Source organism: Virgibacillus halodenitrificans, from assembly GCF_001878675.1.
GTDB lineage: Bacteria > Bacillota > Bacilli > Bacillales > Amphibacillaceae > Virgibacillus_Q > Virgibacillus_Q halodenitrificans.
Genome location: NZ_CP017962.1, coordinates 2,536,443 through 2,997,815, shown reverse-complemented (window position 1 = coordinate 2,997,815; position 461,373 = coordinate 2,536,443). Strand labels below are relative to the sequence as shown.

Sequence of the window (461,373 nt, the reverse complement as noted above, 5' to 3'; positions counted from 1 at the left end):
GTCTTTAAAACAGCAACAGTGCAAATCATGTGGGGATCATGCCAACTATCCATTTTTGGATTATGAAAATACAACCAAAGCAGAAATCCTGTGTGGTAGAGAAACGGTACAGATTCGACCAAGCTCAAGAGAGACAAAAGATTTAGAAACATTGGCTATTAAGCTGAAAAAGTTGGGAAAGGTTAAGCAGAACCCGTATTTGTTACAGTTCACAATTGGTGATGATCGCCTGGTGTTATTTCGGGACGGACGCGTGCTTGTACATGGGACCAATGATGCCGCGAGAGCCAGATCATTATATCACCGCTATCTAGGCTAGTTGAAAGATGAAGGATGAGAAATTTGAAAGATATTTTTATGATGAATTTGACAGTGGGTACGAAAGAACAGGCATTAACTGCCATGTGTAGCATGTTAATAAATACAGGGTATGTAACCGCTGATTTTATGGAGGAAATTTTAAAAAGAGAGCAAGGCTTTCCAACAGGGTTACCGGTACAACCATACGGAGTGGCTGTTCCACATGTTGACAGCAAGCATGTTATCGAAAGTCAGGTCGTATTTGCTGCTTTAAAAAAACCGGTAGTTTTCCAGCAAATGGGCAATAATCAGCAAAACATAGATGTTTCTTTTATTTTTATGCTTGCTTTTCGGGATCCGACAGAGCATTTACAACATTTACAGAAGTTGTTTCTATGTTTGCAGGACACTGCATTTATGCAGCAGCTCAACCAAATAAAAAATAAAAGTCATTTGCTTCAATTAATAAATAACATAGAAACATAGTTTGCTGGGGTGAGTTTATGGAAGGATTACAATGGTTTGTTGATCTGGGAGCTTCCGTTATGCTCCCTGTTATCATTTTTATTTTTGCGCTTATACTTGGAACAAAAGTGAAAAAAGCGATACAAGCAGGGCTTACTGTAGGAATTGGTTTTGTCGGGTTGAATTTGATTCTTGAATTATTAACGAGTAGCTTAGGACCTGCAGCAAAATCGATGGTTGAATATCTTGGTTTCGATTTACGCACAATTGATGTGGGCTGGCCTGCTGCAGCGGCTATTTCCTATGGCACAACATTAGGCAGTCTAGCTATTCCTATAGGCATAGGAATAAATATTTTGTTGTTGCTATTTGGATTAACCAAAACATTAAATGTGGATATATGGAACTATTGGCATTTCGCGTTTACAGGCTCTTTAGTTTATGCGATCACAAATAACTTTGCATTCGGACTGCTTACCATTGCTGTACATGTCATGGTGATTTTTCTCTTGGGTGATTTGCTTGCGTCAGATATTCAATCCTACTACGGATTCAAGCAAATTACTTTTCCGCATGCAGCTTCAGCACCATCTTATTTTTTAGCAAAACCCCTGAATTATGTTTTTGACCGGATCCCTTGGTTTAATAAATTGGAGGCTAATCATGAAACCATCCAGAAACGGTTTGGGTTACTTGGAGATTCTCTGATACTCGGTGTCTTACTAGGTATTGTTATTGGTGTACTGGCAGGTTATAACCTTCAAGAAACACTTCAATTGGCCATACAGACAGGTGCTGTACTTGTTTTGATGCCAAAAATGGTTGCATTACTGATGGAAGGGCTAACCCCCGTTTCGGAAGCGGCCGGTGAAATGATGAAAAAAAGATTTCCGAATAGAGAATTATTCATTGGAATGGACAGTGCTTTATCAGTTGGTCATCCTGCAGTTTTGTCCGCCTCCTTATTGATGGTGCCTATTACCCTTTTATTGGCAGTTATCTTACCAGGCAATACGGTATTGCCGTTTGGTGATTTGGCTACCATTCCATTTTTAATCTGCTTAATGGTCCCTGTCTTTAAAGGGAATATAATTCGGACAGTTATTGCTGCCACCATTTACATAAGTGCAGGTTTGTATATCGCTACATGGGTTTCTCCGTTGTTTACAGAAATGGCAAACAATGCCGGTTTTGGCGCTGGAGACAACTCCAGCATTTCAGCGTTAGTAGACGGAGCGCTTTGGACAACCGGCTTATTTGTTGGTGTTGGGAAAATGGTGGGCTGGCCTGGGATTGCGGCGATTGGAATCATTGCATTTGCTGGTCTGCTATATGTCAATAAAATCAGGAAGGAAGGGGATCAGTTATGAAAAAAGGACTAATCGTTTGCGGAACTGGAGTTGCTACTTCAACTGTTGTTTTGGGGAAAGTGAAGGAATACTTGACCAAGGAGGATTTAATTTCACAGGTAGAGCTCCATCAAGCAAACATCAATGATGCACATAGCAGAAGCGATGACTATGTGTTTATCGTATCAACAACGATCGTCCCTGATGATTGGAAGGAAAATGTGATTGATGGGGTTCCATTGCTTACAGGGATTGGAGAAGAAGAAGTGTATTTGGAAATTAGAAATAAATTGGTATGAGAAAGAGGGCTCCCGTACAGGTAGGCTGGCAGAATTCGAGACTATGTTAAAAACAATTTTGATTTTAAAGTGTGGGGACTATACTCTGAAGCGAAGAGATTATCTTCCAGTTAAATTGGGGAAAGCTTTCCTCTCTATTTTATTCGAAAGCTTCCCCGCTAGTAAGAACTGTTATAAGTAGACTTGCTACAGTTCTAGTCAATCACCTACTACTTTTTCCCCCTGCACCCAAACCTCTTTTATATTTTCGGGTTTCACAAGATACATAATTTTTTGAAACACGTCATCCAGATCTTCCTTTTCATCAAATATCGGAAGGGAATTTCCTTTTGCTTTTGTATCAATGATTTGTACATCCCAAGCGTAGCCCTTCTCCAAGAGACCGATTGGGAGACTTAAGCTCTTACCACCACCAGCTGTGGCAAAATAAAATGCTTCCTTAATTGTGATGCGTGAATCGTCTACACCACGCACTTCGGGGGATTTGGAATTGTCTACTCCATCCTCCAGCATGCGGGAGGATACGACCGCTTGCTTTGCATTATCATATAAGCTGGGTGTTGCTCCAGCTGAGATGTCTGTTCCTAAGCCAATGTCCACACCACGGGAATGGAAATGGCGAAGGGGCATTACCGCATTCGCGAAATAGGCATTTGAGAGTGGGCAATGGCCAATAGCTGTACCTGTTTCAGCAAATAATTCCACATCATTATCTTCTAAAAATACCGAATGTGCCATCACCGATTTATCCTGTAATAAACCAAAATCGTTTAAAGCAGCTGTATCGGTTTTATGAAATCGTTCTTTAACAAAACCGTGTTCCCAGTCGCTTTCACTGCAATGGGATTGGATATGTGTGTCATATTTGGCAGCAAGCTTACCTAAACCCTTTAATGCTTCATCCGTACAGCTTGGGATAAATCTTGGGGTTACAACAGGATAAACGCCTTGCTTGGTCGTTTTTGCTAATTCCTTCACATCCACAATAAATTGCTCTGTTTCTTCTAACGCAGTTGTTGCGTCTGGGTCTCTATAATAATCCGGATTTTGCTCTGGATCATCTGCAACTACTTTACCGACTAATCCACGTTGCCCTTTTTCTGCACATATTTTAGCTAATAGATAGCTTGCTTCTCTGTGTACAGTAGCAAAGTATAATCCTGTTGTCGTACCATTTTTTAACAATGTATGGACAAGATCTTCATACACTTTTTTTGCAAAGCTTGTATCTTCAAATTTAGCTTCCAACGGAAAAGTATACGTATGCAACCAATCATTCAATGGTAGGTCCAATGCCGTTCCAGCCTGTGCCCATTGTGGGGCATGAATGTGTAAATCAACAAATCCAGGGAAAAGATATTGTCCTTTCTTCAGGCGATAAAAGTTACTTTTGTCTTCGTACTCTTGGAGAATTGAGCGGTAACGTGGATCTTCAGGAGATACCACATTTGCAATCATCCCACTATCGTCTACGCAAAAAAGATGGTCTTTTACTATATTTATTTCCTTAGCAGATTTGCTTGTAAATGCAGTTCCTTGAAAAATTAACGAATAATTATACATATAAATCACCTTATTGTTCGTATTTTGTTAATTATAGTAGCCATTATAATGGAATGGGATACGGAAGTCCAGAGAGCTATATAGCTTTTTGAAATTTGTGGTAAACCTAAGTAGAAAAAGGGATCCAAGAGCTATTGCAACAAATAAAATAGAAGTTTTTTTAAAAAAATACTTGTTTAATAGAAAATGGGTGTTATACTAAAGACAAACTTAATGATGTTTTTCATATAATAGCGGGGATATGGCCTGCGAGTTTCTACCAGTTTACCGTAAATGAACTGACTATGAAAAGCTTGTATGGGTGACGTCTACGTATGTTTAGATGTTATTCTTATTTCGGTTCCTTTAAGGTCCGGGATACATGCTTATTCATAGAAAAGCATGTATCCCGGGCTTTTTTGTATTGGTAGTGAAATTCTATTTTAGATAATTAGAATGCAGTCATGAGCGAAGGAAAAATAGACTCCAGCGGGAAAAGCGAGACTAGCGAGACCCCGGAGAACGTGTAGTAGGGGCTGGAAGGCTAAAGTCGCGACGTCCTGGGGCTGCGCATACTCGCCCCATCGAAACCCATTGTCGCAACGCCTTCATGACCAACATCGTGTTGGCCCGAGGCTCGCAGACCGCCCGCGGAAAGCGTAATATTTTTCTGCAGCGAGATTTGGTGCTCCATCCACTAGTTTGCTGTTTACTCCTACTATGAATGTACGAAATATGTTTGTGCCCTAACATTTGTAGTAGAACCAACTAAATTATTTACTCGTAAGCTCATTGTTATCACCTATGAATATAAATTGGAGGGAGTTACAAATATGGTTAATACAGCTAGAAAACAAGAAACAGAAATAAACGAGGTTGAACAACAGGGGAAGGAAACAGAAATTTCTGTTGGAAAGTCGCTCTTTGTTGGATTACAGCATGTACTTGCAATGGATCTTTTTATACCTCCAATCATTTTGGCTGGATTATTATCCTTTTCTGTAGCTGATAGTGCGTTATTAATCCAAATGACGTTTATCGCTTGTGGAATTGCAACAATCATTCAGGCTGGATTTGCAATGAAGCTGCCTGTGATGCAAGGGCCCTCGTTTGTTCCGATTAGCGCATTGGCAGCTATTGGCACCACTTCCGGAATAGGTGCAATGATTGGTAGTCTTATCCCTGGCGCTATACTCATTTCTTTGCTAGGCAAACCGCTAAACGTATTTAGTAAGCTTGTATTAAAATTTATCCCACCACTTGTGGCAGGGACGGTTATCGTTGTTGTGGGTATATCTCTCATGCCCGCTGCGATTAATTCCATCTATACTGCACCTGGAAGCTTTCAAGTGAACATCCTGATTGCTTTTATTACAGCAGTTGTATTGATTGCTTGTATGTATATAGGTGAAAATATGAAAACAAAATTTAAATTTATGAAAGTAGCTTCCGTCATGCTTTCACTGGGAATTGGAACTCTAGTTGCAGCTTTATTCGGACTTGTAAATTTTTCGCATGTTAGCGAGGTGCCGTGGTTCGCGTTGCCAAGTATATTTGCATTTGGTACACCAACATTTGAATTGGATGCGATATTAATTATGCTTGCCATTTATTTGATTATCGTAATTGAAACGACGGGTACATGGTTTACCGTTGGCGAAGTAGCAGATGAAAAGCTGGATGGAAAGCGATTAAACGGTGGAGCGTTTGGAGAGGGGATCGGTTGCTTTGTTGGATCCTTCTTTGGAGGAACACCTGTGACAGGATATTCTTCTAATGCTGGAATAATAGCCATTACGGGTGTGAAGAGCCGTAAACCGATTATCGCCGGTGGTGCTATTTTGATAGCACTTGGAATGATGCCAAAAATCATGAACGTTATTGCCAGCATTCCAGCTCCAGTAATTAATGGGGTTTTTGCTATTCTATGTGTTGTTATTATGATGAATGGTTTTAAAGTAATTAAGAATGCACCATTTACAGAAAGAAATATGATCGTAATTGGTCTTCCTATTATGCTTGCATTATCTGCTGTCCTTATGCCAGCAGAGATCGCAAATGGGTTACCGAATCTAGTAACATACTTTGTTTCTTCAGGAACAGCCGTGGGCGCAATTGCAGCATTAGTCCTTAATTTCGTACTTCCTGAGAAAAAGCAAGACAGTAACGTAATTCCATTAGGTGTTAGTAAATAGAGCTGGTGCAGGGAGGCGGTTCTTCAGTCCCCGGGACAGGAGAACCGTCCCTTTGTACCACTGACACAATTTAATTTATCTGAGGAGGAAGGCTTATGCAGCAAGATAGATTGTGGAACGAATGGCATCCTGTATGTAAGTCGGAGGAATTGCAAGATGATCCTAAGCAAGTTTTTGTGCTTGGAGAAAGGGTAGTTATTTTCCGAAATGAGAAAGGCGTTCATGCGTTCAAGGATTTATGTATTCATCGTGGAGCGGCCCTCTCACTAGGTAAAGTTGTCGATGGAAATTTAGTTTGTGCATACCATGCGTGGGAATATAATTCAGAGGGAACATGTGTGAAGATTCCTGCACTGCCATGTGAGCGACCGATTCCAAAGAAAGCAAAAGCAACAGTGTATCATTGTCAAGAGTATCTGGGACTCATTTGGGTAAATCTTGGAGATGAACCAATACAATTAATTAACTATCCGGAGTATAACCAGGAAGGCTATCGCACAATTATATGCGGTTCTTATGAGGTAAAAGCAAATGCCCCTCGGATTATTGAAAATTTCCTTGATGTCTCTCATTTAATGTTCGTACATGAAGGCATGCTCGGGGATACGGATCATGCTGAAATAGTAGATTATGATGTTGAATTTCTTGATGGTCGTTTTATTACGAGTAAGATCCCTGTATACCAGCCAAATGCTGATGGAAGATCAAAAGGTGGTTACACAGATTATGTATATGAAATTTTAAGTCCAACTGCTGCTCGTTTTACGAAAACAACAGAGGGATCAGATGAGGAATTTACCATTCTGACAGTGGTTAACCAAGAAGATCATGAACAATGTAATGTTTATATGCTTTTAACCAGAAACTACGACTTGGATCAGCCGGATGAACCGTTTAGGGAGTTTCAGGATACGATTTTTTATCAGGATTTGGATGTGGTAGAAAGTCAGAAGCCAGAATTGCTTCCGCTGGATCTTCAAGCAGAAATGCACTTGAAGTCAGATGCACTTACGATTGCCTATCGGAGATGGTTAGACGAATTAGGAATTGAAAATGGCACTATGCCAATAAATAGTGATAAGAAGCAACGAGCAAGAAAACGGCCCATCCAGAAAAAGACAGCCGCTGTGAACCATAAATAGTAATTATAATAATCCGACGTAACGAAAACCCCTGCGTTACGTCGGAGTTTAATTCTTACCAAAACTCAAAAAGTGACTCTTGACCAATATGTGGGGCATACTTTGCTAGAAGGGCCTCTAAATCTGTTGAATCCTCCAAATCAATCCAATCATCAATACCCCCTAAAAAACAGAAACGTTCCATTACGAAACACCGTTCGTCCTCGTCAATTAATTCTAATCGCAGTTCCGTCTCATATTGCTTATATTTATCCTGTGTATGCGAATCAGTAAATGGTAAAACTTCCCCTAATTCTTTATTTGCGTAATAAATATAAATATATTCCTTTTTTACATCGAGCTTTATATCCTTTATAGGAGAGTGCTTCTTTAAACTCTCTTTAATCGTTTGTATTTCCTGCTCATTAACAATTTGTTTCTCTTCTTTTCGTAAGTATACTTTCCCATTTGGATTTTCATATATTTCATAACCATTAGGTAATTGATCTATTGCATTATCTTTAACTTTTTTAGAAAAATGATAAGTTAAATTTCCTTTTTTTGTCGTGCTACTATGTAAATAATATGCTTCACCACGAAAATTTGTATAAGATAAAGTCATTTCATACTCATCTCCTTTTTAAATAGATTACACAGAATATGTCTTATTTTTTCTAAGCAGAAGCGTTGGACTAATAGGTAAAATAGAAAATTTGTGCATTTAACTTTAAACTCATTTTACATTTCGTTTCTCCATTTGTTCAAGGATTAAGAGATGAGTTAAATTTTAATAGAAGTCAGCTACATATAAGCAAACTTCAATTTCTATAATTTTTTCACTATTGACAAGCTTACAAAATAATTCTATTATTTATGTAACGGGTTACACATATTTTTGTATAAGCTAATGTGTAACGCGTTACATAGTGAGGTGATTATACATGTCAACAATTAGAGATGTTGCCAAATTAGCAAATGTATCTGTAGCTACTGTTTCTCGAGTCATTAATGCAAATGGATATGTAAATGAAAATACAAAGCAAAAGGTGGAAGAAGCAATCAAACAATTGAATTATCGACCAAATGATGTTGCACGTAGTTTATTTAATGGTAGATCAAAAATGATTGCGCTATTTGTACCAGATATTCAAACCCCCTTCTTCCCTGAGCTGGCGAGAGCTGTAGAGGATATGGCAAATTCGCGGGGATATACATTTATTCTATGTAATACGGATAACAATAATCAAAAAGAAATAGACTATTTACAAGCATTACTACAAAAGTCGATTGATGGTTTTATTTTTGTTTCCAGTACAATCAAAGCTGAGCAGATTGAAAATATAAACGTTCCGATAGTGGCCATGGATAGAAAAATTAGCCCAGAACTTGTTTCCGTAACTGTAGATAATCGGGACAGCGCAAGACAGGCGGTCGAATATTTGCAATCAATAGGCTGTAAGCAAATTGGCCATATTTGCGGACCTGAAAATGTAAGTAGTTCAAGAAACAGGCTGCAAGGTTACTTGGATATTGTGAAAAAAGAAGACTGGTTGACAAGTGATTTTGTACAGGTTGGTGATCACAGTATTCAGGGTGGGCTCCTTGCTGCAATGGAACTCTTACAGAAAAACCCAGATATCGATGGAATTTTTGCAGCCAATGATCTCATGGCTGTGGGTGTTTTGAAAGCTGCTGAACAATTAGGGATTCGAGTTCCGGAACAACTGTCAGTTATAGGATTTGATAATACAGAGCCAGGAAAAGTTACTACACCTCAATTGACAACAATTAATCAGCCTATTTACGATATTGGAAAGCGAGCTGCGGAACTGCTTATTCAGCAGATTGAAACACCTGATAGTGAAATTGAATCGGCCATATATAATGTCGAATTGATTGTAAGAGGATCTACAAAACCGTTACAGAGTTAATTTTTTATTATTTGCCATACAGACTTCAGCACTCTTTTTAAAAGGGTGCTTTTTTCCTGTTTAACAATTATTTGTGAGTCTGATTTATCATTTATAAAGTATCTTCCGGTGTACTACAAGGTTTGTTATAGGATTAATGAACTACATTTAGGCGATGATGTGTATTCTTTGTCATTTTTCCTTTAATGATGATTGTTTTTCTTAATATTTATCATTTTGACACTTAATTATCATTATGGTAATATTTCAACTAATTAAAATTGGAAATCATTAGAAGGAGGTGTGACTACAAAATCGTTGATACCATTTATAAAAGGAGGAAGTAATAAATGAAAAATGTATACGCTATCATTATCTCTGTAGTATTTTTTATTTTCATAGGAGCAGATCAGAAACTGGTAGAAGCCTCTACATCAAAGACTGAACCAATTGTAAGTGTAGAGAATGAACAAATAGAAAATGGTTATTTCACAAATCTTAATAGTGAAATCGATAAGCTAAAAGGGTTAGAAGAAGGTACGATTGTTGTTCGCTTTCGTTATACGGGCTCTTCTATTATGTCATTATTTTCATTAAGTAATAGTAATCTAGCTAATGGGCATTTCCATTTATATATCTCCCCGTCCTCCATTGGCAGTGAAAATCGATTTCAAAAGCCAGGGGAACCCCAAGAAAACGTTCATACATCTGTTGCAGCAAATCTAAAAGAAGGACATGTCTATACACTGGCAATGGTGGTAGATAAGGAAGCAGGCTATAAATACTTCCTGGATGGAGAATTAATTAAAAAAGACACTACGACTCCAAAGAAATTTTTAAACAATATCTACAAACCGAACAGTGCCCAACTTGGCAGGACAGAGAGAGCAGCTGGTGGAAACAATTATCCTTTTGAGGGGGATATCGATTTTGCGAAGATATACAATAAGCCACTCTCTGATGAAGTTTTAACTGCAGTTACAGGTGTGACAGCTGCTGCACCGCTTGTGAATCCAATGCCAGACGAAGCTTATGTAACGGACCCTGAAAGTATCTTTTACCCAGGCTTCATGGATTCGAATAATTATCGAATTCCAGCACTATTTTACACAGAAAAGGGTACATTGATTGCTGGGATCGACCGCCGTGTAGAAAATGGTGCTGATTCTCCCAATAATATTGATGCTGTTATTCGAAGAAGCTTTGATGATGGAGATACATGGGAAGAGAATGGTGTGATGGTCAACGACTATCCAGATCAGGCTTCCAATATCGATTTAGCTTTCCTGCAGGATAAGTCAAACGAGCGGATTTTTGCCTTGGTTGATGGCTTTCCACATGGTGCAGGACTTATGGGTGGTTTTGGAGTCAACTCCTATAAAGGAACTGGGTTCAAAACAATCGATGGGAAAAAGTATATGTTCCTCACAGATGAATCTGGAAAGGAATATACTGTTCGTGATGGTGGACAAGTGTATGATAATGAAGGGAACCAAACGGAATATAAAGTAGATGATAGAAGAAACTTATACTTGAATGGTGAAAAAATAGACAATATATTTAGTAAGACAACACCTCTAAAACCATATAAAACTTCCTATCTCGAACTCTATTATAGTGATGATGAAGGGGAAACATGGGAAGGGACCATTGACTTAAATGATGAGGTGAAAGAAGAATGGATGGCATTCCTAGGTACTGGCCCAGGTAACGGTATTCAATTAACAGAAGGTGAACATAAAGGAAGACTTGTTTTCCCGGTGTACTTTCTAAATGATAACTTTAAACAAGCTAGTGCCGTTGTTTATAGTGATGATAATGGGAAGACATGGCACCGTGGTGAATCACCTAATGAAGGAAGAGTTGTGGGTAACGGAGAGGTCATTCATGAGAAAACCTTTAACAATAGTGCATATGAGGTTACTGAATCACAGGTTGTTGAAATGCCTGATGGTCAGCTGAAATTGTTTATGAGAAACCATTCTGGCTACGCACAAATTGCTACAAGCTTTGATGGTGGAGAAACATGGGAAGAAGAAGTTGTAACGGAAAAGGATTTGGTTGCACCGTATAGCCAAATGTCTGTTATACGTTACGATGGGAAGGTCGATGACAAAGAAGCACTTATCTTCTCAAGTGCAAACAACTCTGCCAGCAGAGTGGATGGAACAGTAAGAATAGGGCTAATAGAAGAATCAGGAACTTATGGAAATGGGCATACAAAATATTCAATTGATTGGAAATATGATCAGCTTGTCAAAGAAGGGCATTATGGCTATTCCAGTCTTACTAATTTATCAGATGGAAATATTGGTCTTTTTTATGAAGGTACCCCAAATACTGTCATGGATTTTAGGAAGTTTAATACTGACTTTGTGAAGTGGGAGAAGGAAAAAGAGGCTCCCGCACCAACTGTTAATTCTTTCAGCACAATAGAGAAAACCCCAAATGTTTATCGACCTGGTGAAACTATTCAGGTAGAGATGACTTTTGATAGCTATGTCATGTTGATGGGTGGCCGGAGCCTTACTGGAACGCTCGATGGCACGGAAATTGAATTTAAGTTTGCGGACCAAGTATCTGCCAATACAATTTTATTTGAAGGGACCATCCCTGATATTCATCCTAGAAAACGTGAGTTAGACCTTTCGTTTAGTAATAACCTAGATGTATATAATGTTTATGGAAAGACTCTAGATAAACAGGAAGCAAATTCAAAACTAATTGATGAAGTACGGATTCGAGCTAACGGGAAAGGGAGAAAATAGTTGGAATAGGATACTACTTAGCTGAAATTAATATACAATTTTGTGTGAAAGACCTCTATGATTTATTAGAGGTCTTTTGCATGCCCTCTTTCGCTAAACAAATGGTTCTAATATATATTTTGAGGATATTCAATGATTCGGAAAATAGATATATTGCGACGTAACTTTTCGTCTTTAGCGTATGAAAAATAACTGTGTTGCTGGAAAGTTCACTGAAATATTGAATCTGATTACACCCCCGCTACGGAAAACACTGCGCTTTTCGGGGGCGGCTGATGAGCCTCCTCATGCTAACGCATTCCGGGGTCTCACCTATGCCTCATCTCCCCCAGAAGTCTCCGTATTTTCCTCCGCTTAAGTGTTACTTTTTAGCGATAAATTAACTTAGTATTGATAGTAAAAAGGTCACTTTACATCACCGAGGACAAGTGAAAGACCCACTCCGCATTTGGAATATTAGAGCTCATACAAATTGATTGGAGTGGAGGGCGGCGACTCCTGCCGGAATAGCATGAGCTGAAGACCCTGCACGGAGCGTAGCGGAGGAAGCGGCTGAGGCCATGCCGGTGGAAAGCGTCCGCCTGAAACGGAAATCAATGGGGCACTTCTTCTCAAATATTTCACTGAGCTTTTCATCAATAAAGTTACGTCGCAGTTTCCTCCAACTATGAATAATGTACGATTTTGGTTTATACTCCAACAGTTGCAGTAGAACTATTAACTCTAAAGTAATTGGATATAGCTATATAACACTATTTTGATAGAAATCTAATTTACATCCTTCATAATTCTCCCAGTCCTGCCGATAACATAATGGTAACTACTACTAGTACTTATTTACCATACAACAGGAAGGAAAGGACCTAATTATGAAGAAAAGAAATAGTATATCATGGAGATTATCAGGCCTGATTATCGGCTTGTTTCTCGTGTTGTTCATTGCTTATGCCACCGTTTCCAGCAGCATTCTGCACACCAAAGCGGTAAAGGATGGGGAGAAATTTGCAAATGAGCATACGAGATATTATGCTTCGATTTTAAGTGATAATTTGAATCAAACAAAGAAAACATTGGATACAATGAAACTTGTAGTTGAAGGAACTTATAATGACAACACCATAACAGCTGACAGTGTCCTATCGATGATGGAAAATGTACTTGCAAACAATCCATCCATTTCCGGGGTTGCCACTGTTTTGGAAGAGGGGGTATTACCGGAAAAGGATTCTATTGATACAAATTTGGTAGATTCACAAAATCGCTTTATCCCTTTTGCTTCTAAAGTAAAGGGAGAGGTTTATACAAATCCCGCTTCTGGATTAGATAAAGCAGGTGACGGTGATTGGTATATCATTCCAAAAGAGGAAAAGAGGTCTGTTTTAACTGAACCTATCTCTTACAAACTAGGAGAAGAAACTAAATCCGCATCTTCTATTGCTATTCCATTACTATCTAAGGATAATCAATTTCTTGGAGTTATTTCAGCACATTTTGATATGGGATTCTTGGATGAATTGGTAAAAGAGATGAAGCCAGATGGAGGGTATTCCTCTATTATTACGGATCAAGGATTAGTTGTTGCTAATAGTATTAATCAGAAATTGGTTGGCTCTAATATGGCGGAGGCTCTAGACTGGGCTCCCCTTAAAGAAGGATTAATAGCCGGAAATGTCACAAATACCTATGTGGACTCTAAACAACTGCAGGAAAAAGCATTTAATGCATTTGCCCCTGTCAATCTACAAGGAATTGATGAAGTTTGGTCTATACAAACCGTTATAGGCAGATCTACTATTATTAAGACATTTACTGACTTTGCGTTAATTACAATTATTGCTGGAGCAGCAATGATTCTACTCATGGCTGGAGCTTCTTCGATGTTTATTCATCGTAACTTACGTCCATTGAAATTTTTATATGAATCCATGGGCACCGCAGCTTCAGGGGATTTAACTATGAAAGTGGACCCGGAAAAAATTCGAAAAGATGAGATAGGTGCTGTGGCGTTGGCGTTTAATGATATGCTGGGTGAAACAAGTAAAGTCATTCAAGTCGTCAAAGAATCATCAACAAATTTAAATGAATCATCCACAGATGTTTCACGCACAGTAAATGAAGTAACGGCAGCAAGTGAAGAGGTGGCGCTTGCAGTAGATGAGATTGCACAAGGTGCTTCCCAACAATCGGCAGATGCTGAAAATACAAATCAACAAATGGCAGACTTATCAACCCAAATTGATGTTTTATCTGACCTTTCAAGAGAAATGGAACAATTTTCAATGAATGCCAAAGAGTCTACTGACGAGGGCATTGAACAAGTATCTCAATTGCGTCAGCATAACGAGGCTACCAATGATATGAATAGAAAGGTTCAGCAACAAATTCAGTCTTTGACAAGCCGTATTGCAGCTATTGATAAGGTGATTGAAACAATTCATGGCATTACTGCACAAACAAACTTACTTGCATTGAATGCTAGTATCGAGGCAGCACGTGCGGGTGAGCATGGTAAAGGATTTGCTGTTGTTGCTGAGGAAGTTCGCAAGCTTGCAGAGGAATCCAGTAATGAAACGAAGGTGATTCAAGAGACTGTTCAAGAGATTTTAAATGAATCGGAACAGACCGTTGCATTAATTGCTGAAAATGGAAAATTAATGGAGCAAAATAATCATTCTGTTTCTAATACGGAGGAAGCTTTTAATAAGAATGCAGAGTTGGCCAGACAGCTTGGCCAATCAGTAAATCAATTGTCCGTAAAACTTACGGATATGATGGATTATAAAGAACAGGCAATGACCGCGATTCAAAGTGTATCAGCTATTTCTCAGGAAACAGCCGCATCTGCAGAGGAAGTAAGTGCTTCTGCTGCAGAACAACAGACACAAATGCAGCAAGTAGCTTCATCCACAGAGCAAATGGATAAGATAGCGAATGAACTACAGGACGTAGTAAACCGTTTTAAAGTAGAATAAAAGATGAACCTGGGGCGGTTCTCATGACCTAAATAGATTGGGGCAGGAGAACCGCCTTTTGTTTGAAACATGTTTTTTATTTCAATAGACGATAACCCTGTCCTCCTGCTTATAAAATCAATCTGCCACGGATCCTTCCTCTACTACCAATAGTTTTTGTCGCAAGGCTAAAGCATCTCCTTCTACTATGAATCTTCTATTTACCGTTTCCTCCACCAACATTAGCCATAGAACCGCTCTTGTTTAACTCCTTTTTTTAAGTGGAATAACACTTGTAGACAACAAATCATCTAAAGAGGATGAAGGAGGAGCCTAATAATGAAACGACATCAATTATACATTAATGGAGAATATACAGATTCTACAGGAAACGACTGGCTTGATATTATTAACCCTGCTACAGAGGAAATGATATCCCAAGCCCAACGAGGCACAAATGAAGATGTAGATCGAGCAGTTCAAGCGGCATTTGAAGCTCAAAAATCGTGGGAGCTTATTCCGAACATTGAGCGTGGAAAAATCGTTCGCAAATTAGGTGAAGCGATACAGGAAAAACGGGAAACTTTTATTGAATTGTTACAAGAGGAGCAAGGTAAGGATTATGAGCTGGCACAGGGCGAAGTTGATTTGGCCATTGATTATTTTCAATATATGTCTGAATGGGCACGCAGAATAGAAGGAGAGATTGTCCCAAGCGATCGGCCAAATGAAAATATCTATATTTATAAAAAACCTATTGGTGTGATTGCGGGTATTGTTCCATGGAATTTCCCTGTATTCATTCTTGCTAGAAAAGTAGCCACTGCACTCGTCACTGGCTGTACCATAGTGTTAAAACCAAGTCAAAAAACACCAAACACAGCAATGGCTTTTACAGAAATTGTAGATGACATGGATGATATTCCTAAAGGTGTTTACAATGTGGTCACAGGAACTGGTTCGGAAGTTGGGGATGCATTAACTAGACATGAAAAAATTGCGATGGTTTCTATGACAGGAAGTATCCCTGCTGGAACAAAAATAATGGAGGCTGCTGCACAAAATATCACCAAAGTTAACCTCGAGCTAGGAGGGAAAGCACCTGCTATTGTAACGAAGCATGCTGACCTTGAGGTTACTGTTGACAACATTGTAACATCACGCTTAGCCAATAATGGACAAGCATGTACAAACGCAGAGCGTGTATATGTACATGAAGATATTGCTGATACGTTTGTAAGCAAGCTGAAAGAAAGCTTCGAAAGTAAAAAAATTGGCGATCCTCGAGAAAATAAGGATGCAGATGTAGGTCCTTTAATTAGTAACGAACGGTTGGAAGCTGTTTCGTCGATGGTAGAGCAAGCAAAAGAAGATGGTGCAAAAGTAGTCACTGGCGGAGAACGCGCAGAAAGTGAAAAAGGCTATTTTTATAAACCGACCATCCTGACAAATGTAGACCACCAGTCAGCTATTATGCAGGATGAAATCTTTGGTCCGGTGATTCCTATTGATACATTTAAAACGTTGGACGAAGCAATCGAAAAAGGTAACGACACGGTTTATGGACTCTCCTCGTCTGTATATACGGATGATATGAACGAAGCCATGCGTGTGATTAACGAGTTAAAATTTGGTGAAACGTACGTAAATCGCGAGAACTTTGAGGCTGTCCAAGGTTATCATGCAGGTATGCGCAAATCTGGTCTTGGCGGTACGGACGGAAAACATGGTGTAGAGGATTTCCTTGTTACACAGGTTGTTTATATGCAATATAACAAAGATAAAAACGAATAAAAGTTGTACGTAAAAGTGATTAAAATGTACGCAGTGATGAAACCCGGACTAAACTTTCCTCACAGTCCGGGTTTTCATTTATATTTTTGGTGAAAAGCGAGGGGTAAAAAGAATGAGTATTTATATAGCTTATCTCGTTATTTTCTTGCTGGGAGCAACTCCGTTTTTTGAAGTGGTGGGTGTTATCCCAATTGGTGTAGCAGCAGGCTTAGAAGCTGTACCTGTTACCATCCTGGCTTTTGCCGGAAATATGGTGACAATATACTTGTTAATTTTGTTAACTGACAAGGTAAAAGCATGGCTGCATCATAGAAAGGAAAAGAAAATACAAAATGGGGAGCGTGTTTCGGAAAGGAAGGAGAAACGCGCCGGAAGGGTATGGAAAAAATACGGTCTTCCTGGTCTTTCGTTAGTGGCGCCATTCATTACAGGCAGTCATCTTGGTGCTATTTTAGCTATGGGATTTGGGGGTTCCAAAATACAGATAACTGTGTGGATGACGATAAGTGTTGTTGTGTGGACACTTATTATGGGCTTTGCATCTTATTATGGCATGGGTTTCTTAACGAAGAGTACGGGAAGTACAGGGTTTCTCGCCAATTTGCTGAAATAAAAAAAGCTCTTCTGCAAAGGTTAGGGACAAACATATCTTGTATATTCATAGTTGGAGTAAAGGCGAACTTGTGTGAGAACAATCAGCAATAGACCAAAAATATCCCCTCTGGAAAAAAATAAATCAGCAGGAGAGCGAAAGAATCCGCCGGAGGAGAAATAAATCGGCAGGAGAGCAAAGGTATCCACCGAAGAGGAAATTAATCCGCTGGAGAGCAAAAATTAAATATCAGAAACTAAAAAGAAGCTCTACTGTCCGATTCAGTGGATCAGCAGAGCTTCTTTATCGACCTTAGGTTAATTGTTGCTCAGCAAATTCGCGATAGAGTGCATGTTGCTTTATTAGTTCCTGATGTGTTCCTATTCCGGTAACCTTCCCTTTTTCAATGAATACAATCTTATCTGCATCGACAATTGTTGAGAGTCTGTGAGCAATTATAAAAGTAGTTCTTCCTTCCATTAACCTGCTCAGTGCTTGCTGTACAATACCTTCTGATTGGCTGTCAAGACTGGCTGTTGCCTCGTCCATCATTAAGATTTTCGGATCTCTTAGAAAAGCACGGGCAATTGCAATACGCTGACGTTGTCCTCCAGAGAGCTTGATACCGCGTTCACCAACCTGTGTATCCAATCCTTGGGGGAATTCCTGAATAAACTGTGCTGCATATGCCATTTTAGCAACCGCCCAAAGTTGGTCATCATGAATTTGCTTTTCCTCCAGACCGTAACAGAGATTTTCCCTAATCGTACCAGCCATCATAGGGCTATCCTGAGAAACATATCCAATTTGTTTACGCCAGGAGGTGAGAGACATGTTCTGAATAGGTGTATCACCTATCAAAATTTCTCCCGCCTCTGGTATATAATAACGCTCAAGCATGCCGAACAAAGTAGTCTTTCCACCGCCACTTGGTCCGGCAAAGGCAACCATTTCACCCGGAGCAGCTGTAAAAGTGATATCCTGTAAAACGGATTCTTCATTATTATAAGAAAAAGATACATGTCGCACATGAACACTTTTTCCTGTGATATCTCTGTCCTTGCCTTCCTGTCCCTTTTCTAATTGCTGATCCAAAATTTCAATAATACGTTCCGTCGCACCCTTTGCTTTTTGAAGCTGTGTAAAGAACATCGCAAATGTGGTGACAGGCATAATAATTTGAAACAGATAGAGTAAAAACGCAACCAAAGAACCTGTGGACATAGTTCCACTTGATACGCGCATCCCGCCATAAGTGATAATCATTACGATCACAACCATCATGACAAAATACATAATGGGAGCAATCAGTGCGTATATTTTTGCTTCCTTTAAGCCAAGATCTAATAATTTTTTAATCCCCAGCTTTCCTTTCGCCGCTTCGGCTTTTTCTGCGTTGGATGCCTTCATTAAACGAATTTCACTAAGTGTCTGTTGCACATCACCAGTAAAAATAGCTGTTTCATCCTGCAGACTTCGAGAAATTTTCCCCATTTGTCTTCCAAGTGGTAAAAGGATTAAAACAATGAAAGGGACACTTATAAGCATTACCAGCGTCATCTTCCAATCCATAATAAGCAGTATGGTGATTGCGCCAATAATAGAAACAATTCCAGTAATAAATTGAGGGAATTGATCAGATATTAGATCGCGAACCACGTTCGTATCATTAACTACACGGCTGACTGTTTTTCCGCTTGATGTTGTGTCAAAAAAGCGAACTGGCAAACGAATGAGCTTCAGCCACATTCTCTCACGAAGTTTTGCAACAACATGCTGACCCACAGCGGATAAGGTATAAATGGATACACCATTCATGACAGCTTGAAAAATAAAAGCGATGGCAATCGCAATTATAATTGGAGTACTTAGTGTTGCTGTAGAGAAATTATCAACAAGGTTTTTAGTCAATAAAGGAACAACTAAGCCAGCGAGGGTTGTAATGATACTTGTCAAAAGTCCGATCCCTAAGAGTATCTTAGGTAATCCAGTCGAAAAAATAAGGGAGAAGAAGGGTTTTATACTAGTTGGTCTATTGTTTTCCATCTGAAATACTCCTGTCAAATAGGTTGTAAATTATTCTCTCTTAAGTCTACTCGTCCGATGGGGAAAAGCAAGCAGAAGGTATAGCAGGTTGGATAAGATAAGAAAAAGAGTAACGTATTTGGGTTGGGTAAATAAAATAAATAAAAATAAACAAAATTTTAAAAGGATGTAATATTTAATTACAAGAGAAGTCAGGGGTGGGTGTATGCCAGCAATTAATGGAAATGAATATAAGAAGCGGATTGAACAACTGCAGGCAGAGATTTGGATCGATGGGACTCAGGTGAAAGGAAATATTTCTGAACATCCGGCTTGGAAAGGAATTATAAAAAGCCAGGGGGCTTTATATGATCTTCAATTCGAGCCCAAATTAAAAGATATCATGACATATTCCTCCCCATTATCCGACGAACAAGTAGGGATGTCTTATTTACAGCCAAAGACAAAAGAGGAATTAGTGAAAAGGCGAGAGATGATTCAGCAATGGGCGTTAGCGAGTAATGGCATGATGGGAAGAAGCCCGGATTATATGAACACAGTACTTATGGCACTGGCATCATCAGCGGGATTTTTAGAGGGAAAGGAAAATTGTTATCCGAAAAATTTGGTGAAATTTTATGAATATGCTCGGGAAAATGATATTTCAATGACCCATACCTTTATTAATCCACAAGTAAATCGAGAAACTTTCTATGTAGAAGATACGGAGCAGCCCATAGCTGCAAAAGTGATGAAAGAAACCGATGCTGGAATAATAGTTAATGGAGCCAGATTACTTGCAACACAAGGCGGAATAACGGATGAAATACTTGTATTAGCTGCTGGTGGCCTTCAGGATAAAGCAAATGGATTCGCTTTTTCTATTCCGAGTAATACAAAAGGACTCCGGTTTATTGCCAGAGAGTCTTTTGTCGGGGGAGAATCGGCATTTAACTATCCATTAAGCTCCAGATATGAAGAGATGGATATGGTGGTGGTGTTTGATCATGTATTAGTCCCATGGGAGCGCGTATTTTATTATAATAACATTTCAGTATCCAACACATTTATGGCATCAAGTTCTTTTCTACCGTTCACCTTGCATCAAGCGGTATCCCGTCAGATTATAAAAACAGAATTTATTCTGGGACTTGTCCAGTCTATCATTAATAGTATTTGTATTGGCGAATATCAACATGTACAGGAAAAAACAACAGAAATTATTATTGCTTTGGAGACATTGAAAGCATTGATCCTGAAAGCAGAAGCGGAAGCAAAACTGGATGAATGGGGTTTTATGCGACCAGATCAGGCTACGCTTGCTGTTGCCTGTAATATATTTCCAAAAGCTTATGCCCGGTTTACAGAGATTATTCAACAACTGGGTGCAAGTGGGTTAATTTCCATCCCTCCAGAGGCAGCTTTTGATTCTGATATAAGAAAAGATTTAAATCATTATTTGCAGTCGAAAGCTGATGACGCGTTGTCTCGTGTAAAGCTTTTTCGCCTTGCTTGGGAAATTTCCATGAGCGCATTTGGTACGCGGGAGATTCAATATGAACGATTTTTCTTCGGCGATCCTGTTAAATTGGCAAGTGGACTTTATCAATCCTACGATCGTTCCATTTTTGTTGAAAGAATATCAAACTTTTTGGAAGAAGAGTAAAGGTTACAGAGCTCTGCTCATCAGGGCAAAACAATTTTTTATTGCTGATTTGAATTTTGTACGGCGGATTTACTCATCCGCCTGCTGAATAGCACTCACCCCTGCTTATTTCCTCCTATCTAAGCAGATAGTTAATCCTCATGATACTTTGTACAATCCAAGGGAGTTGCCGCTAGTTGTTTCACACTACTCCTAATTGGGAAATGAAATAGTATAGAATCTTTTATATGGGGAGGAACAATCATGAAAAAGTATATTGTTGATAATTTTGTAGGTGATACAGTGATTCTGCTAGATCAGGAGAATGAGAGAGTAACCAAAGAAATAGACATGGGTAAACTTCCACTCGATGTTCAGCAAGGTGACCTAGTTGTGGAAGATGATCGAAATGGAGTAATGAACTACCGAACTTTAATTGGAGAGTCAGAAAAAGCAGCAGAGGATACAAAAGATGTTGCTAAACATATGCATGAGGAATAATTGGAGGGACAAACATAACCTATTGTCCCTCCAATTTTATTATTTATTGGAACAATGACTATACGTCGAATGGTTACGTATACAGCCAATTGTTTGCTGATTGTATTTCTTCTGGAGGATAATAGACTACCTGCACACCAGGCAGTTTATTTTCTAATTTCGCATCTGCTTTTACCCACTTTTCATCAGAAACCACGGCAATTTTTTTAATGCTTTTCACATATTGAATCATCTTCATGTCTTCTAACAGACCTTCTAACGTAATTCCATCCCAATTCTTTATTATCAGTAGAAGATTAATAGGCTCTTGTTCAAAAATTTTTCTCTTAAATTCATCTTCAAAACGCTGTATATCTTCTTTTGTCAGTTTGCCATGGCAAATTATTTTTAATACAGCACTATGTTCTGTAGCGTTGACCTCTAGCATAATATCCCGTCCTTTCTCTTTTTTATCGATTCCTTTTTTAAATGTGGATTAAACTTTTGGTAATAGCATTATTTGCTGGATTGTTTAATAGGTAACTACTACATCCTGTAATAGAATATTTTATGCGTTAACTTTTTTCACAACTATAATTCCGTACGTTTACCAATGATGCCAAGAATCGATACTAAGTTCTCAGAACAGGGAGTCTTTCTATATTAAAAATCAAGCATTAAAAAAAGCTCATTAGCAAATTACTAATGAGCCAATTTCTGATCGCCAACCAACTATTATGGAAAAAAATATAAATAGCATCCAGGCTCTTAATAATTGGATAACTTGCTTTCAGGTGTCTGGATAATCACAGGATTTTTGGCTGGATTGATCCACTTTAAAATGGAGACCATATGAGACTGCGAAACTCCTGTGCAACCAAGTGTATGTCCGTTCGCTACGTGAAAGAAAATAGCACTTCCTTTTCCTGGTGTCCGAGCAGTATTATAGTTAATGACAAACCCATACGTATACAACGCGATATCCATGTTTTCTGCACTGTTCCACTGACCTTCTGTTTTCTTTCTGGACTGCCAAGAATTATAAAGACTTGATTTCGGATCATCTACCCATACATCATCAGAACTAATGCTTCGAAAAGGTAGCTTTGTTCCAGGGTTGCCAGCTCTGCCAAAGGCAGTGCCTATACTGTATTTTCCTGTAGGGCTTTTTCCATCATCTTCTACTTTGCTTCCTGCAAAGCCATTCTTACCAATAAAGCCATTTGTATGCATAACTCTCTGCCACTCTCCAGAGGATCCACGTTCAAATGTCTGTACTTTTGCTGAGCTTGTACCATACCCATTTGTTGTAACTAAAATTAATTGATTATTATTGCCAACGGAGCTCAGTTTTTCAGCATCATTTTTAGGAGGAGTCTTCACTGGCTTTTCTTGCTTTTTATCAGAAGATGCTTGTTCTTTTGGTTTATTTGCTTGCTTTTGCGTCTGTGTATTTTTGTTGTTCGCAGATTTTTCGGTTGTTTTCTCTTTTGTCTTTTGCGCAGTGGCAGTAATTACTTTTTTCTCACTGGATAAATACTTACTGTTTACATATCCGTTTCCCGACTTCGTTTTTACTTTTACCCAGCCGTTGTCTAAATTCGTGTCTGCTGCTTGAATTTCTTCATTTAGCATTAATACACCCAATACGTCTGATTGGGTATTGGGATCAGAACGCAAATTTAAAGATGAAACCGTTATGTATTTCTTCTCAAAGGATATGTTTTCCTCTTCATTATTCTTTTGCTCTATATCATCTTTTTTCGTTTCCTTTTTCTTGCTCTCTTCCTTCGCTTTCTCTTCTTTGCTGCCTTTTTCCTTTTTCGCTATCTCCATGTTTGGTTTTTCCTGTTCAGTCGGCTCGGCTACAGGACTTGCCTTCTCAGATTTAACCTCATTTTGTTTAGCTTCTGCAGGTAAAGCTGGCTTGTTTTGGGTAATTGCTAAAAACAATATAAATGCAGTTACAATAATTGCAATTCCCCCAAAAATATAGCCTTTTTGCTTGTTCGACATCCAATTTCCTCCTCCTCCTATTTACCTAATCGAACTAAGTATACAGGAAGTCTTTGCCATTATACAGTGGTTTGGAAAAATTAACCAAATAAATAACAGTGTAATAAAATACGTCATAACAAGATCTAATAACTTTATTTTGTTATATTATAAAAATAGGAAATTTGTCTTATATATTTTGGTATTTAGCCGATATATATAGCAAACAATACGAAAATAAAATAGTTTAGTAAAAAACTAAGAGAGAGCTGGAGCAGCGATGAATATATTGTATGTATCAAATACGATTTTCCCCCATGAAATAATAAAGGTTTTAGAGGATAACCCACTTGTAGACTTGGTGAAATTTACAGGGATTAAGCAACCAAACAATGAAGAACTGCGTGTTTTTCAACCTGCACTCATGCTTCTGGATATGGAAGGTTTGCACTTTCAAGAAGCAGGCAAAATAATTCTGGAAGCGAAGAACTACTGGAAAGACATGCGCACATTCCTTTTAACATCACCTTTCTCACAAGATGATTTGCATGATATTCTGCTGATTGATACAGATAGTATTTTAGTTAAAATGGACACGATGGCTGAAACAATTAATGAAGCAATTACCACCAACCAACCTGATCAATTTATTTTTCCCACAGCATTTACGAAGAATTTGATAGATCTTCTGGAGAAAACAGAGGAATACAATATAGAATTATTTCAGTACCGTCTGTACGCCCACCAGTTTGAATTATCCAAAAGACAAATTGAGGTAGCTTATTTCTTGAAGAAAGGACTTCGTAATAAGGAGATTGCTGAACTTCTTCAATTGTCAGAAGGCACGGTTAAAATTCATGTTAGTCAAATTTATCAAAAGATAAATCTAAAAGGGAGGAAGCGTGTTACTCTATTTTTGAATGAAATGATGATAAAAGAGAGGGAGGTGTAGATTGGTACTTGAAAGGGATACAGGGGGAGAAATAATTTTGGTCTCGTATTTTGTTTTGACAACAAATTAGAAGATGTGCTTATCTCCTCTATTTATGCCTGCAAGAGCTCCAACTTAGCCCCATGGACGCTTAACCGATATGCATCCTCACCAATTTTTTCTACAAACTCTTTCTTTACTAATCCATCTATGTATTTATGTATGAGTGTTTGATCTTCCGGATTTTTGCTAATTAAATCTACAGTAACCAATCTGCCGCGATGTTTACGTAAATTGACGAGAATACTTACTTCAATTAGATTAAGATTATTTTGCTTCTTTATTTCTTTACCAGTTTTCAAAGGAATTCCTCACCTTCATAAGAATAATTGATATAAAAAAGTCACTTCTTCTCTATTATACAAAAAATATAAATATATGGTAATTTCGTATGTATTTTCCATAACAACAAGGCTTGTTTGGTATTTAAATGTTTTAGAAGAGGATGTAATAGGGAAATAGTAAATGGATGGATAGAAAATTCAAAATATGAGAAGCGACTTTATAAAGAATGCAGACCACTATTCATCTATAATATAAATTTGTTTTAACGGAGTAGTTAACCCTTTGAAAAAAGAAGATACGAAAATAATTTAAATTTAAGTCAAAAGGATACTGGGTGATTCGATGTTTAAAACGATGAATGGGGAGAAGGATAGACTGGATTTCCATCATGTTTTTCAATCAATAGTCGCACTAAATGAAAACGAAGTATACGGGTATGAAGCATTGCTTAGACCAAAAAACTTTGATAACCCTGAGTTACATTTCATTGATGCAAAAAAGAATAACTATTTGTTTGAGCTTGATATGACATCCATTTATAAAGCTTGTCTACAATACCAACAGTTACCTAATAAAGAGAAATTGTTTGTGAATATATGCCCTTCCACCATTATTTCACCTAAGTTCCCTGAAATAATGAAGGAAATTATTGATGACACAACAATTTCTCCAGAAAACACAATTTTAGAGATTAGTGAAGCAGAGAAAAAGGAAGATTTGGATCTGCTAATAGAGCGGGTAAATGATTTGAAAAACTGGGGTTTTGAAATTGCATTAGATGATATTGGAAGAGGAGAATCCACATTAGAAGCCATTATTGAATTAGATCCGGATATTCTAAAATTTGATCGTTTCTTTGCTCATGGAATTGTATACTTTCAAAAGAAACGGGAATATATGCGAAGAATCGTTGAAATCTTCGGAAAGGATAAATTAATCGTGTTGGAAGGGATGGAGACAAGAGAAGAAATGCAAACTGCCATTGATATTGGAATCACGCATGGGCAAGGTTATTATTTAGGCAGGCCAGGTATTTTATAAAATTGATTCCAATGGAAGCAATAAGGAAAATATTCCCCAGAGGATACTCTTTCATATATTTGACCATGAATAGATATTTTTGTCAACAATATTCGAAATAGTCAAACTCCCCAACCTTATGGCCATTTTTCCCGAAAGGCCCATGAAATAGGGGTTCACGGTATGTTATACTGCCGTAATATGCAGTTTATTTCTTGTAAGGAGTTTGTAAGGAGTGTGCGTACATGGATAGGCTAAACAAATTGAGTATAGCGGCATTAGTGTGGATTGGCACATTTTTGCTGCTGTTTTATTTTATTCAAACTTTTATTTCTCCTTTTTATTTTGCTTTAATTGCAATTATACCTTTTGTTGTATTTTTAAATTTAAAAGATAAATTGGCGTTTTTATTATTCATAAGCTTTATATTGATAAGCTCCTTTGGCTTGCTAATCTATGCTTTTCAACAAGCATGGGAGACTCCTGTTCAATTGGCGGCTGTAGGCATACATGCAATTATTGTTGCTCACATTGGAACTGCTTACGTTTTAACAAAATGGATAAAAGCACTAGCCATTGAAAACCGCCAATTGCAGAAACGAGTAAATGAGCTTGCAGAATACATTGCCAATACGAGAGTACTTTCTTTTAGAGAGTTTAATAAACAGAAAGAATTAATTACAAATGCAATGGTGCGGAGAAAAGAAACGGGTTATCTGCTAACTCTGCGGATGAATAAGTGGGCAAGAAGAGTGAAAAAATCAGGAATTGATCTATTGGCAGAAAGTGTATACACGTCTGTCAGGGAACATTTTGACGTTGTTGGTAAACAGGATAAGGACACTATTTTAATTCTTCTTCAGAACACAGGGGAAGACGGTCTACATATTGTAAAAGAACGTATTAGCAACCGCTTGGAGGATGTCTTTACACCAGAAATTATTAATAAGATAGAATGGGATAAAGAGATAATCGGGTATGAAAGGCAAGAAGTTGTGAAAGAAGGGGATGCTCAATGAAAAAATGGTTTATTTCTTCTTTTTTTATTGGGTTTCTTATACTTATAGGAGTAAGCTTTTATTTTGAACTCATTTCCTTTCGTGGCATTCTATTGTTTATTACAGGTTTATTTATTGTCCTGTTACTCTATTATCTGTACTTGCTCTGGCCGGTTTATATTATCGTGCTAAACGAAAGGTTAATCTGCCCTCACTCGAGTATTATCCAAGTGTTGATATACTGATTCCAGCCCATAATGAAGGCATTCTATTGGAACAGACATTGGAAGCAATGGTAAGGCTCAAATATCCAGGAAGGTTAACTATTTATGTTCTAAACGATAATTCAAGTGATGACACTGCGGATATTGCTGATGAATTTGAACAAACCTACCAGCGTGTTCGTCATATTCGCGTACCTGCAGGGGAGCCTAAAGGAAAATCCCGGGTACTAAATCATGGATTGGAAATTTCGGATGGAACCTATTTTTGTGTATATGATGCAGATAACCAACCAGAACCAGAAGCTCTAATCAAACTGGTTGAAATGACGGAAAGTTATCCGAATGCAGGCGGTGCTGTCGGACATGTTCGAACAATGAATGAAGAGAAAAATCTGCTTACCCGGATGATCTCTATAGAATTTCAAGTTTTTCAGCTGTTAATGCAAGCCGGAAGATGGCAGCTTTTTAAAACAGGTTCTTTAACGGGAACAAATATGCTTGTAAAAAGATCAGTCATTGAAGATCTTGGAGGCTATGACCCCTACGCGATTGCAGGAGATGCGGAACTAACATTATGGATAACAAGACAAGGAATGTTCTTGCCGATTGTGCCACATTCCATTACTTGGGAGCAGGAACCGGAAACGATGCCGGTTTATATTAAACAACGGACCAGATGGTTGCTTGGAAATCTTTATATTGTAGAAAAAACATTGCTGGAGCCTGGATACTTTAAAGGGAAGCTGCTTGTACATTCCCTTCACCAATTGATGGTATACGTTATTTTCTGGATATTTTTAGTTATTTCTTATATTTGGTTTGTTCTCGGTGTATTTGGCTATTTTCAAGTGATTATTACTATTCCACTTATGGTTATTTGGTACATTGCTTATGTTGTGTATACCATTCAATTGCTGAGTGCTCAATCAGCGGAAAAAACATTCACACCGCAAAATATTCTGGTCAGCTTTATCATGTATTTTACGTATGCGCAGTTGTTTTCTTACCTGTTCGTAAAAAGTACAATTATGTATATGAAAGCAAAAAGAGAAAAACGTGTTATAGGCTGGGATAAAACAACTCGATTCAAGTAATTATAAAATGAGGGAGCGTGTTTGATATGGATTTACAGCTTAACGGAAAATCTGTCATTGTAACTGCAGGTAGTAATGGTCTTGGAAAAGCTATGGCTAAGCGATTTGCTTCAGAAGGTGCGCGTGTTGTGATAGCCAGCCGTAACGAGGAGAATTTAAAAAGTGCCAAAGCTGAAATCAGCTCGGAAACAGGGAATCATCATGTTGATTATGTTATTTGTGACCTAACCAAATCGGAGGACATAAAAAATCTTGTTTTGAGAGTAGAAGAACTTCACGGTAGCATTGATGTTTTAGTTAATAATACCGGAGGGCCGCCTGCTGGAGACTTTGACAGTATGTCAGATGAAGACTGGCAATACGCGTTTGAACTGAACGTTCTTAGTTTTGTGCGAACAATTCGTGCGGTGCTTCCTTCTATGCGAAGGAAAAGGGCAGGTCATATTGTTAATATTGCCTCTTCCTCTATGAAACAGCCTATTGATAACCTGATCTTATCAAACACGTTTCGCCCAGGGATAGCTGGACTTTCTAAAAGCTTGTCACAGGAATTGGGACAGGATAATATTTTAATAAATACAATTGGTCCTGGAAGAATAGCTACTGACAGAGTAGCACATTTAGATCAATCGATTGCAGAAAAAACAGGGCAAAGCTATGAAGAAGTTAGAAGAGGTGCTGAACAGGCAATACCTTTAGGTCGATTAGGTACACCAGAGGAATTTTCCAAAATGGCGATTTTCCTTTGTTCAGGAGCAAATACGTACATTACTGGTCAGTCCTTTCTGGTTGATGGTGGAATGATTAAAACAATTTAATGGGAAAGAAGCTATGCAACGTTTACATGTAGCTTGTTCAAATAAGTGGGGGAGAAGACCAATGTCCAGTAGAGCTGGTATAGAAAAATTATGGGCCCAAGAGAAATATCGCGTTATGTTCCATAGCCAACGGTATTATAACCTTATTAGGGAGATGCTCAAAAAAGATTCCTCCCTTGAAGAAATTGAAAGATTAATAGATGAAGCTATTCATGTCCAGCCAACTAAGGGATCTGTAATTAATACGTATCAGCATATGTGGGGATATTTTAAAAAATATGCTACAAAGGAAGAAAAAATTGCTTTTCAAGAAAAGCTTGAACAATTTCAGAATGATGAGTTGGATAAGCAGGAACTAGTCATGTGTATCAGATTGCTCGCTGAGAAATATCAAGTGAATTATTTGCTGAATAGTACCTTGCTACATTAGAGGATGGTTTTACAGGTGTCAGCAGTAAGTAAGGGAAATCTTTCTTAGGCTGAGCGCATCGTGAGTAAGATTTCCCTGTTTGTGATTATATTTCTAACAAACAAAAAGCAGTGTAAAGGAAGATACATTCCTTTCTACTGCTTTTTACTTTTTCCCCCATGAGAAGCTTCCGCCAAATACGTCACGGACATCATGGATAACAACGAAGGCTTTATCATCAACGGAATTAATGATTCGCTTTAACTTCATCAGCTGGTATTTATTAATAATAATATAAGACATATCCGCTTCTTTTTTTAAATATCCCCCATACCCTTTAAATACTGTTGCACTCGTATCCATCTGACGAATGACTTCATCCGTAATTTCAGGTGCTTGTGTCGAAATGACACTGACAGCCTTTCGTGGATCAAGCCCTTCAATTATGAGATCAGATGCTTTCTTTCCAATAAATAAAAGAATGATCGTATACATTGTATTTAGAGTTCCGATAATAAACAGTCCTGATAATACAACAACTGCATCAAATGCAAAATTTGTTCTTGTTAAATCCCACCCAAGCGTGTGATGAAACATACGTGCAATGACACTTGTCCCACCCATAGAACTACCTGTTCGAAAAATAAGTCCCGTACCTATCCCGCCGAAAAACCCGGCGAAGATTGCAGAAACAAGTGGATCACCTAACGGCTCGATGTTATTTTCCGTAATAAAAATAAATAAAGATATAAGTGGTGCAGCAAGTACAGTTAAAAAAATATTACGCCTTGGCAGCACACGGTAACCAATTAAAATAACGATTGTAGCTAATATGAAATTTACGATACCTGGAGACCATCCAAACGCATAGTGGAGGATAACTGATATACCGGTTAGGCCCCCGTCACCAAGATTATTTGGGATAATTAAAAACGTGACGGATAACGCATAAGCCAGTGCACCAAGCGTAATAAATATAATATCTCTAAATAAATTTCCCATCCCAAAGCTCCTTGTCTATATAATAATTAGGATTAAATTGCTCACCTAAATCGCATTTTTCCCTATTTATAAAATATAAAACGCATGGGGAGAGATTGGGTAATTAGGGAGGGGAGTTAATGTGGGAACACCATCAGTCTTATTAGAGAGTATTAAATTATATAATTAACTACTTGTTAAAATCTCATTTCGGTTCTTGAAGAAATAATACAACTAGTATTAATTCATGGCGATAAACTTTTGAGACTAGGGTCGATTTATACACTATATAAAAAGCCACAGAAATATCTGTGGCATCTACAGGGTTTGACGATATAATTAATGAGAAATTCCAAAAAAAGCATAAATTGCATTCTGAACTTCCTCGAAATATGTATTTACGGGAACAGGCTGCATCATAACATGCTGATTCTTTTCTAGTCCATCATAATCCATATGCCAGATATAATGATCTCCAGGAACAAAGAATTGCACATTATCAAATTCAGAGTGGTCTTTTACATAATTTGATTCCATAAACGATATATTATTAAATTCTTGACCATTCCGCAGAAAATCAGAAGCAAAGTGACGTATCGGAACTGGTTGATTAAGATCATCTGCCATAGCCTGAACTACAGGGGCTGGAGATGTGTGGAACTCGTCCACAAGTTGTTCTGAGAGTTGCAAGGGTTGCCAGCCGTTCATTACTCTATCAGTATTTGGTAAATCATAGTGAGTCCGTAGTAGATCACTAAGCTTATTAGCTTTATCTGGAAAGGAAAAACGATGTTCGGCTTCTTCAATTTGTTGAACAAGTATGTTATCTTTGTTTAAAAAATGAATAATTAACACTTTACGGGTTTGCATATTAATAGAACGAATCTTTTTCTTAGCATGGACAAGTAGATATAGAAGGTCCTCTAATCCTCGAGCAATACCTCTTTCTTGATTAGAATCCCAATATCCCTTTTGCTTTAAAGAGGTTTCTGTTTCTTGTACGAAACGAGAAAACTGTCCTTCGTCATTAACTAAGCCGTGATCATTAATTATCTGACTAGCGATACTCTCATAACCACAAAGGGATAAGGATGCAGCCAATTCATTAACTGTTAATTTGATTTCACCAGTTTCTGTCATAATAATCTCCTTTCATCCTATAATAAATTTTTAATCACCAAAAATCATATTAACTCCAAATAACTGCCAAATCAGTAAGAGGACAAAAATTACTGCTAATAACTTGTTTATCACTAACGGCACAGAACGCAATAATTGCTGAGTGTGGTAATTAATTCCAGTCGTAAATATAGCTATGTACTTATAAAAGTAATCCATTTTTGTATTGCGTTTATCGAATACATTCGCTTCATATAAAGCAATTGTTATTGGGTGGAAAACAACCGAAAATGCTGCTGCCATGAAGTTTGTGGTAATGCCCAAGAATACAATGGTACTAGGAAAAGCAATAGCAGCACCCAAAAATAGAAGAGAGAATAAAAATAAAGCTGTCACAGCACTCGCTAAACCAATCCACTCATCCTTTTTATTTCTAAACTGATACTTTTTACTTTTCTCCACTTTGCGAACAGCTGCAATTATTGCTAATAAAATTAGAAAAGGTTGTGGGAATAAGATAAAGATCAAAAGGTAATTGTCTCCATCCCAGTCCCAACTTTTGTAATTACTAAGGAAGATTAGTAAAACCAGTAGAATAATACAATTTGCTTTTACAAATAGATATACTCCTCTTTTTAAGGAAAAACTACTTCCTTCTGTGTCTCTTTGTGGAATTGTTATAACTCACTTTCTTAAACTAGATCAATAGTTTGATAGTCATAAGAGGATAATCTTTAATACGTAAATATTGTGCCAGAAGTTATTAATTGCATGCATAAGAGTAAAATAAATAGTAAGGCTATTAACTTGTTTATAAGAAGTGGCTGTCTATCAAGCACAGATTGCACAAGATGATTGAGCCCACTAAAAAGAATGGCTATATACATGAACACATAGTCGGCAATCTTCTTCTTTTCCTTTTCCGTATTGGTTTTAAATAATGCTATAGCAGCTTTGTGAAAAGCCAGTGAATAGAACGCGACTAAAAGGTTTGTTGCAAGAATAAAAAACACCATCGTACTCGGAAATGGCAGCCCGGCAGGTATCATCATTAACGATATTAAACCGGTAATTATGAAAGCTATTATAAAACCTACTAAATTTTTAACAATAGAACTCGTTGGTATATCACTTTTTTTCTGGGCCGGTCTAACTATTACAAGTAGGATTAATAAAATAAAAAAACACTCAAACGAAAAAATAAACGTCTCTACTTGATTTGCCCCATCGTATCTCCAATTGCTTTTGTTGAGATAGAAAAGTAATAACATTGCTAAAATATACATATTACCTTTAAAGAAAAAGAACAACCCTTGAGAAAGGCGCCATTTAACATTCATTGAAGCTGAAATTCTTTCTTCACTTTTTTTTATATTCATTAAATTCTCTCCCAATTATTAAGGAATTAGTTAAAAATACTGGATAGTAGGCCGGAAGCTTTGTCGCTTAAATCTTTAATTCCATCTTTAACATTATCTTTAAGTTTACTAAGATCATTTGTACGTTCTTCTAGCCAATCTGCGGTGTTTTCGCCAATGTCTTTGATTTTATCCTCAAAAGCTATGGAACCAATAATTCCAACTCCTGCACCAATTGCGCCACCAATTACAGTGCCCACCCCAGGACAAATCATTGTTCCAATCGCTGCTCCCCCTGTAGTAAGGCCGGCTATACCGGCATCAACTCCTAAACCAGCGATGAACCTTCCACTTTTTTCAGCAAATGATTTGTTTTTATTTGTATCACTGTAATATTCAGTAGAATTAAAGCCGACAGATAAGGCCATTCCTACATAAGGTACTCTCTTTAACAAATTCTTAGCTTTACTAGCATCGGTTACTTGTTCTGCAGTTTTCTTCCAATCTACTTTCATACTATAGTCCTTTAAGCTATTTTTATCGAGCACAAGAACATTAGAGTAATTGTTGGCAACTTTTCCAAAACTGAGTTTTGTTGTACCTGGTTTCATGCCAATTAGTTGTTTAAGAACACCACTGGGGGCGTTGTTATACTTGGATAGGTATTTTCTTAAAGGGTTGGCCGAAGCAGGGTCACCTTGTTTTAATAGTTTATGAATATTTTCTGCTAACTTTGAGCCATATTTACCATTTACCTTTTTCCATTTTGAAGAAGCGGTAACAACAAAATTACCTTTTCCATCTTTCGTCATTTCAAGCATGTTACTATTCATAATTTGAAAAGCGATAGCTCCTTTTGCGACTCCGTATGCCTTAGAAGCATTACCCATACTACCTATCCAATTAGCAACTTCACCTTGTATCGTGCTGTCTCCTTGCTCAATGGAAAGTTTTGTAGCATTTTCTATCATCTTCTCAATCATATCCGATTCAGAATAATAGGTTTCTATTTCCTTTAGTTGTTTATCAGTCAAAAATACGCCACTATTCGTCCAGGTCTTTATTTTGCTGGTAAACTTTGCAACTTCATTTATAGACTCCTCCGAATTTTCGAGACTTGCGGTATTTACTTCATCAAGTGTCCCCAACTTGTTTACGGTACTATCACACTTCTCTCTAGCATTGGCTATCTCTTGATTGAAAAAATAAGAAGATACAGATCCAGCACCTGCAATGTCGCTAACTAGATTATACTCATTATTAATACTTTCAATAAGTGTACTAGACATATCCTCTAACTGGTTTAATTTCGTTTTAACTGTTGTTTCAATAAATTCAGTTTGAATAAATGCATCATTATTTTCAAAAGCATCCACTGAATTTTTAATCTCTTTTAACGCACTTATATATTCTTCAAGAAATAGATTGAATAGAATTACTGCATTCAGATGCAATGTTACAAAGTGATCTCTTATGGCATCTCCGCCTTCACCTTCTAAAGCACTATCCAAATTTATAAAACTGTTAATTGCATCCCTTAAAGCAAGTATTTGCTCTTTTTCGGTTTCTTTATTTTGAATGAGCTGATTCAATCCATCCTTTACTTCGGATATTTTAATCGCCTTCATTTCTCCCGCTCCTTGCTTATTATCAGTTATCTTTAATCTATTCTCTGTGGCCCCATTTGACCTGCTAATTGTTCATCCTTCTCTACATATGTTTGAATACTCGACTCTATATCTTTTTCCACATGAAGTAAGGCAAATTTATATTGCTTTATTGCTGCGTAATAACTTTCTTCGACTGATTGGATTTTATCTATGAAGTTTACAGTTGATTGGGAGAATTCTGGTTGTGGGTTAGTCGTATCCAATTCCTGTGTACGCTCATTTAATCGTTGCAATACAGGGGAAACGACTGATTGGTTCACTTTAATTTCTGGCATTAGTAACTAACCTCCATCAGTTTGTTGTAGAAAACGTATCTCGTTTCTTTTAGATATGATTGTACTACTTAATTGGTCATTAGAATTTTCTAATACAGCTATTTTAGAAGAGATATTATCAAGAAGTGTTTCAATTTGTGATTGTAGAATATTAGTAAATTGATTTCCAACTTCCTCTCTTATTTCCAAAAACTCTGTTGCATATTTACCCTGCCATGTATCATTACTTAGGTTCGGTTCAGTAACAAGGGTTTTCTTCGACCCAAGTTCTTTTTGATCAGCAATTATATTCGTTTGTGCTTTTTTTAATTTCGCAATATCAGCATTATTATTGGTGATTTGACTATTTAAAGCATGAATTCCATTAGTTAATAAAAGAATCTGATATGAATGATCCATTTCTACTACTCCTCATAATAAATAATGGTAAATTTTACTTCCATATGAGTATATACAAAATGGATAATTTAAGAAATAAGTTTTAAATGAAATGATGCTTTATATCTAGTATAAAGTACTTGGATATCGTGAGTTTTTTAAAAAATTAGTCATTAATACCTAATTAAGCCGTGTGTGAAATAGAACGAACTTCCATAATTCTGCACTAGGATTGTTCATCTATCCGATAAGAATCATAAATGAAAATGAAAGGATATTCAGGGAATATATTTTAGTGAAGGGAAACGCTTGGTGTTTTATACGTTAGAAAATCGCTCATCCTAATGTTAATATCTCAAATTATATGATACATTAATCAAAATAGTAGGTTACTATAGTTGTTATAATTATTTTTGTTTACTGAGGATGATTTAGTTAATGTACGGTGATATAAAAGGAGTATATAAAAATCCAAGATACCGAATTTTAAGCATGGACAATAGTAGTTATATTATGGATGTAGGAGACTCATTATGGAAGATTTTTATTCCGTTTGTATATTGGTTTCTGCCTCATAAGGTATATAAAATTGAAGATTATCAAATTGTTGAAAAACTAATTAGCCTTTCTGTTAAACAGAGCAACACACGACCTATATTCGGAACTGGAATATCTATTTTGATTGCTAGCTTAATCACTCCCTTTATCAACATTTTTGATATACCTACATCTTTGATATTTAATATTTCAGTCATTGTATTCCTGTTGATTGTTAGTTTTATTTTTTTATCTTATTTGAACAAGATGTTTCAGCGTCATTTAAATTCGAAAGTAAATATAAACGAATTACAAAAGAGCAAACTATTAGTAAGGCCGAGGTCTTTAAAGTATATAATTAAATTCCTATTCAGTTATTTTTTTATTTTATTGTTTATCGTAATGGGGAGCTCGCTCTATTTGATCCACGGAAATGCATTGGTGTTGGTAATTACTTTATTTTTGTTAGCCTTTTTATTCTTAATAAGCTTATTAGCTATTCCTGTGGGGGAAGTAATCTCACATTCAAAACACAAGGAGAATTAAATGTTTCATAGACAAAAGAAGGGTAGTGCACAAACTGTGAATTGTGAGGTTGAATTTGTAAATAAAAATATGAGATATAATTTGCTTACAATTAATGGGGAAACCTACATTTTTGATAAAGATCGTTCTTTCTGGGTGTTTTTCTTTCCATTTGCTATTTGGTTGACCTCACACTATGTTTTTAGAATAGACGACAAACGTAAAATAGATCAACTTAAAAATCCTAAAGATTCTCAATCTAAAACAGGGTTATTTAGTTTTCTTGGAGTTGGCGTATCCATACTTCTGGCTAATTTACTAAGACCACTAATGGACTATTTTAATATACAAATAACACCACTGTTTACTTATTCAATTCTTTTATTTGCTTTTTTTATAATCATTTCAATTAGAAAGTATTTAAGTAAAATAAACAAAAAAAGTTTATGCAATATAATTGAGATAGAGAATATAAAAATGGAAAAAATTAGAATTAGACCAAAGTCTATTAAACATTTTCTTAAGTTTATATTTGGCTACTTATTTATTTTAGCGTTCAATATTCTTAGTGTTGCACTGTTTATTGAATTTGGAAATATAATGGTATTGTTGTTTTTTATGATCTTTGCACTCGTTCTATTCATTTTTAATATTGCTACCGTCGTACCCGGTAGAACAAAGATTAAATTTGTAAATGCTAATTCTGTTGGCAGTGAAAATATTCATTAATTATAAAATTCGATAGGTAAGGAGAAAGTAAGTTTTCAATTGGTTCAAATTGTTTATTTTAAAAAGCACAAGTAAACTCATGAATATTAATAGAGGACCAATCTTGTAAGTAGAAGAAATAAATATTTAATTTTTCGAGTTGTATTATCTACAGTGGTTTAGTACTTTATCAGGTGAATATTGAGCAACAAGCAACGAAGCTTTTATAAAAGATGAAGTAATCTCACGTGTGAAACACAAGGAGAATTAAATGTTTCATAGACAAAAGAAGGGTAGTGCACAAACTGTGAATTGTGAGGTTGAATTTGTAAATAAAAATATGAGATATAATTTGCTTACAATTAATGGTGAAACCTACATTTTTGATAAAGATCGTTCTTTTTGGGTGTTTTTCTTTCCATTTGCTATCTGGTTGAGCTCACACTATGTTTTTAGAATAGACGACAAAAGTAAAATAGATCAACTTAAAAATCCTAAAGATTCTCAATCTAAATCAGGAGTATTTAGTATTTTTGGAGTTGGCGTATCCATACTTCTAGCCAATCTGTTAAGACCAATAATGGACTATTTTAATATACAAATAACATCTTTGTTTATTTATTCCGTTCTTTCCATCACCTTTATTATAATTGTTTTAATTAGAATATTTTTAAGTAAAATGAACAAAAAAAGTTTATCCAATATAATTAATTCAAGTAATTTTAATTTTGAAAAAGTACGGATAAAACCCCTGTCATTTAAATATGTTTTTAAATTTCTATTTAGTTACTTATTTATTATTGCGTTTAATATAATATGCATTGCATCATTTGTCATATATGGAAATGTGATGATGTTATTGTTTTTTATGTTTATGGGACTGGTTCTATTAATTTTAAATATTGCTACCGTCGTCCCCGGTAGCACAAAGATTAAATTTCTAAATAATTATTAGTTAAAAACGTGTAAGTTGTATAGCAGCAATTTACTTCACTTAACTTGAGATGAAGTAAAAAATTGTTCATTGTAATTAAAGAGAGGGTGCGAAGGCTGAAACATGAATAACAAATTTTTTTACATTGGCCCTATACTGATTTTTCTCGTCTTTATGCTTGCAATGTTTATTATAAATTCAAGTATTAGCATGATTGGTTATGTTTTAGGAGTAGCGACACTAATAATAAGCTTAATTTTAGTTGCTAACCAGCGATTATCAAGAAAGCATTTTAGCGGGGTTTTTTTGGGGTTAATTTTAATTCTTGGTTTAATTATACTAATGGTTAAAACTCAAGACTTTCCTGTGGTTACAAAAAAGCAAATTCATGCTGCAACTGATAATTTAGAAAATAACAATGATATATTACAAGCTGTAATAGAAGTGGAAGAAGAAACAATTTCCTGTGCGATGAAAGTGAAACACAATTCTTCCGAGGAGGAAAAAAGAAGAGCTTGGAGAAAGTTGTGCAAAGGTGTTGGCAAAAGAAGTGAGTAAAAATAGCGCTTTAACTAAACCAACTGCAAATTATTTGGGTGAGCTTTATGACTTTTATTCTTTGGAGCTTATGGTAGGAACAGATCATGAAGAAGATGAAATTATGTTTATGAGGAAAAATAAAGATACAAAAGAATTAGTATGGTAGGAATGCTTTGCTTTCATTACTGTCTTTAAAAGGTCCCTTTGACTAAATAGGTTAATTAACTTTGATAGAGAGTAGATTGATAAATGAGGAAAATTCATTCAAATAAATATAAGTTGCTTATGTTGGTCATTGCACTAATATTATTTAAGTCTTTTATATGGGAGGAATTCTTTGTTCATCCTACAGCTTCTGATGCACTAAAGGAGGAAAATGGAAAAACGGCCCTTGTAGAAAATATAAACCAAAAAGAATCTTTTGGAGTGGCTAAAACAAAAGAGGGCTTCAAAGTGTATGCTCTAGCTGAAGATTTCTGGGGCTGGAAAGTAGCTGATGAGGCTTTTGTATCCAGCAAAACAACTAAAAAAAAGCTTAATATAAAAAGAGAAAGAATTCAATGGGAAGATGATTATATAAAAGAAGTGATATTGATTGCTACTGCGGATGAAGATGTCGTTAAAGTCCGAGCATTTGAAAATAATAATGAAATTAATTTATCTAAAGTTCCTAATAATCATAAAGCTATGTATTTTGCGTATCAGGAAGACCTTTTTTCTGGGAGTGTTAGAATAGAAGCTTATTCTAAGGATGAAAAATTGCTATATAAAACTATTATTAACCAATAAACTACTCTCTCCATTCTGATTTAAATAATGAGTCAGTTGTAAGCTGAAGCTTCATTATAATATCACTTTGAAATCCTTGATAGTCATAAGTATGAGCAATTACATTTTGTGAAAATCTAAACTTTAACGAGTGAGAAAATCTGAAGAGAATATTATTTATGCTTATTCTAATCACTCTTATAGGATGTGATCAAAAAGTAATTGATGAAAGCTTGTTAGACGGCAAGTGGGAGGCTGCAGCTGGATATGAAGATGGAGAAATAAAAGGCGAGCCAAATTGTTATCCCTTTCAAGAAGGGATTGAGTTTAAAGATGATAGTAAAGTTTACATACAGACATACGAGAGGGACTTCAAGTATCTAGTTTATTCAGACGATCAGGAAATATTTTTTTATGATAAAAAATCAAGTATATACACATATAAAATAAAGATGCCAAGTAATGAAGAGGTAGTTTTGGAGGGATTGGGTTTTCACGAAAGTGATGCGTGCTATCTAAAAAAGAAATAGGCGATCATAAATATCTTCCCTCTTAATCTTATAATACCTTTACATAAATAAAAGTTAGCCGATAATAACAACAATTGCTACACACTAGTACAATAATTTAAGAACAAAAAAAGGAGGTAAGCTAAAATGGATGTTGCGTTAATGTCGATGGCTCTTAGTCAAGGTAAAGTACAACAACAAGCCTCTTTGTCTGTAATGAAAATGGCTATGGGAGATGCAAAGCAAGAGGGAGCAGCAATGCGGGAATTACTTGGTACAACAGATGCATCGATCATACAACGTGCTGCTCAGCCGCATATAGGTGGTAATGTAGATATAAAAGGATAGGAAATTTAAAAATAGCAGCCACTAAAAGGCTGCTATTTTTGTTCGTGATGAGTGAAATTAACGATAAATAGGATTAGTATTTTAGTTAAAGATAATGCAAAGGAGAGTGTATCATGAATAAACGAGAAGCTGCGTATTTCATTTCCAAGCTTGGTCTGGAAGCCCATCCTGAAGGAGGGTATTATAAAAGCACTTATCAGTCGGAAGAGGCGATTTCCGATAAGGAACTAACCGTTAATTTTGCAGAACAACGTAAACTGTATACGAGCATTTATTTTCTGCTTACCTCTGAAGATGTGTCCCATTTTCATCGGTTGAAGTCTGATGAGGTGTGGTATTTTCATGCAGGTAGTCCCTTAACCATTCATATGATTAAGCGAGATGGGCAAGATGAGGAGGTAAAGCTTGGGTTAAATCTTGAAAATGGGGAAATTCCACAAGTGGTAGTTCCTAAAGGCACTATTTTTGGATCGTCTGTTAAGGAGAAGCATACTTATTCACTTGTTGGTTGTATGGTGTCACCTGGATTTGATTTTCAGGATTTTGAGTTATTTACTCAGGATCAATTGTTATCCAATTACCCTCATCATAAAGAAATTATTAAAAAATTGGCATATGAGCATATACCGGAATAAATGGTTGGATGGAGAACAAGCTGCAACGTGCTTGTTCTTTTTTCTTCAAATCTCACTTAATTGAAGGAGAGGAGACCTATATACTCCTTCTGTAAACTATCAGTCTTTTATAAAAGTGTAATTGACAGTAAGTTATCAAATTGATAGACTGCTTTTTAAACCAGTCCTTTTCTAAAAATATTAAATTCAAAAAGGGGAAAAGAAAATGATAGAAGAGCGGGTCCATCCTGATTTAAAGAAATATTTTCAACGACTAACAGAGAAGAATATAGACAACGTGCAAGAACTGCGTGCTGGCGATGAAAGAGAAGCTGTGCCGGTACATGAAAACATAGCGATTACGAATCGATACATACAGGGAGAGGAAGAGCATGAAATCCGGTTAAGGATGTATGCAAACATAGAGGCTGATCAGGGCGAAAAGCCGTGTCTTTTATGGATTCATGGTGGCGGTTACATTAGTGGCAAGCCGGAAATTAACGATCGTTTATGCCAACGATTTGTGTTAGAAGCAAATTGTACTGTGGTTTCTGTTGCCTATCGTTTAGCTCCTGAAAATCCCTATCCTGCGGCATTAAATGATTGTTATACAGCATTAAAATGGATTACGGATCATGCAACAGAGTTAAAAATAAATCCTGAAAAAGTTGCCATTGCAGGAGTAAGTGCAGGCGGTGGTTTAGTTGCGGCACTATCCCTCCTGGCAAGAGATCGAAAAGGACCCAAGATAGCCTTCCAGATGCCATTGTATCCAATGATAGATAACCGTATTGCAACATCTTCCAGTCAAGAAATTTCCGACCTGCGAATTTGGAATGGAATATTTACACAAAAGGCATGGAAACACTATTTAGGTGACTTACCAATGGAATCAATAGATATGTATGCCGTACCGAGTCTTGCAGAAAATTATCGTAATCTCCCTCCAACATACACGTGTGTTGGCGACTTGGATCCATTTAAAGATGAAACATTGGAGTATGTACAAAAGCTAAGTGAAGCTGGTGTGCCGGTTGAATTTCATCTGTATCCGGGTTGCTTTCATGGCTTCGAATCAATGGTACCGGAAGCAGCTATTAGCAAAAAAGCTGAAAGCGAATATGTCTCTGCTTTGAGATTTGCTTATAGATCTATCAAGCTAAGCTATTTTTGTAATAACTAACAAATCTCGTTAATTATGATTCTTTTAATTTCATGACATTTCATAATCAAATAAAAAATAATGTTGACAATTGATCATCATTAATGATAATATTTATGTAAATTAAATGAAAGCGCTTTTAGCTGCTTTTCAAATTTCAAAGGGGGATTTATAAATGAAGAAAAGTTTACTTTACTTAGGAATTCTACTTCTAGCATTAGTAGGTTTAGCGGCCTGCTCTGATGATAGTGGAGAAGGATCAGCAGAGGGAGGAGACTCCAAGGAAAGCTATGAATTGAAATTTGGTTTGGTTGCTGGTAATCAGCAAGTAGAATATAAAGCTGCTGAAAAATTAGCTGAATATGTTGATAAAGAAAGTGATGGTCAATTGTCAATTAAAATTTACCCAAGTTCTCAACTAGGGGATGACCGTGCAATGCTTGAACAACTTCAAGAAGGTACATTGGATGTGACATTGGCAGAAGCTGGACGTTTTGGAATTTGGGAGCCACGTGCATCTCTATTGGCACTTCCATATGTAGTAGATGATTTCGAACAATTGAAAGCAGCAATTAACAATACAGATTACGGTAAGAACTTATTAAAAGATTTAGAAGAGAAGTATAACTGGAAAGTTGTTGCGAGTGCATATAATGGTACACGTCAAACTACTTCCAATCGTGCAATTGAAAAGCTTGAGGACATGAAAGGTTTAAAATTACGTGTACCTGAAGCAGATACATTGTTAGACTATGCAAAGTATACTGGCGCATCTGCGACTCCAATGGCATTTACAGAAGTATACACAGCTTTACAAACAAATGCAGTAGATGGACAGGAAAATCCATTGACTACAATCGATGCACAGAAGTTCTATGAAGTACAGGATTACCTTGCAATGACAAATCATGTTGTAAATGATAACGAGTATGTTGTAAGTACAAAAACACTTGAAAAATTACCTGAAGATTTACAAGGAATCTTAATCGACGGAATTAACATGGCAGCAGATGAGCATACAAAGATGGTACAGAAGCAAGAAGAAGAGCTTGTTTCCAAGTTTGAGGACGAAGGTGTAACCGTTACCGAACCAGATCTAGCGCCATTTAAAGAAGCTGTTTCTGAAGCATATCCAAAATATTTGAAAGAAATCGGCGACGGAGCTGAAGATTATCTAAAACAAATTCAGGAAGCAAAATAAAAAGTTAAGGTGAAGTCTTATGAAGAAGTTTTTTGCTAACCTGGAAGAAATTATTGGAGGGTCATTATTCATCATCATGTTGATGATATTGACTCTGCAAATTTTTTCCCGGCAATTATTTGATATACCATTAACATGGTCAGAAGCATTGGCGAAATTTATTTTTGTGTATGTTGGTTATCTGTCTATCTCATTCGGGATCAAAGAAAGCAACCATGTACTCATTGATTATTTTGTTAATAAGTTCCCCCCTGTTATTCGAAATGCGATCTATTATATTTTTCAATTGGCAATCTTTGTGGCAATTGCCGTGATTGGTTATTTGGGTTATATTATGGCATTGCGTAAGGTGCCTGTAGAAATTGTTTCCTTGCATATTTCCTATATGTATATGTATGCGGCTTTACCTATCATCTCCATTCTTATGCTTTATAGATTGATAGAAGTAAACGTAAAACACATCAAGAAGAAAGGGGAGGTGGAGTAAATGAGTGCAGTTGCAATTCTTATTGGTTGGCTCGTACTACTATTTCTTGGAATGCCGGTTGGATTCACGCTAATTATTGCTGCGCTCGTTTATTTCGCTACCAATGATTGGAACATGGCGTATTTCTCTGCTGCTAAGTTAATTGACAGTATTGATACGTTCTCTTTATTGGCAGTTCCTTTCTTTATTTTAACTGGTTCGTTAATGAATTCATCAGGAATTACAGAGCGTATTTTTAACTTTGCAAAGTCATTTGTCGGTCATTTTACCGGCGGATTAGGTCATGTAAATATCATGGCAAGTCTTCTTTTCTCCGGTATGTCCGGTTCCGCATTAGCAGATGCTGGTGGTATTGGTCAGTTGGAAATTAAGTCCATGCGTGATGAGAAGTATGATGATGATTATGCTGGAGGATTAACAGCTGCTTCAGCAATTATTGGACCAATTATTCCTCCAAGTATCCCGTTAATTATTTATGGTGTAGTGTCAGACCAATCCATTGCTTCTTTATTTTTAGCAGGGGTCATTCCTGGTTTAATTATGACAGCGAGCTTGATGGTTATGGCTTACTTTCTTGCAAAGAAACGTGGTTATCAAAAGGCAGAGAAAGCATCAGGAAAAGAACGATTTAATTATTTTAAGAAATCTTTTTGGGCATTACTGACACCAGTAATTATTATAGGCGGAATTTTCTCCGGCTTCTTTACACCAACAGAAGCGGCAGTAATTGCTACTTTGTATGCGATGTTCCTAGGGTTCTTTGTGTACAAGGAACTAACTTTAAAGAAATTTTTTATTAATGTCGTAGACTCCATGCGTTTAACCGGGATTGCGGTATTAATGATCATTGGTGTGGAGTTCTTTGGACAAATGATTGCGATTGAGCAAATTCCAATTCAAGTAGCTGATTTCTTCTTGAATGTAACCTCTAATCCAATCTTGCTATTATTGCTCATTAACGTATTGCTGATTTTCCTTGGTATGTTTATTGAGTCTTTAGCATTGTTGATCTTATTAATTCCTATATTGGTTCCGGTTGTGGTAAGTGCAGGAATTGATCCGGTACACTTTGGAATTATTGTCATTTTAAACTTAATGATAGGTATTTTAACACCACCAATGGGTATGGCCTTGTTTGTGGTGTCCAAGGTAGGGAACATTCCAATGCATGTCATTACAAGAGGAGTTATACCGTTCTTAATTCCACTTGCAGTAACCTTGCTACTACTTACACTGTTCCCGCAGCTTGTACTGTTTTTACCAAACTTACTGAATCCATAAGAGGTAAGGAGAAAAATACCTTCATGTATTTTTCTCCTTTTTTAAGGATATGGGGTATACAAGAATAGGCACTTGCGCTTTTCTTTATAACCTTTGATATACTTATAGTAATCATTAACTATTTATGGTAAAGGACGGGGATGGGATGTTAAATAAGGATGCTGTTCAGGGGAATAAGCGAAAGCCAACATTAATCATGGAGCAGAACAAACCGGGTTTTACGAAGTCAGAGCATAAAATATACAACTATATTAATGAAAATAAAGATGCGGTAATCTATAACTCCTTAACAGAACTATCAGAAGCAAGCGGCGTTGCGGAGGCCACTGTACTGCGTTTCTTTCGGAAGCTTGGCTTTAAAGGCTTCCAGGACTTTAAATTTTTATTAGCCCAGGAACAAATTATGGTTCCAAATCATGATAATGATCGTACAATCGTGGAGAAAATCCGCAGTCATATTGTTCAGGCTGTTAATGATTCTGCTGAAATGGTCGATCTGGATGTGTTAAATCAGTGTGTGGATATCATCGATGATAGTCAGGATGTAGTTATTATTGGTGTGGGCTCTTCTGGTATAGCATGTGAGGATATGCATAATCGATTGATGCGTATTGGTAAACATGCGGAAGTTTTGACCGATCCGCATTTTCAAGTAATGAGGGCATCAACTATGACGGAAGATACGGTGGTCATTGCTGTAAGTCTTTCCGGAAGTACGAAAGACGTCTACGATACAGTGGAAATTGCCAAAGCGAACGGAGCAAAGGTGATTGCGTTGACAAACTATGTGAAATCACCACTCACTCGCTTGTCCGATTATGTTCTTTTATCCTCTGTGAAGGAAAGTCCGTTGGATAATGGTACATTAGTATCGAAAATTTCCCAGCTTTACTTAATTGATTTAATTTGTACAGGATTAACGATGAAAAATGTGGATAGGGCAAAACAAATTAAAATGAAGATCAGTGAAAATGCTGCAAATAAATTATATTAAACGAACTCCTTTCGTTAATAAGAAAATATTAGTTAGTTGTCAATAATTTTGAAGATATTGACAACTAACTTTCATAAGACTACAATGACAACAGAAGAAAAAATAGTAAGTGATCCATTTAATATGGTAAACCGAAAAGGCTACTGAGGGGTTTTTATATGGAAATACTGGAAAAAGTAAAAAATCAACTAATTGTTTCGTGTCAGGCATTGGAAGATGAACCACTGCATAGCGATTTTATTATGAGCAAGATGGCATTAGCAGCGAAGCTTGGCGGAGCTGCTGGTATTCGTGCCAACACGGTAAAAGATATTAAGGCGATTAAACAAGAGGTAGAACTTCCTATCATCGCAATCATTAAAAAGGATTATCCGAATAATGATGTTTTTATTACACCGACGATCGAAGAGATAGATGAACTTTATCAAGAAGGTGCAGACATTATTGCTTTTGATGGGACAGATAGAGAACGCCCGGATGGTAAAGATTTCAAGGAATTCTTTACAGAGGTTCGTGAAAAGTATCCAAATCAGTTGTTTATGGCTGATGTGTCTACATTAAAAGAAGGTGTAATGGCCGCTGAAGCAGGAGTAGATATTGTTGCAGCGACTCTAGCAGGCTATACACCTTATTCTAAGGGAACAAAGCCTGTTGAATTAGTCCGGCAGCTTGTGGAACATGTAGATGTTCCAGTAATCGCTGAAGGAAATTTTGACACACCTGAAAAGGCAAAAATGGCTTTAGATGTCGGTGCACATGCAGTAGTAGTGGGTAGTGCCATTACGAGACCTAAATGCATAACGGAAAAATTTGTCCAAGCAATTAAAGGAAGGGATGAGTAACATGAAAGGTATTTTTACAGCACTAATGTGTTCATTTGATGAGCAAGGAAATATTAACGAACAGGGACTTCGGGAAATCGTCCGCCACAACATTGATCAATCAAAGGTTGACGGACTATATGTTAATGGCAGCACAGGAGAGAATTTCCTGATTACTACGGAAATGAAGAAACGTATTTTTGAAATTGTTAAAGATGAAGCTGGAGACCAAGTGAAGCTAATTGCTCAAATCGGTTCACTAAATATTGATGAGGCAGTAGAACTTGGGAAATTTGTTACAGAGTTAAAATATGATGCTATTTCAGCTGTAACACCTTTCTATTACAAATTTGATTTTGAAGAAATCAAAGATTATTATGAAACAATCATTAACGAAGTAAATAATGACATGATTATTTATTCCATCCCTGCATTAACTGGTGTAAATATGAGCTTAGACCAATTTGGTGAGTTACTAGCACATGATCGGATTATTGGTGTGAAGTTTACAGCACCTGATTTCTATCTGTTGGAGCGTTTACGTCATGCATTCCCGGATAAATTAATCTATTCCGGATTTGATGAAATGCTACTTCCTGCAAGTGTACTAAACATTGATGGAGCGATTGGCAGCACATTTAATGTAAACGGTAAGCGAGCTCGTGAAATCTTTGAATTAGCACAACAAGGCAAGATCACGGAGGCGTTGGAAATTCAACGTACAACGAATGATCTTATCAGTGCTATTCTGGCAAACGGTCTTTACCAAACAATTAAAGAAATGTTAAAGACTAAAGGTGTCGATGCAGGCTATTGCCGTAAGCCAATGAAGCAGATTTCAGCTGAAAAGGTTGCCCGTGCGAAAGAATTAGCAGAAAAATACATGTAATTATTAAAGGGGGGAGGGAATTAATTTTTCTTCCTTCTTTTTTCTTGGAGAGGAAGGGTGGCGTTCTCTCAAAAGAGTGAGTGCGTGTCTTAAATGAGAAGGGTGCTCTCTCATATAAACGTTTTGATTCTCAAATGAGAGGGGCGTTCTCTCAAAAGAGTGAGTGCGTGTCTCAAATGAGAGGATGCTCTCTCAAATAATCGCTTTGTTTCTCAAATGGGAAGGGTGCTCTCTCAAATAAGCGTTTTGTTTCTCAAATGAGCAAGGTTCTCTCTCAACCAGGAAAGTAATTGCATATTTAAAAGGAGTTAAAAATATGATTGTTATTGATATTGGCGGAACAGCAATTAAGTTTGGTGTGCTTACAAAGGACGGAGAGCTTCTATATCATGATAGTAAGCCTACAGAAGCTCATCAGGGTGGTATGGCGTTAGTTCAAAAAATACTTGATATATGTGATGAACTCAGTGAAACATGGGAGGTTTCTGGGATCGCGATTAGCACAGCAGGTCAAATAGATAGTACTAATGGTTTGGTTGTTCATGCAACTGACACAATCCCCGGCTATACAGGAATTCCGATTGCACAGTTGGTATCAGAGCATGCAGGTCTGCCAGTAAGTGTAGAGAATGATGTAAACTGCACAGCAATCGGAGAGCATTGGAAGGGAGCTGCAAAAGGTTATGATGATTTTATCTGCGTAACCATTGGAACTGGTATTGGTGGAGCTCTATTTATGAATGGGAAGCTTTATACTGGGACTAACTTTTCAGCTGGTGAATTTGGACATATAAATCTGTACAAGGATGGCAAGCCATGTACTTGTGGTAATAATGGCTGCTATGAACGATATGCATCCAGTGCGGCATTAGCTGAATTAGTTGCTGAATCTACAGGTAATAAGAAGTCTCTTCCAGATTTCTTCCAATTGGTTAGAGAAGAAAATGCTTCATCTGTAAATATTTTTGAAAGCTGGGTAGATGATTTGACTACAGGACTTCAGTCACTCGTTCATATTTTTAACCCGGAATTAATTGTTATTGGTGGAGGCATCACAGCGCAAGGGGATTTGCTTTTAAATGCTATCGAGTCATCTTTATATGATAAATTAATGCCTAACCATCGAAAAAAGCTTTCCATAAAACTTGCTGAAAATGATAATAAAGCTAATCTCCTAGGAGCAGCAAAGCATTTTATGGATAAATATGAATAGCTAAATACCCCTTAAGAAGTTAGAAAGCCGCATAAGATTAAATCTTATGCGGTTTTTTCCTGTATCTTTTTCTGCAGACTTCCTATTTATCAACCACCATCACTTCATCCTGTCCTGCTACGACTTGTTTCTTTTCTGTTTTTTTGATTTCCCCCATATCAGCTGTATTGGTAATAATAATTGGTGTAATAGTACTAGCAGCTTTTTGTTCGATTATTTGCGTATCAAATTGAACTAACTTATCTCCAACTTTTACGCTATCTCCTTCTTTAACAAAAACTTCAAAGCCCTCCCCCTTTAAGTTAACTGTCTCTAAACCAATGTGGATTAATATTTCAGCTCCATTTTCTGCTTGTAAGCCAATAGCGTGTTTTGTTGGAAAGACCTGCATCACTTTTCCTTGTATGGGGGAGTAGACAGTAGAGCTACTAGGTTTTATTGCCATGCCATCTCCCATCATTTTTTCGGCGAATACAGGGTCCGGGACTTCCTCCAATGAGAGAACCTCGCCATCCAAAGGGGCAATGAGAGAAAGTTTCGTATTATTGTCTGTTTTACTAAAAAGTTTTTTAAACATATTTCTCCTCCTTGAAAAAGAATGAATAAGAGTACTGGTAGTTTGCACATATTAGAAAAAACCATGCCAAATTAATGAAATTACAAAAAAGTGTTTATAATAATAATTTACAATATTATTATTAATATGTAAATCATTTTCAAAAAATAATAGAGGTGAAAAGATGAAAAAAGTACTTTTTGAACAAGCACAGCGGTTTGGTAAATCATTCATGCTTCCCATTGCTGTATTGCCAGCAGCTGGTTTACTTTTAGGAATTGGTGGAGCTTTCAGCAATCCGGCAACAGTTGAAGCTTATCCTTTCCTTGATCAAGCATGGCTGCAAGCAATTTTTACGATTATGAGTTCTGCAGGTAATATAGTATTCGCAAACCTAGCAATTATTTTTGCTGTTGGGGTTGCTATTGGATTAGCCAGATCTGATAAAGGTACAGCTGGTTTAGCAGCTGTTCTGGGATACTTAGTTATGAATGCAACAATTAATGCCATGCTTATTATTACAGGGAAACTTGCAGAAACCGATCTTGCAGAGGTTGGACAAGGGATGATCCTTGGTATTCAGTCTCTGGAAACAGGGGTTTTTGGTGGTGTGGCTTTAGGTTTATTAACATACTGGCTACATCAAAGATATAATAAAATTGAATTACCGCGTTTTCTAGGATTTTTTGGCGGTTCCCGATTTATTCCAATTGTCACCGCTTTTAGTTCAATTATTTTAGGAATTATTTTATTTTATGTTTGGCCTATTATTCAATCAGGTATTTTTTCACTTGGAGGATTGGTTGAAGCAACAGGCTATATCGGAACATTTATTTATGGTTTTGTTTTACGTCTGCTTGGTCCGTTTGGTTTACATCATATTTTCTATATTCCATTTTGGACTACAAGCTTAGGTGGATCCATGATCATTGATGGTACCCTAATTGAGGGAACTCAACGGATCTTCTTTGCTCAACTGGCACAGCCGGATGTAGAGCAATTCTTCATCGGAACAGCTCGCTTCATGGCCGGAAGACATATTACCATGATGTTCGGATTGCTTGGTGCATGTTTAGCAATTTATCACACTGCTAAGCCAAAGAATAAAAAGAAAGTACTTGGATTAATGTTATCCGCGGGTCTTACTTCCTTTTTAACTGGTATTACCGAACCAATCGAATTCTCATTTTTATTCATTGCCCCCGTCCTATATGTAATTCATGCTTTTTATGATGGGATTGCCTTTATGCTTGCACATATGTTTGAAATAACAATTGGTCAAACCTTCTCAGGCGGGTTTATCGACTTTCTATTGTTTGGTGTATTGCAAGGAGTGGACAAAACAAACTGGATCTGGGTGCCGATTATTGGTGTGCCATGGTTCTTCTTGTATTACTTCACATTCAAATTCGTTATTCGTAAATTTAACTTTAAGACACCTGGTCGTGAAGATGAAGACGTGGAAGTCCAAAACTTCACTAAAAATGAAAGAGCAGAAGCGATTGTTAAAGGACTTGGAGGAAAATCCAATATTAAAGATGTGGACGCATGTGCTACCCGTCTCCGCGTAAGTGTTCATAACTCGGAATTGGTGTCCAAAGAAGAATTAAACAAAACAGGTGCTAAAGGTGTAGTAGCAAGCGGTAACGGCATTCAGGTTATTTATGGACCAGAAGTAACGACAATTAAGAATCAAGTTGAAGAAGAATTGGGAGAGTTATAAATGAAAAGTGTATTAAAACAGCTGGAGAACCAACTGATTGTCTCTTGCCAAGCCTTGGAAGATGAGCCCTTACATTCTTCTATGATTATGGGAAGAATGGCAGTTGCCGCTTTGCAAGGCGGAGCAAAGGGAATTCGTGCTAATTCGGTTGCAGATATTAAGGAAATTAAAACGAAAGTGAATCTGCCGGTGATTGGCATTATAAAACAAGATTATCCGGACAGCCCGATTTACATTACCCCTACATTAAAAGAAGTTGAGGCGTTGTTGAAGGCTGATACCGATATGATTGCAATGGATGCTACAGATCGAAGCAGACCAAACGCAGAAAAACTTGCAGATCATGTCCGCTATGTAAAAGAGAATAGAACAGACGTTGCACTCATGGCGGATATTTCTACGGTAGAAGAAGCCATTCAAGCAGAAAAGGCAGGTTTTGATTGTGTTTCCACAACACTTGTTGGCTACACAAAAGCCACTGAGGGTGACAGTATTTTCGCGAATGATTTTGCTATACTGAAGAAAATAGTTGCAGCAGTTTCCATTCCTGTGGTTGCGGAAGGAAAAATTGATACACCAACCAAGGCTGCTTTAGCATTAGAAAATGGAGCACATTTTGTCGTTGTCGGCAGTGCAATTACAAGACCACAATTAATCACAGAAAAATTTGCAGAAGCAATTCAGCCCTGGAATTAAAGAAAAAAGCATAGAATTCATGTCGTGTTTTTCGTGGATTCTATGCTTTTTTATATGCATGTAAAGCACGTAAAGTTTCATTATGTTTATTGTAAATACGTTCATTTTGCAAAAGCATCATACTAAGAATATCCAACGAAATTAAGATGGACAATTGACTATTTAAAAATCCTTTATCAAGGTAATGCTGTATGCTGGCTGTATATAAAATTAAGTCTGAACTATTAGCTAAATCTGTTTCTGAATAGTTCGTAATGGAAATTACTCTAGCTCCTTTTTGTTTAGCTAAGTTTATAGCTTCAATGATCTCCTTTGTTTGCCCGGAGCTGGAAATGGCAATTACGACATCTCTTTCCGTAAGAATAGAAGCATTGATGATCATGGCGTGTGAATCAATATGTGTATCCACAAATAACCCCATTCTTGCTATTCGTGTTTTTAACTCCTGGGCAGATAAACCAGAGCTCCCAAGTCCATATATATGTATCTGTTCTGAATCCAGCACCCAGCTACATGCCGTTTTGTAATCCTGAATATTTGTTAAGGAGTTAGTTGATTTGATAATCGTTTGATAAATAGAATCAACGGTTTCAATAGCGTCATGTGGTTCGTCTCTCCTCTCTACGGCATCTCTAAGTAGAATTTTAAATTCTACAAATCCGCTGGCCCCTACTTTTCTACAAAATCGTGTAATTGTAGCGACAGAAACATCAATTTGCTGAGCCAACTCTTTTATATGTATATTTAATAAAGTTGTATTGTTTTGCATTACATAATCCGCTATTTTCTTTTCTGTATTACTTAATGTTTGGTACTTTAGCTGAATTTGATCGAGAATAGACTTCATTTCCTTGCCCCCAAGTTAAAGAAAGGTTAATTATTCAATATACATATAATTATAGCCTAGATGTGATTTGGTTTGAAAGTATAGTGTTGATAAATAAGAATAATACTGCTTTTCATTGGAAAAGGCAGCTTTAAATTTTAATTCATGTTCTTTTTTACGAGAAGAGCAATTATTTGAAACTTTATACCTAAAATGGGTCCTACTACACTTGTAATTAGAATTAATCATTATTATGCTGCTATAAGATGGAAGAAAAGGGAGTGTTTTAATGGAGGAATTTGTTGTTTATCCAAAGAAAAAAAGAATGGTTGTATTAGCGTTATTTTCCACCATCTTTGTGTTTTTATGTGGTGGAATCTTTTTATTACTTTTAGGTGGCGGGGCAACTGGAGTTCTTGAAAATCTATTATTAGTCCTAATGCCAGTGTGTGCTGCTTTCTTTGCAATAGGGACTTATTTTTTTACAAAATCCGTAATAAAAAGAAAGCCAGCTGTAATCGTTTCAAAAGAGGGTATTACAGATAAGTCCACCATGATCGGACCCGGATTAATTAAGTGGCAAGAGATAGAAAAAATCGATGTAGTTTCTATAGGTGGGCAACCTCACTTAGCTATTTTTACGTATGATCCGGATGCTATTAGAGATCGATCAACAGGACTTGTAAAGGTATTAAATTCCTTAAATAAAGGGCTTGTCAGTGCACAAGCAAACATTCCACTGAATAATTTAGATTGCTCCATTGATGATTTGTTTAAAAATATTAACGATCAATGGGAAACCACAATGAATTCCATGGAGCCAGAAGAAGTGGTCTCATGGACAATGGTAGATAAAGAATAAAGATTTCCAGCGATATGATTAAATTTAACAAAAATCAACTTGAAGTAGATTAGGCCGCGGAAATATGAGAGAAGCAGCCACTCAAATGAGAGAGAAAGCAGAAATATGAGAGACACAGCCACTCAAATGAGAGAAAGCAGAAATATGAGAGACACAGCGTCGCAAATGAGAGAAACAGCAGAAATATGAGAGACGCAACCAGACAAATGAGAGAACCAGCAGAAATATGAGACACAGTCGCCACAACTAAAAGGCCACCATAAATTCAATCAAAATCTTCATATTTCAATGCCTTCCAACACTATAGAATCTTTAACTTTTCCCTTTACTTCTACACTAAAAAACGCGTATAGTTATATAGTACTTATGCAGTTTACATACAAGGAGAGATTTTTGTGGAAAGAGTTGTGGGAACCGTAGTAAGAGGGCTTCGTTGTCCAATTATTAATGAAGGTGATCAAATAGAAGAAATTGTCGTTGATAGTGTTTTGAAAGCATCAGAAACGGAAAAATTTGCAGTTCAGGAACGTGATATAGTAACGTTGACGGAATCCATTGTAGCACGCGCACAAGGAAACTATGCTTCTGTTGACGATATAGCAAAAGATGTTTCAGCTAAATTTGGGGAAGATACAATTGGAGTGATTTTTCCAATTTTAAGCCGAAATCGTTTTTCCAATTGCTTAACAGGTATTGCGAAGGGAGCAAAAAAAATTGTTCTTATGTTGAGCTTTCCCTCCGATGAGGTAGGAAACCATCTTGTGGACTTAGATTCTTTAGACGAAAAGGGAATTAATCCATGGACAGATGTCCTATCAGAAGATGAATTTCGTACCCACTTTGGTTTTATGAAGCATACTTTTACCGGTGTAGATTATATTGAATACTATAAGTCCCTTGTAGAAGCGCAGGGAATTGAATGTGAGGTTATCTTCTCCAATAGCCCGAAAACAATTTTAGATTATACGAAAAGTGTTCTAGCTTGTGATATTCATACAAGAAATCGGACAAAACGAATCATAAAAGAGAATGGCGGTAGCAAAGTGTACGGGCTTGATGATATTCTTTCTGCTCCTGTAGATGGAAGTGGCTATAATGAAGAGTACGGTCTGCTCGGCTCTAATAAATCTACCGATGAAGCGGTGAAGCTTTTTCCAAGGGACTGTCAGCCAGTGGTTGAGCGGATCCAGCAAATGATTTTGGAGAAGACAGGTAAAAATGTAGAAGTAATGGTCTTTGGTGATGGTGCATTTAAGGATCCAGTAGGTAAAATTTGGGAGCTTGCTGACCCGGTTGTATCTCCGGCATATACAAAAGGGCTTGACGGGAGACCGAATGAAATCAAATTAAAGTATCTTGCTGATAATAATTTTTCTGAGCTAAAAGGAGAAGAACTACAAAAAGCAATTTCCGAGTTCATTGACAATAAAGGCGAAGACCTTGTTGGCGCAATGGAGGCTCAAGGAACAACTCCTCGTAAACTGACGGATCTTATTGGCTCACTTTCTGATCTAACTACGGGAAGTGGAGATAAAGGTACACCAATTGTTTATATTCAAGGATATTTTGATAACTATACAAAATAAAAAGGCAGCATCTCATGTTTATGAGATGCTGTTTTTTTTGAATAAGTATAATAATTAATCTTATTTGTTCCAAGAGGAAACTCTCTTTTAAGATACAATTTTCAAGAGTTATATTGACATGTGGTAGTAAATGGTATAGTTTTTAATTAACATAACTCATCAGATGACCTAATGTCTGTTGAGACAATGGAGAGATGCAAATGGAATATAAACCGATTAAAGCTAAAAAGATTTACGAGGAAGTAGCTGATACAATCCTGAATTGGATAAAGACTGGTGACTTGAACCCTGGAGATAAATTAGCATCTGTTTCTCAACTGGCTAAAAATTTTGAGGTAAGTCAGTCTGTTATTCGTGAAGCACTAAGTGGCCTTCGAGCGATGGGATTGCTTACGATGAGGCAGGGAGAGGGCACATACGTTACAGAATATGATGCTTCTAAATTCTATCTTCCTGTTACAACAGCATTTCTTATGAAAAAAGAGGATGTAAAAGAATTATTTGAAGTGAGACGAATTTTGGAAGCAGGTGCTGCAGCTTCAGCCGCTGATAATCATGAGGAAGAGGATATAAGAAATCTGGAGCAAATACTAAAAGATATGGAGGCTGCCATTGGCGATGGAGAGCTTGGTGAACGGGCGGATTTCAATTTTCACCTGGCAATTGTTCATGCAAGCCATAACGCGATGTTAGTTAATTTGCTAAGTAGTGTTTCAGAGATTATGGTGGAAACAATTTTAGAAACTCGAAAACTACTACTATACACGGAAGGTAGAGATGAACAGTTACTTGCAGAGCATCAATTGATCTATGATGCAATTAAGGCAGGGGACGCTGTACAGGCTAGAGAATATATGCTGAATCATTTAGTAGGTGTTGAACAACTACTGTTTAAGTATTTATAGAAATGTTTTAGGAGATAAGGGGAGGCAATTCTATGAAAGTATCATTATTCATTACTTGCATGTGTGACATCATAGGTTCAGATGTTGGTAAACATACAGTAGAACTTTTGGAAAAAGCCGGTTGTGAGGTAGATTTTCCAGAGGCCCAGACATGTTGTGGCCAACCAGCATTTAATAGTGGTTATTTACAGAATTCCAAAAAAGCGATGAGGCAGATGATGCGAGCTTTCAAAGATGCAGAATATGTAGTTGGGCCCTCTGGCTCATGTGTTGGAATGCTCAGAGAGTATCCAAAAGTATTCCGTGGTGATCCAGAATGGGAGGAACAAGCGAATAATCTAGCAGCGAAGTCGTATGAAGTCACTCAGTTTCTAGTTGATGTGTTAGGAATAGAAGATGTTGGAGCTACCTTTAATGGAAGGGTGACTTATCATCCATCCTGTCACATGACGAGGGTTTTAGGAGTAAAGGACGCACCGCAAAAGCTATTAAGAAATGTAAAAGGGATGGATCTGATTGAGCTGCCGCTTGCAGAAGATTGCTGTGGGTTTGGTGGTACATTTGCTGTAAAGAATTCCGTGATTTCAGGAGAAATGGTAAAGGAAAAGTCACAGCATGTTTCCGAGACAAGGGCTGAATATCTGATCGGTGGAGATATGGCTTGCCTATATAATATAGGTGGACGTATGACAAGAGAAGGAAAAAATATTAAGATTCTTCATATTACAGAGGTATTAAATCATCAATAAAGGGGTGGGGCTGAATGGGTTTGCAAATTGGAGATACTTCTTTTAAGGATCGTGTCCAGGAAGGCTTAAAGAACGATTTTATGCGTCAGGCTGTTTCTTCTGCTCAAGGCCGGCTAAGAAATGGACGCCTAAGCGCAGCAGAAGAGTTGGGTGATTGGGAGGATTGGCGAACACTTGGAGAAGAAATTCGTACACATACGATGGAAAATCTCGATTTCTATTTGCAACAATTGAGTGAACAGGTAGAAAATCGTGGGGGCAATGTCTTCTTTGCTGAAACAGCTGAAGAGGCCAATGAATATATTAAAAATGTGGTTAAAAAGAAAAATGGAAGAAAAGTAGCTAAATCTAAATCAATGGTAACAGAAGAAATTGGTTTAAATGAAGCTCTGGAAGATGTTGGCGCTGAGGTGGTGGAGACAGATCTGGGAGAATGGATTCTACAATTGGATGAAGATCCACCTTCTCATATTGTTGCTCCCGCACTTCATAAAAATAGACAGCAAATACAAGAAACATTCGAAAATAAAAAGGGGTACCAAAAAACGGATAAGCCTGAAGAGCTTGCATTGTTTGCCCGTGAGCAACTGCGTAAGGAATTTTTATCTGCGGATATTGGAATAACTGGTTGTAACTTTGCAGTTGCAGAGTCAGGTGCGGTGACACTTGTGACAAATGAGGGGAATGCCCGATTAGTTACAGCATTACCAGATACACAGATTACAGTGATGGGTATGGAGCGAATTGTCCCCACATGGGAAGAATTGGACGTACTAGTAAGCCTGTTAACCCGTGCCGCTGTAGGGCAAAAGTTGACAAGCTATGTTACATCCGTGACGGGGAAGCGTTTGGAAGAGGAAATAGATGGACCTGATGACTATCATTTAGTAATCGTTGATAATGGCCGTTCAAAGATTCTTGGAACTGAATTTCAGTCTGCGCTTCACTGTATTCGTTGTGCTGCATGTATAAATGTATGTCCGGTATATCGCCATGTTGGTGGCCATGCATATGGTTCTATATATCCCGGCCCGATTGGAGCTGTACTCACCCCGCTGTTGGATGGGTATGAGGATCATAAGGAATTGCCATATGCTTCCACATTATGTGCAGCATGTACGGAAGCCTGCCCTGTAAAAATTCCTCTTCATGAGCAATTAATTCGCCATCGGGAAATTATTGTTGAAAAGGAAAATATGGCTCCTACTGGAGAGAAAGTAGCTATGAAAGGATATGCAAACTGGGCATCCAATCCGGCTGCATATAAAATGAGTGCAAAGATGGCTCGAATGGCACTCAAGCCATGGACAAAGCATGAAAAAATCTCCAATGGACCTGGTCCCTTAAAAGGTTGGACGGATGTCCGTGATTTTCCTGCCCCAAGTAAACAAAGCTTCCGAGCCTGGTTTAAAGAAAGACAGAAAGGGGAGCAAACATAATGGCAATTCAAAACAGGGATCGCTTTTTAAATAAGTTGGCGAACAATCTAGGAAGGCCAAGGAGAACGGAAGGGGTTAAACGACCTGAATGGAGTGTGCAGCCACAGTGGCAGGTATTGGAAGGATGCAGCCAGGATGAATTGGTCGATGTATTGGAAAAGCAATGTAAGGCAATTCATACTGATTTTAAAAGGACAACTATTGCGGAATTACCTCAAACAGTGGAAGAGACAGTAGCTGTTTATGGAAAGAAAATCATCACAGCAAAAGACGATCGCAACGAAAAATTCGGACTAGATCTTCTTTTTGATAAATTACGTACGGGGGGTGAGGAGGTACACGTATGGGATTCTAAAGCAGGGAAGGAAAATCAAATTATTGCAGAACGGGCTGATGTAGGCATTAACTTTAGTGACATAACCCTTGCAGAATCTGGTACCGTAACTTTATTCAATAACAAAGATAATGGAAGGTCGATCAGCCTGTTGCCAGAAAATTTTATTGCAATTATCCCTAAGAGCACAATCGTTCCTAGAATGACCCAAGCGGCAAAACAAATTCATGAAGCACATGAACAAGGGCATATGGTTTCCTCCTGTATAAGTTTTATATCAGGACCGAGTAACAGTGCCGATATAGAAATGAATTTGATTGTTGGCGTTCATGGGCCTGTAAGAGCAACTTATATTGTTGTTGATGATGGTGACTAATAGATAGACATGCTTCTTTTCCACTACAAAAGTTCCAAGCGGACGTCATTTATGAAAACGATCGTCCGCTTGTTGTTTTATACATACAAACGATGTAGTAAGTAAATACTCATAGACAAAAAGTAGTGGTCCATAGTGAAGAGTACATCAATTTGTCCGTTTTTAGTAACTAGCAAGGGTTAAACACTTTAAAAAAACCGTCAATAGTTGCATAGACAGCCTTTCAATATGAATGCTAGCATTTAAGTAAGCGTTTTAATAATAGTAGGGAAGGTGATAAATTTGGTAAAGAACAAGAAAGAAAATGGACGACGTATTCTATGCAGTTTCCCCGTGATTTTTATATTGACAATTTTATTAACATCATTCGTATTACCAAATCATTCTGCATATGCAGATGATGAGGGAGAGCAAGAAAGAACGATTACTGTTAATCCCCAGCCACAGGAAATAGAAGTAGGTGATGAGGCTTTTCCGCTTCCGCCTGTTGTAGGTATTGTCGTTGGGGAAAATGCGGATGAGGCAGCATTAAATGAATTAAAGAACACGCTAAAAAATGCTGGAGTCAAACGTATGAAGGTACAAGAAGATAATGAGAAAATACACGCCCCTGTAACTATATTTCTTGGTGTGCCCTCCATGAATGAGGAAACAGAGGATGTATTGGATGAAGTAGATACTGATGATCTCGAGGAAATGAAGGATGAAGGCTATGTGCTTGTAACAAATAAGGATAAAAAACAAATCTTGCTAGCTGGAACAGACAAAGCAGGTACATACTATGCCGCGCAAACCTTTCGTCAACTTATTCAGGAAAGAAAAGGACGTAATTGGATTCCAGAGGTGGAAGTGACAGACTGGCCAGAAATGAAAGAACGTGGCATCATTGAGGGGTTCTATGGGCCGACTTGGTCTCATGAAGATCGATTAAGTCAATTGGATTTTTATGGAGATAATAAATTGAATTCCTATATGTACGCACCAAAAGACGATCCGTACCACAGAGAAGATTGGCGTAAGCCTTACCCGGAAAATAAGTTGAAGGAACTAAAAGAATTGATTAATAAATCAAAGGAAAATCATGTAGAGTTTACCTTTTCATTATCACCGGGTAACACTGTTTGCTATTCAGGTGACAAAGACTTTGAGTTATTAATGGATAAGATGGATACAATGTGGGAGTTAGGTGTACGCTCTTATGCCATTTTCCTTGATGACATTAGTTATGAACTGCACTGCGAACAGGATAAAAAGAAGTTTGGTGATGATGCTAACCCTACAGCAGCTGCCCAAACATATTTTTTAAATCGCTTTAAAAAAGAATTCATTGATACACATGAAGGTGCAGAGCAATTAATCACTGTTCCAACTGATTATGCTGGGACACATACTAATACGTACAGAGAACGTTTTGCTGAATTGACAGAGCAGGATATGAAGGTAATGTGGACAGGCCCTAATGTAGTTTCTGAGTCAATTACATCTGAAGGTGCGAAGAAGGTTTCAGACATTTTTAACCATGAATTATTGCTGTGGGATAATTATCCTGTTAATGACTTTGATCGTAACCGGCTGTTTCTTGGACCCTTAGAAAAAAGGGATGCCGACTTAGTGGAGAACGGAGTATCTGGTTTGATTGCTAATCCGATGAATGAAGCGGAAGCCTCAAAGATTCCACTTTATACAGTTGCGGATTATGCTTGGAACCCATATGAATATGATCCCAAGCAATCATGGGAAAATAGCATTCAAAGCTTTGGGGGAGAAGCCTCAGAATACTTGCGAACTTTCGCAGAGAATTCTTATTCATCCAGACTAAGTGATACAGAATCGTTAACGATTGACCCATTACTTGAAGACTTTTGGAAAGTATATGAAGCAAATGGGGAGGCTGAAAAACAAGCAGAAGCTTTAATTAAGGAGTTTCAAAAACTACAGCAAGTTCCCGAAAAATTAAGAGGCCACATGGAGAATGAAAAATTCTTACAGGAAGTGGACCCATACTTAAATAAATTAAAATTGTATGGAGAAGCAGGCGTTATTGCTGTAAACCTTTTAATGGAAGAAAAAGAGGGAGATAGTGCTAGTGCCGAAAAGCATAGAAAAGAGCTTCAAGCAATGATCGAAAAATTAGATGAAATCCCTCAAGAAGTAGGTAAATTTGTTCTTGAACCGTTTTTGATTCAGGCCATTTATGGAGAGTACGTGTTATCAAGACCGCTTGATGGTATTAATCAAGGCCGTGGAGCAGACCAGTTAATTCAGTATACTCCTGAACATGGCAAGACCACAGGGACAAATATTTATGGTTATGAAGTTACCGTAGTTGATGGGAAAGTTGTAGAGAGAGGCGGTAACAATTCCGAAATCCCTACGAATGGTTATGTTCTAAGTATACATGGAAGTGATTGGCTTATGGAAAATGCAGTGCTTGGCGCCGAAGTGGAAATTAAAGACCAGCGAGTACTGATTACTATACCGAAGTAGTAGTGAAAGGGGGCTGTTGTGTTTTACAATAGCCCTCTTTCTTTTGCTCTAAAATAATTGTTGGGGTTATTCAATGATTCGGAAAATAGATATACTGCGACGTAACTTTTGGTATTTAAGTTACGTGTGAAAAATATCTTTGTTGTTGGAAAGCTCACTGAAATATTGAAGAGGTGAGCCTCATTGCTTTCCATTGCAGATGGACGCTTTCCGCCGGCATGGCTTCAGCCGCTTCCTCCGCTACGCTCCGTCCAGGGTCTTCAGCTCATGCTATTCGAGGCCACTGAAAAAGTCATTTTCTACTAAAATAGAAGTTTTTCAAAAGACGCTATCCCAAAATTTTGTTTTGTTAATACGCATAAATGGAGAGCCAGAACCATTTTATTCCACTCATAGACTAAAAAGTGGTGATGTAATTTTTTGGAACTAGCCTTCTCAAGAATTTACCGGACTTTTTCAGTGGCTTCATGCTATTCCGGCTGGAGTCGCCATCTTCCATTCCAATCAATTGGTATAGACTTTTATCTAAGTTTAGAGTTTGCTCAACTTTTTTGTGACAAATATATTATAACTTTGATAATCCTGACTCATCCTAGCGGAGGGGAAATATGTAGACTCCAGCGGGAAAAGCGAGACTAGCGAGACCCCGGAGAACTTAACGTTAGTGGAGTTCGAGGAGGCTCGCAGGCCGCCCGCGGAAAGCGTAATATTTTCCCGTAGCGAGATTAGAAAATCATATCCACTACGTCACAGTTTCTTCCAACTATGAATGAACAAATACGTTTGTACCCCAACAATTGCGGTAGAAGCTCTTTTTAATAAGCAGAACCATATCGATCATTTCCATTTTACCTTCTGATTATATAGACTGGTAAAAGAAGGAGGAAGATTGATGAAATTAAGTGTGTTGGATCAGGCACCCATCTCTCGTCATTCTAGTCCGGAGGAAGCGTTGCAGCAATCATTGGAGCTTGCCAGATGGACAGAAGAATTAGGTTACCATCGTTACTGGGTGGCAGAGCATCATAATACGAACGGTCTAGCTAGTTCCTCTCCAGAAATTATGATGACACGTATTGCTTCAGTTACTAATACGATTCGTGTCGGATCAGGTGGTGTGCTGCTTCCTCAATATAGCCCTTATAAAATAGCGGAAAACTTTAAAACATTAGCAGCATTTTTCCCGGAACGCATTGATTTGGGTGTTGGACGTTCACCTGGGGGTTCCCAGCTAACAAGGTCAGCAATAACGGATAACATGAATAAAAGCTTACAGGATTTCCCGCGTCAATTGGCAGATTTGCAGGGATTTCTTCATAATACGTTACCAAAAGACCATGAGTTTCGGTTGGTAAAAGCAGGACCACGTGTAGAAAAGATCCCGCCAATGTGGGTGCTCGGTCTTTCAGAACGTGGCGCGAGTAATGCGGCTGCATTGGGAACGGGGTTCGTCTTCGGCCATTTTATTTCACCAAAAAATGGCAAGGAAGCCTTGGAAACATACCGAGCATCTTTTACACCATCGGTATCTATGACCACGCCGCAAACAATGATATGTATATTTGTTGTATGTGCAGATACGACTGAAGAAGCAGAAGAACTAGCATTAACACAAGATAAATGGTTATTAAGTGTGGGAAAAGGTGCAGATACGAAAGTGCCAACATTGGAGGAAGTAAAAAAGAAAAATTTTACTCATGAAGAATTGGAAATCATGCAGGAAAATCGCAAGCGTTGTGTAATAGGGAATCCACAAGAAGTGAAAGATGAACTCCTCCGCTTAAGCGAACTTTACCAGACAGATGAATTTATGATCATTACAAATATTCATGACATCGCGAAAAAGCGAAGGTCATATCAACTGCTTGCTGAAGTCTTTGATTTATAGAAGCAGGAAGGATCAAACGTAAAACTTGATACCCAAAAGCAATTTGCTTTGCATCCTTCATTTCATCTTCTATAATCTATAGAAAATGAAGATAGCATACTCAATTTATTTGTTTATGAGAAAGGAGTCTCTTATGAAAGCAGTTAATGTAAAACAACCTGGCGGTGCGGAACAGTTGCAGGTAAAAGAATTCTCCAAGCCTTTACCAAAACAGGGAGAAATCCTCATAAAAGTAAATGCAGCGGCTGTGAATCGCACAGATATCGTGAACCGGGAAGGTAAGTCCGGTTATAACACAAATCCTATATTAGGTATTGAGGTTGCGGGTGAGGTCGTTGACGTAGCTTCAGATGTAAACATTGAAAAAGGAACAAGGGTAATGGGACTTGTGAATGGGGGAGCATATGCGGAATATGCTGTGATGCCTGCAGATCGAGCAATGATAATACCAGATAACCTGTCATTTGAAGAGGCAGCAGCAATTCCGGAAGTTTTTCTAACAGCATACCAAACCTTGTTTTGGCTAGGCGGATTGACTGATGAAGATACCGTGCTCATCCATGCCGGTGGCAGTGGAGTAGGAACTGCGGCTATCCAGCTTGCAAAGCAATTGACCAAGGCAAAAATTATTACTACAGCCGGTTCAGCTGAAAAACTTGATTATTGCCGATCCCTAGGTGCAGATGTTTGTATTAATTATAAAGAAGAATCTTTTCCAGAAGAAGTTTTAAAAGCTACAAATGATCAAGGTGCAGATCTGATTTTGGATTTCATTGGTGCATCTTATTGGGAGAAAAATTTGCAAAGCATCTGTACGGATGGACGCTGGATTTTAATAGGAGTGCTTGGTGGGACGGAAGTTGAAAAAGTAAATTTGATGCAGCTTATGTTAAAAAGGGTGCAACTAAAAGGTACGCTTTTAACACCTAGAAGTGATGAATATAAACAGCAATTAACGCAGGATTTCTCCGAGCACGTACTTCCACTAATTCAAGAGAATAAGATAAAACCGATTATTGATAAGATTTTTAAATTAGAGGATGTACAGGAAGCGCACAAACATATGGAGGAAAACAAAAACATTGGTAAGATTATACTTCGAATAGATGAAGAAGGATAGGGCGTTGCCTATCCTTCTCTTCATTATGGAGCTTTTAAATAAGTTAGAGTTTCATTTAATTTCATCATTTATCAGGGAAACTGCAAACTAGAGATATAAGACTATCTGCTGAGGGGGGATTTAATCTGCAGCAGAGCAATCGGCAGTAACCACCTATTTTAAGCTATGACTGCTTTCCTTCCTTAGTGTATAGCTGATTTAAATCTGCCGCCGTGAACTTCTTGGGCATCCATAATTGTAATAAATGCCTTTTCATCAATATCATGCACAACTGTTTTCAATTTTGAGAGCTCCAGACGTGTTACAACTACAAAGATAACATCCTTATCTTTATCTATATAGCCACCTTGACCGTGCAGCTTCGTCACCATACGGCCAAGTCTGTCATTAATCGCAGAGGCAACTTCTTCATATTCATTAGAGACGATTACCGCAGCTTTTGTATCACCGGTGAAGCCTTGCCCAACCGCATCGATTGCTTTTGCGGCAATATAATACGTTAGAATGGAGTACATTGCCTGTTCCCACCCTAGCACGAAACCAGCCCAACCAAAGATGAATACATTAAGAAACATAACAAATTCCCCAACAGAAAACGGAAGCCTTTTTGTCAGAAGTATTCCCAATATTTCAGTACCATCGAGCGCACCTCCAGCCCGAATAACCGTACCAACTCCAATTCCCAGGATCAACCCGCCAAAAACTGTAGCTAAAAGCGGTTCATGGGTAACTGGCGCAATATGCTCTAAAGGAGCTTCAAGAATGGATAATGCAACAATGCTTAGTATAGAAGCAATAAAGAAGCTTTTTCCTATGTGTTTGTATCCTGCCACAAGAAAAGGAGCGTTTATGATTAAGATAAGAATACCGAAATTCAGTCCTGACAAATGATTGATTAACAATGATATTCCAATAATCCCACCGTCGATAATTGAGTTCGGTATAAGAAATAACTCAAGGGAGGCAGCTGTAATCGCTGCTCCAGCAATCATTTGAATGTATTTAAAAATAATTGAAATCTTGCTTTTTTGTTTGGAATGTTCCCTCATCCGATAGACCCCTTAAAAATTTATGTATTTCGCTACCTTAATTTAATTTTAACATAAACAAAGGTGCTGAGTTTGGATTTACACAGACGCTTTTCGCCAAGTTAGATTTGTATTACTTTTTACCATTGTATCGTTTGTAATCTTGTTTTTCCATACATCCATAGAATCACCCCTACTTATTCTATGTGCCTGTCCTATTTTATAGAATAAATATGTTTACATCCTTTACGCAATAAGGTTATTGTTGCTCTCAATTTTACATATGCTTAAAGTATTGATTTGGTTTCAATGGTCAAACTATATTGGGTACTTAGAACCCATTTTCTCCTAATCCATAGGAGAACGTGTAATGAAGTGGTATAATTCTAAATAATCTAATTTCATTAAGGGGGACAGGCTAATGATTTTTGGTAAAAAGATGAGAAACATTCTATTTATTGTATCTATTGCTGTACTCATATGTATCCCTTTTGTCATCCAAGAAAGTACCTCAAACGTCGTAGCATCGGATCAGATTGCGAAAGTGGAAGCCAAACAACCGAATGAAAAAGTGACTATGACCGCTACAGAACTTCAAGAGAAGCTTGATGCTATATTAAGCAAAAGTCAGTTGCAGGGAACATCAACAGGGATAAGCATACGTAACGCGAGTGATGGAGAAATATTATATAACCATTCTGGGGAGATGCGTTTACATCCAGCCTCTAACCAGAAAATTCTTACAGCAGTTGCAGCTTTATCAACTTTAGGAGAAGATCACAGGTTCACCACGCAAGTACTGACAGACGGTAAATTAAAAGGAAAGGTTTTGCAAGGGAACCTCTATTTGAAGGGAAAAGGCGACCCCACCTTGCTAGAGGAGGACTTGGATCATTTTGCCAAGCAATTAAAGGAGCAAGGCATTCATAAAATAAAAGGAAATATTGTTGGTGATGATACTTGGTTTGATGATGTGCGACTGGCGACTGATATTAACTGGGATGATGAAAGTAATTATACAGCAGCCCAAATTTCCGCACTTACCCTTTCACCAAATAAGGACTACGACTCAGGTACGGTAATTGTTCAAGTCCTCCCTGGTGAAAAAGCTGGTGACAACCCTAAAGTAGTACTATCACCACAGACAGATTACATTACAATTAATAATGAAGCTAAAACGACAGCAAAAGGGACCTCAAAACAAATTTCTGTTCAACGAGATCATGGCACGAATACGATTACTATAAGTGGAAATCTCCCGCTAGATTCCTCTTCTAAGTCTTGGGTTGCGGTATGGGAGCCTACTCGTTATGTTGTCGATGTATTTAAACAATCGTTGGAAGAGCAGGGGATTACAATGATTGGAAATAGCGAAGCAGCAGTTGGAAAGACACCAAAAGATGCAGAAATACTTACAAAAAAGGACTCCATGCCTTTGAAAGAGCTGCTTGTCCCATTTTTGAAACTAAGTAACAATGGACACGGAGAAATTTTAGTGAAGGAAATGGGCCAGGTAATAAAGAAAGAGGGAAGTTGGGATAAAGGACTTGATGTTGTTGAGGATGTTCTTACAAACAATGATTTAGCGATGGATACAATTCGGCTTCGAGATGGTGCAGGAATGTCTCACAAGAATTTATTACCTGCAAATCAGTTGTCAAAATTATTATTTGAAATTCAGGACGAAAGCTGGTTCCCGGAGTTTAAGAACGCACTTCCAGTTGCCGGAGAGCCTGAGCGATTGGTTGGTGGAACACTACGTTACCGTTTAACAGGAGAGGCAACAAAAGGTAATGTGCATGCTAAAACAGGTTCATTAACTGGAGTAAACACGTTATCCGGCTATGTAACAAACAAGGATGGGGAAAAGTTAATCTTCTCCATTATGATGAACAATTATATCCAAGGCTCCATGCCACAAATTCAAGATGCTATTGTGACAGCATTGGCCGAGCATAGCTTTGATGAATAAAGGAAGAACATCTCCCTCGAAGGAGATGTTCTTTTTTAATGGACGGGTAACAAATTTTGAAGCGGACATAATCAAATGCCAAATGAGAGAACCTGGCTCCAAGATGAGAGACTCCACCATTCAAATGAGAGAACTCGCTCCGAGATGAGAGACTCCACCATTCAAATGAGAGAACTCGCTCCGAGATGAGAGACTCCACCATTCAAATGAGAGAACGCGCCCCAAGATGAGAGGGCTCCTCAACCACCTCATTCAATCAAGTCACTTTCTGCACCTGCTGTACGTAATCTTTTGCCATCTCTACGGCAGCCTTAGCATGTATATATCCCCATTTATCTGCAAGTGTTGGTTGTGATGTTGCTTGTAAAATACTTTTTATGTCATTTGGACTTAGCTGAGGATTTGCCTCAAGCATTAGAGCGATAACTCCTGCACAAATAGGTGTTGCCATCGAAGTGCCAGATAGTGATACATAATTTTCATCTATTACACGCTCAGGTATTTGTTTTTCTAGCGCCGATCCGGGAGATAATAGAGAAATAATATTTGAGCCAGGTGCGTAAATATCTGGTTTGACTAATTCATCAATGGTTGGACCACGACTCGAAAATTTGGAAATAACAGCATCTGATCGAGTTACTGTGTTTTGATCATCCGCAGAACCAACTGTAATAATGAATGGATCAATGGCAGGCGTACTAATGGTGCTGCGTGATGGACCGTCGTTTCCGGCTGCAGCACATACAACTATACCGCTATGCCAGGCTTTTTGGGTTGCTTGGGTGAGTGGGTCGTCACGGTAAGATTCATATGCTTCAGCACCTAGAGATAGAGAAATAATTCGTATACCAAACTTTTCTCGATGCTTCATACACCATTCTATCCCTCGTATAATAGTGGAAAGCTTCCCACCGCCTTTTTCATTTAAAACTTTAACGCCAACAATAGAAGCTGCTGGTGCTGGGCCCGTATACTTTCCATTAGATTGGTGTCCATTTCCTGCAGCGTCTCCACAACAGTGGGTCCCATGGCCATTATCATCATAAGGTTCTTCCTGCTTATTAACAAAATCTTTGAAAGCAACAATTCTATTCTCCGGTTTTGTTAAATCAGGATGCGGAAATACTCCGGAATCAATGACAGCAATAGTAATATCATTTCCAGTAAAGCCAAGATCTTGTTGTGCTTCTACTGCATTTATTTCGTTTGTAGCCACATCAAGAAACGCCGTTACATCTCGGTCATAAAAAATACGTTCCACTGCCTCATGATCTTTTAGTTCTCTGATCTTTTGTGGAGTTAAATCTCCATACAACGAGTGTAAAATTTCCATATCATCATTTAACGTATTACAAGAATCTCCCGCACATGTTTTTAACAAATCTTCCTTCATATCCTTTGTGCAATTCTGGTAAACTTTCACAATTACTGGTAGCGTGTCCTCACTTGTTTCATTTGGGTCTTCTTTTCTTTTTTTCATCAACTGTCCTACTAATCCGGGATCTAGTCTGGAATTGGCTTCTTCAAACCATACTTGTTTCCTCTCCGTCATCCTTACTTCCTCCTTATAGAATAGTTGTTTTCACTTTGCTTTATTCGACTGCATGCACTACTTGCTCTAAAGCTTATCTACTTTTCTGGTAAATTACAATAAGTCAAATATCCCAAAATTCAGTTAACTAATGCTTTTAGATTAGTTAGCAAAAAAATTTCCTTCATTAAAGGTGAAAAATACACAAATATATAGGTGGTTTTATAAGGCATAGCATAGTTTTGTTCAATACTTAGAGCCTTTATCATTAAAAAATATAGCGTTTCATTTATAATTGGGAAGAATACACTTGGTAACGGAGGTCTTTAAAATGTCTATTCCAATTAAGCAAATTAAACTTCATAAGCTGAGCATGCGATTAATCAATCCATTTACAACAAGTTTCGGCACTCTAAAGGATAAGGAATTTTTTATTACAGAAGCTGTAGATGAGGATGGGAAGCGTGGTTTTGGAGAATCTGTTGCGTTTACTAGCCCGTGGTATACAGAGGAAACCGTAAAGACAAATGAGCATATAATGGAAGATTTTTTAATTCCAATACTTCAGAAAAATACGATCGCTCATCCTGATGATGTTTCCAGCTTATTTTCTTCCATTCGGCGGAACAACATGGCAAAAGCAGCCTTGGAAGGTGCTATCTGGGATTTATATGCAAAGCGAGAGAATATGCCGCTTTCAGAAGCACTCGGGGGCACGAAAAAGAATATTGATGTCGGGATCAGCATCGGTATTCAGCCAACAACTCAAGATTTGCTGGATGTAATTGAAAAATATGTACGGGAAGGCTATAAACGAATAAAAATAAAGATCAAGCCTGGAAGGGATATTGATGTCTTAAAAGAGGTTCGTTACCACTTTCCTGACCTTCCAATCATGGCTGATGCGAACTCTGCTTATACACTTCAAGATATAGAACACTTAAAAAAAATGGATGAGTTAAATTTAATGATGCTGGAGCAGCCATTAGCACACGATGATATAGTTGATCATGCAAAATTGCAGGCAGCAATGGATACGCCAATTTGTCTGGATGAGAGCATTCATTCTCTGGAAGATGTGAAGAAGGCCAATCAACTCGATAGCTGCAAAATAATTAATATTAAAATAGGCAGAGTTGGTGGTTTAACTGAAGCAAAACGTATTCACGATTATTGTGAAAAGAATAATATTCCTGTTTGGTGTGGGGGAATGCTGGAGGCAGGAGTTGGCCGTGCTCATAATGTGGCATTAACTACGCTGCCACAATTTATATTGCCTGGAGATACAGCAGGGTCATCACATTACTGGCAGGAAGACATTATCCAACCTGAGGTTGAAGTGAACCAAGGGTTAATCCATGTTCCAGATAAGCCTGGAATAGGTAATGAGATAGATGAAAAGATATTAAAGAAGGCTACAATAGATGTGAAAACATTTAATTTCCACTAAAAATTGCCAGTGTTTCAATTTGGTGAAAAAGAAGTTGCAACAATTGGACCATTTAGTCGAATATTGCCCGGGAAATACATTATTTAACGTTAAATTTATAAAAATAAGAGAACCTGAAATTCAAATAGAGAACAGCCAAGTAGTATCTTTAATCAGATAATAGACGGCTGTTCTCCAGTAATATTTATATAATAGTATTTTCTATTTCCAAGTATCCCCTAAAACCCGCACCCAATTTTTATAGGCAATCTTCTCAATTTCTTCATTTGTAAAACCATAGTTACTTAAAGCTTGTTGTAAGTTAGGCAATCCTTGCACATCTTTAAGCGAAGCAGGTATCGTTGTGCCGTCAAAGTCTGATCCAAGCGCCACATGATCAATTCCGAAATTTTCTGCTATATATGCAATGTGTTTTACAATGGTTTCAAGGGGGATATTCGTATCAAATCCTCCATCTTCCCGGAGCATATTAATCGCATAATTAATGCCCACTACCCCATTTGTCTCCTTAATTGCTTGCAACTGCTTATCTGTCAGGTTTCTTGAAATTGCACAAATGGCGTGAACATTGGAATGTGTTGCGACAATAGGTGAATCACTAAGTTCTACGACATCCCAAAAGCCTTTTTCATTTAGATGTGTTGTATCAACCATAATTCCCAAATCATTACATTCACGGACAAGTGCCTTTCCGTGATCGGTAAGTCCTTGACCAATATCAGGTGTGGAAGGGTAACGAAATGGCACACCTTCTCCATAAACATTGGGTCTGCTCCATGTAATACCAAGGGAGCGCAGGCCTGCCTTATAGAGGAGGTGAAGTGAGTCAAAATTAGTGTCAATGGCTTCAGCACCTTCTATATGAAAGAGGGCTGCAAGGATTTGGTTTTTGAGACAATAGATTAACTCCTCCGTATTTTTCACTACTTTTAATTTACCTGATGACGCTCTTTCCAATTTAAACAAATTAGTAGCTACCCTTGTTGTAAAGGCTAACGCCATTTGCTGATCAATTTGCGGAGGTAATGGTAAATCATAGCTATTACCTGTTACAAACTTATCCGGAGCGACTTCATAATTTTCATTAGGTGTAAATACAGCGAAAAACCCTCCACCAAACTTGCCTTTATGTGCTCGTGGTAAATCAATATGTCCCGTTGTACTTTCCCTGAAAAATTGCTGAAGCCCTGTGGCTTCATTCTCTTGTAATCTGAGCAGTGTGTCATTATGGCCATCAAAGGTGGGGAATATATTCATCGAAATAGCCGCCTTTCTTATGTGAATATTTGCTATACTTCCTATATTCGGTCCTCGAGTCAAGTACACTATAATCCTTGCTATTTTTCATTATTATTCCTTATCAAATTAGCACGAATAGGAATAAGACTTCCTATTAATGCTATTCCCGCTGCGGCGAGGAACATTTTTTCAAAACCATACATGGCTATTCCAGAAATACTTGCAAATATAACCAAATCACAGACAGAATCAATAATTGAGAGTAAAGAGATTGTCGTTGCTCGTACATGTGATGGAATAATGTCGTTCGCCAATTGTGCATAAACAGGGTATCTGACTGTTCGGATAAACCGAAGCAGTACCATCATGAGAAGAAGTACCCACAATGTCTCTCGATATAAAGCGACAAACATTAAACATATGGCACCTAAAGCACCAGTTGCATATAATAGCGTGATTCTTGATATCCTTGCAGTCATCCACCCAATCGAGCGTGAGATGAAAAAGCTTAGTATAGCCAGACATGCGAATACCGTTCCGATTAGATAAACAGGCAAACCCGCATCACTAAGTAATTTATCACTAAAGTTATCAAAAATAGCTGCTGTTGGAATAAATACAAGTGTAATATTCAAAAACATCCATAAAACCTGTGGTGATTTTTTAATAGCATGTAATCCTTCTTTTACTTGTTGGAAAGGATTTTCCTGATATGTTCCATGGTTGGACGGATTTTGTACAAAAAATAGCAAGCCGACTTGGACAGATTGAAAAGCTATTCCTAATACAATAAGTAAATTAAATTGGTTATTCGTTAAATCCTTTGCAATTATGGAGCCTATAATTAGGACTCCGATTGTGACCACAAATTGAGCCGACTGGATGATTCCAAGCGCATGGTCCATTTTATCTTCTTCATTGGATTCTTTCAAAGATTCATAAATAAGAGCCTCATCCGATCCACTAAAGAAGGTTACAGCAAGACCACTAAGTATACTGCTTGAAAAAAACAACCAAGGATCGTATGCCCATATAAGTAAACTGTGGCTGATGATACTCAAAATAGCACCAATTATAAAGGATAGCTTTGCCCCGTAACGATCGGCAAACATGCCTGTAGGGATTTCCCCTATTAATACACCAGTACTCCAAAATATCATAACCCACAAAATTAGTGACTCATCCAAGCCTCGAGCAAAATAAAATAAAGCGAGTACTGGTTGGAGAAAACGAATGCTCCCAAATAATTCCGCCCAAAATAAAATGCGAATGTTCCGCGCAGCTAATGTTCCTATTTTCAATTTTTTATCCTCCTGTAATTGTTTATTCGGTTAATAAACAATCAGGAGCGAGCATTCTCCTAATAATTGGTCAAACAAATTATTATAGTTTTTTCACCCCTGATTGTTGGTTTGAAAAAAATGTGAAGTTTTTTTGCATTGTTAATTCCTCCTTAACTGTTGTAAGAATATTATACATAATTGGAGAGGAAAAAGAAGTGGAAAAACATTATTTTCAGATATTTGATATTTTTAGCTGTGTTTCTACAAATTATTGTAAATAGTTTCTATTTCCTACATACAAACTTCGATTCTACTGATAAAATTTATATTGAAAGCAATCATAGATTAAGAGGAGAAGATAGAATAAATGAATGTTAAACGGATCATTTTTCTACTGTTTACCGGTTTGGTATGTATGTTTTGGCAGCCTGTAAGTTCCTATGGAGCAGAAGCCTCCACGAAAGATGTAATTATTGGCTACAAAGATGAAGTAGGGAAGCAGCTTATTGTTAATCAAAGTAAAAGCATAGATAATCATTTTAAAAGCTTATCTGCTTTTGCAGTGAGTATAAATGCGAGTGATATTGAAAAATATAAAGGAAATGAACATATTACATATATAGAAGAAAATGTCCCAGTTACCCTCTCCAACAGCAGTAACTCTATAAATGAGATAAAAAACGGAGACACATTAGTAGAGGGTGAAACATGGAATCTTCGTTCATCCAGATTTTCGTATGCATGGGAGGAAGGGGCAACCGGTAAAGATGTGAAGGTGGCAGTAATCGATACAGGTATTTCCCCACATAAAGACCTAAAAGTTGCCGGAGGAGTATCCACAGTGGATTATACGGAAAAATGGGAGGATGATAACGGACATGGTACGCATGTAGCTGGAATCATTGGGGCAGAGCAAAACGGCTTTGGCGTAGTAGGAGTTGCCCCCGATGCATCCATCTATGCCGTTAAAGCATTGGATAGCCATGGTGAAGGTGATATGGATGCATTATTAAAAGCAATTGAATGGTCTATTCAGCATGAAATGGACATTATAAATCTATCTTTGGGTACTGAATTTCATAGTGACGCCTTAGAAAAAATAATAAAGCAGGCCTATGATGCGGGAATACTTATAGTTGGAGCAAGCGGGAATGGAGAAGGTGATGGCAAGGTGATTTACCCTGCTAAGTATGAACAAGTAATTGCTGTTTCTGCATTAGATGAACAGTTTCATTCCGCTCCATTTGCTTCCAGTGGACCTGAAGTTGAATTCTCAGCACCTGGAACAAATATTATTAGTACGTATTTAAATGGAAACTACGGTATTGCAAGTGGTACTTCCCAAGCGAGTCCGCATATAACCGGGATGCTTGCACTCCTGCAGCAAAAGCTTCCAGATAAAAATCCTGAAGAAAGAAGAGCGGTCTTAACAGATTATGTACAGGATTTAGGAGAAACTGGCAGGGATTCATATTTTGGTTTTGGACGTATTAGTTATATTACAGATTTTACAGCTCCCGATGAAATAGCAGACTTGAAGCTTCATAAAACCGAAAGTGAGGCCTTCTCTATCCAATGGATAAATCCAGAAAATGAAGATTTTGATAAAACCATTATTTATTTGAACGATAGTATGGTCAAAGAAAAGGCAAAGGCAGAAGAAACCTCCTACACATTTACGGAGTTGGAAGCTAATACACCATATGATATTGCAATTTATACAGAAGATATTTATGGTAATCGCTCAAAAGGTGTTATTCAAACCATAACAACGAAAAAATCCGGATTAATTATTTCCGAGAAACAAAAAGAGCCAGAGGAAGATCAAGAAAGTGACCCTGAACCGGAAAGTCCGGTAAAAGAGGAGAAAAAAGAAAAAGAAAATAAGCAAGAACAGCAGCCCGAAAAAGATGTAACGCCTCCTGTGGATGAAGGAAAAAAGGATGAAGAAAAGCAACCCAGTATTTCAATTCCGGCTCCTGTACAGGAACCACCTGTAAGTAATGAGCAGTCAGAGCACAAAAATCCAGCTCAGGTCAGCGAAAATAATGAAAAGCAAAAGGAGGCTAAACAAGAAGATAGTTTAGCAGCTTCTGGATCAACTAATAAAGCCGAGGAAGTGGAAGAAAAAGAGTCACAAAGTGAACAGCGTGATGTGAGTAAAGATAGCAATAAAAACGAGCAGAGTACCACAGCAGCTATCGATGAAGGAAACCAAGATGAAGATAACGATGAAAACTTGTTTATGCAATTCTTCTCCTGGATAGGTGGCCTATTTCGTTCCATCTTTCAATCACTTGTTCAAGTGTTTTAGATGAATTTGGGAATTTTGGATTCTAAGAATAGGCTCTATAGGTTTTCTGTGCGTTCTAATGGACAAAAACCGCCTTGTAGTCAAGAGAACTGTCCAATAGAAGAGCTCTAATGGACAAAAACCGCCTTGTAGTCATTGGAACTGTCCAATAGGAGTGCTCTAATGGACAAAAGCAGCCTTGTAGTCATTGGAACTGTCCAATAGAAGAGCTCTAATGGACAAAAGCCTCCTCGAAGTCATAAGAAATGTCCAATAGAATTGTCTCAAGATAGACCCATGTGCTTCTTCTATGAACAAAGAAATGTTAACTGAGCTAAAGTAAAAAGGCTGCCAGGAAATTTAATTCCTGACAGTCTTTTTTAGAGAGAAACAACGAGTTTATGATGAAATTTCTTTTTTTGCATATAATATTTTCTTCGTAAGCCAAGTTTGTAGCATTAAAAATAATCCGCCAGTTGCCCAATATAACGGAAGGGCAGCTGGTGAGCTTATAGAGATAACGCCAATCATGATCGGCGATAGAAGTCCCATAAAAGCCATTTGCTTTTTCTGTTTTTCATCCATTCCCATTTGAGAAACCTTAAATTGGAAATAGTAAATGACAACAGCAATCAACGTCAAGGCAATATCTGTTTGGCCCAAACTGAACCATAAAAAGTCATGTGTAGCAATTTCAGGCGTTCTGCGAATAGCGTAATAAAATCCAAGTAATATTGGCATTTGAATTAATAATGGCAAGCAGCCTCCGAACATAGCAAAAGGATTGGTGCCATGTTTTTGATATAACTGCATCATCTCTTTTTGCTGTGCTTGCATGGACTCTTGGTCTTTTTTATCTTTATATTTCTCCTTTAATGCATCTAAGTCAGGCTTCATTTGGTCCATTTTTTCTTTCATGTCCATGCTTGATTTCATTTGTTTTACCATAAAAGGTAACAGCAGCAATCGAATAATTAATGTTATTAGGATAATGGAAATACCATAATTGTCATTAAAAACATTCGCAATGGATTTAATTAGAAGTGTGAATGGATAAATTAAATACTCTATACCGTTCAATTGATCCGGGTTCAGTGGCTCATTTGTAGCAGCAGAGCAGCCGCTTAGAGTTAAAACAAGTAAAGATAAAAGCATTAATTTCTTATGTCTATTTATAAATGTGAATACAGATTGTCCCACAAAAATCCTCCTCGTAATTGTTGTCTAAGTTTTAAACTACGAGGGGAAGCCGGTTCTGATTCATCATCCTGATGGGCACAACGGACATACTTTCGATAGATCCAGTTCTTATCTTCTTCTGTTGTTAGATTTATCTTCTGTGCTGGCAAAATAATTGCTTCCTTGGCATGCAATTGAAGTGTATAGACATTATTGTCTACTCGCCAATACCTTGTATTTGAATGAAGTAGCTGATATGTGCTGAAGACAGTTACAAAAATACTTACATACATATAAATAGGCGAAGCATCCAAGAACAAATCATTTATTAATTCGAACAATCTGTATTCACCTCCTGTCTGATTAATATAGATAAATTATAACATATCCGTAAATGTGTTGGGTATTAGAAGATAGCTGGAAAATAGTTAGCTCTAACCCCAAATTCTATCTAACATGTTTCGAAATAATTCGTCCAACCTCCTTGTTTCTTCTATTTTCATGGGATGGATTTTCTTCGCAGCAGCTTGCAGAACAGCAAGCTCTGTTATTGCATGTTTTATTAGCTTACTTTCCTCTGTTCCGAGTTGCAGATTTAGCCTTTTTTCTTTAGCTAATTGTAAGTAGGATTTCTTAATTTCTCCTGAATAAAAGTCTTCTATCATTTTTGAAAAATGAAGTGGATGAAATTCATGATGTTTATTGATCCATTTTGCTGCAATAATTGGTTTAATTATGTTAAGTGTGTCCTTTGGTTGAGGATTCATATTCTTTTCGTATCTGTGTAAATTGGCTTTTGCCATATTCGTATAGTGCATGATACAAGCTATTGGATTAAAAACGCATGGGAGTATGTCTTTCATTTTCTTTATAAGAAAATTATCGTTTTTATAAACAATAGGTGAATGGATCCACTCGAGTAAAGACGGATTGGATTTTCTGAATAAGCGCAAAGCTTTGGTGAGTTCCCAGCCACTTATATCCAAAGAATCGCTTATGGGCTTTTCTATTACCTCTGGAAATTCCTTAGTACCCACTGGATCAATACGTAAATAGGTGGTTGTTGGGTACACATAAAGAAAACGAATGTCATAATCACTTCTTTCATTGGCAAGTCCCCATGCTCTGCTTCCAGCCTCACATGCGTAAATTATTTTTATTTGATGCTTATATTCAAGGGATTCAAGCACCATGCTAATTTTTTTATTCATAAACGTTACTCCTTAAAAGCATACTATTGAACGATCAACCATCTAACTCTATCTTTATAGAATACCACTTCTAGAGGAATTTATATTAAAATTGTATACTCTACTCTTACTACGTTTTGCATCTAAATAGCAGGCACCATCCCATCTAAACGAGAGGAAAATCCTTTCACATATCTCCTATATTATTTTCTTACAAAAAAAGAGGAGCAGCCACAAATTTGAGCTGATCCTCTTTCTCCTTATCTAAATTTATTTTGTTTGCTCAGTAATCAGACGTAATGCATGAATTTGCCCTGTATGCTGTGCTTCATGGTAAGTAGCTAGTGTTGTTAATCCGCCAAATGTTTCCTGACCTAAGAATGGTTTTTCCAATTCTACATTAAATTGTTCTTCGGGGATTTCCATGACACGCTTGAGCTGTTCCTGTAGCTCATTTGTAAGCTTATCTACAGACGGAATTTCTCCTTGCCAGTCGGCTGGTTTTGTTCCGTTACCAAATAATTCTACGTATTTTTCCGGCAAATACTGTGTCTTTTTTGGAAAAGCAAATAAAAATTGCTCAGCTACTGTGAGGATATGGCCAATTTGCCAGTGAATGGTATTGTTATATCCGTCGAGCTGTACATCAACAATTTCTGGGTTAATCTTATTAATCTCCTTAATTAATGAATCTCTTGTGAATGTAAACTGTTTTATAAGTGATGTATTCATGTATTTCTCTCTCCTTTGCATTTGTTTCTCCTCTAGTATATCAATAGAACTATAATGATAAAATGAATGCGCCTAAAGCAATCTGGCATTCAAAGTCTAGATGAGAAGTGGTACTCTCCAATTAGTTAACCTGTAAAACACACATTTTACCGAGAGAATGGAATCGTTTTAAGGCATCATATTCATTTGTACAAATAAAAGCTATGATAGAAGGAAAGGAGGATTCTGCTGTTGATGTGTGGAAGAGGAATATAGCTGCTATGTTTATAACGGACCCTATTTAATAGAAAAGACCGATAATCGCTGTGATTGCTCCAATAGTACTAATACCGGTACCTACTATCCACTTGAGTAACTTTAACTGGCTTTCTTGCAATAATGCGTGCATTTTTTGTTCATAGCGGTTAAGCTCTGACTTTGTAACTAATTGTTTATCCTTAATCAGTTGATCGAATATCAAGTACATGTTTTTTTCAGAAGTAGCGTCATTATCTTTCTCCAAGTTGCTAAGCCTTTCCCTCAATTCTTTTAATTCTGCCTCAGTTTCCGTACGCTGGTTTTTATCCTTGTTTATTATAATCACTTCCTTTCTTATCCAGCAGAATCCTTAACATATCTTATGCGGCAGAGACAGTGTAATGGAAAGGCGAAGTTAGCTAATTATACAATGTTCCACAATAGGACTATCATGTAGATAGAACTTTTGTCGTAAAAAAGGGTATTTAACCTAAATAGAGCTTTGGTTTTCCTTTTATGGGAGTATTTTTCTCGACCATTAGTCTGCGGATTAAGCTATAAGTTGCTGAAAAGTGATTTCATTTTTGTTTTCTATATTCATTTGGTGTACTATTCATGTACTTTTTGAAGATACGAGAAAAATAATTGGGATCTTTAAAGCCTGCTATACTGCTTATTTTTTGAATTGGCTCATCTGTTTCAATTAGTAGCCTAGTAGCATCCTTCACACGCATTTCATTTACCATTTTTTTGAAAGGGTGACGTGCAGAAGAAAGTAAATAGCTTAAGTAATTCGGACTGATCTCCAAGTAATCGGCCAGATCTTCCAGACATAAATCGGGATCACTAAAGTTATTTTCGATATAAAACAAAGATCTTTCTAAATAGCTGAAATCTCTTTTCTCCTTTTGTATTCTAGAATTATTAATTACTTTAATACAAAATAAAATAAGCTCTTGAACAATGGAATAAAGGATAGGGCTGTTTAGGATAATATCAAACATACGATGATATTCTGTTTCTATTTCAACCGTTTTAGTCAACTTATAATTTTTTATAAAACGTCGAATTTGAGCTAGAATACTGGTTAATTGAATTCTGACTAATTCCGGATCAGGGTAGTTTTCATATGATTTATTGAAGGATTGATATAAGTATTCTTTTATCTTCTCGATATCCCCTTTCTCTAGACTTTCCATCCAGAATCGCTGTTCAGAGGTTGTAAGAAAAGGGTCAATTGATTGAAAGACAGGCAAATCACTTGTGTGAAAAAGTTGTTTAAATCCTTTATAAAACTTCATATTAAGTGCATTTTTTGCTGTTATATATGCTTGCTGCAAATTATCATTATTTATATGGCTGTCATGTATAGCAATGTTAATATTGGAATGAAAACTTTCTTCCCACCAATCAAGCATTTTATACGCTTCCAACTTAATAAACTCTAAACCGTCCGTCTCATGTGGATATGCAAGACAGACAACCATACTACTCAATGGGTATATTTCTTTCTCAAATGGTAACTTAATCTCCAATAACCACTGATGCAGATTATTGTTTAACTCATTTACCTCAGGTTGAAAAAGTAAGAAAAATGGCTTTATAGGATCAATCAACGCTGTTTTTATGAATAAAGAATGATAAATCTCTTGATTTCTGGATATTCGCATACTATCAGGTAACTGTCTATGGTCTATCTTAGTTGCTTCGATAAGTGCCTTTTTTAATAAATTTAAATTAAATGGCTTAACCAGTAAAGAAGAGCTTTGTAATTCAATAGATTGGAGGGCACGTTCAAATAGTGGTTCTGCGGTTACTGAAATTATTGTTTTTGAGAAGCGAAGTATATTTCTGGTAAAAGCCTTCATTTTATCCCTACTTAGAATTTCCAATTCAATTACAACGATTTCAGGTTGTTTTTTTGTTAACAGCACGTTTGCTTGCTGTATTGTTTCTGCATGGTAAACCTGTTTAATAGGTAATTGATTGGACTTTATAAACCATTCAATACCTAATCGTTCTGTGCTATCTCTATCTATAATTAGCATGTCCATTTCAAATCCCCCTCTATATACAAGAAATTTCTTGTATATCATAAAAAAATCCTATTTTATACATAGCATTAATCTCTAAAACAAATAAATGTACTAAAATTTGTAGAAACATCTCTTCATCTAATTTATCAGAAAAATTATAATAATAACAACAAAGGATATTTGTTAAGACATAATGTATACATTTAGAAATGATTTAAATGGGTTAATTGTTTTTTACCATAAAGGAGGAAATTTCAATGAAAACAAGCGAAACAATGAAAGCGCCAACAGGAACAAAGCTAACTTGTAAAGGTTGGCAGCAAGAAGCTGCTATGCGAATGCTAATGAATAATTTGGATCCGGAGGTGGCCGAGAATCCTGAGGAATTAGTCGTTTACGGAGGTATCGGAAAGGCTGCGAGAAATTGGGAATCGTTCCATAAAATTATTGAAACTTTAAAGGAATTGGAGAATGATGAAACACTTATTGTTCAATCTGGAAAACCTGTAGCTGTATTTCGTACACATGCACATTCGCCAAGGGTACTAATTGCTAATTCAAATATCGTACCAGCTTGGGCTAATTGGGAACATTTTTACAAGCTGGAAAGTGAAGGTTTAATGATGTTTGGGCAAATGACTGCTGGAAGTTGGATTTATATCGGGGCACAAGGTATTTTACAAGGGACTTATTTGAGTTTTGTAGAGGCAGGAAAGAAGGCATTCGGCACAGCAGACTTGGCAGGAAAACTGATATTAACCGGTGGAATGGGAGGAATGAGCGGCGCTCAACCTTTAGCTGGTAAAATGGCAGGCGCTGTTACGCTTGTAGTGGAAGTAGAGAAAAAACGAATTGAAAGGAAAATAAAAGAAGGATATTGTGATTATCTGGTCGAAGACTTGGATGAGGCGCTAGAATTAGCGAAAAAGTTTCAAAACAAGAAAGAGGCAGTGTCTATTGGATTGGTTGGTAATTGTGCAGATATTTTCCCGGCGATCTATAAAAAAGGGATTATACCTGATCTTGTTACAGACCAAACCAGCGCGCATGATCCGCTAAATGGATATGTGCCACATGGCATGTCTTTTGAAGAAGCGATTTCTTTAAGAAAGAACGACGCAAAACAATACGAGGATAAAGCAAAAGGATCCATGGCCGTCCATGTTCAGGCAATGCTGGATTTTCAATCAGAAGGTGCAGAGGTATTTGACTACGGAAATAATATTCGGGCATATGCACAGGAAATGGGCGTAACAAATGCGTTTGATTTTCCTGGCTTCGTTCCAGCATATTTAAGACCATTGTTCTGTGAAGGGAAAGGCCCATTCAGATGGGCAGCGCTATCTGGTGATCCTGAGGATATCTATAAGACAGATAGACTTGCAAAGGAAATGTTTGCAGAAGACGAATCACTTGTACATTGGATTGAAATGGCACAGAAGATGGTGAAATGGCAAGGGCTTCCTTCCCGAATTTGTTGGTTAGGCTATGGTGATCGACATCGTTTTGCTTTGGAGGTTAATAGAATGGTAGCTTCCGGGGAAATTAAAGCACCCATTGTATTTGGCCGCGATCATCTTGACTCTGGATCTGTTGCTTCTCCAAATCGGGAGACAGAGGGAATGAAGGATGGTAGTGATGCAGTATCTGATTGGCCAATTTTAAATGCATTAGTAAATACTGCAGGTGGAGCCAGTTGGGTAAGCGTACATCATGGTGGCGGTGTTGGCATGGGGTATTCACAGCATGCTGGACAGGTAATTGTTGCAGATGGTACAGATGAGGCTGCAGAAAAAATAAATCGGGTACTCATTTCAGATCCTGGAATGGGGATCGCAAGGCATGTAGATGCCGGCTATGAAATTGCGATCGAAACAGCAAAAAAGAAAAACGTTCATATTCCTATGTTGGATAATAAATAAAGATTGCGAAAGAGGAGAGGGGCTTGACTGCATATAAGTTTGCCCCTGTTATCATTTAAAAAAACTATAAAGTTAGCAAACAGGATAATGTTTTAAAGGAGTGTTGGTGAATCATATGGGAAAATATATGTTAGTTTCTAATGCAAATCAAGTTGTTACAATGGCTGGTCATACAAATAAACCTGCTACAAAAGAAGAAATGGCACAACTTCGGATTATTGAGAATGGCAGTATCTGGGTTGAAGATGGAAAAGTTGTGGAAGTAGGGAAGGACCAGGAAATTCGAAATAAATATAAGCATGAATTGAACACTGCTACTGTAATTAATGCCAATGGAAAAACAGTTACACCCGGGCTTATTGACCCACATACGCATCTTGTACATGCCGGGACAAGAGAAAATGAATATGCTATGCGTTTAAAAGGAAAAACATATATGGAAATTATGGAAGCAGGTGGTGGAATCCATGCAACCACGCGGGCAACACAGCAAGCAAGTTATGAGCAGCTTTTTGAAGAATCGAGAAAGCGACTAAATCAATTTTTATTATATGGGGTGACCACAGTAGAAGCCAAGAGTGGCTATGGATTAACCTTAGAGGATGAACTAAAACAGTTGGAGGTAGCTGACCGTCTTCAACATGAGCACCCAATTGATGTAGTTTCCACTTTTATGGGAGCACATGCAGTACCACTCAATCAAAAGGATAATCCTGATGATTTTGTAGAGCGTGTAGTCAATGAAATGATTCCGGAAGTAGCACGAAGAAAGCTGGCAAAATTTAATGATGTTTTTTGTGAACGAGGAGTCTTTACTCCTGAACAATCACGAAAAATTCTTGAAGCAGGTAAAGCACATGGACTTATTCCAAAAATCCATGCAGACGAAATTGAGCCATATGGTGGGGCCGAACTGGCGGCAGAAGTAGGAGCTATTTCAGCAGACCACCTATTGAGAGCTTCTGATGAAGGAATTGCAGCAATGGCAAAAGCGGGAGTTATTGGAGTATTACTACCTGGGACGGCATTCTTTTTAATGGCTGAATTTGCTCAGGCACGGAAAATGATTGATGCTGGTGTAGCGGTTGCGCTATCAACCGATGCTAACCCTGGTTCTTCGCCAAGCCTTTCTCTGCAGTTTATTATGAACTTAGGTTGCTTGAAAATGGGAATGACACCTGAAGAAGTACTAACTTCTACCACAATTAACGCAGCGCATGCGATAGGGTGTGCGAATGAAGCTGGCAGCCTGGAAGCAGGTAAAAAAGCGGATATAACTATTTTTAATGTACCAAATTATTTAGTGCTCTCGTATCAATATGGGATGAACCATGTCGATACAGTTATTAAAGCCGGAAAGCAACTTGTAGAAGGCGGTCAATTACGATGAGTAATTGGCTTTCTTTTTTTATTTATATCATCATCAATTATCTTAAAAAGGTAATATATTACGCACCTCCAATAATTGGTTATAGAGTAAAAATGTAAGAGTGTAAAGGGAGATAAAACGATTTACCAAGCAAGCATTCATGTGAGCAATAGTCTATCTAGTTATTAATTTATATAAAATTCTCTTGTTGCTAAATATTGCCGGTATAAATCTCCTTAGAATTTGATTTAAACTAATTAGTGGAAATGCTGGGATAGGACCAGGAATATAAAAAAAGGGGCAACGATTATGGGGGAAATTAATAGTATACAGACAGAAGATAAATTAAGGCTAGTAGCTGAAATTAACGGAAGGACTTTTGACTCTGTGATGTGTTTATATTTACAAGAAAAATTTATGGATCGTCTTGCTGCATCGCCTTTCGGGGACAGGCTTATTTTGAAAGAGGATCCGATGTTCTTTTATAATACTAAATTACCAACAAAACAGAGCACTAAGTTGAAATTATTATCTTCTTTTACAAACCATGGGATCGGTTTCATTGCAGATGTTTTTAAAAAAATCTGTACACCTTTAAACAAAGTAGACGAGGTGTATTTCGATATTGATAAGATAGAGGTAACAGAAAAATGGGATGTGGAAGGAAGGCAAATTAATATCTTACTACCTGCATATTTGGTAAAGAATAAGTACCATTTGGAAGTGACTTTACTTACTGGAGATATTCTTACACCAAATCGGAAAGACCTTTTATACCAAGGGATATTGACAAATAAACCGATAAGAGTAACAACCTATCCGGCGGAAACACTAATTGCAGATATGCTTGAGAAATGTGTTTCCAATCGGTTAAAGATGAATTATTTTTATAAAATCTTTCACTTGGCACTTGAATATGATTATGATGGAAGGGTATTGCAGGAAGCAATTTGTGAAACCTTTCAAAGAAGAGGAACTGATTTGGTTAAAGACCTTCCTCTATTTACAGAAGACTTTTCTATGAAAGACGAAAAAGAGAACGAATGGGAAGCATTTATAAAAACAAATGGTTATGAAGAAACTGTTAATTTCACATCAATCATGGCAACAATACGTATCTTTCTTCACCCGATCTATGACTCGATCATTAGAGAGGAAGAGTTTTTTGGAAACTGGAACCATAAGCTGCAAGTATGGGGTTAGGGAGTACGAAACAAATTTAAAATAATTCCTAATTAAAGTAAGAACATTTTAATTTTTTTGTATTATCCATTGACTTGTTTGTGTGCTTTTATTACAATACCGTTAATCGATTAAATTATAATTTTCAATAATTCTCTTATCAAGAGAGGCTGAGGGACAGGCCCTGTGAAGCCCGGCAACCCGTTCTATCTTTATAGAAAAAGGTGCTAAATCCTGCAAAACCGTATCGTTTTGATAGATGAGAGAGAGCAACCTGATATTGTTTTCATAGGGTCTCTCCATAAACGCGGAGAGGCTTTTCTTTTAGTTTGTGTAGAGTCGAAGTAGTATAGAATTTTTTAAAATGGAGGGGATGGGATGACTAAAACGAAGGTGGATGTGATAAAGAATTATGTTGGAGGAAAATGGATGAAGGCAAACTGTGATCGCACAGCAGAAGTTTTTAACCCGGCAACAGGTGAAGTAATTGCCCATGTGCCGATTTCTTCACAGAAGGATGTAGACATAGCAGTTGAAACAGCGAGCCAAGCATTTCAATCTTGGAAGGAAGTAGCTGTACCAAGAAGGGCGAGGATTTTATTCAAATATCAACAATTGCTTGTAGATAACTGGAACGAATTAGCCGAGCTAATCACCATTGAAAATGGAAAAAGTGTGAAGGAAGCTTATGGAGAAGTGCAACGAGGTATAGAATGTGTAGAATACGCAGCAGGTGCACCATCATTAATGATGGGATCGCAGCTTCCAACCATAGCAACAGATCTGGAATCTGGTGTCTATCGTTACCCGATTGGGGTTATCGGAGGCATTACTCCATTTAATTTTCCAATGATGGTACCTGCGTGGATGTTCCCAATGGCCATTGTGACAGGGAATACGTTTGTAATGAAACCATCTGAACGAACGCCTTTATTAGCAAATCGCTTAGCTGAATTACTTGAAGAAGCTGGCCTTCCAGAAGGTGTGTTTAATATTGTTCATGGCGGTCATGATGTAGTTAACGGTTTATTGGATCATAAGGATGTTGCAGCAATTTCTTTTGTAGGGTCTCAACCAGTAGCGGAATATGTATACAAAAAAGGTACCAGCAACTTGAAACGGGTTCAAGCGCTTGCCGGAGCAAAAAATCACTCTATCGTACTAAAGGATGCAGACTTGGAAAATGCAACAACACAAATTATTTCTGCTGCATTCGGTTCTGCAGGAGAAAGGTGCATGGCATGTTCGGTAGTAGCAGTGGAAGAGGAAATTGCAGATCAATTTATTGAAATGCTTGTGAATAAAGCGAACGAGCTTAAAATTGGAAATGGATTAAATGAAGATGTTTTCCTTGGCCCGGTGATTAGAGAGCAACATAAGCAGAGAACTCTGCAATATATCGAAACTGGTGAGAAGGAGGGCGCTAAACTCATTCGGGATGGCCGGGAGGATGCTGATACGAAGCGTGAAGGCTATTTTGTAGGACCAACTATCTTTGATCATGTAACAAGTGAGATGAAGATATGGCAGGATGAAATTTTTGCACCAGTATTGGCGATTAGTAGAGTGGAAAATTTAGAGAGTGCTATTAATCTAACTAATAAATCAAGATTTGCAAATGGCGCTTGCCTCTTTACTAGAGATGGCGGGTATGTACGTACGTTTCGTGAGAAGATTGATGCAGGAATGTTAGGCGTAAATATTGGTGTGCCTGCTCCAATGGCTTTCTTCCCGTTTTCAGGCTGGAAAGATTCTTTTTATGGTGATCTACATGCAAATGGAAAGGATGGCCTTGAATTCTATACAAGAAAAAAGGTATTAACTACAAGATGGGTATAAAGTAATATTTTTGAATAATTTTAAAATTCTTTCTTGACAGTAATCTGCTGTTTAGTTAAGATGAATACAATTTAAAAATTGAATAAGTCATTTCTTATCTAGAGTCGGGGGAGGAACCTGGTCCTGTGATCCCGCAGCAACCGTTACATGTAACAAGGTGCTAAATCCAGCAAGCGTGCAGCTTGAAAGATGAGATGGGTGGATATATTAAAAAACCTCTTTCTCATCGGGAAGAGGTTTTTTATTTAAGCACTCTAAGCTTTTAAAACAACAAGATAGCACTAGTTGAACATAGAACTAGAAATTTATGGAACCAAATCACTAGGTGAATATTTTATCAACAGTAATCGAGTGATGATAAGTTGGATTGGAATGCTTATTTAATAAACCAAGTAAATCGATTGGTAAAGTTATTTATTGTTTCAGGCAACTAATTTTAAAAAAGGAGTTTTGTTACATGAAAAAGCAAATTCATTTAAATGGATTCATTCAAAATTCACCATCTCCACATTCGACAGGACTTTGGAAGTATAAGGAGGACCAAGGGACAGAGCATAATCAATTAACCTATTGGATTAATGCTGCAAAAACATTAGAACGCGGAAAGTTCGACGCATTGTTTATTGCAGATGTACTTGGAACGTATAGTGTTTATGGAAACAGCCATGATGCAGCGGTAAAACATGCGGTACAGTTACCTGCACATGATCCAGTTATCCCTATTGCAGCAATGGCTGCTGCAACAAAATATTTAGGTTTTGCACCAACTATTTCCACAACCTATGCCCAGCCATATTCTCTGGCAAGGCAGTTATCAACACTTGATCATTTAACTGGTGGAAGACTTGCCTGGAATGTAGTTACTTCGTATTTGGAAAGTGAGGCAGTTAACTTAGGGCTTTCCGGTCGACTACCCAAAGAACTCCGTTATGATCGAGCAGATGAGTTTTTGGAAGTTGTCTATAAGTTATGGGAGTATAGCTGGGAAGTAGATGCGGTGGTACATGATAAGAAGAACGATACATTTGCAGATCCAGCCAAAGTACACACCATTAATCATGAAGGTGAATTTTTTAAAGTACCTGGTCCTCATTTGGTAGAGCCATCCCTTCAACAGACCCCTGTATTGTTTCAGGCAGGAGCTTCACCGAAAGGAAGGGACTTTGCCGCCAAACATGCGGAAGCTGTTTTTACTAAGAACCATTCATTGGAGGCACTGAAAAACTATACCGCTGATATTCGCAGACGTACAAAGCAACAGGGACGGGATCCACGTAACGTACTAATATTTCCAATGATCCTTCCAATTATTGGTTCTACTGAAGAAGAGGCGCATGCAAAGCTTCATGAATTAACCAACCATGTCAGCTATGAAGGAACAGCCTCGCTCTTATCTGGTCATACAGGAATTGATTTCTCAGCTTATGACCCCGACCAATACCTGCAGGATATGGACACGGATGCAGTTCAAGGCAATCTCGATATGTATACAAAGGATCCGAATAAGAAATGGACGTTACGTGAAGCAATTAAAAATCATGGACTTGGAAATGGCACCGTTAAATTTATTGGAACTCCTGAGCAGATTGCTGATCAAATTGAACAATGGGCATTTGAAGGAGATGCAGATGGTTTTAATATTGCTCAAGCCTATTCTCCAGGTACGTTTACAGAATTTGTAGATCACGTTGTCCCAGAATTACAAAAGCGCGGTATATACAGAAAGGAATACGAGGGTGAAACGCTCCGAGAAAATATGTTTGGAAAAGGAAGACGTCATCTTCCAGAAGATCACCCGGCAAGAAGGCTCGGTATTATTCAACCAACTTAATAGTTAACTGCTTTTCTATAAAAATAAGGTTCTATTGTAAATGCTGGGTACAGGCGTTATCTCGTAGATTCATAAAATTGCGGACTAGTGAGCGAACAAGTTTCATGAAAACAATAAATCAGCAGCAGAGCAGAATAATCCGCCAGAGAACGAATTAATCAGCAGCAGAGCGGAGTAATCTGCCAGAGAACGAATAAATCGGCAGCAGAGCAGAGTAATCTGCCAGAGAACGAATTAATCGGCAGCAGAGCGGAATAATCTTCCGGAGAACGAATTAATCGGCAGCAGAGCGGAGTAATCCTCCGGAGAGCGAATTAATCGGCAGCAGAGCAGAGTAATCCACCGGAGAACGAATTAATCAGCAGCAGAGCAGAATAATCCACCGGAGAACGAATTAATCGGCAGCAGAGCAGAATAATCCACCGGGGAACGAATTAATCGGCAGCAGAGCAGAATAATCCACCGGGGAACGAATTAATCGGCAGTACATATTCAGGAGCTAGCTGAGGATTGCTCGCCAAGCATTTTTCCGATACGGCGATTTGTAGCCCTACCAAGCTACTATTTTGCGAATCATTGGATAACCTTAGAACCAAAAATAAGAAGGAGGTTAATGATGGGTACTGTTACACTCTATACATGGATAGGTTTTGGTGCATTTCTTGCCATCATGTTTGTCCTCAGTTTAATAAGTGCAAGAAAAACAAAAAATGTAAGTGATTTTGCTATAGGTGGAGGTAGTCTTGGCCCATATGTGCTTGGACTTTCATTTTCAGCCACGTATTTGAGTGCTGCCACATTTCTTGGCTATCCCGGTTGGTCACATGCCTGGGGTTATTCCAATCTTTGGCTCTTTTTAGCAATAATTGGAGGTGGACCAATTGGTGTGCTAATGGTAGCAAAGCGTGTTAGAAAGTTAAATACAGGACAAAAATCACTTTCTCTACCAGATTGGCTTGGCGACTTTTATAAAAGTGATATTTTACGAGTAGGAAGTGGGGTTATTTTACTCTTCAATATCTTTTATATTGCTGCTCAATTTGTTGCAGGGGCACGTATTTTTGAATATCTTCTTGGGATGTCTTATACTGGGGGCCTTTTGCTGATCACCACCATTGTCGTACTTTATGTCTTTGCAGGCGGAGCGTTTGCAGATATTTACACAGATGCTGTTCAGTCGATAATGATGGGGATTGCCGGTACTTTTATCTTTATTTCCGGTATTGTTCTCTTTTGGAAAGGAAGCATTACAGCAACCTTTACAGGTATTACGAATCAACTAGCTAGTCAAGATGCTAATTTGGTCGAAGTATTTAACCCGGAATCCGCACATTTTTATTCTGTTGCTGTCGTAGTTGGAGCAATTGTAATTCAATGGGCATTCGCTTCAGCTCCCCATCTTTTCAATAAAGTTCTAGGATTAAAAAATGAAAAAGATATCGGGAAAATGATTTTGACATACGTAATCGCAACAGCGTTTTCACTTGTCGTATTATTTGGCGGGATTTATAGCCGAGTAGCCTTAGGGAATGGAGTGGCAGAGTCTGACCTGGCATTAATGGAATACGCTGTTTGGGCCTTTCCAGCAGTAGTTGTCGCAATAATCGGTGTGGTTATTCTTGCTGCAGCCATGTCTACAACAGATGGATTATTTGTCTCCATTTCAACTGTATTTGCCAACGATATTTTCCTGAAAGTTCTGGTTAAAAAAGGTGTCATTCGTCTCACTCCTTCGAAAGCAGAAAAGATTGCACTGCAAATTAGCCGGCTTTCTGTACCATTTATCGGTCTGGCTGCATTTCTAATTGTACTTCGACCTCCTGTCTATATGGGAGATATCATGTGGATCGGTATTTCCGGTGTTGCTGCAGGCACGATGGGGCCAATTCTTTACGCAGTTTACGGAAAGAAAAAAGCTTCCAAACGTGCGGCTGAGCTTTCAATGGGTACTGGATTGTTGTCGTATTTGCTGCTTTATTTCTGTGGACTTGTACCAAGCACAATGACAGCAGGAGCTATTGCCACCTTGATAGGAATTGCAACCATTGTTCTCCTGTCAGCGATTCTGAGAAAAGACGCCAAATATGCAAAATCAAGTAAACAATTAAAAGCTAATTAAGAGAGGATGAGAACTATTTTTGTGAATCCAATGCTTTCTATCTGGTTATATGGTTTTATCTTTTTTCTATTGATTGTCGGACTATCGCTTTGGAAGTGGTATTTTAAATAGAAATTTTGTTTAGGAGAGAGCAAGATAAGATAAATGCTGTATTTTTTGAAAAACAAGTGAAAAAAGAGAGGATGATCACATGCGTGAAGTTGCCATTATTTCTGGAAGTCCTTCATTATCTTCCAGATCCGATAGAGTATTAAAGTATTTAGGAGAATTGTTGGAGAGGGAACATTTCACTATTAAGCATATTAGTATCAGGGAGATTCCTTCAGATGACTTGTTTCAAGGAAACTATGATAGCCCTTCAGTTCAACAAGTCGCTAAAACGTTAAACGAAGCAAGTGGTGTTATTGTAGGTTCACCTGTGTATAAAGCTGCTTATTCGGGAGTGTTAAAATCGTTGTTTGATATATTACCACAGGACATATTGCAGCATAAACCGGTTCTGCCACTGATGACCGGAGGAAGTCCATCTCATATGCTTGCACTTGAATATACAATGAAGCCCTTACTAGCAACATTGAAAGGGCAGACACTAAAAGGTATTTACATGCTTGATTGTCAGATAGATAAACAAAAGTATAATCCAATTGTTGATGAAGATATTTGGAATCGAACGAAGAAGCAATTGAGTTATTTTATTGAAATTCTTAAAAAGCAAGAGGCTACGACGGTAATAACTGATTTGTAGTATAAAGAGCTTGTAACAAAATATACTATTTTATTAAAAATCGAACCTAATTCAACTCTATGTTGAATTACAGTTCGTTTTTTTATTGGTGCGGATTAGCAAAATGTTCCCCTTAGGGGAGCGCCTCCCACTTTTAATGTCGTCACTAAAGTTTCTCTTTTTAGTTAGCTCCCAGACTTTTTTGTAGAATAAGTTAAGCAGAGGATTTGCTACTTATGATTTACTTATTAAAATAATTTGACAGTTAAAACTATTAATTATATTATATTAAATAAATTACACTATAACATAATTATCGACAAAAATTGACTGTTTTTGTAACTAAGGGGGGATCACCATGAAAGTATTTGATTTACATTCTGATCTTTTCACTGATATAGCATGGAGAAGAGAACGAGGAGAAACGAACGTTTTTGATACTGTACATTATCCGTACTTAAAAGCTGGAGGTGTAGATGCACTTATTTGTGTATTCTGGGTGGAGCCTAAATTTCGTAACCAAGCCTTTGAACGGTTCCAAAGGATCTTTAGTTATGTAATGGAGGATTTAAAAAGTTCCCGGCATCTGGTTATTCAAGATCCTGGTAATCCGAAAGTAGTTTCATCAGATAAAGTTTCTGTTTATCTTGGAACAGAGGGATTAACCTTTTTGGAGGAATGGAAAGGTACAAGCTTACAAGCCAAAATTGAAAACGGATTCAGTTGGTTGTCTGATGAAAAAGTGAATCATGCTATTTTTTCTTGGAATGAACATAATTTCCTTGCGACAGGTACTGGTGCAGTGTCTAGTCAGGCAAACGGATTAACAGATTTAGGGCAGTTTGCGCTTAAGCAAGGTGAAATTAATAACTGGGTGGTGGATGTAACTCACCTTGATGAAGCCAGCTTTTGGGATATTTACCATTTATCTGATCAAGCCATTATGGCTTCTCACAGCAATTCGAGGTCGATTTGCCAACACGAACGTAATTTAACTGATCAACAAATTAAAGCTATTGCTGCAAGAGATGGAATTATTGGTTTAAACGCATATGGAGAATTTGTTCATTCAGAAACTCCAAATGTAGATCATTTCATTGACCACGCGATACATATTGCCAATTTGGTAGGTTATGAATATATCGGTTTCGGTTTTGATTTTATTGATTATCTAAAAGACTATGACCTTGGAGGGACACCAATGCGAACGGTGACGAACGGATTGGAAGATGCTTCTAAAATACCCGAATTATTATTTCGAATGGAGCAGAGGGGGTTTTCCAGAAAAGAAATGGAAGCAATAAGTTTTGATAATGCAAATCAATTTATGCAAAAGCGATTTGATTCAGAAAATAAATAAGGAGGTAATATAAATGGGAGAATCACTTATTCAAGCAGACGACACGTTAACTTTATGGGGAATTATAATTGTTTGGGCATCATTTAGTATTTACTTAGAACAGCGATTCAGTTGGGCATCAAAAATTTCTGGAGCTATTATTGCACTTATTGGTGCTATCATCTTATCAAATACAGGGGTAATTCCTACTGAATCGTCTGTTTACGATGCTGTGTGGAGTGTTATTGTACCGTTGGCTATCCCTCTATTATTATTCCATGTGAATTTTAAAAAGATTTGGCAGGAAAGTGGAAAGCTATTAATTATTTTCTTTATTAGTTCTGTCGGTACAGTAGCAGGAACAATACTTAGTTTTTTCTTATTAAAAGATCATATTCCATACTTGGAAAAAATAGGGGCGATGATGAGTGGTTCTTATACGGGAGGCGGTGTGAATTTCGCAGCGTTAGCCGCAAAATATGAAACACCTGGCGAAATGGTATCCGCAACGGTTGTAGCTGATAATTTAATGATGGCTGTTTATTTTGTAATTCTTATTTTGATACCAGCAATGGCTTTTTTCCGTAAACGTTTTAGTATCCCCCACATAGAGGAAGTAGAAAGTGGTAAAGGCAAAGAAGATGGAAAGACACTTGCTGAAGCATTTTGGAAGCGTAAGGATATTTCTTTAAAAGATATTGCTTTATCAATAGGAACGGCTTACTTGCTTGTAATTGTTTCTTTTAAGTTAGCAACTTTAATTGATAAGCTAATTCCATCTGGTGAAAATGTGTCCTTATTTTTAAATATACTTAATGGATTATTTGGTGATCAATATTTGATGTTGACGACCATTACGTTTATTATGCTTGCCCTGTTCCCTAAGTATTTTGCTAGTATAAATGGTAGTCAGGAATTCGGTACGTTCTTAATTTATATTTTCTTTGTGGTAATCGGCGTACCTGCATCAATTCCATTAATTATAAATAATGCTCCTCTGTTGTTACTATTTGTTTTTATTATTGTTATGATAAACATGGTAGTTTCCCTAACATTTGGTAAATTATTAAAGTATAATTTGGAAGATATTCTGGTTGCTAGTAATGCAAATATTGGTGGGCCAACCACCGCCGCAGCTCTTGCTATTGCAAAGGGATGGAAAAACCTTGTAGGACCTATCCTCGTAGTAGGAACGCTTGGATATATTTTCGGAAATTATATTGGTACCATGCTGGGTTTCTGGTTCTCCAGTCTGATATAGGAAGTTTGAAATTATGGCCTGGTATCTTATGATACCAGGCTGATTTTTCAGCCAAGAATAGAGCATATAAGTTGGGAGTGAGTATTATGTTTGATGAAAAAAAGATTAAGAACTTACGAGTTGCGCAGAATTTATCTTTAAAACAATTATCCGAGAAATCTGGTGTCAGTGTAAGTATGATTAGTCAAATAGAAAGAAATAAAACTGATCCAACCTTAACAACACTATATAAAATCTGTAAAGGTTTAGGTGTTTCTATATCTTCATTTTTAGAAAAGGATGACCAATCTACACATATTATTCGAAAAAATCAACGTAAAACGCTTCTTTTTCCACAATCCCATACGAAATACGAACTGTTGACTCCGGTTACAGATGGAAATATTGAGATGATAAAAATTCACCTTGAGCCAGGTCAGGATGACAAACAATTAGTAGTGCATGAAGGTGAAGAGTGCGGACATGTCCTACGTGGGGAAATGACAGTAATTTTAAGAGATGAAGAATATATTCTACAAGAAGGTGATACAATTCGTTTTAATAGTAACACTCCTCATAGGTTTTTAAATCATACGGAGGAAACAGCTGTATCTGTCTGGGCAATGACAGGGAGAATAGTGTGAGAAATAAAGTGTACTACAAGAACTAAATCATTTCCTCTAATGGTTTATAAGAAAAAGTATCAAATCCCTTTCCATTTGAAAAGTTTCTGTTAAGTTTTCACAGAATAGCGTGAGGGCCCCTTTTTATATGCTACGATTTGGTTAGAAATACGTAATCCAATGAAACGGAGGCTATCCAAGTTATGCAAACATTAAAAAAGGGGTACGCATTTTTTCTGTATTTATTTCCGTATTTGCTTCAAGTTACGTTGAATGTCGTTTTAGTGTTTCTGGCAATTATTTTATGCTTTCTAATGATAAAAGAGTTATTTATGTTCAGTCGGATCCTATTGGAAAATGAAACTACGGACTATCAAATCTATCTGGCCAGCATCCTAATATTCTTTTTATATTTCGAATTTGTAGCTATGATTGTAAAATATTTTAAAGAAAATTATCATTTTCCGCTTCGTTATTTTCTATATATAGGTATAACAGCAATGATCCGTCTGATTATTGTGGAACATGATAATGCTCTTAGTACGATGTATTATTCCATTGTAATCTTGCTACTCATTATTGGTTACTTTATTTTAAATCTAACACCACGACAAAGGCCAGAAAGTAAATGGTTTTTTGGAAGGGAGTAAATTAGTCGGGAAACAATTAACCAAAACAGTAAAATTTCTCCGTAACAAAAATCTGAACATGCAGGAGTGTATAATTCCTATTCATCTTGCTAAAAAGGTATGATACTATATAAGTATATGTAGTTTAGTTGCTTGCAGGGGGATAACATGAATAAATATGAAGCAGAATTTAGCAATCTTGTTCGTGCTTTCCGAAAGAAACACATGGGAAAAGGTCCGAGCAAGGTGACAACAACCTTTTGTAAAAACTGGGCGATCTGTGAGATGGAGGGCAATCTTTCACCAGTAGAAAAGTTCATCGCTGGCGCCAATGAAGGAAAGCAGATGCTACGTGCAGCTAGAACCGAAATGGTGAAGGAAATGTATCGTAAGAATCCACCTGAGGAGATGGAGGCATTTCTGGATTGCAAATTCGTTGATTTGTTTGTTGATATTGATATTGATCGTGACTTTGGTATGTCTATTTTTATATTTAATGATAATATTGAAGAGAAATTTAATAAATAATGGTTTTGGTACTTGGTAGCGATCCTGCTTAAGGCTTAACCACCGTAAATGCTTTCCATGGATGCGTACCGTGCGAATGTATTTGCGGTGGTTTTTTTATGAAAAAAAGGGAGTGGTAATATGGGAAAGACACAACATCAGGGGCCAATAAAAGTTTCTAAAAAACCAGCACCAGAGCATTGGGTGAGTCCAATACCGTTTGGGTTAGGGAAAGTTAAACCAAAGCATATCCGTGACACAATGAAGATAATGTGGGAGAACAAAGATAATTTAAACTATGCAAAAAACATTTTAACCAAAGGAGTTTGTGATGGCTGTGCGTTAGGTGTCTCCGGACTACAGGATCAGACACTCCAAGGACCACATTTATGTACGACCAGGCTGAATGTTCTTCGTTTAAGTACGATGCCTGCGATGAAGGAAGAAGTCGTGCATTCTGATATTAACGAACTGAAGAAATATAGCAGCAAAGAGTTGCGTGGGTTGGGCCGAATTCCATACCCGCTTATTAGACGAAAAGGAGAATCAAACTTTTCTCGTATAAGCTGGGATGAAGCAATGGATATGATTGCTGAAAAAATGAAAAAGCTAGATCCAAAGCAATATGCTTTTTATTTAACTTCCCGAGGAATAACCAATGAATCTTATTATGTTGCTGGAAAGGTTGCCCGTTTTCTTGGCACAAATCATATTGATAACGCTTCAAGAATTTGCCACTCACCCTCAAAGACTGCATTGAAGCGGTCGGTGGGCATTGGTGCGAGCAGCGCAAACTATCAGGACTGGATTGGCACAGATGTTCTTTTATTTTGGGGTTCTGTTGCATCCAATAGTTCGCCAGTATCTACGAAATATATGCTTGCAGCAAAGAAGAAAGGCACCAAGATCATTGTAGTCAATCCATATAAAGAACCGGCAATGGATAAATACTGGGTACCATCCAATGTAGAATCTGCCCTTTTTGGCACTAAAATTGCAGATGATTTTTATCAAGTAAATATTGGTGGAGACATTGCTTTTATGCATGGAATAATGAAACATTGGTTTGAAATGGAAGAGAGGGAGCCACACGCTGCCATTAACCATGAATTTGTAAAAGAACACGTGAACGGATATGAAGAGTTAAAAACAAAGGTTGAGGAACAATCGTGGGAAGCAATAGTAAATTCCTCCGGAGTGGAGAGAACTCGGATTATTGAATTGGCAGAGCTTCTTGCCAAGAGTAAAAATGCTGTTTATGCATGGGCACTAGGATTAACAATGCATTCTTTTGCAACAGATAATATTTCTCAGGTTGCAAACTTGGCACTTTTAAGAGGCCATTTAGGTCGTAAACATTCCGGTTTGATGCCGTTCCGAGGACATTCCAGCGTGCAAGGGTCCGGAGAGATGGGTGCTGATCCGTTTGTTCTCCCAGGTGGAGGCTGGGATGAGGAAAATGTAGAACGAATGGAGAAAATATGGGACTTTGAACTTCCAAAATGGCAGGGAGACATTGTTGGAGTTACACTGGAAAATGCCACATTACCAGATGATCATGAACGTAAACTGAACTTATATTATATGAGTGGTGGTAACTTCCTGGAGACAATGCCAAACCCTGATTTTGTTGAAAAGGCTCTAGCCAATTTGGATATTCGTGTTCATCAGGATATTATTTTCAATACGTCGACTTTAGTGGAAGCAAAGGAAGCAGTCATTGTCCTTCCTGCTAAAACACGTTACGAACAGGAGGGTGGGGGTACCTCGACATCAACAGAGAGAATGGTCTATTTTTCTCCAGAGATCGAAGGCAATAAACAAGAAGTACAGGAAGCTCGTGCGGAATGGAAAATATATATTGATTTAGCAAAACGTGTAAAACCAGAAACAGCACACCTTGTTGAATTTAAAGATGGACAGTCCATCCGAGATGAAATCGCAGTTGCAAACAGAGATTATGATGGAATTCAACATTTAAAGAAGCAAGGAGACGTCTTTCAGTGGGGAGGTGCCTGGCTTTGTGAAGATGGTGTATGCCCGACACCGGATGGAAAAGGAAACCTTATCCCCATCGATATACCAAGCCTTGATAAACCAGAAGGCACCTTTTATATAACAACCCGACGTGGTAAACAATTTAATTCAATGGTATATAAAGAAACAGATCCGTTTAATGAAGCAGGCCGTTACGATGTATTAATTAACCCTTCAGATGCAAAGAAATTGGATATTACAAATGAAGAGGCTATTGTACTGTATAACCAGCATGGCGTTTTTCAAGGAAAGGCACACTTTGCAGATATAACGGAAGGCAATGTAGGGCTTCATTTTCCTGAAGGGAATTTTCTTATTCCAAAAGGAGTGTATGATGGCCCCTCAGGGATACCTCAATACAGTATTGCAGTAAAAGTGGAGAAGGCAGAAAGGTTTAATGCGCGAAAAGATGTCGATTATTTAGAAGATCGTGTGGAAGATTTGGAGATGGAAGTGTAGTTATTATGATATGCAGGGAGAGGAGGGTACGCACAGCGGCCTTCCTTTCTTTAATTTCAGAAGTTACTATAAAGAAAACTACTGAAATTCGTTACTAGCAGTTATCGGTAGAAGAAAAGATGGTAAAATAGAATATTATAATTAGTGAGGTGATCGAATGGAGCAAAAGATTATTTTAATTTTGACTAAAGAGGTAGCTGTTTATGAAGTATTTCGGAATACGTTGCATGAAAATTTCGGAAATAGTGTGCAATTCAGAAGTAATCATTACCCACCTGTCAATATGAATGAAGTAGATTTAATTCTATCTTCTGGTCCAAAGAAAGCTTTTCGGGATATTATAGAGCAGCTAAATGATCGCATTCCGTATATTCAAGCGAACAGATCGATTGATTTCTATAAACTCGAAAAATTACTTGAAGTAAAATCCAATACCAAATGCTTGCTTGTTAGTAATGACACAGAAACTGCTTTGGAATCTGTAACACTCCTTCAGCGTTTAGGTTTTGAACATTTAAAATTAATCGCTTTTGCTCCTGACATGGACAAGCCCCCTCAGTTGGATGAAATAAGTGTGGTAATTACACATGGCCTGCAACATCTAGTACCTAAGGGAATGCACCGAATTATTGATCTTGGTGATCGGAGTCTGGATTTATCCACCATATTCGAGATTTCAACAATGTTAAAACTTTCGCTTGATAAAACTCATCTTTTTACAATGGATTATTTTCGGAATTTTGTACGGATCGGAAGGCGGTTATCTGCTTCCATTCAGAGTGAGAGGCTTCTTAATAAACAGCTGGAGATTGTATTAGATGCCGCCCATGAAGGGATTATATGGGTTGATTATAATGGAATAGTTACTGTATTTAATAAGGAAGCAACGTCTATTTTGGGAATATCTAATGAAGATGCAATTGGTAAATATTATTCTGATGTTGTGAGGGATCTGGATATTGAAGAAGTAATGCTTAAAAAAATAGAGATACCAAGACAGATTATTCACGTGCACGGGCTGCAAATCCTGATAACTAAAACGCCAATTGTACTGGATAACGTATTCTCGGGCGCAGTAATAACCTTCCAAGATGTTTCACATGTTCAACGAATGGAACAAGAAATAAGAAAGAAGAAGACAGAGTCAGGACTTACTATTAAGTATACGTTTGATTCAATTATTGGAATAAGTGAGGAAATTGAAAAATTAAAAAAGACAGCTAAGAAACTTGCGAAGAGCGACTACACGATTTTAATATCTGGAGAAAGCGGAACGGGTAAAGAGATATTCGCTCAAGCAATCCATGAACACTCATCTCGCAGAAAGGGACCCTTCGTAGCAGTAAATTTCGCAGGTATTACTCAATCATTAGCAGAGAGTGAACTTTTTGGGTATGAAGAAGGAGCTTTCACTGGAGCGAGAAGTGGAGGAAGTACTGGATTATTCGAATTAGCTCAGAATGGAACAATATTTTTGGATGAAATAGGTGATGCCCCATTAAATATTCAGGCAGCCATATTACGGGTGTTACAGGAAAAGCAGGTTAAGCGTGTTGGAGGTAACAAAGTAATTCCAGTAGACGTCAGAGTGATTGCAGCTACAAATAAAGATCTAGCTCAAATGATTGAAAAAAGCACCTTTCGCGAAGATTTATTTTATAGGTTAAATCAGCTACCTTTGGAAATTCTCCCCTTAAGGGAAAGGAAGGAAGACATCCCTTATATTATCAACTACTTCTTAAATCAGAGAAAAATTAAGATGAGTTTCACACCTGAAGTGGAAGCTCTTATTTCTACATACCACTGGCCTGGTAATGTTCGGGAACTGGAAGGCTTCATTAATTATGTTACAGTAACAGCTGATAGCAGTAAGGCCGATATGGAGCAAATTCCACCAAAAATGAAGAAATCGAATATAAGTCAACATCGAATAGAGCTAGCAAAGAAATATCTTGACAATCATGGTGGGAGATCTGTATTTAAGAAAATCTTAGAAGTGCTAGTAACTTACACGGACAAAAATACCGGGATTGGACGAGGGTCTTTACATAGATTGTTAGACATTGAAATTACAGAAAGTCAGTTACGTACAAGAATGGAAACACTTCGAAGAGCTGACTGTATAGCTGTTGGTACAAAAAAACAAGGAACAAAGATCACAAGTCTCGGTCAAGAAGTTTATGGGCAATTATAATTTATTTTAAAGGTTACTTTTTAGGATAATATCCTCCTATAAAGTAACCTTTAATTAATTTAACTCCTTTTCCTTGCTGGTTTATCGCGTGGATTAAGTTGGCATGATTCTTGCATATTACCAATGTAGGGGATTTGTGCAAAAAGAGTGAAAATACTAATAAGTGAGGAGACAAGGAAATTTTATGTTTATATTAATTAAAAACGGAAAGATCTATGCACCACAGTATTTAGGAAAAAAGTCTATTTTAATTTCTGAAAATAAAATCATTAAGGTAGGTGACATTGATGAAGAGACATTATATCAGCTCGGTGTAGATATAAAAGTGATCGATGCTGCTGAGTCCCTAATTTTTCCAGGGCTTATTGACCCGCATGTTCACCTTATTGGCGGTGGCGGTGAAGGTGGGTTTGCTACGAGAACTCCTGAAATTCAACTAAGTGAAATTATTAAATCTGGTATAACTACCATGGTTGGATTGCTAGGGACAGATGGGACGACTAGACACATGACTTCTTTATTGGCAAAGGCTCGCGGGCTGGAGGAAGAAGGGATTACAACTTACATCTATTCAGGAAATTATCATGTGCCAACGCCAACCATAACGTCATCGATTAAAGATGATGTAATCCTAATTGATAAGGTAATAGGAGCTGGTGAGATAGCTATTTCCGACTCAAGATCTGCACAACCCTCTGTGCATGAACTTGCTAAGCTTTGTGCAGAGGCAAGAATTGGCGGCTTGTTAAGCAAAAAGGCAGGTGTTACTCATTTTCATGTTGGACCAGGAAAAGCATATTTAACTTTATTGCATCAAATTATTGATGAATATGAGATTCCGCCAACTTCAATTTACGCAACTCATATTACCCGAAGTAAAGAATTGGTTGATGACGCTATTAAACTGTCACAAAAAGGGGCTTATGTAGATATTACTGCTGATGAACAAACCATTAAGTGGGTGAAATACTTTAAGGAAAATGGAGGAAGAATGGATCGTTTAACAATTTCTTCTGATGGTAACGGAAGCCTGCCAAAATTTAATGAGGGCGGAGAATTAATTGGCTTTGGTGTCGCGAGTCCTTCTACCTTATTTGAACAATTAAAGGCTGTAGTAAAGGGTGATGAACTTTCATTAGAAGAAATAGTTCCTTTGCTGACGAGTAATACAGCAGCTGCTTTGCGTCTAAACGAAAAGGGGATTATCGAACAGCATGCGGATGCAGATTTAATTGTTATAAATAAGCAAACATTTGACTTAGAGCATGTTATAGCAAAAGGTCGGTTGATGATGAGAGATAAAAAAGTTGTTGTAAAAGGCACATTTGAATAATTAAAAAGAGAGTGGAGGACAATTTATGAAAAGAAAACCTACGTTACTTGAAGCTTTTTTTCCTATTGTGATGATGCTATTATTACTGGCAATTGGTTATGGAGTGTACGGATTCAGCCCTGAACCATTATTGATTCTTGCTTCCCTGTTTGCAGGAATAATTGCATTACGTGTGGGTGTAAATTGGGACGGAATGATGGAAGGAATTCGTGAAAAAATTGATACAGCGATGCCAGCCATACTTATACTTATTTCAATAGGGATTTTAATAGGGACTTGGATGATTTCAGGTACTATTCCAATGATGATCTATTATGGATTGGAAATTATTAATCCTACTTTTATTGTAGTAATCGCTTTTATTGTTTCCGCAATAATTTCGATTGTGACTGGGACGTCTTGGGGGTCTGTTGGTACAGTTGGAGTAGCTTTGATGGGGATTGCTACAGGGCTTGGTGCTTCGCTTCCTGCAACTGCAGGCGCTGTGGTTGCTGGGGCTTATTTTGGAGACAAGCTATCACCTCTTTCAGATACTACGAACCTTGCACCAATAGCAGCAGGTAGTGAACTTTATGAGCATATTAAACATATGCTTTACACCACCGTTCCTGCAGCAATAATTAGCTTAATCGTATACACCATCGCAGGGTTTAATCTAACTACAGATTCAGTCTCTACACCTGAGGAAATGGAAGTAATGCTACAAACTCTAACTGAAATGTTTGATTGGAGTGTTTGGTTATTGCTCCCACCAATTATCATTTTATATGGTTCGATTCGTAAAAAACCAACACTTCCGACAATTATACTATCATCTATTGTAGCGGCTGTATTGGCTAAATGGATTCAAGGATTTTCTGCAGTAGATATTTTTGCATCAACTGTTACAGGGTTCGATGTGTCCATGGTTAGTAAAACAGGCTTTAATCCAGAAGGAGTCGCATGGGAAGTTACCAGGTTAGTGAATCAAGGTGGTATGCAATCGATGACTGGGGTAATTCTAATTGCTTTCAGTGCCTTTATTTTTGCAGGCATTATTACTAAAGCAGGGGCACTGGAGGTAATTATAGAAGCATTGTTAAAAATCGTAAAACGGACTGGAGATCTTATCTTGTCAACCGTACTCTCTTGTATTACGATGGCTTTAGTTACAGGGAACTCCTATTTGTCTATTATAGTTCCAGGTGATATATATAAAGACACATATCAAAAAAAGAAATTACATGCAAAAAATCTTTCAAGAACATTAGAAGACTCTGGCACCGTTGTTGTTCCATTAATACCATGGTCTTCGGCGGGTGTTTATATGGCGGGGACATTAGGTGTTTCTACGCTAAGTTACGCACCATGGGCTATTCTTTGCTATGTGGGTTTTATCATCGCGATAATTCTTGGTTATACTGGAATTGGTATTGAACGTATAAGTGAAGAGGAACCAGTAAATCTTGAAGAAAATAAAGCTGTGGAAAATAGTAAGGTTGAATGATGAAGGCAGAGGCTAAAACGAAAATATGTGAAAGAATAGAACGTTATTCAAAATTTTAGCAGATCTCCTGATCGGACTCATACATACAAACTAACTATCAAGGACAAACTACCTTCTGTTTAGGAGGGATTTTGTTGGAAAATAATTTTGAACAAATATATGAAAAGTACAGGAGTATGGGAGACGGTCAAGAAGAAAAAAATACACAGCAGGTTGCAAATGGTCAGGAGGAAATTATTGCTGTTCGCAAAAACGAGGATGGCGATATTATTGCTTTTAAAACGGAGAGCGGCAGAGAATTGGATTACATGACGGCGCTTGATGAAGCAAAAGCAGGGAAGCTTGCGCATGTTGATGTCTTTCATAAATATGGTAGAGACATTATTCGCAGTGAACCTGATGGGGTAAAAGAGAATAACTTGTCTAACATGGATACATTTTAGATGAAAGGTAAATGGACAGCACAATTTGAAAAAGTGCTGTCCAATTTATTTTATTTAGATTGAATTTTATTTTTATATTCTTCAACTTTATTAATAGTTTCTTCACTTAAATTTTTTATTTTCTCCACATCAGGCTTGTCCTTTTTAGCTTCGTCCTTTAGTGGATAAAGGCTTTTTTCAATATTTTCATATGCTCCCGGATCTTTCTCTTCTACTTGTTTTTCGATTTTATCCCAGTTTTCTTCTAGCATATTTCCTTGTTTATTTACTTTTTCCATATCGTCCGGCGACTCTTCTGCAGTAGATTTTAATTCTTTTGTTACTGTAATTACATCATCTAAAGCTTTAGAAAGTTCCGCTGGTACGGAATCTTCTTCTGTTTTATTCTGTTCTTCATTTTGACTTTGCTCTGTGTCTCCATTACTTGATTGATCTCCACTTTCCTCTGTTCCGCTCTCATCACTACCACATGCGGCAAGTACTACCGTTATTCCCATGATAAAGATAAACAATAATTTTTTCATTCGTGTACCTCCTTTTAACCACAGGATTCCCATGCCTTGTGTTTTATAAACTGCATCAAAAGTTTTGTTTTTATTGATGCAAAGGTGAACTTAAGATGCATGACAAAACGTTCAGGTTAGGAAGAGGCAAGTAGTTTGTAAAAGAAGATATCTTTTAATCCATAGAAAAACCGGTACCGTTGTCAGTACCAGTTTTTTAAATTTGGTTACTAAGCAAATAACAAATTTGCTGATGCAAGTCGCTGTCTTACCATAATCCCAATCCATGCTGCCAGCACCGCTTTAATGAGACCTACAATAAGAAATGGAGCAACTCCACTAGCGAAGGCAGCGCCCCAAGAAAGTTCGGCAATATATTTTAGCCACACAGTTCCAAGCAGTAAAGAAATAAACATACCAATGATATTAGCAATAATTGCATTTTTTAAGTTGAAGCTTGTTTTCTCCAGATAAAGACCAATGCACAAAGCAGTAGGAATAAAACTGAACAAATAACCTCCTGTAGGGCCAAATAAGATACCAACCCCCGCGGACATTTGCGCAAAAACAGGGACTCCGATTGCTCCAAGAGCTAAATATAAAAGAATGGATAAAGTTCCGTAACGCCATCCTAAAATAGTAGCGGCTAAGCCTATTGCAAGTGTTTGCCCAGTAATTGGAACAAGTGGTAATGGAATGGTTACTTGCGCCAACACACCGATAATTGCAGCAAATAGAGCTGTCACAATCATCATTCTAAGTTTTAAGCTTGAATCAGACATTATGTAAATCTCCTCTCTATTGTTCACCTTTTTTAATTTAAGTTTACAATTAAACTTTATATGATGTTTATTCTATTTGTCAATAGATTTTGTGATGATAGAAGTAGACTATTAATAAAAAATAGTAATAATCAATAGTTAATAGGACGCAAAAAATAAAGATTGCCAGAAATGAAAATAATGGATATAATCCTTTTAATAAGATTCGCAATTTTAGTGAAATGAGGAGAACAAGTTGAAAAAATGGACAGCAATTATTATTGTATTTTTGTTGTTGGTTGCTAGTATGCCGAATTTAACGGCCGCAAAGGTAGATAAGCAATTTGAAAGAGATATGGAAACCTATCTAAAAGAAATTAGTAAGAAAAGAGGTCAGACAGTCACCAGAGATGACTTAGAGTATTCGTTAACCCTCTATGAGATGGTGTTAGATGACTTTGCAGATATAAATGAATTGAAGGATTTTTTGGGTGAAGTTATTAAATCTGATAGCAGTAACCTACAAGAACTGTATAACGAATTTGGCTTAACACACGAGGAGATGGTATCACTTCTTCAAGAACATGGTGAACTGCTGGAGGACTATATATTTATAGATGATTTATATGAGAGTATTGCTTTTTATCTGGAAGAGAAAGTAGTGCGTGATCCTGACTTTGATAAAAATCTGGAGACTTGGCTAAAAGAGATAAGCAAAGTGAGAGGCTTTAATGTAACAAGAGATCATATCATTGCTTCTTTAGCCATTTATGAGGAATCCCTTGAAAATTTTAAAACAGTTGAACGTGTCGATGAGTTTTTAGGTGAAGTAATCCGTAAAGATTTGAGTAATTTAGATTGGGTCTATGATATGTATGATTTAAATGAAAAGCAGTTATTGCAGCTTTTAAAGGAAAATAAGCAGGACATAAATGATTATGTTTTTATTGATGATTTAATGAATGACTTAGATTACACAGTTGAAGTAGGATTAGCAGAAGAGCTTGCTCAGCTTATGGAGGGGTATGGACTTTCTGCCGATGAGTTAAAAAATCTGCAAGATCATTTTTATTCATTGGAAGAGGAACTGGCTAAGGAGGAAACGATAAATAGACTATTGGAGATATCGTATCGGTTAATGGAGTTCGAGGAATTCGATACGGCGACGGAAATTACTGCAGAGCAAGCGATAGAATTACTTTCCATCTACAAAGAACTTGTGTCTATTTTCCAAGTCAAAATTGAATATACACTTCTTCAATCGGGAAAAGAAACAACCTTATCCATAAATGATTTATTTAAGATGGAGAAGCTTGTTAATGCTGATTTGAAAATAAGTATTTATAATTTACAGGGTAATTTTCTAGCTGATTTAATTATTACAGGGGAAATGATTGAGTCTGATACCTTGCATGATGCTGGGGGGAAACTGAACAACGGGTTGCAAAAAACAGAACAAACCTTGCATACTCCGGTGAAGAAAGTTAAATCGTCAACAACATCTTCTACAGTGAAAGGTGCTAAACTACCAGCCACCGCATCAGATTATGGTGCTAAAAGTATAGGCGGGTTGATCGTAGTATTGTTAGGAATACTATGCTTTCAAAGGATTAGGAAGGGTGCAAGTGAGTAAAAAGAAAAGAAATATTTTATTAATATTCACAGTGCTGATAGTTGGAATTGGGGTTGTTTTTACTCTTTTAAATGGTTGGAGTTTCATGAAAGGGTATGCCCTTGGTGGAGAACATCCAAGAAAACCGGAAATACAGCAGGATGCTTTCAAAGATAAGCAAAAGAAAGATAGAGAACATTTATACTCAAAAGCACCTTCCATTGGTGAGGAAATCGGTGAATTATATATACCTAAACTGAATTCAACATTACCAATATATCATGGAACGAATGAGGATGAACTTGAAAAAGGAGTTGGTCATTTCGCTGACAGCGTGCTCCCAGGCGAAGCTGATAATTCGGTATTATCCGGACATCGGGATACCGTATTTCGTCGACTTGGCGAAGTGGGTGTAAATGATGAATTAATTGTTACCACCGCCGCAGGGGAATTTACGTACAAGATAAGAAAAACAAGAATCGTGGATGCGGATGACCGGACAGTGATTGTTCCCAAACCGCGTGCTACCTTAACATTAAGCACCTGCTACCCACTTCATTATATTGGGGCAGCTCCGGAACGATTTATATTAGAAGCTTATTTAATAGAGGGATAATATACCGTAGTAAATGTATCTGTTAGTTGGGTGCATTACTACGGTTTTTTTATTTAAAATAGGCGAGAAAACCCCCATCTTCAAGGAATGTGAAGGGCAAAACCCAATGAGTAAGTGGGGGATGAATCGCCTTCGGACAAGGGATAGCTTCAGCTATCTCGATTGTCCGACTGTTCGAGAGCGTATTGGATGAGGTAGATAATCGTTTGGGTACGAGTCGTAACCCCCTTTTTTTCTTTAAAATCATCAATTCGTTTTGGATAACGCATATTTAAAACCTGTGACACTTTAAACCTCCTATGTTGTTATTAAAATAATATATAGTATACTTATTGTATATTAAAATAATACATGAAAGGAAGGTGAAAATCAATGTTAGCAAAAAAAGCGTACAAATTCCGCATCTATCCAACCAAAAAACAATTGGAACTGATTAACAAAACGATTGGATGTTCCCGCTTTGTCTACAACTATTTTGTTGGGAAGCAAAAATCCAAAGACGCTTATTGGCATATCGCCAATGAAATGGTGCAGAACGGTCAACTCACTGAAAACAATTGGAAAGGGGAGTTTTTCAATAAAAACCAATCCATTAAAGCTGTTCGCGAACTAAAGAAGCACTATTCATTTTTAAAAGAAGTGGATAGTATTGCCCTTCAAAAATCGGTGGAAATCGTTAACGATTCGTACACAAGATATTATAAAAAGCAAAACGGTGAACCTCGTTTCAAATCCAAAAAAAATCCTGTTCAATCCTATACAACGAAATGGGTGAATGGAAATATTGCTGTTTTGGATAAGCATGTTAAATTGCCGAAATTAGGTCTTGTTCGTTTTGCTAAAAGTCGTGAAGTGGAAGGCAGAATTATGAACGCAACAATTAGACGTAATCCTTCGGGCAAATATTTCATTTCGATTTTAGCTGAAACAGAAGTTGAAGTCTTTGAAAAGACCGGTTCGGCAATCGGTGTTGATGTCGGGTTGAAAGATTTTGCTACGCTTTCAGATGGAACCGTATATGCAAATCCAAAGTTTTTCCGTTCGTTAGAAGGAAAGTTAGTAAGAGCTCAGCGTGTGCTTTCAAGGCGAAAAGTTGGTTCTTCGAATTGGAAAAAACAAAAAACAAAAGTGGCTCGACTTCACGAAAAGATAGCAAATGCTAGAAAAGATATGTTGGATAAAATCTCTACTGATATTGTCAAAAACCACGACATCATTGGGATTGAAGATTTGTCTATTAAGAATATGTTAAAGAATCAACATCTTGCAAAGGCGATTAGTGAAGTCTCATGGTCCGAGTTCAGAAAAATGCTTGAATATAAAGCGAAATGGTACGGAAAACAAGTTGTGACTGCAGCTAAAAATTTTGCTTCAAGTCAGCTTTGTTCCAATTGTGGTCACAAGCATAAAGACGTTAAAAAACTTGCTTTGCGTGAATGGGAGTGTCCGATGTGCAAAACTCATCACCAAAGAGATATTAACGCAAGTATCAATCTTCGTAACGAAGCATTACGATTAACCGCAGGAACTGCGGGGATAGCCTAATCCATAACTAACCGTTAGGTTGGTGTTCTTAGGAATCTCCCACTTCAATCACACCGTAAGGTCGATAAGTGGTGGGTAGTTCAAAGTTCCGTTTAATCATGTAAGGTAAAGTTTTTTTATCCTCTTAATTTTGGTAATCTACAATACCTTTCTTTTAATTTTTTGCGGAAGTATATACGCTTGCAATTTCTTTTTCTAATTTTGTTTAAATTAGTTAGAATGGTTTAGGTCTATTTACCAACTAATTAATAGAAAAATCAGTTTTTAATTCATGTGAACTATATACTTCTAAAGATGAAATAGCTAGGATGAAATTAGAAGTGAAGTTAGACTATTTTGATAGGAGGAATAATATGAAGCAGAAACTACATCGTTTTTTTATTCTATCTTTAATTGCTCTATTAATGGCAGGAACTTTCCCTGCAGTGGGATTTGCTAAGAAATTTGATCCTGATTATAGCACTGATAATAATGTAGCAGAAGCAAATGGTGGAATGGTCGTTTCAGCACACCCGCTCGCATCTGAAATTGGAGCGGATATATTAAAGCGTAACGGAAATGCAGTTGACGCAGCAATCGCTATGCAATTTGCTTTAAATGTAACCGAACCAATGATGTCAGGCATTGGTGGTGGCGGATTCATGATGGTATACGATGAAGAAACAGAAGAAACAACTATAGTAAATAGTCGTGAACGTGCTCCAGCCGGGGCTACGCCGGATATGTTTCTAGATGAAAATGGGGAGCCAATTCCTTTTAAAGAACGTGTAATGCAAGGTACGTCTGTAGGAGTCCCGGGTACTTTGAAAGGCTTAGAAACAGCTCACCAGAAGTGGGGGACCCGTCCAATGCAACAACTAATCGGACCTGCAATTAAACTTGCTGATAAAGGCTTTCCAATTGATAGTGTGCTTGCTGACGCCATTGGTAATAATAAAGAAAAACTGCAACGAAGCGCTGCAGGTGATGTATTTTTGCCTAATGGCAGTGCACTTGAGGAAGGCGACATACTTATCCAAAAGGATCTAGCAAAAACATTAAAGTTAATTCGTTCCAAAGGTACAGGTGCATTTTATAATGGTGAGATTGCAGACTCTATTGCGGAGACTGTTCAACATTTTGGAGGATCCATGGAGGAAGAAGATTTAGCAACATATGATATTACTATTGATAAGCCAATATGGGGCGAATATCAAGGATATGAAATTGCAAGTATGCCACCCCCGAGTTCAGGAGGCGTTTTTTTACTTCAGATGCTTGGTATTCTGGATGGCTTTGACCTCTCCCAATATAATGCTAAGTCATGGGAAAAGTACCATTTATTAGCGGAAACTATGCATTTGGCATATGCAGACCGTGCAGCTTATGCAGGGGACCCTGAGTTTGTGGACGTTCCTTTAAAAGGATTACTTCACCCAGATTATATAAAAGAAAGACAGGCATTGATTGACTTGAATGCTGTCAATTTAAATCCGGTTGCAGGCGATCCTTGGAAATATGAAGATAGTACCCCAAACTATACTCAAATGAAGCAACCTGATGATCGGCAATATGGAGAAACAACTCATTTTACAGTTGCAGATAAATACGGAAATGTTGTTTCATATACTACTACTATTGAACAGCTGTTCGGATCAGGTATTATGGTACCAGACTATGGAATTATGCTAAATAATGAATTGACTGACTTTGATGCTGTGCCTGGTGGGGCAAACGAGGTTCAACCGAATAAACGGCCGCTAAGCAGTATGACACCTACGATAGTTTTTAATGATGAAGAGCCTGTGCTTACTGTTGGTTCGCCGGGAGGCCCGACAATTATAACATCTGTTTTGCAAACGATAATCAATTCGATTGAGTACGACATGGAGTTGCAGGACGCAATTGAGGAGCCTAGAATATATACAAATAATTTAAACTCTTACCGCTATGAAGAAGGTATTCCTATTTCTATTTTAAATCAATTAAACGAAATGGGTCATAACTTTGGCACTTCTCCTACAACAATAGGAAATGTTAATAGTATTTTGATAGATGAAGAAAATGAATTGATGAAAGGTGTAACAGATTCTAGTAGAAATGGTGCCGCATTTGGTGTGGACTTAAAAGGTAAAGATGAAGATGGTGATGAGGAAGAAGACGACGATGATGAGGAAAATGACAATGAAGATTAATAATTTTTAATGGTTTTTTGAAATTACTCTCACTCGCAGATGTGTGATTTTAAAGGAACTGGAAATAAAACAGATCAATATGAGTAAATAATTTGATGTACAGAAAGAACAAATAGGAAGATGACAGAAGCCGACATTAAGAGTGTCGGCTTTTTGTGATATCTTAACAAAGTATGTTATTCGAGTAAAATTTAGTATTACCTGATATAAAATTTTTAATATTAAATAAAATTTTAATGTAAATTCTTCATAAAATCTATTTATATCGTGACAGTTGCCTAGTCAATTTTTAATTATAAACATAGGCTAAAGCAATGTCGGGTTTAAAGGAGAATGAGCATGCACTTCAATGGAAGCAGAGGACCTAGATTTGATAAGCATTATAATCCAAGAATTATTGGACCGGGTTATGGTGGTCTCACTCCACTTACTGCTGGATTAATTGGTGCTGGCCTCGGTTATTTAGGAGGAGAGTTGTTTCATCATGGTCCAGGGAGCTACGGGTATGGTTATCCCCCTGGCTACGGTGGGTATGGACCAGGTTATGGACCTTATTATCCAGGAGGACCAGGTTATGGCTATGCAGGTAATTATGGAGGATATCCTGGTTATGGAGGATATCCAGGCTATGGAAAGGGATATTATTAATTGTTTGAAGAAAAGCGGAAAAAAATTTGCTCCCGCTTTTCTTTTTTATATGTTTCGTATAGGGGGGTGAGGGACATTGGGAAGGTGAAATCGAGTGTGAAAGTCTATCATGAGTATGATGACGGACATTGGGAAAGTGAAATCGAGTGTGAAAGTCTATCATGAGTATGATGACGGACATTGGGAGGGTGAAATCGAGTGCGATTGTCTATCATGAGTATGATGACGGACATTGGGAAGGTGAAATCGAGTGTGAAAGTCTATCATGAGTATGATGACGGACATTGGGAAAGTGAAATGGAGTGTGAATGTCTAACATGAATTGAATGACGGACATTGGCGCGATGAAAATGCTCGTGAATGTCTATCATATTATTTGTCCTCGACATGGGAAGCTATATATCATATTTCTCGGCGCTTTTCAGTTTCTTTGTCAAAAGAAGGTTGGTAAACTATATTGCTGTGAACCATTTTATTCCCGTTTTATACTAAGCTAAACTTTTAAACTCTCTATATATACATAACTTTCTTTTCCTTATACACATGCTATAATGTAACGAAAATAAGTGATTGATAGAATGGAGAAAATGATGGGGCATACAATAGCTAATCAACTATCGAATAAAACAGTCTACCCAATCTTATTTATTATAGGTACATGCCATTTACTTAATGATACGCTCCAAGCGGTCATCCCGGCGATGTTCCCTATATTGGAGAAATCAATGGGACTTACGTTTACGCAGTTAGGTTTTATTGCTTTTTCTTTAAATATGGTTTCCTCAGTCATGCAACCAGTAATCGGCATGTATGCAGATAAACAACCACGTCCATATGCTTTGCCAATAGGCCTCGCCAGTAGTATGCTCGGAATGGCTGGGTTGGCATTTGCACCAAATTTTGGATTAATTTTAGTTAGTGTCTTATTTATTGGACTAGGATCTGCTATTTTTCATCCAGAAGGGTCGAGGGTTGCTTATCTTGCTGCTGGACCACGCAGGGGATTGGCTCAATCTATATATCAGGTTGGTGGAAACTCAGGACAAGCATTGGCCCCTGTCATTACCGCCTTGGTACTTGTGCCCTTGGGCCAGTTCGGCGCTATTTGGTTCACCCTCATAGCCGGGATTGCTGTTTTTCTGTTAATACATATTGCAAGCTGGTATACGTCCCAAATGCACGTTTTCTCTGCTCCCAAAAAGAGAAAGACAGAGGGCAGTTCATCTGAAAAGACCTCTAATGCCATCCGCAATGCTCTAATTATTCTAGTGTTTCTGGTATTTGCTCGTACATGGTATACAAGTGCTATTTCTAATTTTTATGCGTTTTACACGATTGAAAACTATGGGCTTTCTATCGCAAAATCCCAAATTTATATTTTTACGTTTTTAATTATGGGCGCAGTTGGAACCTTTCTAGGTGGTCCACTTGCCGATCGGTTTGGGAAGAGAAATGTTATCTTATTGTCTTTTCTTGCAGCAGCCCCTCTTGCTATTGCTTTACCTTATGCTGGGCCTATTATTTCTATTATATTTCTTGGATTATTGGGAGTTATTATTATGTCCAGCTTCTCTGTGACCGTTGTATATGCGCAGGAATTGGTGCCTGGGAAAATCGGTATGATGTCAGGGTTAATCGTAGGTTTAGCATTTGGTATGGGGGCAATTGGTTCTGTAGCGCTTGGCTCTCTAATCGATTGGATTGGCTTAACCCCAACGATGACAGCCATCTCCATGTTCCCGTTTTTAGGTATATTAACATTTTTATTGCCGAACGATCAACAGGTAAGAGAATGGTATGCGGATTAGCTAATGCAAGTGAAAATTAACTCGATAGCCTATTGAGCAACATAAAATCAGTATATTTTTTTCGTAAAAAAAGCTCTCGATATCATAATTTGTTTTAACGTATAAGTATAGGGAATTAGTACAGTGGTATCTTGCAATGTGGAGGTGAATAATAAAATGTTAGGTAAAAGAATTCGACACACCAAGCGGTATCAGGAAATTATAAATGCGCTTATTCGGAATGGATTCAGTCACGTGCTGTTCCGTATTGGTCTGACAGAACGAGGGGCAGCTAAAGACACTCAATCAGCAGCAAATGTTAATTTGCAACATGTCGGCCGAAAGCTTCGCAATACACTACAAGAGCTTGGACCGACATTTATCAAGCTTGGTCAAATTGCAAGTTCTCGACATGACGCACTACCGGAAGAAATCATTACAGAACTTGAAAAGTTGCAGGATCACGTGCAATTTTTTTCATTTGATAAGGTTCAACAAATAGTAGAGGAAGAACTTGGAGATTCAATAAATCAGCTGTTTCAGCATGTACATGAGGAGCCTCTGGCGACAGCATCTATTGGACAGATACATGTGGGAAAACTACATAACGGGGAAGATGTAGCAATTAAAGTACAACGTCCGGATATTGAAGATCGAATGGAAACAGACTTAGAAATAGTTCAAGGACTGGGCCGATTACTTGAAGAGAGAACAAGTTGGGCACGGAGTTACCGAATTTTAGACATCATTGAAGAGTTTTCGGACTCCTTGCGTAATGAATTAAGTTATATCAGGGAAGGGCAGAATAATGAACGAATCGCCAAACAGTTCACTAATAATCCAACGGTTTATATTCCGAAAATATATTGGGATCTTACCAGTGAGAAAGTATTGACGATGGAGTTAATTAAAGGGATAAAAGTAACAAAATGTGATGAATTAGATAAGCAAGGCTATGATCGCAAACTAATTGCAAAACGTCTTGTCGATGCTATGCTCCAACAAATTGTAGATCATGGATTTTTTCATGGGGACCCTCACGCGGGAAATGTTTATGTTCTACCGGGAAATACGGTAGCCTTTCTGGATTTTGGAATGGCAAGACGAATTAGTGAAGAACTAAATTATCATTTTGCTTCCATCATCATCCATTTACAGGATGGAAACACAGATGCCATTATTAAAACATTTTCATCTATGGAGATTATGCACGAAGAGACAGATATAAAACGGTTGAAACGTGATTTGGATGATCTTCAGTTAAAATATGAAGAGACTTTGGCAAATAAAAATAGCCTAGGCAAAATTGTTCTTGAAATATTTACAATTGCTTATCATCATAAAGTTGCTATCCCTGCTGAAATTTCAATCCTTAGCAAAGTAATTTTGATTCTAGAGGGAGTAATTAATCGATTAGATCCTGATTTTAGTATTATGAAAGCAGTTGAACCATATGCTAAAAAACTGATACGCAGACGTTATCACCCGAAAAACTTGATGGGGAGATCGATTAAGGAACTAATGGAAAGCGCTGATATTTTAACGAACTTGCCCAAAGACATGAAAGAAATTATGTCTGTTATTAAAAAAGGTAAAGTAAGACTTGATATAAATGTCAGTCAGCTGGAATCAGTAATGCATCGGCTAGACCGTATTAGTAATCGTCTTTCCTTTAGTATTATTTTGCTGTCATTTAGCATATTAATGGCAGGGCTGATTATTGGAGCAGCCATAACTGGCCAGACGACAATGCTTTGGGACTTACCGATTATTGAAATTGGTACTGTTATTGCAGTATTGTTGTTTATATTAATGATCTATACCATTATAAAATCTGGACGAATGTAAAAGTGGCTCTATCATTTGATAGAGCCACTTTCTCTTATGAAAGAGAAAAAACTAAAGTGAGAGAACCATCCATTTTTTGCAGGCGAAAGCCAGAGGATAGCTATTAATTTAATGTAAATAAGGCGCGAGTTGTTGAAGCTTATCTTCTGGTAAAGCTTGTTCTATCATAGGGAAAATTTCTCGCTCTTCTCTTCGGATGTGATCCTCCAATAGGTGTCCAAGTTCATTCATCTCCAATGTCGCCATGGATTGCTTTAAGAGGAGATCCATGCTTGCTCGGATTTTTTTATGTTCTTCAAGCATTAGTTTGATGAGAGGGTGCTCTATGTCCCCTACTTCTGCATAAGCAGGGAGAAGAAATTCCTCTTCTTCCCTAAAGTGCCGCAGTCCATCTGGCTTCCAGAATTGCTCTGCATCCTGAAGGATTTGTTTCACCGTCCATCTGCTTTCTTTCGTTCCGGCTCGCTTTAGTTTTAATGCTAGATGTAAACCAATCATATGATGGCGAGATAGCGGCTTTAATACCTCGTGACGTTTTATGCCTTTTTTCGACAACGTGTATACCACCTTTCATCTTCATGTATCTTATATAGTTGGTTCCATTGCTAATGATGGGGTACAAACATACTTTGCTTCTTCATAGTTGGAGGAAACTGCGACGTAACTTTATTGATGAAAAGCTCAGTGAAATATTTGAGGAGAACTGCCCCATTGATTTCCACTGCAGGGGGACGCTTTCACACCTCCGGGTACAAGCGCGACATCTGTTCGTTACCTCACAGTGTCTTCTTTGCCGCCCGGCATGGCTTCAGCCGCTTCCTCCGCTACGCTTCGTGCAGGGTCTTCAGCTCATGCTATTCCGGCAGGAGTCGCCCCCTTCCGCTCCACTCAATTGGTATGTGCCATTGATTAATTTGAGGTATTGAATAAGTAGCTCTTATCTTTAATAGCTTTGAGATATACACCTTAGCGAAGGGGAAATATGGAGACTCCTGCGGGAGGAGAGGCCTCGATGAGACCCCGGAACGCGTAGCGTGAGGAGGCTCATCAGCCGCCCGCGGAAAGCGGAATATTTCCCCGTAGCGGTGATTTACGCAGCCTCTATATTCTTAGTTACGTCGCAGTATATCTATTTTCCGAATCATTGAATACCCTCAACATATATATTAGAACTTTATTGTTATTATAGCATGGTGAATATAAAAAAGAGGAGCAACGATGAATCGATACTCCATAAGTACTTCTTTATCTATGAAGATGAGGTTTTCTCATCTTCATATTCGATAGTGGTCCCGTCTTTTAGAGTTAATTGGACTTCAAAATCCAAATACTCCCTATCAAGGTCAAACGTATCTAAAATTTCTTTAACAGCTTGCTCTTTATTTGTATCTTTATTAATAGTTAATTTTGTAACATTGGGGTAAAGCTGATCGAATGCTGCTTTTCCGTTCAAATTATTGTCCTCAAATTCATTATTTAAATTGGCCGTAAGCTGTTTATTATCATACTCTATTTCAGCTTCGTATTCTTTGTTATTCGGATAATTAACTTCGAGTTCAAATTCATTATAATCGATATCTTCTAATTTTTTGTTAATATCCTCTTTATCGGCATCAATAGAAGACTGCTGCTCATTACTATCTCCCTCTGTATCTTGATTCTCCTCGTTTTCCATTTCTTCTGTTTGGTTACTCTGCTCTTCAGATTCAGCTGTGTTATTATTTTTATCTGCATTTTCATTTTCTGTCTGCCCGCAAGCAGTGATAAATAGTGCTGTAATAAAAAGAACGGAAATCATTAAAAAACGTTTCATAGTACCCCTCCTTAAAAATTGTGTTAGTCAGCATTTCCCATGAGAAAGGGCTGCTAAACCAGAAAGATCGACAATACTTCACTGAAATTTTCATCAAAAAAGTTACTTCTCAGTATATCTATAATCCAAATTACTTAAGATTCACGTCCAGCTAGAAAAATAGAAAGCTGCCCCATTGAATCGGGACAGCTTATTCCTTATAATACTTTTAGTTCTTTCGGGAAGGAGGTGAGAACCTCTCTTTCGCCATTTTCATTAATAAACACTTCATCTTCAATTCTTACACCGCCAAGTTCTGGCAGATAGATACCTGGTTCAATAGTGAAAAAGAGGCCAGCTTCTGCTATTTCTTCATTTTTATTATGAATGGAAGGCTCTTCATGTACCTCAATCCCCAAACCATGTCCAACTCGATTGTGGAAATAATCTCCATAGCCGCTATCATTAATTACGTTTCTCGCAGCGATATCAAAGTTCTTTAATGGTACCCCTGCTTTTACTGCTTCAATACCTGCTTCATTCGATTCTAGTACAATATTATAGATTTCTTTTTGTTTGTCTGATGCCTCTCCAATTACGAATGTTCTTGTGATATCAGAACAATAGCCTTTTGGTGTAATTACTCCAAAATCAATAAGTAGGAAATCACCCTTTTTGAATGCGCGATCCCCTGGAACACCATGGGGAAGGGCGGACTTTTCACCAGCTAATACGATGGTAGAAAAGGAAGGCCCTGAAGCACCAAATTTTTTCATAAGAAATTCTAGTTCAGCTGAAAGCTCTGCTTCCGTCATACCGATTTTAACTTTCTTAATTCCTTCTTCAAGGACTTTTTCGATAATATCTACAGCTTCCTGAAGGTAATTGATCTCTTCTCTCGACTTTTTCAGGCGCTGGTGATTTATATCTTCTTGGATGTCTTTGTAAGAAGCTTTAGGGAAAGCAGCTTGTAGCTTTTGGTGGCGAAACATGCTGACATGTTTTGTTTCTACGCCAATTTTTTCGATGTTCTCACCGAGTTCATCTTTTAATACAACAAAAGGATCTTGTTCATCAGAAATAGGGATGCTATTTTTAATCACCGAGTCCTGGTCTGCCATTTCTTTATCTAATGCTGGTACAAAAAGTTTTAAGTCATCTTTACGATTATCCACAATAAATGCCATAAAACGTTCATGAGGGTCTGAGTTAAAACCAGTGTAATAAAAAACATTGGATGGGTCTGTGATTAAAGCGATGTCGATATTCTTTTTAGTTAAACTGCTTTTTAGTTGTTTAATTCTTGCTTGATGGTCAATAGTCATAACAAATCCTCCATGCATCATTCCGTTTGATGCCAATTTTAATTGATTAGCTCTTTACCTACCTCATTGCTTACACTTTATAGTTGGAAAAGAGCACCCAAATAAATGATAACACCTTTTTTCTTCACTTTCACGTGGTGCAAATATATAAATTATTGTATTTATAAATTATCTTGCTATATGTTGTTTAATCATTCTTCTAAAAGTGGAGGTATTCTCCTTTCAAAACGGTAATAGTGAACTACCGAAAGGCACTCAAAATGGACTTCCCTCTATAAACCTTCTAAAATAGACAATATTATGAGTGATAGGGAGACGTTATTATGAGTATTGCAGAACAAAAGCTTGGTTCTCAAGGTGTCGTTAAAAGTTTCTTTCAGTATTTTATTCCTACAATCTTGGGGATGATGCTGATGTCCGTCAACATTGTGATTGATGGCATCTTTGTTGGAAACGGTATTGGTTCTGTTGCACTGGCAAGTATTAACGTTGCTGTTCCTGTATGGTCAGTTATTATATCCATCTCCTTGCTCATCGGGATTGGTGGAGGAACGCTTTATTCTATGGCGACTGGAGCTGGAAAAGGAGAAGAAGCTAAGCAAATCTTTACAACTTCCATGGTCTTGATTACTATTAGCATCAGTATTATTGGAGGCGCAAGTTATTTAGCTTCAGAGCAACTAGCAAATTTATTCGGAGCAAACGAGGAAACATTGCCTTATGCTGTGGATTATTTGCAAATAATTTTTTTATCTTCTGTCATCATTTCATGGGAGAACGTTGTTAGTATTTTCCTACGTAATGATGGAGCACCAAAGCTGGCGATGACTGGACTTATTGTGTCAGCTATACTAAATATTGTCCTCAATTATTGGATGATATTTGTTTTGGATTGGGAAGTGAAAGGGGCGGCATTAGCTACGGTTCTAGCAACAGTTGCTGGTTTATTTGTTTATTTGTTGCATTTTTTCAATAGAAATGCAGGTTTACGATTTACTCGAGTTCGCTTTAAAAATTCGCTCATTCGTCCAATCTCCAAGCTTGGATTTCCAAACTTTCTTTCAGAGGCAGGCACGGGTGTGTTTGTAATGGGGTATAATCTTGGAATGGCATATTATGCTGGTACGACTGGACTCGCCGCATTTTCTGTAATCAATTATCTGCATACCTTTATGTTTTTGGCCTTTATTGGAATAGGATCCTCCATTCAACCAATGATCAGTTATTACTATGGTGCAAAAAAATTCAATGCCATTAAAGAAACAGTAAAAATTGCTGAAATAACCGGATTTGGGCTTGGCATTCTATTTATTATCATAGGTTATGTAGGATCGGATTTCCTTGTTTCTATATTCGGCGTAGCAACAGAGGAAATACGCGATCTCGCGATAAGTGGAATAAAGCTTTTCTTTATAGGATATCTTTTTATGGGGACAAATTTCATATATATGACTTATTATCAATCGATCGGTTATGTAAGACCTTCTATTTGGATCACATTGTTCAGAGGATTTATTCTATTAATTGCCTCACTGCTCATCCTGCCAGTTTGGTTTGGTACTACTGGAATTTGGTTAGCCTTGCCAATATCAGAAGGCTTAGTTGCTATTGTTCTGCTGATTTATGCCAGAAAAGAAGTAATGAAACGAAAATGGAATCAGAGAGTTCAGTAGTATTGCATTGGGCTTCTGGCAGAACGTAAATAATTATTTCTAAAAAACAATACTAAAAAACGAATGGCTTAACGGACAGGATGTCAGCCAATCGTTTTTCTTTTGGATGAAGAAAGGATATTTAATTCTTCTCTATATTTAGCAATCGTACGACGAGAAATCGTTATGCCGTTCTTCTTAAAATGATCTGCAAGTTTTTGATCAGAAAGGGGCCTCTTTCTATTTTCTTGTTGTATTAATTGCTTTAAACGGAGTTTTATCTGGGTTGCAGATGCCTCAGTCCCATTATCGCCAGCAATCTTTCCTGTGAAAAGCTTTCTCATCTCAAAGCAACCTATTGGTGTTCGAATCACCTTATTGCTTGTTGCCCTGCTAATCGTTGATTCATGCATTCCGATTTGGTCAGCAATCTCTTTCAGGGTCATTGGCTTTAAGTGAGTAAACCCTTTTTCAAGAAATGGCTGCTGTCTTTCCACAATAGCTTTTGTAATATTTATAATGGTAGTTTTGCGTTGTTCTATGCTTTTTATCAGCCATTTGTACTTATGGTAGTTCTCCCTTATAAAGGCTCCTGCATTTGATTGCGTTTGCTTCAAGTGAAGATAAGCTTCATTCAGCCTTACTTTTGGCATAAACGGATCATGAAAAGTAATGGAATATTCGCCATTCACTTTCTCTATGGAGACATCTGGATAAAGTATTTGTGTTTCCGAATCTACACTTGCGGAATAGGGCCTGGGATGAAGGGAAGTAATTAAATTAGCTAACTCACTTAATTCCTCTTTAGAAATATTAAGTAATTTACCTAGTTCCTGCCACTTTTTATCAGCTAAGAGGTCAAGGTATTCTGCAATAACACACGTGAGCAATGGGTTATCCGGATAATAATGTTTGGCTTGAATAGTTAGGCATTCCTTCAGGTTTCGGGCGCCGACTCCAATAGGTTCCAATTGCTGCAATTTATCTATTACCTTCGCCACTTTTTCTGTCGATATACAAAGATCTTCAGCTATCTTTCTATCTTGCATTGGTATGTAGCCATGATCATCCAAATTAAGAATAATATATTTCATTATTTTTTGTTCTTGTTTTGTAATGGAAAGGTAATTTACTTGTTCAAGTAAATCCTCACATCGATTCGAGTTTTTACTTGCAATAGTTGACAAAGGATTAAAATTATTGTCTTGTGTATTTACTGTCCTGGAAGCAGAAGAGCTTTCTCCATAATAATTGTCTAAGCCAAGCGTTTGCTCTTCCAGCTCAATCAATGGATTTTCCGTAGCGTGTTCCTGAATGAAATGCGATAATTCCAACGCGGAATATTGTAAGAGGGCAATAGATTGCCTGAGCTCTGTTGTCATAACTAAGTTCATTGTTTGTTTTTGAAAAAGACCTAGTTCCATAATCAACCCCCCAGTTATTTTAAAACAAGTATGCGCTTACATAGTTATTGAAAATAGTATGTATATCATCCTATTATTATACTAAACAATTTTATTCTTTTTGTATAGGGGAACATAAAGAATGAAGAACTAGGTACATGCAATGTTGCTTTCAAGCTGGTATGTTTTCTTATACCGGAAAACAGGTATAATAGGAATAGCTTGGTCAAGAGAAGGAGGGACAATCATGTTCAAGAAGAAAAAAGCAAAGCACTCTCCAGAATTAGAGGAATTTAACGCTGAGGAAGCGATTAAGGGCAAAAGTTCTTATTTCACGGATCAAGCGTTTAAAGATAAATTAGGTAAGTATGCCAAAAAGCTAGGGATTAAAATATCTTACTATAGTTTATTACTGTTCTATGCTTTCAAAAGTCCTCCAACTTCAAAGAAGGATAAGTTAACGATTGCGGGAGCTTTGGGTTATTTAATTCTACCAGTAGACGCCATTCCGGATTTCATCCCTGTAGCAGGTTTAACAGATGATGCTAGTGTCATTCTTTATGCTGTTTACCGAGTAATCTCAAGTATTGATGATGAGGTTAAGGAACGAGCTGATCAGAAAATGAAGAAGCTTTTTGGAGTTCATTATCTGGCGAAAACAGAAGATATCGATAGTAAACTGAATCCCACTACTTAAAACACAAACCGGAAGTTTATCTTCCGGTTTGTGTTTTATTACCCTCATCGGAGACCTTCACTTGCATATCATTAGAGACACTTTTCCGGAAATTGTTTTTCTCCTTAAACACATTTTCCATTATTAGAGAAAGTGAGATGCCGACTAATAAACCGTTACTAATAAGTGGCTGTATCGTTTCTGGTAGTGACTCAAAATTGTATTCGGGCATTGTCATGATAATGATGCCACAAAAAATAGGTATACCTAACCTGTAAACGTTCATTGTACTGAATTCTACTTCTTTAAAAAAATTCCATGATGAACCCAATAATTGCAAGTAAGCAACAAACAACACGGCACTCCCAATACTGAGTGGAAGCAAGGAAAAGAATTGTCCAATGATGGGGATTACGCCCATCATTAAAAACATGGCTCCTCCTAGAGCGAAGGGGAGAATTCTATAAATTGCCGTCTGTTTTAGAAAGCCAATGGACGAAACGTATGGGGCGTATGGCACAAGCCCAAATAAAGCTGCAATACAAGTGGAAATCCCTGTAAGAGTAAAAGAAGCGCGATATTGTTGCTTGGTGGTATGGTTTCCATAGAATTCATCCGTCCCTTTAAGCGCACCAAAGGTATTTGCTGTGTTTAATATACCAGTTAAAACAGCGGTGATAATAATGCCACTATTCCATGTCGGACTACCTAAAGGAAATATTTTATAACTTTCTGGTTGTGTTGAACTTATTCCGTTATTCGGTTTAAATATAATTTCATATAAAATCCAACCAACAATGATCCCAATTAGCAAACTATATCGACTTATAGGAGCTGGGGCTTTTACCGTTATAATCATAACAAAGATGGCAATTAGTATTGATAACAACGAAATGGTCACATTAATATGGCCAGATGGGGTATGCTGTCCAAAAGGAATCCCAAGCATACCTTTCATAAAAATCCCAATCAATTGGCATCCAAATAAAAACATAAAGACACCCATTACAGAAGAATTAAATAATAAAGCTAACCTCGGCCCCCATCCTGCCAAACCAATCAATACAGTCAAGCCTCCCGATAGGAGAACACCTACTGTTAAACTGCCCCCCACTTCTTCCATAGAGACACCTTGTGCAGAAGCGGTTGTAATTACTGTTAAAATTACCCCCCACCATAATCCCGATTGCCCTTCCATAATGGCCCGTTGATGGCCAAGAAAAGCTTGTAAGATACAAGCAATCCCAGTCACTATAAAGGAAAGCTGGATCAATGGAATGGTTTCTTCCTGTGATAGGGAGAATGCAGCACCGATAGTAATAGGGATAACGATAATATTTGAAAAGATAAAGAACAACCATTGAATCCCTGCAAACCAGTTAGAAGGAAGGCGTAACTCTTTCACTCTTTTTCACCTGCTTACTATTTAATGATTGAAAATTATTTTTATTCGGTTTAATTAATACTATTACTTTAGCAGATTAAACATAGAAAATCATTATTATTTATGCAGAATGTGGAAAATGGTAAACAACTCCTAGAAATCTCTTGATAATTAAAAAAATTGTTATAAATATCGTTAATTCATGCTCAAAGCCCTGCAAATTTTGTCGATAATAGAGGTGACAGTTTACTGATTGGTATATCAGAAGTCATTCGGCTGTTAATAACTATAAAAGAAGGTAACGTCTAATGAAAAAGTTTAATTTTCACTCTCTAAAACCAAAATTGGTGATTGTATCAATACTATTACTTGTGATACCAATGACAATTCTTGGTTTTGTCAGCTATTCAAAGTCTAAGGAAAGTCTTAATGAGCTTGGAATTACGAATTTGAAAAATAGCGTTGAAATGACACTTGGAACGATCCATTCTTTAAACGAGGAAGTAGAACGGGGAGATCTGTCATTGGAAGAAGCTCAAGAGAAAGTTAAAAAATCGATTCTTGGTGAAAAGGGAAATGACGGAACTAGACCGATTAATCCAAATATTGATTTAGGAGAGCATGGTTATATTTTTATCTTGGATGAAGACGGCACCCAGATCGCACATCCTACTCATGAAGGAGATAATAATTGGGATAGTGCAGATCCTAATGGCTTCATGTCAACCCAAGCTATTATAAAGCAAGGTGAACGTGGTGGGCTAACTTATTTTCATTGGCCCTTACCGAACAATGAAGATGTAATTGAAAAGAAGGTTGCTTATTCGAAGACAGATCCTACATGGGGATGGACGGTTGCAGCGAGCACATATATGATGGATTTTAATAAATCTGCTCAGCAAATTTTAAATGTGATTATTATAGTAGGAGTATTAGCAATACTTTTAGGTGCTACAGTGATATGGATTTTTGCTAACAAAATTACTAAACCGATTAATTTGGTTGCAGAAGAAATGAATTATTTGTCGAATGGGGATTTGAGTCGAGAAGAAGTTATCGTGAGGACGAAAGATGAGACACGACAGCTTGCTGATGCGATGAACCATCTTCAACAGAGATTGAGAGGGATTATTTCTAATGTCGCTAGAGCATCAAAAAAAATGACCTCTCAAAGTGAAGAACTAACGCAATCAGCAACAGAAGTAAAAGAAGGGTCAGAACAAGTAGCTATTACAATGCAGGAACTTGCAAGTGGAGCTGAGAACCAAGCCAATAGTGCAAGTGAATTATCTACATCAATGCAAACATTTACTGAACAAGTAGAGGATGCAAATGAAAAAGGAAAAATGATTGAAAACTCATCTGGGACGGTTATGGAGATTACAAAAGAAGGAAATGATTTAATGGTTTCTTCCATGTTACAAATGGAGAAGATTGACCAAATTGTAAAAGAAGCAGTTCAAAAGGTGAGTGGACTAGATGAACAAACGCAAGAAATATCCAAGTTGGTAGCTGTAATAAAAGCAATTGCTGATCAAACGAATCTACTTGCTTTAAATGCGGCTATTGAAGCAGCAAGAGCGGGTGAGCATGGAAAAGGGTTTGCGGTGGTGGCTGATGAAGTGAGAAAATTGGCTGAACAGGTTGCATCGTCTGTTACCGATATTACAAATATTGTAGAATCCATTCAAAATGAATCGAGTATTGTTACTGATTCTCTAGAAAGCGGTTATCAAGAAGTTAAACAAGGAACTAACCAAATTCAAGAAACTGGTGAACGCTTCAACCGAATTGAAGACGCAGTTAATGATGTTGTCAGCAGTATTAAAGGCGTCTCTGATAATTTGGCTAGAATAGTGAATGACAGTCAAAAAATGAGCAGCTCTATTGAAGACATTGCTGCCATTTCAGAAGAATCAGCAGCTGGAATTGAGGAAACATCGGCTTCTTCCCAACAAACGACTAGTTCTATGGAACAAGTATCCGCAAATTCGCAGTCATTAGCTGACCTCGCTGAAGAACTAAATGAAGTAGTAAATGAATTTAAACTATAAAAATGGTTTGGGACTATCAATTTTAACCTTCTTAGCAAAGATGAAATTTAACAAAAGACGGACGCTTTAATAAGCTTCTGTCTTTTTGTAGCTTCGCTAACGGGTTCTACGTTAAAATTATTGTGAGGTTAAATAGAAGGAGAGTACAAATTGCAAAAACAAATTTTAAAAAATGACTGGGCTGATTTACTAGCAGAAGAGTTTGAAAAAGAGTACTATATTGCGTTGCGAGAGTTTTTAAAAGGTGAATACAATAATCATAACGTTTACCCACAAATGGATGATATTTTTAATGCATTGCATCTTACTCCATTTAAGGATGTGAAAGTGGTTATACTTGGGCAGGATCCTTATCATGGGCCGAATCAAGCGCAAGGTCTCAGTTTTTCAGTGCAGAAAGGTGTAAAAGTACCGCCGTCTTTAAAAAATATTTTTCAAGAATTAGAGAATGATATTGGATGTCCAAAGCCTGATCATGGAGATTTAACAAAATGGACAAGACAGGGTGTATTGCTTCTGAATTCTGTTCTTACAGTTAGAGAGGGGCAGCCACACTCTCATCAAAATAAAGGATGGGAGATTTTTACCAATCGGGTAATCGAAGTCTTAAACAAAAAGGAAGCACCAATCGTCTATATTCTTTGGGGAAGGGCCGCACAAAAGAAGGAGGAACTAATTAACGTAGAAAAACACACTATAATTAGATCTCCCCATCCAAGCCCCTTCTCTGCAAGACGCGGTTTTTTTGGCAGTAAGCCATTTTCAAAAACGAATCAATACTTGAGAAAGTCTAAACAAACCGAAGTGGATTGGTGTCTAGACTAAAAAGTATACAAACAAATTTGCTTTTCATGATCTCAGATGCGTTGTTTTAAACTAATAACTTTGCAGGCGCAGAATGGTAAAAAAAGCAATTAATTCGCTAAACTAAAACTACTCTCAAGTAAAATAGTAATTTTATTTCATAACGGTTTAATGTCTACACTTTAATATCTTTTAGATCATTTGTTGCCTTAATAAAGGAAGGGGGATGTTGATCTGTATATTCTAAGGCCCCTTTCCCACCCAAATAAAAGTTAGTTTGTGGGTGTGTCTTGGCAAACTCATCCCAATGCTTCAACAGTTCAGGTTCTGTTTTAAAAGGAATATCAGTTGTTGCAGAAAGTAAAACGGTTTTTGGTTGCAAGGATTCTGTTAACCGTTCTATTGTTCCTGGAGCAGGAGAGGGGCCAAGCAATAAGGTTCTGCACCCTTTTAAAGTTAAGGGAAGCAAATTAATATGTAAAGGTAATTCATGCCGTTCCTCAGGCAAGCATGCTCCAATAACTAAGGGAGCATTTTCTAAAGTAGGGAGATTTCTTCTTACTTGTATTAAAAAGTCACGGATAACCATACTACTTACAGTTTCCTGGCTTTCACTCCATTCTCCGTTTTCCCATCTATTTCCTATTTCCTTTAGAAATGGGCGGATGACCTCTTCAATCATTAATTCCAATCCGTAAAAATAATATGCTTGTTTTAATACTTGGCTCATCTGTACTTCTTTATAGTATTTTCCATGTTCCAAAAGCTGTATCGTGTAATTATTATAATCAACCTCACTATTTTTGTTTGCTTTATATATCTTTTTTACTTCATTAATCGCTTTTCCAGTAGTAAGTCCCTCTGCTTTCAGCTCTTTTACATGAAGAAGACAATTTATATCCGCTTGTCTATATACGCGATAACCATTATCTAAACGCGTTGGGCTCACCACATTGTATCTATCCTCCCATTTGCGGATTACTTGCTTGGAAAGGCCTGTAATGGTAGCAACTTGATTAATATAATAATGTGTTTCAGTATTCATATCCTTCCATCCAATCCTTTATTAATAATAATTTGTACAATGTTAATACCCTAACATTGTACAAAATAAACCTTTTTCTTTTAGAAAATAAAATGGATACCAGGTTTATTTATTTTGAACCAGGGTATTTAAACTATACAGAGTCGACGCCCTTTAAGCCTCCTTTTGTTGTATAAGGTTGTGAAAAACCCTATACAGAAATTGATCGCAGTCAAAGTTTAAAATAGGAGGAAAATTATGAAGCAGAAAAAAGTAATTGTAGTAGGTGCAGGTGTTGCTGGATTGGCTAGTGCGATTCGTTTGCAACATGCTGGCTATCAAGTTGAACTACTAGAAAAAGAGGGAATGCCTGGAGGAAAGATGCATCGCATTGAAAAGGATGGATACAAATTTGATCTTGGGCCAACCATTGTTATGATGCCGGAATTGTATAGGGAGGTCTTTTCATTAGCCGGGAGAAATCCTGATGATTATATCCCTATGGAAAAATTGGATCCAATGTACTCCGTGTACTTTGGTGATGACCTCGGGACTAAATACGAAATGTCTAACGATTTGGTACATTTAATGAATACGTTGGAGGCATTTAGTGATGAAGATGCAGCTGGATTCTTGGCATATTTACAAGAAATCTATCGGAGGTTTACAGTAGCGAAAAATCACTTTATTCAACAACCTTTTCGAAATGCCAGTGATTTTTATAACCTATCTACTATTCGACAAGGTCTGAAATTAAAAACCTTGGACAGTGCGGAAAGCTTTATTAGTAAATACATTAAAAATGAGCGCTTAAAACAAATGATTAGCTTTCAAACACTGTACATAGGTATTTCTCCATTTGATGGACCGTCCCTCTACACCATGATACCAATGATTGAATTTCTTTATGGTGTGTGGTTTATCAAAGGTGGAATGTATAAGATGGCCACCTCTATGGAACGACTTTTTCTTGAACTTGGAGGAGAGGTTCGGTATAACACTACGGTTGAAGAAATCGTCATAGAAGATGGTAAAGCAAAGGGAGTTCGTGTAAATGGGGACTTGGAGAAATCTGACTTTGTTATGTGTAATGTTGATTTTCCTTTTGCCATGAAACACCTTATTAAAGAAGATACTGCGAAAGGAAAATACACAGACAAGCGAATTGATGAGATGAAATACTCCTGTTCTTGCTTTGTGATGTATCTGGGAATGGACAAGAAATATGATGGAGTTGAAAACGTTCATAATTTTGTCTTCAATGATGCATTGGAAGATAACATGGAAGGTATCTTTCAAGGTGAACTGCTGGAAGACCCTTCTTATTATGTATACATTGGTTCCAAAAAGGACCCATCTCTTGCTCCTGAAGGAAAAGACGGCCTTTATATCCTTGTGCCGGTCTCCAATTTATCAACTGCTTCGTATGAGTGGGATGAAGAGACAATTCAGTACTATCGTAACAATATCTTAAATTCCTTGGAGAAAATAGAAGGTTTTGAAAATGTAAAAGAGGATATTGTGTCCGAAACATATATGACACCGGTGGATTTTAAAGATAAGTTTAATGCTTATAATGGAGCGTGCTTTGGATTAAGACCAACACTCACACAAAGCAATCATTTAAGACCTCAAAGTAAAGCTACCAATTGTGAAAATTTGTATTTCACAGGGAGCAGTACACACCCTGGAGCTGGAGTCCCAATAGTACTATTATCAGCAAAGATTGCAGTGCAAGAGCTTCTGCATGATGACAAAGGGATTCTGTTTGGAGGCAGTTAACCAAGGGAGGGAAATTCATGACAAACTTTCAAAATGAACTGGAGGAAGCTTACGCATATTGTGAAAAAATAATTAAGCGGCATTCCAAGAGCTTTTATTATGCATTTTCAACCCTGCCTAAACCAAAAGCAAAGGCAGTATATGCCATCTATGCTTTTTGTCGTATTGCTGATGATAGTGTCGATGAACATGGAAATAAGTCAGAACAATGGAAGGCTCTGACTAAATTGGAAAACCAGCTTCGTCTATTCGAAATGAAACAGGAACCGAACACGTTGCTCTGGATTGCCTTGCGTGATGTTTTCAACCGCTATGATATGAAGATACAGCCTTTTTATGATCAAATTAACGGGCAAAAAACGGATATTATCTTTCAGTCCCCGCGTGATATAAATGAATTAGAGCGCTACTGTTATTTGGTTGCGGGATCCGTAGGACTTATGTTATTGCCGATTATTGCCACTAATGAAAGAGAGTCATTAGAAGAGGAAGCGGTGTATTTAGGTGTTGCCATGCAGTTAACAAATATATTACGCGACGTAGGAGAAGACTACAGGGATAAAAATCGTATTTACTTACCTGATTCTCTAAGACGAAAAGAAGGTTATACCATTTTAGATTTGCAAAACTCATTAATTAATAATAGTTTCATTGCACTTTGGGAAGAGTTAGCTACACGTGCTGAAGAACTTTACGACCTTTTTCAGAATAAAATAAATGCATTCGATGAAGATAGTCAATTTCCAGTATTACTATCCTCTCAAATATATAGAGGTATTCTGGGGGCAGTGCGAAAGAACAATTATAATTGCTTGAATCAACGTAATTATGTATCTGCCATAGAAAAACAGCGCATTTATCGAAGCGTAGTAACTAGTACAGTACGTGCAGAGAGTCATAAGTTGGAAGCTTAATAAAATAGGAAACTATTTATCTTATTGCTAAATTAGAGAAATAGGGTGAACAAACATGAAAAAGCAAAAAGCGGTTGTAGTAATCGGAGGAGGTTTAGGTGGTCTATCTGCAGCAATATCACTTGCTCAGAAAGGCTATGCTGTTTCTTTATACGAAAAAAATCACCACTTAGGTGGTAAGTTAAACAGGTTGGAGCAAGACGGATTTGGATTCGACTTAGGACCGTCTATTTTAACAATGCCACACATCTTTGAAAAATTGTTTACGGCAAGCGGATATGAAATGAAGGATTTTATTCCCACGATTCGCCTGGAACATGAATGGCGTTCTTTTTTTCCAGATGATACGATCTTAGACCTTTATAATGACCTTAATAAAATGCTCGCGGAAAATGATTTACTGAATGCCAATGATATGAAAGAATATCAAGATTTTCTATCTTACGCTAAAAGGCTATATGAATATACGGAAGAGGGATATTTTCAAAAAGGATTGGATTCAACGAAGGATGTCATTCAACACCACGGCGTAGTTGATTCGATTAAAGGCTTTGATCTTTTCTCTACCATGTCTCATGGAATAGAAAAACGTATCTCTAATCCAAAGCTGCGGACCATGCTTAGCTACTTTATTAAATATGTAGGTTCTTCTCCGTACGATGCACCAGCCGTTTTAAATATGCTCGTCTACATGCAGCATGCACAAGGAGTGTGGTATGTGCCTGGTGGTATGGATCTCATTGCAGACGGGTTGGAACGTCTTGCAAAAAAAGAAGGTGTACAATTTTTTACAGGTACAGCTGTAAAAAAATTGGAGAAAACGGATGGAAAACAAATAAGTAAAGCTATTTTGGACGATGGTACTTCTGTGGAAGCAGATTATTTTGTATCCAACATGGAGGTTATCCCAGCATATGATAAGCTGCTCGGTGAATCTGCAGAGTACATTCACAAGTTGGAAAAGAAGTATCAGCCCTCCAGTTCAGGCTTGGTATTACATCTTGGTGTCAAAAGGCTTTATCCTCAGCTTGCACACCATAACTTTTTCTTCTCGGAGAACTTACAGGAGCAAATGAATCGAATTTTTCATGAGCATCGTTTACCTGATGATCCGACCATTTATTTGGTCAACGTTAATAAGACAGATCCGCTACAAACTATTCCCGGACATGAAAATCTTAAGGTGCTTCCACACATACCATATATCCAGGATGAACCCTTTACAAAAGAAGAGTATTTGGATTTCAGGGATGTAGTCTTAGATAAATTAGAACGAATGGGCTTAAAGGGTCTTCGGCACCATATTGTTACGGAAGACATGTGGACACCACATGATATAGAAAATATGTATTGGTCACATAGAGGATCCATTTATGGTACGCTTTCTGATAAAAAATTAAATAGGGGATTTAAACATCCAAAGCAAAGTGAGAAGTATGACAATCTTTATTTCGTTGGTGGAACAGTAAATCCAGGCGGTGGAATGCCAATGGTGACATTAAGTGGTCAACAAGTAAGTGAACTAATAGTAACGCGCGATCAACAAGATAAACAGTCATCTTAATGATGCAACCAAGCAGAGAGGAGGTGTGGCGGATTGCTTATTGGCTTAATTTTTACTCTTTGCATAGTTATAGGTATGTTTGCTGGGCTGCTTATGTTTTGGAAAGTTCCTTCTCTTCAACCGATAAGTGGACAAAAGAAACCATATTCTATGCTGTCTGTAATTATACCTGCAAGAAATGAAGCAAAGCGAATTGGTCCTTTGTTGGAGTCGTTGAAAAAACAAAAGGGGCAGGCCTTTGAAGTAATTGTGGTTGATGATGCCTCTACGGATGAAACTGCTCGACTCGTGCATTCCTATGGATATACTGTGATAAAAAACGAGAAACTGGAAGATGGTTGGGTAGGTAAATCAGCTGCATGTTGGTTAGGAGCAAATAACGCAAAGGGCAAGCATCTTTTATTTCTGGATGCTGACACTCAATTTAATTCAGATTTTTTGTACCAGCTTGCAAAAAAATATGAGCAGAAAAAAGAAACAGGGATTGTATCAGTTCAGCCATATCATACAGTTGAGCGACCATATGAACATCTTTCTGCATTATTCAATATTATTGTAATGGTTGGAATGAATGTATTTACAGCCTTTGGAAAGAAATTGGATGCGGCAGGATCGTTTGGACCATGTATTTTATGTAATAAAAAAGAATATATGGAAGTTGGTGGTCATGCTGCAATTAAGGATGCGGTCATGGATGATATAGAACTTGGTGAGGCATTTATGCAATCTGGTTATAAGGTGCGTTGTTATTCAGGGAAAGGACTGCTTGCATTTCGTATGTATCCAGAGGGCTTACCACAGCTGTTAGAGGGATGGACTAAAAATTTTGCTACAGCTTCTCAGTCTACCCACCCTATTGTGCTATCGCTTGTCAGTATATGGATTGCTGGAGGTTTTCTATCTTCCTTCTTTCTGGCTTATAGTATTATTTGGGCGCCATTTCTATGGGGTGTAGCCTCTGTTATTACATACTTCTTATTCATGCTACAATTTTTTTGGTTTGCCAGAAGAACTGGAAATTTTCGTTTTTGGGTATTTATCTTTTTTCCCTTACATCTTCTTTTCTTTACCGGGCTATTTTGTAGATCGATATACATGACGCACGTTGTTGGATCTGTAAATTGGCGTGGCAGAAAGATAAAGGTTTGAAGGGAGAAGTTACATGCCGGTTATTGAATTACCTTTAACAATTATTATCCTTTTAGATATAGTGGCATGGGCGTTTTTTCATATCGTCATATCCTTAGGAATGAGTTACGTTTCTGCTGATTGGTTACAGAAATATTCCTGTTTTTTTCGTTCGCGAGAATGGGAACGAGAGGGGATGTTTTGGGAACATGTCTTAAAAGTAAGAAGCTTTAAAAAATGGATACCGGATGGAAGCAAAATAATTGGTAGAGGATTTGAAAAATGCAATCTAAAATCAGTTGATCAAATATATATTGAGCAATTCATCATTGAATCTATTCGTGCTGAGATTACTCATCTACTCTCTATTTTACCTGCTGGATTATTCTTTTTATGGAACCCCTCTTGGGCAGGATGGATAATGATAGGATATGCGTTACTTTTCAATATACCTATCATCGCAGTTCAGCGATACAATCGTCCAAGGCTTGAACGAATAATTAGGAACTATAAGTAAAAGTCGTGTAACAAATTATAGGAAACATTATTATTTAATATGAAGAGTAATAGGTCTATACAAATAGCTTCGAAGCTATGTAAAAAGAACCTCTCCGAGTCGAGGTTCTTTTTTAAATAATTATTTAGGATTTTGGTTCAATCTTTCCATTCATCGGGTAGAAAGTCTAATTGTTTGTACTTCAGAATATACTACTATTATCATAAAGTAGTAACTTTGTAGATGCCTAACAGAGGAGTATGTTTTAAACAGGAGGTTGCTATGATTAAATATTGGAAAGAATTTATACTGTATCCTGATATATCCTTTATGCTTATCTTGTTTACATTTCTTTTTATTTTTATTATCCCCCAAATATTTCAATGGGAAGCTTGGTTGGCGATCCTCATTGGTATGATTGTCTATACTATCAGTGAATATTTTATTCATCGCTTTCTATTTCACATCCGTACACCTAACCATCCGCTTTTTTTAAAACTTATCAGACGACTACATTATGACCATCATGTAGACCCCACAAATCTGAAACTATTATTTCTTCCACTCTGGTTCAGTATACCTAATTTTCTCTTATTAACTTTCATTACCTATTCTATTACAAAAGATAAATACATAACGGGAGCCTTTGCCACAGGTTTAGTTGGTTATTTTCTTTACTATGAATGGAAGCATTATATAGCTCATAAACCTATCCAACCATCTACTGCTTTAGGGAAAAAGCTGAAAAAGGTCCACCTCTGGCATCATTATAAAAACGAGAATTATTGGTTTGGTGTTACTCATAGCTCGATTGATAAAACAATGGGGACCTATCGAAATCACAAGGAAGTAGAAAAAAGTGCTACAGCGAAAAACCTGGAAAAGAGAGTATAATTTACAAAATTATTCTAAAAACTCTTTACTTTTATAGAGGGATAACTATATAATAACTCTTAATTAGTTAATTTATTTGAATATAAAGAAAAGACCAACTAGGGGGGTTCTACATGAAGTTAAAGAAATGGATGATTTTATTAGTAGTAGGTCTGTTACTAGGCATATTAGCAGCATGTTCTGGTGATGACGCAGAAGAAACATCAGGAGAAAAAGAGCCAAGCAGTGAGGGGAAAGAGGAAGCGGCTGCAGATGGAGAAAAGGTTCTTAGCTTTATAAATCCGGAAACCATTCCTTCTATGGATTCCTCGCTTGCGACAGATGAATCATCTTTTATTTACTTAGCAGCAACTACAGAAGGCCTGTACCGCTTGGATGAGAACGCGAAACCAGTAGAAGGGATCGCGAAAAAACATGAAGTTAGTGATGACGGGTTGACATGGACATTTCATTTAAGGGAAGATGCAAAATGGCAAAATGGAGACTCTGTTACAGCACATGATTTTGTTTATGCATGGCAACGGGCAGTTAATCCTGATACCGGATCAGAATATGGACCATATATGATGAATGGTGTTATTAAAAACGCTACTTCTATCAGTTCCGGTGAGAAGTCGGTCGATGAATTAGGTGCAAAAGCGGAAGATGATTATACATTAGTAGTTGAACTTGAAAATCCAACTCCATATTTTGAATCATTAACTACATTTGGTACGTTCTTTCCATTAAATCAAAAATTTGTGGAAGAGCAGGGAGATAAATATGCAACCAGCTCAGACGCCCTGCTGGCAAATGGGCCATATAAGATGGCAGATTGGGAAAGCACTAGCAGCTCTTGGACATTAGAAAAAAATGAAGATTACTGGGATGCGGATGCAGTAAAGATGAGTCAGTTGAAATTTGAAGTTGTAAAAGATCCGCAAACAGCAGTAGATTTATATGAATCCGGGGTAGTAGATCGTGTCGATTTGACTTCAGATCTAGTTGATCAGTACGCGACGAATGAAGATTATGCGATTTCTCCAGACACCTTTGTATATTTTATGAAGTATAATCAAACTACCAATGAGGCGTTAGCAAACAAGAATATTAGAAATGCGATGAACAGAGCTTTCGATAAGCAAGCGCTAGTAGATCAAATTTTAAATAATGGATCGATTGTAGCAAATGGGTTAATCCCAGCAGACTTTACTCCAATGCCTGAATCTGGTGAAGATTTCAGAGAAGTAAGTGGTGACCTTAGCACTTATAATGTAGATGAAGCTCAAGAGCTATGGAAAAAGGGATTAGAGGAGCTTGGTACGGATTCAGTTGAATTGGAATTGTTAACAGATGATGATGAGACAACCAAAACAATGGTACAATACCTTGCAAACCAGTTATCTACTAATCTGGAAGGTTTAACAATTAATTTAAAGCAAGTGCCTAAGGAACAACGTCTGGATCTTGATGACAACATGGATTATGAGTTACAGGTTTCTCGTTGGGGTCCTGATTTCTTAGATCCATTTACTTTCATGAATCTATGGACGACTGAAAGTGGAAATAATAAAATGGGTTATTCCAATGCTAAATATGATGAACTAGTTGGCGATACAGCAACAAAGCTAGCTACAGATAATCCGGCACGTTATGAGAATTTCCTTGAAGCAGAAAAAATTCTTTTTGAAGATGCAGCGATAGCTCCGTTATATCAAGCATCCCGTGCCCAATTAGTTTCACCAAAAGTAAAAGGTGTTCACGTAAACCCATTTGGAGCAACATATGAATACAAATGGGCGGACGTAGGAACAGAATAACTTTTTCTTGAAAAGTATAAAATCATAGCTTGTAGCTCCTTTAACACAAGGAACTACCAGGCTATGATTTTTTGTGTTATCTACATGTATTGGAATCCCAAAGTAATTCGTAGTATGGATAAACTCCGACTTAACTTGATAGTACTCTAAGCAGCCGTTGCGGAAAAAACACTTCGCTTTCCGTGGGCAACGCTCATAGCCGTCAAGCTAAGAAAAAAGTTGTATGGTGCAATGAAAATACAAACATATTTTTCCAGTTTAATCCATATTCTTTTATGGCCATTTGTTTTCGTTTTTACACTTTTACTACGCGGCACGGAAATGTACTTTATACGCAATGTTTAAGACATCAAAAGGACTTTTATGCCGACAACGGTGATCTTTCCTTCCATGCCGGTATATGTTCTGGTAAATATTATCGATGAGCGCTTTCAAAGAAGAAAGGTGATAGAGTGAATACCCCCTCGTCTCTATTATTGCGTTTCTCGCATGGTTGATACATTTGTACTCACTCCCTTCTAGTTGATACCTTTCGTAAAGGCAGTAACGGCACTGAAAAGCAATCATCGAAGAAAGAAGAATATGAATTAAAGTCCCATATAAATGACAGTAAAAGCGGGCGGTATTCATTTCCTGCACATCATTAATTTCAAATAACGATTTCCATGTCTTAAAGAGAATCTCCACTTGCCAACGCAAGGAATAGATAGGATACAAGGTTTGCTCATCCATTTCTTCTTGTGTTATATTGGTGGCAAGAATTTGGATATGATTCTTCTTGTTGGCGGATTGGGTATGCCCCCCTTTCCGTCTTCTTTCTTTTAAATAGGTATCTCTTTGTTTTTGTTGCTCCTCGGTTAACCGTTGTACGACTACACGGGCATGGAATGTATTTTTTCCCTTAACACCTAATTGAATGAACCCATAATCCTGTATCTCTCCTGGAGCTAGATGCATGGCATCCTCTTCGGGCTTTATTTGGATTCGTCGTTGCTTGTCATCCAAAGTCCAATAGGTCATATTGGCAGGAACGCGAGTAATATAATAGGCTCCTGCTCGATCTATTTTTTTAAAGTGATCTCCTGAGAAATAGCCGAGGTCACGCAAGATAAGATCCCCTTCTTCTATTGTATCTGCCAATTCTTCAGCCGCATCGTGATCACTGTCTCTTGGACCATAGAACAACGTATGCAAAAATTTCCCTTGATACACTTCATACTCTAATTGGATTTTCACTCCATCATAATAACTCGGGGTTTTCTTCTTTACTTGAAAGGAGGTGCCATCTAAGATGCGGATCCGAGAAAAAGGATAATCGGATGGAGAAGGTAACGACAACATTTGTTGTTTCTCCACTAACTGCATAAAAACCTGCTTTAAAAAGGCTACTCCTTTCTCATCTAATCGTTGATGTAAGGCTTGTTTTGATATGGATATTTCTGATTCACGAGAAAGGGAAGCACATAGCTGTCCTAACCCCTCCGTACCAACTTTTTCATGTAAGAAGGCACATATACTTAAGAAATCTTCCGGCATTATCTTCTTCAATCGTTGTACAAAACCTGATTCTCGAGCAATATTGCGAAGTTCAGAAATAGATAAAATATCGAGCACACTTTTTACAAACGAGTCAAAATAATATTGCTTAGCCATACGTAATCCCTCCAAATTATTCCATTTATAATGTCAGAATAACGAATAACTTTTTGGGTTTTAAAATATTCTGCTTAACTTGACGGCTATGGGGCAACGCTTCAGCTTCCTCGGAAGAAAACCACTTCCTTGAAAAAGAAACCCACTTTTTCTGCGTGCGATGTTTCTCATTGAAGCTTTTCTGGTCCTGCGGGATCTTCAGCTGGGGCTGGGACTGTGTCACCTCGTCCCACCGAAGATCTTTTGCGATTACTCACCCCATCAAAAAGCCCTGTTTCTTTACCCACAGGACAAGGAAGGCTTCAGCGAATTGTGCACCGCACGAAGGAAAGGTGTTTTTTCTTTCCGAGGAGTCTTCGTGTTTTTCCTTCACTAGTAAAGTTGTTAGATAATAACTAGTTATTTATAGTTTAAAGCAGTTACGAATTGATTGGAGTGGAAGGGGCGACTCCTGCCGGAATAGCATGAGGCGAAGACCCTGGACGGAGCGTAGCGGAGGAAGCGGCTGAAGCCATGCCGGCGGAAAGCGTCCCCCTGCAGCGGAAATCAATGGGTCTATTCACCTCCTTAAAATGAAATAATCTACTACAAAATTACTTCGGAGTTTACTCCAACTACGCAGGAATTAAAGTTTAATAGTAAGCAAGTGAGTGTGTAAATTCTGTCAAAAATAGGAGTATTCTAAACAGAAAGAGTAGTGTATAATAGAAAGAGCTTTGGAGAAATACATATAATGGAGAGAGTAAAATGGATCAGAAAAGAACAAGCAAGAAAACCAAGAAGAAGAGTTTGTGGCTTAAAGTTTCGATCGCTGTGATTCTAATACTAGTTTTAAGTGTCGGCGGCTATGCCTATTCTATATACCATAATGCTAAAACGACATTAAATGATAAAATGCACGAACCTGTTAAAGCAATTGATACAAAGAAAACAAAGGTCAAAATTAAAGATGCAGAAGTATTAAATGTACTCCTGTTAGGTGTAGATGAACGGGAAAATGATAAAGGTCGTTCGGATGCCATGATGGTTTTAACCTTAGATCCTAAAAATGACAAAATGCAGCTCGTAAGTATTCCGCGAGATACAAGAACAGAGATTGTAGGTAAGGGCTTTGAGGACAAAATTAATCATGCCTATGCATTCGGGGGCAGTGATATGGCAGTTGCAACCGTAGAAAATTTCCTGAATATTGATCTCGATTATTATGTCCGAATGAATATGGAAGGATTGGAAGAAGTAGTAAACCAATTAGGATCCATCACCGTATATAATGATATCGCCTGGGATGACGGAAAATATGAATTTGGCTTTGGCCCCACCGACATGGATGGAGATAAAACGATGCACTTTGTTCGTATGAGAAAACAGGATCCAGATGGTGACTTTGGTCGAACAAAGCGACAACGTCAAGTTATCCAAGGGATTGTAAATAAGGGAGCATCTGTTAGCTCTGTTACAAAAATTAATGGAATGATTGATGTGCTTGGTAATAATATGGCGACAAATATGGACTTTAGTGACATGAAAAACATGCTTTCCCAGTATAAAAATACACGCAAGAACTTCACTGACTATCAGATGAAAGGGACGGGTACAAAGCTGGATGGTATTTATTATTTAATTGTTGCTGATGAAGAAGTGGAGAAAGTCCACGGTATGATCACAGGTGTTGAAACCGGAATCTAACATGCATAATTAAAAGGAAAGGGACACATCTTCATTTTACCTGGAATGTGTTCCTTTTTTACATTAAATCTGCCAAGTTTTTCATTGATAAGGGAGACAAAACATGGACCATATAAAAAAATACATGGAAGTTAATCAAAAAAGGATTCTGGAGGATATAAAACTACTCGTAGAAAGTGATTCACCCTCTATAAATAAAGAATTAACAGATAAATGCAAAGCTAATATCCAACTATTGTTTCAGCGCTACTTCGAGTATAAGGCTACAGAAATTAAACAGCAAAAGTACGGAGATCATTTACGATTCGAATTTGGCGATGGAGAGGAAACACTCCTTCTTTTATCCCATTTTGACACAGTCTGGGACAAAGGAGATCTCAGATATAAAGTCAAAGGGAATAAAGTATATGGACCTGGAATATTGGATATGAAAGCAGGATTAGTTCAAGCGATTTGGGCTTTGAAAGCTTGCAAGGATCTAGGTCTCTCCCTAAATAAGAAAATAGTTTTTCTGTGTACAAGTGATGAAGAGCTAGGTAGCCCCACATCTAAGCTGTTAATTGAGAAAGAAGCCTTAAACAGTAAGGTTGTTTTAGTGACAGAACCCCCAGTTGCTGAAACGGGTGCATTAAAAACAGCAAGAAAAGGCTCTTCTCGCTATATGGTTGATATAAAAGGGAAAGCAGCACATGCTGGAAACCATCACCGTGATGGCAGAAGTGCAATAAAAGAAGCCGCACATCTAATTATTTATTTAGAAGAATTAACAAATTATACGACAGGAACTACGGTGAATGTAGGAACAGTTAAAGGTGGAGGAAAGCTGAACGTAGTGCCAGATTCGGCTACTTTTGGAGTAAATGTACGGGTGAAAACAATGAAAGAACAGAAGAGATTAGACCAGCTCATCCGCCATCTTGAACCTAGAACAGAGGGAGTAACTTTGAAAGTAAAGGGAAAGATGAACCGGCCACCTATGGTCCGAAGCAATCGGACCGGAAAGCTTTTTCATGTAGCAAAGCATATTGCCAAGGATCTTGATTTTGATTTGGAAGAGGCTTCGGTTGGGGGAGGCAGTGACGGTAATTTCACTGCAAACTTAGGAGTTCCTACTCTTGATGGTCTTGGTGCAGTTGGAGAAGGAATTCATGCAAGAAACGAGCATATTTTGGCAAGTGAAATTCCAGAGCGCGCTACCCTTCTTTGTAAGTTAATTACTACATTATAATTGTTTGTGACAACATAAAAAAGCGTCAAATCATATTGATTTGACGCTTTTTCGTACGACTACTTCTGTGGATACAATAGCCTGTTTGGCAATTTCCCTTCCTTCAAACCTTTCGAGCAAGAGGTTAACCGCTGTTTCTCCCATGAGTTCGGTAAATACCCGTATGGTACTTAATGGAGGATAAAGATGCTTTGAAACACTTATATCGTTAATCCCCATAATACTTACCCTCTCTGGAATGGAAATACTTGCCTCATGTAAGGCCCGCATACAGCCGATTGCCATGACATCACTACTAACTGCAAAAGCTGTGGGTAGCTTGTCGCCAAGCTCCTCAATTGCTTTCTTCATTAAGCGATAGCCTTCATCCACTGAAAAAGATCCTACATATACTGTTTCGTTATTGTACAGTCCTTTTTCCTTTAAGTACTCCTTAAAGGCTTTCTCTCTTATATGTTCTTTTCCACCAATAAATCCAATGGATGTATGATTGTTTTCGATGAAATGGTCAATAATTTTTCGTATGGCGCGATTAAAATTAATAATTACAGAATCGTATACATCTTCATTTGGAGACTGATCAACGAAAACAAGGGCAGGAGATATCGTTCTAAGCTTCTTTACTTGCTTGGAATTAAACTTGCCAATAGCGATTATTCCTTTAATTTGATCAGGATTTATATCATCAATCGTATCAAAGAAATACATTTCGGGCGACAATTGCAGCTCTTTACAGCGTTGTTCGACTCCCAGCCGAATGGATAGATAGTAAAGGTCGTTTAACTCCTCTGATTCTGTATACCAGTGAACAATTGCTATCTTTTCACCTATGTGTTTTTTTACAGAATGTTTTTTATAAGAAAGAGCTTCGGCAGCTTCAAAAATGCGTCTTTTTGTTTCCTCTGCAACAGAAAGAGAAGCGTCATAATTCAACACCCGTGAAACTGTTGCGGGCGAAACCTTTGCTTTTGTCGCGATATCTTTAATTGTTGCCACATGATCACCTATTTCAATCGTTCAAGTTTATTTCTATTTATTTTATCATATTTACTCCATTACACTGTATTGTTTTGATAAATTATTATAGAATGTATCCAATTCGATGGAAGTACCTTTATTTAAACGGGATTCTTCAGCAGCAAATGCCATTAAGTGGCTGCTTAAAGAATTACTTGCAGAGGAAACACTTTTACTTCTATCACTTTGCTGGATGTCTATTAAGAAGTCACGCATAATACCGAGATCTCCACCACCATGTCCGCCAGTTGGCGAGTCGAATTTAATGACTGTTTCATGCTTTGTAAGGAAGTCATAATAGGATATTTGATTTTCAGTCATGTTCCCGCGCAGTTCTCCTTTGGTTCCCATTATTTGAACAGTTCTTGTCTGCTCGCGTGTGAAGCCACACATACTGAATGTTGCTGTAGCTCCATCTTCAAATTCCATATTTACAACTTGATGGTCAACTACATCGTTATCAAGTTGATAGACGCATTTACCATAATCTGTCTCGTTTAAAGCCTTAATAATACCCTCGTTTGATGTGTCTTCAGTGAACTTTCTTGCCCATCCTCTACCTTCACCAAGATAATAATTCCCTGCGTGGAAAGGACAGGACTGAGCTGCTGGACATCCATCAAGACAGCGCTTTGGAGCTCCTGCGGGCATGTTTTCTTTGCGGAAATGCATAAGAGATCCATACGAACTTACTCGTTCGCACTTTTTGTTAATAACATAACGAATGATATCCATGTCGTGACAGGATTTCTGTAAAATCATTGGACTTGAGTCTTCTTTCTTTTTCCAGTTTCCGCGAACAAAGCTGTGTGACATATGCATAACTTCAACATTTTCGTTTAATTGTATGGAAGCTACATCGCCAATTTTACCGTCTTCAATCACTTTTTTAATTGTTGACCAAAAATCTGTGTACCGAAGTACATGGCAAATGGTTAGTTGTTTGTTAAATTTTTCTGCCTGTTGCTCCATTGCGATACATTCTTTAGGGTCTGGGGACATTGGCTTTTCTAATAGGACATGATATCCGAGCTCTAACGCTTTCATGGTAGGTCCGAAGTGTTCTCTATCCATGGTGCAAATAATCGCAATATCCGCTGTTTTCTCCTTTGTAAGTAAGTCTTCCCAAGAATGAAAGCAGTCCTCTGTAGATAAATTATGCTCCTGTTTAATCTTATCTCTTCTTAATTCATTTGGTTCGGCAACCCCAATAATCTTAAGTTCATGTGGATTTTTTAGTGCATAAGGAGCATAGGCTCTAGCTCCGCGATCTCCCGCGCCAATTAAGATGGCTGTAGTTGGCTTCATTTTAAATTTCCCCTTTTTATTTACTGAAAATTTTACTTGCAAATTTATAAGTTTTACTAATTAATGTTCCCATATTATTACTAATAATAGTTTATATCCTTATTTATTACAATGGATAAGCACAATAAATTAAATTTTTTAAAAATAATGCATTATAAATTATGATCATGTATAATCCAAGTTGAGAATAATTTATTTAGTAAAATATTTACTGGAGGGATTTCATGCATCGTTTATTAAAAACTTTTTTTGTCTTTATCGTTCTAATCAGTATAGGTGTAATAGGGGTAGCTTGTGATAATAGTACTAATACTTCAGAAGACGGAGATAAGACAAGTAAGGATAATAAACAGGTAGTGAATTTAACTAAAAGCGAACAAATTACAACAATGGATTTAACTTTAGCAAATGATCAAGTTTCCAATCAATTTTTATCTATGACAACAGAAGGTTTATATCGTTTAGATGAAAAGGGGGAAAAAGTGCCGGGAATAGCAACTAAAAGTGAAGTTAGTGACGATGGGCTGAAATGGACCTTTCATCTTCGTGATAATGCCGAGTGGGAAAATGGCGATCCGGTCACTGCCCATGATTTTGTATATGCTTGGCAAAGGGCTATTAATCCGGATACAGGTTCTGAGTACGGGCCATATTTAATGAATGGGGTAGTGAAAAATGCGAAATCTATAAGTGAAGGTAAGAAAAAGGTGAGCGATTTAGGTATCGAAGCAAAGGATGATCATACCTTAGTAGCTACTCTTGAAAAACCAATTCCGTACTTTGAATCATTAATCTCTTTTGGAATATTTAACTGGCCATTAAATGAAAAGGTTGTTGAAAAATCAGGGGATAATTATGGGACAAGTAGTGAATATCTTCTTTCTAATGGCCCTTATAAGCTGAAGGAATGGGAAAGTACGTCCGATTCCTGGAAGCTGGAGAAAAATGCTTCTTATTGGGATGCAGAAGAAGTTTCTATAGAAGAATTTAATTATAATGTGGCAAAAGATAATCAATTAATTGTTGATTTATATGAAAAAGGAGAAATTGACCGAGCAGAGCTGTCTTCAGATTTAGTAGATCAGTTTCAATCAAGAGAGGATTTTGATACAACACCTGAAGCAAGTGTTTTTTACTTGAAAATGAACCAGCAACGAACAAAGGCTCTGGGGAACAGAAATATTCGAAAAGCAATTAGCAGAGCTTTTGATAAGGAAGCGCTAGTTAATAACATATTAAATAATGGTTCCATTGCTGCGAATGGGCTTGTGCCTAAAAAGTTTTCAACACATCCAGAGAGCGGAAAAGACTTTCGGGAAATAAATGGAGATTTAGTTAGCTATGATGCTGAAATGGCGAAAAAATTATGGGAAAAGGGATTGCAGGAAATAGGAAAGGAAACTGTTGAGTTAGAATACTTGTCAGGAGATAGTGGGGATTCTAAGTTTATAAGTGAGTATATGGCAAACCAGTTAGAAAAGAATTTACCTGGCTTGTCTATTACAATAAAAAGAGTGCCTCTTGAACAGTTGACAACACTGGATAAGAGCATGGATTACGATTTGCAGTTCACCGGGTGGGCGCCTGATTACCAAGACCCATTTACTTTTTTAGGTATGTGGATCACAGATGAGAACACGAATAAAATGGGTTATTCTGTAGAGAAGTATGATGAGATACTTTCAAAGACACAAAATGAACTGGCAACAAAGCCTGTAGAAAGATATGAAGCCTTACTTGAAGCGGAGGAAATTCTTTTTGATACGGCGGCTGTTGCGCCAGTCTATCAAACTGCGTCAGCTAAATTAATATCACCTAAATTGAATGGAGTTATAACAAATGCTGTAGGTCCAGAATATGAGTACAAATGGGCTGAGATTGGTAGTTCTGACTAATAAAAAAGCAGAATGAAAGAGGCATTGAACCATTACATGCCTATTTCATAAAGTTGGAAGTGATAATTGGGAAATAAAAATACATCTTCTGACGTTTTACAATGAAAGCTATTGGAATTTATATACTATTACTTCTTTTTCGATATTTGCTTGGTGTGTCTCCAGTTGCTTTTTTAAAAGCTTGTGTAAAAAAAGATTGAGAGGAATATCCAATAATACCTGAAATATGTGCGATACTATAATCAGTCGTTTCCAATAATATTTTTGCTTCTCTAATTCTAATTTTATTCAAATATTCGATTGGAGAAATTCCCACATCACTCTTAAAAATATGTGCAAGATAGTATTTGTTGATGTGTCCAATATCTGCCAGAGTATCAAGGGTGAGGGCGTCTCGATAGTTTTGATTAATATAGTGCATCGTGAGAGCTACTGCTTTATTCATATTACGGGATTCTGCTTTTTCTATTGTAAACTTTTTTTCTCTTTTTAATTTAACAATTAAGATTTCAATGATGTTTTGACAGATCAGTTCAAAATCTTTTTCATTGCGTTTTACTTCTTCGAGTAACTTATTAAGGTAAAACAAAATATCCTCTCGGTCACCATTGTACGTATATAGACCCATAGTTGAATCTTTTTCACCAGTAATCGAGAAAGCAAGACCCTCAATACCAAGAGCTATATATTGTAAGGAATCTTGTTCGTTTGATTTTTCTGTATGCTCTACATTTGGATTGATAATAATTAAATCGTTCTCTTTAACAGGCACTTCATGCTTTGGTAGAATAAATGATCCTTTACCTTTTACTATATAGAATAGCTCTGTGAAATGATGGGTATGATGTGTGCTGTGCCAACCTTTATCATATTCTGATTGGGTTACATACAGAAGCTTAAATGGTAGCTTTTCTTTAGAGGAATTTTCCATTTTATAGACTTCATAAGACATGCCAAGCACTCCTTTTTATAGAAATAAGTATGTATAAAATTTGGTGCTGCTGCGCTTTAGTTCTAATAAACTATTAATCATATTTTATAAGGAGGAATGTGAAAAAGCAATATATATAAAAATCTCAACAAGATGTTTATTGTGAAAGCGTTTTAATGAATGTAGGATGAAAGTAGGAAGTAAAAAAACGATCAGGGGGCATTAATATGAAGATGAAACATCTATTATTTGCTTTATCTGCTTTATTTTTGGTAATTGCTTTATCAGCATGTAGCGGTGGTGATGACAGTAGTGATAACAAAGCTAATGGGGAAAATGGTGATAAAGACGAGGAAACTACTCTCCATGTAGCCGCTCTTGAATCTGCTTATGGCGCTGATATGTGGAAGAAGGTTGCTGAAGCATATGAAGCTACGAATGAAAACGTAAAGATTGAATTTACTATTGAGAAAAATCTGGAAGAAGTAGTACGTCCAGAAATGCAGGCAGGTAGTTACCCAGATGTATTTTTGCTTGCAACCGACAGAGAAGAGGCTTTAACTGAAACATTAATTAAGGAGAAGGCGGTTGAAAACCTTTCCGATGTGTTGGAAATGAAAGTTCCAGGAGAAGAAGCTGTTGTAAAAGATAAAATACTTGATGGTTTTACAGACACACTGGCAACAAACCCATATGGAGATGGAGAAACATATTTAGCGCCAATGTTTTATAGCCCAACAGGTTTGTTCTACAATGAAAGCTTGTTTGAAGAAAAAGGATGGGAAGTTCCACAAACATGGGATGAAATGTGGGAGCTGGGCGATAAAGCCAAAGAAGAGGGAATCTCATTATTTACGTATCCAATTGCAGGATATTTTGATACATTATTAGGTTCTATGTTGTATGCGTCTGGTGGTCCTGATTTCTATAATTCAGCTATGACGTATGAAGATAATATTTGGGAAACAAAGGAAGCGGAACGTGTACTAAAAACAGTTGAAAAGCTAGGTGAGTACACACATCCGAATACGGTAGCGAATGCTAACCCAAATGATTTCACTAAAAATCAGCAGCTTGTATTGGAAAATAAAGCATTATTTATGCCAAATGGAAGCTGGGTAGTTGATGAAATGAAAGAAGCCCCACGTGCAGATGGTTTCGAATGGGGAATGGCTCCGGTTCCTGCTTTTGAGGAAGGTGGAGATCGCTATGCGTTTACATTCTTCGAACAAATTTGGATTCCTTCCGCAGCTGAGAATAAAGACGCAGCTAAAGATTTCATTGCTTACATGTATTCAGATGAAGCAGCAGATATCTTTTTAGAAGCAGGTGCGGTACAGCCTATTGAAGGAATTGTAGAAAAGCTGAATGATCAAAAGAAAATCTTCTATAGTGTTTATGAGAATGGTGCTCTTCCAGCAATGGGAACATTCGCTTCAACAGAGCCTGTTCCAGGAGCAAGCATTAGTGATGAGGTTTATGGAACGATTGATAGTGTAATAAGTGGTAAAACGACTTATGAACAGTGGAAAAAAGATATTGAAGAAGTAAGCGATAAATTACGACCTGCTATGAAGTAATTGATAAATAAAAAGACGACGAGCGTGACTCTGTGTTCGTCGTCTTATTTTTGAAACAAGTAATAACACTAATTTATAATATTTTTGTTATTAAGAGAGGTGAGCGTTGTGAGTAACAAAAAGGCAAGAAATATATTCATTACTGTTTGTATTTCCCCTGCTATTATTCTGTTTATCTTGTTTATGGTTGTTCCTACTGTAGAGGTTTTCCGAATGTCTATGTATAGCTGGGGAGGATTCTCAAATACAAAGGAATTTGTTGGCTTTGATAACTTTAAAGTTTTGTGGAATGATGCAGGATTTATACAGTCCTTTCAAAACTCTGTTTTGTTAATTGTGCTGGTTGCGATGATTACTATCGTTTTTGCTCTGTTTTTCGCAGCTTTATTAACTAAAGAAAATTTAAAAGGAAATAATTTTTTCCGAATAATTTTCTACATACCGAATATCTTATCCATTGTTGTTATTGCGGGGATATTTTCTGCTGTCTATGATCCGGAAAGCGGACTATTAAACAGTGTATTCGATATTTTCAGCTTAGAAAGCATGAAGCAAATGTGGCTAGGGAATCAAAGTATTGTTATTTACAGTGTAGCGGGTGCTTTGGTTTGGCAGGCGATCGGCTACTATATGGTAATGTATATGTCTAGTATGGCAAGCATTCCAGCAAGCTACTATGAAGCAGCTTCGTTAGAGGGCGCTGGTAAACTTAAACAATTTACAAGTATTACACTGCCACTCATTTGGAATAACATACGTACAACACTGACGTTTTATATTATAAGTACGATTAATTTAAGCTTTTTGCTCGTAAAGGCAATGACAGGTGGCGGGCCGGATGGATCCACAGAAGTGTTTCTCTCCTATATGTACGCACAAGCATACGGTAACTCTACCTATGGATACGGAATGGCTATAGGTGTTGTTGTGTTCCTTTTCTCATTCGCACTTGCCGCAATTGTTAGCCATATTACAAAAAGAGATGTGCTGGAGTATTAAAAGGAGGATAATGTCATGGAAAAAAAGAAAGGCATGCGCACAGAAACACTTTTCAAGCTTTTTATTTATGTGGCTTTATTCGCCCTCGCTATTTCAATCATTATACCGGTAGTATGGGTGTTTATGGCGTCCATCAAAGAAAACAAAGAGTTTTACGGCAACCCGTGGTCATTACCGGATGGGTTTTATTTCCAAAATTTCATTGAAGCGTTTGTTGAAGCAAATATGGGAGACTATTTATTAAATTCGGTCATTGTTACCACCTTGTCTCTATTAATCTTGCTAGTGGTAGCTCTGCCAGCAGCATATGTGCTATCTCGCTTTAAATTTATGGGTAGCGGCTTGCTTAATTCCTTTGTGAAAGCTGGTCTTTTTATTAATGTAAGTTATATTGCAGTTCCTATTTTTCTAATGTTACTTGGATGGGATTCAGGTATTAAAGAATTATTAGGAGAAGGGTTGTTTTTAAACAATCGATTTATCCTAGCGCTAATTTATGCATCAACTGCTTTGCCGTTTACTATCTTTCTTCTTTCCAGCTATTTTGAAACACTTCCGGCTGATTTTGAGGAAGCAGCAAGTATTGATGGAGCGGGGTATTTCAGAACAATGTTTTCTGTTATGCTTCCGATGGCAGCGCCGAGCATTATTATAGTAATCTTATTCAACTTTTTACTGTTTTGGAATGAATATATTTTAGCTCTTACACTAATGCCGGCTGAGAATAAAACACTGCCAGTTGGACTATTAAATTTAATGGCGGCAGAACGAGCGGCGGTTAACTATGGCCCTATGTATGCAGGAATGGTAATCGTCATGTTACCAACATTAATTTTATACATTATTGTCCAGAAACGATTAACGCAGGGAATGACAGTTGGAGGAGTGAAAGGATAGGTGAATAAAATGAACAAATCAACAGGAAGGGTAACCTTACCAAGTGAACAGAATTTTTTGAACGAAACAAAGGAATTGATGGAACGATGGGGAGCAGATGCATTACGTGATAGTGATGGCACGAAGCTTGATGATGAAATAAAGCAATTGGATGCCAAAATATACACAACGTATTTTGTAGCGCGAGGGAATAACGAATTTGCTGAACAACACCCTGAGGAAACGCAACAATTATATTTAATGTCACAATTCAATACAGCAAAAGACAAGTCGTTGGAAATCGACTTTTTGAAAGGATATTTTGAGGATCAAATCAAGCCTGATTATATTCACAACCCAAAAGAGTGGTGGGAAGTTATTAATCGAACAACTGGTGATGTAGTTGATCCAGCTAATTGGGAGGTTAAACAAGAAACAAATCAGGTCATCATCAATCAGGCAGAACCATGGCATGAATATACTGTATCATTTTTGGCTTATATGATCTGGGATCCGACACATATGTATAATCATATTACGAATAATTGGGGAGATAAGCCGCACGACATCCCGTTTGATGCTAGACAACCTTTCTCCAATCAATTTATGAAGGATTACTTGGAAAACTGGCTTAAGGAAAATCCGGACACGGACGTTGTTCGCTTCACCACTTTTTTCTATCACTTTACCCTCATCTTTGACAATTTGGGAAAAGAAAAGTTTGTTGATTGGTTTGGATATGGAGCAAGTGTTTCTGTTGCGGCCCTTGAAGCTTTTGCACAGGAAAAAGGTTATCGACTTCGTCCAGAGGATATAGTAGATAGAGGATATTATAATTCAAGTTTCCGTGTACCAACAAAAGCTTATTTGGATTATATTGACTTTATTCAGCAGTTTGTGGCAAAAGAAGTGAAAGAATTAGTTAGTCTCGTGCATGATCAAGATAAAGAAGCGATGATGTTTTTAGGAGATAACTGGATTGGTACAGAGCCTTATGGAGAGTATTTCAAGGAAACTGGTATCGATGCGGTTGTAGGGAGTGTAGGAGATGGGACTACACTGCGTTTAATTTCGGATATTCCGCATGTAAGCTATACGGAAGGGAGATTCTTACCATACTTCTTCCCAGATACGTTTTATGAAGGAAATAATCCAGCTATTGAGGCAAATGAAAATTGGCTAGCAGCCAGAAGAGCGCTCATGCGGAGTCCATTGGACAGAATAGGTTATGGTGGCTATTTAAGCCTGGCTTATAAATTTCCGGAGTTTGTTGACTATGTAGAAAAAGTTACCGATGAATTTCGGGATATTTACGATACCATTAAGGGTGTAAAACCATATACTGGACTCAACGTAGCTGTATTAAATGCCTGGGGAAAAATTAGAACATGGCAAACACATATGGTAGCTCATGGTAAATGGTATAAACAAGCTTATTCTTATCATGGGATTACAGAAGCGTTAAGTGGAATGGCGGTAGACGTTTCTTTTATAAGTTTTGATGACATTATTAATAATGGTGTGCCAGAAGAAGTAGACGTAATTATTAATGCTGGAGATGCAGGAACATCTTTCTCTGGAGGAGAACATTGGAAAAATGAAAAAGTTACTGCCACGTTGAGAGAATGGGTTTACAACGGCGGTGGTTTGATCGGTGTTGGGGAGCCTTCAGCTATTCACCACCAGGGTCGCTATTTCCAATTAGCAAATGTGCTTGGAGTAGATAAAGAATTAGGATATAGTCTATCCACAAATAAGTATTTCACAGAGGAAGCAGATTCCCACTTTATTACAGAAGATGTCTCCACTTTTAATTTTGGAGAAGGGATGAAGAATGTGTATGCTTTAAGTGAGGACACTGATATTATTGTTCATACAGAGGATGGCGTTCATTTATCAAGTACAACCTTTGGTGAAGGCAGAGGTGTGTACATTGCAGGAATTCCATATAGCTATGAGAATACAAGGTTATTGCTCCGCGCTATCTATTATAGTGCCGGCAAAGAAGAACAGTGGAAGATATGGCAGTCTTCTAATTTAAATTGTGAAGTACATGCCTATCCGTCTATTAATAAGTATGCGATCATTAATAACTCCAATGTGGAACAAGTTACGGATGTTTATGATGGAAACGGCAATAAATCTACCATCACCTTACAACCAAGTGAAATAAAATGGGAGGAAGAGCAGCATGAAGGATAAAATAATACTAATTGCTAAAATTGTATTCTTTCTGTTTTGTATGTTTCTCGTGATCAACGGTCAAAGAACAGTAGGTAAGTTATACCTGTTGTCACAGTTAATTGGTCTAGCCGGTTTACTATTTTTACTATGGAACTACAACCGTAAATTTGTATAATAAACAAAAAGGAAAAACCGGTTTGGAATGGTTTTTCCTTTTTGTAGTTATAGAACGATCATGTAAAAGAAAGGATGGAGAGCAATGAAACCAAACGTATTGTTAATTATGGTTGATCAGATGCGTGCAGACTGTTTGAGTATGTTAAATCATCCAGTTGTTGATACTCCAAATCTGGATCAATTGGCACGAAATGGAGCCTTATTTAACAACGCATATGCAGCGACGCCTTCTTGTGTTCCAGCAAGAGCATCTGTATTGACAGGGATGTCACAAACTTCCACGAAACGTGTAGGCTATGAAGACAAAGTAGTCTGGAACTATGAAAATACCATGCCTGGTGAATTTGCAAAGGCAGGTTATCATACCCAATGTGTAGGGAAAATGCATGTATATCCAACGCGGAATTTATGTGGCTTTCATAATGTTATTCTCCATGATGGATATATGCACTATAATCGTTTTAAGCACACAACGAAAAGCGTGGAATCATTTGAACAGACAGATGATTATTTAAACTGGTTACGAGATAAAGCAGGGAGTAATGTAGATCTTACTGATTTAGGATTGGATTGCAACTCCTCTACTGTAACAAGGCCGTGGGCTTTACCTGAAGAACTGCACCCAACTAACTGGGTTACAACGCAGTCCATTGATTTTTTAAGAAGAAGAGATCCAACCAAGCCTTTCTTTTTGAAGATGTCATATGTAAGGCCACACCCGCCTTTTGATCCGCCCGAAGCTTTTTATTCTATGTATCGGGATCTTGATTTGCCTGAACCACCTATAGGTAATTGGGCTAAAGAGGAAGATTCGACTAATGCAGGTTTGAACCCTGTAACCTCTGAAGGAATTGTGCCTAAAAGAAGATTAGAACGTGCCCAAGCAGCCTATTATGCCTTAATTACCCATATTGATCATCAAATTGGACGTTTTTTAATGGCGATGCAAGAATATGGAGTGTATGACAATACCGTTATTCTATTTGTCTCTGACCATGGAGAGCTCTTAGGCGATCATAATTTATATAGGAAAACGCTTCCGTATGAGGGGAGTGCGAAAGTACCTTTGATTTTAGCAGATCCAGGTAATTGTTTGGGACTAAATAAAAATACACAAATAGATAAAGTTGCCGAATTAAGAGATATCATGCCAACAATATTGGATGTAGCAAATATTGAAATTCCATCAAGTGTTGAAGGAGACAGTCTACTATCCTTATGGAAAAATGAAAATACCAATTGGCGTGATTACATTCATGGGGAACATGAGCATGGAGTAAAAAGTTATCATTATATAACAAATGGCAGAGAGAAATATATTTGGTTTTCACAAACTGGAGAAGAGCAGTTTTTTGATTTAGTTGAAGATCCTAAAGAGCTAACAAATAAAATAGAAGACCCAAACTATGAAAAACAAGTAAAGGTTAGAAGGGATCAATTGATTCTAGAGTTAGTTGGACGAGAAGAGGGTTATACAGATGGGAAAGAATTGTTTGCTGGAAGACCAGTTAAACCTACATTAAAAAACTAAAAAAGCTCTATTATTGAACGTATAAATCATTAAATACCGAGCTGGGAACTTATATAAATTTAGGAAAGAGGGAGAAATGAATGAGAAATGCATTGGGGATAGATATTGGTGGCACAAAGGTTGCCGCAGGAATAATAAATGAAAACGGTGATTTAATTCAAAAAGAAATGATTGAAAGTGATGCTTCAGATAGAGAAAAAATGTTTTCTCAGGTATGTACATGTGTAGATAATTTACTTGATCATTCAAGTATACCGTTAGCAGACATACATGGAATTGGCGTAGGCGTTCCCGGGAAAGTTGATACAGCTAAAGGTATGGCTGTATTTCAAAATAATTTACCATGGAGCAATTTTCCAGTAGCTGAAAGGTTACAACAACGTTTTTCAGTGGATTGTATTTCTGTTGATAACGATGTATATATGGCAGCATATGCCGAATGGAAGAAAGCAGAAATGCCCCAAGATAGTATTTTTATATATGTTACAATCAGTACCGGCATCTCCTGTTCCATTATACAAAATGGAGAATTTATTCGTGGCGCTGGGTTTGCTGGTGAACTTGGTCTAATACCTGTCGCTGAAACGGAAGTCGAAGGTAAATTGGAGCGCTTGGAAAAAGTGGCTTCAGGACCAGCCGTTGCACGAAAGGCTCAGGAGTTGTATAACAATGCTAATATAACAACTGCTGAGGTGTTTGACTTATTTTATAAAGGGGATGAAAAAGCACAAAAAATTGTTGAGCAAGCAGCTTTTTCGATAGCCCAGGGCATTTATATGTTAAATAGTATAATAGATCCCCAAAAAATTGTCTTTGGTGGAAGTGTAGCGATCTATAATCCAATGTTGATAGAGTTAATAAAAGATAAATTACGACTATACTTACTAGATGAACAAAAACATATACTACATGGGATTGACAACTGTCATCTGAAGAATGATCAGGGGATTATTGGAGCGGGGCTAAAAGTGTTGGCGACAAAATAGTAGTGAAGATGAGGGCTTTGATAATCCTAGTTACTCAACCTGTAACTCAAGTAAATATTCTTTTTTAATCTGAATGTTGCCTGATTAAGTTAATATTAGGTATTATGGATGTTAGAGAAATCTGAATAATTAACTAGATAAGAAAAAAAAAGTAAAGTGTTAATAAGTAGACTTTAGGTAGATTAAAATCACAAGAAGCAGTTACAGGGGGAGTAAAAATGAATATTTTATTAGCACCTGATTCTTTTAAAGGGAGTTTAACATCTGTACAGGTAGCCAGTATCATGAAAAAAGCTATCAAAAGCGTTTATCCAAATGATACTGTGTTGATGAAGCCAATGGCTGATGGTGGAGAGGGTACGGTTGATGTTTTATTATCATCTTCTCCAAATAGCAGGCGTATACCGATTTCGTGTACCGGCCCATTAGGAGTAACAATTGAAACATATTATGGAATCATAGATAACAATGTGGCTGTAATAGAAGTTGCCAATATTGCTGGATTGGTGCAAGTGCCGGATGGAAAGCGAAATCCAGATAATACTACAACTTATGGTGTGGGAGAAGTTATCCTGGATGCTATAAATAAAGGATGTACATCAATTATTATTGGGTTAGGTGGAAGTGCAACTAATGATGGGGGTTTCGGATTATTACAAGCATTGGGCATGGAAGCATACGATCAAAATGGGAAACGTTGTGGTATTTTTGGTAAGGATCTCCACTCAGTTAAGAGGATAGATGTTCAACAACTTGAATCTAAACTAAAAAATGTCTCAATAAAAGCAGCATGTGATGTTGAGAATATTCTATGTGGAGTTAACGGTGCAACTCAGGTTTATGGCAGGCAAAAAGGTGCAAGCAAAGAACAAGTTTTAAAATATGATGAATCACTAAAACGTTATCAGGAACTCATACGATCAGAAAAGGCAGTAAGTAAAGTAGAAAATGCTGCCCAAATTCCCGGTTCCGGGGCAGCAGGTGGATTGGGATTTGCTTTATTAGGACTTGGGGCAAAGCTCGTATCAGGTTCTGAACTTATAACAAACATTTTACAAATGGAGGAAGCCATCAAGCAATCAGATTTAGTAATAACAGGGGAAGGACAGAGTGATGAACAGACTCTCTTTGGCAAAGCACCTGCCTACATAGCTGATCTCGCTAAACTGCACGGTGTCCCAACGCTGCTACTTTCTGGTTCGGTTGTTGGGAATGCAGATTTATTAAGAGAAAAGTTTGCAGGTTGCTTCTCTATTATAAGCAGCCCATTATCACTACAAGAATGTATAAGAAATGCAGATGAACTTCTATTTAAACAAACGACTCAGATTACGCATTTCGTTCATTCTATTTTAGAACTGAAAATGACTAATTTAATGTAGCTCATATATGTTTATAATAAAAAGTAAGGAGTGTATTGAATGGAAATTCAGAAGGCGTACAAAAAAGGAGATAAACCAATCAATGAAGATTGCATTGTAGTGAATGAAAGAGCAAAGGTATTCGCTGCCATTGATGGTGCAACTGGACTTGCAGGAGTACCAGGTTACCTCGCCTCTCGCACTTTGCAGGAAGAACTGGAGAAGATGAAGGTAACAGATTGTCTCTACGAATACATAAAGCAGGCTAATAAAAGGCTTGGAATTAACATGGAAAATTATTATGAAGAAAAAATAGGTTTATTGACTAACAAAAGTATTGAAGAAATTCCGAGCAAATTGCGGAGCACCTCAGGCATTGCGGCTGTGAAAATTGAAGCTAACGGTAAGGGACTGAATTATGTACATGCAGGTGATTGCATGCTTTTCCTAAAATATAAAAATGGTGAAACACAAAAAATCACTTATGATGGGGTAAGCTATTTTGAAAACGAGGCCATCGAAGCAATGATTGAACTCAGGGAAAAGAACCCATCTATTAGTCTTAAAGAAATAGGAAATCAAATTCGCCCTATTCTGCTTGCCAACAGAAATAAACTGAATACTCCCGACGGTTATGGAATATTTGATGGCAGCGATCAGGCTTTAAACTATATTTCATATGGAAGAATTTCACTTCAGCAAGTTCAAAAGATTTTGCTTGTCAGTGACGGTCTATTATTACCTTCCAAAGGAAATGAAAGAGACGAGTGGCTGCAAACTGCTGAACTGGCATTTCGCCAAGGACTTAATTCCTTACTGGAAGAAGTCGAAAGTAGGGAAGAACAAGACGAAGAGTGCAGAGTGTATCCTCGACTAAAAACGAGGGATGATAAGACGGGGATTTTAATAGAGTTAAGTTAATATATCTAAGAAAACCTTTACATTATTAAAAAAATGTTTTATACTACATTTAAAGTGGTTATAACCACTTAGTGTTTTTACTAGGGAGGTGTGTAACAGGAATTGGATAAAAAAAGTAGAATCCCCCTTTATTTACAATTGATGGACGAGCTAATTAGGAAAATTAATAATAAAACTTATCAGGAGAATGAAAAGCTGCCTTCTGAACGGGAATTATGTGAAATTTATGATTTGAGCAGAATTACCGTAAGACAAGCGTTGCAGGAACTGGAAAGAGAAGGATATATATATAAACTCCATGGTAAAGGTACTTTCATTTCATCTAAAACATATAATCAGAAGTTGGTTCAGTTATACAGCTTTACAGAACAAATGAAAATGTTAGGAAAGAAACCTACAACCAAAGTAATCACTTTTCAACAAATTCCTGTTGATGACCGCTTGGCTGAAAAGATGGAACTGCAGCCTATGGATGAAGTGTTTCAAATTGTCCGGCTACGTTTAGCCGATGAAGAACCTTTAATGTATGAAACCTCCTATATTCCTAAGAAGCTTTTTCCAAAATTATCGAAAGAAACGTTAGAAAACAGACCAATGTATGATATTTTTCAAGAAGATTATCAAGTTGGTGTTACGAAAGCCAGAGAACATTTTTCAGCCACTACAGTTCGGCAAGAAGAAGCATCTTTTCTGGAAATGACAAAGGATCAGTCAGCAATGCTTATTAAACGCTATGCTTATCATCAAAAGAATTTGATTGAATATACAATTAGTATTGCGCGGGGCGATAAGTTTGATTATACAGTAGAATTAACTTAAAAACTCTATTAAACAATAACATATTAGTAGAGTTTTTTAATACACTAACTGGTTATGACAACATAACCTTTAATAATGAGAGGAAGTGTAATTAAATGTTTAATTTAACATCTGATGATATGAAGGATAGAGGTGCTACTCATACAGCCTCAGAAATTCATCATCAGCCTGAGGTATGGAAAGAACTTATAGCATCTTATTTTCAAAAGAAGGATACGTACCAAGAGTTTTTGGAAACGATTTATAAAAAGCATGGTCAAGTGCGGGTAATTTTAACTGGGGCAGGTACATCAGCATTTGTAGGTGATACGTTGGCTCCAGAACTAAACAAAATCAATAAAGATCGAATACAGTTTGTATCCATCCCTACAACAGATATTGTTTCTAACCCTAAGGAATATTTGCAGGAAGATCAGCCTACCATTATGGTGTCTTTTGCACGTTCTGGTAATAGCCCGGAAAGCGTTGCTACAGTTGAGCTCGCACAAAAGCTTATAAAGGATTTTTATCAAGTTGTAATCACTTGTAATAAGGAAGGGCAATTGGCAAAGAACATACGTAACGATGAGAAGAGTATTACAGTTTTAATGCCTGAAAAATCTAATGATAAGTCTTTGGCAATGACAAGTAGTTTTACTAGTATGATGCTGGCGGCATTTCAACTATTTAATCCTGAACCATTCACAGGTAATGGAATGAAGAAAGTAATTTCTAATGCAGAACAATTGGTAGAAAATATTGCTGTATCAGTTGATGAAATATTGGATTTTGACTTTAATCGAGTTATTTATTTAGGATCAGGTTCTCTTGGGCAACTTGCACACGAAGCTTCTTTAAAAATGCTAGAGCTGACTGCCGGAAATGTGGTGGCATTATATGAATCTTCTTTAGGATTCCGTCACGGCCCTAAATCTGTTATTAATGATGAATCATTAGTGGTTATCTTTCTATCAAAAAATGAATATACCCGCAAGTATGATATGGATATACTTAAAGAGCTTTCAGAAGCAAAAAATGGTATGAAAATAATTGCACTTACAGAAAAAGAGGATGAATCAGTTGCAAATCTAGCAGATTGGTGCATTCCAGTGAACTTTAATGACGAAGGATTAGACAATGACTTTCAGCTAGGTTTATTATATATTATTTTTGCTCAGGTACTTGCAATGAAAAAATCATTAAAGTATGGAATTACACCAGATAATCCAAGTCCAAATGGAACAATTAGCCGTGTGGTTCAGGGAGTAACCATCCATCCCTACGAATAAAAATAACAATCTTTTATTCTATGGTTCAACACATTAAATTTAATGAAGGGAAGTTTTAATTATGGCACAAGAAAATATATTAGAAACAAGAATTGATAATAGATTAATCCATGGTCAAGTTGGGGTTACATGGGCAAATCATTTAGGAGCAAATCTAGTTGTAGTTGCTAATGATAAAGTATCAACAGATGAAGTTCAGCAAAGCTTAATGGACATGGTACTTCCAGATGTAATCCAAGCACGCTTTTTTTCATTACAAAAAACGATCGATGTAATTCATAAAGCATCTCCAAAACAAAAAATATTCTTAGTTGTAAAAGATGTTCATGATGCGCTGACTTTAAAGGAAGGCGGAGTGGATTTTGATCATTTAAACATCGGTAACATGCATTATGAAGAAGGGAAGAAACAAATATCTTCTACGGTTTCAGTAGATGAGAAGGACATAGCTGCATTTAAACGTCTAGCTGAATTGGGAGTTGAGCTTGATCTAAGAAAGGTTCCTAGTGATCGAGGTCAAAACATTTTAGATTTGTTCTAAAAAATAGTGAAGAAGAGTTCGTTTAGTTCCGACGCCTATTTAGTGAGTAACCGCTAAAAATTTTAGTAATATGTTACCTTTATCATTAAAGGCGTTGGAATATGTTCTTACAATAGAGCTTTATAAACAGTAAGGAGGGTTTAAGAATGTTAATGGAAGCATTATTAATAGCTTTGTGGGCAGGTATTATCGGAATAGATTTATATGTAGGTCTCACGCATATTCACCGACCGGTAGTTACTGGTCTAGTAGTAGGACTCATACTAGGAGATGTTACTACAGGTTTGATAGTCGGAGGAACATTGGAATTAATTTGGATGGGAATGGTACCGCTTGCTGGTGCCCAGCCACCTAACGTGGTAATTGGTGGGGTAATTGGTACTGCATTTGGTATTATTGCAGGTCAGGATCCTCAAGTTGCTGTAGGTGTAGCAATACCTTTCGCAGTAGCAGTTCAAGGTTTGATTACTCTATTCTTTACTTCATTTGCACCCGTGATGCACAAAGCAGACCAATTTGCCTTGGATGCAAATTACAAGGGAATTGAACGGATAAATTATTTAGGTATGACAATTCTATTTGTTTTTAATGCGTTAATCGCATTTTTGCCCATTTACTTCGGCGCAGAAGAAGCTGCTAAATTAGTTGAAAGTGTGCCTGAGTGGATTATTAATGGTCTTTCTGTTGCTGGTGGAATTATGCCAGCCATTGGGTTTGCCATGTTACTTAAAATCATGATGAAGGTTGAATATGTCATGTTCTTCATTGTCGGTTTTATATTGGCAGCTTATTTGGAAATGCCAATACTAGCCATCGCTTTAATTGGTTTAGCTATTGCTTTATATGATTTTTATCAGAATAAAAACAAACCAGGGTCTGGTAATCAACCACCTCGAGAGGAGGAAATTACAGATGGAATCTAATGTATACGAATATGAAGATAAGACTCCCGCTGCACAACTCGAACCAAAGGAATTACGTCACTTGGCATGGAGATCATTATTGTTACAGGCTTCTTTTAACTACGAACGGATGCAGGCAGCAGGTTGGTTATATTCTATTTTACCCGGATTAAGGAAAATTCATAAGAATAAAAAAGATCTTAGTAAGTCCATGAAGGATCATATGGAATTTTTCAATACACATCCATTCCTAGTTACTTTTATTATGGGTGTCATATTGGCTATGGAAGAGAAAAAAGAAGATAGAGAGGCTATTAGAGGTATAAAAGTTGCCACAATGGGGCCGCTCGGCGGCATCGGGGATGCAATGTTTTATCTAACTTTACTCCCAATCACAGCTAGTATAGGTGCCTCACTTGCTGTCGAAGGTAATATTCTTGGGCCAGTTGTATTTCTTATTTCCTTTAACATTATTCATTTTGGGGTTCGCTTTGGTTTAATGAATTATGGTTATAAAACTGGTGTCAAAGCAATTTCTAAACTTAAAGAAGGAACGAAACATGTATCGAGAGCTGCTTCTATTGTTGGGTTAACCGTGGTTGGCGGCCTTATTGCAACCTATGTTTCCTTTAAAATAGACTATGTTTGGAAATCTGGAGAAGCAGAGCTAAATGTACAGACAGATATTATGGATCAAATTATGCCTGCTATGATCCCGCTTGCTTATACGCTTTTAATGTATTGGTTACTAAAAAAAGGCCGTTCACCTTTAATGCTTATCGGATTAACAGTTGTAGTGGGATTGCTTGGCTCTTTGTTTGGAATAATGTAATTGTGAATTTTATTGAGAAAGGATGAAAAAAAATGATAGGTATTGTACTTACTGGACACGGGTCTTTTCCGATAGGAATGCTGGAATCGGTTAAGCTTATAGCGGGTGATATAAAGCAAATAAGTGTAGTTCCATTTGAAGAGGATCAAGAGGTATTACAAAAAGATCTACGTGCAGCAATCGAAGAAGTGAATACAGGGGATGGAGTTGTCTGTTTTGCCGACTTAGCAGGAGGCACGCCATTTAATGTTAGTAGCAGGTTGGCTGCAGAACAAGAGTCTGTACGAGTTATTGGAGGTACCAACTCACCAATGTTATTAAGCAGTCTTTTTCAAAGGGAGTTAGATTTAGATGCATTTGTTCAATTAGCAATTGTTGAAGGTAAAGAGAATATTAAACCATTCGGCGATAAAAAGAAGGAAACAGTTGAAGCAGAGGATGGAATTTAAAAGAAGGTTTGATATCAATGGATTACATTATAAAAGCAAGTCGATTTTTACTTGAAAACGGTGAAAGAACAGATAGCTACTTAGCTATTAAAGATCATAAGTTTGCCGGATTTGTTGATAAGGTTCCAAATGGTGTGGAAATAAAAGACTGGGGCGACAGTATTGTGGCTCCGGGATTATTTGATACACATATACATGGGATTGCCGGGTTTGACATTATGGATGGCACGCAAGAAGCTGTTCGTAATATATCTGAAGAGATTGCAAAAATAGGTGTAACTCGGTTTCTACCCACGACGTTAACTTCCTCCAGAGCTGATTTAGAGAAAGCTATCATTGCTGTTAGACAGGCAGTTGTAGAAGGGTTGCCAGGTGCTGTTTCAGAAGGGATTTTTCTAGAAGGTCCTTATTTCACGGAAAAGCATAAAGGGGCACAGAATCAAAGTTACTTTACTGATCCCTCTCTTACAGAGTTTGAACACTGGCAAGAGTTAGCTGAAGGTTCAATTGTAAAGATAGCACTTGCTCCGGAAAGAGAAGGGGCTGAGCAATTTATTCAGACGGTTACGAACTCTGGGGTGTTGGCTAGCATTGCTCACACAGATGCGAGCTATACATGTTGTGTAGATGCTGTGGAAGCAGGTGCCCGAAATTTTGTACATCTATTTAATGGAATGTCGGGCTTACATCACCGAGAACCAGGAGTTGCAGGAGCAGCACTAACTCTTGCAGACACGTATGCTGAGATTATCTGTGATGGTTTCCATGTCCATCCCGAAGTAGCATCCATGGCTTATCAATTAAAAGGGAATAAGCTGCAACTGATTACGGACTGCATGCGAGCCGGATTGATGCCTGATGGTAAGTACCATTTAGGTGAGTTTCCTGTAGTGATGCAAGATGGAGTTGCTCGTACAGAAACGGGATCACTTGCTGGAAGCACCTTACGTTTAATTGACGGAGTGCAAAACCTTTCACAATGGACTGGAAAGAATCTAAGTGAAATCTGGCATCTTGGTAGTCTTTCACCTGCCAAAAGTCTTAATAAGGATAAACAATTAGGAAGTATTCAATCAGGAAAATATGCAGATTATGTTGTTTTGAGTCCTAGTATGGAAGTAATCATTACTGCAGTTAACGGAGAGATTGTGTACGAAAAATAATATAAAGAGTGAGGAGAAATAAAACCATGAAAAGTGAAGCTAAAATAGCTCGTTTAAAAAAACTAACGAATGAGAACGGATATTTCAGTGCATTGGCTATTGACCAAAGAGGAGCATTGAAACGGATGATGGGCGACGATACCACGAAAGAACAAATCGAGAGCTTTAAGTCACTTGTATCAGGTAATCTTACTAAGTATGCATCTGCGATTCTATTAGATCCGGAGTACGGCTGGCCGGCAGTGAATGAGAAGGATGCAAATTGCGGTTTGCTTGTTGCTTACGAAAAAACGGGTTATGACACTACCGAACCTGGGAGATTCCCAAGTCTTCTGCCTGAATGGTCTGTTAAGCGTTTAGTAGAAAAAGGTGCAGACGGTATTAAGGTACTAATCTATCATGATATCGACGATTCAAGTGATATTAATGAAAAGAAAGATGTATTTGTAGAACGGATTGGATCAGAATGTAAAGCAGAGGAAGTACCTTTTTTCCTTGAAATTATTACGTATGATGAAAACATTTCTGACGCTAAAGGTTCAGAATATGCAAAAGTAAAGCCTCGAAAAGTTATTGAGTCAATGAGGCATTTTTCTCAAGCGCGTTTTGGTGTAGATGTACTTAAAATGGAAGTTCCGGTAAATATGAACTTTGTAGAAGGATACGCTGAAGGGGAGGTAATCCATACACAAGAGGAAGCTGTTAACTACTTTAAGCAACAAAGTGAAGTAAGTGATATTCCTTATATCTTTCTAAGTGCTGGTGTAAGTGCAGAATTATTTCAGGAAACATTGAAATTTGCAAGAGAATCTTCAGCTTCCTTCCATGGCGTATTATGTGGAAGAGCAACTTGGAGCGGTGCAGCACATCGTTATAAAGAAGAAGGTACAAATGCTGCTGAACAGTGGTTGCAAAAAGATGGTAAAAACAATATTACTGAATTGAACGCAGTGCTCGATCATACGGCTTCCAGCTGTGGCTACTAATTTGATCGGACAATAAGGAGGAATGATTCTGCTTGATTTTAACAATAACTTTGAATCCTTCAGTAGATATTAGCTATCATCTTCCAGCCGAATTCAAGCTGGATACAGTAAATCGAGTTAACGAGGTATCCAAAACAGCTGGGGGAAAAGGATTAAATGTTACAAGGGTGTTGAAGCAGCTTGGTGAGGATGTTGCTGCCACTGGATTCCTTGGTGGCAATCTAGGTGCATTCATTCATGAAGAAATAAAAAATATGAATGTTCATGATCTTTACGTTCCTATTGCTGGTCAGACAAGAAACTGTATCGCTATTCTTCATGAAGAACAGCAAACAGAAATATTGGAAAGTGGACCTGAAATCTCTCCAGAAGAGGCCGTTTTATTCCTGGACAAGATGGAAGAATATATACATCAAGCTGACTATATTACTATATCAGGAAGTTTGCCGAAAGGATTAGAAGCCAGTTATTATAATGATGTATTAACCATTACTGGAAAAACGAAGACCCCAGTACTGCTAGATACAAAGGGAGAATTGTTGAATCGGGTGTTGGAGAATGATATAAAGCCTTTTCTAATAAAACCGAACCAGTCGGAATTAGCTGACTTAATCGGAAGAGAATTAACCACTGAGGTGGCTGTGGCTGAAGCTCTGCAGAGAGATGAACTCCGAGATATCCCATGGGTAGTGGTTACCATGGGTGCAGACGGAGCAGTTGTTAAACATATGAATAAACTTTACTATGTGCAAATCCCGAAAGTAAAGGCGGTTAACCCAGTAGGATCAGGGGATTCTGTCATTGCGGGCTTTGCTTCCGGATTAGCAAGAAATCTTAAGGGTGAGGACCTGATAAAGTATGGGCTAACCATGGGGGTTTTGAATGCTATGCAAGAAAAAACAGGTCACATTGATTCAACAAAGATTGGCTGGTGCATGAAGGAAACAAAAGTAGAAGAAATGAATATTTAATAAAAAATAATAGAAAAAAGAGCAGATCATGTGTTACTAAAATCTGCTCTTTTTTATTTTGGTTCTAAGTCAAATGACGTTGGTATTGAATTTTAGTCGATTTTAAAATGCATTTATTCGTCGCACTCTGGGGAGGTTAAGCTACCCTAGAGTGTGATTTGTTTTCATCAGATATAATAGGCTTCTTTGCCACAGGTTTAAATTTGAAATGTAATCGTATTCGGTTCTTGTAATGATTAAAATTCCGGTAGCCATATGCAATTCGATTGAGTACCTTGATCTTATTATTAATTCCTTCAATTCGGCCATTATTATAGGTATATTGGAAACTGTTTTTTATATAGGGCAAGTGCTTCCTTAATGTTTTAATGCTTGTTCTTAAATAGGTGGACGCTGCAGTTGGGCACTGTTTGCTTAACACGTTTTCCAATGTATGGTAATTCTTTTCATCAATGGCTTCCAATACATCCTGATATAAATCATAATTGATTTTAAGTTCTTCCCTATAATTCAATATCTCTTGCACTACTGAACTTTCAAGACGCTGGCCAAATAGGCCGTAGTATTTATATTCTGTATAAGATAAATTCGATCTTTTCTTCAGTAAAAGCTTCCAATAACGTTTAAGGCGACGATACTTCTTCTGATCTTCTCCATGAGATGTTCGGAGTTGGTTCATTATTTTAACACGCGTTTTATTCATTGCTCTAGAGATAAGTTGAACCAAATGAAAACGATCAATAATAATATCCGCATTTGGAAACATCTCTTTAATCAGACTTACATAACCTGCATTCATATCGATGGTCACGGTTTGCACTTGCTTTCTAGTTGATAAGCTATAATTGGTGATGAAATGATCTGTAATGGTGCGGTTATCACGACTATTTAAAATGTCTAAGATGTCACCTGTTTCAACATCGATATATTCAAAAGCCATCTTTCCTTTGGCATACTTAAATTCATCAAATGATAGATGCTTAGGCAGGGCATTGTAGTTCGGTTTATATGTATCCGCCTCTTTATTGATGACTCTCTGAACAGTTGCACCAGAGACACCACAGTCCTGCGAGATATCTTTAACGGACTGTGCCCCGGCTGATTTAATAATGATCTGTGCTTTTGTATTTGAGGATATAAAGCTATGGCGCTTCACGATATTGGTTTGCGCAGTAAAGCTTGTAACACAATGCTTACACATAAAACGCTGTTTACTCAATAATAAATAGGTTGGGTAAACTCCCATGGTGGGAATGGTAATACGGGATAACTGTGTTCCATTCTTATAAATAGTAGAGCCTATTTTTTCTGCTTGGCAGTTTGGGCATTGATCCACTTCATATGTTAATGTCGCCTTTATAAACTTACATGTCTTTCCCTTATGTTCTCCATACGTCACTGCATTTTCGTTCACATAAATATTTTTATCTTGAATATCTAACAAATTTCTTATATCATTTGATATAGACAAGTGAGTTCCCTCCCAGAATTAGTGTTCAGCGACTTTAATTCTACAGGGAATCTCACTTGTTTTCTATTTATAAACACAAAAATGACGTAGGTGAGTTTTCCCCACCAACGTCATTTATTGTACAACCTTTATTTTTAACTAAACATATTAATCGTTGTAATGATGATTGGCATTGCAAATACATCAATTAAGAATGCCCCTACAATTGGCACTACTAAAAATGCTTTGCGTGATGGTCCAAATTTACTTACAATTGCATCCATATTTGCAATGGCATTAGGTGTTGCACCAAGTCCATGACCGGTGAAACCACCGACCATTACTGCAGCATCATAATTTTTACCTAATAAGCGGAATAAAACAAACACACCAAATAGAGCGATAAAAATTACTTGCACAAGCACAATGACGAGTAATGGCAAAGCAAGATTAGCAACTTCCCATAATTTGATGCTCATCAAAGCCATTGATAGGAAGATACCCAAAGTTATGTCCCCAATGATGCTAATACTCTTCATTTGAATTATTTCGCCATTAATTCTATCCAGTATATTTCTAACGATAACAGCAATAAACATGGCACTCACGTAGTTTGGTAAAGCAAAACCAGATAATTGTGTAAATAAATCTCCAACATAAGAGCCTACGGCCATACATAACGTAATAATAAAAATTTGCGTCATAAAGGTTCTTGATTCTAATTTCTTATTTTCCGAGTTCCCAAGGACAGGATTTTCCATTTCATGTTCCGTTTCGGATGGTTTAAGATCATATTTATTAATGAGATATTTTACGATAGGTCCGCCGATTAACCCACCAGCTACCAAACCAACAGTCGCAGCTGCTAAACCAACCGATAACGCAGAATCTACGCCCATTTCTTCTATTGTTGTCCCAAAAGCAGTAGCAGCACCATGTCCACCTTCCATGGAAACAGCACCAACAACTACCCCGATTAATGGCTCAATATGGAGCAATTTTGCAAAAGAGATACCTATGATACTTTGAACAAGTGCTAAAAAACCACATGCCAGCCAGTAAATTACTAATAATTTACCACCTAATTTAATTAACCCAAAGCTTGCTCCTAATCCTACTGTAGTGAAGAAGGTAAGCATAAAGAGTCCTTGTAATGAAGTATCTAAGGTAACATCAACTAAATTTAATGTCTTTAGTAAGGTAGCAAGGATAGCAAATAGAAGCCCACCTACTACAGGGGCTGGAATACAAAAACGATCTAATAAGCCAATTTTAGAATTTAAATATTTTCCTATCATAAAAACAGCTACAGCTAAGAAGATGGTAGTTACTTGATTTAGTTCTAAGATCATATTTTCGCCTCTTTTCTTTTTCTAGGTGTATATAAAGTGTTTGATTCATTTGTAGTAATCCTCTTTGATGAGAGGCATTTACATGCAGAATGAAATACGTTGTGTTTTATTTATGGAAGTGGTTGATTACTTCTGCTACCAAATATGCTCCCAATTTTACGGTTCTTCCGTCCATATCTAAATCGGGATTCACTTCAGAAATGTCAAAGCTAAGAACATTATTTTTGGCTGCAATGTAGCGTAACAAGTGACGTACTACTTTAGGTTCTAATCCAAAAGGTGAAGGGGCACTTACACCTGGCGCGGCACTTGCAATGATAGAATCTGTGCATAATGTAACAATAATGTGGTCATATTTTTTGGTGAAGAGATCAATCTGTTGAAATGTATTCTTATAATTATCTGTAGTTACGTCTTCTTCAAGAATATATTCACAGTTGTAATCGTCTGCAGTTTTAAAAAGTTCTTTGGTGTTTCCGAATTCTTGAATACCAATGCACAAATAACCTGCATGTTTGTCTTGCTCCAAAATTTGTTTAAACATAGTACCAGAGGTAGGTTTTTCTTCGCTCCTCATATCAAAATGGGCATCAATATTTATAATCCCAATTGACGATCCATGTGATACGTGTTTTCGGGCACCTAAATAGTGACCATATAATGTTTCATGTCCTCCTCCAAAAATAATTGGTGTCCGTCCTTTTTGGTACAGCATTTGAATTGCGTTCCCGAGCTCCGCTTGCGCAGCTTCCAGTTGGTTTCCTTCACAAGCAATATTGCCGACATCTTCTATTTTTACCTCTTCGTGGAACTGAAGCGGGAGGGAAGCCATAGCTTTTCGAAGTGCATTAGGTGCTTTTCTGGCACCAATACGCCCTTTATTCCTTCTAACACCTTCATCGCTTTCGAATCCAATAAATGTAAAACCGCTTTCAAAATCAATCGGTTCGTTCTGAGAACGTTTGAGGATAACCTGATGTAACCGAAAGGCATCTCTGTTCATATCATCATCTATTCTTCCAGACCAATAATGTTCCTCTGGTTCTGTATACATGAAAAGCACTTCCTTTCTGGAATTATCAAAAAACTTCTTATTTTTATTTTATAATAGTTTTGTATATAATTACTAATACTCATTTTTAATTGTTCTATAAATAAAAACTATAGGAAGGGAAATTATTCCATGTATTTACGGGAACTATATTATTTTGTAACGATTGTGGAAGAATCTACATTTACAGCAGCTGCAGTAAAGCTTCATGTAACTCAACCCACATTAAGTGCGACTATAAAGAAATTGGAAAGCCGCTTGGAGTTGCGCTTATTGGACAGAACTTCAAAAGAAATTACGTTAACAAAAGAAGGATCTATTTTATATAAAGAGGCCAAAAAGTTACTCATTCACTATGATCATGTATTTGAAGAAATGGATCGATTAAAAAAAGACGGACCATTAGAAATAGCCATCGGTTCAATTGAATCTGCTAAATTTTGGTTGCCGGAAGTTCTTGTTGGTTTTAAGGAGCTATATCCAGATATTTATTTGAAAATCTTTGATGTGTTGGGTCAATCAGACGTAGAAAAAGCTTTAAACAGTTTTGAGATTCACCTTGCGATTACAAACCAATATGTTGCACACCCTGAAATTGAAGTTGTACCTCTGTATGAAGAGGAATTGGTAGTACTTCTTCCAGGGAAGCACGAGCTAGTAAGTAAGGAATTTTTAACAGTAAGAGATTTACAGACAATCCCATTCATATTGTGTAAGGAAGGCTTCCAAACAAGGCAGGATGTAATAAATGCTTTCCGGAAAAAAGGAATTAAGCCTGCTGTGCAATTTGAAATAGAGAGATTTGAAACAGCATGCAGTTTAGTAGAAAAAGGGTTAGGAAGTACAGTAGTACCACAGAATTATATAAGTGAGGATTCACTTAGAAATATGAGTGTTAAACGATTAAAAGATCCAGTGCTTTCGAGGACTGTCTATTTAGCGACAAATAAGAACAGATACTTGCCGCCTATTGCTACACGCTTTATAGAGGATGTTCATAGCTACTTTAAAAAAGTTTAATAAGAAGGTATGAATAGACCTACAAACCATGGTCTTATTATATAGTAGCCAATTGCTTAATTTGGCGAATCCGCTTTCATCAATTAGGACAAACAGATTGACAACCATATGAAAATAAGGTAAATTTAAAAAGTCGAATGTTTTTATAGATATTAAAAATAAAGTTCGGTTTTAGGAGTGTTATAAATGGAAAAAGTTTTTGATTATGAGGATATTCAATTAATTCCACGAAAATGTGTGGTAAATAGTAGGTCAGAGTGTGATACAACTGTTAAATTGGGTGGTTATACATTTAAGTTACCTGTTGTACCAGCAAATATGCAAACAATTATAGATGAAAATATAGCTATAAATTTAGCTGAAAATGGTTACTTTTATATCATGCATCGTTTTCAACCGGAAACGAGAGCAGCATTTATAAAGGACATGCAAGCTAAAGATCTGATTGCTTCAATTAGTGTAGGGGTTAAAGAAGAAGAGTATGCATTTATTACAGAACTGGCAGAACAGAAGCTTGTTCCAGAATTTATTACTATTGACATTGCCCATGGTCACTCAAATGCAGTAATCAATATGATTCAGCATATCAAAAAGCATTTGCCTGAGAGCTTTGTTATTGCAGGTAATGTGGGTACACCGGAAGCAGTATGGGAGCTTGAACATGCTGGCGCTGATGCTACAAAGGTTGGTATTGGTCCTGGTAAAGTATGTATTACAAAGATAAAGACTGGATTTGGTACAGGTGGATGGCAGCTCGCAGCAGTTAGATGGTGTGCAAAGGCAGCCACAAAACCGATTATTGCTGATGGCGGAATTCGTACACATGGTGATATTGCGAAATCTGTTCGGTTTGGTGCAACAATGGTTATGATTGGTTCTTTATTTGCTGGTCATGAAGAATCTCCTGGCCAAACGATTGAGAAAGACGGAAAAGTGTATAAAGAATATTTCGGTTCCGCATCGGAGCACCAAAAAGGTGAGAAGAAGAACGTTGAAGGTAAAAAGATGTATGTAGACCATAAAGGACCTTTAAAAGATACGTTAATTGAAATGGAACAAGATCTGCAATCCTCTATCTCTTATGCTGGAGGAACAGACTTAGAAGCAATTCGCAGAGTAGATTACGCAATTGTTAAAAACTCTATTTTTAATGGAGACAAAGTGTATTAATATGTATAAAAAAACAGGCTGGCACATGCACAGCCTGTTTTTTCTCGTTAGTAATGAAAAGTTTTAAATTAATTCGCAAAATAGATAAACTGCGAAGTAACTTGGTTGTCTTTAGCGTATGAAAAATAACTGTGTTGCTGGAAAGTTCACTGAAATATTGAATCTGATTACACCACCGCTACGGAAAACACTGCGCTTTTCGGGGGCGGCTGATGAGCCTCGGGCCAACACGATGTTGGTCATGAAGGCGTTGCGACAATGGGGTTTGGTGGGGCGAGTATGCGCAGCCCCAGGACGTCGCGACTTTAGCCTTCCAGTCCCTATAACGCATTCCGGGGTCTCACCTATGCCTCATCTCCCCCAGAACAAGGAAAGCTTCGGAAGCAAAGCATCGCACGAAGAAAATGTGCACTTTCATTTTCAAGGAGTCTCCGTATTTTCCTCCGCTTAAGTGTTGCTTTTTAGCGATAAATGAACTTAGTATTGATAGTAAAAAGGTCACTTTACAATCCCGAGGACAAGTGTAAGACCCACTCCGCATTTGGAATATTAAAGCTTATACAAATTGATTGGAGTGGAGGGCGGCAAAGAAGACACTGTGAGGTAACGAACAGATGTCGCGCTTGTACCCGGAGGTGTGAAAGCGCCCCCCTGCAGTGGAAATCAATGGGGCAGTTCTCCTCAAATATTTACTGAGCTTTTCATCAATAAAGTTACGTCGCAGTTTTCTCCAAATACGAAAATAGAATGTAGAAGTTACGTTTGCGGCATTACATATTAGAAAATTTTCCATTGCCGAGATGATACAAGTAGTTTTGTTTAGTATTTATAATTGGTAGATAATGATATTTCTGAAAAGAATACCTGGTCCTAAACATACAAGATGCTGTCATTAGAAATCAATGCTATACTCAACACAAGAATATCACTAACGAAAGGATGTCAAAATAAATGGGAAAAACAGTTTTTGGTTATGCAGGTACATACACCCGTAAGACAAGTGAAGGTATTTACCGATTTTTACTGGACACAGAAATAGGTGAATTACGTGAAGTTGAACTCGCAGCTAACGTGGGAAGTCCAACTTATTTAACGATAAATCCAGAGAAAAATAGGCTTTATTCCGTTGCACAAGATAATGAGATGGGCGGTGTACGCGGCTATGTGATTAATAGGGAAACAGGCAATTTAAATGAAATAAATGGACAGCTTGTGGAAGGAGCACCACCATGTCATGTGGATTTTGGTAAAGATGCCCTTGTAACAGGTAATTACCATAAAGGTACAGTAGGATTACATGCAGTTAATGAAGCAGGGGAGCTGGAGCAAGGGGTGTTCAGAAAACATGAAGGAAGCGGTCCGCATGATCGACAAGAAAAGCCACACGTCCATTTTACTGGTTATACACCAGAAGGTAACTATATTGTTGTTGCTGACCTTGGCACAGATGAATTGGTAACTTACCAGACGAGTGAAGAAGGGCTAGAGCATGTATCCACGTTGAAAGTGAACCCTGGAAGCGGCCCACGCCATCTCACCTTTCATCCAGACGGTAAGCATGCTTTTCTATTGACAGAGCTTAGCTCAGAGGTTCTTGTACTTGACTATGACTCAAACACAGGGACATTTTCAGTAAAGCAATCTATTAAAGTGATACCTGGTGACTTTAAAGAAACAAATGATGCAAGTGCCATTCATGTTACTACAGATGGTCAGTTTCTTTATACAGGGAATAGAGGTCATAATAGTGTTGCAGTTTTTCAAATAGATCCAAAAACAAAAGAGCTTTCACTTATTGAAATAGTTGCATCTGGAGGGGAATGGCCACGTGATTTCGTTTTGAGTCCTTGTGAAAATTACCTTGTGGTGTCCAATCAGCATTCAGGAAATATTGTGCTATTTAAGAGAGATATACAAACAGGAAGATTAGAAAAGACGAGTTCGCAAATTGATGTACCTGAAGTAGTGTGTGTAAAGTTTCTAGATTAAAAAAAGACTGCATATGGAGCAATCCACATGCAGTCTTTCTTTTACTTCCAGAGACCTTGATCTTCAAGTTTTTTCTTACCATTAAAGGCAATAATAATAGCTATTATATTTACAATAAACATACCGATAATAGCATATAACACAGTAGTATAACTTCCAGTGAAATCATATACATATCCATATACAGGCAATGCTACGATAGAGGCTACTGCTAATCCTAACGAAGCAGTTGCATAAATCTGACTGTATTCCTTATTTCCGAATAATGCAGTAGTTAGTGTCGGAGCCAAGGTACCAATGGAAGAAGCCATAAATCCAAGGATAACAGCGGCAATACCGATGATTAATGTGCTTTCTGCAAAGAATAAGAACATGATCACCGAAATGATTCCAAGTACCATAGCCAAAAGGGATGTGTTTTTTGCTCCTAGCTTGTCACTAAGGAACCCTAATACCAATGCACCAACTAACACACCAATCATGTAAATCCCCATGATATTACCTGCAAAAGTAACGCTATACCCTTGGTTCGTAAGGTATGTTGGAATATGAATAGAGAAGCTGGCAATTGCTGTAATAAGGAAGAAGAACACTGCCAATGCATAAAAAGCAGATGATTTCTTTGCTACAGCCATAGTTACTCCCTTATCTTCTATTTCTTCATTCGATGGGTTGCCTTCAGCACTGGTAGAAGCTGCACCATATGGAAGTAAACCTTTTTCCTTTGGTGAGTTTCTTAAGATTAATAAGATAATAGGCACTACCACTACAATAACTGCAAGACCAACATATATATATGCACTGCTCCAGCCTTGGTTAGCAATCAAACCACCAACAACTGGTTGGGCAATAGCACCTACTGCGCCGCCGGCAGCCCCCATGATACCAAGCGCGAGTCCATTACTCTTTTTAAACCACTGATTGATTAATACTGGACCTGCAATAACAGTAATAAATACTCCACCTACTGCTAAAGGAATTGATAAAATGTACCAGCCCCATACTGATCGCATTAAACCAAAGGCTGCAAAAGCACCAGCTTGAAGTATAATAGCGATAGTCAGTAGCATACGAGTATTATATTTCGCCATCATTTTACCACCAATAGGCAGGAAGATTAGTGTGACGATAGAGGAAATACTTAGATATAATGTTAAGCTTCCCATTCCTATATCCAAATCTTTAGCTACCGGAGGCAGATACAATCCGGCTGAGTTGTTTAGTGCACCTTTACCTAAACCAACCATAACACAAAGACCAATTAGTATTAGCCATGCATAATGAAATTTACTTTTTGACTTACTCATATAAACCCCTGCTTTCTCTAAAATGAAAATCTTCTTCTCCACAATGCCCCGAACCAAATTTATTATTCTTATCTATGAAAATAAACTGTGTAAGAAAATTATTTATTATTGTTTAGGACTGTATAGTTTAACGAATTATATTTTAACATTAAACTATTTTGCTTCTCGATGATATTAAAAAGTAGGCACAATGTCAAGATATTTTAAGAAAAATTGTCGAAATATGTCAATTAAAATTAAAAAAGCACAAAGATTTACTTTGTGCCAAAAGTGCAGTTAGTTCCATAAACCAGCTTTCTTTAATTTTTCCGTACCTTTAAATGCAAATAGAATTAGTAATATATTGATTCCCATCATAGCAATAATTCCTATTAAAACAGGGGTATAGCTTCCTAAAAAGTCAAAGATATAGCCATATAATGGTAGAGCAATAATGGATGCAACGGCTAATCCTAAAGACGCAGTAGAATAAATCTCACTATAATTCTTACTTCCAAATAAACTTGTAGTAAGTGCTGGAGCCATGGTACTTATGGCATTAGAAGCAACAAAGCCAAATAGAACCACAGCGATTGTTACTAATACAGCATTACCAGTAATAAAGGTTAAGATAGCGACAGCTACCATACCCAAAAGCATTGCAGAAATAGCTGTTTTCTTTGAACCGATTTTATCAACGAAAAAACCAATCGCTAGAGCACCAAACAGTACTCCAAGCATATAACCACCCATAACATTACCTGCAAAAGTCACACTATATCCCTGATTAATAATATATGTTGGGATATGAACAGTAAAACTTGCAATGGATGTCACAAGAAAGAAGAAAATTGCAAGTGCATAAAAAGCAGATGATTTTTTTGCGTCGACCATAGAAACTCCTGTTTCTGTTAATTCTTCTATAGGTGAATCCTCTTTATTTTCATTTGCTAAGACTTCTTTAGCACCATATGGAGAAATACCAATAGCTTGTGGTGATTTTCTGAATAACAGGATAATAACTGGTATGGAAATTATTATTACGGCTCCGCCTAAAGCGATATAAGCAAATCGCCACCCTTGGTCTGCTATCATATTTCCTATGGCTGGTTGAGCAAGAGCCCCAAGAGCGCCCCCGGATGCACCTAAAATTCCTAGCGCCAGGCCATTTTTTTTCTTAAACCATTGATTGATGAGCACTGGACCCACAATTACAGTTGTAAAAACGCCACCAATTGCTAATGGGATTGCAAATATATACCAGCCCCATATGGAGCTCATGAAACCAAATGCTACAAAAGCGCCTGCTTGAAGAATAATCGCTGTGACTAAAACAGCTCTTGTATCATACTTTGCCATTAATTTTCCACCAATAGGTAGAAATACCATTGTAATAACAGCGGCCACGCTTAAGTAAAGAGTCAGATTTCCCATCCCTATATCCAGATCTTTGGCAACAGGGCTCAAATACAATCCGGCTGAACCGTTAAGTGCACCTTTGCCTAATCCAACAACAATGCAGAGCCCAATTAATACCCACCAAGAATAATGAAACAAACCTTTCTTTTTCCCCATCTTTCTACCCCCGAAGTTCTTCTAATTATTTTTCTGAATTCACTCAGCTATATGCTATTCATTATTGTTTAATGGATTGATGTAGCAGAATTAATTCGTTACGTCAAGAACTTCTAGATCATACATAAATAATGACAGCCTGTCAATTAGAATTTGGGAATAGATGTAGAAATTTGTCAATCGAGAAATGTGAATTTAGCTATATTTTGTTATATAGTAGCGTGCATATTAAGTTTAAAAAAATTTCCTTAATGAAACTCTACCGGCTTATCTCCTTTAGAAGGGTTTCGTTTAGATAGCAAAAACTGTTTTTGTTCATTAAAAAAAGATTTATAGGCTAGATGAAGGAAAATTAATACCGTAATAGATACAGTACCTGCCACACCAAGCATAACAGCAATTTGGTATTTCACTGCGGTAACGGGTTGTTGACCTGCAATAATTTGCCCTGTCATCATGCCTGGAAGAAAGACAATTCCCATACCGACCATTGCGTTAATCGTCGGTAGCATAGCAGAATCAAATGCCTCGTTAATAATAGATTTAGCAGCTTGTTTTGGTGAAGCACCAAGCATCAAAGCACCTTCCACTTTATCCTTTTGATCTCGCATTCCATGAATTAAATTATTAACACCAAGAGCTACACCAGTCATTGTCTTTCCTATAATCATGCCACCAATAGGTATAAAAATTCGCGGATCATACCAAGGGTCTAATTGAAGAACTATTAGCATCATGTAGGTTAAACTAATACTAATACCAATCACCATAGCCAATGCTATCATTTTTTTTAAGGGAAGCTGAATGGTTGCTTTTGTACGCTGATAAACATTAAAAATAGCAAAGCCTAACATGAATAAAATAATTCCTACTGTAAGTAATGGGTGGGGATGATCAAAGATATAGATGAGGATATAGCCTACAAGAATTAATTGCAATGTCATCCTTAGAGTTGAGATAATAATTAATTTTTTACGTGGAATTTTCTTTATATGTACAATTGCCAAGACGACGAGGATAAATAAATAGGCGGAAACAACCTGCCAAAAAACTAAGTCCATTGCCTCACTATTATTCATACTTTTTCTCCTTCCACATTGTAACTGTACATGTCCATTTTAATTAACTTATCTGCATACTTCTTTGCTAAATCTTGATCATGGGTTACCATAATAAGCTGCTTATCATGATTCTTTGAAAAGTCGATTACCTTTCCTAATACATGCTCAGCTGTTTTATCGTCTAGAGCAGAGGAGGGTTCATCAAGTAAATATACTTCAGCAGTATCCATTAACAATACCCTTCCAAGGGCTAAGCGTTGTTTCTCTCCTCCAGACAGTTCGCTTGCATTTATATATAGATCTTTGTCTAACTGCAGCATTTGTAGCATTTCCTGCAATTCTTTCTCTTGAGGACTTCTTTGGCCACAGAATTCATGGCCAATTACCAAATTATCATATATGGTTCCATCAAAAATAACCGGTGTTTGAGGTACCATTACGACTTTTTGGCGAAGCTTTATCGGATCTATATCAACCAATGATCTATCGTTATAATAAATGTTACCTTTTGATGGTGTATCAAGGTTATTCAGTAACCTGAGAAAGGTAGATTTTCCACTACCACTCTGACCGACAATACCTGTCACTTGTTCTTCGATTTTTACATGGTTCATTCCGAAAATGGAGGCTACTTCTACGTCTACTATTTCAAACAAGTTGCTTATCTCCTTTCAATTTTCACACAAAAACAGAATACATCTTATTCTATACCCCAAGGGTAGGATTTTAATCTTGTATTTAACAAACTGTTATGAGATGAATGGAATGAATACAATAAAAAAAGCTTGGCACGAATTCATGCCAAGTCTTTTATTCTACGCTTTTTTTATTGATTATAAGCACCGTGCTTAACAGGACCCACATATTCATTAAGCTTCCAACCATGTTTAATAGCTTCATACACAAAATCTTTTGCTGTCTCAACAGATTCTTTTACAGACTTTCCAAGTGCAAGATTAGATGTAATAGCTGCTGCAAACGTACAGCCAGCTCCATGGTTGTAAAGGGTGTCAATTTTCTCATTTTCTAACCAACTGAAATCTTTCCCGTCATAAAAAAGGTCAATAGCTTTATCATGTTCCAAAGCTTTTCCACCTTTTATGACAACATTTTTCGCGCCTAGTTCATAAATTTTCACTGCAGCATCTTTCATTCCGTCCATTGTTTTAATTGGACCTGTACGAGCTAATTGACCAGCTTCAAATAAGTTCGGAGTAATAATATCAGCACGAGGGAGAAGTAGCTCCCGCATTGCATCTGTGTTCTCCGGCTGTAATACCTCATCTTCCCCTTTACAAACCATAACGGGGTCAATTACCACATTTTCCAATTTATGTTCATCTATTTTCCTGGCGCCTAGCTCGATAATCTCTACAGATCCAAGCATCCCCGTTTTCATTGCATCTATGCCAACGGATAAGATCGTATTTAGTTGCTTTTCCACGATTTCTACATCAATTGGATATACTCCATGGCTCCAATTGTTATCCGGGTCCATTGTTACAATAGAAGTCAAAGCGTTCATGCCGTAGACCCCGTGTTCCTGGAATGTTTTCAAGTCTGCTTGTATTCCTGCTCCACCACTAGAATCAGATCCAGCAAGTGTTAGTGTTTTTTTCATTGTCATGTGAAAGCCTCCCTTAACAAGTAAGTATAATTCGTACTATGTTAATAGGATATAATAAAAATAATGAGAAAAAAAGAAATACAGACTGAAATTTTTAGTTTACTTTTATATTCATTTCAAGGATAGTGAACACATCCCTTTAAGTCCTTATACTGGCTTTAACATTTAATTAACAATAAATACGGAGGTACTGTGCATTAACGAAGGCTGATGTTCATAACGTACCTTAGCTATGTTAATTAATTTTCTCCTGCAGCCTTGCGAGCTACATTTTGTTTTTTATTAGCTTTTGTATAATAAAAATTAAATAAAATAGCTGTTAAAATGACTAGAACCGCACATATCAAATAAAGGTTTTTAAAGCCAAATCCTGCAACTACGGCTCCCCATATAAAAGAACCTAAAGCAATACCGGCGTCATATAGCATAAAAAAAGTAGCTGTTGCATGACCACTTCGGGCTACTGAGGCGGTCTGAATGGACATGGTTTGAAAACTTGGCAACAATGTACCGTAGCCCAACCCGATTAACCCAGCGGCAACTAATAGCAATAAGGCTGTTTGCGTGAAACTAAGCACGATAAGCCCAACTGCGAATATAAGAAGACAGGGGATAATAACAACCCGCGGGCCCTTTGTATCAAATGCCCTACCAAAAGAAGGTCTTGAAAGAATCATAACTACTGCAAAGACAAGAAAGAAGAAACTTGCGGCAGAAGCAAGTCCGAGGGAATCAGCGTATACAGAGATAAACGAAATAATACTTGCATAAGATAGTGATACAATGCTGCTAATTAATGCAATTGGTATCGCCTTTACTTCAATTAGTTGATGGATGGAAAAATTTTTAGCAGGTTTAGTATCCATATTTTCAGTGCCTGGAGATACTTGAACAAGCATGGAACAAAACACACCTGTTACCATAATGATACTTAAAATGATAAAAACAGTTTTGAAGGACACAAACTGAAGTAAAGATAGACCGATAAAAGGACCTACTACTACTGCAAGGTTCATTGCCATAGCAAAATATCCAAGTCCTGCGCCTTTACGGGAAGCAGGAATTATATCAGCTGCAATAGCTCCTGTCGCGGTGGTTATTACCCCAAAAGATAATCCGTGAAAGAATCGGATATATAGTAACGGTGTAAGGCTGTCTACCCAGATGTATAGAAAAGTAGTAGCGGTAAAAATAGAAACACTTCCCACCAATCCTTTTTTCTTACCGACTTTGTCTAGTAGATTTGCTGAGAATGGCCGCACAATAATTGCGGCGATCAACATAACGGTAACAATCAGACCACCCTCAGCCTCTGAACCATCTAAATTATTAATAACATAAATTGGTAGGGTAGTAAGTAGTAAATAAAACGCAATAAATACTAAAAATTGTGTTAGTGAAATACTTATAAAGCTTTTTGTCCAAATCTTAGGTTGGTTGTTCATTCTTTCGATGCTCCTGTGTTTGTCATTTTTTTTAATAAAAAGTAAAGTTGTTTCTTTTCCTGCTCTGATAATAAAGCAAGCATATCGTGATCAAATTGATCCATTGTTTGGCGTAAAGCCGAATATTCGGTTCTAGCTTTTTCTGTTAATTCAATGACGCGTTCTCTTTTATCTTTACCAGGTTTTCGAATTAGCCAGCCATTTTTCTCCATACGTGAAACGGTCCGTGTAATTGTGGGAGCTTCTGTATGAAGGTATTTCCAGATTTCAGTTTGAGTCATTGGCCCAAAACGGTTAAGACAGAAAATAACAGACCATTGAGATGAATAAAGGTTATGTTCCTGTAGACGGTAATTCATTTCCTTATTTAAATGGCGATACCGCTGGTTAAATAAGTGGATAATTTCCCAATTATCTAAGCTGCTCATATTTACACTCCTTAATTACTTACCTAGGTAAATAAGTGATTTAACTATCCTATCATACTAGCTTATTTATTTCTATAGTTTTATTACAAAGGTTGATAACAAAGTAGTGTTTATAAAAATTAAAAAAGTCGATTCCATTCGAACATACAAAATTCGAATGAAATCGACTTTTACACTTACACAGCACCTATTAGGCGTTATTTATATAATCCATATTTATCTCCATAGTATTCATTATGTCTTCCTTTAAGCTTCTGGAACATGTGGACAACAAAAACTTTAAGTATTGCATAGCCCGGAATACCAAGTATTACTCCGATTAATCCAAATAAATTTCCAGCTACCAAAAGGATCAAAATGATGGTAAGTGGATGAATGTGCATGTTTCTACCCATTACGTTTGGTGTTATAAAATGCCCTTCGAAAAATTGAACAGCTGCCCAAACAATGATCATTTTGACAAGCATAAAAGGGGAATCGACGATCGCGATGATAATTGCCGGAGATATTGCAATCATAGGCCCTAAATATGGGACGACACTCGTAACAGCTGCGATAATTGCCAGTGTAATCGCGTAAGGAAGCCCGATGATCAAGTAACCTATAAACAATAAAACACCAATACAGGATGCCACTATGATTTGACCTTGAATATATGTTCCCACTTGTCTGTCCATATTTATTAAAATTTGATTTGCATCGTTTCTAAATTGAGGAGGCAGCAACTTCAAAGTATGTTGCTTAAAGCGTTCTCCATCTTTTAATAAGAAAAATAGAACAAAAGGAAAAGTGATAATCGCAATTACTACCTGTGTTATTGTGCTTGCTACATTACGAATTCCTTCCATTGCACCACCAAAGTAGTTACTGATCTTGCTTGGCAACTCACTGAGGTTTGTTGTTACCCACTGGTACGCATCATCGTAGTATGGAGCGAGAAAGGAGTGTGAAATCCAAGACTTTATTCCATTGCCCATTTCCTTTAAATACTTGGGTAGCTCCACGGCTAATTCCTTAATTTGTGATTGTATAGCAGGTGCAGTTAAGAGAATGATACCTGTTAGTAGTCCACTCACTCCAAGCAGAATAATAATAATGGCTCCCAAGCGATTTATGCGTAATTTCTCTAGTAAATGGATAATCGGTTTCACTAAATAGTATGCAATTAATGCTAAAATAATTGGGGCTGCCAGAGTTGAAATAATAACAAGTAATGGGTGGAAAATAAACGAAACTTTATCATAAATATAAATTGTTATACCCAGCAAGAAAAGGATCAGTAATCCAAACAGTAAGTCTCTGCCACCAAGAAATTTTATAAAGCGAGTGTTAAAAAATGATTTCATGTGACTCTCCTTTATTATTGTTTAATATAAAATCGAGTTATCACGGTCCCGCTAGGTTTATCACTGCTAGGACAGTGTTTGAACGTGGTTGAAAATTATGTTGCTCCAACTCTTATAATAACTATATCATGGTTACATATGGGGTAGGTAATAATTAGATAGGTAGCGAAAACTCCAGATAAGTAATTGATAATTTGCAAACCTTCTCTTAGGTCTCTCCTTTATATTTCCTGGAGACATATGAGCTAAACATAAATATTAGATTTTATCTCAAATGTTGTGGGATAAAAAAATAATACATTTACTACACAGTAGGAGTAAGGTGCGAACTAAATAGGAATATAGAGGCTGCGTAAATCACCGCTACGGGGAAATATTCCGCTTTCCGTGGGCGGCTGATGAGCCTCCTCACGCTACGCGTTCCGGGGTCTCATCGAGGCCTCTCCTCCCACAGGACAAGGAAAGCTTCGTCAGCAAGGCATCGCACGAAGAAAATGTGTATTTTCATTTTCGAGGAGTCTCCATATTTCCCCTTCGCTAAGGGTTACTTTTTAGCAATAAATTAATTTAGTATTAGGTGTAAAAAGGTCGCTTTACATCGTCAAGAAGCAAGTGAAAAGCCCACTTCGCATTTGAGACTTTAAAGCTCATACAAATTGATTGGAGTGGAAGGCGGCGACTCCTGCCGGAATAGCATGAGGCCACTGAAAAAGTCATTTTCTACTAAAATAGAAGTTTTTCAAAAGACGCTATCCCAAAATTTTGTTTTGTTAATATGCATAAATGGAGAGCCAGAACCAGTTTATTCCACTCATAGACTAAAAAGTGGTGATGTAATTTTTTGGAACTAGCCTTCTCAAGAATTTACCGGACTTTTTCAGTGGCCTCGAATAGCATGAGCTGAAGACCCTGCACGAAGCGTAGCGGAGGAAGCGGCTGAGGCCATGCCGGGCGGCAAAGAAGACACTGTGAGGTTACGAACAGATGTCGCGCTTGTACCCGGAGGTGTGAAAGCGTCCGCCTGAAACGCAAATCAATGGGTGCTTACTCTGTAAAATTAATTACTCCATCCACAACAAGTTATTTCGCATTTTATCTATTTTATGAATTATTAGAAGGCCTTAATATATTTTTGAATCTATAAAAGAGCTAAAAAGCCTTTGGGGAAATTTTTATGTATCCCCCAACGGCTCATTATTATCCTTTCTTTAACACTACAAGCTGATCTCCTTCATCTAAAACCAGTTTCTTTTTTAAGGTGATAAATTGGATATTCTTGTTTCCTTTAATAATAAACAAAGGGATTACATCTTGAGGGATATGATCCTTTGTTATTTTATTTTTTTCGGTAATGGCTATCTCCTGTATTGTATAACCAGTGTTGATCTTGCGGTTAAGCTCGGTAAAAATAGCTTCTTCCGCAAATAATATATGGGCCTTTGCTGAATGGGATACATTATCTTGATTAATTCGTTTGAAATTCCCTGCTGGAAGAGAAAACGTATTATTGTACCCAAATTCAGGTGCGTACGATTGACTGACAAGTGCATTGTATGAGACGTCACCTGTCATAGAGAGAATTGTTTCATATGGTGTTAAGTCAACATCATATTGTGTATGTTCTGCAAGAATTTGCCCTTGGTATGTTGGAATTCCCTTTTCAACTGCTCCACGCAGCCTTCCGCCAGAGGAATCACTAATCAATACAGGAATGTCCAGTTTTCTTAAATATTCTGCAAAGGCAATCGAGAAGCTGCTTGCTCCTACAATTAGAACCCCTGGAGCTTCCGTATTGCCAAGTTTTAATGCTTTTGCTAAAGGCCCTAGTGTAAAACCGTGCGCACAAACTGTTATAAATACAAGGGCAAAGGTCAGTGCCGTAAGCATAGACGCACCTTCATGACCCTCTTCTATTAATATTGCAGCAAAATAACCGGAAACTGTTAATGCTACAATACCACGTGGCGCAACCCATCCGATTAAGGTTTTTTCCGGCTTTGTGAGCTCTGTACCAATTGTGGAAATCCATATCGATGCAGGTCTTACTATAAATAGCATGACAAGAACAAATCCTATGATTGGTAAGGTAAACACTTCTGCAATTGTTTCTCTGGATAGAGAAGCTGTTAGCAAAATGAAAATGGTTGAGGTTAAGAGAACCGATATGTTTTCAACAAAATGACTGACATTCCCAATTGCTGAAACATAACGTTTTGTACGAGCCATAGTTAACCCCATCACTGTTACGGCAAGCATGCCTGTTTCGTGCATGACTACCTCTGCCAGAGTGAAACAGAGAAGTACAAAAGCAAGTATAATCGGGGATTTTAAGTACTCAGGTAAATACCCTTTACTCACTAATATACTTACAAGCATTCCTATAATATAACCAAAAACAATAGCTACTAAGGCACTAAAGAAAAATTTAAGTAAATAATCGAGATGCAATTCAGGTGTAGTAAGTACTTTTATTACCTCATAAGCGAATAGTGCGAGTAATGGACCAAAAGGATCTACGATAATTCCTTCCCATTTCAATACTGCAGCTGTTCGTGGTTTTAATTTTGCATTACGTAGGAGAGGTATAATTACCGTGGGGCCAGTAACTACAAACAAACCACCAATAATAAAGGATATTTCCAAACTTAATCCAGCTATCATATGTGCTGCTAGTGCGCCTCCGACCCAAGCAAGGAAAGCTCCCAGGGTTACGATACGGAAAACAGATTTAGATATTCCTTTTATCTCTCTAATATCCAAGCTGGAGCTGCCTTCAAAAAGTACAATAGCAACAGCAAGTGATATAAGGGGACTATACAAATCACCAAGTGCTTCTTGAGGGTTCATCAATCCAAATATAGGGCCAATTAACAGACCGGTAATCGACATAATCACAATTGACGGCCATTGAATTCTCCACGCAAGCCATTGAGAGAATATCCCCAGAACAAGGATTACTACCATACTTACTAAAACTATCTCTTCCATGAGATCACCTTCGTTCATACGTAATATAAAACAGTTTATCAATATTTCCATTTCCTGTCGAAGCAAAAGAGGCAGTTGTTTATTAATATAATGAACTGCTAGCTATAAGTGGAGAAAGGTAGACTTTAATGTAAATGTGTTAAACTGAAGATACAGGTAAAACAAATAGAGAAGAGGTGTATCATGGCTATTGTAACTGTAGATTTCGATGGAACCCTTTATAAGGGAGATTCATTTAAAATTATGTTTCAAATTGCAAAAAAGGAATACACAAGGAAGGATTGGGTTCCTGTAACAGTTGGATTGGGTAAAGCTGGTATATCGGGCATAATAAATGGAAAAAACGCTTTTAAAAAAGAATTTTTTAAAGCATTTGCAAAGGGATTCAGAGGAAAGACAAAGCAGGAAATGGATACCTTTTTTGAAAAGCTGGTAGATTTGGGTAAAACGGAAGTACATACAGAACTTATTGACCGAATCAAGGAGCATCAAAGTAATGGAGATACCATTATCTTATTGTCTGGCGCTCTACAGCCATTTTTGGAGGCATTCGTAAAGGAAGTTGATCTTAAGGATATTCATATTATAAGCACAACGCTGACCTATTATCCAAATGGTGTTTGTACAGGTGAACTAGGAAACATAGTAAATGGAGAGGGAAAAGTAACAGAAGTAAAAAAATGGATTATGCGTGCAAAGAAAGAAGGCCATATATCTAATGAAGAGCTTAATGAAATATGGGCATATGCAGATAGCGAGACAGACATCCCGTTATTTCAGCTCGCTGACTACCCTGTAGTTGTAAATCCAACCCCAGCAATGAAGCAAGTAGCTGTTAATAATGCTTGGCCATTATTTTAAAAATAGCGGAAATGTAGATTTTAACCTATTTAAATGATATAATTTTAAATTTCTCTTAAGCGAAAAGAACAATTTCCTTAACCATGTTGTCAACCATTTGAATAATTGTCAAGTTTACTTCCAGAATGGAATTGTTTATGCTAGAAATATAATTAACAGTCTGAGCCGGTCTGCCCTAGATCGGCTGAATATCCACTTTTTCTACAACATCTAACAAGAGGCTACACTTCCCATTAATCTCCTAGTACAACCACAACTTAAATAAGAACCTTGCATGTTACAATAAAAAAACTATGAATCTTTTAATAAGCAAATATAAGTAGTCAATAAAATAAGAGGGGGATGTATATGAAATTTTTTCACACTGCAGATTGGCATTTGGGTAAGCTAGTTCAAGGTATTTATATGACAGAGGATCAAGACTATATTTTGCAACAATTTATTAAGGCGATGGAAGAAGAAAAGCCGGATGCAGTCATTATTGCAGGAGATCTATATGATAGAGCTGTCCCTCCAACAGAGGCAGTACATCTCTTGGATGAAGTGCTAGATACAATTGTTTTAAAGTTAAAGACACCGATTTTAGCGATTGCTGGAAACCATGATAGTCCCAGTCGATTAAATTTTGGCAGTAAGATTATGCGAGACAACGGCTGTCATATTGTTGGGAATTTCACAAGCGAACCTAAGCCCGTTGTATTACACGACGAGCATGGCGAAGTGCATTTTCATTTAATTCCATATTGTGATCCCAGTGTAGTGAGGAATGCGTTTCAAGATGACAACATACGCACCCATAATGATGCAATGGAGAAAATTACACAGCAAGTTACCTCTACAATGAATATGGAAGCACGTCATGTTTTTGTAGGTCATGCATTTATTACTCCATATGGAGAAGAAGAAGAAAACACAAGTGATTCAGAACGGCCATTGTCTATTGGTGGCTCTGAGTATGTTGACGCCAAGCATTTTACAGATTTTCATTACACTGCACTTGGCCATTTGCACCAGGCGCATTTCGTATCAAATGAAACAATTCGATATGCTGGGTCACCTCTAAAATATTCTATTTCTGAGGAAAATCATAAAAAAGGCTTTCATATTGTGGAGATGAATGGAAATGGTGAGGTTGAAGTAGAAAAACGCCTGCTTTCACCTAGAAGGGATATGCGCACGATAGAAGGAACGTTAGAAGAGCTGCTTTTGCTGCCAGTCAGTGATGATTATGTGTTTGTTCGGCTCATGGATGAGACTCCTGTGCTTTCACCAATGGAAAAAATCCGTTCGGTGTATCCAAATGCGATGCATGTTGAACGTAAAAACTATTTGCTTTCCCCGGCTGAAGAACTGAATGAAAATACAGAACGGACGCAAATGAGTGACTTGGAGCTATTCAGAGCATTTTACAAAGAAGTAAAAGGGACAGAAGTTGGGGAAGAGACAGAAGCAATTTTTAAAGAAGTTCTTGATGAGCTGTTAAAAGAAGAAAATGAAACAACAGCTGAAATAAAAGAATATATTACCAAGTAAATTCTGTTTGGGGGGATTTGTTATGAGACCATTAAAACTAAAGATGACGGCATTTGGTCCATATAAGAGAACGGAGATTGTTGATTTTAACGAATTAGAAGATAACCGTCTTTTTGTTATTTCCGGGAATACTGGAGCAGGAAAGACAACAATTTTTGATGCAATTTGTTTTGCTTTATATGGAAGTGCAAGTGGACAAGACCGGGAAAATACATTGATGTTGCGTAGTGATTTTGCAGAGGATGATACACACACTGCGGTTGAACTACTATTTGAATTAAAGGGTCATCATTATCGAGTGCTCCGTCAGCTTGGTCATATTAAAAGAGGAAATAAATCCAAGACAGGAGATCGATTTGAATTTTATGAACAAGTGGAAGGACGAGAGATCCCGTGTGTAGACAGACAAATTGTCTCAGAAATAGATAAGAAGATAGAGATGTTAATTGGGCTCACTCAGGATCAGTTCAAGCAAATAGTTATGCTTCCGCAAGGGGAGTTTCGAAAGCTATTGACGTCGCAAACTGAAAATAAGGAAGAGATTTTAAGAAGACTTTTTAAAACACAAACATATCAACATATCAATGAACGTTTACGTATACGAAAAAGCAAGGTGGAGGAAGCATATAATAAAGCAGTGCAAACCAGGGATACATATATTCAGCATATTAGTGCTACGCTCCCTTTTCGAGAAGATGCACAACTGTATCAGGTGTTGAGTGAAGAGCATTTTAATGAGAATCAAGTTGTATCAGGTTTAGAGAAAGAAATTGAGTTTTATGAGGAACGGATTAAACAAGATGAGGAAACATATGAACAAGCGTACAAGCTACATGCACAAAAACAAGTAGAATTTTCCCGCGCGGAGGCAATTAATAAGCAGTGGGAAGAGATTTCAGATAAAGAAGCACAGCTGAAAGAATTGCAGGAAAAAGCTCCTCAATATAAAGAAAAAGAAAATAAACTTCAACAAGCTGAACGGGCTACACAAATTTACCCATATGAGAAGCAGCGTGTTGATTTAAAGAAAGATTATCAACAGAAAGAACAAACACTGCTACAAGTTCAAAAAGAAAAACAAGTTGCTGCTAAAACAGTAGATGAATCTCTTGCTTCTTTTCAAAAGGAAGAAAAGAAGCAAGAGGAACGGGAGGCGCTTCGTAAAAAACTTGATCAGTTATATGAGTTTTTGCCAATTGTAGAAGAAATAGATAAAACAAAGCAATTATTACAGCAACAAAAACAAGATGGAAAACAGATAGAACAAAGACTTAAAGAATTGACTGCTACACTTAAGAATTACAAAAATAGACGTGATTCTTACAAAAATGAGATAAAGGTGTTAGATCAATCCCCAAACGAGTTAGTAAAAAAGAACAATCAACGCAATGAAATGTTGAATCAATATAAATTAGTTGAAGAGTTTATTGATACGAAAAATAAACAGGTTAAATTGGAAAAGGAAGTTCAACAAAAGCAAGCTAATTATAAGTTAATAAAGGAAAAATATGAGAACATAGAAAATACGTGGTTGAACGGTCAAGCAAGCATACTTGCAAGCCATCTCCATGAAGGTGGAGCCTGTCCCGTTTGCGGAAGTGAGCACCATCCAAACAAAGCAGTTGGTGAGGAAGCTAGTGTAACGAAAGAGGAATTAGAGAAGGCTCGCAAGGAACTAGAAAAAACAGATGATATTTACCGCAATAGTGTTGCAGATTGGAAAGCGGTGAAAGCACAGTATGAAAAGAGAGCTGTAGAATTATCTGAGATTAACATCCCAGTAAATGAGGCTGAAGAAGCAAAGGCTACTATTTTGCAGGAAGGCCGACAACTCAAAAAAGATATTACAAATTTGGAAGCTGCGACAGAAAAAGTTACACAACTCAAAAAAGAGTTGGAAGAAACGGAGCAGCATATTGAACAGGTAACTGTACAGGAAGAAAAACTGGAGAAACAATACCAAGAATTAAATGAGAAGTATAATACTACTTATGCAGTTTATCAGGAGCGCATTGGTAAAATTCCTGAACAAATTCGGCAGCTTTTTGAACTAAAACAAGCTATTACCGAGACCACTAAAAAGAAAGAGGAAATGGAAGAAGAGTGGGAAAAGGTTCAGCGAGAGCTTCAGAAGTCAAAAGAAGAGCAGACAAAGGTAAACACGGATTTAATTCATGCTACAAATCAACTTGAAGAGACAAAAAGAAAACAGCTAGACGCTGAACGTGAATGGAACAATGCGCTTGACCAAGCAGGTTTTATGAACACAAAAGCGTATGAAGAGGCGAAGATGTCGGATATTGCTCGTGAAGAAGCAAAGCAAGAGATCGAAGAATACAATCAGAAACGAGTAACCCTACAATTTCGGGTAGATGAATTAAAAACGGCATTAAATGACAAAAAACAATTGGATCTTTCTTTGCTGGAAACTCAACTTCAGGAACTTAAGAATGCTTATGAAACAGCACTTAAAGCAGTACAACAATCAAGAGAATGGTTTAAGGAAGCTCAACAGCTTAAAGATAATATATTAAAAGCAAATGAGCAGGTTCGCAAAATAGATCAACAACTGCGCACAGTTTCTGACTTGTTTAATATTGTGCGTGGACAAAATGATCGTAAGATATCGTTTGAGCGATACTTGCAAATTGAGTACCTTGAACAAATTATAGATGTTGCGAATCATCGTTTGCGGAGATTATCCAATGGACAATTTCAACTTATTCGAAGTGATCGGCAGGAATCGCACGGAAGGCAAAGCGGATTAGCTCTTGATGTGCATGATGCCTACACCGGCCAAACAAGAGATGTAAAGACTTTATCCGGGGGAGAAAAGTTCAATGCTTCCCTATGTCTTGCGTTGGGAATGTCAGATGTAATTCAGAGTTTTCAAGGAAATATTCAGATTGACACGATGTTTATTGATGAAGGATTTGGCACATTGGATGAGGAATCACTTAATAAGGCAATAGATACGTTAGTTGATTTACAACAATCAGGTAGAATGATCGGAGTTATTTCTCATGTCCAAGAACTTAAAGCTATTTTCCCTGCAATATTAGAAGTGAAAAAAACAAAGGAAGGCTCAAGTGAAACGGCTTTTGTTTTAAAATAATCCTGCATTTCATAACTCACATTCATTTTTTTACAGAAATGAAGCAACCTATGATTAAAGGAGGTTGTGATGATGAGTGATAAAAATAAAAAGAAGAAAAATAAGAGTAAACAAGAGTTGAATGATATGAAGGATGATAAGAAATACAAACAAAATCGTCCACCAAAGTAAAAGTAAGTTAGAAGGGAGGTCAGTATGCACTGATCTCCCTTCTATTGCTTATTGATTACTTATATGTGTTAATCTAGTAGTAGAATTTAATTTAGATGAGGGGAGGGTGTGTGGTGATTTCGTTTATTACGAAAAAAGCAAAGTATCTTTTTCCAGGGTATTTTGCATTAGTCATGGCAACTGGAGCTTTATCCATTGGTTCCTACATGCTGGGATATTCGCTTTTTTCAACTATATTATTAGTCATTAATACGGTAGCATATTGTGTATTATGGGTGTTGACAATTATTCGGATTCTTTTTTACTTCCAAAATATAATTCATGACGTAACACATCATATGAAGGGCCCAGGCTTCTTTACTCTCGTGGCAGGTACTTCTGTTTACGGAAGTCAATTAATTATTGTGGGTCATAGTCATCTGATGTCTCAAGCATTATGGGTTTTTGCCATCATTCTTTGGGTTATTATTATGTATACTTTTTTTACAGCTGTCACAATACGAAAAGAGAAGCCGACCATAGAGGAAGGGATAAATGGAGCGTGGCTGATTGCGTCTGTTGCTACTCAGTCTGTGTCTATTTTAGGGACATTGCTATCCCCTTATATGAACGGACAAGCACGGGAGGCAGTATTATTTTTCACATTAGCTATGTATTTTCTCGGCTGTATGTTATATCTGAATATAATTACACTGATTTTTTACCGTTTTACTTTTGTGAAATTTAAATTTGAAGCTTTGACACCACCTTACTGGATCAACATGGGGGCTGTTGCTATAACTACTTTAGCCGGATCCACACTGATCCTTCATGCGGAACTTTGGCAACTGCTTAATCAGATTACTCCATTCCTAAAAGGTTTTACATTGTTCTTCTGGATTACAGGCACATGGTGGATTCCATTATTGTTTATATTAATGATCTGGCGACACGTTATTAATCAACATCCCATCAGCTATGAGCCGCAATATTGGGGGATGGCGTTTCCTTTGGCTATGTACATGACAAGTACATATCAATTTTCAAAAGCAGTAGAAGTAGAATTTCTCATGTTTGTACCCCATGTCATGTTTTATATTGCTATAGCTGCGTGGTTATTTGGTTTTATAGGTCTGTTTCGACGTTTATGGATGGAATGGAAAGGGGAAATTTATTTATAAATGTATGATTAAGAAATATATAATAGGCAAAAATAACTTGGATTAACCATAAAGACATAATAATTTACCGTTAAATAGTTTAGTGATAAAATATAATAGAATTGTTTATTTCAGTATTAAAGGAGTGTTTTTAATGGGAAGATTAGATAATAAAGTAGCTATAGTAACTGGCGCAGGTGGCGGTCAAGGTAAATCAGAAGCATTACTTTTTGCAAAAGAAGGTGCAAAAGTTGTTGTAACTGACGTACAAGAAGACAAAGTAAAAGAAGTAGTTGAAGAAATTAAAAGTAATGGTGGAGAAGCAATTGGATTTTTCCACGATGTTTCCAGTGAAGATGGTTGGAAGGAAACAGTTGAAAAAGCTGTAGCAGAATTTGGGAAAATTGACGTACTTGTCAACAATGCAGGTATTACTATTCAAAAACCAATGCATGAAACTACTGTAGCAGAGTGGGATAAAATTATGAACATCAATCTTACTGGTACATTCCTTGGTATGAAGCATGTTGTCCCAGTTATGCAAAAAAATGGTGGAGGAAGCATTGTTAATATCTCTTCCACTTCAGGTTTAACTGGTGGTGGCGGCGCAAGCCCTTATACTGCTTCTAAAGGTGCAGTAAGAATGCTTTCCAAAGCTGCAGCAGTTGATTATGCAAAAGATAGAATCCGTGTTAATTCTGTACACCCTGGTATCATTATCACTCCAATGACAGAAAAAATGTTCCAAGATGAGCAAATGAGTAACTGGGCTCATTCTGTAACACCACTTCCAGATCTTGGTGATCCAGATGATGTAGCTTATGGCGTATTGTACTTGGCTTCAGATGAAGCAAAATTTGTAACAGGTATTGAATTACCAATCGAAGGCGGATACACAGCTAAATAATGAAAAAAGAAAACTGCCGGCAAACATATGCCCGGCAGTTTTTTGATGCTCTTTTAATGCTTCTAAAATATATGCTGGAGGTCTCGAATAATTCGCAAAATATATACAGTGACGTAACTTGTGGTGTTTAAAGTGTGAAAAATAACATTGTTGCTGGAAAGCTCACTGAAATAATGAATGTGGTTACACCTCCGCTACGGAAAATACTGCGCTTTTCGGGGGCGGCTGATGAGCCTCCTCATGCTACCGCATTCCGGGGTCTCACCGATGCCTCATCTCCCCCAGAAGTCTCCGTATTTTCCTCCGCTTAATTTTACTTTTCCAACAACAGAAAGTGTCTTTAGTATTAGGTGAAAAAAAGCTCATTTAACATCTACAATTACAAGTGAAAAGCCCATTCGGCATTTGGTAATATAAAGCTTATACTAATTGATTGGAGCGGAAAGCGTCCCCCTGCAGCAGAAATCAATGGGTCCATCCACTTCCTTAAAATGTGACTACTTTAGTTCGCATTTTCCTCCTACTTTGAATATACGAGATAACATTTGTACGCAACATTATTATAACCACTATATCAAATACCTCACATATACGATAAGAAGAATAAACACCCAGATCACATCTACAAAATGCCAGTAGTAGGAAAAGGTTTTAAATTTCTCCATATACAAAGAGTATGGAATAGCCCGCTTGAGCTGAATAAATAGAATAGTCATCCAAGCACAACCGAAGGCTACGTGGCTGGCATGTAATCCAACAAGCACATAATAAGAGCTGAGAAAGGAGCTTGTACTTAATGTATATCCTTCACCTACGTATTTAGAAAACTCACGAATTTCTAATCCTAAAAATATCAAACCGAATAATAGAGTAATTCCCAACCATGGTAACAGCTTTTTAAGTTGTCTATCCTTAAGCCCTCGTTCAGCTAGCCATAATGTTCCACTACTAGATAACAAGAAAACGGAAGAAATGATCACACTTTTAGCTTCAAACACTTTAGAGGGATGTGGACCCTCGGAAGAAGGAGTGAATACAAGATAGGTTGCAAACAGGGTGAGAAACATAATTGCTTCAACAAAAAGGTAAATGAAAAAACCAATTTGCTTATCCTTAAATAGGGTAGCTTCGTAATTATTTATCATCTGTCTGCTCCTTTCCGTAATGCCGTGCTCTCTCATCGTGAAACGCCCTGATAATAAAGAAGCTGAATACACCTGCTCCAAATATAATTGCTGGTACGTACCATTTATAAATCATACAAAATGACATTAATCCTAAAGTGATTGTCATAAGAAAAGGAAGTATGGAATTTCTTGAAATTGGGCTGGCTCTATGTTTTTTTGTTGTTTTTATTCTTTCTCTACGCAACTTTGCATACCAAAAAGGATCCATTTCTTCCACCAATGGCATCGGTGAAAATGTATGCTCCGGAGAAGGGGAACCTACCGTCCATTCTAAAGTTCGCCCACCCCATGGATCTTTACCAACTTTTTCACCTTTTCTATGTGTAATATATAAATTATAAAAGAAAAATAGCATGCTAATTCCCATGGTAAATGCACCTATTGTACTTAATAAATTGGTGATTTCTAAGCCTCCTCCTACTCTAAACGTATAAACCCTTCGAGGCATACCGTTCAGTCCAGATATATGCATTGGAAAGAAGGTTAGATGAAACCCAATAAGAAATAGCCAAAAATGCCATTTTCCGAGTTTATCATCAAGCACAAAACCAGTGATTTTAGGGTAATAATAATAGATGCCTGCAAAAATTCCCAAGATAGTTGAAGCAATAATTACATAGTGGAAATGAGCAACAACGAAATGTGAATCGTGAAACTGAAAGTCAGCTGCTGAAACTGACAGCATAACACCAGTTACTCCTCCCATAACGAAAGAAGGAATAAATCCTAAAGAGAACAGCATGGGAGTGGAGAACCTTATTACACCACCTCGCATTGTAAATAGCCAATTAAATATTTTAATTCCAGTTGGCACGGCAATAGCCATCGTTGTAATCGCAAATATTGTATTTGTCACAGGGCCCAGGCCCACAGTAAACATATGATGAACCCAAACCATAAAGGATAAGAATCCGATTAGCACAATGGAAAGGACCATTGCTGGATAACCAAAAACGCGCTTCTTTGAGAATGTTGAAATGATATCTGAGAAAATACCAAATGCTGGCAATGCGAGTATATACACTTCAGGATGACCAAAAATCCAGAATAGATGTTGCCAATACACAGGATCGCCATCAGGCCCGTGGAAAAACTTTGTTCCAAACATGCGATCAAACATGAGTAAATAGAGTCCGATAGCTAAAACTGTAAATGCTACAAGAATTAGAAATGCTGTAATCAGTGTTGCCCATGTAAATAATGGCATCCTGGTAAATTTCATGCCAGGTGCGCGCAATCTTACAATTGTTACTATTAAATTTAGTGCTGTAAAAATGGTCCCTAACCCGGAAATTTGTAAACTGAAAACATAAAAGTCTGATCCAACACCCGGGGTGAAAATAGAGGTTGATAACGGTGCATATCCTGTCCAACCTATTGCAGGCGCACTATTTAAAAAGAATGCAATATTAAACAGCATACCCCCTGTGAAAAATAGCCAGAATCCAACTGCATTTAAAAACGGAAAAGCCAAATCACGAGCTCCAATTTGTAATGGTACAGCGATGTTCATTAAGCCCAAAAGCATGGGAGTTGCTGCAAAAAAAATCATCATGGTACCGTGGGTTGTAAATACTTCATTGTATTTTTGGAATTGAAAAACCCAGAAGTCGTTATTAGGTACAGCAAGTTGAGAACGAATAAACAAAGCATCTATTCCGGCTCTAAGGAAAAATATGAAGCCAAATAGTATGTATAGAGTACCGATTTTACGATGATTTGTTGTACGCATAAATTCCCAAATGACAGGCAACTTCTTATATTTAAAGATAGCAATTAAAACAATGCCACCCATGATAATGGTAAAAACCCATGCAGCTATAACATCGGATGGAACAAATAGAGATTTACCAAAGATTGATAGATTCATGCCTCACACTCCTTACTAATCCATTTATGTTACTGTGCTTCTTTTTGATTGCTTGATTGCTTGATTGATTTAGATATTGGTTATATTCATCCAATGAAACTACCTTCACGTCAAATGTCATATTCGCGTGTTGTATGCCACAAAATTCTGCACATTTCCCATCATATTCACCTATCTCTGCGTTCTTAATAACGTATGTAAGTTCCTTATTCGGGATAACATCTACTTTTCCTGCCAGTTCAGGTATCCAAAAAGAATGGATGACATCCTTGGATATAAGATGAAATACAATATCCTTATTTTCAGGAATGATTAATTCATTATGAACAGTTTTACTGTTTTTGTGTTCAAACGTCCACCTGAATTGCTCTGCAGTAACGTTAATATGAATGCCGTTTGTATTTGCTTCAGCTTCCGTTTCTGGTGACTGATTAAATGTGATTTTTAATGTTGGAATGGCAAGAACAGCAAGCAATAAAAATGGAACAATTGTCCAGGTTAATTCATATTTTAAGTTTCCTTTTACATCTTTAGGTATAAATTCTGCTTTTTTTTCTGTATACCTATACCTGATCACAAACCGCGTAAACAGAATAAAAACAACAAGCAAAACAATTGCCATTATTGCTAAACTGAACCAAATTAAGTAGGCTTGTTCTTTTCCGGTAGAGCTTTTGGGATCGAGTACCGTAATACTCTGGCAGCCTGCAAGCAACATTATAAAAGGAAGTATAGCTATTTTTTTCATTGTACTTTGCCCCCTTCCGATATGTATAGAATGATTTTGTGCTCTAAAATCCCTACCCTTGTTGTTTGAAAATTAAACGTTGAGAGTGTTTTGAAGAAAAATTCCTATCAATAATATCCAAATATATGTTAGTAAACAGAATGAGTTGGGTATTGGTAAAATAGTACTTTGGCAAGGAAGGAGGAATATGTGTGTTTAAGGAAAAATATGTTTGGCTATTATTTATTTCATTAACATTACTAACTGTCGCATGTAGTGATCAGGCTCGGAGTGAAGGGGAAATGTATGACGCAAACCAAATACGTGAGGAGTTAAGCCAGCTGGATCAAAATAGTGACATAATTTATGGTAAAGAAATTTTTGATGATACTAAGGCAGTGGTACCAGATCATGTAGGAAATGAGCTTTCTTGTTTAAGTTGTCATGGAGATGGCGGTCTTGCCCCGAACTCTCCGATGGTTGGTATTACTAAGAAGTTTCCTAAAATGCGGAGAGGCAAGCTGACTACGATTGAAGATAGAATAAACGGTTGCTTTGTTCGCAGTATGAACGGTGATAAATTAGATGAAGACAGTAAAGAAATGAAAGCAATGGTTGCTTATTTTGAATTTATATCCAAAGATGTTGAATCAAAAAAGGACATTACATGGAGAATGAATAATGATAAAAAGAAAGTACCTGAGCCAGATCTTACTAATGGGGCAAGATTGTTTGTAGAGAAAAATTGTGTATCCTGTCATGCTACAGATGGTTCTGGAACAAGTGACCACACAGGTCCTGCGTTATGGGGAGAAGGATCATTTAATGAAGCAGCAGGTATGACAAAAATTGAAAAGGCGACCGGATTTATTCAAAACAACATGCCAAAGGGGATGGAAGGGACCTTAACAGATCAGGAGGCAGCAGATATCGCAGCATTTCTTCTGTCACATGAACGGCCATCAGGTGATCCTGAGGAATTGACAGATTATCATCTTGATCCAAGTCGTTCTTATATAACGAAAGACCGCAGAGACAAAATCAGAAATGGAAACTTTGACTGGACCAGTCTAGATGTTATTGTACCTAAAGAAAAGAAACAAAATTAATTTTTTTATTGATAATGTTTTATTTTTGTAACTAACCTTAAGAGTTAAGATAATAAATAATTTATAAACTTTCTCGAAAGTATTGATTTTTCTTCTTATTTAATAGACCCTAAAGGTAGTAACTTGTAAGATAACGATGCTATCAGTCAACTTTTGACAACAATTGTTTTACTTACAAAAATTTAATACCTACAGGGAGTGCGAAATTGTGACCACATTAGAACCGTATAGCTTGAATGATTTTGTACAGGATATCACAAAGCTAGTAGAAGGAAATACAAAAGAAGCGACAATTGTGGAAAAAGCAGAAGAATTAGTCGGTGAACTAATAAAAACAGATAGTTGGTTGCCTAAATCTGTTTACCAATTAGATGAAGATGGTTATACAAGACATTCTTTATATCGTGACCCTGAGAATCGTTTTGAAGTTTTGGCATTAGGATGGAAATCCGGTCAAAAAACTCCTCTTCATGATCATGATGGTACATGGGGAGTAGAGGGGGTAGTGACCGGTATGATGAAAGTCAAAAATTTCGTGCGGGAGGAGAGGGAAGAAGACGAATTTGTGAAATTGATCCCCGCTGGCACGGTACGTCTAAACGAGCAAAGTACCGGTGAATTATTACCACCTGCAGATTGTCATATACTTGAATCTGTTGGGGAAAAAATGGCGGTGACCATTCATGTATATGGAAAACAGCTTAATAAATTTCGTATATTTCAACTGCAGAATGATCAGTCGTATAAGGTGAAATGGGTAGAGGTTGGTTATACAAAAGAATATTAGGAATGTTTGGCAGATAAGACATATTACTTGTCTGCCTTTATTTTTAACTATAAACTGAAACAGTTGCTTAATTCACAAAATAGCATCTATACATATTTTGTGAATACTGGAGGAAAATAATTAAAACTTTATTCGTCGGAAAGGAGAGATAGTAATGAAAAGAGCTACATCAGTCTTTTATATATCTGCCTCCATCATTGCAGTAATGGTTATTATCGGGGCTATTATGCCAGAAGCCTTTCAAACAGTAACAACAAATATCAAATCTTTTATTGCCACATCTTTTGGCTGGTATTATTTGATAATTGTTACGGCCATTACGTTAGTATGTATATTTCTATTAATTAGTCCTGTGGGTAAGATAAAATTAGGAAAGCCAGATGAAAAACCTGAATTCTCCCGGCCAACATGGATAGCTATGTTATTTAGTGCTGGAATGGGTATTGGATTGGTTTTCTATGGTAGTGCGGAACCACTTAGCCATTACGCTCTCAGTTCACCTACTGGAGAGACCGGCACGAATCAGGCTATTAAGGATGCTTTACGGTTTACGTTTTTCCATTGGGGTATTCATGCATGGAGTATTTATGGGATAGTAGCATTAGTGTTAGCCTATTTCAATTTTAGAAAGGATGAGCCTGGTTTAATTAGTGCTACATTACGTCCTGTTTTAGGAGATAGAGTAAAAGGAACGACTGGTAGAGTGGTGGATATTATTGCTGTAGTCGCTACTGTACTTGGTGTTGCAACAACTTTAGGCTTTGGAGCGGTACAAATAAATGGGGGGTTATCTTTTCTTTATGACATCCCTGTAAATATTGGCGTTCAATTTATAATTATAGCTATCGTAACCGTTCTGTTTATGATCTCTGCTTGGTCAGGTCTTGGAAAAGGGATAAAATATTTAAGTAATGCCAATATGGGGCTTGCTACGATTTTGCTTCTACTTATTTTTATATTTGGCCCAACCATTTTCATTCTAAATTTATTTACGGATACAATAGGTACGTATCTTCAATCATTACCGAAAATGAGTTTTCGAATTGCTCCACTTGATACGGATATTCATCAGTGGATTAATGATTGGACTATTTTTTACTGGACATGGTGGATCTCTTGGTCTCCATTTGTTGGAGTGTTTATTGCCAGAGTTTCAAGAGGAAGATCGATACGTGAATTTATATTAAATGTATTGTTCGTTCCTTCAATTGTGAGCTTTTTCTGGTTTGCTGCATTTGGTGGTGCTGCCATCAAGGTTGAAAATTCAGGTTTAGCAAAGATTTCATCACTTGCAACAGAAGAGGTTTTGTTCGGTATGTTTGAACATTACCCAGCAGGCTTAATTGCTTCTATTATTGCAATGCTGTTGGTAGCTACTTTCTTCATTACGTCTGCAGACTCTGGTACATTTGTGCTTGGGATGATGACAACAAATGGTTCTCATTCGCCGAGTAATCAGATTAAAATTGTGTGGGGTGTATTACTATCAGCTGCTTCGCTCGTTCTTTTATATTCTGGAGGATTACAAGCACTTCAAAATATGATGATTATCGCAGCTTTACCATTTTCGGTTATTATGGCCTTAATGATCGTCAGTTTATTTAAATCCTTATCTGATGAAGCAAAGCAATTAGAAATAACGAAGAAAAAGAAAAATTAATACTGACTAAACAAGAAAAGTATATACCCAATAAAGCGATCTATCTTAACGATAGATCGCTTTATTATATTGAATAATTTTATATGGAGAACTAACTACGTTTATTAATTATTATGGGAAACAGTTGCATGCCATTGTCTGTCAGAAAACCATTGTTCCTTTGTATAGGCCATTTCCCAGAAAGCCAATTCGTACTCCTTAGCAATAACAAATTGTTCTTTCATCTTCTCTTTTTCACTCTCGCTGGATTTTTCGGCTATAGAATTTAGTAGATCGATTTGCTCTTGAGTAGAGGTGTGAAACCAATCGTCGGCATACGTATTAATCCAATTCTGATATATTTTCTCTTTTGGTTTGGCGTCTTTATAGGTTTTGCCAATATCCGCATATAACCAATAACAAGGTAAGAGTGCGGCAACGGTTTGTCCAAGGCTGCCTGAAAGAGCTGCTCGATATAAGTGTGCAGTATATCCATAAGCTGTAGGAGCAGGTTTAAAATTTTCAGTATCTTTTTCATTAATATTAAGGATTTCTGCATGCGCTTTATGAACAGTTAGCTCAGCTTGTGCCGTACTTTTAGCTTTTTCAGCAAGCATTGCGGTTACATGAAAATCCTCAGCCTGAGCTGCAGCCATAGCATGCACTTTTCCAAAATGCTTCAAGTAATAGATATCTTGAAGAATGTAGTATTTAAAAGTTTCCAGCGGTAAGTCACCATCCACAATTCCTTTTACAAATGGATGATTTAAGCTTTGCTCCCAGCTTTTCTCAGTTGCTTCCCGTAATGTGTCGGTAAATTGCATAAAAAATCCTCCTCTTTTTAATTTCTGGCTGATTGAGGAGGGAACGGATGAACTTAAGCAAGCGTCAATTAATTCAAGAGTGCTTTAAGACAATATCTTCAACTCAAAAAATAAATTGATTGCAAGAATAAGCATTTTTCCACTTCCCTCCGCTGGTGTTAACCAGTTCAGGTTCCAAGGGTCTTCATTCTCAGCCATCATAGGCTCCCCTAGCAGAAATAATAGTTAATACAAATGTAGCATATCATATAAAAAATTAAAGTCAACTTACTTATCGGAATAGTTATGTAATTTTAAAATTACATGAAAACGTTTTAGATAAACTTTTGATGGGAACCGTTTACTATAATGATTATTTGTTGTGCTTGCTGTTAATAAAGTTGAGCATGAACAGCAAATGACATATTTTATTTAACTAGAGGAGGTAAAAGATGGTTTTACCATTTAAACATGAACCTTTTACTAATTTTAATGAAGAAACAAATCGAAAGGATTTTCGCCAAGCGTTAAAAAGCGTTGAAGAACAATTAGGTAAAGAAATACCTCTTGTTATTAAGGGCGAAAAAGTGTATACGGACGATAAAATTACTTCCGTCAATCCTGCTAAGAAGGATCAGGTAATTGGAAAAGCTTCTATGGCTACGAAAAAACATGTCGAGCAAGCAATGGAAGCAGCAGAAGAAGCATTTAAAGATTGGGGTAATTGGAGTGCAGAGGCTCGAGCCGAGGTAATGTTCCGCACCGCAGCCATTGTAAGAAAAAGAAAGTTTGAATTTGCTGCCACTCTTGTATATGACGCAGGTAAGCCTTGGGGACAAGCAGATGCAGATGTGGCAGAAGGCATCGACTTTCTTGAATACTATGCCAGAGAAATGATTGAATTAGCGAAAGGAAAGCCAATGGAAGATAGACCAAATGAAAATAACAGCTATTTCTATCAACCACTTGGTCCAGGTGTAGCTATTCCGCCATGGAACTTTGCTTTTGCTATTGTATGTGGAACGACAGTTGGCCCATTAGTGGCTGGAAACACGGTGCTATTAAAGCCTTCAGAAAATACACCTGTGATTGCATATAAGCTAATTGAGGCATTAGTTGAAGCCGGCGTGCCGGATGGAGCAGTAAATTTTGTGCCAGGTGATCCTTCTGATATTGGGGATTATCTTGTGGATCATCCAAAAACGAGATTCATTAATTTCACGGGATCCCGGGCAACAGGGACACGAATTATAGAACGGGCTTCTAAAGTTCAAGAAGGCCAAGATTTTCTGAAGCGTGTTGTAGCTGAAATGGGCGGTAAGGACACAATTATTGTCGATGAGAATGCTGACCTTGAACTTGCTGCAGATTCTATCGTACAATCTGCTTTCGGCTTTCAAGGCCAAAAATGTTCTGCTTGTTCAAGAGCTGTTATTCATGAGGCTGTTTATGATAAAGTGCTCGAAATGGCAATCGAAAAAACAAAAGAGATTACAGTAGGAAATGCTGCTGAAAAAGACGTATTTATGAGTGCAGTAATCAATCAAAAACAGTTTGATAAGATAAAAAACTACATTGATATTGGTAAAAGCGAGGGCGAGCTTGCATATGGTGGCGAGACGGATGACTCCGAAGGATATTACATTTATCCAACCATTTTTAAAGATGTTGATCCAACAGCCAGAATTATGCAAGAGGAAATATTTGGTCCAGTGGTCGCATTCGCCAAAGCCAAAGACTTTGATGAAATGCTTGAGATTGCTAATAATACCGAGTATGCCTTAACAGGCGCAGTTATATCCAATAATCGTAAACATCTGGATCGCGCTCGCTATGAATTTCAGGTTGGAAATTTATATTTCAATCGTGGTTGTACTGCAGCTATCGTTGGATATCAGCCATTCGGCGGATTCAAAATGTCAGGAACAAATGGAAAAGCAGGTGGACCAGATTATCTTCCGCAATTCTTGAATGCTAAAACAGTTTCTGAAATGTTCTAAACGAGGAAATTAAATATCGATCTAGAAGGCCTATTCTCAAAAAGGATAGGTCTTCTTTTGTTTTATAAACTTTAAGCTTTTGACTATATTCATCATATATGAATTTTATTATTAAATAATTGTATAAATTTTCAGTATTCGGAAGTAAAACGTACTATATAAAAGAATTTCAACATATTAATGGGTCAAGGCCTTGTAAAAGACCAGTATTCACGTTTATTGCTAATAAACCGAATTTTTCTAAAAAATCAATATTTGATAAACTAAAATGGTATTAGTGCAGATTAACCAGAAAAGAGGGGGCAACTAAATAATGATTAATAAGAACTGGAGATTAATCTCTACATTTCTGCTCACAGCACTTTTGATATTGGTGCTTGCAGCTTGCGGAGCTGAAGAAAAAGCAGATGGAGAGGGGAAATCAGAATTAAAAGAGGAATATACCGTAGTAAGTGATACTTCCTTCGTTCCTTTTGAGTTTAAAGAGGATGGAGAATATGTTGGCTTTGACATTGATCTGATCAATGCAATTGCTGATGAGGCAGGATTTAAAATTAATATGGAAACAACAAATTTTGATGGTATCATTCCTGGCTTGCAAACAGGACAATTTGATATCGCAATCGCGGGAATTAGTATTACAGATGAACGTGCTAAAAAGATTGATTATAGTGAACCGTATTACCAATCCGGACTGAGTATTGGGGTGCGGGAAGAAAATGAGGACATAAAGGGTATTGAAGATTTAGAAGGAAAGACAATTGCAACAAGGTTGGGTTCAACAAGTGCTGCATATATTGCTGATAACATAAAAGGCGCAGAAGCAAGTCAATTTGAACAACTGGATCAAGCATATATGGCTGTTGAAAATGGAAGCGCGGATGCTGTTCTTTATGACGCTCCGAATGTCGCCTACTATATTAAGACAAAGGGCGACGGATTAAAAGTTGTTGGAGACTTGTACCAAGCAGAAGACTATGGAATTGCTATTTCAAAAGGAAATGATGAGCTAGTAGCTGCTATTGATGATGCACTTGCCACATTAAAGGAAAATGGAAAATATGATGAGCTTTATGAAAAATGGTTTGGAGAGAAGCCTGAATAACACTTTACTTAAGAGGGTGTAACTAGCCTGATGTTACACCCTTTTCTAATTTATAAATATAAGTGATTTGTAGAATTTTGCCAGGGAACTTTTTATTATAACGCTTCAGCTAAATATTATTTTAGCAAAAGATGACTAGTATGAGATAGAAATTAATTTAGTACAGTATACATTGAAGAGGTGAAAGCATGTTAGGTAGGTTTGATTGGGCAGGTGTTATAGATTTTTTACCAGAACTGGGGATAGGGTTGTACTATACCTTACTAATCTCCGTTCTAGGATTGCTTATTGGTTTTATATTAGGGGCAATCTTTGGTATTGGAAGAATTTCCAAGAATAAATTGGTTTATGGACTTTCAACTGTATATGTGGAAGTGATTCGAGGAACGCCGGTATTGGTACAGGCGATCTGGATTTTCTTTGCATTACCATTAATTATTGGACAAAACTTAGGCTCCATTACTGCAGGGGTCATTGTTATCGCTCTAAATTCAGGTGCATATATCGCTGAGATTGTCCGTGGTGCAGTAGATTCTATTGAGAAAGGACAAATGGAAGCTGGAAGATCGCTTGGATTAAATCAAGGTCAAACGATGCGTTACATCGTATGGCCACAAGCATTTAAAAGAATGATACCACCACTAGGTAATCAATTCATTATCAGTATAAAGGATACCTCATTACTATCTGTCATCCTTGTTCCTGAACTAATATTTCAAGGGCGGTTGATTGCGGCAAATCATTTTAATGCTGTTGAAATTTATACCACGGTAGCGTTATTCTACCTTGCGATTACCTTGAGTTTATCTGTTGTATTAAGGTATGTAGAAAGAAGGTTGACGACATGATAGAGATTAAGAATTTACATAAAAAATTTGGTGATTTAGAAGTATTGAAAGGAATAGATTGTTTTATTAAACAACAGGAGGTTGTTTGTGTAATTGGTCCCAGTGGGTCAGGGAAAAGTACCTTTTTACGCTGCTTGAATTTATTGGAGGAAGTGACAGAAGGAGATGTAATTATTGATGGAAGCAACTTGGTCGCTCCACAAACAGATATAAACAAAATTCGTACGGAAGTTGGCATGGTCTTTCAGCAATTTAATCTATTTCCCCATAAATCGGTTTTGGAGAATATCATGCTCGCACCAAAAAAGGTTAGAAAAATAAGTCACGAAGAAGCTAAGAAACGTGCACTTGGTTTATTGGATAAGGTTGGTTTGAATGATAAAGCCACTATGTATCCAGGTCAATTATCTGGAGGACAGCAGCAAAGGGTAGCAATTGCGAGAGCACTTGCGATGGAACCCAAAATTATGCTTTTTGATGAGCCAACTTCAGCGTTGGATCCCGAATTGGTGGGAGAAGTGCTCGAGGTTATGAAGCAGTTGGCACATGAAGGAATGACTATGGTAGTAGTTACACATGAAATGGGTTTTGCGAGAGAAGTGGGAGACCGTGTTCTTTTTATGGATGGCGGGGTCATTGTAGAAGAAGGCGATCCAGAGCAAATTTTTAACCAACCACAATCTGAACGAACACAGGACTTTTTAAATAAAATCTTATAGCAAGTTTCGTTTGTCCAATGTAGTAGATAAATAGGAGAGCTGCATGCTTTATCAAGTCATTGATAAAAACATGCAGCTTACTGTGTTGAACAAAGCATTATGCTATTTAGCTCCTTTATAGCCTTTTCGTAATATTTCTTGAACGGTATGGACGGTGACATAGGCATCTTCATCAATTTCTTCGATGATTTTTCTGAACTTAACAATCTCCTGTTTATTAATAACGAGATAAAGTACTTCTTTATTCCGATTTGTATATCCGCCTCTTCCTTCAAGAATAGTAATTCCTCTAGCCATATTTTGCGTAACTGCTTCTAAAACTTTATCAGGATGCTTAGAAATAATTAAAACGGAAGTTCGTTCATTTGCGCCTTCAACAACGACATCAATAACCTTAGCACCAATATAAACGGCAATTAGTGTGTACATTGCTTTTTCTTGCCCGATTACAAAAGCGGAACCGGCAATTACGAGAATATCTATAACAAGCATTCCTTTTCCCATGCTCCAACCTAGATATCTGCTTAATATTCGAACAATAATGGCCGTTCCACCTGAGGTACCGCCAGTTCGGAAGATCATACCAAGACCAAGACCTACCGTACCACCTGCGAAGAGGGCTGCTAACAGCGTATCTCCATTTATTTCACTCCCCACGCCGGAGGTGAAGTGAAGAAATCCGGATGAAAAGATAATCGCAACAATCGTATATATCATTACACGATGATCAAAAAATCGATAACCAACGAGCAACAATATTGCGTTAATCACAAAGTTTACCAACCCTGGTGACCATTCAAAGAGATAATAGGTAACAATGGATATACCAATAATGCCGCCTTCGGAAAGGTTATTTGGTATCGCAAAATAATTAATACCGAGTGCGAAGATTAATGAACCTGAAACAATAAGAAACATGTCTTTTATTACTTTTTGCATAAATCGACCTCCTACGTGACATATTCTACACTAAAAAAGTAAAACTGTGAAAATAAATACATAATAAAAGTCACCTACTAATACAAGCTTAAGTGCACCAGTCAACCTTAATGTTCTTTTAGTCTATTAAAGATTGGAATTCTTTCATAAACAACAAATATAATAAAGAAAATTACAATTTTCTTTATTATTTGCTAGAATAACAGATAACCAAACAATTAGGAGGAAATTTTAGGTGACACTTGACTTCAACAGTTCATTACCACTACATATACAACTAAAATCATCTATTGAATATAAGATAAGCAATGGGGTTTATTCTGATCAAATCCCTAGCGAGCGGCAATTTATGGAAGAATATAATGTGAGTAGGAGTACAGTTCGAGAGGCTATTAATTTGCTGGTACGTGAAGGAGTTTTAGAGAAAAGACATGGAAAGGGCACCTTTGTATCGTTTAAACCTATTCATGAATGGCTTGGCAATTTAAGTAGTACGACAGAAACTATTCATCAAATGGGAATGAGACCGGGAGCTAAGTTAATTACCCATTACAGAACAATACCACCTGCTTACATTCAAGAAAAAACAGGATTTTCAGAAGCATATTTTATAAAACGACTACGTTATGCTGACGATATTGCAATCGGTATTGAGAGACACTATTATCCTGTCAGTATTGGAGAAAAACTCATAGAACATGACTTGGATAATGCAACTTTATACGATTTATTGGAAAATGAGTTAGGTATGAACTTCGCAGAAGCGTCTCAGACGATCCGCAGTGGTGAACTGTTTGAAGAAGATAAGCAATATTTAAGGATCCCATCTCATGGTCAAGCATTAATTGCAGAACGCATAATAAAAGGCGCTACCCGAGATGTAATTGAAGTTGAAGAGGCTTTTTACAGAAGCGATATGTATAATTTTAAAATTAATCTTTCAAGAAAACTTGGCTCTTGATCTTAAAAGGTAGAGCATGTAAAACATTCATAAAGGATTTAAATATGTCTTATTATATTTTTAAATGTTAGAATTTATAAAATATATTGAAATATTTTTAACCATCTCATATACTTTAAGTAATCTACTACAACATAACTGGTACGGACGTCACGATGTAAGCATAGCTTGGAAGGTTTATTGTAGTGGTTAATTACGAATGTAGGAGGGATTAATATGATCGTTGGTGTTCCGCGTGAGGTAAAAAATAATGAACGGCGGGTTGCTCTTACTCCATCAGGTGTAACTGCGTTTGTTAATGCCGGACACACAGTCCTAATTGAAAATTCTGCAGGAAATGAAAGCGGTTTCCTTAATGAAGAATATAAAGCTGCTGGTGCTACTATTGTATCTTCAGCGGCAGAAGCGTGGGCTGCTGAAATGGTAATGAAAGTAAAGGAGCCACAGCCTCAAGAATTTCAATACTTGCGTGAAGGACTTATTCTATTCACATATCTTCATCTTGCAGCAGAACCTGAATTAACCGAACAGCTACTTAAGAACAAAGTGACAGCAATTGCTTATGAAACAATACAGAACAGTGACCGATCCCTGCCATTATTAGCCCCGATGAGCGAGATAGCAGGAAGAATGGCTGTGCAGATAGGGGCGCAATATTTAGAAAATGTCAAAGGTGGAAAAGGAATACTCTTAGGTGGCGTTCCTGGAGTTCAACCAGGAAATGTAGTAATTATTGGCGGAGGAGCGGTCGGTACCAATGCAGCCAAGATGGCACTTGGATTACGAGCAAAGGTTACTATCATTGATATTAATGCCAATAGGCTTCGAGAGCTTGACGATCTATTTGGCGGAGCGGTAACCACATTGATGTCGAATCCTCTTAATATTAGAAACGCGGTAAAAGAGGCAGATCTCCTTGTCGGAGCTGTGCTAATCCCTGGTGCGAAGGCGCCGCAGCTTGTATCAGAAGAAATGGTGAAAGAAATGATGCCAGGTTCAGTCATTATTGATGTAGCGGTTGACCAAGGAGGTTCTATTGAGACAATTGATCGTGTGACGACTCACGATGATCCTATCTACAAGAAACATGGGGTGCTTCATTATGCTGTTGCGAATATGCCAGGAGCGGTAGCACGAACAGCCACTTTATCTCTAACGAACAATACAAGTCAATTTGGTGTGTTTCTAGCGAATAAAGGATTAAAGAAAGCAACAGAAGCAAATCCGGCATTTGCCAAAGGTGTTAATACGCATGCAGGTATGATTACGCATGAAACAATTGCCAATGCTTTCACCAAAGAATACACTCCACTGGCTGAAGCTTTGACAAACCCGGTTGCATCGTATTAAAGAATTGTTTTTTATCATTTTACGAGAATGGAGGAGTTAATGATGAAGACAGAATCCGAAATGAACACAGGTGTAGGGGTAGAGACCCCGCGTTTATGGAATGCGATGCATCGGTTTAACCCAGATGCACTGCAAACAGTAGCGGCAAAGGGAGAAGGCGCATGGTTCACTGACGAGGCAGGAAATAAATACTTGGATGGCGTATCTGGACTTTGGTGCTTAAATTTGGGGCATGGTCAACAAGAGATCGTGGATGCTGCAGCAGAGCAAATGAAAAATCTCTCTTATTTTCCTTTAACGATGAGTCACCAGCCTGCAATTAAATTAGCAAGCAAAATTAGCGAATTGTTGGGTGCAGATTACCAGACGTTTTTCTCAAATAGTGGTTCAGAAGCAAATGAGACTGCATTTAAAATTGTAAGACAATATCATAACCAAACAGGTAATCCAGGAAAGTTTAAATTTATTTCCCGTTATCGGGCATACCACGGTTCTACTTTGGGTGCATTAAGTGCGACTGCACAGGCAAATCGCAGGGTGAAATATGATCCAGGAATACCCGGATTTTTACATGTGTATCCACCATATAGTTATCGTTCGATTTTTGGAGGAGACCCAGAAGAATCCGATTTGAAGGCTGCACAGTTAGTTGAAGAAATGATTAATTGGGAAGGGGAAGAAACCGTAGCAGCATTTATTATGGAACCGTTTATTTCGGGTGGAGGGGTAATTATTCCATCAATGAAATACATTCAGCGTATTGCTGAAATATGTAAACGTTACAATGTCTTGCTGATTATGGATGAGGTTGTCTCAGGGTATGGCCGCACAGGGGAAATGTTTGGTTTCAAACATGCTGAAGGCGTTCAGCCTGACATTGTAACAATGGCAAAAGGATTAACTAGTGGATATCTGCCACTAGGAGCCACAGCTGTTAAATCAGACATCTATGAAGCATTTAAAGAAGCAGGTAAAGACAATCATTTTCGTCATGTATCCACATATGGCGGTCACCCGGCAGCATGCGCTGTAGCACTTAAGAACATTGAGATCATTGAAAGAGAGAACATAGTGGAACGGGTTCGCGAACTGGGTAAAACAAAACTTGGTAAACTACACGACCTAATTAACCATGAAAATGTTGGAGAAGTTCGCCAAGTTGGCTTTTTACTTGGGTTAGAGATGGTGACGGACAAAGATTCCAAGCGGCCGTTAGACGATGCAAAAATGAATGAAATTGTAGGAGCTTGTAAAGCAAGAGGTTTAATTATTGGAAGAAATGGAGATACCGTTCCAGGCCAAAACAACGTTATTATTGTTGCACCTCCATTAACTAGTACAGAAGAAGACTTGGATTTCCTGGTAGAAACAGTAGATTCAGTAATTCGAAACATTTAGCGATGAGTAGAAAGGTAAGCTGAAGGGATGGGTTTCACTTGAATTACGAACGCTTAAAAACATTTATTGCAGTAGCGGAAAAGAAAAGCTTTTCCGAAGCTGCGAGAATTCTTTTTGTAACTCAGCCCACAATTACTTCACAGATAAAAGCGTTGGAAGAGGAATTAAATACAAAGCTATTTGAAAGAACAACTAAAAAGGTGAAGATGACACAGTCAGCTAAAATTCTTCTTCAACATGCTAAAGAAATTGTTCGTCTTAGTGACCTTGCAAAGAAAGAAATCCAGGATATTGAAGAAACGACCTATGGAGAACTTGGAATTGGCTGCAGCTTTACAATTGGAGAATACATTCTTCCATCTTTTTTAAAAAAGTTTAAAGATTTATATCCACTTATTCAAATGCGGATGGAGATTTCCAATTCAGACAGAATTGTGACCCATATTAAGGATCAGATAATCGATGTAGGTTTAATAGAAACGCCGATGGATGACCCACGGATTATGATTGAGCCTTTCTTGGAAGATGAGCTTATATTAATCACTGCACCAAATTACTTCGATAATGAAGATGAGATTACATTAGAGCAATTAAAAAACGTGCCGCTCATTACTCGTGAAAGAGGGTCGGGAACAAGAGCGGTAGTGAATCAATATCTTAAACAGGCAGGGGTCACCATGGATGACCTTAATGTAGTAATGGAGCTGGGAAGTACAGAAGCTATTAAATCAGCAGTAGAATCAGGCCTGGGGGTCTCCATAATATCAAAAAATGCAATTGTGAAGGAGAAACAATTAAATTTGTTAACTTCTTATCCAATAAAAGACTTGTCTTTTTATCGTTATTTTTATATAGCTTTTCGAAAAGATCAAGTGCTTAAATCTACTGTAGACTTATTTATAGATGAATTGAAACAAATGAATGATGGTGGTTTGTTAATAAGTTGTTAATAGCAACAGCTCAAAAGAGAGTCAATAAGTTAAACAAAGGAGGAATTTAAAATGGCAAAACAACAAACAGAAGTAAAAGCAGCAGTAAACAAAAAGGTGAAAATGACCCCAAGTGAGGCCATCGTGGAAACACTAGTACAAGAAAATGTAAAAGAGGTGTACGGGATTGTAGGATCTGCGTTTATGGATATGTTAGATTTATTCCCAACAGCAGGAATCCGTTTTCTACCTGTTCGCCATGAGCAGAGCGCGGCACATATGGCAGATGCGTATACACGTGTTTCCGGTACAGCTGGGGTTGTAATTGGTCAAAATGGTCCTGGTATCACAAACATGGTCACATCTGTTGCAGCAGCAAATCAAGCTCATACGCCAATGGTAGTGATTTCTCCCTCTGCAGGTACTCCAACAATTGGCTGGGATGGTTTCCAAGAAGCGAATCAGGTTTCTATTTTTGAAGATATAACAAAGGAAACAGTACGTGTTACACATAAAAGTCGTGTGGCAGATTGTCTTCGTACTGCATTCCGTATTGCGTATGCTGAACGCGGTCCGGTCCTTTATGATATTCCGAGAGATTTATTCTATGGTGAGTTGGAAGATTATATTTTGGAACCAAGTCAGTATCGTACTGATAAGCGAGGCAGTGGAGATCCGGCAGCAATTGAAGAAGCAGTTTCGCTTTTGAAAAATGCTAAAAAACCGGTTATTATCTCTGGACGTGGTGCTGTTGATGCAGACGGCGTGGATACCGTAGCTAAAATTGCTGAGCATTTGACTGCTCCTGTTGCTGTATCATACATGCACAATGATGCGTTCCCAGCAGATCACCCGCTTGCTGTTGGACCAATTGGTTATATGGGAGCAAAGTCTGCAATGTACTCCTTGCAGGAAGCAGATGTCGTGTTGGCAATTGGTACACGTTTATCCGTATTTGGTACGCTGCCATGCTACGACATCGATTATTTCCCAAAGAGTGCTAAGATCATTCAAGTAGATATTAATCCGAGAAATATTGCAAGAACGCACCCGGTAGCGGTAGGGATAATTGGCGATGCCAAGGCAACAGCAGATGATTTATATGAAAAACTACAGGAAGATTTGCCAAATGCAACATCCGACACTTCGCGTTTACAGAAAATCAGTAAACGAAAAGAAGAGTGGGAAAAGGAGCTAGTTGATTTGGCATTGGAAGATGGGGACCCGATTAATCCACGTCGTGCCTTGCTTGAGCTAACGAAAGCTCTGCCAGAAAATACAATTATCTCTACAGATATTGGTAATGTATCATCAACTGCAAATGCGTACTTGAAATTTAATCAGACTCGATGCCATATTGCTGCTCTGACCTTTGGTAATACAGGATTTGCATATCCTGCAGCGTTAGGCGCTCAATTGGCCGAGCCAGACGCACCAGTTGCAGCAATTATCGGTGATGGAGCATGGGGAATGAGTTTGCATGAAGTAAGTACAGCTGTCGAACAGAACATCCCTGTTATTGCTTGTGTATTTAATAATAAATCATGGGCTGCAGAAAAGAAAAATCAGGTCGACTATTACGATAATCGTTTTATCGGTTCAGATATTGAAGCACCTGATTTTGCGGAAGTGGCTAAATCTATGGGAGCACTTGGCTATACAATTGAAAAGCCGGAGGATATTGGCCCTGTTGTAAAGGAAGTCTTAGAGCAAAGAAAACCTGCTGTCTTGAATATTTTTGTGGATGGAACACAATTGGCACCTCCATTCCGTAGAGATGCATTGAAAATGCCAACACGTTTGTTGGATAAATATAAGCATCTGGATTATGGTGTATGGGGTAAGTAAAATGAAAAACTGCGCAGCTCAACTGGCTGCGCAGTTTTTTTATGGCTAGTCATTCTCCAAAAAATATTTTTTAATACCTTCAACAACGCCTTCCGCAGCATTTTTTTGATAGGTGATCGATTTTATTTTATTTAGTTCGTCCGGGTTTGTAATAAATCCAAGCTCCAATAGTACCGCAGGCTTTCTGTTGCTTCGTAATACTTTATAGTTTGCTTGCTTTGTTCCTCGATCGTTCATAGACGTAGTTATAACTAAAGCATTTTGAATTTTATTTGCTAGTTTACTATGCTTACTTGAATGATAGAAGGTACTAATGCCTGCTGCTTTTGGGTTTTTGTTTGCATTATAATGTATGCTGATAAATGCATCAGCATCACTTGAATTGCTGATGATAGTTCTATTATCTAGTGAAATGTAGGTGTCATCTTTACGGGAAAGGGTGACAGCAGCGCCCTCTTCTTTAAGCTCTTCAGCAAGTAGTTTTGCTGTTGATAAGGTCAAATCCTTTTCCTTCATCTTTTTTGCCATAGCGCCTCCATCTTTGCCGCCATGTCCTGCATCTACAATGAAGTGATAACCAGATAAATTATTATTTTGATTTCTCGTAATCTCCATAGATGCTGATTTCAGGTTGGGTGAATCTAGTTTTGCTGTTTCAGAAGGTAGATTAATCAGCCCACCCTCAGCAGTTATTGCTTTATATGATTGGGAAGACTTTTCTGAGGCGAGCTCTCCTTCGTCATTTAGATAGATAGCTTGTAAATTATTTTCAAGTACCCACGCGGCTTCTCCGCCGTAAAAGGTTTTCACCCACCCATCATGTTCCTCGAAAGTAGTCAGTTTATCGCCTTCTATTAAGTTACCTATTACATTAGCATTGCTTTTTGGAGCATCTTTTAATTCTATAGTATCTACATTTACAAGATACATTTGGCCTTCAGCTGCATGGACTGCAGGGATAATAGTAAAGAAGAATACTAGAATAAAACTACTTAATATACATTTTCTTAACACGTTCATCGTTCCTCCTGTATAAATAGGTTGTTAGTATACAAGAGTCTCCAAATAAGTATAGATTTATACCTGCTTTTCAAATATTTCTAGTTTAGTATAGAAATGATAGGTGGTAATATCATAGTTTAGATATATTGCGACGTAACTAAGAATATAGAGGCTGCGTAAATCACCGCTACGGGGAAACATTGCGCTTTCCGCGGGCGGCTGATGAGCTTCCTCACGCTACGCGTTCGGGGATCTCATCGAGGCCTCTCCTCCCGCAGGACAAGGAAAGCTTCGTCAGCAAGGCATCGCACGAAGAAAATGTGTATTTTCATTTTCGAGGAGTCTCCATATTTCCCCTTCGCTACTATGTACATTTATATCTACGAAGAAAAATTGCGTTCACATAGATCCAGAATATGCTATGCACGAATTGATTGGAGTGGAGGGCGGCAAAGAAGACACTGCGAGATAACGAGCAGATGTCGCACTTGTACCCGGAGGTGTGAAAGCGTCCGCCTGAAACGAAAATCAATGGGGCACTTCTCCTCAAATATTTTACTGAGCTTTTCATCAATAAAGTTACGTCGCAGTTTTCTCCTACTATGTATTGTTAGGAGCAAATAAAAAGAAGAGTTATCCATGAGATAACTCTTCTTTTATAACCTTGTTCGATTATTTAATGTCTTCAACTGAGGATATTGCTGCTAGATCCTTTAAAGGAGATGAGTCTTTTTCAGGGTCCTCATCCACATAATCTCCCAATACCAGGTGATCCATCTCTGCTTTAGGTACTGCCCGGTAGCTTTTGAATCTTACTAAGAAGAATATACCTCCAAGTCCGATCCATACAAAAAGTGCTATCCATGAAGGGAGGCTAAGAAACCCAGGAGAACCTGGTACAACCAGAAGCAGGAAGAATGCTGCACTACAAATCGTTCCTAATAAAGACAGAAACTTTCTTCCAGGAGCGACAATCATAAATGGACGCTCATTTGGTACTTTTTTGTCATTCCATTTGAAAAGTTTATAAGCGACAAAGCATGCATAAAAGTAGGCAATTGTAACGCCTAATGCAGACATATCTACCACCCATAAGAGAGCTTCACGTCCAAAAAACGGTGCCATTATGGTTAATGCAAGTGTGAAAAGTATACCTATATGTGGTGTATTGTGCTTAGGATGTAATTTACTGAAGATATTAGGCAATACTTTAGCTCTCCCCATTGCGAAGAGTAAACGGCTCGTTGTCATATAGAAGCCGTTTAACCCTGTAAAAACTCCCATTAATAATGCGAAAGAAAGTAAGACCAATCCCCCAGTGCCAAATGCATTTTGTACGATGGTACCAGTACCCCATACAGAGCCTTCTTCCATGGCAGCAGTCCAAGGTTGTCCTACGCCTGTCGCCATTACAGTCATAGAGTAAGTAAGTCCGGCACAGATAAGAGCAATAACAATTAATTTGAATGATTTTTTAGGCGAAAAGTTAAATTCCTCCGCTGCTTGTGGTATGTTATCAAACCCAATATAAGCCCACGGCGCGATTGCAACAATAGCTATAATAGAGGATACTGCTCCAATCCCCGGCTTGAACAATGGCTGCATATTAGAGAAGGAACTAGAAGGATGAAATACCATCCCTATCGTTAATAAAATAACACCTACAATTAGAATTAAGCAGAAAATATATTGAGATAAGCCGGACAAACTCGCTCCGCGAATATTTAAAAAAGCAAATACGATTAATGCCAGACAGGCAACAATGACCTCACCTGCATAAACCTCCCAGCCTGCAATGTTATACATAAACCCCTGCTCAACAATGGAAGGTAATACAAATTTACCTAAAAGTGCTAATGCAGAAGCATTCAATGCAACGATCGACATATAACCTAAAGTTAAAAACCAACCACATAGAAATGCATGATATCTACCTAAACCATAATATGCATAAGCAAACTCACCACCGGAAACAGGCAACTTTTCAACAAGAAATCCGTAGCTGACACCAATAATAATCATTAATATTGCACCAATCATAAAACCAAGTATCACCCCTAAAGGGCCTGCCATTGACATCCAATCAACCGGTAATACAAATGCTCCCCATCCGACTGCAGAGCCAAAAGCAATTGCCCAAACCCATTGAGGTTTTAATGTTCGTTCCAACTGTTCGCGTTTTGCCATAAATTAGCAATCTCCTTTACAATTTATTGAAAGCGCTATCAAAAGTTACTTTGTTAATCTATATATAATTAAACCATTAAAGCCTTATAGTAACAATGGTATTCAGAAAATTTAATTATTTAGATTGGTAATGAGTTTTATATACAAATGTAATAACTTAGTAGAAAGGTTGAAATTGAATATGCTTTAACTTACGACAAATCCTCGTGGGGTATTATCAGATTTATAGAAATCGATATAACAAAAGCAGAGTATCACTAGTCTTTGTTTTGAAATTATAGAGGTGCTTCACAGCTTTTACTCAATTAATATAGTTTAATTAAATTCAAATCACTCAAACCCTCTCATGCGAAAATGAAAAACGGAGGGTGTATACTAGAGGAGATAGTACCACTTAAATATTAAGTAATGGAGGGTTTAAGAATGGCTAGATTAAAAAATAAAGTAGCAATTATAACAGGCGGCGGTGCAGGCTTGGGAAAAGCAATTGCAACCTTGTATGCCAAAGAGGGAGCTAAAGTTGTAATTGCCGATATGAATTTGGAAGGTGCTGAGCAAACTGCTGAGGAAATTAAAAATAATGGTGGAGAAGCGATTGCAGTAAAAACCAATGTTACTGTAAGTGAAGATATCACTAATATGGCTGATACAGCTAAAGAAACGTTTGGTACCATTGATATCCTTGTGAATAACGCAGGGATTATGGATAATATGCTGGCTGCTGGAAATATAACAGATGAAGTATGGGATAAAGTATTTGCTATTAATACTACTGGTGTAATGAAAGCAATGCGTAAAGTATTAGAACATTTTGTTGAAAAAGAAGCTGGTACGATTGTAAATATGGCTTCAATTACTGGTATAACAGGCGGAAGAGGTGGACTAGCTTATACTGCATCCAAGCATGCTGTCGTTGGTATGACTAAAAATGTAGCTTCTCAATATGGTCACTTAAATATTCGTTGTAATGCCATTGGTCCTGCTCAAGTTCCAACAAATATTACTGATTCCATGAAGGATAGGATAGATAACTTTGGCATGGAACGTGCTATGGCAGGTACGAATCTAATGAATCGTCCAGGTACTCCAGAGGAAATTGCTAATATTGCTTTATTTCTAGGTTCTGATGAATCATCCTACGTAAATGGTGTAACGATTGCAGCAGATAGTGGCTGGTCAGCATACTAATTAAATAAACATTAAACTACCCCAATTATTGGTCGCAATCGAATAATTGGGGTAGTTTTTATTGGGATTTTTTTACATATGACCGCCTTTAAATTGGAATAAATTGCGAATGAAATAAGTGAGCTGATTTTCTATAGTAAGTAAAACAGTAAACAAAAAAATTATTGGAGGGTATTAATTGGAACCAGAAAAAGTATTTATTAACGCAAACATATTAACATTGGATGAAAATAATAATATAGCTGGTAGTATTGCTGTTTCAGGAGATAAGATTATACAAATCTTTAAGGGAAAAAATCCCGATATTGCTACAATGAATTTACCATCCGAGCCAGAAATTATTGATCTGGGTGGTAGAACAGTAATTCCAGGGTTTATAGATACACATAATCATATTTTGGCATATGCCCAATTGCTGGATTTTGTAAATTGCAGTTCTCCATTAAATAGAAAAATAGAAGACATACTGCAAGCTATTAAAGCTAAAGTTGACTTAACAAAAGAAGGGGAGTGGGTCCAGGGGTTTGGTTATGATGATACAATGCTTGAAGAAAAAAGGCATTTAACCAGAGAAGAATTGGACCGTTTTGCTCCGAATCACCCGGTTGCCATTGCTCATATATCCGGTCACTTAGCTGTTGTGAATTCCAAAGCGTTATCCTTAGCGGGTCTGGAGGATAACGTAGAGGATCCGGATGCTGGATATTATGGGAGAGATGAAAATGGAAAGCTTAATGGAGTACTATTTGAAAGTGCAGCAATGCAACCTGTGATGAACGTTCTACCCGTAGCTTCAAAAGAACAAATGATAGCTCAGCTTGGGCGTGCTGCAAAGCATTATCTTGCTCAGGGAATTACTACTAATACGGATGCTGCTGTAGGTATGCTTGGTGATCCTGAGAAAGAAATTCAGGTACATACAGAGGCTGCCAGGCAAGGGATTAATCCAATGCGTTCACGTCTTATGATTATGCATAACCTACTACAAAAAGGTATGCGATTTGAAGATTATACTGCGGAAGAGCTAGACAAAGAGCTTATTGACAAATCAAATGAAAATGTACGACTGGATAGTGCGAAATTGTTCCAGGACGGCTCCATTCAGGCCTTTACTGCTGCATTAAGAGAACCCTATTACAGTGGATCAAAAGAAAAAGGGAAAATTTTTCAAAAACAGGACGCTTTTAATAAAGAGGTTCTTAATTTACATGAGCGGGGCTTTCGAATCGCTGTTCACGGAAATGGAGATCGTGCTATTGAATCCATTTTAGATGCCTATGCACATGCAATAAAAGAAGCGCCCCGAAAAGAACATAAACATCGCATTGAACATGTACAAACAGCCATGACAAAAGATATCAAGCGAATGGAAGAATTAGGTGTAGCAGGTTCGTTTTTTATTAACCATGTCTACTATTGGGGTGAACGACATGCAAAAATATTTCTTGGACCTGATCGTGCTAGCAGAATGAACCCATTAGCCGAAGCAGTAGAGCATAATCTGCTTTTTACCTTACATTCTGACTGCCCTGTTACCCCTATATCTCCATTATTTTCTATTTGGGCAGCAGTAAATAGATGCACAACGGAAGGAAATATTCTTGGGCCAGAACAGCGGATTGATGTCATTACGGCCTTAAAATCAATGACGCTTTATGGAGCCAGACTAAATTTTGATGAAGATAATTCTGGCAGCATTGAGGTAGGAAAACGTGCTGATTTTGTTCTACTTGATAAAGATCCAACTGTTATCGATCCAATAAAAATAAAAGATATAAGTGTTGAGGAAACATGGATTGGTGGAAACCAAGTGTATAAGCAGGAAATAGATTAACATAAAGGTTAAGTTGGTTGGTCGAGAATAACATAATCTGCAATCTCTTTTACGTGTTTAGTCCCATAATAGAGCGGGAAAAAGGGAGAAGTAGTCTCACAAGAGCTATTTAAACCGTAGGAGGTACTGGTATGATTAAGAATAAACCGATAATTGGAATATCAGGCAGTGTTTACAAAGATGCAAATGGCAGATTTCCGGGATATCGCCTCTCTTTTGTTAATGAAGACTATGTTACTTCGGTAGAAAATGAGGGTGGGGTTCCATTTATTATTCCCGTAACGACGAATAAACAAGTAATTTCTAATCAAGTAGACCAAATAGATGGGCTGGTACTTTCTGGAGGAGTAGATGTTAACCCACTATCCTATGATGAAGAACCGTTACAAAATCAGGGTGCTATTCTTCCCGAAAGAGACGAATTTGAAATTGAACTTGTGCGAGCAACCATAGATGCTGGGAAGCCAGTGTTTGCGATTTGCCGGGGAATGCATATCTTGAATATTGCATATGGCGGATCGTTATATCAAGATATTGAATACATTTCTGAACCTACAATAAAGCATGAGCAAGAATCAAGCCCGTGGGTAGAAAGTCATACAGTTCATATGGAAGAAGGTTCTTATTTACATGAACTGTTTGGTGAAAAAGTACTCACTAACTCGTTCCATCATCAGGTCGTCAAAGATGTTGCACCAGATTTTACAGTTACTGCGAGAGCAGATGATGGTGTCATCGAAGGAATGGAAAAGAAGGGAGACCGTTCTGTTTTTGCAGTCCAATGGCACCCGGAAATGATGACTACAAAACATGATAATATGAGGAAATTATTTAATGACTTTGTTGAAAGAGTTGCTTCCAATCTGAAAGTCGTTAAGTAAGTTAAACGCCTAAGCGCTGTTAGAGCACTTAGGCGTTTACTTCCTTTAACTTACTAAATTAGTTAAATTGGACGAGGCAGGTAATCTATATTCTACTATTTTTCATTCTTTATCCCTTAACCGCATTTTGTTATAATCATAATAAAAATGCAGTTGTATCACTTTCTATTAAATTTTAAGAGTGGGGAACAGCTGTTGTCCGCTTTTCCATAAACGTAACCATATAAATACTGATTTCATATAAAATAGCCATTGGAATGAGAATTAGTAATTGACTGATAAAATCCGGGGGTGTAATAAGCGCAGATAGAACAGCAAGTATAATATAAGACCACTTTCTTACTCTCTTCATAGAATGTGCTGTTAGTATGCCAACAGCAGATAAGAACATTGCCACAATGGGCAGTTCAAATAACAATCCGACAGGCATCGTTGTCATCATTAAAAAACGCATGTATTCCTGGGCGGATACCATTACTTCAAAGTTTTTTGCTCCCATAGAAATTAAGAAGCCATAACTGAGTGGATGAAGCACAAAATACCCAAAAGCAATGCCAAAAATAAATAGTAAAAACATAACAGGAGAATATACATTCATAAATTTATTTTCCTGTTCATTTAGGCCTGGTTTTACGAATTGCCATATATAATGACAAAGAAAAGGCAAGGAAATTCCCAAGGCAAGAACGAAAGATATTGACATGTAAAACTTCACAACTTCCAGAGGACCAAGAATAATTAAAGAATGGCCCTTTGTTACATATGGAAACCAAAAGTTTATAGTAGAAAACACACCAATAAATATACTGGAGAATACAACTAAACTTTTTATTATTTGCTTCCGTAAATCAGTTAAATGATCTACCACGGTCGGATGAGTTGTTTGTTCAACTGTCTCTGTTGTTTGATGGTTGGAACTTCTATTTGTATCGTTTTCTGGAGCAGCAGAAGAAGCCTTCTCTCTATTAGAAGGCTCTGACTGCTGTTCTACATCTATATTTGTTGCTTTCTTTTTATCTAATGGACTTAAAATTTTCCGATTATGATGTTCATACGGATCCATAAGATCACTCATTTCCTCTTATTCCTTATTATTGGTTGGACTCGTTGTTTTATCTTCTTCATTCATCATTTCTCTAGTAGATTTTTTGAATTCAGAAAGCGTTTGTCCTACTGCTGATCCAATTTCCGGTAACTTACGCGGACCAAATATAATTAGTATTATTACCAGAATAATAATCAGACCTGGAATACCAATACTTGCGATTCCTCCCATAGTGCATTCATCCTTCCTTTAGTTAAAACTATGCCAATGATCCACCATTTTTACTGTATTTTATAATCCCTTCCGCACATCGGTAAGATAAAGCCCCAACCGTTCCTGTAGGGTTATATCCACTATTGTGCGGGAAATTCCCTGCTCCAACAACAAATAAATTGTCTGCATCCCAGTGTTGAAGATAATTATTCACTACACTTTCTTTGGGATCTGTGCCCATAATCGTACCACCAGTATTATGGGTTGATTGGTAAGGAACAATATCATAATCTGTCAAAGGTGCACCTGGTACCACTGTTTTTGCACCCATCTCCTTCATTATGCTTTCCGTTTTATCCGTAATATATTTATGGAGATTTCTGTCTTGTTCTGTGAAGTTGTAAGTAATTTGTAGTAAAGGTAAACCGTATGCATCTTTATAATCAGGATCGAGAGACATAAAATTCTCCTTATGAGGCATGGATGCACCTTGCCCAAAAACACTTAGGGTACGGGAGTAGTTTTCGATGGAAGCTTTCTTAAATTCAGAGCCCCATACAGGAACATCAGGTGGAACAGGGTTTGTCAAAATAGGACGTGAACCTGTTTGAGCTAAAGAAATACTTGCCCCATGGATGAAATCTAAATCTTGATGATCGAAATTATCTCCATTAAAATCATCTATCGTCATTCCTAATGCGCCTGCTCCCATAAATACGTTCATTTGCTCATCAAAAAAGCCGGAAGACCCAGGTCCGATTTGGTATGCATAATTTTTCCCTAGGGTTCCTCGACCAGTTTCGGGGTTATATTGTTCCCCAATATCGGAAACCATTAGTAATTTTGCGTTGTTCAACACATAGCTTGTTAGGACCACAACTTCAGCGGGTTGAATGAATTCTTCTCCAGTTTGTCTGTCAATGAATTTCACACCAGTAACCTTATTGCCTTCTTTAAGTACTTCTGTGACGTTAGAGTGAAAACGAACATCATAATTGCCAGTTTTCATAGCTGTAGGAACTACAGTAATCTCTGGGGAAGACTTAGCTCCGTACTCACAGCCAAAGCGTTCACAAAAACCACAATACTGACAAGCTGCTATTCTTTCACCGTCTGGATTTTCATAGGACTCCGATAAATTCGCTGAAGGTACCATATAAGGATGATAGCCAAGCTTCTTGGTAGCAGTTTCGAATTTCTTCAGAATTGGTGTCTTTTTCATCGGGGGTGTCGGATAATCCGCCGATCTCTCTCCCATAAAAGGATTTTCATTATCCCCAGATAAACCAATTGTTTTCTCAAATTTATCAAAATAAGGCTCCAGCTCACCATACGTAATCCCCCAATCCTGGAGGGTATATTCTTTTGAAAGTTTGTTTTTTCCATATTTCTTCTCTGTCTGTGACTTAATTTCCAAGTCATAGGGGAGAAAACGATAGGTCATTCCGTTCCAATGCGTACCTGCTCCACCAAGACCTTCCCCAAGTAGAAAGGAACCCATTTGTCTCATCGGCAATGCTCGCATCTTGCGGTTATTTCTAAAAGTCACTGTTTCTTTAGAAAGGTCTTGCATGAGCTCATATCTTATAGCGTATTTAAACTCATCATGGACTCTTAAGTAATCTGCCGTGCCACGCTTATCACCACGTTCAAGTCCGCGTACCTTTAATCCAGCTTTAGCACACTCTGCTCCAATGATGCCACCAGTCCATCCTACTCCTACTGTAACTACATCTACTTTTTCCAATGTTTTTACCAATTTTCCAACCTCCACACTTAATGCATCGTATTTATAGATTTTGGTTCTATTTTCATGAATTTTTCTTTTTCAATGTCGTTAATGTATGCAGCCTGATGACCGGGGAATCCTTTCATTCGCCACCCGTCCATATTATTATTTCCATTGTATATTGGGTCAGCATAGGCACCTTCCAAGGTCGCCTGGCGTAATAATTTAAAAAAGAATTCAGAAGATACACCAGTCATTTTTATCTTATCTTTTTGGAAATCTGTTAAAATCTCATCCATTTGTTCTCCATCGAGCTCAATAAAGCTGGTGTCAAATCTACTCTCCGCTTCACTCTCCATTTTTTGTATCCCTTGCGTGAATATTTCTGCTCTCGTCAGCTTGCTTTGATAACCTTGGGTGGCTTCTCCAGCGAAAAAGGGGCCTTGCATGTATTCTCTCGAGTTATTCCCGTAGTTGCCGTACAGCCGATTATCTATAAAATAGGGGACGCCTAAACCGATCGCTCCAGGACCAAGATCATCCTCTGGGAAGATTCTTTCGGTAGCCTGTGATAAAATTTTAAAATCTTTATCATTAGAAAAGAACATTCTTCCTCGTGGACTTGTATCGGAATTTGTGTTTTTTACATCTTCTTTAAGAGCTGTTCCTCCATTGTTGTTTACGTTATAGCCAATGAGACCACCAATAAGGCCACCTCCCACAATAGAACCAGTAGCAATTCCGGTTGTCTTTAAGAAGTCTCTTCGTGATACACCTTTCTTTTCATTTTCCATTTATATGCCTCCATTCAATTAGTCTCCAATTATAAATACAAGCGCCTTAGACTGCGAGGGGGTCTGAGGGTTGATACTAGTAACAGCAGAAATTTATGACATGGGTTCCTAAATAATGAGAAACCTTTATAAAATAAGATTTCCTAAATATACCTTTTTTATACCAATATCATCTTGTTCATTATGTTCATTGGTTAGAAAAGAAATGCCTGAGAAATGTATAAAAAAAAATAACCCCAGAATGTAGGGGTTAAACCATTGTGAAATAGTAAATGTTCGTTCAAGAATAATCTTTTTTAAAAAATAAGCAATTTATGAAAAATGAGGCTGAGAGACTCTTATATAGATTTATTGTATTGTTCCTGACTTAGAATGAAGGGTTTTCGGAAGGTTATTATAAAAGGATTTTTTACTTATCTACGGTTAATGAAAAAAAAGATGGATGCCGGAAATTACAATGCTCCGGCATCCATTAATTCAATCACATCATCGATGGAAAATTTATCCCCTTGAAGTATGGTCTGTTTTTTAGTCTCTATTTTTAAATCTTCTTTATTAGTTTTATGTAAGTTGGCTGGGGTTTCTACTAGAGTAATGAAGTAGCTTTTATTATCTATAGCAAAGACTCCTTCTTCCAGAAGGTTCTCAAGCACAGCTTCTTCCTGTTTTGTAAGCTTTCTCATAATAACCTCCTATTAGACAAGAGTAACCACCATATTAATTCGTTGTTTTTTATTAACTTAGGTGGGTTGAAGAATAAGTTTAATTAAGAAAAGAAATATAAACTACATTAGTACTGTGTTATTTTTCCGGATTAAAAAAATAACGTATACTTAAATTACAATAATCGAAAGGGGAGGTAATATGATTAACCATATACAAGATAGAGTTATGTTGAATAATGGTATTGAAATGCCTGGCTTTGGTTTAGGTGTTTATAAAGTAGAGGATGGGGAGACGGTAATAAATGCTGTGAAACTAGCTCTGGAACATGGCTATCGCAGTATTGATACAGCCTCTTTCTATAACAATGAAGCTGGAGTTGGAAAAGGAATTAAAGAATCTGGAGTGCCTCGAAAGGATATTTTTGTTACATCTAAAGTTTGGAATGACCAACAGGGGTATGATTCTACATTACAGGCATGTGAGGAAACACTTAAGAAACTTGATATGGATTACCTTGATTTATATCTGATTCACTGGCCTGTAAAGGGTTTATATAAAGAAACATGGCGTGCAATGGAAAAACTTTATAAGGATGGAAAAGTCCGAGCTATTGGGGTTAGCAATTTTCATATTCATCATTTGCAAAATCTATTAAATGATTGTGAAGTCACACCAGTAATAAACCAGGTGGAATACCACCCTCATCTCACACAGGTAAATCTTAAAACATTTTGTGAAGAACATAAAATAGCACTTGAGGCATGGTCTCCACTTAAACGTGGGACATTATTAAGTGAAACTACATTAAAGCATATTGGTGAAAAATATGGAAAAACCGTGGCACAAGTTATTTTACGATGGGATATTCAAAATAACGTCATCACCATACCGAAGTCTGTACATGAGCATCGGATCAAAGAGAATGCAGATGTATTTAATTTCTCTCTTACAGAGGAAGAAATGCAGGAAATTAATAGCTTAAACAGAGATGAACGTGCAGGAACAAATCCGGACAGCTTTGATTAATAGAAAAAATTTTTATGAATACGAATGGTTTACTAAGATTCTTAACATCACTAAATTACCTGAGAAAATGAAATAATTTTAATTTAAAACCAGAAATAAAGATAAGTGGTTGCCATGGCTCTCTTGTCTATATTTCTGGTTTTTGAATTTGAAAAGAATAAGTTGAATTTTATTTTCCTCAATAAGATGGAGCTTCCTAAATGTATGAACAAGAAAAAGATAGCATATATTTTCTGAAATGGTAGTTCTTTTCTAATCTAATTGGGGAGGGAGCAACATGAAAGAGCAAAAATTGCTGAAAATATTGGGCAATAAAGATGTTATTGCGTTAGCATTTGGGGCAATGATTGGCTGGGGATGGGTTGTTACTACAGGGCTGTGGATAACTGAAGCAGGATCTCTTGGTGCAATACTAGCCTTTGCAATTGGTGGTACACTGGTTGTCTTTGTTGGTCTTACTTATGCAGAGTTAGCTTCAGCATTGCCTCTTGCTGGGGGAGAACATGTATATACTTATAAAGCAATGGGAAGAACCGCATCATTTATAGCAACATGGGCAATTATTCTTGGATATGTATCTGTTGTTGGATTTGAGGCGGTAGCATTGCCTACTGTGTTTGAATATTTGATCCCTAACTATAGCCAAGGATATTTATATACCATTGCAGGGTGGGATGTTACGATTACTTGGGCTGGTGTAGGTATTTTAGGCTCCGTATTTATTGCGTGGGTGAACTATAGAGGAATTAAGTTAACTACTGCAATAACATTTATTTTAACATTATTAATTCTAATCGCAGGAATCATGCTTATTACAGGAAGTTCAGTAGCAGGAAATGTTCAAAACATGGATCCTTTTTTTGAAAAGGGGATTGCTGGATTGCTGACTGTGGTAATTATGACGCCATTTATGTTTGTGGGATTTGACGTCATCCCGCAAGCGGCAGAAGAAATAAATCTGCCTCAGAAGCGAATAGGCCAATTGTTAATTTTTTCTGTTGTACTCGCAGTAGTTTGGTATATTGCAGTGATATTTGGTGTGTCAAGAGTGTTAAACCCTGCGGATATAAATGAATCAAACCTTGTTACGGCAGACGCCATGGCTAAGGCATTTGGTGATAGTAAAATGATGGGGAATATTTTGGTGTTAGGGGGGATCGGTGGTATTTTAACAAGCTGGCTGGGATTCTATGTTGGTGGGAGCAGAGCAATATATGCTCTTGCAAGGGCCGGGATGCTACCAAAATCGTTAGGAGAATTACACCCTAAATACAATACACCTCATAAAGCAATTGTTCTTATTGGGGTTTTGTCAACAGCAGCGCCACTATTAGGCAGACCTGCTCTTGTATGGCTGGTTGATGCTGGAGGGCTAGGTCTAGTTGTTGCCTGGTTAATGGTAGCTGTATCTTTTATCATATTACGAAAGAAAGCACCAGAGATGAAGCGTCCATTTAAACTGCCAGGTGGTACCGCTATTGGTTGGATTGCTACCATTATGGCATCGGGGATAGCTGTACTATATATGCCAGGTATGCCTTCTGCACTTATTTGGCCATATGAGTGGGTAATCGTTGGTTTATGGATAGTGCTCGGTATTATCTTATATAAGATATCTATGGCAAAGTATGGGAAGGAATATGCAGATAAACATATGAAAAATGAAATAGACAGGATTAATTAATATACTAATAAAAGAACGAAATATGTGTTTCCTATTATCAAGCCCATTTTAAGACCCAGCAATCAGCTGGGTTCTTCTTGTGGAAGAGCTTTATCAAATATAACTTATCCAAAAATTAAATTAATTATTTAAAAGTATTGACAATTTAAAATTATGTAGAATATAATGACCGTACATATTGTCGACAATCGACAAATGGAGATTAGTACCAATTAATTATTTAATTACATCTACTAGTATTATAACAAGATGCTGTGTTCTCTCTTTAAAGGTAAGTTGAAATAGCATTACTAACTGGTTCTCATAAATGGGGAGAAGGAGGAATTTTTTTAGTAAAATAGAAAGCGCTTACAAATGAGCGTATTTTGAAGAAGGGATGGGATATTATGTTGACATTTCCTATTTCAGAATTTCAAGAAAGACTTCATAAAACAAAGCAAAGGATGGAGCAATTTGGTATTGAAGTACTATTGGTAACTGATCCAGCAAACATGAACTATCTAACAGGATATGATGCATGGTCTTTTTATGTGCATCAATTGCTTGTTGTTATGGTGGATGAAGATCAACCTTATTGGATTGGTAGGGGAATGGATGCTAATGCAGCAAAATACACTACCTGGTTGGATGAGGAGCATATTCATCCTTATGCGGACCACTTTGTCCAGTCAACAATAAGGCATCCAATGGATTTTGTTTGTGAATTTCTCAAGACTAAAAAAAAGGATAAGAAAAAAATTGGAGTAGAAATGGATGCCTACTATTTTACTGCACAATGTTATGTGCGACTTACTCAAGGGCTAAGAAATGCAGTTCTTGTGGATGGAACGAATTTAGTCAATTGGATTCGGATTATTAAATCTGATTTAGAAATTGAGTATATAAGAAAGGCTGCAAAAATATCCGAAAAAGCAATGCAAGTTGCTTTTGATACGATACAGGAAGGTGTAAGGGAATGTGATGTAGTAGCAGGAATTTCTTACGCTCAAATTACTGGGACGGAAGAATATGGTGGAGACTATCCAGCCATCGTACCACTACTGCCTACAGGGGAGAAGACCTCTGCCTGCCATTTAACATGGACAGATGAACCTTTTACAGAAGGAGCCCCAGTAATTATTGAATTGGCAGGCTGTTATAAACGGTATCATTCTCCTTTGGCACGTACTGCAGTGATTGGGAAACCGAGTGAGGAAGTGTACAGGTTAAGTGAGGTAGTTATTGAAGGGTTAAATGCAGCTTTGGATTGTATAAAAGCTGGTGTCACGTGTGAAGAAATAGAACAGTCCTGGAGAAAATCCATTGAAAAAAATGGAGTAAAAAAAGAGTCTCGAATGGGTTATTCCACTGGACTAAATTATCCACCAGACTGGGGCGAGCACACAGCAAGTATCAGACCTGGAGACAAGACGATTTTGCAACCGAATATGGTTTTTCATATGATCCCAACAATAGATTTAGGTCCTATTGGTATGGAGATTAGTGAGTCCTTTTGTGTAACTGAAAATGGCTGTGAGGTACTAGCCGATTTTCCAAGGGAGCTTTATGTGAAGCCAAACATCCGTTTAGCATGATGAAGGACATTGCCGCCCGATTTAGCACTCTCAATGTCTATCATGGGCTTGATGAAAGACATTCCGGCATGATTTGGTACGGGCAATGTCCGTCATGGGCTTGATGAAAGACATTCCGGCATGATTTGGCACGGGCAATGTCCGTCATAGGCTTGATGAAAGACATTCCGGCATGATTTGGCACGGGCAATGTCCGTCATGGGCTTGATGAAAGACATTGCCGCCCGATTTAGCACCCGCAATGTCTATCATGGGCTTGATGAAAGACATTCCGGCATGATTTGGCACCCGCAATGTCTTTCATGCGTCTGATGAAAGACATTGCCGTATGATTTAGCATCCACAATGTCTATCATCTACTTTATTATAGCTTCTAGATAGTATGCTCACTTAATGCCTATAATTATCATAAAGCAAAAAAAGCGGGGCTTGATACTTGTGTTTTGAAGCTGAAAAATGAGAGTGAATTAATGGGGAATAAAAACAGATCCACCTATAAAATGAGGCTGGATCTGTTTTAAAGATATTAAAATATAAATAGGTCGAGAAAACGCAGTCCCAAAAGGTCTTCGGTGGGACGAGTAAGCGCAGTCCCAAGGCAGGGCGACTTTGCTTGGCTTACTTTACTCGAAGCTGTTTTTGCAGGCCGTTTATTCCCGAATGAGATTTGGTGGAATTCTTCCCTCTAGCGCCTCTTCCAGGTTATGAGCTGCTAGCTTAGACATATTAAGTTCTGTTTCGTAAGTTGAAGACCCAATATGCGGTGTCGTTACGACATTTCCCATTTTCAGTAGAGGGTTATCCGGATCAACTGGCTCTTTTTCAAAGACGTCGAGGCCGGCACCAGCTATTTCCCCACATTGTAGTGCTTCAATTAAGCCTTCTTCTACAACGGTTTTCCCTCGAGATCCATTAATGAAAATTGCTGTTTTTTTCATTTTTTTAAATTCATTTTTCCCAATCATTCCTTCAGTTTCAGGAGTTAAGGGTGTGATAAGACATACAAAGTCGGATTGTGAGAGTAAATTATTAAGATCACAATACTCAGCTGAAAAGGTTTCCTCAACGTCTGGCTTCCTTGAACGACTATGATACAAAACCTCCATATCAAAACCAAAATGCGCACGCTTGGCAATAGCTTTACCAATACGTCCCATACCAATTATTCCTATTTTTTTATGATGCACATCCAAACCAAAGTAGGCAGAGTCTATTGTTTCATTTGTCCATTTTCCGCTTTTTACATAATGATCGAGCTCAGGTATTCTTCTTGCAGCAGAAATAAGAATCCCGAAGATCGCATCTGCTACTGTATCTGTTAGTACTCCTGGAGTATTTGTTGCCATAATATTACGTTTGTTAATTTCCTCCATGTCCAGATTGTTATATCCAACAGATACATTGCTAATAACTTTTAAGTTCGGTGCACGATTAAGGAGTTCACGGTCTACAGGGAGCTCTAAGCCAATGATTCCCTCTGTCTTTTTTAATTGTTGTAAAAATGTAGGATCTTTTCTTGTGTCCACATCTTTAAAATAATGGACGTCATACTTCTCTTTTAGCTTTTCTAATACTGGTTGCTCCAATCGATTATACACAATAACTTTTTTTCTCATAAAAATCCCCCTATCTACACTTAAAATAGGCATAATTCATTGTAAAGTCAACAATAAAAATAAATAATTTAAAATTATCTAAATTTTATTGACAAGTAAATTCTTGTGTTTTATGATGAGTGTAATTATTGTCGACAATCGACAAACAACAATTACTCTAGAGTGGAAGGGGAGCTCAAAAGGTGGATGACGACCATTCTATTTTACAGAAGCCACTTAGTCAGTTGATAGCTGACCAATTAAAGAAAAAGATATGGAACAAAGAGATTGAATTTGGTGAACGATTGCTTGAGAGTGATCTTGCCGAATCCTTTGATGTAAGTCGCAGCACTATACGAGAAGCATTGAAAATCCTTGAAATAGAAGAGTTAGTAATAAGTAAAGCAAGAAAAGGTACGTATGTAGCAACTTTTACTGAAAAGGATCTTGATGAAATTATTGAGTTGCGTACCTTAATTGAAACTACGGCATTTTCGAAAGCGCTACCAAAAATAGAAGCTTGTCACTTTAATGCATTGGAAAAAATAACAAAAGAGATGAAAATAAAGGCGCAAGCGCAGGATTGGAAGGCATTATTTGATTTGGATGTGCAGTTTCATCGGTATGTGGTGGATCTATGTGATAATTCACGGATAATTAAGATTTACGATTCTTTGCAAGTACAGATTCGTACTTTCCTTATGCATCTTGATCAATACTATTCCAGTTTCCACTCCTTTTACGAAGAACATCAGGCTTTACTGGAAGCATTAAAAACGAAGGATTCATCTGTTGTTAAAGAAAAGGTGAAAAACCATATTGTTTATGTAGAAGAAAAAATACTTGGCAGGAAAGAAGTGGAGGATGACAAAGTAATACCAAACCAGAAATAACTACCTAATGTTGTCCATCCGTTATGAACATAATTTGAAGGAGGCTGATCATATGGCAAGAGTGTTTGCAAATGTGAAAACAAAATTACCTGGCCCCAAGGCGAAAGAGCTACTTCAACGAAGGTTGGATATCGTACCTAACGGTGTGAGCTATGGAATACCGACATTTGTCAAAACAGCAAAAGGTGCCTTGTTGGAGGATGTGGATGGAAACAGCTTTATTGATTTTGCTGGAGCGATTGGAACAATAAATGCAGGTCACTGTCATGACACGGTGGTCACTGCATTACATGAACAAGTGGATAATTATATTCACACTGGATTTAACGTAATGATGTATGATCCATATATTGAATTTGCTGAGAAAATAGCTAATCTAGCTCCAGGTAATTTTGATAAGAAAGTAATGTTCCTGAATAGTGGAGCAGAAGCTGTAGAGAATGCCATAAAAATTGCCCGGAAATTTACGAATCGCCAGGCGGTTGTATCATTTTCAGGTGGATTTCATGGGAGAACATTATTAGCGATGTCATTAACCGGTAAGGTAAGACCATATAAATATGAATATGGGCCATTTGCGCCGGAAATCTACCATGCCCCATTTCCATATGCATATAGACGTCCCGAATCAATGAGTCAGGAAGCGTATACAACGTATCTGCTCGACCAACTGAAAGATTTCTTTATTAGTGAAGTAGATCCCAGCCAGGTTGCTGCCATCATTATGGAACCAATACAGGGGGAAAGTGGTTTTATTATTCCTGATAAGGCATTTGTAAAAGGAGTTTATGAATTATGCAAGCAGCATGGAATCTTATTTATCGCAGATGAGATTCAGACTGGATTCGGTCGAACCGGGAAATATTTTGCTATGGAGCATTACGAAGTGGAACCAGACTTGATCACCATATCGAAATCGATGGCCGCAGGATTGCCAATTAGTGGGGTGATTGGTAGAAAAAAAATAATGGATCATGCCAAATCCGGTGAACTGGGAGGAACATATTGTGGTAGTCCGCTTGGCTGCAAAGCAGGGATTGCTGTATTGGACGTTATGGAAAAAGAGAATTTAAACGAGCGTGCAATTGAAATAGGAGATAAAGTAATGAAAAAATTTGAACAGTTATATAAAAATTATGAGGTTATTGGCGACTATCGTGGTCTTGGGGCGATGTGTGCGCTTGAGTTTGTAGAAGATCGAGAAAGTAAGAAACCGGATGGAAATATTACAGGAAGGATATTAAAAGAAGCTCAGAATCATGGATTGATTGCATTGAAAGCAGGTTTTTACGATAACGTCGTGCGACTTTTAATGCCGCTCGTCATCACTGACGAACAACTGGAGGAAGGTCTGGATATATTAGAGGCGGCTATTAAGGCAACTGTCAACGAAGCCGTACAAAATTAACTTTAGAAATATAGGAGGGATTATGTCAATGGCAGAAGTAGACAAAATAAAGGCATGTATGCATATCGATGGAGAATGGATCGGAGAAGAATTCGACTCAAAAAATGTTATAAATCCTGCAAATGGGGAAACCGTGGGAAGCTTTCCAATTGGTGGGGAAAAAGAAACACAGATGGCAATTGATTCGGCGCATCGAGCTTTTGAAACATGGTCAGAAATCACAGCTTATGAACGGGCTGGTTATCTTAAAAAGCTGTATCATCTTATGTTGGAAAATCAGGAGGAATTAGCCCGAACGATGACTTTGGAAATGGGAAAGCCCATTAATGAGTCAAGAGGTGAAGTGGTTTATGCAGCTACATTTATTGAATGGTTTGCAGAGGAGGGCAAACGTGTATATGGTGAAACCATTCCTTCCCACTTAGGAGCTAAGCGCCTGCAGGTATGGAAAAAACCAGTAGGAGTTGTAGCAGCAATAACACCTTGGAATTTTCCGGCAGCAATGTTGACAAGAAAGATGGGTCCAGCGCTGGCTGCAGGATGTACGGTCATTATGAAACCTTCGGGTGAAAGCCCTTTAACAGCTGTAAAACTAATGGAGCTTTGTGAAGAAGCAGGTTTTCCAAAAGGGGTCGTTAATCTGGTGACAGGCTCGTCCTCAAAAATTACGAAAACTTTAATGGAAGATGAACGTGTTCGGAAAATAACCTTCACAGGTTCTACAGAGGTTGGCAAGATACTAATCAGGCAAAGTGCCGATCAAGTAAAACGCTTATCATTGGAGCTTGGCGGTCATGCTCCATTAATTGTACTTGATGATGCAGATATAGATAAAGCGGTCAAAGGTGTAATAGCATCAAAATTCAGAAATGCAGGGCAAACCTGTATTTGTGCAAATCGAATATACGTGCATGCTGGAGTATATGAAGCATTTATTGAAAAATTTGCTGAACAAGTTGGGCAATTAAAGGTAGGAGACGGGATGGATGAATCCGTTGCGGTAGGTCCTTTAATAAATCAGTCAGGTCTTGAAAAAGTTTCCCATCATGTGAAAGATGCAGTTGCCAAAGGTGCCACGGTAGTAACAGGAGGCGAATCCATTGATTCAAGTAATGGAGTATTCTATAAGCCTACCGTTGTGAAAGATGTAGACGCTTCGATGATTGTAATGCAAGAAGAAACATTTGGCCCTGTCGCCCCTGTCCAAAAAATTTATTCAGATGAAGAGGCAATCAAGTTGGCAAATAGCACCCCATACGGGTTGGCTGCCTATATTTTCACAGAAAATGTGGCACGAGGAACGAAGCTTATTGAAAAGTTGAATTTTGGTATTGTTGGTTGGAATGACGGAGCGCCATCAGCTGCTCAAGTTCCATTTGGAGGTATGAAAGAAAGTGGAATTGGCAGGGAAGGCGGTCATGAAGGAATGGATGCCTTTGTTGAATCTCAGTATGTATCCATTGGTATGGAATAAGGAGAAGGGAGAGAATGTGATGAAAGAACAGATCTTTTCGGAACATGCCCCCTGTCCTACAGTTCCTTATTCACAAGGAATAAAGTTTGGTGATTTCATTTTTGTTTCTGGCCAGGATGGCTATCAGTCAAATGGTAGTCTCAAAGGTAACACAGTTGCGGAACAGACCGATGCTGCACTTACAAACATAAAAAATATTTTAAGGGAAAAAGGGGCAGATCTAGAGGATATTGTCCATATGACCTGTCATTTGTCTGAGCTAACTGAAAGTAATGTACATGAGTTTAATAGAGTATATGAATCATTCTTTAAGTCTATTGAAGTAAAACCAACCAGGATAACAGTTGGCAGCCAGCTACTGGGCGTAAAGGTAGAGATTACAGCGATAGCTTCTATGGTTTGACTAGGAAAGGAAGGGAGCAAGGCTTGTTTGCTCTCTTTTTTATACAAAAATAAGAATGTATTAAATTTTGCCTCTATTTTGTTCTTATGCATGAATGGCTATATCCAGCTCCAGCGCCCAGCAACTAGCAATTTTCTTGATGGGGCGAGCATTTAGCGCAGCCCCAAACTTCAATCTTCTTTCTACGATAAGTCAACATCGATTCGCTATGCATAAGAAGGAGGGCCGACTAACGACGGCCTTTGCGGCCAACGTCGGCATACCCCTTTTGCGGGGGCATGTTTCCTTTATCTCATGCAGAAGATCTCCAGTTTGTACGTTGCTAAACGGGCGCTTGCGCATTTTTTGATGGAGGGTGAGGTTATTGAGCACAGAAGGCCAAAAACTAGTTCAGGAAGCAGATAAACTAAAACAAAATCTGGTTGAATGGCGTAGGCAGCTCCACATGTATCCTGAACTTAGTTTTCAAGAATGGAAGACTTCTCGTTATGTAGCTGATTTGTTAAGAAGGGTACCTGGTTTAATCGTAGAGGAGGGCATCGGTTACCCAACTGCAATTGTTGGCACATTAACCTCAGGATCAGGACCAAAGATTGCTATTCGTGCGGATATGGACGCATTACCAATCCAGGAAGAAAACAATACAGCATATAAATCAAAAAATGAAGGGGTAATGCATGCTTGTGGGCATGATGCTCATACGGCTATCTGCTTAGGAGCAGCCCATTTGCTTGGTGAATATTTCTCCAAAGGGCAGCTTCAGGGCACAGTTAAATTCCTGTTTCAGCCTGCAGAAGAAAAAGCGGACGAAGAAGGATTAACAGGAGCCCCTTATATGATAATGGCAGGAGTGCTGGATGAAATGGATGCAGTAATTGCTTTGCATATGAGTCCAGAAGAATCACTTGGTGAAGTAAAAGTGCATGACGGATATAGTATGGCTAATGTGGATGTGTTCGAAGCGATTGTTAGAGGTACTGGGGGGCACGGAGCTTACCCCCATCTGGGCACAGATCCGTTTTGGATGCTCACCTCAGTATTGCAAGTACTATATGGCATACCAAGTCGAAGGGTATCTCCCCTAGAATCAGCGGTCATCAGTATTGGTTCTATACAAAGTGGGAGCGCTAGTAATGTCATTCCATCACAAGTAAATGTAAAAGGGACGATCCGGAGTTATCAACCATATGTGAGAGAGCAGTTACATGATGAGGTAAAAAAAGCCTTTGCCTTGGTGGATACATTAGGAGGAAGGACGGAAGTAACTATTTCAAGTGAGGATCCAGCTCTAAAGAACGATCCGAAGATTAATCATTTAGTGAGGTCAGCTATTAATAGACTTTATCCGGAGTTTAAGATTAAAAATGAACCTTTTGGATTAGGTGGGGAGGATTTCGCACACATGACTCAACACATCCCCGGGGCTATGTTTTTCCTTGGGTGTGCGGCTTCCGATAAAGAAAATCGTGATTTGCATACTCCGTGTTTTGATATCGACGAAAATGTCTTACCTGTAGGTACGGCAATTTTATCAGAAACAGTGAGGAATTTTTTGAGTTAGAAAATATACAAATACGCTACAAACTGTTCAGTTCACAGGATTGAAATGTCTGGAGGTGTGTATGTGGATCAAAGTTCCGTAAGTCTCCGTGATATATGGAAGGCCAAAAAGCGAATAGCCCCTTATATTCAGCAATCTCCTTTAATTTACTCTGAAAGACTGTCTGAAATTGCGAATTGTGCTATATATCTAAAACTGGAAAATCTACATGCTTCTGGTTCTTTTAAAATAAGGGGGGCGACGAATAAAATATTATTGTTAACAGAGGAAGAAAGGAAGCTAGGTGTCACTACTTTTTCTACCGGGAATTTTGGAGTAAGTGTTGCTATGATAGCAAAACAGTTAGGTATCCGAGCCACTGTCTGTATTTCTGAACGCGTACCACAAACTAAAGTAGCAGCACTTCGTCGATCTGGCGTCCAATTGGAAATATACGGACAATCACAGGATGACGCGGCGGCGAGGTGTGAACAGCTTCAGAAATCAAAGGGATTGACTATTTTACACCCATTTGACGATCCGGAAGTCATTGCAGGACAAGGGACAATTGGTTTAGAAATTATCGAGGAGCTGCCTGAAGTGGATACCATTTTTGGTGGTTTGTCTGGCGGTGGATTGCATTCTGGAATTGGAGTCGCAATGAAAACAATTGATCCATCAATTAATATTATTGGACTGTCGCCAACAAGCAGTGCAGCAATGTATGAGAGTATTAAAGCAGGTAAGCCACTTTTGGTAGAGGAACAAGATACTTACGCTGATAGTCTTCTCGGGGGCATTGGCTTGAATAATAAATTAACATTTCCCTTGGTCCAAAAATACGTTGATGACATTATTTTGTTGGAGGAAGAAGATATAACTGCCGGGATGCATTTTATGCTTATCCACCATCGCATGGCCATTGAAGGAGCTGCTGCCTGTGGTATCGGTGCAATAATAAACAAAAAAGTCAAGTTGGGAACACATAATGTAATTATGATTACTGGTAACAGTGTAGGTTCAGAAGTATTATTCGATATCATGCAGGCACATCATTCTTGGTAGGGAATTCTGAAAAAGTAATAAGGTTTGGAGGTTTGAAAATGAATAAAATCTTATTTAATAACCAAATCACCGCACGTGAACGTTTTATTGATATAGAAGATAGGGGCTATCAATTTGGTGATGGTATTTATGAAGTGATCGGAGTCTATGACGGAAAGCCCTTTCTTCTTGAAGAGCATCTGTTAAGGCTGAAGCGGAGTGCGAAAGAAGTTCATCTGCAGCTTCCTGAAAAGATAGAAAAGATTAAGGGAAACCTGGAAAAGCTTGTTCAAGTCAATGAACTTGTGGAAGGGATTATTTATCTGCAAATCTCTCGTGGGACTGCTGCCAGATGGCACGAATTCCCTTCGCCTGAAGTATCACCAGTAATGGTAGCATATACGAGAGCAGAGCAGCGAATGAGTAATGTTGAAGATGAAGGGGCGATAGCTACATTAACAGAAGATATTCGCTGGTTACGATGTGATATAAAGACATTAAATTTACTTCCAAATGTGCTGGCTAAACAAAAAGCTGTGGAACAAAACGCTATAGAGGCAATTCTGCATCGAGGGGAAACAGTCACAGAGGCGAGTGCCTCAAATGTTTTTATGGTAAGGAACGAGGAAGTTTATACACATCCAGCGAACAACTTTATATTAAATGGAATTACAAGACAACAGGTTCTTCAATTGTGTAATAAACTTGGTATCCCCGTAAATGAAAAGCCATTTAACATCAAGGAAATGCTTCAAGCTGAAGAAGTGTTTATTACAGCTACCAAATTAGATATAGTCCCCATTTTAAAAGTAGATCAGCATACGATAGCATCAGGTAATCCTGGTAATATAACCAAAAAAATTCTCCGTGAATTCCGCAAACTTTATCAAAAACAAGTAAAAAGCAAATCTTGAAAATCTATAAGTAGCAAGGAGGAGGCGGTATGGTTGCAGCATACATTGGTATATCATCATCCCACAATTGCTGAGATAAGTATGGCAGCTTTTAGCGAGAATATTTGTAAACTAAAGGAACACGCCCCACGTGCCAGCATGCTTGCTGTCATCAAGACAAATGCTTATGGGCATGGTGTTGTTCCAATGGGAGAAGCAGCTGTAGCATCTGGTGCTGAACGTCTTGGAGTAACTACTGTGGAAGAAGGAGTTATGCTTCGAGAGCATGGCCTCCTGGTTCCCATCCATATTCTTAGCTCTATAGTACCTGAGCAGGCAGAGGTAGCAATTACTTATGATTTAACTATTTCTGTATCCTCCGTAACTCTAGCAAAGCGATTAAGCGATGAAGCGATACATCAAGCCAAAATCGCAATTGTCCACTTGAAGGTTGATACTGGGTTACATCGATTTGGAGTTGAGCCCAAACAGATTACTTCCTTTTGTAAAACAACTTACCATCTCCCGAATTTGGAATGGGAAGGGATTTATACACATTTCTCAAGAGCAGATGATGGTGATTGGGAGCAAACTGAAAAAGAATTCGCTCTTTTTCAGCAGACGGTAATACAGCTCCAACAAAGTGGATATCATTTTCCGCTCCAGCATGCTGGTGGCTCTAGTATTACATTGGAAAGAAAGGATATGCATTTAGATATGGTGCGACCAGGTGTAGCCTTATTTGGTTATACCCCTGACATCCGGCAAGAGAAAAAACTTTCATTAAAGCCTGTAATGACTTTGAAGTCCCGCCTGTTACAAGTGCGGGAAATCCCTCCTGGAACTCCGGTTGGTTATAGTGGAAGTTATGTTAGTAGCTCTGTAGAAAAGATAGCTGTTGTGCCAATTGGTCACGGAGATGGTTATAAAAGAGCACTATCTAACAAAGGTGAAATGCTGGTAAGAGGAAAGAGAGCCAAAATCATTGGGACAATTTCACTTGATCAGACACTTATTAATGTAACAGATATTTCGGATGTTAAAGAAGGCGATGAAGTTGTTTTGCTTGGTGAGCAAGGGAAGGAAAGAATTGGAGCAAGAGAAATTGCTAAGTGGGCAGGTAGCAATATTGATGAAATACTAGCAAGTTTGACCGAACGAATTCCGAGGAAATATATAGAAAATTAACACGAAAAAGAATGGGGGAAAGAGAATGGATTTTTTATCTGTAATTCCGCCTATTGTAGCAGTAGTTTTGGCGATTTTTACAAAACGTGTATTATTTTCGTTATTTATTAGTATTTGGGTAGGAGGCTTAATTTTCGCTGGAGGCAATCCGTTTGAAGCAGTTGGGGTTACATTTACTTGGATGAAGGATGTAATGGTCGATCCATGGAATGCGCGCTTTCTTGTTATGACAGCATTACTTGGAACAGGTGCAGCTTTTATGTTTAAAACAGGCGGATCTGAAGGCTTGATCCGACTTTTAGAGAAAAAATTAACAACGAAAAAAAGAGTGTTGTTTTTACCATACATTTTAGGAATTATTGTGTTTTTTAATGATTATGTTAATTCGGTTATCGTTGGAAATGCGTCAAAGGATATTACCGCAAAACATAAGATCTCTCGAGAGAAGCTATCCTATATTCTTGATTCCACAGCTGCACCTATGGCAACGATCGGACCTGTTTCAGATTGGATTGGTTTTCAGGTTTCATTAATTGCTGCAGCTGTAGCTAGTGCGAGCATTGTTGGCATCGAACCTTATTTCGCTTTCTTGCAATCTATTCCATGGAATTTTTATGCTATTCTTTGCTTGCTCGCTGTCCCAATGATCATCATGGGGAAAGACTTTGGTCCAATGGCAAAAGCAGAGAGGAGAGCAGGAAAAACAGGAAAACTAATTCCGGACGGGTCCACCCCATTATCTTCTGTGGAACAGGACCTGGGTGAGCCCCATAAAAGAGATGGGAGTGTGTGGAACTTCGTTTTACCTCTTGTAACACTTATAAGTGTAAGTGTATGGGGGCTGTGGTATTCAGGTGGAGGAGCTGAGGGGAAATCCATGATGGATGCTCTCGCTGACACGGACGTGTCTGTAGCCCTGACTTGGGGAGCATTTGCAATGACATTTGTTGGAGTTATTCTCGCTCTAATTCAAGGGATGGGTTTGAAAAAATGTGAAGATACACTATTAGGTGGCATACGGACAATGCTACCTGCTCTTGTTATTATTGTCTTGGCCTGGTCTATTGGTACGGTTACATCCGAACTTGGCACAGCAGAGTTTGTAGTGAATGCAACGCAAGGCTGGATGTCTGCTGCCTTATTGCCGTTTCTTGTATTTGTTATAGGGATGTTTATATCTTTTGCTACAGGAACCTCATGGGGGACGATGTCTATCCTGACACCACTGGCTATTCCACTTGCCTATACATTAGGAGATGTTGATTTAATTCCAATTGTAGTCGGTGCCATATTTGCTGGTGCTATTTTTGGGGATCATGTCTCGCCAATATCTGATACTACAGTAATGGCTTCCATTTTTGCTGGTTCAGATCACATTGCACATGTAAATACACAAATACCGTATGCATTGGTTCCAGCAGGAATCGCGGGCATATTGTATTTGTCTTATAACATTATTGGAAGCAGTATCGTGTTGTTACTTGTTGGGATTATCGTACAGTTTTTCCTCATACGCTATCTTGGGAATCGTGAAGAGAAGAAAATGACTCAGGAAGAAGAGAGATTGGGTGCGTAAACTACATTTGTGAATGCAGGAGGAGATTATGAAAAAAATAAAAATAGCACTAATCCCCGGGGATGGAATTGGACCAGAAGTAATTGAACAAGGTGTAAAAGTATTGCATGCAATAGAGAGAATGGACCAAGGGCTGTCCTTCACATTTGAAACATTCCCATGGGGGTGTGAATATTACCTTGAAAAGGGCATCATGATGGACGCGAATGGTATTGACTTGCTTCAAAAGTTTGAAGCTATATATTTGGGAGCTGTTGGCTATCCTGGAGTTCCTGACCATATTTCTTTATGGGATCTACTTTTAAAGATTCGTAAGTCGTTTGATCAGTACGTAAATCTCAGACCAGTAACCTTGCTGCACCCAAGCTTCACACCATTGAAAAAGAGAAGTGAAAAAGATATTGATATGCTCGTGATTAGGGAAAATAGTGAGGGAGAATATGCTGGAGCAGGAGAGTGGCTGTTTAAGGGGAAACCGGAAGAAGTAGTTCTACAAACAGGGGTCTTTTCAAGAAAAGGAACAGAGAGAATTATTCGTTTTGCATATGAAGAAGCGAGAAAGTCGCAACGTACACTAACAAGTATTAGTAAGGCGAATGCACTTAATTACTCCATGGTATTTTGGGATGAAGTATTTGAAGAAGTTGGTAAAGAGTATCCAGATGTAACTACATTCTCCTATTTGGTAGATGCTGCCAGTCTTTACTTTGTCTCAGATCCGGGCAGATTTGAAGTGGTCGTGACGAGCAACCTATTTGGAGATATTTTAACAGATATCGGAGCAGCAATTACTGGGGGATTGGGATTAGCAACAGGGGCTAATATTAATCCGGAGAGGGAATTTCCTTCCATGTTTGAGCCTGTTCATGGGTCCGCGCCTGATATTGCTGGTCAGGGTATTGCTAACCCGCTTGCGGCAATATGGTCAGTTAGTCAAATGATGGATTTCTTTGATGAGAAAGAATGGAGTGAAAAGATCTTAGCAACAATCAGCTCCATTATTTTGGAAACGGATAACCTTACACCAGATTTAGGTGGGAAGGCAACAACAAATGAAGTTGGCGACAGATTTATTGAAATATTATCTAGAGCAACATGAATAAGTTCTAGCTTGCAACCACTTACTATGTTTAGTATAGTTGCTACAATCAAATTAATAAAAATTAGTAATCGATAAGGTAGAGGTGCAGATAATAAAAGTAATCAGCAGGAGAATGACATCTATGATTGTTGATAAAAGGATTATTTGCCGAAGCGTAAGAAGTGTCAGCTTTTTTCGCTGGTGTGCTTTTGAAAAAGAAGTATGCTGTCATACATGGGAAGTGTATGGAGCACTGCTAATCGAGGAAAGGCGACTGGATGCACTAAGTATCTGTCTCTAAGCTGCCTTTCCTCTATTTAGACTCCTGCACTTCCACATAAATGGGAGTGTTTTTGTTTTAAAATAGGAAAGTATACAGGTATGAAAGGGCAAGCCCAGCTGCGACTGACAGGGCGCCCTAGTGCTGGTATGACGGACATTGAGCACCGGAAAACGTGATTGAATGTCTATCATAAGAGTCATGACGGGCATTGAGCACCGGGAAAACGAGTTGAATGTCTATCATAAGAGTCATGACGGACATTGAGCACCGGAAAACGAGGTTGAATGTCTATCATAAGAGTCATGACGGACATTGCGCACCGGAAAACGTGATTGAATGTCTATCACAAGAGTGATGACGGACATTGAGCACCAGAAAACGAGGTTAAATGTCTATCATAGGAGTGATGACGGACATTGCGCACTGGGAAAACGTGATTGAATGTCTATCATAAGAGTCATGACGGACATTGCGCCCGCAAAACGCACGGCACTTTCTTTTTTGACCGATTTATCATTCTACTAAACTTTTTATAGAAAAGCAGGTTTACTTTAGTAGTAATTCACTATATTTGTTCATTGCAAAAAGGAGTGTTCACATGAAAAGATTATTTATTAATGGGAGAATATACACATTTGACCCAACCAGGCCTGTAGCAGAAGCTGTTCTTATAGAAAATGGTTGCTTTATGGATATAGGCAATACTGTTGAATTGCGGCAACGTTGGGGAGATGAATTGGATATAGTTGATTTAAAAGGTAAAACAGTGACCCCTGGCCTTATTGACAGCCATCTTCATCTGTCCTTGATTGCTAATAGTTTTCTAGAACTTGATCTAACAGGAGTTACATCAAAATTTGACATGCTGGAGAAAATCAAACATAAAGCGAACTCCCTTCAACCTGGAGAGTGGCTGCTGGGAAGTGGCTGGGACGAAAATCTGTTTGAAGATGGTAGGTTTCCCTCTATTCAAGAATTAGATGTGGTTGCTCCACAAAACCCGATATTTTTATCGCGTGTTTGTCTGCATGCCGCTTTAGTCAACAGTAGAGCATTAAAAATTAGTCAGTACCACCAAGGAATTCGTGTGCCTGAGGGAGGAGAGATAGTTTTAGATCCGGTATCTCATAATCCGACTGGTTTACTATTAGAAACAGCAACCGAGTTAATTAAAAAGTACATTCCAGAAAAGTCTTATGCACAATTGAAATATGCGATGAAAAAAGCCATGCAGTACGCAATCAGCTTGGGAATAACAAGCGTACATACAAATGACCCCTTTTACTTAGGGGGATTAGAGCAAACTTACCAAATCTATGATGAACTATTAAACAAAGACAACATTGGTTTACGATGTAATCTATTAATCAATCATGAATTTATAGATGATATTAGAAAAATGGGAATGTATGCAGGATATGGAAATGATACGTTAAAAATCGGTGCCATAAAAATATTTGCAGATGGGGCATTTGGCAGAAGAACGGCATTATTATCCGAGGCTTATACGGATGCTCCAAATGAATTTGGTAATGCTATTTTTGAACAAACGACACTCTATGAAATAGTGCGAAAGGCCAGGGAGCTATCTATGCCAATTGCAGTTCATGTCATAGGAGACCAGGCATTGGAAAATGTTCTTGATGTGCTTGATCAATTTCCAACTGCCGCTTATCGTGACCGACTTATTCATGTTCAAGTAGTGCGTGAAGAGTTAATCGGTCGATTAGCAGTTCCTACTCGAATTGCAGATATACAGCCAAGGTTTTTAGTTGGAGACTTCCCTTGGGTAGAAGAGAGACTTGGCGAAAAACGGATGAAATTAGCTTATGCATGGAAAACGTTACAAGCATCCGGCGTCATTTGTGCCGGTGGATCAGATTCCCCAGTAGAGCCGCTCAATCCTCTTTTGGGAATACATGCGGCTGTAACGCGTCGAGCGCCTGGGGAGACGCATAACGGTTGGTATGAGCAGGAAAAGATGACCATGATAGAGGCATTCCGGCTATTCACGGAGTTGGGAGCATACCCAACGAACGAGGAAACGATTAAAGGGACGATTGCAAGAGGAAAGCTTGCAGATATGGTTGTATTTTCAAAAGATCCGTTTGAAATGGAAAACCCTGATGAATTGCTGGATACAGAAGTAGAAATGACGATCATTGGGGGAGAAGTAAAGTATAAAAAAGAGGATTAAAAAACAAAATTTTGAAAAACCTGTCAGGTAGCACTTGACGGGTTTTTTAGTAGTATAAAAGTAATAAAGGACATGTACTATTACTCAATACACCTAGAAACAAAACGTAAAAATTAGTTGAAGTATTTAGACTTTTTATTATCTTATTCTTCCTTTATTTGAAACCATGTGGTAGAATCATCAATTATTGAAATAGTCTGATCTTATGAGGAGGGGAAATTTTGAAAGTATTAGAGAAAGTTAGTAATTTAGCAGGAAATACGTTTGCAATATGGGTAATTCTGTTTGGAGTGCTGGCGTTTATGTTTCCAATGGGCTTTACATGGATTGCACCTCACATTGCTTTGTTATTAGGGATAATTATGTTTGGAATGGGGCTCACCCTTTCTCTCCAGGATTTTAAGGGAGTTATTCAGGCACCTAAAGCAGTACTTATAGCAGTAGCAGCACAATATACCATTATGCCATTACTTGCTTATGGACTTGCGAATCTATTCCATTTGCCGGCAGAGGTAGCGGTTGGAGTTATACTTGTAGGTTGTTGCCCAGGTGGAACAGCATCAAATGTGATGACTTTTCTGGCAAAGGGAAACACAGCATTATCTGTTTCTGTAACTGCTGTATCAACACTTCTTGCTCCGTTACTGACTCCTGCATTAACATTGCTTTTTGCAAGTCAATGGCTTCCCGTATCAGCAGGCAATATGTTTATGTCTATTGTTAAGATAGTGCTCATTCCAATCGTACTAGGTATTATTATCCGTTTATTATTCAGTAAGCAAGTGGACAAAACAATTGCTGTTCTGCCGCTGATTTCTGTGATAGGTATCGTAGCTGTAGCCTCTGCAGTAGTAGCCGTAAATAAGGATTCCATTGTTACAACAGGATTATTGATATTTACGGTCGTCGTTCTGCATAATCTATTAGGTCTGTTTTTAGGATATATGCTGGCTAAAGCTTTCCGATTTAATTTGGCTGACAAAAAGGCTATGTCCATTGAAGTAGGTATGCAAAACTCCGGACTTGGATCCGCCTTGGCTTTAGCTCATTTTGCGCCAATCGCTGCAGTTCCGAGTGCTATTTTCAGTGTATGGCATAATATATCAGGTCCGATTTTAGCGACATGGTGGAGCAAACAAAGTGAAACAGATACAACTGAATCAACTAATCAGACAAAAAATATTAGTTGAAAGTTATATAGATTGTATTGCAAGGAAAATGATATATATTATACGGTTTACCATAGCAATAACCAACATGTCCCTGTTAAAGGGGCATGTTAATTTATTCTGTGAAAAGTTATACCACAATTAATTAAATTACGTCCTCAAATTCTTTGGATGACAAGGGTTTATACAAAATTGGAATAAATTAATTATTTTCCACTAGAATAAATACATTGAAGTATTAGAAAATTAGTCATATAATTATTCGAAAGAAAGGGAGGGTATATGATGGAAAAAGATTTACGGATAAAAAGTAAGGTGTTCAGTGAAGGTTCGATGAAAGCACCTAATAGAGCAATGCTGCGAGCAGTAGGTGTTACTGACGAGGATTTTAAAAAGCCAATGATTGGAGTTGCAAGTACATGGAGTGAGGTAACGCCATGTAATATACATATTGATGATTTAGCTATACAAGCAAAAGAAGGTGCAAGAGAGGCAGGGGGCGTGCCTTTAATTTTTAATACAATCACCGTATCTGATGGTATCTCAATGGGAACACAAGGTATGCGTTATTCCTTGCCAAGCCGTGATGTGATTGCAGACTCTATTGAGACAGTAGTTGGTGCAGAAAATTTGGACGGTCTAGTAGCAATTGGTGCATGTGATAAAAATATTCCTGGCTGTGCAATTGCAATTGCCAATGCAGGTGTTCCATCGGTATTTGTTTATGGAGGCACAATTGCACCCGGGAAACACCGTGGTAAAGATATAGATATTGTTTCCGTTTTTGAAGGTGTCGGCAAGCATAATAATGGGGATATCGATGATGAAGAATTGCGTTCCATCGAGTGTCATGCATGTCCTGGAGCTGGTGCGTGCGGAGGTATGTACACAGCGAATACAATGGCATCCGCGATGGAAGCAATGGGGATGAGTTTACCTGGAAGTTCGTCTAACCCTGCAGAAACCGCAGATAAAGCGAAGGATTGTGCCAAAGCTGGGGAAGCAGTCTATCATTTACTTGAAAAAGGAATTTATCCTAAAGATATTATGACAAAAGAAGCTTTTGAGAATGCAATCACAGTAGTCATGGCATTAGGAGGCTCAACAAATGCTATACTGCATTTGCTATCTATTGCTCATGCAATTGAAGTAGATTTAACGATCGATGATTTTAATAGAATTCAAGAAAAAACACCACATTTGGCTGACCTTAAGCCGAGCGGGAAATATGTCATGCAGGATCTTCATCGTGTAGGAGGTGTTCAGGCTGTTATGAAACTTCTCCATGAAGCGGGCTATTTACATGGAGACTGTATTACAGTTACAGGGAAAACTGTAGCTGAAAACTTAGCAGAAGCTCCTTCTTTAAAAGATGGACAAGATGTTATTATGCCTTTTGATAAACCTAAACGAGCAGATGGTCCACTAATTGTATTAAAAGGGAACTTGGCACCAAGTGGAGGGGTTGCGAAGGTCTCCGGTGTTAAAGTGAGTCGACACACTGGACCTGCACGTGTTTTTGATACAGAAAAAGAGGCGACAGCGGCAGTGATGGATAATCAGATTAACGAAGGAGATGTTCTGGTCATTCGTTATGTAGGTCCTAAGGGGGGACCAGGGATGCCGGAAATGCTCTCCATTTCGGCAATACTTGTGGGTAAAGGGCTTGGTGAAAAGGTTGCCCTGTTAACAGATGGAAGGTTTTCTGGCGGCACGCATGGATTGGTGGTAGGTCATATTGCACCAGAAGCTCAATCTGGAGGCCCTATTGCATTTTTAAAAGAGGGCGATATGGTCACCATTGACTCAAATAAAAAGGAAATTTCCTTTGAGGTTACGGCAGAAGAATTGGAAAGCCGCAGAAAAGAATGGTCTGCACCCCCATTGTATAAAAAAGGTATATTGGGTAAATATGCTCACAATGTATCCTGTTCTTCAAAAGGAGCAGTAACAGACTTTCTTGGTAAGTAACCAAAACGAAGTCCTGGTTTCTAAATTAGATTCCAGGGCTTTATTTGTGTTCATGAAAGGTTATCAGTTTAGCAATTTTGTTGTATGGAAGACTTAAAAGGAAGTATGTCCATCATATAATTATTAACTAAACAGTAAACTGCCCTGATAAAAAATTTCAGAATAGAAGAGCTTCCGTTTAAAGAATCATCGTTAAACCCTAAATGAATAACCATTCACTTTGTTTTATAAATATTAATTCACTTTGTAACATTTTTGTAATATCTTATTTGTTTATCCATATGTAAACAATGTAAACGCATTCAAATTAAATGACTTATCAAAAGTATCAAAAAACTTTTAAAATACTGTTGACTCTTTCGGGAAAACGTTATATGATTATCGGCAATATCAAATATTCAAATAATAACGAATAGAGATAAATTAACAATAACTACTTGAGTAAAATAAAATATAAAGAACTCGATGACGGGAAAAAAGGAACATGTATGATGTATTTACAGAGATCTGGGGTTGCTGGAAGCCCAGAAATACATATTGTTCTGACATCATCTCTGAGTGCCAGATTGAACGGAAGCTTCTTATTAGGTCTGGTCAGGTGCAGCTTTATTGTACCTGTTATCAATAAAGGCTTTAATTATAGCCTTATGAGGTAGTATTCGTGAGGATGCTACAAACCTGGGTGGTACCGTGAAAAGAAGGACTCTTTTCTCCCCAATAGCTCTGCAAATATATGCAGATTTATAGGGGGAGGGAAGGGTCCTTTTTGATTTCACCTCTAAAAGCAATAGTAAAACATCGTTTGTTCCAGGAATGGAAGAGCGGGTTTGAATAATTAATTATTATTAAGGGAGGTATGTAGTAGTGAAAGTTGAAGCAAAGCATGAGAAAGAAAGTACAGAACAAATGAGGACCGGGGCTGATTTATTTATTCAGACTTTGGTGGATGCGGAAGTAGACACACTCTTCGGTTACCCAGGAGGAGCTGTATTACCAATCTACGATGCGTTATATCGCAGTAACCCTCCATTTGACCATGTACTTTCACGGCATGAGCAAGGCTCCATCCATGCAGCAGAGGGATATGCACGTGTGACTGGTAAGGCGGGAGTAGTATTAGCAACATCTGGCCCAGGGGCAACAAATCTGATTACTGGTATTACCGATGCCATGATGGATTCTATTCCTCTCGTTATCTTTACAGGCCAGGTTGCCAGCGGAGTCATCGGCACTGATGCATTTCAAGAATCAGATGTGATGGGGATTACCACTCCAATCACGAAATACAATTATCAAGTGAAACAGGTATCTGATTTACCGCGGATCGTGAATGAAGCTTTTCACATAGCTACTACAGGGCGGCCCGGTCCAGTAGTTGTAGACATCCCAAAAAATGTATCTGCCCAGCTAACAGGTACAGAATTCAGTAAAGACTTTAATCTGCCGGGATATCAGCCGAATAAGAAGCCGAACCCCTTACAAATTGTTAAACTAGCAGACGCGCTTAGTAGAGCGAAGAAGCCACTATTACTTGCTGGTGCAGGGGTCGTCTTTGCAAAAGCGACTGAAGAATTAAAAAAATTTGCTGAAAAGTATCAGCTACCAGTTACCAATACGCTATTAGGACTTGGCAGCTTCCCAGGAACTCATCCATTGCATTTGGGAATGGCGGGAATGCATGGCACCTATACGGCTAATACAGCACTTTATGAATGCGATTTGCTCATTAACATTGGCGCAAGATTTGATGACAGACTTACAGGGAACTTAGAACATTTTGCACCACATGCAAAGGTGGCCCATATTGATATCGATCCTGCTGAAATTGGAAAAAATGTAGCAACTGAAATTCCGGTGGTGTCAGATGCAAAAGAGGCTCTACAAGCATTATTGCAAAGTGTTGTGGAGTTACCTGACCACGAGGTATGGAAAGAAACTTTAAAATTAAATAAAGCAGAATTCCCACTATGGTATGAAAAGCCTGAGCAAAAATTATCTCCTCAATGGTTGATAAAGCAAGTATATGAACAATCAAAAGGAGATGCAATTATAACTACAGATGTTGGGCAGCATCAAATGTGGGCAGCACAGTTTTATACTTTTGATAAACCAAACCGTTGGGTTACATCTGGTGGACTTGGAACCATGGGATTTGGATTTCCAGCAGCCATTGGAGCACAATTAGGAGCTCCAGATGATTTGGTAGTTTCCATTGTGGGTGACGGAGGATTTCAAATGACTCTTCAAGAATTATCAATACTCAAAGAGAGAAACCTTCCAGTCAAGATTATTATTGTAAATAACGAAGCGCTCGGGATGGTAAGACAATGGCAGGAAAGCTTTTATGAGGAACGTTATTCTGAATCACTGCTGACGATGAATCCGGACTTTGTGAAACTTGCAGAAAGTTATGGGATTAGAGGTTTACGTATTGACCAGGAAGAGGATGTTATTCCGATGTTACAGGATATCTTTTCATATAATGGCCCAGTTGTAGTAGATTGTCGTGTTGAACAAAAAACATGTGTATATCCAATGATAGCTCCTGGGAAAGGAATCCACGAAATGATAGGGGTGAAGAAATGAAACGGATCATTGTAGCCACGGTCCAAGATAGAAGTGGTGTATTAAATCGGATTACAGGAATGTTGCAGAAACGCCAATTTAACATTGATAGCATTTCAGTTGGTAGTTCTGAAACAGAGGGAGTCTCCAAAATGACTTTTGTAGTTGATGTTGGAGACCACCAAAAACTAGAACAGCTAACAAAACAATTGAATAAGCAAATTGATGTTCTGAAAGTTTCTGATATTACCGATAAAGCCATAGTTGCAAGAGAACTTGCACTGATTAAGGTTGGAGGAAGTGGTCAATTACGCTCAGAGATTCAAGGGATAATCACCCCATTCCGTGCATCCATTATTGATGTAAGCAAAGACAGCCTAACAATTCAAGTGACTGGGAAGCCCGATAAAGTCGAAGCATTAATATCTTTACTGAAACCATATGGTATCAAAGAGTTAACTAAAACGGGTGTAACTGCATTTTTACGTGGGCAGCAGCCACAACAGGTAACAGAGCTTAATTCACATTTAATATAAACGAATAACGCTAGAAATGCCCTTAGATTATATAGTGAAAAGAAAAAAACAAAAAATGAGAGGAAGATTAATATGTCAAAAGTACTTTATGAAAAAGATATCCAAAAAGAGGTTTTACAAGGAAAGAAAATTGCAGTAGTAGGATATGGATCTCAAGGTCATGCCCATGCATTAAACCTTCGTGAAAGCGGATATGATGTAGTTGTGGGTCTTCGCCCAGGCAAGTCTCAACAAAAAGCAGAAGAAGATGGTTTTCAGGTTGTTTCTGTAGCCGATGCAGTAAGTCAGTCTGAAGTAGTAATGGTGTTGTTGCCGGATGAGTTGCAGACAGCTGTCTATAATGAAAGCATTAAACCGAACCTTCAGGCTGGAAATGCAATAGCATTTGCACACGGATTCAATGTACATTTCAGCCAAATTGTCCCTCCTGAAGATGTAGATGTATTTTTGGTAGCGCCGAAAGGGCCAGGTCATCTAGTACGTAGGACGTATGAAGAAGGAGCCGGAGTTCCTGCATTATATGGTGTATACCAAGATGTAACAGGGCAGGCAAGAGAGTTGGCACTTGCTTATGCACAAGGAATTGGAGCTGCACGGGCAGGAGTATTGGAAACAAGCTTCCAGGAAGAAACAGAAACAGATCTCTTCGGGGAGCAGGCAGTATTATGTGGTGGTGTAACAAGTTTAATCAAAGCTGGTTTTGAAACATTAACAGAAGCTGGCTATCAACCGGAAGTTGCGTATTTTGAATGTTTACATGAAATGAAATTGATTGTTGACCTTCTATATGAAGGTGGATTGGAAAATATGCGTTATTCCATTTCAGACACTGCTCAATGGGGAGATTTTGTATCTGGACCTCGAGTTATTGATGAGAACACTAAAGCACGCATGAAGGATATTCTAACAGATGTGCAAACAGGTCAATTTGCTAAAGGATGGATTCTTGAAAACCAGGCAAATCGCCCACAATTTAATGCAATCAACGCTAAAGAAAATCAACATCCAATTGAAAAAGTAGGAAGGGAGTTACGTGAATTAATGCCTTTTGTTAAACAACCATTGCAAAACAAAAATAAACAGCAAAAGGATGTGAAAGAGCATGTCACAAATTAGAATTTTTGACACAACCCTAAGGGATGGGGAGCAGTCACCTGGTGTAAACCTGAATCAACTTGAAAAGCTTGAAATTGCAAAACAGCTGGAACGTTTAGGTGTAAGCAGGATGGAAGCGGGATTTCCTGCTTCCTCCAAAGGGGATTTTAATGCAGTTAAGGCAATAGCCGATACAATTAAAAACACATCCGTAACTGCATTGGCAAGAACGGTGAAATCGGATATTGATACAGCTTGGGAAGCATTAAAAGGTGCAGCTGAGCCAAGTATTCATTTGTTTCTTGCTACATCACCAATTCATATGACTTACAAACTAAAGCAGACACCGGATCAAGTTATTGAAACTGCAGTTAATATGGTGGCATATGCTAAACAAAAATTCACTCATGTTCAATGGTCTGCAGAAGATGCTTCACGTTCGGATTGGGAATTCCTGGCGCAAATCATTGAAAAGGTTATCGATGCCGGTGCTACAGTAATCAACCTGCCGGATACAGTGGGGTATACAACACCGTTAGAATATGGAAATATGTTTAAATATATGAAAGAGAATGTTCCTAACATAAATCAAGCCAGTCTTTCATGTCACTGCCATAATGATCTTGGTATGGCAGTTGCAAACTCTATAGCTGCAGTGCAAAACGGTGCTACACAAATAGAGGGAACTATTAATGGTATTGGGGAACGTGCAGGCAATGCGTCCTTGGAAGAGGTGGCAGTAGCTTTAAAAATTCGCTCTGATTTTTATCCATATACTACGGGTTTAAAACTGGATGAAATCAAACGGACCAGTGACTTGGTAGCAAAATTAACAGGCATGTATGTGCAGGCAAACAAAGCGGTTGTCGGTAGAAATGCTTTTGCTCACGAGTCAGGGATCCATCAGGATGGTGTACTCAAGAATGCCTCTACCTATGAAATTATTACACCAGAAATGGTTGGAGTAAAATCCAATACGTTGTTCATGGGCAAACATTCTGGGCGGCATGCGTTTAAGGATAAGGTGAAAGACCTTGGAATCGACCTTACTAAAGATAAATTAAAGGAAGCCTTTAAACTATTTAAGCAGTTAACAGATCATAAAAAAGAAGTTACAGATGATGATTTGTTTACAATTATTATGGAGGTTCAAACAGATACAGCTTCTGTGAACAAATACCAAATGGAGATGTTCCAAGTACAGTATGGAACTACTAATATACCTACAGCAACTGTACAGTTGAAGACTCCGAGTGGTGAAACAGTGCATGCAGCTCAGACAGCTTCGGGTAGTGTAGAAGCATTATATAAAACGCTGGATGTGTTAATTGAAGAAGATTTGCAGTTAATTGATTATCAATTGAATTCTGTTGGTGGAGGGAAGGATGCACTTGCAGAATCCCATGTTCAGTTGAAGGTTAACGGCGAGACAGTAAATGGGCGGGGTTCAGCTCAGGATGTTATAGAAGCATCAGGAAATGCATTTTTAAACGCAGTAAACAGATATATTGTTCAACAAAATAGTTTTATTAAACAGGAGGTTGGAACGGAAGTGTAAGCGAGAGCCAGGCATGTGGCTCCGCTCGTATTGACAGGTTACGTATAAACATGGAGGAGGGTTATGGTATGAATAAGCAAATTATTTTGTTGCCTGGAGACGGTGTTGGTAAAGAAATTATGGAGTCAGCAAAGGTAGTGTTAAATGCAGTAGCCAGTGAATTTGGGCATCGTTTTACATTTCATCAGCATGCAATTGGTGGAGAGGCAATTGATGCTTATGATACTCCATTGCCTGAAGATACAGTAAAAGCATGCAATGGAGCAGATGCAATACTACTTGGTGCTGTTGGAGGACCAAAGTGGGATGCACTTCCTGCTGCAAAGAGACCGGAAAAAGGTTTATTAGGGATACGTAAACAGCTAGGTTTATTTGCTAACTTACGACCTATAAAAGGGTTCAATTCCATGTTGCATGCTTCTCCGCTTAAAGAGGAAGTTATTGCAGGAAGTGATATCTTGATCATTCGAGAACTAACAAGTGGGCTATATTTTGGAGAACCGCGTGAAAGACGGGAAAACGGCAACGCGGTAGTTGATACACTTTATTATCATCGATCAGAAATGGAGCGAATTATTGAAAAGGCATTTGAGAGTGCGAGATTAAGAAATAATCATGTTACCTCTGTGGATAAGGCTAATGTATTAGAATCCAGTCGAATGTGGAGAGAAATAGTTGAGGAAACTGGTAAGAAATATCCAGATGTAAAAGTCGACCATATGCTTGTAGATGCCGCTGCAATGAAGCTGATTACACAGCCAAACTACTTTGATGTTATCGTTACAGAGAATTTATTTGGAGATATCTTAAGTGATGAAGCTTCGGTATTGACTGGTTCACTTGGAATGCTACCATCGGCAAGTCTTCGATCAGATGGTCTAGGGTTGTATGAACCTGTCCATGGTTCGGCACCTGACATTGCAGGACTTGGTATTGCTAACCCTGTAGGAATGATTTTATCAGCTGCCATGATGCTAAGATATTCTTTTCAGATGGAAGAAGAAGCCGCAGAAATAGAGCGGGCAGTTAATGATTGCTTGGACCAAGGATACCATACTGCTGATCTTTCCAGTAATGGTGGGATGAAAGTAGGGACAAAGGAAATGACAGCAGCTATTGTTGATTCACTGACAACCAAAAGTGTTTCAAACAGTATATGCAGTATGTATGTTTAACGCGGGGGTGCAAGAAATGGGGAAACCACAAACGATTATAGAGAAAATATGGGAAAAACATGTAGTTCATCAAGAAGAAGGCAAGCCAGATTTATTATATATTGATCTGCATTTGGTTCATGAAGTAACTTCACCGCAAGCGTTCGAGGGTTTACGACTGAGCAATCGGAAGGTGCGGCGTCCAGATCTCACGTATGCTACGATGGATCATAATGTGCCTACACAAAATAGAGAAGTAATAAAAGATAAAGTTTCTAAAAAGCAAATGGAAACCCTCCAGGAGAATTGTAAGGAACATGGTATTAAGCTTGCAGATATGTTTCATCCTGACCAAGGTATTGTCCATGTAATTGGCCCCCAGCTCGGCCTTACTCAGCCCGGTAAAACAATTGTTTGTGGGGATAGCCATACATCAACACATGGAGCTTTTGGTGCTCTAGCCTTTGGTATTGGTACAAGTGAAGTAGAGCATGTGCTTGCTACTCAAACCATTTGGCAAGAACGCCCGAAAACCTTGAATGTCAAGGTTGAAGGTGAATTGGGCCCAGGAGTTACTGCAAAAGATTTGATCCTGGCAATTATCGCTAAATTTGGTGTGAGATTTGGAACTGGCTATGTTATTGAGTATACAGGTCAGGCCGTTCGCAACCTTTCCATGGAAGGAAGAATGACTGTCTGTAATATGTCTATCGAAGCGGGAGCAAGAGCCGGATTAATTAGCCCAGATGAAAAAACGGTAGAGTTTTTAAGAGGAAAAGAATATGTGCCAGATGGCGATGCATATAAGCAGTTGGCAGATTCTTGGCTGCAACTGGCAACAGATGAAGGAGCTAAATACGATAAAACGGTTACTATAAAAGCAGAGGATATTGAACCACAGGTTTCTTGGGGGACAAATCCTGGAATGTGTGTTCCGATTAGTGGCAAAACACCTGATCTCAATGAGGTTGATTATCGTGAAGATGTAGAGCGCGCATTGGAATACATGGGATTAGATGAGAATCAGCCCATTACATCTATAGAAATCGACCATGTTTTTATCGGTTCATGTACCAATTCACGTTTGAGTGATTTACAAAAGGCAGCTTCTATTGTGGATGGGAGAAAAGTGAAGGAAAACGTGCGTGCGATTGTTGTTCCTGGTTCCTTCAGTATAAAAATGCAAGCTGAAAAAGAAGGGCTTGATATGATTTTTAAAAAAGCAGGATTTGAATGGCGTGAAGCAGGTTGCAGTATGTGTCTGGCAATGAATGATGATATTGTACCACCTGGAGGCAGATGTGCCTCAACATCAAATCGTAATTTTGAAGGGCGTCAAGGAAATGGGTCGAGAACTCACTTGGTTAGCCCTGAAATGGCTGCAGCAGCTGCTATAGAAGGACATTTTGTAGATGTTAGAAAATATGCCGGAGTTCCGAGTTAGGGGGTGCAGACATGGAAGCAATTAAAAAACACAAAGGCCTCGTTTATCCTTTGAACCGTACTAATATAGACACAGATCAGATCATACCAAAACAGTTTTTAAAACGTATTGAACGTACAGGGTTTGGCCAGTTTTTGTTCTACCATTGGCGGTTTGACGATAATGGGAATAAACGGCAGAACTTTGCATTAAATAAAGAGGCTTATGAAGGTGTAACTATTTTGCTGGCTGGAGAAAATTTTGGCTGTGGTTCTTCTCGTGAACATGCTCCTTGGGCATTGTTGGATTACGGTTTCCGGGTAATTATTGCCCCAAGCTTCGCGGATATTTTTTATAATAATGCATTAAAAAACGGAATTATACCAATTCAACTGGATGAGGAACAAATTGGTGAATGGATGAAACAGGCTGAAGAAACTTCTATGAGCTTGGATATAGATTTAATTAATCAACAGATTACGGATTCAGCAGGAAATAACATAAGCTTTCATATTCCTGCATACCATAAAGAAAAACTTATTAATGGTTGGGATGAGATTGCTCTTACCTTGAAACATGAGGATAAGATTAGTGCATATGAAGTACGCTAAAACATTTTGTCTGATAAACACGTAAGTAGAATTTATTTTTACAAGAGGAGTGTGAACCAATTGGGAATTGCTTAACAGGTGAAAAGATTCATACGGCGTTAGGGAGACTAACGCCAATCGTTCACCGTACACCTTTAATAACATCAGAGACAACAAATAATCTAGTTGGTAAAAAGGTTTATTTTAAAATGGAAAATCAGCAAAAAACCGGTGCTTTTAAGTTTAGAGGAGCTACCTTTAAGCTTATGCAAATGCCAAAAAGTCAATTGAAAAAAGGTGTGATCACTGCTTCTGCAGGAAATCATGCCCAGGGAGTTGCTTATGCTGCTGCCAAATTAGGAGTAAAAGCTACTATTTTTATGGCAGAAAAAACTCCGCTTGCAAAAGTGAATGCTACCAGAAACTATGGTGCTGAGGTAGTGTTAACTGGAGAGACTTTTCAGGAAGCATATGAAGCTTCTGTTGAGAAACAAATGCAGAGTGGAGCTGTGTATATTCATCCGTTTGATGATTATGATGTGATGGCAGGCCAAGGCACAATTGCTATGGAAATGCTGAAACAAGAGGATAGAATAGATACAATTCTTGCTCCAATTGGTGGAGGCGGTTTAATATCAGGGATTGCGGTAGCTGCCAAGCACGTCAATCGGAATATAAAGGTGATTGGCGTACAAGCTGATGGAGCTTCTGCGATGCATGATAGTTTTCATAGTGGTAAATTAGAAAAAGTTAAGACTGTTTCCACAATTGCAGAGGGGATTGCAGTAAAGCAACCCGGTGAGCATACATTTCCTATTATTCAGAAGTATGTAGATGATATTGTAACTGTATCGGATGAAGAAATTGCGTCTGCAATTGTATATATGCTTGAGAGGAATAAGACGTTAATGGAAGGAGCAGGTGCTGCTACGCTTGCGGCATTGTTCGCTCATAATGATAAGATAAGATCAAGGCATCTTGGTGTTGTGGTTAGCGGAGGAAATATGGATATCGACACAATGGCCAAGATTCAAACCCTTGCTAAAAAGTTACACCAGCCCGCCTAGGGTAATAGAAAAAGGATTCATCTTTACATAATAAAAGGTGAATCCTTTTTCTGGTTGTACAATAAATGACGTTGGTGGGGAAAACTCACCTACGTCATTTTTGTGTTTATAAATAGAAAACAAGTGAGATTCCCTGTAGAATTAAAGTCGCTGAACACTAATTCTGGGAGGGAACTCACTTGTCTATATCAAATGATATAAGAAATTTGTTAGATATTCAAGATAAAAATATTTATGTGAACGAAAATGCAGTGACGTATGGAGAACATAAGGGAGAGACATGTAAGTTTATAAAGGCGACATTAACATATGAAGTGAATCAATGCCCAAACTGCCAAGCAGAAAAAATAGGCTCTTCTATTTATAAGAATGGAACACAGTTATCCCGTATTACCATTCCCACCATGGGAGTTTACCCAACCTATTTATTATTGAGTAAACAGCGTTTTATGTGTAAGCATTGTGTTACAAGCTTTACTGCGCAAACCAATATCGTGAAGCGCCATAGCTTTATATCCTCAAATACAAAAGCACAGATCATTATTAAATCAGCCGGGGCACAGTCCGTTAAAGATATCTCGCAGGACTGTGGTGTCTCTGGTGCAACTGTTCAGAGAGTCATCAATAAAGAGGCGGATACATATAAACCGAACTACAATGCCCTGCCTAAGCATCTATCATTTGATGAATTTAAGTATGCCAAAGGAAAGATGGCTTTTGAATATATCGATGTTGAAACAGGTGACATCTTAGACATTTTAAATAGTCGTGATAACCGCACCATTACAGATCATTTCATCACCAATTATAGCTTATCAACTAGAAAGCAAGTGCAAACCGTGACCATCGATATGAATGCAGGTTATGTAAGTCTGATTAAAGAGATGTTTCCAAATGCGGATATTATTATTGATCGTTTTCATTTGGTTCAACTTATCTCTAGAGCAATGAATAAAACGCGTGTTAAAATAATGAACCAACTCCGAACATCTCATGGAGAAGATCAGAAGAAGTATCGTCGCCTTAAACGTTATTGGAAGCTTTTACTGAAGAAAAGATCGAATTTATCTTATACAGAATATAAATACTACGGCCTATTTGGCCAGCGTCTTGAAAGTTCAGTAGTGCAAGAGATATTGAATTATAGGGAAGAACTTAAAATCAATTATGATTTATATCAGGATGTATTGGAAGCCATGGATGAAAAGAATTACCATACATTGGAAAACGTGTTAAGCAAACAGTGCCCAACTGCAGCGTCCACCTATTTAAGAACAAGCATTAAAACATTAAGGAAGCACTTGCCCTATATAAAAAACAGTTTCCAATATACCTATAATAATGGCCGAATTGAAGGAATTAATAATAAGATCAAGGTACTCAATCGAATTGCATATGGCTACCGGAATTTTAATCATTACAAGAACCGAATACGATTACATTTCAAATTTAAACCTGTGGCAAAGAAGCCTATTATATCTGATGAAAACAAATCACACTCTAGGGTAGCTTAACCTCCCCAGAGTGCGACGAATAAATGCATTTTAAAATCGACTAAAATTCAATACCAACGTCATTTGACTTAGAACCCTTTTTCTATGGGGCAATATGGTATTTTCTGTACAACCACTAATTCACAATGTGGATAAACTCCTAACTAACTTGGTAGTCGTTTATCTCATTTTAAGGAGGTGGATGGACCCATTGATTTCCACTGCCGGGGGACGCTTTCACACCTCCGGGTACAAGTGCGACATCTGTTCGTTACCTCACAGTGTCTTCTTTGCCACCCGGCATGGCTTCAACCGCTTCCTCCGCTTCGTTTAGTGTCTTCAGTTCATGCTATTCCGGCAGGAGTTGTCATCTTCCATTTCAATCAATTGGTGTTGCTAACCCTTAAAGGATGTATCTTTCAGTGAATTAAGTACCAGTAATTAATTTTCTCTTATAAAAACAAACCTTAGCGAAGGGGAAATATGTAGACTCCAGCGGGAAAAGCGAGACTAGCGAGACCCCACAGAACGGAACGTTAGTGTAGTTCGAGGAGGCTTGCAGGCCGCCCGCGGAAAGCGGAATATTTCCCCGTAGCGGTGATTTACGCAGTCTTTTTATTCTAAGATACTTCGCAGTTCTCTCCAACTCCGCATATGTTTATCTTTTAACACCGATTCCTATGTTTTATAGCTTTTGTCCATAATATTTGTCTAAGGTGAATCCACGCCCGAGTATTTCAGAAGCATTAAGGAAAATAACAAAGGATGTGGGTATCTGTTTTTGTAGAATCTTCTTTAATTGAATAGCTTCCTGTTGTTCAGCTACACAGAGAATCATTGTCTTATCCATATTAGAATACCCTCCAACCGAGCGTACCTTTGTAAGGCCACGGTCGATATTTTCCCTGATCAATGATTGAGTTTTCTCTTCTTCTTCTGTAATTATCATAATTAATTTCGTTGCAGAGGTTCGAAGTTGCACGATATCTATAGTCTTACTTGTTATATAAATACACATTAAAGCAAATAAAGTTAATTCCAAATTAAAGACAATTATGGAGGAAATTACAACAAACCCATCAACAATCAATTGAGAGTAACCACTAGACAGGCCAGTGAATTTTTTCACGATTTGAGCTATTGCAGCAGTACCTCCAGTAGAGCCATTACCCTTATATACAATACCCAGACCGGTCCCGAGAATGATTCCTCCATAAAGCGCGCCTAATAATGGGTTCGTTATGGTGTAAGGAATATCAGCACTCAGCCATATAATAAAAGGCACCCAAAAGGTTCCAAGCAACGTTTTCCAACTAAAGTCCTTTCCTAAAGCGAGCCAACCAATAACAAAAATAGGTATATTAATCAGAAACTGTGTATATGCAGGACTTAAATTATATAGTTCATAAAGGATAGTGCTAATTCCTGAGATCCCACCAGCAGCCAGCTTAGAGGGGAGAAGGAATAAGTTATAGGATAGGCCGACCAATGTGGCGCCTACAATAATTTGAAAATATTCCAAGGCGGTTTTATTTTTGTTCATATGTCTTTTTTCCTTTCCTTGTAAAACTAGTACCTGCTATATTCTAACACTAGGAAGGAAGCTAGTAAACTTCAGAACATAAACCACGCCTTGTAATAGTTAAGACACTCAACTTCTCATAAAATAGAAAAAGCACAATCGCCTCGGCAAATTGTGCAGTAAAAGCTTTAGTTATTTAAAGGCAGGCATAGGTTGGCGGGCCGTCATTCTTTTTGCTACTGATTCTGTTAATCCTTTGGTTGTTTTAGGCACAATACTTTTTAATATGGAATTAATCATCGGTGCCATAACACCTTTTGCAGCTATTGATAAATGTCCGGTCATTTCGGTTGTAATCGTATCAACTTCTTTAGCTTTAAAATAACCTTTTCCTACAACATTTTCACTTATCCCTGTAAGGTTAAATGTAACGCTGTTAGGCTCTCTCCACTCCTCGATATCTATCCTTAATGTTACAGTTTTCTGGATCAATCCCGACTCACCTTTTAACTTCCAAATAGACTGTTTTTCATTCAAAATTTTATGGCTCAAATAACCTGGGACTAAGGGAGCCCAATTATCCATGTCGCTGATAAAATTCCATGTAGTTTCAATTGGTACTTTCATGCATAACTGATGAATTCCACTAGGCACGTTCGTTCCTCCTTGTATGTAGGTATTGAAAGTAAATCTGCACACATTGCTTATTATATGGAGAGGGTTATAGTTTTAGAAGCTAATATTTCTTTGAATTTCTTTATTCTAACGTTTTTTAAGAATTTCATATTCTAATTATATATTAGACTGTATGTACAAAAAAGAGGAATTAATCTTTCGTTTGTCGAAATAACTAGTAAACTACAAGGGAGAGTGTCTAAATGATAAACACCGCAAAAATTTTATTTACAACGGATAGCCAAGTGGAAAGTAATTCTGCCTTCATGCAGTTTACAGATAGCCATCCCTCGGAAGTATTCTTAACATACCTGAATGGTGAATGTATAATCATTGGGAAAACAGGTGTAGTGGGGTCCACTTTTGAAGATGTTCGTATGCTTGCTGGAAGCATGGCTAAAGAATTACAAAAGGCTGAGGTTGCTTTCGCTGAAGTACATGGTAAACAAATAATAGAAGCTTTTTCCTCCCTGGAAGAAGTGGGAGTTATTACAGCATTTGTTGAGGGTTGGTATCTTGGAGGGTATGATTTTTCTACATATAAATCGAGCAAGGAAAAAGCACAAACAGAACTGCAAATAGTAAAAGGAGAAAAGTTTCAAGCATCCCAAGAAAAAGGAAAGCTTCGGGCAGAAGCAATGGCGTTTTCGCGTGACCTAATGAATGAAATTCCAAGTGTATTAAATCCTTCAACCTATCCGGAAATATTAAAAAAGGAATTTGCTAACACAAGTGTGGATGTAAAGGTATTTGACAAAGCCGAACTGGAAGAAAGAGAAATGCATGGAGTTCTAACTGTCGGAAGAGGAAGTATCCATGAACCTGCGTTTGTAGAATTGAGATATCGTGGTGATGAATCGAAACCACTTATAGCTTTAGTAGGGAAAGGCGTAACTTTTGATACAGGTGGTATTAGTTTGAAAAAGGGAAAAGATATTAGTGACATGCGCATGGATATGGGAGGTTCGGCTGCAGTAGCTGGTGCTATGAAACTTATAGCAGCTACCAAGTTGAAGGTAAATGTTGTGGCTCTTATACCGATCGTTGAAAATATCCCTGACAATACTGCTGTTATTCCTGGCGATGTCATTCATTATAAGAATGGCATGCACGTACAGGTTGGTAATACAGATGCAGAAGGGAGATTAATTTTGGCTGATGGGTTACTCAGAGCAGGAGAGCTAAAAGCGAAGTATGTAGTAGATATCGCTACATTAACAGGAGCAATTGTAAATGCACTTGGAACAAAGCTTGCTGGGGTGTTTGGTGATGAAACCTTAGCGAATGAATTAAAAACAATAGGCGAGAAAAATGGAGATCATGTATGGCCAATGCCTTTAGTAGATGACTACTTCAGCTACTTGAGCAGTGATTATGCCGACTTTAATAATACAAGTGGAAAAGGGCAAGCTGGTTCCATTGTGGCAGCGCTTTTTCTTCGTAAATTCGTGCCGGAGAATAGTAAATGGTTGCATATAGACATGGCTGGGATAATGCAGGGAGAAGATAAAGGATATTATGCTAAATCAGCTACTGGATTTGGTGCAAGACTACTTGCAGATTTTACAGCACACGTTTCTAATGAAAATTAATTATCGTTCCATCTATTAAAGAAATCTAATATCATCATCAAAAGAAGCAGCTCAAGAAAGCTGCTTCTTTTGTGTATAGAACACACCATCACTCACATCTAGTCGTTTTTACTTGCGTTTTGGCCAGGTACTTTATATAACCAGATTTCCCAGGCTGATGTTTCAGTTTTAAAAGATTTTTCAAATTCTAAACCAAGCTCTTCATAGTTTTTAATGGGTACAGCAGAAAAGATATATTCTCCACCCATGTTTCTTAAAGCTTTTACATTAATCTGCAGATCCTCGATTGCACCATTTCTTTCTTTGGTGAATAAGTAATCTTCTCCATGCTCCGCCACGTACATATAAAGCCGACCTCCCCAAGTATCAAAATAATTCTCAAGAGAAGGACTTTTATTAAGCTCGCCTGCGATAATTTTCCTGAATTGCTCTTTATACTTCAGAGGAAAGCTATTATTATACGTATCTAGAGTATAAAAACCATTATATTGAGCAATTGTTGGGTGAATACCAATACTTACCACCCGATAGGAAGATTGTTTTTTGCCAATATAGTTTTCGATTTCCTCAAAAAGATTAACTGCATAAAATTCTTGAAATGTCGGTGTATTAAATTGACTATATTTATTTTCTTCATTTAAGGGGAAGGCTATTGTACATTGATAAATGATTAATACAACTGCAAATATTTTTCCGATTTTCCATCCCATGTTTTTACAAATAATCCCCAAAGCTATAGCAAAACAAATGTACCATATCATTGGATCAAGAAAATGAATTCTGGAGAAATTAAATGTATTGGCAATCATATAGTGATCCTTTACTACACGCATTCCTTCCCAATACCAAAGTGCATACCAAATAGATAAAGCGATATTAAAGATGAACAGACTCAACAATAATTTTGCTGCTTTGGCGTTACGAATACCTGATATAAGTAGTGCCAAGCCGATTACTAGTATGATTACTTTATATTGCAGAGCCAAATCATGGGTATGTCCATAAAGGAAATTCTCCAAAGCCAGCTCCATCGTTCTATCAAAAGAATTATGACCGAGATCTAGAGCATCCCGATGGGACGTAAAACCAGCATCAAAAAACATAGAATAGATTAGCATGTAATTTTTAACTAAGTATACTGTAGTCATTCCTGCTATTGCAGAGAAAAAAGACCAATTACTTTTTCTCAATTTGAACCAATCATATATCCACAATAGTCCCATTAATCCAAGGAAAAAAACGAAGCTTAAAACGAAATTGGAAAAAAACGTAATACATAAAAGCGTCATCCAATGGTACCATGAACTGTGCCACTTCTTTTCGCGAATGGTTAAAAAGATATGTAAGGCTAATGGCAGACCAGCAATGGAAAGCATTCCTGAAGGCCAAAAAGGTAGTAAGGCAAAACAGAGAGAAACTCCTATGCTAATTAATCTATAGTCTGTTTTTTGTTTTCCAAACACATGGTTGCTTAATAGTAAATACATACCAAAAAAAGCTGTGAATCGCATGATGGTCTGACCAATTGTGTATGCAGTCATTGGTTCAAACAGGTAATAGATCCAAACCATTGCATCAAATGGGGAAGGGAGTGCGCTTCTTGGCAGCCCATTTATGGCATTTGGAAGCATGGTATCAGATAGAGAAAAAATTTGACCACTTTCAGCTAACAGTTTATACCAAACAATATTAGAGTCCATATTATCATGTACTCTAATATGTGTATTTTCACCCAATAAATAGTATGGGAGAAGGTATGCGAATATAATAAGGCAGGCAATGCTTAGTAATAATTTATTGTTGGTAAAATTTTTGGATATGGTTGACCACATGGTTCACTTCCTCTTTCTCAATTCCATAATAAAGTGGCAGTCGGATTAATTTTTCGCTCTCTGGAGTGGTGTAAAGGTCTTCGCCTATAAAAACACCATACTTCAACCCTGCCTGCGAAGTATGAAGCGGCACGTAATGGCTGACAGCCATTATGTTATTCTCCTTCAGATACTCCACTAATTTACTTCTTTCCTCAAGGTTTTGCACTTTAATATAAAATATATGCGCATTGTGTTTACAATCTTCTGGGATTTTTGGCAATGTAATAAATTGCTGGGTTTCCAACTGCTGTAATCCAGTTTTATACCAGGTCCAAGCCTTCATTCTTTCCTCATAAATACCTTCTGCATTGTCAAGTTGAACAGATAAAAATGCTGCATTCATTTCACTGAGAAGATAGGAGGAACCGACATCTCGCCAAGTATATTTATCTACCTCTCCCCGGATAAATTGGGATCGGTTCGTACCTTTTTCCTGAATGATTTCCGCGCGCTCACAAGCATCTTTATCATTAATGAGTAGTGCGCCGCCCTCTCCACATTGATAATTTTTTGTTTCATGAAAGCTGATCGTGCCAAAATGCCCAATTGTACCTAACGCTCTTCCATTATAAGTACTCATTAAGCCTTGTGCGGCATCCTCCACGACAAATAGATTATAGTCTTGTGCTAATGACATTATGGAATCCATTTCACAGCTTACCCCAGCATAATGTACTACAACTATAGCTTTTGTACGTGTGGTAATTGCTTTTTTAATTGCTTCTGGGTCAATATTCATTGTACCTGAAAGAACATCAACAAAACGAATGGAGGCACCTCGTAAAGCAAAGGCATTAGCTGTAGACACAAACGTGTAAGATGGCATGATAACTTCGTCGCCGGGACCTACGTTTGTTAATATGGCAGTCATTTCCAATGCAGCTGTACAAGAGGGAGTAAGTAGTGCCTTTTCACAATCCAATCTTTCTTCCAGCCAGTGCACACTTTTCTTTCCAAAAGCTCCATTACCAGATAATTTCCCGCTTGTGATTGCTTGTTGGACAGCTACAGATTCTTTTCCAGTAACACATGGTTTATTAAATGGTATCAACAATATCACCTCATCACAATAATCCCTAGTATAATTAATGAAAATCCAATTACCTTTTGCAGTGAAACTGGTTCACCGAATAGCAAAGCAGATAGAATGAAAACAAAGACAAATGAAAGGCTCATAAATGGATATGCATAGCTAATATCAAACTTGGTCATTGCAGCCATCCAACTCAATGCAGCCAGAAAAGCTGCAAAGAAGCCGGAAAGGACCCACGGATTAAGCAATAATTGAAGTAACACTGTGAATTTTGCAATCCATGTATCTGGCAGACTCCCAAACTGATTCATCCTCCATTTTAAAATCAGCTGGCCATATACCGTAAAGAAAATAGTACCGAATATGTACAAGTATCCCATCTCTTATCCTCCAACCGGCAGTGAGCCATTTAATTTATGATACACATCCACCGTATTTCTTAACTTAAATCCAGTTGAGATAAATAAGTTTAATGATGGTAGATTGGAAGGAGAAATGGATGTTACAAGCTCATCTTCATCTATCAATGAGAAATGCTCAGAAGCTCCTTTACTTAAAAAAGGTTTTGCAAGTCCTTTACCACGGTAAGAAGCATCCATCCCCAATAATAGAATTTTATTACCTTCATAAGCATAAAACCCCGCGATGCTTCCTTCGTATTTTAAGGCAATGATCTGATTTTTTTCTATCAGGTCTTTTACCCAATTCACATATCGATTATCTGCCATAAAATCTGGGATATTATAATCTCGATGAAAGCGTCCTCCTTGAAATGCTTCTGCTGTTATTCGCAGGATTTCGTTCTTATTGAAGGTATAGCTTAGTTCTACTCCATCTTTTTCAGTATATTTTAAATCAGACTTATGGCAAACAGGCTCTATAAGAGTATCCACATAGTAGAAACCATATTTATTGAGTAACTCTGTATTTGTAAGTGGATCAATTTTTAAAGTGAAATGGCCTTCTTGTTCATTGCTCTGATGTAAAGCTTCTTCAGAAATGGAAGTAAGCTCATAGGTTGGAATATGAAAATTACGCTGGTCCCAAGGGGTAGGGCGTAAATACGTTTGCATCATAATCAACTCCGTTTATTATTTGATTTCAGATTGTCAGTTGTTTCTCTTATAAGATAAATTGGTCGTCCTTTTGTTTCATTAAATATTTTCCCAATGTAGAGACCAAGGATTCCTAAATTAAAAAAAATCAACCCGCCTATAAAATAAATTGAAACCATTACACTAGTCCATCCTTGCACAGGAACCTTAAGGAAGAAATAACGAAAGAATAGAAATAAACCATATAGAAGCGACAAAGCAGAAATGAGAAATCCGAACTGGATGGATAAACGCAAAGGCTTATTAGACTGTGCGATGATTCCATCAGTTGCTAACGTAATTAATTTTTTAAGATTATATGAAGATTTCCCTTGGCTTCTTGAATGATGGTTAATTGGAATAGAAGTAGCTTTATATCCCATCCATTGTAGAAAAAGAGGGAAAAAGCGTGTCTGTTCTTTCATTTGTCGAAAACCATCGACTACTTTTTTACTACTGATACTGAAATTTGCAATAGTATGATCTGATGATTCTCCAGTAAAGTAATCATAAATCCTATAAAATAGCTGAGAAGATTTCTTTTTCAGCCAAGAGTCTTTTCTTTCTAACCTTTTCCCGAAAACTACCTCATAGCCCTCTAACGCTTTTTCATAAAGCTTTGGTATTTCCTCTGGCTGATCTTGTAAATCGCAGTCCATTACAACAACCCAATCACCTGAAGTATAGTCGATACCTGCTGTTATGGCATGATGCTGTCCAAAATTTCGCGCTAAGTCAATTCCTTTAATATTTTCATCCTTTTCTTTGAGTTGCTGAATGATTTCCCAGGCATGATCAGGGCTGGCATCATTAACTAGAATAATCTCGTAATCTGCTGGAATAAGTGATACAGAGGCGGAGATACGATCACAGAGTTCATATAAGCATGATCTACAGCCATATACTGGTATGACAACGGATATTAATGGCTTTTGGCTAGAGATTTCCATTTTTTCACATACCATTCAACTGTTTTTATTAATCCGCTCTTTAACTCTTCTTCCGCGCTCCAGCCGAGCTCTTGTCTAAGTTTACTATCATCCACTGCGTATCTTCTGTCATGTCCCAGCCTATCTTTTGTAAAACTAATTAATTCAGTAAAACTATTTTTGTTAATTTCAGCTAAACGTTCGCTTTCCAACTCATCAAGGATACTGCATATTGTTCTGACGACTTCTATGTTCATCTTTTCATTTCCTCCACCAATATTGTAAACTTCACCTGCGCCACCCTGATGAAAGATAAGATCGATTGCTTTACAGTGGTCCATAACATAAAGCCAGTCTCTAATATTTCTTCCGTCCCCATAAATAGGAATAGAATTACCGTTTAACGCATTAAAGATAACGGTAGGAATAAGCTTCTCTTCATGCTGTCTTGGTCCGTAATTGTTGGATGAACTAGTTATAACAATATTCATTCCATAGGTGTACCCAAAGCTTTTAACTAACAAATTGGCTCCAGCTTTTGATGCGCTATATGGGTTACGTGGGTCATATGGTGTTTTTTCATTAAACATTCCTTTCTCACCAAGTGAACCATAAACCTCGTCTGTGGAAATATGATGAAAGCGTCTCTGCGCTAGTTCGCCTTTTCGTTCCCAGTCCATTTTCGCTGTTTGGAGAAGTACTTGTGTACCTAGGATGTTTGTATGGATAAATGCTGTAGCATCTTCAATGGAACGATCTACATGGGATTCTGCAGCGAAGTGGACCACTCCCCAAACGTCATACATCGCAAAGATAGATTCAATAAGGTTTTGGTCAGCAATATCACCCTGTATAAACTCATAGTTTGGATGATTCTCTAGGCTCGATAAGTTTTCAAGATTACCTGCATACGTTAATTTGTCTATATTAATAATTTGGTAGTCTGGATATTTATCAATCATGTATTCAACAAAATTGGAACCGATAAAACCGGCCCCTCCTGTAATAAGTAGAGCTTTTTTTGAATTAATCATTTTACCAATCCTAACATTGGGTTTTTCTCTATACGATCCCAGTATTGTTCCGAGTGCTTGCGGTCAGCTATTTCCAGAAGATATTGTCCGTAATCATTTTTCTCCATTGATTTCCCTTTCTCATAAAGAGCTTCTCTGGAAATATACCCAAGGTAATAGGCTATTTCTTCCAAACAAGCTAGTTTGAATCCTTGACGCTGTTGGGTTATTTTCACAAATTCAGATGCTTCAAATAAGGATTCATGGGTGCCTGCATCCATCCAAGCAAAGCCTCTTCCCAATAGTTCCACATCTAACTTTCCTCGTTTTAAGTATTCTTTGTTTAAATCTGTGATTTCTAATTCACCTCTATTAGAAGGCTTTAGTTTTTTAGTTAACTCGACAGCCTGATTGTCATAAATGTATAATCCGGTAACTGCAAAGTCAGATTTCGGTTCTTTCGGTTTTTCCTCCAATGAAATAGCCTTTTGATAGGCATCGAATTCAACTACTCCAAAGCGTTGTGGGTCTTTTACTCGATAACCAAATACAGTGGCATGACGATGGTTCTTGATTGCATTGCGAAGAAGTGTTGTAAAGCCCTGGCCATAAAAAATATTGTCTCCAAGTATTAATGCAACTGAATCATCCGCAATAAAATCTTTTGAAATAGTAAGAGCTTCTGGTATTCCGTTTGGATTACTCTGGTCTTTATATGATATAGAAATGCCGAGAGAAGAACCATCACCCAACAAAGTTTCAAAGCGTGGTCTGTCAGCAGGAGTACTAATAATCATAAATTCCTTTATTCCCCCAAGCATTAAGACAGATAGTGGATAATAAATCATCGGTTTATCAAAAACGGCCAGCAGGTGCTTGTTCATGCTATCTGTACTAGGAGCAAGTCTGGTTCCGCTTCCTCCAGCTAATATAATGCCTTTCATATTCAACACTCCTTTGAAAGTGGATACTTCCTATAAGCTACCAATTAATTTAGCGCGTGGTTACTCTGGTATTCTATTACCTTTTTTAATCATTTATAATCTTACAGTTGTGTTTCAATACTGTTTCTAATAGAGATAACAAGTAATTTGTCTTTGTTTGTAATAAAAAGTAGAATTATGAGAATATTTAGAAAAAGTATTGCTGTTTGTATAATTTTCCAATATACTCAGAAAAAGTCATTAAATTTTGATTACATTTCTATGTGGATTACATTACGAACAAAAAATACACAGCTATACATACTATGCTCCATCTTTTATACCAAAATAATTTAATAGTTCGAAGCATAGAGTAAAGGGACAACATTTCAGTATGGAGTGTAACCAGAAATAAACTTTTTTGGGGTGATACTATTGATTAATCAAATTTTGAATGTAAGTAATTTAACTACTTCTTTTAGAATCAAAGATGATTACTATGCCGCTGTAGATAATGTTTCTCTCCAAGTTTTTAAGAATGAGGTCCTGGCAATTGTAGGAGAATCTGGATCGGGTAAAAGTGCACTTGCTTTTTCAATAATGGGATTACATACACGTGCGAAAATGGAAGGCAATATTTATTTCAAGGGGGAGGATCTTGTAAATCTGTCTCCGGCAAAAATAAATAAAATGCGCGGGAAGGATATGGCAATGATTTTCCAGGACCCTCTAACTGCATTAAATCCATTAATGACCATAGGGGAGCAAATAGGGGAGGCACTGCTCCTCCATAATAAAGCCATAACAAAGAAAAGTCGTTATGAGCAGGTAATTAAACTTTTACAACTTGTTGGAATTGCACGGCCTAAATATACATATAACCAATTTCCACATGAATTATCAGGAGGGATGAGGCAACGGGTCATCATTGCAATTGCTATTTCCAATAGCCCGGAATTATTAATAGCAGATGAACCAACAACCGCCCTCGATGTTACCATACAAGCTCAAATATTAGATTTAATCAGGGAATTGAAGAACGAGATGCAGGCAGGAATTATCTTAATAACTCATGACCTTGGAGTAGTAGCAGAAATGGCAGATCGTATTGCAGTCATGTATGCGGGGGAAATGGTGGAAGTTGCGGATGTCCATACACTATTTGAAAATCCATTACATCCCTATACACGTTCTTTATTAAACTCTGTACCGAATTCTAAACAAAAGCAGGACCGTTTGCATGTTATTCAGGGTGTTGTCCCTTCGTTACAGAATCTGCCAAGAACAGGTTGCAGATTCGCTCATCGGATTCCCTGGGTTACCGAAACAGCTCATGAAAAAATGCCGCAAATGCATGAAGTGGAACCACAGCACTACGTACGTTGTACTTGCTACAAGCATTTTGACTTTCTTGAAAAGAACAAGGAGGATCATAAACATGGAATTTCTTGAAGTGAAGAATTTAAAGGTACATTTCCCAATCCGGGGGGGACTGTTTAATCGGAAAATTGATGCTGTAAAAGCTGTAGATGATGTGTCTTTCCAGATGGAGGAAGGAAAAACATATGGACTAGTTGGTGAATCAGGTTCGGGGAAAACTACCATTGGAAGAGCTATTGTTGGGCTAAATAAAATCACTGCGGGGAAGATTTTTTTTGAAGGGAAAGATTTAGCATCTGCTAAAAATAAATCAATCCGAAAAGATATTCAAATGATATTTCAAGATCCGTACTCCTCATTAAATCCAAAAAAACGCGTGCTCGACATAGTAGCAGAGCCCATTCGCAATTATGAGTCACTTACTAGAAAAGAAGAAAAACAAAAGGTTCAAGATCTGATGGAGCGAGTAGGCCTAAGCGCAGAAGCAATATTAAAATACCCTCATGAGTTTTCAGGTGGACAAAGACAGCGAATTGGTGTAGCACGCGCTATTGCTTTAAAGCCGAAGTTGATTATTGCAGATGAACCAGTATCTGCATTAGATGTATCTGTTCAAGCACAAGTATTGAATTTTATGCAGGATATTCAAAAAGATTTAAATTTAACATACTTGTTTATTAGTCATGATTTAGGAATTGTCAAACATATGTGTGACCAAATAGGAATTATGTATAAAGGGAGATATGTTGAATCAGGGAAAAAAGAGGATATTTTTACTAATCCACAACATATTTATACAAAGCGCCTTATAGCTGCTATTCCAGATATTGATCCGAGAAACAGAGATTTCCAGAAAAATCGTCGAAAAGATGTTCAGAAAATGTACGATCAATCTTACCATGAGTATTTTGACAAAGAAGGATTGGCTTACCATCTGCAACATATATCGGAATCTCATCAAGTAGCATTGCCGCATAGGAAGGTTGATTAATATGTGGAAATTTATTGTTAGAAGATTGTTTATTACTGCACCGCAAATTGTTCTTTTAAGTGTGTTGGTATTTTTAATGGCTCAAATGATGCCGGGAGATGCGTTATCTGGTTTAATTGATCCGAATATTGACCCACAGGCGATTGAACAGCAAAGAGAAAAGTTGGGGCTGAATAATCCTTGGTATATTCAGTATAAGGATTGGGTTGTCTCCGCTTTGCAGGGGGATCTCGGGCAATCGTTCCGGTTTAAAATGCCTGTTACAGATCTTGTTGAACAACGTTTGATTAACACTTTTTGGTTGTCACTCGCTACTTTAATAATCACCTATTTAATTGCCATTCCTTTAGGAATTACAAGTGGAAGATTTAACGATACATTAAGAGACCAAATTATTACAGGATATACCTATATCGGGTTTGCTACACCGCTATTTATATTTGCACTTGTCATGCTGTGGTTATTCGGTTTTCACTTTCAATGGTTTCCAACTAGTGGCAGTGTAGCTCCAGGTTCAGAGGCAGGATCACTTAGCTATGTTATCAGTAAATTACACCATTTATTACTACCAGCCATTTCAATGGCATTAATAACAACAGTAAATACCGTTCAATATTTAAGGAGCGAAATTATTGATACAAAGCAAAAGGATTTTATAATTACCGCAAGAGCAAAAGGGGCTTCAGAATCAAGAGTATATAATAGGCATATTCTTCGAAACTCACTCCTGCCAATCGCAGCATTCTTTGGTTATGAAATAACCGGATTAATAGGCGGGACAGTATTTGTAGAATTTATATATAGTTACCCAGGTATGGGATTGTTATTTATGGATTCGATACTGCAAAGGGACTACAGTGTGGTGACTTCCGTAGTTCTATTGTTTGGTATTGCATCCATTCTGGGCGCGTTGCTATCGGATATTATCCTTAGCTTAATTGATCCGCGTATTCGTATTAAATAATCCAAAAAAATACCGAGGTGATTATAATGGATTCAAAACATGCTTATGTGGAAGAAACGCAGGAACAGATGAGGTCAGTTAAGAGCCCCTCAGGAATTACTATTATGTGGAGAGAGCTTGTAAGAGATAAAGTAGCACTTTTCTCGCTTATATTTTTAATATTAATTACTACTTTTGTATACGGTATTTCACTATTTTTAAGCCAAGAGGAGATTGTCACCGTTGACCTATTCGCTATTCATGAGCCTCCTTCAGCGGAATACTGGCTTGGGACGGATTATGGCGGCAGGGATATTTTCGGTCAGCTTATTATTGGCACAAGGAATTCGCTTTCTATTGGTATTCTCGTTACCATAATGACCGGCTTAATAGGGATTATTTATGGACTTGTATCCGGTTATTATGGTGGAACCATCGATAATATGTTAATGCGCGTTGTAGACTTTTTTATGATTCTACCGTTTTTAATGGTGATTATCGTGTTTGTTGCCATTGTCCCTAAGTATACAATTCTCTCCTTTTCCTTGATTATGACCGCATTTTTATGGATGGGCATTGCCAGATTAATAAGATCTAAAGCTTTACAGGAAAGGGAATTGGATTATGCACAAGCGTCAAGAACATTAGGGTCTTCCCACTTGAAGATTATGTTCACACAGGTCTTACCTAATTTAAGCTCTTTAATCATTGTAACAATGACGTTGAACTTGGCTGCAAATATTGGCTTGGAGTCAGGGTTATCCTTTTTGGGCTTTGGTTTCCCGGAATCGACTCCAAGTCTGGGAACGCTTTTAGGCTATGCCAGAAACCCACAGACGTTGGAGTTCAGATGGTGGGTATGGGTACCAGCAGCAGTGTTGATCTTTATTCTTATGCTAAGCGTAAGAAATGTTGGCGAAGCTTTAAAAAGAGCTACAGATGCCAGACAGCGACGAGGATGATTACTAACAAAGCCAAAAAAACTTTAATCATCAAGGAGGTGAACGCCTGGGAGAAGCAAAAAGAAATGTAGTTCTTGGTTAGCTATCAGCATGTCAGTTGGTTGTAAATGTAGCTTATAAACAGGGGAGGTCATTCATATGAAGAAGGTGCGTGTAGGGAGATTATTGTTTGCTCTAATGGTTGTACTTTTGCTTGTGCTTGCCGCTTGTAATTCTTCTACTTCAAAAGAAGGAGAGGCTGAAGAAACGAAGGAGAAGAAAACTGAGGAGAAAGGTAAAGAAGAGAAAAAAGAGGAAAAGAAAGATGGTTTATACTCTATTGATGATTTCAGCAATATTAAAACAAGCGAAGGGGAAGCGATCGATGGCGGATCATTCACTTTTGGGCTTGTGTCTGATAGTGCTTTTGAAGGGACATTGAATTGGAATTTTTACTCTGGTGACCCAGATGCGCAAATCCTGGACTGGTTTGATGAGGGTCTCCTTGATTGGGATGAGAATTATGTATATACAAATGATGGGGCGGCAACCTATGAAGCTTCTGAAGACGGTCGGGTATTTACCTTCAAAATTCGTGACAATGTAAATTGGCATGATGGGGAGCCCGTTACTGCTGAAGACTGGTTATTTGCTCACGAGGTAATTGGCCATCCTGAATATGATGGAGTTCGATATGGCTCAGACTTTACTAATATCGAAGGAATGGAAGCATACCACAATGGCGAAGCAGAGACAATTTCGGGAATTAAAGTAATTGATGATAAAACATTGGAAATAACCTATATAGAATCTACTCCTTCACTTGTTACAGGTGGCATCTGGTCATATCCTTTAGCAAAGCATATCTTTGGAGATATGAAGGTAGCAGATATTTCTTCTTCCGCAGAAGTAAGGGAAAAACCAATCGGATTTGGTCCATTTATAGTGGAAAGCATAGTACCTGGAGAATCCGTAGTTATGTCTAAAAATCCGGATTACTGGCGTGGTGAGCCAAAGCTGGATGAAGTAACAGTAAAGGTAATTAATCCAAATGTTGTCGTTCAAGAGCTTGAAACAGGTGGCGTAGATACAGTAAGCTCCTTCCCTGTTGATCAGTATCCAAAAAATGCGGAGATGTCCAATGTAGAATATCTTGGAATGATTGACAGAGCATATACTTACATTGGCTTTAAATTAGGAACGTGGGATAAAGATAAGAAAGAGGTAAAACCGAATCCGGACGCAAAAATGGCAGATGTTAATTTACGTAAAGCAATGTGGCATGCAGTAGATAATAATGCAGTAGGAGAAAAATTCTACAATGGTTTGCGCTGGAATGCAACAACACTTATTCCGCCATCTCATCCAGAGTTTCATGACGAAACAAATCCAGGGGTAGCATATGATCCAGAAGCTGCAAAAAAGATTCTTGACGAAGCAGGCTATGAAGATAAAGATGGTGATGGCTTACGTGAAACACCTGATGGGGAAGAATTGGTCATTAACTTTGCCTCCATGTCAGGAGGAGATACTGCTGAGCCGTTAGCAAACTATTATATTCAATCATGGAAAGAAGTAGGCTTAAATGTACAATTACTAGATGGACGTTTACAAGAATTTAATACATTCTACGATCGTGTAGGGCAAAATGGGGATGATGATCCTGCAGTGGACATTTACCAAGGAGCATGGGGCGTAGGTATTGATGTAGATCCACGTGGATTATATGGACGTGATGCATTATTCAATTTCACACGTTATGCGAGTGAGAAGAATGATGAATTGCTAGCAAAAGGTGTTTCTGCTGAAGCCTTTGATAAGGATTACCGGAAGAAAGTCTATGATGAATGGCAACAATTAATGGTAGATGAAATTCCAGTATTCCCAACACTATATAGATCTGAATTGGTACCTGTGAATAATCGTGTATTAAACTTTGCCATTGGCGATGGTACAAAAATGTACAAGAGTGACATTGCTGTAACCCAGGAAGAGCCAATAGTTGCAGAATAGGTTGTAAAGAGAAGCCCAAGGCGTAGGGCTTCTCTTTTAATTTTTTAGGTTTTAATACATATGTTGGCGTTTTTCAATGATTTAGAAAATAGATATACTGCGACGTAACTTGATAGTACTCTAAGCGGCCGTTGCGGAAAAAACACTTCGCTTTCCGTGGGCAACGCTTCAGCTTCCTCGGAAGAAAACCACTTCCTGCGGGATCTTCAGCTGGGGCTGCGATTACTCGCCCCATCAAAAAGCCCTGTTGCTTTTCCCACAGGAGTCTTCGTGTTTTTCCTACACTGGTAAAGTGGTTAGATATTAACCCGTTATTTATGGTTTAAAGCAGATACAAATTGATTTCCACTGGAGAGGGATACTTTCACACCTCCGGGTACAAGTGCGGCATCTGTTCGTTACCTCACAGTGTCTTCTTTGCCGCCCGGCATGGCTTCGGCCGAGGCTCGCAGGCCGCCCGCGGAAAGCGTAATATTTTCCCGTAGCGAGATTAGAAAATCATATCCACTACGTCGCATTTTACTCCAACTATGAATGCACAAAATACGATTGTACCCCAACATTTGCAGTAGAACCGATTTTAACAGTGTATCTTCTATGAAAATATCACATACAACTCGAATGGGAATTTTTCCTCTTATAATACAAACTGGTTTCATTTAAGATAAAGATAAGTTATAACAGGATGGAGGGAGAAGATGACTCAGAAAATAGCGGTTGCAATTATACATGGCGCCGGTACTCCGAAAAAGAGCTTTGCTGGTAAATTAATTGATCAAATCTCAGAGCAATTTTCTAAGCAACTATTTATTCAAGACGCCGTAGATCAACTCGTTTTTGAACCAGTATATTGGTCATCCATATTTGCTGATGAGCAGGAAAAGCTTTGGGAAAAGATGCATAAATCCTCAGAATTAGACTTCCCTTTATTAAGAAGATTTGTCATTGAATTTCTTGGAGACGCTGTTGCATACCAACCAACTACGTTAAAAAACCAAAATTATGACCGGGTGCATGCCCTAGTAGCAAAATCAATGAATAGACTAAGAGAAAAAGCTGGCCCAAATGCCCCGCTGTGTGTAATAAGTCATAGCTTGGGGACAGTAGTGGCAAGCAATTATTTTTATGATTTGCAATATAGAAGAATGAATATGGGGAAAAAGACAATTGATTGTACAAGTTTAAATCCATTAGAACAATGTGAAACTTTGACATTGTTTTATACACTGGGAAGCCCCCTTGCATTATGGTCACTTCGCTATATGGATTACGGTTCTCCAGTAAAGGTTCCTGCAACAAGGATGCTAGAACAATATCCTCATCTCCAGGGAGAGTGGCTTAATTTCTATGATAAAGATGATGTACTTGCATTCCCGTTGAAAATGGTGAGTGAAGGATATAATAAAGCAGTAACAAAAGATGTCGCAGTGAATGCAGGTGGGATATTAACAAGCTGGAATCCTTTATCCCATAATCAATACGATGTGGAGAAAGAGGTTATTCAACCAATCGTAAAGGGGCTAATTAAAACCTGGGAGGCTGTTAATTAATAGGAAACGTATTTGTAAATGAAAGGATTGAATCAGATGAAAATAAATCAGGAAGAATTAAAAAAAGCTGCTGGTGAGGCATCAATAAAGTATGTGGAAGATGGAATGAAGATTGGACTTGGCTCAGGGTCTACCGTCTACTGGCTGATACAAGCACTTGGTCAATACATTAAAGATGGTGGAAAAATAGAGGGTATACCCTCTTCGGAACAAACGCAACGATGGGCGGTGGAGGCAGGCGTTCCTCTTACAACCTTTTCTAAGGTGGAACAACTGGATGTAACTATTGATGGGGCAGACGAAGTGGATAAGAATTTACAACTCATAAAGGGTGGTGGCGGTGCGCTATTCAGAGAAAAAATAATTGCTGCTGCAGCTAAAACATTAATCATAATTGTTGATGAAACTAAAAAGGTGAAACAATTAGGTCGGTTTCCCTTGCCCGTAGAAGTATTGCCATTTGGTTGGGAGGTTACTGCAAATCGTATTTCTAAGCTTGGAGGAAAACCTGAACTTCGAAAAAAAGATGGTGATATATACAGAAGTGATAATGGCAACTATATCCTAGACTGTAGTTTTTCATATATCGCAGATCCAGCAATACTGGAATCTCAACTAAAGAACATCGTTGGAGTAGTGGAAACAGGATTATTTGTTAATATGGCGGATAAAGTAATTGTAGGAAAATCGGATGGGCTTGAAGTTATTGAAAAGAATTGTGAGGGGGGAGGTTGAAAAATTCTCCTTGCTCCTGATTCATTTAAGTGGAGCTTCAATTGAAGAGAGAGTAGTAACCACTACTATAGGATTATGGTGAAATTCAATAACTCCCAGCAGGATTCCAGCTTATTTTGAAGAAGTAATAAACGAAGTAATAGAAAATAGGGGGAATTTAATTGGGAGAGCAAGCATATGAGTTAAAGCATGAGAAAAAGAGAAAAGTAACTAAGAAGAAAGTTATACTACTAACTATTGGAGCTCTAGTGATTATCCTTGTAGGTTTATTCGTTTTTGTAAACGTATTCATTAATAGATCTATGCCTCAACTGGAGGGACAAATTAAACTTCCAATCTTAAAGGAAGAAGTTACAGTAATTACAGATTCCAATGGTGTGCCTCATATTAAGGCAGCAAACAATCATGATCTTTTTATTGCTCAGGGATATATGCAAGCACAGAATCGCATGTTTCAGATGGAGATGTCAAGAAGGCAGGCATCGGGTACACTAAGTGAAATTGTTGGAGAAAAAGCAATTAATACAGATAAATATTTTCGCACGCTTGGTTTGCGACGAGCCGCCGAGAAATCTTATGCTATTTACTCCGAAGAGTCCAAGGAAGTTCTTCAATATTTTGCAGATGGTGTTAATGCTTATATACATGACGCAATTGAAGGCAACAGTCTACCCATCGAATTTACCCTAATGGGAGCGAAACCAGCAGATTGGACTCCGCTAGATTCCTTAACAATTGGTAAATATATGGCTTTTGATTTAGGTGGTCATTGGGAACGTCAAGCCTTTAATTATTACTTGCTTGAAGAGTTTGACGATGAGAAAGCAATGGAGCTTTTCCCACATTATCCGGAAGAGAAGCCGACAATTATTCAACAAGGAGAAATCGACATTGCCAGCAGCTTTGAAAATGCAATTATTCCAAACACGTTTAACGGCAGCAACAATTGGGTGGTAAGTGGGAAAAAGACAGCAAGCGGTTTGCCGTTATTGGCTGATGATCCCCATTTAGGATTGGCGACTCCGTCCATTTGGTTACAAATGCATTTGGAAACAGAGGATTTGAATGTTAGTGGGGTTATTTTTGCAGGCGTCCCAGGGATTATACTTGGTCATAATGATCATATCGCTTGGGGAGTAACTAATGTCGGCCCAGATGTCCAGCAGCTTTATCTGGAAAAGCGTAATCCGGAACATCCAGATGAATTTTTATTTGAAGGGAAATGGGAGAAGGCGGAAATTATTGATGAACCTATTGAAGTAGCAGACAAAGCAGCGGTAAACTTTCAAGTAACAGAGACACGTCATGGGCCTGTAGTATCTGAGTTTGCTGAAGATAGTGGAAAGGATGCCGTTTTGTCTTTACGTTGGACTGCGTTAGACCCGACTACTGAGTTGGAGGCAATATTGGAAATAAATAAGGCAGAAAACTGGAATCAATTTGAAAAAGGGTTGGAAAAATTTCTCGCACCTGCTCAGAATTTTGTTTTTGCTTCTAATGACGGAACAATAGCATATAAAGCAAATGGTAATATTCCTATTTATGAATCCGGTGATGATGCACTACTGCCTCTTCCAGGTTGGGAGAAGGGCAAGGAATGGAAGGGATTTATACCGTTTGATGAATTACCAACAGTAATAAACCCTGATAAAGGTTATATTGCAACGGCGAATAATAAAATAGTGGGAGATGATTATCCATATCATATTAGCAATGTGTGGGCACAGCCGTACCGTTATGAGCGGATAGCTGAAGTATTAGAAACAAATAAGCCATTAACTGCTAAAGATATGAAGGATTTACAAATGGATGCAACAAACCTGCAGGCGCGAGAATTTTTGCCTGTTTTTTCCGAGGTGTTAAAAGATTCAAACTTAACTAAAGAAGAAGAACAGGCGATGGCTATACTGAAAGACTGGAATTATATTGATGCTAAAGAACTGAGTCAACCACTGATTTTCCATAGATGGATAGAGGAGATAGAGAAACAAATTTATGAAAAAGATATTCCTGACACGATGATGGGAATGTTTGGTGCTAAAGGACAAACAACAGATGAACTTCTTCGAAAAGCATACAATGGAGATGGATCCATTTGGATTGAACAAGCCGGTGGATTGAAGGAAGTGTTGCATGTTTCATTGAAAAATGCCCTAACGGATTTAAAGGATAAGTTTGGAAATGATATTACAAAATGGACGTGGGGAGATTTTCATAAAGTACAATTTAATCATCCTTTATCTGGTATTCATCCTGTATTATCCTATTTCTTTAATAATACAGATTCTATGCCCGTAGATGGAAGTTCTGTAACACCAATGGCTGCAGCTTATGATGCGGAGGATGGTGAAGTAGATCATGGAGCTTCTTGGAGATTCGTTATCGACACAAATGATATGCAGACAGGTCATCATATTGTAGGTCCAGGTCAATTTGGTCATTTTAAAAGCAAGTGGTATGACGATCAAATGGATGATTGGGTAGATGGGAATTATCATGAGACGGCATTAAATGAAACAGAAGGCTTGGAATTAAAATTAGTACCTTAAAATGAGCAGTCCACGAAAATTACGTTATACTAAAATAGTAAATTGGTTAAGAGAAAGGAAGCGTGTAAATGAAATATTTTGCTGTATTTTTACCAATGCTGGATGAAGAAAAGAGTAAGCACTATCGACCAGATCACTTGAGTTATTTGGAGGAAAAAAGCAACGAAGGAAAGATATTTGCTAAGGGACGTTTTACTGATGGGACAGGAGGTTTAGTCATCTATAAAGCGGATGACCTTTCCGAAGTGGAAGAAATGGCTAAATTGGATCCTTATGTAGCAAAAGGTGCAAGAAACTATGAAATCCGTGAATGGGATATGGTCGTAACGAAGTCATAAGATGATAGTTTTTAGTTTGTATTATCTTAGTACAATACGTAGAAATTTATAATGTTATCTGTAGCTCTTTTAAAGTAGATGAGATTTATGAAAGGGGGACCTACATGATTACAGTACAAAAAATATTCGAAGCGAGAGATCAAATAAAAGATATAGTTAAAGAAACACCGATTTTTCAATCTACGTTGCTTTCTGATTTAGCTGGCAACAAGCTTTTCTTTAAAGCAGAGCATCTTCAACGTACAGGATCTTTTAAAATTAGAGGCGCAACGAACAAAGTAATGCAGGTGGCGAAAAATGGGGCCACATTTGTCACGGCAGCCTCTTCAGGAAACCATGGGCAGGCAGTGGCTTATATTTCCAATAAGGTTGGAATCAAAGCAACCATTGTTGTGCCAGAAGATGCTATATCAAGTAAGATAAAGGCAATTCAAGCTTATCATGGGAGCATAGAGACATGTGGTACTACTTCTGCTGAAAGATTGCCAAGGGCCAAACAGCTTGCAAATGAGAATGAGGGTGTTTTTATCCCCCCATATGATGATCCGTATATTATTGCTGGTCAAGGCACCATCGGATTGGAAATTCTAGAACAACTTGATTCTGTAGATGTAATTGTGGTACCGATTGGTGGCGGGGGGTTAATTTCTGGTATACTATCCGCGATCAAAGAGGTGAAGCCATCCATTCAGATAATCGGGGTAGAACCGGAAACTGCTAATGATACGTTGTTGTCCTTGAAAAAGGGAGAAATTGTTGCTATTCAGCAAACTAAAACGATTGCTGACGGCTTAAGGACAAGTCAACCAGGAAGCTTCACATTTCCAATTGTACAAAAATATATTGATGACATCGTTACAGTTAGTGAACAAGAAATCCAAGATGCGCTCTTTCTTATGCTGGAGCGAACCAAGCAGATAATAGAACCATCTAGTGCAACTACAGTTGCTGCTGTGCTGAATGACAAATTAAATGTGCGAGATAAAAATATTGTTTGTGTCTTATCAGGAGGAAATGTGGATGTGCGCACCTTGTCCTCATTTTTTAATAGATAATATAATATGGACTTCTGCAAAATTTTGGGAGGAACTTTCTCATGGATTCATAGTTGGAGGAAATTGCGAACTAGTGTGGAAACAATCGGTAACTGAGCGGAGATAATCCACCGGAGAGGAGATTCATCGGCAGTAGAGCGTAGTAATCCGCCGGAGAAAGAATTAATCGGCAGTAGAGCGAGATAATCCGCCGGAGAGCAAATTAATCGGCAGTAGAGCGAGATAATCCGCCGGAGAAAGAATTAATCGGCAGTAGAGCGAGATAATCCGCCGGAGAGCAAATTAATCGGCAGTAGAGCGAGATAATCCGCTGGAGAAAGAATTAATCGGCAGCAGAGCGAGATAATCCGCCGGAGAAAGAATTAATCAGCAGTAGAGTGAGATAATCCGCCGGAGAGCAAATTAATCGGCAGTAGAGCAAGATAATCCGCCGGAGAGCAAATTAATCGGCAGTAGAGCGAGATAATCCGCCGGAGAGCAAATTAATCGGCAGTACAGCGAGATAATCCGCTGGAGAAAGAATTAATCGGCAGCAGAGCGAGATAATCAGCCAGAGAACTAATTAATCAGCAGTAGAACGAAGTAATCCGCCGGAGAACAAATTAATCGGCAGCAGAGCGAGATAATCAGCGGGAGAAAGAATTAATCGGCAGCAGAGCAAGATAATCCGCCGGAGAAAGAATTAATCGGCAGTAGAGCGAGATAATCCGCCGGAGAGCAAATTAATCGGCAGTAGAGCGAGATAATCCGCCGGAGAAAGAATTAATCGGCAGTAGAGCGAGATAATCCGCCGGAGAGCAAATTAATCGGCAGTAGAGCGAGATAATCCGCTGGAGAAAGAATTAATCGGCAGCAGAGCGAGATAATCCGCCGGAGAAAGAATTAATCAGCAGTAGAGTGAGATAATCCGCCGGAGAGCAAATTAATCGGCAGTAGAGCAAGATAATCCGCCGGAGAGCAAATTAATCGGCAGTAGAGCGAGATAATCCGCCGGAGAGCAAATTAATCGGCAGTACAGCGAGATAATCCGCTGGAGAAAGAATTAATCGGCAGCAGAGCGAGATAATCAGCCAGAGAACTAATTAATCAGCAGTAGAACGAAGTAATCCGCCGGAGAACAAATTAATCGGCAGCAGAGCGAGATAATCAGCGGGAGAAAGAATTAATCGGCAGTAGAGCGAGATAATCCGCCGGAGAGCGAAAGATTCCGCAGTACCTATTTATGAATTAATATATAGGTTTTACTATACAATATTTTCCGAATCATTGAAGACCCCCAACAAATATAAGAACCATAAAATAAAACTACCTGCCATTGTGGAATGGCAGGTAGTTTGTCTTTACATAATTTTCGACGATGTTCAACCCTCAAGATTAGTCTGAATTAGTGATTTTTTACAACTTCTTGGCCTCGGACGTTCCAAGTGATTGCAAACAACACTACTGCAAGCGCGCAAGAAACTGTTAATAGCATAAACCCAGCATCCCAGCTATAGTGCTGAACCACAAATCCCATAATCGCATTTGCTGATACAGCACCACCAATATAACCAAAGAAGCCAGTTAATCCAGCAGCAGTACCAGCAGCTTTTTTAGGTACAAAATCGAGAGCTTGTAACCCAATTAGCATAACAGGACCATAAATTAAGAAACCAATGGCAATTAATGCAATATTGTCAACAAGTGGGTTACCGGCAGGGTTGAACCAGTACACAAGAACTGCGACTAACACACCAAGCATAAATACAACACCAGCAGGCCCGCGCCGACCTTTAAAAACTTTATCGGAAATATAACCACATAATAGTGTACCAGGAATACCTGCCCACTCATACAGGAAGTAGGCAATTCCGGATTCGCTCATATTAAAGCCTTTTTCTTCACTTAAATAGGTAGGTGCCCAATCCAAGACACCGTAACGTACAAAATAAACAAAAATATTAGCGATAGCAATAGCCCAAACCCATTTATTATTAAGTACATATTTAAAGAGAATTTCTTTTGTAGTTAATTCTGTTTCAAATGTTTTTTTGGATTTACTTGGATAGTCATCCCGATGTTCTTCAATTGGAGGCAAGCCTACTGATTGCGGAGTATCGCGAATTAATGCAAAAGCGATAATTGCAATTACGACAGCGACTAACGCTGGTAAAATGAATACCCCTTCATATCCAATGAATGTTGCTCCAAAATAGGTTGTTGCAAGTGAAACACCACCAATAGCCAATGGAGCCATAAGTCCACCACCGACATTGTGAGCTACGTTCCAAATAGCGGTTTTACCACCACGTTCACTCACACTAAACCAATGCACAAGAACACGTCCAGAAGGTGGCCAACCCATCCCTTGAACCCAGCCATTAAGAAATAGCATAATAAACATGATCGTAATGGTTGAAGTAAAGAAGGGGACAAATCCCATTAATAAATTTATAATTGCCGACAAAATTAAACCAGTGACTAGAAAAACTCTAGCATTACTTCGATCCGAGATCGTTGCCATAACAAATTTACTTATTCCATAGGCAATGGAAATAGCGGATAGAGCTACACCTAATTCCCCCTTTGAAAAACCTTCTTCTGTAAGGTAAGGCATAGCGAGTGAAAAGTTCTTCCGAATTAAATAATAAGCTGCATAGCCAATGAAAATCCCCATAAAGACTTGGAATCTAAGTTTTTTATACTCAGCATCTATCTTTTCTTCTGGTAATCTTTCTTTAGCTGGAGCAGGTTTAAAGAAATTTAACATAAAAGCTCCTCCTTGTTGTATATAAAAAAATAGAAAACAAATTCCCCAAACCCCATTAATATAATGGTTAGCTGCCCCTCCTTCGTTATTAAAGCTAAAGTTACTAGGTAAGCAGACGCGATTTCACACAAAAAGTCCATACTAAAACATACACATCCCAATAGGAAGGTATATAGATTAGTATGGTCTCCTCGTCTCCGCTACCTCTTAACTTGTAAAATTAAGAATATATGATTATTTAAAAATTGTCAACGCATACATGAAAAAAGTATAAAAGTAATAGAATAGGTTTCAGAATACAATTGGTTATACTAAAAAATCAGTCTATAAATCTATAAAAGCTTGCACTATACTGTATGTAGAGCCATAAAATATCCAGGTTATAGAAAGGTTTTGTTGAATGAGAAAAATCTCTTTACAAACAAAGATACTAGTCCTCATAATTAGTCTGATTTTATTTGTTATTATCGCTGTTACAGCAATTAATGGCTTTCTTGAGTCTAAAGAGGTAGAGGAACAAATGGGGGAAAGAGCTCTACAGGCTGCTCGAACGATCTCTTTCATGCCTTCAGTTAGAAATGCACTCCAAGGTCAACAGCCGGAAATAATTGTTCAATCGATTGCAGATGAAGTGAAAAAGTTTACTGGAGCTGAATTTGTGGTGGTTGGAAATAGTGAGAGTATTAGGGTTGCTCATCCTGACCCGCAAAAAATAGGAAGGAAAATGGTGGGAGGAGATAATGATAAAGCTTTAATTGAAGGTAAATATTACATTTCTAAGGCTGTTGGAAGTCTTGGCCCGTCACTAAGAGGAAAAGCTCCTGTATTTAATGATGCAGGCGATATTATTGGAATAGTCTCCGTAGGGTTTTTGGTTAAAGATATAAAGTCAACGATTGCTAGCAAACTACTCACATTAAGTGGAATATCTTCTATCGTTCTTCTAATTGGTGTGGTTGGTGGGATCTTACTTGCAAAGGATATCCGAAATGATACGTTAGGTTTAGAGCCACACCAAATATCTTCTTTGTATAGAGACCGTGAAGCAATTCTTTCTTCAGTGAAGGAAGGTATAGTAGCAATAGATGAACAAGGAAGGATTAATTTATTAAATGATTCTGCTCGTAAACTTTTAGATCTGCAAGGAGATTTACTCACGAAGAAGATTGAAGAAGTATTTCCTAATACAAAAATGTACGAAGTATTATCAACTGGTCAGGTAATGATTGATGAAGAAATGGTGTTAAACCATCGACCGGTCATTGTAAATCGGATCCCTATTTATGAAAAGAATGGGGTAGTAGGTGTAGTATCGAGTTTTCGTGATAAAACGGAATTAAATGAAATGATTAACACATTGTCTGAGGTAAAGAAATACTCTGAGGATTTAAGAGCACAAACACATGAGTATACAAACAAGCTATATGTATTATCAGGATTACTGCAGCTTGGCTATTATGATGAGGCGATTGAACTTATTCAAACTGAATCACAAATGAATGTAACTAAAAATCGAATATTGCTTCAACAGATAAGAGACCGAACCGTCCAAGCAATTTTATTAGGGAAATTAGGTAAGGCATCTGAGAAAAAAATTGATCTTATTATCGATGATGAAAGTTATCTTGAGACATTGCCAGTACAGTTAAGTGTATCAAAATTAATTACTATATTGGGGAATCTTATTGATAATGCATTTGAAGCTGTGGAAGCAACGTTAGAAAAGAAAGTGACCTTTTTTACTACAGATGCCGGAGAAGATATTATCTTTGAAATAGCTGATAGTGGAACTGGTATACGAGAGGATATGTTACATACGATATTTGACCAGGGTTTTACAACAAAAACAAAAGAAGATAGAGGATATGGTCTTTATATCGTTAAAAAAACGATAATTGAACTTGACGGCCAAATAGAAGTATTGAATCAGGAAAATGGGGGAGCAATTTTTACAGTATTTATACCTAAACAGAGAGGAGGGCTAAACGATGATTCAAGTATTGATAGCTGAAGATGATTTTCGTATCGCGAATATTCATGAAAAGTTTTTAGAAAAAATTACTGGCCTCCAGGTTATCGGAAAGGCACTAAATGGAAAAGAAACGTTAGATTTTGTCAGTAAACAGGAAGTAGATTTACTACTACTGGATATTTACATGCCAGATCTGCAGGGCAATGAAATGATTCGTGATTTAAGAAAAATAAATCCTGAACTGGATATTATTATTATCTCCGCTGCTGCAGAAAAAGAGATCGTTGAAGAATCTATTCGAAATGGAGTGTTTGATTACATTTTAAAGCCAGTAAAAATAAATCAATTTTTAGAGACGATAGAACGCTATAAAACGATGAAAGAAAGAATAGCAAATCAGGAGGAGATTGATCAATCCTTCCTTGATGAATTACTCGGCAAACAAAAGCTAATGTTAGAAGAAGAAGGTACGCCAAAAGGTATTGATCCATTAACCTTAAAAAAGGTAGAGGAGATTATGGAAGCATTTGGTGAAGGACTAACCGCAGAAGAAACCGGGAAAAAAATAGGTGTTTCTAGAACAACTGCTAGAAGGTATCTTGAATATTTAATATCAGTAGGCTGTGTTACTGCTGAGTTGGAATACGGTATTGTTGGTAGGCCAGAACGAAAATATCATTGTAACAAAATAAAAAAAAGTAAGAACGTCTAGAGATAAATCAATCTCTAGACGTTTTTCTATCTATAATAATGAAAATTAATTCGATCTCGTGAACAAAATGAACAAAATAGACATAAAAAACATTGTAAACTTTATTTTGGTAACGGTTACAAATCAGAAAAATTAAACTACATTTATGTTACTAAAGAAAAGAGGGGGAGTTATTTTTGAGAAAATTACTGTTTGTGTTCATACTATTTTGTTTTGTACTCGTTACAACAGCGTGTGCGTCTGAATCAAAAGAAACAAGCGGAACAGATGAAAAAAATTGGGAGCCTGAAAAACCAATCGAGTTAGTTGCACCGGCTGGTGCTGGTGGTGGTTGGGATACTACTGCAAGAATGGCAGCAAAAGTCTTTAATGAAACGGGTATCATAGAACAGGATATTGGAGTTGTAAATAAGCCCGGAGGTGGAGGCGCGGTAGGTTGGGCCTATGTAGCAGGCCATGATGCCAGCCCTTATAATCTATTCGTAGCTTCACCTCCAATTGTACTTATTCCTTTGAATGGACAGTCAGAATATGGACATGAAGATTTTACACCACTTGCTAATATGATTGCTGATTATGCAGCATTTGCTGTGGCTAAAGATGCAAAATGGGACAATTTAAATGAGTTATTTGAAGATATGAAGAAAGACCCTGAAAGCATTACCGTTGTCGGAACTTCTTCACCTGGAAGTATGGATCATATACAGTTTGTTCAAATAGCTAAAGCAGCTGGGGTAGATATTTCAAAAATAAAATATGTGTCTGATCAGGATGGTGTAGGTCTTACCCAACTACTCAATGGTAGCGTAGATGTATTTTCAACAGGAGTATCTGAAACTGTAGAGCAAGTAAAGGCAGGGACAATCAAAGTGTTGGGCGTAACGTCTGAAGAAAGACTGGAAGGAGAAGTATTGGAAGATTTCCCTACCGCAAAGGAGCAAGGAATAGATGCAACGTTTGTTAACTGGAGAGGCTTCTTTGGTCCGCCTAACATGGATGAGAACGCAATAAAATACTATGAGGAAAAGTTTAAGAAATTAAGTGAATCAGAGGAGTTTGCTGAAATTCGTAAACAATATGGCTGGGATGAAATGTATATGAATAGTGAAGAATATAAAACATTTTTAGATAAGCAAAAAGAAGAAATCAAAACATTGTTGGATGAATTAAATCTTTCTAAATAAGCAGAAGAGGAGAAGTTAATGGATACCTCATTAACTTCCCTTTGTTTTTAACAAGAAGAAAAATTTAGAGGTGGTGTGATTATGCTAAATACATTAAACAAACGAGTCAGCTGTGTGCTTCTTCTCTTAGCTATCGGATACCTTGTGCTCGCATACCAGTTGCCAACTTACCCCTATACTCCGGTTGATGCTGATGTTATTCCAAAAGGACTTGGTTTCTTATTAGTGGGTTTAGCAATATGTCTCTATTTTGCAAAGGACTCAGAGACGCAGGAACAGAAAGCTAGAAGGAATATTCCCAGAAAAGATATTGGTGCTTTGTTAGCCGTGTTTGCCTTCGTTTTTCTTTATATTACGCTTTTAGAAATACTGGGTTTTGTTGTAACTACAGCTATTTTTATTTTCTTTTGTTCTTTATTTTTAGGTTATAGAAAGCATATTACCAATCTAATTGTTGCCATTCTATTTCCCTTATTCATGTACATTACATTTACACAATTTCTGAAAATCAGTTTACCACCAGGCATATTACCATTTTAGAGGAGGCAGAAAATGGGTTCAATTGAAGGAATTATGACAGGTTTTCAAGTTGCTTTCAGCATGCAGGGAATTTTATATGTATTAATTGGCGTCTTTGTAGGGACGTTTATTGGTATGATGCCAGGACTCGGGCCAATTAGTGCTATTGCAGTAATGATTCCAATTACTTTTGGGATGGACCCTACCTCAGCATTGGTAATGATGGCGGGTGTCTACTATGGGGCCATTTTTGGGGGCTCTACCTCTTCCATCTTATTAAATGCTCCTGGGGTATCTGGAACAGTAGCTACATCATTTGATGGTTACCCGATGGCACAGCAGGGGAAGGCTGGAAAAGCTTTAGCGATTGCAGCTATATCATCCTTTGTTGGTGGGACTGTGAGTGTCGTGTTATTAATGTTACTTGCTCCCGTACTATCAAGTGTTGCTATTTCCTTTGGTCCACCAGCATATTTTGCGTTAATGTTTATGGGACTAACTGCAATAACTAGTCTATCTGAAGGCTCAACAATTAAAGCATTAATATCTGCAGTGGTTGGTTTTATGGTTGTGACAATTGGTATTGATGCACAAACAGGAACGCAACGTTTTACCTTTGGAAATGTGAATTTACTAGAAGGATTGGATTTTCTAGTCATTGCATTAGGCTTGTTTGCATTAGCAGAAGTTTGCTCACTAGTTATTAACCGAAAAGATTTATCGATGGAAAATGCTCATAAACTGGGCAGCTTACGAATAACTAAAAAAGAATTTAAAGAAATGAGCGGACCAATGACGCGTCAGTCCTTTCTTGGTTTCATACTCGGGGTGCTACCAGGTGCTGGAGCCACGATAGCTTCTTTTATTGCATACATAACTGAAAAGAAAATAGCAAAGCACCCAGAGGAGTTTGGAAAAGGATCTATAAAAGGAGTGGCAGCACCAGAAACAGCAAATAATGCTGCTACAAGCGGTGCATTTGTTCCACTATTAAGTTTAGGTATACCAGGTTCAGGAACTACTGCTGTAATGCTTGGCGCATTTTTAGTTTTAGGAGTACAGCCTGGTCCTTTGCTAATGACAGATCGGCCGGAGATATTCTGGGGCATCATTGCAAGTATGTACATTGGTAACGTGTTTTTACTGATTCTAAATTTGCCGTTAATCCCTTATATTGCTAAGGTACTTAAGATTCCGCGCCCGCTACTGATATCTCTTGTCATTATGTTTAGTATTATAGGTGTTTATGCTATCAGTTTTAATACATTTGATCTGTATATGCTATTATTATTTGGTGTAGTTGGGTTTATAATGAGGCTTTATGCTTTTCCGGCTCCGCCATTTATTTTAGCGTTCATTCTTGGAGGAATGATGGAGCAAGCCTTTAGACAATCATTAACAATTTCTAATGGAAGTCTATCTATTTTCGTACAAGAACCAATTGCACTTACTTTACTTATCATCGCTTTCTTATCTTTTATTTTTCCATTAATAAAGCTGCTAAGAAAGCGTCAAGCATAGTGGTTTAGTTAAATAATGTAAATAAAAAAGGTATTGACCCAAACAGGATCAATACCTTTTCATTTTTTTCACATTTACTATTTTACTAAGCCCAATTTTCTTAAACCGTTGTATATTCCTGAATCCGTCACTGCAGTAGTTTGATGTTTAGCGTATTGAGCTAAATCTGGGTGTCCGTCGCTCATTGCAAAACCTTCCCCAACTGCCATTAACATTTCTTTGTCATTCATTCCATCTCCAAAAGCGATGGCTTTCTCCCGGGGGATTTCTAATCTGTCGAGTAATTTTTTTACTGCTTCGCCTTTGTTAACTTGATTACGAATAATGTCATAGCTGTTCTGTGCCCCATCAACATTGACAGGAGAAAGCCTTATATCAGGTTCTATCTCATAATTTTGAGATTGACCTTCACTAACATTAATCACCGTTGCTCCTAATATATCACTCGAGACTCCATCATGATAAGTATCATTTTTCACTAGTTGAAATGTTTCAATGAATTTCTGTACGACTTCTTTTTCCAAGGAAGTAAAATAATTCTTATCCCTGGAGTAGAGTACCATATCATGTTGAAGCTCTTCGGATATTTGGAGGAATTCCTCTACAGATTTTTTTCGCATTGGTTCATTTATAATTGTTTCATTTTGATACACAGCAAATGCTCCATTATAGCCAATATAGGAACTTATCTCCAAATCACTTGCTAGTTTTTCTACTTCGTGAAGTGGTCTGCCAGTTGCCAGGAATACCTCAATACCTTGATCTTTCACTTGTTTAATTGCATTTTTGGTAGTTGTTTCATATGTGTGATCTGGTTTTAGTATGGTTCCATCTATATCTAAAAAAAGTATTTTATACGTCATTCTAGTAGCTCCTTTACCTGTTGGATATAGAAAAAGTCTAGCACAATAAACACGTAAATGCAGGTAAAACAAAAAGCAGCCACCCAGGACTGCTTTGTTTATCGATTATAGAGATGTATCATCCACTTGGTCGAGCCATTCCTCAATAGTTTGAACAACTGCTTCTATGGTTCCTTCTTTAAAAGGTGACTGAAGGTTTGCTGATTCCAATAAACCCAGGAAGGATTTGGATCCACCTAATTTACATAGTTTTAAATAATCTTCCCAAGCTTCCTGATAATTTTCTAGCGATCGTTTCCAAAATTGAAAGGCGCAGATCTGGGCAAGTGTATAATCAATATAATAAAAAGGTACCTCGTAAATATGCCCTTGGCGTTGCCAGAATCCACCTGCTGCTAAGTAAGAATTATTGTCATATTCTCTATGAGGAAGGTAGATTTCCTCAAGCTTTTTCCAAGCTTTTTTTCGATCAGTTGGTGTCCATTCCGGATTTTCATAAACTTGATGTTGAAATTCATCTACTGCTACTCCATAAGGGATAAACTGCAATCCATCTGCCAGATGAGTATATTTATATTTGTCTGTTTCCTCTTTGAAAAAAAGTTCCATCCATGGCCATGTGAAGAACTCCATACTCATAGAGTGAATCTCTGCAGATTCGTAGGTTGGCCAAATGTATTCTGGTATACCAATATTTCTGCTGGAATAAACTTGAAATGCGTGGCCAGCCTCATGTGTTAGTACATCAACATCACCTGAGGTACCATTAAAGTTGGCAAAAATAAATGGTGCTTGATAATCCTCAACAAATGTACAATATCCACCTGCCTCTTTTCCCTTTTTGGCTTCCAAATCCATGAGATTGCGATCAAGCATATACTGGAAGAAGTCTTTAGTTTCACGAGAAAGTTCTTCGTACATCTTTTTTCCGTTTTCAATAATCCATTGAGGGTCGCCTTTAGGCTTTGCATTTCCACTCTTAAATTTAAAGTTTTCATCATGGAATTTTAGTGTGTTTACACCAATCCGTTTTTTCTGTTTTTCATAAAGCTTACTTACCAGCGGAACAATTACTTCTCGAACTTGTTTTCTGAACTTCTCAACCATGGTTGTATCATAGTCAACACGTAACATCCGAATATATCCAAGTTCTATGAAATTCTTATAGCCTAGCGTTGTAGCAATTTTATGCCTGATCTTAACAAGCTTGTCATATAAATCATCAAATTCTCCTTGGTGTTTTTCAAAAAAACCTGTACTAGCTTGAATAGCCTTTTTCCGGGTTTCCCGATCCTGGTCTTGGGCAAAAGGTGAAAGCTGTGCTAAAGTATAAACTTTACCTTGAAATTCTACCTGAGCAGATGCAACCAGTTTTGCATATGCAGATGTTAATTTATTTTCCTCCTTTAGCAGTTGGATAACTTCTTCGGAAAAAGCTTTGATGGTGTAATCAGCAATATCGAATAATTGCTTTCCCCATTTTTTTTCTAATTCAAGTCGAAAAGGAGATTTAATAAGCTCTTTATAAAAAGCAGTATGTAAAGCGGTTATTTCCGGATCAATGTCATCAAAAAAATCCCTTTCCTTTTGATAAAACTCATCATTCGTATCAATAGAAGAACGTATATAGACGATATTGAAAAGGCTTGATAGTCTATTTCGCTGTTCATTTATCTTTTCAATTGCCTTATTCGCTTCAGAAACGGATGAGGCCTTCCTGAAATTAGCAAGAAATTTATAAAAAAGCTCCTGTTCCTTTTTTATGTCTGGCCTTACATATACAAATTTTTCAAATGTCTTCATCGTGTTCCTCCTTTTGTACTTAAATAAAATATTTCGACATAATAGTGATAACTCCTTTTAATTGTATGAAAAAAAGGCGTATTCGCCAAACGATTAACGGTAATGTATGATAAACTGTGATTATTAGTATATTAAAAGAAAGGTCGATTATATGAACTCAAAATTTGAAATTACTAAAGAACAGAAAGAAGAAATGGCTGGTCATATTCAAGCTTATTTTGAACAAGAGCGCGGAGAGGATATAGGAAATTTAGCAGCGTTAATGTTTCTTGATTTCTTTATGGATAAATTAGCACCAGTTTTTTATAATCTTGGGGTAGAGGATTCTCATACGTATATGACAGAGAAATTAGATGATTTGTTTGCAATTCAAAAAGTTTAAAAAGGTATAGGTGCATTGTTAAGTAAAGGAGAATTAATTTATGGTAGTAGATGGAAGGTACCGTGAAAACATCCATCCAGACATGGAAGTGGAAATCGTATTAAAAAAAGACCAACGTACGGGGAAATTGACAAGCGGAGTTGTAAAGGATTTACTAACAAATTCGTCTTATCATCCTCACGGCATTAAAGTACGCCTCACAGATGGACAAGTAGGAAGAGTGTATACGAATACGTCTATTGTGTGAAAATACCTTTGTGCAATTGACTTTAATGTGCTTCAATTGTAGACTATATATAGCACTATATTAATTTATGAGGTGAAAGTATGGCTAGTTCAGTAATCATTATTGGCGCAATCTTAGCAGCAATAGTTATCATTGTGAATTTGGTTGTCTCCAAGGCCACATCAAAAGAAAAGTTCACAGGTTACTTTCCTAGTGTAATTGTAGCTTTGGCTGGTTTCGCATTCCTATTCATGGCACCAATTGTTGAAAAAGTTGACATGATGGGTGCCGGCTATGGCGGCTGGGGAATTGCCTGCCTGTTTGCAGCTGCCCTTGGTTTTATAATTACATCCCTTGTGGAATCTTATGCCAATGTAAAAGCGTAAGATAAACAGAAAAAAGAGCGAGATTATCGCTCTTTTTTTGTTTAGTAACACTTGGAATAGGAAACTTATTTAGCAGTAGTCGAACAAGTTCATTAGCTCATGCTAGATGAAGAATAAGTAATATAAAAGACTATTTCAGGTACGTCTGTCCCTCTCTTTGTTCTACCTTGCCTTCCTTCATCAGCTTTCCAAGTGCACGTTTAAACGCAGATTTACTAATATTAAAGGTGCCAAGGATATCCTCGGGATCACTTTTATCACTAAAAGGAATTACGCCTCCACCGGTTTCTAAATGTGTTAGAATTGCGTCAGCATCATCGCCCATACTATGTTGTTTTAAAGGTCGAAGTGAGATGTTTAGGGTTCCGTCAGGTTTAACCTCAATTATGCGTCCACGTACATATTCGCCAAGGCGGGGCTCTGTTTTACGCTCTGTATGATGAATAAATCCACGATTATTCTGCTCTGTGATTATTGCGGCACCCTCTCTGCTTGTGTAATAAACAGTACCGCTGACTGGCTGATTTAATAATTCCGCATCCTGTGTAAATTCAAATTCGCGAAAGATTATTCCTTCTGATGCTGGTATGGCAAGTAACCGATTCTTTTGGTCTTTTCCAAGTGTAACATAGAGTCGGTCTCCAGTTTGTGGCCATACATTTTCAAACAGAGGAAGATCATCCTTGGATACCAGTATTTCTTTTGTTGTGCCAATATCAACAAAAACACCAAGGTTTGGAACTACTTCTACAACTTCAGCCCAGTCATATATGTCCATTTGAATGTTAGGTAATTTTGTTGTTGCAATCTTATTCCCTTTTTTATCGACATATAAAAAGACGTTAACTTTTTGGTCTGCTTCCAGTTCCATATCACTTTCATTGTGATGGAGTAAAACTTCCTCCGTTTCTTTTTTTAATACATAGCCGGTTTCAATTTTTCTGTCCACTATCATTGTTTGAATGGTACCTACTTGTAATGAATTCATTTTAATAACCTTCTTTCTATTGGAAAAGGGGCACTCCTTATTAAGAGTACCCCTTTGATTTCTAAAGTAACACATAAGTTTTAATTTTATTTTTAGCCCGAAAGTTTCGGGTGGGAAATTCTATCTCAACTTTTATATATTCAGCATGTTTATCTAAGGAGTTAATACTCCGGATAAAATTTCGCTTAACCGCGGTACGTGTTCCACTGGGTGTTCTCTAACTTAAGCAACGTAAGCCCTACCTGCTCTTACGTCCTTGCGACCCCTTAGTCGCGCCAGTGTGAATAAGCATCATCAAAAACATTTTGCAGAATGCCAGATCACTTATTTGCTACTTCACTTTGTTAACTTAACTATATTCTCACAGAAACATTAATTTGTCAAATCCTTTAAGTTAGTTCGTAGTAGGAGAAAATGCGAACTAGTTGATGATATTCCAAACCTCGCTAGGGAAAAATATTACGCTTTCCGCGGGCGGCCTGCAAGCCTCCTCGAACTCGGGCCTGCAGGATGTGGTTACAAAGGCGTTGTCACAGACGTGACGAACTTAGCCTTTGTTCCTAATTAGTTACGTTCTGTAGGGTCTCACTAGTCTCGTTTTTCCCGCTGGAGTCTACATATTTTTCCTCCGCTAAGATGCGTTAGTAATATCGAAGTGACAAAAAATAATTGAGTAAACAATAAACTAAGATAAAACCATATATCAATTGATTGGAGCGGAAGGGGGCGACTCCTGCTGGCGGAAAGCGTCCCACTGCAGTGGAAATCAATGGGTTAGTCCACCTCTTTAAAAAAAGATAAAATAATACCAAGTTAGTTCGGAGTTTATTTGCATTATGAATTAGTGTACAACCCCTAAATATAGCTTGAGGTAAAAATAAAACACGTGCATGTGTATTGGGCACGTGTTAAATCGAAAAGAATCCTTTATTCATTCTTTGTCCTTTTTGCTTTTTCCTCATCAAACTTATTTTTCATTTCTCCAGCTTTATCCTTCACTTCTCCTTTTGCCTTGTCTTTTAACCCTTCAGCTTGCTTTCCTTTATCGTTGGCTGATTGTCCGTATTGGTCTTTTGCTTCTCCTTTTATTTTATCTGCGGTACCTTCTGTCTTATAGTCAGTTCCATCTTTTTTCATTTATATAAACCTCCTGTGATTGTCTGATATATAAGACCAATTCCCTGTGGTTCGTTCCCATAAACATGCCAATTTCTTTTGATAGCAATATTTAGGGGATAATGTACGAAGTAAGGTCGCTTACAGCACCGAACAAGCTTTTTTAGACAAGAGGAAAAATAAATATGCTACAATTACTAAGAAGTTATACTAATTGGAGTTGTATTTCATGGGTTTGTTTTTTAATGTAATTATACCAATAATGGCTGTGTTTACCGCAGGGTATATTCTCCAGCGGATTCGTTTACTTGATGTAAAATCTGTATCTGCAGTATCTTTATACATATTATCCCCTGCTCTAGTCTTTACCTCTCTATATGAAGCAGAATTCGACAATAGTTACACAATCATCGCTGTCTACATGTTTGTCCTGTTTTTTACAATGGTCTTTTTAAATAAAGTGCTAGCCAAAATCTTAAAATGGAAACCATCCGTGGAGAGTGCCTCAATACTTGCGACAGGTTTTATGAATTCGGGGAATTACGGTTTGCCTGTTGTTCTTTTTAGCGTTGGGGATGCTGCTCTGCCTTTCGCAATATTTATCATGGTTGTACAGGCATTGCAAAATAATTTTTTTGGAGTGTATTATGCTTCGAGGAGTACGAGTGGGGTTAAACGGGCGGTGAAAAACGTATTGAAAATGCCGACTACGTATGCCGCTATCCTTGCTTTTACTTTTCAGCAGTTACATATATTGGTACCTGAATCTCTTCATTCTACCTTAACGATGGTAGGCGAGGCAGCTATTCCTGTGATGATGATTATGCTGGGCATGCAGTTAGCATCCATTACAGGTATCAGTTTGAATTGGCAGGTAATTATTTCAGCAGTCAGTTTAAAAATGGTTATCGCACCTCTAATTGCATTTGCTTTTGTAACAGTAGTAGACATGGATCCGGTCGTAGCCACTGTTCTAATAATTATTTCAGCTATGCCAACCGCAGCTACTACGACAATGTATGCAATAGAGTTTGATACAGAGCCTGAACTTGTTTCCAGTATTACGTTTATTGCAACACTATTCAGTATTCTGAGCTTAACAATCTTATTAAACATCGTGACATAAAACTGTAATGTTTTTCAGGGAGGAATGTTGGGTAAGTAATAGATATACGAAAAAGCTAACCCATAGTGACCTGAAAGGATGAAAAAATATGTTACGAACTATTTTAATGATAATAGGAGCAATTGTTGTAATAGGCTGGATTATTTCCATGCTATAAAAAAAGCCACGGACAGTTTATCTGTACCGTGGTTTTTTTCTTATTTAGCATACTACAAAATATTGAACCTGAGTCGTCCAGTTTCAAACCTCAATCAAGATTTTAATAATAACTTCCACGGGAAAGCTCCCCTTACACTTTATAATAGGGGAGCTACTCATGTCTAAACAATGATATTCAAAATACCAATTGTAATAAGAAGTACCGGGGGGATTACTGCCATGCGGCGCAATTTTTCATTTTTTGCTAAAATAATTCCTACGCGGATTCCTGAAAAAAGAAATATACCACTCATGCAAGCGATCAGAAAGGCGGTTATAACTGGTGAGTAGCCAAGCATAGAAGCACCTATACCAGCTCCAAGTGCATCCAATGCAAGTGCTGCTCCAAGTAAAAAAGCTTCACCGGTAGATATAGTTCCTGATTGGTCAAGGTCTGCCGAATCGGGAGTGGATAAAACAGTCGTCAGGATATTTTTATTCTTACCTTTCTCATCGTTATTTTTACCTATGCTGTTCCACAAGGAGAATAGCCCTAACGCAACTAAAATACTACCTCCTAAAAATTTCCCAGCAGTAGGTGTGAACCAGGAACTTATAACATTTCCTATGGTCATTGAAATTACGACAATTACACCAGAACATATCATAATGATGAACAAAGCAGGGAAGGGGACACGAATATTTCTCATGCCATAAGTGATGCCGACTCCAAAGCCATCCAAGCTTACAGCTATGACAAGTAGTAATAGTCCTGTATAAAACAGCATAGCATCAAATCCTTTACTTCAACTCTGAATATAGTTTATGGAAAATTGAAGTGCTTTGTGCTTGGAATAATCGTAAGTTGGATGCAGGCCAATGAAGAATATAGAGTAATATGGTAAAGTATGTATAAACGTCTTATGGTGGAATTATTTACGCCATTTTAATAGAGAGGATTTTATTAATGAGTAAAACAGTCGTATTGGCAGAAAAACCTTCTGTAGGTCGGGATATCGCACGTGTTCTAAATTGTGGTAAAAAAGGTAATGGCTTTATGGAGGGTTCTAATTATATTGTAACTTGGGCTCTTGGGCATTTAGTTACTCTGGCTGATCCTGAAGTCTATGATGATAAATATAAAACATGGAAGCTGGAGGATTTACCAATGCTTCCCTCCAATCTAAAAACAGTTGTAATTAAGAAAACTGGAAAACAATTTAGCACAGTGAAAACTCAATTGAATCGAAAGGATGTCAAGGAAATTGTTATCGCAACGGATGCGGGAAGGGAAGGAGAGCTCGTTGCTCGCTGGATCTTAGAAAAAGCGAGAGTAACAAAGCCTGTGAAACGTTTATGGATTTCCTCCGTTACTGATAAAGCAATAAAAGATGGCTTCAAACATCTGAAGTCTGGAAAAAAATATGAAAATCTCTATGACGCGGCAGTAGCGCGCTCTGAAGCCGATTGGTATGTTGGTTTAAACGCAACACGAGCCCTTACAACTAAATTTAATGCACAACTCTCCAGTGGACGTGTTCAGACACCTACACTAGCTATAATAGCTACGAGAGAAAGAGAAATAAATCAATTTAAACCGAGGAAATTTTATGGAGTGGAAGCTAAGACGAATAAAGGCTTTAAACTAGCTTGGCAGGATGCGAAAAATAATCGGAGAATTTTTTCCAAAGAGCAAGCAAAGAAGCTTTTACACGATTTGAAAAAACAACCCGCCAAAGTGACACATGTAGAAAAGACTGATAAGAAAAAATTTGCACCTCAACTTTATGATTTAACAGAGTTACAAAGAGATGCGAATAGAATTTTTAATTTCTCTGGAAAACAAACGCTTTCCATCATGCAAAAATTATATGAGCAACATAAAGTACTTACTTATCCACGAACAGATTCACGTGTTATTTCCAGTGATATTGTTCCAACTTTAAAAGATCGGTTGAGGGCATGTGGAGTGGATCAATATGCTAAATCAGCAGCAAAATTACTCCGCAAGGATTTTAAGCTGACAAAGGCAGTGGTAGACAATGCCAAAGTCTCAGATCACCATGCTATTATTCCTACAGAACAACAGGTCATCTTAACTGATTTAGATGATAAGGAACGGAAAATCTATGATTTGGTTGTTAAAAGATTCCTGGCTGTCTTATCTGACCCGTATGAATATGAGCAGACTACTATACATGCAGAAATTGGTAAGGAAAGTTTTGTTGCAAAGGGAAAAGTTGTTAAAAAGCAGGGCTGGAAAGAGATTTATGACAATAAATATGAAGACGATGAGTCAAATGACAATCAAACCCTTCCTACTATAGAAAAGGGAACCACGTTTACTGGGTTGGCCTTAAACCTTACAGAAGGAGAAACAAAGCCACCGGAGCGTTTCACTGAAGGTGGGCTTTTGCAAGCAATGGAAAACCCAGTGCGTTACATGGAAGATAAAAAGCTTGTTAAAACGATGAACCAAACAGGTGGCTTAGGTACGGTAGCCACTCGTGCTGATATTATTGAGAAGCTGTTTAATGGTATGTATATGGAACAAAAAGGTAAGCATATCTTTCTTACTTCAAAAGGTCGTCAGTTGCTTGAACTAGTTCCGGAAGATTTACGATCACCAGCATTGACGGCTGAGTGGGAGCAGAAGTTAGGTATGATTGCGGAAGGGAAGTTGGAGAAGAAAAAGTTTATAAGCGAAATGAAAATATATGCTAAAGAGGTAGTAGAAGAAATAAAGGGCAGTGATGAGAAATTTAAGCATGATAATCTGACAGGAACAAAATGCCCGGATTGTGGCAAGTTAATGTTGGAAATCAAAAATAGAAATGGAAGAATGCTTGTCTGTCAAGATCGTGCTTGTGGCCATAGGAAAAACATAGCAAAGGTCACCAATGCCCGCTGTCCTAATTGTCATAAACGTCTAGAGCTCCGAGGTGAAGGTGAGGGCCAAATGTTTATATGTAAGTGTGGCCATCGAGAGAAATTGTCTACATTTAATGAGCGAAAACAGCGTGAGAAAAAACATAAAGTATCAAAGAAAGATGTTAATAAATATTTAAAGAAACAAGATGATGGATTTAAAAATAACGCGCTGGCTGAGCAATTGGCTAAATTGAAAAAATAGATTTATAAAATAAAGAGCTGCAAACATCCTCCTTTGGATGTTTGCAGCTCTTTCCTCTTATTCAATAGCATCATTAATAACATGATGGTCTGTTTCTTTTGTTTTCTTGGATGCTTCTCCATTCGTGTTAGTAGAAGAATGCTTAAGTTCTTCTTTTGCCTTTTTCATATCGTCACCAGCATCTTTTAATTCATCCTTCGCATCAGCAGCTGTTGCGGCAATGTCTTTTGTATGATCAACAATATCTTCAGTTGTAGATTTAATATCCTTGCCTTGATTGTCCAATACATATTGCACTTTATTGAGTGCATTTTGGGCGTTCTCGACAACTGTTTTAACTTTGCTAACATATTCGTTCTTTTTTCCTTTTGGATCTTGTTTAATTTCATTTACATAATCGCCGGCAGTATTTTTTGCGTTTTTCGTTGTGTCTTTCATTTTATTTCTTGAATTAGAATTAATTAATAAATAAGATATTCCAGCAACTGCGCCAACTCCAACAGCTATACCTACTTTATTGTCTTTAATTGTTTGTTTCATAAAAATTCACCTCTCCTATTTAGTTGTATAATTAAAACAGCTATTAATATCTTTTCTCTTCAACTACATTGTGGTGTTTATCTAGAATTTCTAATAAACTTGGACTGTTTTCCTTCGCCATTTGTTCTGCGGCTGCAATCGCATCATCTTTTGCATCGTAAACTTCTTCCGGTGCCACATCTTCCAATTTTACAAACCACCCTGTAACGTCCACATTCGGTGCTACACTATACTTTTTCATATGTCAAAACTCCTTTTGTCTATGTGTTTAGTTACTATTTACCCTACATGTAAAATATAAAACGTAACCGTTATAATAGAATCTAAAGAGGAGGGAGAGAAATGGAAACACATGGTTTTCAAGTAAAAGGAGCTATCGATGCTGAAACCCGTTGCAAGCATTATTATTCTGAGGCTGATCGCGTTGCTATAAAATTCTTTTGTTGTAATAGTTATTATCCATGTTATCAATGTCATAGAGAGTATGGTTGTGGACAAACTGCTTTGTGGCCAAAAGAAAAATTTGATGAGAAGGCAATATTATGCGGTAATTGCGGAGCTGAGTTGACTATAGATAATTTTGAAGCTGAGTCCGCCTGTCCTTTATGTAGAGCATTGTTTAACCCAGGGTGCAAATTACACAAACATCTTTATTTTTCCTCCTAAATATGAAAAATCGTTTAAGCTGTTTACTTGCAATGTCAATATCATGTATCATTAAATAATAGATAGGTAAAACTATCTTTGTTTAAGGATCAAGGGAGGTATAAGTAATATGGCTTTCGTTATTTTGGATCCATGCCGTGCTGAGAAATCCGGTGAGTGTGTGAGCGTGTGTCCAGTTGATTGCATAGAAGAGGGGAAAGATCAGTTTTACATAGATCCGGATATTTGTATTGACTGCGGAGCATGTAAAGCTGTTTGCCCGGTAGAGGCGATAGAAGAAGAATATGATCTTTCACCAGATCAAGAAGTTTTTCTTGAAAAAGCGGAAGAATTCTTTGCGAATAAATAGATATAGAGAAAAGGCCGTGGCAAACAGATGTGCCACGGCCTTTTCTTAGTGTTTCTAATAGGGTTATTCAATGAATTGCAATTCGCAATATAGATAAACTGCGACGTAACTAAGTATATAGAGGCTGCGTAAATCCCCGCTACGGGGAAATATTCCGCTTTCCGCGGGCGGCTGATGAGCCTCCTCACGCTACGCGTTCCGGGGTCTCATTGAGGCCTCTCCTCCCGCAGGAGTCTCCATATTTCCCCTTCGCTAAGGTGTATATCTCAAAGCTATTAAAGATAAGAGCTACTTATTCAATACCTCAAATTAATCAATGGGGCCATCCACTTCCTTAAATTTAGTTATACTCTACGTCGCAGTTTTCTCCCACTGCGTGAAATACCTTGGTAAAAGAGCATCTTATTTCTTATAGCCCGCAGCTGCTTTATAACAAATCTTTATCCTATAGTATGGGATTTTTTAATTTTCTACGCGTACGGCAAGCTTGCTCACAATCCAGCGCTTAGCTGTTTCCTCGTCAATTTCGTATACTTTACCAGCACGCAGTAATTCACCATGATAAGCGGTTTGGACGTTCATTTTTACTTTAACCATGTTGATAGGCTCCTTTATTTATGAATAATTTCAGTATACATGAAAATGACCACAAAAATAAGTGGCAGCTAGTTAGTAGCAACCACTATAATAACTTTACTTTTCAATTATTTTTTCCATTGCTTTATCTATATCCGTTGTCGGTTGTTGACAGCTGAAATTTTCACATACATACACAGTGGTTTTATCTTCCAATTGTCTGTATTCTGCTGCAAATGGTGCAATAGTTATAAGGTCTTCTGATCTCTCAGTAACCAGTACGCTTACATTTGGCAAGAATGTTGTTTGTAGTATGTTTAATAGTTTTATACGTGCTGGATCATTTTTATTACCAATCACGACCACTTCCTTTGTTGCATTCTCTGTAAGTTGTAGACTTTGCATAAAGTAAGGAGCCGCTGAAGCCTGTCTATTTATATCATCATAAAAGGTATAATACATCGTTTCGACCTTATCTAGGAAATACATTTCGCCAGTTAATGAACCCATCCGCACGAGAGCCACAGCAGCAACACTGTTTCCAGAAGGGATCGCTCCATCATAAATTTCTTTATCTCTGGAAATTAATTCTTCACTGTCCTTCCCACTGAAGAAAAAGCCACCATCCTGTTCGTCCCAAAATAAGTCAATCATTTGCTCACTAAACTTCCTTGCTTGACTCAAATAATAAAGAGAAAAGGTTGTCTCATATAATTCCAAATAGGCAATGATCATGTGTGCATAATCATCTAAATAGGCATTATATTTAGTCTCTCCATCACGATACCGTGCTTTAAGACGATTTTGTTTAATAAGATTTTTTTCAATGAAGTTCATCGCTTTCTCAGCCATCATCGTATAGTTTTCGCTTTGAAAAACTTTTCCGGACTTGGCTAATGCTGCAATCATCATGCTGTTCCAGGCAGTTAGTATTTTATCATCAACATGTGGATAAACACGTTTTTCGCGCTCTTTCAGTAACTGCTCCTTTGCTGTTTCCAATTGTTGGAGTAGGTTCTTATCGCCCAGTATTTTTCTTAGGCTAACATTGATTGAATTTGGGATATTTTTCCCTTCAAAATTGCCGTAGGGTGTAATATCATACACTTCAGCAAAAATTTCTCCAACAGAATTGCCGAGGATATCGAATATTTCCTCTTCTTCCCACACATAATACTTTCCTTCTTCGCCTTCAGAATCTGCATCAATGGCTGAATAGAAGGCAGCTTCTCTGCTGGTCATCTCTCGCCTGATGAATGTAATAATTTCTTCACCGATTTTCTTATATAAAGGATGATCTGTAAGTTGGTAGGCCTCTGTGAACACGTTGAGTAAAAGTGCATTGTCGTAAAGCATTTTCTCGAAATGAGGGACAAGCCATTTCTCATCAGTTGAGTAGCGAGAAAAACCAAAACCAATTTGGTCATAGATCCCGCCCGAAGCCATGGATTGTAATGTCAATTCAACCATTTTTAAAGCAGCTGTTTTATCCGTAAAATAATAATGCCTCAGTAAAAATAAACTGTTTTGTGGCATAGGGAATTTAGGCGCACTGCCAAATCCACCATAATTAAAATCAAAGATTCTCCCCAGCTGGTGAAAAGCTTGATGAATAAAGTCATTATTCAATCTTTGCTTGCTTTTAGAAGAGACGGTTTTAGCTAATGCTTGTTTTACGCTATTCGTGACTTCGGTAATATGCTTCGGATCATTTGTGTATTTCAAATTTAATTGCTGAAGAGCTTCAACCAGACCTGGCCTGCCGTATTTAGATTGTTTTGGGAAGTAAGTCCCTGCGTAAAAAGGGACTTGATCTGGTGTCATAAAGATAGTTAGCGGCCAGCCTCCGTGACCTTCCATCATCTGACAGACCTTCATATATACAGCATCAACATCTGGACGTTCTTCTCTGTCGACTTTAATAGCCACATAATGTTTATTTAATAACGCAGCAACCTCATCGTCTTCAAAAGATTCATGTGCCATCACATGACACCAATGACAAGTACTATAGCCAATGCTTAGAAAAATGGGTTTTCCTTCTCTTTTGGCTTTATTAAAGGCGGCCTCACCCCAAGGATACCAATCTACCGGATTTGTGGCATGCTGAAGCAAATAAGGGGATTTTTCAGAGATTAATCGATTTGGTTTTCTGTTAGTAGTCATAATATATCACCTGCCGTTTTGAATGTGTCTAAAATTACCTTACCATATTCTGTGAAAAAATTTCCAAAGTTGTAAGCGGATAGCCAATCAATAATAAGTGATAAACAGCAGGCAACAAGAAGTAGGACCATATCGCTGCAATAAAGAATAATTAATATTTTGAAGCTGCAGTAAATCCTTTAATATCATGGATATGTCCATTGCTTTCTTTTGTCTTGAATTCTGTATAATGGATGTGATATCCATCGGGTAATTGAATTGGTGGTCCTGTATGTGCTTCATAATAGTGAAAATGTTCGTCATTAAAAGTAGTATTTCCATATACTTTATGATAATGTCCGTCCTTTGATTCGATGGCAGCTCCAGTCACTCCAAGATGTAAATGTGTATGACCATCTTCACAAATGGTAGCTCCAAAATATGCATGCGTGTGTCTATCGTTTTCTTTCATTTGATTCTGCTGTTCTCTTTCAATATTTTGAGGTGTGCCTTTAGGGTGATTTAAATTATATGGGTGTTGCATGAGGTTTTTGCTATAAGGAACACTGAACAGCTTAGGAGATATGCCATGGTACATATGATTTCCTCCCTGCTATAATTGTAATCTATACAATATATTCATGAAGCGTAATTTTAGGTAACAAATTGATAGAAATAAGAAGTCAATTTTTCATAACACATGTTAAGATAGAAGAAAAGTGAGGTGGGGGATTATGATCTATGAATTAAAAATAGTACTTAAAGATGTAGGACTTCCAGTATATAGGGATATTCAGCTTGATGGACAAACTACATTTGAAGAGTTGCACGAAATAATACAGGTTGCATTTGAATGGTCAGCATCTCATTTATTTGGGTTCTTTGTCGCTAGAACAAATGGAAAAGAAGTGAAGCGAATTAGAATGACATCAAAGGATGATCCCAATGAAAGTTTTTGGAGCCCCAGTATAAAGCAATCATCAACGTATTATATTGAAGAAGAAAATATTGCGGGATGGTTTCAAGTTGTTGGGGATCAAATTAATTATGTTTATGATTATGGGGATGATTGGCAACATGAAATTACCTTGACAAAAATTATTCAACCTAAAGAAGGGGACTCCTATCCCAGGTGTATTAATGCAAAAAATATTGCCCCACCAGAAGATAGCAGAGGAGAATTGTTGGCAGGCGATATTAATCTGGAGTTTGCTGACAGTAAAAAGTTAGTAGAAAAGGTGAACAACGATTTAGAAGTCGTTTTTGCAGATGAAGCGATTTATCCAGACATATGGGAAGAAGTATTAAAAACGGCGAAAGAGTTCCACAGACAAAAGCCTTGGAAGAATTTTCGGGATGATGAGGTTTTCACCATTGTGGATCCTGTCACTAAAGAAAATTTATTTTGTTCCGTACTTGGGGCAGGAGAAGAAACATTTGGTCTTGCGGTTTACATTGGACAAGCTGGACTTCAATCTTTAATTGAAACGGCAACGGGGGGAAGGGATTCATTCTCTATTATGCTGAAACAACGCAGTCTTCTGCTTAGCTTTGAAGATAGGGAAGACTTAGCAAGGAATGAGTATAAATTCATTAAATCATTTAATACTAATTTCCGTGGCAAAAAAGCATGGCCTTTATTCATAAGCTATGTTCCTGGCTACAATCCTTGGGAAATAGATGCTGAGGAAGCAAGACTATTAATAGTAGCGATGTCCCAAACCTTAGAAGTTTTAAAGGAGATCAAAAGTGGTCTTGAGCTCCCTGGATTTTTTGAGGGAAGTTCGATTGTCAAAGTCCCCTGCGAGCAGGCCGGAAATATTATATTCCAGAATGAGATATGGGATATCGAGCGTTTAATCCATGAGCAGACCGATTCCCAAGTTGAGTTAGAGATTTCTGAACTTAGCATTAAAAGACTGAAAAAAAATACAGAAAGAATAAAGGCTGAAATAGAATTTAATCTACAGTACGTAGATTTGCCTGTTCAAGAAGATCCAAACGAAAGACCAAGATTCCCTGTCTTATCCATCGCTGCAGATCATACACAAGGAATGGTTATTTATCAAGATCTTCTCGATACCACAATAGAGAATAAAACTGCTCAGCAACAACTTGTGAATTTATTCCAAACGATTGAAGGGATACCTGATCTTCTTTATATGAATGAACAAACTTTCCATCAGATTGAGCCACTGGTAGATGAGTTAAACCTTTCAGTAGAAATCACACAGGAGCTTACCATTATTAATGAGTTGGTCAATGGTTTACACAATAGTATACCACCTTTTTAAAGTTAAGGATTTGTAGCCAATGAAAATCAATTTTGCCAAGAAAGTTGTAAAATTGGCATAATTGCATTTGAAATATTATTGAAATTAATTCTCATTATCAATTAAACTTGATTTAACATGACATTGATAAAAGGTGAGGTGGATAATGGGGAACATATTGATATTATATGCCAGTTCGACTGGGAATACGGAATTAATGGCAGATGCGATAGAAAAGTACTTGCGAAAAATAGATTACCAGGTGATAAATAAAACATTTGAGTATGATCCAATTGACGTACATGATCTTCTTAAATATGATGGTCTTCTCATTGGCACATATACATGGGATGATGGAGAGCTACCATATGAAGTAGAAGATTTCTATGAAGAACTGGAAGATGTAGATCTTACAGGTAAATCTGTTGGCGTATTTGGATCTGGTGATTCCTTCTACGATACATTTGGAGGAGCAATTGATTTACTTGCTGATCGCTTGCAAAAATGTGGAGCTGATTTGCTTGATGAAAGACTTAAAGTAGATCTCACGCCAAAATCAGAAGACATAAAAAGGTGTGAGTTGTTTACACAAAAGTTAATAGATAGAATAGAGTAGTTTAAAATACATAGACTGTAAAATATAAATAAGATTTTACAGTCTATGTATTTTATTGTAATAAAATTTCAGAAAATACTTGTTATTTTAATTCTCCTCAGCTAATGTTATTTATAAGAACTAATAAGTAAGATGGCATCTCCTTCTATTTGTCGACTCACTAGTTGGATCTGCAGTTACGAACAGGAATTGTCTAGAGTCAGAATTTATTAGCTATAATAATTACATAAATGAGGTGACTAAGATGTCTCATATTAAGGGTGGATTAACCATAATTAAAGAAATGGTTAATCATTTGGCTCCATCAGAAAAAAAGATAGCGGAGCATATATTGAATAATCCAGAGGAATCTATTCTGCTTACAGCTTTAATGCTTGGTGAAAAGAGTAATACAAGCAGTGCAGCAGTAGTCCGTCTATGTAAATCACTCGGTTTCAGTGGCTTTCAAGAACTTAAGATTCGTGTTGCCGGGGATTTACAAGAAGAAGATGTACGCGGCTATCGAGACATAGACCCAGAGGAAGATGTAAAAACCATCATAGATAAGGTTACAAGTAACACTATTCAGACTCTAAGGGAAACCGTTGATATTCTAAACGAAAAAAACATACACGAAGCTGTTGCTCTATTAAGCAATGCACAATCCGTGTTATTTATCGGTGTAGGAGCCTCATATTTAGCTGCAAAAGATGCAGAACAAAAATTTATACGTATTAATAAAAATGCTCATGCATTTTCAGATGTGCATATGGCTGCTACGGCAATTGCTAATAAGGGCCCGAAAGATGTGGTTGTCGGAATCTCCTTCTCAGGGAATACGAAGGAAATCGCTAAATTACTTGAACTTGCTAAGCAAAATAAGATTAAAACGATTAGTATAACCAAATACGGAAATGCGTTAATCACTCCATTTACTGATATACCATTACATACTTCAGCAGCAAAAGAAGCAACCTTTCGAAGTGGAGCAACTTCTTCTCGAATTGCCCAGTTGCATGTTATTGATATTTTGTTAATGTGTCTGGCATCACAAGAGTATAAGCAAACGATTACCTATCTGGATGAGACAAGAAAAGCAGTTTCTTTTTTAAAAGGAGAAACTACTTAAAAATAGCTTTTGAAATAAAATTACTATTAACTTTAAAATTAGTTGACAAAATAGTTCAACATAACTATAATTAATAAAAATTAAGAAAATTTAAATTAAATAAAAATGTAAGCGGTTTATTTAACGTGAATATAAAGATAAGGGGGATGGCATATTCATGGAATTAGCGGGCTTAACAACTGAAAAGAGAAATACCAAAAGCTTGCAATTGGATCAAATGTCTTCTTTAGAAATATTAAAACTGATGAATGAAGAAGATAAAAAAGTGGCTTTAGCAATTGAGGCAATTTTGCCACAAGTGGATCTTGCTGTTAATAAAGTATTTCATTCCCTCTCCCTTGGAGGGAGGTTGTTCTATGTCGGAGCAGGCACAAGTGGCAGGCTTGGTGTGATGGACGCATCTGAATGTCCACCGACTTTTATGACCTCACCTGATTTGATTCAAGCTGTTATGGCTGGAGGAGAGCAAGCCTTTTTTAAAGCAATCGAAGGGTCAGAGGACGAGGAGGATCAAGCCATTCTTGATCTCAAAGCTAAATCGTTCACTAAGAAAGATGTGGTTATTGGAATAACAGCAAGCGGAAGAACTCCATATCCCATAGGAGCTGTTAAATATGCTAAAGAATTAGGAGCATATACTATTTCTTTATCAAGTAATAAAGAATCAGTAATAAGTAAATATGCAGATTGTAATATAGAAGTAATTGTGGGACCAGAAGTACTGACTGGTTCTACAAGATTAAAAGCTGCCTCAGCGCACAAAATGATCCTTAATATGATTAGTACTGCTACAATGGTTAAGCTTGGTAAGGTATATGAAAATTTAATGGTTGATGTACATGCGAGTAACTATAAATTAAGAGAACGAGCAAAGCGAAATATTATGGAGATTACCAATGTTACATATGAAGAGGCAGGGGAAGTACTACAACAAACTAATTATGAAGTGAAGCCCGCGATTGTCATGATTAAAGGTGATGTGTCGCTTTCTGTAGCAAGAAAGGCAATTGTTGAAAACAATGGATATGTAAGAAACGCAATAAAATCACTATCATCGTAAGAAGCAACATTAATAGATTAATAATCTATTAATGAGTTTCATATATTAAAAATATAAAGGGGGTAAATACATTGAAAAAAATAATCAATGTTCGCACGATGTTTTTGTTTGCAGTCATGTTAATGCTTGCGTTTGTAGTTGCGTGTTCATCAGATGACGGTGGCAATGAGGATAGCGGTTCCGATAAATCCGAAAATACAGCAGAAGGCGGTAATGGAGAAATCTCCGGGGATTTGGAAATTCAGTATTTTGTTGGTGGATATGGAGACTCGTGGTGGAAAGAAGTTATTGGGGATTTTAAAGAAAAATACCCTGATGTGAACGTGATTGAGCATGCAGGTCCTAATATTAATGATGAGATGCGTTCTAGATGGGTATCAAATGACCCGCCAGATGTTGTCTACATTGATGGTGCTGGATCTAGTGAAACTCAAATGGTAGAAGACGGTCAGTTGATGAATTTAACTGACTGGGTACAGGATATTGAACTGGATAATGGCGATAAGCTTGTTGATAGCTTTATCGTGGAGCCAGGTAAATTTGATGGGGAAATCTACTCTCTTCCATTAGTTTTTGATACATGGGGAACTTGGTATGACAAAGCATGGTTTGAAGAAGAAGGGTTTAAAGTTCCAAGTGACTTTGATAGCTTTATGAGCTCTATGCAAGAAATTAAAAAAGAAGCAGATATTGAACCTTTTGTAACCTCTGGTCAGCATCCTTATTATTTCCTCCGCGGCATGCTCTATCCAGCATTTGGCGCAGCAGGTGGAGATGAATTATTAGCAGATTTGATTACTGGTAAAGAGGGAGCCTGGACCAGTGATGTAGTTTTGGAAACAATGAAAAAGGTAGAAAAAATGCAAAAGGAAGGTATGTTTGATGAAGGGTTGGGAGCGTTGAACCATACCCAATCACAAATGAACTTCCTTCTACACGAAAATGCTTTTATTCCAGTAGGATTCTGGTTGCCTAATGAGATGGCAAATGACATACCTGATGGCTTAGAATTTGGTTTTATCCCTTCACCTATGCAAGATAAGGGAGAACCTTTCGCCATTGTACCTGATTTGCGTCCATTAGCAATTGCTGAGAACGCAGAGAACCCTGAAGCGGCTAAGGCTTTTGTTGAATTCGCTTTTACAAGAGATTATGCAATGTCCTTCTCTGAGCATACAGGAGCAATTATGAATATTACTGGGGTAGATTTGACTGAAAACGAAAATGTACCTAGCTACTTAACGGAAGCTAATGCTATGATTAATGATCCAGAGCAAGTACAAATCTATGAGAAGCCACACCCGATGAGTGCAGATTTAGAGACACCAATTGGCAATGCATTAATGTCCTTAATGTTAGGTAATATGTCTGCGGAAGAATTTGTTCAGGAAGCAGAAAAAGCTGCAGCGGATTACCGTAAATAAGAAAATGAGGCTGGTATGGGATATAGGGCATTTCCTTTGCTCCATGTCCCATACCGTTCATTTTTAAAAGGAAAGAGTGATGGAATGGTACAGTCAAAAAAACAAAAATATACTTTTTTGGCTTTTTGTTTGATTCCTACATTTATCATGTTTGCAATTTTTACTCTTTATCCACTGTTTAGTGGCTTATATTATTCATTTTTTGATTGGTCAGGCTCTTCACAGAATAAAGATTTTATAGGGATCGACAATTACATAAAGCTTTTTAATGATGCAATTATTCCCGGAACAATCATTCATGATTATTTTCTCGTGGCAACAAAAGTAATTGGTATTATGGTTATGGCATTATTTATCGCTGTGGCTTTAACACAATTGAAAATTAAGGAAGCCCCTTTTTATCGAATTGTTTTTTTCTTCCCAAATATTATGTCAGTTGTTGTAATAGGTATATTATGGACCTTTATCTATAACCCAAGTCTTGGTTTAATTAATTCGGGGTTAGAATTTATTGGACTTGAGAGTTGGGCAAGACCTTGGCTTGGAAGTGAAACATGGGCATTACCAAGTTTGGTGTTGCCATCCATCTGGGCTGGTATCGGCTTATTTATGCTAATGCTGATGGGAGGAATAGCTAATGTTTCTAAAAGTTATTATGAAGCTGCAGAAATTGATGGTGCTAATGAATGGCAGCAGTTTTGGAAAGTTACCCTCCCATTAATATGGCCACAGATTAAAATTTCCGTGCTTTATATTGTAATAACTACACTAAACGGTTCCTTTATTATTGTACAGGTTATGACTGGTGGGGGGCCAAATAACTCTACACATGTTATGGGATCATATTTATATCAACAAGCTTTTGTTCAATTCAATTTCGGATATGGAGCAACAATTGGAGTAATGATTCTTATATTCTCCTTACTAACAGTACTAATTCTGCAATTCTTTATGCGAAGAGACAAAGTGGAGTACTAAGATAGAAGAAATAGCAAAGGAGGAAACGAAGGTGAAAAGAAGTGTTGGTCAAATCCTTGGAAGAACAGGGATACGAATTCCTCTGATTTTATGGACAATAGCTGTGTTGTACCCAATTCTTTGGATGTTTCTCGGGGCGTTTAAGTCAAACGCTGAAATTTACAGAAATCCCTGGGGGTTTCCGGAAAGCTTTAGCTGGCAAAACTTTATTGATGCATGGAACAACTATAATATAGATACAAGCGTCTTTAATAGTTTATTCGTTACCGTGTTGGGAGCAGTAATTACATTGGTGCTAGCTATTCCAACTGCATACGCAATTGAACGATTGAATTTTAGAGGAAGTCGGTTTTTATTTACATTGTATGTATCTGCTATGATGATTCCTATGGTATTAGGCTGGATCCCATTATTCTTTTTATTAATGAAACTAAACTTGCTTGATAATATTATTGGTCTGTCTATTGTTTATGCGGTTAGTCAGTTACCATTTACGATTTTTGTTTTAACAAGTTTTATGAGTACAATACCTAAATCCTTAGAAGAGTCGGCAGCGATGGATGGTCTGTCTCCGTATGGAGTGCTATGGAAGATTATTACTCCTCTAAGTATGTCAGGGATTATCACAGTGACTATTATGAATGCGATACAATTTTGGAATGAATACTTTATGGCACTAATCTTTTTGCAAACACAGGAAAATTACACATTAGCTCTAGCAATTGATTTTATAAGCAGTGAGGCGCAATATACGAACGCATGGGGCACATTATTTGCAAGTCTGGTCATAGCAATTACTCCTGTTATTATATTATATGCCATTTTCCAGCAAAGGATTGCAAAGGGAATGACAGAAGGTGCAATTAAAGGGTAGGATTGATAAAAACAGCATCCCTATAAGCGGATGCTGTTTTTTCGGTTCTCATATATGCTGAGACTATTCAATGATATTAGTATAATAGGTAGTCTTTGCGTAGTTTCTCAAAGTCTTTCAACTCGTGTTTCCATTGCTTTTGAATTTCCTTTACAGATGATCCGCTTTCGATTGCTTCGCGAACCCAACCATTGCCAATTAGATTATCAAAAAACGAAATACCTGAACTGTTTTCTGCTCGAAATGCAAAATCCTCCGGATACATGTCATGAATTGTTTTTACAATGTGCAGTCCAGTTTCTACAGGCTTATATGCTTTCTTATTTGTTACATGAATTTGGATGCCATGACTTAATTTGCCGCTATGCTTTGAAAAGGATGGTGTAAAAGAGGCTGCACGGAATTTCACTCCCGGCAAATTCTTCTTAGATAATTCTGCAGCAAGGTCTGTTCCATTAATAAAAGGTGCACCGATAAGCTCAAAAGGTTTCGTTGTCCCACGGCCTTCTGATACATTGGTCCCCTCAATTAAAGCTGCACCCGGATACACAATTGCTGTCGTCAGTGTTGGCATATTTGGAGATGGTAAAACGAATTCCAGACCGGTATCATCGTAATACATATTTCTTTTCCAACCATTCATTTTTACTACTTTCAAGTCAGCATCAATCTGAAACTCTTCATTAAATAACTCTGCCAATTCACCGACGGTCATACCGTGGCGTAATGGTATTGGATATTTTCCGACAAAAGATGCATAATCGGGGTCAAGCACCGGGCCTTCTACTTTATGACCACCAAGCGGATTTGGGCGGTCAAGCACAATAAATGGAATGTCGTTTTCCTGTGCTGCTTCCATTGCGTAAGCCATTGTATAAATATACGTATAGAAACGTGTTCCTACATCCTGGATATCGAAAAGCAATACATCAATGCCCTCGAGCATTTCAGGTGTTGGTTTACGTGTCTTTCCATATAAACTGTATACAGGTAAGCCGGTCTCATCATCCAAATAGTACTCCACATATTCACCTGCCTGTGCGTCACCACGCACCCCATGTTCCGGACCGTAAAGTGCTGTAAGATCGACGTCAGGGTCATTATGCAATAGATCAACAATACTGTTTAAATCCTGATCAACTCCTGTAGGGTTGGTAATTAAACCAACCCGTTTTCCTTCAATAAGGCTTTTTTGTTCTTCAAGTAAAATTTCCACTCCCAATTTTAGCTCGTTTGAATTTCCTTCCTCTTTTCTTTTTTCCTTTCCTTTATCAGCAAATACAGCAGTGAGGGAACTTAAGATCAGAAGTGCCGTAAAAAACATAATAAACGATTTTTTCATTTTCCAACACACTCCTTTAATTATAAAAATGAATTTTTCTTAATAAGAAAGGCCTGTTCCAAAGTTATACAAAATGTCACCATATTGGTTAGGAATCGTGACAGGCAGAAGGCCAGTAGGGTTATTTTCACCAAACAATGTTGCTGCTGTAGCCCGGAAGCTTGCATCTCTGAAACCATATTGAGCAATGAAGGCATCAATTTCTGGATATGCCATAATATCATATGGGTTTCGAATTGCTACTCCTGTGACAGGTGCTTCTACATGTTCTATCAACTGATTTACCAACTGCATTTGTGAACTTTCTGGTGATCGTCCGTTGACGTTATACGTATATGTTCCTACAATTACAGTTGCAGCTTCTTGTAATTGAGCAAGCTGACTATTGGAAATTGGTCCGGTAGCCTGTATCAATTCTGTGTTCGCATGGTGACTTTTCACTGCGTTGAAAAGATCTGTAATAAATGTGTTGCCAACTACAACAACTTTATCCTCTGATGAGAGAGAAAGGGGTAGAATAGCATCATTCTTTACAAGTGTTATTGAGTGGTCAGCTGCTTTTTTCTCAACCTCTTTATGTTGATCTGAGCCAACAATCTGCTCCGCATTCTTTATCTTTGCAGAGATTGGTAATGGATTCTTTTTCTTGATGATCCCACGATTAATCTTTAACTTGAGTATCCGTTCTACAGAAGCACTTACACGTGCTTCTGTTATTTCACCAGTTTCTACAGCCTCGTATAATCCTTCTGCTACTTCTTCCAGTCCCACAGGCATTAAGATTATATCAGTACCAGCATTCACTGCTCGAATCACTGCGTCAACAGAGCCGAAATGATCGGAGATTGCCTTCATATTCAAAGCATCGGTAATAATCAATCCATCATAATTCATTTCTTCACGCATTAACTCTGTCAGTACTTTATAGGAAAGGGTGGCAGGTAATGAAATTTCCGAGCCATCTTTTTTTGAAATAACCTTTGTGTTATCTATTTTTGGAAAAGTTACGTGTGCTGTCATAACAGCATCTATTTCATTATTCATTGCTTGTTGAAATGGATATAGTTCCACTTTTTTTAAACGTTCTAAATCGTAAGGCACTTCAGGCACTCCTAAATGGGAATCAACCGCTGTATCTCCATGGCCTGGAAAATGCTTTGCAGTTGCTGCTACTCCAGTGTTTTGTAATCCTTTGGAATAGGCCACTCCTAGATCAGCAACAAGTTTAGGATCTTCACCAAATGAACGTACACCAATTACAGGATTATCAGGATTATTATTAACATCTAATACAGGGGCCAGATTCATATTGATACCAAGTGCGTTCAGCTCTTCGCCAATTACTTCTCCAACTTGTGCTGATAATTCCGGGGAACGAGTAGCACCCAATGCCATGTTTCCCGGCATGTCAGTTCCGGATTGCAAGCGTGTCACAATGCCTCCTTCCTGATCTATTGTCATCATGAGGCCATAATTTTCAGCGGCGTTTTGATAGTCCGCTACAAGTTTTGTTGTTTGTTCTGTTGTCACTACGTTTTCTCTAAAAAGAATAATCCCACCTAAATGATAATCTTTCACTAACTGTTCAATTTCAGGAAGCATCTCCGTTACGTCTTCACCATCCCATTTACGGAAGTCAGGCATTAACATCTGCCCGATTTTTTCTTTAATAGTCATATGCTCGACTGCTTGTTCAATGAGATTATAGCGTTCTCCCTTACTCTTTAGAACAAGTTGTTTTCCTTTTTTATGATGGACGGCGATTTGATCTGTAAATTTACCATCTGATACAGTAATCCAAGAGCGGCCATTTTGACCAGTAAAAGTAACCTTTCCATTCTGGTCTACAGTAGCAACATTTTTATTACGTGAACTCCAAGTTATATCTTTATTTATCTCTGTGAAATGTCCATCCTTATAAAGGTGTAACGCTTGTAAATCAATGTGGTTATTTTCTGCGTTTATTTCTGCTTCAGGTATATTTTGTAAAATTATGACATCATTTATGTGGTTTTCTGCCTCTGCAGAAATTAGAGTAGTACTAAGAGAACTAAAAATTATGATAGTAAGCAATATAATAAGAAAGCTCGTCTTTTTAGAAAACATTATTATAAACCTCCTTTAATGCTTTTTAGTAAGCTCTTTTTGTCCAATCGTCACTTTTCAAGGAAAGAGGTAGTTTTCGTCCTTCTTTAGTTTCTAATCCCAGATTAGTAACATACCAACCTCTGCCATTATTATAAGCATCTGTTTCATAGTTGAAACGAAGATGGGTTGCATGTGCAGGAATTTGAATTTCTGTGGTCTTCCACCCTACACTACTACCAGTGAAAGGAGAATGAACAGGAGACCAATTCTTTCCATCACTTGATATCTCAACGAAACCTTTATCGTAATTTTTTTCCGTTCGATACCATGTATCAAATGTGAGGACCGCAGCTTGATTGTTTGTTAATTCGGCTGTAAGCGTTCGATTTAATTGATCACCAAATCCTGAAAACCATGCTTTTTCATTACCAGGAATACTAACAGGTATGGCATCTGCAACTTGCCGGGCAAACTGGCGTCTTGCTGGATTAGTGGAGACTGTTTCCCTTGTCGGATGTACTCGGTTTGTCAATAGAATGGCAATGGCGCCATTGTTACGGTTAATAACAAGTGAGGTTCCTGTATAACCAGTATGTCCTATGGAGCTGGCTTCAGATAAACCATCCATGTACCAGTTTTGCGAAAGCTCCCAACCAAGACCGTGTTCATCTCCTGGAAATTGTGGAATTTGGTTATTTACTAATAGAGATACTGTTTCAGGCTGAAGTATTTGTTTGCCGCCGTAGCGACCATCGTTTATGAACATATGTGCGAGTTTTGCTAAATCTTTTGCAGTAGAAAACACACCAGCATGTCCAGCTATTCCATCAAGCGACCAGGCACTTTCATCGTGCACCTCGCCCCAAACGAGTCCTCTATTCGTCCATGGCTGAAATTCTGTTGCGGCAATTCTTTGTTTTAAATGCTTCGGTGGGTTGTACATCGTGTCATTCATTTTTAATGGTTTAGTAATCTTATCAGCTACAAATTCATCTAATCTTTGTCCGGAAAGTCGTTCTATTAGTGCACCTAATGTGATCATATTTAGATCACTGTAGGTATAAGTCGAACCAGGTTCATTACTTAGCGGGTATTGAAAAACATATTGTAGTCGATCTTCACGATTTTCACCTATTGTGTAGAGAGGAATCCATGGCTTAAAGCCGGAAGTATGTGTCATGAGTTGCTCAATCGTTACATTTTGTTTTCCATTTTCAGCAAATTCGGGGATATATTTAGCTACTGGATCATCTAACTCAAAATAATCTTCTTCATACAGTTTCATAGCCGCAGTAGTTGTAAATATTTTGCTAATGGAAGCAAGATCGAAAATGGTGTCCTTTCTCATAGATATAGAGTTCTCAGCTAATGTCCCTTCATAATCGGTATAACGAAATGCATCTCCATATGCTTCATGTTGAACAATATGACCTCTTCGGGCGACTAGTGTAACGGCACCGGGCATTGCATTCTTATTGATCATCTTCAACATAACTTGGTCAATATCCGATAACGGTCCCTTAATCATGCCGGCTCCACGGGCAGAACCGGGGTGAAGCACCGGTGAAGTAGGGCCTGGAGTACCCCAGGAAAAGACAGGATGAGCCTTTTGAGCTACGGCTTGTTTTTTATCTCTTGTCTCAATCGTTGGTGCAGGGGGGGTATCAGCTTCGGCATTAATGTTTGGTTGCGAGCTAAAGATTATACTGGTGGACAACAAGAGGGAAAAAGACAAATAAGCTGTTTTTCTCATATGATTCCTCCTTTAGTAATTGAAAGCAACTTGATAGTTTTGATTTAATATGTAAATGCTTTCATTAAAACAAGATTAACCCAAACATTGCTTATAAGTATATGGGCTCAAGGTTCTGAATTTAACGAAAAATTTAAATATATAGTACTTAAAAACCGGGTAAAAAGAGTTATTATTGAAAAGGCCAGCATCTCAAGTTAAAAATATTGCATACTTGTAATCTGCTTACCATAAAACTAATTAAACAGTAAATTTAATAATTTTTGATTTTATAAAATATTTAGTTTAAACTAAAAGAATCAAGGTAATAGGTAAAAAGAACTTTCTTTAATTCAATAGGAGGGGTTTAGATGGAATTTGCTATTAGTGGCTGGACATTATTCTGGTTTGCTGTTCCCATGCCATTGCTAATTGTTTGGGCAACAATAACCTTTTTCACGGAGAAGGGAAGTGAAAAAGAATGAATCCAACTTTAGTAACGTTTATTGCTTATCTTATTGTGATGATCGCAATTGGTCTCATTACATATCGAATGACTCACACTCTATCAGACTATGTACTTGGAGGAAGGAAATTAAATAGTTGGGTAACCGCTTTTTCAGCCGCAGCCAGTGATTTTAGTGGGTGGCTATTAATCGGGCTACCTGGTGCTGCTTATGCTGCAGGCCTTGGAACTTGGAGCTTGTGGATTGCGGTGGGTTTGGCAATCGGTGCAATGATCAACTGGCAGTATGTTGCCAAGCGATTACGAATTTATACAGAATACTCAAATGATTCGATTACACTTCCACAGTTTTTTGAAAATCGGTATAGAGATAAATCGCATTTATTGCGGGTTATATCCGCACTTTTCATTCTAGCATTTTTCTTGTTTTACACTGCATCGGGGCTTGTCGCAGGGGCAAAGCTTTTCCAAGGAACCTTTGATGTCAGTTATCATTTTTCATTGACCTTGGGCGCAATTATAATTGTAGCCTATACTTTTTTAGGGGGTTTTTTGGCAGTAAGTATTACTGATTTTATTCAGGGTGCATTAATGTCTGCAGCACTAGCGTTTACGGCAATTTATGGGCTTATATCTATAGGTGGATTTGGAGAACTGTTTAATCAGCTAGGCTCGATTGATCCAAGTCTAATAAATGCTTTTGCAGATACTGCATACGATCAGCCTAATGGGGTGTTTTGGGATTCAGCAGGCGCGATTGGAGCTGTAGGAATTATTTCTGCTCTTGCATGGGGGCTCGGCTATTTCGGTCAGCCACATATATTAGCTCGTTTTATGGCAATTCGTTCCCACAAAGAAATTAGAAAAGCAAGATTGATTAGCGTCAGTTTAGGTCTTGTTATCCCTTTATACGGCTCTTTAATTGTTGGAATGTTAGGGATTGTAACCTTTGATCAACCACTTGCAGATTCAGAGCAAGTGTTTATTCAACTCGTACAGGTGGTCTATAATCCTTGGATCGCCGGAATATTATTAGCAGCTGTTCTAGCTGCAATAATGAGTACAGTAGATTCTCAACTTCTTGTATCGTCCAGTGCGCTATCTGAAGACTTCTACCGGAGATATTTCCGAAAGCAAGCCAGTGATAAGGAACTTGTTTGGGTAGGAAGGATTTCAGTTCTCGTTATTGCCATTGTTGCCGTACTAATTGCATGGAACGAAACAAGTTCTGTACTCAACTTGGTAGGATATGCATGGGCTGGATTCGGTGCCACCTTTGGACCGCCAATTCTCTTTTCTTTATTTTGGCGTAAAACGTCTCGCAATGGGATTGTAGCGGGAATGTTAGTTGGTGGATTAACTGTATTTATATGGCCAATGACCGGGTCAGCATTATATGAAATGGTCCCAGGCTTTGCGTTTTCTTGTATTGCAATAATAATCTTTAGTCTGCTTGGCGGTGGGCCATCTAAAGAAGTTGTTGAAGAATATGATAAAGTTGCTGGTGTAAAATAATAATCTAGGAGTGTTCGCAGATGAGTCAAAATAAACTTTACGGTAATACACCATGTTTTTTGGAAGGAAAAAAGGTAAACCTAAAAGATAATTCCACTAACGATCAGGATGTACTTATTTATGGTGTTCCTTGGGAAGGTGCGGTTACATGGGGAGATTATACTGGATGTGAACTTGGTCCTAAAGTAATCAGATTAAATTCAGCACGTTACTCTGGATATTTACCTGAATTAGATGGAATTGATGTGTTGAGTCATTATAAAATTGGTGATCTCGGTGATGTTGATGTCTTACCGGCAGATACAATCGAAACAATGAATCGCATTGAAAATTTTGCTAGCGAAGTTTGGAAAACAAATAAATTTCCTGTAGCATTTGGTGGCGATCATGGTATTACCTATCCAATTGTAAAAGCATTAAGTGAAGAAGTGGATGGGCAGGTAGGTATTATTCATTTGGATGCCCACTACGATAACTATAAAGATTATCAAGGTGATTTATATGCTAGAAGCACACCATTCCATCGTATTTATGAGAGTGAAAGCGTTAGGAATGAAAGTATTGTTCATATGGGCATTCACGGTCCAAGAAATGCACCGGAAACAGGGAAATATGCTGAAGAAGTCGGTGCCACCACAATTTCCGTAAGAGAAATACGAAAAGCGAAAGATTTAGCAGAACTTGCAAAGAAAGCTTATGACATTGCCAGTAAAGGAACGGAAGCAGTTTATTTAAGTATTTGCAGTGATGTACTTGATTTCGCTTTTAATCCAGGTGGACCTGTAGATGGTAACGGACTAACATCATTTGAACTATTAGAGCTTGTCCACGAGTTTGCAAAGTTAGGTATTCGTGGAATGGATTATGTAGAAGTTTATCCACAGCAGGACACAAATGACAATTCATCCCATTTTGTAACATATGCGGTATTATACGCGCTTGCAGGGAATATTCTGCATGAACAAATGAAGGGATGATAGATTGATAAACGGAAGACCGCTCTATTCTAGGGCGGTTTTTCTAATTGCTTAGTAAACTCTAAGAGTAGGAGCAATATAAATTAAATCGTGGAATGATAGACATTAAGTCTCGCAAAAGATTTGGAATGTCTATCATTAAGTCCATGATGGACATTAAGGGGCGGAAACAGATAGTGAATGTCTATCATCAAGCTCATGACGGACATTAAGGGGCGGAAACAGATAGTGAATGTCTATCATCAAGCTCATGACGGACATTGAAGCATGGAAACAGAAGCTGAATGTCTATCATACGAGTGTAAAGCCCCATTATAGCTTAAATAGAGAGTGGATGTTTTCACTGGATATTTAGTTTGAAAACATGACCTTTGTACTAAATATTTTCAGTAACCCAGCCGATATAAATATTATATCTGTAAATTAAGGGGCGTATTAACAGCATGGCAATAACATTAAAAAGAAAAAAGCTGGAAAAAGTGCAAGAGCAAACTCTTTTAGAACAAAGCAAAAAAATGAAGCCTATTTTTCAAGTTGCTAAAGGATCAGATTTGGAAAAACAGTTAAATATGCTTGATTTGACAGAAGACGATTTTGCAGTTGCACAGGCATTAAAGCCTTATGTGGAGAAAGAAAATATTGCAATCATTGATAATTTCTATCAAAATTTGGAGCATAATCCTAACTTAATGGAAATCATCGAAGCGAGCAGCTCCATTGAACGTTTGAAAAAAACTCTAAATCGTCATATTGTTGAAATGTTTTCAGGGGAGATAAGTCAAGAATTTATTCAACGAAGGAAGCGTATTGCCTTAATCCATGTAAAAATTGGTCTGACTCAAAAATGGTACATCGCATCCTTCCAGAAAATATTTGATGGATTGCTCAATATTATCATAAAAAATTTACCAAATCAGGATGACAGAGTCCTTGCTATCAAAGTTGTGACTAAATTATTGAACTTAGAACAGCAGGTGGTGTTAGAGGCTTATGATGATGAAGTGATCCGTGTAAAAGATGAAGAAGCAAAATCAAAAATGAGAATACTTGACTCTTTGGAGGGTACAGCAGAGGAATTAGCTTTACTTGGAGAAGAAACGATTGCTTCAATTACAGAAATGACTGGACAGGTAGATGTAATTACGAACAATTCAAAATCAGGCACTGAATTAGCAATAGAAGCGAAAAAAGCAGCTGATGAGGGACAAGCAAAGTTAGCAGAAATGAATGATTCCATTGAAAACATGGAGTCAGGTACAAAAAAAGTAAATCAGGATATGGCAGGATTGGAAACCACTTCTACACAAATTAAGGAAATTATTGAGATTGTTAAAACAATTGCAGAACAAACGAATTTACTTGCACTTAATGCTTCTATTGAGGCAGCCAGAGCTGGAGAACACGGACGTGGTTTTGCTGTAGTTGCTGAAGAAGTAAGAAAGCTGGCGGAACAAACCGGAAGCTCAGTAACTAATGTGACAGAATTGGTGAACAAAACAAATGAGCAGGTTTTTAATAGTTCAGCATCATTACAGGAAGTAGATGGCTTCCTCACAGATATTAAAACACAGATGGTTAACACGGAAGCAGCTTTTGGTAAAATTGATAGTCGTATGGAAAAAACACAAGAGAGTAATCAGCGTATTCAGGATGACCTTGAGATGTTTGAGGAGGCTATCGGAGGGATTGAGCAGTCAGCAGTAACAATTAAAGGATCTGCAAAACGTTTAAGTGAACTAATGGAAGAGAAGAATAGATAACTTAGGAAGCACACTTCTTTTTGAAGGGTGCTTTTTACTTACCAGTTAACTTTAGTTTTTTCTACTTTAATACATCATCTTCTTCAAATCCAATCCATGTCTACTCGAGTTTTGAAGTAATAATCCTAAAAGCCAACTTTTTAGAAAGAGCTGTTATACCAACACAGTTATAAATACCTATGTATAACTGGAAAATAATCCTATATACACTTGTTGCACTAAATTATAAATGTTATGATCAAGTTGTATTAAATTCAAGATAACTTGATAAGGAGGGAACAGGTTGACCAAGGAAATGATGGAAGATCTGTTACATTCTATCACGCAATGGCTGGATGAATTAAAAGATATAAAGGAAAACGGCCAACAAATTGATGAACTTTATTCAAATCTAGAAACAGAAGCATCTAATCTGGAGAGTCACCTTCAAGGGCTTCAGCAAAATATTAAGCAATTGGATAAAAAGTTAGCAATGGTGATAGAAAGAAGAATGACAACCGGGACAGAAAAGTTAATAGCACGGAGAGCATTTTAAAGAAGTAAAAGCGTGCGATATGCAGGCTTATTTTTTTTGAAGTAAGCTACAGCAGCCCACCTTTTTGTCTTAGACAAAGTTTGATAGAATAAAATAAATACCGATCCAACATATGAGGAGGTAAACGGTATGAATACTTTTGCGCAAGCTCCGATTTGTCCTAAATGCAAAACAAGGCAGACATATATCATTGACCCTGACAACCGAAGTAATCAAGCGCTCCCTCCAAAAACACAATTTGAGCCCGTTATAGAGGGTAATAAAGAATATTATTGCATGGGCTGCGGAAATATATGGACCAAATATGAAGGGAGAAAGCCATATCAAAAAATAAAGTCTATCTATGCATATATAGGAGGGTATTCTGGTCCTGGTTTTCAAATAAGAGTAAATATAGAACAAAAGAAATTATCATACACTTCTTTCTTATTTAATGACAATGTAGATAAAGAACACAGAAAAATACCATCAGACTATGAAATAAAAGCTTTTCTTTCCGAACTGTATGAATGCAGCTTCTTAAATTGGGCTGATAGATACGACGATTTCTGTGTGTTGGATGGCACCTCCTGGCGTATTGAGATTGAACTGGATACCCATTGTGACATTAAGTTGGGTAGTAATCATTACCCTGCCACATGGAAAAAATTTTGTAAAGCTGTTGCAAATCTGAGCGGAAGAGAATTTTATTAGTTTATAGAAGAAAAATACTCACTATTATTTTCTATTGTCCTCCTTGGTTTCCCGCGAATCTAACTAACAAGGAGGCTCTTTGCTTTCTTCTCACATATTCTTTCCAGTTTTCTACGGCATTTCTCCTCATAAAAAGGATTGTCCAACTTGTTCGTTTTTATCTTACCAATCTTCTTCCTCACTTCCGTATTATGAATAACAATGTCGTGTATTTCCCCTTTCTGAAGAAATTCCTGAAACCATTGCTTTTTCTTTAGTTGTTGTATGTTTTTTTCTATATCTTCCTCTGTCACCTTTTTGAACTCGTAGCTTTCAAATAGGAAAATCAATACATCAATTAATAATCCCATATGACAATTCTCCTTTGTATGGTTTTCTATTTCTAATACGTAAAAGTGAGGTAAAGGTTTCGAATTATATTTAATATTCATAAGAGTAACGCGCTTTATGTCGGCTAAACACAATGAATAATCTATGAAGTGATGCATTTTCTGCTATCATCAAAAAAACTTTTAAAATGAGAAGGCATATATGGTGTGCAGATAAGACTGATTCATGGTATTATTCACCGTATATTGACTTTTTAGAAAAGATGATTATTTGTGGGGTGGAAGTTGTGAAAAAGAAGCGCTTTCTAAGCAAATTAAAAAACATTGGACCAGGAGCAATGGTCGGAGCGGCAATTATTGGTCCAGGAACGGTGACGACTGCCTCTCAGACCGGAGCTACTTTTGGTTATACATTAATCTGGGCTATTGTTTTCTCCATTATAGCTACAATGTTTTTACAAGAAATGACTACAAGGCTGGGAGTAGTGTCTCGAATGGACATGGGTACTGCATTTCGTCGTCAATTTAGTCATCCACTATTAAGAGCAATTACAGTTATTCTAATAGTTTCTGCAATCACAATCGGTAATGCAGCATATGAAGCGGGGAATATTACAGGAGGAGCTATTGGCCTGGGAGCAATGACTAATATCCCGGTTAATGTTTGGGGAATTATAACAGGATTGTAGCTGGTGCATTACTTTTAATTGGCAACTACAAGGTAATTGAAAAAATATTCATTGTGCTAATTGTGGTAATGAGTATTAGTTTTGTACTCACTGCAATTGTAGTAAAACCAGACATAGCAGCAATGGCAGCTGGTTTTGTTCCAAAAGTGCCAGATGGAACTGCAATTCTAGTCATTTCTTTAATTGGTACCACCATTGTTCCATACACTCTATTTTTACAGTCTGCCACTGTGCAGGAACGCTGGAAAGGTAAAGAAGGATTACACGAAAGCCGTTTTGATATTATTGCTTCACTACTAGGAGTAATGGTTGTGTCTATTTCAATTATTGTTTCAGCTGCAGTGGCATTTCCACTTGGTACTGGGATTAAAAATCCTGCTGATATGGCGTTGCAATTGGAACCTATACTAGGAAGCTGGGCAAAATATGTCTTCTCGGTAGGAATATTTGCAGCAGGCATCACTTCCTCCATGACAGCACCACTTGCTGCAGCTTATGCTACCACAGGTATACTTGGTTGGAAACAGGATATGAAATCAAATCGGTTCCGAGGTATATGGGCTTTCATCATTCTAGTAGGTGTTATTTTCTCAGGTATGGGTTACAGTCCAATAGATTTAATCCTTTTTTCACAATATGCTAACGGGCTTATACTACCAATTATTGTGTTATTCCTTCTTCTGGTAATGAATAACAAAAGGCTATTGGGTGAAAATATGAACCGCACATGGATGAATATTGTAGGTTGGATAATTTTTGGTATTACTGTGCTTTTAACATTAAATGCATTTAATATTATATAAAGAAAATCTGTATAGCATCTCTAAAATACCCAGTAAGAGCAAAACCTCTTTATTTCTCTTAAGAAAAAATCATGCTATCCTATAAGAACAACCAATCAATCAACCAATTTATAGGATAAGAAGGCTAATAGAAAGAAGGTTGTAGAAGGAGGGATACTATGTCTCTAGATAAGGAAAATGAAAAGAAGCGTTTGGAATTACAAATGAAGTGGTGTGAGCAGAAGGACTATTTACTTGAAAAAATAAATGAGAAGTTGGAGGAAATGAAGTCCATTGCAGTATACGCTGTAGAAGAAGAACTCTCTGCTTCAGAAAGACAAGAATTAAATGAACAACTCAATTATTTGAAAGTAGAGGTGGATATGCTGCAAAGTCAAATGCAGCCTACGATTCATTAATAAAAAAAACACCATAAAGACTTTAGCAACAAGTCTAAATAAGTTCCAAACATATAGTTAACTTAATTAGTATATTAGTAAACAAATACATACATAACAAAACTGCCAATCTAAAAAGGATTGGCAGTTTTGTTGCTATCGCTTCCACATACACGATCTAATTTTCAATAAGTGTGTTCCGTAAGTAGGTTATTACACTTTCAATTGCTTGAACTGCCACTTGGTTTTCCATTTCCATATCAAATGAATGCTTTCCACCAGGGATGGTTATCAATTTATTTGGCACATTAGCCTCATCTAACATACGTGCCATTTTAATGGATTCTTCATAAGGCACATCCTCATCTGCATCTCCATGGAGCAACAATGTTTCAGGAAAATCATTGTCTATATTTTTAATAGGACAATAGATGTCAAGCTTTGAAGTTTCCATCCCTGCTACATAGTCAAGCCATTTCCCTTGTTGCCTGCAATAAAGATAAATAGCATACCGTTTCTGTATAGGGGAGGATGAAATAACTTCATTCCGGATGAGTTGCTTTGCAAGCATTTCAGGTACAGAAGTCATCTTGGTATAATGAAGGCTTGGATTTCGATACCAATCACCAGTTATATCTCCGTAACCATAAAAAGAAACGATTGCTTTTGGTCTAACTTCAAACGTACCAGATAAAAGAGCAAGGTAACCCCCAGCAGAGCTTCCAATGACAGCAATTTTTTCCCTGTTAAAGTCAAACGGTGCTTTCTTATATAGCCAAATCAACAGATCCTCTATATCTTCCTTTATACATGGAAGCTTTGTTTCCGGGGCAAGTCGGTAATCAACAGAAAAGACGTGAAATCCTGCCTCATTATACATTTGAATTTGCTTTTTGTTCATATCGCTTTTTGTACCCCAGATTAAACCTCCTCCATGAATATAGACAAGTAATGGAGCATACTGTTCACTCGTTGGATGAAGTTCCCCTTTTATTTCGCAATTTTCTACTGTCTTATAAACATAGGTCACTTCCATTTTAAATCATCTCTTTCTTCAAATAAACTCACATATCTAACTATAGCAGTTGTTGCAGATAACGCTCCAAAACATGCGTATGGAACATCCTTTGGTGTATACAATTTCATTGGTATGTGTGGCTCTATCTTGGCTCCGTATATCACAGGTTACCTTACAGATGTAACTGGAAGCATGAATATAGGTTTCTATTTTGCAGCAGCTTTATTGATAATTGGTACAATCGCAGTACTATTCATGGATGAATCAGAAAGTCCAAACGTAGATGAAGCCTTAATTCATGAAAAATAAAATAATGATAGTTGAACAAACTGCTTCTTGATTGCTTAATGGCATATAAGAGCAGTTTTTATATCTGTTAATTTTGTTAACTATACTGCTGTATAGATATCACACTTTTAATTAAACTTTATTTAATAACTGCCGATATATAAATTAGAAAACTGTAAAATCAATTAAACTGCTATACTATAAGAAACTAGCACGTAAAACTATAGAGGTGAATAAAATGAGAATAGGCGGACTTGCTTCAGGGATGGACATTGATTCCCTTGTAGCTGACCTAATGAAAGCAGAGCGTCTACCAATGCAAAAAATGCAACAAGATCGGACATGGATGACATGGCAACGGGATGCCTTCCGAGAAGTCAATACAAAATTTCTTAACTTTCGATCAGAGCTTACTAAAATGAAATTATCGACAACTTTCCGGTCAAGAATGACATCAACAACGAATGAAAATTATGTATCTGCTACAGCTACAAGTGCAGCTGGATTATCATCGTATACTATTTCAGATGTGAAAAAACTGGCGACTGCTGCAACGAAAGTGAATGGAGGGCCCGTGTTTCAGGATGCAAAATCAATTGATACACGCAAAAGCTTGGCAGAATTGCAATCCAGATTTTCGAATACTACTGATTTTAAATGGGAGCAGGGAAGCGTTAAAAAAGAGACCGTCAACGTAGATAAAGAGGGAAGTGTTTTTAAACTTAATCTGCAAACCGGCACAAATATTAAAAATATAGAAGAAATGTCAGTAAAGGTAGGAAATACATATTTTAAAGTTGTAGACGCTGCCGGGAATACTAAGCCTTTAGAAGGCGAGGTTTTGATTGATAAAGGAACTGGTGAGCTGACTTTTAATGAGCCATTAAAAACGGGAAGCGATATAAAGGTAAATTATACAACAGATTTACAAATCGATACGATGAAAACGGGAGCAGAAGGTAAGACGATTAAGCTATCGAATCAGGGGATATCTGAAGACGAGTTTGAAATGAAAATAGGCGGTGAAACATATAAAGCAAAAGGTGGGAACATTTATTTGTCGACTGATTCTAGCTTTGCCAATCCCCAGGGAACTATAAATACAGAAACAGGCGTAATAACTAGGAATGAAGCAATTCCTAAAGATACCGATGTAGAAGTAACATATAAATACGATTACACAAGCTTCCGTGTAGGTGCCCATACAAAAGACGGTGAAAAAGAAGAAGCCTTTAATATAAAAGCAAGTCAATCCTTTGATTCTATGATTAGTCAGGTGAACAGTGCGAATGTCGGTGTAAGTATGTTCTATGACTCTGTTAAAGGTCAAATGACACTGAATCGGACGGAGACGGGTAACTTTAATGGCAACGAACATGGTAGCACTGATTATTCGACTAATGATCAAGAAATCATTACAAAAGGCACGTTCATTCAAAATCAGTTGCAGTTTTCCACCGGTACAGAAACGGGTGGCACAGATGCTCACTTTACCATTAATGGTTTGGAAACAACCAGGAGTTCCAATTCTTTTACTATTTCAGGGGTTACCTTTAATCTAAAACAAACCTTTTCTGGAGAGGATGTGAAAGTAAACATCTCAAATGATTCCAACACCGTATTTGAAAATATCAAAGGTTTCGTGGAAAAATACAATGAATTAATTGGTGGTATTCAAGATCGCTTGCAAGAAGACAGGTACAAAGATTACCGGCCATTAACAGATAAACAACGGGAAGAAATGAGCGACAAACAACAGGAGTTATGGGAAGAAAAATCGAAAAGTGGATTACTTCGCAGAGATTCGACATTATCAAGTGCACTAAATGATATGCGACGTGACTTCTATACACCTGTAAATAATGGCGAGATCCCTTCTGCGATGCAACAATTAGCTAGTATTGGTATCAGCACAACTGCCAATTATTTAGAAGGTGGAAAACTGGAAATCAATGAGGCTAAATTAAAAAAAGCGATTGAAGAAAATCCGGAAGCGGTAGAAAAGCTGTTTAAAAATGATGGAACTGGCTATGGTCAGCAAGGAATTTTGGATAGATTAACAGATACAGCCAATAAAGTAATGGATACGATTAAAACAAAAGCAGGGAACACATTTCAAACTGAAAACCAGTATACAATGGGAAGACAGTTGGATGATCTCAAAGATCGTATATCTTCTTTTGAAAAGCGACTTGTTCAAGTAGAGGATCGCTATTGGCGACAGTTTACAGCTATGGAAAAAGCAATTCAAAGAGCAAATCAGCAATCCATGTATCTTATGCAGCAATTTGGTGGAGGCATGTAAATATGGGATTAAAAAGAAAGCCCCTGCAATTTGATTAAATGCAGGGGCTTTCTTATATATATTACTAAGACTAGGAGTAAGGATATTGTCTTGCTTTATGCTGAATACTAATCCATTTTGTAGTAGTGAAGGCATCTAGACTCCAGTCTCCATTCAGACGACCTAAGCCGGAATTTTTCACCCCACCGAATGCAACATTTGGTTCATCATTTATTGTCCCATCGTTTATATGAATCATCCCTGTGTCCATTTGCTTGGCCAACTCTGCTCCTCGTTCTACATTTCTAGTATGAATGGCTCCACTAAGACCGTAAAGACTATTATTTGCATACGAAAGTACCTCTTGGTCATTTTTTACTTTCATAATACTTACAACTGGCGCGAATAATTCTTCCTTCGCTAACGACATATCAGGTGTGACATTCGTAAATACAACTGGTTCCACAACATTCCCCTTAACTTCTCCTCTAATTACAGGGACAGCTCCTTCCTCTATTCCTTTTTCTATGAGCGCCACGGTTCCTTTTACTTGCTGTTCATTTATTAAAGGCCCTATGATGGTGCTTGGATCGCTTGGATCGCCGCATGTTAATGTTGCCACTTTGGCTGTGTATTTATCTACAAATTCTTGATAAATTGCTTCATGAACAATTAAACGATTTGCAGACATACAAATTTGTCCCTGGTGAGTAAAGCGACTGAAAACTGCAGCGCTTACGGCTAGGTCAATATCTGCGTCTTCAAGCACAACAAGTGCACTATTGCCTCCCAATTCCAAGTGTGCTTCCTTTAAATGTTTACCTGCAACTGCTCCGATGTGTTTTCCAACCTTCGTTGAACCTGTAAAAGATATGGCACGAGGTATCGGGTGTGCTACAAAGTGATCACCGATTTCCGATATCTCAGTTGTGATAACGTTAAGCAGACCTTCAGGTAATCCGGCTTCCTCAAAAATCTTCGCAATCATCGTTCCGCCGGTAATAGAAGTATGTTCGTGTGGTTTAAGAACCACTCCGTTTCCTGTTGCTAGAGCTGGCGCAACTGATTTCATAGAAAGGAAAAACGGAAAGTTAAACGGACTTATTACTCCGACTACTCCAACAGGGACACGATAAACTCGGTTTTCTTTATGATCAATTGGAGACGGAAGAATTTTTCCATCCATTCGAAAAGGTAGTGTAGATGCCTCCTTCATAATATTTTTTACCAGACCAATTTCAAATTCGGCTTTCAATCTTGTTCCGCCAATTTCATTTATTATAATTTCTACGATTGATTCATGTTTTTCTTCTATATAAGAAACTGCTTTTTCAAATACTTCCCTTTGTATTACAGGATTTGTGTTTTTCCATTCTTTTTGTACATGATTTGCTGATTGGTATGCTTCATCCAAATCCTGAAGGCTAGCAGCTTGATAGTTTGCTATAATAGCATCGTTATATGGATTTTTATTTACCATCTGCTGGTTGCTTGACCCATCACGCCATTTACCAGCAATGTAATTTCCTTTTAATAGATTAAATTGATTCATATCTTTACACCCCTGTTCAATTTTTCACTTCGATATTTTCTTTCGCCATATCTGCTAATGTATGAATATTACCGTTTATCTCCTGCATGGTGGCAGTTAATTCTTCGATTGCCGCAGATTGCGTATCGGACTCAAGATTTGCATCCTGAATATGTTTACTTAAATTTGTAATAACTTCCTTAATTGACTCGGTTATATTGTGTATCTCTGTCACTTGTTCTTTTGAACTAGTTGCCATCTTTCTAATTTCATCTGCAACTACAGAAAAACCTCTTCCATGTTCGCCAGCTCGAGCAGATTCAATTGCGGCATTTAAGCCTAATAGATTACTTTGATCAGCTATTCCCTTTACTACATTGGATACTTTTTCTATTGTGTCTACACGTTTATTAACTTCTGTAGCTTTTTGAGAGATTTCATTCATATTACCGGCAAGGTCGGTAATAGAAAGAGCCATATCCTGAATGGTATTAGTTACATCATTAAATATTCCGGATAAATTAGATGCTACATCTGATAATTGATTTGCTTTATCAATACTTGATCCAATCCCAACCCCTCCTATTACATTACCCTTCTCATTGTGTAAAGGAATTGCCCTAGCAATAAGATGTACACCAAATAATTCAGGAGGTACAGTGGCAGCTTGTTTTTTATTTAATCGAATTGCCTGAGTAACAATATCTCCTTCCATTAATGGATCTCCAGGATTTACGTTTAGAGAGAAAGTTTTTGCCGGAAAGTTTATGATTAATTTCTCTGTGTCATAGATTCCCACCGTGATATCATCGTTTACAAGTGTTTGAAGAAAAGGTGCTACCTCAATGAATGATGATAACATTGGGTGGTAATTTGTTTCGTTTTCAATAACTGAATTCAAATTAAATCACTCCCGCCGTATTTTTTAACGTACTAACATAGTATCGGAATAAACTCTCATAACATGTAGTATTTGGTAAAAACAAGATTATTTGAAAAACTTTAAATATCTATTTGTGGATTTTAAAGATGAACATCTAATAGTCTTAATATTTTTTTTTTGCTTAAATTGTTCATTCTTTGTCAGATTATGCCGATAAATATGAGGAGTAAACACTGGTTCTTTATACCCTTCATAAAAAAACCTTTAGATAATGAGTGATGGTTGTTATATAAATGAATCAGTTAAAATTAGGGGGTCACATATGGATAAGACAACAATAATTGGTTTATTTTTAGGTGTAATCGCGGTAGGGGTTGGAATGGTGATGAAGGGTGTCCCTATAACGGCTTTAGGCAATCCGGCAGCAATCCTTATTATATTCGTTGGAACAGCAGCTTCTATTTGTATTGCATTTCCAATGAGCACTGTTAAAAATATACCAACACTTTTCAAAATTATTTTTAGTAAAGATCAGAATCCTGAGAAAAAAGAATTGATTCAACTATTTACCAAATTAGCTGAACAAACACGCAAAGAAGGTTTGCTTTCAATGGAGACACAAATGAAAGAATTTGAGGATCCATTTTTGAATACCGGTTTACAGTTTGCGATTGATGGTCAAACACCAGATTTTATTAAGGAAGTCTTAATTGAAAAGATTGAAGCGATGGAGAGTAGACATCAGGAAGGGATTTCAGTCTTTTCTCAAGCAGGAACCTATGCACCTACATTAGGTGTGCTGGGAGCAGTAATAGGATTAATTGCAGCATTAGGAAATATGCAGGATATGGATGTGCTTGGGCATGCGATATCAGCAGCGTTTATAGCTACATTATTTGGAATTTTTTCCGGGTATGTGCTTTGGCATCCGTTTGCAAATAAGCTGCGAGAAAAGTCGAAAAAAGAAGTTGAAATTAAAGAGATTATGATCGAAGGCATTCTTTCAATTTCAACTGGAGATTCAGCTATTGTAGTACGAGATAAGCTTGGCTCTTATTTATCCACAAAAGAATTGGTTCAATTGAAAGAGGAGCAGGCAAATGAGCAGGCGTAAAAAGAAAGATGAACATCATGTGGATGAATCCTGGCTTTTACCGTACTCTGATTTACTGACATTATTATTAGCTCTATTCATTGTGTTATTTGCAATGAGTGAAGTAGATACCCAAAAGTATAAAGAACTCTCCCAGGTCTTCAGTAATGAATTCTCCGGGGGGCAAGGTATTCTTGAAGAAAAGGATCCAACAGAGCAGCCTTTACCTGCACCCCAGCCAGAGCAAGAAAAAGAGAAAAGTAAAAATGAACAAGAAAAAAATAGTGCAATGGAAAAAGAGCAGCTTCAAAAAGTAAAAGAGAATATAAATGCTTATATTAAGAAAAAGAATCTGACCGATGTACTACAGACACAGCTTTCTGATGAGGGATTACTCATTACGATATCTAATGATTTCTCATTTCACTCAGGAAGTGCAGATGTGAATAGGGAAGGCAAAAAAATAGCGAAGGAGATATCGGGCTTTCTGCTTACAGACCCTCCTCATCAGATCATTGTAAGTGGACATGCAGATGATTTACCTATTCATAATGAAGAATTTTCGTCAAATTGGGAGTTAAGTGTAATGAGAGCTATCCACTTTATGCGTATTGTTTTAGAAAATGAGCAGCTTGATCCAACAAAATTTAGTGCAAAAGGATTTGGAGAATATAAGCCAGCAGTCCCGAATACATCCGAAGCAAATAGAGCAGCTAATCGGCGTGTCGAAGTTCTCATTTTACCTAATTACAACCTTCAAACAGGAGAAAAAAATAAAAACTAAAAGGGGTATACAACTATGCCGATAACAATAGAGGAAAGAAATAAAACAGTTACAAGTTTATTAAATGGAACGAACAAAGCCTTAGCATCTATTGTGCCGATCGATTTTTCCATGAGCAAGCCCAAATTACTTGGTAAATCATTACACCTGCAGTTTGGTGTACTAATTGGTATCACTGGTGATATAAAAGGTAAATTAATTTTAGCGGGCGATCAATCCATGTTTGGAGCAATTGGTGAGAAAATGTTTGGTATGCCATTGGAAGGTGAAATGCTAGCTTCCTTCAGTGGAGAGTTAGGAAATATGCTAGCCGGAGGAATAGCTACAAATATAATTCAGGATGGGGTTAAGACAGATATTACCGCTCCTACCATTATGCAAGGAAATACGACATTAACAGGCTATGAAAAAGCGCTACATTTACCTGTGGCATTCCTCCATAGTGGAGAAATGGATATATATTTATTACTAGATTGATTGGTCATAGAGAGGATGTACGTAATGGAAACAAGCCAATATATTGATATGTTTCTTGATGAAAGTCGAGAGCACTTACAAGCAGTTAATGATAATCTTCTTCATTTAGAAAAGCAACCAGATGACCTTTCCATCGTCAGCGAAATTTTCCGTTCTGCTCACACATTAAAGGGAATGGCTGCAACAATGGGCTATGAGGATATTTCTGCGTTAACCCATAAGATGGAAAACGTGTTAGATAAAATTCGGAACAGCGAATTAATGGTAAACACCCATATTATTGATATTATCTTCCAAGCAATTGAAGCTTTAGAAGAAATGGTAGAGGAAATTGCTCAAGGCAATGATGGGAAAAAAGATGTCACAGGTTTAGTTAATTCTTTGGACCAGATAGAAAATGAGAAGGCAAACCAAGACACAAGTGAGAAAAATGAGGAAGTTAATAGTTTTGATACAGAAAAAGTAATTTTGGATGAATATCAGTCAACTGTCATTGCCCAAGCAGAAGAGCAAGGGTTTAAGGCCTATTATATTCAAGTGCGCTTAAATGAAGACTGTCTACTAAAGGCTGTTAGAGCATATATGGTTGTAGAAGCATTAGAGTCTAAAGGAGAGATTATTAAAACCACTCCTGAAACGGAGGCATTAGAAGCAGGTGATTTCTCGCAGGATTTTACGCTCATCTTTCTATCAAATGAATCTACTGCATCATTAGAAGCTGTGATAACTAGTGTATCTGAAATAGAGCAGGTAAATATACAAGATTTAGCAGCTATTATGGAAAAACAGGCTGAAGAATCAAAGCATGAGGAACCTGCTACTGAGGAGTCATCAGATGAGACAGCAGAAGTGAAAACACAGGGGCAGGCTACTAAATCTACTACTATCCGCGTAAACCTGGAACGGATTGACCATTTAATGAATTTATTTGAAGAGGTTGTAATTGATCGCAGTAGATTGGAGGATCTGGCAGAAAAACTGGGGAATCCTGAATTAGCTGAAACAGTTGAACATATGTCGAGAGTGTCGGAGGATATGCAAAGCCTTATTCTAACCATGCGTATGGTTGCTGTAGAACAGGTGTTTAATCGTTTCCCACGGATGGTTCGCGGACTTGCCAAGGACTTAAATAAAAAAATTGATCTCCAAATTATTGGTGCAGATACAGAATTGGATCGCACTGTTATTGATGAAATAGGTGATCCACTCGTTCACTTGATTCGTAATTCGATCGACCACGGTATCGAGCTGCCAGCAGAGCGCTTGAAAGCGGGAAAACAAGAAGAAGGAGAATTAATACTGCGTGCCTACCATAGTGGCAATCATGTGTTTATTGAAATTCAAGACGATGGGGCTGGTATTAACCGTGAAAAAGTAGAAGAAAAAGCGGTTGAAAACGGGCTAATTACAAAAGAAGCAGCAAAGCAACTCACAGATGAGGAAATCTATCCTTTTATACTGGCCTCTGGGTTTAGCACAGCAGCCACCGTGTCGGATATTTCTGGTCGTGGAGTAGGATTGGATGTAGTAAAAAGCAAGATTGAAGCTCTTGGTGGGAAAATTACGATTGAATCCGAGAAAGGAAAAGGAAGTAAGTTCTCCATTCAGTTACCACTGACCTTATCCATTCTTTCTTCATTATTAGTAAAAGTTGAAGAGGAAACTTATGCCATACCTCTATCTTCTATCATTGAAACTGCTTTATTGAAAGAAGAGCAGATCATGTCAGCACATGGCAAAAAGGTCATGGATTTCAGGGGCAGTGTTGTACCACTTGTATCTCTAAATAAGGTATTTGATGTTCCTGAGAGTACCACCTCGGAAAATGGAAGTAGTCACCATGCTGTGGTTATCGTGAAAAAAGGGGAAAAAATGACTGGTCTGATGGTAGATTCCTTTATCGGTCAGAGAGAGATTGTTTTAAAATCGTTAGGAAATTATTTAAAAGATGTGTTTGCTATTTCAGGTTCTACGATTTTAGGGGATGGGCAGGTTGCTTTAATTATTGATCCTAATGCACTAATTAAGTAAGGGAGACCAGATGATGGAGAAAATTACAAAATATATTGTTTTTAAATTAAATAACCAATCTTATGGAGTAAATGTCCAACAAATAAGATCAATCGAACGTATACAAAAGATTACAGAGGTTCCGAGAACTTCTCCATTTATAAAAGGTGTTATTTATTATCAAGGAGAAACAGTCCCTGTGCTTGATTTGAAGGAGCGTTTACAACTACCCGAAACAGAAACAACTGAACATAGTCGGTTCTTAATTGTCATGATGGATGACATGCAAGTAGGGTTAATCGTGGATGCGGCTACAGAAGTAATTGATATTGATGAGCAAATAATTGAAGCTCCACCACAAATCATTGGTGGTGTAGAGGATGTTTTTCTGCAAGGTGTAGCGAAATTGGAAAAGGATTTGTTGATAATCCTTGATTTAAAGCGTGTTTTGGACTTATCAGAAACAACAGAAGTAAAAGAAGTTATCCAAGAGATTGAACAGGAGGAAGTATAATGGCGAAAATTTTAATAACAGATGATGCGGCATTTATGCGCATGCAACTTAAGGACATTTTAACGAAATTAGGTCATGAGGTAATAGGGGAGGCTGAAAACGGACAAGTAGCAATTGAAAAGTTTCAGGAATTACAACCTGAGCTCGTAACAATGGACATTACTATGCCCGAAATGAATGGGGTAGAAGCAGTAAAAGAAATCAAGAAAATTAACCCGAATGCGAAAGTTATTATGTGCTCAGCCATGGGGCAACAAGGCATGGTAGTGGAAGCAATTCAGGCAGGGGCAAAAGACTTTATTGTAAAACCCTTTACTCCAGAGCGGATTGGCGAAGCAGTTAATAAGGTTTTATAAGTACAAGAATAGGAGTCATATACAGATAAGGTGAGGTGATTGTATGTCAGCACAAAGTCTACACGAAATAATAAGGAATATGGACTTTCACCATGTATTACAACCAATTATTAATACATCAACAAATAAAGTATATGGATATGAAGCATTGCTTCGCTCCAGGCATTATAGAAATCCGGAAATATTTTTTAAGCATGCAAGGGAACAAAATGTATTATTTGAACTGGATATGATGTCTATATATAAAGCTTGTAAAATGAATCTGGCAGAGTTAGGGGATATATATTTATTTTTAAATATATATCCTTCCACCCTGAATCATCCTGCCTTCATTAATAGCTTGGAAGAAATCACTAGGGAAACGAAAGTGAAAGCGAATACAATTGTTTTTGAAATAAATGAAGCAGAGAGAGGTACGGACTTTTCGGCTTTAAAACAGGTCTTGAATCAGTTGAAGCAACAAGGGTTTCTTATTGCTTTTGATGATATTGGAAAGGGCGAAGCAACGTTATCTACTGTGCAGACCATCATTCCTAACTTTGCTAAATTTGATCGCTACTATGCTGATAAATTATTTACATCCATTCGAAAACAAAACCATATTAAAAAAGTAATACACTTATTAGATGGAACGATGGAAATTGTTTTAGAGGGATTGGAAACAGAGGAAGATCTCTTAACAGCAAAGTTACTAGGCGTTCCATATGTGCAAGGGTTTTATTTGGGAAAGCCTCAGCCCTTGGAGTTTTATAAGTAACAAATTAATTATATGTAGGTAGGGAAGGGATTCTATTGAAAAAGAAGCAAAAGAAAAAGCAAGGTGGTTTTTTAAAACGTACCATTCAGACACAAATTCTCTTTCCTTTTCTTGTATTAATTTTGATTGCTGGACTAGTTGTAGCAGGAGTTAGTTACTTTTTCAGTGTTAATTTGACTACGAAAGAATTAACCAAGAATATGCAAAGTCAAATTCTTGTGATAAATGATTCTTTTGACATGTTTTTTGATAACCTGGAAAGAGGTATTAGGAGAGTCGCTTCAAGCGAAATTGTATTAGAGGGAGAGGAAGAAGATTCAGAGGAATTAAAACAATTTTTAAAAAGAACTGGTGATGCGAATAATTCCATTTTAAATACATATATAGGTAATGAAGAAACAGGAGAAATTGCTATTTATCCAAATACCATTTTCGACTCTGATTATGACCCGAGAGAAAGGCCTTGGTATAAGCGAGCAGTTGAACATGATGGTGCTCCGGTATGGACAGAGCCATACGAGGATGCAGCCTCCGGGGAAATGATTGTTACCATTGCCCAAGCGTACTATAATACGAAAAATGAAATGTTGGGAGTAGCAGCTCTTGATGTCTCTATAGACACACTTGTTTCTATGGTAGATAAGGTTAAAATTGGAGACACAGGATATGCCACATTAATTGATACAAATGGCAACCTTGTTGTACACCCAGATAAAAAGTTAGTCGGAATCAATATTGCAAAAGAAAGCTTCTATAAACAGATGATGAAAAAAGGTGAGTCCGGAACAGTGGAATATGAACAGGACGGTAAAGAGATGGTCACTGGGTTTGTAAAGAATGGGATAACAGATTGGGTCATAAATGGGACTGTTAATAAACATGATTTTGAACAAAAGTCTCAATCACTTCTATTACCGATCGGGCTTACATTATTAGGTATTATTCTTTTAGCAGTTATTGCTTCGTTTATTATAACAAAGCGGATTACAAAGCCAATTAAAAACTTGCAAAATACGATGAAGGAAGTCGAGAATGGGGATTTTCTTGCACATGTTGAAATAAACAGGCAAGATGAGATCGGACAATTATCTGCTAGCTTCAGAAATATGGTACAACAAATGAGAGAAATGATGACGAAAATTTCTACTATTTCTGTACAAGTTTCGGAGGCATCACAAACATTAGTGAAAAGTGCTGAAGAAAACACCTCTGCTGCTAATGAAGTTGCTGTAACAATGGAAGAAATAGCTTCAGGAGCGACGAGTCAGTCAGAGCTAATGGAACAAAACACAATAGCAACAGACCAATTATCAACAATAATAAACCAGTTTAGCTCACAAAATATACAGATTCAAGAAGAGTCTAAGTCAATGAATCTAGCATCAGAACAAGGATTGAAAACAGTCGATATTTTAAAGGACCAATCTAATCGTACAGAAAAAATAACGAATGACGTTGTTCAGGCAATTCACTCGCTTGATAACCGGTCTGCAAGTGTTTCAGAAATAATTGGTAAGATTTCGGGTATTGCAAGTCAGACCAATTTGTTAGCATTAAATGCGGCAATTGAAGCAGCTAGAGCAGGCGAAAGTGGAAGAGGTTTTGCAGTTGTTGCTGATGAAGTAAGGAAGCTGGCTGAACAATCCGAACACGCGCTTAAAGATATCTCTGATATTATTGCTAAAATGCAGGAAGAGACAAAGCATACAGTTGATCTAATTGATGAAACGAGTGAAGTTATTCAATCCCAAACAGATGCAGTTAGCAAAACGGAACAGGCATTTCAAGATATTAATAAATCAATTCATGTAAACAGTGAGATGCTCCTGTCTACAATAAGTCTTATGGATGAAATGGTGAACCAAGAAAAAATTATTGCAGACAATACGCGAAACAATGCTTCCATAAGTCAGGAAACGGCTGCTGGGACAGAGGAAATATCAGCTTCTGTGGAAGAACAGACAGCATCTATGGAACAATTAAACCAACTTGCAGGCCAACTGGATAGATATTCAAAAAATATGCAAGAAGAATTAAGGCAATATAAAATTAAAGAAAAAAGCTAACCTTTAAGAGAGCTATTGCTATAACAATGGCTCTTCTCTTTTTATGGCTAGAATTGGTTCTTTCCATAAAAGAATATTTTCTATATAATTACATCAAGATCGATGTTAGTTGGAGGACACTTATTGATGAAAAAGCTCGTAATAGTTACAGAATATGGTTTAATGTGGGAAGGGATTCGTCTTACTTTAGCAGAAGCATTGGGGAATGAAATCCATATACAAGTTATCACAAAACAAAATGCCCCCTTGTCAGGTGGTACTATAGATGCGGATTTACTTCTTCTAGATGTGGGTGCAAACGATGATCAATTGTCATATTGGTTAAAAAATTTCGAGTCAAAGGATATAAAAATTATTGTATGGTTGGTTGAGATACATAAGCAATTACTTTTAAAATTATTTCGACAAAAATTGAATGGATATCTTTTTGGAGAAATGGAAATGAATGATTTACTTACAGCTCTGCGAACTATCTTAAAAGGAAAACAGTATATTCACCCCGAGCTATCCCCTATATTACTGGAGGAGTACATTTACTTAACAAAGGGAGGAAAAGATAGGCCGATTGGTATTCTAACGAAACAGGAATGGAAGGTTCTAGAAGAAATTTCTCGTGGGAAATCGAATCAGGATATAGCTAAAGATTTATATATATCTTCGTATACTGTAAATAATCATGTATCATCTATTTTAAAAAAGTTGCATGTATCTGATCGAACAAAAGCTGCCTTACTTGCTGTGCAAAACAAGTGGGTGGAGCTCCACTAACCATATGCATAAATGAAAAAACGTCTCCTATTAGAGGGAGACGTTTTTATTAGGCTTGATTTATCTTAATATTACATCTTTTGCATATAAGCTTTATATTTAAATTAATTTCCCGATAAATAGTATGTAATACATATAGAAGTTATGACTACAGGGGGTCAATTATGAAGAAATTAATTAACTTTAAAAGTATAAAGGGTAAAATACTGTTTGGCTTTACGATCGTATTTATTTTATTGCTATTATTGGGTATAGCAAATATAAATTCAATTAACAATACGAATGGAAAAATAGATGAAATGGTAAGCGGCGAATATGAACCATTAATCGTTGATAAAGAAATGATTATTAATATGCAACACCGTACTTCACTGCTTCGCGGGTATTTGTTGTATGGTGATTCTTCCTTAAAGGATTAATTCAGTAATGGTGTTGAAGAAGCGATTGAACTTGAAAATAAACTACTTGAAGTTAGTAACGATAAAAAAGCAGCTCAACAAATTTTGGATAAAAAAATGGAATGGGGAACACTTACAGATCAAGTAATAGCTGCATATGAAGATGGTAACGAACAGCGAGCACTAGACCTTATGGCAAGCATGGTCAGACCTCTGGAAACTGAAATAACAGGTGATCTGACAGCATTATCAGACAAGAGGGAAAGTAATGCTAATGAAACTAAAAACAGTGTTCTCAGATACGGAAAGTTAAATTTAATGGGCACGACTATTATTACTGTACTCGCAATTGTTTTTGGGGTGATTGCAGCATTAATGACAGCAAATAGCATCAAAAAACCGATTGTTGCTGTGAAAGAAAGAATGAATCGGATAGCTGAAGGAGATTTGACAGACCCAGCCATGGAGGCAACAACAAGAGATGAGGTTGGTGACCTGATTCTTGCGACAAATCAGATGAGTGCAAATACAAAAGAACTTCTTGCACAAATAAATATAGTTTCAGATTCTGTTTCTTCCCAAAGTGAAGAATTGACACAAGCTGCGAGTGAAGTGAAAGCAGGGACAGAGCAGGTAGCAATAACAATGGAAGAATTAGCAACAGGTTCTGAGACACAAGCGAATAGTGCAAGTGACTTATCTGAACACATGAATACATTTTTGCAGAAAGTAGAAGAAGCTAATAAAAATGGAGAGAATGTAACTAACTCTTCCAATGAAGTACAGAAAATGACAGATGAAGGCACTGAACTGATGAAAACCTCTGCAAGTCAAATGGCTAGGATAGATGATATGGTACAGGATGCCGTTACGAAAATGAATAATTTAGATAATCAGTCGCAAGAAATATCTAAGCTTGTCGGAGTAATCAAAGCAATAGCAGACCAAACAAATTTGTTGGCATTGAATGCAGCAATTGAGGCAGCGCGTGCAGGAGAGCATGGAAGAGGCTTCGCTGTCGTAGCTGACGAGGTTCGTAAACTTGCCGAACAGGTTACTGATTCCGTTTCGGATATTACAGGTATTGTTAATGATATTCAACAGGAATCTACAAATGTTGCTGAATCGTTAAAGAACGGCTATACAGAAGTCGAACAAGGCACAGCACATATGAAGAAAACAGGAGAAACTTTTCAAAATATAAGTAGCGCTATAAATACAATGATAGATAACATGAAAACAATTACTGGAAACTTAGAAGATATTACTTCTGGCAGTCAAAAGATGAATGGAGCAATTGAGGAGATTGCTTCCGTTTCAGAAGAAGCTGCGGCAGGTGTCGAACAAACAGCTGCCTCTGCTCAACAGGCTAGTGGATCAATGGAGGAAATCGCTGGTAGTTCATCCCAGTTAGCAAGCATGGCAGAAGAATTGAATAGCCTTGTAGCGCGTTTTAGATTATAGAAATGCAAGGGAGCGGAAGCCACAATACTGGTCTTCCGTTTTTTTGGGCTAAAAGACTCTATACAATTAAATTTAAAACTAGTATTATATTTAACAGTAAGTTTTGGTTTCGAACTTTGTTAAAATGGGAATAATATGCTGGGAAGATAAATAATTTATTTAAGTGAGCTAAGTATACTACTGAACTTGTATTCTTTTACAAGTAGTCTTTGACTTTCATAGATGTTTGGGTGTATACTTATGTATCGTATTAACTAAGTATAAAAAAATATGAGGTGAATGAAAAGTGAAGAAATTTTTCTCTTCGAAGATGGGATTCTTCGCGATTGCTGTAATTTTATTATGGATTAAAACGTATATAACATATAAAGTTGAATTTAATTTAGGTGTAAGTGGAGCAATGCAAGAGTTTCTACTATTTATTAATCCGCTTAGTTCAGCGTTAATTGTGCTGGGGATTGCCTTGTTTGCTAAAGGAAAAAGAGCTGGAATATGGATTATTGCTCTTGAAGCAGTCCTAAGTTTTATTTTGTATGCTAACGTTGTTTTCTATCGTTTCAACAGTGACTTTATTACAATCCCAACATTAATGCAAACAAGTAACTTTGGTAGCATTGGTGGAAGTATTGCTGATTTGACTGCAGGACATGACGTCTTCTATTTGTTTGACATCATTCTGTTGATTGCTCTATTTGTGTACTCACGTAAGAAATGGCAGCCAACTCGGATGAAAATTCGCAAGCCATTAGCAGTATTAACTGCAGGAGCAATAGCATTCACGGTGAACCTTGGCTTAGCTGAGGCAGATCGTCCACAGTTGTTGGAACGGACATTTGATCGTAACTATGTTGTGAAATATCTTGGTGCATATAACTTTATGGTTCATGATGCAATACAAAGTGCAAAAACTTCTACACGAAGAGTACTTGCAGACAGTGACGATATAACAGAAGTAGAAAACTATACGAAATATAAATATGCTGAACCTAATGCCGAGTACTTTGGTAAAGGAAAAGGTAAAAATATTATTAAAATTCACCTTGAATCCTTTCAATCGTTTTTGATTGATTATGAATTACATGGTGAAGAGGTTACACCATTCTTAAACAAGCTTGTTCATGATCAAAGTGAGGACTTCACATATTTTGATAACTTTTTCCATCAAACAGAGCAAGGTAAAACAGCTGATGCTGAGTTGATTATGGATACCTCCTTATACGGGCTTCCACAAGGTTCAGCCTTTGTAACGAAGGGGACGAATACGTATCAATCACTACCAGCAATTCTGGGACAACAACAGGATTATACAAGTGCTGTCTTCCACGGGGATAACAAATCTTTTTGGAACCGTGATGAGGTATACAAACATTTAGGAATAGATAAGTTTTATGATGCAAGCTATTATGATATGAGTGAAGAAAACATCATTAACTATGGTTTAAAGGATAAGCCATTTTTCAAAGAGTCTATGCCTATACTTGAGGATATGGAACAGCCATTTTACGCACATATGATGACATTGACCCACCATCATCCTTATTTAATTGATGAGGAAGATGCTAGTATTGACCCTGCAGAAACTGGAGATGGTTCTGTAGACCGTTATTTCCAAACTGCTAGATATCTTGATGAATCATTAGAACAATTCTTTAATGATTTAAAAGAAAAAGGTCTATATGAAGACTCAATTATAATGATCTATGGAGACCATTATGGTATTTCTGATAATCATAATCGTGCTATGGAGGAAATTACCGGAGAGGAAATTACTCCTCTGAAAAATGCAGATTTGCAACGTGTGCCATTTATGATTAAAGTTCCAGGGGTAGAAGGACAGGGAATAAATCATGAGTACAGTGGTCAAATTGATGTAATGCCAACAATGCTTCATTTACTAGGTATCGATGCACGTGACTATATTCAATTTGGTACAGACTTATTTTCTGAAGATCATAAAGAGTACGTTCCTTTCCGTAATGGAAACTTTATGACTGATGAATATAGCTATATTGATGGTAAGTTTTATGATAGCAAAACGAAAGAAGTCATCGAGGAACCAACAGAGGAAATGCAGAAGATGAAAGAAGAGGTTCTACATGAACTTGAACTTTCAGATGAAGTACTGTATGGTGACCTATTACGTTTCTATACACCTAATGAGGTTTGGGAGCCAGTTGACCCAACAGAATATATTTATGGTAAGGAATACGATGAAGATTATGAAGAACCAGTAGTAGAGCAAGAACCAGAAATGAAAACAGATAATGAAGTAAACCGTAAGCAGGATGATACTGATACGAAGGAAGAAACAGAATAAAATGAAAAAAGCACCTCTTATGGAGGTGCTTTTTACATTTCAGTATTTAAGAATTGCTCTATATTATTTTTCCTGAAATTTAATACATAATAAAGATAAACTACGACGTAACTAAGAATATAGAGGCTGCGTAAATTGCCGCTACTGGGAAATATTCCGCTTTCCGCGGGCGGCTGATGAGCTTCCTCACGCTACGCGTTCGGGGATCTCATCGTGGCCTCTCCTCCCGCAGGAGTCTCCATATTTCCCCTTCGCTACTATTTCCTATTATATCTACGAAAAAAATTGCGTTCGCATACACCCAGAATGTGCTGTGTACAAATTGATTGTAGTGGAGGGCGGCAATCTAAGAACGCCACGTCCTGTGGCAACGATTGCATGACCAACGTCCTGTTGGCCCGCGACTCCTGCCGGAATAGCATGAGGCGAAGACCCTGGACGGAGCGTAGCGGAGGAAGCGGCTGAGGCCATGCCGAGCGGCAAAGAAGACACTGTGAGGTTACGAACAGATGTCGCGCTTGTACCCGGAGGTGTGAAAGCGTCCGCATGCAACGAAAATCAATGGGGCACTTCTCCTCAAATATTTCACTGAGTTTTTCATCAATAAATTTACGTCGCATTTTCCTCCAACTACGTACTGAGGCCAGTTAATTTCCTTTTCAATTGAAGTAGAGTTAAGATGTTGGCTTATTAAAATTAAAGATATATAATTTTCCATTCCATCTAATATCCTCTCTGTCACAAGCATCATGCTATTCAGTAATGCTTCTTAAAGGCATAGGGACTTATATTATATAGTTCACAAATTTGTAACATTTACGCATGTTAATAAATAAATACTTTAAATGGTAAATAAAGAATTATATACGTCTTTATTCGACAAAAGTAGAAGCAATCTTACAGGTAATTGGTTAAATAAGGGAATAGGGAGACTGCTTTCGACATATTTATCGAACGATGCTTCTCTTGACTCTTATGTCATAATAGATTTATATCTATTTGAGAAATAGGTATAAATAACTAAGGAAGGAGGCAGACAGCCTAATTTATAAACATTACAGAGAAGGTATACATCAATAGATTAGATTATAGATGCTAAGGGAGATGTAGCCATGTTGAAAATCATTTCTGCGAATAAGAATGTCCGCTTTATAGAAAATAGATCTATTATACAAAAAGATTTCCAAATTTGTTCCAACGTGTTCTTTGTAACTAGCCTGCTCTATTCTCATTCATGTGTAAATGACTTACATAAAGAACCATGCTTTTATTTTGAGCCAATGCTTTTAAGGAAAGTTAAGCAGATGGAAGTATTATTACCCATGGTTCCATGCACATCAGGAGAAGAACATAAATAAACATGAAATATTTCCTAGGAAATATTTTGTAAATTCTTGGCTATATAAAAGGGACGTTGTTAAGTTAAGTACATGTCCCTTACAGCCAGCCTCCAGTTTCCTCTATTCATCTTCTTTGAAAAAACTTCTTTTACTTGTAGTTTGTAACTTTTAAAATACCAATCAAATGAGTTATCTATTATGCTGCAAGCACTGTTACGTAGATTAACAGTAAGATACTTTTTCTTTATCTCATTGCGAAATTCCTAAAAACATCTCCTTATCTAAGGGAATTCTTTCTCTTCTTTAAGACACTTATGCTATATTAATAAATAGGATTTTGGAAGGGAGATACAAGAATGGAGCTACATCAAAATACAAAACAATATGATAAGACTTATCGGGTGTTATTATTTATAGGAATAATTGTAGTAGCATTTAATTTACGTCCTGCTATTACATCTATTGGCCCATTAATCGGTATAATTAGAGACGATGTAGGCTTGTCGAATTGGAGTGTAGGATTATTAACCAGCCTGCCATTGATCGCTTTTGCAATTATGTCACCAATCGTTCCCAGGTTAGCTAACCGCTATACAAATGAACGCATTATGATGGTTGGTTTAATTCTCTTAGCTATTGGTATTTCGGCACGGTCGATTTCATTAATTTCTTTATTATTTGCGGGAACACTGTTTGTAGGATTAGGAATTGCAATATGTAACGTACTTTTGCCAGGGGTTATAAAAGATAAATTTCCGGCCAGAGTAGCTTTGATGACAAGTTTGTATTCTACAGCCATGGGAATCTTTGCTGCGGCAGCGTCTGGGTTGAGTATCCCAATTGCTACCGGAATGGGGTTAGGATGGAAACTAGCTTTATTAATATGGAGTCTGCCAGCTATTACCGGTATTTTTATATGGGTTTATTTGAATAAAAATAATAATAAAGAACAAACAGAAGAGATAAATTATATTAATCCATCAGAGAATCGTATGTGGAAATCACCATTAGCATGGCATGTTGCTGCGTTTATGGGATTGCAGTCTTTTTTATTTTATGTAACGATTTCCTGGCTGCCTGAAATTTTACATGATTATGGTATGGATATCGCTCATGCAGGTTGGATGCTGTCCATGATGCAGTTTATTGGTTTACCTGCAAGCTTCTTTGTCCCAGTAATAGCAGGCAAATTTAAATCACAACGTCCGATAGTAATTGTAATGGCTTCATGCTCGGTGATTGGATATAGTGGATTATTGCTGGGGAATTCTTATGTAATGTTAGTTATAAGTACAGTTATAATTGGTATTGCATTGAGCGGAACGTTTGCTTTAGCACTTGCATTTCTGGGGATGCGAGCAAAAAATGCTAAACAAGCTGCAGAATTATCAGGAATGGCTCAGGCGCTTGGGTATGTATTGGCTGCAGCAGGTCCAATATTTATTGGCTATTTATATGATTTGACGCACCTCTGGGCAATACCTTTAATAACTTTAATTATTATTGCTTTAATGGTAATGGCCTTTGGATTAAGTGCCGGACGCGACGTATATGTATTAGACGGAGAAAGCCAAAATTAATATGGGTGTTAACAATCAACAAAAGAAGTATACCGTTCACGATCCGTATTTTTGGAAGATAACTATTAGCCTAGCCTTAGCATCTTTTTTTGTATTTGCTTCCATGTATGCTGTGCAGCCGCTATTACCTGTATTCGTATCCGTTTTTGATGTATCTGTATCACAATCCAGCATGACATTGTCACTAACCATAATTGGCTTAATAGCCGGTTTGATTATCCTTGGGTTTCTCTCTGACCGTAAAGGAAGAACAATGTTTATTAAACTTTCTCTCCTAGGCTCCATCGTGCCTTTTTTGCTTGTTCCTTTGCTCGATTCCTTTTCGGCGTTGCTTCTATTGAGATTGGTACAGGGATTTGCACTGGCGGGTTTGCCAGCAGCTTCTTTGGCATATCTAAATGAAGAAGTAGACCCGAAGAGTATAGGTGTTGCCACAGCTCTCTATATATCGAGTAATGCTTTAGGAGGTATGGCTGGAAGAGTCATGACTGGTTATATAACGGATCATTATTCTTGGGAAATTGCTTTTTACTTTCTTGCAATAATAGGATTATTCGTTTTTCTTATTGTTTTAATTATGTTGCCTGAGTCCCGTTTTTACCAACAAAGTAAACTATCCTTTCGAAAAGATCTGACAGGATTTTTATATCACTTAAGAAATCCATCACTTATATTAGTTTTTGGTATGGGAATTATTTTGCAAATGTCTTTTACAGGTGTTTGGTCCTTTTTACCTTTTCACCTGCAAGAAGAGCCATTTTCTTTATCTTTACATGCCATTTCCTATATGTTTTTTGCTTATGGATTAGGTGTAATTGGAGCCCCGCTTGCTGGCTGGGTGGCCGGATACTTTGGTTTGCGAAAGGTTCGTATGTTGGGTATTATTATTCTCTCCTTAGGTGTATTTTTGACATTAAGTCATTCTCTTCCTATTATTGTGATTGGTCTATGTGTTAGCTGTCTAGGCTTTTTTACAGCTCATTCTTTAACAGCTACGTCTGTTACTGATCAGGCCGACCATCATAAAGGGAGTGCTTCCAGCTTGTATCTTGTAGCATACTATATTGGTGTGAGTCTGGGAAGCACGGCACTTGCCCCCTTATGGGAAAAAAGTGGGTGGCTCGGACTAATTATCTTCGTTGGATGTTTACCAATTACGTATCTGATCTTTGTAAGGATGGTTTCCATTCGTTTTGCTAGAACGTAATAAAAAAGAGGTGCAATCTAAGGTTGCGCCTCTTTTTTAATAAAGGTTATTTTTTAACAAAATCCGGAATGGTAGTGAGATCGATACCCCAAACTAGTGGAAGCAAATAATAGACTGCTAGAGTTACTAACAGAATGCCTGAAATATTTAAAGCAAATCCTGCCTTGGCCATATCAGGTATCCGCAAATAGCCTGAACCAAATACGACAGCATTAGGAGGGGTAGCTACCGGAAGCATAAATGCACAAGATGCAGCTACCGCAGCTACAATCATTACAGCATACGGGTGGATACCTAGAGCGACTGCAAGTGCAGCCATGATTGGATACATCATATTGGCAGTAGCCGTATTCGAAGTAATCTCTGTTAAGAAAATAACCAAGGCAGCAACTAGTAGAAGAACGATAAATATATTAATACCTTGTAGTGCATTTAATTGTCCTCCAATCCAATCAGACAATCCAGAAGCTGTAAAGCCAGATGCAATAGCAAGTCCACCACCAAATAACAAAAGAATTCCCCACGGTAATTTAACAGCTGTCTGCCAATCCAGCAAAAAATCTCCTTTATTTTTTTTTGCTGGAATAATAAATAGAATGATAGCTGCAGTCATAGCAATAATTGCATCACTGATATTTGGATTAATTGCTGTTAGAATAAATGACCGTGTGATCCATGCAAAAGCAGTTAAAATAAATACTACGAACACTGCTTTCTCCTCAAATGAAGGCAAGCCAAGCTTCTTCTTTTCCTCTTTTATAACGGATTGACCACCTGGCAGTTGTTTCACTTTCAACGGGTAAGCTATCTTCACAAGATAAAACCATACAATAAAAATAAACCCCCACGCAATAGGGACACCGAATAGCATCCATGATGCAAAGGATAATTCTATTCCGTACATTTCTTTTATTACGCCTGCTAAAGCTGCATTAGGTGGTGTACCAATCAAGGTGGCAATCCCTCCAAGTGATGCTGAGTAAGCAATACTGAGCATCATAGCCTTACCGAAACCAAAATTTTCTTTCGAAGTGTCAATGGATTGATCATCCTCTAAGGCATCTGATATTTGATAAATGATTGCTAATCCGATGGGGACCATCATCATAGCTGTAGCTGTGTTGGAGATCCACATGGAGAGGAAACCGGTGGATACCATAAACCCCAATATGATACGTTCTGTATTCGTACCAATTATTGAAATAATGGTAAGTGCAATCCGTCGGTGCAAATTCCACTTCTCCATTGCAAGCGCAATCATAAAACCACCCATGAAAAGAAAGATTGTGTCACTTCCATAAGAAGATGTGGTTGTATCAATATCAAGGCCGCCAGTTAATGGGAATAATATAATAGGCAGTAATGAAGTTGCAGGTATAGGAATTGCCTCAGTCATCCACCAAACAGCAATCCAGGATGTACTAGCAAGAATTGCAATACCCTCTTTAGACAAATTTTCTGGTGAGAAAAACAATAGTATGAGCAGAAATAGCGCAGGACCTGCAATCAAACCAATTTTTTGGGCTGGTTTATAGGAACGTTTTCCATTCCCATTCCCGTTGTTGTTTTTACTTAAGCTGCTATCATCGGATGTTTCACTGTTTTTCTGCTCACCTTCTTTTGGTGTGGTGGGAGGAGCACTAAAGAAAAGCAACTGTTTCGCTTGATCATTTTTCATCCATAGCCAATTCCATGTTTCTATTATCATACGAATACCTCCTGTTTATGAATCATTGTTCAATTATTATAATAGTCTTCTACCTGACCAGCAAGAAAATTGGTACTAGTTATTAAATTAGGATACTCGAAGTATTTCAACATAGTATGCTATCATTTAGTTAAAGAACTGAAGGGATGGAAATGATATGAACTTCACCATAGATCCTGTTGGAGATGCGGGTATAAGAATCTCTTTTAAAGATAATGTTTCACCTAAACTCATCTATAAGATAAAGATGTTCTGTAATTACCTCGAAAACATGGGAAATGATGCAATAATTGAATTGGTCCCTGCCTTTGATTCTATAACAATTTATTATAAGCCACATGTAAGTACATATAAACAACTTAGTACCCAGATAAAACAGTTGGTGGATATACCCCTCCATAAAGAAAATGTAATTTCCAGGAGACTCACTATTCCAGTACTATACGGTGGAGAATGGGGGCCGGATTTGGAGCGTGTCGCGAATCAAAATGCTTTGACAGTATCTGAAGTTATTGAACTTCATCAAAAGCCCAACTACTTGGTTTATATGTTGGGGTTCTTACCAGGTTTTCCATATTTAGGAGGATTGGAACAAAAACTTGCTACACCGCGCTTAGATAAGCCAAGAGACAGAACTCCCCCAGGCTCCATTGGAATAGCGTATGAACAAACTGGGATCTACCCTTTAGAATCGCCAGGTGGGTGGAATATTATAGGTAAAACGCCAATAACTCTTTTTGATATTTATAATAAAGGAGATGAATTTCTATTTCGAGCTGGTGATTATGTTAAATTTGAAGAGGTAACTGCAAAGAAATTCTCCTCCATAGAGGAGCAGATTGTAGAAAAAACATATAAATTAAAAATAGAGGAAGAATTTTATGGGTAAATATATTGATTTAAATTGTGATATGGGAGAAGGTTTTGGAGCTTATTCATTTGGCGTGGATGAGGAAATTATAAAATATATTAGTTCGGCTAATATTGCATGTGGCGGTCATGCAGGTGACCCGCATGTGATGAATAAAACGGTAGAATTAGCAAAGGCATATAATGTTTGTATTGGTGCCCATCCCGGTTTTCCCGACCTGGCGGGATTTGGCAGAAGGCTGATCCCATATACAAATAAAGAGATTTATCAAATGATGGTCTTTCAAATTGGAAGCATACAAGCATTCTGTACTGTCCATCAAGTGAACCTGAACCATGTAAAACCTCATGGAGCGCTTTATAATATGGCTGCAAATAAGCGCGGGGCGGCAGATGCTATTGCAAGAGCTATACATGATGTAGATCCTCAGCTCATATTATATGGCCTGGCTGGTAGTGAATTAGTGAAAGCCGGCCATCAAATTGGTTTACAAGTAGCTTCAGAAGTATTTGCTGACCGAACCTACCAAGCAGATGGAAAGCTAACGCCAAGGAATAGAGATGGTGCTTTAATAGATGACACGGAGACAGCTGCAGAGCAAGTTAGAAGAATGATAGATAAAGGGGAAGTATTTTCCGTGACTGGAGAAATAATTCCTATTGAAGCAGACACGGTATGTGTTCATGGTGATGGTTCAAACGCGGTAAACTTTGTGAAAAAGCTAAGGCAGATACTTAAAGAACAAAACATACAAATCAAGGGGGTAAGCAACTAATTTGGATGTCGGTTTTTAAATGAAGCGGTAGTAAAGGAGTAATACAATGGATAGCAGTCCTATTTTTCAAGTAATTAAACCAGGTATTTATACAACTTTTCAAGACATGGGGAGAATCGGTTTCCAGAAATATGGACTCCCGGTAGCTGGGGCCATGGATCTATATGCATTTCAAATTGGAAATATATTGGTAGGTAATAGGAGGAATACTGCGTCTTTGGAAGTCACTTTAATTGGTCCGAAGCTTCAAGCAATGGCTGAGATAACGGTAGCAATCACGGGTGCCAACTTAGAACCTGAAGTAAATGGTCAATCTCGCCCCATGTGGTCAACTTTCCAATTAGAGAAAGGTGATGTGTTATCATTTGGTAAATACCATTCAGGTGTCCGCGCATATATTTCTGTTGCTGGAGGATTTGATGTTCCTGTACTATTTCAAAGTCAGTCTACTGATATACGAAGTGGAATTGGACAAACCCTGGATCATTACGGCACACTGCAAGGTTTACCAAAAAGCGTGCAAGGGGGAGTTGGTCTATCAAAGCATCTTATTCCCACGTATGCAACCTCTATTGAAGTTGCAGTGATTGAAGGGCCACATATGTCCAGTTTTAAAAGCAATGAAAGAAAAGAGTTCTTTAATAAGACCTTTCTTGTGGAACCCAATTCGAACCGTATGGGATATCGTTTATCCAATTCAAAAAAAGTGGGTACAATAAAGCAGGATATTTGGTCAGATGCCATTCCATTTGGAGGAATTCAAGTCCCGCCAAATGGGCAACCTATTATTCTTATGGCAGATCGCCAGCCAACAGGGGGATATCCAAGAATTGGTACGGTTATCTCTACAGACTTGCCTAAAATTGCTCAGTTGCCTACAAAAAGTGAAGTGAGCTTCTATCCTATAAGTGTGGAAGAGGCTCAGGAGCGTGTAATAAGACTTGAAAGAGAATTAGTCACCCTTGGCATGATTCGAAAGCATATGCCCTCTCGCTAGCATTCAGAACCACTGCAAGTAGAAGAAGTATTTAAAATTTCTTCGTTTAATTTCTTATAGATAAAACGTGTTGCTAAACATATAAAATATTTCTCTCATTAATCCGTTGCTTAGTCACTCGAAATATATTAGAATATCTTAGATACTAACACGAGAATGCGAGATGATGAGGATGCCAAAGTATATTTGGCTATTAGTAATAGCAACAACAATTAATGTCACTGGCGGGTCATTTTTATGGCCATTAAATACAATCTATATGCATAACGAACTTGGAAAAAGCCTTGCGTTTGCAGGGCTGATTTTAATGTTTAACCAAGGAGCAGCAATTGTGGGCAATCTTATTGGAGGGGCTCTTTTTGATCGATTTAGCGCCTATAAGACGATTCTATATGGGACAGGCTTGGCGATGGCTGCAACCTTAGTTTTAGTATTTACACATGATGTAATTACTGCCTATGCGATTTTACTCGTGATTATAGGTTTTGGGAATGGGATTACCTGGCCGGTCATGTTTGCCATGGCAGGATCACTTTGGCCAGAGGGAGGCCGCCGCTCTTTCAATGCTATTTATGTTGCACAAAACCTTGGAGTTGCCTTAGGAGCTACTATTGGAGGGTATGTAGCCAGTATATCGTTTGATTATATATTTATTGCTAATGCATCTTTGTTTATTGTCTTTTTTTTAATTGTACTTTTTACATTTAAGCCTTTGGATAATGAACGTGATAGACAGATGCACACTTCTGTACTTGAGCAGAGTGGAAAAATTAGAAATAAATCAGCATTTGCAGGATTGTTTATATTGTGTGGAGGGTTTTTGATTGCATGGATTTCCTATAGTCAATGGCAATCCACCATTGCTTCCCACACCCAGGATATAGGAATACCGCTCGAACAATACAGTGCACTTTGGGCGATAAATGGTTTTCTAATTGTACTAGGCCAGCCTCTGGTTAAATGGGTATCAAACAAAGTCACATCGGAAAAAAAGCATATCTATATCGGAACGGTTATTTTTATAGCTTCGTTTATTATAGCAATGTTTGCAAGGGATTTTACTATGTTTGCTGTGGCAATGGTTATTTTAACTGTTGGCGAAATGCTTTTTTGGCCAGCGATACCTTCGTTAGCAAATTCACTTGCTCCAAAAGGAAGAGCAGGATTTTACCAAGGTGTCGTAAACAGTGTTGGAGCAGCTGGAAGAATGATTGGGCCTGTATTTGGTGGTTTTATTGTGGATACGTTTAATATTGAATTATTATTTTTTGTTTTACTATTTCTATTGATCATTCCATTTATCACTACCCGGTTTTATGATTTTAAGGTCAATCAAGAACAACAACGAACACAATAAAGGAGGAATTTATTATGGAACAAATGAAAAAAGAGATCAAGTTAGTGGCATTAGATATGGATGGTACATTATTAACTAATGAGCATGAAGTAAGCGATTATACGAAAAAGGTAATTGAAAAAGCACTTGAAAAAGGAGTGCATGTCGTATTAAGCACTGGCCGATGGCTACAATCCTGTTATCCCTATGCTGTGACCTTAAAATTACCCTCTTACCTAATAACTTCCAACGGAGGCGAAATTTATACAGTTGAGAAGGAAATAATTGAACAGCATCTATTGGATGCAGATACAATGGAAAAAATGTGGACACTTGGTAAGGAAATAGGTTTATCGATGTGGATTGTTTCCACAGAGGGAGTATTCCGTGAAACACCGCCAAGGAGCTTCCAAGATTATAAATGGCTAAAATTTGGTTGTGATTCTTACGATAAAGAAAAGCTGGATAAAATGGTTAAGGAGCTTTCGTATATCGAAGGTCTTGAGTTAACCAACTCATTGCCAACTAATTTAGAAGCTAATCCTAAGGGAGTTAGTAAAGCAAGTGCCCTTGAAACGGTATGTAAGAAGCTTGATTTCACGATGCAAGAGGTTATGGCAGTAGGGGATAGCCTGAATGATATGAAAATGATTCAAGCAGCGGGAATTGGTGTAGCAATGGGGAATGCACAGGAAGCTATCAAAAAAGCTGCAGATTATGTAACAGATACAAACAACAATGACGGTGTAGCTAAAGCAATAGAGCGCTTTGTACTTTAAGCCTTTGCTATATATGCCTAAGTATAGTTCTCTATTTATATGTCAATACTTAACTTATGGATGAATATATCTAGAAATAAGTACATAGTATGTTAAGGTTGGGTTTAACAAGGAAGTATTCTAAAGCCCTTCCTTTGTTGGTAATAAAGGCGTATAATAGAGGTGTATAGGAAAGGAGATGCTACGATGTCATTTTCTCGTGGACCAAAAGAGCCAGTACCAGAGGTGGAGACCAACGTCTGGTCATGTACTAGTGAGGAATGCCAAGGTTGGATGAGAGAATCTTACAGTTTCAGTGAGGAGCCTGAATGCCCACTTTGTCACTCGACAATGAAGCAGGAAGTACGAGTTCTTCCAGAAGTTAAGTAAGTAAAGTTTAGTATCTCTAGAATAAGGCGGAGCTATATTAGTTGATATTATTAATTACTATATATTTCAAGCATTGACGGTGGAGTTCCTTCCATCGTCTTTCTATAGCTTCGTTTCATGAACCCCCTGTCAGATGTACTGTCAGGGGTTTCATTTTGCAAATAAAATCTAAATACATATGGTAAGTGCAAGGTAAAGTTTATACTACAACAGTTGAAATAGAGCTATAAAATCTACCGACATAATCTAAAAGTTGATGTAAACTTTTGAAAATACACTAGTAAGCCAGCTACAAAAAATATTCTATTAAGCAGATATTTGCAATAATTCAGAATAGAGTAGTATACTAATTAGTAGACAAACAGCTTTAGTTCTTCATCATTTATGTAAACGTTTACAAAAAAGAGGAGGAATTATATGAGGTACGCAAATCCTAATACAGATGGGTCTCTAGTAAATTTTAGAGAAAGGTATAATAATTTTATTGGTGGAGAGTACCGTGAACCTACTAATGGAAAGTACTTTGAAAATATTAGTCCTGTAACAGGAAAGGTATTCTGTGAGGTTGCTAGGTCAACAAAGGACGATGTTGAGGCAGCCATTGATGCAGCATATGAAGCAAAAGATTCATGGGCAAATACTTCCGTGGCGGAGCGTGCAAATATCTTAAATAAGATAGCAGATCGAATGGAAGAAAACCTGGAACGACTGGCAGTTGCGGAAACTTGGGACAACGGAAAGGCTGTAAGAGAAACACTTGCAGCAGATATTCCTTTAGCGGTGGACCATTTCCGTTATTTTTCCGGGGCAATCCGGGCCCAAGAGGGTGGTATCAGTCAAATCGACCAAGATACGGTTGCTTACCATTTCCATGAGCCACTTGGAGTTGTAGGTCAGATTATTCCATGGAATTTTCCGTTGCTGATGGCTACTTGGAAACTGGCACCTGCCTTGGCTGCGGGAAACTGTGTTGTTTTAAAACCAGCTGAACAGACACCTGCCTCCATCCATGTGTTCATGGAGATTATTCAGGACTTGCTTCCCCCAGGAGTAGTTAATATTGTGAATGGCTTTGGGGTTGAAGCTGGTAAGCCTCTTGCTTCAAACAGCCGTATCTCTAAAATAGCTTTCACTGGTGAAACAACCACAGGCCGCTTAATTATGCAATATGCTTCTGAAAATATTATTCCTGTTACATTGGAGCTTGGTGGTAAGTCACCAAATATATTCTTTGAAGATGTAATGGACCATGATGATGGATTTTTAGATAAAGCAATCGAGGGGATGGTTATGTTCGCCCTCAACCAAGGTGAAGTGTGTACATGTCCATCGAGAGCGTTAGTACATGAGTCCATTTATGATAAATTTATGGAACGAGCGGTAGAAAGGGTAAAACAAATTAAAATCGGTCATCCATTAGATACAGACACCATGATGGGGGCACAAGCATCCGAAGAACAAATGGAAAAGATTAAATCATATCTGGATATTGGTAAGGAAGAAGGTGCAGAAGTCTTAGTTGGGGGCAATGTAAATAAATTGGAAGGTGAACTGGAAAGTGGATATTACGTTGAACCAACTATTTTTAAAGGGAAAAATAATATGCGTGTCTTTCAGGAAGAAATCTTTGGGCCTGTTCTGTCCGTAACTACGTTTAAAAGTAAGGAGGAGGCAATGGAAATTGCTAATGACACATTGTATGGATTAGGTGCAGGTGTTTGGACAAGAAATATAAATACGGCATACCGTTTTGGAAGAGGAATTGAAGCAGGGCGAGTATGGACAAATTGTTATCACCAGTATCCAGCACATGCAGCATTTGGAGGTTATAAAAAATCTGGTATTGGAAGAGAGAACCATCTTATGATGCTTGACCATTATCAGCAAACAAAAAATCTCCTCATCAGCTACAGTGAAGGTGCAGCAGGGTTATTTTAGAAGGTGTTTTTGTGAAGCTTGATTAAATAGAAAAGAGCTAATTTTTATATTAGCTCTTTTTCTGCACCACCAACCAAATGTAACGATGTCTCCCTGCTGGCAATTAAACTTTTTTATCTACACGTATAAGTACTGATGGAAGTTAGTATTAGGGGGTGATGGACTATGGTAGAGCGGGTAACTGCAACAGAAGAAGCAATTAAATTGATTAATAGTTTAAAGGAGATTCACGGTGATTTAATGTTTCACCAATCTGGTGGCTGTTGTGATGGCAGTTCACCAATGTGTTATCAACGAGGAGAATTTCGTGTAGGTGAATCTGACTTGTTATTAGGTGAAATTGCAGATACACCTTTTTATATTTCAAAGGATCAATATAATTACTGGAAGCACACTCAATTGATTATTGATGCTGTTAAGGGCCGTGGAGGAATGTTTTCTCTTGAAGGACCTGAGGGGAAACGTTTCTTAACACGATCAAGAGTCTTTACTGAGGATGAGAGGAAAGAAATAGCTGAATAATACCAAGCTTATTTTTAAAAACGACCGTGATAAGGAAAATCCGAACTGTGACTTAGCATTAAGTGAATCGGTTCGGATTTTTAATAACTAAATTTATTTTCCTATTGACCCATTCTGGCTTCCGAAATTCAATTAGCATAATTCACCAGTATTACAGAATATACATAATATAGAAGAAACATAAAAAGGGTGTGTTTAATTGAATAAAAAATACTATTATGTTTCGGGAAATACAGCCAAAGGACTCGTTAACCATCTTAAATCAAATATAGAAGATATAAATCAAGTTGTTATTTTAAGACACCCGTCACTTACCTTAAAAACAATGGTAATAAACGAGTTTATAAAAAAACAGAAAAAAAACGATTACGAGATTTTCCTCAGTGCTTTTGGTAAAGAGTTTCTGGATGGCGTAATTGTAAGAGATAAATCGATTGCTATAGTTAGTGACCATATTGCTTCAGAGGTTACTGGAGCATTTGAGTTGGATTTGAATTTATTTATTAAAGGTGAACCAAGCACAACAGCTTCCAAAGCACATATTCATCATCTTGAAGAAGCACATCAATCTTTTAAAACGGGACTTTCAGTGCATGATGATCTTGAAGAAGTATACATTAATGAGATGGATTTTGAGAAAGCAAACCAGCTTACAAGTGATTTTATTAACATGGTGCTAGAAGAATTCCCGAAGATAAACCGGAATGCCAGTAGACGTATCAGACTATTTGGAACGAATACAAAGGATGGAGTTGTCAACGTGGTACCTCACTTACTTGAACAGGTCTCCAACGCTTATTTTATAAAGGGGAGAGCGGGCACTGGAAAGTCTACGTTAATGAAGAAAGTAGCTAGTGCGTGTGAGGATTACGGTTATGATGTAGAGCTTTATTATTGTAGTTTTGATCCAAATAGTGTAGATATGGTGTTCGTACCTGAAATGAATTTTTGTATATTTGACAGTACAGATCCTCATGAATTCTTTCCTGATAGAGCAAGTGATAAAATAATCGATATGTATGAAAAATTAATAAGCCCGGGGACAGACGAAGCTCATGCTGCTCGTATACATGAATTAAATAACAGATATAAATCGTATATGAAGAAGGGAATAGAAGAATTAAAGATAGCTGGGGAAGCGATGGAGAAGGAGGAACAGAAATATACCATTACTAAAACAGAGGTACAAGAAATAAATAATTTCATCATAAATATGATACAAGATTAAAGGGTGTGGGCAGCTTGAATGGATACTTAAGCTGTTTTTTTTAGAATTTAAGATGGAAATAGTCTTGTTAAAAAGGTAATTATATAGTAAAATAAATTTACAGAAAATTTAGATAAGGTTTTTTCTGTACACTCTGTATTAGATGGAGGTGGACGTAAATGATTGTGAAGATGCTAAAGCCTTATTATATTAAAGCAGAAACAAACCATGTACGAATCGTGCTTGCATACCAATATTTTTCTGTGATCATTGACAATAAGGTTTATCAGTTTGTACCAATTGAATCAAAAGAAATTCGCATCCACCGTAAAACAAAAAAGATAGAGAACATTCATGATACTTTTGCTTTCCAGCGAGGTAAAGATGTAATTTTTCGTAAAATGACTGATCTTGTTGCTATTCCTGAGTTTATATATCAGTTAAATTCTTTAGCGGAGCCATACTTTAATAAATCACCGAAAACGACTACAAAAAAAGAGAGTGACACCATTATTGAGCAATTGGAGAAGCTTAATCTTTCCAGATTGATTGACAAAGCACTTGACACTAGGGACGAAAGTTCATTTTATGAATTAGTAAAATTGCTGTGAAAAGGCACTTCCTTCTATCGGAAGTGCCTTTTGTTTTATTTTATATCATTTAAAGCTTCGATAACCTTTTTAGTGGTATAGCCACTGCCTCCACGGTCCTGTGTCTGCTGCACCATCATAGCTATTAAGATATCAGGAGTTTCCGTAGGATAGCCAACAAACCAACCGTTTTCCTCTCCGCCACCTTCATTTGTAAGCTTTAACTCTGCAGTACCGGTTTTACCTGAAACAGGAAACTCAGCGTTTTTTGCGTATTTTGAGGCAGTACCTTTTTCAACCACTTTGCGTAAAGCTTCTTGAATGTGATTCGCTTGATCTTTTGTAATTAAATCTTTTTTCCAAATCTGTCCTTTATCTTCACTAGTAAGAAGAGTTGGTTTTAGCATGGAACCACCATTTAGAAAAGTAGTATAAGCTGTTGCAAGGTGAAGGGAGCTCATTTCTAACTCTCCTTGTCCGTAGCTTGAATTGGCTAAAAGAACTTCATCCTCTAGCTTCCCATTTGAAGATATTGTAGAAGCTGCAATCGGATATTCATACGGCATTTTCTCACTTAAGCCAAATTGCTTCAAGCCCTTAACATATGCTTCACTTCCCATTTCAACTGCCTTCATAGCAAAGAAGATATTATCCGAGCGTACGAGTGCGTCTGTAAGATCAACGGGTCCATTAGATTCTGAAACACGGTGGACTTGGTAATCACCCCACCCCTTCCCATTGCTCCAATCCAGTCCTTCTATTTTAATACCTTCACCTGGCTTAATTGTTCCATTATTTAACCCAATTGCACCAGTAATTGGCTTAATTACAGAGCCCGGAGCAAATGTAGCAGAAAATCGGTTAAGCAAAGGTTTTTTTTCATCCTCCTGCAGATCCTTCCACATGGAGTCACTGGTGCCATAGAGCATATCATTAGGGTCAAATGACGGACTACTGACAAGGGCAAGTGTCTCACCGGTTTTTGGGTTGATCGCTGTTGCAGTTCCTGCATCCCCGTCAAAGGATTTATATATTTTCTCCTGTACATTTACATCAATCGTCACAGTAACGTTTTCTCCATTTTTCACTGGCTTCTCAGCAAGAAGTGTTTCCTCTTCGCCATCCTTGGTAATGGTTATCTGAGCACCTTGTTCTCCGCGGAGCTGCTTTTCATATAACTGTTCTAACCCTCGTTTACCTATCACATCATTTGGCCCGTAAGTACCAGGCTCCACTTCTTCCAAATCTTCTGCGGTAACTTTTCCTACATAGCCAACGAGATGGGCAGTCGCTTTTCCGGCTGGATAAACTCGCCCAGTCACCTCTTTGTTAGTTACACCATTTACTTGAAAGAGTTTGTCTAACAAGTCTTCCTTTGTTGTTGGTATTTTGGTTAAAGGTACAAATAGATCTGGTTCTACCCAATTGGCATTTAATGCTTTATCAATCTCTTCGACCGACATACCTAAGAGGCCGGCAAGTTCTTTTTTTGCCTTGTCAGAATCTGGACCCATTTTCTCAGGAATTAAGCCAATTTCATAGACAGGTGCATTAATTGCCAACTGCATTTGGTTTCGATCAAGGATTTCTCCTCGTTGTGGGGCAGTGGTATGAAGATTGACCTCTCCACCATCTTTCATTGCTGGAAAAATAAAACCAGGATCCCATTGTAAAAACCAGTCTTTTTCCTCTTCTTTTTCTTCCTGAACTAATTTTGCTTCATAATCAAAAGTGATTGGTCCAGCAATACTCTGCATTGTCACTTTAAACGGGATCGTTGCCTTGCCTTCGTCCATGGCCGTATCCAACTTTTCTTCGTCCAGTTTATCCATTTCAATTTTTAAATCCGATATATTTAAATCGCCATAGATTTTGTCGTATCTGTCAATAAAATTCTCTGGAGAATACGTTTCCTTTGTTTTTGTGGAAAGCATGTCATACATGTCCTCGAACTTCTGTTTATTCCATTGTTTTACATAAGTCTCAAAACGTTCATTTGGGGTAACTTCATCATTGGAACAGGAAATGAGAAATAAAATAAGCAACATGGAAAATAATAAAATAACTTTTTTCATAAGTACCTCCTTCTCCACTCACATCAAAAGTGGATTTGCTTTAAGAAAAGTAAGAAAAGAAAAGTCACAAGGAAAATATGCCCAGGTGACTTTTTTGTTGCTTAGGAAACTATAAATTTTAGAACCTATGGATAATTTGTATTACTGAATTAGCCATTTCCAGCTCCAGCGCCTACCCCCTCATGGTCTTAAGTCAAGCCTCTTTGTGGTAAAGGTCACCACATAGAGGCTCATCTTAAGCTAGTCGGGGGTGATCAAGGCGCTTACGCTTTTGTTCTTTAATTATCTTGCTTCCATATGATTGGTGATCTCTTGTTGGATACGCTCAAATTCTGAATCAGGTACCACATAGTACCAAATAGAATTAATCTTTTGACCACTGCCATCAATTTCGAGCGTTTTTGTTGTTTTACGAACATCCCGATAATTACTGAATAAATTCTGCATTGTATCCATGTCCATATCTGTTTGAACATTACCACCGAGAATTTCAAGTATATCGCCAACTTTAGTTATGCTTGAGAAGTTGGCTGCCTTGTTCATGGCTGCTGTAATTACATTACGTTGTCTTTCGTTTCGGCCAAGGTCTCCGCGGGGATCGTTTTTACGCATACGGATGTATTTCAAAGCTTCTTCTCCATTTAATTGGAGAGTCCCCTTTGTAAAATTCTCTCCACCCTGAGAGAATTCCTGGTTATTTTTTACTGTGATGCCACCTAAAGCATCAATCCCTTGCTGGAATCCTTCCATATTTACCTTAGCATAATAATGGACGGGAAGGTCGAAAGCATCTTCCACTGTTTGAATGGATAATTCCACATCACCAAATGCATAAGCATGATTGATCTTATCCATGCCACGACCTGGAATATTCACGTAGGTGTCCCTTGGTATACTAAACATCATCATCGAATTTGTTTTGGGGTTCAATGACAACAAAATCATGGTATCTGAGCGCCCTTTATCACCTTCACGCTCATCCACTCCAAGTAACAGGATATTAAGTGATTTTTTGTTTTTTAAAATAGAGTCAAGCTCTTTCTGACGATCCGGATCATTATCCCTTGCAAGAGGTGTATGCATTGTCTCCACAGTATCCCCTAGTTTGTCCCATACATAATATGCAAATCCTCCACCTATTAAGAGGAAGACTATGATTATTCCCGCAAGCCAGAAGGGCCATTTCCGTTTCTTTTTACCTTTTCGTTTATCTAATCGTGATTCCACATTCATTCTCCTTTAACCAATGTATGCAATTTATAGCATGTGTAAAAAAATTAAAACTCCTTCTAAATTATAACCAAAAACATTTCAAGCGTCTATTTATTCTGAACTTTAGTTGGAATTGCTGTAATAATATAACGATCAGGAGCATTCCCGATATAGGAAAATGGATAACAAGTTGTAACGGTTAGGATTTCATTAGGTGCAGTGGAAGCAATTACAGATAAATCATCTGCCGGAACTACCTTTGTCTCCACAATTTCATAGGAAAAGTCACCATATGGCAACTTTACCGTCAAAATGTCACCAAGCTGCAATTCTCCCATACGGCGAAAGACGGTATCACGATGTCCCGATAAGACGATTTGGTCGTCCTGTTGTGGATACGCAGTTCCACTATAATGTCCAACACCTTTTTCTAAATCATCTTCGTCTGTTCCTTCCACAATTGGCAAGTCTGCCTCTAGTTTAGGGATATGTAAAATTCCTGATGTTTCACCATGCTGTGGGGAAAAACTAGTTCCAGGTGATTGCTTTTCAGAAGTGGCATTGGCTTGGTTAAGTAAATTTTTCGCTTCGGCTAAGGATTCTTTTTGGGCGTTTGTTGTTTTATACCATTGATAGCCCCCATAGCTTAAGAAAACTATTCCACAGAACACTAAAAGTATAGCAAGCTTTTTCATAGGACGAATCTCCTTACACCATTTCTCTTAGTATATAAGATTTACCACAGTTTTGGAAGGAGTTACCTTTTTAATTTGAGTAGTTAAACTGTTCTTAAATAAGAATTAATAATTTATAAAACTAAGTAAATAGACGTAATTAGTTGTAAACAAGAGAAATCTGTTCGTTATATAGAATAAACGGCTGTTTTTGAGGTTTTTCAATCTGTGAGAAATGTCCTATACTTCAATTAATCGTTCTTTAAAAAGAACATAATAAAAGTCATAAAGAACGAATGAGTTACATAGGAAAGGAGGATATTCGCTGTAGAGTGCAAAAGTGGAAATAATTTTGTTAATTGGTTGTGAATCATGTAGAAAGTGCTTGCTTAGAACAGCGAGAAGCTTTTATCCAATCTATTTATCTGTAAGAAAATAATATTATAAATCTGGAGGAATGTAAAAATGAGTATTAAGAAAAAGTTAGGTATGGGAATCGCAACAGCAGTATTAGGAGTAGGACTTATTGGTGGAGGAACGTTTGCTTATTTTAGTGATCAGGCAGAAGCTACTGGAAACTTTGCAGCGGGTACATTGGATTTAAGTGCTAATCCGACGACAGTAATTGATGTTGAAAATATTAAGCCAGGTGATTGGATGACCCGTTCATTTGATTTAGTGAACGGTGGATCACTGGACATTGCTACTATTGATTTATTAACGGATTATACAGTTACAGATGTCAATGGTGATAATGCAGGCGAGGATTTTGGTAAACATGTTCGAGTAAACTTTTTATTGAATGCAGATAAACATGATGTACCTATATTTTCTACAACCTTGGCGGAACTCAAAAACATGTCTCCAGATGTCATTGAAGGAAATTTCTTCTCTGCTTGGCTAGGTGAAAGAGGAGGTAAACTTGCTGTAGGAACTTCGGATAAGTTATATGTTCAGTTTGAATTTGTAGAGAATGGCCAAGACCAAAACAAGTTTCAGGGTGACTCTTTAGAATTAACTTGGACATTTGAAGGTAAGCAAGGTGCAGGTGTAGCAAAATAGTAGGTTAAGAAGGGAGAAGTAATTCTTCCTTCTTTCCTTTACATAATTATAAAGGAGGTTTATTTCAATGAATCTAAAAAACAGCATACTAACAGCAGTTGCGACGGCTGCAATTGGACTATGTTTAATAGGTAGCGGCACATATGCCTATTTTAGCGATACTGAAGAAACGAACAATACTTTTGCTGCTGGCCTACTCGATTTGGAAATTAATAAAGAAAATATCATAAACGTAGAAAAAATGGTTCCAGGGGATTCGGTAAACGGTGAGTTCCAGTTGTTGAATGAGGGCAATGTAGATATAAAAAATATAAAGTTAATTTCCTCCTATGTAGTTAACGATTACGGAGCTCCAAACAATGGTGACGACTTGGGTAAATATATTGAAGTTCAATTTAAACATCATGGAAAAGCAGTATTTAATGAGCCAAAAACCTTAGCTGAATTGCAACAAACACCTGAAGAAATAGTTGGTGAATTTCCAGTAGGAAGCAGTCCAAAAGAATTTTCGGTAGAAATAGAATTTATTAATAATGAGAATAACCAAAACCATTTCCAGAAAGACACAATAGAACTAAATTGGAATTTTGAAGCAGTTCAGCGTGATGGGAAAACATTAGAGTAAAGGAAGGAGGATCCTTTCTCCTTCTGAGTTTATTTATATTCACAAGCCTGTAATACACTAATTTCCGGTTTGTGAATGTATGTAAATTCTTTATTTGAAAAGGTGGAGATGAATTTGCGTTATAGCCGGTTGAAAAAGTTTAAAACAAAAAACAAAACTTTTTTATTAACAGTAAAAATTGCGCTGGCATGGTATCTGATTTTATTGTCTGCTTCCTACCTAACAGGGGGGACTTCAGCGCATTTTACCGACACAATTAATGCGAAGAAGACACTTTCTATTGGGACTTGGGAAATGGAAAACCCTGATGTACCTGAAGAAGTAATAGATATGAGCAAATTAAAGTTTCCACATAAAAAGACGCAACGGATAGAAGCATGTGGGGATAAGTTATTAAAGGTTAACCTGAAAAATAGTGGAAAAAGTGACATGGGACATGACAGCAGGTATGAGGTCTATTATGGCGAAAAAGGTAACCCAAAGAATCAAGGTAAGAAACTAAAGTTAGCTGAAAATGAAGGGAAAATTAAAGCACTCAAAAAAGGAGAGAGTATTCAATTAACCTATAAAACAGACAAACCGGGCGTCTATGTTTTTGTTGTTTATCAAACGAATGAGCATCTAAAAAAGGATACTGTGGAGAGCGGTAAAATAACCGTTACCTGTGAGACAGAGGAGGATAAGAAAACAAAGCCAGTAGAGAAGGAAGATGAACCATCAGTTAATACAAAAGAAACAGAACATCCTAAAGAACAGGTGAAGGAAGAAAAATCGGAAGAAAAGAAACCTGAAAAAGCCCAACAGGAGAAGTCAGAACCTACCAAAGAAGAAAAAACTGAAAAACCTCCAGAGCCTGTAAAGGAAGATAAGGTAAAAGAAGATAAAAAGCAATCAGAGTCAAAAGACCAGGCGAAGCAGGAAGAGGAAAAAGTAACCAAACAAGAAGAAACGCAAAAAAACCAGGAGGATGAAAAGTAATGAAAAGACGAGTGGTAATGAAATGGGTAAATCGATTAGTATCTACCATTTTGATGGTGTTGCTAATTACAGTAGCAGGTATCGTACTATCAACCAAACTCTCTGGAGGAGAACCACAGGTATTTGGCTATCAACTGAAAACAGTGCTGTCAGGTTCTATGGAGCCGGGTATTCAGACAGGGTCAATTATCGCGGTGAAGCCTACGGATGATGGCAGCAAATTCAAAAAAGATGATGTTATTACTTTTATGGCTGATGAAGACATCATGATTACACATAGAATTGCAGAAGTTATCAAATCGGAAAATGGTGTTATGTATACAACGAAAGGTGATAACAACAATGCAGCAGATTCGGAACCGGTAATTGCTGAAAATGTTGTTGCCAGCTATGACGGATTTACCATTCCCTATGTAGGCTATATTATTGATTTTTCACAATCTCCAAAAGGAAGTATAGTATTTTTGATATTACCAGGTATTCTCATGCTTGGATACTCTGCATTTACCATATGGCGTGCACTCGGCCAGTTGGAGGATAAGAATAAATCTGGAACAGCCGAGGCGAAGTAGCCTTCCCTTCGCTGTTCTCTATAAGGAAGATGCTTATGATTTTTAAGAAATTGGTTGTTACTCTATTCTGTATCTTGGCCTTAGTTATAGTAATGGGGGGCAACTCCGTCACAGCAGAAGAGGAAGAAAAAGAGTTAGCCATCAATGTTTTACCAGGAGATGTATTATTTAATATCAACAATATGAAGCCAGGAGACTGGGCGCCCCGCACAATCACCGTTCAAAACAATGGTATAAAGGATTTTACCTATCAAATGTCATTACGTAATGATGGGGAGGAGAAGCTATTCAATGAATTACTGTTGGAAATCAATGACAGTAAAACTGTTTTATATGAAGGCAAACTGGCAGACTTCACTAAGCTTTCCGACAGAGACCTTAGTACTTCCAAGCAAGAGGAATTGGAAGTAACAGTTATTTTCCCAGAGTATCTCGGTAATGAATTTCAAGGACTTGATGCTGAGTTTTCTATATTGTTCACCGCAGAAGGCAAAACTAGTCAGTTAGCTGAAGTTAGTGTTGATGGAATGATTGGCAGTGGCAACTCGCAGACACAGTCTTTTCTTCCCAATACAGCAACAGGAATTTTTAACCTATTTCTATCTGGTGCTGTTCTTTTGATAAGTGGGGTATTTATCCTATTGTACAAAAAATGGAGAAAAGTTAGTAAAAACTACAGTTAAAAAACTAGTAAGGGCACTCGACAATCCATAACAACCATACTCGACAAGATGCTTACTCTAATTTAACAAAACTAGTTTTATTATGACAAAACAAGCTATGTAATAATAACAGGGTATATAGTATGATAGTCATAGAAAATAAGTTTCCTCAGAAAAAGGCAAACTCATCTGAAAAGGGAGGGCGCAAAGCCACAGATCTAAGGTGTTAAGAGCTAAGATGGCTGGGCTATCTGGAAAAAATAATGGGGGACGGTTAAATGACAAGTAAAGTAGAAATTAACACAGTTGATAAAGAATGGCTTGAATTAATAAAAGAAGCTAAAACTCTCGGTATACCTTTAAAGGAAATTAAATTATTTTTATCGGGGAACAAAAAAGGTTGAAAAATGGATTTATTTGTGCTTTATATAGAACCACTCACCTTTTATATGATATAATTCTCTTTGAAAGAAGGTGAGAACTTGATCGGTGATAAAATTAAACAAATACGTAAAGATAAAAAAATGTCCCTATCAGAACTTGCTGAGAAAGCAGGAGTTGCTAAATCCTACCTTAGCTCAATCGAACGTAATATACAGACAAATCCATCGATCCAGTTTATTGAAAAAGTTAGCGTTGTTCTAGATGTTTCAGTAAACGAATTGATACGCGAAAAACAGTCTGCTGATATAGAAGAATTAGACGATGAATGGCTTGAGATTGTACAGGAAGCCATGGACTCCGGAGTAACGAAGGAGCAATTCAAAGAATACTTGGAATTCAATAAATGGCGTAGTAAACAGGGAAATAACAAATAAATAGGATAGACCAAACCGCTTAGCCAAATAGCTGACGGTTTTTTATTTGGCTTTTATTATAGGAAAAGTAATTAGAAACGAAAGTAAAGTGTAAGCTTGTTCGTTACAAATGTAATAATATACTCATTCTTTGAATAATTTCTGCTATATTTAATTTTAAATGCAGTAACACAATATCAATAAGTTAATTCATTCTTTATCTATGTCGCGAATCATTGGATAATCCTCACACATTTTGGAACCATTCTTTCTTAGAGATCAATCGTTAAATACTCAGCTTTTAGGTGAGCTAAAAATAAAATTGCTAGGTTTCATTTTCATAATTTAGTGATAAAGAATATAGAAGCATTCAGAACAGGAGCTATCATTAATGAAGAAATATACATACTGGCTTTTGCCAATCGGTTGGATGGGGATTATTTTCTATTCCTCCCATCAGCCATATGAAAAACAGGATATAAAACCTTTCTTATCCGATAAATTTGACCTATCTTTTCTTGAACCTCTATTGGGATGGATTGCTTTTAACTACCATCATTCAGTAGTAAGTATTGAATCAAGAGGGGTCAATGGGTTTATAGAGTTCTTTCTGCGTAAGGGAGCTCATGTGACCGTGTTTTTTATTTTATGTCTTCTTTTCTATCTGGCGTGGAGAAAGAGCATCTCTTTACCGATAAAAAAGGCGATAACACTTTCCTTTTTACTTACAATTGCATATGCTATTTTAGATGAATTTCATCAAGGCTTTACACCGAATAGAACACCATACGCAGGAGATGTAGCATTAGATGGTTTTGGGGCATTTTTGGCCGTAGTTTTCATTATAGTATTAAGGAAGATAAAACTTCGGATAACTGACAAAAAATAAATGATGATGACGAAAGTATTAAATGTAAACAATAATTTTGAAAAAAGTATAAAAAATGCCAAATTTCGACAACACTTCCTATCAATATATGTTATAGTTCAAATTAACTAATCAGAAATATTTTAATAAAAGGCGGGAAATTAGATGCTTGAGCAAGAAAAATATAAAGATATGTTAAAAAAAGTGATTGATGAGACGGAAAATCATACAATTAAAAATTCAGAGCAATTAATCCAAATGCTTGTAAGTGAGTTAAAGCATGGATGCATGATTGGAGAGCAAATGCAACAACAGACTACAATTAAATAAATACAATCTAACTACATGTTCGAATTCGGCATGTAGTTTTTTTTGGAAATTAGGGGTATGATAAGTTATAGTAATAATTTAATACATACTATGGAAGGAAGTGAACGAATTGCTTGGTTATTTACAACGTCTCGGTAAATCTTTAATGTTACCGATTGCTATGTTACCTGCAGCTGCGCTTCTGGTGCGTCTGGGCGCGGAGGATATATTTGATATTCCATTTGTGACTGCAGCAGGTAATGGGATTTTAAATAATTTAGGACTGATTTTTGCTATTGGAATTGCGATTGGTTTTTCAAAAGATGGGAATGGAGCAGCAGCATTAGCGGGAGCTGTTGGTTTCCTTGTATTAGAAGGTGGCTACAAGGCAATCAATGATGAACTGAATTTGGGAGTATTAGCAGGTATCATCGCCGGTATAACTGCAGGACATTTATACAATCGATTCAGTGATATTCAGCTACCAGACTTTCTCGCCTTCTTTGGTGGGAAGAGGTTCGTGCCAATTATTACATCAGTAACGATGGTTATTATTTCAGGTGTTATTGGCTTATTGTGGGGACCGGTTCAGGACGGGATTAATGGTTTAGGAGACTTATTTATTAATGGAGGAGCAGCAGGTGTAGGAGCTTATGGTTTCTTTAACCGTCTCTTAATACCAGTTGGTCTTCATCATGTTATCAATACGTTAATTTGGTTTGATTTCGGTACGTTCACTGATGCAGCAGGGAATGTTTGGAAAGGTGATATCAATCGTTTTCTTAATGGAGATCCAACAGCAGGTCACTTTACCGCTGGTTTCTTCCCTGTAATGATGTTCGGTTTGCCAGCAGCATGCTTAGCTATGTATGTAACTGCGAAAAAACATCGTAAAGCAGCGGTTGGTGGTTTCTTAGCAAGTATTGGCTTAACCGCATTCTTAACAGGGATTACAGAGCCGATTGAATATTCATTTATGTTTTTATCACCAGTTCTTTACGGTGTACATGCTTTACTAACAGGGCTCTCAATGATGGTTGCTTATTGGCTGGATATTCGCCATGGGTTTGGTTTCTCAGCAGGTGCCATAGATTATTTTCTAAACTTTGGTATCGCTCAGCATCCACTACTATTACTTGCTCAAGGAATTGTTTTTGGTATCATATACTTCCTTCTCTTCACACTTCTAATTAAGAAGCTGAACTTGAAAACACCAGGACGGGAAGATGAAGACGAGGATTATGTAGAAGAAACAGAACAAACTGGAACGCCAACACGAGGTAAAGGTGCAAAAGACTATGACAACAAATCCTATCACTATTTAAAAGCACTTGGTGGACCTGAAAATATTAAATCACTTGATTATTGCGCAACACGCCTCAGACTACAAATAAATGACATGGAACAAATTGATGAAAAAGAATTAAAACGGCAAGGTGCTCACGGAGTTATGAAGGTCAATCGGACAAATCTTCAAGTAATCGTAGGTACTACAGTAGAGTTTCTTGCTACAGCTATGAAGAAACGTATGGACAACAACAATATGGAAGCACCTGGACAGGTGGAAAAGCAACCTGTTGAACAAGAACAACCAGAACAAGGAAGTACTTCTTATGAAGAAATTGCTATGCCTGTGAATGGTAAAGTTATTCCATTGTCAGAAGTACCTGATCAAGTATTCTCTACCAAAATGATGGGAGACGGTTTTGCTGTTGACCCAACAGATGGAATTATTGCATCTCCAGTTGATGGGGAAATATTAAATGTATTTCCAACAAAGCATGCTGTTGGACTTCGTACAAAATCCGGACTGGAAATTTTAGTTCATATTGGATTGGACACAGTAAAGCTTGAAGGCTCTTGCTTTGACGTTTATGTAAAAGAAGGAGATGTAGTTAAACAGGGAGATACGTTAGTGAAGGCTGATCTGAACTATATTAGTAAGAACGAGTTATCTACTATTACGCCGATTATCTTCACTAATTTACCTGAAAACCAAACTGTCTCAATCACGCAAACTGGAGATCTTAAAACTGGAACAAAACCTATTATTGAGATAAAATAAACGAAGTTACAGGCTGGTGTACCATAGAGCACACCAGCCTTGTTATACATATAAAAAGTATGAAGTCGACTGTTTAATGAAAGGAGAGAACTGATAATGAAAAGCATAGTACCAATTTATATTAAAAATGCCAAAATATATCAAGAAGACAAAATAATAAATAAAGGCGGAGTTTTAATAGAGCATGGCAAGGTTGCTGCAGTGCATGAAAACATTCAAGAAGAGTTGCCAACAAATGTTCAAATTATTGACGGTACAGGTTTACAGGTAATTCCTGGTTTTATTGATGGACATATTCATGGAGCTGATGGTGCCGATGTCATGGATGCAACGGAGGCTGCTCTGGATACAATGGCAGCAGTATTGCCACGAGAAGGAACAACCAGCTTTCTTGCCACTACAATAACACAAGCTCCTGAAAATATCGATAAGGCACTTGAGAATATAGCACACTATAAAAATAAAGCCGGTTTTGCTGAAATGGTTGGCGTACATTTGGAAGGACCATTTATTGAAGAAACAAAAGCTGGTGCACAACCACTCGATTTTATTATGGAGCCAAACATAGAACAATTTAATGAATGGCAAGAAAAATCCGGGAATAAGATTAAAACAATTACGATGGCACCTGAGCATGATGCTGATGGATCGTTTATAAACCACCTTTACCGTAACGGTGTGAATGTCTCAGCAGGCCATACCGGCACAGATTTTGCAGGCATGAAGCGAGCTGTTTCATATGGTGTCCGTCAAGTAACACATCTATGTAACGCAATGTCTGGTATCCATCACCGTGACATTGGAGTTGTAGGTGCTGCTTTTCAATTAGAAGAATTGCGCGCAGAACTAATTGCAGATGGTATTCATATTTCTCCAGAAATGCTGGAAATTATTTATGAAAATGTAGGTAGTGAACGTCTCATCCTAATTACGGACGCTATGCGTGCGAAGTGCTTGAATGCAGGTAACTATGAGCTTGGTGGCCAGCCGGTAACTGTTACAGAGGACCGTGCTGTACTCGAAAATGGTACGTTGGCTGGAAGTATCTTGAAAATGCATGAAGGAGCCCGCCAAATGTTAAAGATAAATGATGTCACAATGAGAAATATCATCCAGATGGCTTCAGAAAATCCTGCTAGACAATTAAATTTATATGACAGAAAAGGAAGTATTGAAGCAGGGAAGGACGCGGATGTATTACTAGTCGATGACAATTTGAATATTAATTATACAATCTGCCGAGGAGTCATCGCTTATAAAGGAGGAGAATAAAATGGAAATTATCAAGGTGAAAGATTATCAAGAAATGAGTGAAAGAGCCTGTGAATTTATTGTTGAACAGCTTGCTGCTACAGACCAGCCAGTATTTGGTCTTGCTACAGGATCTACACCTGAAGGGCTTTACGAATGCCTTATTAATAAATATAAAACAAAAGAAGTATCATTTGCTGATGTAAAGACATTTAATCTCGATGAATATGTCGGTATTAGTCAGGATGATCCAAATAGTTATTATTACTATATGAATAAAAAGCTGTTTGATCATATTGATATTCCAACTGCAAATGCCCATTTACCAAATGGGAATGCTGCTGACTTAGAAAGCGAATGCAAGGAGTATGAAAACCGTATTAAGCAAGTGGGAAACGTTGATTTACAAGTATTAGGACTTGGTTTAAATGGACACATAGGTTTTAATGAACCTGGTACTCCGTTTTCTAGCAGAACGCATGTTGTAGAATTGGATGAATCGACAAGAAAAGCGAATGCCAGGTTTTTTCCTTCTTTAGATGATGTTCCTACAAAAGCAATTACAATGGGAATAGACTCTATTATGGAAAGTAAGGCGATTATTTTATTAGTCTCCGGTAAAAAGAAGGCAGACGCTTTGGCAAAATTGATGAATGGCGCGATAACAGAGGAATTTCCTGCTTCTATTTTGCAGAAACATGAAAATGTGACGATTATTGCTGATGAAGAAGCAATGTCCTCACTATAAGAAGTTATTGAGGCAGAGAAATGTGTGTTAGCCGAACTAATTCGAAATTGTAGAGCATCCTTCGAATTAGTTCGGTTTTTTAGGTTTCTGAGGTAGATTCCACATCTATTTCTATGTAGGTAGTATTTTTTTTCTCAATAAGGGCTTGGTCACTTGTCAAATTAATGATCCATTCTTGAAAGTGCTCCATTTCGCTTATTTTTACATAAACAATCAATTCTACTTTATCCAAGTAATTAATTGTATCTAAAACATAGCTTGTTTGACGCAGCTCATTTTCTAATTTACCTAATAGAGTATAATCAATAGTTAAAGAGAAACCTTGCATTAGTTGGCGTTTAACAATACCTGTCGTACGAATAGCTTGTGAAGTTGTACTGCTGTATGCACGGATTAGCCCTCCTGCTCCAAGCTTAATACCTCCAAAATACCTTGTTACAACTACCGCAGTGTCCTTCAATTGTTGTTTTTTTAACACTTCCAAAATTGGCATACCTGCCGTGCCACTAGGCTCTCCATCATCGTTTGCTTTCTGAATTTGATCATGCTCCCCAATCATGTAAGCAGAGCAATTATGTGTTGCGTCATGGTGTTTTTTCTTAATTTCCTGAATGAAATTTTGGGCTGCTTCCTCTGTCTCAACTCGGCGGACATAGCCGATAAATTTAGATTTTTGGATAATAATTTCGTCCATTCCAGTCTCTTTAACTGTAAAATATTTCTCTAACATCTTGCAATTCACCTCCTGAACAGCCATTATATATACATAGAGCTGTATGTTAGTTTGTAATATACAGGTGGTTTAGTTTAAAAAAACGGGAGAAAAGTAGCATGCAGAAGTTTCATGATATATGATAAAAGACCCTATAAAAAGTTGAAAGATATACGTATAATTATAACATAGGTTGGTGGGAAATGTTGGCACAGAAAATTAGTGAGACTGCTTTAGATTCCATCATTCATGAAATGGTCGAAGTAGTCGAAAACAGCAAAGATGAAATTTTTAATATTAGTGAGGGAGCACGAACAGAACATGAGCATTTGGTTAGAGAACTAACCGAAACAAAGTTCAAGGTTGTGCAACACATTGAAGATGGCGATCAACTGGAACAAAAAGTCAGATTTTCCCGCGAACGATTAGCAGAGGTAAGTAAATATTTTGATCGATACAGCGAAAATGAAATAAGAGAAGTGTATGAATATACACACGAAATGCAAACAAAACTAGCGATGATGCGACAGGAAGAGAAATCTCTACGTGAAAAGCGTGATGATTTGGAAAGGAGATTAGTAGCATTAAGCCAGACGATTGACAGGGCTGAAGGGCTAGCCAGTAAAATATCTGTTGTGCTAAATTATTTGCATGACGATTTCCAACAAGTTAATGAAATGATTGAAGAAGCAAAAGAAAAGCAGGAATTTGGTTTGAAGATTATTGAAGCTCAAGAGGAAGAACGAAGAAAGATTTCCAGAGAGATTCATGATGGACCTGCACAAATGCTAGCTAATATCTTATTACGATCAGAGCTTGTGGATAGAACCTTTCGCCAAAACGATATTAATCAAGGTTTAATTGAAATTAAGAGTGTACGCAAAATGATTCGTTCTTCCTTGTATGAAGTTAGAAGGATTATTTATGATTTAAGACCGATGGCGCTAGATGATCTAGGTCTATTGCCAACACTCAAAAAGTACATTGCTACTATAGCAGAATATAACAATATAGAGATTGAGTTTACATCCATTGGCGAAGAAACAAGATTAAATCAAAATTATGAAATTGCCTTCTTTCGTCTTGTTCAAGAGGCATTGCAAAATGCGGTGAAACATGCTGAAGCTTCCTTAATTCAAGTAAAGCTAGAAATTAAAAAAGATAACTTAACTATGGTAATTAAGGATAATGGCAAAGGTTTTGACCCTTCATTAAAAAAGGACAAGTCATTTGGGTTAATTGGAATGCGGGAGCGAGTGGAAATGCTCCATGGCACGTTAACTATTAATTCTCAGCCAGGTAAAGGCACTATGATTTTGATTAAAGTCCCGTATAACCCAGCATAAAGAATAATGGATCATAATACTATTTTAGATACTGATAAAGTTATTGATATAAATATAGATAAATATTTCATTTGAATAGATTTAATAATTATAATAGGGCAAACACAAAAATAAGGGGAATGGATGTAGGAGGAACTTAAGATGAAAACAGAAGAAAAGAAAATTCAGATTGTACTTATTGACGATCATAAATTGTTTAGAGAAGGTGTAAAGAGAATTCTGGAGTTCGAACCAACATTTGAAGTTGTTGCGGAAGGGGACGATGGTACTGAAGCATCACGTATCGTAAAAGAAAATAATCCTGACGTTGTACTAATGGATATCAATATGCCGAATATGAATGGGGTTCAGGCTACAGCGGATCTTGTACGATATTTCCCTAAAACAAGGGTTATCATACTATCTATTCATGATGATGAAAGTTATGTTACACATGCGCTTAAGACTGGAGCTCAAGGATACCTATTAAAAGAAATGGATTCAGATGCTCTTATTGAAGCAATAAAAGTAGTTAGTGATGGCGGATCCTATCTACATCCGAAAGTGACCCATAATCTTGTCATGGAATACCGACGATTGGCAAAAGAGAATGCATCAAGCGCAAAAGATAATGGCATGGAATATCGGAAGCCACTTCACTTACTTACAAAACGAGAATGCCAGGTTTTACAGTTACTTGCAGATGGAAAGAGCAATCGGGCAGTAGCTGAAACCTTGTACATTAGCGAAAAGACAGTAAAGAACCATGTTAGTAATATCCTGCAAAAAATGAATGTAAATGATCGAACCCAAGCGGTAGTATCTGCCATTCGTAAAGGTTGGGTAGAAGTTGTCTAGTCAACTTATTGATCCTCAGCCAATAGTTGATTAGATATCCACAAAAGTAAAATGAACTCCATATAGGTTAGTCATGATAAAAACCGGGTTAATACGAATTCCAAGCAATAATTCGTATCAGTCCGGTTTTTTGCTTCTAAGCTTTACTTTAAAAGTTGCTCTAATAAAGTATTTTAAAGTATAGATAAACCGCGAGCTAACTTGGTAGTCTTGTGAATGGCTGATTCGGGAAAATAATCTATAGTATTCAACCCCTATTTAGATCATGTATAGGTAATGCCATACATTCGCCTTCCTGCTGTTTGTTTATTTTTCTTATATCTTAGTGTAGAATGAACATACATGTGAAAAAATGATAGAGTTTACAGATAGAGATAGTATTTATAGTAGAGGAGAAGGTAATATGAAGGTTGCTGTAATGACAGACAGTACGGCATATATCCCTGAAAACATACGAAATAAGTATGCGATACATATGGTCCCACTAAGCGTAGTATTTGAGGACACTTCCTACCAGGAGGAAATGGATATTACTACGGAAGAGTTTTATGAGAAAGTAAAAGATGCGAAGCAATTACCCAAAACTTCCCAGCCTTCCATTGGCTATATTACAACCGAATTAGAAGCATTGGCAAAAGAATATGATGCAGTGATCTCTATTCATCTGTCCAGTGGGATAAGCGGTACATATCAAGCAGTAGTCAGTGCTGGAAAAATGGTCGACGGAATTGAGGTATTTGCTTATGACTCAGAAATTAGCGCAATGGCTCAAGGATTTTACGTATTAGAGGCAGCAGAAATGGCGCAAAATCAAAGAGAACCACAGGAGATTATTGCTAGACTTAATGAAATGAAAAAAAGTTTACGTGCATACTTTATGGTTGATGATCTAAGTAATTTACAGCGAGGTGGCCGTTTAAACGGTGCACAAGCTTTGGTAGGAAGTATACTGCAGGTTAAACCAGTGTTGCATTTTGTTGATAAAGTTATTGTGCCATTCGAAAAAATTCGCACACGTAAAAAAGCTCTAAACAGAATTATGGGAATGCTGAAGGAAGAAGCAGACAAAGGCAAGCAATTGAAAGTAGTATTTATTCATGCTAACAACTTGCATGCCGCAGAAGAACTGCAGAGAGATTTTCTAAAAGAGTACCCTGATATGGATACATGTATTAGTTATTTTGGTCCTGTCATTGGTACCCATTTAGGTGAAGGTGCTCTTGGAGTATGTTGGTATGAAAAATAAATAATAATATAGCTGCCATTCGATCAACGGATGGTGGTTTTCTATATTATGGTGTCTAAATATTTTAGAGAGGAATGAATTTTATTGTCTAAACAAAAAGTTGCTTTAGAATCTCTGGTCTCCCGTCAGTTTGCAGGTAAGCTTCTACTCCGCAATGAAATACAACTGGAAGATAAACAGTTTGAACAATTTCTTGCTGATGGTGTACTTAGGCCATCTCCTTCTATAGTAAAACAACTATTTTCAGCCATTTGTCAACGATGTGGAAATCGAAAAAAATATTTATTTGGAAGAATCCCATGTAAACAGTGTAATCAAAACCATTTATACTGTCGAAAATGTATAGAGATGGGCCGGGTGATGGAATGCGAGCCACTCTATTATTGGAATGGTAAAGAGGTTGTTTGGCCTATAATAGACCAACCATGTACTTGGGAAGGAGAACTTACGGCTTTACAGCAAAGAGCTTCTGATCGTATTGTTTCCGCAATTACAAACAAAGAGAAGGAGTTGCTTGTATGGGCGGTGTGCGGCGCAGGGAAGACGGAAATGCTTTTTCCAGGAATAGCAGAAGCACTTCGCTCAGGAATGAGAGTTTGTTTAGCCACTCCTCGAGCAGATGTTGTACAAGAACTGCTGCCGAGAATAAGAAATGCATTCAAGTTTGTAAATATTCAAGGATTATATGGTGGTAGTGAAGAAAAAACAGGCAATGCTCAGCTGATAATTTCTACCACTCATCAATTGCTTCGCTTTAAAGCTGCTTTTCACTTTTTAATAATTGACGAAGTGGATGCTTTTCCCTTCCATAATGACCCCTCGCTTCCATATGCTGCCAAACGATCTTTACATTCAACTCAAAGCACAACGATTTATTTGACAGCAACCCCTAGGAGAAATCAACAGCTTCGCTTATGGATGAAGCAACTTCCGCACGTTTTCGTACCTTCACGATTTCATGGCCACCCGTTACCAGTCCCGATTCTAAAAACATGTACCAGTTTAAAAAAAGACATCCAAAATAACCGTGTTCCTTACTCATTATTAAATTGGATGAGAAAACGCATCAGTCCACATCGACAGTTGCTTATTTTTGTACCTACGATAGAACTAGTCGAACAATTATATAAGAACAGTCTTGTTCAACTTCCCCAACAAAAATTACTTACGTCAAAGAATAGAATAATGTGTGTACATGCCTCAGATCCTGAACGGAAGGAAAAAGTCCAACTATTCAGGGGTAAAAAAATAGATATATTAATAACGACAACCATTTTAGAAAGGGGAGTCACATTCCCATCCGTAGATGTAGCTATTATCGATGCAAGCCATCGTGTATTTGATGAGGCTGCACTTGTTCAAATTGCAGGAAGGGCAGGAAGAAGTCCAGATGACCCTAAGGGTGAAGTGGTTTTCTTTCATAATGGAAAAACCAATTCCATGGTTCACGCGATAGACGCGATAAAGTCAATGAATAAACGGGGAGGGTTTATTTGATGTATTGCTTATGGTGTCATGAAGAAATCATCACTGAAGTACATTGGGGCAATTTAATTCACCTTTACCGTCCTAAAAGGCTTTGCATGAACTGTGAAAGCCAACTAATAAAAATTCAGGGACACCTTTGCAGTATTTGCTCTCGTGTATCTAGTGTGAAAAAGTGTGCAGATTGTTTGAAGTGGGAGGATTATGAAGAGAGCCCCATTAAATTTAATGCATCACTTTATACGTACAATTCGTTTATGCAAGAGGTGGTCGCTAAATGGAAGTATCGCGGAGATTATCAATTAGCAAAAATATTTCAATATGAATTTGAAAAAGAATATAGCAAGAAATTCTCTTTTTTAACTAAGAAAAAACCAGTTGTTGTTCCAATTCCTCTTAGTAAACAAAGAATGACCGAACGTGGGTTTAATCAAGCGGAAGTATTGGCAGATTTTATACCGCTACAAAAGGATCACGTACTGGAGAGGTTACATGGTGAAAAACAAGCTAAAAAGACAAGGTATGAAAGAATTTCAACGGAGAATCCATTTATTTTGAGAAAAAGTATTAACAAAACGGTTATTCTTGTCGATGATATATATACAACTGGTACGACATTACGACATGCTGCCAGATTATTAAAGGGAAATGGATGTCCTAATGTATATACCTATACATTGATTCGTGGTTAGTTAGAATATGCTATAATTAATAAAGTGAGGCGAAGTTAATGGCTGAGTTAGCGAATTGCTCACGCTGTGAAGCGGTTTTTGTCAAGAGCATCCGTGATATATGCCAAGCTTGCTATAAGGAAGAGGAGCAAGCTTTTGATACGGTTTATAAGTTTCTGCGTGAACGAAAAAACAGGGAAGCAACTATGTTAGAAATTGTTGATGCAACAAAGGTAGATGAAACCTTGATTACAAAATTTATTAAAGAAAAAAGATTGCGAACAACTGACTTTCCTAAATTGGCTTATCCTTGTGAGTCATGCGGAGCTAATATAGTAAATGGGAAATTATGCTTTGATTGCTCGGATGAATTGAGGAGAGATCTCGATAAACATAATCAACAACAACGAAAAATTCAAGAAAAAGAATTGAAGAAAAATACACATACCTATTATATGTTTGATAAGAACAAGTGATCTAAATAATAATATTCTATGAAGAGGTGAGACATTATGCGTATAAATGGGCCGAACAATACGAATATGAACCCATATAAAAATCACTTCCAAAAGCAGGTGGATACAAAAACAGAAGCCAAAAAAGATCAGTTGGAAATCTCTAGTAAGGCAAAGGAAATGCTTGAGAAAGATAAGCCCAATGCAGAACGGGCAGCATATGTACAAGAAATAAAACAAGCGGTAGAAAATGGAGAATATAAAGTGGATCATGAGAAAACAGCCCGGAAAATGATTGATTTCTGGAGCGGATTTTAAGGGAGGACGATATTTTGTCCGTACAACTAATCATTCAATCGCTTCATCAATTAGTAGATGTGCATAAACAATTATTGAGGTTATCCAAGCAAAAAACAGAAGCTATTAAAGAAGGCTCTATAGATAATATGCAGAAAGTAATTGGTCAGGAGCGTAAAGAAATTAAGCAACTGGAGCAAGCGGAAAAAATAAGGGAAAAGCTAGTCAGTGACTGGTTTATAAAGAACGGTTTTTCTCAAGAAGATGTGTCTATTACCTTTTTGCTTGATCATATAGAACAACTGGATGAAAGAGAAAAGCTTGGCAATATAACAATCCGTTTAACGAAATTAATTACTGAATTGAAGCAACAGGAGCAGTTGAATCAATCGCTAATCAATCAATCTATGAAATTTATTCAACTGTCCCTTGATATGTTAAATCCTTCTATACAGAATATAAACTATGGAAATCAGCAGCAATATGGAAAGGAAGCGCAAAAGCGTTCCATATTCGATTCAAAGGCTTAATAAGCTTTAAAAGGAGTAAAAGATATGAGTACATTTCATGGTCTGGAAATGGCCAAACAGGCTCTTTTTGCACAACAGTCAGCATTATATACGACTGGTCATAATATCTCTAATGCAAATACAAAAGGGTATACGAGACAGCGAGTGAATTTTGAAACAATGAATCCTTATCCGGCTGCTGCAAGAAACCGTCCGGAGTTGCCAGGACAAATGGGTACAGGGGTTCAGACTGGCTCTATTCAGCGGGTACGTGATTCTTATCTGGATGTTCAATTCCGAGCGGAGAATAGTAAATCAGGTTACTGGTCGACAATGTCAGATGCTTTAGCCAGGTTGGAAGGCGTAATGAATGAGCCTTCTGACAGTGGTTTATCAAAAACAATGGGGCAATTTTGGCAATCAATCCAGGATCTTTCCTCAAACCCGGAAAATTCTGGAGCAAGATCTGTAGTTGCCCAACGAGGAAAGGCTGTTGCAGATACGTTTAACTATTTATCTGAATCCCTAACATCTATCCAGTCGGATTTAAAAAATCAGATGGATATTACTGTAACGGATGCAAATTCACTGTTAAATCAAATCCATAACATTAATCAACAGGTAAATGAACTTGAGCCACATGGATACCTTCCGAATGATTTATATGATGAACGTGATCGTTTAATTGATGAATTATCAAGTATTGTAAATATAAAGGTGGATTATGATAAAAGCTCGCCAAGCTCACAAGATATTGCTCAAGGTATAGCCAGTATTGAAATTGTTGATGATAAAGGAAATTCCTTTGAACCTGCAGTAAAACTATTAGATGGATCAAAAGCAGATGCAGCTGATGCCATTCAAAAGCTATCTATCGATTACAATGAAGGTGAAGTAATGATAGGGAACAACTCGGTGGACATATCCAAATCGAATGGATCACTAAAGGGATTGGCTGATGCTTATGGTTTATCAGAGGATGGCTCTGGGTTATACCGAGATATGCTTGCCGATTTAGATAAGATGGCTACTAATTTTGCTGAACAGTTTAATAAAGTCCATCAACAAGGTGTTGGTTTAGATGGAAGTAATGGACTGGATTTCTTTACATTTAAACCAGGGACAAGCGGTGCAGGTGGTTTGACAGTGAACAAAGACATTCTTGATCATCCTGATAAAATTGCTGCGAGCTCAAATGGTAATGCAGGGAATGGTGATAATGCTTCTAACCTTGCGAATGTCTTTGATGATACAAAGATTGTAGATGATAATGGGAATAACCCGTTCGGGGAGAATACATCTATCAATAGTTTCTATCAATCTCTTATTGGAGAAATGGGAGTCCAGGCTCAGGAAGCTAAACGGATGGAAAATAACACCGGTGTTTTACGTTTACAGGTGGAAAATCAAAGGATGTCTGTTAGCTCTGTTTCTTTGGATGAAGAAATGTCCAATATGATTAAATTTCAACATGCCTATAATGCGGCTGCACGAAGCATGACAGCCATGGATGAAATGCTGGATAAAATTATTAACAGTATGGGATTAGTAGGAAGGTAGGGGGTAAGTAATGCGTATAACACAAGGAATGCTATCCAATAATATGTTAAGAAATCTTTCTTCCAGCTATAATAAAATGGGGAACTTGATGGACCAACTTAACACAGGGAAAAAAATTACGCGTCCATCTGATGATCCGGTTATTGCAATGAAAGGTATTAATTATCGTAATCGTGTGACTGAAGTCGAGCAGTTTGAGCGTAATACGATTGAAGTAAATAATTGGATGGATAATTCAGATGCTGCTTTGGATAAGGCGACAAAAGCAATGCAACGTTTACGAGAGCTTGCTGTGAAAGCCAGTAATGGTACAAATGAATCTCAGGAGCTTGAAAGTATTCGCTCTGAGGTAAGTCAGTTAAAAGAGCACTTAAGGGATATTGCCCAAACTGAAGTGAATGGAAAATACATTTTCAATGGAACAAAAACCGATCAGCCACCAAATGTGGATCTGGAAAACGGAACATTCACTGCAGATTCTTCCTCTGTAGAAATAGAAGTAGCAAAAGGAATTAAGCTAAAAGCAAATGTAAATGCAGAAGAAGTATTTGGTGATATTTTTCAAAGTGTAAATGATTTTGAAAAAGCTTTGAATGAGGGTTCCGACAAGATATCAGAAAGTATTTCCGATATTGATGAAGGTATAAATAAAATTATAAACTCTCGTGCAGATTTAGGTGCACGAATGAACCGCCTTGAATTAGTTGAAAATAGGTTGAGTGAGCAAAATATTATCGCAACGAAAGCAATGTCAGATAATGAAGATATTGATTATGAAAAGGCGATTACAGAATTGATTACACAGGAAAGTATCCATCGAGCAGCATTGTCAACAGGCTCCCGGATTATTCAGCCATCTTTAGTTGATTTTCTAAGATAGGATAACAAATTGGCCCTGCACACTTTTGACTGCAGGGTTTTCCCGTTCAGAGAGGAGGGAACGTCTTGCAAATACCTCAGATAAGAATCAACTCTCAATCAGCTACTATTCAATTAAAAACAACACCAGCACGGCAAGAGATTGAGCAGCCCAAGGCAGATTTATCCATACAACAACCAAAAGCAAAAATGGAAATCAGGACAACCCCCTCAAAATTAATGATAGACCAAAGTCAAGCATGGGAACAAATGAATCGAATGCATGTTTTCAAGTTGAACGATAGATTTGCAGAAGAAGGACGTCGTGGTCTTTTGGCAGGAATTGAGAGACGTGCCGGGCAGGGGAGAGAGTTAATGCAAATTGAAAATAAGGGTAATCCTATAGCTAATCAGGCAGAACAAAACGGCCATGATGGAATGAAATCTTTAGGAATAAAATTTATTCCCTCGCATTTTTCAGTGAAAACAACCTACCAACCTGCTAAAGTAGACATTAATGTAAAAGAGAATAAACCAGAAATAAACGTTCAACCAAATAAAGTTATACATAGATATAAAGCTGGTAGTGTTGATGTCCAAATGAAAAGTTACTCAAACCTGGAAATAGACTTTGTAAATATCACAGTGTAGTAGAGGAGGAAATGAAATGAAGGTGGATACAAAATATTCAGGAGAGCTAGAAATTGAAGAGACTGAGATTATCTTTTTCAAAACAGGGTTGCCGGGATTTCAAGAAGAAACTAAATTTTTACTGATTGATTTCCCGGATAATCCTGTTTTTCAAATTCTTCAGTCGGTTCAGACCCCCACAACTGCTTTTATCGTCACAAACCCCTATTATATATATCAAGATTATGAATTTGAACTTGATGAGAATATTATGGAGCAGTTAAACATTCGCAGTGAAAAGGAAATCGTAGTACTTTCAATTGTAACGGTTAAAGAGCCATTTCAAGATAGCACGTTAAATTTGAAGGCACCCATTATTTTAAACCCTGTGCGCAAATTGGCGAAGCAATATATTCTTACGGAAGAAACCTACCAGATTAAAACACCATTGAACCCAAATGCAATGGGGGGAAGATAACTATGTTGGTACTGGCGAGGAAAATAAATGAAGCTATTCAGATCGGTGAAGATATTGAAATTAAAGTATTATCCATCGAAGGCGACCAAGTCAAGCTAGGAATTGAAGCGCCAAGGAAGACAGATATCTATCGAAAGGAAATTTACTTGGATATTCAACATGAAAACGATCAAGCAGCTAACGTACCTTCTGATCTTTTGCAATTACTAAATAAAAGTAAAAAATAATTGATTTCCCTTTAAGTTTTCACTTAATAAACCGATAGAAAGAATAAACGATATGGTTTGAGGAGATGTAATTATGCGATTAGAACAAGTGTCACACGGATCGCAACAAAATAAACTTCAGGGAAATAACACTCAATTGCTACCAGATACTGAAAAATCCCAACAACATTCAAGACTTGAAGGGAAAGTGTTACTGCCAACTGATAACACAATAACGAAAGATAAATTGAGAAGTGTAACAGAAAAATTAAATGAGTTTGTAGAGCCGTTAAAAACCGATTTAAAATTTGTTTTTCATGAAAAACTTAATGAATACTACGTAACAGTTGTTAATCCGTTAACAGATGAAGTAATTAAAGAAATTCCACCAAAAAAAATGCTGGATATGTATGCTGATATGGCAGAATTAATGGGGCTTATGATTGATGAAAAAATTTAGCAATTAAACTAAGCTTTAACCAGGGTGGAAAGAATTCTTGAAGGAGTGAGAAATTTGTCACTTAATAAACAATACCAAACCTACCAAAATAATGCGGTAAATACTGCTTCAGGTGGAGAACTAACCTTAATGCTCTATAATGGATGTATGAAGTTTATTAAACAAGCAATCAAGGACTTGGAAAACAAGAATTATGAGGCTAAAAATACTAATATCCAAAAAGCGCAAAATATTATACAGGAATTAATGTTAACCTTGGACCAAAAGGTTGAAATTTCTAAACAAATCCTTCCTCTTTATGAGTTTATGCAGTTCCAGCTTAGAGAGGGAAATATTAAAAATGATCCTTCGCTTCTCATAGAGGCACTGGAATTCATTACTGAGTTTAGAGACACGTGGAAAGAAGTTATGTTGAAAAATAAGAAGGCACAACCTGTCCAAGGCGCTCAAATATAATGAACCGTCTAGAAGTTTTATTTGAACAAACAGAACAATTACAGGATGTGCTTAATCAGGAAAGAAATCATAAAAATCGAGCGGAAATTATTGAACAAGTGAACCAATTAATTGAAAAGAGAGATGAGAGTCTAACAGATATTAAGCCTCCGTATACAAAGGAAGAGGAGCTTCTCGGAAAGAAATTGGTGCAGCTTAATACAGAAATTGAACAATTGATGCAAGAAATTTTTACAGAATTAAAAGCAGAAATACAACAAGTGAAGAAGCAAAAGCGAACAAATCGAAAATATATAAATCCATATGAAAAAGTAAATTCCTCAGATGCTATGTTTTTGGACAGTAAAAAATAACTTCATAAATAAAGTTATTTTTTATAAATTGTTTTAAATGATAGAATTATGAAATATTAACTAATTGTAAACAGTGTGTAAATAGCTTTACAACAAGGTTTCAAACCACCATAAGAAATAATAGCAATTAATGAGTGGTTTAAGCAGGAATTTTGGTGGGAAACATAGTATAATAAATACATAAGGATGAAAGGAGGACACGTTTATGAAGTTTAACATTCGTGGTGAAAATCTTGAGGTGACTGATTCTATACGTGAATACGTAGAGAGGAAGATTAGCAAGCTGGAAAGATACTTTGATACACCCCCAACATCCGAGGTGCATGTTAATTTAAGTGTCTACAATGATGAGCAGACAATTGAGGTTACTATTCCAATGACAAATCTCTTGTTGCGCGGGGAAGTGCAACATGTTGACTTATATGCTGCCATCGACTTGGTCGTTGATAAACTGGAAAGACAAATCAGAAAATATAAGACTAAAGTCAATCGTAAATTTAGACAAGAGGGTTCTCCAAAGCACGTGTTTGCTGAACTGGAAAGAGAAGCAAATAATGTTGCTGTTGAGGAAGAATCTGATGAAATTGACATTGTGAGAACAAAAAGGTTTGATTTAAAGCCAATGGATTCTGAAGAAGCTGTGCTTCAAATGGATATGCTTGGCCACTCATTTTATGTTTTTACAAATGCTATTACAAACGAAACAAATGTCGTTTATCGCAGAAAAGACGGCAAGTATGGACTAATTGAACCAAATGCGTAATAAAAAATAATGATGATACAAAAAGCGATCCTTCTATTAGAGGATCGCTTTTTTTGAGTATCTTTGTTTAAGCTTTAGTTTCAAAATATATTGGAGGTGTAGAATGTTCAGCAAAATAGACAAGCTGCTGCGAAGTAACTTGGTATTATTGTGAATGGCTGTTTTTAAATATTTAAAGCTACATAAATGCGATTTGGAGAGCATTTTGCCGCCATTGCTATTTATTGCAAAGGGAACCTTTCACACCTCCGGGCACAAGTGCGACATCTCTTCATTACCTCTGCCGCCTGGCATGGCCTCTGCCGCTCGCGGAAAGAGAAATATTTCCCCGTATAGTGGTGTTTTTACGCAGCCTCTATATTCTTGGTTAGTTCGGAGTTTACTACTACTTTGTGAAAATAAAAGTTGTTTTAATTAATGTTTATACAACAGCTTTCACATTAGAATCGGGTTCAGGTCTATGATCTATACTATCTCTGTCAATATTTGTCGAACGAATAACCAATTTGTATATTTGGACTTTCGATTTGCTGCATTTGTCTATATATTCAATTATTTCTTGTCGAATATCTTGCAATAAAGAGAATTACTTGTCGAAACAGAGGCTAAATTTCAAAAATGGCAATTAGCCTTTATACCTAGATATGTGTTATAAATAGGTCAATAGATACAAGGTGGTGAATAAATGAAAAGAGAAGAAAGGGAGGCACTTAATAACTTAGAGAGAAAGGTTCATAAACATGAAGAGACCATTGCGCAGCTTATTGAGATTATAGCTGCGACTAATCAAAGAATTACACAGCTGCATGAAAAACAAAGAAAAAGATTCTCCTTATGATTCAACTATATTAACCTTCGCAGGAAAGTCAATGACTTTTCACACATATCTTCGTACTATCCTTCAATTAAAAAGAGTAGTTCATCCCCGAACTGCTCTTTTTGTTATTCTCTCACTCTGACGTACATGCAGTTGTCATCCAACTTTAGATAGTGTTATTATAATATATGGACGATTAAATATGAAAAAACGTATATAAAGTAGGTAGAAATGATGAAGAATATTTTTATATAGATTGAGGAGCGTTAACTATGGCTGGATTAATTAAAAAGATCTTTGGTGATGGAAATCAAAGACAGCTTAACCGTCTACAAAAAAAAGTAGATCAAATAGAAGAATTAGAAATCGATATAAGTAAGTTGTCTGATGCAGGACTTCAAGAGAAAACAAATGAATTTAAACAGCGTTACGAAAATGGGGAAGATTTGGATAGCTTACTTGTTGAAGCATATGCGGTGGTACGAGAAGCTGCCAAACGTGTATTAGGTATGAGACCTTTCCAAACCCAGCTTATGGGTGCCATTGCACTTCATGAAGGTAATATTGCAGAAATGAAAACAGGGGAAGGTAAAACACTTGCTTCAACTATGCCTGCATATCTTAATGCAATTTCAGGTAAAGGTGTGCATATTATAACTGTTAATGAATATTTAGCAGATCGTGACGCAAAAGAGATGGGAGAACTCTTTCATTTTCTAGGACTGACTGTCGGATTAAATGGGAATGGATTAACTAAAGAAGAGAAAAAAGAAGCATACTTATGTGATATCACTTATGGAACCAATAATGAATATGGTTTTGATTACTTAAGGGATAATATGGTGCTATATAAGGATCAAATGGTACAACGACCTTTAAATTACGCCATTATCGATGAGGTGGATTCCATTTTAATTGATGAAGCAAGAACACCTCTTATTATCTCTGGATCTGCAAAAAAATCTGCATCCCTTTATCAGCAAGCAAATAGTTTTGTTGGTACGTTAAATCGTGAGGGTGACTATACGTATGATGAAAAAACAAAGGGAGTTCAGCTAACTGAGGAAGGAATAAACAAAGCTGAACGTTATTTTTCTATTGAAAATTTATTTGATTTAAACAACGTTTCGCTTACACATCATATTAACCAAGCACTAAAAGCACATGTTTCGATGCACCGCGATACAGACTATGTGGTACAAGATGAAGAAGTTGTTATTGTGGATCAGTTTACTGGGCGTTTAATGAAAGGCCGTCGTTACAGTGATGGCCTCCATCAGGCAATCGAAGCAAAAGAGGGTCTGCAAATACAAAATGAGAGTATGACTCTTGCTTCCATCACCTTCCAAAACTTTTTCCGGATGTATAACAAGCTTGCCGGTATGACGGGTACTGCTAAAACAGAGGAAGAAGAATTCCGGAATATTTATAATATGGATGTATTGGCAATACCAACGAATAAACCAATAGTAAGAGATGACCGTGCAGATTTAATCTATAAATCCATGCAAGGCAAATTTCAGGCAGTAGTGGAGGAAATTAAAGAAAGATATGAAGCAGGACAGCCTGTATTAGTAGGTACGGTCGCTGTAGAAACATCTGAGCTAATTTCACAGCTATTAAAGAAGGCCGGAGTAAAACATAATGTTTTAAATGCTAAAAACCACTATCGAGAGGCTGAAATTATAGAAAATGCTGGTCAAAGGGGTTCAGTAACGATTGCAACCAATATGGCTGGGCGTGGAACTGATATTAAGCTTGGAGAAGGTGTGAAAGAATTAGGCGGGCTCGCTGTAATAGGTACAGAACGGCACGAATCACGCCGAATTGATAATCAGTTGAGAGGGCGTTCTGGCCGTCAGGGTGATCCCGGACTAACACAATTCTACTTATCAATGGAAGATGAGCTGATGCGTCGGTTTGGCTCAGATAATTTAAAAAATATGATGGAGCGTTTAGGAATGGATGACAGCCAACCAATCGAAAGTAAGATGGTTTCCCGTGCTGTAGAATCTGCTCAAAAGCGTGTGGAAGGAAATAACTTTGATGCACGTAAAACGGTTCTCTCTTATGATGATGTATTAAGAGAACAGCGCGAAATTATTTACAAACAACGTTTTGACGTAATTGATTCTGATAAAAACCTGAGAGAGATTATTGAAAACATGATACTATCTACTGTGACCCGGGTAGTTGCTACACATACAGGCGATGACGACGACAGTAATTGGGATTATAAGGCTATTCTCGAGTTTGTACATGGAAGCCTTCTAGATTACGAAGATATTAAAGAAGAGGATTTAAAAGGGAAAGATCCTGAAGAAATGAATGAACTAATCATGGACAAAGTGCGTGGTCGTTATGACGAGAAAGAGCAAGAACTTACAGAGGAACAAATGCGTGAATTTGAAAAAGTTATTTTACTGCGCACGGTTGACTCTAAATGGATGGATCATATTGATCAAATGGACCAACTTCGCCAAGGAATACATTTACGAGCATACGGTCAAAATGACCCGCTTCGTGAGTATCAAATGGAAGGTTTTGCTATGTTTGAAGCTATGGTTGAGAATATAGAAGAAGAAGTTTCTAAATATATTATGAAAGCTCAAATCCGTGATAACCTACAACGCCAGGAAGTAGTTAAAGATACACAAGCAGTTTCCGGAAGTCAAGAAGACAAGAAGAAAACTAATAAACCTTATGTGAAAAAAAGTAATGTAGGTAGGAATGATCCTTGTCCTTGCGGCAGTGGTAAAAAGTATAAAAACTGTCATGGTAAGTAAACATGAAACACTCCTCTTATGGTGGAGTGTTTCATGCTTTAAATAAAGTGAAGAGGTGAGAAAATGGAATTGGTAGAAATTAGAAATGAATTGGATAAAATGTTAAAACGAATCGAAGACTTTAGGGGGTCTCTTTGACTTAGATGAAAAGAGAGCTAAAATTAAAGAACTTGAATTAAACATGTCTGAACCATCATTTTGGGATAATCAGGATGAGGCCCAAAAAGTAATTAATGAGGTAAATGGGTTAAAGGGATATGTTACCAACTTTGAATACCTTGAGGAACGCCTGGAAGATCTGGAAGTTTCTTTCGAGCTTGTTAAGGAAGAAAATGATAAGGAATTGTTTGAGGAATTAAATGAGGACGTAACTCTTATAAAAAAAGAAATAAATAATTTTGAGTTGCAAATGCTATTAAGTGAGCCCTATGATGCAAACAACGCTATTTTAGAATTGCATCCGGGAGCAGGTGGAACTGAATCCCAAGACTGGGCAAGTATGCTGCTTCGCATGTACCAACGTTGGGCAGAAAATAAAGATTTTAAAGTAGAAATGCTCGATTATCTTCCGGGTGATGAAGCTGGTGTTAAAAGCGTTACATTGCTTATTAAAGGGCATAATGCATACGGGTATCTGAAAGCTGAAAAAGGAGTCCATCGTTTAGTTCGTATTTCGCCATTTGATTCCTCCGGACGCAGACATACGTCATTTGTATCTTGTGAAATTATGCCGGAATTAACAGATGATGTTGATATTGATGTGAAAACGGAAGATATTAAAATAGACACATATCGAGCCAGTGGTGCGGGTGGTCAACATGTAAATACTACGGACTCCGCTGTACGAATCACCCATATACCAACAAATGTGATCGTTACTTGCCAAAATGAGCGTTCCCAAATTAAAAACAGGGAAGCTGCAATGAAAATGCTAAAATCTAAACTATATCAGCTGGAAATTGAACGACAACAAAAGGAATTAGATGAGATACGAGGAGAGCAGAAAGAAATTGGGTGGGGAAGTCAAATTCGCTCCTATGTTTTCCATCCATACTCTATGGTAAAAGATCATCGCACGAACGTAGAGGTTGGAAATACTCAAGGTGTTATGGATGGAGATATCGATCCATTTATCGATGCATTTTTGCGCTCTAAAATTAATGCATAATAAAATTTCTTGTGCACAAACTATGAAATATATCACACTTATTACTGTGAAGAATTATTTCACTGAATTGACACAAACTGGCAATGTCATTGATTTGCCTATATTACAGTGATGATAACCTTATCGATGCGTTATGAAAGGGGTTTTAATTCCCTGGAAAATGGTTATAATAAATTATGATAGGCATTAATCTAAAATTTGCGTTAGGGGGATTTAAGTTATGAAAAAATGGTTACTAACAGTTCTATTTGGTACTGCTATCGTACTGGCTGCATGTGGCGGTGACGAAGGTGGTACAGACGAGCAACAAGACTCTGGTGACAATGCAACAGAGGAATCTTCCGAGGGTGGTTCTGTAGATTCAGCAGCGGCTGAGGAAGTATTTGAAAGCAATTGTGCTTCATGTCATGGTGCAGATCTTTCCGGTGGAGCAGGCCCTGATCTAACTCAGGTTGGTTCTAAATATTCTGCAGATGAAATTGCTGATATTATTAAAAATGGTAAAGGTAGTATGCCAGCTGGATTAGTATCTGGTGATGACGTTGACCTTTTGTCTAGCTGGTTAGCTGAAAAGAAATAATTTTAATATCAAACAAAAGTCTGGCTTATGGAAAGCCGGACTTTTATTTTTGGTAGCAAATCATCACACTTCAAGTTAGTTCCTATTCTCCGCTTAATAATTTTACAAGTTTATATTACCAGTAACAATTACCCCTTTTTTCTTACAAAAAAACCTATTATATTTCAAATTAGCCAACCTTTGAAACACAAATGTAATAATTTTATGTCTAAAAAAACTGGCGAAAGATGTTATAATGAATAAGAAATCTTTTGATTGCTTCCAAAAAGTGGAGCAATTTTTTTCAGTGAATAGAATGGAATGACAATAAACATAAAGGTGATTTTATATGATATTAATGAAAGATGTTCATAAAACATACCCAAATGGGGTTACAGCATTAAATGGTATTAATGTTGAAATAGAACAAGGTGAATTTGTTTACATAGTCGGCCCGAGTGGTGCGGGTAAATCAACATTTATTAGATTAATGTATCGTGAAGCTAAAGCAACAAATGGAACAATTATGATTAACGATTTAGATATGAGTAGCTTAAAGGAAAAGAAAGTGCCTTTTCTTAGAAGAGATATTGGTGTTGTCTTTCAAGATTTTAAGCTTTTACCTAAACTATCAGTATATGAAAATATTGCTTTTGCATTGGAAGTAATTGAAGAATCTCCGCGAAATATCCGCAAACTAGTAATGGATGTACTAGAACTCGTCGGTTTGAAAAACAAGGCACGGTTTATCCCAGATGAACTGTCCGGAGGTGAGCAACAGCGCGTGTCCATTGCCCGTGCCATCGTCAACAAACCTAAAATTGTTATTGCAGATGAACCGACTGGAAACCTTGATCCTGAAACTTCATGGGAAATCATGAAAATACTGGAAGAGATTAACTCCAGTGGAACAACCATAATAATGGCAACACATAGTAAAGAAATTGTTAATACGATTAAAAAACGAGTCATTGCAATAGAGGATGGACTTATTGTGAGAGATGAGCACCGAGGTGAATACGGCTATGAAATTTAGAACAGTGAGACGACATCTTCGGGAAGGGTTTAAAAATATAGCAAGAAATGGATGGATGACTGTAGCTTCCGTAGGTGCAGTAACCACCACACTTATTTTGGTTGGTGCCTTTCTAGCTCTTATGCTTAACTTAAACCAGATGGCAGATAACATAGAAGAAGATGTGGAAATAAATGCTTTATTAGAGCTGACTCTTGAAGAGGATCAAATAACAACTATCGGGGATGAAATAAAACAGATAAATGGTGTGGATTCAGTTGTTTTTTCTTCTAAAGATGAGCAGTTGTCAGAATTAGTTGACAGCATGGGGGAAGAAGGAAAGTCATGGCAGTTATTTGAACAGGACAATCCTTTAAATCATGTTTACATTATCAAAACAAAAGATCCACAAGACACAATAAAAGTAGCTGATAAAATTTCTGATTTGCAAGGGGTTCAGGAAGTGAATTATGGACAAGGGGTAGTTGAACGACTCTTTGAATTCAATAAATACGCAAGAACGATAGGTGTTGTTCTTATTGTTGGATTAGTTTTTACAGCAATATTCCTGATATCCAATACAATTAAAATTACTATTATGGCACGAAGCAGAGAAATTGGCATTATGAAATTGGTAGGAGCAACAAACGGCTTTATCAGATGGCCATTTTTTATTGAAGGTCTCTTACTTGGAATTCTAGGATCTGTAGTTCCGATTGCTGCTATTTTAGGTGGCTATTATTATTTAGAAAATAATATTAGTGAACGAATTAATTATAGTTTTGTTGAATTATTGCCATTTAACCCATTTGCATGGCAGTTATCCCTTATCATATTAGGTATTGGTGCATTGATCGGTGTATGGGGGAGCGTAATGAGTGTCCGCAAGTTTTTAAAAGTTTAATAACAGCAGTTGTTGCTAGCATCAAAGATAAAATATTTTTAAACATAGGGAAGGGGAACACGGGTAATGAAGAAGATCTTTTCGTTCGGAATGACCACGGTTTTAGTATTATCTCTAAGTATTGGAACGGTAACTTCAGTATCGGCTGAGTCCATAAATGGATTAAATGATAAGATTAATGACTTGGAAAAAGAAAAACAGGAGCTGAATGATAAACAAGGTAGCCTTTCCAGTGATAAAGAAAATACGCAATCTAAAATAAATGAAAATTTGAATGAACAGAGTTCTGTTGAGAAAGAAATACAAAACATTGACGAGAAATTAAATAACACAAAGAATAAAATTTCTACAAAGGAAAACGAAATAACTGAAACCAATAATAGAATTGATGAATTAAAAAATAGAATAGTAGAATTAAAAGAAGAAATAAAAGTATTAAAAGAGCGAATTAAAAAGCGTAATGAACTACTTAAGGATCGCCTGCGTGCCATCCAACAAAATGGTGGGAACATGAAATACATAGAAGTTATTTTAGGTTCACAAAGTTTTGGCGATTTCATTAGCAGATCTTCTGCGGTTAATGCCATAATGGATCAGGATAAATCTATTATGGAAGAACAAGAAGCAGATAAGCTTTCCTTAGAAAAGAATAAAGCTGAGGTAGAAAACAGCAAAAAAGAAGTAGAAGCTAAAAAAGCATCTCTTGTTGATCAAAAGAAAGAGCTTGTAGCTTTAAAAGGTGACTTAAATAGCCAAATGAAAGAAAGAGAATCATTGATGGCTAAGTTGGAAGAAGAACATTCTGATTTGGAAGAGTATAAAGTAAGTATTGAAGATGAGCAGGAAATCCTTGCTGCTCAAGCATCTGCTGTTGAAAAGGCGAAACGTCTGGCAGAATCAGAAAAAGGAAAATTGGAACAGCTTGCTAAAGAAGAAGCAGCTAGAAAAGAGAGAGAAAGAAAGGCTGCTGCTGAAGCTAAAAGTAAATCAAGCAGCTCACAATCCAGTTCGAGCTCAAGCTCTAATTCCAATTCAGGAAGCAGTGCAAGTGCTAGTTCAAGCTCTAACAGTGGCGGAGGTATTTTCATCTGGCCGGCTGCTGGTCCCAAAACTTCTGATTATGGATATCGTATTCACCCAATTTACGGAACGAAAAAGCTCCACGCTGGTATGGATATAGGTGCTGGTACTGGAACTACCTTAAAAGCAGCTGCTTCAGGTGTAGTTATCCGCGCAGGATGGATGAATGGATATGGAAATACAATTATGATTTCACATAGTATTAATGGAACGAACTACACTACGTTATATGCACACCTTAGCAGAATCTCAACTTCTGCAGGTGCTGTAGTAAGCCAAGGACAAACTATTGGCACTACTGGTAATACAGGTGGTTCTACAGGTCCACACCTTCATTTTGAAGTTCATAAAGGTGGTTGGAATGCTTCTAAGAGCAATTCTGTCAATCCATTAAACTACTTAAATTAAGTTGCTTATTAAAAAGGACATCACAATATTGTGGTGTCTCTTTTTCTTAGGAAAGATTATGATATAATTACATAAACTTAGTAATAAACATAGTCATAGGTAAGGGAAAGTGATATGCTTTTTATTGTGCATGTGCATTCAACATAATGATTGAGGTGGAAATATGAAATATGGAAAAATGAAAATAGTTCTCTTGCTGCTTGCAGCATTGTTTCTAGGGTTCGCCGGAGCCTATACTGGCGTTAAGCTTGCAAATCAAGGTGAGTCAACCATTGAGCAAAGTGCGAATAAAGGAGCCACAGAAAGAGCAGATGAACAAGCAGCAACAACTCCGAAAGATATGCAGAAAGTTGTACAAGCATATACCTTAATCAAACAGAATTATTTGAAGGATGTTGATGATAAACAGTTGATTGAAGGTGCTATTCAAGGAATGTTAACAACCCTTGAGGATCCTTTTAGTTCTTACATGGATGCAGAGTCCATGAAGGATTTCAATGAACAAATCGAAGCAGAGTTTGAAGGAATTGGAGCAGAAGTAAGCATGGTTGAAGGTAAAGTGACCATCGTCGCTCCAATTAAAGATTCTCCTGCTGAAAAAGCTGGGCTCCGGCCAAATGACCAAGTATTATCTGTAGATGGGAAAAGCTTGGAAGGTTTGGATTTAAATGAGGCTGTCGCAAAAATAAGAGGAGAAAAAGGCTCAGAGGTTGTCTTAGAGGTTAAACGTGCTGCAGCTTCAGAACCGTTTGACGTTACTATTGTACGTGATACAATTCCAGTTGAAACAGTATATAATGACTTAAAAACAGTTAATGGTAAACAAACTGGAATTTTGGAAGTGACAAACTTCTCTGAGCACACTGCTGAGGAATTTACAGAACAACTGGATAGCCTTGAAAAAAAGGGGATTGAAGGGTTGGTTATCGATGTAAGAGGAAATCCAGGAGGCCTACTTAATGTTGTCGAAGACATGCTAAAGCTATTTATACCTGAAGATATGCCATACTTGCAGATTGAAGATCAAAATGGTGATAAAACACCTTATTATTCCCAGCTAAAAGAAAAGAAAGAGTATCCAATAACTGTACTTGTAGATGAAGGAAGTGCATCTGCTTCAGAAATATTGGCTGTTGCAATGAAGGAAGCAGGTTATGACGTAGTAGGGCAAACAAGTTTTGGTAAAGGGACAGTACAACAAGCAGTTCCATTAGGAGATGGAAGTACGATTAAGCTTACTTTCTACAAATGGCTTTCTCCAAAAGGTAATTGGATTAATGAAAAGGGAGTAGAACCAACGATTGAGAAGAAACAACCTGATTATTATTATTCTAATCCTATTCAAATTGATGACCCATTTGGATTTGATCAATCAGATGAGAAAATCGGGAATATCCAAAAAATGCTTTCTGGTTTAGATTACGAGCCGGGGAGAGAAGATGGCTATTTCAGTAAAGAGACAGTTAAAGCTGTGAAGAAATTCCAACAGAAGAACGATATAAAAGTGACTGGGGAAGTTGATAAAAAAACAGCTGGATTACTGGAGACAAAGATTGTAGAGAAAATACGTAATGGAGAAGACGACGTTCAGTTAGATACTGCACTGAAAGCTTTATATAAATAAGCATAAAGCCGCGGCTGAAACCGCGGCTTTTTAACTCAAAAATTGCAGGGAAAAAGTCGATAACTATCGAATAATACTAGTAGATAGTTTAACAGAGAAGGTGATGAAGCAATGAACTTGTGGGCAATTGAACTAGGGAAAGGTTTAGCTAAACTGTTTCTCCAACCATTACTGTATTGGAGTCTGTTCCTAGTGGTACTGGCAGGTTACAGGCGAATTAAACAAGAAAGAAAAAATTTTGGTATTAAAATCTTTGATGTTTTTTCTGAATGGAAGAATACATTGTTTTTCTCTTTATTACTTGGTGTGATTTTTTCTGTGATCTTTTTAGGAACAGGAATGGTATTGTCTTACGAAGTAATGTTTATCATTAGTATTGTAATTATACTTTTAAGTATCACTGGCAAATTTACGTTACTTTCACCTAGTTACACCATTGGGTTAACCTATGTGATTTTATTGTTTCTCCCATTTCTAGGGAAGGGAACTCAACCATTTTCAGATATAAGTTTTAGTGTTATCGTTATTTTATTGGGAATAGGATTAATTGCAGAAGGGGCTTTGATATGGAAAACGAGGAAGCAGGAATCCTATCCTGAGCTAATAAAAGGTTCCAGAGGTGGTTGGATTGGTCTCCACCGTTTAAAAAAGTTAAGCATAATTCCTTTTTTTACATTAGTGCCCTCGGGATTAATTACACCTTTTGCACCGTATTGGCCATATTTTTCTATTGGTGAAACCACTTATAGCCTAGTGCTTTTTCCTTTACTAATCGGATTTGAACAAGCTGTTTTAGGTAATGCTCCTGCAAATGCAGCACGACGTCTGGCTAAACAAGTTATCCTATTGGGAGTTTTTATCCTAGTCTTGGCTATTGGAAGTGTATTTCAATCTTGGTTCTCTCTGGCAGCAGTAGTTTTATCAATCCTTGGAAGAGAGTTAATCAACTATAGATTCAGAACTGCTGATCGGTTATCTCCATCTTTCTTCCAACGCAGTAAGGCAGGGCTAAAAGTATTAGCAATTATACCTGAAACTCCAGCGGAACGTCTTGAAATTTTACCTGGTGAAGTTATAACCAAAGTGAATGGATTCAGAGTCAGTGGCATTGAAGAGTTTTATTATTCACTCCAAAAGAGTGGTGCCTTTTTTAAATTGGAAATCATAGATTTTAATGGAGAAAATCGTTTTGTACAAGGCGCGTTATACGAAGGGGACCACCATGAATTAGGTGTGGTATTTGCCGCAGACCCTTACAGAAAGAAGAGGCTATTAAGTAATTAACTTATTACTTACTAAAGGTAATTCCATGATTGATCATGGAATTACCTTTTTAATTTTCAACTTAGCCTGTTTACTCTCTTCTTATGTGAAATATTCACAATAATTACGTGAACTTGTAGTATTTATCCTATTTATACAGTATTTACTGTCTTTATGTCAGACATATATTGTTCATATACACACAAAAGAAAAGTGATGCAAATCACAGGTGGGCAGGTATATAAATCATAAACTAAGAGTGAAGATAGGGTTATTCACGCAGAGCAGATAACTAACACATATATGTTGGATGGCCTAAGGTTATCTTCAATCTTAACTAGAGGTGATTAATATGTTGAAAAAAACTAAGTATACGTTAACTGCTGTATTAATGGTGAGTGCTTTAATGTTATCTGCTTGTGGTAATGGAACAAACGAAGTTCAACATGAAGTGTCTAAGGAGCTTAAGAGCTCTGTGAAACAAACGAGTGCTACGGAAAATCTCCAGGACATCATAGCTCCACACAAAGAATTAAATCAAGAACCTGTACCTGTGGAATTTGAACGAGATGGAAAAGATGTATTTGTTACGATGACAGCGCAAATTACTGATATTGAAATTGATAAAAATTATAATTACAAGGCCTGGACGTTTAACGGAGAGGCACCTGGACCGCTAGTTGTAGTAAATGAAGGGGATACCATTCACTTTACATTAGAAAATAAGGATCCAGCAATTCCTCATAGTATGGATTTTCACGCTGTTCATACTGCTCCGGATAAAAACTTTGCTGATGTAGCTCCAAATGAAGATGGTACGTTTTCTTACAAAGCATCTAATCCAGGTGTGTTTATGTATCATTGTGGTACTGCACCTGTTCTCCAACATATTGCAAATGGAATGCATGGTGTGATTATTGTAAAACCAAATGACGGTTATCCAACTGACAACGAAGTGGATAAAGAGTATGTTGTTATTCAGAACGAATGGTATAAATACAACGACCTTGAGGATATGACAAACGATGTCCCTTCCCAAGTTGTATTTTCCACAAAAGCATTACATGAAGGGCAACCAAATACGAATGGAACCGTTAGTGCGGTGAAGGATGAACCATTATTAGCAAATGCTGGAGATAAAGTACGTATCTATATAAATAACGTTGGACCAAACGAAGTTAGTAGCTTTCACGTAGTTGGGACGATGTTTGATGATGTTTATATTGATGGTAACCCGGCCAACCATTATAAGGGGATGCAGACAGTTATGCTACCTGCAAGCGGAGGCGCAGTTGTAGAATTTACTGTAAAAGAAGAAGGAGAATATCCATTTGTAACACATCAATTTAATCATGCTACTAAGGGGGCAGTTGGGTTAATAAAAGTAACTAAAGGTGAATAATAGGCTCTACTTTATTTAATATTATCAAGGAAAACATCGGCGAAAAGGCTGGTGTTTTTTTATGGTGAAATATTACTGGTATGATTTTAAGTAGGCTTATAAGGGTATAATGTCTTTAGAAGAGAAGGGTTAAAGCATTTTTATCGAATATTTGTTCGTTAATATGTTAAAATTATTTGTACGTATGATAAACTATTTATAGATGATTCAGATCGGGGGCAAGACTAGTGAATAATACGTTTGAATTAATAGCGAACTACGAACCGCGTGGCGACCAGCCTAAAGCAATTCAGGAAATCGTTGATAAAATTCTGGCTGGTCAGCGTCATCAGACGTTACTTGGAGCAACTGGAACAGGGAAGACGTTCACGATGTCTAACGTGGTAAAAGAAATAAATCGGCCAACATTGGTCATTGCGCATAATAAAACTTTAGCTGGACAGTTATATAGTGAATTTAAAGAGTTTTTTCCAAATAACGCGGTTGAATATTTTGTCAGCTATTATGACTATTATCAACCGGAAGCTTACGTACCATCTACTGATACTTTTATAGAAAAAGACGCGAGTATAAACGACGAGATTGATAAACTCCGACATTCTGCTACATCTTCATTATTTGAAAGAAATGATGTTTTAATTGTAGCAAGTGTTTCTTGCATATACGGTTTGGGTTCCCCTGAAGAATATAAAAGCCAGGTGCTTTCACTACGGATGGGAATGGAAAAGGATCGAGATGCACTCTTACGTGATCTTGTAGATATACAATATGCAAGGAATGATATTAACTTTCAACGTGGTACTTTTCGTGTGCGTGGAGATTCAGTAGAAGTCATCCCAGCCTCACGGGAAGAACATTGTATTCGAATTGAATTTTTCGGCGACGAGATCGACCGTATTCGTGAAGTAGATGCATTGACAGGCGAAATTATTGGTGACAGGGAGCATATTGCAATTTTTCCTGCTTCCCACTTTGTTACACGTGAAGAAAAGCTTAAGAAAGCTATTATAAATATCGAAAAAGAGTTGGAGGAACGACTGAAAGAACTCCGTTCGGAAAATAAATTACTAGAAGCACAGCGTCTGGAACAGCGTACAAATTATGATATTGAAATGATGAATGAAATGGGTTTTTGTTCAGGTATTGAAAACTATTCCCGTCATTTAACATTCCGTAATGAAGGGGATACACCATATACCCTTTTAGACTTCTTCCCGGATGATTTTCTTGTAGTGGTGGATGAATCCCATGTTACTCTCCCCCAAATCCGTGGAATGTATAATGGAGACAGGGCGAGAAAACAAGTTCTTGTAGACCATGGATTTCGATTGCCATCTGCACTCGATAATCGACCGTTAAAATTCGAGGAGTTTGAGAAAGCAACGAATCAGCTCGTTTACGTCTCAGCAACTCCCGGGCCCTATGAAATGGAACATTCACCTGAAATGACAGAACAAATTATAAGACCTACAGGATTACTTGATCCTAAAATCGAAGTGCGTCCGATTAATGGGCAAATCGACGACCTCATTGGTGAAATAAATAAACGCGTGGAACGGAAAGAAAGAGTACTTGTTACTACACTGACTAAAAAGATGTCAGAGGATTTAACTGATTACTTAAAAGAAATAGGAATGAAGGTTGCTTATCTGCATTCGGAAATAAAAACGCTTGAGCGGATTGAGATAATTAGAGATTTGCGAGTTGGAAAATATGACGTATTAATTGGTATTAACCTTCTAAGGGAAGGGTTGGATATACCGGAGGTTTCGCTAGTGGCAATTCTAGATGCAGATAAAGAGGGCTTTCTTCGTTCAGAAAGATCCCTTATCCAAACAATGGGACGCGCTGCACGTAATGAAAATGGAGAAGTAATTATGTATGCAGACCGCATTACAAATTCCATGCAAGTGGCGATGGATGAAACCAACCGACGCCGTGAAAAGCAAATGGCTTATAATGAACAACACGGAATAACCCCAACGACAATTAAAAAAGATGTGCGTGATGTCATACGTGCAACTGTAGCTGCAGAAGAACAGGAAGAATACGGAGATAATAAGAAGAGTCTTGCTAACCTCTCCGGAAAAGAAAAAACAAAAGCAATTGAACAAATGGAAAAAGAAATGAAGGAGGCTGCCAAAGGTCTTGACTTCGAAAAAGCAGCTGAACTTCGTGATATTATTCTAGAACTTAAAGCGGGAGGTTGATTTATAAATGCCTAGTAAAAGTATACAAATTCAAGGCGCAAGGGCACATAATTTAAAGAATGTTGATGTCACCATTCCTAAAAATAATCTGGTCGTACTTACAGGCTTGTCAGGATCTGGAAAATCTTCACTCGCTTTTGATACAATTTATGCAGAAGGGCAGCGGCGCTATGTCGAGTCTCTTTCTGCTTATGCACGGCAATTTTTAGGGCAGATGGATAAGCCGGATGTAGATGCCATAGAGGGACTATCTCCTGCTATTTCTATCGACCAGAAGACAACGAGTAAGAATCCAAGGTCAACAGTAGGAACAGTCACAGAAATCTATGATTATTTAAGACTTCTATATGCCAGGGTAGGCCATCCCACTTGTCCAAAGCATGGAATTGAAATTTCTTCTCAAACGGTCCAGCAAATGGTTGATCGCATTTTGGAATACCCTGAAAGAACTAAGCTGCAAATACTTGCTCCAGTTGTTTCCGGCCGAAAAGGTGAGCATGTAAAAGTATTTGAGAAGTTGCGTCAGGAAGGCTACGTGAGAATAAGAGTAGACAAAGAAATGCGAGAAGTATCAGAAGAAATTAAATTAGAGAAAAACAAAAAGCACTCTATTGAAGTTGTGGTGGACCGTATTGTAGTAAAAGAGGGAATTACTGGGCGATTGAGTGACTCTATTGAGACAGCACTTACTTTGGGAGAAGGCAAGATCATTGTTGACGTAATTGGTGAAGAGGAATTAATGTTTAGTGAAAATCATGCCTGTCCCATATGTGGATTCTCGATTGATGAGTTGGAACCAAGGTTATTTTCATTCAACAGTCCATTTGGAGCATGCCCTACATGTGACGGATTGGGGACAAACCTGGAAGTAGATCTGGATCTCGTCATTCCTGATTGGGATAAGACGTTGAACGAGCATGCAATTGCACCTTGGGAACCAATTAGTTCTCAGTATTATCCTCAGTTACTGCAAAGTGTTTGCAATCATTTTAATATAAATATGGATACACCAGTAAAGGATCTTCCGAAAGAAGAAATGGATAAAATTCTGTATGGAAGCGGTAATGAAAAAATCCAATTCCATTACGTAAATGATTTCGGTAAAGTTAGAGATAATCGTGTCGCTTTTGAAGGTGTGCTAGCAAATGTAGCTAGACGGTATCGTGAAACATCATCTGATTTCATTCGTGAAACCTTAGAAAAGTATATGGCCCAAAAACATTGTCCTGCATGTAAGGGATACCGTTTAAAGGAAGAAGCTTTAGCGGTACTGGTAAATGGGCTGCATATTAGCAAAGTCACTGATTTCTCCATAGTAGAGGCTCAGGACTTTTTTGAGCATTTAGAGCTAAGTGAAAAGGAAGAAAAAATTGCTCAAATGATCCTCAAGGAAATATGTAACCGGCTGGAATTTTTAAATAATGTCGGCTTGGATTATCTCACTTTATCTCGTGCAGCTGGTACACTCTCGGGCGGAGAAGCTCAGCGTATACGCCTGGCTACTCAGATTGGGTCTGCTCTGACAGGGGTTCTTTACGTATTGGATGAACCATCCATCGGACTGCATCAACGGGATAACGATCGGCTTATCGAAACATTAAAGCGCATGAGGGATCTGGATAACACGTTAATTGTTGTGGAGCACGATGAAGATACCATGCTGGCTGCCGATTGGTTAATAGATATTGGTCCAGGTGCTGGGGAGCATGGAGGCCAAATAGTAGCAAGCGGCACACCAACAGAAGTAATGAAAGATGAGCGTTCTCTAACAGGACAATATTTATCTGGAGACAAATTTATTCAATTACCATCTCAAAGAAGAAAAAGTGATAAACGTCATATTGAAGTAGTTAGAGCTGAAGAGAATAATTTAAAGAAGGTTAATGCTAAATTTCCAATTGGTCTAATGACCGTAGTTACCGGCGTTTCTGGTTCGGGGAAAAGTACTTTAGTAAATGAAATTTTATACAAATCATTAGCCAAGGAATTGTATCGTGGCAAACATAAGCCAGGAAAGCATAAAACGGTAAAAGGGATCGAGCATATCGAGAAGGTTATCGATATTGACCAATCACCGATTGGAAGGACTCCTCGTTCCAATCCAGCAACTTATACAGGTGTTTTTGATGATATCCGTGATGTTTTTGCTCAAACTAATGAAGCAAAGGTACGAGGCTATAAAAAAGGTCGTTTCAGCTTCAATGTTAAAGGTGGAAGATGTGAAGCCTGTCGTGGCGATGGAATAATTAAAATTGAAATGCACTTCTTACCAGATGTATATGTCCCTTGTGAGGTTTGTCATGGAAAACGTTACAACCGGGAAACCTTGGAGGTTAAATATAAAGGAAAGAATATCTCTGATGTATTAGGACTGACCATTGAAGAAGCTTTGGAGTTTTTTGCTAATATCCCTAAAATTAAACGTAAATTGCAAACTATTTATGATGTTGGTTTAGGGTATATCAAACTAGGACAGCCGGCAACAACATTGTCAGGTGGAGAAGCGCAACGGGTGAAACTCGCAAGTGAATTACACCGCCGTTCCAATGGAAAATCCTTTTATATTTTAGACGAACCGACAACTGGTTTACATGTTGATGATATTAAACGGTTGTTAGCAGTCCTTCAGCGTTTAGTGGATAATGGTGATACAGTGTTGATTATTGAACATAATCTTGATGTTATCAAAACTGCAGATCATATTATTGACTTAGGACCAGAAGGCGGAGCACGTGGAGGACAGATTATTGCAACAGGTACACCGGAAGAGATTGCTAAAAAAGAAATATCTTATACTGGCCGATATTTAAAACCGGTGTTAGAAAGAGACCAGCAGCGAATGAATAATCTGATTTCAAACAAAGAAAAAATAAGTGCAAAGTAAACTGTAAAGGTAATAAGCTGGACAAAGCTTATTACCTATTTTTTTGTTACCGTATCTTTAAGAATTTTTTATTGGGGTTCGATAGTACACAAAATTGGTAAACTACGAATTAACTATGTAGGACTGTTTTCAGCGGATTAGCTTGTTCTACTGCCGATTGCTCTCACGCTCGTCTCATTCCTTTAATGTATTAGATTAGGAATATACTCAAGCAAGTATACTACTATTGAACTTTCTTTTGCGATATTTTCAAACGTATGTTTTGACGCATTCCTATCATTTGGATAAGCTAAACAAAGAAGTGTTTTTGGGAGGAACAGAATAATGAAATCAATTGAAATGGAAAAAGTACAAGAACAATTAGATCGTTTTACAAATAAAGCAGTATATGTACATGTGGAAACGACAAATGGGGCATATGCAAGTCATTTTGACGATAAAGCATACAATGTAGGAGCATATGTTAGAAATGCAGAAGTAACATTTCATCAAGCAAAGATCGTTGGAAGCGGAAATGCCTATCGGGTTGGCTTGAAAATGGAAAAAGGGTGGATTTATGCTGAAGGGCTAACTGATTGGGTGATGCAGGAAGAGAGTAAGATGCTAATGGCCGGTCATGATCGCGAAGGCCGTTTAATGGTAGCACTTCAAATTAGTGAAACTCCATTTAGCTATTAAAAAATGGAAAAACATTTAATTATTATGGTAAATTTTTAGAATAAAGGTGATAAGAATGGAAAAACATGTTGTAGTTATATACCCACATCCTGATGATGAATCGTTTGGCGCCGCTGGAACAATTGCAAAATTTAGAGAGCAGGGGGTACCAGTTACCTACTTATGTGGCACATTAGGTGAAATGGGTAGAAATATGGGCTCCCCCACATTTGCAAATCGTGAGACATTACCAGAGATCAGAAAACAAGAATTACTTAATGCCTGCAAGGCGCTGGACATTCAAGTACAAATGCTTGGCTATCGTGATAAGACAATTGAATATGAGAATCGTAGCCAGATAGCAGATGATTTAAAAGCAAGACTTGAAGAAATCAAGCCTTCGCTTGTAATTACGCATTATCCTCCACACGCTGTTCACCCTGATCATAATGCCATGGGCGCGGCAGCTATCGAGGCAGTAAGTTTAATGGAGCCTGAAGTTCGACCGACAGTGTGGGCGCAAGCTATAACGAATACGTACGTGGAGGATTTAGGAAAACCTCATGTAATTAATGATATTCGCCCATACCTGGACAAGAAAATGGAAGCCATATTGTGCCATACCTCACAGGCTAGTGGAATACTTGGTCAACTAACAGATTATGAAAACTTAGATAAGGATTTAAAAGAAAAAGCTGAAAAAAGGCTTGGGTATGAACAATTTTATATTTGGGACTTTGAAAAGTAATAGACTTCTAAAATGAAGATATAAGTGAAGAATCGCTCTCTTCTTCTGCTTTAATATTTAACTTTATTTAGAAAAAAGCATTTAAAAGACTATTTCAGTGTAGATTGTAAATACAATTATAATGTTTAAATTATATTTACATGAGGAAACCTGAATATATAGAAGGAGGGAGCATTTTATGAAAAAATTATATCGTTCATCTAATCAACGTATGGTCGCAGGTATTCTAGGCGGTATTGCAGAATACTTCAATGTTGATGTAACTATCCTACGATTAATTTTTATTATTTTACTATTTTTTAGTGCCTTCACCTTTGCATTTGTGTACTTGATTGCTATCTTTATAATACCAAATGAAAGGGAGATACATTAAATGGTGCTTCGTTGGCTGATATCACTTATTTTAAATGCAGTAGCTTTATTAGTTGTAGCTCAACTATTTGATTCTTTTCAGCTGGAAGGATTCGGAACAGCGCTTTTGGCCAGTTTCATTCTAGCTATTTTAAATATCTTAATTAAGCCGTTGCTCATTTTATTTACATTACCTATTACAATATTAACACTTGGTTTATTTTTATTTGTTATCAATGCAGTTACGCTAATGATTACACAAGCATTAATGGATTCATCCTTCGTAATTGATGGATTTGGTATAGCTATACTTGCTTCTATTATCATTTCTATTATTAACTTAGTGCTAAATAATTTGGTGAAAGACTCCATCCGTTAACAGAAAATGCTTCGTAGGCTATTCGCCTACGATTTTTTTTTCGTATATGCTACAATAAAGTGAAACTTCTTACACCAATTCGAGGAGGATGCAGTACATGTCGATAGTTCGTACCAAGGATTTACTTAAAAATTTTACTTTAACTCTTGTAGCAGGGGAAGATGGAATACATAGAGAAATTATAACAAGTGACATTTCACGTCCGGGAATTGAAATGACCGGTTATTTTAAATATTACCCCCAAGAACGTTTACAATTAATCGGCAGAACAGAAATGGCTTATTTTCTAGATCTGACAGATGAGGAAAAAAGAGATCGCGCCAGCCGTTTATGTACAGATATCACTCCTGGAATCGTTGTCTCCAGAGGAATGGAAATACCAGAAATATTGATAAATGCAGCAAATGAATCTGGAGTACCTATTTTACATTCACCACGGAAAACGACAAGGGTCATTAGCCGTTTAACTAATTATCTGGAAGCTAAATTTGCTCCATCGACAGCGATCCATGGGGTGCTTGTTGATATATATGGGGTTGGTGTCCTGATTACAGGTCAAAGTGGCGTAGGGAAAAGTGAAACTGCTTTGGAATTAGTGAAGCGAGGACACCGCCTGGTAGCGGATGATAGCGTAGAAATCAGGCAGGAGGATTATGATAGTTTGATTGGAAATCCTCCACCATTAATTGAGCATCTTCTAGAAATTCGCGGACTAGGAATTATTAATGTAATGACATTATTCGGAGCAGGTTCTGTTAGAAGTCATAAAAAAATTTCCTTCATTATCAATCTGGAAATATGGGATCAGAAAAAGCAATATGACAGACTTGGATTAGATGAAGATAAAATGAAGATAATGGATGTTGAGTTACCGAAAGCAACCATACCTGTTCGACCAGGTAGGAACCTTGCAGTAATTATAGAGGTTGCAGCAATGAACTTCCGTTTGAAAAGAATGGGAGTAAATGCAGCTGAGGAGTTTTCAGAGCGACTAACCATGATGATTGAACAGGAGTCAGAAGGAGCAGAATAGGAGGAGTCATATGAGTTGTCAAGCACCGGCGTTAGACCGGGTATTTTTAGAAATTGGGCCCTTACCAATTTATTGGTATGGGGTGATTATTGCCACAGGCGCTTTTCTGGGATTGTATCTGGCAACAAAAGAATCAGATCGCTTGGGAATGAAAAAAGATCTCATCGTTGATTTTGTTGTTTTCGCCATTCCGATCGCTATTTTGTTTGCCAGAATTTATTATGTAATATTTGAATGGGAAAATTACGCTGATGGACCATGGACGGACATTTTTGCCATATGGGAAGGTGGCATTGCAATACATGGTGCTGTTATTGGTGGAGTTTTGACGGCAATTGTATATACAAGAATAAAGAAAATTTCCTTTTGGCAATTAGCTGATATTATTGCGCCAAGTTTGATCTTAGGGCAGGCAATTGGACGTTGGGGAAACTTTATGAATCAGGAAGCACATGGTGGTGCAATTTCAGAGGAAACGTATAATAGTTTTCATCAATATTTACCTGATTTTATAATGAACCAAATGTGCATTGAAGGAGTTATGTACCATCCTACTTTTTTATATGAATCTATTTGGAATTTAATCGTATTTGCCTTTTTACTTATCCTACGCAGATATAACCCGTTACGCGGAGACGTATTCTTAAGCTATGTGATTGCATACTCTGTAGGCCGCTTTTTCATCGAGGGTATGCGAACTGACAGTTTATACGCAGTTGGCGACTTAAGGCAAGCACAGCTTATCTCTGTTATAGGTATTGTGACAGCTATAATCATTCTTGTATATCGCCATATAAAAGGGCCTAAAATCAAGTATGCAGAAGGAAAAGTATCTGCAAAGAAGAAAATTGATAATAAAAAGAAGAATAAAAAGAAAAAATAGGAAGAGAAGAGGGAAATGCGGATGACTGGGATTATGTCACGTGGATTAAAAGAGGGAATGAAAACTTCATGGACATTAGGAAAAGTAATTTTTCCTATCACTTTGATTGTGACTATTTTACAGTATACTCCTGTTTTACCTTGGGTTATGGAAAAATTGTCCCCGTTAATGCGATTAATTGGGCTGTCAGGTGAGGCAGCCGTTCCCTTGGTATTAGGGAATGCCCTGAATTTATATGCTGGAATAGCTGCAATTGTTTCTTTCGATTTTTCCGTGAAAGAAGTTTTTATCATGGCAGTCATGTTGTCATTTTCTCATAATTTATTTATTGAATCAGCAGTCGCTTCCAGGGTTGGAGTGAGCTGGTGGTTAATTGTCGGTATCCGTGTTACGTTGGCTTTAATAGCGGCGATTGTTATTAATATAGTATGGAATGGCGGAACAGAGATGGCACAATATGGACTTATTTCCTCTGACGTTGCCGACCCGATTGGCTGGGGAGCTATTATACTGCAAGGTCTTCAAACAGCTATTATAGCTATTGTTCAGTTGGCTTGTATTGTTATACCATTAATGGTTATTATGCAATTTTTAAGGGAAAAAGGATGGCTGAGCATTCTTTCAAATAAATTCGCACCGTTTACAAGATTGCTTGGAATGGAAAAGAACACTTCTATGACAATGGTTGCGGGATTAACAATTGGTCTAGCATATGGAGCAGGGTTAATGATTCAGGCCGTGGAAGAGGACAATGTATCGAAAAAAGATATGCTACTGGCACTGATCTTTTTAGTCTCCTGTCATGCGGTAGTGGAGGATACTCTAATTTTTATACCTTTAGGGATTCCCGTTTGGCCATTATTGCTCATACGCCTAACCACAGCTATTCTTTTAACATTGGCTATCGCTTATATATGGAAACGCGTAGATTATTCAAAGAACAGGAAGGAAGCAACTAATGAACATAGATACAATACTCTTTGACCTTGACGGCACTTTAATTGATACAAATGAACTTATAACCGCCTCTTTTGAACACACGTTCAAAAAACATAATTTATCCTTTACCAAAGAGGAAATCATGGGATTTAACGGCCCTCCATTACTCGATACATTTCATAACATAGATCCAGAAAGGGCTGATGTACTGGTTAAGACCTATCGTGAACATAATCTAGCTGAGCACGATCGTTATGTAAAGGCTTTTCCGTACGCAGTAGAAACCATACAGAAGTTGAAAAATAGTGGGAAAAAGGTTGGCATTGTTTCTACAAAAATGGCTAAGAGTGTGCATATGGGTCTCACTCTGACAGGTCTGGAACCTTTATTTAATACCATTATTACTTATGACGATGTCCAACATGCAAAACCTCATCCAGAGCCAGTAATAAAGGCAATGAAGGAATTGGATGCAGATGGCGCCTCTACATTAATGGTTGGAGATAACTATCATGATATAGTGGCTGGTAAAAATGCAGGAGTGCAAACTGCAGGTGTTTCCTGGGCGCATAAAGGCAGAGATAGTCTCTTAGCATATAAACCGACTTATATGCTGGAGGACATGCGGGATTTACTGAAAATAACAGGAGTGTAGTACATGCGTAAAACAGAGCGTTTTCCGGTAGAACATGCCAACTCCTTGTGGCAAATATATAAAACCGTGTCCTTTTGGAAGGTTGTTAAAAATTTTATTATCATTCAATTGGCTCGGTATACACCTTTTCTAAGCTTGAAAAATAGCTTGTACCGTATTTTTTTACGAATGAAGGTGGGCAAACAAACAGCATTTGCATTGATGGTGGTACCAGATGTTATGTTTCCTGAAAAAATAAGTGTGGGAAATAATAGTATAATTGGTTATAACACCACTATTCTTGCGCACGAATATCTTATTAAAGAATATCGTATTGGCAATGTCATAATCGGTGATAATGTACTGATTGGTGCAAATACAACTATATTACCTGGTGTTACGATAGGTGATAGAGCTGTTGTTTCAGCAGGCACACTTGTTCACAAGGATGTCGCCCCGGGAACTTTTGTTGGGGGGAACCCGATGCAAGTGATTTATACGAAAAAGGAAATGGAAAAACGTGAAGAAAATAACTTCTCTGAATAGGTGATAATAATGGATATACCTTCTGGGATTATTCCGGCAATTCGTAAAATGAAAGATTTTGATAAGGCGCTCGACACCTCTTATGATTCACTTGTTTTCTTGGAAACAAGACTTGCCCAGTTGAAGAGTCTTGTTACTTACACAAAACGTGCAAATAAAAAAGCATTGGTGCATTTTGATTTAATCCAAGGGTTAAAAGCGGATGAATTTGGTATGGAATATCTAGTAAGAGAAGTTAAACCAGATGGGATTTTATCAACCAGGGCTAATATTATAAAGCTAGCAAAGAAACATAACCTTCTATCGATTCAACGGATTTTTTTATTAGATAGTCTTGCATTGGACCATAGTCTGGAACTAATTAAACGTATTCAGCCTGATAGTGTAGAGGTATTACCAGGAAGGATGCCATCTATTATTAAAGAAATTTATGAACAAACTAAAGTTCCTGTAATAGCCGGTGGGCTGATAAAAACAGAGGAAGATGTTTCAGCAGCATTGAAGGCAGGGGCTCATGCAGTATCTACTTCAAATCGTGAATTATGGTAGATATACAAAGAACTGACAGGAGGGGGGCCTTTATGACCCTTTCTGTCAGTTTTTTTGTCCTAATATGTGGTAACTACCCAATGATTCTCAAAAAAGATAAACTACGAAGTAACTTGGTAGTATTTTATCTTTTTTTAAGAGCGTTCGTTAACAACACAGAAAGTTAAAAAAAGAAATTTTTGGATATACAGGTTAAGTAGGAAAGATAATGTGGAATAACTAACTAGTAGCTCCGTATAAATCCTGCCAGAGATTTGGGGCCGCGGATTGCACATTGGTTTTTACCGATACCAGGAAAAAGGGATTCAAATTGGCGATATTCCTGGGTTCCGGTTATAGGGCCTGCAATAGGAGGTATATATGGAGGGCTGTTTTATTAAGCATTATTTGAAGCTACACCTACTTTAACTTTTTGGATATTTAGTTGTTTTATTATTGTTTTATTTGGAATAGCTTTATCGAAAGAGCTAAAAACTGCTACGATGTAAATTTGTAAGCAAATAAATCTTTGTTAGTAATAATAAGGAGGAGTAAAATAATGGAAAAATATATGTTGGCATTGGATCAGGGAACAACGAGTTCTCGTGCAATTATCTTTAACCATAAAGGAGAAATAGTAGAAACAGGCCAGAAAGAATTTGAACAATTTTTTCCTAAACCAGGTTGGGTAGAGCATGATGCGAATGAAATTTGGACTTCTATATTATCTTGTATTTCAGAAGCATTACGTAAAAGTGATGTAAATCCTGAACAAATTGCAGGAATTGGTATTACAAACCAACGAGAAACAACCGTAGTTTGGGATAAACAGACAGGAAAGCCAATCCATAAAGCAATTGTTTGGCAATCAAGACAAACACAAGAAATATGTAATCAACTACGTGAATCAGGTTATAATGATATCTTTCGTAATAAAACAGGATTGTTACTTGATCCCTATTTCTCTGGTACAAAAGTGAAATGGATACTTGATCACGTGGAAGGTGCAAGAGAAAAGGCAGAGAACGGTGAGCTTTTATTCGGAACAATGGATACATGGCTTGTCTATAAACTGACAGGTGGTAAAGTGCATGTTACTGATTATTCAAACGCGTCGAGAACGTTAATGTATAATATTTACGATTTAAAGTGGGATGAAGAACTACTGGATGTATTAGAAATTCCTTCTAGTATGCTTCCGGAAGTTAAAGCTTCATCAGAAGTATATGGAAACACGGTAAATTATCATTTCTTTGGCCAGGAAGTCCCTATTGCTGGTATGGCTGGAGATCAGCAGGCGGCACTCTTCGGCCAAGCTTGTTTTGAAAAAGGAATGGCAAAGAATACGTATGGTACTGGTTGCTTTATGCTAATGAATACAGGTGAAGAAGGTGTCCAGTCAGAAAATGGTTTACTGACAACACTTGCATGGGGTGTTGATGGAAAGGTAGAATATGCCCTTGAAGGGAGTATATTCGTAGCAGGTTCAGCAATTCAATGGTTGCGAGATGGTTTGAAAATTATTAATAGCTCTCCTGAAAGTGAACCATTGGCAAAATCGGTATCTTCGACAGAAGGGGTTTATGTTGTACCTGCTTTTGTTGGGCTTGGTACTCCTTACTGGGATAGTGAAGTGAGAGGTGCTGTATTTGGTTTAACACGTGGTACAAAAAAGGAACATTTTGTACGGGCGACATTGGAATCATTGGCATACCAAACGCGAGATGTAGTTGACATTATGATAAAAGATTCGGGAATTAATGTTAAAAAATTCAGGGTTGATGGCGGAGCTGTAAAGAATGACTTCCTCATGCAATTTCAAAGCGATATGTTGGATGTCGAGGTTGAAAGGCCGGTTGTAAATGAGACCACCGCGCTAGGCGCTGCATATTTGGCAGGACTAGCTGTTGGATTCTGGGAAAGCAAAGAGGAAATTGCCAAGCAGTGGAAAGTAGATAAGACATTTACTCCACATCTGTCAGATGATACGAGAGAAAATTTGTATACGGGATGGCAAACTGCTGTTAAGGCAGCTCAGACATTTAAATAAAAGAGTATACGTTTAAACATCTATATGATATAATAAAAATAAGTTAATATACCGGCCGGAGAATTGGAGAAACCGCAAATCACTAATATGTTATTAGTGTATTTTGCGGTTTTTTCTTTTTTTGTAAATAGTGTCGGTAAATCTTACATGTTTGTCCTTAAGAAAGGGTATGGATATGTATAGATGATTTCAATTATCAGGGAGGTTATTGTAATGAAAAACTTTTCAAGTTATGAACGTGATGAAACATATAAGCAACTAGAAGATAACAAATTGGATTTGCTTGTAGTGGGAGGAGGTATTACTGGAGCAGGAATCTCATTAGATGCTGTAACGCGTGGCCTAAAAACCGGGCTTGTTGAAATGCAAGATTTTGCAGCAGGAACCTCAAGCAGGTCGACTAAATTAGTTCATGGCGGGCTACGTTACCTTAAACAATTTGAGGTAAAGATGGTTGCCGAAGTAGGCAAGGAAAGAGCGATTGTTTATGAAAATGGGCCACATGTAACTACACCAGAATGGATGATGCTGCCATTCCATAAAGGAGGTACTTTTGGGCCTTTTACTACAAATGTTGGTTTACGAGTGTATGACTTTTTAGCTGGTGTGAAAAAAGGTGAAAGACGAACGATGTTTAAGCCTGAAGAAGCGATTAACAGAGAACCCCTTATTAAACAAGATGGTTTAAGAGGAGCAGGATATTATGTAGAATACAAAACAGATGATGCTCGATTAACAATAGAAGTGTTAAAGAAAGCAGTTCAAAAAGGAGTACACGCAATTAATTATGCTAAGGTGATTGATTTTATTTATAATGACCAATCCAAGGTTACTGGAGTGGTGGTTGAGGATCAAATTACTAAAGAAACACACCGTATATATGCTAAGAAAGTTATTAATGCTGGAGGGCCGTGGGTAGATGAACTAAGAGAAAAAGACGGTTCCAAGAAAGGGAAAGCTTTACATTTAACAAAAGGGGTTCACTTGGTTTTTCCGAAAGAAATCTTTCCGTTGCAACAGGCAATTTATTTTGATGCCCCAGATGGTCGAATGATTTTTGCTATTCCAAGAAATCGAGTCACATATGTGGGTACAACAGATACAACTTACAAAGGGGACATTGCCCATCCAACGATGACGGAAGAAGATCGAGATTATATAATTAATGCGATTAATTATATGTTCCCTACATTGGAAATTACCGCAGAGCATGTTGAGTCCAGCTGGGCAGGTTTACGCCCACTTATTGCCGAAGAGGGCACTGATAATCCAAGTGAGATATCAAGAAAAGATGAAATATTTGTTTCTGATTCAGGATTAATATCCATGGCTGGAGGAAAGTTAACTGGATATCGGAAAATGGCTCAGGAAGCTGTGGATAAAGTAGTAGAGCAATTTAAAAATGAAGAAGGCATTCTTTATTCCAAATCAGAGACAGAGCATTTACCTATTTCTGGTGGTGAAGTCGGTGGATCAAAAGGATTCCAAAATTTTAAAAAGAAGAAAGCTGAATTAGCAGTAGCTGCTGGAATGGAAGAAAGCTTAGCGTTGGAATTAATTCAGAAATATGGTGCGAATTTTGATGTCATTTTGGATTTTTACCAAAACGAAAGCGATAGAGCAGAAAAAGAAGGTATTGCTCCTGAAGTTTTTGCAGAACTCAAATATGCAATGGAATTTGAATCCACGTATAAGCCTGTTGATTTCTTTGTCCGACGTACCGGAGCACTCTTCTTTGATATTAATTGGGTTAGAGAGCATAAAGAGAATGTTATTAAATTTATGGAAAAACAGCTTAAGTGGTCTGGAGAAGAAAAGCAAGAGTATATTGATGAACTTGAACAACTGCTAAGAGATGCAGTCGTCCCTGTAAAATAAATCAAAAAGGGGCTGGGACATAACTAAACAACGCTATTCTAAAGACGAACTATTTAAAATGTGGGAACCCCGCTCCGGAAAAACACTTCGCTTTCCGTGGGCGCTGCTAAGCCTCCTCGTGCTATGCACTCCGGGGTCTTAGCTAGGCTTTTTCTCCCACAGGAGTCTGCGTGTTTTTCCTCCGCTAATTCGTTACAAAAAATAAATCCGAACCATAATTCATTATTAGTATGAATCGGTTCGGATTTTAACTTTATAAAATTTCATTTGGCCCAGCCTCTTTTTACATTGAGGTGTATATCTATTCCTTAGTAAATATGATATACTTTGTTCCGTGATAAGAAGTTAAGGATAGTTAAGGTTAGGGGTATACACATGCAACAAGCAAAAGAAAAAAGCCAAGATAAATCTAATAATGTTATCCCTTTTATTCCGGAAGGTGATTTTTATTTCACAAAAGGTGTAGAAGCATTTCAAAAAAGAAAATTTGATATTGCGATAAAGTGGTTGCGAAAGGCAATGGAAGAAAAGCCTGAGGATCCGTTATACGCTTGCCAAATGTCAATTATATATACAGAAATTGGAGCATACCATGCTGCTAATCAGCTTTTAACAAAGGTGTTACAAACGACGGACTATGTGGATTGTTATTATTTAATTGCAAATAATTATGCCCATTTAGGCCTGCTTAATGATGCGAAAAAGTATGTTAATTACTATCTGGAAAAAGAACCAGATGGCGACTTTCACGAAGAAGCGCATAGCTTGCTGGAATTAATTGATTTCGATGAAGATGATGATGAGTGGGAATTGGAAGATGAAGATGAGATTCTGATTTATCAGGAAACAGTTTTTCACCACATGGAGTATATGGAGTGGGAAAAAGCCCTCCCGTTAATTGAAGAAATGATGACATTATTTCCTGAGCACAAAATGGCTAAACATGATTATACACATGCATTATTCTTTTCAGGGCAAAAAGATGAGGCCATTCAAAAAGAACTTGATATTCTAAAAGAAGAACCAAACGCTCTATATTCACATACAAATCTTGCATTATTTTATTATCAACTGGGCAAGGTAAAAGAATATAGAACCTGTGTTGAGACATTGAGAAATGTCTATCCGATTCATGCTCAACAAAAGTTAAGAATTGCTGTTACTATGGCGAGAACAGATAATTTGCAGGAGGCTTATGAACGTTTTCATCAGTTAACAAAGCGTCTTGTGAAAGGCCACCCTTCTTATTTCCGCTGGTTTAGTTATACAGCTTATCATGTAGGAGAGACTGATAAAGCCATTGCCTTATGGGAAGAGGGCTGTAAAAGGCATCCTTCATTATCCAAAGAAAAACAGCCTTGGCTGGATCAATGAGCATAATATTAGACGAGAAGAACTAATTCTTATAAGCTGAATATGGCTATAATTACTAGAAGAAAAAGGGGCGATTTAAAATGTCCGAAGAACGTATTTATGATGTAATCATTGCGGGCGCAGGTCCTGCCGGAATGACTGCGGCAGTCTATGCTTCCAGAGCAAACTTGGACACATTAATGATCGAGCGAGGAATACCAGGTGGTCAAATGGCCAATACGGAAGATGTGGAGAACTATCCAGGATATGAGCATATCCTAGGCCCGGATCTCTCTAATAAAATGTTTGAGCATGCGAAGAAGTTTGGTGCCGAATATGCTTATGGAGATATTAAAGAAGTAATTGATCATGGTGATTATAAAACGCTCATAGCAGGGAAAAAAGAATATAAAACCAGATCACTTATCATAACAACAGGAGCCCAATATAAAAAATTAGGAATACCTGGTGAAGAGGAGTTAAGTGGTAGAGGGGTTTCCTATTGTGCTGTATGTGACGGAGCCTTCTTTAAAAATAAAAATTTAATCGTAATTGGTGGAGGTGACTCTGCCGTAGAAGAAGGTATTTATTTGACAAGGTTTGCTGAAAAGGTAACAGTAGTTCACCGCCGTGACGAATTACGCGCACAAAAAATCCTGCAAGATCGTGCCTTTGATAACGATAAAATGGATTTCATCTGGGATACTGTGGTTGAGCAAATCAACGAGAAAGACGGAAAAGTTGGTAGTGCTACCCTAAAAAATAATAAGACCGGTGAAGTGTATGATCACGCTATTGATGGAACATTTATCTATATCGGTATGGTCCCATTAAGCGAACCGTTTAAATCTTTAAATATCACAAACGATGAAGGATATATTCCTACAGATGAACATATGTCTACATCGATTCCAGGAATATTTGCAGCAGGAGATATTCGTGAAAAAACGCTTCGACAAATTGTGACAGCAACTGGCGATGGTAGTATTGCAGCTGAGAGTGCTATAAAATATGTTGAGGACCTTTCAGAAGAATTAAAGGCAAGCGCTAAATAAAGGCTTTACGTAATCGTAATTGGTTTTTAACGCTGCTGTAATACGCTCGCAATATTTATGGGGTACAATATAAATAACTAATTGACCCCCTTTTAATAGATAAATTAGTTTCTTGCACAGGTGTTAGTCACCTGTGTCTTTTTTTGTGCAGAAGACTTGTCTGAACATGTCGTTTTGGTCGACTTTACCGTAAATAACTCAGCTCAAATCGTATAATTTTATGAAAAACTTTAGATGATTTTTTCCACTTAAATGCGGAAAGGTATGTGTTGTTATATGTTGGGAAGTAACTAGTTCTTGTTGATTTTATTTTTCCTAGTATAATGGTAGTAGCGTATTAAAGTCCTCCAGAAGGTTTGAGGTGAATGAAATGCAACGTGTAACGAACTGTATATTAATAAAAAATAACCATATATTATTAATGAAAAAGCCGAGACGCGGCTGGTACGCCATACCTGGTGGGAAAATGGAGCTTGGTGAGTCAATCAAAGAATCTGTTATCCGTGAGTATCAAGAAGAGACTGCACTTACTCTTATAGATCCTGAATTAATGGGAAGTTTCACATTTACTATTCATAAAGGTAAAGAAGTGATCCAGGAATGGATGATGTTTACTTTTGTATGTGAGAAATATGAAGGAAACTTAATAGAATTCTGTAGAGAAGGTGAATTGGAATGGGTTCCTACAGAAAAAGTAAAATATCTGCCTATGGCAGAAGGAGATCGTAAAATCTTTCAACATGTTTTAAATTCGTCCTCCATGTTATATGGTTCGTTTTCCTATACAGAGGATTATGAACTGATTAATTTACGGTTGGATCCCATAGTTAATTAAGTGCAACATATCTAAAGGGGAGATATAGATGAGAAACGGAGAACAAGAAACTAAATTAGTTATTATTACTGGAATGTCCGGTGCGGGAAAGACAGTTGCTGTTCAAAGTTTTGAGGATTTGGGTTATTATTGCGTGGACAATTTGCCTCCAACGCTTTTACCTAAATTTTTGGAGTTAATGAAGGACTCAACTAATAATATAAGAAAAGTTGCTCTGGTAATGGATTTACGGGGCCGTGAGTTTTTTGACTCTCTCTTTGAAGCATTGGATGGCCTTGCGAAGGAAGATTGGTTAGAGGAGCAAATTCTATTTCTTGATGCAAAAAATGAGAAACTGGTAAGTAGATACAAGGAAACACGAAGGGCTCACCCTTTGGCAGTAGAAGGCCTTCCTTTAAATGGAATTAAACAGGAACGGAAAATGCTTGATGAGCTAAGAGGGAGAGCACAACGTATTATAGATACAACAAATTTGAAGCCAAAAGAATTAAGAGAAATAATTTTAGAAAATTATACGGAGGAAAAGCAAGAAACCTTCTCAGTCCATTGCGTTTCATTTGGTTTTAAATATGGATTGCCTATTGATGCTGATTTAGTTTTTGATGTTCGATTCCTCCCGAACCCACATTATGTTGAGCAAATGCGACCACTAACTGGGTTGGATAAAGATGTATCATCTTATGTATTTAAATGGTCGGATACACAGAAATTCAAAGAGAAGGTTTTAGATCTGTTACAATTCATGCTCCCACAATATAAAAAAGAGGGTAAATCCCAACTAGTTGTAGCAATAGGATGTACTGGTGGACAACATCGTTCAGTAGCGCTTACTGAGTTTTTTGCCAAAGAGCTCTCATCAAATTATATTACGCATGTCAGTCACCGTGACATTGACAAAAGAAAGGGACGTTAATATGACAGAAAATAAGCAGCCTCAAGTAGTCGTAGTTGGGGGAGGTACAGGCATGCCTGTACTACTCAGAGGTTTGAAAAATCTGCCCATTCAACTGACCTCACTTGTTACTGTGGCTGATGATGGTGGAAGTACAGGGAGAATAAGAAATGAGATGGCAATCCCGGCTCCAGGTGATATTCGTAATGTCATTGCTGCCTTGTCTGACGCTGAACCGATGTTACTGGAATTATTCCAACACCGTTTTAATGTAGGGAATGGCTTATCAGGTCATTCGCTTGGTAATTTATTGCTTGCGGCAATGGCAACAATAACTGGAAATTTTAATAAAGGGATTAAAGAAATCTCCAGAGTATTAAATGTAAAAGGTAAAATATACCCAATATCTAATGACAATATGTCTTTACATGCAAGGATGACAGACGGGACTGTCATATCGGGTGAATCAAATATACCATTGTCTAATAAACATATTGAAAGGGTGTTTCTTAGCCCTCAACCTGTAGAACCTTTACCTAATGCTATTCGTGCGTTGGAAAGGGCTGATTTAATTGTAATAGCGCCCGGGAGCTTGTATACAAGTATTATGCCTACAATTATTATGCCGGGTGTGGCTGATGCTATACAACATGCAAAAGCAAAAGTAGTGTATGTATGTAATGTTATGACCCAAGCTGGAGAGACTACCGGATATACGGCATCTGATCATGTACAGGCAATTTTTGACCATATTGGCAAAGGCACTATCGATTCTATTGTGGTACATAATGAGCCGATAAAGAAAGCGGTCCGGGCAGTATATGCGGAGGAAAATGCAGAACCGGTTGTATATGATATAGAACGATTATTGGAAATGGGTTTGCAAATTATTGAAGGGGATATTATTGATCATTCCCAATCAACTTTGCGGCATGATAATGATAAAGTCGCTAAACTCCTGTATTCCATTATAGATAAATAAAATACAGGATTTGTTAAGGGGGGATCTTATGTCTTTTGCATCAGAAATAAAAAAAGAGTTAACAGCAATTGAAGTGGAGGAATGCTGCAGGCATGCAGAGCTCTCAGCTTTAATCCGCATGAACGGAGCAATTTCTTTATCCAAACAACGTTACGTTCTGGACATACAAACAGAAAATGCCGCAATTGCGAGAAGAATATATTCTTTGATTAAGTCGATTTATACGATTCCAGTAGAGTTACTTGTTCGAAAAAAAATGAAGCTAAAAAAAAATAATGTATATATTGTGAGATTAAAGGAAGATGTAAGTAGTTTATTAGCTGATTTAGACATTTTGCAAGGCACTCACACATTTATCCGTACCATATCACCAAAGTATTTGAAAGAGCCATGTTGCAGACGTGCATACTTACGAGGAGTGTTTCTTGCAGGTGGCTCGATTAATAACCCTGAAACCTCTTCCTATCACTTAGAAATAGCAAATTACTACCAGGAACATAATGACGCATTATGTGATTTGCTAAACGGTTTTGGGTTACATGCACGTAAGCTGGAGAGAAAGAATGGGTTTATTGTGTATATGAAAGAAGCCGAAAAAATCACCGAGTTTTTAAGTATTATTGGTGCACATAATGCATTGTTTAAATTTGAGGATGTTCGGATTGTTCGTGACATGAGAAATTCAGTGAATAGATTAGTGAATTGTGAAACTGCAAATTTAAATAAAACAATTGGTGCAGCGTTTCGACAAATTGAGAATATCAACCTAATTGATAAAACGGTTGGGCTTGATCAATTACCAGAAAAACTCCGGGAAATTGCTGTTCTACGTGTCCAGCATCAAGATGTATCTCTGAAAGAGCTGGGAGAGTTAGTCTCAAGTGGTAAAATTTCAAAATCAGGTGTAAACCATAGACTAAAAAAAATAGATGAATTTGCGGAAAAGATTAAGCGCGGGGAAGCAATAATGTAAAAGTGAAATTGTGTTTATTTTGTTTACCATTCATGATATAATACGGATAATTTATAGAAGAATGATATTTGGCGATTAGGTCGGCAGAAGATATAGCTCTACTGCCGATTATCTAATAATATACTGTGATAGCGCTTACGTGAAAAATGGGGAGGATGAGTATTTTGGTGGAAAAATCCGTCAATGTTGAATTGGAAACAGGTTTACAAGCAAGACCAGCAGCACAGTTTGTACAAGAAGCAAACCGTTATTCGGCGAATCTGTTTCTTGAGAAAGATGGGAAAAAAGTGAATGCAAAGAGTATTATGGGTTTAATGAGTCTGGCGATTACAAATGGGGAAAACATTACATTGATTGCAGACGGTATTGATGAAGAAGAGGCAATACATCATTTAAGCTCATTTGTTTCAAATATATAAAAAACTGCCACCAGGGATTTGGCCTCCCGGTGGCAGTAATTTTTTATTTATCGGTATTTCTTGTTAAAATTTTGTCAATCAGACCATAATCAACTGATTTTTCAGCTGTCATGAAGTTATCGCGATCTGTGTCCCGTTCAATTACTTCAATTGGCTGGCCAGTGCGTTCTGATAAAATCTCATTAATTTTTTCGCGCATCTGAATAATGCGTTTAGCATGGATCTCGATATCTGTTGCTTGTCCTTGAGTTCCACCTAAAGGCTGGTGAATCATAACTTCACTATTTGGTAATGCATAGCGTTTACCCTTCTCGCCAGCAGCAAGTAAAAAGGCACCCATGGATGCAGCCATACCTGTACAGATGGTAGAAACATTTGGTTTAATAAATTGCATAGTATCAAAAATTGCCATACCAGCTGTGATAGAACCACCTGGAGAGTTGATATATAAGGAGATGTCCTTATCTGGATCTTCTGCTTCCAAGAAAAGTAATTGGGCAACAATGGAGTTAGCCACGTTATCATCAATGGCACTTCCAAGCATGATAATACGATCTTTCAATAAGCGTGAATAAATGTCATATGCGCGTTCCCCGCGGTTTGTTTGTTCAATAACTGTAGGAATTAGGTTCATAAATTTATTTCCTCCTTTATCAATACGTTCTATGTTTATCATAACCAATAGGTCAGTGAAGGTCAAACAAAAACGCTCTACATTTTTCTCCTTAAAACTACTTTCAAGCTTTCCCAGATAAATATAAAATAAACATCTTTTTTGTTAAAACACTTGTATAACAATCCAGGAAGCGTTATAATATCCATTGTGTCAAATAAATATAGTCCTATGCGCCCATAGCTCAGTTGGATAGAGCTTTGGTTTCCGGTACCAAGTGTCGGGGGTTCGAATCCCTCTGGGCGCGCTAAATAAAATCAGGCCCCTTAAGTTTAAGGATAAGCCTGATTTTTTTGTTTACGTACTTTTGTGTATCATTACTTATAAAGGCTCTATACTAAATGTGGTGGTCTCCTTTGGAGGATCAGTGTTTCCGTAAGAAACAAAAAAATACACTCATTCCCCTCTCTTTTGTTAACCTAAAGTTGCGACACAAAAGGAAAAGGAGAGGGAAAGAGTGCAAAACCATTTTATCATAGAAATGTTAGGTATTGAAGACAAACATGTAGATGTATGGGAAGTTTCTAGTGACTCAGCTAAGTTTTTTGTAGAGCTATATACAAAAGTAAAGAAGCAGAAGTGCCCGTTTTGTGGCAATAGGACAAAAAGTATCCACGGCTATCGTACCCAAACGATTCAGGGGCCCATTGTTTCCAATAAACCAGTTAGTATTTCTTTGAAAAAGAGACGCTACTTATGTAAGGCGTGTAATCATACGTTTTATGAAAAGCTTCAGATGGTGGAACGATACCAACGTTGCACCCGTTCTATACAAACGACAGCGTTAACGTATACAGCTGTGGGCTCATTTACTACAGCTGCCCAGTTAACTGGGATGAGTTCGCAACGGTTACTTCGTATTTATGATCGAAAAGAAATAAAAACAAGGAAAGTCCTGCCACGTGCGTTAGCTATTGATGAATTTAAAGGGGATGCGGGCGGTGAAAGGTTTCAAACGGTCATTGCGGATGTAGAAAATAAAGAGATTGTGGATGTCTTACCTGATCGGAAGGTAGATACAATTAAAGCTTATCTTCAGACCTGTGATACAAGTAACGTAGAGATTGTCGTCATGGACCTTTCTAAGTCTTTTAACAAGCAATACGGAAGGCGCTTGGTAACCCACTGATCATCGCTGATCGATTTCATTTTATGCGGCAAGTATATTGGGCGCTAGATGAAGTACGTCGAGAAGTGCAAAGAGACTTAGAGAAAAAAGACCGGATATATATGAAAAAAAGTAAAAATTTACTTTGGAAATCAACCTATAAATTATCAGAAGAAGAGCGAGAGAAAGTAAATCAGTTACTCCAGGTTGATCCTCGATTAGAAGAGGCATACAACCTAAAAAACAAACTTGATCAGTGGTTTAAAGAGAGTAACGAAAAGACCGCTACACAGGGTCTAGAAGGATGTTTAATGGCGATGAAGGATTCTAATATTGAGTCTTTTCATAGAGTAAGAAAAACATTTGAGCGGTGGAAGCAAGAGATCTTGCATTCCTTTATGTATCCTTTTAATAATGGATATATTGAAGGCGTAAATAATACAATTAAAGTGGCAAAACGAATGTCGTATGGAATTAAAAATTTTAATCGATTAAAAAAGAAAATACTGTGGCGACAAGAGGTTAGAAGGGTTTTGACACAATAGAAACGGCAACCAATATACGTACGCAGCTATTTAAGCAAAGGCTTTTTAATAAAAGAGATGGTGGAGTGAAAATCACACCACCACATTTGACTGAGAACCCTTATAAAAGAGTCGCTTATTGTAGGCTATCAATATGTTGAAAGACATTAGGGGGATGAAAAGGTAGCTCAATGTCTATTAACGCCTCTATGACGGACATTGCGGCAAAGAAACTGGAGCTTAATGTCTATCATCGCCTCTATGACGGACATTGTGACAAAGAAACCGGCACTTAATGTCTATCATCGTCTTCATGACGGACATTGCGGCAAAGAAACTGGAGCTTAATGTCTATCATCGTCTTCATGACGGACATTGCGGCAAAGAAACTGGAGCTTAATGTCTATCATCGTCTTCATGACGGACATTGCGGCAAAGAAACTGGAGCTTAATGTCTATCATCGCCTCTATGACGGACATTGCGGCAAGGAAATAGCCACACAATGTCTATCATCGTCTTCATGACAGACATTACAGCAAAGAAACTGGAGCTTAATGTCCATCATCCCCCTTATGACAGACATTGCAGCAAGGAAATTGCAGCTTAATGTCTATCATCGGCTTCAGCTATTATTGTAAAGCTATCTCCTCTGTTTCCTTTTTGATTTGGATCGCAGTCTCGGTTACTGTCTGGTGATCCGTTTTAATTCTAATGTGATTTCTTTCATAAATTTCTTGACGGGAATCAAATAACTGTTTAATTTCAACTATACTTTTCCCTTGTAGTAAAGGCCTGTCAGAAGTTAGTTCATCCAACCTTTGCAACCATGCTTCCCATCCAATTTCTAAATAAATAACGATTCCGTTCTCAAGGCAAGCATCTCTAACTTCATTTTGCAGAAAGGCTCCTCCTCCTAAAGAAATCACTTTATTTTTCTGTTCCACAAAGTGAATGACCATTCTTTTTTCTTCTTGACGAAATACCGATTCTCCATATTTCTCGAAAATCTCTGTCGTTTTTAAGTTATATTTTCTTTCAATTTCCTTATCAAGATCAATGAATTCGCGGTTCATAAGATTTGCAAGTTCTTGTCCGATAGTTGTTTTTCCACTGCCCATAAATCCAATTAATATAATACTAGTATTGTTTTCCATAGTTTCTCCTTTACTGTCCGATTAATTAAAATAAGTATAAGGCAAATTAATTTTTTTGTAAAAAAGCGTACGGAAAATGGTAAACTATCAGTAAATTGATTTCCTGATAGAAATGGAGAGGGCGATTATGAAATTAGTACAAATAGGAAACGTAAAAATAGGAGAAGGCCAGCCAAAGATTATAGTGCCAATGGTAGGGAAAACGGATAAAGAACTGCTAGATGAGGCAGAAAGTATAGTTGGATTGCAACCAGATATAGTTGAATGGAGAGTAGACAAGTATGAAGGAGTTGAACAAATCGATGCTGTAATATCCCTCTTAGAGAGTTTGAAAAAAGTTTTAATAGACATTCCTATCTTATTTACCTTTCGAACCATAAAAGAGGGGGGAGACTGCAAAATAAACCACTCCTTTTATTGGACTTTGCTGGAAGCAATAGCTAAAACAGGGCAGATTGAACTAATTGATGTGGAATTATTTTATGATAAAAAAGACATAATAAAGGAATTCATAGAAAAAGCACAAAGACACAATACAAAGGTGGTTATATCAAATCACGATTTTACAAAAACCCCTTCTAACGAAGAACTCAGCTTTCGACTTTATCAAATGAAAAAATTAGGAGCAGATATATTAAAGATTGCTGTTATGCCACAGAGTAGTATAGATGTGTTGAATTTAATGCATATCACTTTGTCAGCAAGGGAAAGTGGAGTTCAACAGCCGATGATCACGATTGCGATGGGGCAATTAGGAATGATCAGCAGGTTTTCTGGGGAACTATTTAGTTCAGCTGCCACTTTTGCAGCAGGTAAGCAGGCTTCGGCACCTGGACAGGTTGACATTCATTCATTAAGAAAAGGTTTAAGTCTATTGAGGTGTCAAACAGAATAAATAGTTCGAGTTTTAAAAGTGGACATTTGAAGGCTAAAGAGATAGGAAATAAAAGTGGACGGATGGTCTAAAGGGAGAATCAACTGTATGCTACACTTTAACAGTAAATATAAGGATGAGATTTTTGAAACAGTTTTAGAAAATGCTTACCATTGTTTTGTAATTGTCGATGCTAAAGGACTTATTACATATATGAATAAAACGTATTGTGATTTTATTGAGGTAAACCGAGATGAGATTATTGGCAAACATGTGGAAGAAGTCATCGAGAACACGCGTATGCACATTGTGGCAAGAACCGGGATTGAGGAAATAGCAGATCTTCAATATATACGCGGAAATCACATGATAGCAAACAGAATTCCTGTTTATGCTAATGGAGAAATTGTTGGGGCTGTTGGAACGGTCCTTTTTCGTGATACAAAAGAATGGATGAAGATGAATAGCCATATTAAGGACCTTATGCTTGAAGTGGAACATTATAGAAGTCAATTAAATGATAGATATGGAGTTACCTATTCATTGCATGATATTGTAGGGAGTTCTCCACAATTAAGTAAAATTAAAAATCAGGTTAAAAAGGTGGCTCCGGGTGATGTTACTATTTTACTGAGGGGAGAAAGTGGAACAGGTAAGGAATTATTTGCTCACAGTATTCACCATTTGAGTGAGCGGAATCAGAAACCTTTTATTAAAGTCAATTGTGCTGCCATTCCCGAGCATTTACTGGAATCAGAGTTGTTTGGTTATACAGAAGGTGCTTTCACAGGTGCGAAAAAAGGCGGCAAATTGGGTAAATTTCAACTTGCTGATGGAGGCACGATCTTCTTAGATGAAATTGGAGATATGCCATTGAATGCTCAAGTGAAAATTTTACGTGTATTGCAAGAGGGAGAAGTAGAGGCGATTGGCTCAGTACAAACACAAAAGATTGATGTGCGAGTTGTAGCTGCAACAAATCAACCATTGGAAAAATTAATTCAAGAAGGACGTTTCCGTGAAGATTTGTTTTTTCGAATTAATGTAATACAGCTCCATATTCCCTCATTAAAGGATCGTGCAGATGATATACGGGTTTTGGCAAAATATATTTTAACTAAAGTGACAAATCGTTCTGGAAAGCGAGTGCTGTATTTTGACCCACAGGTGCTCGAATTTCTCACTAATTATTCTTGGCCTGGTAATATTCGTGAATTGGAAAATGTAATTGAGTCAGCTGTACATTTGTCAACGAGTGAAACAATTACGATGGAAGATTTACCTGATCATTTTAAAAAAGATATAGCGTTAGGAATCCCAACAGGAAGCTTGAAGGAAACATTGAATCAAGCAGAAAAACAAGCATTAACAACAGCATTACATCAATCAAATGGTGATAAAATAGAAGCTGCAAAACGTTTAAAGATAGGTAAGTCTAGTTTTTATGATAAACTTAAAAAATATAACTTATAACATTCCGAGATTCCGGAATACATTTCCGAGATAATGGAATATGATTTCTTGGTAATTAGAATAGTCTGTCAATGTTTCTGAGAATAAAAATAAGAGTAACGCAAAGCTCTTTTTCCGAATTTCCGGAAAAGAGCTTATTTTAATTATTGTACTATAATCATTGCTAAGCGCTTTTTCCTTTGAAAAAGTTGGCATGATTATTGCATATTTAATTGTGAGAGGAGTGGAAGAAAATGAAAACAATTTATACATCATTTAGTGAAGCAATACAAAATATTAATGACGGATCCACAATTATGGTAGGAGGATTCGGGCTTGTTGGTATACCTGAAAACTTAATCCTCGCTCTTGTGGAAAGTAATGTAAAACACCTCACGGTCATCTCTAACAATTGTGGTGTAGATGATTGGGGACTTGGATTACTCTTAAAAAATAAGCAAATAGACAAAATGATTGGGTCTTATGTTGGGGAGAATAAAGAGTTTGAACGCCAAGTATTAGCAGGAGAATTAGAAGTGGAACTAAATCCACAAGGGACGCTTGCAGAAAGAATACGAGCTGGTGGAGCTGGCATACCTGCTTTTTATACACCGGCGGGAGTAGGAACACCAATTGCAGATGGCAAGGAAGTACGCATATTTGATGGAAAAGAGTATGTGATGGAAACTGCTTTAAAGGCCGATTTTAGCTTAGTTAGAGCAACTAAGGGAGATACACATGGAAACCTTGTTTTTAATAAAACAGCACGTAACTTCAATCCAATGATGGCAGCTGCAGCTAAAGTAACAATAGCTGAAGTTGAAGAGCTAGTTGAAGCAGGAAGTATTGATCCGGATCATGTTCATACCCCGGGGATCTATGTCCAAGGACTAATCGAAGGTAAACAAGAAAAGAAAATAGAACGTTTGACATTAAGGCAAGAAGCATAAAACGAATAGGAGGGTAACGATAATGTTAAAACAAATCGATAAAGCAGCAACTCGAGAAAGAATTGCACGTAGGGCTGAAAGGGAAATTAAGAATGGTTTTTACGTCAACTTGGGTATTGGTATGCCGACAATGGTAGCAAATTATATCCAGCCTAATAAGGAAATGGTCCTTCAATCTGAAAATGGACTGCTGGGAATCGGGAAATCTCCATTGCAAGATGAGGTTGATCCTGACTTAATCAATGCGGGAAAGGAAACTGTAACAGCCGCTACCGGAGCTTCTTATTTTAGCAATGCTGAATCTTTTGCCATGATACGCGGCGAACATTTAGACTTGGCTATCCTTGGAGGAATGGAAGTATCTGAAACAGGTGATTTGGCAAATTGGATGATCCCTGGAAAGATGATTAAAGGAATGGGCGGGGCCATGGATATTGTTCATGGTGCTAAGAAAATAGTTGTTATTATGGATCATGTAAATAAACACGGAGAGCCAAAAATTCTTAATCAATGTAAGTTACCACTAACTGGTAAACAGGTGGTGGATCGAATCATAACTGATTGTGCAGTGATAGATGTAAAAGAAGATGGCCTGCATCTTGTGGAAGTGGCTGATGGTTGGACTGTTGAGGATATAGTTGCTTCAACAGAGGCAAAACTGCAAATCGGTGAACATGTCATACTGGCTTCATATTAAAAGGAGGTACTGAAGAATGGTGGAAAATAAAGTTGTTTTCATTACAGGTGCTGCTAGTGGGATCGGCTATGAAATCGGTGTTGGTTTTGCAAAGGAAGGCGCTAAAGTTGTATTTTCTGACATTAATAAAGAAAAAGTGGAGGAAGTGGCTGATAGGCTAAAGAGTGAAGGTTACTCTTGTATTGGTATAGCATGTGATGTAACTAATGAAAAAGAAATTCAGTCAGCGATTGAGCAAACCACAAAGAAGTATGGAAGGTTGGATGTACTTGTTAATAATGCAGGTTTGCAGCATGTTGATTCTATTGAAGATTTTCCAACAGAGAAATTTGAATTAATGACTAAGATAATGCTGGTCGCTCCATTTACAGCAATTAAACATGCATTTCCCATTATGAAAAAACAAGGGTATGGTCGGATTATTAATATGGCCTCTATTAATGGTCTTATCGGTTTTGCAGGAAAAGCTGCTTACAATAGTGCAAAACATGGATTGATTGGATTAACAAAAGTAGCGGCGCTTGAAGGTGCTGCAGATGGAGTTACGGTGAATGCTATCTGTCCTGGATATGTCGACACCCCATTGGTGCGCAACCAGTTGGAAGGGTTGGCTGAGAATAGGAATATTTCATTAGAAAAAGTACTAGAAGAGGTCATTTATCCACTAGTTCCCCAAAAGCGTCTGTTGGAGGTAAAAGAAATATCTGACTATGTTATGTTCTTAGCAAGTGATAAAGCAAAAGGTGTGACAGGCCAAGCAGTGGTAATCGATGGTGGTTATACAGCTCAATAAGTAAGAAAAGAGGGATAAAATGAAGGATATATATATTTTAGAAGGTGCGCGAACTCCTTTTGGCACATTTGGTGGAATGCTTAAAGATGTAGATCCTACAGATTTGGCTGTAACAGCAAGCATGGAAGCATTTAAAAGGAGTAGCGTAAATCCAGAGGAAGTAGATTTAACAGTAATGGGTAATGTCATTCATTCTGCTAAAAATGCGCCTTATCTAACGAGACATGTAGCCTTAAAAAGCGGTATACCTGTAGAAAAGCCCGCATTAACGGTAAATCGATTATGTGGGTCAGGTCTGCAATCTGTCGTGTCAGCAGCACAATCACTAATGCTCGGTGAAGCTAACGTAGCGTTAGCTGGTGGTGTGGAAAGTATGAGTTTGGCTCCATATGCACTTAGAGGGACCAGATTTGGTACAAAACTAAGTGCTCCGCAAGTTGATGATATGCTTTGGGCTTCATTAACAGACGAATATATCGGATCAGGCATGGGTGTTACTGCTGAAAATCTTGCTGACAAGTACAAGATTAGCAGGGAAGAACAGGATGAATATGCAGCTCTTAGTCATCAACGTGCTGCAAAAGCCCGTGATGATGGGAAATTTATGGAGGAAATTGTACCAGTTGAAATAACTTCCAGAAAAGGAACTACAAAGCTTGATACGGATGAGCATATTCGTGACGACACTACAACAGAGAAACTTGCCAAGCTTAAATCAGCTTTTAAAAAAGAAGGAACGGTTACAGGCGGAAATGCCAGTGGAATTAATGATGGAGCAGGAGCACTTATCATAGCTACTGGGGATTATGTTTCCAATAAAAAACATAAACCCTTGGCTAAAATTATTTCCTGGGGAATAGCTGGTGTTGATCCATCCATTATGGGGATAGGGCCAGTTCCAGCAATACAGCAAGCGTTGAAAAGAGCAAACTTGACCATAGAGGATATGGATCTTATAGAGGTTAATGAGGCATTTGCTTCTCAATATCTTGCAGTGGAAAAAGAGTTAGAGCTTGATCGCAGTAAAGTGAATGTTAATGGAGGAGCTATTGCTTTGGGGCATCCTATTGGGGCTAGTGGTACGAGAGTGCTTTATTCGCTATGTAAGGAACTTAAAAGACGAGATCTGACCTATGGGGTAGCTTCGCTCTGTATTGGCGGAGGGCAAGGGATAGCGATGGTTGTTCAAGTAAATTAAAACAGGATTCAGGGGAGGGGTTTATATATGTTTGGTATTTTACTTGGTTTACTTGTTTTAATGGTATTAGCATACTTAGGGTGGTCTATCATTTGGGTAGCGCCGATAGCTGCTGGTGTCGTAGCATTAACTGGGGGGCTAGATATACTTGAAGCATATAAAGACACATATATGGGAGGATTTGTGTCCTTTGCAAAGGCATGGTTTCCTGTTTTTATGCTAGGGGCTATATTTGGTAAATTAATGGAGGATACAGGTATGGCCAGATCAGTTGCAGTTGCATTAACCAAGATTATCGGCACAAAACGTGCTATTCTTGGTGTTCTGGCTTCTGCAGCTGTACTCACCTATGGGGGAGTTAGTCTATTCGTAGTCGTTTTTGCGGTATATCCATTAGCACTATCTTTATTCCGTGAAGCTAACATTAGCAGAAGGCTAATCCCTCCTACTGTAGCTTTAGGCGCCTTTACCTTTACAATGACAGCAATACCTGGAACTCCGCAAATTCAAAACTTAATTCCTATGGATTATTTCAAAACGGGTCCCATGGCGGCTCCTGTTATGGGTATCATTGGCGCTGTTATTATGGCTGGTGGTGGATACTTTTATCTTCGCTGGAGGGAGAATACATTAACCAGAAATGGAGAAACCTTCACGGAACCAGAAGATAAAAATGTACTGGAAAAAGAGACTGGGGCTCCAGCTTTTTTGCTATCTATATTACCGTTAGTGGCTGTATTGGTGACATTGAATGTGTTTAAGTTTGATATAATTACTGCTTTAATAACTGGTATTCTATTAATCATGATATTAAATATAAACAAATTTAAAAAGTTTGTTACAGCAATTAATGGCGGGGCGATCGGATCTGTGACTGCAATTGTTAATACAAGTGCAGCAGTAGGCTTTGGTACAGTAGTAAAAGTGGTCCCCGGGTTTGAAAAATTAACAGAAATCTTAATGGGGATAAAAGGAAACCCTCTTATATCAGAGGCGGTTGCAGTTAATATACTAGCGGGAGCAACAGGTTCAGCATCCGGCGGTATGGGTATCGCATTGGAAGCACTTGGTTCAAAATATTACGAGATAGCTATGAATAGTGGGATTTCACCTGAAGCATTTCACAGAATAGCTTCTCTTTCTTCCGGTGGATTGGATGCGCTTCCACATAATGGTGCAGTATTAACTTTGCTTACAATAACGGGTATGTCTCACAAAGACAGCTATAAAGATATATTTGTAGTTGCCGTGCTAATTCCGGTTATTGCGGTTGTAATTGCCATTTTATTTGCTTCTCTTGGAATATATTAAACTAACAATTGTCTGTGTTATAGCTTAAATTAAAAGAGGCTGTGACACTAATCTTTTATACAATGAAAATCCGAACCAATTCGTAATACTATTGAATCTTGGTTCGGATTTCTTTTTTTTCGAGCAGGACCCACCTTTTTAAATGTTGGTCTTTACAATTAACTATTTAATTATGTTCCAGGCCTTTTTATTTATACGTGACTTTCGTCTCAATTTTTAAACTTCAATTAAATTATATTGAATTTTCAATACTATTTGTATATTATTAAACTATTGAAAATTATGCAATAAAGTAGATTTAGTTCACAAATGAAGGAGGATGTAAATGAATTTTGAAAGCGGTATCAAAAGTGAGGACAATGTACAAAGCTCAACAGTATATGAGCGTGTTGCTGCAAGTAGGTCTTTTAAGAAACTTATTCTGGAAAGGAAAAAATTTATTATTCCTTTAACAGTCTTTTTTCTTGTGTTTTATTTTGCTCTTCCGGTTTTAACTTCCTATTCAACCATACTTAATTCACCTGCAGTAGGAGAGATTTCTTGGGCATGGATATTTGCCTTTGCGCAGTTTGTCATGACTTGGGTACTTTGCATTGTATATGTGAAAAAGTCCGCTTCTTTCGATAAGCAGTCAGAGAGAATTATTGATGAGCAACTTAATGAAGGAGGAAATACGAAGTGAACTTGACTGTTATTACTCTCTTTTTAATTATTGTAATCGCAACATTAGTAATTACATATTTTGCAGCTAAGCGGACACAAACAACAGGAGATTTTTATACAGCAGGTGGAGGTCTCACAGGCTGGCAGAATGGCTTGGCAATCTCCGGGGATTATTTGTCAGCAGCTTCTTTTCTTGGGATAGCCGGTGCTATCGCTCTTTATGGATTCGATGGTTTTTTCTATAGTATTGGTTTTTTAATTGCTTACCTGGTCGTTATGTTTTTAGTTGCAGAACCATTGAGGAATCTAGGTAAATATACGCTTGCTGATATGATAAATGCTCGATTTGATGCAAAGAAAGTACGAGGGATGGCAGCTTTAAGTACCATAACTATTGTTATATTTTATATGATTGCTCAGTTAGTTGGAGCAGGTGCACTTATACAATTATTATTCGGAATAGACTATTGGATTGCTGTTCTTATAGTTGGTGTGATGATGACTATTTATGTCCTGTTTGGAGGTATGACTGCTACAAGCTGGGTACAAATTATAAAGGCTGTTCTTCTTATGATTGGTACATTGATTATAGCAGTTCTGGTATTAGCTAAATTTAATTTTAATTTATTGTATATGTTTAGTGAAATGAAAACAGTTACAAGCCACGGTGGAGATTATCTCAATCCAGGGTTAAAATACACAGATCCAATGGATACTATATCTTTAATGCTTGCTTTAGTTTTAGGTACTGCTGGACTGCCACATATTCTCATGCGCTTTTTTACAGTAAAGGACGCCAAGACTGCAAGAAGCTCTGTAGTAACTGCAACATGGATTGTTGGTATCTTCTATGTGCTTACAATATTCTTAGGCTTTGGTGCAGCAGCTTTCGTGGGGAACGAAATTATTACAGAAGCGAACCCGGCTGGAAATATGGCTGCCCCATTATTGGCAAAGGCTCTCGGTGGAGATTTTCTCATGTCTTTTGTTTCTGCTGTAGCATTTGCTACAATACTGGCGGTAGTGGCAGGGCTTGTCCTATCGGGAGCTTCAGCATTTGCTCATGACATTTATGGACAAATTATTAAAAAAGGACATGTGTCAGACAGGCAGCAAATGCTTGCAGCCCGTTATGCATCATTAGGGGTTTCGGTTTTTTCTATTTTGCTTGCATTGTTTGCGCAGACAATGAACGTAGCTTTTCTTGTGTCACTGGCATTTTGTGTGGCAGCAAGTGCGAATCTGCCAGTTATTCTCTACACTATATATTGGAAGCGTTTTAATACAACGGGAGCACTAAGTGCCATGGCATTCGGGTTAATTTCAGCTCTTATTCTTGTTTCCATGAGTCCAAACGTATTTTCGCCTGTGGAAGGTGCCGCAATTTTTGTCGGTGAACCACTATTCCCATTAACTAATCCAGCTATTATATCTGTTCCTCTGGGCTTTATTGGAGGATATGTTGGAACAGTATTGTCAAAAACAACAGATATGAAAAGGTATGCAGAAGTAAAGGTGAAAGCAAATACAGGCTTCAGAGAATAGAAAATAGAAGAGGCTTGGACAAAAAATTATACATTGAAAATCCGAACCGATTCGTACTACTAATGAATCGTGGTTCGGATTTCTTTTTGAAAAAATTAGCGAAGCGTATTTCCGGAAAGGGGCTCCCAGACTCTAGAATGTTCGTCTTTAGAATAGTGCTATTTAGTTATCTCCCAACCTCTATATTACTTTTAAAAAATGTTGATGGATAGTTAACATTGATTAAGTATAGCTCATTCTAGATAAAGGGCTTGTCTAGCCAAATTGTCAGCATTTGCGTTTTGTTTCTCCGGTATCCATTTAATGAAAAAGTGGGGGAAGTGTTTTGCTTCCTCCTTAATTTGTTCGAGAAGAGAACGATAGATAGTATTTTTAGTATAATCTTTTTCAATTGTGTCAACGACAATTTTGGAATCCGATCGAAAAGATAAAATAGATTCAGGGAACTCCTTCCTGCATATCTTTAAAGCTTGAAGCACTGCATGGAATTCAGCCTCATGGTTTGATAATATACCTAAAGGAATCGAATACGTAAAATGGTTGTCCCCAGCTTTAATAAATATTCCGGCCCCACTATTACCAGGATCTCCTTTTGCAGCTCCATCTGTATAAACTAGTATCATTATCCGCTCACCCTTCCATTACCTTTACTTTTATTATATTAAGAAGAAAGATCTTAGTAGTAAAGAATCATGTTGTTTTTAAAAAAATAAGTCGAAGAAAACTACTTTAACTAAAAATTTCAATTCTAGTGACAGAAAAGTTTAAATGTGGCAAAATAAACTGAAAAGAAAACTTTGCTGATTAAAGTACAGAAGGAGTATAATGTCAATGTTAAAAGTCATTTTTTACACAAAAGAAGTTTGCTCCCTTTGTGATGATGCTATGGCATTATTGCATATGCTTCAACATGATTACCCTTTTGAAATAGAAGAACGGGATATTTATACAAATGATGAGTGGCTGGAACGATATCAATTATTAATCCCTTTTGTTAAAATAAATGATATCACGTTGGATTGTGAAGAAGTTAATATTGATTCTCTTGAAGAAGCAATAAAGAAATATGCAAGGGAATAAGATTTTCCCCTGCATATTATTTGTAACTATATCTATCTATGCTATAATTAACATTGTAATCAAAGATTTTGTTTTTTTTACTCACTTTGGGACATAATATAACCATCCGGGACAAAAATAGACCAGAGAGAAGGAGACTTTAATGAGAGAACTTATTGAATTACAAAAGTTACTTTTGCCTGATCTTCTGGATGTTATGGAACAAAGGTACTCCGTCCTAAACAGTGTAGATTTATTCCAACCAGTTGGAAGACGTACCCTAGCCGAGAACACAGGTCTCACTGAGCGTGGTGTACGTAGTGAAATAGATTTCCTGCAAAAACAAGGCCTTGTCCAGATTACCTCAAGGGGAATGTTTATTTCAAAAGAGGGTAAGTTACTTTTAGAGCGCATGGCTGGCTTTATTAGTGAGTTAAAAGGTCTACATGTTTTGGAAAGCCAATTGAAGGATAAATTAAATGTAGGTAATATCCTTATTCTTCCCGGAAATAGTGATCAATATGACTGGGTAAAACAAGAAATGGGTAAAGCTTGTGTCTCTTATCTAAAAGAGATTTTAAAGAATCAAAGTACGATTGCTGTAACAGGAGGCACAACAATGGCTGCAGTTGCTCAAGTTATGCATCCTTTACGTAAAGATCCAGATTATATCTTCGTTCCTGCACGCGGAGGCATTGGGGAAAAAGTAGAAAATCAGGCAAACACAATTGTTGCAGAAATGGCTGGAAAGTCAAAAGGGGAGTATCGCCTGCTATATGTTCCAGATCCATTAAGTGAATCAGCTTATAATTCAATTATTAATGAACCATCTGTAAGTGATATATTAGCCCAGATTAAGGGAGCTAACATTGTGTTGCATGGGATAGGTGATGCAATGACAATGGCTGATCGCCGTAAAACAACCGAAGCTGTTTCCGCAGTGCTCATTAAAAATAAGGCAATCAGTGAAGCGTTTGGATATTACTTTGATGCTGAAGGAAATGTCGTACACAAAGTACGTACAGCGGGCATACAGTTGGATGATTTACAAACGGTGGAAAATGTAATTACGATAGCTGGAGGAAAGTCTAAAGGCAAAGCCATCGCGTCGTATTTTAAACAAGGAAAAAGTAATTTATTAATTACAGATGAAGCAGCAGCAAAAGAAATTCTAGATATTTAGGGGGAGCTTCCCTTTTTATATAAAATTTATTTCTTAGGAGGAATTATCATGGCAGTAAAAGTAGGAATTAATGGTTTTGGAAGAATTGGACGTAACGTTTTTCGTCAGTCTCTTAAAAATGATGAAGTGGAAGTAGTGGCAGTAAATGACCTTACAGATGCTAATATGCTGGCACACCTTTTAAAATATGATTCCGTTCACGGGCAATTGGAAGAAGAAATTACTGTAAATGGTTCTAACCTAGTTGTAGGTGGAAAAGAAATAACAGTTTTATCAGAACGTGACCCTGCAAATCTTGGGTGGGGTGATCTTGGAGTAGAAGTAGTAATTGAATCCACAGGCCGATTCACTAATGGAGAAGATGCCCAGAAGCATATCGATGCTGGAGCGAAAAAAGTAGTTATCTCGGCTCCTGGTAAAAATGAAGATTTAACTCTAGTAATGGGTGTGAATGATAGTGAATATGACCCTGCGAAGCATAACATCATTTCAAACGCATCATGTACTACAAACTGTTTAGCTCCTTATGCAAAGGTTTTGCATGATAAATTTGGAATCAAACGTGGTTTAATGACTACTATCCATTCCTATACAAATGATCAGCAAATTCTTGATTTACCACATAAGGATTATCGCCGTGCACGTGCTGCAGCACAGAACATTATTCCAACAACAACAGGTGCTGCTAAAGCGGTTGGAAAAGTTTTACCAGAGCTTAACGGTAAGTTAAATGGTATGGCTGTACGTGTTCCAACACCAGATGGTTCACTTGTGGATCTTGTTGCTGAACTAGATAAAAATGTTACAGCAGAAGACGTTAACGAAGCATTAAAAGAAGCAGCAAATGGAGATTTAAAAGGAATTATGCAATATAGCGAAGAGCCACTTGTATCAACAGATATTGTTGGTAACACGCATTCTTCTATTGTAGATGGTCTATCAACAATGGTTCTTGAAGACAATATGGTGAAAGTTATCTCTTGGTATGATAACGAAATGGGCTATTCTTCACGTTGTGTTGATTTAGCTGCATTCTTAAAAAAGCAAGGACTATAAGTGAAAAATAATGGAGGAGGAGCTGATCCTCTTCCATTTTTGCTTTCCTGTGAACCGATTTACACAATACGAGCGTTCACACTCTTAATCGATTATAATGGTTAATGAACGTATTTTAGGGGAAAACCTATAATGAAATACGAATACATAGAGATGATCTAGGAGGGTGTAATAATGAACAAAAAAACATTAGAGGAATTTAATGTAAAGGGTAAAAAAGTTTTCTGTCGTGTAGATTTTAATGTTCCAATGAAAAATGGAGAAGTTACTGATGATACTAGAATTAAGGCTGCATTACCTACAATTAATTACCTTTCCGAACAAGGAGCTATTGTAATCCTCGCAAGTCATCTTGGTAGACCAAAAGGTGAAGTTGTAGAAGGGTTAAGACTTGATCCTGTAGCAAAACGATTAAGCGATTTGATTGGTAAAGAAATAGTGAAAACAGATGCCGTTTATGGCAAAGAGGTTAATGAAGCAATTTCTCAGGTAAGTGATGGAGATATTGTGTTAATTGAAAATGTTCGTTTTGAGCCAGGTGAGGAAAAAAACGACCCAAGTTTGTCTCAAGCATTTGCTGATATGGCTGATGTATATGTTAATGATGCGTTTGGAGCTGCCCACCGTGCTCATGCATCTACAACAGGTGTTGCGGAGAAATTGCCTTCAGCAGCAGGCTATTTAATGCAAAAAGAAATTGAAGTACTTGGCAAAGCGCTGGAAAATCCTGCTAGACCATTTACAGCAATTATTGGCGGAGCAAAAGTAAAAGACAAAATCAATGTAATTAATAATTTACTTGATAAGGTGGATAATTTAATTATTGGTGGAGGGCTCGCCTATACTTTTATTAAAGCAAAAGGATTCGAAATTGGTAAATCTTTGTTAGAGGAAGATAAAATAGATTTGGCAAAAGACTTTATTGCTAAAGCTAGCGACAAAGGTGTCAATCTGGTTTTACCCGAGGATGCAATAGTGGCTGATGATTTTTCTGAGAGTGCAAACACCCAAACAGTGGACATTGACAAAATCCCTTCTGATTGGGAAGCACTGGATATTGGACCAAAAACGAGAGAATTATACAGAAAAATAATTGCAGAGTCCAAGCTGGTTATTTGGAACGGACCAATGGGTGTATTTGAAATGGAGGCCTTTGCTGGTGGTACTCGAGAAGTGGCTGAGGCTCTTGCAAAAACAGAAGGCTATACAGTAATTGGAGGCGGAGATTCTGCAGCTGCTGTGGAGCAATTTGGTTTTGCACAAGCAATGGATCATGTTTCTACAGGGGGAGGGGCTTCTTTAGAATTTATGGAAGGAAGAGCCCTGCCAGGAGTAGAAGCACTTGATAATAAATAAATGACGTAAAGGAGAGGTGAAAATGAGAAAAACAGTTATTGCAGGTAATTGGAAGATGAATAAAGTAATGTCAGAAGCAAAAGGCTTTATGGATGAAGTAGTAAAAAAAGCGCCAAACAGTAATAAAGTCGAAATGATTGTTTGCCCACCATACCCTTTTTTGTCTACATTGATTAAACAAACTGAAGGGTCAAATGTTAAGGTAGCTGCACAAAATATGCATTTCGAGGAGAATGGAGCCTTTACAGGAGAAGTTAGTCCGCTAATGTTAAAGGACCTGGGAGTAACTCATGTTATTCTTGGTCATTCAGAGCGTCGAGAGTATTTCGCTGAAACCGACGAAACAGTGAATAAAAAGACTCATGCTGCTTTTAACCATGGTCTCATTCCTATTGTGTGTGTTGGAGAAACATTAGAACAGCGTGAAGCTAATGAGACAATGAATCACGTAGAAGGACAAGTAAAGGAAGCGTTAAAAGGTTTATCTGAACAGCAAATTGCCGAGACAATTATTGCTTATGAGCCTATTTGGGCAATAGGTACTGGTAAAACAGCTTCCAGTGAAGAAGCTAATGAAGTATGTACCCATATTCGAAATGTGATTAAGAAAGTTACATCTGAAGAAATTGCAGAAAAAGTTATTATTCAATATGGAGGCAGCGTAAAACCAGCAAATATCGATGAGTTACTTAGCCAATCTGATATTGATGGAGCTTTGGTCGGTGGAGCTAGTTTAGAAGCTGATTCCTTTTTACAGCTTGTGGAGGCTGGTGCGAAATGACGGAAAATAAATTGGCGGCTTTAATTATTCTTGACGGGCTAGGCTTGCGAGACGAAGTAAGTGGTAATGCTGTAAAACAAGCCAATACGCCTAATCTTGATCGCCTTTGGGAACAGTATCCACACAATCAACTGACAGCAAGTGGTGAAGCTGTTGGACTACCCGAAGGTCAAATGGGGAATTCAGAAGTGGGTCACTTGAATATTGGTGCTGGTAGGATCGTTTATCAAAGCTTAACCCGCGTCAACTTATCGATTAAAGAAGGCGACTTCTTTGAAAAAGAAGCGTTTTTAAAATCAATTAATCATGCTAAAGAGAATGATAAAGCCTTGCATATATTTGGATTATTATCCGACGGTGGGGTTCACAGTCACATCAATCATTTATTTGCACTATTGAAATTGGCTAAAGAATGCGAATTAGAAAAAGTATATGTACATGCTTTCTTGGATGGACGAGACGTCGGGCCACAAACAGCAGAGAAATATATTAAACAAACAGAAGATAAAATGAAAGAATTGGGTGTTGGCAAACTAGCCACCATTTCAGGCCGATATTATTCCATGGACCGTGACAAACGTTGGGATCGGGTGAAGAAGGCGTATGATGCAATGGTTTATGGTGAAGGACCTTCCTATTCCGATCCATATGAAGTGATCAACGACTCATATAAAAACGGCATTTATGATGAATTCGTAATTCCTTCAGTTATCACTGATGAGGATGGTGAGCCTGTAGGCAAAGTTCAAGATGAAGACTCTATCATCTTTTATAATTTCCGACCTGATCGTGCGATTCAGATTTCTCGCACCTTTGCGAATGAGGATTTCCATGATTTTGATCGGGGAGAACATGTACCAAAGAATTTAGACTTTGTTATGTTAACTAATTTCAGTGAGACAGTCGATGGCTATGTAGCATATGAGCCTGTTAACTTGGATAATACAGTTGGAGAGGTTTTATCCCAAAACAACCTTAACCAGTTACGGATTGCTGAAACGGAAAAATATCCACACGTCACTTTCTTTATGAGTGGTGGAAGAGAAGCAGAGTTCCCTGGTGAAAAAAGGATTCTTATAAATTCACCAAAGGTAGCTACTTACGATCTAAAGCCTGAAATGAGTGCATATGAAGTAACTGATGCATTGCTTAAAGAGTTGGATGGTGGTAAACAAAATGCGATCATTTTAAATTTTGCCAATCCGGATATGGTTGGACATTCAGGTAAACTTGAACCCACAATTAAGGCTATCGAAGCTGTAGATGAATGTCTGGGCAAAATCATAGATAAAATTACCTCACTTGGAGGTAGTGCTATTATTACTGCTGACCATGGAAACTCAGATGAAGTTGTAACACTTGAAGGAGATCCTATGACAGCTCATACAGTTAATCCAGTACCGGTTATTGTAACAAGAGAAGATGTTGAGTTACGTGATGGTGGAATTCTTGCAGATCTATCGCCAACATTACTTGATCTTTTAGGTATTGAGAAACCGGATGAAATGACAGGAACATCATTAATTAAAAAATAAATTGATCATATAAGACAAAAGGAGAGATTTTCATGCCATATATTACCGATGTTTACGCTAGAGAAGTTTTAGATTCACGCGGAAATCCAACAGTTGAAGTTGAAGTATTTACCGAGTCAGGTGCATTTGGAGCAGCTCTTGTTCCTAGTGGAGCGTCTACTGGGGAATACGAAGCAGTTGAATTACGTGATGGGGATAAGGATCGTTATTTAGGTAAAGGCGTTTTAAAAGCTGTTCAGAATGTAAACGAAGTAATTGCACCTGAATTGATTGGAATTGACGTAACGCGTCAAAATATTATTGATGCGCTAATGATTGAATTGGATGGCACAGAAAATAAAGGAAAGCTTGGTGCAAATGCTATTCTAGGTGTTTCCATGGCTGCAGCACATGCAGCAGCTAGCTTCCTTGAAATTCCTTTATATAATTATTTAGGTGGTTTTAATGCGAAAACATTACCAACCCCAATGATGAATATTGTGAATGGTGGGGAACATGCAGATAATAATGTGGATATTCAGGAGTTTATGATTATGCCTGTAGCAGCGTCAACCTTCCAGGAAGCTTTACGTACTGGAGCTGAAATTTTCCACTCCTTAAAAAATGTATTGAAGAAAAAAGGCTATAATACGGCTGTGGGAGACGAAGGTGGCTTCGCTCCAAATCTTGGATCCAACGAAGAAGCACTACAAACAATCGTAGAAGCAATTGAAGCTGCTGGCTACAAACCAGGAGAAGAAATTAAATTAGCAATGGATGTTGCTGCTTCGGAAATTTATGAGGATGGAAAGTATAATCTCAAAGGGGAAGGTGTTACTCGGACTTCATCTGATATGGTTGATTGGTATGAAGAAATGGTTAACAAATATCCAATTATCTCTATTGAAGATGGATTGGATGAAAATGACTGGGAAGGTCATAAGTTATTAACAGAGCGCCTCGGAGACCGCGTGCAGCTCGTAGGTGACGACTTATTTGTAACAAATACAGCTAAACTAGCTCAAGGTATTGAGCAAGGTGTTGGAAATTCTATCTTGGTTAAAGTAAATCAAATTGGAACACTTACGGAAACCTTCGAAGCAATTGAAATGGCAAAACGAGCTGGTTATACTGCTATCATTTCTCACCGTTCTGGTGAAACGGAGGATGCAACTATTGCTGATATCGCTGTAGCTACGAATGCTGGGCAAATTAAAACTGGGGCCCCATCTCGTACAGACAGAGTAGCTAAATACAATCAGTTACTTCGTATTGAAGATGAATTGGCTGGTATGGGAGAATATGCTGGTCTAAGTGCTTTTTACAATTTAAACAAATAAGTATATATTGAAAAGAGGCAGACAACCGTCTGCCTCTTTTTATTTTGAGTAAAGAACAAAAAAACTAAAAAACCAGTGTCCTCCTATATCAGCAAAAGGAGTAAAAAGGAAAAATAAACCAACATGTATAAGACAAGCGGTCAACTCGATATAATATACTAAAATCTGTAAAGTGGAGGAAAGTATGAGTCAAAAAGTACTTGTATTTGGTGATATAGGCATTGATGATACTGTTGCTCTCTTATATGGTTATTTTAAAGAAGAAATCGAAATTGTAGCAGTTGTGGCGGATTATGGAAACATCTCCAGGGAAAACGCTATAGCAAATATAAACTATGTTCGAAAGCTTTTACCACATACATCTGAATTGGAAAGAGTTAAATTTATTGCAGGTGCTTCTGTTCCCATGATAGGAGAGTTACCAACTTTTGTTACTGAAATACATGGAGAATATGGTTTGGGGCCTATTATACCTCCATTAGGAATGAAGAATGGAATTACTGAAAATTTTCATGATGTAGTAGAACTCATCGAGAAATATCAAAAAGAGCTAATCATCGTAAATATAGGTCGGCTCACATCTCTTGCGACAATGTTTATTCTATATCAATCACTGATGAAAACAGTTAAGGCTTATTATATTATGGGAGGTGCATTTTGGGTGCCAGGAAATATTACTGCTGTTTCAGAAGCGAACTTCCATGGTGACCCTGTGGCTGCTGCAATTGTGCTGAATTATGCTCGTAATGTAACAATAATACCTCTTAATGTAACTCAACATGCAATTGCTACTCCTCAAATGATAAATTATATTGATCAAACAGGAAAAATATCCATACTGAAACCAATGTTGGACTATTATTATAATTTTTATAAAAAGAGAGATCCTTCTATTCAGGGTAGCCCCTTACATGATGTGCTTACACTAATGGCTGTTGCGCATGATGATTTACTGTCTTATCAGGAACTCCCACTCACTATCGTAGTCTCTTACAAGGGAGTTGAGCGTGGCCAGAGTATTGCTGATATTAGACCTTATACAGAGAGCGAAGCTAAAAAGCATCGTATTGCATTTGTTCTGAATTACCAAAGGTTCTATAGCGATTTCATGACTGTCATGTCAGGAAGATATTTTTAATTATAATATTAAAGCAATTTTATGATATTCTTGAAATAAGGCTTAGCTAAAAAGAGGTGAGTGCAATGACTATCTTACATACCCTTAAAAATCGTAGAAGTATCCATACATTCAAGAAGATAAACATTCCTTCTGACATATTAAAAGATATCTTTACTTATGCATCTTATGCACCCACACACTACATGACAGAACCATGGGAATTAATTGTATATCAGGATGAAGGGAAAAGCAGCTTTATTCAATCGATTCTTTCAAGCTATGAGCGTATCGGTATGATAAAACCTAATAATGAACCTAAGGCAGTAAAAATGAAGGAATCTATGAGGGATTTTCTTATGGATATCCCACATCATGTGCTTATTTACTTTGATAGAAAGCAAGACCAGATTCGATATGAGGAAGAGTATGCTGCAGTTTGTGCTTTTATTCAAAATGCGCAATTAGCTGCTTGGGAATACGAGGTGGGAATGCTTTGGACAATTACTCCATATATGCATGACCCATTATTTGCTAGGGATATAGGGCTTGGGGAGAATGTGAAAATAGCTGCTGTTCTGCAAGTAGGTTATCCAAAATCCACTCCTAGAAATAAAGGAAGAACACCGATTGAACAGAAAATAAAATTTATTACAGAGTAAAATAAGATTTAATTGTAAATATTGAAGGACAAATATTCACGCGTAATTTGATAGAAGGAAAATGCGAACTAAGAAAAACTATCAGCTGAAGAATAGATTAATCAGCAGGAGGGCGATAGTATCTGCTGTGCCTCTTCACGGACAGACGTTATAGGGTACTTTGTTTTTCTGAAACGCCATTTACAAACACCACAAGTTAGCTCGTATTTTATCTTTTTGCGGATCAACTGAAAAAGAGTGCTCAGCAACATGGCTGAGCACTCTTTAGTTCTTTTATTTATTCCATTGAGTTAATATATTCAACAACTTCATCTGCAGTGCTCATAGACAATATCTTGTCTTTTGCAGCAGCTAGCTTTTCTTTGGATAAGCTGCGGATTTGAGTACGGGCAGGTAAAATAGACGTAGCACTCATACTAAATTCGTCTAAACCAAGACCAAGTAAAATTGGAATTGCTATAGAGTCTCCAGCCATTTCTCCACACATTCCTGCCCATTTATTTTCACTATGAGCTGCTTCAATGACATTGTTAACTAAATTAAGAATTGCTGGGTGGTATGGCTGATAAAGATAGGATACACGCTCATTCATTCTGTCTGCAGCCATTGTATATTGAATCAAATCATTTGTACCAATACTGAAGAAGTCTACCTCTTTAGCGAATTGCTTTGCAGTCACAGCGGTAGAAGGTATTTCCACCATAATACCTACTTCAATAGAATCCGATACTTCAACACCTTCACTTCTAAGGTTATCTTTTTCTTCCAGTAAAATACTTTTTGCCTGACGGAATTCTTCCAGGGTAGCTATCATTGGAAACATAATTTTCAGGTTGCCATAAATACTTGCACGTAAGAGAGCACGTAATTGAGGTCTGAAAACATGTTCATTTTCTAGACAAAAACGAATTGCCCGGAAGCCAAGGAATGGATTTAGTTCCTTTGGAAGATCCAGATAGTTAAGTTCTTTGTCTCCGCCAACATCGAGTGTTCGAACAACTACTGGCTTGTCTTTCATTTGTTCCAAAACAGATTTGTAGGCATCATATTGCTCATCTTCTGTTGGTAATTCATTTTTTCCCATGTATAAAAATTCAGTGCGGTATAAGCCGACACCTTCGCCACCATTATTAATTACGCCTGTAATGTCATCAGGAGTACCTATATTTGCTACTAGTTCAACCTGTACTCCATCTTGAGAGAAAGTAGGCTCATCTTTTAATTTTGCCCATTCTTCTTTTTGCTGTTCAAATTCTTCTTGTTTTTTACGGTAGTAACTTAATTCTTCATTTGATGGATTGACAAGGATAACCCCTTCATTTCCATCTACAATTACCATATCTCCTTTTTTTACAGAGGTGGTTATCGCTTTAGTTCCTACAATTGCAGGAATTTCTAATGAACGAGCCATGATTGCTGAATGGGAGGTACGTCCCCCAATGTCAGTAGCAAAACCTTTCACAAACTGACGATTTAACTGTGCAGTATCAGAAGGAGTCAAATCATTAGCAATGATAATGACTTCCTCGTCGATCAATGCTGGATTTGGGAAGGTAACCCCAAGTAAATGTGCCATCACACGTTTCGTTACATCCTGAATATCAGCAGCACGCTCACGCATGTATTCATTATCCATATTTTTAAACATATCTATGAACATATTGGCAGTTTCCTCTAAAGCTGTTTCTGCCATAACATTATCTGAAGTTATTTTATCCTTAATAGGGTTAATTAATTCCGGATCGCCCAGTACCAATAAATGCGCAGAAAAAATTTCGGCATGTTCTTCCCCTATTTCTTTTCGGGCATGTTCTTTTATTTTTTCAAGCTCTTGTTTTGAAATCTCCAATGCTTTATCCAGACGTTCTATTTCTTCATTGGGATTGTCTATAGTTACTTTCTCGAATGTTAGTTCTGGAATTTCCAAATGATATGCCTTAGCTATAGCGATACCAGAAGATGCTGCGATTCCTTGTATATTTGCCAATTATAGCCCAACCTTTCTTTCTTAGCTTACCTTCTAAGTTTATATCTTTCGTATGTATGAATCAAGTTACATAAACTATTTCATACTTTGACTTATCCAATTATTAATGGCTTCAAAAACCACTTCTTTATTTTTCTCATTTAACAGCTCGTGGCGTCCATCTGTGAACAACATTGTGACTACGTTTTTCAAACCAGCTCTTTCGTACATATGAGCTGTTTTCCAAATACCTTTTGAATAATTACCAACTGGATCCGCATCCCCACTTATAATAAGCATAGGAACATCGGCTCGAATCTGTTTATTGTCTTTACGATTATGAATTTGGATTAAACCATCCATTAAATCATAAAAAAATCGTGCGGTAGGAATGAAACCAGTATAGGGATCATCTATATAATTTTGGATTGCAGTCTCATCTCCAGAAAGCCAGTCAAAGCTGGTATTTTGATCCTTGATTTTCTTGTTATATGTTCCAAAAGCGAGTGAATTCATTAATTTAGATTTTTGTTTTGGTGGTAACAAATTTGCTAACTGCTTACCTGCAATTGATTGTGCTGTAGGGAAATATCCTGTCCCTGATAATATGACACCACTAATAATTTCACTATACTTTTGCAAATAATATCTTACTAAAAAGGATCCCATACTATGACCGAATAAAAATACTGGTATAGTCGGAAATTCATCTTTAATCATTTCTGTTATTTGATAGAGATCATCAGCAGTTTTAGCAAAACCGTCTTTTTCTGCAAAATACCCCATCCTACCTTGTTTTTCTCCTGTATAACCATGCCCACGATGATCATTACCATAAACAACATAGCCTTGATTGACGAGGTGTTCAGCAAAGTCATGGTACCGCCCAATATGCTCTACCATTCCATGAGAAAGTTGAATTGCAGCTCTTGGTTGAGTGTTTGATTTATACCATTTTCTCACAAAAACCTCGGTTCCATCCTTCATCGTGACCCAAAATGTCTGTTCCATATTTTTCTCATCCTCTACCTAGGTTATACTATAATAGTAAATTGATATAATATAACTGTCCAACTTTATCCAGGACAAGGACTACACTATATATTAATGAAAAGACTTGCTATATGAAACATAATTATGCTAAAGTTAGAATAGCTATTTGTCGTTATAGGGGAGGTTTTGCTTTAATGGAAGCTTTAGTACATGTTCTATTAGTAATTGATGCAATTGTTATGATTGTATTTGTGCTATTACAATCAGGTAAAAGTGAAGGGCTTTCCGGAGCGATATCCGGTGGTGCTGAGCAATTATTCGGTAAGCAGAAAGCAAGAGGATTGGATTTATTCTTGCACCGTGGCACAATTGTTACTGGTGCATTGTTCTTTATTCTCGCTTTCTTAAGTGCATATATTCTACAATAAATACCAACCCTTATCACAAAAGTGTTAAGGGTTTTTCATTTTCTATAAAAGATATCTATCTTAAAAACTTGCTAGTTTTAAAATCATATTGATATGATGTTTGAGATTAAGTATATTGCTTAAGAAAATTGACCTTTAATTTTATTTAAAAAGGGTAGAATAGAAACAGGGAATGTTAAAGGAGTTGGAGAAAGAAATGAAAGTAAAAGCACCACAACCATTTACGTTTGAAGCAGGTCCTCGGGCCGTATTATTACTACACGGGTTCACTGGTCATTCTGCTGATGTGCGAATGCTTGGTCGATTTTTAGAAAAAAAAGGGTATACCAGTTATGCTCCGATATACCGTGGTCATGGGCTCCCTCCGGAAAATCTGATTGAGGCAACACCCGAGGAATGGTGGGAGGATGTCCAAGCAGGGTTTAATCATTTAAAAGAACTAGGTTATAAAGAAATTGCCGTCGCTGGCTTATCACTTGGTGGGGTATTAGGTCTTAAGCTTTCATATTCCACGCAGACGAAAGCTGTAATTACGATGTGTTCACCAATGTTTTTTGACAATGAAACACAATTAACAAAAGGTTTTCAAGCATTTGCTAAGGAATATAAAGAATTAAATGGCAAAGAGGAAAAAGAAATAAAAAGAGAAGTTGATCTTCTTATGGACAATTCAGAGGAAATGTTTCAACAATTGGGTTCCTTTATAACTGAAGTTAAAAAAAATGTAGATACAGTGTATACACCAGCGATGATTATCCAAGCCCAAAAGGATGAGATGATTAATACAGATAGCGCTAACTATATTTATGATCATATTGAATCTGAACATAAAACGATTAAATGGTATGAAGACTCTGGTCATGTTATAACAATGGGGAAAGAAAAAGAGCAAGTTTTTGAAGATATCTATCAATTTTTAGAAACTCTTGACTGGAAGGAATAATTGATTTTTATTTTGGGTACACACTATATAGAAAGAAGGTGAACGAAATGTTAGAAAAAATTCGTGATTATTTTAAAGAAAATGGAACAAAACCGTTAGCAGTAGATGAGTTAGAAGAAGTATTGAATATTGAGGATGCCGTGGAATTTAAGGAACTTATTAAGGCTCTGAATGAATTGGAAGAGAATGGTGAGCTTGTACGCACAAGAAAAAACCGCTTTGGTTTACCAGAAAAAATGAATCTTATTAGGGGAAAAATTCAAATGCATGCAAAAGGGTTTGCATTTTTAATCCCAGATGACCCGGACCAGACCGATGTATACATCCATCATTCTGATTTAGCCTCAGCAATGAACAATGATAAAGTATTAGTTCGTCTTGAAAAGAAGGATCAAGACGGCAACCGGCCCGAGGGGACGGTCATCCGTATTCTGGAACGCGCTACATTGCAAGTCGTCGGAACATTTGAAGATAACCGTGCTTTTGGCTTTGTTATTGCAGATGATAAGCGAATTCCTAATGATATTTTCATACCAAAAAATATGACTAATGGAGCTATCAGTGGTCATAAAGTTATCGCCCGCATTACAAAATATCCTGAAGGGCGAATGAGTGCAGAGGGAGAAATTATTCATATTCTTGGTCACAAAAACGACCCCGGTATTGATATAATCTCTATTATCCATAAAAACGGAATTCAAGTCGATTTCCCGGATGAAGTACTTGAACAGGCAGCAAATACTCCTGAAGAAATCTCAGAGAATGAAATTAAAGAACGCAGAGACTTGCGGGACGAAGTAATTGTAACCATCGATGGAGCAGACGCAAAAGATTTGGATGATGCTGTATCTGTGAAAAAGTTAGATAACGGTAATTACAAACTTGGAGTTTACATTGCTGATGTTACTTATTATGTAGAAGAAGATAGTCCTATAGACAAAGAAGCATTTGAGAGAGGGACAAGTGTTTATCTTGTAGATCGGGTTATACCAATGATACCTCACCGTTTGTCCAATGGCATTTGCTCGTTAAATCCACAAGTTGATCGATTGACTTTAGGCTGTGAAATGGAAATAACTTCTTCAGGTGAGGTCGTTAATCATGAGATTTTCCAAAGTGTCATAAAAACTAATGCAAGAATGACATATAAGGATGTTAATAAAATTCTCGTGGACAAAGATGAAGAAACGCGGGAAAAATATAAAGATCTTGTTCCTTTCTTTGAATTGATGGAAGAGCTTGCAACTATTCTTAATAATAAACGGATGGGAAGAGGGGCCATCGACTTTGATTTTAAGGAAGCGAAAGTACTTGTTGATGAAAAAGGTAAGCCGGAAGATGTAGTCTTACGTGAAAGATCTGTTGGTGAACGACTGATTGAAGAATTTATGTTAGCGGCAAATGAAACAGTTGCTGAACATTTTCATTGGATGGACGTACCGTTTATACATCGCATTCATGAGGACCCCGATGCTGGTAAATTGCAGACCTTCTTTGAGTTCCTTGCAGGTCTCGGATATATCGTGAAGGGCACGGGGAATGAAATTCACCCACAGGCATTGCAAAAGGTAATCGAAGAAGCAAAAGGTAAACCAGAGGAAATGATTATTTCCAAATTAATGCTGCGTTCTATGAAGCAAGCTAAATATGATGCTCAAAGCATTGGCCATTTTGGATTAGCAACAGAGTTTTATACTCATTTTACCTCTCCAATTAGAAGGTATCCAGATTTAATTGTCCATCGCTTAATCAGGACCTATCTTATTAATAAAAAAATGGATAAGAAAACTATTGCAAAATGGAAAGAGGCAATGCCCGAGATCGCTAGACATACATCGGAGAGAGAGCGTACAGCAGTGGATGCTGAGCGGGAAACGGACGACCTGAAAAAAGCAGAGTTTATGCAGGATAAAATTGGTGAAGAATATGTTGGTGTGATTAGTTCAGTGACAAACTTTGGTTTATTTGTAGAGCTTGAAAACACGATAGAAGGGCTTATCCATGTCAGCTATTTGACTGATGACTATTACCACTACGATGAAAGACGTCACGCGATGATAGGTGAAAGAACAGCAAAGGTTTATCGTATAGGTGATGAGGTTAAGGTAAAGGTTGCTGCAGTTAATACGGATGAACGCACAATAGATTTTGAATTGGTTCAAGCCGAAAAACCAAAAAAGAAGAAGAAAATAAAAGCTAGAAAAAAATAATTAAGTCCTTTTAAAAAGGTGTTGCACTGTAGCTAACAGTGCACACCTTTTTTTGTTTCTATTAGCCACAAGCCACTATCACCTATCCTTTTAGTTTTTAATTATATTCTAACCATTGGTATTACAAATTCAGTGTTCATGGCTCTTCAGCTACGTAATTTCTTAATGAATTTTAATATATTGTCATCATTTATTATCAGCTGCATATAATTTCATTATATTAAAAGTTGCATTAGGGAAAATTAATTGTTGACAGTGAATTGTTTGTCTATTACACTACTTAGTAGAAGTAGGCTAATTAATTGAACTTGAACAAAAAACAATTGAATAATTGATATAAAGAGAGGAAGGGTCCATGTGGTTGCATCAATATCTGTAGACCAATTGCATGTTTCTTATTATGGCAAAGAAGCAGTACACGATGTTTCATTTTCCATCATGCCAGGTAGTCTAGTTGGCATAATTGGTCCTAACGGAGCTGGGAAATCTACACTGTTAAAGGCAGTTCTAGGATTAATACCTTCAGACGAGGGCATTGTGAAAGTACAAGGGGGAGAGGTGAAGCTAGCTAGAAAAAAACTGGCTTATGTTCCTCAGAGATCGAATATTGATTGGGATTTTCCTATTTCGGTAATAGATACTGTCTTGATCGGTACCTATCCCAAACTAAAGATATTTAAAAGACCGAAAAAAGAAGATAAGAAATTGGCTATGGAGTGTTTGGAGAAGGTAGGCATGGCTGAATTTAAAAATCGTCAAATCGGAGAATTGTCTGGCGGACAGCAACAACGGGTTTTCCTTGCAAGAGCACTTGCGCAACAAGCAGAAATATTTTTTCTGGATGAACCTTTTGTGGGGATTGATATCAGTAGTGAAGAAACAATTATTAAAGTCTTGAAAGAGCTTAGAGATCAAGGGAAAACCATTCTTGTTGTGCACCATGATCTAAGTAAAGCAAATGATTACTTCCAACAATTGATACTTCTAAATCAAGAGCTTATAAAATTCGGGAATGTAGATGAAGTGATGACCCCGGAAACAATTTCACGTGCTTATCAAGGTCAGCTTTCATTTCTTAAAGAGCTGGTGGTGACGTCATGAATTTTCTTGAAGCAGTTTTGCACTACGAGTTTTTGCAGAAGGCTTTATTAACTTCTGTAATGGTTGGAATTATTTGCGGAGTAATTGGTTGCTTTATAATTTTAAGAGGAATGGCGCTCATGGGTGATGCTATTTCTCACGCTGTTTTACCAGGGGTAGCGTTATCCTATTTTCTCGGAATAAACTTTTTCTTCGGAGCGGTGTTTACAGGAGTAGTAACAGCAATAGGTATAGGTTACATTAGTCAAAATAGCAGAATTAAAAATGATTCTTCTATTGGTATTATGTTTACATCTGCTTTCGCGTTAGGAATTGTTCTAATTACTTTAATGAAAAGTAGTACAGATTTGTATCATATTTTATTTGGTAATGTACTTGCTGTAAGGCCTTCAGATATGTGGATGACATTAATAATTGGGATCATAGTTTTAGCAAGTGTATATTTATTTTATAAGGAATTACTTGTTACTTCTTTTGACGAAACGATGGCACAAGCGTATGGTTTACCAACAAAGCTGATCCATTATTTTTTGATGACTTTATTAACAATGGTTACCGTTGCATCTCTTCAGACTGTGGGAATAGTGTTGGTAGTTGCTATGTTAATTACTCCAGCTGCCACAGCATATCTACTGACTAATAGATTGTCGATGATGCTATTTCTTTCATCCGGGTTTGGAATTATTTCTGCTGTTCTAGGACTTTACATTAGTTATAGAGCTAATTTGGCTTCGGGAGCAACCATAGTATTAGTTGCAACAGGATTATTTATCATAACTTTAATTTTTTCACCACGACACGGTGTATTACGTAAAATTATAAGCTCGCGTAAAAAAAGAGCATCTTATTCATAACAAAGGAAAAAATATACGGAGGTTTGAACGTATGAAAAAGAATTTACTAGTTTTATTTTTGACTGCAATTTTTTTAATTGCAGGTTGTTCATCAGGAGGAGATAATGCATCGAAAGACGTTAAAGCTAAGGATGATGGAAAGTTACAGATTGTAGCAACATACTCGGTAATTTATGATATTGTGAAAAATGTTACTGGTGATCTTGCAGACGTGCACAGTCTGGTGCCAATAGGAACAGACCCACATGCTTATGAACCATTACCGGAGGATGTACAGTTAACTTCAGATGCTGATATGATTTTTTACAATGGGTTTAACTTGGAATCAGGTAACTCTTGGTTTGCAAACATGATCGAAACTGCAGGCAAATCAGATGATGATGCCCCAGTATACCGACTGACAGAAGGAGTAGAACCTCAATTATTACGTTCAGGAGCACATCAGGGAGAAGAAGATCCCCATGCCTGGCTTGCTGTGGAAAATGGGATTAAATATACAGAGAACGTTAAAAAGGCATTAGTTGAGGTAGATCCAGATAATAAAGAAACGTACGAAAAAAACGCAGAAGAATACATTGAAAAATTAGAAGCATTGGATAAAGAAATCGAAACAAAAGCTGCTGAAATACCAAAAGAAAAACGTGTACTTGTAACGAGTGAAGGTGCTTTTAAATATTTCTCGGCAGCCTATGATTTCGAAGCCGCATATATTTGGGAAATCAATGCGGAAAACGAAGGAACACCGGATCAAATAAAAAATGTTGTTGATATTATAAGAGAAAGGGATATACCAGGTTTATTTGTAGAAACAAGTATCGATCCTCGTAGTATGGAAACAGTTTCTAATGAAACCGGAGCACCTATTATAGGAAAGATCTTTACCGATTCCCTTGGAAAAGAAGGGGAAGATGGAGACACGTATATTAAAATGATTGAATGGAATATGGATATGATTATTAGAGGTTTAACTGAATAATAGAATGACGCTGCAGGGTTACACCTGTAGCGTTTTCTATGTAGGGGAAACCATTGGATAAAAATCATTGTTTTTGTTAAAATAGCTTTACGCAAGCAGTAGGAGGAAGTTTTTATGCCAAAGGGAAAAGGAGACGCTCTAGCAGTAAACAGAAAAGCGTCACATGACTACTTTATAGAAGAAACATATGAAGCGGGTATTGTACTGCAAGGAACAGAAATTAAATCGATCCGCGCTGGCAGAGTAAATATTAAAGATGCGCACGCTCGCATTGATCGAGGTGAAGCAAAACTAATCAACTTGCATATTGCAGAATATGAGCAAGGCAACCGTTTTAACCATGATCCAACCAGAACCCGTAAGTTACTTCTGCATCGTAAAGAGATAGACAAGTTAATTGGACTTACACAGCAGCAGGGATATGCATTGGTTCCATTGAAGATTTATATTAAAAATGGATTTGCTAAAGTTTTAATTGGACTAGGAAAAGGGAAAAAGAAATACGATAAACGGGAAGATTTAAAACGTAAGCAAATGAAACGGGATGTTGACCGTGCGATCAAAGATCATATGAGGTAAGATGCAGAACAATGAGTGTGGGTTGATTTTAATGAGTAATATGTTATAATAAATGACGTAGTAAGTTAATAAAATTAAATAATGCTCGATATATTACCCGAGCGTTTCTCCTATTTATGGGGACGTTACGGATTCGACAGGGATAGATCGAGCTCAGGTTGCGCGTCGAGGTTACGACTCGTAAAACGTTATTCGCCTAAATATAACTGGCAAAGAAAACAATTACTCTTTAGCAGCAGCGTAAGCTCTGCTAAAGGATCCTTCCTGCTATTGCCCGTGTAGCAGATAGAAGGGTCTCAAATGAAGCGGGCTATACGATCATCCACCGTCTGAGGATGGTCGTTGAATTAAATCAGACTAGCTTTCTCACAGCCTGTTGGTAGGCCTAGAGATAAGCGAATGATAATATACCAACTATGCGTGTAGAAGCCTGAGTGACGATATCTCTGGACGTGGGTTCGATTAATTTTTAGTCGCCTTTTGTGGTAACACAGAAGTGAAAATTTGGCTTTATCGGTGAAACCTAAGTTGCTTTTAATGAGTAATATGGCAATACCGAGCGGTATGTGGAGTAATCCAACAGCCGTGTATCGACTTATAGGCTGCCTGTTTTCTGGGTAGTACTAGGATATGGGATTTTACTAAATGTAAAAACTACATCTCATATAATACGCCAAAGGACCTGGATAAGGTTCAAGATATAGTCAGTGCCATATCGAAAGTATGGAAGAGCATGTCCCACCGTCTCCACCAATACATATAATTGGTGGTTTTTTTGTGTTTTGTGACGTAAAGCATATAATTTCCGTTTGGAAGCTTTATGCTTTATTTTTTTTTAGGAAATTTTATGCTTGATTCTTCAACTTTCATAGCTAATATATATTACGAATTCATCATTTATATCGACAATTAATTTTCAAAGTGAAATTGTAAATAACTTTGCACTTATTATTGTGGTTCAATTCATTATGGACACGAAAAATATTTATTGGTAATTTTCAATGTTGTGATCCTTGTGCATCGGTATAATTAAACCATCTGGCGCTGTTCGCAAACATTAATGTTGGAAACTCTCTAATTAATAAATGGTGAGAAGTGATCTATTTATTTAGTCTTCATAGAAGGAATCGGTATCGTATCTGTTACGATTTCCGATTCCTTTTGTGTCCTCACCTAAATGCCTTTTCCTTTAGTGAAAAGTCGGTATCCACTGTTACTGTGGCTTTGAAATAAAGTTTGATAATTTATAAAAGGGTTTGATACAATTACATTGATCTATCCGATTGGAACAATCTAACAAACGGCCTGATTGTTAAATAAAATAAGGAGGATTATCCTAGATTATATAGGATAGTCTTTATTTTTACTTTTTTTCCTTGTGAAAAGTAAAGCTTGCGAAACTATGGCAAGTACAGGTAATTCAATTAACGGCCCAATAACTAAAGCCAAAGCAATAAGAGGTTGATCAGGGAATGCTGTCACAGCTATAGCCAAAGACACTGGTGAATTCCTAGCAATAATTGTCATATTTAAGCTAACTGTATCTTCATAGGAAAACTTTAAAAACCTTCCAACAAAGCGTCCTACTACATAGTTAATAACAAAGAATGATAAAACTGGAATAATTAAAATGTAAATGACTTCTAGGTTTTCAAGTAAGTAAGAACCTTGGGAAGCAAACATTGCCATAATAGCTAATGATAAAAAGAAAATTTGGGCATTGCCGAAAAAAAGAATAATCTTGTTGTTTAAATTAGATTTTTTTCTTAATAAGAATCGTGTAAGATGAGCAAGTATAAATGGAATAACTAATACAATTACTATACTTTCTATAAGCGTGGACATGGGTATCGATTCAATAGTTCCAGCAAATATTAACAAATATACTGGCAAAAGTACGACTTGCAAAATTAAATTAATCGGCAAAACAGATGTTGAAAGGGACACATTTCCTTTTGCTATACCAGTAAACGCTAGATACCAATCTGTACAAGGTGTCACCATAAGCATGATAAAACCAATCCATAAAGCAGGATAATCATATAAGAAAACGGAACCTAAACCCCAAGCTATTGTTGGTGTCCAGATAAAATTAATGATCGTGCTGGACCCTAGAAATTTAATATTTGAAAAAGCCCTATTTAATTGTTGTAATGGAATAGTTAAAAACAATCCGTATAGCATTAACAATAGAAAGGGTGTAATGAGATTTTCCGCATATTGTTCAATTACGTTTACCTGTCCTAATATGAGACCTAAACCAACAGCAAATAATATAATAAAGGTTTGTAGTTTATCTAATATCCCCATAAAAATTCAATCCTTCTTAAAACTATATAATCCAATTACTAGTAAGTATAGTATAATTACATTTCTATTGCATTCTTTCCATTCCACAATCGGCGCGATTGTGGAAGATTAGCAGTGAAAAATGATCACACTTTTTTATAAAAGTTGTATAACATCTCACAAAGAGATAACCAGTTTTGATCAATCTTTTTTTCAAAACTGGTTCTTTGAATTACCATAAAAAGTGAGTTTGGGATATTTTTAATCAAACTTTATTTAAGAGCCACAGTTATAAGAGTTGGCTTCCATGTTAAAAAGTTCTTATCTACTGCTAAATAGTTGTACATTGGAGGTAAGAGTATAGAGAAAACAGAGGGCATTATTCAATACGAATTCAATAGCTTTTTAATCATAGATCAAACGCTTATTTTAAATAAATTTCAATATTAAATTCAGGCTGATTCCAATATTGATTCAGTTTGGTATTATAATAAGTTGAATTTACGATTTAAAGTATTCTTTACTCAATGTACTTGCATGATTGACAATCATTGGTATCATCCTTTTCTATGAGTAATTAAAGCAAAAAGGCCTCTAAACGAAGCCCTTTTGCAATAATTGCGAGTTTTGACCTTCCTTATTAAGCCTCTTTCCGTTGCTTATTAGTGTTCTCCTTTGAGGATCCGCAACAGCTGTTGTTTTCAGTCGGTTTGACTTCTTCAATTTCAACGCTGCAGCAAGCTTGATTGGGTTTAGAGAACAACTTTTTAAGACCAGACTTTTTTTCTGCCATGAATATCACCTCCTTAAAAGGATAATTTGATGATGCAAGCGCAACAACTATTTTCTCTTTAAACCTAAAGAATTAAATTAACAATAAGACCTGTACTTATAGCCACAATTAAAATAGCTGAAATAAATGCAACTAAAAATTTCTTCTTAAATAGTTTAGACAACATAACTACTTCTGGAATACTTGCACCTGCACCACCAATAACTAAAGCAATTACAGTACCCATTGACATACCTTTTGAAACAAGTGCTTCTGCAATAGGTAACATTGTTTCAGGTCTAATATACATTGGAATACCAATGACCGAAGCAATCATTACAGAGAAAATGCCGTCACCACTTGCATATTTTGTAATAAACTCTGCCGGAACAAATCCATAAATAAATGCACCAATAAAGACCCCTATGAATAAGTAAGGAAGCATTGGATAAAGAAATGCCCATGCATCATTTAAAGCTTGCTTAACTCTGGACCCTTGTTTATTACTGAAAAAGCCATCACCTTTAACAGTTACACCTTTATACGTCCCTACTAAATTAAGTTTCGAGAATACAAACCCTACTAAAATACTAAAAACACCTAGCACGATAAAATATAATAGTGCAATTTTCCAACCTAAAAGTACCCAAAGCATGAAAATAATAAGCGGATTCATTAATGGTGAAGCAATTAAAAAACTCATTGAAGGTCCAAATGGTACTTTGGCATTTAATAATCCTGCTAGCACAGGTATTGTTGAACAGGAGCAAAATGGTGTAATTGCACCAAATAATGTACCAAGTAAATAATTAACAGCTTTGTTTGGACGACTTAAAAATTTTTTAATTTTTACCTCTGATACTACTTGTTGAATTAAACTCACAATAAAACTCACTACAATAAATAAGGCAAGCAATTCAAAAAATAGCATGAAAAAGGTTTTTATAAATTCTAAAATTGAATCTGTCATAAGTATAACTCCTTCACCTTTAAATCAACTTTTTTTGATATATAAATCAAAAAAAGTTTATTTATATAATAAATAACTAAGATACCTGTTAGAAAATTTTACAACAAGTATCTTCAGATAAGACAACCTGTATTTGTTCTTCATTAATTTTATAATAGTTCCATGTACCATGTTTTTCGGGTATAAGTATATTGGCTTTTACTAATTTCTTTAAGTGATAAGATAGTTTTGATTGCTTTAACTCTAATTTTTCTTCTAAATCACAGACACACAAAGATTTATTTGGACTTTTACTAATTTCATTTATAATTTTTAATCTTATTTTATCAGCTAAAGCATTAAACATATTTTCATAAAAATCAAGTGCCTCATCTTCGCCTAATTCATTTACTTTTTTAATTAATTCCATTATTTCACCTCCAACTAATACATCAATTTTTTTTGATTTATCAACAGTATATTATCCATAAAATTAAATTGCAACCTTTTTAATCAAATTTATTTGCTGAATTCCCCATAACTCCCTTTTAACACGATGTTCCGCATGAGAGTTGTTCGAAAAGGACTATAAAATTGGCTTTGTTTTCAACACTAGGATTTTAGAAAAGCCTGCTGGATTACAGGAACGGTGGGGAAAAGTTAGAAAACGCATCAAATTAAATATGAAGTTAAAAATCCAATAATTAATACATGCATATAAGGATTCTAACCTAAAGAATAGTAGTAGTAGGGAATAAAATAAAATGATTTCTTAAAATTTCATGTTTCTGTAGGTTAATCCATTGAACATATAAGCAAATAGTTATATACTATTTTCATAATAAATAATAATAAGGAGGGATATAGATGCTGCAAAAATCTTTTGAAATAGACAAAGCTGCGAACATTTTAAAACTGCTTGGTGACAAGACACGTCTAACGATGATGAAATTAATGGATAATCACGCTTGTTGTGTATGTGAATTTGTAGAAATATTTCAGTTCAGTCAGCCAGCTGTTAGTCAACACTTGCGTAAGCTTAAAGATTTAGGACTGGTAGTGGAAGAAAGGAAAGGACAATGGATTTTCTACTCGGTAAATAAAAATAATGAGTATTATTCATTCATCAAACCGATTCTGGATCAATTGCCAAGTCAAGAAGATAAACTAAAAGAGTTGGAAGAAAAGGGTACACGAATTACTTGTTGTTAATTGGAGGTAAAAACATTGTCATCAACGCTTATACTCGCAATACTCATATTTGTAGCAACCCTCGTCCTAGTCATTTGGCAACCAAAAGGTTTAAATATTGGTTGGTCTGCAATGGGAGGAGCAGTTATAGCTCTAATTGTAGGAGTCGTAGGGTTTAGTGATGTAATCGAAGTAACACAAATCGTTTGGAACGCCACATTGGCATTCGTAGCAATCATTCTTATTTCTTTAATTTTGGATGAAATTGGATTTTTCGAATGGGCTGCCTTACATATGGCCCGTTTTGCAAAGGGTAATGGAATAAAAATGTTTGTCTATATCAGTATATTAGGTGCGATTGTTGCTGCCTTGTTTGCGAATGATGGTGCAGCGTTAATTCTTACACCAATCGTACTTGCTATGGTACGTAATTTAAATTTTAAAGAAAAAATGATTTTTCCGTTTATTATGGCAAGTGGGTTTATCGCTGATACAACATCATTGCCATTCATTGTAAGTAACTTAGTAAATATTGTGTCTGCAGACTTCTTTGGTATCGGATTTGTTGAATATGCTTCACGAATGATTATTCCAAATTTATTTTCATTAGTTGCAACCATTTCCGTGTTACTGATTTATTTTAGAAAAAGTATTCCAAGGTCGTATGATGTTTCTAAATTAACCGAACCTAGAAATGCTATTAAAGATCATAAAATGTTTCGTCTATCTTGGTATGTCCTTGGCTTATTA

408 protein-coding genes, 1 tRNA gene, 1 other RNA gene, 4 pseudogenes and 6 riboswitches (2 of these 420 running past the window's edge) are annotated in these 461,373 nt (G+C 37.5%); of the genes and pseudogenes, 310 read left to right on the top strand and 104 right to left on the bottom strand.

Translation table 11 applies throughout. The features are described 5' to 3' along the window. The 4 genes in view from BME96_RS15240 to BME96_RS15225 are tightly spaced (at most 23 nt apart) and all read left to right on the top strand, a layout consistent with a single transcriptional unit that may run on beyond the window. On the top strand, positions 1–319 hold the 3' end of the coding sequence (locus BME96_RS15240) for a thiazole biosynthesis adenylyltransferase ThiF (RefSeq protein WP_060679959.1). Its footprint begins 698 nt before the window's first position; the window shows 319 of its 1,017 coding nt (coding positions 699–1,017); the start codon falls outside the window, past its left edge; the stop codon is at positions 317–319. 23 nt (positions 320–342) lie between these two features. Next, entirely contained in the window at positions 343–786 is a 444-nt protein-coding gene (locus BME96_RS15235) for a PTS sugar transporter subunit IIA (protein ID WP_060679961.1), read from the top strand. 17 nt (positions 787–803) lie between these two features. Further along, positions 804–2,135: a PTS galactitol transporter subunit IIC gene (locus BME96_RS15230; RefSeq protein ID WP_071649480.1), complete on the top strand. Its 1,332-nt coding sequence runs from the start codon at positions 804–806 to the stop codon at positions 2,133–2,135. After that, positions 2,132–2,413, top strand: coding sequence for a PTS sugar transporter subunit IIB (locus BME96_RS15225; protein ID WP_019375990.1), 282 nt, complete (start codon positions 2,132–2,134; stop codon positions 2,411–2,413). Before BME96_RS15230 ends, BME96_RS15225 begins: the two co-directional genes overlap by 4 nt. Before the next feature lie 198 nt (positions 2,414–2,611). Here BME96_RS15225 and guaD read toward each other — a convergent pair whose 3' ends face one another. Continuing rightward, positions 2,612–3,976 carry a guanine deaminase gene (gene guaD, locus BME96_RS15220; protein WP_071649479.1) on the bottom strand — a complete coding sequence of 455 codons (1,365 nt, stop codon included), beginning with the start codon at positions 3,974–3,976 and terminating at the stop codon, positions 2,612–2,614. A 203-nt stretch (positions 3,977–4,179) separates the two neighbouring features. Continuing rightward, a riboswitch (purine riboswitch) is annotated at positions 4,180–4,281 on the top strand. A 507-nt stretch (positions 4,282–4,788) separates the two neighbouring features. On the opposite strand from guaD, the gene BME96_RS15215 reads away from it, so the two are divergent. Both BME96_RS15215 and BME96_RS15210 read left to right on the top strand, forming a co-directional pair. Next, positions 4,789–6,150, top strand: coding sequence for a nucleobase:cation symporter-2 family protein (locus BME96_RS15215; RefSeq protein WP_060679968.1), 1,362 nt, complete (start codon positions 4,789–4,791; stop codon positions 6,148–6,150). Between the two features lie 95 nt (positions 6,151–6,245). Then, the gene (locus tag BME96_RS15210; RefSeq protein ID WP_071649478.1) at positions 6,246–7,292 is read left to right on the top strand and encodes an aromatic ring-hydroxylating dioxygenase subunit alpha; all 1,047 of its coding nucleotides are present in this window, start codon (positions 6,246–6,248) and stop codon (positions 7,290–7,292) included. A gap of 55 nt (positions 7,293–7,347) precedes the next feature. On the opposite strand, the gene BME96_RS15205 is transcribed toward BME96_RS15210, so the two are convergent. Then, positions 7,348–7,893, bottom strand: a complete 546-nt coding sequence (locus BME96_RS15205; protein ID WP_071649477.1) for a hypothetical protein — start codon at positions 7,891–7,893, stop codon at positions 7,348–7,350. Between the two features lie 319 nt (positions 7,894–8,212). On the opposite strand from BME96_RS15205, the gene BME96_RS15200 reads away from it, so the two are divergent. From BME96_RS15200 to BME96_RS15175, 5 genes are all read left to right on the top strand, one after another. Next, positions 8,213–9,202, top strand: coding sequence for a LacI family DNA-binding transcriptional regulator (locus tag BME96_RS15200; protein WP_071649476.1), 990 nt, complete (start codon positions 8,213–8,215; stop codon positions 9,200–9,202). A 329-nt stretch (positions 9,203–9,531) separates the two neighbouring features. Continuing rightward, complete coding sequence (locus tag BME96_RS15195) at positions 9,532–11,949, top strand: sialidase family protein (RefSeq protein ID WP_071649475.1); 2,418 nt, start codon at positions 9,532–9,534, stop codon at positions 11,947–11,949. Positions 11,950–12,818: 869 nt separating this feature from the next. Further along, positions 12,819–14,921: a methyl-accepting chemotaxis protein gene (locus BME96_RS15185; protein WP_071649474.1), complete on the top strand. Its 2,103-nt coding sequence runs from the start codon at positions 12,819–12,821 to the stop codon at positions 14,919–14,921. 318 nt (positions 14,922–15,239) lie between these two features. After that, positions 15,240–16,694, top strand: a complete 1,455-nt coding sequence (gene aldA, locus BME96_RS15180) for an aldehyde dehydrogenase (RefSeq protein ID WP_071649473.1) — start codon at positions 15,240–15,242, stop codon at positions 16,692–16,694. Between the two features lie 112 nt (positions 16,695–16,806). Beyond that, positions 16,807–17,307 carry a small multi-drug export protein gene (locus BME96_RS15175; protein WP_071649472.1) on the top strand — a complete coding sequence of 167 codons (501 nt, stop codon included), beginning with the start codon at positions 16,807–16,809 and terminating at the stop codon, positions 17,305–17,307. A gap of 291 nt (positions 17,308–17,598) precedes the next feature. Here BME96_RS15175 and BME96_RS15170 read toward each other — a convergent pair whose 3' ends face one another. Further along, complete coding sequence (locus BME96_RS15170; protein ID WP_071649471.1) at positions 17,599–19,332, bottom strand: ABC transporter ATP-binding protein; 1,734 nt, start codon at positions 19,330–19,332, stop codon at positions 17,599–17,601. Positions 19,333–19,537: 205 nt separating this feature from the next. On the opposite strand from BME96_RS15170, the gene hpaB reads away from it, so the two are divergent. Beyond that, the gene (hpaB, locus tag BME96_RS15165) at positions 19,538–20,977 is read left to right on the top strand and encodes a 4-hydroxyphenylacetate 3-monooxygenase, oxygenase component (protein WP_071649470.1); all 1,440 of its coding nucleotides are present in this window, start codon (positions 19,538–19,540) and stop codon (positions 20,975–20,977) included. Positions 20,978–21,220: 243 nt separating this feature from the next. Further along, a complete protein-coding gene (locus tag BME96_RS15160) occupies positions 21,221–21,457 on the top strand; it encodes a DUF3006 family protein (RefSeq protein ID WP_071649469.1) in 237 nt (78 codons plus the stop codon). A 73-nt stretch (positions 21,458–21,530) separates the two neighbouring features. On the opposite strand, the gene BME96_RS15155 is transcribed toward BME96_RS15160, so the two are convergent. Both BME96_RS15155 and BME96_RS15150 read right to left on the bottom strand, forming a co-directional pair. Next, the gene (locus BME96_RS15155) at positions 21,531–21,884 is read right to left on the bottom strand and encodes a SpoIIAA family protein (RefSeq protein WP_019379187.1); all 354 of its coding nucleotides are present in this window, start codon (positions 21,882–21,884) and stop codon (positions 21,531–21,533) included. A 320-nt stretch (positions 21,885–22,204) separates the two neighbouring features. Further along, positions 22,205–23,452, bottom strand: a complete 1,248-nt coding sequence (locus BME96_RS15150; protein ID WP_071649468.1) for an SH3 domain-containing protein — start codon at positions 23,450–23,452, stop codon at positions 22,205–22,207. A gap of 259 nt (positions 23,453–23,711) precedes the next feature. On the opposite strand from BME96_RS15150, the gene BME96_RS15145 reads away from it, so the two are divergent. Further along, the gene (locus tag BME96_RS15145) at positions 23,712–24,383 is read left to right on the top strand and encodes a response regulator transcription factor (RefSeq protein WP_071649467.1); all 672 of its coding nucleotides are present in this window, start codon (positions 23,712–23,714) and stop codon (positions 24,381–24,383) included. Between the two features lie 92 nt (positions 24,384–24,475). Here BME96_RS15145 and BME96_RS15140 read toward each other — a convergent pair whose 3' ends face one another. Beyond that, entirely contained in the window at positions 24,476–24,724 is a 249-nt protein-coding gene (locus tag BME96_RS15140) for a hypothetical protein (RefSeq protein WP_060680859.1), read from the bottom strand. 325 nt (positions 24,725–25,049) lie between these two features. Here BME96_RS15140 and BME96_RS15135 point away from each other — a divergent pair, with 325 nt between their 5' ends. The 5 genes and pseudogenes from BME96_RS15135 (at position 25,050) to BME96_RS15115 (ending at position 29,291) form a co-directional block, all read left to right on the top strand. Further along, a complete protein-coding gene (locus BME96_RS15135) occupies positions 25,050–25,748 on the top strand; it encodes an EAL domain-containing protein (RefSeq protein WP_083547483.1) in 699 nt (232 codons plus the stop codon). A gap of 224 nt (positions 25,749–25,972) precedes the next feature. After that, a complete protein-coding gene (locus BME96_RS15130) occupies positions 25,973–26,746 on the top strand; it encodes a hypothetical protein (RefSeq protein ID WP_071649466.1) in 774 nt (257 codons plus the stop codon). After that, positions 26,743–28,043, top strand: a pseudogene (locus BME96_RS15125) (glycosyltransferase family 2 protein). The gene BME96_RS15130 and the pseudogene BME96_RS15125 overlap by 4 nt, the downstream one beginning before the upstream one ends. A gap of 26 nt (positions 28,044–28,069) precedes the next feature. Then, complete coding sequence (locus BME96_RS15120; RefSeq protein ID WP_071649465.1) at positions 28,070–28,861, top strand: SDR family oxidoreductase; 792 nt, start codon at positions 28,070–28,072, stop codon at positions 28,859–28,861. Positions 28,862–28,922: 61 nt separating this feature from the next. Next, positions 28,923–29,291, top strand: coding sequence for a YbgA family protein (locus BME96_RS15115; protein ID WP_071649464.1), 369 nt, complete (start codon positions 28,923–28,925; stop codon positions 29,289–29,291). A 144-nt stretch (positions 29,292–29,435) separates the two neighbouring features. On the opposite strand, the gene BME96_RS15110 is transcribed toward BME96_RS15115, so the two are convergent. From BME96_RS15110 to BME96_RS15080, 7 genes are all read right to left on the bottom strand, one after another. Then, positions 29,436–30,272 carry a YitT family protein gene (locus BME96_RS15110; RefSeq protein ID WP_019379166.1) on the bottom strand — a complete coding sequence of 279 codons (837 nt, stop codon included), beginning with the start codon at positions 30,270–30,272 and terminating at the stop codon, positions 29,436–29,438. Between the two features lie 318 nt (positions 30,273–30,590). Beyond that, complete coding sequence (locus BME96_RS15105; RefSeq protein ID WP_071649463.1) at positions 30,591–31,391, bottom strand: hypothetical protein; 801 nt, start codon at positions 31,389–31,391, stop codon at positions 30,591–30,593. A gap of 30 nt (positions 31,392–31,421) precedes the next feature. After that, positions 31,422–31,898: a hypothetical protein gene (locus BME96_RS15100; RefSeq protein ID WP_083547482.1), complete on the bottom strand. Its 477-nt coding sequence runs from the start codon at positions 31,896–31,898 to the stop codon at positions 31,422–31,424. Between the two features lie 206 nt (positions 31,899–32,104). Next, positions 32,105–32,749, bottom strand: a complete 645-nt coding sequence (locus BME96_RS15095; protein WP_071649461.1) for a hypothetical protein — start codon at positions 32,747–32,749, stop codon at positions 32,105–32,107. 26 nt (positions 32,750–32,775) lie between these two features. Beyond that, positions 32,776–34,356, bottom strand: coding sequence for an LXG domain-containing protein (locus BME96_RS15090; RefSeq protein WP_071649460.1), 1,581 nt, complete (start codon positions 34,354–34,356; stop codon positions 32,776–32,778). A gap of 32 nt (positions 34,357–34,388) precedes the next feature. Then, complete coding sequence (locus tag BME96_RS15085) at positions 34,389–34,673, bottom strand: YwqI/YxiC family protein (protein ID WP_019379162.1); 285 nt, start codon at positions 34,671–34,673, stop codon at positions 34,389–34,391. A 6-nt stretch (positions 34,674–34,679) separates the two neighbouring features. Continuing rightward, positions 34,680–35,072, bottom strand: a complete 393-nt coding sequence (locus tag BME96_RS15080; RefSeq protein ID WP_019379161.1) for a YwqH-like family protein — start codon at positions 35,070–35,072, stop codon at positions 34,680–34,682. A 417-nt stretch (positions 35,073–35,489) separates the two neighbouring features. Here BME96_RS15080 and BME96_RS15075 point away from each other — a divergent pair, with 417 nt between their 5' ends. The 17 genes from BME96_RS15075 to BME96_RS15005 all read left to right on the top strand — a co-directional run bounded on the left by BME96_RS15075 (position 35,490) and on the right by BME96_RS15005 (position 48,582). Beyond that, complete coding sequence (locus BME96_RS15075) at positions 35,490–36,134, top strand: DUF443 family protein (protein WP_019379160.1); 645 nt, start codon at positions 35,490–35,492, stop codon at positions 36,132–36,134. Beyond that, complete coding sequence (locus tag BME96_RS15070) at positions 36,135–36,842, top strand: DUF443 family protein (RefSeq protein WP_071649459.1); 708 nt, start codon at positions 36,135–36,137, stop codon at positions 36,840–36,842. A gap of 250 nt (positions 36,843–37,092) precedes the next feature. Next, positions 37,093–37,776, top strand: coding sequence for a DUF443 family protein (locus tag BME96_RS15065; RefSeq protein ID WP_060680877.1), 684 nt, complete (start codon positions 37,093–37,095; stop codon positions 37,774–37,776). 102 nt (positions 37,777–37,878) lie between these two features. Then, the gene (locus tag BME96_RS15060) at positions 37,879–38,313 is read left to right on the top strand and encodes a hypothetical protein (protein ID WP_071649458.1); all 435 of its coding nucleotides are present in this window, start codon (positions 37,879–37,881) and stop codon (positions 38,311–38,313) included. After that, on the top strand, positions 38,306–38,461 hold the full coding sequence (locus BME96_RS19650; RefSeq protein ID WP_156036028.1) for a hypothetical protein: 156 nt from the start codon (positions 38,306–38,308) through the stop codon (positions 38,459–38,461). Before BME96_RS15060 ends, BME96_RS19650 begins: the two co-directional genes overlap by 8 nt. Positions 38,462–38,544: 83 nt before the next feature. Next, entirely contained in the window at positions 38,545–39,084 is a 540-nt protein-coding gene (locus BME96_RS15055) for a hypothetical protein (RefSeq protein WP_071649457.1), read from the top strand. 158 nt (positions 39,085–39,242) lie between these two features. Further along, on the top strand, positions 39,243–39,593 hold the full coding sequence (locus tag BME96_RS15050) for a hypothetical protein (RefSeq protein WP_071649456.1): 351 nt from the start codon (positions 39,243–39,245) through the stop codon (positions 39,591–39,593). A gap of 126 nt (positions 39,594–39,719) precedes the next feature. Beyond that, on the top strand, positions 39,720–39,920 hold the full coding sequence (locus tag BME96_RS15045) for a YjfB family protein (RefSeq protein ID WP_071649455.1): 201 nt from the start codon (positions 39,720–39,722) through the stop codon (positions 39,918–39,920). A 113-nt stretch (positions 39,921–40,033) separates the two neighbouring features. Then, entirely contained in the window at positions 40,034–40,555 is a 522-nt protein-coding gene (locus BME96_RS15040; RefSeq protein ID WP_071649454.1) for a cupin domain-containing protein, read from the top strand. Positions 40,556–40,760: 205 nt separating this feature from the next. Then, positions 40,761–41,717: an alpha/beta hydrolase gene (locus BME96_RS15035; RefSeq protein ID WP_083547481.1), complete on the top strand. Its 957-nt coding sequence runs from the start codon at positions 40,761–40,763 to the stop codon at positions 41,715–41,717. Positions 41,718–41,871: 154 nt separating this feature from the next. Then, positions 41,872–42,897 (top strand): sialic acid TRAP transporter substrate-binding protein SiaP, encoded by a 1,026-nt coding sequence (locus BME96_RS15030; RefSeq protein WP_071649453.1) that lies wholly within the window; start codon positions 41,872–41,874, stop codon positions 42,895–42,897. Positions 42,898–42,916: 19 nt separating this feature from the next. Further along, positions 42,917–43,384, top strand: coding sequence for a TRAP transporter small permease (locus BME96_RS20010; protein WP_019379143.1), 468 nt, complete (start codon positions 42,917–42,919; stop codon positions 43,382–43,384). Next, positions 43,385–44,665 carry a TRAP transporter large permease gene (locus tag BME96_RS15025; protein WP_019379144.1) on the top strand — a complete coding sequence of 427 codons (1,281 nt, stop codon included), beginning with the start codon at positions 43,385–43,387 and terminating at the stop codon, positions 44,663–44,665. It begins immediately after the preceding gene. A gap of 145 nt (positions 44,666–44,810) precedes the next feature. Then, entirely contained in the window at positions 44,811–45,659 is an 849-nt protein-coding gene (locus BME96_RS15020) for a MurR/RpiR family transcriptional regulator (protein ID WP_019379145.1), read from the top strand. Positions 45,660–45,817: 158 nt separating this feature from the next. Continuing rightward, positions 45,818–46,501 carry an N-acetylmannosamine-6-phosphate 2-epimerase gene (locus BME96_RS15015; RefSeq protein WP_060680885.1) on the top strand — a complete coding sequence of 228 codons (684 nt, stop codon included), beginning with the start codon at positions 45,818–45,820 and terminating at the stop codon, positions 46,499–46,501. A 1-nt stretch (position 46,502) separates the two neighbouring features. Then, positions 46,503–47,369, top strand: coding sequence for an N-acetylneuraminate lyase (locus BME96_RS15010; RefSeq protein ID WP_019379147.1), 867 nt, complete (start codon positions 46,503–46,505; stop codon positions 47,367–47,369). Positions 47,370–47,685: 316 nt separating this feature from the next. Then, positions 47,686–48,582, top strand: a complete 897-nt coding sequence (locus BME96_RS15005) for an ROK family protein (protein ID WP_071649452.1) — start codon at positions 47,686–47,688, stop codon at positions 48,580–48,582. Positions 48,583–48,664: 82 nt separating this feature from the next. Here the strand turns inward: BME96_RS15005 and BME96_RS15000 are convergent, their stop codons facing one another. Beyond that, the gene (locus tag BME96_RS15000) at positions 48,665–49,159 is read right to left on the bottom strand and encodes a PTS sugar transporter subunit IIA (protein ID WP_071649451.1); all 495 of its coding nucleotides are present in this window, start codon (positions 49,157–49,159) and stop codon (positions 48,665–48,667) included. Between the two features lie 163 nt (positions 49,160–49,322). On the opposite strand from BME96_RS15000, the gene BME96_RS14995 reads away from it, so the two are divergent. After that, positions 49,323–50,861 (top strand): PTS transporter subunit EIIC, encoded by a 1,539-nt coding sequence (locus BME96_RS14995; RefSeq protein WP_019379150.1) that lies wholly within the window; start codon positions 49,323–49,325, stop codon positions 50,859–50,861. After that, on the top strand, positions 50,862–51,557 hold the full coding sequence (locus BME96_RS14990) for an N-acetylmannosamine-6-phosphate 2-epimerase (RefSeq protein WP_071649450.1): 696 nt from the start codon (positions 50,862–50,864) through the stop codon (positions 51,555–51,557). It begins immediately after the preceding gene. Between the two features lie 40 nt (positions 51,558–51,597). On the opposite strand, the gene BME96_RS14985 is transcribed toward BME96_RS14990, so the two are convergent. Further along, entirely contained in the window at positions 51,598–52,404 is an 807-nt protein-coding gene (locus tag BME96_RS14985; RefSeq protein ID WP_060680891.1) for a MurR/RpiR family transcriptional regulator, read from the bottom strand. Between the two features lie 268 nt (positions 52,405–52,672). Between BME96_RS14985 and BME96_RS14980 the strand changes: the two genes are divergently transcribed. From BME96_RS14980 to BME96_RS14940, 9 genes are all read left to right on the top strand, one after another. Further along, positions 52,673–53,245 (top strand): STM3941 family protein, encoded by a 573-nt coding sequence (locus BME96_RS14980; RefSeq protein WP_019379153.1) that lies wholly within the window; start codon positions 52,673–52,675, stop codon positions 53,243–53,245. A 395-nt stretch (positions 53,246–53,640) separates the two neighbouring features. Further along, a complete protein-coding gene (locus BME96_RS14975; protein WP_071649449.1) occupies positions 53,641–54,831 on the top strand; it encodes a coenzyme F420-0:L-glutamate ligase in 1,191 nt (396 codons plus the stop codon). A gap of 200 nt (positions 54,832–55,031) precedes the next feature. Next, complete coding sequence (locus BME96_RS14970) at positions 55,032–55,736, top strand: FadR/GntR family transcriptional regulator (RefSeq protein WP_071649448.1); 705 nt, start codon at positions 55,032–55,034, stop codon at positions 55,734–55,736. Positions 55,737–55,768: 32 nt separating this feature from the next. After that, entirely contained in the window at positions 55,769–56,485 is a 717-nt protein-coding gene (locus tag BME96_RS14965) for a (Fe-S)-binding protein (protein ID WP_071649447.1), read from the top strand. 14 nt (positions 56,486–56,499) lie between these two features. Then, positions 56,500–57,924, top strand: coding sequence for a LutB/LldF family L-lactate oxidation iron-sulfur protein (locus tag BME96_RS14960; protein ID WP_019379157.1), 1,425 nt, complete (start codon positions 56,500–56,502; stop codon positions 57,922–57,924). After that, the gene (locus BME96_RS14955) at positions 57,924–58,634 is read left to right on the top strand and encodes a LutC/YkgG family protein (protein WP_071649446.1); all 711 of its coding nucleotides are present in this window, start codon (positions 57,924–57,926) and stop codon (positions 58,632–58,634) included. The genes BME96_RS14960 and BME96_RS14955 overlap by 1 nt, the downstream gene beginning before the upstream one ends. A 282-nt stretch (positions 58,635–58,916) precedes the next feature. Further along, positions 58,917–61,121 carry a glycoside hydrolase family 84 protein gene (locus BME96_RS14950; protein ID WP_071649445.1) on the top strand — a complete coding sequence of 735 codons (2,205 nt, stop codon included), beginning with the start codon at positions 58,917–58,919 and terminating at the stop codon, positions 61,119–61,121. 892 nt (positions 61,122–62,013) lie between these two features. Further along, positions 62,014–63,009, top strand: coding sequence for an LLM class flavin-dependent oxidoreductase (locus BME96_RS14945; protein ID WP_019378737.1), 996 nt, complete (start codon positions 62,014–62,016; stop codon positions 63,007–63,009). Between the two features lie 133 nt (positions 63,010–63,142). Further along, on the top strand, positions 63,143–64,129 hold the full coding sequence (locus BME96_RS14940; protein ID WP_019378738.1) for an NAD(P)H-quinone oxidoreductase: 987 nt from the start codon (positions 63,143–63,145) through the stop codon (positions 64,127–64,129). A gap of 182 nt (positions 64,130–64,311) precedes the next feature. On the opposite strand, the gene BME96_RS14935 is transcribed toward BME96_RS14940, so the two are convergent. Next, positions 64,312–65,178: a YitT family protein gene (locus BME96_RS14935; RefSeq protein WP_019378739.1), complete on the bottom strand. Its 867-nt coding sequence runs from the start codon at positions 65,176–65,178 to the stop codon at positions 64,312–64,314. Positions 65,179–65,578: 400 nt separating this feature from the next. Here BME96_RS14935 and dacB point away from each other — a divergent pair, with 400 nt between their 5' ends. After that, entirely contained in the window at positions 65,579–67,129 is a 1,551-nt protein-coding gene (gene dacB, locus BME96_RS14930) for a D-alanyl-D-alanine carboxypeptidase/D-alanyl-D-alanine endopeptidase (RefSeq protein WP_071649444.1), read from the top strand. Between the two features lie 256 nt (positions 67,130–67,385). On the opposite strand, the gene BME96_RS14925 is transcribed toward dacB, so the two are convergent. Further along, positions 67,386–68,681 carry a S8 family peptidase gene (locus BME96_RS14925; RefSeq protein WP_071649443.1) on the bottom strand — a complete coding sequence of 432 codons (1,296 nt, stop codon included), beginning with the start codon at positions 68,679–68,681 and terminating at the stop codon, positions 67,386–67,388. 310 nt (positions 68,682–68,991) lie between these two features. Here BME96_RS14925 and menC point away from each other — a divergent pair, with 310 nt between their 5' ends. Then, a complete protein-coding gene (gene menC, locus BME96_RS14920) occupies positions 68,992–70,110 on the top strand; it encodes an o-succinylbenzoate synthase (RefSeq protein ID WP_071649442.1) in 1,119 nt (372 codons plus the stop codon). Positions 70,111–70,311: 201 nt separating this feature from the next. Here the strand turns inward: menC and BME96_RS14915 are convergent, their stop codons facing one another. Both BME96_RS14915 and BME96_RS14910 read right to left on the bottom strand, forming a co-directional pair. Then, positions 70,312–71,367: a dipeptidase gene (locus BME96_RS14915; RefSeq protein WP_083547480.1), complete on the bottom strand. Its 1,056-nt coding sequence runs from the start codon at positions 71,365–71,367 to the stop codon at positions 70,312–70,314. Between the two features lie 80 nt (positions 71,368–71,447). Beyond that, entirely contained in the window at positions 71,448–72,650 is a 1,203-nt protein-coding gene (locus BME96_RS14910) for an MFS transporter (protein ID WP_071649441.1), read from the bottom strand. Between the two features lie 349 nt (positions 72,651–72,999). Here BME96_RS14910 and BME96_RS14905 point away from each other — a divergent pair, with 349 nt between their 5' ends. After that, entirely contained in the window at positions 73,000–74,946 is a 1,947-nt protein-coding gene (locus BME96_RS14905) for a S8 family peptidase (protein ID WP_071649440.1), read from the top strand. A gap of 378 nt (positions 74,947–75,324) precedes the next feature. Here BME96_RS14905 and yidC read toward each other — a convergent pair whose 3' ends face one another. The 6 genes from yidC to BME96_RS14875 form a co-directional block, all read right to left on the bottom strand. Beyond that, positions 75,325–76,125: a membrane protein insertase YidC gene (gene yidC, locus BME96_RS14900; protein WP_077358522.1), complete on the bottom strand. Its 801-nt coding sequence runs from the start codon at positions 76,123–76,125 to the stop codon at positions 75,325–75,327. Continuing rightward, a complete protein-coding gene (locus BME96_RS14895) occupies positions 76,098–76,445 on the bottom strand; it encodes a hypothetical protein (RefSeq protein WP_071649439.1) in 348 nt (115 codons plus the stop codon). The genes yidC and BME96_RS14895 overlap by 28 nt, the downstream gene beginning before the upstream one ends. A gap of 93 nt (positions 76,446–76,538) precedes the next feature. Continuing rightward, positions 76,539–77,315: a nucleotidyltransferase domain-containing protein gene (locus BME96_RS14890; protein WP_071649438.1), complete on the bottom strand. Its 777-nt coding sequence runs from the start codon at positions 77,313–77,315 to the stop codon at positions 76,539–76,541. A gap of 249 nt (positions 77,316–77,564) precedes the next feature. After that, positions 77,565–78,026, bottom strand: coding sequence for a DinB family protein (locus tag BME96_RS14885; RefSeq protein ID WP_071649437.1), 462 nt, complete (start codon positions 78,024–78,026; stop codon positions 77,565–77,567). A gap of 280 nt (positions 78,027–78,306) precedes the next feature. Continuing rightward, complete coding sequence (locus tag BME96_RS14880) at positions 78,307–78,609, bottom strand: hypothetical protein (protein WP_019378750.1); 303 nt, start codon at positions 78,607–78,609, stop codon at positions 78,307–78,309. A 232-nt stretch (positions 78,610–78,841) separates the two neighbouring features. After that, the gene (locus BME96_RS14875) at positions 78,842–80,317 is read right to left on the bottom strand and encodes a helix-turn-helix domain-containing protein (protein WP_071649436.1); all 1,476 of its coding nucleotides are present in this window, start codon (positions 80,315–80,317) and stop codon (positions 78,842–78,844) included. A gap of 239 nt (positions 80,318–80,556) precedes the next feature. On the opposite strand from BME96_RS14875, the gene hutU reads away from it, so the two are divergent. The 17 genes from hutU to BME96_RS14790 all read left to right on the top strand — a co-directional run bounded on the left by hutU (position 80,557) and on the right by BME96_RS14790 (position 103,575). Further along, positions 80,557–82,221, top strand: a complete 1,665-nt coding sequence (gene hutU, locus BME96_RS14870; protein ID WP_071649435.1) for a urocanate hydratase — start codon at positions 80,557–80,559, stop codon at positions 82,219–82,221. A gap of 115 nt (positions 82,222–82,336) precedes the next feature. Then, on the top strand, positions 82,337–83,611 hold the full coding sequence (gene hutI, locus BME96_RS14865; protein WP_071649434.1) for an imidazolonepropionase: 1,275 nt from the start codon (positions 82,337–82,339) through the stop codon (positions 83,609–83,611). Positions 83,612–83,899: 288 nt separating this feature from the next. Further along, complete coding sequence (locus BME96_RS14860) at positions 83,900–84,793, top strand: nucleotidyl transferase AbiEii/AbiGii toxin family protein (protein WP_071649433.1); 894 nt, start codon at positions 83,900–83,902, stop codon at positions 84,791–84,793. 133 nt (positions 84,794–84,926) lie between these two features. Then, positions 84,927–85,038: riboswitch (SAM riboswitch) on the top strand. Positions 85,039–85,150: 112 nt separating this feature from the next. Continuing rightward, complete coding sequence (locus BME96_RS14855; RefSeq protein WP_071649432.1) at positions 85,151–86,611, top strand: CoA-acylating methylmalonate-semialdehyde dehydrogenase; 1,461 nt, start codon at positions 85,151–85,153, stop codon at positions 86,609–86,611. A gap of 91 nt (positions 86,612–86,702) precedes the next feature. Further along, positions 86,703–86,807, top strand: a riboswitch (SAM riboswitch). 261 nt (positions 86,808–87,068) lie between these two features. Further along, a complete protein-coding gene (locus BME96_RS14850) occupies positions 87,069–88,442 on the top strand; it encodes an LLM class flavin-dependent oxidoreductase (protein WP_071649431.1) in 1,374 nt (457 codons plus the stop codon). Positions 88,443–89,058: 616 nt separating this feature from the next. After that, a complete protein-coding gene (locus BME96_RS14845; protein WP_071649430.1) occupies positions 89,059–90,561 on the top strand; it encodes a sodium:solute symporter family protein in 1,503 nt (500 codons plus the stop codon). Positions 90,562–90,751: 190 nt separating this feature from the next. Next, positions 90,752–91,306, top strand: coding sequence for an NADPH-dependent FMN reductase (ssuE, locus tag BME96_RS14840; RefSeq protein ID WP_060681879.1), 555 nt, complete (start codon positions 90,752–90,754; stop codon positions 91,304–91,306). A 337-nt stretch (positions 91,307–91,643) separates the two neighbouring features. Further along, positions 91,644–92,645 carry a dipeptidase gene (locus BME96_RS14835; RefSeq protein ID WP_060681904.1) on the top strand — a complete coding sequence of 334 codons (1,002 nt, stop codon included), beginning with the start codon at positions 91,644–91,646 and terminating at the stop codon, positions 92,643–92,645. A gap of 13 nt (positions 92,646–92,658) precedes the next feature. After that, positions 92,659–93,885, top strand: coding sequence for a DUF819 family protein (locus BME96_RS14830; protein ID WP_071649429.1), 1,227 nt, complete (start codon positions 92,659–92,661; stop codon positions 93,883–93,885). 86 nt (positions 93,886–93,971) lie between these two features. After that, entirely contained in the window at positions 93,972–94,508 is a 537-nt protein-coding gene (locus BME96_RS14825; protein ID WP_060681906.1) for a helix-turn-helix domain-containing protein, read from the top strand. Between the two features lie 182 nt (positions 94,509–94,690). Next, positions 94,691–95,137 carry a phosphate-starvation-inducible protein PsiE gene (locus BME96_RS14820; protein WP_060681907.1) on the top strand — a complete coding sequence of 149 codons (447 nt, stop codon included), beginning with the start codon at positions 94,691–94,693 and terminating at the stop codon, positions 95,135–95,137. A 147-nt stretch (positions 95,138–95,284) separates the two neighbouring features. Further along, the gene (locus tag BME96_RS14815) at positions 95,285–95,644 is read left to right on the top strand and encodes a Na-translocating system protein MpsC family protein (protein ID WP_060681908.1); all 360 of its coding nucleotides are present in this window, start codon (positions 95,285–95,287) and stop codon (positions 95,642–95,644) included. A gap of 120 nt (positions 95,645–95,764) precedes the next feature. Beyond that, entirely contained in the window at positions 95,765–98,119 is a 2,355-nt protein-coding gene (locus tag BME96_RS14810; RefSeq protein ID WP_071649428.1) for an FdhF/YdeP family oxidoreductase, read from the top strand. A 157-nt stretch (positions 98,120–98,276) separates the two neighbouring features. Further along, positions 98,277–100,313 (top strand): sigma-54 interaction domain-containing protein, encoded by a 2,037-nt coding sequence (locus BME96_RS14805; protein ID WP_071649427.1) that lies wholly within the window; start codon positions 98,277–98,279, stop codon positions 100,311–100,313. Between the two features lie 184 nt (positions 100,314–100,497). Then, the gene (gene iadA, locus BME96_RS14800; protein WP_071649426.1) at positions 100,498–101,646 is read left to right on the top strand and encodes a beta-aspartyl-peptidase; all 1,149 of its coding nucleotides are present in this window, start codon (positions 100,498–100,500) and stop codon (positions 101,644–101,646) included. A 25-nt stretch (positions 101,647–101,671) separates the two neighbouring features. Beyond that, on the top strand, positions 101,672–103,132 hold the full coding sequence (nhaC, locus tag BME96_RS14795) for a Na+/H+ antiporter NhaC (protein WP_019378765.1): 1,461 nt from the start codon (positions 101,672–101,674) through the stop codon (positions 103,130–103,132). Positions 103,133–103,308: 176 nt separating this feature from the next. Then, positions 103,309–103,575: a DUF3892 domain-containing protein gene (locus tag BME96_RS14790; RefSeq protein WP_369813189.1), complete on the top strand. Its 267-nt coding sequence runs from the start codon at positions 103,309–103,311 to the stop codon at positions 103,573–103,575. A 50-nt stretch (positions 103,576–103,625) separates the two neighbouring features. Here BME96_RS14790 and BME96_RS14785 read toward each other — a convergent pair whose 3' ends face one another. Next, positions 103,626–104,099, bottom strand: coding sequence for a hypothetical protein (locus BME96_RS14785; RefSeq protein ID WP_071649425.1), 474 nt, complete (start codon positions 104,097–104,099; stop codon positions 103,626–103,628). A 209-nt stretch (positions 104,100–104,308) separates the two neighbouring features. After that, complete coding sequence (locus BME96_RS14780; RefSeq protein WP_071649424.1) at positions 104,309–104,860, bottom strand: biotin transporter BioY; 552 nt, start codon at positions 104,858–104,860, stop codon at positions 104,309–104,311. Between the two features lie 235 nt (positions 104,861–105,095). On the opposite strand from BME96_RS14780, the gene BME96_RS14775 reads away from it, so the two are divergent. Next, positions 105,096–106,472, top strand: a complete 1,377-nt coding sequence (locus BME96_RS14775; protein WP_071649423.1) for a processed acidic surface protein — start codon at positions 105,096–105,098, stop codon at positions 106,470–106,472. Beyond that, positions 106,465–107,067 (top strand): class D sortase, encoded by a 603-nt coding sequence (locus BME96_RS14770; protein WP_071649422.1) that lies wholly within the window; start codon positions 106,465–106,467, stop codon positions 107,065–107,067. Before BME96_RS14775 ends, BME96_RS14770 begins: the two co-directional genes overlap by 8 nt. Before the next feature lie 149 nt (positions 107,068–107,216). Here BME96_RS14770 and BME96_RS19895 read toward each other — a convergent pair whose 3' ends face one another. Next, complete coding sequence (locus BME96_RS19895) at positions 107,217–107,354, bottom strand: hypothetical protein (protein ID WP_197035829.1); 138 nt, start codon at positions 107,352–107,354, stop codon at positions 107,217–107,219. Between the two features lie 85 nt (positions 107,355–107,439). Between BME96_RS19895 and tnpB the strand changes: the two genes are divergently transcribed. The 6 genes from tnpB to BME96_RS14745 all read left to right on the top strand — a co-directional run bounded on the left by tnpB (position 107,440) and on the right by BME96_RS14745 (position 115,069). Continuing rightward, a complete protein-coding gene (gene tnpB, locus BME96_RS14765) occupies positions 107,440–108,612 on the top strand; it encodes an IS200/IS605 family element RNA-guided endonuclease TnpB (RefSeq protein ID WP_071649421.1) in 1,173 nt (390 codons plus the stop codon). A 353-nt stretch (positions 108,613–108,965) separates the two neighbouring features. After that, positions 108,966–110,786, top strand: coding sequence for a gamma-glutamyltransferase (ggt, locus tag BME96_RS14760; RefSeq protein WP_060680424.1), 1,821 nt, complete (start codon positions 108,966–108,968; stop codon positions 110,784–110,786). 339 nt (positions 110,787–111,125) lie between these two features. Continuing rightward, a complete protein-coding gene (locus BME96_RS19890) occupies positions 111,126–111,434 on the top strand; it encodes a hypothetical protein (protein ID WP_071649420.1) in 309 nt (102 codons plus the stop codon). Positions 111,435–111,632: 198 nt separating this feature from the next. Continuing rightward, positions 111,633–111,755, top strand: a complete 123-nt coding sequence (locus tag BME96_RS20075) for a hypothetical protein (protein WP_269321169.1) — start codon at positions 111,633–111,635, stop codon at positions 111,753–111,755. A gap of 257 nt (positions 111,756–112,012) precedes the next feature. Next, positions 112,013–113,242: an MFS transporter gene (locus tag BME96_RS14750; protein WP_071649419.1), complete on the top strand. Its 1,230-nt coding sequence runs from the start codon at positions 112,013–112,015 to the stop codon at positions 113,240–113,242. Between the two features lie 156 nt (positions 113,243–113,398). Beyond that, a complete protein-coding gene (locus BME96_RS14745; RefSeq protein ID WP_071649418.1) occupies positions 113,399–115,069 on the top strand; it encodes an ABC1 kinase family protein in 1,671 nt (556 codons plus the stop codon). Between the two features lie 108 nt (positions 115,070–115,177). Here the strand turns inward: BME96_RS14745 and BME96_RS14740 are convergent, their stop codons facing one another. The 3 genes from BME96_RS14740 to BME96_RS14730 form a co-directional block, all read right to left on the bottom strand. Beyond that, on the bottom strand, positions 115,178–115,624 hold the full coding sequence (locus BME96_RS14740; RefSeq protein ID WP_082388031.1) for a hemerythrin domain-containing protein: 447 nt from the start codon (positions 115,622–115,624) through the stop codon (positions 115,178–115,180). Between the two features lie 694 nt (positions 115,625–116,318). After that, entirely contained in the window at positions 116,319–116,882 is a 564-nt protein-coding gene (locus tag BME96_RS14735; RefSeq protein WP_071649417.1) for a YusW family protein, read from the bottom strand. 197 nt (positions 116,883–117,079) lie between these two features. Continuing rightward, a complete protein-coding gene (locus BME96_RS14730) occupies positions 117,080–118,186 on the bottom strand; it encodes a M24 family metallopeptidase (RefSeq protein WP_071649416.1) in 1,107 nt (368 codons plus the stop codon). Positions 118,187–118,509: 323 nt separating this feature from the next. On the opposite strand from BME96_RS14730, the gene BME96_RS14725 reads away from it, so the two are divergent. Next, entirely contained in the window at positions 118,510–119,859 is a 1,350-nt protein-coding gene (locus BME96_RS14725; protein WP_071649415.1) for an MATE family efflux transporter, read from the top strand. An 83-nt stretch (positions 119,860–119,942) separates the two neighbouring features. Here BME96_RS14725 and rpoN read toward each other — a convergent pair whose 3' ends face one another. Beyond that, positions 119,943–121,262: an RNA polymerase factor sigma-54 gene (rpoN, locus tag BME96_RS14720; RefSeq protein ID WP_083547477.1), complete on the bottom strand. Its 1,320-nt coding sequence runs from the start codon at positions 121,260–121,262 to the stop codon at positions 119,943–119,945. Between the two features lie 226 nt (positions 121,263–121,488). Here rpoN and BME96_RS14715 point away from each other — a divergent pair, with 226 nt between their 5' ends. Then, positions 121,489–121,938 carry a YkvA family protein gene (locus BME96_RS14715; RefSeq protein ID WP_071649413.1) on the top strand — a complete coding sequence of 150 codons (450 nt, stop codon included), beginning with the start codon at positions 121,489–121,491 and terminating at the stop codon, positions 121,936–121,938. A 16-nt stretch (positions 121,939–121,954) separates the two neighbouring features. Here BME96_RS14715 and BME96_RS14710 read toward each other — a convergent pair whose 3' ends face one another. Beyond that, on the bottom strand, positions 121,955–123,322 hold the full coding sequence (locus BME96_RS14710; RefSeq protein ID WP_019378845.1) for a uracil/xanthine transporter: 1,368 nt from the start codon (positions 123,320–123,322) through the stop codon (positions 121,955–121,957). A gap of 287 nt (positions 123,323–123,609) precedes the next feature. Here BME96_RS14710 and BME96_RS14705 point away from each other — a divergent pair, with 287 nt between their 5' ends. Both BME96_RS14705 and BME96_RS14700 read left to right on the top strand, forming a co-directional pair. Beyond that, positions 123,610–125,355 carry a methyl-accepting chemotaxis protein gene (locus tag BME96_RS14705; protein ID WP_019378846.1) on the top strand — a complete coding sequence of 582 codons (1,746 nt, stop codon included), beginning with the start codon at positions 123,610–123,612 and terminating at the stop codon, positions 125,353–125,355. A 150-nt stretch (positions 125,356–125,505) separates the two neighbouring features. After that, positions 125,506–126,180: a uracil-DNA glycosylase gene (locus BME96_RS14700; RefSeq protein WP_060680438.1), complete on the top strand. Its 675-nt coding sequence runs from the start codon at positions 125,506–125,508 to the stop codon at positions 126,178–126,180. Positions 126,181–126,334: 154 nt separating this feature from the next. On the opposite strand, the gene BME96_RS14695 is transcribed toward BME96_RS14700, so the two are convergent. After that, on the bottom strand, positions 126,335–127,204 hold the full coding sequence (locus tag BME96_RS14695; protein WP_071649412.1) for a MerR family transcriptional regulator: 870 nt from the start codon (positions 127,202–127,204) through the stop codon (positions 126,335–126,337). A 237-nt stretch (positions 127,205–127,441) separates the two neighbouring features. On the opposite strand from BME96_RS14695, the gene BME96_RS14690 reads away from it, so the two are divergent. The 7 genes from BME96_RS14690 to BME96_RS14660 all read left to right on the top strand — a co-directional run bounded on the left by BME96_RS14690 (position 127,442) and on the right by BME96_RS14660 (position 135,760). Next, the gene (locus BME96_RS14690; protein WP_071649411.1) at positions 127,442–128,965 is read left to right on the top strand and encodes a phytoene desaturase family protein; all 1,524 of its coding nucleotides are present in this window, start codon (positions 127,442–127,444) and stop codon (positions 128,963–128,965) included. Positions 128,966–128,982: 17 nt separating this feature from the next. After that, the gene (locus BME96_RS14685; protein ID WP_060680442.1) at positions 128,983–129,879 is read left to right on the top strand and encodes a phytoene/squalene synthase family protein; all 897 of its coding nucleotides are present in this window, start codon (positions 128,983–128,985) and stop codon (positions 129,877–129,879) included. Between the two features lie 55 nt (positions 129,880–129,934). After that, positions 129,935–131,443, top strand: coding sequence for a phytoene desaturase family protein (locus BME96_RS14680; RefSeq protein WP_071649410.1), 1,509 nt, complete (start codon positions 129,935–129,937; stop codon positions 131,441–131,443). A 33-nt stretch (positions 131,444–131,476) separates the two neighbouring features. Further along, entirely contained in the window at positions 131,477–132,592 is a 1,116-nt protein-coding gene (locus BME96_RS14675; RefSeq protein ID WP_231478630.1) for a glycosyltransferase family 2 protein, read from the top strand. Between the two features lie 13 nt (positions 132,593–132,605). Then, complete coding sequence (locus tag BME96_RS14670; RefSeq protein WP_071649409.1) at positions 132,606–133,088, top strand: glycosyl-4,4'-diaponeurosporenoate acyltransferase CrtO family protein; 483 nt, start codon at positions 132,606–132,608, stop codon at positions 133,086–133,088. A gap of 261 nt (positions 133,089–133,349) precedes the next feature. After that, positions 133,350–133,961, top strand: coding sequence for a sterol desaturase family protein (locus tag BME96_RS14665; RefSeq protein WP_060680448.1), 612 nt, complete (start codon positions 133,350–133,352; stop codon positions 133,959–133,961). A 113-nt stretch (positions 133,962–134,074) separates the two neighbouring features. Continuing rightward, the gene (locus tag BME96_RS14660) at positions 134,075–135,760 is read left to right on the top strand and encodes a peptide ABC transporter substrate-binding protein (RefSeq protein ID WP_071649408.1); all 1,686 of its coding nucleotides are present in this window, start codon (positions 134,075–134,077) and stop codon (positions 135,758–135,760) included. Positions 135,761–136,066: 306 nt separating this feature from the next. Here the strand turns inward: BME96_RS14660 and BME96_RS14655 are convergent, their stop codons facing one another. Then, positions 136,067–137,413 (bottom strand): IS4 family transposase, encoded by a 1,347-nt coding sequence (locus tag BME96_RS14655; RefSeq protein WP_071647988.1) that lies wholly within the window; start codon positions 137,411–137,413, stop codon positions 136,067–136,069. A 747-nt stretch (positions 137,414–138,160) separates the two neighbouring features. Here BME96_RS14655 and BME96_RS14645 point away from each other — a divergent pair. After that, positions 138,161–139,099: an LCP family glycopolymer transferase gene (locus BME96_RS14645; protein WP_071649406.1), complete on the top strand. Its 939-nt coding sequence runs from the start codon at positions 138,161–138,163 to the stop codon at positions 139,097–139,099. 103 nt (positions 139,100–139,202) lie between these two features. Further along, positions 139,203–140,327: a M20 family metallopeptidase gene (locus tag BME96_RS14640; RefSeq protein ID WP_071649405.1), complete on the top strand. Its 1,125-nt coding sequence runs from the start codon at positions 139,203–139,205 to the stop codon at positions 140,325–140,327. A gap of 30 nt (positions 140,328–140,357) precedes the next feature. Here BME96_RS14640 and BME96_RS14635 read toward each other — a convergent pair whose 3' ends face one another. Then, positions 140,358–141,323 (bottom strand): LacI family DNA-binding transcriptional regulator, encoded by a 966-nt coding sequence (locus BME96_RS14635; RefSeq protein WP_071649404.1) that lies wholly within the window; start codon positions 141,321–141,323, stop codon positions 140,358–140,360. Positions 141,324–141,374: 51 nt separating this feature from the next. Further along, positions 141,375–142,652, bottom strand: a complete 1,278-nt coding sequence (locus tag BME96_RS14630) for a Gfo/Idh/MocA family protein (RefSeq protein WP_071649403.1) — start codon at positions 142,650–142,652, stop codon at positions 141,375–141,377. 224 nt (positions 142,653–142,876) lie between these two features. Between BME96_RS14630 and BME96_RS14625 the strand changes: the two genes are divergently transcribed. Further along, on the top strand, positions 142,877–144,547 hold the full coding sequence (locus BME96_RS14625; protein WP_071649402.1) for a peptide ABC transporter substrate-binding protein: 1,671 nt from the start codon (positions 142,877–142,879) through the stop codon (positions 144,545–144,547). A 118-nt stretch (positions 144,548–144,665) separates the two neighbouring features. Here BME96_RS14625 and BME96_RS14620 read toward each other — a convergent pair whose 3' ends face one another. Then, complete coding sequence (locus BME96_RS14620) at positions 144,666–145,499, bottom strand: AraC family transcriptional regulator (RefSeq protein WP_060680462.1); 834 nt, start codon at positions 145,497–145,499, stop codon at positions 144,666–144,668. A 206-nt stretch (positions 145,500–145,705) separates the two neighbouring features. Between BME96_RS14620 and BME96_RS14615 the strand changes: the two genes are divergently transcribed. From BME96_RS14615 to BME96_RS14535, 18 genes are all read left to right on the top strand, one after another. Further along, a complete protein-coding gene (locus tag BME96_RS14615; RefSeq protein WP_019376838.1) occupies positions 145,706–147,058 on the top strand; it encodes a carbohydrate ABC transporter substrate-binding protein in 1,353 nt (450 codons plus the stop codon). A gap of 108 nt (positions 147,059–147,166) precedes the next feature. Then, positions 147,167–148,057 carry a carbohydrate ABC transporter permease gene (locus tag BME96_RS14610; RefSeq protein ID WP_019376839.1) on the top strand — a complete coding sequence of 297 codons (891 nt, stop codon included), beginning with the start codon at positions 147,167–147,169 and terminating at the stop codon, positions 148,055–148,057. A gap of 15 nt (positions 148,058–148,072) precedes the next feature. Then, positions 148,073–148,954, top strand: coding sequence for a carbohydrate ABC transporter permease (locus BME96_RS14605; protein ID WP_172675286.1), 882 nt, complete (start codon positions 148,073–148,075; stop codon positions 148,952–148,954). A 9-nt stretch (positions 148,955–148,963) separates the two neighbouring features. Then, positions 148,964–151,135 (top strand): 1,3-beta-galactosyl-N-acetylhexosamine phosphorylase, encoded by a 2,172-nt coding sequence (gene gnpA, locus BME96_RS14600; protein ID WP_060680506.1) that lies wholly within the window; start codon positions 148,964–148,966, stop codon positions 151,133–151,135. Further along, a complete protein-coding gene (locus BME96_RS19885) occupies positions 151,125–151,292 on the top strand; it encodes a DUF6903 family protein (protein ID WP_197035828.1) in 168 nt (55 codons plus the stop codon). The genes gnpA and BME96_RS19885 overlap by 11 nt, the downstream gene beginning before the upstream one ends. An 84-nt stretch (positions 151,293–151,376) precedes the next feature. After that, positions 151,377–152,825: an arylsulfatase gene (locus BME96_RS14595; protein WP_071649401.1), complete on the top strand. Its 1,449-nt coding sequence runs from the start codon at positions 151,377–151,379 to the stop codon at positions 152,823–152,825. 80 nt (positions 152,826–152,905) lie between these two features. Beyond that, entirely contained in the window at positions 152,906–153,811 is a 906-nt protein-coding gene (locus BME96_RS14590; RefSeq protein WP_071649400.1) for an ROK family protein, read from the top strand. A 218-nt stretch (positions 153,812–154,029) separates the two neighbouring features. Further along, positions 154,030–155,193: a glycerate kinase gene (locus tag BME96_RS14585; RefSeq protein ID WP_071649399.1), complete on the top strand. Its 1,164-nt coding sequence runs from the start codon at positions 154,030–154,032 to the stop codon at positions 155,191–155,193. Between the two features lie 39 nt (positions 155,194–155,232). Next, positions 155,233–156,093: a hypothetical protein gene (locus BME96_RS14580; RefSeq protein ID WP_071649398.1), complete on the top strand. Its 861-nt coding sequence runs from the start codon at positions 155,233–155,235 to the stop codon at positions 156,091–156,093. 102 nt (positions 156,094–156,195) lie between these two features. Further along, on the top strand, positions 156,196–156,912 hold the full coding sequence (locus tag BME96_RS14575) for a GntR family transcriptional regulator (RefSeq protein ID WP_019376863.1): 717 nt from the start codon (positions 156,196–156,198) through the stop codon (positions 156,910–156,912). Between the two features lie 95 nt (positions 156,913–157,007). Beyond that, positions 157,008–158,180, top strand: a complete 1,173-nt coding sequence (locus BME96_RS14570; RefSeq protein WP_019376864.1) for an SIS domain-containing protein — start codon at positions 157,008–157,010, stop codon at positions 158,178–158,180. Positions 158,181–158,241: 61 nt separating this feature from the next. Beyond that, positions 158,242–158,721 (top strand): PTS N-acetylgalactosamine transporter subunit IIB, encoded by a 480-nt coding sequence (gene agaV, locus BME96_RS14565; RefSeq protein ID WP_019376865.1) that lies wholly within the window; start codon positions 158,242–158,244, stop codon positions 158,719–158,721. 146 nt (positions 158,722–158,867) lie between these two features. Next, positions 158,868–159,644, top strand: coding sequence for a PTS N-acetylgalactosamine transporter subunit IIC (agaW, locus tag BME96_RS14560; protein WP_019376866.1), 777 nt, complete (start codon positions 158,868–158,870; stop codon positions 159,642–159,644). Then, entirely contained in the window at positions 159,634–160,455 is an 822-nt protein-coding gene (locus BME96_RS14555; protein ID WP_019376867.1) for a PTS system mannose/fructose/sorbose family transporter subunit IID, read from the top strand. The genes agaW and BME96_RS14555 overlap by 11 nt, the downstream gene beginning before the upstream one ends. 32 nt (positions 160,456–160,487) lie before the next feature. Then, positions 160,488–160,904, top strand: a complete 417-nt coding sequence (locus BME96_RS14550) for a PTS sugar transporter subunit IIA (RefSeq protein ID WP_019376868.1) — start codon at positions 160,488–160,490, stop codon at positions 160,902–160,904. 17 nt (positions 160,905–160,921) lie between these two features. Then, complete coding sequence (gene nagA, locus BME96_RS14545; RefSeq protein ID WP_071649397.1) at positions 160,922–162,067, top strand: N-acetylglucosamine-6-phosphate deacetylase; 1,146 nt, start codon at positions 160,922–160,924, stop codon at positions 162,065–162,067. 26 nt (positions 162,068–162,093) lie between these two features. Next, positions 162,094–163,053, top strand: coding sequence for a tagatose-bisphosphate aldolase (gene lacD / locus BME96_RS14540; RefSeq protein ID WP_071649396.1), 960 nt, complete (start codon positions 162,094–162,096; stop codon positions 163,051–163,053). A 32-nt stretch (positions 163,054–163,085) separates the two neighbouring features. Beyond that, complete coding sequence (locus BME96_RS14535; RefSeq protein ID WP_071649395.1) at positions 163,086–164,024, top strand: hexose kinase; 939 nt, start codon at positions 163,086–163,088, stop codon at positions 164,022–164,024. Between the two features lie 136 nt (positions 164,025–164,160). Here the strand turns inward: BME96_RS14535 and BME96_RS14530 are convergent, their stop codons facing one another. The 3 genes from BME96_RS14530 to hutG all read right to left on the bottom strand — a co-directional run bounded on the left by BME96_RS14530 (position 164,161) and on the right by hutG (position 167,880). Next, positions 164,161–165,489, bottom strand: coding sequence for an ISL3 family transposase (locus tag BME96_RS14530; protein WP_071649969.1), 1,329 nt, complete (start codon positions 165,487–165,489; stop codon positions 164,161–164,163). 140 nt (positions 165,490–165,629) lie between these two features. Beyond that, complete coding sequence (gltS, locus tag BME96_RS14525; protein WP_060680497.1) at positions 165,630–166,826, bottom strand: sodium/glutamate symporter; 1,197 nt, start codon at positions 166,824–166,826, stop codon at positions 165,630–165,632. Positions 166,827–166,932: 106 nt separating this feature from the next. Next, positions 166,933–167,880 (bottom strand): formimidoylglutamase, encoded by a 948-nt coding sequence (hutG, locus tag BME96_RS14520; RefSeq protein WP_071649394.1) that lies wholly within the window; start codon positions 167,878–167,880, stop codon positions 166,933–166,935. A gap of 129 nt (positions 167,881–168,009) precedes the next feature. On the opposite strand from hutG, the gene BME96_RS14515 reads away from it, so the two are divergent. The 3 genes from BME96_RS14515 to BME96_RS14500 all read left to right on the top strand — a co-directional run bounded on the left by BME96_RS14515 (position 168,010) and on the right by BME96_RS14500 (position 172,056). Then, positions 168,010–168,897 carry a LysR family transcriptional regulator gene (locus BME96_RS14515; RefSeq protein ID WP_060680501.1) on the top strand — a complete coding sequence of 296 codons (888 nt, stop codon included), beginning with the start codon at positions 168,010–168,012 and terminating at the stop codon, positions 168,895–168,897. Between the two features lie 186 nt (positions 168,898–169,083). Next, positions 169,084–170,067, top strand: coding sequence for a GMP reductase (gene guaC / locus BME96_RS14510; RefSeq protein ID WP_019376875.1), 984 nt, complete (start codon positions 169,084–169,086; stop codon positions 170,065–170,067). Between the two features lie 951 nt (positions 170,068–171,018). Next, positions 171,019–172,056: a lactonase family protein gene (locus tag BME96_RS14500; protein ID WP_071649392.1), complete on the top strand. Its 1,038-nt coding sequence runs from the start codon at positions 171,019–171,021 to the stop codon at positions 172,054–172,056. 41 nt (positions 172,057–172,097) lie between these two features. Here BME96_RS14500 and BME96_RS14495 read toward each other — a convergent pair whose 3' ends face one another. The 9 genes from BME96_RS14495 to BME96_RS14455 all read right to left on the bottom strand — a co-directional run bounded on the left by BME96_RS14495 (position 172,098) and on the right by BME96_RS14455 (position 183,812). Next, the gene (locus BME96_RS14495) at positions 172,098–173,363 is read right to left on the bottom strand and encodes an MFS transporter (RefSeq protein ID WP_071650022.1); all 1,266 of its coding nucleotides are present in this window, start codon (positions 173,361–173,363) and stop codon (positions 172,098–172,100) included. A 276-nt stretch (positions 173,364–173,639) separates the two neighbouring features. After that, entirely contained in the window at positions 173,640–174,917 is a 1,278-nt protein-coding gene (locus BME96_RS14490; RefSeq protein ID WP_071649391.1) for an MFS transporter, read from the bottom strand. Positions 174,918–175,165: 248 nt separating this feature from the next. Further along, positions 175,166–175,996 (bottom strand): ABC transporter permease, encoded by an 831-nt coding sequence (locus tag BME96_RS14485; protein ID WP_071649390.1) that lies wholly within the window; start codon positions 175,994–175,996, stop codon positions 175,166–175,168. After that, positions 175,993–176,634, bottom strand: a complete 642-nt coding sequence (locus BME96_RS14480; protein WP_019376881.1) for an ABC transporter ATP-binding protein — start codon at positions 176,632–176,634, stop codon at positions 175,993–175,995. Before BME96_RS14480 ends, BME96_RS14485 begins: the two co-directional genes overlap by 4 nt. Before the next feature lie 170 nt (positions 176,635–176,804). Next, the gene (pdxK, locus tag BME96_RS14475; RefSeq protein ID WP_019376882.1) at positions 176,805–177,605 is read right to left on the bottom strand and encodes a pyridoxine/pyridoxal/pyridoxamine kinase; all 801 of its coding nucleotides are present in this window, start codon (positions 177,603–177,605) and stop codon (positions 176,805–176,807) included. A gap of 239 nt (positions 177,606–177,844) precedes the next feature. Continuing rightward, positions 177,845–179,050, bottom strand: a complete 1,206-nt coding sequence (locus tag BME96_RS14470) for an MFS transporter (protein ID WP_060681373.1) — start codon at positions 179,048–179,050, stop codon at positions 177,845–177,847. Next, positions 179,047–179,478 carry a MarR family winged helix-turn-helix transcriptional regulator gene (locus tag BME96_RS14465; RefSeq protein ID WP_060681375.1) on the bottom strand — a complete coding sequence of 144 codons (432 nt, stop codon included), beginning with the start codon at positions 179,476–179,478 and terminating at the stop codon, positions 179,047–179,049. Before BME96_RS14465 ends, BME96_RS14470 begins: the two co-directional genes overlap by 4 nt. A 197-nt stretch (positions 179,479–179,675) precedes the next feature. Further along, positions 179,676–180,824 carry an AI-2E family transporter gene (locus BME96_RS14460; RefSeq protein WP_060681377.1) on the bottom strand — a complete coding sequence of 383 codons (1,149 nt, stop codon included), beginning with the start codon at positions 180,822–180,824 and terminating at the stop codon, positions 179,676–179,678. A 1,197-nt stretch (positions 180,825–182,021) separates the two neighbouring features. Then, positions 182,022–183,812, bottom strand: coding sequence for a cation:proton antiporter (locus tag BME96_RS14455; RefSeq protein WP_071650021.1), 1,791 nt, complete (start codon positions 183,810–183,812; stop codon positions 182,022–182,024). 183 nt (positions 183,813–183,995) lie between these two features. Here BME96_RS14455 and BME96_RS14450 point away from each other — a divergent pair, with 183 nt between their 5' ends. From BME96_RS14450 to BME96_RS14430, 5 genes are all read left to right on the top strand, one after another. Beyond that, the gene (locus BME96_RS14450) at positions 183,996–184,673 is read left to right on the top strand and encodes an HAD family hydrolase (protein ID WP_071649389.1); all 678 of its coding nucleotides are present in this window, start codon (positions 183,996–183,998) and stop codon (positions 184,671–184,673) included. Positions 184,674–185,021: 348 nt separating this feature from the next. Next, a complete protein-coding gene (locus BME96_RS14445; RefSeq protein WP_071649388.1) occupies positions 185,022–186,206 on the top strand; it encodes an exonuclease SbcCD subunit D in 1,185 nt (394 codons plus the stop codon). Between the two features lie 22 nt (positions 186,207–186,228). Next, positions 186,229–189,321, top strand: coding sequence for an AAA family ATPase (locus tag BME96_RS14440; RefSeq protein WP_071649387.1), 3,093 nt, complete (start codon positions 186,229–186,231; stop codon positions 189,319–189,321). A 284-nt stretch (positions 189,322–189,605) separates the two neighbouring features. Beyond that, positions 189,606–190,652, top strand: a complete 1,047-nt coding sequence (locus tag BME96_RS14435) for a tellurite resistance/C4-dicarboxylate transporter family protein (RefSeq protein WP_231478628.1) — start codon at positions 189,606–189,608, stop codon at positions 190,650–190,652. 133 nt (positions 190,653–190,785) lie between these two features. Further along, a complete protein-coding gene (locus tag BME96_RS14430; RefSeq protein WP_019376892.1) occupies positions 190,786–191,538 on the top strand; it encodes an SDR family NAD(P)-dependent oxidoreductase in 753 nt (250 codons plus the stop codon). A 569-nt stretch (positions 191,539–192,107) separates the two neighbouring features. On the opposite strand, the gene BME96_RS14425 is transcribed toward BME96_RS14430, so the two are convergent. From BME96_RS14425 to coxB, 3 genes are read right to left on the bottom strand one after another with little or no spacing between them, the layout of a single operon-like run. Beyond that, the gene (locus BME96_RS14425; protein ID WP_071649386.1) at positions 192,108–192,683 is read right to left on the bottom strand and encodes a cytochrome c oxidase subunit 3; all 576 of its coding nucleotides are present in this window, start codon (positions 192,681–192,683) and stop codon (positions 192,108–192,110) included. Further along, on the bottom strand, positions 192,673–194,520 hold the full coding sequence (locus BME96_RS14420; protein ID WP_071650020.1) for a cytochrome c oxidase subunit I: 1,848 nt from the start codon (positions 194,518–194,520) through the stop codon (positions 192,673–192,675). Before BME96_RS14420 ends, BME96_RS14425 begins: the two co-directional genes overlap by 11 nt. Before the next feature lie 52 nt (positions 194,521–194,572). Beyond that, complete coding sequence (gene coxB, locus BME96_RS14415; protein WP_071649385.1) at positions 194,573–195,343, bottom strand: cytochrome c oxidase subunit II; 771 nt, start codon at positions 195,341–195,343, stop codon at positions 194,573–194,575. 191 nt (positions 195,344–195,534) lie between these two features. Between coxB and BME96_RS14410 the strand changes: the two genes are divergently transcribed. From BME96_RS14410 to BME96_RS14400, 3 genes are all read left to right on the top strand, one after another. After that, a complete protein-coding gene (locus BME96_RS14410) occupies positions 195,535–196,431 on the top strand; it encodes a c-type cytochrome (protein WP_071649384.1) in 897 nt (298 codons plus the stop codon). 208 nt (positions 196,432–196,639) lie between these two features. Further along, positions 196,640–197,218 (top strand): cysteine dioxygenase family protein, encoded by a 579-nt coding sequence (locus BME96_RS14405; protein ID WP_060681398.1) that lies wholly within the window; start codon positions 196,640–196,642, stop codon positions 197,216–197,218. Between the two features lie 154 nt (positions 197,219–197,372). Then, positions 197,373–198,878 carry a glycine betaine uptake BCCT transporter gene (locus tag BME96_RS14400; RefSeq protein ID WP_060681400.1) on the top strand — a complete coding sequence of 502 codons (1,506 nt, stop codon included), beginning with the start codon at positions 197,373–197,375 and terminating at the stop codon, positions 198,876–198,878. Between the two features lie 104 nt (positions 198,879–198,982). Here BME96_RS14400 and tenA read toward each other — a convergent pair whose 3' ends face one another. After that, entirely contained in the window at positions 198,983–199,681 is a 699-nt protein-coding gene (gene tenA, locus BME96_RS14395) for a thiaminase II (protein ID WP_060681402.1), read from the bottom strand. Between the two features lie 127 nt (positions 199,682–199,808). Then, positions 199,809–199,902, bottom strand: a riboswitch (TPP riboswitch). 210 nt (positions 199,903–200,112) lie between these two features. On the opposite strand from tenA, the gene pruA reads away from it, so the two are divergent. From pruA to BME96_RS14375, 4 genes are all read left to right on the top strand, one after another. After that, positions 200,113–201,660, top strand: a complete 1,548-nt coding sequence (pruA, locus tag BME96_RS14390; RefSeq protein WP_071649383.1) for an L-glutamate gamma-semialdehyde dehydrogenase — start codon at positions 200,113–200,115, stop codon at positions 201,658–201,660. Positions 201,661–201,973: 313 nt separating this feature from the next. Then, on the top strand, positions 201,974–202,765 hold the full coding sequence (locus tag BME96_RS14385; RefSeq protein ID WP_019377911.1) for a transporter substrate-binding domain-containing protein: 792 nt from the start codon (positions 201,974–201,976) through the stop codon (positions 202,763–202,765). A 188-nt stretch (positions 202,766–202,953) separates the two neighbouring features. Further along, the gene (locus BME96_RS14380; RefSeq protein WP_060681403.1) at positions 202,954–203,613 is read left to right on the top strand and encodes an amino acid ABC transporter permease; all 660 of its coding nucleotides are present in this window, start codon (positions 202,954–202,956) and stop codon (positions 203,611–203,613) included. Further along, positions 203,610–204,332, top strand: a complete 723-nt coding sequence (locus BME96_RS14375) for an amino acid ABC transporter ATP-binding protein (RefSeq protein WP_019377913.1) — start codon at positions 203,610–203,612, stop codon at positions 204,330–204,332. Before BME96_RS14380 ends, BME96_RS14375 begins: the two co-directional genes overlap by 4 nt. A 102-nt stretch (positions 204,333–204,434) precedes the next feature. On the opposite strand, the gene BME96_RS14370 is transcribed toward BME96_RS14375, so the two are convergent. Next, positions 204,435–205,271, bottom strand: a complete 837-nt coding sequence (locus BME96_RS14370; protein ID WP_060681405.1) for a YitT family protein — start codon at positions 205,269–205,271, stop codon at positions 204,435–204,437. A gap of 235 nt (positions 205,272–205,506) precedes the next feature. On the opposite strand from BME96_RS14370, the gene BME96_RS14365 reads away from it, so the two are divergent. The 5 genes from BME96_RS14365 (at position 205,507) to xsc (ending at position 211,757) form a co-directional block, all read left to right on the top strand. Then, positions 205,507–206,232, top strand: coding sequence for a GntR family transcriptional regulator (locus tag BME96_RS14365; protein WP_060681407.1), 726 nt, complete (start codon positions 205,507–205,509; stop codon positions 206,230–206,232). 216 nt (positions 206,233–206,448) lie between these two features. Next, positions 206,449–207,582 (top strand): alanine dehydrogenase, encoded by a 1,134-nt coding sequence (gene ald, locus BME96_RS14360; protein ID WP_060681410.1) that lies wholly within the window; start codon positions 206,449–206,451, stop codon positions 207,580–207,582. Positions 207,583–207,624: 42 nt separating this feature from the next. Further along, positions 207,625–208,980 carry an aminotransferase gene (locus tag BME96_RS14355; protein WP_077358474.1) on the top strand — a complete coding sequence of 452 codons (1,356 nt, stop codon included), beginning with the start codon at positions 207,625–207,627 and terminating at the stop codon, positions 208,978–208,980. 38 nt (positions 208,981–209,018) lie between these two features. Continuing rightward, entirely contained in the window at positions 209,019–209,930 is a 912-nt protein-coding gene (locus tag BME96_RS14350; RefSeq protein WP_019377918.1) for a selenium metabolism-associated LysR family transcriptional regulator, read from the top strand. Positions 209,931–209,981: 51 nt separating this feature from the next. After that, complete coding sequence (gene xsc, locus BME96_RS14345; RefSeq protein ID WP_071649382.1) at positions 209,982–211,757, top strand: sulfoacetaldehyde acetyltransferase; 1,776 nt, start codon at positions 209,982–209,984, stop codon at positions 211,755–211,757. 45 nt (positions 211,758–211,802) lie between these two features. Here the strand turns inward: xsc and BME96_RS14340 are convergent, their stop codons facing one another. Continuing rightward, positions 211,803–212,777, bottom strand: coding sequence for an N-acetylmuramoyl-L-alanine amidase (locus BME96_RS14340; RefSeq protein WP_071649381.1), 975 nt, complete (start codon positions 212,775–212,777; stop codon positions 211,803–211,805). A gap of 654 nt (positions 212,778–213,431) precedes the next feature. Then, positions 213,432–214,946: an APC family permease gene (locus tag BME96_RS14335; protein WP_071649380.1), complete on the bottom strand. Its 1,515-nt coding sequence runs from the start codon at positions 214,944–214,946 to the stop codon at positions 213,432–213,434. 423 nt (positions 214,947–215,369) lie between these two features. Between BME96_RS14335 and BME96_RS14330 the strand changes: the two genes are divergently transcribed. The 3 genes from BME96_RS14330 (at position 215,370) to BME96_RS14320 (ending at position 218,849) form a co-directional block, all read left to right on the top strand. Next, positions 215,370–216,134, top strand: a complete 765-nt coding sequence (locus BME96_RS14330; RefSeq protein WP_060681747.1) for a glucose 1-dehydrogenase — start codon at positions 215,370–215,372, stop codon at positions 216,132–216,134. A 178-nt stretch (positions 216,135–216,312) separates the two neighbouring features. Further along, positions 216,313–217,968 (top strand): amidohydrolase, encoded by a 1,656-nt coding sequence (locus BME96_RS14325; RefSeq protein WP_071649379.1) that lies wholly within the window; start codon positions 216,313–216,315, stop codon positions 217,966–217,968. A gap of 131 nt (positions 217,969–218,099) precedes the next feature. Then, complete coding sequence (locus BME96_RS14320) at positions 218,100–218,849, top strand: gamma-glutamyl-gamma-aminobutyrate hydrolase family protein (protein WP_060681746.1); 750 nt, start codon at positions 218,100–218,102, stop codon at positions 218,847–218,849. Between the two features lie 175 nt (positions 218,850–219,024). On the opposite strand, the gene tatC is transcribed toward BME96_RS14320, so the two are convergent. The 5 genes from tatC to BME96_RS14295 all read right to left on the bottom strand — a co-directional run bounded on the left by tatC (position 219,025) and on the right by BME96_RS14295 (position 223,313). After that, positions 219,025–219,924 carry a twin-arginine translocase subunit TatC gene (gene tatC, locus BME96_RS14315; RefSeq protein ID WP_408068401.1) on the bottom strand — a complete coding sequence of 300 codons (900 nt, stop codon included), beginning with the start codon at positions 219,922–219,924 and terminating at the stop codon, positions 219,025–219,027. 6 nt (positions 219,925–219,930) lie between these two features. Continuing rightward, entirely contained in the window at positions 219,931–220,125 is a 195-nt protein-coding gene (gene tatA / locus BME96_RS14310) for a twin-arginine translocase TatA/TatE family subunit (protein ID WP_019376428.1), read from the bottom strand. A gap of 28 nt (positions 220,126–220,153) precedes the next feature. After that, positions 220,154–221,866 carry a GMC family oxidoreductase gene (locus tag BME96_RS14305; protein WP_071649378.1) on the bottom strand — a complete coding sequence of 571 codons (1,713 nt, stop codon included), beginning with the start codon at positions 221,864–221,866 and terminating at the stop codon, positions 220,154–220,156. Between the two features lie 17 nt (positions 221,867–221,883). After that, complete coding sequence (locus tag BME96_RS14300) at positions 221,884–222,630, bottom strand: gluconate 2-dehydrogenase subunit 3 family protein (protein ID WP_071649377.1); 747 nt, start codon at positions 222,628–222,630, stop codon at positions 221,884–221,886. 452 nt (positions 222,631–223,082) lie between these two features. After that, entirely contained in the window at positions 223,083–223,313 is a 231-nt protein-coding gene (locus tag BME96_RS14295; protein WP_060681743.1) for a hypothetical protein, read from the bottom strand. 181 nt (positions 223,314–223,494) lie between these two features. Here BME96_RS14295 and BME96_RS14290 point away from each other — a divergent pair, with 181 nt between their 5' ends. The 3 genes from BME96_RS14290 (at position 223,495) to BME96_RS14280 (ending at position 227,580) form a co-directional block, all read left to right on the top strand. Then, on the top strand, positions 223,495–224,322 hold the full coding sequence (locus tag BME96_RS14290) for an aldo/keto reductase (protein WP_071649376.1): 828 nt from the start codon (positions 223,495–223,497) through the stop codon (positions 224,320–224,322). 277 nt (positions 224,323–224,599) lie between these two features. After that, the gene (locus BME96_RS14285) at positions 224,600–226,006 is read left to right on the top strand and encodes an APC family permease (RefSeq protein ID WP_071649375.1); all 1,407 of its coding nucleotides are present in this window, start codon (positions 224,600–224,602) and stop codon (positions 226,004–226,006) included. A gap of 386 nt (positions 226,007–226,392) precedes the next feature. Next, positions 226,393–227,580: a M24 family metallopeptidase gene (locus BME96_RS14280; protein WP_175618850.1), complete on the top strand. Its 1,188-nt coding sequence runs from the start codon at positions 226,393–226,395 to the stop codon at positions 227,578–227,580. A 650-nt stretch (positions 227,581–228,230) separates the two neighbouring features. On the opposite strand, the gene BME96_RS14275 is transcribed toward BME96_RS14280, so the two are convergent. Further along, positions 228,231–229,196 (bottom strand): 2-hydroxyacid dehydrogenase, encoded by a 966-nt coding sequence (locus BME96_RS14275; RefSeq protein ID WP_071649374.1) that lies wholly within the window; start codon positions 229,194–229,196, stop codon positions 228,231–228,233. Between the two features lie 182 nt (positions 229,197–229,378). Here BME96_RS14275 and BME96_RS14270 point away from each other — a divergent pair, with 182 nt between their 5' ends. From BME96_RS14270 to BME96_RS14165, 22 genes are all read left to right on the top strand, one after another. Continuing rightward, positions 229,379–230,068 carry a GntR family transcriptional regulator gene (locus BME96_RS14270; RefSeq protein WP_060681740.1) on the top strand — a complete coding sequence of 230 codons (690 nt, stop codon included), beginning with the start codon at positions 229,379–229,381 and terminating at the stop codon, positions 230,066–230,068. Positions 230,069–230,120: 52 nt separating this feature from the next. Then, a complete protein-coding gene (gene gabT, locus BME96_RS14265) occupies positions 230,121–231,476 on the top strand; it encodes a 4-aminobutyrate--2-oxoglutarate transaminase (protein ID WP_071649373.1) in 1,356 nt (451 codons plus the stop codon). A 28-nt stretch (positions 231,477–231,504) separates the two neighbouring features. Next, entirely contained in the window at positions 231,505–232,950 is a 1,446-nt protein-coding gene (locus BME96_RS14260) for an NAD-dependent succinate-semialdehyde dehydrogenase (RefSeq protein WP_071649372.1), read from the top strand. Between the two features lie 19 nt (positions 232,951–232,969). Further along, on the top strand, positions 232,970–233,353 hold the full coding sequence (locus BME96_RS14255) for a Rid family hydrolase (protein WP_071650016.1): 384 nt from the start codon (positions 232,970–232,972) through the stop codon (positions 233,351–233,353). 355 nt (positions 233,354–233,708) lie between these two features. Beyond that, positions 233,709–234,914, top strand: coding sequence for a M20 metallopeptidase family protein (locus BME96_RS14250; protein ID WP_408068400.1), 1,206 nt, complete (start codon positions 233,709–233,711; stop codon positions 234,912–234,914). A gap of 63 nt (positions 234,915–234,977) precedes the next feature. Further along, entirely contained in the window at positions 234,978–235,958 is a 981-nt protein-coding gene (locus tag BME96_RS14245) for a pyridoxal-phosphate dependent enzyme (protein WP_077358471.1), read from the top strand. Positions 235,959–235,996: 38 nt separating this feature from the next. Further along, positions 235,997–236,851 carry a D-amino-acid transaminase gene (gene dat / locus BME96_RS14240; protein ID WP_071649369.1) on the top strand — a complete coding sequence of 285 codons (855 nt, stop codon included), beginning with the start codon at positions 235,997–235,999 and terminating at the stop codon, positions 236,849–236,851. A 33-nt stretch (positions 236,852–236,884) separates the two neighbouring features. Further along, positions 236,885–238,018, top strand: coding sequence for an alanine racemase (gene alr, locus BME96_RS14235; RefSeq protein WP_071649368.1), 1,134 nt, complete (start codon positions 236,885–236,887; stop codon positions 238,016–238,018). Positions 238,019–238,043: 25 nt separating this feature from the next. Beyond that, entirely contained in the window at positions 238,044–239,594 is a 1,551-nt protein-coding gene (locus BME96_RS14230) for a Na+/H+ antiporter NhaC family protein (RefSeq protein ID WP_071649367.1), read from the top strand. 28 nt (positions 239,595–239,622) lie between these two features. Beyond that, positions 239,623–240,693 (top strand): tartrate dehydrogenase, encoded by a 1,071-nt coding sequence (locus tag BME96_RS14225; RefSeq protein WP_071649366.1) that lies wholly within the window; start codon positions 239,623–239,625, stop codon positions 240,691–240,693. 72 nt (positions 240,694–240,765) lie between these two features. Next, a riboswitch (Lysine riboswitch) is annotated at positions 240,766–240,939 on the top strand. Between the two features lie 617 nt (positions 240,940–241,556). Continuing rightward, positions 241,557–243,155, top strand: a complete 1,599-nt coding sequence (locus BME96_RS14220; protein ID WP_071649365.1) for an amidohydrolase — start codon at positions 241,557–241,559, stop codon at positions 243,153–243,155. A gap of 221 nt (positions 243,156–243,376) precedes the next feature. Then, a complete protein-coding gene (locus BME96_RS14215) occupies positions 243,377–244,345 on the top strand; it encodes a bile acid:sodium symporter family protein (RefSeq protein WP_071649364.1) in 969 nt (322 codons plus the stop codon). A gap of 264 nt (positions 244,346–244,609) precedes the next feature. Next, positions 244,610–246,295 (top strand): dihydroxy-acid dehydratase, encoded by a 1,686-nt coding sequence (ilvD, locus tag BME96_RS14210; RefSeq protein WP_071649363.1) that lies wholly within the window; start codon positions 244,610–244,612, stop codon positions 246,293–246,295. Positions 246,296–247,159: 864 nt separating this feature from the next. Further along, a complete protein-coding gene (gene ilvB / locus BME96_RS14205; RefSeq protein ID WP_071649362.1) occupies positions 247,160–248,881 on the top strand; it encodes a biosynthetic-type acetolactate synthase large subunit in 1,722 nt (573 codons plus the stop codon). After that, entirely contained in the window at positions 248,878–249,396 is a 519-nt protein-coding gene (gene ilvN, locus BME96_RS14200; RefSeq protein WP_019376404.1) for an acetolactate synthase small subunit, read from the top strand. The genes ilvB and ilvN overlap by 4 nt, the downstream gene beginning before the upstream one ends. A gap of 72 nt (positions 249,397–249,468) precedes the next feature. Then, on the top strand, positions 249,469–250,512 hold the full coding sequence (ilvC, locus tag BME96_RS14195; RefSeq protein WP_019376403.1) for a ketol-acid reductoisomerase: 1,044 nt from the start codon (positions 249,469–249,471) through the stop codon (positions 250,510–250,512). Next, positions 250,499–252,049: a 2-isopropylmalate synthase gene (locus BME96_RS14190; RefSeq protein ID WP_071649361.1), complete on the top strand. Its 1,551-nt coding sequence runs from the start codon at positions 250,499–250,501 to the stop codon at positions 252,047–252,049. Before ilvC ends, BME96_RS14190 begins: the two co-directional genes overlap by 14 nt. Before the next feature lie 68 nt (positions 252,050–252,117). After that, positions 252,118–253,224, top strand: a complete 1,107-nt coding sequence (leuB, locus tag BME96_RS14185; protein WP_071649360.1) for a 3-isopropylmalate dehydrogenase — start codon at positions 252,118–252,120, stop codon at positions 253,222–253,224. A gap of 16 nt (positions 253,225–253,240) precedes the next feature. Then, a complete protein-coding gene (leuC, locus tag BME96_RS14180; protein WP_071649359.1) occupies positions 253,241–254,647 on the top strand; it encodes a 3-isopropylmalate dehydratase large subunit in 1,407 nt (468 codons plus the stop codon). 11 nt (positions 254,648–254,658) lie between these two features. Next, complete coding sequence (gene leuD, locus BME96_RS14175) at positions 254,659–255,237, top strand: 3-isopropylmalate dehydratase small subunit (RefSeq protein WP_019376399.1); 579 nt, start codon at positions 254,659–254,661, stop codon at positions 255,235–255,237. Positions 255,238–255,296: 59 nt separating this feature from the next. After that, on the top strand, positions 255,297–256,283 hold the full coding sequence (gene ilvA / locus BME96_RS14170; RefSeq protein WP_071649358.1) for a threonine ammonia-lyase: 987 nt from the start codon (positions 255,297–255,299) through the stop codon (positions 256,281–256,283). Between the two features lie 185 nt (positions 256,284–256,468). After that, positions 256,469–257,797, top strand: coding sequence for an ISL3 family transposase (locus BME96_RS14165; RefSeq protein ID WP_071650015.1), 1,329 nt, complete (start codon positions 256,469–256,471; stop codon positions 257,795–257,797). Positions 257,798–258,461: 664 nt separating this feature from the next. Here the strand turns inward: BME96_RS14165 and BME96_RS14160 are convergent. Both BME96_RS14160 and BME96_RS14155 read right to left on the bottom strand, forming a co-directional pair. Next, entirely contained in the window at positions 258,462–259,319 is an 858-nt protein-coding gene (locus tag BME96_RS14160) for a YitT family protein (RefSeq protein ID WP_019376397.1), read from the bottom strand. A 171-nt stretch (positions 259,320–259,490) separates the two neighbouring features. Next, positions 259,491–259,952: an SRPBCC family protein gene (locus BME96_RS14155; protein ID WP_019376396.1), complete on the bottom strand. Its 462-nt coding sequence runs from the start codon at positions 259,950–259,952 to the stop codon at positions 259,491–259,493. A 224-nt stretch (positions 259,953–260,176) separates the two neighbouring features. Here BME96_RS14155 and BME96_RS14150 point away from each other — a divergent pair, with 224 nt between their 5' ends. Further along, on the top strand, positions 260,177–261,565 hold the full coding sequence (locus BME96_RS14150) for a leucyl aminopeptidase family protein (protein WP_071649357.1): 1,389 nt from the start codon (positions 260,177–260,179) through the stop codon (positions 261,563–261,565). A gap of 98 nt (positions 261,566–261,663) precedes the next feature. Here BME96_RS14150 and BME96_RS14145 read toward each other — a convergent pair whose 3' ends face one another. The 7 genes from BME96_RS14145 to rfbA are packed head-to-tail and all read right to left on the bottom strand — an operon-like array spanning position 261,664 to position 268,452. After that, positions 261,664–263,397, bottom strand: a complete 1,734-nt coding sequence (locus tag BME96_RS14145; protein WP_071649356.1) for a DUF6044 family protein — start codon at positions 263,395–263,397, stop codon at positions 261,664–261,666. Beyond that, on the bottom strand, positions 263,360–264,499 hold the full coding sequence (gene rffA, locus BME96_RS14140) for a dTDP-4-amino-4,6-dideoxygalactose transaminase (RefSeq protein WP_331279787.1): 1,140 nt from the start codon (positions 264,497–264,499) through the stop codon (positions 263,360–263,362). Before rffA ends, BME96_RS14145 begins: the two co-directional genes overlap by 38 nt. Then, positions 264,496–264,852: an EamA family transporter gene (locus BME96_RS14135; RefSeq protein ID WP_071649354.1), complete on the bottom strand. Its 357-nt coding sequence runs from the start codon at positions 264,850–264,852 to the stop codon at positions 264,496–264,498. The genes rffA and BME96_RS14135 overlap by 4 nt, the downstream gene beginning before the upstream one ends. A 3-nt stretch (positions 264,853–264,855) precedes the next feature. After that, positions 264,856–265,548 carry an N-acetyltransferase gene (locus BME96_RS14130; RefSeq protein ID WP_231478625.1) on the bottom strand — a complete coding sequence of 231 codons (693 nt, stop codon included), beginning with the start codon at positions 265,546–265,548 and terminating at the stop codon, positions 264,856–264,858. A 2-nt stretch (positions 265,549–265,550) separates the two neighbouring features. After that, positions 265,551–266,516: a glycosyltransferase family 2 protein gene (locus BME96_RS14125; protein WP_071650013.1), complete on the bottom strand. Its 966-nt coding sequence runs from the start codon at positions 266,514–266,516 to the stop codon at positions 265,551–265,553. Beyond that, positions 266,489–267,529 carry a dTDP-glucose 4,6-dehydratase gene (gene rfbB / locus BME96_RS14120; RefSeq protein ID WP_071649353.1) on the bottom strand — a complete coding sequence of 347 codons (1,041 nt, stop codon included), beginning with the start codon at positions 267,527–267,529 and terminating at the stop codon, positions 266,489–266,491. Before rfbB ends, BME96_RS14125 begins: the two co-directional genes overlap by 28 nt. Continuing rightward, on the bottom strand, positions 267,526–268,452 hold the full coding sequence (gene rfbA, locus BME96_RS14115) for a glucose-1-phosphate thymidylyltransferase RfbA (protein ID WP_019376388.1): 927 nt from the start codon (positions 268,450–268,452) through the stop codon (positions 267,526–267,528). Before rfbA ends, rfbB begins: the two co-directional genes overlap by 4 nt. 414 nt (positions 268,453–268,866) lie before the next feature. Here rfbA and BME96_RS14110 point away from each other — a divergent pair, with 414 nt between their 5' ends. The 10 genes from BME96_RS14110 to BME96_RS14065 all read left to right on the top strand — a co-directional run bounded on the left by BME96_RS14110 (position 268,867) and on the right by BME96_RS14065 (position 280,926). Further along, positions 268,867–269,883, top strand: a complete 1,017-nt coding sequence (locus BME96_RS14110; protein ID WP_019376387.1) for an ABC transporter ATP-binding protein — start codon at positions 268,867–268,869, stop codon at positions 269,881–269,883. Next, positions 269,870–270,802 carry an ABC transporter ATP-binding protein gene (locus BME96_RS14105; protein ID WP_019376386.1) on the top strand — a complete coding sequence of 311 codons (933 nt, stop codon included), beginning with the start codon at positions 269,870–269,872 and terminating at the stop codon, positions 270,800–270,802. The genes BME96_RS14110 and BME96_RS14105 overlap by 14 nt, the downstream gene beginning before the upstream one ends. A gap of 1 nt (position 270,803) precedes the next feature. Further along, complete coding sequence (gene opp4B / locus BME96_RS14100) at positions 270,804–271,766, top strand: oligopeptide ABC transporter permease (protein ID WP_019376385.1); 963 nt, start codon at positions 270,804–270,806, stop codon at positions 271,764–271,766. Between the two features lie 26 nt (positions 271,767–271,792). Continuing rightward, a complete protein-coding gene (locus BME96_RS14095; protein ID WP_019376384.1) occupies positions 271,793–272,707 on the top strand; it encodes an ABC transporter permease in 915 nt (304 codons plus the stop codon). A gap of 138 nt (positions 272,708–272,845) precedes the next feature. After that, positions 272,846–274,699 (top strand): oligopeptide ABC transporter substrate-binding protein, encoded by a 1,854-nt coding sequence (gene opp4A, locus BME96_RS14090; RefSeq protein ID WP_071649352.1) that lies wholly within the window; start codon positions 272,846–272,848, stop codon positions 274,697–274,699. 698 nt (positions 274,700–275,397) lie between these two features. Beyond that, the gene (locus tag BME96_RS14085; protein ID WP_019375997.1) at positions 275,398–276,249 is read left to right on the top strand and encodes a hypothetical protein; all 852 of its coding nucleotides are present in this window, start codon (positions 275,398–275,400) and stop codon (positions 276,247–276,249) included. Between the two features lie 36 nt (positions 276,250–276,285). Next, positions 276,286–276,984 (top strand): ribose-5-phosphate isomerase RpiA, encoded by a 699-nt coding sequence (gene rpiA / locus BME96_RS14080; RefSeq protein WP_071650012.1) that lies wholly within the window; start codon positions 276,286–276,288, stop codon positions 276,982–276,984. A gap of 161 nt (positions 276,985–277,145) precedes the next feature. After that, positions 277,146–279,533: a penicillin acylase family protein gene (locus BME96_RS14075; protein ID WP_071649351.1), complete on the top strand. Its 2,388-nt coding sequence runs from the start codon at positions 277,146–277,148 to the stop codon at positions 279,531–279,533. 68 nt (positions 279,534–279,601) lie between these two features. Further along, positions 279,602–279,871, top strand: a complete 270-nt coding sequence (locus tag BME96_RS14070) for a YciI family protein (protein WP_019376000.1) — start codon at positions 279,602–279,604, stop codon at positions 279,869–279,871. Between the two features lie 104 nt (positions 279,872–279,975). Continuing rightward, positions 279,976–280,926, top strand: a complete 951-nt coding sequence (locus BME96_RS14065) for a threonine ammonia-lyase (protein ID WP_071649350.1) — start codon at positions 279,976–279,978, stop codon at positions 280,924–280,926. A 1,384-nt stretch (positions 280,927–282,310) separates the two neighbouring features. Here BME96_RS14065 and glpT read toward each other — a convergent pair. Next, positions 282,311–283,675: a glycerol-3-phosphate transporter gene (gene glpT, locus BME96_RS14060; protein ID WP_060678451.1), complete on the bottom strand. Its 1,365-nt coding sequence runs from the start codon at positions 283,673–283,675 to the stop codon at positions 282,311–282,313. Positions 283,676–284,075: 400 nt separating this feature from the next. Here glpT and BME96_RS14055 point away from each other — a divergent pair, with 400 nt between their 5' ends. The 5 genes from BME96_RS14055 (at position 284,076) to BME96_RS14035 (ending at position 289,583) form a co-directional block, all read left to right on the top strand. After that, complete coding sequence (locus BME96_RS14055) at positions 284,076–285,686, top strand: ATP-binding protein (RefSeq protein ID WP_019376004.1); 1,611 nt, start codon at positions 284,076–284,078, stop codon at positions 285,684–285,686. Next, a complete protein-coding gene (locus BME96_RS14050) occupies positions 285,664–286,359 on the top strand; it encodes a response regulator (protein ID WP_019376005.1) in 696 nt (231 codons plus the stop codon). Before BME96_RS14055 ends, BME96_RS14050 begins: the two co-directional genes overlap by 23 nt. Before the next feature lie 176 nt (positions 286,360–286,535). After that, the gene (locus tag BME96_RS14045; RefSeq protein ID WP_019376006.1) at positions 286,536–287,543 is read left to right on the top strand and encodes a tripartite tricarboxylate transporter substrate binding protein; all 1,008 of its coding nucleotides are present in this window, start codon (positions 286,536–286,538) and stop codon (positions 287,541–287,543) included. Positions 287,544–287,624: 81 nt separating this feature from the next. After that, entirely contained in the window at positions 287,625–288,083 is a 459-nt protein-coding gene (locus BME96_RS14040) for a tripartite tricarboxylate transporter TctB family protein (RefSeq protein ID WP_019376007.1), read from the top strand. Positions 288,084–288,095: 12 nt separating this feature from the next. Then, positions 288,096–289,583: a tripartite tricarboxylate transporter permease gene (locus tag BME96_RS14035; protein ID WP_019376008.1), complete on the top strand. Its 1,488-nt coding sequence runs from the start codon at positions 288,096–288,098 to the stop codon at positions 289,581–289,583. 77 nt (positions 289,584–289,660) lie between these two features. Here BME96_RS14035 and BME96_RS14030 read toward each other — a convergent pair whose 3' ends face one another. Beyond that, a complete protein-coding gene (locus BME96_RS14030) occupies positions 289,661–290,446 on the bottom strand; it encodes an HAD family hydrolase (RefSeq protein WP_071649349.1) in 786 nt (261 codons plus the stop codon). Positions 290,447–290,551: 105 nt separating this feature from the next. Next, positions 290,552–292,249, bottom strand: coding sequence for a M3 family oligoendopeptidase (locus BME96_RS14025; protein WP_071649348.1), 1,698 nt, complete (start codon positions 292,247–292,249; stop codon positions 290,552–290,554). A gap of 151 nt (positions 292,250–292,400) precedes the next feature. Here BME96_RS14025 and BME96_RS14020 point away from each other — a divergent pair, with 151 nt between their 5' ends. The 3 genes from BME96_RS14020 (at position 292,401) to BME96_RS14010 (ending at position 293,243) form a co-directional block, all read left to right on the top strand. Then, positions 292,401–292,631, top strand: coding sequence for a DUF2164 domain-containing protein (locus BME96_RS14020; protein WP_019376011.1), 231 nt, complete (start codon positions 292,401–292,403; stop codon positions 292,629–292,631). A 40-nt stretch (positions 292,632–292,671) separates the two neighbouring features. Continuing rightward, the gene (locus BME96_RS14015) at positions 292,672–292,878 is read left to right on the top strand and encodes a YwbE family protein (protein ID WP_019376012.1); all 207 of its coding nucleotides are present in this window, start codon (positions 292,672–292,674) and stop codon (positions 292,876–292,878) included. A gap of 80 nt (positions 292,879–292,958) precedes the next feature. Continuing rightward, positions 292,959–293,243 (top strand): hypothetical protein, encoded by a 285-nt coding sequence (locus tag BME96_RS14010; protein WP_019376013.1) that lies wholly within the window; start codon positions 292,959–292,961, stop codon positions 293,241–293,243. A gap of 130 nt (positions 293,244–293,373) precedes the next feature. On the opposite strand, the gene BME96_RS14005 is transcribed toward BME96_RS14010, so the two are convergent. Continuing rightward, positions 293,374–294,231, bottom strand: a complete 858-nt coding sequence (locus BME96_RS14005) for a CvfB family protein (RefSeq protein WP_071649347.1) — start codon at positions 294,229–294,231, stop codon at positions 293,374–293,376. Between the two features lie 927 nt (positions 294,232–295,158). Then, positions 295,159–295,368, bottom strand: a complete 210-nt coding sequence (locus BME96_RS14000; protein ID WP_071649346.1) for a CsbD family protein — start codon at positions 295,366–295,368, stop codon at positions 295,159–295,161. Between the two features lie 208 nt (positions 295,369–295,576). On the opposite strand from BME96_RS14000, the gene BME96_RS13995 reads away from it, so the two are divergent. Beyond that, a complete protein-coding gene (locus BME96_RS13995; RefSeq protein WP_071649345.1) occupies positions 295,577–296,473 on the top strand; it encodes an AEC family transporter in 897 nt (298 codons plus the stop codon). Positions 296,474–296,793: 320 nt separating this feature from the next. Here BME96_RS13995 and ytaF read toward each other — a convergent pair whose 3' ends face one another. Continuing rightward, positions 296,794–297,399 (bottom strand): sporulation membrane protein YtaF, encoded by a 606-nt coding sequence (gene ytaF / locus BME96_RS13990; RefSeq protein ID WP_060678459.1) that lies wholly within the window; start codon positions 297,397–297,399, stop codon positions 296,794–296,796. A 179-nt stretch (positions 297,400–297,578) separates the two neighbouring features. On the opposite strand from ytaF, the gene BME96_RS13985 reads away from it, so the two are divergent. Next, positions 297,579–299,744 (top strand): DNA topoisomerase III, encoded by a 2,166-nt coding sequence (locus BME96_RS13985; RefSeq protein ID WP_071649344.1) that lies wholly within the window; start codon positions 297,579–297,581, stop codon positions 299,742–299,744. Positions 299,745–299,801: 57 nt separating this feature from the next. Here BME96_RS13985 and BME96_RS13980 read toward each other — a convergent pair whose 3' ends face one another. Next, a complete protein-coding gene (locus BME96_RS13980; RefSeq protein WP_071649343.1) occupies positions 299,802–300,284 on the bottom strand; it encodes a hypothetical protein in 483 nt (160 codons plus the stop codon). A gap of 43 nt (positions 300,285–300,327) precedes the next feature. Next, positions 300,328–300,525, bottom strand: coding sequence for a DUF2188 domain-containing protein (locus BME96_RS13975; protein WP_019376020.1), 198 nt, complete (start codon positions 300,523–300,525; stop codon positions 300,328–300,330). Between the two features lie 101 nt (positions 300,526–300,626). Here BME96_RS13975 and BME96_RS13970 point away from each other — a divergent pair, with 101 nt between their 5' ends. After that, entirely contained in the window at positions 300,627–300,950 is a 324-nt protein-coding gene (locus tag BME96_RS13970) for a CHY zinc finger protein (RefSeq protein WP_071649342.1), read from the top strand. 109 nt (positions 300,951–301,059) lie between these two features. Next, the gene (locus BME96_RS13965) at positions 301,060–301,299 is read left to right on the top strand and encodes a DUF362 domain-containing protein (RefSeq protein WP_019376022.1); all 240 of its coding nucleotides are present in this window, start codon (positions 301,060–301,062) and stop codon (positions 301,297–301,299) included. A 462-nt stretch (positions 301,300–301,761) separates the two neighbouring features. Here the strand turns inward: BME96_RS13965 and BME96_RS20070 are convergent, their stop codons facing one another. From BME96_RS20070 to BME96_RS13955, 3 genes are all read right to left on the bottom strand, one after another. Beyond that, positions 301,762–301,896 carry a hypothetical protein gene (locus tag BME96_RS20070; RefSeq protein ID WP_019376023.1) on the bottom strand — a complete coding sequence of 45 codons (135 nt, stop codon included), beginning with the start codon at positions 301,894–301,896 and terminating at the stop codon, positions 301,762–301,764. 96 nt (positions 301,897–301,992) lie between these two features. Next, entirely contained in the window at positions 301,993–304,041 is a 2,049-nt protein-coding gene (locus BME96_RS13960; RefSeq protein ID WP_019376024.1) for a thioredoxin domain-containing protein, read from the bottom strand. 151 nt (positions 304,042–304,192) lie between these two features. Beyond that, positions 304,193–304,618, bottom strand: coding sequence for a YmaF family protein (locus BME96_RS13955; protein ID WP_083547473.1), 426 nt, complete (start codon positions 304,616–304,618; stop codon positions 304,193–304,195). A 136-nt stretch (positions 304,619–304,754) separates the two neighbouring features. Here BME96_RS13955 and BME96_RS13950 point away from each other — a divergent pair, with 136 nt between their 5' ends. The 7 genes from BME96_RS13950 to BME96_RS13920 all read left to right on the top strand — a co-directional run bounded on the left by BME96_RS13950 (position 304,755) and on the right by BME96_RS13920 (position 312,353). After that, positions 304,755–306,314, top strand: a complete 1,560-nt coding sequence (locus BME96_RS13950; protein ID WP_071649341.1) for a plasmid pRiA4b ORF-3 family protein — start codon at positions 304,755–304,757, stop codon at positions 306,312–306,314. 145 nt (positions 306,315–306,459) lie between these two features. Continuing rightward, on the top strand, positions 306,460–306,909 hold the full coding sequence (locus BME96_RS13945) for a flavodoxin (protein WP_071649340.1): 450 nt from the start codon (positions 306,460–306,462) through the stop codon (positions 306,907–306,909). Positions 306,910–307,153: 244 nt separating this feature from the next. Next, entirely contained in the window at positions 307,154–308,017 is an 864-nt protein-coding gene (locus tag BME96_RS13940; protein ID WP_071649339.1) for a MurR/RpiR family transcriptional regulator, read from the top strand. Positions 308,018–308,174: 157 nt separating this feature from the next. After that, on the top strand, positions 308,175–309,077 hold the full coding sequence (gene murQ, locus BME96_RS13935) for an N-acetylmuramic acid 6-phosphate etherase (protein ID WP_019376029.1): 903 nt from the start codon (positions 308,175–308,177) through the stop codon (positions 309,075–309,077). A 98-nt stretch (positions 309,078–309,175) separates the two neighbouring features. Next, positions 309,176–310,501 carry an ABC transporter substrate-binding protein gene (locus BME96_RS13930; RefSeq protein WP_071650010.1) on the top strand — a complete coding sequence of 442 codons (1,326 nt, stop codon included), beginning with the start codon at positions 309,176–309,178 and terminating at the stop codon, positions 310,499–310,501. Positions 310,502–310,585: 84 nt separating this feature from the next. Further along, a complete protein-coding gene (locus tag BME96_RS13925; protein WP_026041315.1) occupies positions 310,586–311,479 on the top strand; it encodes a carbohydrate ABC transporter permease in 894 nt (297 codons plus the stop codon). Positions 311,480–311,510: 31 nt separating this feature from the next. Continuing rightward, positions 311,511–312,353 carry a carbohydrate ABC transporter permease gene (locus BME96_RS13920; protein ID WP_071649338.1) on the top strand — a complete coding sequence of 281 codons (843 nt, stop codon included), beginning with the start codon at positions 311,511–311,513 and terminating at the stop codon, positions 312,351–312,353. Positions 312,354–312,429: 76 nt separating this feature from the next. Here BME96_RS13920 and BME96_RS13915 read toward each other — a convergent pair whose 3' ends face one another. From BME96_RS13915 to BME96_RS13905, 3 genes are read right to left on the bottom strand one after another with little or no spacing between them, the layout of a single operon-like run. After that, on the bottom strand, positions 312,430–313,695 hold the full coding sequence (locus tag BME96_RS13915; RefSeq protein WP_071649337.1) for an exo-beta-N-acetylmuramidase NamZ family protein: 1,266 nt from the start codon (positions 313,693–313,695) through the stop codon (positions 312,430–312,432). A 39-nt stretch (positions 313,696–313,734) separates the two neighbouring features. Then, the gene (locus tag BME96_RS13910) at positions 313,735–315,801 is read right to left on the bottom strand and encodes a glycoside hydrolase family 3 protein (protein WP_083547472.1); all 2,067 of its coding nucleotides are present in this window, start codon (positions 315,799–315,801) and stop codon (positions 313,735–313,737) included. 25 nt (positions 315,802–315,826) lie between these two features. Continuing rightward, on the bottom strand, positions 315,827–317,536 hold the full coding sequence (locus BME96_RS13905; protein ID WP_071649335.1) for a serine hydrolase domain-containing protein: 1,710 nt from the start codon (positions 317,534–317,536) through the stop codon (positions 315,827–315,829). A 460-nt stretch (positions 317,537–317,996) separates the two neighbouring features. On the opposite strand from BME96_RS13905, the gene putP reads away from it, so the two are divergent. The 5 genes from putP to BME96_RS13880 all read left to right on the top strand — a co-directional run bounded on the left by putP (position 317,997) and on the right by BME96_RS13880 (position 323,461). Continuing rightward, positions 317,997–319,496, top strand: a complete 1,500-nt coding sequence (gene putP, locus BME96_RS13900; protein ID WP_060678470.1) for a sodium/proline symporter PutP — start codon at positions 317,997–317,999, stop codon at positions 319,494–319,496. Between the two features lie 20 nt (positions 319,497–319,516). Beyond that, positions 319,517–320,473: an agmatinase family protein gene (locus BME96_RS13895; protein WP_060678471.1), complete on the top strand. Its 957-nt coding sequence runs from the start codon at positions 319,517–319,519 to the stop codon at positions 320,471–320,473. Between the two features lie 443 nt (positions 320,474–320,916). Then, complete coding sequence (locus BME96_RS13890; RefSeq protein ID WP_019376039.1) at positions 320,917–322,233, top strand: globin-coupled sensor protein; 1,317 nt, start codon at positions 320,917–320,919, stop codon at positions 322,231–322,233. 283 nt (positions 322,234–322,516) lie between these two features. Continuing rightward, positions 322,517–322,768 (top strand): hypothetical protein, encoded by a 252-nt coding sequence (locus BME96_RS13885; protein WP_019376040.1) that lies wholly within the window; start codon positions 322,517–322,519, stop codon positions 322,766–322,768. 129 nt (positions 322,769–322,897) lie between these two features. After that, positions 322,898–323,461 (top strand): hypothetical protein, encoded by a 564-nt coding sequence (locus BME96_RS13880; protein WP_060678472.1) that lies wholly within the window; start codon positions 322,898–322,900, stop codon positions 323,459–323,461. A 59-nt stretch (positions 323,462–323,520) separates the two neighbouring features. On the opposite strand, the gene BME96_RS13875 is transcribed toward BME96_RS13880, so the two are convergent. Further along, positions 323,521–323,811: a hypothetical protein gene (locus BME96_RS13875; protein ID WP_019376042.1), complete on the bottom strand. Its 291-nt coding sequence runs from the start codon at positions 323,809–323,811 to the stop codon at positions 323,521–323,523. Positions 323,812–323,978: 167 nt separating this feature from the next. On the opposite strand from BME96_RS13875, the gene BME96_RS20065 reads away from it, so the two are divergent. From BME96_RS20065 to BME96_RS13865, 3 genes are all read left to right on the top strand, one after another. Continuing rightward, positions 323,979–324,479, top strand: a complete 501-nt coding sequence (locus tag BME96_RS20065; RefSeq protein WP_269321168.1) for an NRAMP family divalent metal transporter — start codon at positions 323,979–323,981, stop codon at positions 324,477–324,479. Then, complete coding sequence (locus BME96_RS13870; protein WP_269321167.1) at positions 324,455–325,282, top strand: NRAMP family divalent metal transporter; 828 nt, start codon at positions 324,455–324,457, stop codon at positions 325,280–325,282. Before BME96_RS20065 ends, BME96_RS13870 begins: the two co-directional genes overlap by 25 nt. A 158-nt stretch (positions 325,283–325,440) precedes the next feature. After that, positions 325,441–325,680 (top strand): hypothetical protein, encoded by a 240-nt coding sequence (locus BME96_RS13865; RefSeq protein ID WP_060678473.1) that lies wholly within the window; start codon positions 325,441–325,443, stop codon positions 325,678–325,680. Between the two features lie 157 nt (positions 325,681–325,837). On the opposite strand, the gene BME96_RS13860 is transcribed toward BME96_RS13865, so the two are convergent. Further along, entirely contained in the window at positions 325,838–326,695 is an 858-nt protein-coding gene (locus tag BME96_RS13860) for an alpha/beta hydrolase (protein WP_060678474.1), read from the bottom strand. Between the two features lie 42 nt (positions 326,696–326,737). Here BME96_RS13860 and BME96_RS13855 point away from each other — a divergent pair. Further along, a pseudogene (locus BME96_RS13855) lies at positions 326,738–326,986 on the top strand (MFS transporter); the annotation flags it as partial. A gap of 217 nt (positions 326,987–327,203) precedes the next feature. Continuing rightward, on the top strand, positions 327,204–329,270 hold the full coding sequence (gene fliD, locus BME96_RS13850; RefSeq protein ID WP_071649334.1) for a flagellar filament capping protein FliD: 2,067 nt from the start codon (positions 327,204–327,206) through the stop codon (positions 329,268–329,270). 70 nt (positions 329,271–329,340) lie between these two features. Here fliD and BME96_RS13845 read toward each other — a convergent pair whose 3' ends face one another. Both BME96_RS13845 and BME96_RS20060 read right to left on the bottom strand, forming a co-directional pair. Next, positions 329,341–330,801, bottom strand: a complete 1,461-nt coding sequence (locus BME96_RS13845) for an aldehyde dehydrogenase family protein (protein WP_019376053.1) — start codon at positions 330,799–330,801, stop codon at positions 329,341–329,343. Positions 330,802–330,817: 16 nt separating this feature from the next. Further along, the gene (locus tag BME96_RS20060; RefSeq protein WP_051002282.1) at positions 330,818–331,642 is read right to left on the bottom strand and encodes a methyl-accepting chemotaxis protein; all 825 of its coding nucleotides are present in this window, start codon (positions 331,640–331,642) and stop codon (positions 330,818–330,820) included. Positions 331,643–331,985: 343 nt separating this feature from the next. Between BME96_RS20060 and motA the strand changes: the two genes are divergently transcribed. From motA to BME96_RS13770, 14 genes are all read left to right on the top strand, one after another. Continuing rightward, entirely contained in the window at positions 331,986–332,777 is a 792-nt protein-coding gene (gene motA, locus BME96_RS13835; RefSeq protein ID WP_019376055.1) for a flagellar motor stator protein MotA, read from the top strand. Then, positions 332,764–333,540: a flagellar motor protein MotB gene (gene motB / locus BME96_RS13830; protein ID WP_060678475.1), complete on the top strand. Its 777-nt coding sequence runs from the start codon at positions 332,764–332,766 to the stop codon at positions 333,538–333,540. The genes motA and motB overlap by 14 nt, the downstream gene beginning before the upstream one ends. A 15-nt stretch (positions 333,541–333,555) precedes the next feature. Next, positions 333,556–334,017 carry a chemotaxis protein CheX gene (locus BME96_RS13825; protein ID WP_060678476.1) on the top strand — a complete coding sequence of 154 codons (462 nt, stop codon included), beginning with the start codon at positions 333,556–333,558 and terminating at the stop codon, positions 334,015–334,017. A 24-nt stretch (positions 334,018–334,041) separates the two neighbouring features. Continuing rightward, the gene (locus tag BME96_RS13820; RefSeq protein ID WP_071649333.1) at positions 334,042–336,048 is read left to right on the top strand and encodes a chemotaxis protein CheA; all 2,007 of its coding nucleotides are present in this window, start codon (positions 334,042–334,044) and stop codon (positions 336,046–336,048) included. Positions 336,049–336,061: 13 nt separating this feature from the next. Next, positions 336,062–336,541 carry a chemotaxis protein CheW gene (locus BME96_RS13815; protein ID WP_019376059.1) on the top strand — a complete coding sequence of 160 codons (480 nt, stop codon included), beginning with the start codon at positions 336,062–336,064 and terminating at the stop codon, positions 336,539–336,541. Further along, positions 336,541–336,897 carry a response regulator gene (locus BME96_RS13810; RefSeq protein WP_019376060.1) on the top strand — a complete coding sequence of 119 codons (357 nt, stop codon included), beginning with the start codon at positions 336,541–336,543 and terminating at the stop codon, positions 336,895–336,897. Before BME96_RS13815 ends, BME96_RS13810 begins: the two co-directional genes overlap by 1 nt. A gap of 43 nt (positions 336,898–336,940) precedes the next feature. Beyond that, positions 336,941–337,654, top strand: coding sequence for an EAL domain-containing protein (locus BME96_RS13805; protein ID WP_060678478.1), 714 nt, complete (start codon positions 336,941–336,943; stop codon positions 337,652–337,654). 35 nt (positions 337,655–337,689) lie between these two features. After that, positions 337,690–339,720 carry a methyl-accepting chemotaxis protein gene (locus BME96_RS13800; RefSeq protein ID WP_071649332.1) on the top strand — a complete coding sequence of 677 codons (2,031 nt, stop codon included), beginning with the start codon at positions 337,690–337,692 and terminating at the stop codon, positions 339,718–339,720. Between the two features lie 126 nt (positions 339,721–339,846). After that, a complete protein-coding gene (locus BME96_RS13795) occupies positions 339,847–340,488 on the top strand; it encodes a LuxR C-terminal-related transcriptional regulator (protein ID WP_060678480.1) in 642 nt (213 codons plus the stop codon). Between the two features lie 164 nt (positions 340,489–340,652). Then, entirely contained in the window at positions 340,653–340,907 is a 255-nt protein-coding gene (locus BME96_RS20000; RefSeq protein ID WP_231478623.1) for a CHASE3 domain-containing protein, read from the top strand. A gap of 84 nt (positions 340,908–340,991) precedes the next feature. Beyond that, a complete protein-coding gene (locus BME96_RS13790) occupies positions 340,992–342,350 on the top strand; it encodes a methyl-accepting chemotaxis protein (protein ID WP_231478621.1) in 1,359 nt (452 codons plus the stop codon). Between the two features lie 286 nt (positions 342,351–342,636). Further along, positions 342,637–344,667, top strand: a complete 2,031-nt coding sequence (locus BME96_RS13785; protein ID WP_060678482.1) for a lipoteichoic acid synthase — start codon at positions 342,637–342,639, stop codon at positions 344,665–344,667. 1,696 nt (positions 344,668–346,363) lie between these two features. Then, the gene (locus tag BME96_RS13775; protein WP_060678484.1) at positions 346,364–347,587 is read left to right on the top strand and encodes a CynX/NimT family MFS transporter; all 1,224 of its coding nucleotides are present in this window, start codon (positions 346,364–346,366) and stop codon (positions 347,585–347,587) included. 1 nt (position 347,588) lies between these two features. Continuing rightward, a complete protein-coding gene (locus BME96_RS13770; RefSeq protein WP_060678485.1) occupies positions 347,589–348,794 on the top strand; it encodes an MFS transporter in 1,206 nt (401 codons plus the stop codon). Positions 348,795–348,840: 46 nt separating this feature from the next. On the opposite strand, the gene BME96_RS13765 is transcribed toward BME96_RS13770, so the two are convergent. Continuing rightward, complete coding sequence (locus BME96_RS13765) at positions 348,841–350,502, bottom strand: SLC13 family permease (protein WP_060678486.1); 1,662 nt, start codon at positions 350,500–350,502, stop codon at positions 348,841–348,843. Between the two features lie 157 nt (positions 350,503–350,659). On the opposite strand from BME96_RS13765, the gene pxpB reads away from it, so the two are divergent. The 10 genes from pxpB (at position 350,660) to BME96_RS13715 (ending at position 359,907) form a co-directional block, all read left to right on the top strand. After that, positions 350,660–351,391, top strand: a complete 732-nt coding sequence (gene pxpB, locus BME96_RS13760; protein ID WP_071649330.1) for a 5-oxoprolinase subunit PxpB — start codon at positions 350,660–350,662, stop codon at positions 351,389–351,391. Next, positions 351,384–352,148 (top strand): LamB/YcsF family protein, encoded by a 765-nt coding sequence (locus BME96_RS13755; RefSeq protein ID WP_071649329.1) that lies wholly within the window; start codon positions 351,384–351,386, stop codon positions 352,146–352,148. Before pxpB ends, BME96_RS13755 begins: the two co-directional genes overlap by 8 nt. A gap of 46 nt (positions 352,149–352,194) precedes the next feature. Continuing rightward, the gene (locus BME96_RS13750; protein ID WP_071649328.1) at positions 352,195–353,145 is read left to right on the top strand and encodes a 5-oxoprolinase subunit C family protein; all 951 of its coding nucleotides are present in this window, start codon (positions 352,195–352,197) and stop codon (positions 353,143–353,145) included. Between the two features lie 172 nt (positions 353,146–353,317). Beyond that, positions 353,318–354,502, top strand: a complete 1,185-nt coding sequence (locus BME96_RS13745; RefSeq protein WP_026041428.1) for an MDR family MFS transporter — start codon at positions 353,318–353,320, stop codon at positions 354,500–354,502. Between the two features lie 14 nt (positions 354,503–354,516). Further along, positions 354,517–355,260 carry a Cof-type HAD-IIB family hydrolase gene (locus BME96_RS13740; RefSeq protein WP_019377785.1) on the top strand — a complete coding sequence of 248 codons (744 nt, stop codon included), beginning with the start codon at positions 354,517–354,519 and terminating at the stop codon, positions 355,258–355,260. Positions 355,261–355,446: 186 nt separating this feature from the next. Next, positions 355,447–355,629 carry a cold-shock protein gene (locus BME96_RS13735; RefSeq protein WP_019377784.1) on the top strand — a complete coding sequence of 61 codons (183 nt, stop codon included), beginning with the start codon at positions 355,447–355,449 and terminating at the stop codon, positions 355,627–355,629. Positions 355,630–356,046: 417 nt separating this feature from the next. Then, positions 356,047–357,567 (top strand): aldehyde dehydrogenase, encoded by a 1,521-nt coding sequence (adh, locus tag BME96_RS13730; RefSeq protein ID WP_019377783.1) that lies wholly within the window; start codon positions 356,047–356,049, stop codon positions 357,565–357,567. A 165-nt stretch (positions 357,568–357,732) separates the two neighbouring features. After that, complete coding sequence (locus BME96_RS13725) at positions 357,733–358,089, top strand: DUF779 domain-containing protein (RefSeq protein WP_019377782.1); 357 nt, start codon at positions 357,733–357,735, stop codon at positions 358,087–358,089. A gap of 199 nt (positions 358,090–358,288) precedes the next feature. Beyond that, positions 358,289–359,317, top strand: a complete 1,029-nt coding sequence (locus BME96_RS13720) for a hypothetical protein (RefSeq protein WP_071649327.1) — start codon at positions 358,289–358,291, stop codon at positions 359,315–359,317. A gap of 158 nt (positions 359,318–359,475) precedes the next feature. Then, entirely contained in the window at positions 359,476–359,907 is a 432-nt protein-coding gene (locus BME96_RS13715; protein WP_019377780.1) for an IDEAL domain-containing protein, read from the top strand. Between the two features lie 35 nt (positions 359,908–359,942). On the opposite strand, the gene BME96_RS13710 is transcribed toward BME96_RS13715, so the two are convergent. The 3 genes from BME96_RS13710 to BME96_RS13700 all read right to left on the bottom strand — a co-directional run bounded on the left by BME96_RS13710 (position 359,943) and on the right by BME96_RS13700 (position 363,868). Further along, positions 359,943–361,961 (bottom strand): penicillin-binding transpeptidase domain-containing protein, encoded by a 2,019-nt coding sequence (locus BME96_RS13710; RefSeq protein WP_071649326.1) that lies wholly within the window; start codon positions 361,959–361,961, stop codon positions 359,943–359,945. Positions 361,962–362,243: 282 nt separating this feature from the next. After that, a complete protein-coding gene (locus BME96_RS13705; protein WP_083547471.1) occupies positions 362,244–363,188 on the bottom strand; it encodes an LCP family glycopolymer transferase in 945 nt (314 codons plus the stop codon). A gap of 92 nt (positions 363,189–363,280) precedes the next feature. Continuing rightward, positions 363,281–363,868 carry a class D sortase gene (locus tag BME96_RS13700; RefSeq protein WP_019377777.1) on the bottom strand — a complete coding sequence of 196 codons (588 nt, stop codon included), beginning with the start codon at positions 363,866–363,868 and terminating at the stop codon, positions 363,281–363,283. Positions 363,869–364,312: 444 nt separating this feature from the next. Between BME96_RS13700 and BME96_RS13695 the strand changes: the two genes are divergently transcribed. The 12 genes from BME96_RS13695 (at position 364,313) to nagB (ending at position 373,784) form a co-directional block, all read left to right on the top strand. After that, positions 364,313–364,909, top strand: coding sequence for a CalY family protein (locus BME96_RS13695; protein ID WP_071649324.1), 597 nt, complete (start codon positions 364,313–364,315; stop codon positions 364,907–364,909). Positions 364,910–364,976: 67 nt separating this feature from the next. After that, a complete protein-coding gene (locus BME96_RS13690; RefSeq protein ID WP_071649323.1) occupies positions 364,977–365,534 on the top strand; it encodes a TasA family protein in 558 nt (185 codons plus the stop codon). A 114-nt stretch (positions 365,535–365,648) separates the two neighbouring features. Then, complete coding sequence (tapA, locus tag BME96_RS13685; protein ID WP_071649322.1) at positions 365,649–366,512, top strand: amyloid fiber anchoring/assembly protein TapA; 864 nt, start codon at positions 365,649–365,651, stop codon at positions 366,510–366,512. Further along, positions 366,512–367,084 carry a signal peptidase I SipW gene (sipW, locus tag BME96_RS13680; protein ID WP_060678497.1) on the top strand — a complete coding sequence of 191 codons (573 nt, stop codon included), beginning with the start codon at positions 366,512–366,514 and terminating at the stop codon, positions 367,082–367,084. Before tapA ends, sipW begins: the two co-directional genes overlap by 1 nt. Before the next feature lie 35 nt (positions 367,085–367,119). Further along, positions 367,120–367,767, top strand: a complete 648-nt coding sequence (locus tag BME96_RS13675; protein WP_071649321.1) for an LPXTG cell wall anchor domain-containing protein — start codon at positions 367,120–367,122, stop codon at positions 367,765–367,767. A 147-nt stretch (positions 367,768–367,914) separates the two neighbouring features. After that, positions 367,915–368,001: riboswitch (cyclic di-GMP riboswitch) on the top strand. A gap of 23 nt (positions 368,002–368,024) precedes the next feature. Next, on the top strand, positions 368,025–368,150 hold the full coding sequence (sinI, locus tag BME96_RS13670; protein WP_019377771.1) for a DNA-binding anti-repressor SinI: 126 nt from the start codon (positions 368,025–368,027) through the stop codon (positions 368,148–368,150). A 78-nt stretch (positions 368,151–368,228) separates the two neighbouring features. After that, the gene (locus BME96_RS13665; protein ID WP_019377770.1) at positions 368,229–368,564 is read left to right on the top strand and encodes a helix-turn-helix domain-containing protein; all 336 of its coding nucleotides are present in this window, start codon (positions 368,229–368,231) and stop codon (positions 368,562–368,564) included. Between the two features lie 370 nt (positions 368,565–368,934). After that, on the top strand, positions 368,935–369,432 hold the full coding sequence (locus BME96_RS13660; RefSeq protein WP_071649320.1) for a VanZ family protein: 498 nt from the start codon (positions 368,935–368,937) through the stop codon (positions 369,430–369,432). Positions 369,433–369,576: 144 nt separating this feature from the next. Then, positions 369,577–369,741: a hypothetical protein gene (locus BME96_RS19635; protein WP_019377768.1), complete on the top strand. Its 165-nt coding sequence runs from the start codon at positions 369,577–369,579 to the stop codon at positions 369,739–369,741. Between the two features lie 109 nt (positions 369,742–369,850). Next, the gene (nagE, locus tag BME96_RS13655) at positions 369,851–371,785 is read left to right on the top strand and encodes an N-acetylglucosamine-specific PTS transporter subunit IIBC (RefSeq protein WP_071649319.1); all 1,935 of its coding nucleotides are present in this window, start codon (positions 369,851–369,853) and stop codon (positions 371,783–371,785) included. Between the two features lie 96 nt (positions 371,786–371,881). Beyond that, the gene (nagA, locus tag BME96_RS13650) at positions 371,882–373,057 is read left to right on the top strand and encodes an N-acetylglucosamine-6-phosphate deacetylase (protein WP_071649318.1); all 1,176 of its coding nucleotides are present in this window, start codon (positions 371,882–371,884) and stop codon (positions 373,055–373,057) included. Position 373,058: 1 nt separating this feature from the next. After that, positions 373,059–373,784: a glucosamine-6-phosphate deaminase gene (gene nagB, locus BME96_RS13645; protein WP_071649317.1), complete on the top strand. Its 726-nt coding sequence runs from the start codon at positions 373,059–373,061 to the stop codon at positions 373,782–373,784. 79 nt (positions 373,785–373,863) lie between these two features. Here nagB and BME96_RS13640 read toward each other — a convergent pair whose 3' ends face one another. Continuing rightward, the gene (locus tag BME96_RS13640; RefSeq protein WP_019377764.1) at positions 373,864–374,514 is read right to left on the bottom strand and encodes a YigZ family protein; all 651 of its coding nucleotides are present in this window, start codon (positions 374,512–374,514) and stop codon (positions 373,864–373,866) included. Between the two features lie 188 nt (positions 374,515–374,702). On the opposite strand from BME96_RS13640, the gene BME96_RS13635 reads away from it, so the two are divergent. The 49 genes and pseudogenes from BME96_RS13635 to BME96_RS13400 all read left to right on the top strand — a co-directional run bounded on the left by BME96_RS13635 (position 374,703) and on the right by BME96_RS13400 (position 422,361). Further along, positions 374,703–375,842 (top strand): sensor histidine kinase, encoded by a 1,140-nt coding sequence (locus BME96_RS13635; RefSeq protein ID WP_019377763.1) that lies wholly within the window; start codon positions 374,703–374,705, stop codon positions 375,840–375,842. A gap of 141 nt (positions 375,843–375,983) precedes the next feature. Further along, positions 375,984–376,679, top strand: coding sequence for a response regulator (locus BME96_RS13630; protein ID WP_019377762.1), 696 nt, complete (start codon positions 375,984–375,986; stop codon positions 376,677–376,679). Positions 376,680–377,082: 403 nt separating this feature from the next. Then, on the top strand, positions 377,083–377,925 hold the full coding sequence (locus BME96_RS13625; RefSeq protein ID WP_019377761.1) for a DegV family protein: 843 nt from the start codon (positions 377,083–377,085) through the stop codon (positions 377,923–377,925). Between the two features lie 84 nt (positions 377,926–378,009). After that, positions 378,010–379,422 (top strand): ATP-dependent helicase ComFA, encoded by a 1,413-nt coding sequence (locus BME96_RS13620; RefSeq protein WP_019377760.1) that lies wholly within the window; start codon positions 378,010–378,012, stop codon positions 379,420–379,422. Beyond that, a complete protein-coding gene (locus BME96_RS13615; protein WP_019377759.1) occupies positions 379,422–380,102 on the top strand; it encodes a ComF family protein in 681 nt (226 codons plus the stop codon). The genes BME96_RS13620 and BME96_RS13615 overlap by 1 nt, the downstream gene beginning before the upstream one ends. Positions 380,103–380,140: 38 nt before the next feature. Continuing rightward, positions 380,141–380,557, top strand: a complete 417-nt coding sequence (locus tag BME96_RS13610) for a TIGR03826 family flagellar region protein (RefSeq protein ID WP_019377758.1) — start codon at positions 380,141–380,143, stop codon at positions 380,555–380,557. Between the two features lie 36 nt (positions 380,558–380,593). Then, positions 380,594–380,854: a flagellar biosynthesis anti-sigma factor FlgM gene (gene flgM, locus BME96_RS13605; RefSeq protein WP_019377757.1), complete on the top strand. Its 261-nt coding sequence runs from the start codon at positions 380,594–380,596 to the stop codon at positions 380,852–380,854. Positions 380,855–380,868: 14 nt separating this feature from the next. Further along, positions 380,869–381,363 (top strand): flagellar protein FlgN, encoded by a 495-nt coding sequence (locus BME96_RS13600; protein ID WP_019377756.1) that lies wholly within the window; start codon positions 380,869–380,871, stop codon positions 381,361–381,363. A 24-nt stretch (positions 381,364–381,387) separates the two neighbouring features. Continuing rightward, on the top strand, positions 381,388–382,902 hold the full coding sequence (flgK, locus tag BME96_RS13595) for a flagellar hook-associated protein FlgK (protein WP_019377755.1): 1,515 nt from the start codon (positions 381,388–381,390) through the stop codon (positions 382,900–382,902). Positions 382,903–382,912: 10 nt separating this feature from the next. After that, on the top strand, positions 382,913–383,782 hold the full coding sequence (gene flgL, locus BME96_RS13590) for a flagellar hook-associated protein FlgL (protein ID WP_019377754.1): 870 nt from the start codon (positions 382,913–382,915) through the stop codon (positions 383,780–383,782). 65 nt (positions 383,783–383,847) lie between these two features. Next, complete coding sequence (locus BME96_RS13585; protein ID WP_019377753.1) at positions 383,848–384,411, top strand: DUF6470 family protein; 564 nt, start codon at positions 383,848–383,850, stop codon at positions 384,409–384,411. A gap of 16 nt (positions 384,412–384,427) precedes the next feature. After that, a complete protein-coding gene (fliW, locus tag BME96_RS13580) occupies positions 384,428–384,868 on the top strand; it encodes a flagellar assembly protein FliW (protein WP_019377752.1) in 441 nt (146 codons plus the stop codon). A gap of 2 nt (positions 384,869–384,870) precedes the next feature. After that, positions 384,871–385,095 (top strand): carbon storage regulator CsrA, encoded by a 225-nt coding sequence (gene csrA, locus BME96_RS13575; RefSeq protein WP_019377751.1) that lies wholly within the window; start codon positions 384,871–384,873, stop codon positions 385,093–385,095. Between the two features lie 73 nt (positions 385,096–385,168). Next, positions 385,169–385,534 carry a flagellar protein FlaG gene (flaG, locus tag BME96_RS13570; RefSeq protein ID WP_019377750.1) on the top strand — a complete coding sequence of 122 codons (366 nt, stop codon included), beginning with the start codon at positions 385,169–385,171 and terminating at the stop codon, positions 385,532–385,534. A 54-nt stretch (positions 385,535–385,588) separates the two neighbouring features. Continuing rightward, positions 385,589–385,990: a flagellar export chaperone FliS gene (gene fliS / locus BME96_RS13565; protein WP_019377749.1), complete on the top strand. Its 402-nt coding sequence runs from the start codon at positions 385,589–385,591 to the stop codon at positions 385,988–385,990. Continuing rightward, the gene (locus tag BME96_RS13560) at positions 385,990–386,343 is read left to right on the top strand and encodes a flagellar protein FliT (protein WP_071649316.1); all 354 of its coding nucleotides are present in this window, start codon (positions 385,990–385,992) and stop codon (positions 386,341–386,343) included. Before fliS ends, BME96_RS13560 begins: the two co-directional genes overlap by 1 nt. 205 nt (positions 386,344–386,548) lie before the next feature. Continuing rightward, positions 386,549–387,106: a ribosome hibernation-promoting factor, HPF/YfiA family gene (gene hpf / locus BME96_RS13555; RefSeq protein WP_019377747.1), complete on the top strand. Its 558-nt coding sequence runs from the start codon at positions 386,549–386,551 to the stop codon at positions 387,104–387,106. A 685-nt stretch (positions 387,107–387,791) separates the two neighbouring features. Continuing rightward, positions 387,792–387,944, top strand: coding sequence for a hypothetical protein (locus BME96_RS19630; RefSeq protein ID WP_156036016.1), 153 nt, complete (start codon positions 387,792–387,794; stop codon positions 387,942–387,944). 251 nt (positions 387,945–388,195) lie between these two features. Further along, the gene (gene secA / locus BME96_RS13550) at positions 388,196–390,709 is read left to right on the top strand and encodes a preprotein translocase subunit SecA (RefSeq protein WP_071649315.1); all 2,514 of its coding nucleotides are present in this window, start codon (positions 388,196–388,198) and stop codon (positions 390,707–390,709) included. A gap of 63 nt (positions 390,710–390,772) precedes the next feature. Then, positions 390,773–391,877, top strand: a protein-coding gene (gene prfB, locus BME96_RS13545) for a peptide chain release factor 2 (RefSeq protein WP_156036013.1) whose coding sequence is annotated in 2 segments (ribosomal slippage) — positions 390,773–390,844 and positions 390,846–391,877 — 1,104 coding nt in all. Because the reading frame shifts where the segments join, the coding sequence is not laid out codon by codon here. Positions 391,878–392,097: 220 nt separating this feature from the next. After that, positions 392,098–392,457, top strand: coding sequence for a cytochrome c551 (gene cccB / locus BME96_RS13540; RefSeq protein WP_071649314.1), 360 nt, complete (start codon positions 392,098–392,100; stop codon positions 392,455–392,457). 328 nt (positions 392,458–392,785) lie between these two features. Beyond that, a complete protein-coding gene (gene ftsE / locus BME96_RS13535; RefSeq protein ID WP_019377742.1) occupies positions 392,786–393,472 on the top strand; it encodes a cell division ATP-binding protein FtsE in 687 nt (228 codons plus the stop codon). Further along, entirely contained in the window at positions 393,462–394,355 is an 894-nt protein-coding gene (ftsX, locus tag BME96_RS13530) for a permease-like cell division protein FtsX (protein ID WP_019377741.1), read from the top strand. Before ftsE ends, ftsX begins: the two co-directional genes overlap by 11 nt. Before the next feature lie 66 nt (positions 394,356–394,421). Continuing rightward, a complete protein-coding gene (locus BME96_RS13525) occupies positions 394,422–395,843 on the top strand; it encodes a murein hydrolase activator EnvC family protein (RefSeq protein ID WP_071649313.1) in 1,422 nt (473 codons plus the stop codon). 163 nt (positions 395,844–396,006) lie between these two features. Next, the gene (locus tag BME96_RS13520; RefSeq protein WP_071649312.1) at positions 396,007–397,467 is read left to right on the top strand and encodes a S41 family peptidase; all 1,461 of its coding nucleotides are present in this window, start codon (positions 396,007–396,009) and stop codon (positions 397,465–397,467) included. A 111-nt stretch (positions 397,468–397,578) separates the two neighbouring features. Next, positions 397,579–398,751 carry a PDZ domain-containing protein gene (locus tag BME96_RS13515; RefSeq protein WP_071649311.1) on the top strand — a complete coding sequence of 391 codons (1,173 nt, stop codon included), beginning with the start codon at positions 397,579–397,581 and terminating at the stop codon, positions 398,749–398,751. A gap of 331 nt (positions 398,752–399,082) precedes the next feature. Next, a complete protein-coding gene (locus tag BME96_RS13510; RefSeq protein WP_071649310.1) occupies positions 399,083–400,132 on the top strand; it encodes a multicopper oxidase domain-containing protein in 1,050 nt (349 codons plus the stop codon). A gap of 227 nt (positions 400,133–400,359) precedes the next feature. Next, positions 400,360–402,342 (top strand): excinuclease ABC subunit UvrB, encoded by a 1,983-nt coding sequence (uvrB, locus tag BME96_RS13505; protein ID WP_071649309.1) that lies wholly within the window; start codon positions 400,360–400,362, stop codon positions 402,340–402,342. A gap of 7 nt (positions 402,343–402,349) precedes the next feature. Further along, positions 402,350–405,226: an excinuclease ABC subunit UvrA gene (gene uvrA, locus BME96_RS13500; protein ID WP_071649308.1), complete on the top strand. Its 2,877-nt coding sequence runs from the start codon at positions 402,350–402,352 to the stop codon at positions 405,224–405,226. A gap of 324 nt (positions 405,227–405,550) precedes the next feature. Next, a complete protein-coding gene (locus BME96_RS13495; protein WP_019377734.1) occupies positions 405,551–405,904 on the top strand; it encodes a YojF family protein in 354 nt (117 codons plus the stop codon). Between the two features lie 55 nt (positions 405,905–405,959). Beyond that, a complete protein-coding gene (gene bshB2 / locus BME96_RS13490) occupies positions 405,960–406,631 on the top strand; it encodes a bacillithiol biosynthesis deacetylase BshB2 (RefSeq protein WP_019377733.1) in 672 nt (223 codons plus the stop codon). Positions 406,632–406,809: 178 nt separating this feature from the next. Further along, positions 406,810–407,004: a PspC domain-containing protein gene (locus BME96_RS13485; RefSeq protein ID WP_019377732.1), complete on the top strand. Its 195-nt coding sequence runs from the start codon at positions 406,810–406,812 to the stop codon at positions 407,002–407,004. Further along, on the top strand, positions 407,005–407,361 hold the full coding sequence (locus BME96_RS13480; protein ID WP_019377731.1) for a phage holin family protein: 357 nt from the start codon (positions 407,005–407,007) through the stop codon (positions 407,359–407,361). A gap of 97 nt (positions 407,362–407,458) precedes the next feature. Continuing rightward, positions 407,459–408,394, top strand: a complete 936-nt coding sequence (gene hprK, locus BME96_RS13475; RefSeq protein WP_019377730.1) for an HPr(Ser) kinase/phosphatase — start codon at positions 407,459–407,461, stop codon at positions 408,392–408,394. A 10-nt stretch (positions 408,395–408,404) separates the two neighbouring features. After that, entirely contained in the window at positions 408,405–409,277 is an 873-nt protein-coding gene (gene lgt, locus BME96_RS13470; protein ID WP_071649307.1) for a prolipoprotein diacylglyceryl transferase, read from the top strand. A 21-nt stretch (positions 409,278–409,298) separates the two neighbouring features. Beyond that, entirely contained in the window at positions 409,299–410,261 is a 963-nt protein-coding gene (locus BME96_RS13465) for a nucleoside recognition domain-containing protein (RefSeq protein ID WP_019377728.1), read from the top strand. Then, entirely contained in the window at positions 410,236–410,871 is a 636-nt protein-coding gene (gene ppaX, locus BME96_RS13460; protein WP_019377727.1) for a pyrophosphatase PpaX, read from the top strand. The genes BME96_RS13465 and ppaX overlap by 26 nt, the downstream gene beginning before the upstream one ends. 3 nt (positions 410,872–410,874) lie before the next feature. Next, a complete protein-coding gene (locus tag BME96_RS13455; protein ID WP_019377726.1) occupies positions 410,875–411,396 on the top strand; it encodes an acyltransferase in 522 nt (173 codons plus the stop codon). Positions 411,397–411,405: 9 nt separating this feature from the next. After that, on the top strand, positions 411,406–411,945 hold the full coding sequence (locus BME96_RS13450; protein WP_019377725.1) for a glycerol-3-phosphate responsive antiterminator: 540 nt from the start codon (positions 411,406–411,408) through the stop codon (positions 411,943–411,945). A 236-nt stretch (positions 411,946–412,181) separates the two neighbouring features. Continuing rightward, positions 412,182–412,433, top strand: a pseudogene (locus BME96_RS19995) (aquaporin); the annotation flags it as partial. 50 nt (positions 412,434–412,483) lie between these two features. Next, on the top strand, positions 412,484–413,974 hold the full coding sequence (gene glpK, locus BME96_RS13440; RefSeq protein ID WP_071649306.1) for a glycerol kinase GlpK: 1,491 nt from the start codon (positions 412,484–412,486) through the stop codon (positions 413,972–413,974). A 213-nt stretch (positions 413,975–414,187) separates the two neighbouring features. Then, entirely contained in the window at positions 414,188–415,852 is a 1,665-nt protein-coding gene (locus tag BME96_RS13435; RefSeq protein WP_019377722.1) for a glycerol-3-phosphate dehydrogenase/oxidase, read from the top strand. Positions 415,853–416,227: 375 nt separating this feature from the next. Continuing rightward, on the top strand, positions 416,228–417,226 hold the full coding sequence (locus BME96_RS13430) for a tetratricopeptide repeat protein (RefSeq protein ID WP_071649305.1): 999 nt from the start codon (positions 416,228–416,230) through the stop codon (positions 417,224–417,226). Between the two features lie 80 nt (positions 417,227–417,306). Further along, positions 417,307–418,260 carry a thioredoxin-disulfide reductase gene (trxB, locus tag BME96_RS13425; RefSeq protein ID WP_019377720.1) on the top strand — a complete coding sequence of 318 codons (954 nt, stop codon included), beginning with the start codon at positions 417,307–417,309 and terminating at the stop codon, positions 418,258–418,260. A gap of 370 nt (positions 418,261–418,630) precedes the next feature. After that, complete coding sequence (locus BME96_RS13420; protein WP_071650008.1) at positions 418,631–419,095, top strand: NUDIX hydrolase; 465 nt, start codon at positions 418,631–418,633, stop codon at positions 419,093–419,095. A 28-nt stretch (positions 419,096–419,123) separates the two neighbouring features. After that, entirely contained in the window at positions 419,124–420,008 is an 885-nt protein-coding gene (gene rapZ / locus BME96_RS13415; RefSeq protein ID WP_019377718.1) for an RNase adapter RapZ, read from the top strand. Position 420,009: 1 nt separating this feature from the next. Beyond that, positions 420,010–420,969 (top strand): gluconeogenesis factor YvcK family protein, encoded by a 960-nt coding sequence (locus tag BME96_RS13410; protein WP_019377717.1) that lies wholly within the window; start codon positions 420,010–420,012, stop codon positions 420,967–420,969. Positions 420,970–420,997: 28 nt separating this feature from the next. After that, positions 420,998–421,942 carry a DNA-binding protein WhiA gene (whiA, locus tag BME96_RS13405; RefSeq protein ID WP_060678522.1) on the top strand — a complete coding sequence of 315 codons (945 nt, stop codon included), beginning with the start codon at positions 420,998–421,000 and terminating at the stop codon, positions 421,940–421,942. 164 nt (positions 421,943–422,106) lie between these two features. Then, positions 422,107–422,361 (top strand): HPr family phosphocarrier protein, encoded by a 255-nt coding sequence (locus tag BME96_RS13400; RefSeq protein ID WP_019377715.1) that lies wholly within the window; start codon positions 422,107–422,109, stop codon positions 422,359–422,361. A 43-nt stretch (positions 422,362–422,404) separates the two neighbouring features. On the opposite strand, the gene clpP is transcribed toward BME96_RS13400, so the two are convergent. Beyond that, positions 422,405–422,995 (bottom strand): ATP-dependent Clp endopeptidase proteolytic subunit ClpP, encoded by a 591-nt coding sequence (gene clpP / locus BME96_RS13395; protein WP_019377714.1) that lies wholly within the window; start codon positions 422,993–422,995, stop codon positions 422,405–422,407. Positions 422,996–423,207: 212 nt separating this feature from the next. Here clpP and BME96_RS13390 point away from each other — a divergent pair. Both BME96_RS13390 and BME96_RS20190 read left to right on the top strand, forming a co-directional pair. Then, positions 423,208–423,281: transfer RNA gene (locus BME96_RS13390), tRNA-Arg, on the top strand. Positions 423,282–423,491: 210 nt separating this feature from the next. Beyond that, positions 423,492–424,687: pseudogene (locus BME96_RS20190) on the top strand (ISL3 family transposase). A 609-nt stretch (positions 424,688–425,296) separates the two neighbouring features. Here the strand turns inward: BME96_RS20190 and BME96_RS13380 are convergent. Continuing rightward, entirely contained in the window at positions 425,297–425,821 is a 525-nt protein-coding gene (locus BME96_RS13380) for a shikimate kinase (RefSeq protein ID WP_019377646.1), read from the bottom strand. Between the two features lie 127 nt (positions 425,822–425,948). Here BME96_RS13380 and aroD point away from each other — a divergent pair, with 127 nt between their 5' ends. From aroD to BME96_RS13330, 9 genes are all read left to right on the top strand, one after another. Continuing rightward, positions 425,949–426,716: a type I 3-dehydroquinate dehydratase gene (gene aroD / locus BME96_RS13375; RefSeq protein WP_071649304.1), complete on the top strand. Its 768-nt coding sequence runs from the start codon at positions 425,949–425,951 to the stop codon at positions 426,714–426,716. Between the two features lie 87 nt (positions 426,717–426,803). Next, positions 426,804–428,168 (top strand): sigma-54 interaction domain-containing protein, encoded by a 1,365-nt coding sequence (locus BME96_RS13370; protein ID WP_071649303.1) that lies wholly within the window; start codon positions 426,804–426,806, stop codon positions 428,166–428,168. 233 nt (positions 428,169–428,401) lie between these two features. Further along, on the top strand, positions 428,402–429,097 hold the full coding sequence (locus tag BME96_RS13360; protein ID WP_019377642.1) for a CoA transferase subunit A: 696 nt from the start codon (positions 428,402–428,404) through the stop codon (positions 429,095–429,097). A gap of 22 nt (positions 429,098–429,119) precedes the next feature. After that, positions 429,120–429,794: a 3-oxoacid CoA-transferase subunit B gene (locus tag BME96_RS13355; protein WP_071649301.1), complete on the top strand. Its 675-nt coding sequence runs from the start codon at positions 429,120–429,122 to the stop codon at positions 429,792–429,794. A 16-nt stretch (positions 429,795–429,810) separates the two neighbouring features. Then, positions 429,811–430,587, top strand: coding sequence for a 3-hydroxybutyrate dehydrogenase (locus BME96_RS13350; protein ID WP_071649300.1), 777 nt, complete (start codon positions 429,811–429,813; stop codon positions 430,585–430,587). A 19-nt stretch (positions 430,588–430,606) separates the two neighbouring features. After that, on the top strand, positions 430,607–431,785 hold the full coding sequence (locus tag BME96_RS13345; RefSeq protein WP_071649299.1) for a thiolase family protein: 1,179 nt from the start codon (positions 430,607–430,609) through the stop codon (positions 431,783–431,785). Positions 431,786–431,812: 27 nt separating this feature from the next. Continuing rightward, on the top strand, positions 431,813–433,096 hold the full coding sequence (locus tag BME96_RS13340; RefSeq protein ID WP_019377638.1) for a GntP family permease: 1,284 nt from the start codon (positions 431,813–431,815) through the stop codon (positions 433,094–433,096). Positions 433,097–433,421: 325 nt separating this feature from the next. Further along, entirely contained in the window at positions 433,422–433,778 is a 357-nt protein-coding gene (locus BME96_RS13335; RefSeq protein WP_071649298.1) for a DUF485 domain-containing protein, read from the top strand. Next, positions 433,775–435,304 carry a solute symporter family protein gene (locus BME96_RS13330; protein WP_071649297.1) on the top strand — a complete coding sequence of 510 codons (1,530 nt, stop codon included), beginning with the start codon at positions 433,775–433,777 and terminating at the stop codon, positions 435,302–435,304. The genes BME96_RS13335 and BME96_RS13330 overlap by 4 nt, the downstream gene beginning before the upstream one ends. A gap of 233 nt (positions 435,305–435,537) precedes the next feature. Here BME96_RS13330 and BME96_RS13325 read toward each other — a convergent pair whose 3' ends face one another. After that, positions 435,538–435,927, bottom strand: a complete 390-nt coding sequence (locus tag BME96_RS13325) for a reverse transcriptase-like protein (RefSeq protein WP_071649296.1) — start codon at positions 435,925–435,927, stop codon at positions 435,538–435,540. A 208-nt stretch (positions 435,928–436,135) separates the two neighbouring features. On the opposite strand from BME96_RS13325, the gene BME96_RS13320 reads away from it, so the two are divergent. From BME96_RS13320 to BME96_RS13280, 9 genes are all read left to right on the top strand, one after another. Next, positions 436,136–436,384 (top strand): glutaredoxin family protein, encoded by a 249-nt coding sequence (locus tag BME96_RS13320; RefSeq protein ID WP_019377634.1) that lies wholly within the window; start codon positions 436,136–436,138, stop codon positions 436,382–436,384. 142 nt (positions 436,385–436,526) lie between these two features. Then, the gene (locus tag BME96_RS13315; protein WP_060678530.1) at positions 436,527–437,546 is read left to right on the top strand and encodes a sugar-binding transcriptional regulator; all 1,020 of its coding nucleotides are present in this window, start codon (positions 436,527–436,529) and stop codon (positions 437,544–437,546) included. A 48-nt stretch (positions 437,547–437,594) separates the two neighbouring features. Next, the gene (gene gap, locus BME96_RS13310; RefSeq protein ID WP_019377632.1) at positions 437,595–438,602 is read left to right on the top strand and encodes a type I glyceraldehyde-3-phosphate dehydrogenase; all 1,008 of its coding nucleotides are present in this window, start codon (positions 437,595–437,597) and stop codon (positions 438,600–438,602) included. A gap of 174 nt (positions 438,603–438,776) precedes the next feature. Continuing rightward, positions 438,777–439,958, top strand: a complete 1,182-nt coding sequence (locus BME96_RS13305) for a phosphoglycerate kinase (protein WP_071649295.1) — start codon at positions 438,777–438,779, stop codon at positions 439,956–439,958. A gap of 22 nt (positions 439,959–439,980) precedes the next feature. Continuing rightward, entirely contained in the window at positions 439,981–440,739 is a 759-nt protein-coding gene (gene tpiA / locus BME96_RS13300) for a triose-phosphate isomerase (RefSeq protein WP_071649294.1), read from the top strand. Beyond that, positions 440,736–442,274: a 2,3-bisphosphoglycerate-independent phosphoglycerate mutase gene (gene gpmI, locus BME96_RS13295; RefSeq protein WP_071649293.1), complete on the top strand. Its 1,539-nt coding sequence runs from the start codon at positions 440,736–440,738 to the stop codon at positions 442,272–442,274. The genes tpiA and gpmI overlap by 4 nt, the downstream gene beginning before the upstream one ends. Before the next feature lie 32 nt (positions 442,275–442,306). After that, on the top strand, positions 442,307–443,593 hold the full coding sequence (gene eno / locus BME96_RS13290) for a phosphopyruvate hydratase (protein WP_060678535.1): 1,287 nt from the start codon (positions 442,307–442,309) through the stop codon (positions 443,591–443,593). Positions 443,594–443,777: 184 nt separating this feature from the next. Then, complete coding sequence (locus tag BME96_RS13285) at positions 443,778–444,731, top strand: nucleoside hydrolase (RefSeq protein ID WP_019377627.1); 954 nt, start codon at positions 443,778–443,780, stop codon at positions 444,729–444,731. Between the two features lie 65 nt (positions 444,732–444,796). After that, the gene (locus tag BME96_RS13280; RefSeq protein ID WP_071649292.1) at positions 444,797–445,372 is read left to right on the top strand and encodes a nitroreductase family protein; all 576 of its coding nucleotides are present in this window, start codon (positions 444,797–444,799) and stop codon (positions 445,370–445,372) included. A 277-nt stretch (positions 445,373–445,649) separates the two neighbouring features. Here the strand turns inward: BME96_RS13280 and ptsP are convergent, their stop codons facing one another. Further along, positions 445,650–447,359: a phosphoenolpyruvate--protein phosphotransferase gene (gene ptsP / locus BME96_RS13275; protein ID WP_071649291.1), complete on the bottom strand. Its 1,710-nt coding sequence runs from the start codon at positions 447,357–447,359 to the stop codon at positions 445,650–445,652. 75 nt (positions 447,360–447,434) lie between these two features. Further along, complete coding sequence (locus tag BME96_RS13270; protein ID WP_071649290.1) at positions 447,435–448,349, bottom strand: alpha/beta hydrolase; 915 nt, start codon at positions 448,347–448,349, stop codon at positions 447,435–447,437. A 176-nt stretch (positions 448,350–448,525) separates the two neighbouring features. Between BME96_RS13270 and secG the strand changes: the two genes are divergently transcribed. The 8 genes from secG to ssrA all read left to right on the top strand — a co-directional run bounded on the left by secG (position 448,526) and on the right by ssrA (position 455,887). Then, positions 448,526–448,759 (top strand): preprotein translocase subunit SecG, encoded by a 234-nt coding sequence (gene secG / locus BME96_RS13265; protein WP_019377623.1) that lies wholly within the window; start codon positions 448,526–448,528, stop codon positions 448,757–448,759. 196 nt (positions 448,760–448,955) lie between these two features. Then, entirely contained in the window at positions 448,956–449,702 is a 747-nt protein-coding gene (locus BME96_RS13260) for an alpha/beta hydrolase (protein WP_071649289.1), read from the top strand. 47 nt (positions 449,703–449,749) lie between these two features. Then, a complete protein-coding gene (gene rnr, locus BME96_RS13255) occupies positions 449,750–451,912 on the top strand; it encodes a ribonuclease R (RefSeq protein WP_071649288.1) in 2,163 nt (720 codons plus the stop codon). Between the two features lie 357 nt (positions 451,913–452,269). Next, positions 452,270–453,013 carry a metal ABC transporter ATP-binding protein gene (locus tag BME96_RS13250; protein WP_071649287.1) on the top strand — a complete coding sequence of 248 codons (744 nt, stop codon included), beginning with the start codon at positions 452,270–452,272 and terminating at the stop codon, positions 453,011–453,013. Beyond that, positions 453,010–453,867 (top strand): metal ABC transporter permease, encoded by an 858-nt coding sequence (locus tag BME96_RS13245; RefSeq protein ID WP_071649286.1) that lies wholly within the window; start codon positions 453,010–453,012, stop codon positions 453,865–453,867. Before BME96_RS13250 ends, BME96_RS13245 begins: the two co-directional genes overlap by 4 nt. Positions 453,868–453,898: 31 nt before the next feature. Further along, the gene (locus BME96_RS13240; protein ID WP_071649285.1) at positions 453,899–454,843 is read left to right on the top strand and encodes a metal ABC transporter substrate-binding protein; all 945 of its coding nucleotides are present in this window, start codon (positions 453,899–453,901) and stop codon (positions 454,841–454,843) included. Positions 454,844–454,957: 114 nt separating this feature from the next. Then, entirely contained in the window at positions 454,958–455,422 is a 465-nt protein-coding gene (gene smpB / locus BME96_RS13235; RefSeq protein ID WP_019377617.1) for an SsrA-binding protein SmpB, read from the top strand. A gap of 126 nt (positions 455,423–455,548) precedes the next feature. Next, positions 455,549–455,887: a transfer-messenger RNA gene (ssrA, locus tag BME96_RS13230) on the top strand. Between the two features lie 876 nt (positions 455,888–456,763). Here the strand turns inward: ssrA and BME96_RS13225 are convergent. The 4 genes from BME96_RS13225 to BME96_RS13215 all read right to left on the bottom strand — a co-directional run bounded on the left by BME96_RS13225 (position 456,764) and on the right by BME96_RS13215 (position 459,862). Beyond that, on the bottom strand, positions 456,764–457,732 hold the full coding sequence (locus BME96_RS13225; RefSeq protein WP_060678541.1) for an arsenic resistance protein: 969 nt from the start codon (positions 457,730–457,732) through the stop codon (positions 456,764–456,766). A 619-nt stretch (positions 457,733–458,351) separates the two neighbouring features. Continuing rightward, the gene (locus tag BME96_RS19620; protein ID WP_155555331.1) at positions 458,352–458,504 is read right to left on the bottom strand and encodes a hypothetical protein; all 153 of its coding nucleotides are present in this window, start codon (positions 458,502–458,504) and stop codon (positions 458,352–458,354) included. A gap of 64 nt (positions 458,505–458,568) precedes the next feature. Beyond that, complete coding sequence (locus BME96_RS13220) at positions 458,569–459,453, bottom strand: permease (protein WP_071649284.1); 885 nt, start codon at positions 459,451–459,453, stop codon at positions 458,569–458,571. Positions 459,454–459,541: 88 nt separating this feature from the next. Next, positions 459,542–459,862: an ArsR/SmtB family transcription factor gene (locus tag BME96_RS13215; RefSeq protein WP_060681927.1), complete on the bottom strand. Its 321-nt coding sequence runs from the start codon at positions 459,860–459,862 to the stop codon at positions 459,542–459,544. A gap of 437 nt (positions 459,863–460,299) precedes the next feature. Here BME96_RS13215 and BME96_RS13210 point away from each other — a divergent pair, with 437 nt between their 5' ends. Together BME96_RS13210 and BME96_RS13205 are read left to right on the top strand one after the other, a co-directional pair. Continuing rightward, on the top strand, positions 460,300–460,644 hold the full coding sequence (locus BME96_RS13210) for an ArsR/SmtB family transcription factor (protein ID WP_060681928.1): 345 nt from the start codon (positions 460,300–460,302) through the stop codon (positions 460,642–460,644). A 15-nt stretch (positions 460,645–460,659) separates the two neighbouring features. Then, positions 460,660–461,373, top strand: partial view of an arsenic transporter gene (locus BME96_RS13205; RefSeq protein WP_060681929.1) — the 5' portion only. The gene runs 585 nt beyond the window's last position; only the first 714 of its 1,299 coding nucleotides appear in the window; its start codon is at positions 460,660–460,662; the stop codon falls past the right edge of the window.

What these genes read in the sequence shown, in the direction of transcription:
- BME96_RS14290 (WP_071649376.1), top strand. Translation starts at nt 223,495, where the DNA reads ATGATTAACCATATACAAGATAGAGTTATGTTGAATAATGGTATTGAA.
- lgt (WP_071649307.1), top strand. Translation starts at nt 408,405, where the DNA reads ATGAGTTGTCAAGCACCGGCGTTAGACCGGGTATTTTTAGAAATTGGG.
- BME96_RS14295 (WP_060681743.1), bottom strand. Translation starts at nt 223,313, where the DNA reads ATGAGAAAGCTTACAAAACAGGAAGAAGCTGTGCTTGAGAACCTTCTG.
- BME96_RS13215 (WP_060681927.1), bottom strand. Translation starts at nt 459,862, where the DNA reads ATGGAATTAATTAAAAAAGTAAATGAATTAGGCGAAGATGAGGCACTT.
- coxB (WP_071649385.1), bottom strand. Translation starts at nt 195,343, where the DNA reads ATGAAAAAAATAGCTATACTTCCTTTTATAATGTTGCTTGCAGGCTGC.
- BME96_RS14425 (WP_071649386.1), bottom strand. Translation starts at nt 192,683, where the DNA reads ATGATAAATAATTACGAAGCTACCCTATTTAAGGATAAGCAAATTGGT.
- gnpA (WP_060680506.1), top strand. Translation starts at nt 148,964, where the DNA reads ATGAACAAATCAACAGGAAGGGTAACCTTACCAAGTGAACAGAATTTT.
- BME96_RS14585 (WP_071649399.1), top strand. Translation starts at nt 154,030, where the DNA reads ATGAATATTTTATTAGCACCTGATTCTTTTAAAGGGAGTTTAACATCT.
- BME96_RS14860 (WP_071649433.1), top strand. Translation starts at nt 83,900, where the DNA reads ATGGGGGAAATTAATAGTATACAGACAGAAGATAAATTAAGGCTAGTA.
- flaG (WP_019377750.1), top strand. Translation starts at nt 385,169, where the DNA reads ATGCGATTAGAACAAGTGTCACACGGATCGCAACAAAATAAACTTCAG.
- BME96_RS13810 (WP_019376060.1), top strand. Translation starts at nt 336,541, where the DNA reads ATGGCGAAAATTTTAATAACAGATGATGCGGCATTTATGCGCATGCAA.
- BME96_RS14855 (WP_071649432.1), top strand. Translation starts at nt 85,151, where the DNA reads ATGACTAAAACGAAGGTGGATGTGATAAAGAATTATGTTGGAGGAAAA.
- BME96_RS20070 (WP_019376023.1), bottom strand. Translation starts at nt 301,896, where the DNA reads ATGGTTAAAGTAAAAATGAACGTCCAAACCGCTTATCATGGTGAATTA.
- gabT (WP_071649373.1), top strand. Translation starts at nt 230,121, where the DNA reads ATGGCAAGAGTGTTTGCAAATGTGAAAACAAAATTACCTGGCCCCAAG.
- BME96_RS13995 (WP_071649345.1), top strand. Translation starts at nt 295,577, where the DNA reads ATGGGTTTGTTTTTTAATGTAATTATACCAATAATGGCTGTGTTTACC.
- rnr (WP_071649288.1), top strand. Translation starts at nt 449,750, where the DNA reads ATGTTAGAAAAAATTCGTGATTATTTTAAAGAAAATGGAACAAAACCG.
- BME96_RS14725 (WP_071649415.1), top strand. Translation starts at nt 118,510, where the DNA reads ATGAGTATTGCAGAACAAAAGCTTGGTTCTCAAGGTGTCGTTAAAAGT.
- BME96_RS13350 (WP_071649300.1), top strand. Translation starts at nt 429,811, where the DNA reads ATGGTGGAAAATAAAGTTGTTTTCATTACAGGTGCTGCTAGTGGGATC.
- aroD (WP_071649304.1), top strand. Translation starts at nt 425,949, where the DNA reads ATGAAATTAGTACAAATAGGAAACGTAAAAATAGGAGAAGGCCAGCCA.
- hpaB (WP_071649470.1), top strand. Translation starts at nt 19,538, where the DNA reads ATGCCAGCAATTAATGGAAATGAATATAAGAAGCGGATTGAACAACTG.
- ytaF (WP_060678459.1), bottom strand. Translation starts at nt 297,399, where the DNA reads ATGCTGTTTTATACAGGACTATTACTACTTGTCATAGCTGTAAGCTTG.
- BME96_RS14420 (WP_071650020.1), bottom strand. Translation starts at nt 194,520, where the DNA reads ATGGGTGGCATTGTTTTAATTGCTATCTTTAAATATAAGAAGTTGCCT.
- BME96_RS14690 (WP_071649411.1), top strand. Translation starts at nt 127,442, where the DNA reads ATGAAGCAGAAAAAAGTAATTGTAGTAGGTGCAGGTGTTGCTGGATTG.
- BME96_RS14370 (WP_060681405.1), bottom strand. Translation starts at nt 205,271, where the DNA reads ATGCAAAAAGTAATAAAAGACATGTTTCTTATTGTTTCAGGTTCATTA.
- BME96_RS13930 (WP_071650010.1), top strand. Translation starts at nt 309,176, where the DNA reads ATGTTTTTGTTTGCAGTCATGTTAATGCTTGCGTTTGTAGTTGCGTGT.
- motB (WP_060678475.1), top strand. Translation starts at nt 332,764, where the DNA reads ATGAGCAGGCGTAAAAAGAAAGATGAACATCATGTGGATGAATCCTGG.
- dacB (WP_071649444.1), top strand. Translation starts at nt 65,579, where the DNA reads ATGATTTTTGGTAAAAAGATGAGAAACATTCTATTTATTGTATCTATT.
- BME96_RS15110 (WP_019379166.1), bottom strand. Translation starts at nt 30,272, where the DNA reads ATGGGAAATTTATTTAGAGATATTATATTTATTACGCTTGGTGCACTG.
- BME96_RS19635 (WP_019377768.1), top strand. Translation starts at nt 369,577, where the DNA reads ATGCTTGAGCAAGAAAAATATAAAGATATGTTAAAAAAAGTGATTGAT.
- BME96_RS13745 (WP_026041428.1), top strand. Translation starts at nt 353,318, where the DNA reads ATGCCAAAGTATATTTGGCTATTAGTAATAGCAACAACAATTAATGTC.
- BME96_RS19885 (WP_197035828.1), top strand. Translation starts at nt 151,125, where the DNA reads ATGAAGGATAAAATAATACTAATTGCTAAAATTGTATTCTTTCTGTTT.
- BME96_RS14500 (WP_071649392.1), top strand. Translation starts at nt 171,019, where the DNA reads ATGGGAAAAACAGTTTTTGGTTATGCAGGTACATACACCCGTAAGACA.
- BME96_RS14335 (WP_071649380.1), bottom strand. Translation starts at nt 214,946, where the DNA reads ATGGCAAAACGCGAACAGTTGGAACGAACATTAAAACCTCAATGGGTT.
- BME96_RS14125 (WP_071650013.1), bottom strand. Translation starts at nt 266,516, where the DNA reads ATGGAAATCTCTAGCCAAAAGCCATTAATATCCGTTGTCATACCAGTA.
- hprK (WP_019377730.1), top strand. Translation starts at nt 407,459, where the DNA reads ATGTCGATAGTTCGTACCAAGGATTTACTTAAAAATTTTACTTTAACT.
- BME96_RS13735 (WP_019377784.1), top strand. Translation starts at nt 355,447, where the DNA reads ATGTCATTTTCTCGTGGACCAAAAGAGCCAGTACCAGAGGTGGAGACC.
- opp4B (WP_019376385.1), top strand. Translation starts at nt 270,804, where the DNA reads ATGTGGAAATTTATTGTTAGAAGATTGTTTATTACTGCACCGCAAATT.
- eno (WP_060678535.1), top strand. Translation starts at nt 442,307, where the DNA reads ATGCCATATATTACCGATGTTTACGCTAGAGAAGTTTTAGATTCACGC.
- BME96_RS15050 (WP_071649456.1), top strand. Translation starts at nt 39,243, where the DNA reads ATGCTTATTCTAATCACTCTTATAGGATGTGATCAAAAAGTAATTGAT.
- BME96_RS13875 (WP_019376042.1), bottom strand. Translation starts at nt 323,811, where the DNA reads ATGGGATTATTAATTGATGTATTGATTTTCCTATTTGAAAGCTACGAG.
- BME96_RS14745 (WP_071649418.1), top strand. Translation starts at nt 113,399, where the DNA reads ATGTTAGGTAAAAGAATTCGACACACCAAGCGGTATCAGGAAATTATA.
- trxB (WP_019377720.1), top strand. Translation starts at nt 417,307, where the DNA reads ATGTCCGAAGAACGTATTTATGATGTAATCATTGCGGGCGCAGGTCCT.
- BME96_RS15120 (WP_071649465.1), top strand. Translation starts at nt 28,070, where the DNA reads ATGGATTTACAGCTTAACGGAAAATCTGTCATTGTAACTGCAGGTAGT.
- BME96_RS13245 (WP_071649286.1), top strand. Translation starts at nt 453,010, where the DNA reads ATGAATTTTCTTGAAGCAGTTTTGCACTACGAGTTTTTGCAGAAGGCT.
- BME96_RS13285 (WP_019377627.1), top strand. Translation starts at nt 443,778, where the DNA reads ATGAGTCAAAAAGTACTTGTATTTGGTGATATAGGCATTGATGATACT.
- BME96_RS20000 (WP_231478623.1), top strand. Translation starts at nt 340,653, where the DNA reads ATGAAGAAATTAATTAACTTTAAAAGTATAAAGGGTAAAATACTGTTT.
- BME96_RS15205 (WP_071649477.1), bottom strand. Translation starts at nt 7,893, where the DNA reads ATGACTTTATCTTATACAAATTTTCGTGGTGAAGCATATTATTTACAT.
- BME96_RS14580 (WP_071649398.1), top strand. Translation starts at nt 155,233, where the DNA reads ATGGAAATTCAGAAGGCGTACAAAAAAGGAGATAAACCAATCAATGAA.
- tatA (WP_019376428.1), bottom strand. Translation starts at nt 220,125, where the DNA reads ATGGGAGGAATCGCAAGTATTGGTATTCCAGGTCTGATTATTATTCTG.
- BME96_RS14620 (WP_060680462.1), bottom strand. Translation starts at nt 145,499, where the DNA reads ATGTCTTATGAAGTCTATAAAATGGAAAATTCCTCTAAAGAAAAGCTA.
- gltS (WP_060680497.1), bottom strand. Translation starts at nt 166,826, where the DNA reads ATGATCTTAGAACTAAATCAAGTAACTACCATCTTCTTAGCTGTAGCT.
- BME96_RS14670 (WP_071649409.1), top strand. Translation starts at nt 132,606, where the DNA reads ATGCCGGTTATTGAATTACCTTTAACAATTATTATCCTTTTAGATATA.
- BME96_RS14660 (WP_071649408.1), top strand. Translation starts at nt 134,075, where the DNA reads ATGAAGTTAAAGAAATGGATGATTTTATTAGTAGTAGGTCTGTTACTA.
- clpP (WP_019377714.1), bottom strand. Translation starts at nt 422,995, where the DNA reads ATGAACCTAATTCCTACAGTTATTGAACAAACAAACCGCGGGGAACGC.
- BME96_RS14645 (WP_071649406.1), top strand. Translation starts at nt 138,161, where the DNA reads ATGGATCAGAAAAGAACAAGCAAGAAAACCAAGAAGAAGAGTTTGTGG.
- pruA (WP_071649383.1), top strand. Translation starts at nt 200,113, where the DNA reads ATGGTTTTACCATTTAAACATGAACCTTTTACTAATTTTAATGAAGAA.
- BME96_RS13945 (WP_071649340.1), top strand. Translation starts at nt 306,460, where the DNA reads ATGGGGAACATATTGATATTATATGCCAGTTCGACTGGGAATACGGAA.
- BME96_RS14380 (WP_060681403.1), top strand. Translation starts at nt 202,954, where the DNA reads ATGTTAGGTAGGTTTGATTGGGCAGGTGTTATAGATTTTTTACCAGAA.
- BME96_RS13355 (WP_071649301.1), top strand. Translation starts at nt 429,120, where the DNA reads ATGTTAAAACAAATCGATAAAGCAGCAACTCGAGAAAGAATTGCACGT.
- BME96_RS13715 (WP_019377780.1), top strand. Translation starts at nt 359,476, where the DNA reads ATGATTGTGAAGATGCTAAAGCCTTATTATATTAAAGCAGAAACAAAC.
- BME96_RS13895 (WP_060678471.1), top strand. Translation starts at nt 319,517, where the DNA reads ATGAGTCAAAATAAACTTTACGGTAATACACCATGTTTTTTGGAAGGA.
- BME96_RS13845 (WP_019376053.1), bottom strand. Translation starts at nt 330,801, where the DNA reads ATGAATCAATTTAATCTATTAAAAGGAAATTACATTGCTGGTAAATGG.
- BME96_RS15085 (WP_019379162.1), bottom strand. Translation starts at nt 34,673, where the DNA reads ATGCCAGAAATTAAAGTGAACCAATCAGTCGTTTCCCCTGTATTGCAA.
- BME96_RS15080 (WP_019379161.1), bottom strand. Translation starts at nt 35,072, where the DNA reads ATGGATCATTCATATCAGATTCTTTTATTAACTAATGGAATTCATGCT.
- BME96_RS14825 (WP_060681906.1), top strand. Translation starts at nt 93,972, where the DNA reads ATGTTTGATGAAAAAAAGATTAAGAACTTACGAGTTGCGCAGAATTTA.
- BME96_RS14065 (WP_071649350.1), top strand. Translation starts at nt 279,976, where the DNA reads ATGATTACAGTACAAAAAATATTCGAAGCGAGAGATCAAATAAAAGAT.
- BME96_RS14715 (WP_071649413.1), top strand. Translation starts at nt 121,489, where the DNA reads ATGTTCAAGAAGAAAAAAGCAAAGCACTCTCCAGAATTAGAGGAATTT.
- glpK (WP_071649306.1), top strand. Translation starts at nt 412,484, where the DNA reads ATGGAAAAATATATGTTGGCATTGGATCAGGGAACAACGAGTTCTCGT.
- BME96_RS13940 (WP_071649339.1), top strand. Translation starts at nt 307,154, where the DNA reads ATGTCTCATATTAAGGGTGGATTAACCATAATTAAAGAAATGGTTAAT.
- BME96_RS13360 (WP_019377642.1), top strand. Translation starts at nt 428,402, where the DNA reads ATGAAAACAATTTATACATCATTTAGTGAAGCAATACAAAATATTAAT.
- BME96_RS13480 (WP_019377731.1), top strand. Translation starts at nt 407,005, where the DNA reads ATGGTGCTTCGTTGGCTGATATCACTTATTTTAAATGCAGTAGCTTTA.
- BME96_RS19630 (WP_156036016.1), top strand. Translation starts at nt 387,792, where the DNA reads ATGAAAAGAGAAGAAAGGGAGGCACTTAATAACTTAGAGAGAAAGGTT.
- BME96_RS14400 (WP_060681400.1), top strand. Translation starts at nt 197,373, where the DNA reads ATGAAAAGAGCTACATCAGTCTTTTATATATCTGCCTCCATCATTGCA.
- BME96_RS19890 (WP_071649420.1), top strand. Translation starts at nt 111,126, where the DNA reads ATGCACTTCAATGGAAGCAGAGGACCTAGATTTGATAAGCATTATAAT.
- sipW (WP_060678497.1), top strand. Translation starts at nt 366,512, where the DNA reads ATGAAAAGACGAGTGGTAATGAAATGGGTAAATCGATTAGTATCTACC.
- BME96_RS14015 (WP_019376012.1), top strand. Translation starts at nt 292,672, where the DNA reads ATGGTAGTAGATGGAAGGTACCGTGAAAACATCCATCCAGACATGGAA.
- glpT (WP_060678451.1), bottom strand. Translation starts at nt 283,675, where the DNA reads ATGTTAAATTTCTTTAAACCTGCTCCAGCTAAAGAAAGATTACCAGAA.
- BME96_RS14465 (WP_060681375.1), bottom strand. Translation starts at nt 179,478, where the DNA reads ATGAGCAGCTTAGATAATTGGGAAATTATCCACTTATTTAACCAGCGG.
- BME96_RS13220 (WP_071649284.1), bottom strand. Translation starts at nt 459,453, where the DNA reads ATGACAGATTCAATTTTAGAATTTATAAAAACCTTTTTCATGCTATTT.
- hutI (WP_071649434.1), top strand. Translation starts at nt 82,337, where the DNA reads ATGGGAAAATATATGTTAGTTTCTAATGCAAATCAAGTTGTTACAATG.
- leuB (WP_071649360.1), top strand. Translation starts at nt 252,118, where the DNA reads ATGAATAAGCAAATTATTTTGTTGCCTGGAGACGGTGTTGGTAAAGAA.
- BME96_RS13700 (WP_019377777.1), bottom strand. Translation starts at nt 363,868, where the DNA reads ATGAAAAAGCTTGCTATACTTTTAGTGTTCTGTGGAATAGTTTTCTTA.
- BME96_RS14640 (WP_071649405.1), top strand. Translation starts at nt 139,203, where the DNA reads ATGGACCATATAAAAAAATACATGGAAGTTAATCAAAAAAGGATTCTG.
- fliD (WP_071649334.1), top strand. Translation starts at nt 327,204, where the DNA reads ATGAGAATAGGCGGACTTGCTTCAGGGATGGACATTGATTCCCTTGTA.
- BME96_RS13640 (WP_019377764.1), bottom strand. Translation starts at nt 374,514, where the DNA reads ATGTTAGAGAAATATTTTACAGTTAAAGAGACTGGAATGGACGAAATT.
- BME96_RS14355 (WP_077358474.1), top strand. Translation starts at nt 207,625, where the DNA reads ATGAAGACAGAATCCGAAATGAACACAGGTGTAGGGGTAGAGACCCCG.
- BME96_RS14935 (WP_019378739.1), bottom strand. Translation starts at nt 65,178, where the DNA reads ATGAGGGAACATTCCAAACAAAAAAGCAAGATTTCAATTATTTTTAAA.
- BME96_RS13825 (WP_060678476.1), top strand. Translation starts at nt 333,556, where the DNA reads ATGCCGATAACAATAGAGGAAAGAAATAAAACAGTTACAAGTTTATTA.
- BME96_RS15020 (WP_019379145.1), top strand. Translation starts at nt 44,811, where the DNA reads ATGTTAAATAAGGATGCTGTTCAGGGGAATAAGCGAAAGCCAACATTA.
- aldA (WP_071649473.1), top strand. Translation starts at nt 15,240, where the DNA reads ATGAAACGACATCAATTATACATTAATGGAGAATATACAGATTCTACA.
- ssuE (WP_060681879.1), top strand. Translation starts at nt 90,752, where the DNA reads ATGCGTGAAGTTGCCATTATTTCTGGAAGTCCTTCATTATCTTCCAGA.
- BME96_RS15200 (WP_071649476.1), top strand. Translation starts at nt 8,213, where the DNA reads ATGTCAACAATTAGAGATGTTGCCAAATTAGCAAATGTATCTGTAGCT.
- csrA (WP_019377751.1), top strand. Translation starts at nt 384,871, where the DNA reads ATGTTGGTACTGGCGAGGAAAATAAATGAAGCTATTCAGATCGGTGAA.
- BME96_RS14915 (WP_083547480.1), bottom strand. Translation starts at nt 71,367, where the DNA reads ATGAATATATTCCCCACCTTTGATGGCCATAATGACACACTGCTCAGA.
- BME96_RS19620 (WP_155555331.1), bottom strand. Translation starts at nt 458,504, where the DNA reads ATGGCAGAAAAAAAGTCTGGTCTTAAAAAGTTGTTCTCTAAACCCAAT.
- BME96_RS13765 (WP_060678486.1), bottom strand. Translation starts at nt 350,502, where the DNA reads ATGATAATAGAAACATGGAATTGGCTATGGATGAAAAATGATCAAGCG.
- BME96_RS14980 (WP_019379153.1), top strand. Translation starts at nt 52,673, where the DNA reads ATGGAGGAATTTGTTGTTTATCCAAAGAAAAAAAGAATGGTTGTATTA.
- BME96_RS14030 (WP_071649349.1), bottom strand. Translation starts at nt 290,446, where the DNA reads ATGACGTATAAAATACTTTTTTTAGATATAGATGGAACCATACTAAAA.
- BME96_RS13450 (WP_019377725.1), top strand. Translation starts at nt 411,406, where the DNA reads ATGGATATACCTTCTGGGATTATTCCGGCAATTCGTAAAATGAAAGAT.
- rpoN (WP_083547477.1), bottom strand. Translation starts at nt 121,262, where the DNA reads ATGGAACTAGGTCTTTTTCAAAAACAAACAATGAACTTAGTTATGACA.
- BME96_RS14945 (WP_019378737.1), top strand. Translation starts at nt 62,014, where the DNA reads ATGAAATTAAGTGTGTTGGATCAGGCACCCATCTCTCGTCATTCTAGT.
- BME96_RS13980 (WP_071649343.1), bottom strand. Translation starts at nt 300,284, where the DNA reads ATGAAACAAACAATTAAAGACAATAAAGTAGGTATAGCTGTTGGAGTT.
- BME96_RS13770 (WP_060678485.1), top strand. Translation starts at nt 347,589, where the DNA reads ATGGGTGTTAACAATCAACAAAAGAAGTATACCGTTCACGATCCGTAT.
- BME96_RS13430 (WP_071649305.1), top strand. Translation starts at nt 416,228, where the DNA reads ATGCAACAAGCAAAAGAAAAAAGCCAAGATAAATCTAATAATGTTATC.
- BME96_RS14160 (WP_019376397.1), bottom strand. Translation starts at nt 259,319, where the DNA reads ATGAACAAAAATAAAACCGCCTTGGAATATTTTCAAATTATTGTAGGC.
- BME96_RS14330 (WP_060681747.1), top strand. Translation starts at nt 215,370, where the DNA reads ATGGCTAGATTAAAAAATAAAGTAGCAATTATAACAGGCGGCGGTGCA.
- BME96_RS13950 (WP_071649341.1), top strand. Translation starts at nt 304,755, where the DNA reads ATGATCTATGAATTAAAAATAGTACTTAAAGATGTAGGACTTCCAGTA.
- BME96_RS14630 (WP_071649403.1), bottom strand. Translation starts at nt 142,652, where the DNA reads ATGAAGCCAACTACAGCCATCTTAATTGGCGCGGGAGATCGCGGAGCT.
- BME96_RS14625 (WP_071649402.1), top strand. Translation starts at nt 142,877, where the DNA reads ATGCATCGTTTATTAAAAACTTTTTTTGTCTTTATCGTTCTAATCAGT.
- BME96_RS15175 (WP_071649472.1), top strand. Translation starts at nt 16,807, where the DNA reads ATGAGTATTTATATAGCTTATCTCGTTATTTTCTTGCTGGGAGCAACT.
- BME96_RS15090 (WP_071649460.1), bottom strand. Translation starts at nt 34,356, where the DNA reads ATGAAGGCGATTAAAATATCCGAAGTAAAGGATGGATTGAATCAGCTC.
- BME96_RS14875 (WP_071649436.1), bottom strand. Translation starts at nt 80,317, where the DNA reads ATGGACATGCTAATTATAGATAGAGATAGCACAGAACGATTAGGTATT.
- BME96_RS14790 (WP_369813189.1), top strand. Translation starts at nt 103,309, where the DNA reads ATGGGAGACGGTCAAGAAGAAAAAAATACACAGCAGGTTGCAAATGGT.
- BME96_RS13625 (WP_019377761.1), top strand. Translation starts at nt 377,083, where the DNA reads ATGAAGGTTGCTGTAATGACAGACAGTACGGCATATATCCCTGAAAAC.
- BME96_RS13750 (WP_071649328.1), top strand. Translation starts at nt 352,195, where the DNA reads ATGGATAGCAGTCCTATTTTTCAAGTAATTAAACCAGGTATTTATACA.
- BME96_RS14925 (WP_071649443.1), bottom strand. Translation starts at nt 68,681, where the DNA reads ATGACGGAGAGGAAACAAGTATGGTTTGAAGAAGCCAATTCCAGACTA.
- ggt (WP_060680424.1), top strand. Translation starts at nt 108,966, where the DNA reads ATGAAGCAGAAACTACATCGTTTTTTTATTCTATCTTTAATTGCTCTA.
- menC (WP_071649442.1), top strand. Translation starts at nt 68,992, where the DNA reads ATGTCTATTCCAATTAAGCAAATTAAACTTCATAAGCTGAGCATGCGA.
- BME96_RS13815 (WP_019376059.1), top strand. Translation starts at nt 336,062, where the DNA reads ATGGAGAAAATTACAAAATATATTGTTTTTAAATTAAATAACCAATCT.
- BME96_RS13675 (WP_071649321.1), top strand. Translation starts at nt 367,120, where the DNA reads ATGATTTTTAAGAAATTGGTTGTTACTCTATTCTGTATCTTGGCCTTA.
- BME96_RS14105 (WP_019376386.1), top strand. Translation starts at nt 269,870, where the DNA reads ATGGAATTTCTTGAAGTGAAGAATTTAAAGGTACATTTCCCAATCCGG.
- BME96_RS13380 (WP_019377646.1), bottom strand. Translation starts at nt 425,821, where the DNA reads ATGGAAAACAATACTAGTATTATATTAATTGGATTTATGGGCAGTGGA.
- BME96_RS14845 (WP_071649430.1), top strand. Translation starts at nt 89,059, where the DNA reads ATGGGTACTGTTACACTCTATACATGGATAGGTTTTGGTGCATTTCTT.
- BME96_RS13710 (WP_071649326.1), bottom strand. Translation starts at nt 361,961, where the DNA reads ATGAAAAAAGTTATTTTATTATTTTCCATGTTGCTTATTTTATTTCTC.
- BME96_RS13560 (WP_071649316.1), top strand. Translation starts at nt 385,990, where the DNA reads ATGAACCGTCTAGAAGTTTTATTTGAACAAACAGAACAATTACAGGAT.
- pxpB (WP_071649330.1), top strand. Translation starts at nt 350,660, where the DNA reads ATGAACTTCACCATAGATCCTGTTGGAGATGCGGGTATAAGAATCTCT.
- BME96_RS13410 (WP_019377717.1), top strand. Translation starts at nt 420,010, where the DNA reads ATGACAGAAAATAAGCAGCCTCAAGTAGTCGTAGTTGGGGGAGGTACA.
- BME96_RS13320 (WP_019377634.1), top strand. Translation starts at nt 436,136, where the DNA reads ATGTTAAAAGTCATTTTTTACACAAAAGAAGTTTGCTCCCTTTGTGAT.
- gap (WP_019377632.1), top strand. Translation starts at nt 437,595, where the DNA reads ATGGCAGTAAAAGTAGGAATTAATGGTTTTGGAAGAATTGGACGTAAC.
- BME96_RS14490 (WP_071649391.1), bottom strand. Translation starts at nt 174,917, where the DNA reads ATGGGGAAAAAGAAAGGTTTGTTTCATTATTCTTGGTGGGTATTAATT.
- BME96_RS15045 (WP_071649455.1), top strand. Translation starts at nt 39,720, where the DNA reads ATGGATGTTGCGTTAATGTCGATGGCTCTTAGTCAAGGTAAAGTACAA.
- BME96_RS13970 (WP_071649342.1), top strand. Translation starts at nt 300,627, where the DNA reads ATGGAAACACATGGTTTTCAAGTAAAAGGAGCTATCGATGCTGAAACC.
- BME96_RS14025 (WP_071649348.1), bottom strand. Translation starts at nt 292,249, where the DNA reads ATGAAGACATTTGAAAAATTTGTATATGTAAGGCCAGACATAAAAAAG.
- pdxK (WP_019376882.1), bottom strand. Translation starts at nt 177,605, where the DNA reads ATGACAATGAAAAAAACACTAACACTTGCTGGATCTGATTCTAGTGGT.
- BME96_RS13615 (WP_019377759.1), top strand. Translation starts at nt 379,422, where the DNA reads ATGTATTGCTTATGGTGTCATGAAGAAATCATCACTGAAGTACATTGG.
- BME96_RS15070 (WP_071649459.1), top strand. Translation starts at nt 36,135, where the DNA reads ATGTTTCATAGACAAAAGAAGGGTAGTGCACAAACTGTGAATTGTGAG.
- nagA (WP_071649318.1), top strand. Translation starts at nt 371,882, where the DNA reads ATGAAAAGCATAGTACCAATTTATATTAAAAATGCCAAAATATATCAA.
- BME96_RS15145 (WP_071649467.1), top strand. Translation starts at nt 23,712, where the DNA reads ATGAATATATTGTATGTATCAAATACGATTTTCCCCCATGAAATAATA.
- tnpB (WP_071649421.1), top strand. Translation starts at nt 107,440, where the DNA reads ATGTTAGCAAAAAAAGCGTACAAATTCCGCATCTATCCAACCAAAAAA.
- BME96_RS20065 (WP_269321168.1), top strand. Translation starts at nt 323,979, where the DNA reads ATGAGAAGGCATATATGGTGTGCAGATAAGACTGATTCATGGTATTAT.
- BME96_RS15025 (WP_019379144.1), top strand. Translation starts at nt 43,385, where the DNA reads ATGAGTGCAGTTGCAATTCTTATTGGTTGGCTCGTACTACTATTTCTT.
- BME96_RS13435 (WP_019377722.1), top strand. Translation starts at nt 414,188, where the DNA reads ATGAAAAACTTTTCAAGTTATGAACGTGATGAAACATATAAGCAACTA.
- secG (WP_019377623.1), top strand. Translation starts at nt 448,526, where the DNA reads ATGGAAGCTTTAGTACATGTTCTATTAGTAATTGATGCAATTGTTATG.
- BME96_RS15030 (WP_071649453.1), top strand. Translation starts at nt 41,872, where the DNA reads ATGAAGAAAAGTTTACTTTACTTAGGAATTCTACTTCTAGCATTAGTA.
- BME96_RS13905 (WP_071649335.1), bottom strand. Translation starts at nt 317,536, where the DNA reads ATGAGAAAAACAGCTTATTTGTCTTTTTCCCTCTTGTTGTCCACCAGT.
- BME96_RS14550 (WP_019376868.1), top strand. Translation starts at nt 160,488, where the DNA reads ATGATAGGTATTGTACTTACTGGACACGGGTCTTTTCCGATAGGAATG.
- BME96_RS15130 (WP_071649466.1), top strand. Translation starts at nt 25,973, where the DNA reads ATGGATAGGCTAAACAAATTGAGTATAGCGGCATTAGTGTGGATTGGC.
- BME96_RS13420 (WP_071650008.1), top strand. Translation starts at nt 418,631, where the DNA reads ATGCAACGTGTAACGAACTGTATATTAATAAAAAATAACCATATATTA.
- BME96_RS15040 (WP_071649454.1), top strand. Translation starts at nt 40,034, where the DNA reads ATGAATAAACGAGAAGCTGCGTATTTCATTTCCAAGCTTGGTCTGGAA.
- BME96_RS14470 (WP_060681373.1), bottom strand. Translation starts at nt 179,050, where the DNA reads ATGAACAACCAACCTAAGATTTGGACAAAAAGCTTTATAAGTATTTCA.
- BME96_RS14815 (WP_060681908.1), top strand. Translation starts at nt 95,285, where the DNA reads ATGAATAAATATGAAGCAGAATTTAGCAATCTTGTTCGTGCTTTCCGA.
- BME96_RS13865 (WP_060678473.1), top strand. Translation starts at nt 325,441, where the DNA reads ATGTCTCTAGATAAGGAAAATGAAAAGAAGCGTTTGGAATTACAAATG.
- iadA (WP_071649426.1), top strand. Translation starts at nt 100,498, where the DNA reads ATGTTTATATTAATTAAAAACGGAAAGATCTATGCACCACAGTATTTA.
- BME96_RS14285 (WP_071649375.1), top strand. Translation starts at nt 224,600, where the DNA reads ATGAAAGAGCAAAAATTGCTGAAAATATTGGGCAATAAAGATGTTATT.
- putP (WP_060678470.1), top strand. Translation starts at nt 317,997, where the DNA reads ATGAATCCAACTTTAGTAACGTTTATTGCTTATCTTATTGTGATGATC.
- BME96_RS13955 (WP_083547473.1), bottom strand. Translation starts at nt 304,618, where the DNA reads ATGTACCATGGCATATCTCCTAAGCTGTTCAGTGTTCCTTATAGCAAA.
- hutG (WP_071649394.1), bottom strand. Translation starts at nt 167,880, where the DNA reads ATGTATACAGAACCAGAGGAACATTATTGGTCTGGAAGAATAGATGAT.
- BME96_RS14430 (WP_019376892.1), top strand. Translation starts at nt 190,786, where the DNA reads ATGGGAAGATTAGATAATAAAGTAGCTATAGTAACTGGCGCAGGTGGC.
- BME96_RS13805 (WP_060678478.1), top strand. Translation starts at nt 336,941, where the DNA reads ATGTCAGCACAAAGTCTACACGAAATAATAAGGAATATGGACTTTCAC.
- BME96_RS13345 (WP_071649299.1), top strand. Translation starts at nt 430,607, where the DNA reads ATGAAGGATATATATATTTTAGAAGGTGCGCGAACTCCTTTTGGCACA.
- BME96_RS14955 (WP_071649446.1), top strand. Translation starts at nt 57,924, where the DNA reads ATGGCAATTCAAAACAGGGATCGCTTTTTAAATAAGTTGGCGAACAAT.
- hpf (WP_019377747.1), top strand. Translation starts at nt 386,549, where the DNA reads ATGAAGTTTAACATTCGTGGTGAAAATCTTGAGGTGACTGATTCTATA.
- BME96_RS15155 (WP_019379187.1), bottom strand. Translation starts at nt 21,884, where the DNA reads ATGCTAGAGGTCAACGCTACAGAACATAGTGCTGTATTAAAAATAATT.
- BME96_RS15095 (WP_071649461.1), bottom strand. Translation starts at nt 32,749, where the DNA reads ATGAATATAAAAAAAAGTGAAGAAAGAATTTCAGCTTCAATGAATGTT.
- BME96_RS14705 (WP_019378846.1), top strand. Translation starts at nt 123,610, where the DNA reads ATGAAAAAGTTTAATTTTCACTCTCTAAAACCAAAATTGGTGATTGTA.
- BME96_RS14440 (WP_071649387.1), top strand. Translation starts at nt 186,229, where the DNA reads ATGAGACCATTAAAACTAAAGATGACGGCATTTGGTCCATATAAGAGA.
- flgM (WP_019377757.1), top strand. Translation starts at nt 380,594, where the DNA reads ATGCGTATAAATGGGCCGAACAATACGAATATGAACCCATATAAAAAT.
- BME96_RS14190 (WP_071649361.1), top strand. Translation starts at nt 250,499, where the DNA reads ATGTCACAAATTAGAATTTTTGACACAACCCTAAGGGATGGGGAGCAG.
- BME96_RS13525 (WP_071649313.1), top strand. Translation starts at nt 394,422, where the DNA reads ATGAAGAAGATCTTTTCGTTCGGAATGACCACGGTTTTAGTATTATCT.
- BME96_RS14810 (WP_071649428.1), top strand. Translation starts at nt 95,765, where the DNA reads ATGGGAAAGACACAACATCAGGGGCCAATAAAAGTTTCTAAAAAACCA.
- BME96_RS15195 (WP_071649475.1), top strand. Translation starts at nt 9,532, where the DNA reads ATGAAAAATGTATACGCTATCATTATCTCTGTAGTATTTTTTATTTTC.
- BME96_RS14020 (WP_019376011.1), top strand. Translation starts at nt 292,401, where the DNA reads ATGAACTCAAAATTTGAAATTACTAAAGAACAGAAAGAAGAAATGGCT.
- BME96_RS13315 (WP_060678530.1), top strand. Translation starts at nt 436,527, where the DNA reads ATGAGAGAACTTATTGAATTACAAAAGTTACTTTTGCCTGATCTTCTG.
- BME96_RS13725 (WP_019377782.1), top strand. Translation starts at nt 357,733, where the DNA reads ATGGTAGAGCGGGTAACTGCAACAGAAGAAGCAATTAAATTGATTAAT.
- BME96_RS14985 (WP_060680891.1), bottom strand. Translation starts at nt 52,404, where the DNA reads ATGAAGTCTATTCTCGATCAAATTCAGCTAAAGTACCAAACATTAAGT.
- BME96_RS14655 (WP_071647988.1), bottom strand. Translation starts at nt 137,413, where the DNA reads ATGGCTAAGCAATATTATTTTGACTCGTTTGTAAAAAGTGTGCTCGAT.
- BME96_RS13305 (WP_071649295.1), top strand. Translation starts at nt 438,777, where the DNA reads ATGAACAAAAAAACATTAGAGGAATTTAATGTAAAGGGTAAAAAAGTT.
- BME96_RS14605 (WP_172675286.1), top strand. Translation starts at nt 148,073, where the DNA reads ATGGAAAAAAAGAAAGGCATGCGCACAGAAACACTTTTCAAGCTTTTT.
- tatC (WP_408068401.1), bottom strand. Translation starts at nt 219,924, where the DNA reads ATGAGTGATCTTATGGATCCGTATGAACATCATAATCGGAAAATTTTA.
- BME96_RS14135 (WP_071649354.1), bottom strand. Translation starts at nt 264,852, where the DNA reads ATGGGATACTTGTACATATTCGGTACTATTTTCTTTACGGTATATGGC.
- BME96_RS15230 (WP_071649480.1), top strand. Translation starts at nt 804, where the DNA reads ATGGAAGGATTACAATGGTTTGTTGATCTGGGAGCTTCCGTTATGCTC.
- BME96_RS15055 (WP_071649457.1), top strand. Translation starts at nt 38,545, where the DNA reads ATGAGGAAAATTCATTCAAATAAATATAAGTTGCTTATGTTGGTCATT.
- BME96_RS14990 (WP_071649450.1), top strand. Translation starts at nt 50,862, where the DNA reads ATGAAAAGTGTATTAAAACAGCTGGAGAACCAACTGATTGTCTCTTGC.
- nagB (WP_071649317.1), top strand. Translation starts at nt 373,059, where the DNA reads ATGGAAATTATCAAGGTGAAAGATTATCAAGAAATGAGTGAAAGAGCC.
- BME96_RS13890 (WP_019376039.1), top strand. Translation starts at nt 320,917, where the DNA reads ATGGCAATAACATTAAAAAGAAAAAAGCTGGAAAAAGTGCAAGAGCAA.
- BME96_RS13495 (WP_019377734.1), top strand. Translation starts at nt 405,551, where the DNA reads ATGAAATCAATTGAAATGGAAAAAGTACAAGAACAATTAGATCGTTTT.
- BME96_RS14300 (WP_071649377.1), bottom strand. Translation starts at nt 222,630, where the DNA reads ATGGAAAATGAAAAGAAAGGTGTATCACGAAGAGACTTCTTAAAGACA.
- BME96_RS14150 (WP_071649357.1), top strand. Translation starts at nt 260,177, where the DNA reads ATGATAAACACCGCAAAAATTTTATTTACAACGGATAGCCAAGTGGAA.
- cccB (WP_071649314.1), top strand. Translation starts at nt 392,098, where the DNA reads ATGAAAAAATGGTTACTAACAGTTCTATTTGGTACTGCTATCGTACTG.
- BME96_RS14570 (WP_019376864.1), top strand. Translation starts at nt 157,008, where the DNA reads ATGTTTAATTTAACATCTGATGATATGAAGGATAGAGGTGCTACTCAT.
- BME96_RS13795 (WP_060678480.1), top strand. Translation starts at nt 339,847, where the DNA reads ATGAAAAAGCTCGTAATAGTTACAGAATATGGTTTAATGTGGGAAGGG.
- BME96_RS14515 (WP_060680501.1), top strand. Translation starts at nt 168,010, where the DNA reads ATGTATTTACGGGAACTATATTATTTTGTAACGATTGTGGAAGAATCT.
- BME96_RS14340 (WP_071649381.1), bottom strand. Translation starts at nt 212,777, where the DNA reads ATGAACGTGTTAAGAAAATGTATATTAAGTAGTTTTATTCTAGTATTC.
- BME96_RS14385 (WP_019377911.1), top strand. Translation starts at nt 201,974, where the DNA reads ATGATTAATAAGAACTGGAGATTAATCTCTACATTTCTGCTCACAGCA.
- BME96_RS13775 (WP_060678484.1), top strand. Translation starts at nt 346,364, where the DNA reads ATGGAGCTACATCAAAATACAAAACAATATGATAAGACTTATCGGGTG.
- BME96_RS13985 (WP_071649344.1), top strand. Translation starts at nt 297,579, where the DNA reads ATGAGTAAAACAGTCGTATTGGCAGAAAAACCTTCTGTAGGTCGGGAT.
- BME96_RS13820 (WP_071649333.1), top strand. Translation starts at nt 334,042, where the DNA reads ATGGAAACAAGCCAATATATTGATATGTTTCTTGATGAAAGTCGAGAG.
- BME96_RS14445 (WP_071649388.1), top strand. Translation starts at nt 185,022, where the DNA reads ATGAAATTTTTTCACACTGCAGATTGGCATTTGGGTAAGCTAGTTCAA.
- BME96_RS14375 (WP_019377913.1), top strand. Translation starts at nt 203,610, where the DNA reads ATGATAGAGATTAAGAATTTACATAAAAAATTTGGTGATTTAGAAGTA.
- BME96_RS13965 (WP_019376022.1), top strand. Translation starts at nt 301,060, where the DNA reads ATGGCTTTCGTTATTTTGGATCCATGCCGTGCTGAGAAATCCGGTGAG.
- BME96_RS14780 (WP_071649424.1), bottom strand. Translation starts at nt 104,860, where the DNA reads ATGTCTGATTCAAGCTTAAAACTTAGAATGATGATTGTGACAGCTCTA.
- BME96_RS14940 (WP_019378738.1), top strand. Translation starts at nt 63,143, where the DNA reads ATGAAAGCAGTTAATGTAAAACAACCTGGCGGTGCGGAACAGTTGCAG.
- BME96_RS13630 (WP_019377762.1), top strand. Translation starts at nt 375,984, where the DNA reads ATGAAAACAGAAGAAAAGAAAATTCAGATTGTACTTATTGACGATCAT.
- BME96_RS14145 (WP_071649356.1), bottom strand. Translation starts at nt 263,397, where the DNA reads ATGTGGTCAACCATATCCAAAAATTTTACCAACAATAAATTATTACTA.
- BME96_RS13915 (WP_071649337.1), bottom strand. Translation starts at nt 313,695, where the DNA reads ATGAAAAAATCGTTTATTATGTTTTTTACGGCACTTCTGATCTTAAGT.
- secA (WP_071649315.1), top strand. Translation starts at nt 388,196, where the DNA reads ATGGCTGGATTAATTAAAAAGATCTTTGGTGATGGAAATCAAAGACAG.
- BME96_RS14805 (WP_071649427.1), top strand. Translation starts at nt 98,277, where the DNA reads ATGGAGCAAAAGATTATTTTAATTTTGACTAAAGAGGTAGCTGTTTAT.
- BME96_RS14730 (WP_071649416.1), bottom strand. Translation starts at nt 118,186, where the DNA reads ATGACTATTGACCATCAAGCAAGAATTAAACAACTAAAAAGCAGTTTA.
- BME96_RS14095 (WP_019376384.1), top strand. Translation starts at nt 271,793, where the DNA reads ATGGATTCAAAACATGCTTATGTGGAAGAAACGCAGGAACAGATGAGG.
- tenA (WP_060681402.1), bottom strand. Translation starts at nt 199,681, where the DNA reads ATGCAATTTACCGACACATTACGGGAAGCAACTGAGAAAAGCTGGGAG.
- BME96_RS13925 (WP_026041315.1), top strand. Translation starts at nt 310,586, where the DNA reads ATGGTACAGTCAAAAAAACAAAAATATACTTTTTTGGCTTTTTGTTTG.
- BME96_RS13280 (WP_071649292.1), top strand. Translation starts at nt 444,797, where the DNA reads ATGACTATCTTACATACCCTTAAAAATCGTAGAAGTATCCATACATTC.
- BME96_RS13975 (WP_019376020.1), bottom strand. Translation starts at nt 300,525, where the DNA reads ATGAAAAAGTATAGTGTAGCACCGAATGTGGACGTTACAGGGTGGTTT.
- BME96_RS14785 (WP_071649425.1), bottom strand. Translation starts at nt 104,099, where the DNA reads ATGAAAAAATTATTGTTTATCTTTATCATGGGAATAACGGTAGTACTT.
- adh (WP_019377783.1), top strand. Translation starts at nt 356,047, where the DNA reads ATGAGGTACGCAAATCCTAATACAGATGGGTCTCTAGTAAATTTTAGA.
- BME96_RS14590 (WP_071649400.1), top strand. Translation starts at nt 152,906, where the DNA reads ATGAGAAATGCATTGGGGATAGATATTGGTGGCACAAAGGTTGCCGCA.
- guaC (WP_019376875.1), top strand. Translation starts at nt 169,084, where the DNA reads ATGGAAAAAGTTTTTGATTATGAGGATATTCAATTAATTCCACGAAAA.
- BME96_RS13740 (WP_019377785.1), top strand. Translation starts at nt 354,517, where the DNA reads ATGGAACAAATGAAAAAAGAGATCAAGTTAGTGGCATTAGATATGGAT.
- BME96_RS14830 (WP_071649429.1), top strand. Translation starts at nt 92,659, where the DNA reads ATGGGAGAATCACTTATTCAAGCAGACGACACGTTAACTTTATGGGGA.
- BME96_RS14555 (WP_019376867.1), top strand. Translation starts at nt 159,634, where the DNA reads ATGGAATCTAATGTATACGAATATGAAGATAAGACTCCCGCTGCACAA.
- BME96_RS14485 (WP_071649390.1), bottom strand. Translation starts at nt 175,996, where the DNA reads ATGAATAATAGTGAGGCAATGGACTTAGTTTTTTGGCAGGTTGTTTCC.
- BME96_RS14965 (WP_071649447.1), top strand. Translation starts at nt 55,769, where the DNA reads ATGAAAGTATCATTATTCATTACTTGCATGTGTGACATCATAGGTTCA.
- agaW (WP_019376866.1), top strand. Translation starts at nt 158,868, where the DNA reads ATGTTAATGGAAGCATTATTAATAGCTTTGTGGGCAGGTATTATCGGA.
- ilvC (WP_019376403.1), top strand. Translation starts at nt 249,469, where the DNA reads ATGTCAAAAGTACTTTATGAAAAAGATATCCAAAAAGAGGTTTTACAA.
- BME96_RS14275 (WP_071649374.1), bottom strand. Translation starts at nt 229,196, where the DNA reads ATGAGAAAAAAAGTTATTGTGTATAATCGATTGGAGCAACCAGTATTA.
- BME96_RS14615 (WP_019376838.1), top strand. Translation starts at nt 145,706, where the DNA reads ATGAAGATGAAACATCTATTATTTGCTTTATCTGCTTTATTTTTGGTA.
- bshB2 (WP_019377733.1), top strand. Translation starts at nt 405,960, where the DNA reads ATGGAAAAACATGTTGTAGTTATATACCCACATCCTGATGATGAATCG.
- BME96_RS13515 (WP_071649311.1), top strand. Translation starts at nt 397,579, where the DNA reads ATGAACTTGTGGGCAATTGAACTAGGGAAAGGTTTAGCTAAACTGTTT.
- BME96_RS15060 (WP_071649458.1), top strand. Translation starts at nt 37,879, where the DNA reads ATGAATAACAAATTTTTTTACATTGGCCCTATACTGATTTTTCTCGTC.
- BME96_RS14820 (WP_060681907.1), top strand. Translation starts at nt 94,691, where the DNA reads ATGCAAACATTAAAAAAGGGGTACGCATTTTTTCTGTATTTATTTCCG.
- guaD (WP_071649479.1), bottom strand. Translation starts at nt 3,976, where the DNA reads ATGTATAATTATTCGTTAATTTTTCAAGGAACTGCATTTACAAGCAAA.
- BME96_RS14890 (WP_071649438.1), bottom strand. Translation starts at nt 77,315, where the DNA reads ATGAATAAAAAAATTAGCATGGTGCTTGAATCCCTTGAATATAAGCAT.
- whiA (WP_060678522.1), top strand. Translation starts at nt 420,998, where the DNA reads ATGTCTTTTGCATCAGAAATAAAAAAAGAGTTAACAGCAATTGAAGTG.
- BME96_RS13335 (WP_071649298.1), top strand. Translation starts at nt 433,422, where the DNA reads ATGAATTTTGAAAGCGGTATCAAAAGTGAGGACAATGTACAAAGCTCA.
- BME96_RS15135 (WP_083547483.1), top strand. Translation starts at nt 25,050, where the DNA reads ATGTTTAAAACGATGAATGGGGAGAAGGATAGACTGGATTTCCATCAT.
- BME96_RS14450 (WP_071649389.1), top strand. Translation starts at nt 183,996, where the DNA reads ATGGCTATTGTAACTGTAGATTTCGATGGAACCCTTTATAAGGGAGAT.
- BME96_RS14885 (WP_071649437.1), bottom strand. Translation starts at nt 78,026, where the DNA reads ATGAATACATCACTTATAAAACAGTTTACATTCACAAGAGATTCATTA.
- leuC (WP_071649359.1), top strand. Translation starts at nt 253,241, where the DNA reads ATGGGGAAACCACAAACGATTATAGAGAAAATATGGGAAAAACATGTA.
- BME96_RS13960 (WP_019376024.1), bottom strand. Translation starts at nt 304,041, where the DNA reads ATGACTACTAACAGAAAACCAAATCGATTAATCTCTGAAAAATCCCCT.
- sinI (WP_019377771.1), top strand. Translation starts at nt 368,025, where the DNA reads ATGACAAGTAAAGTAGAAATTAACACAGTTGATAAAGAATGGCTTGAA.
- dat (WP_071649369.1), top strand. Translation starts at nt 235,997, where the DNA reads ATGAATAAAATCTTATTTAATAACCAAATCACCGCACGTGAACGTTTT.
- BME96_RS14850 (WP_071649431.1), top strand. Translation starts at nt 87,069, where the DNA reads ATGAAAAAGCAAATTCATTTAAATGGATTCATTCAAAATTCACCATCT.
- ilvN (WP_019376404.1), top strand. Translation starts at nt 248,878, where the DNA reads ATGAAACGGATCATTGTAGCCACGGTCCAAGATAGAAGTGGTGTATTA.
- BME96_RS13325 (WP_071649296.1), bottom strand. Translation starts at nt 435,927, where the DNA reads ATGATACTAGTTTATACAGATGGAGCTGCAAAAGGAGATCCTGGTAAT.
- leuD (WP_019376399.1), top strand. Translation starts at nt 254,659, where the DNA reads ATGGAAGCAATTAAAAAACACAAAGGCCTCGTTTATCCTTTGAACCGT.
- lacD (WP_071649396.1), top strand. Translation starts at nt 162,094, where the DNA reads ATGAAAAGTGAAGCTAAAATAGCTCGTTTAAAAAAACTAACGAATGAG.
- ilvD (WP_071649363.1), top strand. Translation starts at nt 244,610, where the DNA reads ATGGAAAAAGATTTACGGATAAAAAGTAAGGTGTTCAGTGAAGGTTCG.
- BME96_RS14685 (WP_060680442.1), top strand. Translation starts at nt 128,983, where the DNA reads ATGACAAACTTTCAAAATGAACTGGAGGAAGCTTACGCATATTGTGAA.
- flgK (WP_019377755.1), top strand. Translation starts at nt 381,388, where the DNA reads ATGAGTACATTTCATGGTCTGGAAATGGCCAAACAGGCTCTTTTTGCA.
- BME96_RS13210 (WP_060681928.1), top strand. Translation starts at nt 460,300, where the DNA reads ATGCTGCAAAAATCTTTTGAAATAGACAAAGCTGCGAACATTTTAAAA.
- BME96_RS13660 (WP_071649320.1), top strand. Translation starts at nt 368,935, where the DNA reads ATGAAGAAATATACATACTGGCTTTTGCCAATCGGTTGGATGGGGATT.
- BME96_RS14735 (WP_071649417.1), bottom strand. Translation starts at nt 116,882, where the DNA reads ATGAAACGTTTTTTAATGATTTCCGTTCTTTTTATTACAGCACTATTT.
- BME96_RS14220 (WP_071649365.1), top strand. Translation starts at nt 241,557, where the DNA reads ATGAAAAGATTATTTATTAATGGGAGAATATACACATTTGACCCAACC.
- BME96_RS14130 (WP_231478625.1), bottom strand. Translation starts at nt 265,548, where the DNA reads ATGATGCAAACGTATTTACGCCCTACCCCTTGGGACCAGCGTAATTTT.
- ald (WP_060681410.1), top strand. Translation starts at nt 206,449, where the DNA reads ATGATCGTTGGTGTTCCGCGTGAGGTAAAAAATAATGAACGGCGGGTT.
- BME96_RS13510 (WP_071649310.1), top strand. Translation starts at nt 399,083, where the DNA reads ATGTTGAAAAAAACTAAGTATACGTTAACTGCTGTATTAATGGTGAGT.
- nhaC (WP_019378765.1), top strand. Translation starts at nt 101,672, where the DNA reads ATGAAAAGAAAACCTACGTTACTTGAAGCTTTTTTTCCTATTGTGATG.
- BME96_RS14905 (WP_071649440.1), top strand. Translation starts at nt 73,000, where the DNA reads ATGAATGTTAAACGGATCATTTTTCTACTGTTTACCGGTTTGGTATGT.
- fliW (WP_019377752.1), top strand. Translation starts at nt 384,428, where the DNA reads ATGAAGGTGGATACAAAATATTCAGGAGAGCTAGAAATTGAAGAGACT.
- BME96_RS15105 (WP_071649463.1), bottom strand. Translation starts at nt 31,391, where the DNA reads ATGACAGAAACTGGTGAAATCAAATTAACAGTTAATGAATTGGCTGCA.
- BME96_RS20060 (WP_051002282.1), bottom strand. Translation starts at nt 331,642, where the DNA reads ATGTTATCATCATTCATTGAGGTAGCACCTTTTCTTCAAACACTTGTA.
- BME96_RS14665 (WP_060680448.1), top strand. Translation starts at nt 133,350, where the DNA reads ATGATTAAATATTGGAAAGAATTTATACTGTATCCTGATATATCCTTT.
- BME96_RS14035 (WP_019376008.1), top strand. Translation starts at nt 288,096, where the DNA reads ATGGGTTCAATTGAAGGAATTATGACAGGTTTTCAAGTTGCTTTCAGC.
- BME96_RS14040 (WP_019376007.1), top strand. Translation starts at nt 287,625, where the DNA reads ATGCTAAATACATTAAACAAACGAGTCAGCTGTGTGCTTCTTCTCTTA.
- BME96_RS15160 (WP_071649469.1), top strand. Translation starts at nt 21,221, where the DNA reads ATGAAAAAGTATATTGTTGATAATTTTGTAGGTGATACAGTGATTCTG.
- BME96_RS14055 (WP_019376004.1), top strand. Translation starts at nt 284,076, where the DNA reads ATGAGAAAAATCTCTTTACAAACAAAGATACTAGTCCTCATAATTAGT.
- BME96_RS14230 (WP_071649367.1), top strand. Translation starts at nt 238,044, where the DNA reads ATGGATTTTTTATCTGTAATTCCGCCTATTGTAGCAGTAGTTTTGGCG.
- hutU (WP_071649435.1), top strand. Translation starts at nt 80,557, where the DNA reads ATGAAAACAAGCGAAACAATGAAAGCGCCAACAGGAACAAAGCTAACT.
- BME96_RS14255 (WP_071650016.1), top strand. Translation starts at nt 232,970, where the DNA reads ATGAAAGAACAGATCTTTTCGGAACATGCCCCCTGTCCTACAGTTCCT.
- BME96_RS15185 (WP_071649474.1), top strand. Translation starts at nt 12,819, where the DNA reads ATGAAGAAAAGAAATAGTATATCATGGAGATTATCAGGCCTGATTATC.
- BME96_RS14455 (WP_071650021.1), bottom strand. Translation starts at nt 183,812, where the DNA reads ATGGAAGAGATAGTTTTAGTAAGTATGGTAGTAATCCTTGTTCTGGGG.
- BME96_RS14835 (WP_060681904.1), top strand. Translation starts at nt 91,644, where the DNA reads ATGAAAGTATTTGATTTACATTCTGATCTTTTCACTGATATAGCATGG.
- BME96_RS13340 (WP_019377638.1), top strand. Translation starts at nt 431,813, where the DNA reads ATGTTTGGTATTTTACTTGGTTTACTTGTTTTAATGGTATTAGCATAC.
- BME96_RS14260 (WP_071649372.1), top strand. Translation starts at nt 231,505, where the DNA reads ATGGCAGAAGTAGACAAAATAAAGGCATGTATGCATATCGATGGAGAA.
- BME96_RS20010 (WP_019379143.1), top strand. Translation starts at nt 42,917, where the DNA reads ATGAAGAAGTTTTTTGCTAACCTGGAAGAAATTATTGGAGGGTCATTA.
- opp4A (WP_071649352.1), top strand. Translation starts at nt 272,846, where the DNA reads ATGAAGAAGGTGCGTGTAGGGAGATTATTGTTTGCTCTAATGGTTGTA.
- BME96_RS13910 (WP_083547472.1), bottom strand. Translation starts at nt 315,801, where the DNA reads ATGTTTTCTAAAAAGACGAGCTTTCTTATTATATTGCTTACTATCATA.
- BME96_RS15010 (WP_019379147.1), top strand. Translation starts at nt 46,503, where the DNA reads ATGAAAGGTATTTTTACAGCACTAATGTGTTCATTTGATGAGCAAGGA.
- BME96_RS13755 (WP_071649329.1), top strand. Translation starts at nt 351,384, where the DNA reads ATGGGTAAATATATTGATTTAAATTGTGATATGGGAGAAGGTTTTGGA.
- BME96_RS14750 (WP_071649419.1), top strand. Translation starts at nt 112,013, where the DNA reads ATGGAGAAAATGATGGGGCATACAATAGCTAATCAACTATCGAATAAA.
- BME96_RS14010 (WP_019376013.1), top strand. Translation starts at nt 292,959, where the DNA reads ATGGCTAGTTCAGTAATCATTATTGGCGCAATCTTAGCAGCAATAGTT.
- ftsX (WP_019377741.1), top strand. Translation starts at nt 393,462, where the DNA reads ATGAAATTTAGAACAGTGAGACGACATCTTCGGGAAGGGTTTAAAAAT.
- BME96_RS15215 (WP_060679968.1), top strand. Translation starts at nt 4,789, where the DNA reads ATGGTTAATACAGCTAGAAAACAAGAAACAGAAATAAACGAGGTTGAA.
- BME96_RS15065 (WP_060680877.1), top strand. Translation starts at nt 37,093, where the DNA reads ATGTTTCATAGACAAAAGAAGGGTAGTGCACAAACTGTGAATTGTGAG.
- rpiA (WP_071650012.1), top strand. Translation starts at nt 276,286, where the DNA reads ATGAAAATAAATCAGGAAGAATTAAAAAAAGCTGCTGGTGAGGCATCA.
- BME96_RS14070 (WP_019376000.1), top strand. Translation starts at nt 279,602, where the DNA reads ATGAAATATTTTGCTGTATTTTTACCAATGCTGGATGAAGAAAAGAGT.
- BME96_RS15005 (WP_071649452.1), top strand. Translation starts at nt 47,686, where the DNA reads ATGATTGTTATTGATATTGGCGGAACAGCAATTAAGTTTGGTGTGCTT.
- BME96_RS15115 (WP_071649464.1), top strand. Translation starts at nt 28,923, where the DNA reads ATGTCCAGTAGAGCTGGTATAGAAAAATTATGGGCCCAAGAGAAATAT.
- BME96_RS15210 (WP_071649478.1), top strand. Translation starts at nt 6,246, where the DNA reads ATGCAGCAAGATAGATTGTGGAACGAATGGCATCCTGTATGTAAGTCG.
- rfbB (WP_071649353.1), bottom strand. Translation starts at nt 267,529, where the DNA reads ATGATTAATTCAAAAAAAGCTCTACTTATTACAGGAGGGGCCGGTTTT.
- ppaX (WP_019377727.1), top strand. Translation starts at nt 410,236, where the DNA reads ATGAACATAGATACAATACTCTTTGACCTTGACGGCACTTTAATTGAT.
- BME96_RS14995 (WP_019379150.1), top strand. Translation starts at nt 49,323, where the DNA reads ATGAAAAAAGTACTTTTTGAACAAGCACAGCGGTTTGGTAAATCATTC.
- smpB (WP_019377617.1), top strand. Translation starts at nt 454,958, where the DNA reads ATGCCAAAGGGAAAAGGAGACGCTCTAGCAGTAAACAGAAAAGCGTCA.
- BME96_RS14695 (WP_071649412.1), bottom strand. Translation starts at nt 127,204, where the DNA reads ATGAATACTGAAACACATTATTATATTAATCAAGTTGCTACCATTACA.
- BME96_RS14280 (WP_175618850.1), top strand. Translation starts at nt 226,393, where the DNA reads ATGTTGACATTTCCTATTTCAGAATTTCAAGAAAGACTTCATAAAACA.
- BME96_RS13520 (WP_071649312.1), top strand. Translation starts at nt 396,007, where the DNA reads ATGAAATATGGAAAAATGAAAATAGTTCTCTTGCTGCTTGCAGCATTG.
- ftsE (WP_019377742.1), top strand. Translation starts at nt 392,786, where the DNA reads ATGATATTAATGAAAGATGTTCATAAAACATACCCAAATGGGGTTACA.
- BME96_RS13455 (WP_019377726.1), top strand. Translation starts at nt 410,875, where the DNA reads ATGCGTAAAACAGAGCGTTTTCCGGTAGAACATGCCAACTCCTTGTGG.
- BME96_RS13370 (WP_071649303.1), top strand. Translation starts at nt 426,804, where the DNA reads ATGCTACACTTTAACAGTAAATATAAGGATGAGATTTTTGAAACAGTT.
- BME96_RS13690 (WP_071649323.1), top strand. Translation starts at nt 364,977, where the DNA reads ATGAATCTAAAAAACAGCATACTAACAGCAGTTGCGACGGCTGCAATT.
- BME96_RS14085 (WP_019375997.1), top strand. Translation starts at nt 275,398, where the DNA reads ATGACTCAGAAAATAGCGGTTGCAATTATACATGGCGCCGGTACTCCG.
- rfbA (WP_019376388.1), bottom strand. Translation starts at nt 268,452, where the DNA reads ATGAAAGGCATTATATTAGCTGGAGGAAGCGGAACCAGACTTGCTCCT.
- BME96_RS13270 (WP_071649290.1), bottom strand. Translation starts at nt 448,349, where the DNA reads ATGGAACAGACATTTTGGGTCACGATGAAGGATGGAACCGAGGTTTTT.
- BME96_RS15015 (WP_060680885.1), top strand. Translation starts at nt 45,818, where the DNA reads ATGGAAATACTGGAAAAAGTAAAAAATCAACTAATTGTTTCGTGTCAG.
- BME96_RS15150 (WP_071649468.1), bottom strand. Translation starts at nt 23,452, where the DNA reads ATGTCGAACAAGCAAAAAGGCTATATTTTTGGGGGAATTGCAATTATT.
- BME96_RS14680 (WP_071649410.1), top strand. Translation starts at nt 129,935, where the DNA reads ATGAAAAAGCAAAAAGCGGTTGTAGTAATCGGAGGAGGTTTAGGTGGT.
- BME96_RS13465 (WP_019377728.1), top strand. Translation starts at nt 409,299, where the DNA reads ATGACTGGGATTATGTCACGTGGATTAAAAGAGGGAATGAAAACTTCA.
- BME96_RS15075 (WP_019379160.1), top strand. Translation starts at nt 35,490, where the DNA reads ATGTACGGTGATATAAAAGGAGTATATAAAAATCCAAGATACCGAATT.
- BME96_RS14005 (WP_071649347.1), bottom strand. Translation starts at nt 294,231, where the DNA reads ATGAATTCATTACAAGTAGGTACCATTCAAACAATGATAGTGGACAGA.
- BME96_RS13695 (WP_071649324.1), top strand. Translation starts at nt 364,313, where the DNA reads ATGAGTATTAAGAAAAAGTTAGGTATGGGAATCGCAACAGCAGTATTA.
- BME96_RS13225 (WP_060678541.1), bottom strand. Translation starts at nt 457,732, where the DNA reads ATGGGGATATTAGATAAACTACAAACCTTTATTATATTATTTGCTGTT.
- motA (WP_019376055.1), top strand. Translation starts at nt 331,986, where the DNA reads ATGGATAAGACAACAATAATTGGTTTATTTTTAGGTGTAATCGCGGTA.
- BME96_RS13260 (WP_071649289.1), top strand. Translation starts at nt 448,956, where the DNA reads ATGAAAGTAAAAGCACCACAACCATTTACGTTTGAAGCAGGTCCTCGG.
- agaV (WP_019376865.1), top strand. Translation starts at nt 158,242, where the DNA reads ATGGCACAAGAAAATATATTAGAAACAAGAATTGATAATAGATTAATC.
- BME96_RS15035 (WP_083547481.1), top strand. Translation starts at nt 40,761, where the DNA reads ATGATAGAAGAGCGGGTCCATCCTGATTTAAAGAAATATTTTCAACGA.
- BME96_RS15000 (WP_071649451.1), bottom strand. Translation starts at nt 49,159, where the DNA reads ATGTTTAAAAAACTTTTTAGTAAAACAGACAATAATACGAAACTTTCT.
- BME96_RS14000 (WP_071649346.1), bottom strand. Translation starts at nt 295,368, where the DNA reads ATGAAAAAAGATGGAACTGACTATAAGACAGAAGGTACCGCAGATAAA.
- murQ (WP_019376029.1), top strand. Translation starts at nt 308,175, where the DNA reads ATGGAATTAGCGGGCTTAACAACTGAAAAGAGAAATACCAAAAGCTTG.
- BME96_RS14495 (WP_071650022.1), bottom strand. Translation starts at nt 173,363, where the DNA reads ATGAGTAAGTCAAAAAGTAAATTTCATTATGCATGGCTAATACTAATT.
- gpmI (WP_071649293.1), top strand. Translation starts at nt 440,736, where the DNA reads ATGACGGAAAATAAATTGGCGGCTTTAATTATTCTTGACGGGCTAGGC.
- flgL (WP_019377754.1), top strand. Translation starts at nt 382,913, where the DNA reads ATGCGTATAACACAAGGAATGCTATCCAATAATATGTTAAGAAATCTT.
- BME96_RS13880 (WP_060678472.1), top strand. Translation starts at nt 322,898, where the DNA reads ATGAATACTTTTGCGCAAGCTCCGATTTGTCCTAAATGCAAAACAAGG.
- BME96_RS14320 (WP_060681746.1), top strand. Translation starts at nt 218,100, where the DNA reads ATGATTAAGAATAAACCGATAATTGGAATATCAGGCAGTGTTTACAAA.
- BME96_RS14595 (WP_071649401.1), top strand. Translation starts at nt 151,377, where the DNA reads ATGAAACCAAACGTATTGTTAATTATGGTTGATCAGATGCGTGCAGAC.
- tpiA (WP_071649294.1), top strand. Translation starts at nt 439,981, where the DNA reads ATGAGAAAAACAGTTATTGCAGGTAATTGGAAGATGAATAAAGTAATG.
- BME96_RS13485 (WP_019377732.1), top strand. Translation starts at nt 406,810, where the DNA reads ATGAAAAAATTATATCGTTCATCTAATCAACGTATGGTCGCAGGTATT.
- BME96_RS13240 (WP_071649285.1), top strand. Translation starts at nt 453,899, where the DNA reads ATGAAAAAGAATTTACTAGTTTTATTTTTGACTGCAATTTTTTTAATT.
- nagA (WP_071649397.1), top strand. Translation starts at nt 160,922, where the DNA reads ATGGATTACATTATAAAAGCAAGTCGATTTTTACTTGAAAACGGTGAA.
- BME96_RS13860 (WP_060678474.1), bottom strand. Translation starts at nt 326,695, where the DNA reads ATGGAAGTGACCTATGTTTATAAGACAGTAGAAAATTGCGAAATAAAA.
- BME96_RS15225 (WP_019375990.1), top strand. Translation starts at nt 2,132, where the DNA reads ATGAAAAAAGGACTAATCGTTTGCGGAACTGGAGTTGCTACTTCAACT.
- xsc (WP_071649382.1), top strand. Translation starts at nt 209,982, where the DNA reads ATGGCAAAACAACAAACAGAAGTAAAAGCAGCAGTAAACAAAAAGGTG.
- BME96_RS13610 (WP_019377758.1), top strand. Translation starts at nt 380,141, where the DNA reads ATGGCTGAGTTAGCGAATTGCTCACGCTGTGAAGCGGTTTTTGTCAAG.
- BME96_RS14050 (WP_019376005.1), top strand. Translation starts at nt 285,664, where the DNA reads ATGATTCAAGTATTGATAGCTGAAGATGATTTTCGTATCGCGAATATT.
- BME96_RS14970 (WP_071649448.1), top strand. Translation starts at nt 55,032, where the DNA reads ATGGAATATAAACCGATTAAAGCTAAAAAGATTTACGAGGAAGTAGCT.
- BME96_RS15170 (WP_071649471.1), bottom strand. Translation starts at nt 19,332, where the DNA reads ATGGAAAACAATAGACCAACTAGTATAAAACCCTTCTTCTCCCTTATT.
- BME96_RS14225 (WP_071649366.1), top strand. Translation starts at nt 239,623, where the DNA reads ATGAAAAAAATAAAAATAGCACTAATCCCCGGGGATGGAATTGGACCA.
- uvrA (WP_071649308.1), top strand. Translation starts at nt 402,350, where the DNA reads ATGCCTAGTAAAAGTATACAAATTCAAGGCGCAAGGGCACATAATTTA.
- BME96_RS14460 (WP_060681377.1), bottom strand. Translation starts at nt 180,824, where the DNA reads ATGAAATCATTTTTTAACACTCGCTTTATAAAATTTCTTGGTGGCAGA.
- BME96_RS14960 (WP_019379157.1), top strand. Translation starts at nt 56,500, where the DNA reads ATGGGTTTGCAAATTGGAGATACTTCTTTTAAGGATCGTGTCCAGGAA.
- rapZ (WP_019377718.1), top strand. Translation starts at nt 419,124, where the DNA reads ATGAGAAACGGAGAACAAGAAACTAAATTAGTTATTATTACTGGAATG.